The organism is Sphingomonas sp. SphC10 (assembly GCF_057004845.1).
Genome location: NZ_CM168044.1, coordinates 225001 through 680870 on the forward strand (window position 1 = coordinate 225001; position 455870 = coordinate 680870).

The following is a 455870-nucleotide window of genomic DNA, read 5'->3' on the forward strand; positions in this document are numbered from 1 at the left end:
GTGCGAATGCAGACATGAGTAGCGATAAAGAGGGTGAGATGCCCTCTCGCCGAAAGACCAAGGGTTCCTGCGCAAGGCTAATCCGCGCAGGGTGAGCCGGCCCCTAAGACGAGCCCGAAGGGGGTAGTCGATGGGAACCACGTTAATATTCGTGGGCCTGGTGGTGTGTGACGGATGGTGTGTGTTGTCTGACCTTATCGGATTGGTCAGGCTTCGAAACTGTCCCGGGAAATAGCCCCACCGTATAGACCGTACCCGAAACCGACACAGGTGGTCAGGTAGAGTATACCAAGGCGCTTGAGAGAAGTGTCCTGAAGGAACTCGGCAAATTGCCTCCGTACCTTCGGAAGAAGGAGGCCCCATGTAAGCGCAAGCTCTCATGGGGGGCACAGGCCAGGGGGTAGCGACTGTTTAGCAAAAACACAGGGCTCTGCTAAGTCGGCTTCAAGACGACGTATAGGGCCTGACGCCTGCCCGGTGCCTGAAGGTTAAGTGGAGGAGTGCAAGCTCTGAAATGAAGCCCAGGTAAACGGCGGCCGTAACTATAACGGTCCTAAGGTAGCGAAATTCCTTGTCGGGTAAGTTCCGACCTGCACGAATGGCGTAACGACTTCCCCACTGTCTCCAGGACATGCTCAGCGAAATTGAATTCTCCGTGAAGATGCGGAGTACCCGCGGTTAGACGGAAAGACCCCGTGCACCTTTACTGCAGCTTCAGAGTGGCATTGGACAAGAACTGTGTAGCATAGGTGGGAGGCTTTGAAGCATTGGCGCCAGCCGATGTGGAGCCATAGGTGAAATACCACCCTGTTGTTGTTTAATGTCTAACCTCGTACCGTGAAACCGGTACAGGGACCCTCTGTGGCGGGTAGTTTGACTGGGGCGGTCGCCTCCTAAAGAGTAACGGAGGCGCGCGAAGGTTGGCTCAGGCCGGTTGGAAACCGGCTGTTAGAGTGCAATGGCATAAGCCAGCCTGACTGCGAGACTGACAAGTCGAGCAGAGACGAAAGTCGGTCATAGTGATCCGGTGGTCCCTCGTGGAAGGGCCATCGCTCAACGGATAAAAGGTACGCCGGGGATAACAGGCTGATAACCCCCAAGAGCTCATATCGACGGGGTTGTTTGGCACCTCGATGTCGGCTCATCACATCCTGGGGCTGGAGCAGGTCCCAAGGGTTTGGCTGTTCGCCAATTAAAGTGGTACGTGAGCTGGGTTCAGAACGTCGCGAGACAGTTTGGTCCCTATCTGCCGTGGGCGTCGAAATTTGAGAGGAGTTGACCCTAGTACGAGAGGACCGGGTTGAACGTACCTCTGGTGTACCTGTCGTCGTGCCAACGGCGCAGCAGGGTAGCTATGTACGGACGGGATAACCGCTGAAAGCATCTAAGCGGGAAGCCTCCCTCAAGATAAGATTTCTCAGGACGGTCGAAGACCACGACCTCGATAGATCGGATGTGGAAGTGCGGTAACGCATGGAGCTAACCGATACTAATTGTCCTATTCGCGCTTGAGAGCTCCACACCCCCACCATCAGCCCTGGGCTAGATGGCAGGGTGCGGTCATCATACAAGCCAGTGCACAGCATCGATTTTATACCCATCACCCTCGAGCCAACCCTCGAGGGTCAGTATTCGCGGACTCTATTGCCTGGTGGCCATAGCGTCGGTGTCCCACCCGATCCCATCCCGAACTCGGCCGTGAAACCCGACTGCGCCAATGGTACTACTGCTCAAGCAGTGGAAGAGTAGGGCGTCGCCAGGCATTACAGCCCGCGAATACAAAAACCCATTCACTTGTCTCACCACCTTCCACAGCGTCGCGGGGTGGAGCAGCCCGGTAGCTCGTCAGGCTCATAACCTGAAGGCCGCAGGTTCAAATCCTGCCCCCGCAACCACCGCCACACACCACTCGCCGCCCCCACGGGCGGCGTCGGCGTTTAGGGACCACGCCACCGACATCGCACCCGCTGCTTGCCCGCGAACCCATAGCAGTATCCAGTGTGCTGCGCAGGGCGGCGATCCGCGCCCGAAATTGGGCCTGCAGAACGGATGGCGTTGGAAGCGGGGGGTGTGAGACCATACCTCTATCGACGGTAGTGTTTCGCGAGATCAGGCGGGCCTTCTCCGTCTCCCGTTCGTCGATCATCTGACGCAGGGCAGGGGTGGCGATACCCGCCAGCAGATTTTCGTACAGATTGCCGAGCTCGCGCTCCAATTGCTGCAACCGGATCCTGGCCGTGTCAGCCGCAGCCGGGACCGTCTGGCGGCGACACCCGATCAAGCGCCGTAGGCGGATATAACTGCCGATTTGAAGCGCCTTCGGCGTGAGAACGAGATCTTTCGGCAAGAGCGCGACATATTGAAGTGGACGCCCGCTTTTTTCGCCTGGGAGGGAAATCGATGAGGTTCCAGCTCATCGACCGGGCGAGAGGATTCCCGATCCACCGCCTCTTTGCCGGATGCTCGGCGTCAGCCAGAGCGCCTACTTCGCCTGAAAGGATCGCCCGGCCAGCCGGCGCCAGCGCGACGACGTGGTGATGCTGGCGCATGTCCGCTCGGCATTTGCACTGTCGAACGGCACTTATGGCAGCCCGCGCATGACGCGCGAGTTGCAGGATGACGGCTTTGCCATCGGACACCGGCGCACGGCGCGGCCGATGCGCGAGAATGGCCTGCGCGGCCGGCTGAAGCTCGCCCGTCAGGCAGCACTCCGCGCCCTACTACACCAGCCTAGCGCAGTTCGAAGGAACCGCGTCACGCTGAGCACATGCGTCTCCAATTAAGCGGGGCAAGTCCAAATTGCCTCAAGATACTGATTGGGTTTGGACCTAACTGACTTAATGCCTAGAAATCATGCCATTGTCCGATCGGGAATGGCGTGCTGCGCATGCCTTCTACTAAGCAAGTCAAACGGTCGCGGGGCACTTGAACCAAATGCCCCTGTCACACCACCGATCGCCGCGACCTCATCGCGCGCGGCGGAGTGTCTCGGAAGGTGTCTCGCCATAGAGCTTGCGATATTGGCCCGCAAAGCGTCCTAATTCGTAAAAGCCCCAGTCCTGCGCGAGTCGTGACACGGTGACGTCAGGTGTCGGCTTCAGCAGCGCCTCGCGCACCCGGCGCATCCGGCAGGCGCGCAAATGCGCCATCGGCGAGGTGTTGCGGAAGCGCTTGAATCCGTCGAACAGCGCCCGCCCGCTGACGCCGCTGACCGCCACCAACTGTTCGATCGTGATCGGATCGGCGGCATGTTCCTCGATATAATGTTCGACCAGCCGGACATGCTTGGGCGCGATCGAGCGGTCGCGGTCGCGCAGCGCGTCGCTGTAATTATGCTCCTGCCCCTCGATCAGGCTGAACAGCAGTGCCTGTTCGAGCTGGTCGATAGCCAGATTCTGGGGATGCGCCCGATCCTGGCATTCGACTAGGCCGACCAGCAACTCGGTCAGCCGCCACCACTCCGCCCCCAGTCCCTCGCGCGGAATGGCGAGGCGGAAGTTCAGCGGGCGGCGCAACGGATGGCCCAAGAGTGATGCTATATGCTGTTCCAGCGCCGCGCGGTCGATACGGACCATATATTTCGCGCAGTCGGGGGACCAGCGCATCGTCACCAGATCGTCCGGTGACAACAGGGTGCCCAGTGTCGACGACGCCTGGACCATGCGGCCACCGGCATCGACCATCGCCTCCCCGGCATAAGGTAGCATCAGCAGATAGAAGTCCTTCAGCTTGCCGGGGTCGATCTGGACTTCGGCACCATAACCCATCGTCGCCAGACAGGATTGCTTAAGCGTCACGGCATTCTGCCACGCCTGCAACCGCGCATTGGGAGAGATGGGGTTCAGCCGATGATCGCAATAAAGACGTGCCACCTGTGCTCGCGTCTCGTCGACATCGGACGATCCGAACACGCGACATTTGTCGAGCGGGTTTCCCGCTACCGCGTCAGGGCCCTGATCGGCTGCGCTCTTGTTCAGCATAGACTCTCCACCAGTCCCGCCTGCAGGCAAGGATTAAGCCATGGGTCATGTCCGCCTGCAAGCTGCGGCCGGTTTGCCCGGCTCGGCAACGACCATAACATTTCAAACTTAAAATATGCAATCCGCGAACAGCGTCGGCGGTCGCTGCATAGTCCCGGCGGTGCACATCCACTTATCCTGCCTCCATTATAAAGGCATGTGGGAGACCGGAGAGATGACGCGGATCGGGATCGTCGGTGCAGGTCAGGCGGGGCTGCAACTGGGCATGGGTTTGCTGGAGCGGGGGCATGAAGTCATCATGCTGTCCAACCAGACGGCCGAGCAGATTGCGGGCGGCCGTGTCACCTCCAGCCAGTGCATGTTCGACCAGGCGCGCGAGCATGAGCGCAAGCTGGGCATCAACTTCTGGGACGAGGCCTGTCCACCGGTGGAAGGCATCGCCTTCTCGCTGGTCGGCGAGGACGGCACTTCGCAAATGTCCTGGGCCTCGCGCCTCGACGCGCCTGCCCAATCGGTCGATCAACGAGTGAAGATGCCGCGCTGGCTGGCCGAGTTCGAGAAGCGCGGCGGTGAGTTGCGCATCTGTGACGCGGGCATTGCCGAGCTGGAGGAGCTGGCGCGCGAATGCGATCTGGTGCTCGTCGCCTCGGGCAAGGGCGAGATCGGCAAATTGTTCGAGAGGGATGCCGACAAATCGCCCTTCGACAAGCCGATGCGCAGCCTGGCGCTGACCTATGTCAACGGCATGACCCCGCGGGCGGAGCATAGCGCGGTCAACTTCAACCTCATTCCCGGCATGGGCGAGTATTTCGTCTTCCCGGCGCTGACGCTGAACGGCCCGTGCGAGATCATGGTGTTCGAGTCGCTGCCCGGCGGTCCGATGGACTTGTGGGACCAGCGCGCCTCGGCCGAGGAGCATCTGGAAACGAGCCTGCACATCCTGAAGCGTTATGTGCCGGAGGAGTATGAACGCGCCCGCAACTGCACGCTGACCGACCAGCAGGGCTGGCTGACCGGACGTTTTCCGCCGACGGTGCGCAAGCCGGTGCTGACCCTGCCGTCGGGCGCCAAGGCGTTGGGGTTGGGCGACGCAGTCTGCCTCAATGATCCGATCACGGGGCAGGGGGCGAACAACGCCGCCAAGAGCGCGGCCATCTATCTCGACTCGATCATCGCAAACGAGGGCAAGCCGTTCGATGCCGCCTGGATGCAGGCGTCCTTCGACCGCTATTGGGACTATGCGCAGTTCGTCGTCGGCTGGACCAACGGCATGTTGCAGCCGCCGCCCCCGCACATGGTCCAGCTGCTCGGTGCCGCCTCGGTGCAGCCGCGCGTGGCGCACTGGTTCGCGAACAATTTCGACGATCCGCGCGGCTTCTTCCCGACCATCACCGCGCCTGCGCTGACCGAGGACTTCATCAAGGAGGCTGCATAACATGGACCGCATGGCTCTTCGCCGGACCTTCGGCCGCTTCGCCACCGGGGTCACGATCGTCACCTGCTCGACGGGGGAGGGGGTGCACGGCATGACCGCCAACTCCTTCACCTCGGTCTCGCTCGATCCCGCGCTGGTGCTCATCAGCATCGACAACAAGGCCAAGATGGCCGCCCGGTTGCGCGAGGCGGGGCATTACGGCCTGAATATCCTGTCCCAGCAGCAGATGGCACTGTCCAACCATTTTGCAGGTCGTCCCGGCGACCAGCCGATCGATTTCGACTGGCATGAGGATATCCCGCTGGTGCGCGGTGCGATGGCGCATCTGGCGTGCCGGGTGAAGGACGTGTTCCCGGCGGGCGACCACTGCCTGTTCGTCGCCGAGGTCGTCGACCATCGTCACGAGGACGAGGCGACGCCGCCGCTGCTCTTTTACGGCGGGGCGTATCGCCAGCTGCATGAGATGGCCGCCTGATCCGGCGGTCACCGGCACCAGATCACGAACAACAAAAGGGGGAGTATATGCGGAGACTTTTCGCCACGATGGCGGCTGCTCTGGCGATGGGGGTGTCGGCTCCGGCGCTGGCGTCGGAACTGGGCGGCGGTGTCTATCCCAACGGCGCGGAGGGCTTTTCAGGTGCCGCCATGCCGCCGCCGGGCACCTATCTGCTCGGCTATCTCCAGCATTATGAGGCGGATCGCTTCAACGGGCCGGATGGCGAAGCGGGGCTGCTGCCCAATTTTCGCGTGCGGTCGGACGCGGCGATCGTACGGATGGTGCATATGACGCCGGTGAAGATCCTGGGCGCAACCTGGGGGATGCAGGCGATCGTGCCGGTGGTGAAGCTGAAGGTCGGCGCGGCGGGCCTGGGCGACGAGACGACCGGGCTGGGCGACATCACCATCGATCCGATCCTGCTGGGCTGGCATTTCCAGAACGGCGTGCATGTCAGCGCGGGCGTCGACATCAACCTGCCGCTGGGTGCCTATGACCGGCGCAAGCTGTCGAACATCAGCCGCAACTATCTGAATTTCGAGCCGGTCGTGGCGCTCGCCTATTATGGCAAGAAGGGCTTCTCGCTCGACGTGAAGGTCATGTACGACATCAACACCCGCAACAACCAGGCGGTGTTCACGCCCTTCAACCCCACGGGGGCCAGCTATCGCAGCGGCAACGAGCTGCACGCCGATATCGCGGTCGGCCAGCAAATCGGCAAGTGGAAGCTGGGCGCGTCGGGCTATGTCTACAAGCAGACGACCAAGGACCAGGTGTCCGACCCGACCGCGCAGGCGTTCATCGAGCGGATGCGTGGCTTTAAGGGACAGGTGATCGGCGTCGGCCCGACCGCCAGCTATCAGGCGGGCAAGGTGCAGCTGATCGGCACCTGGCAACATGAATTCCACGCCGAGAATCGTCCGCAGGGCGACAAATTCTGGTTGAAGGCGATCATTCCGATCGGCCGCTGACAGGCTCTGGCCCACTGGGCGCTCCGCTTATCCAGCGGGGCGCCCTTTTTTGGGCTTTTCTATTGCTCCCCTGCAAGGGGAGGGGGAGCATGCGCAGCATGGTGGAGGGGTGTTACGCCCCGATAGCGGGCCCCCCTCCGTCAGGGCTTCGCCCTGCCACCTCTCCTTGCAGAGGAAAAAATTTCAGGCCAGCCGGTCGGCGACCATCGAGCCGGACATGCCACCCAGGCTGGGGCCAGGATGGGTCGAGGCGCCGATCTGGTAGAGGCCCTTGATCGGGGTTTCATGATTGCCCGGCGTCGCGCGGGGCCGCCAGAGCATGAACTGGTCGAGCGAACAGTCGCCGCCATAAGGATCGCCGCCAACCAGATTGATGTTCAGCGCCGCCAGATCGGCCGGGCTGATGACGTGCCGGCCGATGATGCTCTCACGCAGATTGGGGATCAGCTTGCACAGCCTCTCGACAATGCGGTCGGCATAGGCCTCGCGCAGTTCGGGAGTCCAGTGACCGTCCTCGGGCGTAGGGATCAGCCCGGCGGCATCGCCCTTGATCGCACCATCGCGGGGCAGTTCCTGCAGCTGAATCCAGAAGATCCATTTGCCGTCCGGCGCGCGGCTGGGGTCGACGGCGATGGGTTGCGCGACGACGATGCTCGCCTCGACGGGCAGCAGGCCGCGTTCGGCTTCGTTGACCGCGCGAGATACCGCTTCCAGGCCGTTGCTGAGATGCAGCATCGCCACGTCACGCAAGGCCGGGTCGGGCCATTGCGGCGGCTCGGACAGAGCGAGGTGGATCTGCATCTCGCCGCGACCATAACGATAGGCCTTGGCCTCGCTCCGCGCGCGCTCGGGCGTGGCGCTGGCGGGAAGCAGCCGTTCGTACAGCTGGGTCGGCGTGACCGAGGCGACGACCGCCTTGCGCGCCCGCACGACCTCGCCATCGCCCAGCCGGATGCCGGTGGCGCGGCCGCGTTCGACGAGGATTTCGGCTACATCCGCGTTCGTGTGGACTCGCCCGCCCTTTTCCTCGATCAGCCGGACGAACGCCTCGACGATCCGGGCACTGCCGCCCTCGACCATCGGGCTGCCCGCCGCCTCCAGCGACATCAGGACCAGCCGGTTCATTAGGGCCGATGCGCTGCTTTCGGGCGACAGGCCGACATGTAGCACCCAGGGCGCGAACAGCGCCTGTGAGAGCGGCGAGGCGAAGTCGCTGCGCAACCAGTCGCGTGAGGCGCGCAACATGCCGCCGAACAGCCGACCTAGCCCCTTGGGGCCACGCCGCTTCACCTCACCGAGCAACAGCTTGGCGGTCGGCCAGGACCAGAGTTCGCCTCCCAACAGCCCGAAGACCATCGGCGCGATTTCCTCGACCTCGGCCATGGCGCGGGCATAGGCCTGTCCATCGCCGGGCGCGCAGGCGTCCAGCGCGGCGATATTGGCGGCGCGGTCGGTGCGGAAGATCACGCTGCGGCCATCATCCATCACCGAGGCGGTCGGCGTCTGCGTATTGCGGAAGCGCAGTCCGTGCCGCGCCAGCTCCGGCCCCAGCTCGGCATAATGGGGCGAGGTGACGAACAGCGGATAGAGCGTCGACAGCGTGTCGTGGCGGAAGCCGGGAAGCGTCAGCTCCTCGGTGCGGATACAGCCGCCCGCCACCGCCTCCCGCTCGAACAGCGCGACGCGCTTGCCCTTCAGCGCGAGGCGTGCACCGCAGACCAGTGCGTTGATGCCGCTGCCGATGATGACGATATCGGCGTCTCGATTGGGGGCGGCCATGGGGTCAGCCGTGCGCGGCGAGCAGCGGCATCAACGGCACCCGCCGCTCCGGTCCGAGCATCCCGTAGCCGCCATCGACCGACGTCTCGCTGCCGGTCATATAGGATGCCGCGTCGGAGGCGACGAAGGCGACGACCTGCGCGACCTCGCTGGCATCGGCAACGCGCCCGATCAGGTTCAGATCGCTCGCCACCTTGTCGGCATGGGCACGGTCGCCGGCGGTCAGGCCGTCGAACGGGTCGGACCAGATATGGCCCAGCGTGACCATGTTCACCCGGATGCCCTCGGCGGCATAGTCCATCGCCTGCGAGCGGGTGAGGTGCGCCAGCGTCGCCTTCGATACCGGATAGGCCCAGCGGCCGATATGCGCGAACTTGCCCGAGACCGAGCCGATATTGACGATGTTACCGCGCGACTGGGCGAGATGCGGACGGACCGCTTCGCCCAGGATCGCCGCCGACACCGCATTGACGTTCAACGTCTGGAGCCAGGTTTCGCGCGGGGTGGCGGGTCCGTCATCGCCATAGGAGCAGGCGTTGTTGACCAATATGTCGATTCGCCCGAATGTCGCGATCGTGACATCGACCAGATGCGCGATGGCGGCATCGTCGGTGATGTCGGTCGCGACGAACAGCGCGGCGTCGCCCAGTTCCTCGACGAGTTTCGCGCCCTGATCCTGGTTGCGCGCAGCGATCACGACCTTCGCACCCTCGGCATGCAGCTTGCGCGTGATCGCACCGCCGATCGATGCGCCGCCCCCGGTGACGATCGCGACCTTTCCGTCCAGCATGGCCATGCGGTTATCCTCTTCCCAGCAATCTATCGTGGCAGTCTATGACCTGGCAGCGGCCCTGCGTTATGCAGCCAGTGCCGGGCCTGTTCGCTGGCTGCTGGATTATCCGGTCGCCGCCAGTGCGCAGCCCAGCGCCTCGCCCTTTTCGTCATGCAGCGCCGCGTCGTGCAGCGCCGCGATCCGCGCCGCCGCATTCGGCCCCCGTAGCGCGGCCGGGACGGCGTCCATCACCATCTGGAAATGTGCCAGGCCCCGCTCGAACGTGTCCGAATAGCCCTTGATGAGGTTCTGGCAGCGCAGGATTTCGATGGCGGCGGCGCGATCGGTGCGTGCGGTCTGCAGGGCGAGGTCCAGCCAGGCGGCGATCCGCGTCTGTTCCTCGACATAACGCAAGCTCCGCCGACGCATGCCGCGCATTCCCGCCAGCAGCCGCAGCATCAGGAACCAGCGCAGCCCCGTCGTCCGCACATGGCGGCCCTTCATGAAAAACGGCGCCAGTCGCTGCCGCAGCCCGTCGCGGTGCAGGATGAACCGGCCGAGGCTGGCGGGCAGCGTCTCGCACACCTCCTGCAAACGCGGATGCATATATTCGGTGACGCTGAGCAGCTGGTCGCCCTTGGCGCGCACTTCGCGCGTGACGCGCTCGCTGCGGCTGGCGCGGACCTTCAGGTCGGCGACACGGATCGTGTCTTCATAGGCCATCCAGAGCGCCAGATGCCGCGCCGCAACCTCGGTGAGCGCGCCGTCCGGCTCGTCGAGCGGCACGAACGCCGCCAGCCGGTCGAGATAGTCGCCCGCATAATCGGCGTCCTGATAATCCATCAGCTTGCGCACGCCTTCGGTCGCGGTGGCCTGGGCAGGAGCGGGCAGGGTGTTGGCGATCCGCGCCGCCAGCGCGCGACCGGCGGCGGTGGTCGGCACTGGCGGCCCGGCGGGGGCGGCGTCCTTCGCCGCCTCGCCCTTCTGCGCCGATTCGAAGCCCAGGCCGAAGCCCTTCAAATTGGTCTCGATCGCCTTGCCACCGTGACGGATCGCATCCTCGAACGCCTCGCGCGGGAAGGGCAGGGCCTCGCTGCCCGCCAGCGCGCCCAGCATGATCGAGCTGATGACGCTGCCCGACTTGGACGCAGCAGCGGCCATGTCGAAGCCGATGAAGCGCCGCGACCGACGCTCGGCGGCGGCCAGGATGCGCTCGCTGGCGCCGGTGCCGTCGCCCAGCGCCGCCTTTTCGGAAATGGCATAGACGCGGTGAGTCGAGCCGATCAGCGTCGTGCGATCCTCGGTCACGAAGCCGCGCAGGATGGCGCGGCCCGCCTCCATCAGTTCGGACGCGATGACGATATCGACGTCGCCCGGCACCGGCATCATCGCCAGGACGGGATCGGGGCGATTGCCGCCGCTGGGGCGGGTGCGGACCAGTTCGATATAATAGACCGTCGATCCGGTGCGCTGCGCGACGCCGGGCACTGACGTCCCTTGTGCGACATAGCCATTGGCGCGCGCGATATGCTGCACCCATTCGGCCAGCACGCCGCCGCCTTCGCCGCCCAGCGCCAGGATGGCGATGGTGATGCGGTCACGATCGGGAAGAACCAGTTCCATCAGAAAGCCCTCGCGGCAAGGTGGCGGCCATGGCGCTGTTGCAGCCAGCCGATGACGCGCTGGCTCAGGCGGTGACGCCAAGTCTCCCAGCGGCCCGGATTGGTGACGATGCTCGCCTTCCAGAAGGAGGGGCAGAGTACGGCGGCATGGGCGACCTCGCCGCAATTGCCGCAGCCGACGCAACTATTGTCGATATGGGTGATGGGATGCTGGCGCAGGGGATCGGGATTGTCGCGAATGCTGAGCGAGGGACAGCCCGACAGGCGGATACAGGCATGGTCGCCGGTGCAGGTGTCGGGATCGACGCCGAAGCGCTCGCGCACCACGCGCTGGCCTTCCTTGGCGGCCCTGGCCAGCAGCGGTTTTTCGCGGCGCTGTTTATTCAACATGCATTCCGACTGGGCGATGATGACCTTCGGGCCCTTTTCCGGGCTGGTCATCGCCTCGCGGATCAGGTCGCGCATCTTTGCCACGTCATAGGTGCGGGTCAGCGTGCGCGCCCACTTCACGCCCATGCCGCGCACCGCTTTCTCGATGGGGTGATTGGTGATGCGCGTGTCGTTCTTCGCGCGCGAGGACAGCACGTCCTGGCCGCCGGTCGCCGCCGAATAGCCATTGTCGACGATGACGGTAACGGTCTCGTCCTGGTTGAAGACGGCATTGCCTATGCCGGAGGTCAAACCGTTGTGCCAAAAGCCGCCATCGCCCATCACCGCCAGTGCACGCTTGCCCTCCGGCTTGAAGGCGGAGGCCGCCGCCGCGCCGAGGCCGTAACCCATCGTCGTGTTGCCGATGTTGAACGGCGGCAGGATCGAGAAGAGGTGGCAGCCGATATCGGCCGAGACGTGCATCTCGCCCAGTTCGCGCTGGACCAGCTTCATCGCGGCGAAGATCGGGCGTTCGGGACAGCCGGTGCAGAATCCCGCGGGGCGTTGCGGCACGGTGGCGGCGACATCGGCGGGGACGGGCACGACGGCGCGGGGTTCGGGCGCGCGCTCGGGGGCGTGGTCGCGCAGGAACTTGGCGAGGCCGTCGCCGATCACCTGCCCCGAATATTCGCCCGCACGCGGCATCACGTCCTTGCCGACCAGCTTCGTCTGGATATCGGCGCGGCGCAGCAGGGTGCTCAACTCATGCTCGATGAACTCGGGCTGGCCTTCTTCCAGCACCAGCACCGCGCGTTTCCCTGCGCAGAAGGCGACGACCTCTTCGGGGATCAGCGGATAGACGACGTTGAGGCAATAGATAGGGATACGCGTCGCGCCGAACGTGTCGGAGAGGCCAGCCAGCTCCAATGCGCGGTTTAGCGTGTTGTAGAGCCCGCCCTGCACGATGATGCCGATATCGTCGCGCTCCGGCCCGAACCATTCGTTCAGCCGCTGTTCGCGAACGAATTTCTGCGCGGCGGGCCAGCGCTGCTCGATCTTCTCGATCTCGTGCTGGAAGATCGCGGGCGGCAGGACGATGCGGTCGAGCGCACGGCGGGGGTTGGCGGCGGCCTGTCCGACCGTCATCGTCGGGCGGCGATTGTCGCTGGCGACGAAGCTGCCTGTCATGTGGCAGCTGCGCACCCGCATCTCGATCATGACGGGGGTGTTCGACGCCTCGGACAGTTCGAAGCCCTTCTCCACCATGCCGACGATGGTCGGCAAATTGGGGCGCGGGTCGAGCAGCCACATCTGGCTCTTCATCGCAAAGGCGTGGGTGCGCTCCTGCATGATCGAGGAGCCTTCGCCATAATCCTCGCCGACGATGACCAGCGCGCCGCCGGTCACGCCGCCGCTGGCGAGGTTGGACAAAGCGTCGGAGGCGACGTTGGTACCGACCACCGACTTCCAGGCGACGGCACCGCGCAACGGATAGTTGACCGACGCCGCCAGCATCGCCCCCGCCGCCGCCTCATTGGCGTTGGATTCGAAATGCACGCCCAGTTCGCGCAACAGGGGGTCGGCGTCGGCAAAGACGTCCATCAAATGGCTGATCGGCGATCCCTGATAGCCACCGACATAGGCGACCCCCGCCTGGAGCAGCGCCTTGGTGACGGCGAGGATGCCTTCGCCCTCGAAGACTTCGCCTGCGCCGAGGCGGAGCTTCTCGACTTCCTTTTTGAACGACCGTTCGGCCATGGCTCAGCGCTCCACCAGCCCAAGGACGCGCAGCGGACTGCCCGAGCCGCCACGGATTTTAAGCGGCGCGGCGACGATGACCGCGCCGGTCGGCGGCAGCCGATCGAGATTGGCGAGGCATTGCAGGCCGTAACGCCCCGCACCGTGCAGCAGGGTGTGTGCGGGGTAGGGGGGCGTCATCCCATGCGCCTGGCCAGCATCGGTGCCGATCGTCTCGACGCCGAAGCCGATCACGTCGCGCTGCTCTATCAGGAAGCGGACCGCGTCCGGGTCGGGGCCGGGGGTGTGCGGGCCATCCTCGCGCCGGTTGGTATAGGCATCGCTCTCGCGCTTCGACCAGTCGGTGCGTAGCAGAACCCAGCTCTTTGATGGAATGCGGCCGTGCGTGGCTTCCCAGCGCGTGATGAAGTCGACGGTCAGCAGGAAGTCGGGGTTCGCTGCGCTTTCGGTCGAGGCGTCGATCACGACCGCCGGGCCGACGAAATGCGCGGGGTCGATGGTGTCGACGCTGTTGTTGGGCAGGTCCTTGCCCGTCACCCAATGGAGCGGTGCGTCGAAATGCGTGCCGGTATGCTCGCCGGTGGTGAAGTTGCTCCAGGCCCAGGCGACGCCGCGTTCGTCATAACGCGAGATTTCCTGACGGCTGAACGGGGCGGTCTGTCCGAAGGGTTCGGGCAGGATCAGGACCGGCGTGTCTTCCGACAGTTCCTGCGTCAGGTCGACGATCTCGATCGACCCGCCGATCAGGGCGGTCGCGAAACGAGACAAGGCGGATTCGGCCATAGTCGCTCTCCGATTTCGAATTTCTTGACCGAAAGCTGCCGAATAAAACGTGCATGTGCAACTAAATTCTTTTGGTGCCGGTTGCGACGGACTGGGGCAGGGGTTAAGGCCCTGTGGAATTGGGAGCTATCGGATTGGACCATCGTACGCAGGGCGATCCCGGAACGACGGCGTTCCAGGTGGAGCGTTACCCCTTCTTCCTGATCAACCGTCTGGCGAGTCGCTACAATGCGACGATCGAGCCGCGCCTTCGCGCCATTGGCCTCGACATTCCCAATTGGCGCGTCCTGATGATCCTGGGCGAACAGGCCCCGCGCGGCGTACGCGACATCGCCGAGGCGGCGGTGATTCCGCTGTCCACCATGACCCGCATCGTCCAGCGCATGGCTGCCGCCGATCTGGTCACGCTGACCCCCAGCGCGGAGGATGCGCGCGTCACCATGGTCGCGCTGACCGCCACCGGCGAATCAAAACTGGTTGAAGCCCGGAAGGCCACGTCGCCCGTCTATCAGCAGGTGATTACAGGACTTTCCGCGCGGGATTTTGACAGGCTCCTGAGCCTGCTCGACCGCGTGTACCGCAATCTGGAGGGCTGATTGCCCGAAACCCCCTTGATTGGCGGGTCCATATATTTTAAGTCTAAAACAAATAGAGGAGATGCCGATGCGTGTCGTTTGTCTGGGTGGCGGGCCTGCCGGGCTCTACTTCGCGATCTCGATGAAGCTGCGAGACCCGTCGCACGACGTGCTGGTCGTTGAGCGGAACAAGGCCGGGGACACGTTCGGCTGGGGCGTGGTGTTTTCGGACCAGACACTGACCAACTTGCGCGCCAACGATCCGGTCAGTGCAGCGACGATCGAGTCGGAGTTCGCGCATTGGGACGATATCGAGGTGGTCGTCGGCGACCATGTCGAGCGGTCCGGCGGACACGGCTTTATCGGCATCGGTCGCAAGCGCCTGCTCAACATCCTGCAGGACCGGGCGCGCGAACTGGGCGTGCGGTTGCAGTTCGAGATGGACTTTGACGCCGACCTGACGAAATGGGCCGATTACGACCTGATAGTTGCGGCTGACGGCATCAACAGCCGGGTCCGCACCGCCAATGAGGACAAGTTCGACGTCGATATCGACACCCGCGCCAACAAGTTCATCTGGCTGGGCACGCCGCGCCTGTTCGACGCCTTCGCCTTCATCTTCGAGAAGACCGAGGCGGGTTGGATCTGGGCGCATGCCTATCGCTTCGACGAGACGCGTTCGACCTTCATCGTCGAATGTTCGGAAGCGACGTGGCGCGGCCTGGGCTTCGACACGATGGAGCAGGCCGATGCGATCGCCGCGTGCGAGCGCATCTTCGCCCGGCATTTGAACGGCGAGCCGCTGCTGACCAATGCGGCGCATCAGCGCGGCTCGGGAGCGTGGATCAATTTCCGGCGTATCCTGTGCGGGCAGTGGTCGTTCGACAATGTCGTGCTGCTGGGCGACGCCGCCCATACCGCGCATTTCTCGATCGGCTCGGGCACCAAGCTGGCGCTGGAAGACGCGATCAAGCTGGCCGAGGTGATGAGCCGGCCCCACATCGCGCAGGACCGCGCGGGCATGGCCGCCGCGCTGGCGGAATATCGCAACGAACGCCATGTCGAGGTGCTGAAGATCCAGAATTCGGCGCGCAACTCGACCGAATGGTTCGAGACGCTCGACCGCTATCTCGACTTCGACCCGAAGCAGTTCGCCTATTCGCTGCTCACCCGGTCGCAACGGGTCAGCCACGAAAATCTGCGGCTGCGCGATCCGAATTGGCTGAACGGTATCGAACAATGGTTCGCTGCGCGCGCCGGGGGGAACGAGGCGGTGCCGCCGATGTTCGCGCCCTATCGCCTGCGTGAGCTGACTTTGCCCAACCGCGTCGTCGTGTCGCCGGTGCTGACCTATGCCGCCGGGGCGGACGGAGTGCCGGGCGACTTCCATCTGGTCCATTACGGCGCGCGCGCCATGGGCGGGGCGGGGCTGATCGTCACCGAAATGACAGCCGTGTCGCCGGAGGGGCGGATCACGCCGTCCTGTCCCGGCCTGTGGAATGACGAGCAGACGGCCGCGTGGCGACGGATCACCGACTTTGCGCATGCGCAAGGCTCGGGAAAATTATGCATTCAACTCGGCCATGCGGGGCCGCGCGGCGCGACGCTGCCAGGATCAGTCCAGCCCGACCGCCCGCTGCCCGAAGGCAGCTGGCCTTTGCTCGCCGCGTCGGACAAACCGTACCTGCCCGAAAGCCAGCGCCCCTCCGCGATGACCCGCGCCGACATGGACCGGGTGCGCGAGAATTTCGTCGCCGCCGCCGCCCGCGCCGCCGAGGCCGGGTTCGACATGATCGAGATCCAGGCCGGACATGGCTTCCTGTTGTCGTCGTTCATCACCCCCCTGATGAACGAGCGCACCGACGACTATGGCGGCAGCCTGGAAAACCGGCTGCGCTTCCCGCTGGAGGTGGTACGCGCGGTGCGGGCGGTCTGGGGCGAGGATCGGCCGCTGGCGGTGCGTATCTCCGCCCATGACTGGGCGGGCGAGGCGGGTGTGACCCCGGCCGAGGCCGTCGAGATCGCCGCCGCCTTGCGTCAAGCTGGCGCCGACTTGATCGACGTGTCGGCCGGTGAGACCGTGCCCGATGCGCGTCCCGTTTATGGTCGCATGTTCCAGACGCCCTTCTCCGACCGTATCCGGAACGAGCTGGACTGCCCGACCATGGCGGTCGGCAACATTTATGAGGCGGATCACGTCAATGGCATATTGGCGGCGGGGCGTGCCGATCTGGTGGCGCTGGGCCGCCCGCATCTGGCCGATCCCAGCTGGACGCTCCATGCGGCGGCGGCAGCCGGGCACAAGATGCCGGTACCTTCGGCCTATGCCCTTGGCCAGGCACAGCTTATGCGCAACGTCCAACGCCAGTCCGAGACGGCGTGACGACGCGCATGGAGAGCTTGATTTTGACGGACCGCATTCGCGAAAAGCATGACGGGGCCTTGGGTGGGCGGATGGACATCAAGGTCCTGCTGCGCCTGCTGAGCTGTTCGATGACGATCGAGAAGCGGCTGCGTCGCCGCTTCATCGAGCAGTTCGACACGACCCTGCCGCGCTTCGACGTGCTGGCGGCGCTGGAGCGGCACCATGAGGGCATCACCATGGGCGAGCTGTCCCGCTCGCTGCTGGTGTCCAACGGCAACGTCACCGCTTTGGTCCGCCAGCTGGAGGCCGACGGCTATGTCTCCAGCCAGCCCGCGCCCGAGGATCGGCGCCGCTATATCGTGGCGCTGACGCCGCAGGGGCGAGCGCATTTCAAGGAACTGGCCGCCGCGCATCATGGCTGGATCGCGGCGATGTTCGACCACGTGCCGGATGCGCAGATGGCCGAACTCTATGACCTTCTGGCGATCCTGAAACGGTCGCTGGGGGCCGAAGGAGAGGATAACGAATGACATTCCGTTCGACGCAGCAGGTCCGCTTCGCGCATGTCGATGGCGCGGGCATCGTCTTCTATCCGCGCTATTTCGAGATGCTGAATGCCGCGATCGAGGATTATTTCGCCCATGCGGTCGGCGTCGATTTCGCCGAGATGCATGGCGACCGCGGGCTGGGCGTACCCACCGTCCGTCTGGAGGCCGACTTCGCCACGCCCAGCCGCTTGGGCGACATGCTCGACTTCCTGGTCGCGCCGCTACGGGTCGGGCGCAGCTCGGCGGAAATGTCGGTGCAGGTGGAATGCGGCGGCGAACTGCGCTTCCGCGCGACCGTGGTGCTGGTCTGCATGGACCTGAAGGAAGGCCGCTCGGCCGAATGGCCGGCCGACATGCGGCCGAAGGCGCTAAGCGTCGCGGCCTGACCTTTCGCACCGGACTGATCGACGGCGCACGGGTCCCCGGCCTGCGCGCCGTTTTTTGCGCCTCAGCCCCTCTTTTCCAGAGGAGAGGAATAACCGCGATAAAAACAAAACCGCCCCCGATCTCGATGATCGGGGGCGGTCTTTATACCGCTAAGGGGCGGGCTTTACCCTGCGACGATGGAATGGCGCAGCTTGCCGATGCCGACCACTTCGCCTTCGATCACATCGCCCGGCCACACCCATTCCTGCGGCGAGCGGCCCGCGCCGACGCCTTCGGGGGTGCCGGTCGCGATGATGTCACCGGGCTCCAGGGTGATGCCCTGGCTGATGTCGGCGATCAGTTCGTCGACCTTGAACAGCATGTGGCTGGTGTTGTTGCGCTGCTTCTCGACGCCGTTGACCGTCAGCCATAGGTCCAGCGTCTGGGGATCGGGAATCTCGTCGGCGGTGACGATGCACGGACCCATCGGGCAATAGCTGTCCTGCCCCTTGGAATAGATCCACTGGCCCGCCCGGCGACAGTCGCGCGCGCTCATGTCGATGAGTGTGGTGTAGCCGAAGACGTGCTTCAACGCGTCCTCGCGCGACACGCGCTGCGCCGTGGTGCCGATGATCGCGCCCAGTTCGATTTCCCAGTCCAGCTGCTGGGTGATGTCGGCACGGTGGACGATCGGCTCGCCCGGCGCGATGACGCTGGTCGGCGGCTTGGAGAAGATCACCGGCTTCTTTGGGAGATCGGCCGAGGTGTCGAGCGCGGCGGCGCTCTCGGCGACGTGATCGATATAATTGAGGCCGATGCCGAAGACGTTCTTGCGCGGGCGCGGGATCGGCGCGAGCAATTTCACGCTGGCGAGAGGGCGCGCGCCATCGACCGGCCAGCGGCCCTTGGCCTCGTCGAGCAGCAGCTTCAGCTCCGCGACCGCGACAGGCCCCAGATCGATGAAGTCGAGCATCCGCGACGGCAACGGCACACCGGCGCGCGCGCCAAGCTTGGCGACGTCGATGACCAGGCCATCGACCAGAACGCCCAAGCGGCCTTCGGCTTCGACATCGACGCGATAGGTAACGAGACGCATGGCATTCCTTTCAGAAAATAGGGGGATCAGGACAGGACCGGCTGGTGCCCGCCATTGTCGGCAAAGGCTTCCGATCGATAGAGATTGAGCGCGCGCATCGCGGGCAGGTCGTGGAACGAGAACAGGCAGGCGTCGTCGCTGGCCGATCCGTTGACATGCTCGTGCCACATCCAGGATGGCACGACGAAGATGTCGCGCTCCTTCCAGTCGAAGCGCTTGCCGCCGATGATGGAGTGGCCCGAGCCCTTGGCGCATTGATAGACGAAGCTGCCGACCTCGCGATGCGCCTTGGTATGCTCGCCGGGACGCAGAAGCTGCATCGACGCACCAATGGTCGACATGGGCGGGCCGCCGTTGAACGGGTTCACATAGTTCATGTGGATGCCGTCGAAGGGCGACCCGTCGCTGGCGCGGGCATAGCGGAGCAGCGCCTCATAGGTCGGCTCCCACTCATATTTCAGCAGCGGCGAGTAACGCTTCGACCAGCTTTCCCCGGCCGGCAGCAGCGCGGCATTGCCCCAGGTCGCGGTGGAATCGTCGACCGCATAGCCGACCGCCTGGTTGAGATCGGGATGGACTTCGTAGAAATTGGCCTCCAGCGCGTTCATCAGCGGGATGTCCAGCCCGTCCTGCCAGATGCAGACCGAGCCGTCCTCCGACACGCCATGCTCATGCCAGGTGCCGTTGGGGGTCAGCACGAAGTCGTTGCGGCCCAGCGTCATCTTGTGCCCATCGACGTTCGTGAACGCGCCAGAGCCCTCCATGATGAAGCGCAATGCCGATGCGGAGTGGCGATGCGCCGAGGCGACCTCGCCCGGACCCATCACCTGAAGGCCGGTGTAGAGCCAGCCGACCGCCGCCGACACGTCGCGACGTCCCGGATTGGCGAGATAGACGACGCGGCGCCCGGCCTTTTCCGGGCTGACGAGATCGAGCGCGCGCAGCACATGGTCGCGCAGGCGGTCATAGTGCCAGACGACCGGCACAGACTGCGACTTGGGCTCCCAGGGTTCGATCTTGTTGGCGACCGTCCACAATGCGCCCGCATGCTGGTCTTCGAGATCACGGTAGAAGTCCACCAGCTCGGCCGTGTCGCTGACATTGGCCCGCCCGGCGACATCCTCGCGATAGGCGTCAAAGCTCTCCGTCGACATGTTCGATCTCCTTGTCGCGTCGAATTAGTTCAGGCGTAAAATATCTTGCCAATCCCTGTCAATCGGGGTTAGGGAAAACTTGCAAATGCAATGAATGCCGTGAGGGAGCACCATGCTGAACCTGCCCCGTTTCAAGGCCGCCGCGGTCCAGACCGCCCCCGTTTTCCTCGATCCCGCCGCGACGGTGGACAAGGCCGCCAGCCTGATTCGCGAGGCAGCGGCGAACGGCGCCGAACTGGTCGCCTTTCCGGAAGTGTTCGTCGCGGGCTATCCCTATTGGAGCTGGATCGCCGATCCGGTGTCGGGCGGTCCGTGGTTCGAAAAGCTGGCCCGTGCCTCGATCCTGATACCGGGGCCGGAGATCGACCGGATCTGCACCGCTGCGCGCGAGGCGGGGGTGCATGTCGTCATCGGAGTCAATGAACGCAGCCCGGTGTCGCTTGGCACGCTCTACAACACGCTGGTCTTTATCGGCCCCGACGGCACGATCCTGGGCAAGCATCGCAAGCTGGTGCCGACCTGGGCGGAGAAGCTGACCTGGGCGCATGGCGACGGGTCGACGCTGAAGGTCTATGACACTGCGATCGGGCCGCTGGGTGGCCTGGCGTGCGGCGAGAACACCAACACGCTCGCGCGGTTCAGCCTGCTGGCGCAGGGCGAACTGGTCCATGTCGCCAGCTATATCGCGCTGCCCGTCGCACCCGCCGATTACGACATGGCCGAGGCGATCAAGGTGCGCGCCGCCGCGCATTGTTTCGAGGGCAAGCTGTTCACCATCGTCTCCTGCTCGACCGTGTCAGAGGCGATCATCGCGGCGATGGAGACGTTGGTCCCCGACGCGCGCGCGCGGCTGGAGCGCAAGAACAGCGCCTTCTCCGGCATCCTCGGTCCCGATGGGCGCGTGGTCGGCCAACCGCTGATCGACGAGGAAGGCATCGTCTACGGCGAGATCGACCTGTCACGCTGCATCCAGCCCAAGCAGATGCACGACATCATCGGCCATTATAACCGCTTCGATGTGTTCGACCTGCGCGTGAACGCCGCGCCGCAACAGCCGGTGCGGATCGACACCGGACCAACGGTTTCGCCGGTGAGCGAGCCGAACGCCGATCCCCAGGACTGACCCCTAAAGCCATAATTTCGAGAGGATCACCATGACCGCCCGCAGCTATCGCATCGGCCAGATCGTGCCGTCGTCCAACACCACCATGGAAACCGAAATCCCCGCCATGCTCCGTGCGCGCGAGGGGATTTTGCCCGAGCGCTTCACCTTTCACTCCAGCCGGATGCGGATGAAGAAGGTGGTCAAGGAAGAGCTGGAGGCGATGGACCGCGACAGCGATCGCTGCGCCACCGAGCTGTCCGACGCGCGGGTTGACGTGCTGGGCTATGCCTGTCTCGTCGCGATCATGAGCATGGGCAAGGGCTATCACCGCGAGTCCGAAGCGCGACTCCATGCCCGTACCGTCGAAAACCACGCCGCCGCGCCCGTCGTGACGAGCGCGGGCGCGCTGGTCGACGGGCTGAAGCGGATGGGGGCCAAGAAGATCTCGGTCATCTGCCCCTATATGAAGCCGCTGACCCAGCTGGTGGTCGACTATATCGAGCATGAGGGGATCACCGTCCACGACTTCACCGCGCTGGAAATCCCCGACAATCTGGAGGTCGGGCGGCACGATCCCGAGCGGCTGCTGGAAATCTACAAGCGCGTCGACCGCACCGGCGTCGATGCCTTCGTCGCATCGGCCTGTGTGCAGATGCCTTCGCTGCCGATCGTCCAGCGGCTGGAGGATGCGATCGGCATTCCGGTCGTCTCGGCGGCGGTGTGCACCACGCACCAGATGCTCGACCGGCTGGGGCTGGAGCGGCGGGTGCCCGATGCCGGTGCGCTGCTCAGCGGCCGGTACTGAGGGGAGCGGCCGCGATGCAGGTCGACATGCGGACGCTGGATGCGGCCAGCCGGTACAAGATCATCGGGGCCTGCATCACGCCCCGGCCGATCGCCTGGGTGTCCAGTGTGTCGGCCGGGGGCGTGCCCAACCTCGCGCCCTACAGCTTCTTCAACGCCATCGGGAACGACCCGCCGATGATCGTGCTGGGCTTGGTCGCGCATCCCACCAAGGGCATGAAGGACACCGCTGCCAATATCCGTGAGACGGGCGCATTCATCGTCCATCTGGTCGACGAGGCCCATGCCGAACGCATGAACCACACCAGCATCGACCATTCGGCGGGCGTCGATGAGGGCGCGCTGGTCGGCCTGGACATGGTGCCGGGCGTCGCCGTCGCGGCACCCCGCATCGCCAGCGCGCCGGTCGGCTTCGAATGTCGGGCGCGGCACATCATCGAAACCGGCCCCAATCAGATCGCAGTGCTGGCCGAGATCGTCCATGCCCATATCGCCGACGCCTTCGTGACCGATGCCACGCGGCTGCACTTCGATATCAGCGCGATGAACCTGATTTCCCGGCTGCACGGGGCGGGTTGGTATGGCCGTCAAAGCGACAAGTTCGAGATGCTTCGCCCCGCGCTTCCCATTTTGGTCAAGGAGTAGGTCCATGGAAACATGTGAACTGGCGCCCGTCCGCCACGCCTTTCTCTCTACCTCGCAAGAAATCATCGACGAGGCCCGCAACGGCCGTATGTTCATCCTGGTCGATGACGAGGATCGCGAGAATGAGGGCGATCTGGTCATCCCGGCACAGATGGCGACCCCCGACGCGATCAACTTCATGGCGCGGCACGGACGCGGGCTGGTCTGCCTGGCGATGACCAGGGCGCGGGTCGAGCAGCTTGGGTTGGGCCCGATGACCAAGACCAACGGCACCCGCCACGAAACCGCCTTCACCGTCTCGATCGAAGCGCGCGAAGGCGTCACCACCGGCATCTCGGCCGCCGACCGCGCGCGGACCATCGCGGTGGCGATCGATGCGAACCATGACGCCGCGTCGATCGTGACGCCGGGCCATGTCTTTCCGCTGGTCGCGCGCGAAGGCGGTGTGCTGGTGCGCGCGGGCCATACCGAGGCGGCGGTCGACGTCTCCCGCCTCGCCGGGCTCAACCCCTCGGGCGTAATCTGCGAGATCATGAACGAGGATGGGACGATGGCGCGGATGGACGACCTCGTCTCCTTCGCGCAGCTCCATAACCTGAAGATCGGCACGATCCGCGACCTGATCGCCTATCGCCGCCGCCACGATCACCTTGTCGCAAAACGCGCGGAGACGGTGTTCGAGAGCGAATGGGGTGGCGCATGGCGGGTCATGACCTTCTGGAACAAGGCGACGGGCAGCGAACAGGTCGCGCTGGTCAAGGGACAGGTTCAGTCCGACAAACCGACGCTGGTGCGTATGCACTCGCTGTCGCCCTTTACCGACATGTTCGGCGAAACCGGATCGCGCGCCGGGCTGCTCGCCAAGTCGATGCAGATCATCGCGGAGGAGGGGGCAGGGGTCGTCGTCGTGATCGACCGGCCCCGCTCCGACGGCCTGACGCTGGCGATCCATGCACGCAGCGGCGCGCCGATCCCCGACATGGAAGAACTGCGCGATTACGGCGTCGGCGCGATGATCCTCACCGAACTCGGTGTAGAGGACATCGTGCTGCTGACCAACAGTCATCACACGCTGATCGCGCTGGAGGGCTATGGCCTTAAGATCGTCGGCGAGCGTGCGATCTGCTAATCTGCAGGCTATCCGGGCTTTGCTAGGGCATGGGCAGAACCAGTCGACGCCAGAAATCCGAACGCGAATTCTGCAGCGGCCAAATCCTGCCCCCGCGGCCATATTTTCCAATACCACAACCGCCCCGGGCATCCCGCTGAGTTTTTTTGTGCCTGTTTTCTGCAAATTAGCCCTCATTCAGGGGCTCTTGTCGCTGCCTCGGCAGGAGATGCCCCCATGGCCCTCAAGGAGCTCGAAGTCCGCTACGCCACGAAGCGGGCAAAAGATTATAAACTCACCGATGGCGAAGGCCTCTATCTTCTCGTCCGCCCCAACCGCTTCAAGCAGTGGCAGATGAAGTACCGCTATGGCGGCAAGGAAGGGCTCCTGAGCTTTGGCGCCTATCCCGCAGTTTCACTGGCCGAGGCGCGGCTGCGCCGCGCCAAGGTAAAAGTGGTGCCGGGCGAGGGGGGGATCCCGGTGCTGCCAACAAGCTGAGGGCTCAGATGACCTTCGAGGAAGCGGTGCGCAAATGGCATGGCTACTGCCTCGACGCGCTTGATGCTGGGCATGCTACTCGGCTGGTGACTCGGCTCGAGCGCGATGCCTTTCCGGTGCTTGGCAAGCTTGGGTTGTCCGTCATCACACCGACCGATGTGCAGGCCATGGTACGGCGGGGCAAGGCGCGTGGTTCGCTCGACGTCAGCCGTCGCCTCAAGCAGCATATCAGCCAGGTCTACCGTTTGCCATCGCCTATGGCTGGGCCGAGCGTGATCCCGCCGAGCATCTTGGGCAGTTGCTCAAGCCCAAACCGCATACCCGGCATATGGCGCTTATTGGCCGCAGCGAGCTGCCGACGCTCATCCGAGCGATTGACGGCTATGATGGCGATGAGACGCCACGGCGTCGCGCGGCGACCCGGGCGGCGCTGCTGTTCACGCTGCTGACCTGGGCGCGGACCAACGAGACGCGTCACGCCCGTTGGGAGAAGTTCGAAGATCTCGACGGGCCTGCGCCGCTCTGGCGGGTGCTGGCTCAGCGCATGAAGATGGCGCTCGAACGCGACGAGGTGAGGGGGGCTATAACGCTGCGCTTTATATTTCTCCGCGTCAGCGCATGCTCGAGGACTGACCCAGGTTTATCCAGAGCCACCTAGCCTTGGCGGCAGTGGCCGATAAGGCCTCGGGCGTAACCGAAAGTAGCGGGCAGGGCTGGTTGGTCGAAGCCAGCCCTGCCTGACCGATTATTCGCCCGACAGATGCGCCGCCGCGGCGCTCTTGGCGGCCTTCACGCCCTTCGGCTTGGCTGCGCTTGCCATCTTGGTGCCCGGCTTGCGGCCGAGGCCAATCTTCTTGGCCATCGCCCGGCGGCTTTCCGAATAGGTTTCGGACACCATCGGATAGTCGGCCTTCAAATTATAGCGCTCGCGATACTGCTCGGGCGTCAGGCCGTTGGTGGCGAGGTGACGGCGCAGCGTCTTGTAGGGCTTGCCGTCGATCATCGAGATGATGTGGTCCTTGGACGCCAGCGACTTCCGCACCGAGACGGCAGGCGTGTATTCGGTGGTGTCGACGGCATCCGTTGCCGCCGTCTCGCTGCCGCCGGCCAGCTTCAGAATGGCGCTGTGCATGCTGCCCAGAAACGCCGGGACCTGCCCGGCGTCGATGCGCGTGTTGGGATTGCCCAGCCAGGCAATGGTCAGTTCGGTAGCGAGTTCGACCGCATGCGCGGTATCGGTGATGGTTTCGTCAGCCATTATCTATCCAGATGGGAGTGGCAGGAGAGTTAAAACGCTGCGCGGTTCCGGAGAACCGTAAACGGCCATGTCACAGCGACGGCCTTGCAGCAGCAATAACGACATGGCGTCAAGGGACTAATTGTTTCGACCGATGTGTTGATGCGTTTTAGCGCGGAGCGAGGCAGAAATAATTAAACCACTCAGAGGCGTACATAGAAAAGGTGGGTGTCGACTTTCGCCACCTTGATCATTGTGTCCCGCCAATACGGCACCATCCAGTCGGCGTGATAATGCGTCGCGCGGCCCACATCCGCAAAGACATGGCCTGCAAGTGCTTCTCTCGCCACGCGTCGCGCCGCAGACCATCCGAAATGTCTCGTGCGCCGCTTGATCGAGCCATCGCAGGTAAACGAGAATTGGCAGCCCGTGGTCTGGTCGAAACCCTGGTAGACGACGCCGCAAATGGTGCGCGGAAAACCAGGGGCACGCGCGCGGTTGAGAATGACCTGAATGACGGCGCGTTGTCCTCGCGGGTCATCACCTACTTCATAGAGGGCTGCGGTGGCCAGGCAGTCGACGGCTTGCGCGCGCTCGGCGGAGCCGCCTTGAAAGCGATAGGGCTTTGCGCGGACCCGCGCGGCAGCAACGATGGGTACCCTGGCGTTCGAGGCGCGTGCCTGCGCCATCGTCATCGTCCTGGGCGGCCTCGTCTTCGGAGCAGTGCCGACCGTATCCAGAAGGCCAGCGGCGATTGCGACGGCTGCCACGACAATAAGCAGCAACAGCCAGCGCTCCGCGGCAACATCGCGCCGAGCATGGCGGCTCCTGGAGGCATATAGGGTTCGTCGGGATGCCATCACCGACATGCTAGCGCAGCGAGCGGCCCAAAGCAGCGTCGATCACACTCGCTGCGCTCAATAACCCACCTAAGCTCCAGCGGCAAAGAATGCTGGCAAAGGAGCGAACCTGCTTCACTGTACGAAGCCGCTGCGCGGCAGTGGTGTTGGCAGTGAGATAGCGCGTCTGCTCTAAACCAGGTCTGCCGTTCAATATGTCGGTGGCGAACGGCAAAATTGCCCCAGTCCCGGTCGTTCACGAAGGCTCGCTGAGCTCACCGGAGCGTTTGGTCCGCCTAAAAGAACGCGTGACAGGTGTCGGGCAGTCTCCCGGCAGGGCTGAGCGACCGGCATTGGGTCATATCCATGGACATGCAGAAGGAGGGGCTGTCGTCACAAAATCTTCGTGCGGATGTGCATCGAATGTCAGTATGGAGCCCTGGCAGTGATCGGATCGCCGCAGCGAATGGGCTGTATGCTCAGATACCTTTGTGCCCATTTCGCCAAGAGCCAGCTGTGGCATACGAGTGGTCTTCTCTTCGCGTTTTTCCTGACGGAAACCTGTGGCTTGACGCCGCGGGCGATGGGATGGGTTCTGGGACTGACCCTGTTCCTCAACGGACTGGCGGACCTAGCCCTTGGGGCGAAGCTCGATGGTCGAATTGCAGATGCGGCGGCGGCCGCGAGGTTGCAGGCGCGGGCCGCTCCCGCAGTGGCGGCTTGTTTTCTACTGTTCGCGATCACGCCTCTCATGCCGACCGGTTGCCGCGTGATATGGGCGCTGACCACGCTTAGCGGATTTCGGCTGATCTATCCGCTGGTCGATGTGGCGCAAAACGCGCTGGTGCCATTGATGACGCTGGATGCAGCCATGCAGCGCCGTTGGTTGGCGGCTCGGAATATCGCGTCAAGCATAGCCGCCTTGGCGGTGGTCGCCCTTGCTGTTCCGCTACTGATCAAGGGGCGGAGCGCCATGATCTATCCGCTATGGGCCGCCATGGTTGCCGGGGCCATGTGGTGGAGTTCGGCTTGGACGGCGCGGACGGCCTGGCCTTCGAAGTCGGCGTCAGGCGGGCCTCCGCCGGAGGGCGCCGAATCCTTCGATCTGCCAGTCGTCCTTCTGGCTTTGGCGGCGATGATGTTCGCACTGACGTTATTCCGCACGCTGGAGCCCTATTTCGCGGCGTTCGCCAGCCACAGGATCGAGCTGATGTTATGGGCAGCGATCGGTGCGCCGATCAGCCAGCCGCTTTGGGTTTTCTGGATCGACCGACACGGCGCGGCGCGCGCCCTGATCGGCATGGCCGCAACTCTACTGCTGGCAGCGCTAGTCCTCTCTGAGTCGATCCGTGCGTCAAGTGTTGGTGGGGTGACCATAGGCATCCTCTTTGGCGCCGGGACCAGCGGCCTATGGCTGGTTCTTTGGGCCATGATGACCCAGCGGGCCATACCTGGCCGCGCATTACGCTATGTTGGCTCATTCACCTGTATGTCGAAGCTGGCGCAAGGAGCAGCTGTATTGCTCGTCGGCCAAATCTTGGCGAGGACGACCTACAGCCAGACATTAGCCGACCCCGCGTCTCCGCCGTCGCGGTTGATGATGATGGCGCTGCTGGCGACGGCGGGGGTGGCCATCGGCCTGGCCGCGTATCGGTTCGGAATCAGCCGAACAGGGTTTTTTGGAATAGCAGCGAAGCGGCGCCCAGCGGCGCGCTCCATTCCGGTTCCAGATCGGCCACGACCAGCCGGGTAGCGGGGGCGCGGCGCCCTCGGCGGGCGGGCAGCGATTCTTCGGGCCAGTGTACCCCGGTGACGATCGCTTGGGCGAGGGGGCGGGGGATGCGACCGCCTATGATGATCGCCTCGCAATCCAGCATGAAGCGCACCGCGTTGAAAAAATAATAGAAATCCGCACGATGGGTTGTCAGCCACGCCGCGACACCAGGCCAAGCCGGGTCGAAGCGCGTAACCAGATCGGCAATGCTGTCGGTTGCGATGCCGTGCTGGCTCAGCGTCAAACGCAGGTCGGTCAGGTTGGGCGTGGCACGGCCCGATAGCGGGAACAGCCCCGCAATCTCCCCGGCATTGCCGTGACGGCCCCGCCACAGTTGTCCATTCAGCACCAGCCCTGCGCCAAAGCCCGCCGCGATATTGACGTAACAGAAGCTGTCGAATCCTGCTCCCGCCCCCAGCAGCCTTTCGCCGACCGCGGCGGCACTGGCGATGTTCTCCACCTGGCAGGCCATGCCCAGCCTTTGCCCGAGCGTCTCACGCAGATCGACCAGACCCCATTCCGCGATCTCATCAGCCGGGTTGAGTATATCGGGTTCGACGAAATAGCCCGCTACCGCCGCGCCGATTCCACATAGCCGGTCGCGGTCCGCGCCCGCGTCCGCCAGCGCCTGTTCGCCGAACGTCTCGGCCCCGGACAGGATCGCGTCGAGCGGCATACCGGGCCTGGTGAGTTCCTGGCGCGCGCGGATCCGCCCTGCCAGGTCAACCAGTATGATGTCAGCGCGGTCGGTCATCACCGACAGCCCCAGGCTGAACGCCGCATCGGGGACGATATGGACGGTCGCGCTGGGTGCACCGCGCCCCGCCGCAACGGTATCGCCGATCTGCACCAGTCCGGCGGCCGCCAGTTCCTCCGTCGCGCGAAAGACGGCCGTGCCCGACAGGCCGGTGTCGCGCATCAGGGTCGCGCGGGACACGGCACCGTGGCGGCGGATCATTCCCAAGATCATGCGCGCGCGCCAGGTCAGCGCCTCTTTCATCATGCCGTCCTTCTAACCCTATCTCGGGTCTTGTCGCCATCCATCCTAAAACTGTCAAATTAATTGCATACAGAGTGTAACGAATGAATTGCAGAGGGGTGCAGCGGTGATGACAAGGTTTGTGGAACGGCGGATAGTGGCGTTGCTGGGAACGACATTCATCGGATTGTGGCCGGGGAGCGTGCTTGCGCAGCAGGTCATGGGGACGGCGCAGTCCGAGACGCAGGGCGACATCGTCGTAACCGGCTTCCGCGCGTCGCAGCGTTCCGCCGTTCAGGTGAAGAAGAAGTCCGACGTCATTCTGGACGCGGTGGGGCAGGACGATGTCGGCCGTCTGCCGGATCTGAACATCGTCGAGGCGAGCCGGCGGATCGCGGGCGTCTCGGTGGTCGGGGGCGCGGACCCGACGAAGAACCGTGACATCTACCAGCGGGCGACGATCCGGGGCCTCGATCCGCGCTACAATCTCGTCACCCTCGACGGTATTCCGCTCGCCTCGCCCGACTGGATCTTTCGCGGCGCCCGGTTGGACATGCTGCCGTCCTCGCTCGTCTCGCGGATCGAGGCGGTCAAGAGTGTTACCGCGCAGTATGATCCGCACGCACTGGGCGGACAGATCAACATCCTGTCGAAAAGCGCCTTCGACCAGCATGGCGAACGCTTCTTCGTCATGAATGCCAATGGCGGCTATAACGACACAGCGGGCAAGCTGGTGCGCAGCGGCGGGCCATCGGTTCGGGCCGACGCCACCGCGTCGACGCTGTTCGGCGCGGACCGGACCTTTGGCGTGGTCGCCTCGGTCGAGTATCAACGCCTGCCCTCGACCGCGCGGGCCGAGTTGCCCGGTGACACGCTGGGCGCGGGGTGGAGCTATTACACGCCCGGGGGCACGGCGACGCCGTTCCCGAACCTGTCGACCGGCTTTCTCGTGCCGATCCGCAACCAGGATTATTTCTTCGAGAATATGCGGACGCGCCTGTCGGGCAATCTGAAGCTGGAATGGCGGCCCGATGATGCGACCCAAATGTCGCTGTTCGGCGGCTATTACCACGATACCGACACGGAGACCCGGTACGAGACGCTCGCCCTGCCGACAGGAGCGCCGTTCAATGTCACACGCGGCAGTGGTCAGTTCGCGCTGGGCGATTTCCAGCAGGGCCTGACCTTTCAGCCCGTGAAGCGTGACACCTATCTGGTCGATGCCAAGGGGTATCATGATTTCGGGGGCGGCCTGGTCCTCGACGCGACGCTGGCGCGATCGATGGCGACCTATCGCGAGAACCGGCAAATGATCAAATGGGACTCCAATCCCAGGCCGGGCAGTTCGTCGGTCGGCTATCTACCCGCTTTCGGCTACAGCTATCGGATCGTCGACGGACGACTACGGCTGACCTTCAACATCCCCGCCGTCGCGGCCGATCCGAACAGCTATCGTCCGCTTTATTTCCGCAATATCGAGCGCGACCTGGATTCGACGGTCGATTATGCCAAGGTCAATCTGGGCTATAATGCCGGGGCCGACGAATTGGGCTTCGGCGTGAATGTCGGCGGTGCCGTAACTCGCACCGACTTGAGCTACAACCAGAGCTATGTCGAATATGTCGCGGCGAGCGCGGCCGACCAGAACCGGATCGGTGGCCTGTCCGGGCTGATCTATCCGCAGATGCCCGCCACCTATGAGACGCCGGGCATCCCCTACATGCTTATCAACCGCGATGCCGCGTGGCAGCGGTTTGATACGCTGCGGTCGTCCTTCATCACGACGAACCAGATCGCCAACAATTTTGCCGACGATTTCCACGATCTGGAAACGGTGCGCGCCGCCTATGTCCAAGGGCTGTTCCGCGCCGACCGCTTCAATATGCAGGCGGGCGTACGGTATGATCAGACGAACCTGATCGTCGACACCAACCAGGCGCCGACCACCATTGGGACAACCGCCTATACGCTGGTGCGCCGTCGATCCAAATATGGCTTCTGGCTGCCCTCTGCGCTCGCCACCTATGAATTGGGCGACGGCATGCGGCTGCGCGCGGGCGTCTCCAAGACGATCGGGCGGCCCGACTATAGCCAATATGCCGCACGCACGAGCTTCGGTGTCGGCACGAACAATGTGCTGACCATCAACACCGGCAACCCCGATCTACGCCCGCGCGAAGCGTGGAACTACGACCTGTCCTATGAATGGTATATGGGCAGTGCGGGCATGATCTCGGTCGCCGGGTTCGTGAAGGACATCCGCAACGAGATCTTCACCTCGACCCGGCAGGCCCCACCCACGTCCTTCCAGGGCGTCACCTATCAGAATGTCTTCATCAGCACGCCGATGAACTCGGCCAAGGCCAAGGTGAAGGGGCTGGAACTCAGCTATACGCTCGACAGGATTCCCGTGGTGCCAGGCCTGGGGGTGAATGCAAACCTCACGCTGCTCGACGGATCGTTCGACCAGCCGGTCAGCATAGCGGGCCAGGCCGCGGGGCTCCCTGCGACGCGGGCGACGTCCGGACTGATCCAGCAGCCCGACTATATCGCCAACATGACCGTGTTCTACGTCACCGGCCCGGTCGAGCTGCGCGCGTCCTATAACCGCATCGGCCGCGCGCTTCAGTCAGCCGACGGCGATACGCCGACGCGTGACCTCTATCAGCAGCCGCGCCAGCAGCTCGACCTTCAGGCACGCCTTGCGGTGCGGCCCGATCTGGAGCTGGTCGGGCAGGTGCAGAACCTGACCAAGGAGCCATTCACCGTCCGCCAGGGCATTCGCCAGCAATATGTGAACTATTTCTTCCCGGTCGGTCGTACCTTCTGGCTCGGTCTCTCGTGGAAGCCCCGGCTGTGAGGCGCGCGGTCCTGACGGCGGCGGGCATGATGCTCGCGGCCCTCCCGGTCACTGCCGCGCCGCACGAGGACGGCATGGTGCGCGTCGTGCTGAAATTCGTGAAGCGCGACGGGGGCGGAGGCGTGCGGTTCGACCCCGCAACCTGCCCGGCCTGCGCGCCCGTCACCGACGCCTATTGGAATGCGGACAACCGCCTTGAAACGGTCGTCGCGCTCATCGTGCCGTGGCGCCGGACGCTGGAACTGGGGTTCGACGGCGCGGCGGAGAATATCCGCCGCGTCCTGTTGGAAAGCGGCAAAATCGGTTTTCGACGCGAAGGCAGTCGCCTCATCGTCGCGCTGCCGCCGCTCGACCATGATGCGATCACGGCGGGCGAGGTCGCGACCCATATCGTCGAGCCGGGCATGGTATTGCGGTTCGAACATGCCGATCCGGCGCGGCGGGCAGGGGCCTATGCCAGCGGGGCCTTTCCCGCGCTCCAGCGCGATGCCGCCAATACGCTGGAATTCGCGCAGCGCGAGGTCGTGCGACGCCTGAAGCTGGGCGAGGAGGTCGAGCGGCGCGGGATCGGGCGCATCCAGATCATGGGTTTCGACACCAATGCCCCGCACGGCCATGTCGACGCCCCGCCGCATATGCATATGCACCTGCGCTGGCCCGGCGGTGCGGGCACGCATATCGGCCATTATTATATCGGCGCGGACGGGCTGCTGACCCATAATATGGTCGGCATCAAGGGAATGGGCGCGCCCGATCGGCGCTTCGATCGCGGCCAGACTTTTACGACCATCGGCGCGGACGACCATCCGGCCTATAGCTATCGTATCACCGAACAGGGCTGGCTGGAGATTGGCCGAGCGGGCGAGGCACCATGCGTGATCTCGCCTCTCGGTCGACGCGGCTTTGCCGATGGCGCGCATGTCCGCTGTCCGGGCACGGCCGATGCGCCGATCACCGTGCACGACGATCTGGCGCGGGGCGTGCTGACCGTGACCACTGGCCGGGTCGTGGAGACCTTCCGCTACGCGACCGACAATGGCGCATTGCTGTCGCCGGTCGCGCCGCCACCCGCTGCGCCCTCGGTTCCACCCGCCGAATGAATTGGAGTCTGTCATGTCCTCCCGTATTTTCTTTTCGTCCGGCCGACGGCCGCTGATCGCCGTGCTGATGCTGTTCGCATTGCTCGGCCTGTCGGCGGCACTGTGGCACCATAGCCGTTTGGATACAGGCGGGCAGGCGATCACCGTCGTCGCGGGAACATCGCCGGAAGCACCGGCTCCAGCAGCGCCCGTCACTGGGGTTTCCGCAGCACCCGCCTCCCCAGCGACGCTCCCCGATTTCGACCGGCTGTCCGACCCAGAGCGTCAGGCGATTTTTGCCAGCCACCCGCGCGACGAAGCCTGGGCGAGCGCAAAGGAGGCGGCGCTAAGCCATCGCTTGTCCGGGCTGGCGGACGGTCTTTCGATCACCGGCGTGACCTGTACCGACCGGCTGTGCGTCGTGGAAGGGCGGCTTGCGGCTTCCCCTGTGCGCACTCGCGACCAAGCCGTCGCGCTCCTCAAGAATGGCCCGCTCGACCATGGCTATGGCGATGCGGGCATGACGAAATTGGGTTTGGGGACGATCAATGCCGACGACACCGGCAATCTGACCTTCACCCAATATATCGCCCGCGCCGACTGACGGCACCGGCACCGACTGTCCAACAGGGAAGGAATGTATGATGCGTTTCTCGAAGTTCCGGCTTGCCGTCCTGTTTGCCGCTACGGCCATGACGTCCGCGGCGATGGCCGCCACCAATTATTCGCCCGCCAAGGTCATCCAGGCGATGAAGAAGGATAATACACGCCTGCGCATCATTGCCGAGCACCGCGGCTATTTCCACCAGGATTGCCCCGAAAACTCGATTTGCTCGATTGAAGAAACGACCCGCGAAAATGTCGAAGCGGTCGAGATCGACGTTCGCGAATCCGGTGACGGGACGCTGTGGCCGATCCACGACACCACGCTCGGCCGGATGACCAATTACAGCCTGAATGGTCGGCTGTTCGACCCCTATTCCACCTCTCAGGAGAATGAACACAACAATCCCCAGATTAGCCGGGTACGCGACGCCCTGTTGGAAAAGCTCAAGCTGCGCGACCCGCTGGGGGCCGTCACCGACTATGCGTTTCTGCCGCTGGAAACCATGATGCACAAGGTGGACCAGTTGAATCGCAACTTGGTCTATATCTTCGATATCAAGACAGCGAGCGGCATTTCCAAGACCGCTGACATGATCTGGCGGTTGGGGATCCAGGACCGCTCGATCCTGAAGTTCAACAGCACGCTCACCAGCCCCAGCTACGTCCATTCGCTGACTGGCGGCCTGTATTTCGTGCCGGTGATCGGGACGGGTAGCCTGGATACCATCGCCGACCATTATCATCAGGAGAAGAGTACGCCCGCCGAGCGTGTCGGTGCCTATGCCATGGACTATGCCCACACGGCGGGCTTCGTCTATTTCGAGCTACGCAACAAGATGTTTGGCGGCAGGACCTCCGGCTCCGAGTTGAGCGGCGTGTATTTCGAGGGGCCTATGCTGAAGCTGGATACGCAGCTGGCCTTTGCCGGTGTCCCGATCGGTGGTTTCTCGCCGCAGGTCGAACATTATGCCCGTAACGGTCAGCCGGGCACGGGCTATTACTCGGTCGACGGCCATTGCTGCACCCCGCTAGAGGCGCGGCTGGATAGCTCTCGCGATTTTGGCAACGATACGCGCGACGACCGGAGCAACACCCACCAGATGGTCGCGGTGAACCAGGTCATCATCGCCGAACGCGCTGGCGACGCCCTGGCCGAAGCACGCCGCACCGGTGCGCGGGCGGATCAGAATAGCATCCTGTACTGACAATGGTGTGGCACCTGCCTGTCGGGGCGGGTGCCACACACCAGTTTTCCAACTCGCCTGGTATGATGCCGCTCGCCCGTGATACGGCGTCGACCTGGCCGATAGGCTAAAGAAGACCCCACCCGTCAGTGGTACCTCGTGCGCAGGCTGATCAAAAATGCGACCTTAACGGATGGCGGATGCTGGTAAGAGAGCGGAATGCCCTGAACGTCGGAAAATGTGCCCTATGTATGACACGGGATGAGGGCTGATATTCGTCCACCTGCTACGCTACAGTATTTTCCGCAAACCAAATGCGACCGTCCGCCCCACCGGGTTGAGATAGGCATTCTGATAGATCAAAGGCGTGCCGCCCAAGCCATCGCGCACGCTCTGGCGCATGTCGAAGATATTCGTCACGCCCAACGTCATGCGCGTGCCCTTGAGCCAGGAAGGAGCCTTGGATCGCCCGAGCTGATCGGCGACGTTGGCGAATAGCGCGAGGTTGATCGTCGCCAGGGCGCCAAATTTCAGATCGCCGGCCGGCGCCCCCGAGCCGCGGATCGATGTCCCGCTCTGCCATGTGGCGGTGATGCGTGCGCCCAGACCGCGCTTGAAGGCGCTGGCCTGGAACTCCACCTCGTGCCGGGGGCGACCGCCGCGGGCGTCCAGCGCACCCCCATCGAGCAGGTCCAGAACCGGCCCACCGGGACGCAGCGATACGCTGTCCTCCAGCCGCCAGCTGTGTTGCAGCGACAGCATCAGCCGGCTCGTGAGGTTTTCGACCCGTCGTGCGGCAGGGCTCCCGGCCTCCACCGTCTCCAGGCGCGCGCCAGGCGGCAGGCGGCGCTTGGCCTCTTCGAGACTGGGGAATACGCGGACGTTGGCGTTCTGCAGGCCGGGCGGTAGCGGGCCGAGCGGCCGCATGAAGCTCAGGCCCCAGCGGATTTGCTGCTGGTTCGATCGCGCAAAGTTGATCGGCGTCGCGTCGATACGCTGCAGGCGACCCATCGTGTCGCGGGTAAAGCGGTCCGGGAACGCATCCTCCACCTGCGGCAACGCGATGGGAAAGGCAGCGATCGGATCGTCGATCCGCGTGCGGATATAGTCGACAGTGAATATCAGATCCGTCCTGGCCATCGGCTTGAAGGTGGCGCCTGCGCTAAGGACGTGGCGATCGTCGGCGCGAAGGCCGGGATTACTGCCAAAGCTGCGCGTGATATCGACCGTCTCCCCACGGCGCGCATCGAAGGTGCGAACGTTGGGCACGATGATCAGCGGCGCGCCGAGCTGTTCGACCGTCGGGGCCGATCGCGTGTCGCTGACCGATGCGAGCAGCGATAGCCTAGGCAGGGGTGTCCAGTGTAGGCCGTAGCCCAGGGTCCATAACGTTCCCATGTCCGACAGTCGTTCCGCAGCGACGGTCGCGTTGGCCGACAGCGCACCGATCGACATGGGCGACGGCGTCGCGGCCCCCGCGATCGGCAGGTCGATGTTGGCCTGGAAGCTGGCGGTGTCGCGCTCCAGCGACCCGATCCGCGTCGACGTACCTAGTTGGGATCGGCTGCTGACATCGCGCGTCGTGACGCCCGATCGCAGGCTGAGGGACGCGGCCCCGGCCGGCAGGGTGAAGGGTGATCCGTTGACCAGCAAGTCGGTGTTGGCCGTCAGGGTAGCGAAGCGTGCAAGGTTCTGCGGAGTGGCGGGAACGCCGGTGTCGGTCATGCTGTCGTTCGTAGTGCGGTCGAGGTTGCCGGTCGCGGTCCATTGCCACTGGTGCACCCGCCCGGCGATCGTCGTGCCGAGATGCAGTGTCGCGCTGTCGACGTCGCGGCGCAGCACGCCATCCGGTCCCAGCCCGACAAGTGCCTTGGTCTTGCTCGTCTCGACCCGGGCGTTCAGCGTTGCCGCCACGTCGGCAAGCGGATTGGCCGCGACGGTCGCATTCAGGGTGACGCGGTGGGTCGCGGGCAACAGCGTGCGATAGTCGCCAAGCGGTGATCCGACGCTCGGCTGCCGCACGTCGCGCTCGCTTTCGAGCAGGGCGCTCGACCGGCTGACATCGGCATCGAGCATCGTGCGCGTATCGCCGTGGATGCGCAGATAACCGGCGCCGCCGGCAGTCGTCGCCTGTCCTCCCGCGGTCGGCCCGGCGATGCTGCCCTGGACGATCCGCGACGTGAAGCGTTCGAAGGCGACGACGTTCACCACCTTGCGATCGGCCGGATATCCGTATTGAAGTGCGACCTCTTCGGGCAGAATCTCGGTCCGTTCGATCGCTTCGGTGGGAAGCCGGGCGATTTCGGCAAAGCTCGACACGCGGCGGCCGTTCAGCAGGACGATTGGATCGGCCGATGCGTCATTGCGCCCGCTCGACACCTGCGCGCCGAGCGTCTGGATCAGCTCGGACACCGTCGCTGTGCCATAAGATCGGATGTCGAGGGCCGATAGTGTGCGTTCGGGCTTGATATCGCCGATGACCGAACCACGCGGTGGCCGCCCGTTGACGACGATGTCGCTAGACGGGGTCGTCGGTCGCGCCGGTGGTAGTGCGTCCCTGTACTGCTCGCGCAGTTTCCGCTGGACGTCCTCGGGTAGGGGCTGGCCGTTCGGTCTGCGGAATTGGATGGCAGGCGGCGGGGGCAGGGAAGAAGCGGGGGGCGTTACCTGGGCTGCCGCGAGCATGCCCATGCCGATGATCGTCGTCATCGCGTCACGAGGTCCGCTTCGCCGCGAAGGGCAGGGTTGCAAGACCTGCGATATTTACATCGCCAGCCAGCGTCGTGCCGCCAGCATCGAGCGTCACGACAAAGGTCACTCGGGGTTCGGACTTCAGGCTGAATGCCGCACAGCCCCCTGTCACCGACACCGCCTCAAGCGGCCGCCAGCCCTGCGCTCTCGACGATTGGTAGCGCCCCGACCACCCTGTCGCATTGCGGGTTAGTTCGAACGTCCAGTCGGCTCCTGCGAATTCACCGATCCAGCGTCCGGCGACGTGATCGGCCGGCTGATTCGATGCGCACGCCGGCGCCGGTACGGGGGCCACGGCGGGCAAGGCCATGGCGAGAAGGATGGTCGGGATCATAAGGCTCTCCGGATCGAAGCGAGGTTCAGGAGAGCAGATCGAGGTAGCGGGACGATGCCGCGTTCGTGACGGTGCGCGATACGAAGATGCTACAAAGCCGTGCTATCGACTGATGCGATGCACAGCGCTGCCATATCCCGAAACCGTATCGTCGTGGTGGACGACGACACCAGCATCCGCGACGCCTTGGCCGATTATCTCGGCGATCATGGCTATGCAGTCCGCACCGCCAGTGGTGCCGTCGCCTGTGGTCGCTTGCTGGCCGAGGCGCCGGCCGACCTGCTGGTGATCGACGTGATGATGCCGGGGGAGGATGGATTGTCGCTGTGCCGTCGTCTGGCTCCGACCGGCACGCCGATCCTGATGCTGAGTGCGCTCGATGGCGTTACCGATCGCGTCGTCGGGCTGGAGGTCGGGGCATGGGATTATCTGGCCAAGCCGTTCGAGCCGCGCGAATTGCTGGCGCGCGTCCGGGCGTTGCTGCGGCGACCGTGCATGGATCGCCCAGCGGTACACGGCGATGCGGTTGTGTTCGCCGGCTGGTGGTTCAGCCCCGACGAACGCCGCCTGCGCGATCCGCACGGGCGCCCGTTGCTGCTGAGCGAAGGCGAGCACGCACTATTGACCGCTTTCGTGCGGCGCCCCGGACGGGTGCTCAGCCGGGATACCCTTCTCGACATCGCGCGGGGACTGGACGCTGCGTCCTATGATCGGGCGATCGACATCGCCGTCAGCCGGTTGCGTCGCAAGCTGGCGGAAGGTGACGGTACGCCGCTGATCGAAACCGTTCGCGGGGCGGGCTATCGCTTTCTGCCCGCGGTTAGACCGGCATGATGTGCAGCGTCTGGCGGCGGGCGAGCGCCCTGACCGCGATCGGTGGGTTCAGCGTCGCGATCGCCGTGCTCAGCGTTGCGATCACCGCCAGCATCGTCCTGCTGATGCCCGATCCGCCCGCCATGCGTATGACCGTTGCCGACGCCGTCGCGGCGCTGCGGGGTACGAACGCCGGTCTGGCCCGCACGATCGGGCGTCCCCCGAACGGGTCGCCAGCGGCGCTGCTTCGGCGGGTTTTGGCGCAGGCGGTCGGCCAGCCGATCGCGGACGTGCGGGTCGTTTGGATCGATCGGAGCGCCCGTCCGACCCGCAGTGACGGTGTCGTCGTCTTCACGGCGCGCGGCAAGGGCGAGGCCGTCGGCAAGATGCTGTGGCCGGGCGGCACCCCGCCCAGCGGACCGGTCGTCATCCGCCGCCAGGGCGTGCTGCCCATGCGGATCGTTCCGAGAGGCATGACGGATTCGCTGATCGGCAAGGTCTTGCTCACGTTGCCACAACCCGCATTTGCCGCCAGCGTGCGTCTGGCGGATGGCCGATGGCTGACCGTCGCGCCACAGTCGCCGACCTTTGGCGGGTGGCGGATGAAGGTGCTGGTCGCGCTCGTCGCCAGCCTCGCGGTCCTGGCGCCCCTCGTCTGGCTGTTCGCCCGACGCCTTACCCGACCGTTTCGCGCACTGGCGTCAGCCATCGACGACGGCCGCGATCCACCGCAAGCGCAAGGGCCGCGCGAATTGCAGGATGCCGCGCGCGCGATTCTCCACCTGCGCGCGCGCCTGTCCGCCGAAACCGATGAACGCATGCGCATGCTAACCGCTGTCGCACACGACCTGCGCACCCCGTTGACCAGCCTGAAGCTGCGGATCGAAGCAGTGCCGGAGCCGCAACGCGCCCGTATGGCCGCAGACGCCGACCGCATGGGCGCGATGATCGCCGATGTCCTTGATTATGCTCGCGCGGCCAACGCCTTGCGACACCCGGTGCAGGTCCGGACGATGGTATCGGAGATCGTGGCAGACCTGCCGACTGTGCGCCTGATGGACGGACCGGAGATCACGGTGATCGCGGTCGAGCCGGCCTTTCGGCGGGCAGTCGAAAATCTCGTTCGTAATGCCGAAGACTATGCCGGTGGCGGCCGGGTCGAGGTTGCCAACGAAGGCGACACCGCCATCGTCCGCGTGATCGATGCCGGTCCCGGCATACCACCCGCCGACCGTGCTCGATTGTTGCGCCCGTTCGAACGTGGTGACGCGTCGCGCAGCCGAGACACGGGCGGGGTGGGACTGGGGCTCAGTATCGTACAGACATTTGCTGATCTCCACGGCGGGACATTGTCGTTGGACGAAGCGCAGGGCGGCGGGACAATTGTGACATTGGCCGTCCCTGCGCACCCGTCCGCACCCGGCCGGTAGCAGCGGCCCGATCAGCGACAATTCCTCATCCGACAAACCGATCCGCTCGCCCAAGCCTGCCTCCGAAAGCCAGCCTTGAATTAGTGGTGGGGCACGCCGTTAAGCTTTATCCACGATGCCAAGCTCGTCGAGCGACTGGCATATGATAAGATTGATCTCACCCGCATCGACAGCTGCGCGCAACCTTTTGATCCCTGGGCAGCCAGGCTGGTAGCCCGAAATCTCCGGATCGAGCCACGTCGCCACGATTCTGCCGCCAGAGGAATCGACGCGCGGCGCACTCGCCACCAATTGGTCGTCGGATAACTTGGCCGTTTGAAGGTGTGCGAATGTCTGCCGTATGATGCGACGCGATGTCGACCGGACAGAGTCATAGGAGCGGCGCGCGGACGTTCCCCTCGATGCCTATAAATGAGCGATTTGGGGCTTGGTCTTGAACCGGGAAAAGAGGGAAATCAGCCCCGACATGCGCAGCGGGTCGCCAAGTCAGGTCGCTTACCCCAGCTTACTCGCAGAACTTGGATCAGATCGCGATGCTCGCAACAACGGGGCCTGACGGACGGATTCACTGCCTGCCTTCCGCCCCGACAGAACGACCCGGATCGGCGTGATCCTATTTCGCGCCTTCGATCAGACAGTCGATCAACTTGTCGCTGGCGGGCTTTACCTCTTCCTGATGAAGCGTCCGTGCGCAGACCGAACCGAGCGAGATGATCATGAAGGCCTGCGCCAAGGTGCGGTGTTCGTCCTCCACCACGTCGCTGCCCATCAATCCGGCGAAGGCGCGACTGATATTCTCGAAGGCCTGGGCGCGCACGTCGAGGAAGATCGCCCGTATCCGCTCGTTGCGCGCCGCCTCCGCCGCAATCTCCAGGAAAAGCCGATCGCCGCATTCGTCCTTGCGGCAGGGCGTCGAGACCAGCCAGCTGATGATCCCGGCCCGGTCGCGGTTGGTCAGCGCCGTGTTGAGCGTGTTCTGGTCCGCGATCCGTTCGCAGTCCGCCGCCACGATCGCGGCGATGATGTCCTCCTTCGAGGGAAAGTCGCGGTACAGCTGCTGCACGGCGACACCGGACTCCTTGGCGATTGCAGCTATCCCCGTGGCATGAAAGCCGTTTTCGACGAACAGTCGACGGGCGACCTCCTTGATGGTGTTCCGGCGCAGGTCGGCGCGCGTGGGGGCAGTGCAATCGATATTCGTCACAATGGGGCCTCTTCTAATCAGTTGACGCGCTCGATCGGCGGGCCTAACTCCGCTGTTTGTGAGTGATCGCTCTCAAACAATTTTTCAAGCGGGAAATGATATGTCTTCCAATCGGCTTATGGGTCGTGTGTTGGCATCTGCCGCCTTGCTCGCACTGGCCGCTTGCGGTGCCGGTGGCAAGCAACAGCAGCAGCAGGCGGCGCAGGGACCGGCGCCGGTCAGTTATGTGGTGGCGAGCGAGCAGCCTGTCACCCTCACGACCGAATTGCCCGGCAGGACCACCGCATTCGAAACCTCCGATGTTCGGCCCCAGGTCAACGGCCTGATCACCCAGCGGCTCTTCGTCGAGGGTGACATGGTCCGCCAGGGCCAGCCGCTATATCATATCGATCCGGCACCCTACCAAGCTCAGGTCGCCAGTGCCCGCGCCGCGCTGACCCGTGCGCAGGCGAGCATCGCGTCGAGCGCCGCGCTGGCGCGCCGCTATGGCGAACTGGTCAAGATCAACGCGATCGCCCGCCAGGAGTATGAGAACGCCCAGACCAGCGCCGCCCAAGCGCGTGCCGACGTCGCGGCGCAGCAGGCAGCCCTCCGCTCGGCGCAGATCGATCTGGCTCGCACCACCATCCGTGCGCCGATCACCGGCCGGATCGGCCGTTCGGTGTTCACCACCGGTGCGCTGGTGTCCGCGTCGCAGGCCGACGCGCTGGCCACCATTCAGCGCATCGACCCCATTTATGTCGATATCCAAGAGCCGAGCGCCGAACTGCTGAAGCTGCGGCGCCAGATCATGAGCGGCCAGCTGACCCGCGACGGCAATGCCCGGGTCCGGCTGAAGCTGGAGGACGGCAGCGACTATGGTCCGCAGGGTACGCTCCGCTTCGCCGACGTCACCGTCGACCCGACCACCGGATCGCAGGTGATCCGCGCATTGTTCCCCAATCCCAATGGGCTGCTGCTGCCCGGCATGTTCGCCCGCGCCTCGCTGGTCGAGGGAACGCAGTCCAATGCCTTCCTGGTGCCCCAGCGTGCGGTCAGCCGCGACGAAAAGGGCCAGGCGACCGTGATGGTGATCGGTGCGGGCAACAAGGTCGAGGGGCGCACGCTCCAGACCGGGCGGTCGGTCGGCGACAACTGGCTGGTCACCAGCGGGTTGAAGGCCGGGGACAAGATCATCGTCGAAGGCGGCATGATGCTGCGCCCGGGTATGCCGGTGCAGGGCAAGCCGTGGAATCCCAACGCCAAGCCCGCGGCCGCGCAGCCGCAACAGGGCTCGGCGCAGACACAGGCGAAGTAAACGGCCATGTCACGCTATTTCATCGATCGTCCGATCTTCGCCTATGTGCTGGCGGTGATGGTCGTCATCGCGGGGCTCTTGTCCCTGCGCTCGCTGCCCATCGCGCAGTTCCCGGCGATTGCGCCGCCCGCGGTCTCGATCACGGCCAACTATCCGGGCGCTGACGCCCAGACGCTGGAGAACACCACCACCCAGATCATCGAGCAGCAGATGAAGGGGATCGACCACCTTCGCTACTTCTCGTCCTCGTCGTCCTCGGCGGGCAGCGTGACGATCACGTTGACCTTCGAACAGGGGACCGATCCCGACATCGCGCAGGTGCAGGTCCAGAACAAGCTGCAGGCGGCGACCCCGCTGCTGCCGCAGGAGGTTCAGCGCCAGGGCATCATCGTCGCCAAGGCGACGCAGAATTTCCTGCTGTTCGTCGGCCTTTATTCCGAGAACGGCAAGCATGACGCGGACGATCTGGCCGATATCGTCGCCTCGCGGATTTCCGATCCGCTGTCACGCGTGACGGGCGTCGGCGATACCCAGATCTTCGGGTCGCAATATGCGATGCGCATCTGGGTCGATCCGATCAAGCTCAATAACTATGCGCTGACCATGGCGGACGTGACCAACGCGGTCACGGCGCAGAACGCGCAGGTCTCGGCGGGCCAGATCGGCGCGCAGCCCGCGCCCAAGGAGCAGATGCTCAACGCGACCGTCTCGGTCTCGTCGCGTCTGACTTCCCCTGAGCAGTTCGCCCAGATCCGCCTGAAGAGCAACACGGACGGTTCGATCGTCCGGCTGGGCGATGTCGCGCGCGTCGCGATCGGGGCCGAAAACTATGCCTTCTCGGCACAGTGGAACGGCAAGCCCGCCTCGGGCATCGGCATCAAGCTGGCCCCCGGTGCCAACGCACTCGATACCGTCGTCGCGGTCAAGGAACGGGTGAACGAACTCGCCAAGACCTTCCCGTCGGACGTCAAGGTCATCTTCCCCTACGACACCTCGCCCTTCGTGCGGCTGTCGATCGAGCAGGTGATCGAAACGCTGGTCGAGGCGGTCGTGCTCGTCTTCCTCGTCATGTTCCTGTTCCTGCAGAATTTCCGTGCGACCCTGATCCCGACGATCGCGGTGCCGGTGGTGCTGACGGGGACGTTCGCGGTGCTCGCGGCGTTCGGCTATTCGATCAACACGCTGACCCTGTTCGGTATGGTGCTGGCCATCGGCCTGTTGGTCGACGACGCGATCGTCGTGGTCGAGAATGTCGAGCGCCTGATCACCACCGAGCATCTGTCGCCCAAGGAGGCGGCGCGCAAGTCGATGGACGAGATCACCGGCGCGCTGATCGGCATCGCGGCGGTGCTGTCCGCCGTGTTCCTGCCGATGGCGTTCTTCGGCGGGTCGACCGGCGTCATCTATCGCCAGTTCTCGATCACCATCGTGTCGGCGATGGTGCTGTCGGTCGCGGTCGCGCTGATCCTGACGCCCGCGCTATGCGCCACCATCCTGAAGCCGCACGATCCGAACAAGGCTGAAGGCCATGGTCCGCTGGCCCGTTTCTTCCGCTGGTTCAACGACCGGTTCGACCGTGGTCGCGACCGCTATGAAAAGGGCGTCCGTTCGACCGCGCGGCGCTGGGGGCGGTCGCTGATCGTCTATGCACTGATCGTCGTCGGCATGGCCTTCCTGTTCATGCGACTGCCCAGCGGCTTCCTGCCCGACGAGGATCAGGGCGTGATGATCGCACTGGTTCAGGGCCCGCCGGGGGCGACCACGGCGCGGACCCAGAAGGGCCTCGACCTCGTCCGCGATCATTTCCTGAGCGATGCGGGCGATGCCATTCGCGGTGTCTACACGATCAACGGCTTCAGCTTTGCAGGCCAGGGTCAGAATAGCGGTATTGCTTTCATCCCGATGAAGGAGTGGAAGGACCGCCCCGGCGCGCAGAACAAGGCGCAGGCGATCATCGGCCGCGCCATGGGGGCGTTCGCCCGTTACAATGACGGCCTGATCTTCGCGGTCATCCCGCCCGCCGTCCAGGAACTGGGCAATGCCACCGGCTTCGACATGCAGCTGGTCGACGAAGGCGGCATCGGACACGACAAGCTGCTCGCCGCGCGCAACATGTTGCTCGGCATGGCGTCGCAGAACAAATCGCTGGTCGGCGTGCGCCCCAACGCGCTCGACGACGCGCCGCAGCTCAAGGTCAATGTCGACCAGGACAAGGCGCGCGCGCTCGGCCTCGACCTGTCGACCGTCAACAGCACGATCGCGACCGCCTGGGGTGGTTCCTATGTGAACGACTTCATCGATCGCGGCCGGGTGAAGCGCGTCTATATCCAGGCCGATGCCGCCTATCGCATGGCGCCCGAGGATATCGGCGACCTCTATGTGCGCGGGGCCACGGGCACGATGGCGCCGTTCACCGCCTTCTCCTCGTTCGACTGGCATCAGGGGCCGATGCAGCTCACTCGCTATAACGGTCAGCCCTCGATGGAAATCCTGGGCCAGGCTGCGCCGGGCGTGTCGTCGGGCGCTGCGATCAAGGCGATGGAGGAGATGCAGGCCAAGCTGCCGCCCGGCACCCGGCTCGACTGGACCGGTCTCAGCTATGAGGAGCAGCTGTCCGGCGGTCAGGCGCCTGCGCTCTATGGGTTGTCGCTGCTGATCGTCTTCCTGTGTCTCGCCGCGCTGTACGAAAGCTGGTCGGTGCCGATCTCGGTCATGCTGGTGGTGCCGCTGGGCGTGGTCGGTGCGCTGCTGGCCGCGATGCTGACCGGGCTGAACAACGACATCTATCTCCAGGTCGGCCTGATCACCACGATCGGCGTGTCGGCGAAGAACGCGATCCTGATCGTGGAGTTTGCCGAGGAGAAGATGCGCGAGGGGCTGAGTGCGTTCGATGCAGCGATCGAGGCCGCCAAGCTTCGCCTCCGTCCGATCCTGATGACCAGCCTGGCCTTCGTGTTCGGCGTGTTCCCGCTGGCCATCGCCAATGGCGCAGGAGCAGGGGGGCAGAATGCGATCGGTCGCGCCGTGGTGGGCGGCATGTTGTCGGCGACGATCCTGGCGATCTTCTTCGTGCCGATGTTCTTCGTCGTCGTCATGCGGCTGTTCGATCGCAGCAAGCAACGCAAGGCCGAGGGCGATACGCATCCCCACGACGATGGCCACTCCGACATGCCGTCCGTGCCGCAGGGAGTTTGATCCATGATCCGTTCCAAATCCGCACTCGCGCTGCTGGCGGCCACGATGCTCGCCGGGTGCAATCTCGCCCCCAAATATGTCCGGCCGGTGGGCGCGGTCCCCGCGACCTTGCCTCAGGACGGCATCTATCCCGCTGCCGCGACGGATGCGCCGGACGTCACCCGGATCGGCTGGCAGTCCTTCTTCACCGACGATCGCCTGCGCCGCACCATCGCGTTGGGGCTGGAGAATAATCGCGACCTGCGCGTCGCGGCGGCGAATGTGCTTCAGGCGCGCGCGCAATACCGGGTCCAGCGCGCCGATCTGGTCCCGTCGACCAACCTGTCGGGCTCGGGCACCTATACCAACAACATCCAGGGCGCCGCAGGCGCTCTGGGTGGAGCGGCGGGTGGCGGAACCGGCGCGGGGGCGGGGACCGGTACCGGCGGAACCGGCGCCGGCCTAGGCACGGGTGTCGGCTCCTCCTCGCAGAACCTGGAATTCTATTCGGCCAATGTCGGTTTCTCGGCGTTCGAGCTCGACCTGTTCGGACGCGTCCGCAATCTCAACCGCGCCGCACTGGAACAATATTTCGCGACCGAGGAAGCCCAGCGCGCAACCCGGATCAGCCTGATCGCCGAAATCGCGACGGCCTGGCTGACCTATGCCTCGGACCAGGATCAGCTTCGCATCTCGCAGGAGTCGTTGAAGTCCTTCGCGCAATCGCTGGAGCTGACGCGGGCGCAGTTCCGGATCGGCGTCGCCTCCGAGCTTGAGGCGCGGCAGGCCGAAACCACCTATCAGGGCGCACGCAACGACATCGCCGTGCTGAAGACGCGGGTGGCGCAGGACAAGAACGCGCTCGACCTGCTGGTCGGCGCGCCGGTGCAGAGCGATCTGTTGCCGCAGGGTCTGGGTGACGGGAATGCGGCCTTGCCTTTGCTGCCCACCGGCCTGTCCTCCGACATCCTGCTGCGCCGCCCCGACGTGTTGCAGGCCGAGCATCAGCTGATCGCGCAGAACGCCAATATCGGCGCAGCGCGCGCGGCGATGTTCCCGCGTATCTCGCTGACCGCGACCCTGGGGACGATCAGCACCGCGCTGAGCGGCCTCTTCGCGGGCGGCAGCTTCACCTATACCGGCGCGCCGTCGGTCTCGCTGCCGCTGTTCGACGGTGGGCGGATCCGGGGCAATCTGGACGCCGCGCGCGCGCAGCAGCAGGCGGCCGTCTCGACCTATGAAAAGACCGTCCAGACGGCGTTCCGCGAAGTTGCCGACGCTTTGGCCCAGCGCGGCACCATCGACGAGCAGATCGCGGCGCAGACGGCCCGCGTCGAGGCGGCGAACGTCGCCCTGAAGATTTCCGACGCGCGGTATCGGACGGGCGTCGAATCCTTCCTGACGACGCTGGATTCTCAACGCACCGCCTATTCGGCGCAGCAGTTGCTGGTGACCACCCGCCTCAACCGCGAGAGCAACATGGTCGAGCTGTATCGCTCGTTGGGCGGTGGGCTGAACTAGGCGATATGGGCGATGCCGACACCTTGTCCGCGCGCCATGGCGGCCCGGCCATGCCGGTCGCCTCGCGCGGCCGCCCCAGTCTCGAACGGGCGGCGGAGATCGGCAATCTGGTCGTCGAGGCCGCGATCACGGCCTTTGTCGAACAGGGGCTGGATATCTCGATCGAGCAGATCGCCCAGTCGGTCGGCGTCAGCAAGCAGGCCGTCTATCGCCGCTGGTCGAGCAAGATCCAGCTCCTGATGGACGTGATGGACCGGGTGATGGCCAGGGTCCATTCCAACCTGACCCGCGACCTGCCCGACGACGCCTTCCTCGCCCTGAGGGAACTGTCCCGCCGCATGTGCGAGCCGGACGGCGGGGTACGCGAACGGAGCATGACGATCCTCATGGCGGAGGCGCTGGAGGACACCGCCGTGCGCCATTGGCTCGGCTCCTGGCGCGACAAGCACTTCGCCTTCTACCGGCGATACGTCACGGCGGTCCTCTCCGACGAACAGTCCGAACGGTCCGCCGAGACGGTCGCGAGGATATTGCACGATATCGTCGAGGGGGTCAGCCGAGAGGCCTACTGGCAGGATCTGTCCGAAGCGGAATGCGCGACGCTGTTCCTGCGCAAGTGGGATGCGAGTTTGCCCCTGTTGCATGGGTGATCGCATGTCGAAGCCGCTCTCGCTCGACCGACGCCGATGATCGGCTCCGTGGAGCCCGGTATTTGATCCCACGGTCTGACGGCGCGATCCTTTCGTTGAAATGGCGGGATGTCGAATGGGGCGGGTACGTCAGCCCCGCGATCGTCACACCGCCTAGTCCCGCCAGATGCGCCTCGACACGATCTGCGAGCCGATCGCCAGCTCCAAGACGCTCAGCGGGCGCCCGCCCTGCGAATATATCGCAAGGATCCGGATGCCAGAGCCAGATCGGTTCATCGTGGACCCGATCCACCAGTTGCCGGGACCGAATGGCTGAACGCAGATAGCGGCGGCAGGCTCGTTGGCTTGGCCCTGCGCTTGGCAGGCGCAGCCCCCATTGACACCATGGAATTCCGGTTTTGTAGCAGCCTCGCCGATTGCATTTTCGGCTCTCGATCACCGCTGGCCAAGAGAGAACCGCTTGCCCTTCATGGAAGCCTCGTTGCACGGTGGCATTGCGACCTTGCTGGCTCTGGCGATCGCGCTTTTCCTCAGCGAGGCGCCCAGCCGTGCTGGTCGTTATGGCGCGGCCCTGGCCTTTGCCGCACTGCTGGCGGAGGTGGCGGGACTGCCTTTCGTGCAGGACCGAGCCGGGCTCGCCACGTTGCTACAGGTCGGCGGATCGGCCAGCCTGCCGCTCTTCTGGCTGTTCGCCCGCTCCTGGTTCGATGACGATTTCCGGCCGGGGCTTGTCGAACTGGCCCTGGCGATGGGCTATCTTGGCCTGAGCGCGACCGTGATCGGCGGCGAGCGGGGGACGCATGCGCCGCTTCATGCGCTGGACGGGCTGCTCTATGCCACGGGCATCGCGCTTACCGTCGATGCGCTGCGCCATGCCTGGTCGAACCGGGCCAGCGATCTGATCGAGGCGCGGCGACGGGCGCGGGTGGCCTTTGTCGTCATCGTCACCATCGTCGTGCTCTGGACGATCGGCGCGGAGATCGTCGGGCGGGCCTTTGGCGGCTTTGTGCTGGCCGGTATCGTCGGCACGATCGGCATGTTGATGGGGACATTCGGCCTGGCGTTGCTGCTGTTCGGGCTGAGGCATCGGGAGATGTTCGCATCCGCCCCGCCCAACGGCGTACCGTCCCCGGCGGCGGTCGTCGATCCCGCCCCGGTGCCCGATGCGGACGAGCCGCTTGCCAGCGCCCTGGACGTGGCGATGACGCAGGAGCGCCTGTATCGCGACCCGGAGCTGACCATCGGTGCGATCGCCATGCGGCTGGGCGTGCCGGAATATCGTGTGCGTCGGCTGGTCAACGGCCGCTTCGGGCATCGCAATATCAGCGACTATCTGAACGGCCTGCGCGTGGCCGAGGTCTGCGCCGCGCTCGCCGATCCCGAACAGGCCCAGGTGCCGATCCTGACCATCGCGATGGATGCGGGCTTCGGCAGCCTGGCGGTCTTCAACCGTAGCTTCAAGGCGCGGCAGGGCGAGACGCCCAGCGCCTATCGCCGCCGCCATCTGGAGATTTCGTCCCCCATGGACTGATCGATTCCGAAATCGATCGGTCGAAATCGGAAATAGGGGAGGCGCGGGGCGCATCCCCCCCCATGGCGCGCCCATTCCGATTTTTGGGGGCCGTCATGCCGTTTCCTCGCCGCCGTCACCTCTTTGCTATCCTGTCGCCCGTGTGCGCGCTGGGCATGACCCTGACCGCCTGCTCGTCGCCGCCGCCGCGTCAGCCCGATCGCAACGTGGCGATCGTCGATATCGTCCCCGTCCACGCCGCAGGCGGCACGCTCCGCCAGTTCAGCGGCGTCGTGCGTCCCTATCGCGAGACGATGCTGGCGTTCAAACGGCCCGGACGTTTGCTGACACTGACCGCTCAGGTCGGCGACACGGTGCGCGCCGGACAGGTGCTGGGTCGCCTGGGCAAGGCAGAGGCCAATGCCGGGGCGGCACAGGCCGAGGCCGAGCTGGCCGCCGCAACGGCCGATGCACGGGCGGCGCAAGATGCGGCTGACCGTTCGCGCGGGCTGGATGGGGTCGGCGCGTTGTCGAGTGCCGAGGTCCGCCAGCGGGCCCTGACGGCCCGTGCCGCCGAGGCCAAGGTCGCCGCCGCCGCCGCTGCGGTCCGGCGCAGTCGCGACATGCTGTCCGACGCCGTGCTGGTCGCGCCGCAGGACGGGATCGTCACCGCAAGGCTGGCCGAACCGGGCAGCGTCATCGATGCGGGTGGCCCCGTGCTGAAGCTGGCGAGCGGCCCGCCCGAGGTCGAAATCCACGCACCCGCCGCTCTTTCCCTGCCGTCGGGCATGCTGGCCGATGTTCGTATGTCCGACCGGGGCACGGCGCTCACCGCCCGTCTGCGCCTCGTCTCGCCGGAAGGGGACCCAGCCTCGCATCTGCGCAATGCCCGTTTCGTTTTGAACGGAACGGGATCATCGCCGCCCTATAACAGCATGGTCACGCTCATGCTGCGCACGGCCATGCCGGACCAGCCCATCCGCGTTCCCCTGTCCGCCATCGCCGAACGGGGCGACCGACCTTATGTCTGGACGCTTCAGGCCGACAGCCGCATCCGGCGCCAGCCGGTGCGGATCGCTACATGGCTCGGGCAGGATGCGCTGGTCACGGGTTTGCGCGACGGCCAGTCGATCGTCGCCACCGCCGCCGACACGCTGGTCGATGGGCAGAGTGTCGTCGATGCCGGTATCGAGCCGGGATTCCATTGATCCATGGACCGCTTCAACCTGTCCCGATGGGCCATCCGTCACCCCGCGCTGGTCGGTTTCCTGATCGCGCTGCTTTTCGTCGCGGGGGCGGCGCAGTTCCTGGCGCTGGGTCGCAACGAGGATCCCGGCTTCACCCTGAAGGAGATGATCGTCTCCGCTCGTTGGGACGGGGCCAGTCCGGCGCAGATGCAGGCCCAGATCGCCGATCCGGTCGAACGCACGCTGCGCGGCATCGACCATCTAGACTATCTCCAGACCTATTGCCTGGAAGGCGCCTGCGTCATCACCGTCGAACTGAAGGATGCCGCGCCCCCCGGTGAGGTCAAGGATGTGTGGCAGCAGGTCCGGCGCAAGCTGACGGACATCGCGCCCGCGCTGCCTAGCGGTGCGTCGCTGGCGGCGAGCGAGGACAATGCCGATGTCTATGGTTACGTCTTCGCCCTGACCGGCGCGGACAATGCCCGGCTGGTCCAGTTGGCGGAGCAGGCGCGCGATGCGATGTTGCGCGTGCCCGGCGCGGGCAAGGCCGAGATCATCGGCGAACTGCCCCAGCGCCTGTTCGTCGATGTCGATCCCCGGCGGTTGGCCGGCATGGGCCTGTCGGCCGGTCGTCTCGCCCAGGCATTGGCACAGCGTCAGGCCATCGGTCCGGCGGGTGGGGTACAGGCCGCGATGCAGACACCGATCCGGCTGGACGGCGAGGTCGATGAGGTTCGCGATCTGGAAGGCGCGTCGATCCCCACGTCGGCGGGTGTGGTCCGACTGGGCGACGTGGCGACGGTCGCGCGTGGTTATGCCGATCCGCCCGAGGCGGTGGTGCGGCATGACGGCCGGTCGGCGGTCATCCTCGCGGTGTCGATGCGGCCGGGCGCGGACGGGCTGGGCTTCGGCAAGGCGATCCGCGCGGCGGCCGACCAGGTGCGGCGCACATTGCCCGCCGGTGCGCGTCTGACCCAGATCGAGGATCAGAGCGCCAACATCCGCGAGGCGGTGAACACCTTCCTCGTCAAGTTCTTCTGCGCATTGACCGTGGTGCTCGTCGTAGCCTTCGTCACGCTCGGCTGGCGGACCGGGATCGTCGTCGCGCTGTCGGTGCCGCTGACCCTGGCCATCGTCGCGCTGTATATGGGGGTCGCGGGGATCGGGCTGGAGCGGATCTCGCTCGGTGCGCTGATCCTGTCGCTGGGCTTGCTGGTCGACGATGCGATCATCAGCGTCGAGGCGATGGTGGTCCAGATGGAGCAGGGCGTCGACCGGCATGAGGCCGCGGCCTATGCCTGGACGCACACCGCATTTCCCATGCTGACCGGCACGTTGATTACCGTCGTCGGGTTCCTGCCGGTCGGTCTCGCCCAGTCGACGACCAGCGAATATGCGGGCGGGATTTTCTGGGTGACGGGATCGGCGCTGTTGGTCAGCTGGATCGTCGCGGTGGTCTTCACCCCGTTCCTGGGCGTCAAGCTGTTGCCGGACATGGCGCGGAGCCATGGCCATGACGCCGGGCCGTCCCGGCTCTACCGGCAGCTTCGCACCGCCATCGACTGGGCGCTGGGCCGCGCCTGGCTGGTCGTCGGCATCACGATCACGCTGCTGGCGGCGGGCCTGCTGGGCGCCACCCTCGTGCGGCAGCAATTCTTTCCCTATTCCGACCGGCCCGAGGTGATGGTCGACCTCGCCATGCGACCGGGCAGCTCGATCGAGGCGACCGCAGCCGCAGCGAAGCGGCTCGAACGGCTGCTGCACGGCGATCCGCGCATCCGCAGCATGGACAGTTTCGTCGGTCGCGGCGCGCCGCGCTTCTACCTGCCCTATGGTCCGGCCTTGCCCAATTCGGCGACCGCGACGGTGATGCTGGTGACCCGCGATCTGGCGGCGCGTGACGCCCTGATCGAAAAGCTGGAGCACATGTCCGGCATTCCGGGCGCCAGCCTGCATGTGCGTCGCCTGTCGCTGGGGCCTAGCCTGGGCTCGCCGGTGCAATATCGGGTGACGGGGAAGGATCCGGCGCGCCTGCGCGCGATCGCGGAGCGGATCGCCGCCGTGCTGCGCGGCATTCCAGCGACGACGGCGGTGCAGATCAACTGGGGTATCGCCGCGCCCGTCGCGCGCTACCGGATCGATCCGGCGCGGGCGGCGGCCCTGGGGGTGGACCGGGCACAGGTGGCGAGCGATCTGGCCGCCACTCTGTCGGGTGCGCCCGGTGGCACGGTCCTGCGCGGGACGAAGCAGATCGGCATCGTCGTGCGCGGGCGGGCCGAGGATCGCCACGATCTGGGCGGCCTGATCGACATGCCCGTCTCGACGTCACACGGCATGGTGCCGCTGGGCGAGGTGGCCACTTTGTCGCCAGCTACCGAGCAGCCGATCGTCTGGACGCGCAATGCCGCACGGACCATGACGGTGCAGGCCGACATGATCGGCGACGTCCAGGCGTCCGAGATCGTCGATGCTGCCGCGCCCCGCATCGATGCGATCCGCGCCGCGCTGCCGCCCGGATATGGCGTGGAGGATGGCGGCGATGGCGAATTGTCGGCCGATGCCAACCGGGCGATCTATCACCTGTTGCCGGTGACGATCGGGATCATGCTCGTGCTGCTGATGATCCAGTTGCAGAGCCTGTCCCGAACATTGCTCGTGCTGGCAACCGCGCCGCTGGGTGTCATCGGCGCGGTGACGGCGCTGCTGCTGACCGGCGCGCCGTTCGGTTTCGTCGCGCTGTTGGGGCTGATCGCGCTGGCGGGGATGATCATGCGCAACACCATCATCCTCGTCGACCAAGTCGAGGCGCACCGGGCCGAGGGGATGGCGGTACGCGCCGCCGTCACGGAAGCGACGGTCGGCCGTGCCCGCCCGGTGGTGTTGACCGCATTGGCCGCCGTGCTCGCCTTCATCCCCCTGTGCTTCAACATCTTCTGGGGACCGATGGCGATCGTGATGATCGGCGGCCTGATCGGCGCGACGATCCTGACGCTGGTCGCACTGCCCGCCTTCTATCTGTTGCTGTTCGGGCGCGAGGACGCCGCCAAGGAGACCGCGCATGATTGATCGTCATATCGTCGGTGCGGGCTTGCTGGCGTTGCTGCTGGGCGGCTGTACGGTCGGTCCGGATTTCCATCCGCCCGTCGCCGACCTGCCTGCACGGTGGCAGGGCAGTGTCCAGGCGTCGGCTCCACCGAACCAGGACTGGTGGCGCGGCTTCGGCGATCCGGTGCTCGACCGGCTGGAAGCCCAGGCGCTGGCGGCCAATCTCGATCTGCATATCGCCGAGGAGCGGCTGGTCGCGGCCCGGATCGCCCGCGACGCCAGGCACGCCGACAGCCTGCCGCAGGTCGGCGGGCAGCTCGGCTATAGCCGCAACCGCATCGGTACCGCCGGGCTGGCCGGCGTGCTTGCGCCCCTGTTGGGCCAGTCACCGGAGGCCGCCGACGCCGCCATTCCCAAGGCCTATGCCTTCGATCTCTACCAGAGCGACATCAGCATGAGCTGGGCGATCGACCTGTGGGGCAAGAACCGGCGCGAGACCGAGGCGGCCACCGCCGGGATCGCGCAGGCGGAGGCCGCCATGCGGGGCGCGCGCTTATCGGTCGAGGCGGCGGTCGCACAGACCTATTGGCAATGGCGCGGGCTGGTCGAGGAACGTCGCCTTGCCCTTCGGGACCAGGCCCTCGGCCAACGCACGCTCGCCATCGCCGCCGCGCTCCAGGCGCGCGGGCTGGCCACAGGCATCGATGTCCGCGCGGTGGAACAGGAGCAGCGGGCGCGACAGGATGCGCTGCTTATGCTCGACGCCGATATCGCCAATGCCGCTCGTGCGCTGGCGGTGCTGGTCGGCGGCAATCCCGATGCGCCGCCGATCGAGGCCGCCGAGCGACCCGCCATGCCTTTACTGGCCGAACCCGCGCCGGGTCTGCCCAGCGATCTCGCCCGGCGACGCCCGGATATTCTGGCCGCCGAAGCCGCGCTTCATGCCGCCACCGCGGCGATCGGGGCGGGGCAGGCGGACTTCTATCCCAGCCTCAACCTGTCCGGCCTGTTTGGCATCGACGTCCTGAACCTGGCCGATTTCGGTTGGGATGCACGCACCACCAGTGCCGGTCCGGTGCTGTCCATTCCGATCTTTGCGGGTGGGCGACTGCAACGCCAATTGTCGCTTCGCCGCTCGGAAGAGCGGAGCGCCGCGCTCGCCTATCAAAAGACGGTGCGGGACGCCTGGCGCGAGGTGGACGATGCGCTGACCAATATCCGTGCGCTCGACCGACGGCGCGCCCTGGCAAAGGCGGGCAGTCTTGCCCGGATGCAGACGGTAACGGCGATCGATGCCCGGTATCGGCGCGGCGATATCGCCGCGACTCCGCTGATCGAGGCACAGGCCGCGCAGGTCGCCGCCGAACGGGCGCTTCTGCGCCAGACCATCGCGGGCGCGCTGGCCCGTATCCAGCTATACGTCGCCCTGGGCGGCTGATCGAAAAGGACGATCCTATGTTGAAACGCCATATGGCCGCCGCCATGGCATGGTCGGTCGCGAGCCTGTTTCCCGCGCACGCCATGGCCCAGTCCCACCAGGATACCGATCCTCTCGACCGTGACATCGTCGCGGTCGGTGCGGGGCTGGCGGTCGTTCCCGATTATGAGGGCGCGAACCATTACAGCCCGGTCGTCGCGCCTGCCGCGATCGGATCGGTCGAGGGTCACAGCTTCGTCGTTGCCGGTAACCAGGCCAGCCTCAACCTGCTCCGCGACCGATCGGGGCCGGTCTGGGAAGTGCAGACGGGGCCAGTCGCCCTGATCAATTTCAACCGCGCCACCGTCGGCGGCACCCACGATCCCCGCGTCCGGGCGCTGGGGGCCTTGGGCCTCGCGGTCGAACTGGGCGGCTATGTCGGTGTTCAGAAGACGGGCGTGCTGACCAGCCCCTATGACAGGCTGACCATCACGGTCTCTTATCGGCATGATGTCACCGGCGTGCATGACGCAGGGCTTTGGCAGCCTGGCGTCACCTATTTTACGCCGCTATCGCTCCATGCGGCGGTGGCGATCACCGCATCGGCCGACATTGCCGAAGATCGCTATGCGCGGACCTATTACAGCGTCTCACCCGCCGCCAGCAGCCGAAGCGGCCTCGCCGCCTATGATGCAAGAGGAGGGCTGAAGAACTGGACCATCGGCCTGATCGGCGTGCGCACGGTGCGCGGCAATCTTCTGCACGGCGTCCAACTCGTCGCGCTCGGCACCTTCGGAAGGATGACGGGCAGTATCGGCAACAGCCCGATCGTCGCGGAGGCGGGGTCTCGCGGTCAATGGCTGGGGGCGCTGGGGCTCGCCTACAGCTTCTAGTCGGTCGTCGGTCGACCCGACCGGAGCTCGATCAGAACCGAAACCGCAATTCCGCCAGCAGGGTCCGTGGTTCGCCCGGGAAGCTGCCGCTTTGCAGCGAGAAGCCGGAGGCGGCATAGCGCTTGTCGAACAGGTTATCGACGCGCAGCATCAGCTCCATGATGCCCAGCGACTTGGTGATCGAGGCATCGAAGATCGTATAGGGCTGCACCGCCTGGCCAGAGAGGCTGATCCGGCTCGACAGATATTCGCCGCCAAAGCCGATCGCGGTGCCGATCGGCGCGATCTGGTAACGCGTCCAGAAGCCGAGCTGGTGCTGCGGCGCATTGGCGAAGCGGTTGCCGACCGCGTTGGTCAGCGACTGGCCCGGAACGGTGCCGGTGATCCGGGTGTCGTTATAGCCGTAATTGGCCATCAGCACCCAGTCGGGCGTGATGTCGGTCGCCAGATCGATCTCGAACCCCTTGCTCGTCACCTGGCCGATCGGGCGGAGCTGGTCCTGCCCGTTGATGGGGGCCAGGCTGGGGTCGACCTGAAGCATGTTGCGGCGGACGATCCGATAGACGGCCGCATTGGCCTGAAGCCGCCCGCCCATCAGCACCGACTTGACGCCGCCTTCGACCTGCCCGCCCGTGACCGGGGCGAAGGGGCCGCCCGCATCGGGATTCTGGCTGGCCGGGCTCTGCGGCTCGAAACTGCCCGACCAACTGGCGTAAAGCGACACGTCCTTGCGCGGCTTGGCGATCGCCCCGGCGCGATAGGTGAAGCGGCCATCGCTGTAGGAGTCGTTTGTGGGCGGCCCGCCGCGGCGACGGTTGGTCGCCACGGTGTCGTCAAATCGGTCGTAACGGACCCCACCGACCAGCAGCAGCGCGTCGGTGACGGTGACCTGGTCTTGCAGATAGGCACCCGTACGCCGGCTGCGCGTGTTCGACGTCTCGAAGGGCAGGGCGGCAGCGCGAGCCACGTCGCGGCCGGTCATGGTATAGACCGGCTTGCTGAGGCTCAGTGGTGTCACGCCCGAACGCAGGATGCGCGAGTTGAGGATGCTGGTCTCGTCATACCAGTCGGCGCCCGCCTGGAATTTGTGGACCATGCCGAACAGCGGCACCTTGGCGGTGGCGTTGGCCATGAAGGACAGACCGTCGACGTCGCGGATCTGGTCGCGGAACTCGCGCGCGATCAGGTCGGAACTGCCGCTCACGAAACCGCGTGCCTCGTGATATTGCTGCGTTTCCATCGCCTTGAAGTAGCGCGCGCCCGCGTCGAAGGTGATCGCGTCACCGATGTCAGTGACGTAGCGTGCCTGATAGGCTTGCGACTTCAAATGGAGGAAGTCGGTGGGTTCGTTGGCGTTCCAGCGGATATCGCCCAGGAAATTGCCGTCATTGTCGACCGGCACGCCGCGCAGCCGATTGCCGCGCAGGAAGTTGTCGTAAACCGTGGCCTGCACGGTCAGCTTGCCGCCCTGGTTGGTGCGGAAGGACAGGCCGCCATCGCCGATCAGCGACTTGTTCTTCGTGTTGTAGCGGAAGGGCGTCATCGCCTCATAGAAGCCGCCGAGCCGATAGGTGACGACGCCGTTCGCATCGACCTTGCCCGTCGCCTCGGACGAGATGCCCGCGCGACCGTAATTGCCCAGCGTGGCGACCGTGCGCAACGCGCTGACCTCGTTGGGCGTCTTCGAGACATAGTTGATGATGCCGCCGGGCGAACCGGGGCCGAAGAACAGGCCCGCCGGTCCCTTCAGCACCTCGACCCGGCTGACGGTGAACAACTGCGGCACCGAAAAGCCGATAAAGGGATTGCCGCGCTGACCGTCATAAAAGGACTGGTCCTGCCGAAAGCCGCGAAAGGTGATGCCCGCATAGCTGAAGGCGCTGACGCCCGAGATGTTGCGATAGATATCGGTCGCGTCGCGCGCGCCCTGATCGGTGAACAGCTCCTCATTGATGACCTGAAGGGCCTGCGGAATATTCAGCGGGTCTTCGGCCGTCTTGCCGACAGTCGTCGTATCGACACGGTAGAGATGCTGCGCCCGCCCGGTCACGACGATGTCCTCGCCGGGCGGAGGGATGTCTCCGATGGGGTCCGTCGTGGCCGCCATGGCGGGCGCACAGACCAGCAAGGCGGCCAGGCTGGCCGCACCGTTCAAGACATTCATGGCTCAACCCCCTTATCGCTATCGACTCGCAGTAACGTCTATAGCTTGGGGGTGCAACCATGGTTTGCGGCGGCGCAGCGAAGTGCTGGTCAGCCTTGCAACCAGTCGCGCAGCAACATGGTCACCTCGCCGGGGCGCTCGATCGGGGCCAGATGGCCGCAATTGCGGATTTCATGAAAGCGCGCATCCGTGATGCGATCGGCCAATTCGCGCGCATCGGCGGGCAGGCAGATGCGGTCGCGATCGCCGACCGCGACCAGTGTCGGCACCCGGACTGCCGCGATGGCCGGGCCGATATCGGGCCGGGCGAGCAGGGCGCGCTGCTGCCGCTCGAACACCGCCGTACCGACGCGCTCGGCCATGGCCTGCACCGGGCCGCTGACGATCGGGGTGAGGGCCGGGTCGGCATGCGGTGCGGTGGCGAGCAGGCCCTGATCGGCGACGGTGCGGGGACGCATCTGCATCGAGGCGCGAGTACCGAACAGCGCCACCCGCTGCACCCGCTCGGGGGCCTGCCGGATGATCTCCAGCGCGACATAGCCGCCCAGGCTGACTCCCGCGACCGTGAAGCGTGGCGGGGCATGTGCCAGCACACGCGCCGCCATCGCCTCCAGCGTGTCGTCGACGGTCAGGTCGCCCAGCATCGGATGGGTGATGTCGCTGAGGTCGACGACCTGCCGAGCCCAAAGCTGGCCGTCGCATCCCATGGCGGGCAAGAGCACGAGGGGCGGCGCGTTGCGGATCATGGCTATGTCTCCCAAAAATGAGGTCGCGTGGAGGCGTCAGGCGAAAAGGGTCAGGAGGCCGCGTGACGGGTCGGTCAGCCCTTCCCAGATCATCTTGCCTGCGACCCACAGGATGACGAGCAGTCCGACATAGGCGAGCCAGCGATAGCGCTCGATCACGCGGGCCAGGACATTGGCGGCGAGGCCCATCAGCGCGACCGACAGGATCAGGCCGATGGCAAGGATGCCGGGATGATCGCGCGCCGCGCCCGCGACCGCCAGAACATTGTCGAGGCTCATCGAGATGTCGGCGACCGCCACTGCCCAGGCGGCGGCCCAGAAACGACGCGGGGCCTGTTCGGTCAGGGGATCGTCTTCCCCCGCACCGCGCAGCTCGCGCCACATCTTCCAGGCGACCCAGACCAGCAGCAACCCGCCCGCCAGCACCAGCCCGACGATCTGGAGCAGCTGCGTCACCACCAGCGCGAAACCGATACGCAGGACGAGCGCGGCAATGACCCCGACCAGGATCACCTTGCGCCGCATCGCCGGGGGCAGCCCGGCCGCCAGCGCGCCGACGACGATGGCGTTGTCGGCGGCCAGCAACGCGTCGATCATGACGACCTGGGCAAAGGCGGCGAGCGCGGCCGGAGAGCCGATCGCGGCAAAGTCGGCGACGATATGCTGCCAGAGCGTTGCCATCGGATCAGCCCACCAGCGGGAAGGCGAGCACCGCCATCCCGACCAGCGTCATCACCACGCACACCACGGCGGCCGGAACCAGCGTGAAGCGCTGGTGATCGGCGAGGTCGATGCCCGCCAGGCTGACCAGCAGATAGGTCGACGGCACCAGCGGGCTGAGCAGATGGACCGGCTGGCCCATCAGCGAGGCACGCGCGATCGCCATCGGCGACACGCCGTAATGCGCGCCCGCCTCCGCCAGGATCGGGAGCATTCCGAAATAGAAGGCATCGTTGGAGATGAAGAAGGTGAAGGGCAGGCTGAGCAGCGCAGTGATCGGCGCCATATAGGGCCCCAGGACCGGCGGGATGAAGCCGACGACTTCCTTGCTCATCGCCTCGACCATGCCGGTGCCCGACAGGATGCCGGTGAAGATACCGGCGGCGAAGATCAGCGAGACGACCGACAGGACGTTACCGGCATGGGCGGCAATCCGCTCCTTCTGCTCGGCGACCTGCGGATAGTTGACGATCATGGCGATGGCGAAGGCCAGCATCATCAGCACCGACAGCGGCAGGATGCCCGATACCAGCCCCGCGATCAGCGTCAGGGTCAGCGCGCCGTTGAACCAGCGCAGATGCGGGCGGCGCGCCTCGGGGAATTGTGACACGGCCATGCCGGTGAAGGCGGTCGGCTCGTTCGACTTCACATGGCCGATGCGGCGACGCTCCTTGCGGCCGAACCAGATCGCCAGGCCGATCAGGAAGGCGAGGCCCGCGATCATGCCGGGGATCAGCGGCAGGAACAGCGTCGCGGGATCGAGCTTCAGCGCGCTGGCGGCGCGGGCGGTCGGACCGCCCCAAGGCGTCAGGTTCATGATGCCGCTGGTGCTCATGAGCAAACAGCATAGGTATAGCCGGTTCATATCGTACCGCTTGTAGAGCGGCAGCAGCGCGGCGATGGTGATGATGTAGGTGGTCGATCCGTCGCCATCCAGGCTGACGATCGCGCACAGCACCACCGTGCCGATCAGGATCGCCATCGGATCGCCGTGCACGACCCGCAGCAGCCGGTTGACCAAAGGATCGAACAGCCCGGTATCGGTCATGATCGAGAAGAACAGGATCGCGAACAGCAGCATCACGCCGGTCGGCGCCAGGTTCTTGATGCCGTCGATCATCATGTCGCCCAGGCCCGAGGCGAAACCGGCGATCAGCGCGAAGGCGGTGGGCACGACGATCAGCGCGACCAGCGGGGTCATCCGCTTCGTCATGATGAGCGTCATGAAGGTGGCGACCATCAGGAAGCCAAGCAGGGCAAGATCCATCGAAGGATGCTCCGTGAGAGGAGAAAGGGGTGTTTAGAAGGTGACGGCGATGCGGGTGCCGATCGTCTCGCCGCTGTCGGGGCCGGTATAGGTCCCTGCGCGATTGTCAGTGTCCCAATGGACCCAGTTGAACTGGAGCCGGGTGAAGCTGTTGAGATACCAGTTCACGCCCGCCGTCGCGGCCCAGCCGCGCCCGCCGGTCAACAGGCTGGTATAGTCGAGATTTTCGTAGCGTGCGGTCAGCTCGATCGCGCCCGGTCCGCCCTCGAAGATCGGCTTCAGGACGCGCGGCTGGCCGAAGCTGCCGAGGCGGGGGTTATAGGGGGGCAGGTCGCCGGTGACGAACCAGCCGCCCGACAGGCTCCATGCCTTGCTGAGGAAGTCGGGGCGTCCGCCGGTCAGGCGCGCGCGGCGCTCGCCCGCTTCCGCCATGACCCAGACCGGGCCGACATAGCCGCCCAGCTCCGCGCCGTAACCGGTGGTGCTGCGCCCGCCCAGCAGCGCGCCGGTCGACACGCGCAGCGCGCCGTTGAAGCGGCCGCCGATCACCGTATTGCGGGTCAGCGTGGTCGCGTTGGCGGACAACGCCTCGTCGAAGCCCCAGAGGCCGACATGCAGGACCGAATGGTCGCTCTTGATCGGGTTCCAGTGTGCGCGGCCCAGCACCGTGCGGCTGTCATTGCCGCCCTGGTTGCCATCGATCCGGTCGCCGGTGAGCGTCAGCGAGGCGTGGCCGGTCTTCCAGAACAGGCGCGGCATGATGCCGACGCCATAGAAGCCGCGTTGTGGGATGATCGCGGTGGAGACGACGGTGCGCTCCATGAACGGCGTCGAGTCCGATCCCGTCGAACCCTCGAACCCGCGATCGTTGAACAGATGCCCGGCGCGCAGGTCGTAATCCAGGCCCGGCCGGATGCGGTTGCGCCAGCCGATAAAGGCGGTGACGATATCGACTTCGTTTTCCGAGAAGTCGGATTCGAACTGGTAGAAGAAATGGGTTCCGACCCCGCCTTCCAGACCCAGGCGCAGCGCGCGCATGCCGGTCGTCGTGATGTTGCGCCCGTCATAGGCCGATCCGAAGGTCGAGCTGACATCGGTCAGGATGCGGCCGCGCGGCTTGAAGGTATAGATACCGTCCGCCGAGTGGAAGACGGGCAGGCCCGCACCCCATTCGGTGGTGACCCCCGCCGCATTGGCCTGCCGCGCCTGCGCGACGTCGCGTTCGGCGGGGCCGGGGGGCACCAGCTGCGGCGCGAAGGGGCGGGTGACGGTATCGCGGCCGATCGTGTCGGTTTGCGCCAGTTGCGGCGCAGGCGGGGTGGTCGGGGCAGGGGCCGTGGCGGCAACCGGAGCGGGCGCGGCGGTCGTCCCCTCCAGCCGGTCGAGCCGGGCGCGCAAGGTCGCGATCTCGGCGGCCTGCTGGCGGAGCAGTGCAGCGAGGTCGTCGTTGGTCGGCGTCTGGGCGAGCGCGGGGGTGGCGGCCAACAGGGCGACCAGCGCGGTGGCGGTTCGGATCGGGGTCATCATTTGGGGGCCTCTTGAGCAAGAGTGGCGCGCCAGTCGGCCAGGAAGCGGCGGCGCTTGATCGTGTCGAGATTGACGAGAAGCTGTGGGCCGACCCGGATCGGGCGCTGCTGTTCGGCGGACAGGCGGGGTGCGCGGACATCGCCGCGCACCGGGAGCAGCCATTGGCGGGCGAGCAGCGTCTGCCCGGTGCGCGACAGCAGGAAGTCCAGGAACAGCCGCGCCGCCGCCGGATGCCGGGCATCGCGGGCAATGAAGGCGACGCGCGAGGCGACGATCGTATAGTCGCGCGGGAAGACCACCCGGATGTTCGGGTCGCGCATCGCACGGGTCAGCGCATAGGGGCCGACGACATTGTACGCGATGGCGATCCGCCCCGCCGACACCGCGTCCAGCATCGGCTCGGTGGTGCGCGACAGCATCGGCCGGGTCGCCGCGATCGCCTGCACCAGCGAGCGGGTGTCGCGGGTGATCGCATGATCCTCGGTCAGATAGAGATAACCGACATTGGACCGGGCGGGATCATAGGTGGCGACCTTGCCCATCAGCTGGGCGCGACGGGTGCGGAGCAGTTGTTCGAACGCCTCGTGCGTCCGCGGCACCTGTCTGGCGGGGATCAGGCGGCGGTTGACGACGAAGGCGACCGGCTCGGCAGTGACGCCGTACCCCATATTCTTCCAGACCGCCGTGGCGGGGAGTGCGGGCTTTTCGGGGCTGAGATAGGCTTGCGCATAGCCGTCGTTGATCAGCTTGGCCTGGAGGTCCATCGCCGACGACCAGACGACATCGGCCCCTGGTGCCTTGCCCCGTGCTTCCGCGACGACGCGGTCGTAGATGATGCTCGATTCCAGATCGTCATAGCGCACCTGGACGCCGGGATAGGTGCGGCGAAAGGCCGCGATCAGCGGCTGCATCGCGGCGGTGTCGGCATTGCCATAGATGCGCACCAAACGCTCGCCGCGCGCATTGGCGACCAGCGCGTCATAGGAGCGGGGATAACCGGTCGGGCGCTGCGCATCGGCGCGAGCGGGCGCGACGGCACCCAGCATCAGCATCGATAGAATTACCATTCGCATCGTTCAGGTCCTCTCGCTTCCCGCCTCTGAGTTCGGGTAAGCGCAATGCCATGGATAATCCCGGCAAGCTGTCATCCGCCTTTCACGGAAAGGCTGCGTCATGCGGATTCTGATCGTCGAGGATGATGCGGCGCTGGCACGCGGAATCGTCGCGCTGCTCCGCGCGGCGGGACATGCGGTCGATCATGTCGCGGCCGGCGAGGATGCGCTGATGGTCGCGGCGGACGAGGCCTATGCGCTGGTCGTCCTGGATGTTGGGCTGCCGGATATCGACGGTTTTTCGGTGCTCCAGACGCTACGGCGGCAGGGCAACCGGGTGCCGGTAATGATGCTGACCGCGCGCGATGCGCTGGACGACCGGGTGCGCGGGCTGGACCTGGGCGCGGACGATTATCTGCGCAAGCCCTTCGCGCCGGAGGAACTGGAGGCGCGCATCCGGGCACTGGGGCGGCGGCGCGGCGGCGATCCGACGCCCGAACTGGTCGTCGGGGCGCTGGTTCTCGACCGGTCGCGCGGCGCGGCGCGAGTGGGGGAGCGGCCGCTCGACCTACGTCGCCGCGAATGGGCGGTGCTCGACGCGCTGGCGACCCGCGCGGGGCAGATCGTGCCGCGCGAGACGCTGCAATCCGAGGTGTTCGGTTATGACGAGCCGGTCGGGCCCAATGCGATCGAGGTGAACATCACCCGGCTGCGCGGCAAGCTGTCCCCCGACGGCCCGGCGATCCGCACCGTGCGCGGGGTCGGCTATATGCTCGATGCCCATTAAGCCGTCGCGCGGGCGTGCCGTAGCGCTGCGCACCCGGCTGCTTGCCGCGATGCTGGCGCCGATGCTGGCGATCGCGGTGCTGCTGGGACTGGCGGGGGCGACGCTGATCGCCGATGTGGTCCGCCGCACCAACGACCGCGTGCTCGGCGGCGCGCTGGGCGCGGTGGCCGAGACGGTGCAGGTGGAGCGCGGCGAGGTGACGCTGGACCTGCCCGCCGCCGCCTTCGGCATGCTGGAGAATAGCGAGCGCGACAATGTCTATTACCGGATCGCGGTGGGCGGGCGTCTGCTGACCGGCTATGCCGACCTGTCCGCGCCGAACATCGCCGAACTGGCGCTCGACACGCCGCGCTTCCGCTTCGCGCGCTACCGCGACCAGGATATCCGTATCGCCGAGGTGCGCCGCGCGCTGCCGCGCATCGACGCGCCGGTGATCGTGCAGGTCGCCGAGACGCTGGACGGTCGCCGCGCGCTGCAACGGCGGTTGGTGATCGCGCTGGTGCTGGGCGAGTTGCTGCTGGTGGGTGTGGCCATGCTGCTGATCCGCCCGGCACTCGCCTGGAGCCTGCGGCCGCTGGCGGGGCTGCGCGGGGCGGTGGCGGCGCGGGACACGCGGGCGACGCCGGACCTGTCGCCGCTCGACACCGGGCCGCTACCGGTCGAGCTTCGCCCGCTGGCCGATGCGTTCAACCATCTGCTCGCCCGGCTGGACAGCGCGACCGCCGGAATGCGGCGTTTTACCGCCGATGCCTCGCACCAGATGCGCACGCCGCTGGCCGTGTTGAAGGTGCAGGTGGCGCTGGCGCGGCGCGGCAGCCCGGCGGCGCTGGGCGAGATCGCCGACGCCGCCGACCGGCTGGAACATCTGGTGAAGCAGTTGCTGGCCCTGGCGCGCGCCGAGGAGGCGGGCGTCGCGCCGCCGCGCGAACGGGTCGACCTGCGCGAAGTGGCGGTCGCGGTCATCAACCGCCGTATCGCGCAAGCAATCGAGGCGGGGGTGGAAATCCATCTCGACGCGCCCGCCGACATCGCGATCGCCAGCCACCGCACCTTGCTGTTCGAAATCCTGTCCAACCTGCTCGACAATGCGATCCGCTATAATCGGCGCGGCGGTCAGGTGATACTGACGGTGTCGGACGAAGCGGGGCAGGGGGTCAGGATCGACGTGGCCGATGACGGCCCGGGTCTGCCCGATGCGGAACTGACCCGGCTGGGCGAGCGCTTTACCCGCCTGTCGACCGCACGCGACAGCGAGGGCAGCGGGCTGGGCCTCGCCATCGTCCGCTCGGCCGCGTCACGCCTCGATGCGGCAGTGGAGATCGTGAATACCCGGCCCGGCCTGCGCGTCACCTTGCGCATGGGTGCTGCGGTCGGACCGCGATGACATTTCGATAGTCAGGGAGAGCCCCTCCCCTGAAGGGGAGGGGAGCATCTCATGTCATTCCGCTTCAGAAGCGATCCGCGTCCATGACCTTCGTCCAGGAGGCGACGAAGTCGTTCACGAACTTCTCCTTGGCGTCGTCGGCGGCATAGACTTCCGCCACGGCGCGCAGTTCGGAGTTCGATCCGAAGATCAGGTCGACCGGCGTCGCGGTCCAGCGGGCAGCGCCCGTTGCGCGGTCCTTGCCCTCGTACAGGCCCGGCGTCGCCGACTTGGTCCACACCGTGTCCATGCTCAGCAGGTTGACGAAGAAGTCGTTGCTCAGCGTTCCCGGACGGGCCGTCAGCACGCCGTTCTTAGACCCGCCGCTATTGGCAGCCAGCGCGCGCATCCCGCCGACCAGCACGGTCATTTCCGGCACGGTCAGGTCCAGCGAGTCCGCCTTGTCGACCAGTGCCTCTGGCGCGCTGACCTCTGCCTTGGGCCCGTAATAGTTGCGGAAGCCATCGGCGACCGGTTCCAGATGGGCAAAGGACACGGGGTCGGTCTGCGCCTGGGTGGCGTCGACGCGGCCGGGCTTGAACGGCACGCTGACCGTCATGCCCCCGGCCCGCGCGGCCTGCTCGACCGCCGCATTGCCGCCCAGCACGATCAGGTCGGCCATCGACACCTGCCGTCCGCTACGGGCGAAGTCCTTCTGGATCGCGGTCAGCCTGGCCAGCACCGTCTTCAGCTCGGCCGGATCGTTGACCGCCCAGCCCTGTTGCGGGTCCAGGCGCAGGCGCGCGCCGTTCGCCCCGCCGCGCATATCGGTGCTGCGGAAGGTCGAGGCGGAGGCCCAGGCGGTGCGGATCAACGCCGGACCCGACAGGCCCGATGCCAGGACCATCGCCTTCAGCCGGGCCTGATCCTCCATACCGATCGGTGCGAAGCTGGCGGCGGGCAGGACGTCCTGCCAGACATAGGACTCGGTCGGCACGTCCTTGCCCAGATAGCGCGCACGCGGGCCGAGGTCGCGATGGGTCAGCTTGAACCACGCGCGCGCAAAGGCCTGGGCGAACAGGTCGGGATTCTTCTGCCAGCTCTCCAGGATCTTGCGGAAGGCGGGATCGTCCTTCAGCGCCATGTCGGTGGTGAACATGATCGGCGCGTGGCGCACCCCCGGCAGATGCGCGTCGGGCACCAGCTGCGCCGCCGCCGGATCGGTCGGAATCCACTGGGTGGCGCCCGCCGGGCTCTTGGTCTTCACCCAGTCATAGTTGAGCAGATTGTCGATATATTGGGTGGTGAACTGTGTGGGCGTCGCCGACCAGGCGCCTTCCAGGCCCGAAGTGATCGTGTCCTGGGCATTGCCCTTGCCGCACCTGTTGGCCCAGCCCAGGCCCTGCTGCTCGATGGCGCCCGCGGTCGGCTCGGCGCCGAGGCACGGCTTTTGGGCATGCGCGCCATGCGCCTTGCCGAAGGTGTGACCGCCCGCGATCAGTGCCAGCGTCTCCTCGTCGTTCATCGCCATGTTGCCGAAGGCGCGGCGGATATCGGCGGCGGCACCGATCGGATCGTGATTGCCGTTCGGTCCTTCCGGGTTGACGTAGATGAGGCCCATGGTGGTCGCCGCCAGCGGACGCTTCAGCGTGCCGTCCGCCTTGGTTCGCTCGGTGCCCATCATCTTGGTCTCGGGGCCCCAGTAGACGACGTCCGGCTGCCACGCATCGACACGACCACCGGCAAAGCCGACCGTCTTGAAGCCCATATCCTCCAGCGCGACATTGCCGCTCAGCACCATCAGGTCGCCCCAGCTGAGCTTGCGGCCATATTTCTGCTTGATCGGCCAGACCAGACGGCGGGCCTTGTCCAGGCTGACATTGTCCGGCCAGCTGTTCAGCGGGTCGAAGCGCTGCTCGCCACCGTCCGAACCGCCGCGCCCGTCACCGGCGCGATAGGTGCCCGCGCTGTGCCAGGCCATGCGGATGAAGAAGGGGCCGTAATTGCCATAGTCGGACGGCCACCAGGGCTGCGACGTGTGCAGGACGCGGCGGATGTCGGCCTTGACCGCCTCCAGGTCCAGGCTGTTGAACTCCTTCACATAGTCATAGTCCGCACCGTAGGGATTGGCACGGGTGTCCTCATGCTGGCGCAGCGCCGTCAGGTCGAGGCGGCTGGGCCACCAGTCGCGGTTCGTCATGCCGCCGGGGCGGGCGACGACCGGCGCGGGCGGATTCTGCGTCACGGTCTTGGCGGCGGTCGGCGCCTTGGGCTGGGGGCGGTCGGTCTGCTGGGGCGCGCTGGTCAGCGCGGCCATCATCGCGATCAGGGAAACGGGTGCAATCGGCATGGGGGCCCCTTTGGTCTGTTATTCGTGTTGCGGGGCGCGATTAGAAAACCGGGTCTCGATGGCAAAGCGAGTTAACCCGATTACAGTCATCGATTGCATGGTGCGGTGCAGTAGCGTTGAATGCGCGACGGGATTACGAGCGCCCCCCTATTATGGCCCCTGCGACACGCCTTGCAAACTCCGACAAATGTGAATTATGATCGCGCTTATAACATAATGCTTTCACAGAAGAGAGTGATGCGGGTGACGTAACCCGAGCGGACGGACTTGAAAGTGCCGGTGCGAGCGACCGAATCGATGGCAGGGAGAGCGAGGGATGAAGGCGAACAGACGCGAGATGATCGGGGGCGCGGTCGCGGCGGCGGCACTGGCGCCCGCAGCGGCCTCGGCAGTGCCGACGGCGCCGCAGGCCATGGGAGCGGGGCGTGCCCTGAAGGTGCCGCCGCCCTCGCGCTTCACGCCGGACTGGGCGTCGCTGACCGCCGGCTACAGCGTGCCCGACTGGTTCCGCGACGCCAAGTTCGGCATGTGGGCGCACTGGACCGCGCAGTGCGTGCCCGAACAGGGCGACTGGTATGCCCGCGAGATGTATCTGCCCGGCAGCCGCGCCTATAACCATCACCTGAAGACCTATGGCCATCCGGCCGATGTCGGCTTCATGGAGATCCAGAACAGGTGGAAGGCGGACCGTTGGGACCCCGGCCGCTTGCTCGACCTCTATAAAAAGGCAGGCGCGAAATACTTCATGGCGCTGGCCAACCATCACGACAATCTCGACGCCTATGATTCCAAATATCATGCATGGAATACGACGCGGGTGGGACCGCGCCGGGACATCGTCGGCGAATGGGCGAAGGGCGCGCGTGCGCGGGGCCTGCGCTTCGCCGTGTCGAACCACTCGGCCCATGCCTGGCACTGGAACCAGCCCGCTTATGGCTATGACCCGACCGGTCCGCGCGCGGGCGAACGCTATGACGCCTATAAGCTGACCGCCGCGCAAGGGCGCGGGCAATGGTGGGAAGGGCTCGACCCACAGCAGCTTTATACCGGCCGCCACATGCCGATGCCCGATGGCATCCGTAGCGAGGCGGAGGCCAATGCCTGGCACGAGGCGACCGACCGCCTGTGGAACGAGGGGGTTCCGGCAGGCTCGAACTTCGCGCCCAACTGGCTGCTCCGCGCCAAGGATCTGGTCCGGAAATACCGGCCGGACATGGTCTATTTCGACAATTTCGACCTGCCGCTCGAGCAATATGGCCTAGATTTCACATCCTGGTTCTACAACCAGTCGATGCAGTGGAATGGCGGCCGCCTGGAAGCCGTCGTCACCAGCAAGATGACGCCGCCGCAGCGGCGCACGGGCATCGTCGACGATGTCGAGCGTGGCGGCAAGAATTACATCGAGCGCTTTCCGTGGCAGACCGACACCTGCATCGGCAACTGGCATTATGATATCGAGACCTATCGGAACGACGGCTACAAGTCGGCGGCGACGGTCATCCACACCTTGTGCGACGTGGTGTCGAAGAACGGCAATCTGATGCTGTCGGTGCCGATGCGCGGTGACGGGACGATCGACGACAAGGAAGAGAGGATCGTCAACGATATCGCCGAATGGATGGGCCGTTATGGTGAGGCGATCTATGCCAGCCGCCCCTGGAAGCTGAATGGGGAAGGCCCGACGCGCGGCAATTCGGGCAATTTCTCCGAAGGCGGTCCCAAGTCCGCCTATACCGCGCGCGACGTGCGATATGTGACGCGCAACGGCAATCTCCATGCGCTGGTGATGGGCTGGCCCGAGGACAATATCGCGCGCATGACCCTGTTGGCGCAGGGCAACCCGACCATGCCGGGCCAGATCCAGCGGGTGACGTTGCAGGGCGACAATAGTCCGCTGCCGTTCAAGCGCACTGCCGAGGCACTGGAAGTCACGCTGCCACTGGGCGCGCGGCATGAGATCGGCATCCCGCTGATCATTTCGGGCAAGGGCGTCACCGCCTGATGACGGGAGGGGCCGTTTCGCACGGCCCCTTTCCGTGGCCTTTAAGCGGCCTCTAATTGGTCAGGCAAATGAGCTTTACAGCTTGAGCCGCCGGGTTAGACTGATCCGATAACCATGGGGGTGGGCGGATGAAGCGGGCGGGGATCACGGTCATGGGCGCAGGCCTGGCATCGTTGCTGGGCCTCGCCATGCCTGCCCACGCCGCCGAGTTTGACTTCACGCGGGCGAGCCTGTTGGCGGCACCGGACGGTGAGGGGACGACCCGTATCGCTGCCGAGCTTCTGGCCCGCGATCTGACTGGGCTGGGCGGGCGGCCTGGCGCGATCGTCGAGGATGTGGCGACCTGCGCCCCGATGTGCATCGTGATCGGAACGACGGCTTCGCCGATCGTCCAACGGCTGGCGGCGGAGGGCGGGGTCGATCTGTCGCCGATCAAGGGTGGCTGGGAACGCTATGTCCGCGCCGGGGTCCGCGTGGCGGGGCGGCGCTATCTGCTGATTGCCGGATCGGACGCGCGCGGCGCCGCTTATGGCGTGACCGACCTTTCCCGCGCGCTGGGCGTGTCGCCTTGGGAATGGTGGGCGGACGTCACCCCGCGGCGTCGTAACCGGATCGCCATCGATGACGCCGCCTTCGTCTCCCGCGAGCCGTCGGTGAAGTATCGCGGCATCTTCCTGAACGACGAGGATTGGGGACTGGAGCCCTGGGCGGCCAAGACCTTCGATCCGCAAAAGGGCAATATCGGCCCCAAGACCTATCAGCGCGTTTTCGAGCTGATGTGGCGGTTGAAGGCCAACACGTTATGGCCCGCGATGCACTCGATCTCGACACCCTTTTTTGGCGATCCGGGCAATGCACCGCTCGCGAAACGCTATGCGATCGTCATCGGCAGTTCCCATGCCGAGCCGATGCTCCGCAACAATCTGCGCGAATGGGACGAGGGCCAGCGCGGCGGCTTCGACTTCACCAGGCGGCCTCAGGCGATCCTCGATTACTGGCGCGAGCGGGTGGGCGAGACCAAGGGGCAGGAGGCGTTCTACACGGTCGGCCTGCGCGGCCTGCATGACGGGCCGATGCAGGGCGTGACGACCACGGCCGCGCGGCGCAGCATTCTGGAGGACGTGGTCGGGCGGCAGCGTGGGCTTCTGGCCGACACGCTGGGCAAACCGGCGGCGCAGGTTCCGCAACTCTATGTGGCGTACCATGAATTGCAGGAGGCCTATGATGCCGGGCTGACCCTGCCGGGCGACGTCACGCTGATGTGGACCGACGACAATTACGGCTATCTGCGACGGCTCAGCACGCCCGAGGAGCAGAAACGGCCGGGCGGGGCGGGGGTCTATTATCACCTGTCCTATTGGGGGCGGCCGCATGACTATTTGTGGCTGGGCACGACGCATCCCGCGCTGATCCGCGAGGAGATGGGGCGCGCCTGGGCGACCGACGCGCGGCGCATCTGGGTGGTCAATGTCGGCGACATCAAGCCGATCGAATATCTCTCGCAATATTTCCTCGACCTGGCCTTCGATGCAAAGCTGCTGGACCAATCGCCGCGCGAGCATCTGCGCCGCTTCATGGCCGAGCAGTTCGGCGAGGCGGAGGCGGGCGATATCGCCGATGTGATGATGCGCTTCTATGACTTGGTCTGGCCGCGCAAGCCCGAGTTCATGGGTTTCGGCCAGACCGAATGGGTCACGCCCAACCGGCCCAGCGCCTATGTGCAGTCGGATGGCGAGGAAGCACAGGCGCGGGTCGCGGCGTATCGCACGCTTGCGGCGCAGGCCGAGGCGATCGGCGCGCGTATCGCGAAGGATCGGCAGGACGCCTTTTACGAGCTGGTCCTCTATCCGGTGCGCGGCGCGGCGGGGCTGAACACGCGCATCCTGTCGCTCGACCTGGCCGAGCTGTACGCGCGCGATCAACGCGCCAGCGCCAATGCCTATGTCGCGTGGGCCAAGGCGGCGCATGCCGGGCTGGTCGCGGACACGGTGCGCTATAATGCGTTGGCCGGGGGCAAGTGGCGGGAGATGATGGACATGGCGCCGCGCCGCCTGCCCGTCTTTGCCGAGCCGATGTGGCCGAGCTGGCGACCCTCCACGCAGAAGGGCTGCGCCAGCGGGCATTGGGGCGCATGGATCGGCGATGAGAATGTCCTGACCTTTACCCGTGGCGTTCCAGCCGAGCGACCCGTGACCCTGTATCAGCATCAGCCGCAGGCGACTTCCTGGGCCGTAAGCGACATGCCGGCGGGCCTGTCCTTGTCGCAAGGCAAGGGCGAGTTGAACGAGCGCGGCGGGTATGAGCAGCGGTTGACGCTCCGCTATGACGGCAAGGGCGCGGTTGGGCCGGTGACACTGCGCTGCGGCGAGCAGCCGGTGGTCGTCCATGCAACCACGCTCGCCCCGCCCAAGGCAGAGCCGGGCACGGCGATCGAGGATGAACGCCGCGTCACCATGCCTGCGCTCGCGGCGCGCTATGGTGGAGATTGGGAAGCGATCCCCGACTTCGGCAGCCAGCATGGCGCGTTGCGGGCGAAGCTGACCCTGCCGACGCGCGGCTCGGCGGCGCAGGGGACGCCCGCGACATGGCGCTTCGCGACCATGACCGAGGCCGGGGCCACCCTGCGCGTCGTCGCGCTGCCGACCCATCCCCGCGACCCCGCACACGGCTTGCGCGCCGCCGTCCGGCTGGACGATGGCGAGTGGCAGATGGTCGATTTCGCGACCGCGGGGCGCAGCGATGAGTGGCGGCAGAATGTCCTGACCAACACCGCCGTCGTAACCCTGCCGCTCAAGAGCTTTGTCGCCGGGCATCACCGGGTGGCGATCGTGCCGCTCGATCCCGGACTGACCCTCGATCGTGTCGAGCTGGTGCTCGATGGCGCCCGCCCGCTTTACGCGCCCCTCCCGGAGACTGCCCGATGACCGTGACCCGCCGCACCCTGCTCGCCAGCGGGCTGGCCGCGCCTGCGCTGGGCACGCCTGCTCTGGCGGCGAACACCCGGCTCGACCTCGACAGCGGCGATGCGCCTGCGCCCTTCGACGCGATGCCCGAACCGCCATTCGTGTCCGACCCGGGGCTGCTCCGGCTCGATAGCGGCTGGCTGTTCCACAAGGGCGACATCGCGGTGCCGCCGATCCTGGGGCATGAGGAAAGCTACCAGAATGCCAAGGCCGGGATCGCGCAGGGGGCGGCGGCGGTCAGCTATGACGACAGCGACTGGCGCAGCGTCGAGCTGCCGCATGACTGGGCGATGGAGGAAGTGGTCGATCCCAAGGCCAATGTCGCGCAAGGATACCGGCGGCGTGGGATCGGCTGGTATCGCCGCACGCTGAAATTGCCCAGCGAATGGCGCGGCCGCTATCTGGAGGTGCAGCTGGGCGCGGCGGCGACCAATGCCAGGGTCTGGTTCAACGGCGTGCTCGTGGCGCACAGCTTCAGCGGCTATACCGCCATCCTGATCGACATCACCCCCTATGCCCGGTTCGGCGAGGAGGTGAACACGCTCGCCGTCCGCGTCGATGCTGAGACGATGGAGGGCTGGTGGTATGAGGGCGCGGGGCTCTATCGCCACAACTGGCTGGCGGTGCGGGACGGGGTGAGCATCGTCACCGATGGCCTGCACGCCGATCCGCGTCGCGAGGGTACGGGCTGGACGGTGCCGGTCGCGCTGACCGTCTCCAACATTCAGAAGACGGCGGCGACCGTGCGGGCCGAGGCGGTGCTGATCGATCCGGCGGGCCGCACCATCGGCCGGGCGGAGACGGACGTGACCGTCGATCCGCTCAAGACCGCCGAGGCGAAGGTCACGATCCCGGTTACGTCGCCGCAACTCTGGTCGGTCGACCGGCCGACCCTTTACCGGGTGGAGACGCGGCTGCTGCGCGACGGCAAGCCCATCGACGCCCGCGCCACCCGGATCGGTTTTCGCGAGATCCGCTTCGATGCAGGCACCGGCTTCTACCTCAACGGCGTGGCGACCAAGATCAAGGGCGTCTGCGTCCATCAGGACCATGCCGGGGTCGGCGTCGCCATGCCCGATGTGATGTGGGAGTGGCGCATCCGGCGGCTGAAGGCGATGGGCTGCAACGCGCTGCGCTGCTCGCACCATGCGCCCGCGCCCGAACTGCTCGATGCCTGCGACCGGCTGGGGATGCTGGTCATGGACGAGAACCGGAACTTCAACCCCAGCCCCGACTATCTGCGCCAGCTGGAGTGGCTGGTCCGCCGCGACCGCAATCACCCTAGCGTCTTCCTCTGGTCGGTCTTCAACGAGGAACCGATGCAGGGCACCGAGCAGGGCTATGAGATGGTCCGCCGCATGGCCGAGGCGGTGAAGGAACTCGATACCTCGCGCCCCGTCACGGCGGCGATGAACGACGGGATGTTTTCCCCGCTCAATGTCTCGGATGCGGTGGATGTGATGGGCTTCAACTACCAGCATCGGCGCTATGACAGCTTCCATGCGGCGCATCCGACCAAGCCGATGACCAGTTCGGAGGATACCAGCGCGTTCATGACTCGCGGCGTGTGGAAGACCGACATGGCGGCGCATGAAGTGAGTTCCTACGACACCGACGCCGCCGAATGGGGCCTGACCCATCACGAAAGCTGGCGGATGATCGACACGCGGCCCTTCGTCGCGGGGACGTTCGTGTGGACGGGCTTCGACTATCATGGCGAGCCGACGCCGTTCGAATGGCCGACGACCAGCAGCGTATTCGGCATCATGGATCTGTGCGGTTTCGCCAAGATGGCCTTCCATCTGCGCCGCGCACAATGGGTGGACGATGCGCCCGCCCTCGCCATCGCGCCGCACTGGACCTGGCCGGGGCGCGAGGGGCAGGCGATCCGGGTGCTGGCGCTGACCAATGCCGAGACGGTCGAGCTGCGCCTGAACGGAAAGAGCCTGGGGGTAAAGACGGTCGACCGGTTGGCGATGCCCGAATGGCAGGTGCCCTATAGCCCCGGACGGCTTGAGGCGGTCGGCTACCGCGCCGGGCGCGAGGTGTCGCGGACGTCGGTCGAAACGGCGGGGCAGCCGGTCGCGTTGAAGCTGGTCGCGGATCGTGGCGGGATGCTGGGCACGGGCAGCGACGTCCAGCCCTTCACCGTGATGGCGGTCGATGCGCGCGGGCGGGTGGTGCCGGACGCGGATGCCCCGGTGAGCTTCCGGGTGACGCGGGGTGTGGTCATCGGGGTCGGCAATGGCGATCCCAACGATCATGACTCGGAAGTCGTGCCCGCGCGTCGCCTCTTCCACGGGCTGGCCCAGGCGCTGGTCCGGGCCGAGGCGGGGGCGGGGACGCTGACGGTCGAGGCGACCGCGCCGGGCTTGAAACCCGCGCGGGCCACGGTGCGGGTGATCGCCGCCGAGCCTCTGCCCGCACTGCCTGCGACGCGTCCCGTCGCGATGCTGACCGACTGGAAGCGGAGCGACTTCACCGCGACCCGGCCCGATCCGTTGCGGCGTTATGCGGGCAACGACATGAACAGCCTGGTCTATGCGCGGCCCGGACGGCTGGAGGGGCCGGGCGAGGGCGTGTGGTCGACCTATCGCACCAGCTTCAAGCCGCGCCGCCGGGTCGCGGAGCAGGGCGGCGCGGTGGTCTTCGCCGAGGTCGTCGGCCGCGCGGAGGCATGGGTGGACGGAGTGAAGCGGGCGGAGAAGACGGACTTTGCGGGCGCGCCGCTGATGGTGCCGTTCCCGGCCGGGGCGGCCGAGCGGCAGGTCGTGCTGGTCGTGGAGGCGGCGCCCGGCAGGGCGTCCGGCTTGGGGCGGACGATTTCGGTTCGCGAGCGGTGACCCGAGGGCGCCTCAGACTTTGAGAATGATCCCCTTGCGATCCAGCACCCACCCGAACCCGCAGCAGATCAGCGTATAGGCCAGCGCGCAAAGCAGCGACCCCACCGGCCCCGGCGCGACCGGCTGAAACGCGTTGAGGCCGACCCAGGTATAAAGCCCCTCGCCATCGACATGGATCAGCTCCAGCACGACGACGAGCAGCTCGGAGAACAGATAGATGGCGAGCGGATTGCGCCCCAGCATCTGGAGGAAGGACCGCCCGACCTTCACGCCGCGTATCTCGACCAGCCACAGCACCGCGCCCAGCAGGATCAGGTCGATGCCGACGGTCAGCGCGACGAAAGAGCCGGTCCACAATTTCTTGCCGATCGGCAGCATCGGCGACAGCAGCAGCGCCACCACGACCAGCCCGGCCCCGATCGCCGCCAACCGCCCGACGGTCGCCGCGTGCTTGCCCCAACGCTGGATGGCCAGCCCTGTCAGATAACCGGCGATGACATTGGCGGTAGCGGGCAGGGTGCCGAGCAGTCCCTCGGGATCGAAGCCATGGTCCTTTTTATACAGATGCTCCGGTCCGATCAGCCACAGGTCGAACAGCGTGCCCGCATTCTTATACCGCCCGAACGCCTCGCCCGCCGGGCTGAGGCCGACCAGGATCGCCCAGTGTGCGACGACCAGACCGATCGCGACCATCACCAACTGGCTGGGCTTCAGATAGCGCGCACACAGCGCCCCCAGCAGATAGCAGAGCGCAATGCGTTGCAGCACGCCGGTCAGCCGGGTGTCGGCAAAGGGCTTGGCGACCCAGCTCCCGTCCGGCTGATGGGTGACGAAGGGGAACCAGTACATCAGAACGCCGAGCAGGAAGATCAGCGCGGCCCGCTTCAACACCCGACGCAGGAAGACATGTTCGGGCATCGGCCGGGTCAGCGCGAAGCTCATCGCGTTGCCGACCGCGAACAGGAAGCTGGGATAGATCAGGTCCGCCAGCGTGAAGCCGAACCACGGCGCGTGCTGCAACTGGGTGAAGGCCCCGCCCGCGCCCGCCGTGTTGACCACGATCATCAGGAAGATGGTCGCGCCCCGGAACATGTCGAGCGAGGCGAAACGCTCAGTTCTGGCGGTCATGGTCGTCACCGGGCGGTCTCCTGCATCAGCGCGCGGGCCTCGGCCACCGGATCGGCGGGGGCGCTGGCCTTGTAGGGGCGGGGATCGGCGACCCATGCCTTTTCCCAATCGAGCAGCTTGGTCGTGAACGCCGCATCGTCGACCGGCCGCTTGGCGAGGGCGGCGGTGCGTGCCTCGTTGAGATAGGCCATCCAGCGCGGCAGGTAATAATCGGCATACATGCCCGCCCAGGCCTTGGACGCGTAATCGCCCAGATGGCCGCGGCCGCCCCAGACCGTCACCTGCGCCTTGGCATTCTGTTCGTAGGCGGTCTTTTCGGCGGGCGTATCGCCATAGGCCCGCGCATCGGCGATCCAACTGGCGAGGCTTTCCTGCTGTCCGCCGATCAGATGGTCGATGGCAAGGGCCATCGCCTTGACCCGCGCCGTCTCTCGGTCGCCGGTCGCGACATCGCCCTTCTGATAGGCGGCAACGGCGGCCTTCACGCGGTCGTCCAGCGACAGGCTGGCGGCGTGGCGGGTCAGGTCGACCAGATCATAGCGGTAGAGCGGGCTTGCACCATAGGCCGGCGCGAGCTTGAGCATCGCCGCGATCCCGGCACGCAGCTTCGCCCGGTCGCCCGGTTCGGCGGGATAGGTCGGCGCATCGGCGGCGGGACGCTTGAAGAAGAGATAGGCGCCCGCCCGCTCGTTCCACCAGCGCGGCGTCCAGTAGCGCACGTCATAGGCACCCGCGACCACGTCCTGCCATGCTGCCGTCATCGCCGGATCGCTCCGGCCATAGCGGGCGGTGGTGTAGCGGCTCAGCCAGGGGCCGAGACCCATGTCGCCGCCCGGCCAGGCCACATCATAGGCATAGTCGTAGATCAGGCTATTGCTGTGCAGCCCTTCGGGGAACATGCCGAAGCCGCGCACATGACCACGCCCCTTGTCGGCGAACATCGCCGCCACGTCGCGGCGATAGAAATCGGGCGCGCCATAGACCGGGTTGCTGCCGCCATAATTATGGACATAGCCGTAAACCCAGTTCTTGCCGTCGAAGCCGTTCGTCGTCTTCCAGATGCCCGGATAGCGATCGTTGCCGATGTCGAGGATCAGCATCTTCTCGTCCGGCACGTCGCGCAGGAAGGCGGCGATGGCGTCGGGCGTCCAGAATTTCTTGTCCGCCCCGAACAGCCAGCCCTGCATCACCCAGGTCGCCCCCGGGGCGGCGGCGGCGATCGCGGCGTAGAGCCGCTGGCCATAGGCCGCCAGCCGGGCGTCGCGGACTTCGCGGGGCAGGGCGGCCGCCTTGGTCGCCGCGTCCAGTGCAGGTGTGTTGGCCGTCGCGTCGCCATAAGCGGCATTCACGGTATCGCTGCCATCCTCGGCGATGGGCGGCACCATCTCGTTAAAGGCGTCGGCGAGATAATATTGCCCCGGCCCGTATTCGGCGGTGTAGAGTTGCAGGAAACGCTTGGCGAGCGGGGCGAACAGCGGATCGGACGGGTCGAGCCAATAGGTGCCCTCGAACCCCTCCCAGGATCGCATCTTGTAGATCCGCGCCTTGGGATGCGCCTCGGCAAAGGCCTTGGGCACATACCCGGCAAAGGCGGGCAGGATCGGCGTCATGCCCAGGTCGCGCATCCGGGTCAGGATACGCTTTTGCAACGCGTGCTTCTTGTCGATCCACCCGGTGGGCAGGGGCGCGCGATAGCCCTCTATATTGCCCATGCGTTGCCACGGCAGGAAGGCGGGGCCGGAGAAATGTTGCGCCAGTTGCGCCTCGCTCAAGCCCTGTTCGCGCCATAGCTGGCGCCAGACATAATCCTGCCCCTCCATGGCCAGCGGCATGTCGACGCCGTGCACCGCCATCGCGTCGATCTCGCGTTCCCAGCGGGCCCAGTTCCACCAGGGCGTCGTATAGCCATAGGTGCAGGTGTTCAGATAGGCGCGGATGTTGAAGGGCGAGGATACCCAGCCGCTGTCGCCGGGCGTCAGGCGGGTCATCGGACCGACGCGATCGCCCTCCCAACTGACCGACAGCCGCCCTTGCGCATTCAGCATCGCCGCCGCCCCGCGCACCGCCGCGACGGGCGAGGAGGCCTCGACCTTCAGCCGGTCATGATCCACCCGGACCCGGTAGCGGGGTGCGGTCGAAGGCTGGATCGCGACCGAAACCTGCCGCTCCGGCACGCCCAGCCGCCGGAGCACGGCGCGGGCGGCCTGTCCGCCATCGCTTTGGGCATGGGCCGTCGATGCGGTGACGAACAGGGTGCCGATCAGGCCGAGCGCGGGGAATAAGGTCTTCACGGGCGGCATTGTCCTCAAGGAAATCCCGAAAGGAAAGGGCGAACCGACCGTCCGGCCGACCCGCCCCCCCAATCGGGAAGATCAGAACCGCGTCGACACCGACAGGTAGAAGGAGCGGCCATAGAAGCTCGTCTCCTGCCAGATCGCGGGATTGTTGTTGTAATAGGCCTGTTCGCGGCTGTTGTTCAGGTTGATGATCCCGGCCGCGAAGCTGAGCGTCTCGTTCGGGGTATAGCCCGCGCTGAGGTCGAACTGGGTGCGGCCGCGCACCGTATGCCTCTCGGTCGCGAAGAAGCTGTCCGCACCGTTCTGGACATAGGAGCTGCGGTAATTGGCCGACAGGCGCAGGCTGAAGTGGCGGTTTTCCCAATAGGGCGTGATGTTGACCGTGTCCTTCGACAGGTTGCGCACGGTAAAGCCGGTGCCGATCGCCACCTGGGTCGGGATGACGCGGGTGTAATTGGCCATGAAGCCGAACCCGTCGACCGGCAGGATGCGGTCGAGCGACTGGTTCCAGCCGAACTCGACGCCCCGGATGCGGATGATGCGCGGGTCGTTCGACGTCTGGGTGACGTTGTAGATATTGCCCGAACTATCGACGCAGTCGCCGCTCGACGCGCGGCTCAGTGTCGTGCCCCGGAACGAGGCCGGGCAGACCAGCGACGAGAAGGTGCCGTTCTTCACCCATTTGTAGAAGCCGTTGACCGAGATCGCACTGGCCGCGCCATAATACCATTCCGCGCCCAGATCGATCTGATCGGCGGTCAGCGGCTTCAGCCCCGCCTGGCCCAGATCGACGGTGACGGTGTTGGTCCCGGCGGGGAAGGTGTTCGCCACCGACGAGGTCGTCTGCGCCATCGAGGTATTGGCGTCCAGGATCGGGCGGACCAGCACCTTGGCGGCGGCGAAACGCAGTTGCAGCTTGGAGGTCGGCTCCAGCACCAAGGTCAAATTGGGCAGGACGTTCTGATAGTCCTGGCGCGACGTGTAATCGCCGATCTTGTTGGTGACGTTGGTATAGGATCCGGTGCGCGGGGCGGTGATATTGCCCTTCACCACCTGCAACGTATGTTCGTACCGTACGCCGACATTGCCGCGTAGCGGCGCGTTGAACAGCGTCGTGTCGATATTGGCCATGGCATAGACCGCCGGGATATAGCGATCGACGGTATAGCTGGATTCCGGCGCGGGCAGGTCCGGCACGCTGATCCCGGCCCCGGCCAGCGCTTGGCTGTACGCGCCGATATCGGGGGCGATCCAACTGGTGGGGATGCTGCCCATGCCGTTCAGGAAGCCGCCGACCGGATAGCTGCTGCTCGACAGCGCCGGGAAGACGGTGGCGGTGGCGCCGGGGCGGTTGGCCAGCGAGGCGAGGTCGTGGCGGCCGACATCGCGTACGAAGCTCTCATGCCGATATTTCGCACCGACCGCGAATTGCGAGATCGGTCCCAGCGACACGTCCTTGGTCACGTCGCCCTGACCGGAGATTTCCTTGCCCGTCGTCCGGCGGGTCGCGCCGACCGGAAACTCGTTCCGCACCAGCGTGGAGCGGTTGTAGAGCGCCGGGTCGGTCAGATTGGCCGCCACGCTGTATTTGACGTTGAACGGATCGGTGATGTCCAGCGTGGCCGACGGGATGGTGACGCCCAGGATCGCGGCATCCTCGCGCGAATAGGCATGGCCGCGCGTATAGTTGCCGACCGCGCGCGCGGTCCAGCCATCCTCGCCCCGCCACTTGGCGCTGAGCGTGTAGCCCTGGCTCGACAGCTTGCGGGTTTCCTCCTGGCGGTTGTTCTCCAGCGTGAAGTTGGTCGCGGTCGTGACCATGGAGGCGCCGTTCGCCACGCTGACCGGAGTCAGGCGTGCGGTGTTGAACAGGAAGACCTGCTGGTTGACGTCGTAATGGGTGTCGTCACGCGCATAGATGGCGTTGGCGTCGATCTCCCACTGGTCGTTGGGCCGCCACTGCACGCCGCCGCTGCCCATGATCTGGTCGATCGAGCGGTCGATCCGGCGATAGCGCGGTCGGCGCGGCACGGCGATCGTCGCGCCGTTCACATTCTGCGTCGCCCAGCGGTCCTGGAACAGATAGTCGGCGCGATCCTTCAGCTTCTGATAGCCCAGATTCAGATAGACGCCGAGCGTCCCGCCCGCGAGCTGATCGACATAGCTGGCGCCGAATTTGGGCGTGATCGCGCGGCCCGCATATTCGGAATTCTGCGCCTTGGCCGACAGCACGACTTTCCGCGTCTTGTAATCCAGCGGCTTCAGCGTGTTGATGTTGACCGTGCCGGACAGGCCCCCGCTGTCCATGTCGGCGGTCGGCGACTTGATGACCTGTACGGCATTGGCCAGCTCGGTCTGGATGATGTCGTAGCGGAAGCCGTCGGTGAAGTCGGCGCTCTTGAAGGTCTGGCCGTTGATCGTGGTCAGGGCGTATTGCGGACCCAGGCCCCGGATGCTGATCGTCGCACCGCGCCCGTTGATGTTCTGCATCTGCACGCCCGAGATGCGCTGGATCGATTCGGTGATGTTCTGCGCCGGGAACTTGCCGATATCCTCGGCGGAGATGCCGTCGCTGACCCGGATGTCCTTGCGCTTGGTGGCGAGAGCCGAGGCGATGCTCTGGCGATAGCCGGTGACGGTGATCTCGTTTTGGCCGTCCTCGGCCGCCGCCTGGGCCGTGTCGGCGGTGGGTGTGGTCTGTGCCAGTGCGGGCGCGGCTCCCGCGACCGCCACCAGCCAGGCCGTGCCATGAAGCAGGCCCGTGCGCGTCGGGCGTCGTTTCTCATTTGGTTGCGATACAGTCATGGTCTTCCCCCCAAGTCGACCGGCCCCCGACATGGCACCGGACGTCGAATCCGATCGGACGATGTCGCCGTCGCGCGGGCAGGGGGGAGCATCGGCCGGGACGGCAAAACCGTGCCCGAGCCCGTCGAGCCGGACCCATTGCTTGCGTCGAACCGCGTCACCTTCCACCGATCACCGTCACGACCCCCGCTGCATTTTGCAGTCGTGGTGGCGCGCGCCGTTGATCGAAAACGTCTTCCTGCTTCGCGATGTTGTTATCTTATGGTCTTATCGGTGACATGGAATGGTCTGACCTGTCAACGGTTGCAGCTCGCCGATTGGTCAAAATTATTGCATCTGGGTTGAGGCGGAAAAACCGTTCCAGATCAGCAATATGAGCCTCTTCCGAATGGCAAAAGCCGCCTTGTGGGCGGCTTCCGTCCCAAGAAAAGGAAGGGCGGTCCGGTCCACATGGCCGTCCGCCCTCCAGGGGGAGGTTTAAAAGCGCGTCGATGCCGAGAGGTAGATGGTGCGACCCGTCCGGCTGGCGAGCTGGAAGGTGTTCGCGTTGGTCTGGTAGGCGTCTTCGTGCGTGTTGTTCAGGTTGATGATGCCCGCCGTGAAGCTGAGATAGCTGGCGGGATTGAAGCCCAGCGCTAGGGTCAGGACCCATTGATGTGAGCGTCGCGATCTGATTCAGGCTCCACGAGGAGACTGGTGATGAGCGACCTTTTTTGGCTGACGGACGATCAGATGGAGCGGCTGCGGCCGTTCTTCCCCAAGAGCCACGGCAAGCCTCGGGTGGATGACCGGCGGGTGCTGAGCGGCATCGTCTTCGTCAACCGCAATGGGCTGCGCTGGCGGGATGCGCCCAGCGCCTATGGTCCTCACAAGACGCTGTACAACCGGTGGAAGCGCTGGGGCGAGCGTGGCGTGTTCACGCGCATGATGGAGGGGCTGGCTGCAGGCGATGCCGAACCGAAAACCGTCATGATCGATGCGACCTACCTGAAGGCGCACCGCACGGCATCGAGCCTGCGGGTTAAAAAGGGGATCTCGGCCGCCTGATCGGACGCACCAAGGGCGGCATGAACACCAAGCTCCATGCCGTGGCCGACGCGAACGGCCGCCCATTGAGCTTCTTCATGACCGCAGGCCAAGTCAGCGACTACACCGGCGCGGCAGCCCTGCTGGACGACCTGCCAAAAGCGCAGTGGCTGCTCGGCGACCGCGGCTACGACGCCGATTGGTTCAGGGACGCTCTCCAGGCCAAGGGCATCCAGCCATGCATCCCGGGCCGACGATCGCGCAACGAGCCGGTCAGATACGACAAGCGCCGCTATCGGCGTCGCAGCCGCATCGAGATCATGTTCGGCCGCCTCAAAGACTGGCGCCGCGTTGCCACACGCTACGATCGCTGCCCCACGGCCTTCTTTTCCGCCGTTGCTCTCGCGGCCACCGTCATCTTCTGGCTGTGATCAACGAGTCCTGACCCTAGGTCCATCTGGGTGCGCGGGCGCACCACATGGGTCAGGCCGCCATTGACGAAGAAGCTGGATGCCGCATCCTGCACGTACGAGCTGCGGTGGTTGACCGACAGCCGCACGCTGAACATCTCGTTTTCCCAATAGGGCGTCAGGTTCCAGGTCAGCTTCGACAGGTCGCGCAGGTTGAAGCCGGTGCCGATCGCGCTGGCATCGGTGTCGACCATAGTGACGTTGCCGACCGCGCCGAAGCCCTTGACGGGCAGGATCGCATCGAAATTCTGCGACGCGCCCAGTTCCAGCCCCTTGATATGGATGACCCGGTCGTCGTTCAGCACCCGGCTGAAGCTGTAATCGGTCTTTAGGTCGGCCGACTGGCAATCGCTGACCACGCCGTTTAGCGCCACGCCGTCGAACGAGCCGGGGCAGTAGAATTGGGTGAAGGTGCCGTTCTTCACCGCCTTGTAGAAACCGGCCAGCGTGATCGAGTTGCCCTTGCCGTGGTAGAATTCCAGGCTGAGGTCCAGCTGGTTGGCGGTCAACGGCTTCAACCGGCTCTCGCCCTGCGCCACCGAGACGCTCGGACGCAGGCTGGTGGTGACGCGGCTGATCGTGTCGGCCATCTGCGTCTGGCTGTTGAGCAGCGGGCGGACCAGCACCTTGGCGGCGGCGATGCGGGCGACCAGGCGCGGCGTCAGGTCCAGCGCGAAGCTGGCACTGGGCAGGACATTGCCATAATCCTGCACGACATGCTGCTGGCCCAACAGGGTCGCGTCGCTGCCGGTGCCGTTGGTCAGGCTGCTGGTGACGTTCTGATGGGTGTGTTCGTACCGGACGCCGACATTGCCGCGCACCGGCAGGTCGAACAGCGTGCCGTCGATATTGGCCATCGCATAGACCGCCGGGATATAGCGATCGACCTTGTAGGTGTTGGGCCAGTCGGGCGTGTCGGGCACCGAAATGCCCTTGTCGCGCAGGATCTGCTGCCACAACGGAGCATTGACCGACAGGAAGCTGTGCGGGATCGACATCGATCCGCCCAGGAAGTTGTTCACCAGCACGCCCGTCTTCGACAGATCGGGAATCCAGGCGAATTCGGGATAGGTGACGGGATCGCTGACATCGGCGTCGCGGTCGTGGCGATACGCCTTGGTATCGAAGCTTTCGTGATGATATTTCGCGCCGATGACCAGCGCCTTGATCCCGTGCCAGTCGAGATCCTGGGTCAGGTCGGTCTGGATCGCGCGGTCGCGGGCCGACTGGATATGCGTCGCACCGTCGACAAAGGCGTACCAGGTGCGGTTCGCCATATTGTAGATCGACCCGTCGGTCAGGCTGGCGGTGTTCCAGCGGACGTTGAACGGATCGGAAATGTCGAGCTGGCCGCCGTTCGCGAAGCGCACCTCGTCGATCGTCGCCCATTCGTACAGCTTGGCATCACCCTGGGTATAATGGCCGACCGCATGGATATGGGTGGTGTCGGTCGGGCTCCAGTTGACGGTGCCGGTATAGGCCTGCGTCTGGAGGTTGCGCAGTTCGGGCTGGTCGTTGTTGTCGACGTTGAAATTGCTGATCGAAATCTTGTCGGCCACGCCGTTGGACGTGCCGTTCACCGTCACCGCCGAGGCGGCCCAGCGGCCGAAGACCATCTGGCGGGTGTCGTAACGCGTATGGTCGCGCGAATATTCGCCCTGCAACAGGACCTCGAAATTGTCCTGCGGCTTCCACTGGATCGCGCCGCTGCCCATCAGCTGCTCGGTGTCGCGGTCGATCCGGCGATAGCGGAGATTGCCCGGCACCTGAACATTGGCGGCCCCGGCCACGGCGCCCGGCTGATACCAGTTCTTGATGAACAGATAGTCGCCGCGATCCTTCAGCTTCTGATAGCCGACGTCCAGCATGACGCCGATCGTGTCGTCGGCGAAGCGCTTGATATAAGCCGCGTTGACCTTGGGCGTCGCGTCCTTGCGATAGTCGGAATAATAGCCCTTGATCCCGGCGATGAAGCTGGGGCCCTTATAGGCGAGCGGCTTGACCGTATCGATGTTGACGGTGCCCGCCAGGCCGCCCGTGTCCATGTCGGCGGTCGGCGACTTGATGACCTGGATCGCGCTCGCCAGATCGGTCTGGATGATGTCGTAGCGGAAGCCGTCCTTGAAGTCGGCGCTGGCGAAGGTCTGGCCGTTGATCGTGGTGCGGGCATATTGCGGGCCCAGGCCCCGGATGCTGATCGTCGAGCCGCGACCGTTGATGTTCGACATCTGGACGCCCGCGATACGCTGGATCGCTTCGGTGATGTTCTGGGCAGGGAACTTGCCGATATCCTCCGACGAGATGCCGTCGGTGATGCGGATGTCGTTGCGCTTGGCGGCGAGGGCGGAGGCGATGCTCTGGCGATAGCCGGTGACGGTGATCTCGTTCTGCGCATCGGCCCCGGCGGTGTCGGCCTGGGGCGTTGCCTGTGCGGCATCCGAGGCGGCGGCGATGCTGGTGGTGGAAGCGGCGGCGGGGCCGCTGGTCTGCGCCATGGCCGGCGCGGCGATCATCGCCGAAGCGGCCCAGGCCATCGTGAAGGCCGTCGTGTGAAGCAGGCGTTTGCGCCGAAGACGCGACGCATCGTGGCACGGTGACATGGTCATGCTCTTTCCCTCCCTCTGATCCCTGCGCGGGCACATCGCGCCGGGCTTCCCCGAGACTTTGCCGAAAAGGACCCTTGTGACCGGCGGAAAGCAGGGGGCGTCGGCGGCCGGAACGGGTGAGCGTTCACGGACCGGGATCGGCCGTCTCATCTGCTGCGTCGGGACGCGGAGCCTGTCCGAAGTCCGCCGTCATAAAGGCCGCCTGATCCTTTGGACCATGTACGACCGTCACGCCGAAAGACCGAATATTTCTTCCTGCATCGCGGTGTTGTAATCTTATGGTCTTATCGGTGACATGGAATGGTCATGCCTGTCAACGGGGCCGGAAATGGTTGCACGCAAAAATTGGTCAGAACAGTCATGCGCAAAAAATAAGCACTATATTACAGCTAGTTACACGTTATGAAGATTTTGTCATGAAAGGTCCCCCGGGGCATATTCATGCCGATCCGGTCTCCCGCGGACGCAATGAGCCGACCGCTGCAACGTCGAGTCTGAATTGGTATTGCGGATATTGGTTGGGCCAATTAGCCTATTTGATCCGGCCGGTGCGCGACACATGGATGGTCTGGCCATCATCCCTGACCGACAGATCGAAGAGCGCACCGATCAGCGTCAGGCTCTCGACCGGCGTGTCCAGTCGGAACCGACCGTTGAACGTCTCCTCCGTCAGGGCCGGATCGGCCAGCCGGATCGGCCGCGTGCTGTAACGGCCCAGCCGGGCGACCGCATCGCCCAGCCGGATCCGGTCCCCGCTCAGCCAGTGGTCCTGCCACCCCTGATAACGGGCGACGTCGAAGTCGTGCACGACGATCCGCCCCGCGCCTGCCTCCGCCCAGTGGCCGCCGGTCACGACCACCGCCGCCTGACCCGGCACGGTCAGCCGCACGCGCCCGCGATAGACGCGCAACTCGCTATGCCCCGCGCCGCGATCCACGCTGAAATTGGTGCCCAGCGCGACCATCTGGCCTTCGGGCGTGGTCACGGCAAAGGGGCGGGCGGCGTCGTGGCGCACCTCGAACCGGGCCGCTCCGCTTTCCAGCCGCAGGTCGCGGCCACTGCCCGAAAAGGCGATGGCAACGCGTGAGTTCGCATCGAGCGTCATGTCCGAGCCATCGGGCAGGGCCACCTGACGCTGCTGTCCGACCGTCGAGGCATAGACCTGCTCGACCGGCGTCGCGTCCGGGGTCGCGACATGCCAGACGAACGGCGCGGCGATGATGGCGGCCAGCCCGGCGGCGAGGCCCATCGCCACCCGGCGGCGGCGCACCGTCCCCGATGCCACCCAGCGACGCGGACGTGCGCGGGGCGGGGGGATGGCGGTGTCGCGCGAGGCCTGCTCGACCACATCGAACAGCGCCGGATCGCCCAGCAGCTGCACCATCCGCGACAGCGCCGCGCGGTGCTCCGATGCCGCGTTCAGCCATGCGCCCAGCTCGGCGCGTTCGTCAGGCGATAGCGTATCGAGCCGGTCGGCCCAGTCGGCGGCCTGCTCCAGCATGGTTTCGCGATCAGTCATGCAGGCGACCTCCCCGCACGGGCAGATCGTCGATGCAGCCGTCCAGATCGATCATCGCGCGGACCAGATGCTTCTTCACCGCTTCGATGCTCAGGCCCATGTCCTCGGCGATCTGCTGGCGCGACTTGCCCTCCAGATGCCGTTCGACAAAGACCGCGCGGCGTTGGGCGGGCAGGCGCGATAGGGCGGCCTGAAACCGGTCGTAACGCTGGCGATAGTCGAGGATCTCATCGGCCAGCGGCAGGGCGCAAGCGATCTCGGGATCGACCGGCGCATGATGCTCGCCACCGCGCCGCCCGCGATTGTAGATGACCGAGTCGGCCACGCGAAAGCCATAGGCGAGCGGCTGGTCGATGACCTGCTTCCGCTCCTGCTCGATGACCCGCATGATCGCCTCCTGCACGATATCCTCCGCCTGTTCGGGTTCGCGGATTCGCCTGCGGACATAGGTCAGCAAACGCTCGCGCCCCTCCGCGATCCAGGCGTTCGCGGCGGTCATTCGGTCCCGTTCAGGAAGAGCCGGTTGCATCGCATCCGGGGACAATCCTCGTCGAAAAAACACCGCGCCGGCCCGTGACGGGCCGACGCGGCACAGGGGGCCCTTGATATCCCGCACGGGCAGGACATCAAGGGCGTTGGGATCAGGATCAGAAGGTGACGCGGATACCGCCCAGCAGCGTCGAGCCCGAACGGGTCACGACGTACAGACGCCGGGTGCTGTTCGAATATTGCCGCTCGCGCTGGTTGGTCAGGTTGATGCCGTTGAGCGTCAGCTGGACGTTCTTCGCGACCGAATAATGCGCCGACATGTCGACATAGACCGTGCCCTCGAACCCGGTCACGTCCTGGTCCGGCCCCAGCGCCGTCAGCACCGGCGAGGCGCTGAAGATATAGCCGCTGCGGTAATTGGCCGAGACGCGGGCGTCGAACGCCTTGTCCTGGTAATAGAGCGTGGCGTTGGCGTTATACTTGCTCAGGCCCTCCAGCGTGGTCGGGATGCTGCCCGCATAGATCTTCGAATAATCCAGCCGCGAGTCGACATAGGTGAAGTTCACCGCCGTCCCCAACCGGTCGAAGGGGGCGGGCAGGAACTTGAAGTCGGTCTGGCCGGATAGCTCGATGCCGAACAGGTTGGTCTTCGCCAGGTTGACGGGGCGCGAATAGCTGTCGACCACCGTCGATCCGGTCACGCCCGGATAGAGATTGTCGGGCAGGCCCGTCTGCGAATAGGGCACGTTGTTGACCGTCTGGGTCGAGATATAGCCGTCAAGATTCTTGTAGAACAGGGCGGCGGCGACATAACCGACCGAGCCAAAATAATATTCGGTCGAGATATTATAGTCGTTCGACTTGTACGGGCGCAGGTTCGGGTTGCCGATCGACACGGTGACATTGCCATTGTCGTTCGTCACCGAGCCATTGACCGCCAGCGCACCGAGCGCCGGACGGTTGATGTTCTTCGACGCGGCGAAGCGCAGCATCAGGCCGGGGTTCAACTCGAAGATCAGGTTGGCTGCGGGCAGCACGCCCTCATATTCGCCGCGCACCGTGACGGGGCCGACATTGGCCGTGCCGTTCGAGGTGACGGTGGTGCGATAATAGCGCGCACCGATATTGCCGCGGAACGGGATGCCGCCCAATATGTGGTTCCAGTCATACTGGACGAAGCCCGCCGCCGTCCGCTCCTCGACCGCATAGACGCCGATCTTGTTGGTCAGATATTGCGACCGGTCGATCCCCAGCGTCTGGAGCATCTTGGGGAAGTTGACGATCGTCCAGTCCTGGCCCGAATAGCCGGTATAGGTCTGGGCATAGGCACTGGGATTGGCGTTGACCTTGCCCGACACGAAGCTGCTGGTCAGGATATTGTCCTGCTCGGCATAATAGCCGCCATTGGCGAAGCGACGCCATTCGCCGCCCACGCTGATCGTGTCGTCGGGGCTGAACTTATAGTCGAAGCGGCCCTTGACGTTGTCGAATGCCGAATCCTGGAAAGTGTTGTTCGCGTACAGGCGCTTGGCGTGCCAGAAATTGGGGTCGGCCGTGTTGAACTTGTACGTGTTGACCAGCGAATAGGTGCCGCCGCGATAGTCGGAGATGACGTCGCCAAACCCTTCGAGGGTGAACTTGTCGTTGACCGGCATGTCGTAGCGCGAACGCTCGACACCGCCCAGCCAGGTGAACTTCAGGCCTTCGACCAGCTCGGCATCGCCGCTCAGCACGACCTGCTTGAAGACGTTCTTGGTGTTCTGGACGCGGGTTTCGGTCGACGCCTTGCCGCCCGACACGTCGAGATAGGTCACCTCGTTACGGTCGTTCCACTGGATCGCGTTGACGCGCGAGTTCGGATAGACGGTGCCCGCAAAGGTCTCGCCGCCGCCCAGCCAGGTCGAGCTGCCGCCGCCGCGCGAGGCGAGGTGGGTCTCGAACCGGTCGCCCTTGAACTGGCCGTACAGGCCGTCGAGCGTGACATGGACCTTGTCGGTCGGCGCCCATTGAATCGACGAGGTCAGGCCGATCCGCTCCTGCTTGCTGTCCCACACCGACAGGCGGTTGCCGCGCGCGAACAGCAGGTCGCCCGAATTGATCTTGGCCTGCTCGGCGGCGGTCAGGGTGCTGATGTTGCTGCCGTTCGCGCGGTTGCGGCGCCAGCGATAGGTGTCGAAACCTTCCTCACGGGTGTTGCGGCGGCTGTAAGCACCCGACACCAAGATGCCGAAATTGCCCCAGTTCTTGGAGATGAGGCCGGTCAGGCGCGGCTGGAAATCGCGGGTCAGCGTGTTGCTGCCGCCCTGCGCCGACAGCGCGATCTTGCTGCCCTTGTAGTCGAACGGGCGTGCGGTGAAGAGGCCGACGGTGCCCGCCAAACCGCCCTCGGTCTGCTGCGCCTGATACGACTTTTCGACATCGACATGGTTGAACAGTTCGGCGGCGAACAGGTTGAAGTCGAAAGCGCGGTCGCGCGTGCTCTGGCCGCGGCTGTCCTGGGGCGAGTCGACATTGCCCAGCACTTCCATGCCGTTCAGCTGGACGCGGGTGAAGTCGGGGCCCAGGCCGCGCAAGGAGATGCGGCGACCTTCGCCCGCTTCGCGGTTGATCGCGACGCCCGGCAGGCGCTGCAGCGCCTCGGCCAGGTTCAGGTCGGGGAAGGCGGCGATGTCGGAGGCCGAGATCGAGTCCTTGATGATCGTCGCGTCACGCTTCGAGTTGCGCGCCTGCGCCAGGCTGGTGCGGTATCCAGTGACGACGACATCGCCCCCTTCGTTGGTCGCCCCGCCGGTGGCCTCGGCCACCTGTTCGGCCTGATCCTGCGCCAATACCGGCTGCGCGACAAACAGCGCGCTCGACGCCAGCAACAGCGTCCGCTTCGTTCCCATCACTTCAAACCCCCAAAAGACAAATGGCTCGTCCAGCCATAAGGACGATTGCGGGGAAGACGGGGGGCGCCGTCAAACGGGGACAAGGATTTTTGTAAAAGTTTTAAGACATTTATGGCGTTTTTGTTACAAGTCCGGTTAAGCTTGTCTTGGACGTTGAAAGTTCTGAAAGACCCTGTCCCCGATAGGCGGCCGATGGGCTCTTGGGGGCATCGGTCCAAGTCTTGGAAAGGGATGGGTAACATGGCGAAGCGGACAAGGCGGTGGGGGCTGGCGGCTTCGATGGCGCTCGTCACGCTGGCACCGGCGGCGGCGTCCGGGCGGGAGACGGCTGGCGCACGGGAGATGGGGGGCTATCTGGCGGCGGGCGAGGGGTTGGACCTGGCGGCGGTGCTGCCCGGGCCGCCGACGCCGGGATCACCGCGCGCGCTGGCCGATGCGCGGGCCTTTCGCGACAGCCGTGCGCTGAACGGCATGGCGCGGTGGCAACAGGCGACGGCCGATGTCTCCAGCGACCTGGGCGAGCGTTTCGCCACCGCGCTGGGTTTCCGGCCCGACTGGACCAAGCTGCCCATCACCGCTGCGCTGTTGGCGAAGTTCGATGCGGATCGCTCGGCGGCGATCGGATCGGCCAAGGCGCATTGGCAGTCGAAGCGGCCCTTTATCGGCAGCGACCTTCCGATTTGCGAGCCGCGCAAGCCTTCGCTGATCGCCAATGGGGACTATCCCTCGGGGCATACCGCGCATGGCTGGGGCTTTGCGCTGCTGATGGCCGAGTTGCTGCCCGACCGGGCGCAGCCGATCCTGGCGCGCGGGCGCGATTATGGCGACAGCCGCTGGATCTGCGGCTCGCACAGCCGAAGCGCGGTCGAGGGGGGCTATATGGCGGCCAGCGCCGTCGTGGCGCGGGAGCATGGCAATGCGGCATTCCGGCGCGACATGGCGGCGGCCGCCGAGGAATTGGCGCGCTACCGCGCTAGAACCGCCAGTCCGCGCTGAGCGAGACGACCCGGCCCTGCTGCGCGCGGACGGTGACGACACCGCCATTGTCCCCGGCACGGACTTCGCCGCCCAGCGCGTCGCCTTGCATGATTGCGATCCGGTCGAACAGGTTCGTCGCGCGCAGGCGGAGCGTCAGTGCCTCGGTCGCGTCGAAACGCGCGCCCATATTCACCAGCGCGAAGCCGGGCAGCGCCAGACTGTTGGCGTCATCGGCATAGCGCCGTCCCATCGCCGACAGGTCGCCGTCCAGCGTGACGCCGGTGCCGGGCAGGGCGGCGCTGGCCGACAGGCTGGCCATGATGCGCGGCACCCGGCGGGGGATGCGGCCGCTCAGGTCCATGACCGTCACCGCACCGTCGGTCAGGCTGGCGACGCGATAGGATTGCAGGCGCGGGTCCTGCCATGTCACCGTGGCACGCAGCGACAGGCCGGGCAGGGGAGCCGCCCCGGCCCCGACCTCCAGCCCGATGGTGCGTGCCGCCGCCTGATAGGCCCCGACCCGCACCGCGCCGGTCGCCGGATCGAGCGACAGGTCAGGCAGCGCGATGTCGGGAAAGCGGCTGGCGAACAGCGTCGCGTCCAGGCCGGTGGTGCCGTGTCGCCAGATCAGCCCCAGCTCGGCCTGCTCGATCGTCAGCGCGCGGGGCTGGTCGCTGCCGCCGATGCGGAACACACCGGGGTCGGGCAGCCGCATCGCACGGGTGGCGCGGGCAAAGGCGCCCAGCCGGTCGCTTGCCCGCCAGTGCACGGCCAGCGTCGCGGCGGTGCGGGCGATACGCTTTGCCCGTGCGTCCGACAGCCCCGACCCGACCGCGATCCGGTCGTCGGCCAGGGTCGTGGGATCGCCGCCGTCCATGACCATGGGACGCTCGACCGTCGCCGACAGCGCCGCCCGCTCGTGCCGCAGCCCCCAGTCGAGCCGCCAGCGCGGGCTCAGCTGCCATTCGTCGGCGGCATAGAGCGCGATCATTTGCTGGTGCCCCTGCACGGCCTCATAGGTCGAACCCGTGCTGAGCAGCCCCTCATCAGTCGCCCGACCCAGCACCCGCCCGCTGCCATCTAGAGCGACCAGATCGAGCCGTCGTCCCTGATCGCGCGCCTCCAGCAGCGCACGGGCGACGGCCCGCCGAAAGTCCCAGCGATAACCGACGGCATAGAGCCCCAGCGTCAGGTCATGATGCCCCGCCGCCTCCAGCGCATGAGCATAGGACAGGTCGACGATTGCCTCGTTCAGCCGTGTATCTGCCGCCACCGGGTTCAGCACGATGACGCGGTCGTTGCCAGGCAGCGGCACAAAGGCGCTGCCGTCGCTCGCATGGCGTAATGCGATCTGCGTGGTGGCAGGGAAGGCGGCGGTCAGGCGCGGCAGCGCGTCGGCGATGGCCTGTGCCGCCGGGATCGCGCCACCCGACGAGGACAGCGCATAACGCTCGGTTCGCGAGGCACGGTAATGGGTGCGCAGGGTCAGCACGCCGCCCGCGACCGGCTGGGTCCAGGCTAGCGAGGGCGTCACCATGCGGTTGCGGTTGTTGCGTCCCAGCGGCCGGTCGCCCAGCGCCGCAAAGCGCAGCCGGGTCAGCTCCGGCCCCAGAAAACTGCCCCTCCGGGGATCGAAGCCAGGCAGCGGCGTGATCCGCCCGCCGTCATACCGCATCGGAAAGGACGAGATGTTGAGCGTATCGTCGTCCAGCCCGTGCACCGCCAGCGACATTCGTCCGCCGCCACCCAGATCATGGTCCGCGCGCACCCGATACTGCCCGCCGCCCAGCGTCGAGGCTATGCGTCGAACCGTCGGATCGCGCGCCACCGATCCCCCCGCGATCACCCGCCAGCCGCCGCCGACCGACCCGGTTGCATAGCCTTCCCAGCGGATCAGGCCGTAATCGGCCGTGGTTGCTCGCGTTTCCCCGCCCGCCCGGTCGCGGGGTGCGCGGGTGCGCAGGTTCAGCACGCCGCCCGGCGCGTTGCTCACGAAGATCGCCGAGGGACCGCCGCGCACATAGTCGCTGCTCTCGATCATCAGGTCGGGGCGGACGAACTGGTCGATATCGGTCCAGGGCAGCGTGTCGTGCTGCACCGGCAGCCCGTCTTCCTGCACCGCGATCGCCTGATACCCGTCGAGCGGGATGCCGCGCACCCGGATGGTGTTGGCCGCGACCCCGGCCGAGCTGTCCACCCAGAGCCCGGGCAGACCGGAGAGCAATTCCGCCAGACTTTGCGGCGCCCGTCGGGCCAGTTCGACGGCATCGAGGTGCGAGGCGGAATAGCTGCGCTCCAACTCGCCCTGCACGGTCGTCCCGCGACGGCCGCTGACGATCACATCGGGGCTGGTCATCGGGTCTTCGGGCGGCGGCCCGGGGCGGGCGCGAAGGGGGATCGCGCGCGGCACCGGCCCCATCGCGCGCACGACGATTCCGCCTGCGATCCGGCGGCAGGACAGAGCGGCGGGCGCGCACCAGCGGGCGAGCGCGGTCGACAGGCGCATCCGCCCATGCAGCGCGGGCGAACGCCGTCCGGCCAGATCGCCGGGCCGCGCGACCAGCGCTTCGCCTGCCTGACGCGCCAGCCGGTCGAGCCCGGCCCCCACCGGCTGCGCCGGAAGATCGATGGAGAGCAGGGGATCACCTTGCGTGGCTACCAGCGCCAGCGCGACGAGCATCGTCATGGCCGCCCCCCTGGCGGACCGGAATTCATTCGTCTCCTGCCGTTCCCGTCGCTACCAAATCATATGCATGCCGTCGGGCGGATAGGCGGCAATTGTGTAGCGCGCATGTCACTGGCAGAAGTGGTTTCAAATGATACTAAATGCGTCGACGGAGAATGACATGCAGGGTGCGATGACGCAGTGGCAGTTCTGGATCGATCGCGGGGGCACCTTCACCGACGTGGTGGCACGTCGCCCCGATGGTGGCGTGGTCACGACCAAGCTGCTGTCCGAAGACCCGGATCGCCGCTACGACGCGGCCGAGGCCGCGATCCGGCAGTTGACCGGGGTCGGCGACGGACCGCTCCCGCCCTGCGGCGTCCGTATCGGCACGACCATCGCGACCAATGCCCTGCTGGAGCGCGAAGGCGAGCCGGTGCTGCTGGCGATCACGCGCGGCTTCGGCGATGCACTGGCGATCGGTTATCAGGACCGGCCCGACATTTTCGCGCGCGACATCCGCCGCGCGCCGCCGTTGTTCGCCGAGGTCGTCGAGATCGATGAGCGTGTGACGGAGGACGGCCAGGTCCTGACCCCGTTGGACCGCGACGCGGCGGCGGCTTCCTTCGCTCAGGCCTATGCGCGCGGGCTGCGGTCGATCGCCATCGTGCTGATGCATGGCTGGAAGCATCAGGCGCATGAAGTCGCGCTGGCCGAACTGGCCGAGGCGGCGGGCTTCACCCAGATTTCGGTCAGCCATCGCACCGCGCCGCTGATCCGGCTGGTCGCGCGCGGCGATACGACGCTGGCCGACGCCTATCTGTCGCCGGTGCTGGGCCGCTATGTGCGCGGGCTGGAAGCGGGGCTGGGCGAGGCGGCGGCGGGCGGTCTGCTGTTCATGCAGTCGAGCGGCGGGCTGGTCGCAGGCGAGCATTTCCATGGCAAGGATGCGCTGCTGTCGGGCCCGGCGGGCGGCATCGTCGGCATGGCGCGTACCGCAAGCGGGGCGGGTTTCGACCGGGTGATCGGCTTCGACATGGGCGGCACCTCGACCGACGTGTCACTGTTCGCGGGCAGTTACGACCGGCGCTCCGATGCCGTGCTGGCGGGGGTGCGCGTGGCGGTGCCGATGATGCGGATCGACACGGTCGCGGCGGGCGGCGGGTCGATCTGTCATTTCGATGGCGGGCGGCTGCTGGTCGGCCCGGCCTCGGCGGGGGCGGAGCCGGGACCGGCCTGTTACCGGCGCGGCGGGCCGCTGACCGTCACCGACTGCAACATGATCCTGGGCAAGATCCAGCCGGGGCATTTCCCCGCGCTGTTCGGCCCCGACCGCAACCTGCCGCCCGACCGCACCGCCGCCGAGCGCGCGCTGGACGTATTGCTCGATCAGGTCGAGGCGACGACCGGCGAACGGCTTGACCCGATGGCGGCGGCCGAGGGGCTGGTCGCGATCGCGGTGGCCAGCATGGCGCGGGCGATCCGCGCCGTCTCGGTCGCGCGGGGCGAGGACCCGGTGTCTTATGCGCTGGCCTGTTTCGGCGGGGCGGGCGGGCAGCATGCCTGTCTGGTCGCCGATGCGCTGGGCATGGCGCAGGTGCTGATCCATCCGCTGGCGGGCGTGTTGTCGGCGGTCGGCATCGGCCTGGCCGATCGCAGCGTGGTGCGCGAGGCGACGGTCGGCCTGCCGCTGGGCGACGATGCGCTGGAGGCGGCGCTGGCCGATCTCCGCGCCGCCGCCATTGCGGGGCTGGCCGAGCAGGGCGTCGATCCGGCATCGGTGCGGCTAAGCGTGCTGGCGCAGCTTCGCTATGCGCGGAACGACCAGACGATCGGTGTCGCCTGGAACAGTTCGGAAGCCATGGCCGCCTCCTTTGCCGAGGCGCATCGCCAGCGTTTCGGCTTTGTCGGCGAGGATGCGCTGGTCGTCGAGCAACTGCGGGTCGAGGCGATTGCTGGCGGCGAGGCGCAGGACTTGCCCGCACCCGTGCTGGCCGAACGGACCGCCGATCCGGTCGATCGCGTCACCATGTATCTGGCCGGGGCGTCTCATGACGTGCCGGTCCACGCCCGCGAGGGGCTGGCGGCCGGTGGGGTGCTGGCGGGGCCGGTGCTGATCATCGACCCGGTGTCGACCGTGGTGGTCGAGCCGGGCTGGCAGGCGCGCGTGCTGGCCGAGGGCACGCTGTTGCTGGAACGCGTGGCGGCCCTGCGCGCGCAGGCGGCGGAGGAAAGCGTCGATCCGGTCCGGCTGGAAATCTTTGCCGGTCTGTTCATGGGGATCGCCGAGGAAATGGGCGCGGCGCTTCAGCGGAGCGCGGCCTCGGTCAACATCCGCGAGCGGCTGGATTTCTCCTGCGCGATCTTCGATGCGGAGGGCGGGCTGGTCGCCAACGCGCCGCATATCCCCGTCCATCTGGGATCGATGGGGGAGAGCATCCGCACCGTCATCCGGGCGCGTGGCGACACGATGCGCGAGGGGCAGGTCTATGCGCTGAACGACCCCTATCGCGGCGGCACGCACCTGCCCGATATCACCGTCGTCATGCCGGTCTTTGCGGGCGGCGATGGGCCCGCCTTCTTCGTCGCGGCGCGGGGCCATCATGCCGATGTCGGCGGCACGACGCCCGGATCGATGCCACCGGACAGCCGGACGCTGGCGGAGGAAGGCGTGGTCTTCGACGATGTGCTGATCGTCGAGGATGGCGCAATTCGCGAGCAGGCGATCCGCGACCTGCTGGGCAGCGGGCCCTACCCGGCGCGCAACATCGACCAGAATATCGCCGATCTCGCCGCGCAGGTCGCCGCCTGCGCGCGCGGGGCGGAGGGTCTTCGCCAACTCGCCGCGCAACAGGGGCAGGGGGTCGTCACCCGCTATATGGCCTATGTCCAGGCCCATGCCGAGGCGATGGCGCGGCGGATGATCGCGACGCTGTCGGACGGCAGCTTCCGCTACGAACTGGACGACGGCGCGGTCGTCGCGGTCCGAGTCGCGATCGATGCCGAACAGGGGCGCGCGACGATCGACTTCACTGGCACCAGCGAGCAGCGGCCGACCAACTTCAATGCGCCTTTGGCGGTGACGCGCGCCGCCGTCCTCTATGTCCTGCGCCTGCTGGTCGACGAGGCGGTGCCGCTGAACGAAGGGTTCCTGCGTCCCGTCACGCTGATCGTGCCGGAAGGATCGATGCTCAACCCGCGCTTCCCCGCCGCCGTGGTGGCGGGCAATGTCGAGGTCAGCCAGGTGGTGACCGACACGCTGCTGGGTGCGCTGGGAGCGATGGCGGGTAGCCAAGGCACCATGAACAACCTGACCTTCGGCGACGACAGCTATCAATATTACGAGACCATCGCGGGTGGCGCGGGCGCGGGGCCGGGGCATGACGGCGCGGACGCGATCCAGACGCACATGACCAACAGCCGCCTGACCGACCCGGAGGTGCTGGAAGCGCGTTATCCGGTGCTGCTCGAACGATTCGCCATCCGGCGCGGGTCGGGCGGTGCGGGCGAATGGCAGGGCGGCGACGGCACCGTCCGCCGCCTGCGCTTCCGCCAGCCCCTGCGCGCCGCAATCCTCAGCAACCGGCGGGTCGTCCCGCCCTTCGGCTTGGACGGCGGCGGGGCGGGGCAGTTGGGCCGCAACCGGGTCGAGCGCGCCGATGGAAGCGTGCAGGATCTCGCCTCGACCGCCGGGATCGATATGGGCGAGGGGGATGTGCTGGTCATCGAGACGCCGGGTGGCGGCGGCTTTGGGCGGGGGACGCGCTGATGTGGGTGCTGGCGGGAATCGTCGTCATTGCGGGCGGCTTCCTGCTTCGCTTCAACACGCTGCTGGTCATCATCGTCTCGGCGTTCGTCACCGGCTTTGCGGCGGGGCTGGACCCCGTGCGGATCGTCGCGACCTTCGGCCATGCCTTTAACGAGACGCGTTATGTGACCGCGATCTATATGGTCCTGCCCGTGATCGGCCTGTTGGAGCGGCGGGGGCTTCAGGCGCGGGCACGGGCCTTGGTTGCGGGCCTGCGCGGCGCGACGGCGGGGCGGCTGCTGACCGGTTATCTGCTGTTCCGGCAGGTCACGGCGGCGCTGGGCCTGACCTCGGTGGCGGGGCCTGCCCAGACCGTCCGCCCGCTGGTCGCCCCCATGGCGGAGGCCGCCGCCGAGCGTCAGGGCGGGGCGGCGGATGACGCGGAACGGGTCAAGGCGATGGCGGCGGCGACCGACACGGTCGGGCTGTTCTTCGGCGAGGACATCTTCCTGGCGGTCGGATCGATCCTGCTGATGAAGGGTGTGCTGGAGGGCTATGGCATCCTGCTGGAGCCGTTCCAGCTGTCCATCTGGGCGATCCCAACGGCAATCGCGGCCTTTGTCATCCACGGGACGCGATTGTGGTGGCTCGACCGGCGCCTGTCGCGGGGCGGCGCGCGATGATCGGGCTGAACCTGGTCTATGCGGTGGCGGGGATCGTCTTTGCGGTCTTCGCGCTTCTGTCGGCGCGGGATCGGCGCTTCGCCAATGCCGCCTTTTACGCGCTGATCACCCTGTCGTTCCTGTTCGGCAACAGGCTGGGCGATGTCGCCAATGGTGTGCTCGTGCTGGCGCTGGTCGGCATTGCGGCATCGGGGCGGATGCGGCGCGCCGAAACGGTGGAACCTGCCGGGGATCGCCATGGCGCAAAGGTGTTCGTGCCCGCGCTCATAATTCCTGCGGTTGCGCTGCTCGGGACGCTGGCGTTCAAGCATGTGCCTATGCTCGTCGATCCCAAACAGGCGACGCTGGTCGCGCTGACATTGGGTACCCTGATCGCTTTGGTTCTATGCGGAGTGCTGCTGCGCGCACGGCCCGCTGAGCCGTTCGTTGCCGGACGTGGCCTGATCGACGATATCGGCTGGGTCGCGGTGATGCCGCAGATGTTGGCCAGCCTGGGCGCGGTCTTCGCGCTGGCCGGGGTAGGGGGCGTTGTCGGTACGCTGATCGGTGCAGTGATCCCGGCGGGCAGCGTGATCGGCGCGGTGCTGGCCTATGCGCTGGGCATGGCGTTGTTCACCATCGTCATGGGCAATGCCTTTGCCGCCTTTCCGGTGATGGCGGCGGCGGTCGGCGTGCCGATCCTGATCCGACAGATGGGCGCGGACCCCGCGATCGTCGCGGCGGTGGGCATGCTGGCGGGCTTTTGCGGGACGTTGATGACGCCGATGGCGGCGAACTTCAACCTGCTGCCCGCCGCGCTGCTGGGGCTGAAGGACAAATATGCCGTCATCCGTGCACAGGTGCCGACCGCGCTGCCGCTGCTCGTCTTCAACATCCTCCTTCTTTACGGAATGATCGCATGACCCGGTTGGACCGATCCGTCGCCGAACGCTTTGCCGCCATGACGCTGGGCCATGTCGGGCGCGAATATCCCAACGTCCTGATCCATGTCCTGAACGGGCCGGAGGATGCGCGCACTCCGTCCGAGCTGCACCCGATCTTCTATGGCAGTTTCGACTGGCATAGCTGCGTCCATGGCTGGTGGCAGTTGTTGCGGCTGATCCGCTATTATCCCGATCTGGACGCCGCCCCCGCCATCCGTGCGCGCGCCGACGCGCTGTTCGTCGCCGACAAGGTCGCGGGCGAACTGGCCTATCTGGAGCGACCCGGTGCGGCGGGGTTCGAGCGACCCTATGGCTGGGCGTGGATGCTGGCGCTGCATGACGAGGCGAGCCGTCACGATGCGGGCTGGGCCGAGGTGCTGGAGCCGCTCGCGCTGGTCTTCGCCCGCCGTTTCACCGACTTCCTGCCACGCCTGACCTATCCGTTGCGGGTCGGCACCCATTTCAACAGCGGCTTTGCCCTGACGCTGGCATGGGACTGGGCAGAGCGGCGCGACCCGGGCTTGCGCGAACGGATCGCGGTGGCGGCGCAGGGCTGGTTCGGGCAGGATCGCGGCTGTCAGGCCTGGGAGCCCGGCGGCGACGAGTTCCTGTCGCCTGCCTTGTGCGAGGCGTTGCTGATGAGCCGGGTGCTCGACGAGGCCTCTTTCCGGACATGGTTCGACGCCTTCCTGCCGCATGTCGGGGCGGGCGAGCCCGCAACCTTGTTCACCCCCGCCATCGTGTCCGACCGGACCGACGGCAAGATCGCGCATCTCGACGGGCTGAACCTGACCCGTGCCTGGTGCTGGCGGGTGATCGCCGCGAAGCTGGGGCCGGCGCACCCGGTGGCGGCCCGTGCGGGGGCCGCGGCGGAGGTGCATCTGGCGGCCAGCCTGCCGCATCTAGGTGACGATTATATGGGAGAGCACTGGCTTGCCACCTTCGCCCTGCTGGCGCTGGAAGCGGGGTGATCGGGACCTCCAGTTTCTGTAAGGCGTAGGACAGCCGAATAATCTTAATTTAAGCAATCGTTCCTAACTCTCCTTTTCATACAAGGAGGGGATCAAGAATGAACATATGTGTTCCGCGCCTGTTGTGCGGCGTGGCTCTGTGTGCGCTGTCGGTAACGCAGGCTCGGGCGGAAACCTCGCCGTCCGCACCCACCGAAGCGGCCCATCCGGCCGAGACGAAGGGCACCACCAAGAAGGACGGTATCGTCGTCACCACGACGGCGCAGAAGCGTTTCGAGAATATCCAGAACGTGCCGCTGGCCGTCCAGGTCATCTCCCCCGCCGAACTGGACGCGCACGGCGTGCGCCACTTCCAGGAACTGGGTAAGGTCAGCCCCTCGCTAGTGATCCGTCCCGCCGAACAGCCGGTCAACGGCACCGTCTCGCTCCGGGGTGTCGGCACGCTGGCCTTCGGCATTGGCGTCGAGACCGCCGTGGCGATCACCGTCGACGGCGCCGCGCTGCCCTTCATGGCGCGGGTCTATACCGACCTGCCCGACATCGCCCAGATCGAGGTGCTGCGCGGGCCGCAAAGCACGTTGTACGGCAAGGCGGCCTCGGCCGGTCTGGTCAAGATCATGACGGTGCAGCCGACCGACGATTTCCATGTCCGCGCCAACGCCACCGTCACCGGCGACCGTGAATATGGCACCAATGTCAGTGTGACCGGGCCGATCAGCGATACGCTCGGCTATGTCCTGTCGACCGGCTATTCCAATTGGGACGGCAATGTCCGCAACGTCTTCAACGGTAAGCGGACCAATGGTCGCGAGACCTTCAACACGCGCGGCAAGCTGCGCTGGAAGGCGTCGCCCGACGTCACCTTCACCCTGTCGGGCAATTATGTCGACGGCAACGCCACCATCGCGCGCCCCTTCGTGGCGGTCGCACCGGACGCGCTGCTGCGCGGCGTGGCGGGACAGACCCCTGCGGTTGTATTCCCCGGCATGACGCCCGGCCCGGACAATCAGGCCGTCAGCAACAATTACTGGTCGCACAACAAATTTTCGGGCGGCGGCGCGCTGCTGCGGAGCGAGGCCAATATCGGCCGGATGAACATCCTGTCGCTGACCTCTTATGACCGCTTCCGCCTGGACGATTATCTCGACCAGGACGACACCGCGTCCCCGGCGGCGATCGGCAGCAACATCCAGGTCGGCGCCTTCAAGTCGCGGATGTTCACGCAGGAACTTCGCCTGCTGTCGCCGGGCGAGGACGCGTTCCGCTATGCGCTGGGTGTCTATTACGCCAATACCGGCTTCGATCGCCCGTTCCAGCGCGGCCCGGCCTTCTCGCTCGCCAACTGGTATGCCACCACCGGATCGCGGCAGGTCGCCGCCTTCGGCCAGATCGACTGGGAATTCGTGCCGAAGCTGACCGGCACCGTCGGCGGTCGTATCCAGAACGAGCGCGTCAAATACACCTTCGCCGACAATCTGGCGCGGACCAGCTATGCCGGGAATGCCGACGATACCGCCGCCACCTACCATCTGGGCCTGACCTATCAGGCGACGCCCGATGTCATGACCTTCGCCAGCTATTCGACCGGCTACAAGGGCCAGACCTATGATCTGACGACCGGGTTCAACCGGAACCGGGCGGCAGCGGGGCCGGTCAAGCCGGAGCGGTCGCGCGACAAGGAACTGGGCATTCGTACGCAGTTCTTCGACCGGCACCTGACGCTGAACGCGACGCTGTTCGACACCGACTATACCAATCTTCAGGCGCAGACGATCGAGACGCTGGCGGACGGCACCAGCAATTTCCGCCTGACCAATGTCGGCAAGTTCAAGACGCGTGGGATCGAGATCGAAACGGCGGCGCGCCTGGGCCGCGACATCGCGCTGCGCGGGGCGATCACCTATCTGGATGCGAAGTATACCTCCTTCCCCTCGGCGCAATGCTATCCGATGCAGACGGCGGCGCAGGGGTGCAGCGGCTCGCCCGCCCGTCGCGACCTGACCGGCGTGCGCGCGCCGCAGGCCCCGGTGTGGAAGGGCAATTGGTCGGTCGACTATACGCCGCCGCTGACCGACACGCTGGACGGCTTCGCGCAGGTCGCCGGGGAATATCAGTCGAGCCTCTATTATGTCGCGGCCGATCCCCAGACCTTCCAGCCGGGCTTCGCGATCTTCGACCTGCGGCTGGGGGTGCGGTCGCATGACAAACGCTGGGACGTGACGGCGTTCGTCAACAACCTGTTCGACCAGCAATATTACGCCTCGCTGGTCAACACGGCGGGCAATTTCAGCGGCCGCATGGCGACCCAGGCCGTGTTGCCGCGCGACTTCCGCCGCTATGCGGGCGTGCGCTTCGGCGTGAATTTCTGATTTCATAATTTACCCCTCCCCTTCAGGGGAGGGGCAGGGGTGGGGCGCTTCCGCAAGCGCGGGGCCAGTGGATAGGCCCCACCCCCAACCCCTCCCCTGAAGGGGAGGGGCTCACTTAGACGTCAAATCTTCAGATGCGCCGTCCGGTCGCGCTTCGCCGCCAGGGCCTGACGCACCTCGGCCACCGCGCGGGCTTCGCTGGCGATCAGCAGGCCCTCGAGCGCCGCCGTCAAATGCCGCTGCATCGCGACCCGTGCCGCCACGGCATCGCGCGAGCGCAATGCCTCCAGGATTGCGGCATGATGCTCGACGATCGGGCGCACATCGATCTCGCGGACCTTGGCGTCGAGCAGCACGCTCTCGGCCGAGCGCAGTCGCTGTTCCCATAGCCGGTCGATCGTCTCCAGGATCGCGCTGTTGCGCGTCGACCGGGCGATCAGCGTATGGAAGGCGCGGTCGGCATGAAAGGCGCCGCCGACCGTGTTGTTCTCCTCCTCGATCGCATCGACCAACGTCGCCAGTTCGTCGAGTTCGCTGTCGGTGATCTGCGACGCCGCCAGCGCCGCCGCTTCGGGCTCGAACAACAGGCGCGCCTCGGCCACTTCCATCGCGGACACGCCGAAATCGGGCGTCTCGCCCTGACCCGGCAGCGCCACGACATGCGCGCCCGACCCGATCCGCACCTCGATGAAACCCTGGACTTCCAGTGCGATCAGCGCCTCGCGGATGACCGGACGGCTGACGTCGAACCGCGTCGCCAGCTCGCGTTCGGCGGGCATGCGCGTACCGATCGGGTAGCGCCCCTCCTGCAACTCGGTGATCAGCGTGCGGGCGAGTTCCCGGTAGAGCCGGTCCTGGGTCGTGTTGTTGTCCATCACGACCCTTATAGGGGCCGAGGCGGGATGCTGGTCAAGCGCCAGTGTCAGACCAATGTCTGTCAGGCCAATTGCGACATTCCATGGCGGTCGGTTTCGACGACGACCGTCCCGGCGGTACGCGCGGCCTCCGCCAGCCGGGCATCCGCCGTGTCGGTGACGAGGAAATTGACATCGGCCATGTCGCCGACCCGCACCGGCGCGGCGCGCTCCAGCTTCGAGCCGTCAATGGCCAGCAGCACCTGTCGCGCCTGGGCGATGATCGTCTGCGACACCCGCACCTCGTCCACGTCGAAGTCGAGGAAGCTGCCGTCGGGGTCGATCGCCGACGCGCCGATCAGCGCCATGTCGACCTTGAACCCCCGGATGAAGTCCATCGCCAGCGCACCCACCACCGCGCGGTCGCTGGCGCGCACCCGGCCCCCGGCGGCGATGACCTCGATCGACGGGCGCCCGCCCAATATGTCGACGACGTTCAGATTGTTGGTGATGACCATCAGGTCGCGGTGATCGACCAGTGCCCTGGCGATCGCCTCGGTGGTGGAGCCGATATTGATGAACAGGCTGGCCCCGTTGGGGACGAGCGCGGCGGCGGCGGTACCGATCGCGGCCTTGGCGGGGGCGGCGACGCTGCGCCGTTCGGCATAGGCGAGGTTGTCGGTGCCCGAGGTCACGACCGCGCCGCCATGAACCCGCGCCAGCATCGACTGGCCCGCCAGGATATTCAGGTCCTTGCGGATCGTCTGCGGCGTTACGCCCAGCTTTTCGGCCAGTTCGTCCACGCTGACGCTGCCCGTCCGGCGCGCGACGTCTAGAATCGCGGCATGGCGGCTTGCGACGATCTCCGCCGATCCGGGGGCGGGGGGCTTCACGCGATGCCCTGCCCGGCGAGATAGGCGGCCAGCCGCTCGGGCGTCTCGGGGGGCACGTGCAGTCCCAGCTTGCTGCGGCGATAGAGGATGTCCTCCGCGGTCCGCGCCCATTCGGTCTTCACCAGATAATCGACCTCGGCGGTGTGCAGCCCGCCGCCCAGATCGGGGCCGAGATCGCCCCGGCCCAGCACCGCCTCGACGCGCGTACCATAGGCGCGGGCCAGACGGCGCAACAGGGCAGGGGGCAGGTCGGGATGGCGAGCGGTCAGATCGCACAGGAAACCATCGAAATCCGCGTCCGCGATATCCCCGCCGGGCAGCGCCGCCCCGGCCGTCCACGCTCCCCCGGCAGCGGGAAAGAAGCGCGCCAGTTCGCGCATCGCGTGCTCGGCGAGCTTGCGATAGGTGGTGATCTTGCCGCCGAAGATATTGAGCATCGGCGCCCGGCTTTCGCCCTCCGCGCCCGTATCGAGGTCGAGCACATAATCGCGCGTCACCGCCGACGCATTGGCCGAATGATCGTCATAGAGCGGGCGGATACCGGCATAGCTCCACACGATATCGGCCTGCCCGGTCTTCCGCGCGAAATAGCGGTTCACCGTGTCGAGCAGATAGGTGGTTTCCGCCGCGCCGATCTGCGCCTTGGCGGGCGCGTCGGTCCAGGGTTCGTCGGTGGTGCCGACCAGCGTGAACTTGCCCTCATAGGGAATGGCGAAGACGATCCGCCGGTCGTCATTCTGGAGCATGAAGGCATGGTCGCCCTCATAGAGGCGCGGCACGATGATATGGCTGCCCTTGACCAGCCGGACGCCGCGATCGGCACGTGCGCCGTGGGTGCGGCCGATGACGTCGGCAACCCAGGGGCCCGCCGCATTGACCAGCGCGCGGGCGCGAACGGTGCGGGTTTCGCCCGCCGCCTCGCCCACCGTCTGGATCGTCGCGACCCAGCCGTCGCCCTCACGCCGGGCATCGATCAGCCTGGTGCGGGTCGCGATCGTCGCGCCCCGCTCGGCGGCGTCCATCGCGTTGAGCACGACCAGGCGGCTGTCCTCGACCCAGCAGTCCGAATACACGAAAGCCTTGCCCTTTCGCGGCGAAAGCCCGTCGCCCAGCGCCGAGCGTTCCAGCGCGACGGTGCGTGTGCCGGGCAGCTTCTCACGACCGCCCAGATGATCGTAGAGAAACAGGCCCAGCCGCACCATCCAGGCGGGGCGCGGCGACTGGGTCTGCGGCAGGACGAAGGACAGCGGCCAGATGATGTGCGGGGCCATGCCGAGCAGCCGCTCGCGCTCGATCAGCGCCTCTCGCACCAGCCGGAACTCGCCATATTCCAGATAGCGCAAGCCGCCATGGATCAGTTTGGTCGAGGCCGAGGAGGTGTGGCTCGCCAGATCGTCCTGCTCGACCAGCAGCACCGACAGGCCGCGCCCGGCGGCATCGCGCGCGATCCCTGCGCCGTTGATCCCGCCGCCGACGATCAGCAGGTCGATCCTCTCCATCGCGTGGTCCGTCATGCCGCTTGTCCCTGTTCTTGAGCGCCCCCCTTGCTATACCATGTCAGCACAAAACGAAAGCATTGACGTTCATATGAAAGCGTGTGACGTTTCGAAACGAAAACAGGGAGAGGGGTGAGCGATGGCGTCGCACATTCTGGTGATCGATCAGGGGACGACCTCGACGCGCAGCATCGTGTTCGATGGACAGGCCCGGCGGGTCGGCATCGCACAGGCCGAGTTCGCGCAGCATTACCCCGCGCTGGGCTGGGTCGAACATGATCCGGAGGATATCTGGCGCGACGCGCTGGCTACCGCGCGCAAGGCGATCGCGGAGAGCGGCGTCGCTCCGGCGCAGATCGCCGCGATCGGCATCACCAACCAGCGGGAGACGGCGGTCGTCTGGGACCGCGCCACCGGCGAGCCGATTCACCGCGCCATCGTCTGGCAGGACCGGCGCGGGACCGAGCTGTGCCAGACGCTGAAGGCCGACGGTGCCGAGGAGCTGGTGCGCGAGCGGACCGGCCTGCTGATCGATCCCTATTTCTCGGCGACCAAGCTCGCCTGGCTGCTCGACCATGTCGATGGCGCGCGGGGGCGGGCCGAACGCGGTGAACTGGCGTTCGGCACGATCGACAGCTTCCTGCTCTGGCGACTGACCGGCGGGGCGGTGCACGCGACCGATATCACCAATGCCAGCCGCACGATGCTGTTCGACATCCATCGCGGGGTCTGGGACGAGGAATTGTGCCGGTTGCTGCGCGTGCCGATGGCGATGCTGCCGGAGGTGCATGACAATGCGCATGTCTTCGGCACGACCGCGCCCGATCTGCTCGGCGCGGCGATCCCGATCGCGGGGATGGCGGGGGACCAGCAGGCGGCTTTGTTCGGCCAGGCCTGTTTCCGTCACGGTATGGCCAAGTCGACCTATGGCACCGGCTGCTTCATGCTGCTCAATACCGGCGAGACGGCGGTGGCGTCGAAGCACCGATTGCTGACGACGCCCGCCTATCGGCTGAACGGCAAGACGACCTATGCGCTGGAGGGATCGATCTTCGTCGCGGGGGCGGCGGTGAAGTGGTTGCGCGACGGACTGGGCGTCATCACCCATGCCAGCCAGACCGACGATCTGGCGACGCAAGTACCCGACAGCCACGGCGTCTATATGGTCCCCGCCTTTGTCGGCATGGGCGCGCCCTATTGGGAGCCGGATGCGCGCGGCGCGATCTATGGCCTCACTTTGGGCGCGAGTGCGGCGCATCTGGCGCGCGCGGCGCTGGAGTCGGTCGCCTATCAGACGATGAACCTGGCCGAGGCGATGAAGGCCGATGCGGGCGAAGGCCCCGCCATCCTGCGCGTCGATGGTGGCATGGCGGCAAATGACTGGCTGTGCCGTTTCCTCGCCAACATGATCCGGACGCCGGTCGAACGGCCTGCAGACCTCGAGACGACGGCGCGCGGGGCGGCCTTTCATGCCGGGCTGGCGACCGGGGTGTGGTCGGGCCTCGATGCGCTGGAGGCGCTCTGGTCGCGGGAGGAATGTTTCGAGCCCTCCATGAGCGAGGAGGCCCGCGCGCCGCTGGTCGCCGGGTGGCGCGACGCGGTGGCGCGGACGCTGGCGAAGCCGGGCGCGTGACGATGGCGAAGCGGCCGCTGCTGGTCGGCAATTGGAAGATGCATGGCGATGGCGGCGACTTGGCCGTCATCGTCGCGATCGGGGAGGCGGCGCAGCGGCATCCGGCGGTCGATGTCGCGCTGTGCGTCCCTGCGACGCTGATCGACCGGGCGCGTGGCGTCTCTTGGGGCCTCGCCATCGGGGGGCAGGACTGCCATGCCGAGCCGAACGGCGCGCATACCGGCGACATTTCCGCCTCGATGCTGCGCGAGGCGGGCGCGTCGCTGGTCCTGCTGGGTCATAGCGAGCGGCGGCACGATCATCATGAGGACGATGCGCTGATCGCCGCCAAGCTGCGGGCGGCGCGGGCGGCGGGTCTGGAGGTCGTGCTATGCGTCGGCGAGACGGCGGAGGATCATGCCGCCGGTCGCTCGGCGCAGGTGGTTCGGGAGCAACTGGCCCGTTCGCTCGCCGGGATGAACGGGCAGGGGATCGCCATCGCTTATGAACCCGTCTGGGCAATCGGTGGCGACCGTACCCCCGATCCTGCGGAGGTCGCGGCGATGGCCGGGCTGATCCGCGACACGGCTTCTGGCATACGCGTCTTGTACGGCGGTTCGGTAACGCCCGATAACGGTGCGGCGTTGTTCGAGGAGGGCGGGATTGACGGCTTTCTGGTCGGTCGCCAGAGCTTGGATGCCGAGGCGTTTACGGCGATCCTGGAACTGATGGACGCGGCAACACGCTAAACTTCCTCCCCTGCACGGGGAGGGGGACCAGCAAAGCTGACGGAGGGGTGTCCCCCCGCTCGATAGCGGAACACCCCTCCGTCAGCGCTGCGCGCTGCCACCTCCGCTTGCAGGGGAGGAAAGTGGGTCGTGCGGCACCACCCATTCGAACGTCGTCACCGCCACAGGCAGCAGGCTCAACTCACCCCCATGTCCCTGCGCGATCCGGCGGGCCAGCGTCAGGCCGATGCCCGAACCCTCCGGCTTGGTGGTGTGGAAGGGACGGAAAATTCGCGCCCGCTCCGGCGCGGGGACGCCTTGCCCGCTATCAGACACGCGCATCACCAGCCGGTCCGCCTGCCTGATGACGGCAAGCGTCACCGCCGGGGTGACCGTCCCGGCCAGGGCGGCTTCGGCCGCATTGTGGAGCAGCGCCCATAGCCCTTGCGTCATCTGGTCGCGGTCGCACCAGCCGGTCGCGGCCTCGGGCATGTCGACCGACAGCGTTACCCGGTCGCCGAAGCGCTCGGTGAACAGGCGGGACAGATCGCCGACCAGTTCCCCCATATCCACCATGGCCCGCACCGGATCGGGCAGCCGGGCCAGCATCCGATACGCTCGTGTGAAGCGCTCCAGCCCTTCGATCCGGCGGGTCAGTGTCGCCAGGATTCCGGGCAGCCGCGCATCACCACGCTCTGCCGCCACCTGCGCGCTATCGGCCAGCGAGACGATCGGCGACAGGCCGTTGAGGAGTTCGTGGCCGAGAATATCGATCATCTCGTTATCGGCATGAGCCTCGGCCGCGCGGCGTTCGGCCTCGATATCCACCAGCATCACCAGCGCACGGCCGGTGCCCGCCACCCGCTCGATCCGCCAGCTCCTGCCTTCATGGCGCAGCTGCGTCTGCCCGGTGTCGAGCAGTGCGGGCGGGGTCGGGATGACCCGGTCGTCGGTGGCGAACAGGCGGCGGCTGGTACGGTTGATCGCCTGCGCCCGCCCGGCATCGACGCGGAGCAGCGGCAGCGGGATCTGGTCGAACAGCGCATCCAGCGGCGGGCCGTCCGGGGCCGGGCGGGTCATCTCATGATCGCGACGCCCGCTCCCCGCCCGCGCCGCCGTCCAGCAGCCGGCTCCGATCAGCCAGGCGATGCACAGCCCCGCACCCAGGATCGACCCCAGCATTCCCTGCTGCCATGCCAGCAGCATTGCTGCACCAAGGACGGTCAACGCCAGCCCGGACAGCCCCGCCGCGACCGCGCGTCGCCGCGACAGGTCAAAGCCCATGGCGCGCCATCCGCCGATACAGCGCCCCGCGACTGAGCCCCAGCGCCTGCGCCGCCTGGGTGACATTGTGGTGATGTTCGACCAGCGCCGCCTCGATCATCACGCGTTCGCTTTCGTCCAGATCGAAACTGCCGCGGGAAAGCGCCGGGGCCGCATTGGGGGCGACCGGTGGGGCTAGCAGCGCGGCTTCGATCACGCCCTGTTCGCCCAGCAACAGCGCCCGCTCGATCGCGGCGGCGAGGCCGCGTGCCTCGTCGGGCCAGTGCGCCGTCGCCAGCAACGCCTCGGCGGCGGGGGTGAAGCGGGGCGCGGGCAGGCCGTGCCGCTCGGCCGCGATCCGCGCGAAATGGCGGGCGAGCAGCGGCACATCGTCCTGTCGTTCGGCCAGCGAGGGTGCTGCGATCTCCACGGCCGCGATCCGCCGAGCCAGCGCGGGTGTGATCGCGCGGGGATCGTCGGCGATGGTGATATGGCGATCCCCCGACCGCAACCGGTCGAGCAGCCGGGCCTGTGTCACGTCGTCCAGCTTGTCGGGATGGCGGAGCAGCCAGCTCGTCCCCCTCTCGGCGCCGTCCAGCCGTGCCCAGGCCAGCGGATCGCGCACGTCGATCCGCTGCATCGGCCGCCCGGCCGCATGGGAGGCGGCATGGAGCGCGGCGGCGATCAGGCCGCGCCCCGCGCCCGATGGCCCGGTCACGACGACACCCGCCATGGTCGGGCCGACACGGCGGATCAGGTCGCGGACACGCGCGATGGCGGGGCTGTCGCCCAGCAGGCGGGCGGGTTCGGCGGCGCCTTCGGCTGCGACATGATCGCGCGGCGCGGCGCGGCGACGCGCAGCCAGTTCGATCTTGGCGATCAGCTCGGCATTGCGCCACGGCTTCATCACGAAGTCACGCGCGCCCGCCTGCATCGCCGTCACGGCCAGCCGGATGCCGCTATGCGCGGTGATGACGATGATGCACACACCCGGATCATCGGCGAGCAGCCGGTCGAGCATCGCCAGTCCCTCCGCCCCGTCCGTTCGCCCGGCGGCATAGTTGAGGTCGAGCAGGATCGCGTCGTAGCGGCGGGCCGCCAGAAGCGAAAAGCCATCCTCCGGCCCCTGCGCCACGTCCAGCCTATGCCCCGCCAGATCGATCGCGATGGCCAGCGATTCGGCGATACGCGGATTGTCGTCGATCAGGAGGATCGCCAGGGCAGTGGATGGCGGGCTTGACGCATCCCCAGACCGTCCATTTCCGGACGGTGCGTCCGGACACGAACGGTCGGATTCGGCCGGGATGGATGAAAATGGCGTATTCATAGGGGTTTAGGTTTTTCGCCCGTTCGGGGTGACACTCCATCCATGATGACCGAACAGCCCGTACACGCAAGCGCTTCACCGGGGGCGGGAATGGACCGCGTAATCGCGCGCAAGGCCGTGCCCTGGTGGCGTCGCCGCCCGGTGGTGATCGCCGTCTTGCTGGCGATCGGCGCGGTGCTGATCTGGCGGCTGCTGCCTGCCGCCGGATCGACCGATATCGCCGCCGCCAATATCGAAACGGGCGAGGTCACGCGCGCCGCATTCGACGATTATCTGCCCGTCCGTGCCACCGTCACGCCGCGCATCACCACTTTGGTCGGCGTGCTGTCGGGCGGGCAGGTGGAAAAGCTGCTGGCCCAGGATGGGCAGATGGTCAGCGCGGGACAGCCGCTGGCCACGCTCGCCAATCCGCAGCTGAAGCTCGACGTGCTGACCCGCGAAGCACAGATCGCCAGCCAGCTGGGCGGCGTGGCGAGCGAGGGGCTGGGGATCGAGCGTAACAAGCTCGACCGGGCCGGGCAGGTGGCGCAGGCCGAATATGACCTCATCAAGGCGCGGCGCGACCTGGGCATTCGCCGCCAGCTGCACGATCAGGGCTTTCTGTCGGACGCAGGCGTGAAGAGCTTCGAGGAGGAGGCCGCCTATCAGGAAAAGCGCCTTGCTCAGCTCAAGTCCGGCCGCGCCACCGAGGCGCGGATCACCGCCACCCAGTCCGCACGGCTGAACGACACGCAAGTAAGGCTGTCGGGCAATCTGGCGGCGGTACGCGCGGGGCTCGAGGCGCTGACCATCCGTGCGCCTGCCGGTGGGCGGCTGACCAACTTCACCATCCAGCCCGGCCAGACGCTGAAGCCCGGCGATCCGGCGGGGCAGGTCGATAGCGAGGGCTCGTGGAAGCTGGTCGCGCAGGTCGACGAATATTATCTCGGCCGCGTCGCGCCGGGCCAGACGGCGACCGGCTCGGACGGCGCCAGGCTGACCGTGTCCAAGGTGCTTCCGGCGGTGAAGGACGGGCGGTTCCAGGTCGAACTGACCTTCGACAAGGCACCGGCCGGGCTCAATCGCGGGCAGACGATCGACATCCGCATCACGCTGGGCGCGGCGAGCCGCGCGGTGGTGGCGCCGGTCGGCGGCTGGCTGGAGGCGGGAGGGGCTTCCGCCTTCGTGCTCGATCCCGACGGCGCCCATGCCCGCCGCCGCGCCGTCCGCATCGGCCGCCGCAATCCCGAACAGGTGGAGATCCTCTCCGGCCTCAATCCCGGCGAGCGCATCGTCATCAGCAACACCGCGTCCGTGAAGGGCGACATCCTGAACATCCGATAAGGGGGAAGATCGATGATCCGACTGGAAGGCATTCAGCGCCGCTACGTCTCCGACGAGGTGGAGACGACCGCGCTGCACGATATCGACCTGCATGTCGCGGCGGGCGAGTTCCTGGCCATCATGGGGCCGTCGGGCTGCGGCAAGTCGACGCTGCTCAACACGCTGGGCACGGTCGATCGGCCGACAGGTGGGCGCTACATGTTCGGCGACCGCGACCTGGCGGCGATGGATGAGAAGCAGCTGGCCAGGTTCCGCGCCGAGACTTTGGGCTTCGTCTTCCAGAGCTTCAACCTGATCGACGAGCTGACCATCGAGGAGAATGTCGCGCTCGGCCTCGCTTATCGCGGCGACGTGGGGGACCGCCGGGGGCGGGTGGCCGCCGCGATGGACAAGGTCGGCATCGCCCACCGCGCGCGCCATTTCCCGCATCAGCTGTCGGGCGGCCAGCAGCAGCGCGCCGCCATCGCGCGCGCCATCGTCGGCGATCCCAAGCTGATCCTGGCCGACGAGCCGACCGGCAATCTCGACACCGCCAATGGCGAGCAGGTGATGAACATCCTGACCGGGCTGAACGATGCGGGCGCGACCATCGTGATGGTGACCCACTCGCCCAGCCATGCCGACCTCGCCAAGCGCCGCATCGACATGCTCGACGGCCGCATCGTCGCCAGCGCCATGCGCGCGATCTGAAAGGACATTCCGATGAAGAAGATGATCCCAGCCATCGCCCTGTTCTCGCTCGCCGCCGCTGCCGCGCCCGCACAGGAAAGCGTGCAGACGACGCGCGGCTACGACCTTCGCGGCTTCGACCGGATCGATGTCGGCGGGTGCGATATCGTGACCGTCTCGCTGGGCTCCGGCTATGCCGTGTCGGCGAGGGGGCGGGCGGCCAATATCGACACGCTGCGCATCGACATCAGCGGCGGCGCACTGCGCATCCGCCGCAAGGGCAATAGCTGCAACGGCCATGATCGCCGCGTCGCGATCGCCGTCACGCTGCCCGCGATCAGGGCGGTCAAGCTCAGCGGCGCGGTGGAAATGAACCTGCCCGCCCTCGAGACACCGGCTTTCGCGGCGGATACCAGCGGCGCCAGCTTGCTTCGGCTGTCGGCGCTGCACAGCGGCGTGGCGAGTTTCGGCCTGTCGGGGGCGAGCGAGGTGACGGTACGGAGCCTGCGCACCGAACGTGCGAAGCTGACCACGTCGGGGGCGAGCGTCCTTCGCGCGGACGGCAATGCGCGGCAACTGACCATCGACAGCAGCGGCGCCAGCGCGGTGAATGGACGCGCCCTGTCCGCACCCCAGGTCACGATCGGTGCCAGCGGCACGGCCCATGTGCGCGCCGGGGCCGCCGAACAGGCGAATGTGAGCGCCAGCGGGATGGCGAATGTCAGCGTCGAGGGAAATCCCCGCTGCACCGTCGCCAAAAGCGGGCTTGCCCGCATCGCCTGCGGTCGATGACCGTCTTGTCCGGGGGCATGCAACCATGAACCGCTTCGCGCTTCTGTCGCTCTATCGCTCGCTTGTGCGCCACAAGCTCTATGCCGCGCTCAATATAGGTGGCCTGGCGGTCGGCATCGGCGTCTTCCTAGTGCTCAGCCTCTATGTCCGGTTCGAGACGGGGTATGAGAAATGGCTGCCGGGATATGATAAGATCTACGTCGCCCAGTCGGTCTGGAACATGCCGGAAAGCCCCTTCAACGGTGCCAGCAACTGGACGATGGGCGGCCTACTCGAACAACTGCGCGACGACTTTCCCGGCGTCCAGGGCACGCGAATTCGCGGCGCGGGTGGCAGTGTCATCAAGGGACAGGTCGCAACGGCCGAGAATATCGTCCAAGTCGATGCCAATTTCTTCGGCATCATCGGCCTGCCCCTGGTCAGCGGCAGCAGCGACGGCCTGAACACCCCGACCAACGCGTTTCTGAACGAAACGACCGCGCGTAAATATTTTGGATCGTCCAACCCGGTCGGCCAGACGATCAAGCTGGCGACCGACGATATCGGCACGTATCGGGTCGCGGGTGTCTTCAAGGATCTGCCCAAGAATACCGAGATCAACGAATTCGCGATCCTACTGCCGCTTCCCCGCACGCCGCCGGCTTCGAGCAAGAAATGGTGGTATCATTGGGGCAGCTCATCGCTGCAGACTTTCCTGAAATTCGACACGCCCGAGGCGGCGCGGGCGTTTGTCGCCAAGATGCCGTCTTTCGTCGATCGCCGCGCGCTGACCGACATGGGCAAGGATGCGTCCAAGTCGCTGGGCATCACTGTCATGCCTATCACCAGGATGCATCTGGAACCGCAAGGTAAGGAAAGTGCCAGCCGCAAGCTGACCATGGTGACGCTGGGTCTGGTGGGTATCCTGACGCTGATCATCGCCATCGTGAACTATGTGAATCTCGCGACTGCGCGGTCGGGCCTGCGGGCCCGAGAAGTGGCGATGCGCAAGGTGCTTGGGGCCAGTCGATCGGCCTTGGTTTCGCAATTTCTTGGCGAAGCGATCCTAACCGTCGCGATCGCTGCGTTGGGGGGATTGATACTGGCCGAGCTTGGCCTCCCGATGATCAACGCGGCGGGAGGACTGGACCTCACCATTCCCTATATCGTCATCCTTCCGGCGTTGGCGGTGCTGACCGTGATGGTCGGCTTGCTCGCGGGCGCCTATCCTGCGGTTCTCCTGTCGCGTTTCCCGGCTGCGAGCGTCCTGGCCTCGGCTCGGGCACCGGGTGGCGGCCGTGCGGGGGCCCGTATCCGTGAGGCGCTGGTCATCTTTCAGTTCGGTTTAGCGATCGCGTTCATGATCGGGACGCTGATTCTGGTCGCGCAAACCCGACATCTTCGTTCGACCGATCTGGGTTTTCGCCGTGATGGATTGCTGACCGTCACGTCGATCAGCGACTCCCTCGTCGATGCACCACGTCGTCGCGCCGTGATGGAGGCCATGCGACGGCTTCCGAAAGTGTCGTCCGTCGCCATGGCCGATAGCGGCGTGGGCGGCGGCGGAGACAACAATGCCGACAATGTTCCCCTGCCCGGCGTGCCGGGGGAGGGCCCGTCGCTTCGCCGGATCGAGGTGGGGCCGGGCTTCTTCAAGGTTTATGGGACCCGGTTGTTGGCGGGACGCTTCTTCGACGACGCGCATCGTGGCGATGACTCTCAGACTGTTGAGAAGGGTCAGCCCAGGGCGATCATCATCAATCGTCAGGCGCTTCCGACCCTGCGCTTCCGCACCGCACAGGAAGCCGTGGGCAAGACGGTGGGTGGGGACCGACCGCGCACGATCATCGGCGTGATCGACGATATGCGTTTCTTCTCGCCGCGCGTACCTAATGACGCGACCTATTATGTGTATGACGCCAAGCCGGAAAATTCGATAGCCGGTGCGGTGGCTTCGATCCGCTTCCAGGGCGATCCCCGCGCGATGATGGCGGCGGTACGGAATTTGTGGCAGCAGATGGTGCCCAACGTCCCCTTCAACGGAAAGACCGCCGACACCAAGCTGGAGGAGTTTTACGAAGCCGACGACCGCGCGACTCGTCTCTTCGGCATCGGTGCGGGGCTCGCGGTCCTGATCGGCTGCGTCGGGCTCTGGGGCCTGGCCTCGTTCAATACGCAGCGGCGGGTGAAGGAGATCGGTATCCGCAAGACGCTGGGCGCGTCGGCCACCGATATCGTCAAGCTGCTGGTCGGGCAGTTCCTGCGCCCAGTCCTGATCGCCAACTTGGTGGCCTGGCCGCTGGCCTATGTCGCGATGCGGACGTGGCTGGCGGGGTTCGACGACCGCGTGTCCCTGTCGCCGCTCTATTTCGTGGCCGCCACGGCGCTGGCGCTGACCATCGCGGTGCTGACCGTGCTGGGCCAGTCGCTCAAGGCCAGCCGCGCCGCACCCGCCTGGGCATTGCGCCATGACTAGGCGGTGGTGGCTGATGGGGGTGGCTCTGGTCGCCGCCGCTCCCGTCTCGGCCGAGACGCTGCGGGAGGCGATGGCGGCGGCGTGGGAGGGCAATCCCGAACTTGCCGCCGCACGCGCCCGGCAGGATGCGCTGGCGGAAACCCCCAATCAGGCCCGCGCCGCCGGGCGGCTGACGGCGGGGGCGACGGGCAATGCGGGGTACGACCGGCTGGGCTATGACGGCACCGGCACGCGGACGGGGGCGACCTCGGCGCTGGGGGGCGTCAACGCGAGCCTGCCGATCTGGACCGGCGGGCGGGTGTCCTCGGCAGTACGGGCGGCGAAGGGCGATGTTGCGGCGGGGGGCGAAGCCTTACGCGATGTCGAGGCCGATGTGCTGGAGCGGGTGGTCGGCGCCTATGCCGATCTGCTCTATACCCAGCAGGCGGTCGAGGTCGCGCGGGTCGGGATCGAGCGGCTCGACAGCCAGGTGGCCGAGGCCAAGTCCCGCTACGGCCTGGGGCAGGCGACGCGGACCGACGTCGCGCAACTGGAGGCGCAGCGGGCCAGCGTCGTCTCCAATCTGGTCGATGCCGAGGGCGCGGCAGCAACGGCGGCGGCGGCGTACCGCGCGATCGTGGGGCGTGACGCAGGGATACTGGACGCGACGATCGCGACCCCCGCCGCCCTGCCGCGCACACTGACCGATGCACGCGCGGCGGCGGAGGCGGGCAACCCGCTGCTTCTCGCCCAGCAGCGCCGGGTGGATGCCGCCACCGCGCGGATCGATCAGGCGCGCGCGGATGGCGCTCCGGCGGTCGATCTGGCCGGGGGCTATGGGCGCGGCGTGCAATGGGCGGGAGGGCGGACGAACGGCTTCGACAGTGCCGCCAATGCCGGGCTGGCGCTGCGTATTCCGTTGCTGACCGGCGGCCTCGTTTCCTCGCGCGTGCGGCAGGCGGAGGCGGTGCGGCGGGCGGAGCGCTTCGATGCGGATGCCGTGGCGCGGGGCGTGGTGCGGGCGGCCGACTCGGCCTGGGCCTCGCTCACCGCCGCGCAAGGAAGGCTGACCGCGAGTGCGGAGGGGCTGAAGGCGGCCGATCTGGCGCTGAAGGGCGTGCGGGCCGAATATGGCTTCGGCCTGCGCTCGACGATCGACATATTGGTGGCCGACCAGAGCTATCGCGCGGCGCAGCTGGCGGTGGCCCGGGCGCAGGTCGATGTGTTGACGGCGCAGGCGGCGCTTTTGCGCGCGACGGGGCGGATGGGGCGGGGGGCGTTTGATTGAGGGGGTTGGTCTCGGTGAGACCCCTTTCCCTCCCCCGACCCCTCCCGCTTGCGGGAGGGGAGAGGTGGTTTGGCGAAGGTAGGATGAAAATTACTCCCCTCCCGCAAGCGAGTTTCAGGTCGGTCATGCCCCCGGCATGACCTAAACGATGCAGGGCATCGTTTACCTGAAACTGGGTCGGGGGAGGGCAGGGTGTCTCACCGAGCCTGACGCCCCCATCTAACCCGCCGCCCGGTCCCCTTCGGCCGGTCCCGACACCGCCATCGACAGGGTCCGCCGGAGCAGGGACGGCGAACACGGCTTGCCGCACACCGCCGCGCCCGGATAGCGCGATTGCAGCGCATGTTCGTCGGCATGGCCCGAATGGAAGATCAGCGGCACGCCCGCCTCGTGCAGCCGCTCGGCCGCCGGGAAGACTTCGCCGTCGCGCAGGCGGACGTCCAGGATCGCGCAGGCCAGTTCGGGCTTGTCGCCGTCCAGATGCGCCAGCACGTCTTCGACGCTGACATAGGGGCCGTCCACCTGATAGCCGCCATCCTCGATGATGGACTGGAGATCCAGCGCGACGAAGAACTCGTCCTCGACCAGCAAAATGGTTTTAGTCATGCGAGAGCACCGTCTCCGGCAAGGTGAGGCTGAGGAGGAAACGCCCATCGAGGCTTTTGCGCTCCAGCTCCGCCCCCAATTGGCGTGAAGAAGTCTGGACGAGCACTGTGCCGAAGCCCTTGGCATTGCTATCGTCGGGCAACTGGCCGCCGGTCTCGGACCAGTCGAGCCGCAACTTGCCGTCCGCCAGCGTCCAGCCGACCGACAATTCGCCCGAAGGTTGGGCCAGCGCGCCGTACTTGACGGAGTTGGTCGCCCATTCGTGCAGGATCAGCGCCAGCGGTGACAGGCAGCGGCGGTCGACCAGCAGCGGCGGTCCGTCGATGGTGATGGTCGACTGGCCGCGATAGGGGGCGATCGTCGCGTCGACCAGCGCAGCCAACGGGATCGCCTGCTGCTCGCCCGCGGGCGAGGCGAGCGAATGGGCGCGGCCCAGGGTGGCGATCCGCTCGCGCACATCGTCGGCCATCTCGGTCACGTCGTCATGCGAGCGCGACGCCGCCGAGACGATGCCGGAGATGATCGCGAACAGGTTCTTCACCCGGTGGTTCATCTCGCGCAGCATCAGCTCGCGCGTCTCGGCGATGGCATATTCGGCGGTGACGTCGATCGACACGCCGACCATCCGGTGCGGTGCCGAGGCGGTCACGACCCGGCCGAAGCCCTTGATCCAGCGTTCCTTGCCGTTCAGGTCGAGCCGGAACGTCATCTCGAAATCGCCGCGCCCGGCCATCGCCTCGGCCAGCGCCAGCTCGACGCCGGGCCGGTCCTCGGGGACGATCCGGTCGAAGACCTGATGCACCTGGTCCGCGCTGTCCTGGGGGTCGAAGCCGAACAGGTGGCGGCCGGTTTCGTCCAGGAAGATCTCGCCGGTGCCGCCGCGATATTCCCATACGCCGATGCCGCCTGCCTTGATCGCCAGGTCCAGCCGCTCGCGCTCGGCGGCCAGCTCGCGCTCCAGGCTCAGCGCGTCGGTGATGTCGGTCAGGACCAACGTCGCGCCGTCGATCCCGTCACCCTGTGTACGATAGGGCAGAACGCGCAGCGACAGGGTGCGCCCGCCGTCGCGCGTCGTCACCCGCTGCTGCATCGAGGCGCCGCCGCCCGCGACCTGCGCCGCGCCGTCGAGATAGTCGGTGGTCGCCAGCCGGGTCGAGACATCGGCCAGCAACCGCCCCCGGTCGCTGGGCTGCAACGGGAAGATGGCCCGTGCCGCCTCGGTATAGCTGCGGATGCGCAAGTTGCGGTCGAGCACGACCACCGCGAGATCGGTCGATTCGAAGAAATTGCGCAGGTCGGAATTGGCGACGGTCAGCTGGTCGACCTTGGTCTTCAGCTCGTCATTGACGGTCGACAATTCCTCGTTGGTCGATTGAAGCTCCTCGTTCATCGACATCATTTCTTCGTTGGAGCTTTTCAGCTCCTCATTCGCCGTCTCCAGCTCCTCGACCGTCGAGCGCAGCCGGTGGCGGGTCAGGCGCAGTTCGTCCTCCAGCGCCTCGATATGGTCGTCGCCCGGCTCCAAATCGGCGAGGTCGCTCGCCTCGACCGGGCTGAACGGCGCGGAGTCGCGGAACAAGAACAGCAGCGATCCGTCGGTCAAAGGATCGCAGATCACCTCGACCTTCTGCACGCCGAACTCGGTCGTCACCGCCACGTCGGGCGCCGCGATCCGCTTGCGCGCGTCGCGGGCCTGGCGGAGCATCGGGCCGATCACCTCGCGCAGGCCGGGGCGGGCGAGCGTGATCGCGCTCGATCCGCCCGCACGGGTCACGGGGAAGTTGAAATAGCGGCTCAGCCGACCGAACGCGGCCAGGATGCCGCCGTCCTGGTCCACCACCATGCTGGGCGGCGAATAGCGGTCGACGATGCGGCGCATCGCCGTGCTCTCGTCGCCGCTGGGCGTACCCCCGTCGCGCTCGCCCCGCTCGCCGCGCCGACGCGGGCTGCGGCTCATGCCGCCGGGCAGGTCGATGGGGTAGGAGGGGGAGCCGGGCGACCACTCGAACAGCCGGGCATGGCCGTCGATCGCGGGGAACAGGTGATCGAACCGCCCGACGCTTTCGGACGGCCCCAGGAAGAGACAGCCGCCGGGCCGCAGCGCATAATGGAGCAGCGGCAGCACCGATTGCTGCAACCGATCGTCGAAATAGATCAGCAGGTTGCGGCACGACACCAGGTCGATCCGCGAGAAGGGCGGATCCTTGACCAGGCTGTGGTTGGAAAAGCGGATCATGTCGCGGATCGGCGCGGCGATGCTGAATCGCTCGGCGTGCGGCATGGTATAGCGTTCGCGCAAATGGGCCGGAATGTCGGCCATGGCGGAGGCGGGATAGCTGCCCTCGCGCGCGATCTGGAGCATCTGTTCGTCGATGTCGGTCGCGAAGATCTGCACCGCCAGCGGCTGTCCGGTTTCGCGTGCGGCCTCGGCGAACAGCATCGCGATGCTGTACGCTTCCTCGCCGCTGGAGCAGCCGGGGATCCAGACACGGATGTCCTCGTCCGGATCGCGCCCGCGCGTCAGCGGCTCGACCGCCTTGGTGCGCAGCGTCTCGAACAGTTCGGCATCGCGGAAGAAACGGGTGACGTTGATCAGCAGGTCGCGGAACAGAGCCTCGCACTCGTCCGCATCGCTCTTGACCCGCGCCAGATAGGCCGAGCCGGTGCCGATGCCGAGCACGTGCATCCGCCGCTCGACCCGGCGGACCAGCGTCGTACGCTTATAGCCCGAAAAGTCATGGCCGACCGCGTTGCGCAGCACCCGGCACATATCGTCGATATGGTCGGCGACGACCTCGGCTTCCTGCTCCTTGGGATCGCCGGAGCGGCGCGCGAAGAAGGCATGGAGGCAGTCGAGGATCTCGCCGGGATGCTTGACGAAATCGACGAGCCCGGTGCCGACCGCCGACAGGGGCATCCCGTCATAACGGGCGCTTTCCGGCTTCTGGACGACGCTGACCCCGCCATTTTCCTTGATCGCGCGCAGCCCCGTGGTGCCGTCCGCGCCGGTGCCCGACAGGATGACGCAGGCGGCATTGGCCTGCTGGTCGCTGGCCAGCGACAGGAAGAAGTCGTCGATCGGGCGACGCAGCCCCCGCGGCTGGACGAAGTCGGTCAGCTCCAGCACGCCGCCGCGAATGGCCAGGCCCCGGCCGGGCGGAATGATATAGACGCGGTCGGCCTCGATCCGCTCCAGCCCCTCGCACTGGCGCACTTCCAGATTGGTATGCCGGTCGAGCAACTGGGCCAGCATGGATTCGTGATTGGGGTCGAGATGCTGGACGACGACGAACGCCATGCCGGTCGGCGCGCGCGCCGGGGTCAGCATCTCGCGCAGGGCCTCCAGCCCGCCCGCCGACGCGCCGATGCCGACCACGGGCACCGGGGCGATCCCGTCTTTCGCGGTGCTATCCTGATGGGGGGCGGTCTGCGGAGCCTCTGCGTCCGCGCTCACGGAAAGGCGGCCCGGTCGAGGTCCGACAAGGTGAGCTTGGCCTGGGCGATGGTGGCGGCGGTGTTGGCGATCGCGGTCAGCGATCCCTCCAGTACGATGCCGCTTTCCGCCAGGATCGGGGTCAGCTTGCCCAGGGTGCGGCCCAGTTCCGCGTCATAGGCGGCCAGTCGTTCGGGCTGGGAGCGGCTGACGTCGAATTGCGACGCGAAGATATAGGGCATCTCACCGCCCAATTGGCGCAGCTTCGACATGTAGAGCAGATTGACGAAGGGCGAGCCGTCCTTACGGAAATTGATCAGCATGGTGCGGACGTTCACCTGACGATCATTGGCCAGGAATTCGCGGATACGCTCGCGCGCCTCTTCATTGTCGGCATCGCGCTGAAGCATCCGGCAATTCTGCCCGACGACATCTTCGCTGGTATAGCCGGTCAGTTCGCGAAAGCCGTGATTGATGAAAATCAGCGGATTGTCATCGCGCGCATCGGCCAAAGCCAAAGCGATGGGGGACTGGTCCAGATAAGCGGCCAGATGACTCGGAATTTCTGTATCGTGCACGAAATCTGGCTCCATGACGCGCATTCGCATGGCGTCCTCCCCTCCGCAAGTGCCGTAACCTCCGGCGCCCCCCGAAATCTTCACATGGATAAACCCTTTAGGGCGCCGTGGCGTTCCCGTCTCGCCTCAGAATCATTGCGAGGGCGGAACAGGTGAGAGGGGCGTCGGGACGGGACGCGGCCCCAGCCAGGACTGGCGGAAGCGCGTCTGCTCCGGCGTCAGCGGCTGGCCGATCTTTTCGTTCGGGACCACTTCGATGGTAGGATCGGCGGCCAGCGTCAGGGTGGCGCTGCGCTCGCCGCCGCGCTGGCGATAGACGATGGGCAGGCGGTCGCCGGGCGCATGACGTGCCAGCATCGCGGTCCAGGCCTGCTGGTCGGCCAGCGGGCGGCCATCGACGCTGACGATCCGGTCGCCCTTGTCGAGCCCCGCCTCATAGAGCGGTGTGCCTGGTAGGGTCGGCACAGTCAGCGCCATACCGCCGTCGAGCGGACCCGGCATCCCGCCAGCCCAGGCCGCATTCGGGTTCGCCTTGCGTAGGGTCAGCCCGGCCTGGGCGAGCAGCGGCGCGAAATCGGGCAGGCCGCTGGCGGTGATGCTGCGTGCGAAGAAGCGGTCGGCAAAAGCCTGATCGCCCGTCACCTGCCCCAGCGCGATGCGCAGATCGTCGGGGCGATAGCTGCGCTCGGGTTTGCCGAAGCTGCGCCAGAGCTGGCGCATGTAATCGTCCAGCGTCAGCTGCGGGAAACGCTGCCGCAACTCCATGTCCAGCGCCAACGCGATGACCGCGCCATAGGGATAATAGGAGAAGAAGATGTTCGGGTTGGTCGGGTCGATCGACTGCGCCGCATCGACGAAGGGCGCGCGCAGGCTCATTTCCTGCGGTCCGCCATAGCGCCGCGCCGGGGAATTGATGAGCGCGTTCAGCGTGCCCGACAGCTGGGCGACATAATCCTCGACCGGCAGCTCGCCCGCGCGGACCACCGCGAGCGGTCCGTAATATTGGGTGAAGCCCTCGGCCAGCCAAAGCGAGGGCGTGGCATTGGCGCGGGTGAAATCGAACGGCTCCAGCTCGGCCGGGCGGATCCGCTCGACATTCCAGCTGTGGAAGAATTCGTGGCTGAGCGTCTGGATCTGCGAGAATTTGCCCGCCGCCAGCGAGCGCGCCTGGCTGATCACCGTCGAGTTGCGATGCTCCATGCCGTCGCCGCTGATCTGCGGCATGTAATCGGCCAGGAAAGTATAGGTGCCGTAATCATAGGCGGGCGTCTCGCCGAAGATCGCGATCTGCTGTGCAGTGACCTTCTGCGCCATCGCGGCAAAACGGTCGAGATCGGCGGCACTGCCGTCATGATGGACGGTCAGGCGGATCGTGTAGGTCTTCGCCCCGTTCGCGACGGTCCAGTGGCGCTCGTCCCAAGCCGACAGCTCGACGGGGCTGTCCATGAAATATTGCAGGTCGCGCGCGGTGAAGACGGTCGGGTCGTTCGTCGGGGCGAGCTGCGTGGCGATCTTCCACCCGGCTTGCGGGTGGAAGCGGACACGGATCGGCCGTGCGTCCTGCCCGACCGCCCACAGGAAGGTCGCGGGGATGTTCAGCCGGGCATGGGTCGGGTCGATCTGCGCATAGGTGCCGTCGCCACGGTCACCGAACAGCGTATAGCGCACCGTCACCGTGCCGTCATGGCCGCCCACGGTCCAACCGTAAGGATCGGTCCGCTCGACGGTCAGCGGCTTGCCCGCGCCGTCGACGGCGGACACCGAATAGACGTTCTTGGCGAACTCGTGCAGCGCATAGCGGCCGGGCGAGGAGCGGGCCATCTGGAAGCGGATGGGTTTGGAGGGCAGCCCGCGATAGGTGACGCTGACCTGCGCCTCATGATGCTGGGCGCGGGGGAAGGCGATGTCATATTCGACCGGCGTTTGGGCAGCCTGACGCTTGGGAGTGGTCTGCGCCGCGACCGGCTGCATCGCCGTGGTGACCAGCGCTACCGCCGCCGTCATCGCCAGAAACCGCATGATATTCCCCTTCGCGCCAACAAGGACGCGACTTAGGCATGGCGCCGGGGCCGGGTCCACCGCTTTTCAGGGGGAGAGGGTGATCCGACGTGAGACGACCGAATCGCCGCACGGCACAGGTGCGGCCCGCCCCGCAGGGCCAGCCAAATCATCCGAATGTCAGGAAAATCTGGAGGCGCGACCGGGAATCGAACCCGGGTGCAAGGATTTGCAGTCCTCTGCGTCACCACTCCGCCATCGCGCCTCGATGCGTGGGAGCGGCGCATTTCTGCGGTTTTCGTCGCGGTGTCAACAGAGAGTACGCAGTCGATTTGAAAAAGTACGCACTGTTCCTGATTCGGTCTCATGCCCGCGGGGTCCTAGCTCGGTAGGGTCAGACATGCGACGAGACCGCCGATCTGACCCGCTTCCCATGCCCATGCGCCCACGTGATGGGCCTCCGCCCAGCCGATGGGAGCGGGTAGGGGTGTGGCTGGAATTCGGGGGGTTCACCGTGCTGGCAGTTTCCGGCATGGCAGCCGCCGCCTGGGGCGCAGTCGGCTACGTGATGGGCGTCATCTGAAGGAGGCAAATCAGAGAGGCGCGGGCCGAAGCTCGACCCGCGCCCTTCTTCAGCGGCCGATCATAAGGTTCGCCCTACCGGCGTCTCGCTGCGCAAGGGCGGCCAGAGCGTTGTTAGCGATGGGGGCGGCTAGTTTGCCCTGCGCTACTTGGTCCCTTAGGTACGCGGGCATCTTGAGGGGAACATAGACTTCTCGCATCCATTTGCGGAAAGCGGGAAGTGCATCCTCAGGATAGCACTTTGCTGGTTGCGGGTTGGACATCGCCTGAGGGAAATAGGGCGGGTAATTGTGCGGAAAGGATGCGCGCGGACCATACTTTATGTCCAACCGCGTCTTTGTCCAATGGGTGCCCCAATGCCAGCCGACACTGATGTCGAGAAGCATACGGGTGCCCGGATCCGCCCCGTTCGATATCAGCGACGCAATCAGATCCGCGATCTCTCGGAAAACGCAGAAGTACCCCAGGGGTACGCTGTCATAGACGAGTGACACCCGGTCCTGGAATTGCGCCCATGGCCGGTCGGAAGGGCGCTTCCCCGACATCCATTCGTAGACCCATTCCGTCACCTTGACGGCAAATTCTGGCGACAGCCACTGCGCCAAATGAATGGCGACCTGCGGGTGGACCCAGGTTCCCCGTGCGTCATTAGCGCCGACGGTGATTGATTGGACGATGGGGTCCCTCGGAATTCCGAGGGACCCCTCTAGCGCCCCCAGGAATGCCTTTGTCGACGCGTTTGCAGCGTAGTGCGACCACTCCTTTGCGGCCGCCTTACACATGGCCGTTGCGTTGATGTAACCATCGTCGGCGCGCTGCTGGACAAGGGCCCCCTGATAGGTGTGGGGGACGAGTTCGTATTGGGTGGTCATGTTGCAACCTTCGGTGTGACCGAAAGGTTCGTTGACCATGGGGTGGCAGCGGCGTAAGCTCCACCCATCCCATCAACGACGCCTTTCGGGGCTTATGTTGCCGAAGCCGCACCGCCTGTCTGGAAAACTGAGGTGCGGCTTCGGGGAAATGCGGCCAAATGGCCAGTACTTTCACAGCGATAGTGGAAAATCCCAAAAGGCACCGCAAGGGTTCTAAAGCACGGGGAGGGGGTAGGTTGCGACGAATTGCAGCTTACATTTGCCACGTAATCGGTGAGACGCGTGGATGTCTGCGAGGTCTACGAAGCGCAAGCCCCTAAAAATAAATTTTGTTATCCCGAAGGACTATTGGCGTGTCGCCAACTTTGGGATGATCCGCAGAAAGAGATGCTTTGCCATCTGCGCCATCGTTATTTGCGTTAATCAAGGTCGCTCCACACGCCAGTTCGGCGCAGCTGGCGCACGATCCCGTTGAACGCCGCCGTCACGCCCTGGGCGCGCCCGATCTCATTCGACTGCCCGGCCGATTCCCAGAACGTCGTCAGCGGCCAGCGCTCGGGGCAGTGGGGGAGCAGGCAGCGGAGGGCGAGGCGGACCGGGATCGTGTCGCACCGACGCTCGCCGCTATCAGTCATCGCCTGGCGCAGGATCTGGACGGATAGCTCGACGACGATTCGATGGTGGCGGCGCATTATGTTATGGAACGTAACGAGAACAAATATTCAAGAGATTCGCCATGGCCCGCTGCCGCCTCTGCACCAGCAACGACGATCAGGCGCTGATCGAATATCTCGCCGAGAAGCTGTGGGACAGCCGCATGGGCGAGTTCGAGATCTCGACGCCGTGGAGCGAGGCGGGAGCGTTCTGGCAAGCCAAGTTCCGGGAAATGGCAGTGTCGGCCCGGCTGGCCCTCATGGGGTGACCGGGCGTTAAACGCTGGGCGCTTGCTCCAACACATATCCCCACCCGCGCTCGGTGGAGATGGTCACCTCGCCGCCCAGGCTGCGCAGCCAGCGCCGCAGTCGGCATATCCGCACCTTGGCCACATCGGTCTCAGCATCCTCTCCTACCGTCAGCATGGCGAGGGTGAGATGCGAGGCCCGTCCGCGCCGGACGAGGTGGTAAAGTGTCTCCACCTCGCCGGGCGGCCGGTGGTACCGGATGCCCTTCCAATAGACTGCCCCCGGATCGCGCTGGACGATCAAGCCGAACCGCTCCACGCGATCGGGCTGATCGGCTCCGCAATGGGGGCAGTGGCTATCCACCGCTTCAGACCTTCAGTTCGACGGCGATCGCATACCAGAATGTGCCGCCGGAAGAGCCTGGCGACAGATTGGAAAGCGTCGTGACGGGGCCGTAGGTGTCATTGCCGCCAGCATCAGAGCCGGAGGTCGCGTTGGTGTGGCCGATTCGGTTGGCGTTCGTGTCCATGTCACTGCTCGCCGATCGCGAGCCGCCGAAATATGCGACCCACGATGTTCCAGGGCTTTGCAGCGACCACGACGACGCCGGAATGCTGGAGGTCCCGGACGACCCGGTCGCGCCGGGCGAGACGTTGCCGATTGGCGCCGATGCGTTCGCGCCTCGGTAGCACTGCACGACGGTGTTGGTCGCTCCAGTGAAGGTGCCGACCGTCTCTGCGCTGCTCGTCGCTATCTTGTAAGCGAGCAGGTACGCGCTGTTGTTGGCCCCAGCGCTGGACAGCGACGTCCAGCCAGCAGGAAGCGTCGGCACCGTCGTCCCGCCATCGCGGTACGCGAAGGCCAGCAGCACGTCGCCAGCCTGATGACCACTCGGTGCGGCGGGCGTGTCATTCGCGGCCGAGGCGGATACGAAGCTCACGCCGGTAGGGGCGACCGTTGGCGGGGGCAGAAGGCCGGTAGGGACACTTGCGCCGCCATCGCGCGCCCAGATCTGGCTCAACGTCATGCAATCCAGACGCCCGGCATTTTGCCTGCTGGCCAGCTCATTCATCTGGTCTGTGAAAAGCTGGGTGTCGCTGTCGACGGCTGCGCCGCCAGGGATAATGCTATGGGTATAGAATATGACCGTCAGCCCGAGCAGCTCAGCACGATCGAGGACGGTCTTGAATTGAGCGAGGGTCAGGCTGTGCAAGGCGTTTCCGAAGACGAACATCCCCCGATCGCCGAAGCCAAAGCGAGTGTGCATCCCCCCTTGTGCACGGGTGGTGCGCATCAGCTTCATGCCCATGACGTCGCGGTAATAGACCGGCAGCTTCATGGTGTAGAATTCGGGCGACGTGTCCTCGAATTTCATCGGCTTCGTCTGTGACGGCACGTTTGCGCTCAGGGTGACTTGCGTCGAGCTGTCCACCGAAACGACGGTCGTGATGGGCGAATTGGGCACGTTGTGGCCGATGGCCCGCATCCCTGCGACGATGCCGCTAGTCGAAGACATCGTGACGACTGCCGTACCCGAAGACGTGACGGAAGCTACAAAGACACGCGCCGATGGCGGGTTCGACTCGATCTGCCCACCAGTCCAGCAGCCATGCTCATTGCCGCGCGTAATGCCGTTGGCGGCCGCCAAATCCTTGTTCTGTTGCAGGCTGGCACCTGCTGCGGCCAGCGTGCCGAAGGTGGCGGTGATATTGTCATTGAAAGTGCTGTCGAGGTTGACGTCCCAGCCGTCCGCATACGTCTCTTTGATCCTGGGCATATCGAAAGCCGAGGAATTGGAGCTCGTCGTGCCGACGAAATTGACGCCCGCCGGAATGCCCAGCGATTTCATCAGGGGATAGGCGAAAGAATACTGGGTGGGCTTCAGGTCGTCGAAGACGATTGCGACGGTCGCCCGGCCACCTGCCTTGCCCAGAAGAGCATCGAATTTCGCCACCTTCGAATGCGGAATGTCGCCGGTAGGGCCGACAGCGACGCCCACGGTGCCGCCACCAGGTGAGCTGAGGGCCGCGTTGTCCGAGACATGCATGCACCCCCACAGCTTGCCCATGAGGATCGGCGACGGGGTCTCGTACATCGTGCCGAATGACGGGCCAGCCTGCAAAGCGCCGAAGCGCTTCAGCACCACCGCGAGATCACCCGTCTGGCGGCCAGCATCCATTCCAGCATCGCCAAGAACAGCAATGGTGCCGAGCAGGCTGGTGTCGAAGCTGCCGATATTATTCTTGGTCGCGGTCGCGCCGCTCGTACCGGTCGACGTGACCTGAAGGCGCTTTGTGCCATAAGCGGGGCCGTCCGTTGCAAGCTGCACATCCGCGCCATTGGCGGCCGTCCAGTTCGTCAGGCTCTCGAAATCTTCGAGGATGACGGGCGGTGGCAGGACGACGTGATAGGACTTCGCGGCCCTATTTGCTCCGCTCTCGACGCCCGCAACGGCGAGGCGATACCCTTCATCCGCCGCCTGCGCCACGTAAGTCGCGCCGGTCGCACCAGGGATGGCGGTGAAGCTGATCGGGGTCGCCAGCCGCATGCGATACCACTGCACATTGGTCCAGGCCGCGTTGAGCGTATAGGTCTGCCCGGTCGATCCGTCAGCCGTCGCGCTGACTAAGCCGTAGGACGGCACGACGCCGTTCAGGGTAGGTGACGGGGTGGGGGTAGGTGTTGGTGTTGGTGTTGGTGTGACCGACGCCGCTTGCGCTGTGAACGTCAATGGCTCTTCAATCGCTCGCTGCCCCTTGGACGCACGAATGACGATTGTCGCCTGTCCTTCGACCTGGGCACCCGATCCCGCGACAATCTTGCCATCAGATAGCGCAAGCTGCGATGGCGGAGTGCCGACAACCGAATAGGTGGATCCCGTGCCGAACGGGTCGGCCAGCGCAGCAATCAACGCGCCCTGAGAGATGTTGACGAGATAGGTTGCTTTGCTGGCGATCAGACCGGCTGCGCCGATACCGCCGCCCAGGCCAATGCCCAGGCCGATGCCGAGGCCCGGCATCAGTAGAGCCCCAGCATGGAGGCAGCCGTGGTACCGGTCGCCAGAATGCGACGCGGGCGGAAGGGGATCAGCGCCCCGGCTGGCACATTCTTCCAAGTCACGCCAGTGGCGGACGCTGGAGCGCCCACGCCGATCATCGTAATATCGCCGCCCGTGCCGACATAGACCCCCTTCGGAATGTCGGGCAGGTCCGTGGAATCGCTTGGGGTGATCGCGACGGCGCGCGTGGCGGGGCTGGACACCGTGTCCGCCGAGGAAGAAAATACGTCAGCCATGGTCAGTCCTTTCGAGGGTGCGGGGAGTTGGTCGGCCAGGCGTCCCAGAGAAGCCGGCGCTTGGCGTCACAGTCGGCCAGGTCGAACCGTCCGTCGCGGATGGTTGCGTCGTCGTCGGCCGCTGTGGCGCTACCGTCCGGCTGGCGGCGCTGCGCCGTCGGTCGGCACGGCTCGCCCGCTGCGGCCGGGGGCGGCGGGATCTCGGGCGAGTAGGGCATCGAGCGCGTCGATGTCGCGCACCCGGTCAGGGGCGCGACACAGAGCGCGACCAGCATCAGTCTGCGCATAGCGTGTCACCGTGTCTTTCGAGTGGACGATGAGGGGCTGGCGTGCGGCCAGCGTGGCGGCATAGGTCTGGGCGGCGGTGGCCTGCTGCTGGGCGAAGCGTGCCTGATCGGCGAAGCGAGCTTTGTCCGCGTCCGCGATTGCCGCAGACCAGGCTGCGCGCTCATTGGTCAGCGTCTGGAGATGATCGGCACGCAGATGGTCGAGCCGCGCCGCCCATAGGCCGAGCGCCAGAACGATCAGGGCGGGCCAGAACCGGCGGAGCAGGATCAGCCACGACATTGCGGATACTCCGGCATGTCCACCGTCTGCCCTGCCAGATGGTGCGTGCAGTCCCCGAGGAACTGGATGCGCCCATCGGTAACGAAGGAATGGCAGACCTCGGGCGGGTCACCAGATTCGGGAATGAAAGCCGGGTCCACGGCGCGACCGGTCCGTACCAGCACGCTGGGCGTGAATGTCGGCACCTCATGATTGCCGTTAAAACCCCACACCGGCTCGCCCGTGGTGGATTGGACCACGACCAAGTGCTCATAGCCGCACCCCGGACACCAGAAGGCCACGCGGCCCGGCCGGAATTCGGCGAGCTTGGACGACAGAAGGCGGGTCACAGCAGAATGGCCTTCGCGCGCTCCAGCCGCTGGAGCCGATCGTTTATGCCGTTGAGCCCGCCGTTGATCAGCTTCGTCACGGCCTCAATGTCGTCGCGATCCGCTGCCGCATTGATCCGGCGCGAGGTCCAGTATGCACAGGCAAGGGCGATCGCGATCGCGGGCTCCGCCGCCCGGTCCGGCTGGCTTTCGATGTCGACGCCGATCAGCTTGCCGAACCGGCGATAGTTGTCACGGCCCGTGATCTGCAGAATGCCGCGCCCGCGGTACCGGAAGCCGTCGCCCGCCTTGACGTTGCCTAGATCGGCCCGACCTTCGTATCGCCGCTGCGCAGGCGTCGGGCCCCAGATTTCGTACATCCGCGTGAAGCCTGCCGACTCATGGCCAGCCTGCGCGAGGAAATGAGCAAGCCGCAAGGGCGCGTCCAGGATAATCGCACCCTCCAGGGCAGATACACCAGCCCCAAGCCCCGCGGCGGTCGCGGCCGGTGCGCCGAGCTTTCGCACCAGCGCGGTCAACGTCACCGGGCCGAAGGCGCCGTCAGCGCGCACGCCGAGACGGCGCTGCACAAGTGCAACGTCCATAGCTCTATCCTTTCGAAGATGACGGCTTCGTTAGCCGTTGGTATGGGGCCTTGCCGGTTGGCATCCCCCGATGGGACCGGCCGCAGGGTCTGCTGTCCTGAGAACGGCAGACCCTGCGATAGGTCGCCGCGCTCACCACCACCCCAAGCGGGGCGACTTGATCAGCCCTCGGATTTGGGCTCGGCGGTAGCTGTCACAGGCGGCAGCTTATCGAGCGCGGTCGCTAGGTTAGCCTCCTGCTGTGCGCTGCTACCCTTGCCGACCTGGAGCACCGCAGCGACAGCCGCGCCGACGATCGGGCCGAGGCCCGTGAAATAGCCGTCGACGAAGCGGGTGTTGTTCGCCGGGACCTCGTGGAAGAACGCAGCGCCAGCGAGCGCGAGGTAACCGATGATCAGCACCAGAGCGATCACGTAACGCCAATGGCGGTCGACGTCGGACATCAGATTTCCTCCGTGGTTGGCGAGGCAATGCGGGCGGCGGCAATGGCGCCCTTCTCGGCGACCTCCAGCGCTTCCTGACGCTCGCGCATCTGGCGGACGCGGGAGGCCGACTCCCGGGCCTTGGCCGGGTCGAGCTCGATCAGCGCCAGCAGCATGGTCAGGCACTGGTCGAGGTTATTCATCCGATGCCGCATGATCTGGAGCTCGGCCGCGTGCTGCGCACGCTCCTGCTCGAGCTTCACCTCATGCGCGGCGGTCTGGCGGTCGAGGCGGCTCTCGAGATCCGCGATGCGGCGGCCCATCCCCTCCATGTCAGCGCGTCGGGTGTCGCGCGCGATGATCTGCCACGGCCCCCATTGCCGCACGACCAGCGAGATGACGCCGATCGCGGCGAGGATGACGCCAGTCCAGACACCCGCCCGGATCGATCCGCCCGCGGCCGTCTGCACGACGGCTTCGGCGGCCTGGGCTCCGACGGTCATGCGCCGCCCCCCGACGCGGCCGCACGGGCCGCGAAGCTTGCATTATCCATCGATTTTACTCCGAAAGAGGGATCAGCCGTGCTGGACGTCGATCCAAGCGCGGCCGTCACGGATGGCCCAGACCTTGCCGATGCGACGCATGTACTGGGGGAAGGCGATGTCGTCGGGCTTCACAGCGACGGCCTTGATGCCCGCCCCGCTGGCAGCAGCGACGATGTAATCGCCCACCTCGAAATCACCGGTGACATTGCAGGGGACCTGACCACAGAAGGCGATGCGGTCGACGCACTGGCGCGCCTTCTCCAGCAAAGCCTCCCATTCGGTCAGGCGGGAAGCGAAGGCATCATCGGCTTCATCGTCAGCCTGCTCAGGCCGCGCCGGAAGATGGGCGGACCATGTGTCACCACCGACCAGCGAGGGGTCGGTCGACTTTACCACGAAGCTGATCGCATCCGCCCAGGTTTTCGTCAGCTTTCCGTCGCGATCGACACCGCAGACATCGCCCTTGGCGATAATCCCACAGCCCGCCGCCTTGATCATGTACTCGGCGTAGTCGGCGCCGCTGGCGTTTACCGTCCCGCCCGCATTGATCGATCGGTTGGTCTGACTGTTCCTGCCCGCCACGACGGCAGCTGCAGCCGCGGGCCAACCCTGCTGCGTAACCGCGTAAGCGATTAATGAATTGGAGCCCGTCGAAGTGCTGCTGAGCGCCGCGATGACTTGGCCTTCTGTGGCAGGTTTAGCGACTACATGCCCGCCACCGACCGCTGACGAGGTGCCGACCAGCAGGTTGCCGCTGGTGTCAAGGCGAAACCCTTCGATTGCGCCAGCGTATTTAAAGCGCAATGAACCGCCATTGTGCTCGATCTCCGCTGATGAAATTGTGTCGGCGAAGATTATGCGTGTGCCTGCCCCCCCATTACCGAGAAGTCGAAGAACTTCAGAATTTGGCGCGCTGATGGCGAGACGACCATAGACGGCGCCACCTGACGAATCCGCAGCGAAGCGATCGATGCCACCAGCGACAATACTGATGCCGTTTTCGCCATACCGCCGAATGCCGGTGTCCTGATCGGCGGAGAAGCTCATCCCAGGAGCGGCCAACGAACCATCCCCAAACCTACCTGCAAGGGGACCCGCCACATATTGGGCAACCTGCGTCATATAGTCGGTCAGCCTAGACGCGGCCGTCTGGGCGAAGCCTTGGTTCGGCTGCACGCTGTAGGCCTGCCCGCTGGCGGCTCCGCCCAAATAGGGCGACCCCAACGTGATTTGGCTGTTGCTGTCCACAGACAGAACCTCATAGGCCCGCCCGTCCGGCAGGTTGATCGCATGACCGATCTGCACGTTGCCGACCCATGCGGTGCCTGAGCCAGTGATTACGGCAGAGCCGTTCGTCACCGCAACCGTGCCAGCGCGATACCATGCCATATTGATGCTCCTGATTAGCGTTTGAGGACGGTGGCGACGAATGTGCCGTCGATGACGCTGATGGTCGCGCCCTGGGTGCCCGATCCGCCCGTCTTGGAGACCGAGCCCTGCAGCTGATAGGTGTACGTTCCGACACCGCCTGGGACATCGGTGTCGATTAGCGTGACCGGGCCATAGGCTCCGGAACTCGATTCCGAGAGGGCCGTATACGGATTGCGGATAACGGTGCCGTCGCTTCTGATGAGGCGCAAATTGAGGCGCGTGCTGGTGACCGTGCCAGACGTTGCCTCGGCGTTGGCGTTGAGCACGCTCGAGACCATCAGCAACACGCGATCGGTCGGCTTCGTCGTCTTCACATCGAAGGTGGTGATGTTGACGAAATTGCCGAGTGCCCCATTTGCCGAGGCTCCGGTAAAGTCCTGCGCCGTCGTATCACTCACCGCGTTGCCAACGATCTGATCGGTATCGACGACACCTGCCGCAATTCGCTTGACCCGGACGTTTGGCATCTCGACCGCGCCATCGTCGGCGATCGAGAATACGACCGTCGCACCGGATGAGCCCGCCTTGGCAATCTTGAAATTGTCGACGACGAAGACGGCATCTGTCCGACCGGCGCCGCTGTTCAGCGCAAATCCGGTAACGGCGCCGTTGCTATTGAACTCCACCCCGTACCGGAGCAGCAGGCCATCAATCGACTGCCCATACGCGGTCAAAGCTGCGGTATTCCCGCCAACAGTGGTCGAAAGACTGGTGACGCTGCTGCTGACCGTCGAGAGGCTGTCCGATACCACTCCGATCCGCTGGTTCGCCTGAGCCAGCGCGTTGTCGGTCTGCGCCTTGTACGACGACAGCGCCTGTGCCCCCGCCTGGTCACCGGCAACCCATGCAGAATGCTCATCGCTGATGCGGCCCGACAGCGTCCCGAGCGATGCGTCGTAATTGTTGAGGCGGCCCGTCATAGCGGTGAGTTTGTCAGCCTGCACGACGAGCGCGTTATTAACGGACGCGAGCGAGTTGCCGACTGCCACCTTGTAGGTCGCAAGGTCGCTGGCAATCGCTTGGTCGCCGTTGATCCGGGCGGACTGCTCGCTGCTGACCTGCGCGCTCACCGCGCCAATTTGCACCCCCAATTGCAGCGACAGGGATGCAATCGCGCTCGTGTTGCTGTCCGTCTTCGCCGTCAGCTCGGTCTTTGCGGCAGCGACCGCGGCGAGGGCCATGTTGCCTGTATCCCAGCCGGTCAGCGCCGCTAGGATGCTGTTGGCACCCGCCACGTCATTATCGGCCGGAGCGCGACGGCTCGCAGTGACCGCGCTGGAGATCGAAGCACCGTCAAAGGCGTCTAGCGTCTGCTCCGCCAGCGTCAGGCGCGCGCCCATGCCATCGACCACCGTCTGGCTGGCCTTGGTCGACACCAACGCATTCAGCGCGTCCAACGACTGATTGATGGACGTGACGGAGCCCTGAAGCCCCGTCACAACGGTGGCGTCCGCCTTTAGCTGGATCGACGCTTGGAGGCCGGAGATGCTGGTCTCGGCTGAGGTCAGCCGGACAAAAATGGACGACAGGTCCACGTCGCTGCCATCCAGCTTCGCTTGCAGGATTGCCTGGTCCACATAGTTGACCGTGGCCTTCAGGTCGATCGAAGCCAGCGCCGCGTTGAGAGTGACCGATAGCTTGCTGATCTGCTCGGCCCTGTTCTCGATCGCGAACAGCTTGGCGATGCCCGATGCCGGGTCCGTATAGAGCCCCGCGTCACGGAAGACGTTCTGGACAATGGTCTGCCCGGTCGCCAGCTGCGCGACGGCAGCGGAAAGGGAGGCGAGATCGGTTTCCAGCTGACGCCGCGCCTGATCGCTTGCCGCCCCCAGGTCGATGAGGTTCAGCTTGCCAAGGGGGCGGGTCGTGTTGCCGATGGTGGCGACCAGCGTACCGTCGGCGCGGAGCACCAGCGCGCTGTTCAGCACGTCGACCGGGGCGAGAATCTCACCGGCGGGGTTCTTGATGTCGACGCCGATGGTGCCGCCTACAGTAGCATTATCGTCGGGCCGCATGCCGTTATCATCGGCTACCGCGCTCCAGTTCGCGGTCGTGCTGGCTTCCCCGATCGCGAGGATCAGCGGGTTCTTGCTGGCGTCATAGGCGTTGGCCTCGGCGGGCTGCACCGGCGCGGAGTCGTCCCGGTCCCAGGCGTAGATGTCCGGGCTCTCGACGGTCAGCGTCATGTTGCAGACGCCACCCTGGCCGATCTCCTGCTCCTTCACCCGGAACAGCTTCCGCTCGAAACTCAGCGGCGCGAAGGTGAACGGCACGATATCGCCGACCCCGTATTTCCATGCGCGGATGTCGAACGGCGCGGTAAACTCGCGCTGATACTGCTTGCGCTGAAGCACCTGCTTGGCGATCCGCTGCGCCTGGCTGGGGCTCTCCACCGCCGCCAAGTCGAGCGTGAACTCGCGATCCTGACCGTCGAGGCTGGGCAGCCGCACGTCGGGATAATCGAGCATCTGGTACAGCGAGGCGGTGGTGGCATCGACATACTTGCCGCGAACGACGTTCGGCACCGCGTCGAGCGCGGCATCCGGGTTCCAGGTGAACGGCCCGACCACGTCATCATCAAGCAGGCCATCGTCCAGCGCTGCCGTGGCAAGGTCATTATGCGAGATGGCGAACGACAGCTTGCCACCCGTGTCCCGGAACCGACCGTTGCAGGCGGCGCAGATGGTATCGAGCCGCTCTTTCGGCGCCATCGCCTCCGACAGCACGACTGCGCCGTGATAGCGCGGCTCGGTGCCGCCCGCCGACCGGTTCACGGCCTCATCCGCCAGATTGGCCGCCTCGATCCACGAGGCGAGGTTCAACCGGCGTGCGGGGACGCCCGACCCGACGGCCAGCTTCATTTCGCCGGTCGACGGGTTGCGGATGCGCCAGCCCAGCGTGTCGGCCAGAGCATGAAGCGCGAGATTTTCGCCGATCACCGCGCCGTCGTCTGCGGTGTAGCGCCAGGTCGATTGGTCATCAGCGCGCATCGGGCCATTGCCGCCCGGCACCGTGCTGTCCCGACGCGGGTCGTACAGGCGCATCCCGCGACCGATGATCGTGATCCGCGTCGGCACGCCGCTGGAAAAGGGGCTGGTCGCCTTCTTTCCGTTGCCCGTGACCTTGAACCGCGCCCGCAGATAGGCGCAGCCGGTCAGGCGTCCATTCCATTTGCCGCTGGCGAAGGTGAACGCATTGGCGGGCGAGCCCTCCAGCACGATGTTCGGCACCGAGAAATAGCCCGCGAACTTCGACGTCACTCCGCGCGATGCGCTCCACGCCAGTTCGGTGTTCAGCCAGATTTCCTCGACCCCGTCGATTCGGTGGCTGGCAAGCGCGATGATCCAGTCGCAATAATCCTGATCCGCCCCCGACCATTCCTCATAGCGAACGTCCGTCGCCATCGCGGTCTGGCCGTAGACCGTCGCACGCGGCGCGCGCGGGTTGATCGTAGCGGTGAGGCGATCCTCTTGTGAGGATGGGATGGACGGCGTTTTCTGGAGTGCGCCGGCAGCAAGTGACAGCGCGCCAGACGCAACAAAAAGGGCAGTCGCCAGTGATAGGCCCGCGCCGATGCCAACACCCGTAATCGCAAGCCCGGCAACAGCGAGGCCGATTGCGGCAATTTTTAGCGCTTTTGCCATGACTTCTCCGAATGACGTGCGCATGATCCCCGCCGCTCAGCGATCAGGCTGACGGGTGAGGCGAGGGCTTGATGGTGGTATTTTCTGCTATGGTGCAGGCAGCCAGTTTGCTGGCCAGCCTGCAGGGCAATCATAAAACGGAAATCGACGGGCAGACCTACCGGGTGAATATCCGGGGCAGCACCGTGTCAGTTTTCAAGAAGTCACTGATTGTCGTACAGACACCCGAGGTCGGCGCGGCAATGAGGAAAGCTGTTACAGCCGCAACGGGCTGCGCCATGAAGGACGGTTTCTGGCAAGGTTTACGGCTGACTGGCACGCTCGACTGCTCCCAGCACCCGACGAACTAAAATCCCACCCGCCACGCGCAAGGCTCGACCCATGCGCGGCGTTCGATCTTGATCCGTCCAGACTCGACTCGGCAGTCGCAATCGACGAGCTTTCCCAAAAGCAGGGAGAGATTCGACGATGCAGAACAAGCTATACGGGGAGTGGGCGTTTTCGACGCCGCCGATCAAGCCTGAGAACGCGGATCATATACTTGGTGCCCAGGTGTCAGTTGATAGGCAGGGGCGGCCTGAGTTCGTGGACATCCAGTATCGGACAGCAGATGGCGGGGAGGCGATCCGGCAGGTGCGGATGGATTGGCTGAACGCTTTGGCATTGCTGTCTATCCTCAAATCGATGCAGTTGGATTCCGGTGCGCCGTTCCCGAATGACCCCCGCAACCCAAATTGGCGCGCAGGGGACGGGAAGCCCTAAAAGCCGACCCGCCAGGCAAGCGGCGCTACCCATGCCCGGCGCTCTATCTTAATCAGCCCCTCGCGAGCCCCCTCGCTGCCGACAGCGGCGAGGTATGGCCCCATACAGACGCCCAGCAGCCCCGATGACATGACGATGTCGCCGCGCTGGGCCAACGGCGCAGGGATAGTTTCAAACTTCGCGTCCATCGTGCTCGGCAGGTCTCCTGCGCCGAACCGGCGCAGCGCGCGGGCCGAGCCGATCGCCGTCGAATACCGACCACGAAACTCGGGCATCGGGTCGATGCCGGTCATCGCCGCCACCGCGCCAGCCGCGAAGGTGCAGCAATCGTGGTCGCCCCAAGCGAACGGGCGCAGGCGCAGAGGTTCCAGATAGTCGGCGAGACGGGTTTCCCAATCGGGGAGGCGCTGCATCATTTCGTCCTCGCCGCCCCATTGGCGATGGCGACGGACAGGTCCGCCGATCGGTCACCGGGATCAAAGGCCGCCTGATCGAGATACGTGCGGCCGGTCGCTTGGCCGAAGAATGCCAGATAGGTCTCGACATCCAGATTGATGGTCTGGCTGGTCCGGTCGCCGACGACGACGGGTACCGACATATAGCCGGTGAAGTAGGACCAGAGCGCGCCAATCTGCGTCAGGTCGTGTGGGTTGAGCATTGCGCGCCACAGGCGGCAATCGCGGCCGCTGAAGTTGGCCCGCGCGCCCAGTTGGTTCATCGTCTCATCGTCGACGCCCGCCAGCCCGGACAGCGTGAGGGTCAGCGTATCCGATCCACCCTCCCTGGCCTTCACCGGCCCGACGGTCACGACGCGCGGATCGACCGCCGTGAACGTGTGGCCGTCGAGATCGGGGTCACCCGTCCCGGAGAAGGTGAAGTCATAGGGCGCATTGGTCACGCGGACCGGCTCGTCGGCGAAGTCGAGAAAGCAGAACGTCACCGGCCGCCGAATATCGGTGCCAAGCGCGGCCTGGGCGAGATCGTCCGGGCGACTGTCCATCAGAACGCCTCCTCGCAATTGAAGCTGACGCCGTAATTCTGACCGATCCCGACCTTCCAGCCGTTCTTCGGATCGCTCATCGCCATCACCGCATACGGCCGCTTGACCTCCACGGGCGCGCCATCGGTCGTGGCAATGCGGATATAGGGCTTCACCGCGATGCTGGCGCGCCCATCGGCACCCACCACGACATCGGCCTGGACCGACAGCAGCTGCTCATTGACCGTGACGAAATGCCCGCGCCGCAGCTTCGTCCCGGCCGATCCCCACCCGCGCACCCGCAGCATGCGGCCGCCCTGGCCGGAGCCATCGACGACGACCACCGGATTATCGGCGACCTGATCGCGCTCGCACGCGATCACCTTGAACCGGTTGGCGATGCCGTCGCAGTCGACGACGAACGCCCGCCAGGCCAATGCAGCGTCCTCGCCCAAAATGGGCGGCAGACTGACGGTGGCATACCAGCGCGGGGCCGCCGTCAGAAGTGTGACGCGGCGCTTGCCGGTGAACTCGCCCCGGTTGACCTGGGCAGGCTGATCGATCGTCCAATCGATGTTTGAGGCGACCGGTTGGCCCGGCATGACGATCAAGCTCATCCGGCACCCCCCGGCAGATCGGCCCGCTGGAGACGGCGAATCGTCCGTGCTTCTGAACCAGCCATGATCGGCTCGGCTGCCGCGCCGACGGTGCGAGCAGCGACACTCTGCATCCGAACATCGAATTCAGGCGACGCCTCAACCTTGGCATGAACATCGACGGCCATACGCTGCCGGCGCGCCGCCGCGACATCGCGATAGGCGCCGTTGACGCTGGGCAGCGCAACGACGTTGCCGACTGGGCCGCCATTCGCGAAGGCAGGCAGCTTGTTGTCGTTCATCGCCTTCAACATCGGCAGGTAGCGGCGGGTGGCCGCCGCCGTCATGACGAACTCGCCATTCGACAGCCAGGACAAGATATCGTCGGAGGTACCAGTGCCGGGGCCAGTGATCAGGCCGCCGGCGGCGTGCCCCTTCACCTCGCCGCCTTCTGCAAACCCCAAAAATTTTCCTACGCCAGGCAGGGCGGACAGGATCGCCTTCTGGATCGCGATGCGCGCCAGGTCGGCGAGGATCGACGCAGCCATACGCTTGAAGGCACCCGCGACATTCTCTGTACCATCAATCAGCCCGACCAGCCCATCTTCAAGCGACTGGAAACCGCGCACCGCGACCCCTTGAAGGGCCGTGTCCATGTCCCCGGCCGCCTGCTGAAGCTGGCGTCGATAGGTCTCCAGCGGGTCGGCGAACTGGCGGTTGATCTGCTCCGTCTTGCCCGGCCGCTCGGCATCGATCTGCCGGAGCATGCTTTCACCGCGGGCCCAATCGTCCGGATTGGTAGACCCGATCAGGCGCACCGCCTGCGCACGCTGCAATTTCTCGTCGTTGGCGAGCAGCTCGAGCGCGATCCGCTTGCGCTCGGCGTTGGTGGTCGCGAGGTCGCCCTGTATCTGGAGCAGGGCGCTGGCGTTCTGCAACTGGTCGCGCTCGGCGCCCAGCTGCTGGTCTAGCAGGCGCTGGGCCTCGGCGTCGCGGATCGCGGTCGTCTTCGCGGCAGCATTGGACGCATAGACCGCCTTCAGGGCCTCGGCCTGCGCCTGGCTCCACCGCTTCTGCGTGACCCCGGCATCCGCCGCGCTGGCAAGGCGCTGACGCTCAATCTCGACGGCCTGGGCGTCAAGGTCCGCCGCCGCCGCGATGTCGACGACCTGCGACCGGCGCAGCTGCACCGCTTCCTCATCCGCGCGCAATTTCAGCTGGGCATAGGCCTCCGCGTCACGTGCGCGCTTCTGCTCGGCCGCTTCGGCCTGCCGGTTGATGGTCTCCTGCGACTTGCCCTTGGGTCCGAACGCGACGTGATAGACCCGTTGCTCTTTCTCATCGAGCAGCTGGCGGATCGCGACGCCTTCCTTGGCGAACGCCTTGCGGATCGACGAAACCGAGATGCCGGGCCCATAGGCGATATCGATCGCTTGGCCGCGCTCATGGTCGCTGGTCCCCGGCTTCGCCACCGGACCAGCATGGCGACCGGCCAGCTTGTCGGCATACAGCTGCGCCTGGCGCTCGGTCGACCGGAGCCCGCTGGTCACCCGGCCGCCGATGCTGGCGGCGATGCGGGTGGCCTCGGCGACATCGATGCTCCGGCCGATCTGATTGTTGTTCGGCGTGGCGCGCGCGTTCGATTGACGCTTTTGTTCAGCGGCGGTTTCGTCCCGCTGCTGTTTTGCGAGCAGGGTCAACCGTCGGGTCAGGACCCCATTGACGGTCTCTTCGGCTGTCGCCTGCTTTTTTGCCTGCTCAATCAGGCCATTCGGCCCCTCATACTTACGGCGGATTTGCTCCAGCGGATCGACAGCGCGCTTTGCAGCTTCCCCCGCAAGGTCTTTCTGAGTGGAAAGCCGGGCCGCCTCGGCGTCCGCAAGCGCCCGATCGATTTCCTTGAGACGCGCCTGCAGCGTGCGGATGTTCTCCGACGCGCGCTGCGATTGAACGGCCGCCCCCGTCGCCGAGCCACCTGCAAATTGCTGGCCACCTAGACGCTTACGGGCTTCGGCCAGCTCGTCCATCGTCTGGGCACGACGGTCGTAGAGGTTCTCGACGTCTTTCTTCGCCCGGATGTTCATGCGCTCGGCGTTGGTGAGCAGCGCTTGGTTCTGCTTCTCCAGTTCGGCGGTCAGGGTCCGAACGTCATCAATGATGCCCGCCTCGGTCGTTGCGAACGCCTTTTTCGCGGACTCCGCCAATGCCGCCGTCTCGGCATTCTTTTTTAGCTTCTCGCTTTCGTCAGCCAGCGCATCACCATGTTCGATCACCTTGGCCACGAGTGGCGCTAGGACGGTGAGCGCGATCGTCGCGGCGATACCCCAACCCGACGTGAGGAAGTTCGCCACACCTTCCAACTTTCCGCCCATGCCCTGAACGGCGAACGCCGCTTGGCCGATCTGCTGCGCGAACGCGGTGGCGACGCTCTGACCGCTAACCACCTGAACGGAGAAGTCCTGCAACTGCTGACCGAGCATAATGGTCGACTGGCGCTGCTGCTCGTTGCGAGTGGTGACAACACGATGCGCATTGCCCATCCCCATCAATTCCGAACTGACCGAATTGAGGATGTTGGCCTGATTGCGCAACGCCGCCGCCTCGGTCTCGGCCTGCTGGGCATTGGCCGCAGCCGCGACCGCGAGCACGCGCTCGGCCTCGCCCGCCTCACCGGCGCGCTGGGCGACCTGGGCGGCTGCCGTGGCGACCTGACGCAGCGCCGCCGCCTGCTTTTCCGCCGCATCGGCCGCGCGATCGGCTGCGCCTGCGTCAAGGATCTGGAGTGCGCCGATATCGGACGGCGAGGAGAGGGCGGCCTGAGCATTGGCGCGGATGGCGGCAAACGTCTGGTTATAGCTGCGCTCCAAGGCCTTCGCCGCCGACGGGGCGTTGGACGCCATGTCGCTGAACGCCTTCTCGACCGCCGCCTGGACGTCCGCCGCCGCGCTGCCAATCTCGAGCAGCGCGCTCTTGCCCGCCTTGCTGGCGGTCTGGAGACCAGCGACATTGCCGCCGACCTGCAAATACAGCTCACGGGTGGTCCGGTTCGCCATCAGCCCCTCCGTTTCGCTGCCGCTATTCGCGCATCAACCACGGCCCAGAATTCATGCGGGGTGGCCGACCAGAACTGGTCAGGACTCCACCCGAATGCGTCCAGGGCCAGCCCCATCAGGCGGCGCCAGCGTCCCCGTCCGTCGCCACTGCCGCCGCCTTCGCTTCCCCCGATGCGGTGCGCCCGCCGGTGGCCGCATCGACGAGACACAGCTGGATCGTCGCGAGGGCCTTGCCGGTCCCGGCCTCATAGATCATCTCGCCGATCCGCTCGGCGTCGACATGCTTGTCCGATTCCGATTTCGCACCGGCCCGGATCAGTTCGGCCGCGATGATCCCCATGTGGCGCTGACGTAGGCCGCCCCGCGCCGCCGCCGAGATGATCTCCAGCAAACCGAGGTCGGTTTCGTCCTCGATCGCGACAATGGCGGCATGGGAGGGGCGGAGCACGAAGGTCCGCCCCCCCAGCTTGAGCGAGTGCTCGCCGCGGATCTTGTTCGCAGCCGCCACGGGTTACGAGCTCGCGTCCGCCGCGCTGAGCGCGTTGATGGTCGGGGCCGCCGAGTTGGCCAAGTTGACCGAATAGGTCGCGGGCTGGCCCTTCGGGAAGGTCGCCGAGAAGTTGCCGATGCCGACCGGGCCCTGATACTTGACGTTGGTGCCCTTCTTGATCTGGATATCGGCCGCCGGGGGGCTGGCATTGGACGCCGCTTCAAGAGCGGCGAAGCCCGGATCCGGCAGTTTCAGGTTCCCCGCGACGGTGAAGGTGATCTTCTTGTTGCCGTACTGGGTCGCGCCGTAGACGCCCGAATCCTTGTCGCTGATGTCGTTTTCGGTGTTCTGGCTCTGCCATTCCAGATTCGTTTCACCCGCGATCGGGACGTACGTGTTCCCGACCTTGATGTGGAGGCGCCAGTTGTCGCCCTGTTCGTTCGCCATGGTCGTTACTCCTATTCCGCCGGATCAGGCGGGCTCTGCGTAGACTTCGATTGTGGTGATCCCGGCGTAGGTGACGCCGTCAGCAGCTGCGGTGCTGGCCGCCGCGCCTGCGAACTGGAACCGGAAGAGCATGCCACCGATCGTCAGGGACTTGCCGTCGATCGCGATGCGGACGGTGTGCATCAGCCCCAGCAATTCGCGCCGGTCGGGCCCCTTGTAGACGGTGTGCACGTCAACGTTGATCTGCTCGAACTGCTCGTCTTTTCCGCCGATATTGTCGCTGTCCATGTCGCCGACGAGATGGAACGGCGGGGTGGTGCCCTGCTTCAGCGAATGCCGAACCATTTCGCGCTGAGCGGCGGGAAGCTGATCGCGCAACAGCTTTACGGTGGCATCCTGCGCGCCGGTGAGAAGGTCGAGTGCTGCGGTCATGAGCCAGTCCCCAGGCGCTCTAGGGCCTTGGCCCAGAATTCTGACAGGTGGGCATCGGCAACGTCAGCGAGCAGCGGCTGAGCCACAAACGGGCGCGCGGCCATCGCCTTCACCCGGATCTTGTACGCGCTGCCGACCGGCGTTCCCTTATTCGGCCCGCGACGGCGCAATCGCGTCTTGTCGCCAGTGAACAGCAGCCGCCGGTTGTTGCCCTTGCGATTGTTACCCGCCAGGCGGCGGTTGGCGGCACGGATGCGGCGCGTAACGAGCACCGTCTGCGCCCGGCGGCCGAATTCGACGAAACGGCCATAGAAGGGACCGCCCTGGATGGCGCGGCGAACGCGGCCGTTGAACTTGTAGGCCTCGCGCGCGCCTTTAAGGAGGCCGATCCGCACCTTCAGGCGCGAGAGGATCGCCTGAAGCGACAGCGCGCCCTCCAGGGCGCCCGTTTCTTTGGCGACGTCGGCCTTCTGAGCAGCGAGCACTTCGCGCCCGATCGCCACCATTTCGACGCCCAGTTCCTGCTCGGCAGCCGATGGGAGGTTGTCGAACAGGCTATAAGCCTCGGCGAGGCCCTGCACATTGCGCGGGGACGCGGCCATCAGCGGGTCGGCAGTGCGCCGTCGGTGTCGGCGAGGATGACCGTCTCTTCCCGCCGCCCGGTCGGATCGACTGCTGAGCGAATATTAAGATCCTCGGTACCATAGCGGATCTGGCAATCCTCAGTGATGTCGCGGCGATGACGCAGGGTGATCCGATATACGCGGATGCCCTGAAGCACTTTTTCGAGCACCGCCTCCTTGCCGGTCATGCCGATCACCTCGGCCCACGGCCGGGCGACAGATTGCCAGGTTGTCGTCGATCCGCCGGTGCCGGTGTCGGTTTCGACTGGCCGCACGATCTCGATACGGTTGCGCAGGCGGCCGGCAGCGATGGCCATCAGCCGAACACCCGGAACGGGGCAAGCAAGTTGGTCACCGTGGTCGACATCGGAACCGCGACGGCACTTGCCGATGATCCAGCCACGGCGGTCTCGCGATTATTGTACAGGTCGCCGACCATCAACAGGATTGCTGCCCTGATCGGCGCGGGGACGGTCTCATAACCAGCGCGGTAGCGGATGCGGATCGCTTCACGCCGCGTCGATCCGCCCTGCCATGCCCAGCCATCGCCCGATGCGACCAAATCGCGGCCCATCAGCTCGAATTCGTCCAGGTCAGCCATCTGCTCGACGCCAGTGGCGTCAAGGAATGACGCGCTGACCAGCTCGATAACCGGGGGGAACGGGAGGCGGATGCAGTCACCACAGGTTAGGGTGTCGCAGCGCGCTTCGAGGATCTGGACGCCGATCGCGCGGCCGAGCCAACCCTCCGGGCCGTCAATATGGGCTGTAGCGGCAGCGACATAGGCCTGGATCAGCGTATCCTCGTCATCACCTTCCACGCGCAGGTGGGCCTTCACCTCATCGAGGTCGAGCGGCTCGGGAGGGGTGATGACGAAGACGCGCATCGGATCAGGCGCCTTCGCCTTCCGGCTTGCCGGATGCCGCCTTGGGCTTGGCGGGCGGCTTATCACCGAGCACCTTCAGATCAACGAGATGCTTTACGTCATTCTCGTCGGCTTCGCGCTTGTCGCCCGGATTATAAAGCTTGGTGCCGTCGAGGTGCGGCTCCTGCGCATAGAACGTCTTCATGAGGGTTCTCCTTGGTTCTCCGGAACCGTGGGATGGACGCGGCTCCGGAGAACCGGGCTGGCGTGAACCAGCCCGGCAGGGGTTAGGCGTTGGCGAAGGGGCCCTTGATCAGCGCCGCGGGCCGCTTGACCGCGAGGCCGAGACGCTCCTCGCACCGCATGGTCAGCAAATTTTTCTCGAAATCATCGGAGTTCTCCGACGAGATCAGAACCTCGGGCGCCAGGCGATCGTACAGCGTGGCGGCGACCCGGAAGGCGCCGACCAGGAAGGTGCCCTGGGCCATCGACACGGTCGACAGCACGCGCTTGCCCCACAGCACCGGCCCGGCAACGCCGGTCGGGTTAGCGAAGATGTACCGGCCGTTACCGTCCTTGGTCAGCTCGATGTCGGTCCAGTCGGTTTCGTGCAGCACGATCGCGTCGGCCGGATAGAGGCCGAGCGACGCCTGGAGCATGGCGAGGCGCAGCTTGTCCATCTTGTTCGGCGCGGCGATCGAGATGCCCGACGGGGCCGAGTAGGCGGTCGCCTGGGGATACAGGCCCAGCAGGTTCTCGCCGGTGCCGTCGCCCAGCAGGATCTGGCTATCCTCGGCGAGGGCCAGACCATACCGCATCTCAGCGTCGACCTCGGCCTGGAGACGCGGGGCGTCGTCGAGGGCCTGACGGGTCAACTTTGCGAGGTGGGCGATCGTGCGGACGGGCGCGGTGGCGCGGGTCCAGCCGTAGTTGCTGTACGGCTTCGCATTGCCCTCTGCGACAGGTGCGGCCGCATTGGTGCGGACCGACTGCTTGGGATAATCCACCGAGCCGGTATCGATCGGCATGACCGTGAGCAGGTCGCGCATGATCAGGTCGGGGCGACGCGGGAGGTTCACCGATTCCGTTTCGCGCTGGGAGACGATGAAGCCGCCAGCCGAATTGTTGGCGGTGGTGATCGCCTTCAGCTCGATGCGGGCGGACGGGCGCTCCTTGCTGGCGAGCGACTTGATGGCATCGCTTTCGCTGACCTGCTGGCCGAAGCTCTTCGCTTCCTCGCCCATGCCAGCGCCGCCCGGGCGGGTCATCTTCTGCTCGACATCGTCGAGACGCGACTTCAGTTCGTCGACCACGTTCAGGCGGAGCAGCGCTTCGTCGGCGGTGCTCTTGGTCTCTTCGGTCATGGTGCCGAAGCGCTTCACCTCGCCCTCGGCCTTCTCGGCGACCTGGCGAACGGTGCTCAGCGAGCTTTCGAACCAGCCCCTCAGCTCACGGCCGATGTCACCGGCCGACTTGCCTTCGAGCGAGGGGAAGGCGGGATGATCGGGACCGCGCATGTAGCGCCCCTTCGAGCGCTCGGCAGCAGTCATCGCGCCGAGTGCGATGGTCGCACCGGCAAACAGCAGTTTCTTACTCATCATTTGCCCTTTCGGCAGTTTGGGGATCAGCCAGCCAGCCCGCGCAACAGGTCGGCCAGGTCGGTATCCGCCTTGACCTCGGGCTCCCCCCGAAGATGCGGCGTTGCCTTGGCGGCGATCGCCGCAGCCAAGGACTTCGAGAACCCTCCTGCATCCCGCAGAAACTCCTCGAATTCGCGGACAGACGGCATCCCACCGGCTTCCACGAGGGCCTTTACCTGCGTGATCACGGCGCGATCGTTCATGCCGACCGACACCAGCGACACCTCATGCAGGGATAATTCGTGCAGCTGGCGGGTCTTGCCCTCGAAGCGGTGCCGCAGGGTCTTGTACCCGATCGACAGGCCGCTGAGCGCGCCGGATTCAACCAGCGCGTGGGCCTCACGGCCCGCCTCACTCTTGATGGCGATCCGGCCTTCGACATTCAGGCCGGCGTCAGTCTCATCGAACTTCGACCACGACCCGACCGGCCGTTTGTGGTCGTGGAACAGCAGCATCGGCACCGATGCGCGACCAGCGATTGCCTTGGTCAGCGCGCCCGGCATGATCATGTCGCCGCCGTGATCGACGTTGCCATACCCGGCAGCGATGCCCGAAATGTATCCCGCCTCATCGATCGATTTGATCTCGAAGCCGAAGCCCAGTTCACTCATTTGCTATTCTCCAGCCGGGGCCCGCCGTTGTGGCCGAGCAGGGCAGCCTTCACCCGCGCATCAATCATCGTCTCGACGTCCGGGCTGAGCATGCTCAACAGCGCCTTTCCCGCGTCGCGGCCTGTGTCTTGGGCCCCAAGCTGGTCGAGTGGGATCAGGTTGGACTGGACGGTGAGCATGTCGGCGCCGGGGCTGCTGTCAGGCGGCAGGTTTTCCTTCGCCCGCATCTCGTTGCGCTTCATGACGCCGTTTTGACCTAGTGAGGCGTAGAGCGCCGCCCGCGCCGCGCTATCGGCGCGCAGCAGACCCTCAACGATGTGCTCAGCGTAGAACCGGTGCTGTTCCTGCGGCAGGATCAGCTGGCAACGGATCGCTTCCTCGATCCGGGTCAGCTCCGGGCCGAGGCTCAGCGTGAGCCACGCCAGCACCAGTTGCTCGATGCCCGATCCCCACATGGTCTGCCCTTCGGCAGCATGGCCGATCAGGATGGGGAAGGTGCCGAACCACCGACAGATCTCTTCGACGGAGAACCGACGGCTTTCGAGTAGTTGCGAATCGGCCAGGCTCATTGCCAGCGGCGTGAATTTCATACCGGCGTCAAGCGGCATGACCTTGCCTGCCCGCGACGAACCCGAGAATTTCTCGAACATCGCGATCAGCTGTTCGCGCTGTTCCGGTTTGAGCTGGACGCCAGTCGCCATCTCGACAAAGCCGGCAACCTGGAGCCCGTTCGCGAAGGTTGATCCGGCGACCTCCTCTGATGCCAGAGCCGTGCCGATGGTCTGGCGACCATAGCTGATCGGCGATAGGCCACTGTCACCGCCAGCGCCGAAGCCGCGCAGATGGAATATCTCGGACACGGGCAGGTCGTCTTCACGCCGCCCGGTCGTCACGACATAACGCCGCGATCCATCATTGGCGCGGTACGCGCGCACCGCATCAGGTGACAGCGGCCATAGCGCGACAACTTGGCCGTCCCCACGCCGCCCAATCCGCGCATATGCGTTGCCGCGCAGATTGAGGGCGGTGATCTGGCCTTCCCAAAACTCCATCGCGCCCTGATCGGGATTTGGACGGTCATTCAGCACGCGGTACAGGGGGTGCTGATCAGCCACCGACCGGGTGAGGTTATTGCCCCGATCATATAGCTTCAGCGGTAGCGAGCCGATCGTGCGTGCGTTCAAGCGAACGCATGCCCAAGCGGCGGAAAGCTGCATTGTGCTGTCGGGCGTCACTGACTTTCGCGCAAAGGTCGGGCCCATGCCCCAGCCTATGCTGACATTGTGCTCGCGGTCGGCGGGCGTTCCATCCAGCTTGGCTGGCGCCGTGCCCCCGATCCAACCGGATATGATCGAACGAATGCTCACGCGAGCATCGCTCCGGCAGCGAGGAATGCATCCATGTCCGGCCCCGCTTCCTGAGGTTGAATGGCGATGCCGAACGCGCTGATGAGCGCGACGGGATTGTCGATTTTGTCCTCTTCGCGCGGCTTGCGCGGATAGACGTTGTCCTTGGCGTCAAGCGTCGCGACGACGTTCGACATCTGCCATTCCATGACCGGGCATCCCCCGTGGCGGATCAGGCCCGCCTTGGTGGCGGCATCGAGTTCCTTCATCGGCTCGGAGAAGTTCAGCACCGTCGGGCGATATTCGATCACCGGCACGCCCTGCTTTTGCAGCTTGGTCACCAGCATCGTCGCTTGGTGCGGATCGTATGCCAGCTGCTCAATCTGCAGCACATCCGACGCCTCGATAATCGCCTCGTAGATCTCGTCGTAATCGATGATGTTGCCGTCGGTGACGTCGAACAGCGCCTGGGCGTCCCACCCGCCATATGCCGCGACATTGGCGATCCGCTCGGACGGTACGAAATATCGGCCGATACGGATGTAGGGATCGTCCGGCGTGGCCCTGTCGCCCTCAGGCAGAATCAGCAGTTCGAGCGCCGCGATGTCGATCTTCGACGCGAGGTCGAGTCCGCCGATCGCCCGGCGCCCACGATACCGCTCCAGGTCGAGCCCGTCCGCTGTACGGATAGGCACGTCGTCAGACTTACAGCGGCGCCACGCTTCAAGGTCGAAATACGCCGACTTCGACGCGACCCATAGGTTGAGGTGTTTGGTCTTGAAGATGCCCCGCTTACGCGGGGTGGTGATGGCGTCGCGTTGGCGGGCGCGGAGATAGTCACCGCCGACCGACACATCGAAATTGGGATTGGCCTTACGGAGTGTGGCCTCGGCCTTCCAATCGTCGCCCTCGTCGGCCGCGTGCTCGAGGAAGAACGTCTCGTCCTCGATTGGCGGGCCGCCGTTGTGACCGATCCCGGCGAGCTTCTTCCGCTCATCCTGGATCATCGCGTAACAGGGGCCGGCCAAGTTCTCGCCCGCGGTCGTGATGATTAGCTGCACGGGCTGATCCCGCGCGCCCATGCCGGTCTCCATGGTGGAGACCTGCCCGTCGTCGCGATGCTCGTGATACTCGTCGTGGATCGCGCAGCTAGGCGACTGCCCGTCCCCGGGATCGCCGATCAGCGTCTCGAACTTGCCGCCGTCTGCCTCGATCGTCAGGTTCTTAGCGTTCACCGTGACGCCGAACTTGGCGCACAGCGCGGGCAGTTTCTGCGCCATCAGCCGCGCGGGCTTCAGCACCTCCCATGCCTGCCCCTCGGTGGTCGCACCCGAGTAAACCTCGGGCCCAGCCTCGCCGTCGGCGCAGAGCATATAGAGGCCGATGCCGCCGGCAATCACCGACTTACCGTTCTTACGCGGCACGACGACGACAATCAGGCGGAATCGCCGCAGCCCCTTACGGTTGCCGTCCTTGTGCACCCAGCCAAACGGCACGCCAATCGCGAAGATCTGCCAGGGCTGGAGCACGATCCGCTCGCGACCTGCCGCCCATTTGCCCTTCGTGTGAGGCAACCGCTCAATAAAGCGGCACACGCGCGCCGCCTTTTCGACGTCGAAGCGGAACGGGAAGACCTTGCGCCGCTGCTCCTTCAGTTCATCGAGGAACCGCTGGCACTGGATGCGGATGAAGCGCCCAGCCGGGATGCGCCCCTTGACGACGTTGCGTGCATACTGGGTCGCGATCGCCGCATAGTCGCGCGCCGGCTGCGCTGGTCCTTGCCCGGCCACATCAGAAATCGTCGAACTCGCCCACCTTGGGCTTGTGGCCCTCGGCGATGCGGAGGGCGGCCGACGGATTGAGCATCAGCTCTCCCATCAGCGACTGCGCCTGGCGCATTGCGTCGGACAACATGGCAACCTCCGGTCGTGCTCGGATCATTCGGCCGCCCGACGCGGTGACCGTCTCGTAGGTGTCGCCCTCCACCTCCAGCACCGACTGCCAACGCTGGATCTGTTCCAGGCGCTGAGCAAGCAGTGCGACGTGCTGCGCCCAGTGCGGATTAGCGCGCTGGCCCTCCGCCAGCATGATCGCGATCTCACTGAACATCAGCTGCCCGAGGTCGGACAGGTGCAGTGGTGCGATCATGGCGCTGGGCAGGAGAGGGGGGGCGGCCAAGGCCAGCTCAGAACGCTCCTTCGCAGTGGCCTTCAGCGCGGGGTCAGTGCGCTTCCGGCCTGCGCCGGGGCGCGGTCCACCTCTCGCCATGCGGCCACCTTTTTACCCTTTGATTTCGCCCGCGTGAAAATTCGATTGGACATCGGTCCTCAGCCATGCGGCTCCGGACTTTTGACCCGCCCCCCCCCCTCAGCCGCGTCGTCCGCGCGCCGCCTCCTCGGCGGTCTTGGCCCGGTGGCAGGGGGCGCAGACCCCTTGGTAGTTCGACCGGTCGTCGGTGCCGCCTTCGGCCTTCGGGGTGATGTGATCTGCGATGGTCGATGCAGCGATGCGCCCTGCAGCGGCGCAGATGCGGCACACCGGCTCCTCCACGAGAACGCGTGCGCGCATCAGCTGTAAGCGTCCGGCGAGCCCCGTTCCTCACTGCTTATGGGGTGGCGACGAGCATCCGCTTTGGATCGAGAGCAGAGCGTTCAAAGCTGCCGAAGCCGCAGCCCTGAACGCCGGTGCGAGCGCGACCTTTTCCTTCGGCACAATGACACCGATAGCCCAACCTGGTTCGAGGAAGAGCAGGTTGTCGGTTGGAAGGATGTTTTCCTCGGAAAGCTTACCGTACCCAGCTTGAGAATCAAACTGGATGGCCCTCCCGCCGAATACAGCGAGGTTCATCGACATCTGATCGGCTTCACTCATGCCGCGGTAATAAGACGGTTTGCCTGGCTGTTTGGCGTTTCCGCGGACCAGTTCCGCACCAGCCTCGCTGATGGGCTCGGCTCGATAGCTGGTGGAAGGATTGCCGTTGATGGCCGGTACCACGCTGGGGTCAGAAACCTCGAAGAACAACCCGCGAAGCCTGCCGACTTGATCTTCCTGATGGAAGAAGTTGGTGATGGTTCGCCCGCCTGGAACGGACAACGGTGATTTGCAGCCGATGAAGAGCTTGTCAGGGCGCTGTTGAGGCACTTGGGGCGCGTTAGGCGAGCAACTCACGGTCACGGCAAAGACTCCGATGAGTACGGGGAATAGTCGGTTGCCGCGGGAGTTGCTCATACGTCTTTGTTGCTCCAGGTCCACGGTGTGAGTTCGCTGATGCGGTTTGCAGGATGTCCGTCGGCGATGCGGGTGAGCACGTCGTGCAGCCAGGCTTCGGGGTCAACGAAGTTGAGCCGTGCGGTCTGGATGAGCGTGTAGATCCCCGCTGCGCGCTCACCGCCCTTATCCGAGCCGGCGAACAGGTAGTTCTTGCGGCCGAGCGCGACGGGACGGAGGCAGTTCTCGGCCCGGTTGTTGTCCGCCTCCAGCCGCGCGTCGTCGCAGAAGCGGGTCAGCGCCGCGCGCCGCTTGACCGCATAGCGGATGGCGTCTGCCAGCGCGCCCTTGCCCGATATGCGGCGCATGGTGTCCTCGGCCCAGTTGAAGAAGCCGTCCACGCCCACCCTGACGACCTGGCGGCGGTCGAGCCGGTCCTCCCGCGGCAGCCCGCGCCCGAGCTCCTCCGCCTCGTACATCAGGTCGATCATGCTGACGCCGGTGCGCGCCGTGGTCGAGCCGGTCGCCTTCCACACGTCGTAGATCTTGCGCCGGACATGCGCCCAGCACGCCACCTCGACGATGGGGCCGGGCTGCCGGCGTCCATCGTACAGCTGGTCGTAGCCCGTATAGCCGTCGGCTTGCAGGAAGCCGCTGAACCCGGCGAGATGCGCGCGCGGTCGCTCACCCTTGCGGTCGGGCGTGTAGAAATACGCCGCTGCCGGTGGGCCGATGCCTTGCCAACCCCGATCGTCGCGGGCGTAGACCCATAACCTGCCGGTCTTGGTCTTGCCGGTGCCCGGCGCCAGCACAGGAACCGGCGTGTCGTCGGTGTGGATCTTGTCGGCCGCGAACACGTGGGCGCGAATGTGGTCGACAAGCGGCTGAAGCAGCCAGCTGACCTGGCCTACCCAGTCCGCCATGGTCGAGCGGTCGAGGTCGACGCCCTCGCGAGCGTAGATCTCCGCCTGCCGGTAGAGCGGAAGGTGGTCTGCATACTTCGACACCAACACGTGCGCGAGCAGGCCAGGACCTGCCTTGCCGCGCGGGATGGGCAGCGCCGGTGCGGGTGCCTGGGTAATGGCGTCGCAACGTTGGCAGGCGAGCTTGGGGCGGACGTGGCGCACGACCTGGAAGCGGCCAGGCACATACTCCAGCACCTCGGTCACGTCCTCGCCCAGCGCTGACATGTTCCCGCCGCACGCGCCGCAGCCGTCTGCCTGCGGGGCGGCATGGACGACCTCGTGACGCGGCAGATGGTCGGGCAACGGCAGGCGCTTAGGCTTGCGCTTCTCGCGGGCGGGTGGCGGCACGCCGGCGTCGGCAGACGCACTGGTCGCCTCGGCCTCGACCGTCTCCAGCTCTTCCAGCCGCAGCTCCAGCTGCTCGATCTCGCGGGAGAGCCGCTCGGACGACTGGCCGAACTGCATGCGCCGGAGCCGTGCCAGCTGAACCTTGAGCTTCTCGATCTCCAGCGCGGTCAGCTGGATGGTCGCCTTGGCCGCGCGCAGCTCGGCAACGGTGCTGGCCAGCTCCGCAGCGGTGGTAACGCGGGCCTGCTCGATGGTCGCCAGCTGGTCCTGCAACGCCTGTGCGAAGGCGCGCAGCTCGTTCGGGTCGGAGGGAAGATCGACCATCGCCAGCGACATGGCACATCCTACCACCGGCCCGACTCACGCCAAGCGAAAAGAACGAAAAAGCGCCGCTTACACGAGGGTCGGCGCGGTCACCGGGGCCGGCGCCACGGTCCGCCGCCAGTCGATGCCCTCGATGAGCAGCGCCAGCTGCGCGGGGCTGAGAACGATGCCGCCGTCGACCAGCGGCGGCCACACAAAACGGCCCTTCTCCAACCGCTTGGCGAACAGGCACATGCCCGAGCCGTCCCAATACAGCGCCTTGAAATAGTCGCCGCGCTTGCCCCGGAACAGGAACAGGTGGCCCGAATACGGGTCGCCGTTGAGAACCTGATGGGCGAGCGCGCTCAGCCCGTCGAAGCCCTTCTGCATGCTGACCGGCTTGCAGGCGAGATATACCTTGGTGCCCGGCGCCAGCGCTATCACGACGCATGCCCCAGCGCCCGCAGCACACGGGCGAGCGCCTTCTCGTTGACGTAGCTGTCGACCGACAGCCGCACACCGGTCGGCAGGTCGATGTCGATGCTGCCCGGTCGGGTTCCCGGATGCGGCCGGACCAGGTCCTCCGCCGGCGCGGCAGGCAGCGACGGCTTAGCAGGCGGTGGCGCGTGTACGGTCGGCACCGGCGACAGCGCTATAACAGGCTCGGGGCGAGCGGCGTCCGTTACCACGCCATAGGGGATGAACTGCAACGGCTCGCTGGCGATGCTCTCCGCCTTCCGCTGCGCCGACCGCCAGTTGTAGATGAGGCTCTCGGCAATGCCGAGCTGCCGCGACAGCTCCCGCACTGTCACGCCCGGCATCGACGCCTTGGCAACCACCGCTGCCTTCTCGGCGTCGCTGTAGGTTCGCCGGCGCTCCGTCCGAGTGATGACCTCCATCCGCTCCATCTCCTGACCTCCTTCTGGACTCCAGAAGGAGACCACCACAGGTCTGGACATCAACGGCTATGCCGCGCGCGACAACACGCGGCTCACCGGACGCTTACCATCAGCTCATGCGCTCGGCCATAGCCACGGGCTTGTCGGCTTTCGCGGCTGGTGCTCGCCCATCCCTTCGTGCGACGCTGCGGCGCGGCCTTGGGTCGGAATGTTGGCGGCTGGCTGGGCATAGCGCCCCCGAACAGAGGATGGACTGAACGTGAAGGTGATGATCTACGGTGATGACCATAGAGATGGCCATGAGGTCGACTGGCCTGCGTTGCCCCCGGTCGGCAGCTGGGTACGCTTTAATCATAGGGGCGGAACGTCAAACCTGCAGGTCGAGCGAATCGACTTCGCGGTAACGACCGATGGGGCGTTCGTGCACGCTGAGGTGCATCTGACTTACTGACCTACACACAGTAAGAGCCGCAGACCCTTTAGGGCGCGGCTCTCACATCTAATGTTCTTGATATGTTGCGGGGGTGATGCAGTCAAGCGGTAAGACGCTCTTTCATGGCAATGATGTCTGCAACAAACTGCACGACCACGCGGGCCGAAGCCACCTGATCGTTGCGGCAGTCGGTAAGCGACGAGCCTGCAAACCCAGCCGTCTCGTCGAACCGGCATACGTTCTCGAAGACCGACCAGTATTTGGCGGGGAAGTAGCCCTTGATCCGCTTCAGGTCGTCCAGCGCTTCCTGCTCAGCCCAGCCGTTGCCCTGACCTGCACCGGGGATGCGGGCCAAATCCATGACCAAGCCCTTCCCGCCGATGCGCTCCCAAAGCGTCTCGCAATGGGTAATCGCAGCCTGCTGGCTGTCGGATAGCAGGCCCGCCGCTTTCCAGCGCGCCACCGGCGTGCCGCCCCGGTTGACCAGCGTCTGCAACGTTTTGATCTTCCCGCCGTCACGCAGCGGCATATCGACCACTGCGAAGTCGCCGCGATCGATCTGCGCACGCGGGACGCCGATATCGTCAGCTTTCCTGAGCACGAGTTCAGCGGCCCGCTCGGCCGCAGTCTTCCGCACCTTCTTGATCTTCGTGCTGCGCTTGGCCTTGGCTGCTGCTTTCATTGTCCTGCCCCGCTACCTGTTGAGAACATACCATAAACACCGTGGATCGCTCACCCCTTTGCGGTCAGCTGCCAGTCGATGATGTCGAAGTCGTAATTCGGTGGGTACGCGGGATCGTTGAGCGTCCACCGCCACCGCTTGGGGCTGATCCCCCGCACGACGACCTTGTTACGGAAGCATATGTCGACCGTTTCAAACGGTGGCGCGGACCCGGTGTTGCGCGGCATATTATTCGCCCGCCTCGGTCGATGGCTGGATGGGCCAGCGCTTCGTTCCGAGGTGCTTGGTCAGCAGCGAGCCCACACCAGCGACGGTCATGCCGACATGCCGCGCGGCGTCCTGCTTGCTCATGCCCTTGGCGGATAGCTCGACCAGGTGTCGCAGCCGGTGCTGCGCTTTGGCCTGCCTGACGAGAGTGCTTCGTTCTCGCGCCAGCTGGGCCTCGTAACGACTGCTGAAGCCCCTCATGCTGCCTTGGCCTCCGCCGCCTGGTCGTCGTCATAGCCGAGCGCCGCGTCGATCTCGGCCTGGGTGATGAAGCCCGCCCGCAGGCCGAGCGCTCGCATCTCCACCTTCATTGCGCGGATGCCTGCAGCGGTGATTTCCATCGGGGGCAGGGCGGGCACCGGATTGGCGGCACGCTTGATGGCGTCGCGCATGCGCTGCAACGCGGCGGCGCGAACGTGGCGGCGCTCGATCATCGCGTCAGCGATCTCACGGATGGCGGTTTCAACGTCCCCGACGTAGCGGAACGGCTTATGGATCGCCTTTTTGACGGCGGTCAGAGCGATCATGGCGGGCAGGTCGCTCAGCGCCTCAACCATCGACTCGCGCCATGCGGTGGCGGCTTCGACGCTGGCGGTCGGAAGAACTTTTGCCGCGAGACGACGCAAGCGCTCGTCCATGGCACTCTCCCATGCCTTGCGCTGTTGGGGCGCAGCCGGGACTGGGGCCATTTCCCCGGCATTCTTCGCGACGGCTGCATCGATCGCAATGTCGGCATCGGCGCCGAGCGCGGCGGCCGCCACCTCAGTCGGGGAGAAAAGCAGGCTCAGCGCCTTCCATGCCAGGTCGTGGGTTCCAGCCGCCTCGCTGACCGTTGAGGGGGCGGCTTCCATGAGGTTGTTGGCCATTTCGCAGGCATCCTTCGATGAAACTGATGGGGTCGATCGCGCCTTCGCGCTGGGCTTTGCCGAGGGCGACGATCACCGCCGGGGCGCCGTGGTCGCGCTTCCACTTGCCAAGCATCGGGCCGATCTTGTCGGCGCGGATGCCCTGAGCGGCGAGGAACGCGCGGCCCTGATCGAACATGACCTTCTCGGGGTCGGTGGGGGCAGGGCCCGCTGGTGCAGCAGGTTGAGCAGCCGCGGCAGAAGCGTCAGCTTCTGAACCAGAGTCTCCCTGTCCCTGTCCCTCTCTCTTTCCCTTGGACCCGTTGTCCCTAGGGACAACATCGTCTGTCCCTAGGGACACAAAGGGGACGGAAGCGGGATGGTTGAGGGACAACCAATCACTGAACAGGGGACGGGGTTCGCGTTCGCCGCCATTGGCACCGGCGCGGTCATTGCGCTTCTTGATCGTCGCGCATTCCGTCCTGTAGCGCTGCCGCAGCTTGCTCTCCCATGCAGCGGCCACCTGCTCGGCGATCACCGGATGGTATAGGCGGCCATCATCACAGGCGACGAAGCCGCGCAGCGCATCCGGACGGTGCTTGCGGAACGTCCGCAAATCCCGGCCCAGCCCGCACAGCTTCGTCAGCACCGCGTCGTTGTCCGGCAGCGACCCGGCGGGCAGCTGGTGCCACGCCGCCGCCCAGAGCAGCACCGCGTACCAGCAGCCCTCAGGATCGCCCTCCGCCGCAAGGTCGCTGTCGCGCAGGCGAGCGACATGCAATGGCATGAACGGGAAATCCTGAAGGTCGGCGTCAGGTGAGGTGAGGGGCGGCCGGCCGGTCATGCCGATTGCGCCTCCTGGCGAAGCTTTTCCGCATGAGCGCGGACCCGGTCTGCGCGCTCATCCAGCGCCGCCGCCGTAGCCAGCAGGTCGGCATCAGATACGCCCCGCTCGCCGCTGATCTTGGCACGCGTGCCGCGCTCCTGTATGGTCAGCGCTTCGGCCAGCTTTTCAATGCCACCGAGCATCATTGCCGCCGTATGCAGCCCCATCATTCTCTCGACCTTCAAGGGATGGCCCTTCTGTGCCGCTTTTCCGGCACAGGCGTTTTCATGGCTCATGAGTGCAATGCCCGCGCCAACGTGGTCGGGTTGCCGATGTCAGTCGGCGCGAGGCGGACAATGTCGCCCTTTCTCGGCCCCAAGATAGCAACATCCTCCGCGCCGATCAGATGGACGCATGATTCCTCGATCGCTTCCGAACAGCGCGCGATCGCGACCTCGGCGGACGATCCATCATATCGAGCCGAGTGGCCAATGATCCGGGCGACATAGCAACCCGTGCCCTTGCCATCGCTGACGGCATCGGCGAGCTCGCGCGTGCCATCGAGCAGCACCCACCGTCCGCGCTTCTCCTTCTCCCAAGTCAGGAAGACGGGCGCGGCGGCCGATGGATAATCAGGGAAACGGATGCTCCAGCTACGAGCGTGTCGCCGGGCGATCGGCCGCGTGACGCGCAATAACGTCGCGGCCTCATCGAGCGTTTTACCGGCCTGCGAGAGGCCGAGCATATAGCACGCGACCATAGCCTCCTGATCGGTCACGCCAGCCGCCGCAGCGACTTGCGAGTACATCTTGACGTCATTGTCCATGATGTTCGCGCCTCCGTGCGCGTTCGTTGGTGATCAGTTCACGGATGATGCTGGAGGCTGTGACCACGACCAGCGGCCAGCGTTGGAAATCTGACGGCACGACGATTGCCAGCCGCTCCGCAGGCATGCGGCGCAGGATCGCGTCGATCATCGGGGCGTCGTAAGGAATCACGCCTGTCGCGCCTCGGCTTCGAAGGCTGCGAAACCGCGCGTGATCATCTCGGTGACGAAGACATCGAGGGGTTTACCCGCGTTTTGCGCCGCGCGGATTATCGGGGCGGGCAGGAACGGTTTTCCGCCTCGAGCGAAGGTTACAGGGGTGATCCGCGGCGCGGGCTCAGGCTGGTGGTGGTCGGGGCGCTCCCGGCCGTCATGGCACCAAGCGCATTCGCCATCGAACAGCCGCGGGCTGGGCAATTCGCAGCTGTCGCAAATGCCGCCATCTGTGCCGGAAATCGGCAAAGGCAGCGATTGGAGGCTGCGGCTGATGTGCTCCGCCTCCAGCTGGGCGGCGATGTCGGCCTCGTCAGCCATTATGCCGCGACTTCGAACAGCGGGATCACAGCCCGGCCCGGATCGCTGATCGGCAGGAAGCGATAGGTCTGCCCGCCGGAGACGATCACCGCCGCCGCAGGCTGCACCATCGCAAGACGCAATTCTTCTGTCGCGAAAGCAGCGCCAGCCGCTCCCGCGTCGTCATTGGCAATCGTCATTGTCGTCACTCCAGGGGCAGCGCCAAGGCGGCCCGGTTGATTCCTATTGCTGGTGGACCAGGCGGATTAAGGTCGCCCGTCGTGCGCGAAGCCGGTCGATGTGGGCGCCGACCTTCTCAATCTCGGGCCACATGTCTTCGAGCTCGGCGTCGCTGATCTGGTTGTCGGCCAACGCGATTGCCTTCTTGGCGATCAGTTCGCCCAGGGCGGCCAGCGAATGAGCGTCCTCGGTCGGGCTGTCGGCGATCGGCACGATGCGCATACCGACGAGACCGAGCACGTCATTGGCGAAGCGACCATCCCACTCGCGGCAGCCGCGCAGGAAACTGACGACGCCCATGTCGGCCGATCCGGCACGGTAGGCGGCGGCGCGATCATCGCTCTTGCCCAGCACCTGGCCCAGGTCTTCGTCGGTCGCCTTGTCCTCGGTCTTGATCGCCGAAAGGCTGCGGCCCAGCGTGTCGAGCAACAAACTCGCGGGAACGGTGCGAAAGCGGCCGTGGATGTGCGGAACGCTCACAGCGTATCTCCATGGTCATGAACAGGGATGATCTCTCCACCGCACCGCGCGCCCTCCGCATCGCGATCGCTCGCGCGCTGGTCGACCAACTCACCGGCGGCCCAGGGAAGCGACGCGCCGCCGGTGGGGTCACAGCTGCCAGCGGTGGGGAGTACGGGGGCAGCCGTAAGGGAGAGGAAGTGAATGTCGGGGGTCATCCGAAGAACCCGCCCCAGTACGTGAGGCCCAGCCAGATTGCCGCCGTCAGCATGCTGGCGCCGAGGTCATAATGGCCTTCGCGAGGACGGCCATTTTTGCTGGCGTGCAAACAGACGCTGAGGAACAGCAGCGCGAGCAGGATACCTTGCGGCCAACCGATGTTCATGCTGCCGCCTTTGTGCTGGCCGGGCAGCGTGCCACGCGGCGATTATCATTGCGGATGTCGACCAGGGCGAGAGTCGCGAACAGCAGCAATAGCGCGATGAAGCACTTCACAAGGAAGTCGAAGGGCTCGGGATCGCGCATTTATGCCGCTGCCTGGGTCTTGGTGGCCATTCGGCCATACGCCGCATACAGGTCAGCCTCTCGCCAAGACGGGACGCGATTTTGACGCTTCCAATTTTGGACGGTGGTCGGGGGGACGCCGAGCGCTGCCGCAGTTTTGCGGACGCCGCCGAGTTGCTCAATGATGTCCGTAACCTTAGGCATTCATCATCTGTGCTGATATCGCACAAATTAGTCAAGCTGAAATGTGCGAAAACAGTTGCTGACGCGGCTGCACCATTTTCGCACATGGGGCGTATGGATATCGTCGACGAACTGAACGCCTATCGCGATGCCACCGGCATGACTGACAAAGCCATCGGAGAGGCGATCGGGCTCACGCGTGATGCTGTGGCGAAGGTCCGCGCGCGGTCGCGGAAGCTGTATTATCACGAGGGTGTGAGTTTGAGGCGCTGGCTGGATGGCCAAGGTGTAGGGAGCCCTCAGCGGCTTGTCCCGGTACGCGGCGTGATAACGGCTGGCGTTTGGGTAGATGGCCAAGAGCAGGATATGGGTGTGGTCCACTGTCCCGAGGGCGGGCCTCACACCTTTGCCCTGTCGGTCCGTGGGGACTCGATGGATGAGTTCGTCGCAGAGGGTGGCCTAGTCGCTGTAGACCCAGACGAGAGGGGTTTGGACGAGGGACGCATCTACGCCGTTCGGAATCCTGATGGGGAGGCAACCTTAAAGCGCTTTCGGCTTGGACCGGCCAGGCTTGAGCCGATGTCCTCGAACCCTAAGCACTTGGTGCAGATACTAGGTCAGCCAGGATACGAAGTCATCGGCCGTGTGGTATGGAGGCAAAGCCCGCTCTGATTCGGGTACAAACAGGGGGATACCAATGCTTCGTTTGATAGCAGTAAGCGCTATTGTCGCCATTTCTGCACCTGCCGCCGCCCAGTCCGTGAAAAGCCAAATCGTGGCGACGAATGGCGTAAAGGTCGATGTTGCGACGGATGAGTTTGCAGGCCGCGTCGAATATGTCGCCCCTACTATTGATTTTAAAACCGAGCGCGGCGGAACTGGGGCTGTTTTCGTCGCCCGGATAAAAAAGTCCGGCACGGTCGGGCCTCTCCTGATCCAGGGCTTCGTAATGTATTCCGGCGACTGGCGGTACTATACGAAAGCCGTGTTCCGTGGCGGCGATCCGGTCGATTTCACCCGTACGGGCGGCAAGGTGGGCAGCTGCCGATATGGCTGCTCCCTTTCCGAAGATTTCGCCGTGAAGCTCTCCCCAGAGGAGGTCAAGAAGCACGCGGTTGACGGGCAGCTCGATATCCAGATCCGTTCGAATGGCGGAGAGACGGCCATTTTTACGATTCCCGCTTCCTACATGGATGCCGTAAACGAGGTGGCTCGTTAGAAGTGTGCGAAATTAGCATTGACTAGTGTGCTCATATAGCACAATGATCTCCTCACCGCTGATCGCCGCCTGATGCGAGCGAAGCGGTCGAGGAGATCGCTATGGCGTCCGCGCCTCTCACAGCGTCAGAGATTGAAGCAGCGGCCCGAGGGTGGGTGAAGCGCGTCCTTGGTGACGCGTGCCCGGTCGACGGCAAGACGCTGGTCCAGGTCCGCTGCCTGTTCGAACAGGACTTCGACGAAGCTCAGATGCCGCGCCGGGCGCGCAGCTGGGACTGGCTGGAGAAGGTCGAGGCAACCGCGATCACGCATTTCCGGGTGGCGTTCTAATGCGCGCCATCGCCCTCCCGCCACGCCGGATCACCAAGTCACCCAAGGCCGACACCGGCAAGCGTTCGCCTGCTCACCGTGCGTGGGTGAGGGGGTTCGCCTGCTGTGTCTGTGGATCGGTCACCGGGATCGAATGCGCCCACGTCCGCCGGGCGGCGAATAGCGGTGTCAGCATGAAGCCGAGCGACGCTTATACCGTCAGCCTGTGCCGTGACTGTCACGCTGAAAGCCACCGGGGCGAGGCGACGTTCGAGCGCAAGCATGGCGTCGACTTGATGGCGCTGGCCCGAAAATTCTTCGAGCAGTCGCCGCACCGGTCGAAGCTCGACAATCCCTGGGCTGCGCTATGAGCGTCGTTCGCAAGCCCGTGCCGGTTACGCTTGACGAGGTTGATCCCGACTTCGCCCAAGCGTTTCCTGAACTGCGCTTTCAGGTCGACCGGTACCACCAACTCCGCGGCATGATCCTGCATTCGTCCACCGACCCGCAAATGTACGGGAAGTTCGGTCAGCAGGTGGCGGAGCGGTCCGAAATCTATCGCGCGCTAGACAGCCAGGCCAAGCGGATGAACATTGGCTCGGCCTATGCCCTGATGCACTTGGTCGACAATGTTGCTGCCCTGACGCGCACCGTGCGCGGTCGCCAGAAGGGGCCGAACGCTGACGCACTGCTGGCTCGCCTGACCGACGAGGTCGAGCGCGCAACGCGTGATGCCGAGGAGGCTAAGGTCGAGTTCGTGATCCGTCGCCGTATGGCGAAGGAGGCGGCCGACCGCGTCACCGCAGCGGTCGAAGCCCTCCAGTATGTGGAGGCGAGCCTTGGCTGATCCCAATATCCAGCCGGTCGGGCGGCAGCCGTCAGTGCGACAGGTCAGCCCCTCGGTCCGCACCCCATGGTACGGCAATGTGGTCGGCTACCGGAATGTTGACGGCATCCAGGTCGGTGGCGAGCGCTGGACCACCCAGCAGGCCGCCGCGATCCTCCGGCGTGGGCTGGACCCGTTGACATGCGAGGCGATGGAGGTCCGTCGCCAGGCGGTCAACGCCGAGATCTGGATACCTGTCGGAAACCTGCCCGCCGTCTTCGCCTTCGATTGCCCCATCATCCAGCGAATGGCGGGCGGCAAGGTGAAGGTCATAGCGCCTGACGGCCAGCCGAAGATCGTCTTCGGGAACGGCTGGGGTCACCACCCGATCCGGCGTCCGTCGCAGCCCGAAGACGGCTTCTCGCAGACCCGCATCCTCGGCGCTGGTGGCTCCGGCTCTCGCCCCATCTTCTCCACCACTCGGAAGGCAATACGATGACCTTTTCCGATCACGTCGCCCATGCCGTCGGCGCGGGCAGCATCGCCTCCATCGCCGCAATCGGCGTCTATTCCACCCGGTCGATCGGCCGTGACCTGATCGCGTCCCATGAGCGCATCGCCGAGGTGTGGTGCGCCATGGTCGAGCGGGCCGCCGAGCGCTGGCAGGCGATCGCGACCCTCTTTCCCGTCACCAATGCCGTCTCGGCCGATACCGCGCCGAGCGCCGCAGATCCGCAGGAGCCTTCCCATGGATAATCTCTCGACTCTGATCGGCGCCGCCGTCGCCGCGAAAATGACGCCCGATTTCATTGAAAAGGAAGTCAATACCCGCATCGATAAGCTGATCGTCGAGAGCGTGGACAAGGCGCTTCGGACGTGGAGCGATACGGGAAAGCTGATCGAGAAGGCGATCGAAGACGCGCTCCGCGTCGATCGGATCGACCTCCCCTCCTATGGGGTGACCGTTGCCGCGATGGTGAAGGGCATCGTCGACGCGCGCACGTCGGAGTTGATCGCCGGGCGGCTGGCGGAGGATGTCGAAGAGCTGCTGAAGCTCGCGCCCAAGACGGTGAAGCTGTCCGAGATCGCCGCCGACATGCTGAAGGACAAGGAAGGTTACGGACCCGTTATCACCGTGATCGTCCATCACAGCGAATACGGCTCGACGTGGGTATATCTCGACGAAGAGGAAGTGATCGAGCGGCACAACAAGTACCGTTGCCGCCACCGTCTCCACATCGACGAGAAGACCGGGAAGATCATCGGCGCCTATGTCGGCGAGCGCGAGCTGAAGCGCGACACCTATATCGGCCGCGCCTACGGCCTTGAGCAGCGCATTCGCGCCTATGTGGCGTGCGGCACCATCATTGAGATTGACGAGGACTGCGTCGTCACATCTGTCGGCGATTACTGATGACCCCGGCTGAGATCAACGCGATCGGCGTCATGCTGGCGAGCCTGCGGGACGATGGGGAGGCGGCTGTTGTCGTCGCTGTCGCTGCGCATGGTCCGTCGACGGATATGCCGGAGGGCTGCGTATCGGCAACCGTGGTGGCCCGTACTGCCGAGAATGGCGGTTCTATCATGCGGACCCGTACCGCTGGCCAGGAAGCGCCGCACAGCGCGACCGCCGCCGCGAAGTATCTGGCCGACGCCATCGGCCTCGCTCGTGCCGACCTGCGCCGCCAGCAGGTCCGCCGCGCCAAATCTGAGGAGGCCGCCCGTGGCTGACCAAATACCCGATAGCGCGAAGAGCGCGAGTGACTGGCTCAACAGCATCAGCGGCGTGAAGCGCACCGACCAGTTTGTCGCGCTCGACCGCCGCCTGTTCGAGGACTGCATTGATCGCGTTATTGCGGCCACCCGCACCGCACCGCCCGCGATGGATCGGGCGGCGGTGTACCGTCAGGCACTCGAAGATGTCTGCGATCCGCTGGGCTATCTTCAGCGCATGGCGGATGCCGAAGGTGCCAAACTGAGCGGCATGGCCTACGCGATCGCCAGCGACATTGGCACTATCCAGCGTATCGCCAAGGACGCCCTCTCCACCCTCTCCGCAGACGCGATCCGCCAGGGGGAGGGGAGCGATCGATACGCGAATGATGCAGCTGCCAAGGCTCTTTACGATAGCTGGTCCGATCAGCCGGGGTGGGTGCCGTGGGTCGAGCGCGGGAACAGCGACATGCAGGAGCGTGCGCGCCGGGAGGTGGCGCTGTGAGCCAGCGGATCGATTGGGAGGGCACGGAAGCCCAGCAGCAGCACGAGCGCATGAAGGCCTGCCGGGAGCGGTGCGCGCAATGGGGTGACGACGATTGCGACGGCGATGGCTCTTGCGACGAATGCGAAATGGACATGGCCGAGGCGCTTGAAACGCCAGCGTCCCGAGCCCGCCGTCTCGCCACCCCCGCCTCTCACGCCAGCGATGGGGGGAAGGAATGAGCAAGCCATCTGCCGTCTATCGCAACCGTATGCAGCGCTACCCTGATAGCGTCTGGCTGATCTGGTCCAATAAGTGGGGCTGCTGGTATCGGTCTGACTGCGCCGGATACACGAACGACGTTGCCCAGGCCGGTCTCTATGGTCGCGAGGTTGCCGCTCAGCATTATGTCGATGGCCCGAAGCGCTACCGGGATGTTGAGCCGTTCCCGCTGTCGTCTGTGCGCGCCATGCTAATCCGTCGTCGTGACGAGATCGAGAAAGAGGCCGCCGCCCAGATTGCTCACATCAACAACGCTCTTTCCGAAAGGCTTGCAGCATGACCACCCGACAGAAGCCGGATGCTGTGCGCGAGGCGCTTGAGCGTCGGGCTATCCAGATCATCGTAGAAGAGCGCGGACGCGAATGGGCAACCCCCAAGATTATCCGTGCCATGATGCGGTTCCGCGATGAAGCCGCCCTCGACAGCCGCGCGGGCGATGCGGGGGAGGCGATATCTGCACTCCGCGCTTTACTTGTGATCGCCGGGACGCCCATCACGGAACGGCAAGAGGCAATTTTCCGCCGTGCAAACGCTATCGCCTTTCCCGCCGCCACCGCCGCGCCCGCTGTCGATGCGGTCCCGGCGGGGGAGGTGGCTAAATTCCTCGCATCTGCGTTTTACGATGACCCGGTCAGCGACGAACACATGGCTTATTGCCGTGAAGTCGCAGCCGATCTCGCCGCCCTCTCGCACGGGGAGGGGCGGGAGTGAGGGGCTATAGAGCAGATCGCGTCACTGCATCTGTTGCGGCCTGGTTCTTCGGGTTTGCGCTATCCGGCGCCATCGGCGTCCCGTTCTGGCGGGATCAGCCATATGGCGACGGCTTCGATGTTTCCCTGACCGCAGCCGTTGCGGTCTGGTTCCTGATTGGAGCCCTAGCCAGGCCATACCGCGTCACTAGCGTTGTGGTCGATCGATCCGGCGTGACTGTCGTGGAGCAGCCCGCATGACCGCCTCCGGTTTCGCGATGAGCGAGAGCGCCTACAGCTGGCAGATGCAGCCGGAGGTGCAGCAGCTGCGGGCCGAGGGCCGGGGGCCGTCGTTCGGCGCGTGGTGCATGATCCTGCTGTGCCGCCTGTCGATCGAGCGGCACCGGTCCAGCGACGACTGGACGCCCGAGCGGTCCGATGCGGTGCATAGCCGTCTCGACTCGCGGTTGGACGCCCACGGCGATCCGCCGCCGCCGTTCGCGCAATGCTGGATCCGCGCCCAGGCTGACACACACCAGCACTTCGCGCGCAAGGGCGCGACCCAAGCGAAGCGCGCAGATGCAACCGCATGGCTCGACGCTCTTAGGGCGCTCTGGCGGCGATACGTTCCTGAGGAGGGAAGGGGATAATGGAACAGACCCCTATCATACCGTTTCGCGCGCGCTGGGGACGCCTGTTGTCCGCCGCCGACGCGGCCGAATATCTGGGCATCAGCCCGACGACGCTCAAGACGCTCGGCATCCAGGCGAAGAGCATCGGCCGCCGGGTCGTGTGGGATCGTGTCGATCTCGACCGATTCGTCGATCGCATGACAGACCAGCCGATCCCCGCCGCCGAGCAGGGCAAGGAACAGGACGATGAGGAAGCTCGCTTCTTCGAGAAAAGGCGCGCACGTGGCCGGAACTGACCTCAAATATACCTATCTGTCGAAGGGGATCTACTGGCGGTTCCGCCATAAGCACACCGGCGACGTGCCCCTGCCGCATGAGCCCGGTCTGCATCCAATGAAGCAGAAAGAGCGCTCCGTCTTCATGGAACGCTACGCGGAATTGTTGGCCGTCGTTGAGGCGCGAGGGGCGAAAAAGCCGGTCGCGCGGAGCAGCTTCGAGTGGCTGGTCGGCCAGTATCGCCGCAGTCCCGAGTTCCGCGGTCTCGCTGACGCGACGCAGCTGGATTATGGCCGGACGCTCGACCTGATCGTCGAGGAACTAGGCGATGTGCGCTATGCCGCCGCGACTCGCAACATGCTGAAGGCGGTGCGTGATGACCACGCCCAGACCGTCCGCAAGGCCCACAAGATCAAGCAGATGCTGTCGCGGCTCTACAGCTGGGCGGACGAAAACGACCACGTTCCCGCCGGTTTCAATCCGGCCAAGGGCATCAAGCGCCTGAAGCGCAAGGGCGGGGATAAGGAAATCGTGGTCTGGTCCGACGCCGAGGTCGAGCACTTCCTGCGCGGTGCGCCGCCGCACCTGGTCACGCCTGTGCTGGTCGCGCTCTATACCGGCCAGCGGCGCGAGGACGTCGTAAAGATGACCTGGCAGCAGTTCCAGGGCGATATCATTCGCGTGCGCCAGTCGAAGACGACTGCGTTGCTCGACATCGCGTGCCACACCGCACTGCGGAAACACCTTGATGCGCTACCCCGGCGCGGCGGCGTGATCTGCACGACGGAGGCGGGCAAGGCGTTCACGCCGAACGGCCTGTCCGGTGCGATCCGCCGGCGCGTGGAGAGCATCGGCGCCATGCCGAACAACCGGTCGATGCACGGACTGCGCTACGCCGCCGGGTCACGGATGGAAGAAGCTGGTTGCACGGTCGCGGAGATCGAAAGTGTGCTCGGACACCAGACCTTCAAGATGGCACTGAAATATGCCTCGCAGCGTCTGCGCGCCGCCGCCGCGATGGCGAAAATGGAGGCGGCCGAATCGGCGTGACACGGGACCGCAAAAGTCCTGTGCGGAGTACGCACCGACTATGCTAACCTCTTGATATCTAATGATCGGAACAGAGCACGAAACCTGCGAACTTTCGGCCTAAAAGCTGGCCTGTGTCAGGATTTGCAGTCCTCTGCGTCACCACTCCGCCATCGCGCCTCGATGCGTGGGAGGCGGGCATGTGTGCGGTTTTTCGCGCGGCGTCAACAGGGGAGTGTCGTCGCATCGAAAAAGTCGTGAGATTTTCCGAAGCGGAGATGCGGACGTTATCGAACGGCTGCTTCGGCCACGGCGATCGTCGCGGCCCGGCCACGTCGGCGTTCCATATTCTGCGCGGGCGATGCGCCCTGACCGAATGACCGTTCGGTACTGGCCTGGGGTTTGAAGCGTTTCTCCATATAGCCCGCAGCCACGGAGCCACCCAAAACGGCGCAGCCGATGGCGCCCACGCCGATAAGCCCTAAGCTCCGTTTCATGTGATCCTCCACGCCGGTGGTTGGTTTAATCCAGCGATACAACTCGGACCTTCTAGATAGGCTCCCGCAATATTGTATCCGCAAGGCGCGCTGTTTGGCGTATATTTCCAAACCGGAGACCCGCGCCGCTCAACCGCTTGGCGGAAATCGCCCCACGCGATAGAAGCGGCGGGAACCAATTTAGTGTATTGCACAACTAAAACGGCTGTGCGACAGGGTAGGGCGATGATGACAACCAGCTTTGATTCCTCGAATTTCGACGCGATGCGCCATGCGATGGTGGCCAGCCAGCTGCGGACCACGGCGGTCAGCGACCAGCGGGTCGTCGCCGCCATGGCGCGCGTGCCGCGTGAGGCGTTCGTGCCCGAGGCGCTGCGCCCGGTGGCGTATCGCGACGGTACGCTGGACCTGGGGCAGGGGCGCGCGGTCAACCTGCCGATGGCGACCGGCCGTCTGCTGACCGAGGCGTATCTGGAGGCGGGCGACCGTGTCCTGCTGATCGGCGCCGCGACCGGCTATACCGCCGCGCTGCTCGCCGGGATCGTGACCCAGGTGATCGCGGTCGAGGAAAATGCCGATCTGGTCGCCGCCGCGCGCACCGCACTGGCCGGTGAGACCAAGGTCGAGGTCGTGCAGGGTGCGCTCAACGCGGGGCACGCCGCCGCTGCGCCCTATGACGTGCTGGTCATCGACGGTGCGGTCGAGGAACTGCCGACCGCGCTGGTCGAGCAGGTCAAGATCGGCGGCCGGATCGTCACCGGCCTGGTCGAGAACGGCGTCACCCGTCTGGCCAGTGGTCGCCGGACCGAGGGCGGCCACGGCGTCCGCGCCTTCGCCGATGTCGAATGCACCATCCTGCCGGGCTTTGCCCGTCCTCGCGCCTTCCAATTCTGAGGGACCATGCGCCTGCACCTGACTTCCTGCCTGACCTCCGGCGTTCTGATCGGCTCGGCCCTGTTGTTGGCCGGACCAGCTTCGGCGGAGACGTTGCGCGAGGCGATGGTGCGGGCGTATCAGACCAACCCGACGATCACCGGCCAGCGTGCCGCCCAGCGCGCCACCGATGAGAATGTGCCGATCGCACGGGCCAGCGGCCTGCCGTCGCTGCAGTCGAACGGCCAGATCATCGACAATATCGTCGTCGCCAATAACAACTTCCTCAACCCGGAACGCGTCGGCACGGGGCAGTTGCAATTGTCGGTGCCGCTCTATCAGGGCGGCGCGGTCAAGAATGCGGTGCGCGCGGCCGAGACGCGCGTCGATGCCGGGCGGGCGCAGCTGCGCGGGGTAGAGGCGAACCTCTTCACCAATGTCGTCGCGGCGTACATGAACGTCATCCGCGACGAGGCGATCGTCAACCTCAACACCCGCAACGTCAATGTGCTGGACACCAATTTGCGTGCCTCGCGCGATCGGTTCCAGGTCGGCGACCTGACCCGCACCGATGTCGCCCAGTCCGAAGCCCGTCTGGCGCAGGCACGCGCGCAGCTTCAGTCGGCGCAGGCGAACCTGATCTCCAGCCGCGAAAACTACGTCAATATCGTCGGCGTCGCGCCGGTGGGGCTGGAACAGCCGCCCGCGCTGCCGACGCTGCCCGCCTCGCCCAATCAGGCGGTGGCGGTCGCGCTCGACCAGAATCCGCAGTTGATCGCCGCGCGGCGTTCGGCGGATGCGACCCGCTATGACATCAACGTCGCGCGCGCGAACCGGCTGCCCCGCCTGTCGGCGGTGTCGAGCGGCAATTATTTCAACTATCTGGGCTCACTGAACGTGCCCAATGTTCCGGCCTCGGGCGTCAATGCGACGGTCGGGGTGCAGATGTCGATGCCGCTGTTCCAGGGCGGCCGCCCGGCGGCGCAGGTCCGCCAGGCCGAGGCGCTGCGTGGACAGGCGCTGGAGAACGCCACCGGCACCGAGCGGCAGGTGGTGGCGCAGGTCCGCTCCGCCTACGCCGTGTGGCAGTCCTCGCAGGAGGTGATCGCCTCGGCCGAATCGGCGGTGCGCGCCAACTCGCTGTCGCTGGAAGGCGTGCGCGCCGAGAACAGTGTCGGCACCCGCACCGTGCTCGACATCCTGAACGCCGAGCAGGAATTGCTGAACAGCCAGGTGACGCTGGTGACGGCGCGACGCGACGCCTATGTTGCGGGCTTCGCGCTGATCGCGGCAATGGGCAATGCCGAGGCGCGCGACCTGGGGCTGGACGGCGGTTCGCTTTATGATCCGGTCGCCAACTACAAGCGCGTCCGCAACAAGATCAGCGACTGGGGTGGCGATGGCGAGCCCGCACCGGTCGCCAGCACCACCGCCGGAACCCCGGCGCAGACGGCGGCGATCACCCGTCCGCTCGACGCCGACGTCAACGCCCCTGTTGACAGAAGCCCCGCATTAACCACAGGTGCGGAGGCACCAAGCCGGCAATAAGGCCGGACAGGGGCCTTGGGGGCAAGAATGGGGTTTGCGGTCATGGGTGATGTCAGCGCAGAGCCGTCGATGGAAGAGATCCTCTCCTCGATCAAACGGATCATTGCCGAAGAGGGCGAAGTGCCCGCGCGCCAGCGTCGCCAGCCGCGCCCCGTGCCCGCGCCTGCGGTCGAGGATGATTCGCCCGAGGTCCTGGAACTCAGCGATCCCATGCCGCTGCGCATGAAGGTCGAGGCCGCCGCCGCCCGCGCCGCCGAATCGGCGATGCGCGCCGTGGCGCCCGAACCCGCCCCGGCGCCTGCTCCGGCCCCCGAGCCGGTGGCGCATGTCGCCGCCCCCGCACCCGTCGCCCCGCCGGTCCAGGCCGATCTGGACGACGCGGAAGAGGCGATCGTATCCCCGCGCGTGGCCGAGGCCAGCCGTGGTTCCCTGGAGGCGCTCAGCCGTATGATGGTCAAGCCCGAACCCACCAGCGACGGCACGCTCGAAGGGCTGGTCCGCGACATGCTGCGCCCGATGCTGCGCGAATGGCTCGATACCCATCTGCCCGAGATGGTCGAGGCGATGGTCGCGCGCGAAATCGCCCGGATCACGCGCGAAGGGCGCTGATCCTGCCCGCCGGCTTTTCGACCTGCATCAAGATGCAAGCGGAACCGGCGGCACCCGTCCGGGTTCGTTGGGCATGAACCCGACACCCGAGACGCCCGATCTGTCGAAATCGACGCGCTCGCACGTGTCGTCCCCCCCGATCGCGGATGCGAGCCAGCCGCATTCGGGGCAGTCGGACATCTTTTTTGCCGCCGTGAAGACGACACGCATGCCGATGATCGTCACCGATCCCCGGCAGCCCGACAATCCCATCGTCTTCTGCAACGAAGCCTTCAGCTTCATGACCGGCTATTCCGAGGAGGAAATCCTCGGCACCAATTGCCGCTTCCTGCAAGGGCCGGAAACCGACCGCGACGTGGTGGCGCAGGTCCGCGCGGCGATCGCGCGGCGCGACGAGATCGCGGTCGAACTGCTCAACTATCGCAAGAACGGCTCGACCTTCTGGAACGCGCTGTTCGTCTCGCCTGTCTATGACGATGCGGGCGAGCTGGTCTATTTCTTCAGCAGCCAGCTCGACATATCGCGCCGCCGCGAGGCCGAGGATGCGTTGCACGAGGCGCAGAAGATGGAGGCGGTCGGCAAGCTGACCGGCGGCATTGCCCATGACTTCAACAACCTGCTCCAGGTCATCATCGGTTATGCCGATATCCTCGAGGCGCGGGTCGATCAGGGCGATCGTAGCGGCCGTCGTGCGGTCGAGGCGATCGCCGCCGCCGCCGCGCGGGGCGCGACGCTGACCCAGCAACTGCTCGCCTTTGCCCGCAAGCAGGAACTGCGCGACCGGCTGCTCAACTTCAACCAGCTGATCGAGGATTTCCGCCCGATCCTGAACCGGACGGCGGGCGATGGCGTGGTGATGCGCCAGCGGCTGGAGGAAAATCTCTGGAACTGCCGGATCGACCCGGTCCAGGCGGAAATGGCGCTGCTCAACATCGTCGGCAACGCGCGCGAGGCGATCGGCCGTCAGTCGGGGCAGGGTGAGATCACCATCTCGACCCGCAACATGATCCACTCCGGCGATAGTCCCGAGGGGCCCGCCAATCTGGAGCCCGGCGAATATGTCATGGTGCGCGTCGCCGATGACGGGCCGGGAATCGATCCGCAGATCGCCGACAAGATTTTCGACCCCTTCTTCACCACCAAGGAAATGGGGAAGGGTGCAGGGCTGGGCCTCGCCATGGTCTATGGCTTCATGCGCCAGTCGGGCGGCCTCGCCACGGTCGAGACCGACACGGACGGCGCGGCGATCGCGCTCTACTTCCCGCGTGCTGCGGGCGTCACCGAACGCCGCGCCGCGCCCGTTCAGCCTGCCCGCAGTGGCGGGGTCGAGCGCGTCTTGATGGTCGAGGACCAGGATGATGTCGGCGATCTCGGCAAATCGATGCTCGAGGATCTGGGCTATGACGTCGTCCTGACCCGCAGCGCGCGCGAAGCGCTCGACTATCTGGCGCAGGACAGCGACTTCGCCCTGCTGTTCACCGATATCCTGATGCCCGGTGGGATGAACGGCGTCGCGCTGGCGCAGGTCGTGCGGCGCGATTATCCGCATCTGTCGGTCCTGCTGACCACCGGCTTTGCCGACGAGGCGATCGACGAGGGCGCACGCTCCTATGAGCTGATCCGCAAGCCCTATCGCCGCGCCGACCTGAACGAGCGGATTCGCGCGGTGCTCGACCGGCCGGGTGCGCGAACCTGATATAAGTTCACTTAAGCCTATTCCTCCCCTGCAAGGGGAGGGGGACCATGCGAAGCATGGCGGAGGGGTGTCCCCCTCTCGATAGGGTGACACCCCTCCGCCAGGCCTGCGGCCTGCCACCTCCCCTTGCAGGGGAGGAATGGAGAAGAATCGGTCCGATAGGACACGCTCCGGATAGCATCTGGCGTCCGGCGGCGCGGGTGATTAAGGCAGCGTCATGACTGAGCTGCCCAAGACGTTCGACCCCGCCGCAATCGAAGCCCGCTGGTATGGCCATTGGGAGGAAAAGGGCCTGTTCCGCCCCGACCGCCCGAACGCCGAGCCGTGGACGATCGTCAATCCGCCGCCCAACGTCACCGGCAACCTGCATATCGGCCATGCGCTCGACAATACGTTGCAGGACATTCTGGTCCGCCATGCCCGGCTAAAGGGCAAGGATGCGTTGTGGGTCGTCGGCACCGACCATGCGGGCATCGCGACCCAGATGGTGGTCGAGCGCCAGATGAACGCGCGTGGTGAGAAGCGCACCGACTTCACCCGCGATCAGTTCCTGGAAAAGGTCTGGACGTGGAAGGCGGAGAGCGGCGGCCAGATCACCGGCCAGCTGCGCCGCCTGGGCTGCTCGATGGACTGGGCCAATGAGCGGTTCACCATGGACGAGGGCTTCAGCAAGGCGGTGCTGAAGGTATTCGTCGACCTGTACCGTCAGGGCCTGCTCTACCGCGACAAGCGGCTGGTCAACTGGGATGCGGGGCTCGGCACCGCGATCAGCGACCTGGAAGTCGAGACGCGCGAAGTGAAGGGCAGCTTCTGGCGCCTGCGTTACCCGCTGGCCGATGGATCGGGTTTTATCGAGGTCGCGACGACCCGGCCGGAGACGATGTTGGCCGATATGGCGGTCGCGGTCCATCCGGACGACGCGCGCTATACCGCGCTGATCGGCAAGCAGGTGCGCCTGCCGATCACCGGCCGCCTGATCCCGATCGTCGCCGACGAACATGCCGACCCCGAGCTGGGATCGGGCGCGGTCAAGATCACGCCCGGCCACGACTTCAACGATTTCGAGGTCGGCCGCCGCGCCGGGATCGAAGCGCGCGACATGCTCAACATGCTCGATGGCAAGGCGCATATCTGCCAGACGTCGGACGGGCTGATCCCCGACGCGTTCCTGGGCCTGTCGACCGCCGATGCGCGCAAGGCCGTGGTCGCGCGGTTGAAGGACGAGGGCGTCCTCATCCCGCATGTCGACAAGGACGGCGAAGAACACGACGCCGAGCCGCGCACGATCCAGACCCCGTTCGGCGACCGTTCGGGCGTGGTGATCGAGCCCTGGCTGACCGACCAATGGTATGTCGACGCCAAGACGTTGGCCCAGCCCGCGATCCAGGCGGTGCGCGGCGGCGATATCAAGATCGTTCCGCAGGCCTGGGAAAAGACCTTCTTCAACTGGATGGAGAATATCCAGCCCTGGTGCGTCAGCCGCCAGCTCTGGTGGGGGCACCAGATCCCGGCCTGGTTCGCCGAGGACGGCCGCGTGTTCGTTGCCGAAACCGAGGAAGAGGCGCAGGCCGAAGCCGGTGAGGGCGTCACCCTGACCCGTGATCCAGACGTGCTGGACACCTGGTTCTCCTCCGCCCTCTGGCCGTTCGCGACGCTCGGCTGGCCCGACAATGGCGACAAGACGCTGGCGGGCCGCTACCCGAACGACGTGCTGATCTCCGGCTTCGACATCCTGTTCTTCTGGGATGCGCGGATGATGATGCAGGGCATGCACTTCATGGAAGAGGTGCCCTTCAAGACACTGTATCTCCACGGTCTTGTCCGCGCCGCCGACGGCTCCAAAATGTCGAAGTCGAAGGGCAATACGGTTGATCCGCTGGGCCTGATCGACCAGTATGGCGCCGACGCGCTGCGCTTCTTCATGGCGGCGATGGAGAGCCAGGGCCGCGACATCAAGATGGATGAACGCCGGGTCGAGGGCTATCGCAACTTCGCGACCAAACTGTGGAACGCGGCGCGCTTCGCCCAGGCCAACGGCATCGGCGGATCGACCACGCTGGAGGCGCCCAACGCGACGCTGGCGGTCAACAAGTGGATCATCGCCGAGACGGTGAAGACGGTGCAGGCGGTCGACCTCGCGCTGGCCGACTATCGCTTCGACGGCGCGGCGAACGCCATCTACCAGTTCGTCTGGAGCCGTTTCTGCGACTGGTATCTCGAACTCATCAAGCCGGTCCTCCAGGGCGGCGAAGAGGGCGGGGAGGAAACCCGCGCAGTGGCGGGCTGGGTGCTCGACCAGATCCTGGTCCTGCTCCACCCGTTCATGCCCTTCATCACCGAGGAATTGTGGCACGCCATGGGTGCGCGCGATCATGACCTGATCGTGGCCCAGTGGCCGATGGCCGACGCCCGCGCGCTCGACCCCGAGGCGGAGCGCGAGATCGACTGGCTGATCCGTCTGGTCAGCGAAATCCGTGCCGCGCGCACCGAACTCAACGTGCCGCCGGGCGCGCGTCTGCCGATGCATGTGCGTGATGCGAACGAGGGAACGACGGCACGTCTGATCCGTCAGGCTTCGGCACTGGCGCGTCTGGCGCGTGTCGAAGCTGCCGAGGGCAATGCCACCGGCGGGGCCGCGCAGGTCGTGGTGGATGAGGCGACCTTCGTCCTGCCGCTGGAAGGCGTGATCGACCTCGATGCCGAACGTCAGCGCCTGACCAAGGCGATTGCGGCGGTCGAGAAGGAACGTGACGCGCTGGGCGGGCGACTGAGCAATGCCAGCTTCGTCGAGCGCGCCAAGCCCGAAGCGGTCGAAAAGGCTCGCGCCGACCATGCCGACAAGATGGCGGAGGCTGCGCGCCTCCACGCCGCACTGGGTCGCCTGGGCTAACCCAATCCTCCCCATGCGGGGCATGGGGAGGGGGACCATCACGAAGCGATGGTGGAGGGGCGAGGGGCTATGCCCCTCCACCACGGCCTGACGGCCGCGGTCCCCCTCCCCAAGCAAGCTTGGGGAGGAATGGGGTTCGTTACCCCTGTTCCCCCAGCCGCTTGAGTCGCCGGATACGCGGCTCGCGCTGGAGTTGCGCCTCGCGCCGGATCACCTGCCGCAGCTCGTCGCGCTTTTCATGGATCGACGCGATCACCGGTCCCATCGCGACGCCCAGATCGACCAGCACCGCCTCCGACAATTGCAGCGAGCTTTCCAGCGTCTCGGGCACCGCCTCGCTGACGCCCGCGCGGTACAGCTCGGTGGCATGCGCCATGTCGCGGGCGCGCGCGATGATCGGCAGGTCGGGCGCGGCCTCGCGGATGCGCCGCGCCAGCCGCACGGTCAGCACCGGATCGTCCATCGTCAGGATCAGCGCGCGCGCAGCAGGCAAGTTCAGCCGATCGACCAGCTCGGCCCGCGCCACGTCGCCGAACAGCACCGGATAGCCCGCCCGCCGCGCCTCGCTGACCGAATCGATATCGGCCTCGACCGCGACATAGGGCTGGCCATGGACGGTCAGCATGTCTGCGATCATCTTGCCGACGCGACCGAAGCCGATGACCACGGTGCGCCCAGTATCGGCATCCGCCTCGGGAGCGGGGGGCAATTCGCCGCTGCGCGCTTCGATCCGACGCGAGATGACCCGGCCTGCCTTGGCGAGCAACGGGGTGATGGTCAGGCCGATCGCGGTCACCGTCTGCCAGAAGCTGGCGGTCGAGGGCAGGATCAGCTGCGCCTGCGCCGCCGTTCCCAAGACGATCAGCGTCGTCTCGGACGGGCTGCCCATCAGCAGGCCCGTCTCCGCCGCCACGCCGCGCCGGGCATGGGCGACGCGCAGCAGCAGATAGGTGACGATCGCCTTTACCGCGACCACGCCGACCACCGCGAGCAGCAGCATGTCCCAGTTCTTCGCGATCAACCGCAGGTCCAGGCTCATGCCCACGGTGATCAGGAACACACCGAGCGCCAGGCCCTTGAACGGCGCGGTCATCACCTCGACCTCGGAATGATATTCGGTCTCGGCGATCAGCAGGCCCGCCAGCAGCGCGCCGACGATCGGCGACAGCCCGGCAGCGGTCGTCGCGACGCTGGCGACGATGACGACCAGCAGCGAGGCGGCCAGGAACAGCTCGGGGCTCTTGGTCCGCGCGGCCTGCGCGAACAGGCGCGGCAGCACGAACTTGCCGCCCAGATACATGGCGACCACCGTCAGGCCGCCGCGCAGGGCGACGCCCGCAATCCCGACCCAGCCCTCGTCGCTGGCGGTCGGCGCCATGGCGCCCAGCGCGAAGATGATCGGCACCAGCGCCAGATCCTCGAAGAGCAGCATCGCGAACGCGCCGCGGCCCACCGGGCTCGTCGTGCCGACCAGCGGCAGCACCAAAGCGGTCGAGGAGAGGGTAAGGGCAAGACCAAGGCCGATCGCTCCCGCCCAGCCTTGCCCCAGCATATGGAGCGCGATCCCGATCAGCGCCGCCGAGCCGATCAACTCGGCCGCGCCGGTGCCGAACACCAGCCGTCGCATCGCCCAAAGCCTACGAAAGGATAGCTCCAACCCGATGGAAAACAGCAATAATATGATGCCAAACTCGGCAAAGGGCTCGATCGACTCCGGGTTGGAGATGGTTAGATAATAGAGCCACGGTGCATGGGGGACGAGCGATCCCAGCCCGGCCGGGCCGACGAGCAGCCCGACCAGGATGAACCCGATGACCGGGCTGACCCGAAAGCGCGCAAAGGCCGGAATGACGATCCCCGCCGACCCGAGGATCACGAGGGCGTCGGAAAAGCCCTGATTGTCTAACCGAAGTGCCATGACGACAGCCTAACCCGGCTTTGCCGCGCTTGTCAGGTCGTTAATCCCACGAAACGACGATGGGGCGATTCGTCCAATGGGGTATGATGCGAGGGCGGCGTTAGGGCGGCACGATGAAGCCGCCCCGATCGACCGCCCTGCTCGCCATCCTGCCTTGCCTCGCACTGATCGCCTGCGGGGATGGCGACCGGGCCGAGCGGCTGAAGGCGGCGGGCCCCAACCCGTCGCTCGACGCGCTGATGCGGGTCGCGGATGCCGATGCGGGCGCGCGGACCTTCGGCCAGTGTCTGGCCTGTCATACGATCGGCAAGGGCGAACTCGACCGGGCGGGGCCCAATCTGCACGGCATCATGGGCAAGCCGGTCGCCGGGGGCAGCCTGCGCTATGGCTATACCGCCGCACTGGAGCGGGTCGGTGGGCATTGGGACCGCGCGACGATGGACCGCTGGCTGACCTCGCCGCAACGCTTCGCGCCGGGGACGAAGATGACCTTTCCCGGCCTGCCCGACCCGCTCGCACGGGCGGATGTGATGGCCTATCTGGAGCGCGAAGGGCGTTCCAGATAGGCGTGAGGGTCAAGCGGCAGTTTAGGTCACGAGGTTGCCATCGCTGTCCAACATGATGGGAACGGCTGACGCAGGAGGGGTCATGTAAAGCGGCTTGCGTGCTTCCAGAAAACGCTCTTTGGAATATGGGCGAATACAAACCGTATCGTTCTGATTACCTGCAAGCACATGATAATCGTCAGCATCCTCGCCAACATAGATCCCGACATGGCCGCCACCAGGGCGAACGAAGACGACAACGTCCCCCAGATCGGGTTGGCCGCTCGCCTTTCCAAAATTGAGCCAGTTGAGCGCCCATAAGGGCTTGACGGGTGGTGTTTTGCCAGCCCGCCGCGCTACCACCGCCATGGTCAGGCCGCACCATGGAATGGAATCAGCGTTGTAGGATTGGGCGACGTCGCCGCCGACCTCCTGGGCCCATTTCAGAATTTCTGGATTGTTCTCGTCGCCTAATTTCTCTTCTGTGCCCCATAGGTCGAGCGCCTCCGACACCATGCGGGGCAAGGTGCCGATCGTCGTCAGCCAGCTATAATTTCCCAGATCCATTTCCTGTCTCCCGATCGAGCGATACGCAAAAAGACCCGGGAGGCATGCCCCCCGGGTCCATCTTGCTCGCGCTGCGATCGGTCGCCTATCGACGACCGAACCGAAACGGACCTTACTGCCAGTTGGCCATCGCGGTTTCGAGGTTGACGCGGATCGCCTCGAAGAACTGCTCGGTGGTCATCCAGGGCTGGTCCGGGCCGATCAGGATGGCGAGGTCCTTGGTCATCTGGCCGTTCTCGACGGTCTGGACGCAGACCTTTTCCAGCGTCTCGGCGAAGCGGACGACGTCGGGGGTGTTGTCGAACTTGCCGCGATACTTCAGGCCGCCGGTCCAGGCGAAGATCGAGGCGATCGGGTTGGTCGAGGTCGCCTTGCCCTGCTGGTGCTGGCGATAGTGACGGGTCACGGTGCCGTGCGCCGCTTCCGCCTCGATCGTCTTGCCGTCCGGGGTCATCAGGACCGAGGTCATCAGGCCCAGCGAGCCAAAGCCTTGCGCGACCGTGTCCGACTGCACGTCGCCGTCATAGTTCTTGCAGGCCCAGACGAATTCGCCGTGCCACTTGAGCGCCGAGGCGACCATGTCGTCGATCAGACGGTGTTGATACTCGATGCCGGCCGCCTTGAACTGCTCGGCGAATTCGGTGTCGAACACCTCCTGGAAGATGTCCTTGAAGCGGCCGTCATAGGCCTTCAGGATGGTGTTCTTGGTCGACAGATAGACCGGCCAGCCGCGGTTCAGGCCATAGTTCATCGAGGCGCGCGCGAAGTCGCGGATCGACTCGTCGAGATTGTACATGCCCATGGCGACGCCGGCGGCGGGGAAGTTGAACACCTCCTCCTCGATCGACTCGCCATTTTCGCCTTCCCACTTCAGGGTCAGCTTGCCCTTGCCGGGCACCTTGAAATCGGTCGCCTTATACTGGTCGCCGAATGCGTGACGGCCGACGACGATCGGGTGGGTCCAGCCGGGGACCAGGCGGGGAACGTTCTTGATGACGATCGGCTCGCGGAAGACCACGCCGCCCAGGATGTTGCGGATCGTGCCGTTGGGCGACTTCCACATCTTCTTCAGGCCGAACTCCTCGACGCGCTGCTCGTCGGGGGTGATGGTCGCGCACTTGATGGCGACGCCGTACTTCTGCGTGGCATGGGCGCTGTCGATCGTCACTTGGTCGGCAGTCGCGTCGCGATTCTGGACCGACAGGTCGAAATAGGCCAGTTCGATGTCGAGATACGGCTTGATCAGGCGTTCGCGAATCCATTCCCAGATGATCCGGGTCATTTCGTCGCCGTCGATCTCCACGACGGGGGTGTTTACCTTGATCTTCGCCATATGCGCATCCTTCAGATTAGGCAGGTTTGGTGACGCGTCTAGGGGAGGGGGCGCGGCGGATCAACCACCCTGCACATCACGCGAAAGGGCCGGGGCGAACCGAAAAGATTGTGCGATGGCCGGTGGACAGGTACACAGGCCCGATGCCTTCGCTTGAAAAGCCCCCCGTCGCGACCACCACCGTCAAGTGGCGCTTCCCCGCCGTCCATCCCGAAGGGCGCAAATATGTGCTGATCGGGGCGGGCCTGACCATCGTCGCCACGTTGATCACCAAGGTGCTGTTCTGGCCGTTCGTCGGCCTGTGCATCTGGATCGCGGCGTTCTTCCGGGACCCCGTCCGCACCACGCCGCAGGGCGACGACCTGATCGTCGCACCCGCCGATGGCCTGGTCACCATGATCCAGCGCGTTCCGATCCCGCGCGAGTTGATCGGCGAACTGGGCGAGGCGCCGCTGGTCCGCGTGTCGATCTTCATGTCGGTGTTCGACGTGCATATCAACCGCACGCCGGTCGCAGGCGTCATCCGCCAGGTCGTCTATATCTCGGGCAAGTTCCTCAACGCCGATCTCGACAAGGCGTCGGACGAGAATGAGCGCCAGCATTTCGTGGTCGAGGGCCGTGATGGCCGGAAATATGGTTTCACCCAGATCGCCGGTCTGGTCGCGCGTCGTATCGTCGGCTTCGTGAAGCCCGGGGATATGGTCGCCGCCGGTCAGCGTGTCGGCCTAATCCGCTTCGGCAGCCGCGTCGACGTGTACCTGCCCGATGACGTCACGCCGCAGGTCTGCCTGGGCCAGCGTTCGGTCGCGGGTGAGACGGTCATCGGCCGTGTCGGCGGCAAGCCGATGACCGGCATCGCGCAGTAAGCCGCACGCTCCGATGGCCATTTCCCCCCGTTTCGCCCGTCGCCGCGTCGATGGCGAACCGCCCCGCGGTCTGCCGCTGCGGGCGATCATTCCCAATGCGGTGACCGCGCTCGCGCTAGTGTCCGGCCTGACGGGGGTGAAGTTCGCCATTGCGGGATCATGGGAGGCGGCCGTCACCATGATCATGGTCGCGGCGGTGCTGGACGGGTTGGACGGCCGGATCGCGCGGTTGCTGCGCGGAGAAAGCCGGTTCGGTGCGGAACTCGATTCGCTATCCGACGCCATTTCCTTCGGTGTCGCGCCTGCCCTGATCCTCTATCTCTGGTCGCTCGAAAACCTCCCGCGCATCGGCTGGATTTGCGCGGTGCTCCAGGCGGTGTTCTGCGCATTGCGGTTGGCGCGGTTCAACTCGCAACTCGATGTCACGGATCAGCCGCGCAAGACGGCGGGCTTCTTCACCGGCGTTCCGGCCCCCGCCGGAGCCGGATTGGCCATGCTGCCGCTCTATCTGTGGTTCTGGACGGGCGAGCCGATCTTTTCGTCGCCCTATCTCGTCGCGCCGTGGGTCGCGCTGGTCGCCTTGCTGATGGTGTCGAGCCTGCCGACCCTGTCCTGGACCTCATTCCGCCTGCGCCGCCATGTGCGGTTCGAAGCGTTGGCGATCATCGTGTTGGTCGGCGTCGCGCTGCTCTCGGCACCCTGGCACGCGCTGACCGCGCTGTGTCTGGCCTATCTGCTGAGCATCCCCGCCACCATGATCGCCTATGCGCGGCTCAAGCGGCCACGCGGCGGCGCACCAGCGAAGGGGCAGGGGAGCCTGCCGCCCAGCGCCTGACGGCGATCCGGCGCTCGGCCACTACGAGGGTGGCCAATGGCGTGAAAGCCGGTTCGATGTGACCCGTGGCGAGATGCAGGATGCGACGCCATTGCGGTGCCACCATCATCGCTATGGTGGTCAGGGCGGCGACCAGTGCGCCCGTGAAAACCAGAACACTCACCACGATCATCATGATGCCAGCCTCCTGCCGTCCGTCCGATACGATCCGGCACATTAACCAGACCGTAACCATTGATTTTTTCGTCGAGTTCCGTCGCCGAAACGCCGACATCAGGTTGAGTCGTGCCAAATTCGCGACGTTGCGAAGACGTTATGCGATGGCTGGAATCTCAACCCTGTTGTGATCGCTTTATGTTCCGCCGATGTTCTCTTGTCAATCGGTTTTGGAACAAAAGTGAACGCGCTCTCGCGCTTGCCATGCGGTTTTGCATCGGCTAAGGGCCCGCGCCTCAACACCGCATGGGAAGCATCATATTTCGGTGCGCATGGGCTTTGCCCGCCGCGTCATCCGCTTCCCAGAGGATTAACCGGAAGGAATTACATTATGGCGGCACCCGTCGTCACCATGCAGCAGCTGGTCGAGACCGGCGCGCACTTCGGCCACCAGACCCACCGCTGGAACCCGAAGATGAAGCCCTACATCTTTGGCGACCGCAACGGCGTCCACATCCTCGACCTGTCGCAGACCGTGCCGCTCTTCGCGCGCGCTCTGGAGTTCATCAGCTCGACCGTCGCGGGCGGTGGCAAGGTCCTGTTCGTCGGCACCAAGCGCCAGGCGCAGGAGCCGGTCGCCGAGGCCGCTCGCCGTGCGGGCCAGCACTTCGTCAACCATCGCTGGCTGGGCGGTATGCTCACCAACTGGAAGACGATCTCGAACTCGATCAAGCGCCTCAAGACCCTTGAAGAGCAGCTGTCGGGCGACACGCACGGCCTGACCAAGAAGGAAGTGCTGAACCTGACCCGCGAGCGTGACAAGCTCGAGCTGTCGCTGGGCGGCATCCGCGACATGGGCGGCATTCCGGACGTGATGTTCGTGATCGACGCCAACAAGGAAGAGCTGGCGATCAAGGAAGCCAACACGCTGGGTATCCCCGTCGTGGCGATCCTCGACTCGAACGTCTCGCCCGACGGCATCGCGTTCCCGGTTCCGGCGAACGACGACGCCAGCCGCGCGATCCGTCTGTACTGCGAAGCCGTCGCCATTGCCGCCACCCGTGGCAACAATGAGCAGCAGCGCCGCAGCGGCGCGGACTTCGGCGCGATGGCCGAGCCGCCCGTCGAGGAAGCGCTGACCGTCGCCCCGACCGAAGCCGCCGAGCAGGCGGTCGAGGCCGAGCGCCAGATCGACGCGTAATCGCGTGACAATGCCCCGCGGTGCGGGCGGGGCGACCATCGACCGGGCGGGCATGGCCTCCGGTCGGTGACATCGGCTTGACATGCAAGCCGTGCTAAGGGCCGCCTCCGATGGGGCGGCCCTACCCGCATCCCCCTTTTCAGACAGAGGAAATCAGACAATGGCCGATATCACCGCAGCGATGGTCAAGGACCTGCGCGAAAAGAGCGGCGCGGGCATGATGGACTGCAAGAAGGCGCTCAACGAAGCCGCTGGCGACATGGACGCCGCGCTGGATTGGCTGCGCACGAAGGGCCTGGCGGCCGCGCAGAAGAAGTCGAGCCGTACCGCAGCCGAAGGTCTGGTCGGCGTCGCCACCAGCGGCACCGTGGGCGCTGCCGTCGAAGTGAACTCGGAAACCGACTTCGTCGCCAAGAACGACCAGTTCCAGGCGTTCGTAAAGGACGTGACCGCGATCGCGCTGAAGACCAGCGACGACGTCGAGGCGCTGAAGAACGAAGCGATGCCGCAGGGCGGCACCGTCGCCGAAGTGCTGACCAACAATGTCGCCACCATCGGTGAGAACCAGTCGCTGCGTCGCGCCAAGCGCCTCGAAGTGTCGAAGGGCGCGGTCGTGTCCTACGTCCACAACCAGCAGGCCCCGGGCCTGGGCAAGATCGGCGTGCTGGTCGCGCTGGAGTCGGAAGCCGCCGACGACGTGCTGCAGTCGCTGGGCCGTCAGCTGGCGATGCACATCGCCGCTGCCTTCCCCAAGGCGCTGAACGAGGAAGACCTGGACGAGGCCGAGATCGAGCGTGAGCGCGCGATCGCGACCGAAAAGGCCGCCGAATCGGGCAAGCCCGCCGACATCATTGCCAAGATGGTCGAAGGCGGCATCGCCAAGTACCGCAAGGAGCACGCGCTGGTCAGCCAGCTGTTCGTGATCGACGGCAAGACCAAGATCAGCGACGTCGTCGCGAAGGCCGGCAAGGACGCCGGTGCCGAGATCAAGCTGGTGGACTATGTCCGCTTCCAGCTGGGCGAAGGCATCGAGAAGGAAGCGTCGGACTTCGCGGCCGAAGTGGCCGCCGCGTCGGGCGTTCCGCAGAAGGCGTAATGCCTCGCGCCGTTCCGTGATGGGACGGTAAGGGTAGAGGGGAGCGGCCGTCGCGAGGGGGTCGCTCCCTTTGCGTTTGCGGTCTCTCCAAATCCTCCCTGAGCTATGCTCGGGGAGGGGGACCATCGCGCCAGCGATGGTGGAGGGGCGTGACGGACCGGCCATGCCCTTCCACCGCGCCCTGCGGGCGCGGTCCCCCTCCCCAAGCACAGCTTGGGGAGGAATGGGTTTACCGTTCGCCCAACCTGAACGCGGGGCGGGGCAATGGATTGGGGCGGCTCGCCCATTGTCCCACGAAAATCCCCGCAACCCGCCGCTCCATGGTTGCCCGCTGGCCGGTCGCCGCCTAAGGTCCGCGCCACTTTCATCACCAAGATCCGAGAAACGATGACCACCCCGCGCTTCAAACGTATCCTTCTGAAATTGTCGGGTGAGGTCCTGATGGGCGAGGGCGGCCTGGCCATCTCGCCGGAGATCACCGCGCGCGTCGCGCAGGAGATCGCCGATGTCCGTGCGCAGGGCTATGAGCTGTGCATCGTCGTGGGCGGCGGCAATATCTTCCGCGGCCTGTCGGCGGCGGCCAAGGGGATCGAGCGGGCGACCGCCGATTATATGGGCATGCTGGCGACCGTGATGAACGCGCTGGCGGTGCAGAACGCGCTGGAGCAGATCGGTGTCGACACCCGCGTCCAGTCGGCCATCCCGATGTCGAGCGTGTGCGAACCCTTTATCCGCCGCCGTGCCGAGCGGCATCTCGAAAAGGGCCGCGTCGTGATCTTCGCCGCCGGAGTCGGCTCGCCCTTCTTCACCACCGACAGCGGTGCCGCGCTGCGCGCCGCCGAGATGAAGTGCGATGCGCTGTTCAAGGGCACCAGCGTCGACGGCGTCTATGATGCCGATCCGAAGAAGGTGCCGACCGCGACCCGCTACGAAACCGTCACCTTCTCCAAGGTGCTGTCCGACGACCTGAAGGTCATGGACGCCTCGGCCATCGCGCTGTGCCGCGACAACAATATCCCGATCGTCGTCTTCAACATCCGCGAACATGGCAATTTCGGTGCCGTGCTGTCGGGCCAGGGTGTGTCGACGATCGTCCAGAACGCAGGAGCTTAAATCATGGCAGCCTATGACAAGTCCGACCTCGAGCGCCGTATGCAGGGCGCGGTCGAATCGCTGAAGCACGACCTGAATGGTCTGCGCACCGGCCGCGCCTCGACGGCGCTGCTCGATCCGGTGACGGTCGAGGTATATGGCAGCCACATGCCGCTGAACCAGGTCGCCACCGTCTCCGCGCCCGAGCCGCGGATGCTGTCGGTGCAGGTGTGGGACAAGTCGAACGTGTCGTCGGTCGAAAAGGCGATCCGCTCGGCGGGTCTGGGCCTGAACCCGATCAATGACGGCCAGACGTTGCGCCTGCCCATCCCCGACCTGACCGAGGAGCGCCGCAAGGAACTCGCCAAGCTGGCCGGCAAGTATGCCGAGGGCGCGCGCATCGCGGTGCGCAACGTGCGTCGCGACGGCATGGACAGCCTGAAGGTCGACGAGAAGAAGGGCGTCTTCGGCGAGGACGAGCGCAAGCGGCACGAGACCGAGGTGCAAAAGCTGACCGACGCCACCATCGCCGAGCTGGATGCGGCTGCGGCGGCCAAGGAAAAGGAAATCCTGGGCAAGTGAGTCCTCCGGCCGCCTCGGCCCAGACGGCTCTGGGGTCGCTGGTGGCCGTGCCCGATACGGGTGCGGTCCCGCGTCACGTCGCGATCATCATGGACGGCAATGGCCGCTGGGCCAAACGCCGTCTGCTCCCCCGCTTCGCCGGTCACAAGGCCGGGGTGGATGCCGTGCGCCGGATCGCGCGTGCGGCGCGGGCGATGGGGATCGAGGCGCTGACGCTCTACGCCTTTTCGTCGGAGAATTGGCGGCGGCCCGAGACCGAGATCAGCGACCTGATGGGCCTGTTGCGCATCTTCCTGCGCAAGGACCTGGCCGAGTTGGTGTCGGACAATGTCCGGTTGCGGGTGATCGGCGACTATCGCCGCTTCCCCGCCGACCTCGTGGCGCTGATCGACGATGCGATCGAGCGTACGGCGGCCAATAGCGGTCCGATCCTCGCCATCGCGCTGAATTACGGCGCGCAGGCGGAACTGGTCGAGGCGACCCGGCGGCTGGCCCGCAAGGTCGCGGCCGGAGAGATGACGGCGGAGGCGATCACCCCGGAGGCGATCGAGGGCGAGTTGCAGACCAACGGCCTGCCGCCGCTCGACCTGGTGATCCGCACCTCGGGCGAGCAGCGCCTGTCCAACTTCCTGCTGTGGCAGGCGGCCTATGCCGAGCTGCTGTTCGTCGACACGCTCTGGCCCGATTTCGACGAGACGGCGCTGGCCGATGCGGTGGCCGAGTTCGGCCGACGACACCGGCGTTTCGGCGGCCTGTGACCGATCCTAAATCCCCCAAGGCCGGGGTGCCCAAGGCGGCCCCGGCCAACCCGCCTGCGTCCGGCATGTCGAACCTGACCAAGCGGGTGCTGGCCAGCATCGTGATGATCGCCGTGGCCAGCGTTTCGCTCGTATTGGGCGGTCTGGCCTTCTGGCTGCTGGCCGTCGTCGTCGCGCTGTTCATGATGGCCGAATGGTCCGACCTGTTGAAGGTCGATGCCAAGCAGAAGCGGCTGGCCCAGTTCGCGCTGTCGGTGCCGCTGGCGATCATGGCGCCCGGGCTGGCGGCCGGGCCGGGCTTTTTCGCGTTGGGGCTGATCGCGGCGACCTTCTTCTTCCTGACCATCGTGTCGCGCCGCCCGGAGTTCGGGGCAGGGGCACTTTATGTCGGGTTGCCCGTCTTCTCGCTGCTGGCGATCCGGCTGCATGACGACGGGCTGGTGCTGTCGCTCTGGTCGATGGCGATAGTCTGGGCCTGTGACAGCGGCGCGTTCTTCGTCGGGCGGCAGTTCGGCGGGCCGAAGCTGGCCCCCAGCATCAGCCCGGCCAAGACCTGGTCGGGCCTGATCGGCGGTGTGGCGGCGGCGACGTTGCTGGCGGTGCTGATGCGCTGGGCACATGGCCTGCCGTTGCATCTGGTCATCGCGACGCCGGTGCTGGCGGTGCTGGCACAGATGGGCGACCTGTTCGAGAGCGCGCTGAAGCGGCGCGCAGGCGTCAAGGACAGCGGTAACGTGCTGCCCGGCCATGGCGGCGTGATGGACCGGCTGGACGGCATCGTGCCGGTCGCGCCGATCGCCGCGCTGCTGATCCTCCTGCCGGACCTGTTCTGATGCGTAGCGTAACCATTTTGGGCGCGACCGGATCGGTCGGCACCTCGACGCTGGACCTGATCGAGCGCGAGCCCGATCGTTACCGCGTCCGTGCGCTGACTGCCAATTGCGACGTCGCCAAGCTGGCGGCGGCGGCGAAGCGGACCCACGCCGAACTGGCGGTCGTGGCGGACGAAAGCTGCCTGCCCGATCTGCGCGCGGCGCTGGCTGGAACCGAAACCCGCGTGGCGGGCGGTCGTGCGGCGGTGATCGAGGCGGCGGCCCTGCACGCCGACTGGACGATGGGTGCGATCGTCGGTTGCGCCGGGCTGGAACCCGCCATGGCCGCCATCGCCAATGGCGGCACGGTGGTGCTCGCCAACAAGGAGCCGCTGGTGTCGGCGGGCGAGGTGGTGCTGGCGGCGGCGGCCAAGGCGGGGGCGACGCTGCTCCCGGCCGACAGCGAGCATAACGCCATCTATCAATGCTTCGACTTCGAACGGCCCGAGCGGGTGCGCCGGATCGTCCTGACCGCCAGCGGCGGACCGTTCCGCAACCATACGATCGAAGAGATGCGCCGCGTCACCCCCGAACAGGCGGTGGCGCATCCCAACTGGTCGATGGGTGCCAAGATCTCGGTCGACTCGGCGACGATGATGAACAAGGGGCTGGAACTGATCGAGGCGGCGCGCCTGTTCCCGGTCCCCTCCGACCGGATCGAGATCGTGCTGCATCCGCAGTCGGTGATCCACTCGGCGGTCGATTATGTCGACGGCTCGATGCTGGCGCAGCTGGGGCCGTCGGACATGCGCGTGCCGATCGCGCATTGCCTGGCCTGGCCCGACCGGATGCCGACGCCGATGGCGCCGCTCGACCTGGTCGCGCTGGGGCGGATGGACTTCGCCGCGCCCGATCCGGTGCGCTTCCCCGCGCTGCGCTTGGCACGGGCCGCGCTGGAGGCGGGCGGGGCGGCTCCGGCCATCCTCAATGCCGCGAACGAGATCGCGGTGGCGGCTTTTCTCGCACGTCGCATCGGCTTCCTCGAAATTGCCGCAATCGTCGAGGATGTTCTGCATCGCTACGACCCCGCCCCACCGGAGTCGCTCGATGCGGTGATCGCGATCGATGCGGAAACCAGGGCAATAACGGCCGAGCGCGTTGAGGATTGCGTCGTTTGATCGAAACTCCCGGCCTGTTGTTGACCATCCTGGCCTTTGTCCTTGCCCTCGGCCCGCTCGTGTTCGTGCACGAGATGGGGCATTATCTCGCGGGACGGTTGTTCGGCGTGAAGGCCGAGACCTTCTCCGTCGGTTTCGGGCGCGAGATCGCCGGTTTCACCGACAAGCGCGATACGCGGTGGAAGATCGGCTGGCTGCCGCTGGGCGGTTACGTGAAGTTCGCGGGCGACATGAACCCGGCCAGCCAGCCCGACGCCGCCTGGCTGTCGCTGCCGCCCGAGGAACGCGCCCGTACCTTCCAGGCCAAGCCGGTGTGGCAGCGCGCGATCATCGTCGCGGCGGGCCCGGCGATCAATTTCGCCGCCGCCATCTTGATCCTGGCGGGCTTCGCCTACGCCTATGGCGAGGCGGTGGTGCCGCCCGTCGTGGGACAGATCATGCCCGGCAGCGCGGCGGCAGCGACCTCGCTTCGCCCCGGTGACCGAGTGACGGCGATCGACGACCGTGCCGTCACCGACTTCGCCGATATCGCGCGCTATGTGCAGATTCGCGCCGGGGACCGGGTGACGATCGCGGCGACGCGCGGCGGCACGCCCTTCACCACCAGCGCGACGATCGGCACCGAGGAACAGCGCGACCGCTTCGGCAACAGCTATCGCATCGGCCGTCTGGGCCTGCGCGGTGCCGGTACGGTCGACGTCCGGCCGGTCAGCCTGGTGCGCGCACCCGTGGTGGCGGTCCAGCGTACCGGCGAGATCGTCCGCATGATGGTCGAGACGCTGGGCCAGGTGATTTCGGGCCGCCGCTCGGTCAAGGAACTGGGCGGACCGGTGTCCATTGCGAAAGTGTCGGGCGAGCAGATGTCGCTGGGCCTCGACGCGTTCGTTTTCTTCGTGGCGCTGGTGTCCATCAATCTGGGGTTCATCAACCTCTTGCCAGTGCCGATGCTGGATGGCGGTCATCTTCTTTTCTATGCGATCGAAGCGGTGCGGCGACGCCCCCTGGAGCCGGTGGCTCAGGAATGGGCATTCCGTGGCGGCATGATTGCGATCCTGGCCCTGATGCTCTTCGTAACGTTCAACGATCTGGGCAATTTGGGGCTGTGGAAAAATATCCGCAGCTTGATCGGCTGACGCCGATGGGGCAGGGCGCGACGACGACAGGGGTCGGTTCGACTTTTCTGGGGTGGGTTTGGTGACAGCAATGACGGGTATGAAGACTGTGCGCGCGGGCGCCATGCTGCTGGCGGGCACGATGCTGTCGGGTGTTCCCGTCATGGCGCAGACCGCGCCTGCCGCGCCGAGCGCGGGGGCCGGTGCTGTCCCGACGCAGGCCGTGGCGCCTGCGCCGGTGCGCACAATCAAGACACTGCGGGTCGAAGGCGCCCAGCGTATCGAGCCCGAGACGGTGTTGTCCTACACTAAGCTGCGGGTCGGCATTCCCTATACCCCGGAAACGCTCGACCAGGCGCTGAAGGACCTTCAGGCGTCCGAACTGTTCGCCGACTTCTCGATCTCCGGCGTGGAGACGGGCGACATCGTGCTGCGCGTGCGCGAGAACCCGATCATCAACCGGGTCATCCTGGAGGGCAACAAGCGCCTGAAGGAAGACAAGATCAAGAAGGAGATCAAGCTGTCTCCCCGCCAGATCTTCACCCGGACCGCGGTTCGCCAGGACGTGGCGCGTATCGTCGAACTGTACCGCCGCCAGGGCCGGTTCGGCGCGGTGGTCGAGCCGAAGATGGTCAATCTCGACCAGAACCGCGTCGACGTGGTGTTCGAGATCAGCGAAGGGCCGAAGTCCAAGGTCCGCCAGATCAACATCATCGGCAACGAGAAGTTCTCCGACGACGAACTGCGCGGCGCGATGTACACCAAGCAGTCGCGCTGGTTCCGTTTCCTGTCCTCGGCCACCAGCTATGACCAGGATCGCCTGGCCGCCGATCAGCAGAAGCTGCGCCTGTTCTACCTGACCAACGGCTATGCCGATTTCCGGGTGACGAGCGCGGTCGCCGAGCTGACGCCGGACAAGAAGGACTTCATCATCACCTATGTGGTGGAGGAAGGCCCGCGCTATAAGTTTGGCGACGTCAAGGTCGACAGCCAGATCCGCGACTTCGACAATGAGAAGCTCGCCCAGTCGCTGCCCATGAAGAAGGGCGACTGGTACAATGCCAAGCTGATCGAGGACTCGATCGACAGCCTCAGCCAGACGGCGGGCCTGTTCGGCTATGCCTTCACCGATGTGAACCCCGACTTCCAGCGTGACAAGGACACGCTGACGATGGCGATCACGTTCAACATCGCCGAGGCCAAGCGGACCTATGTCGAGCGGATCGACATCAACGGCAACACGCAGACGCAGGACAAGGTCGTCCGCCGCGAAATCCGCGTGGCCGAGGGTGACGCCTTCAACAGCTTCCAGGTCCGCCGCAGCCAGGATCGCATCAACTCGCTCGGCTATTTCCAGGAAAAGCTGGAGATCAAGCAGAACCCCGGCTCGACGCCCGACCGCATCGTGCTGGAGACCAATGTCGAGGAACAGTCGACCGGTTCGCTCCAGCTGTCGGCCGGTTACTCGTCGCTGGAACGCTTCATCATCCAGGCGAACATCACCCAGCGCAACTTCCGCGGCAAGGGCCAGGAACTCCGCGCCGGTGTGAACTATTCGGCCTATTCCAAGTCGATCGAACTGGGCTTCACCGAGCCTTATGTGTTCGACAAGAATATCGCGCTGGGCGTCGACGTGTTCCGTCGCGACTTCAACTCGTTCAACTATCTGGGCACCACCCGCCAGACGACCTACAGCCAGGTGTCGACCGGCTTCCAGGTGCGCGCGGGCGTGCCGCTGACCGAATATTGGTCGCTGTCGGGACGCTATGGCCTGACCTATGACCAGGTCGGCCTGGACGCGTCGTTCTTCAACGCGGACGGCACCTGTAACTTCCAGCAGGCGGGTCGCTATCTCTGCGACTCGATCGGCAATCGCTGGACCTCGTCGGTCGGCTACTCGCTGATCTATGACAGCCTGAACAGCCGCCTGCGTCCGACTGCCGGGCATCGCTTCTCGTTCAGCCAGGACTTTGCCGGTCTGGGCGGCGACGTGAAGTATATCCGCACCCGCGCGGAAGGCGCCAAGTTCAAGGGGCTGGGCAAGGGCTTCGTCTTCTCGATCCTGGGCGAGGGCGGTTACATCCACTCGCTCGAGGGCAGCCGTGGTCCGGGCATCGATCCGGTTCGTATCGTCGACCGCTTCTATCTGGGCGAGCCGCAGTTCCGCGGCTTCGACATTCGCGGCGTCGGTCCGCGCGTGCTGCGCGTGCCCTATGTCATCGGCAACGACGGCAGCCAGTCGCTGAGCAAGGACCGCCAGCAGTTCGTCGACGACGCACTGGGCGGTCGTGCTTACTATCTGGCGCGTGCGGAGCTGGAAATCCCGTTGGGTTCGGGTGCGCGTGAGATGGGCCTGCGCCCCAGCGTCTATGTCCAGGCCGGCAGCCTGTGGGGCGTCACCCGCCCGCAACCCTCGCTCGACTTCCAGCAGCTGGTCGTCAACGGCGTGCCGCAGTTCAACAAGGACGGATCGAAGACGCTTATCCCGTCGCCCGTAAGAGACAGAGCTGGTAATCTGCTTTATCAGGTCCCGACGACGACCGAAACGACGGCCGCAGGCATCGCCGGTGCCAGCACGACCTGCCCAACCGGTTACTCGGCCACGGCGGGGGGTACCTGTTTGGGCACGACGGCCAATGTCGCGCTCCAGAACACCAACTATGCCGAAGAGCAATTCTATCTCGGCACCTGGAAGCCGCGCGTGTCGATCGGCATCGGTGTGAACTGGAATTCACCATTCGGACCGCTGCGCATCGACCTTGCCAAGGCATTGGTGACGCAGCCGGGCGACGACCCCAAGCTCATTACTTTCAACGTAGGGACGCAGTTCTGATGAAGACGATTTCCAAGCTCCTCCTCGCGGCGGCCCTTGTCGCGCCGGCCGCGACCGTCGCCACCACCGCCAGCGCGCAGGTGAACGGCGTCGCCGTGGCCGACCCGCAGGGTGCGATCGCCGGTTCGCGTGCCTGGGCCGCCGCCCGCCAGCAGATCGAGACGACCTACAAGGCGCAGCTCGACCAGGCCGAAACCCGCCGCACCGCGCTCGGCCGTGAGCTGGAGCCGCTGGTCCAGGCGTTCCAGACCGCCCGCGCCGCGCCGAACGCCAACGAAGCCGCGCTGCGCACCCAGGCCCAGTCGATCCAGGCCAAGCAGCAGGCCGCCGAGCAGGAACTGGGCCGTCTGACCCAGCCCGCCGTCCGTGCGCAGACCTATGCGGTCGAGCAGATCCAGGCGCGTCTGGGCGAAGCGGTGCAGAACGCCGTTCGCGCCAAGAATGTCAGCCTGCTGGTCAGCCCGCAGGCCGTGCTGTTCATGCAGCCGACCGCCGACATCACGTCCGCGGTGACGGCGGAATTGGACAAGCTGGTCCCGACCGTCAGCATCACGCCGCCCGCCAACTGGCAGCCCGGTCAGCAGGGTCAGCAGCAGGGCGCTGCCCCCGCCGCTGCCGCTCCGGCCGCCGCCGCCCCGGCGCCTGCCCGTCGCCAGAACAGCGGCCGGTAATATCCCGGTGAGCGACGTCGTGAACGAAGAGGCGAAGACCGTCATCGGCCCGATGGACGTGACGCGGGTCATGGCGGCAATCCCGCACCGTTACCCGATGCTGCTGGTCGATCGTGTCGAGGAGCTGGTCCTCGACACGTCGATCCGCGCGGTGAAGGCGGTGACGATCAACGAGGCCTTTTTCCAGGGCCATTATCCCGGCCGTCCGATCATGCCGGGCGTGTTGATCGTCGAGGCGCTGGCGCAGGCCGCCGGTGTGCTGGGCGTGGAAAGCCTGGGCCTCGCGAATTCGGGCAAGCTGGTCTATTTCATGTCGATCGACGGCGTGAAGTTCCGCAAGCCCGTCGAGCCCGGCGTGCTCCTGCACCTGGAGGTCGAGTTCGTGTCGAAGCGGACCCGCGTCTGCAAGTTCGCAGGGGTCGCCAAGATCGACGGAGTCGTCGTGGCGGAAGCCAATTTCACCGCGATGATCGCCGATCCGCCCGCAGAAGCGTAAGCGACCGTCACGGGCTTTTGACTAACGGGGCGCGGTCCGCTATGGGCCGCGCCTTGAGCTTGAAGGCTGGTCGGAACCAGCCATTTTCCGGAGCAATATCATGAAGACCGATACGCATCCCGACTATCACATGATCAAGGTGCAGATGACCGACGGCACCGTGTTCGAAACCCGCTCCACTTGGGGCAAGGAAGGCGACACGATGCAGCTGGACATCGATCCGCTGGCGCACCCGGCCTGGACCGGCGGTCGCGGCACCATGCTGGACACCGGCGGTCAGGTCGCGCGCTTCAACAAGCGTTTCGGCGGCGGTCTCACGCTCCGCAAGTAATCGCTTCCGGCCTCATCGCCGGACGATCGAAGGACCCGGTGCTTCCCACGAAGCGCCGGGTTTTTCGCGTCCGCCGGAGAAGGGGAGGGCGGAATAGGTTTGCAGTATGTTAACCAGCGGTGTTTAGGGTGAAGCCATGTTCGCCGCCGAATTCGAACCTGCCGAATTTGCCAATCGCCGCCGCTCCCCGCGTACGGCGACCGCGCTGGACACCGATCTGGGACGTGGCGGACTCGACCGCGCACTGTGCCGGGTCACCGACATTTCCACCACCGGCGCGCGTCTCCAGACCTATACCGAATTGCGTCGCGGCCTGAAGATCTGGTTGCGCCTGCCCCATGTCGGCGAGGTCGAGGCCAAGATCGTGTGGGCGTCCGACTTTTCCGCCGGTTGCCATTTCCAGACGCCATTGACGCCTGAGGCGTTCGGCATACTGGCCCCGATGACCGCCTGATCCGTTCCATCGGCTGGTCAGTGCATGGCGAGTGCGCTAGACGAGGCAAAAGCCGTAACAATTGGAACGATCTTGACGCTCTCCGCCATTCCCGTGGGTACGCCGCGCAGCGAGGACAGTATCGCTGCGGTCAGCGTGACCGAGCTGTTCACGATCGGCATCGGCCCCTCCAGCTCGCACACGGTCGGCCCGATGCGCGCGGCCAAGGCATTCGCGGTCGAGATGCTCGACACCGGCCTGATCCCCGACCGGATGCAAGCCGAGCTGTTCGGATCGCTCTCGCTGACCGGACGCGGGCACCATAGCGACCGGGCGGTGCTGCTGGGCCTGGCGGGCGAGACGCCCGAACGTGTCGATCCCGATGCCATCGATAGCTTGCTCGTGAGAATTCACGAGACGCGGCAGCTGATGCTCGACGGACGCCACCCATTGCCCTTCGATCCCGAACAGGACCTGCTGTTCCGGCCCGGCTTCCTGCCCGCGCATCCCAATGGCATGGTCTTCACCGCCTTCCTGCCCGATGGCAGCTCCGTCGTCCGCCGCTTCTATTCGATCGGCGGCGGCGCGATCCGGATGGAGGGGGCCGAGCCGATGCGGACCAACCGGCGGCTGGCGCATCCCTTCGCGTCGGGAGCCGAACTGCTCGAGCGGACCGACGAGACCGGCCTGTCCATCGCCCAGATCGTCCGCGCCAACGAGGCCGCATGGCGCGAGGACGCCGATACCGACGCGTTCCTGGACCGGGTGCGCGACGCCATGTGCGCCTCGATCGAGCGGGGCTGCGCCGCCTCCGGTATCCTGCCGGGCGGGTTGAAGGTCCAGCGGCGGGCACAGGCGATCCGGCAGAAGCTGCTAGACCGGGGACCGCGCACCGATCCCAGCCTGGTGTTCGAATGGGTCAGCCTCTGGGCGCTGGCGGTGAACGAAGAGAATGCAGCGGGCGGTCGGGTCGTGACCGCGCCGACCAATGGCGCAGCGGGCGTCATCCCGGCGGTGCTGCGTTATTACGAGACCTTCGTCCACGGCGCGACGCGCGACGGGGTGCGCACGCTGTTGCTGACGGCGGCGGCGGTGGGAATGCTCTACAAGAAGCGGGCGTCCATCTCTGCTGCCGAGATGGGGTGCCAGGGCGAGGTCGGCGTCGCCTGCTCGATGGCGGCGGCGGGGCTGGCGGCGGCCTTGGGCGGCTCGCCGGCGCAGGTCGAGAATGCCGCCGAGATCGGCATGGAGCATAATCTGGGGCTGACCTGCGACCCGATCGGCGGGCTGGTCCAGATCCCGTGCATCGAGCGCAACACCATGGGCGCGATCAAGGCGATCAACGCCGCCTATCTGGCGCTGCACGGCGATGGCAAGCACATCGTCAGCCTGGACCAGGTGATCGAGACGATGCGCCAGACCGGCGAGGACATGAAGTCGCAATATAAGGAAACCAGCCTCGGTGGCCTCGCGGTCAACGTCGTGGAATGCTGATTACTGCGCTGCCGCCCAGAGTATCGCGTTGGTGAGGATGCGGCGGTAATCGGGGTCGTCGTAAAGCTCCGGCTCATGCCCGAGCGCGGAATAGAAGACCCGGCCCTTGCTGCGTGGGTTGACCCACATGACGGGATGCGCCGCACCCATGCGCAGCGTATCGCCGGGGCGGTAGCTGCTCTCGTCCACCTGCGCCAGGATGGTCATGCCGCGCGTCGCGGGGTTGCTGTCGAAACTGTACCATTCGTCGCGCGGGATCCACGGCGTCCGTATGCCCGCCATGATCGGATGGCGGGGCTGCACGATGTCGACGCGCGCGGGCTGGATATGGTCGTCGCCGTTCGGATGGCCGGTGAAGGTCGTGCCGATGATCGTGTCGACATACCAGGGCGCCTTGTGGCTGTTGTCGCCCGCCGCGTGGAGCGCGACCACGCCCCCGCCGCGTGCGACGAAACGGGCAAAGGCGGCCTGCTGCTCGGGCGTCAGGAAGTCGCCGCTGGCGCTGTTCAGGACCACCACGGAGAAACGGGACAGTTGGTCGTCGTTAAAGACGGCGGCATTTTCGGTGGTGAAGCTGGGGCGGTGCAGCGCTTTGGCGATGTCGGCGAGGACCGCGTTGGAATGCGGGATATGCTCGAAATGCCGCCAGCCATTGGTCTTGGAGACGATCAGCACGCCGTGGCTAAGCCCGGCGGGCAGGGTGGGGGCGACGGTGTCGACGACCTTGGGCGGCAGATGCGGGTCGGACGGCGCCTGCGTCACGGCGACCAGCGCCATCATCATCAGCGTTTTCAGCATCATCCGTCTCCCTTTTGGGGGAGCGTAGCAAATCCTCCCCGGCACGGGGAGGGGGACCAGCGAAGCTGGTGGAGGGGGATCGCCGCGAAGGTCGTCCCTTGAGGAAGCCCCCCTCCGTCAGGCCTGACGGCCTGCCACCTCCCCGGACCGGGGACGATCGTTATCAATCCGCCGCGATCGGGCCGTCATGCGGCTTGGGTCGCCGGGTGAACCAGGTCAGCCCCGCCAGCACGATGCACAGCCACGCCGACACATAGAAGATGTCTGTCGACGCCAGCAGATAGGCCTGTCCGACCATTTGCCGCGTGACGGCGGCGGCGGCCTGGACGTCGGTCAGGCCCAGATGGTTCAGGCCGTTCTTCGCCATCTGCCACACCGGGTTCTGACCGATCGCTTCGGACAGATGTGCCTGGTGCATCGCCTCACGCCGGTCCCACATGGTCGTGGTCAGCGAGGCGGCGAAGCTGCCCGCCGTGATGCGCGCAAAGTTGGAGATGCCGGTCGCCGAGGGGATGCGCGCCTGCGGCGCGCCGTCCAGCGCGATGGTCAGCATGGCGAGGAAGAAGGTGCTCATCGCAATGCCCTGCACCATCAGCGGCAGCACGAAGTCGCCGAAACCCGCCTGCGTATTCAGGCCCGAGCGCATCCAATAGGAGAGACCGAAGGCGGCAAAGGCGATGGTCGCCATGATCCGCGCATCGACCTTGCCCGACAGCCGCGCGACGATGGGGGTCAGCACCACCGCCACCGCCCCGCTGGGCGCGGCAACCAGGCCCGCCCAGGTCGCGGTATAGCCCAGCTGCGTCTGGAGCCAGAGCGGCAGCAGCAGGGTGTTGGCGAAGAACACCGCATAACCCAGGCAAAAGGCCAGCGTCCCGATGCTGAAGTTGCGGCCCTTGAACAGCGACAGGTCGACCGCCGGATTGGCGTCGGTCAGCTCCCAGATCAGCCAGGCGATAAAGCCGACGATCGCGATCACCGTCATCACGACGATCCGGGTCGAGTTGAACCAGTCGTCATTCTTGCCCAGGTCCAGCATCATCTGAAGCGCACCGACCCAGACGACCAGCATGATCAGCCCGACCTTGTCGATCGGTAGGTTGCGGGTTGGGGTTTCGCGGCTCGACAGCCCGCGCCAGCACACGCCCGCACAGAACAAGCCTACGGGGACGTTGATGAGGAAGATCCAGCTCCAGTGGTAATTGTCGGAGATGTATCCGCCCAGGATCGGCCCCATGATCGGCGCGACCAGCGTGGTCATCGACCAGATGCCAAGCGCGGTGGACCGCTTCTGCGGCGGGAAGATCGAGATCAGCAGCGCCTGGCTGCCCGGAATCATCGGCCCCGACACCGCGCCCTGAAGGATGCGGAAGCCGATCAGCGAGGACAGGTTCCATGCGATGCCGCACAGGAACGACGCGATGGTGAACAGGAACACCGAGACGCAGAAGGTCCGCACCACCCCGCACTTGCCCATCAGCCAGCCGGTCAGCGGCACCGCCACGCCGTTCGCGACGGCAAAGGCGGTGACGACCCAGGTCGAGTTGTCCGAACTGACGCCCAGATTGCCCGCGATGGTGGGAAGCGAGACGTTGGCGATGGTCGAGTCGAGCACCTGCATGAAGGTGCCCAGCGCCAGCGCAAAGGCGACGAGCGCCAGCGCCGGGCCTTTCAGCGGCGCCGGGGATGCCCCCGCGCCACCTTGAGCGGAGGCCCCGGCCATCAGCGATTGGCCGCGATGATCTGTGCGATGCGCGCCTCGATCGCCGGGTCCTTGCCATCGGTGCCGCTGGTGCTGTCGACCTGGGTCGCGGCCGAACCGATGCGGGGTCCGCGCTGGTCGGCGGTATCGACCGTGACCGTCGCCGACAGGCCGACCCGCAAGGGGTTCTGGCGCAACTCATTGGCGTTCAGGCCAATGCGCACCGGCACGCGCTGGACGATTTTGATCCAGTTGCCGCTGGCATTCTGCGGCGGCAGCAGCGCGAAGGCGTTGCCGCTGCCCGCGCCCAGGCCGATGACCTTGCCGTGATAGACGGTCTTGCCGCCGTAAATATCGGCGGTGATCGTCGCGGGCTGGCCGATGCGCAGGTCTTTGAGCTGGGTTTCGCGGAAATTGGCGTCGACCCACAGCCGGTCGAGCGGCACCACGGCCATCAAAGGCGTACCCGCCGCGACCTGCTGGCCGACCTGCACCGTACGCTGGGCGACGACGCCGCTGATTGGCGCGACGACGTGCATATGGCCACGCATGATGGCGGCGCGGCGATAGGCGGCGATGGCGGCCATCACGGCGGGGTTGGTGCCGACATCGGTGCCCTGCACGGCAGTCCGCGCCTGTGCCGCCTGGGCGCGGGCGAGGGCGAGGTTCGCATTGGCGACCTTCACCGCGTCGGCGGCATGGGACAGTTCCTCGCCCGACACCGCGCCCTCGGCGGCGGCGCCCTGGCGACGCGCATAGTCGGCGCGGGCGCGGGTCAGCTCGGCCTGGGCCTGGACGATGGCGGCGCCGCTCTGGTTCACCTTGGTGAAGTCGGCGCGGGTCGCGCGCACCGCGCGGGCCAGTTCGGCGGCGGCGGAGGCGAGGCCGACATCGGCCGTCGCGGGATCGAGATCGATCAGCGGCTGGCCCGCCTTTACCGTCTGGGTATTGTCGGCATGGATGGCCAGCACTTGCCCCGGATCGCGCGCGGTGATCGCCACCACGTCACCCGCGACATAGGCGTCGTCGGTTTCTTCCTCGGGCTTGGCGAGCAGGAAGTGGAATACCGCCCAGACGATGGCGGCGATCATCACCACGACGATCAGGATGGTCAGGCCCAGGCGGCGCGCCTTGGGCTTGCCGCCGGTCGGCGCCTGGGTCGTCGGAGCGGCGGGGGAGGGGGTGGCGGCTTCGGCGTCGCTCATTGCGTGATACCCTGCGAAGAAGAGGAGAAGCCGCCCCCAAGGGCGACGGCCAGCGCGATGCGCGCCTGGACGGCGTCGGCGGCGAGATTGGCGTCGGCCTGATCCGACTCCAGCTGGCGGATGTCGGGATCGATCAGGCCCAGTTGCGATTGGAGCCCGCTCGACACGCGGATCGCGTTCAGGCGGCGGGTTTCGGACAGGCCGCGCGTCACCTCGGCCTGGCGCGCGCGCTCGGTGGCGACGGTGCGGCTGCGCGTGACGGCATCGGCCGCCTCGCGCACCGCGCCGACGACGCGGTTGTTATAGTCGGCGGTCGCCAGGTCGAGCGCGGCGGTCGCGCCCGCCAACCCGGCGCGCAGCCGTCCGCTGTCGAAGATCGGCAGATGGATCGCCGGGCCCGCCGCCGCCGTCGCCGCATCGGCGGTAAACAAATTGCCCAGGCCGACCGCCTGGAAACCGGCCAGCGCGGTCAGGTTAATATTGGGCAGGAACGCCTTGCGCGCGACCTCCTGTCCCTTGCTCGCGGCATCGATCCGGGCGAGCGCGGCGGCGATGTCGGGGCGGCGGGAGAGCAGGTCGGCGGGCACGGTGGCGGGGATGGGCAGCGCCGCATCGAAGGCGAGCTTCGTCGGCGCGATGGTCGCGGGATAGTCCAGCCCGCGTCCCGCCAGCGCCGCCAGGGCGTTGCGCGACAGCGCGGCCTGCGTCTCGGCGCGGGCCAGTGCCACCCGTGCCTGGGCGAGAAGGGTCTGCGCGCCGGATGCGTCGATCTGGCTGGCCAGCTGGTGCCGGATGCGCGTCTGGATCAGCCCCAGCGAGCGGGTGCGGGTCGCGATCGTCTGGCGCGCGATCGCGGCCTGCCGCTCGGCCCGGGCCAGTTCGACATAGGTCTGCGCGACCGACCCGGCCAGCGCCAGCCGCGCGGCCGTCACGTCGAGCGCGGCGGCACGGGTGGAGGCGCGGGCGGCGTCGATCGCGGCGGCCTGTCGCCCGAACAGGTCGATCGTCCAGTTCAGATTGGCCTGCGCCTGACCCAGCCACTGGGTCGTCCCCGCATAAGGGGGCGGGATGATGTAGCGGCCGGACAGCCGGTTATATTGCTCCTGCGCGTCGAGCGTCACCGAGGGTCCGTCATCGGCGCGGCGGGTGGCCAGCACCGACTCCGCCTGCCGCAACCGGGCCAGCGCGATGTCGAGCGAGGGATTGCCGCTCAGCGCGTCGCCGACGATCCGGTCGAGCTGCGCATCACCCAAGCCCCGCCACCAGTCGGCGGCGACCAACGGGGCCTGTGCATCGCCCAATCCCAGTGTCTCGGGCGAGGTGGCCGTGATGGCGGGATGCGTCTGCGGCACCGAGCAGCCCGCCAGCAGCAACCCGGTCAGAAAGGCGAACCGCTTCATGCCACCGTCTCCAGCTTGTTGCGCAGGCGCAGCAGGTCGCCGACGAAGCGCTCGACCTCTTCGGGCGACCAGTCGGCCAGCCATTCGTTCCACTGCCCGATGACCTTCACCTTGCAACGGGCGGTGACTTCGCGCCCCGCCTCGGTCAGCGACAGGCGAACGACACGGCGATCCTCGGTGCAGCGGCAGCGTTCGATCAGGCCGCGCTCTTCGAGCGTGTCGACGATCCGCGTCGTCGCGCCGGTGTCGTGGCAGAGATGGCGGGCCAGCTCCGCCGCCGTGCCGCCCACGCCATGGTGCAGCGCCATCAACGCGCTCCACTGGACATGGGTGACTTCTTCATCGGCGAAGACCGGCTCCAGACCAATCCGGGCAAGCTGGTACACACGCTTCGTGAGATACCCCACCGAGCGTTCGGGATCGAAGGGATCAGGCGTATCGGATGTCATATTGCTGCCATGGCAATGATTGCCTGGGCAGTCAATTCTCGTTGCGAAGATGACATGAAATTCATGAAGTTCGGGGCGGGCCGGGCGGCCCGCCCCATAAGGCATTCAGCGCGTTTCCTTCGTCGCCTCGATCGCGGCATTGGCGGCCAGGATATAGGCCGAGGTGGTCGCGACCGTGTATTCGTTCTCGAACCACAGGAACGGCCATTCGGTCTTCAATTCGGGGAAGTCGGGCTTCACGATCAGTACGCCCGGCACCAGACCGCCGGGGATGAAGCCGTAATCGGCGCGGTTGTGGCCATAGCCGATCAGCTTGGACGCGGTGCCCACCGTCGAGACGAGCGACAGGTTGTTCGCCGGATGCCGCCCCAGCACATAGTCGATGGCGTTCAGCGTATAGTCGGTGCCGATGATCTCCGGGAACGCCTTGTGCATCAGGAAGGCGGTCGAGCCGAACTCGACGACCTGATGCGATCCGGCCCAGCCGCCCTCGCTGATCGGTACGCCGAAGGGGTTCTTGGCGGCCTCTTCATCCATCTTGACCTTGGTCTGGCGGACCAGCGGGACCAAGGCGGCGCGGTACTTCGCATCCATGAATGGAAGGGCACGTACCGCCGAGGCGCGGACCCAGGCGAAGTTCTTGGTGATGACGGGCATCAGCGCGCGCAGGCGATCGGCATAGACACGCTCGCCCTTGCTGGTGATCAGCATCTCGACGGTCGCGCCGACATTGGCGCCGTCCGCCGACCATGGCGTGCCGGAATCGTCGCGCCCGTCGCCCGACTTGATCGGCCCCTTTTGATAGCGTCCCCACAGGACCTTGGCCGCGTCCCAGGCCTCGGCAGCCATCGTCGGATCGCTGTCCGCCAGCGCGCGGGACGCGGCGGCGAGGGCGCCCGCGACCGCCAGATTGTTGGCGGGCAGATCGGTGGTGAAGGCCCAGCGATCGTCCTGCGCGCCCGACGATCCGCCCTTGCGGTCGCTGATGCCGAGTGACGCGTCATAGGTCAGATTGTCGGTCTGCGACCCTGCATCGCCCAGATGGGCATATTGGCGCTGCACCGGATCGATGATGCCGACGATGGCATGGCCGAACACCTTGTACTGGGCGAGCAGTTGCAGGACGCCGTGGCGGATCTGCTGCACCGAGTCCTGCTTGCCGTCGGGCTTGCGGATCTCCACCGCGCGGGCGGCCTCGTCCACGCTCGTTTCGTCCCAGTCGAGGCCGTAAAGCTCGCGTCCCCAGGCCAGGTCGCGGACCACCTGCGCATTCTGCGGTGTCTGGATGTCGTAATCGCCCGCATCCTGAAAGCCGCCGACATTCAGGCCGGGGATATGCTCGCCCGGCTTGAACGGCGAGTCGAGGTTGGGGCCCATCTTATAGCCGTCGAAATGGACATGGTTGGGCGGTGCCTGGCGGGCATCGTCGAGATGCGAGGGGGCGGACCAGACGCGGTATTGTTCGCGAATGCCGACATGATCCATCTGCTCGGCGATGAAGGTGTCGAGCGAGGTCTGCCAGATGCGGTCATAGGCGTCGGCGGCGATACGGAACGGGTTCGTCACCTGACCGCCATAGGCGATGGCATAGATGCCGGGCTCGCGCACCTGGGAGAAGTCGAAGGCGGCGTAATTATACCGCATCCAGCGCCCGCGCGGGGTCACGGCGGCACGCAACACCGACTGGCGCGTGCCGTCTGCGGCCAGTCGGACCAGTTCCGCCTCGCCCGGCGCGGTCCCGTGCGGATCTGTTTCGATCAGCGCGACCTTGGCGCGGCCGGGCGTATAACCCGCTTGGTTGAACGAGACGACCGGCGGGCGCACCCAGTCCTTCACGACATTGGGACGGACATGCCAGACCACGGCATTCTCCTTCGCCCCCGCCGCGATCAGCGAGCGGACGACGAACCAGCCATTCTGCGCCCGGTTGCGCGCGTCATAAAGCGCCAGCCCGCCCGCATCCGACGTGATCGTTACGCGAGTCAGCGGGTCTTCGGGCGACAGGGTAATCGACTTGCCCCCCGAGGCCAAAGGCGTCGGATCGCCCGATCCGTCCTTGGCCATCGGGCCGGTGGGATGGCGTGGGAACAGGCCCGGCGCGGTATCCATCAGATAGGTCTTGCCGAAATAGCTGGTCGGCAAGAAATCGAGGTTGAAACCGGCCTTGCCCGCCAGCGCGGCGGGCAGCGGCTGATCAAGGTCGACGGCGATGCGAAACCCGTCGCCTTCCGCCGTCACCTTCACCCGATAGGCGAGATTCTGGTCCTTATAGGCCGAGCGGACGACGATTTGGTTGGGCTCGGTCCCGCGCGCCCGGCTGACAAAGGCGGGGACGGGGTCCCATTGCTCGGGCGTGGGGTTGAGGCGTATCGCGCCATCGGTGGCGATCCGATCGCCGTGCAGGACGATCTGGATCCCGGCATTCTTCTCGTCGAAGAAGATGGGGCTGAACTGGTTCTGGTCGACCATCACGGTCAGGCCCTGCCGCTCCAGCGTCTCGGCCGGGGTGACGGACAGCGCCGGTGCCGTGCCTTGCGTCGTGACCTGTGCCTGTGCCTGTGCCTGCACGGCGCAGGACGCCATGATGCTTGCCGATGCCAGCAAGGCGACACCCATGTGTTTCAGCATAACCCCTCCTCGATATAGATAGCGCTATCATTTTTGATCATGGGCAGGGCGGCGAACCATATGGATCCGACGCCTTGTCCAAAACGCGGGGCGACGCGGTTTCCGCTTTCGCCTCGGACGCAATCTGTGCCAGCTTTTTCGATTAAACAACGAAAAAATGGCGCTTTGTTCTGGATCAACTTTTGAAGGGCGGATGGGGTTGGCAAGCGGTCGGGGGTGCAATTTGCGTTGCTTGTGTACCGCTCACATAATTGATGCGAATATGGAAACGGCGCGGACCGCTCTCGCCGTCCGCGCCGTCCCGAAAGTGGCAGAAGGAGCGTTACTTCTGCGATGTATAGCGCGGTTGGACCCGGCCCGCTTCGTCGGCGGCCTGCTTGATCAGCTGGATATTGCGCTTGATCGAGGCGGCGAGCGCCGAGCGGATCGACTCGTCGGCATCGGAACCGGCAGGCACTTCGCGCAGCAGCTGGAGCCACTCGCCGATCGCCTCGTCATGCTGGCCCTTCAGATCCTTTTCCATCGCGAAATAGAAGCGTGCGCGCGCATCGCGCGGGTCGATCGCGATGGCCTTGCGGAAGGCGTTCTGCGCCTCGGCGGGCAGTTCGATGCCCTGCGCCTTCGTGGTCTGCATGACCGTCTCACCCAGCGCCGACCAGGCGTTCGCCTGGTTGGGATCGATCGCCAGCGACGCACGATAGGCGGTCGCGGCCTCGTCGAACCGGCGCTTGGCGAGCAGCGCGTCGCCCAGTTCCTTCTGCGCGGCGGCGCTACCCGGCGCCTTAGTGGCGGCGGCCTGCGCGGTGGCGGGATCGGGGGCGGCTATGGGCCGCTCGACAAAGACCGGGGCCTGGGCGGCCTTCTCCGCCGGACGCCGCAGCAGGGCACTGGCGATAAAGGCCAGGACGACCAGGACGAGCAGGATGCCTGCGATGACGAGGAGCTTGCGGCGTTTCACGATTCATCCCTGCTGATTATGTCGCCGAACCTTATCGCCCGGTGTGTCCTGACACAGCGTAAAGCGCGCACGGACCGCGCGGAACCCGTCTTATCCTGAAACATGTCGCATCAAGCCGCTGCCCCAGAACGGGATCACCTTGGAGTTTACCGGACGCGACATCGGCGTCGATATCGATAGAGTGTGGGGGACAGGGCAGATGAGTCGCCCGAAATGCAACGGGAATATCGCCCGATCGTGAATGTGCGACCGAGACGGGATCACCCGTTCCGACACATGATCGGGTGCGCGGCGTAACAGGGAGTTTGATGATGGCGGCTGTGACGAAGATGATGGCGATGGCGGGTGTCATGGCTGGCGCGCTGATCGCGACGGCCGCCCATGCGGGCACGCTATCCTCGACGCCGGGCAATGTCGTGCCGACCAATCCCTCGGTCCTGATCGACTTCGACGGCACGAACGGCAACACCACCTATTCGTCGGGCTTCTCGCTGTCGGGCACCGCCGTCCTGACGACCGGGTCGGCCAATGGCTATAGCCGGCCGATGGGCGACACGACCCAGTATCTGATGGTCAATGGCGGCAAGACGGCCGAGTTGCGCACCAAGGACAATAGCTATGACGGCTTCGGTCTCTATTGGGGTTCGATCGACTCGTTCAACACGCTGGAAGTGCTCGGCGCCGCCGGTAACGTCCTGAAGACGATCACGGGCCTCGACGTCATTTCGCCGACCGCCGACGTGCCGGGCACCTATTACAACGATCCGAGCCTGAACCGCTACGTCACCTATACGCTCGACAGCCTGACGGGTGAGCGGATCGCGGGCCTGCGCTTCTCTTCGGGTGATACCGCGTTCGAACTGGACAATGTCACCTTCTTCGGCGGCAAGCCGACCTCGGTCCCCGAGCCCGCCACGCTGACCCTGTTCGGCGCAGGGATCGGCGGCCTGATCGCCGCATCGCGTCGCCGCCGCAAGAAGGCCGCCTGATCCCAGGCATTCCGGCTGGTCGGTCCGACAGGATCGACCGGGGAAACGAAAAGGGCGGCCCCAGGGCCGCCCTTTTTTGTATCCGCTACAAAAGACGGTGAAAGGCCGGCCCCGCCGGGTCAGGCGGCGGCGCCGTTCAGCGTTTCCATCTCGCCCAGCACGCGCGCTTTGCGACCATAGACATATTCGAACAGCGGGCTGGCCATCATCGTGGTCACGATCGCCATCAGCACCAGCATCGAGAACAGGGTGGGGCCGATAATCCCCTTTTGCAGCCCGATATTGATGATGATCAGTTCCATCAGCCCGCGCGAGTTCATCAGCGCGCCGATCCCCATCGCCGTGCGATTGTCCTCGCCACAGGCGCGCGCCGCCAGATAGCAGGCACCGAACTTGGCGGCGATCGACGCGGCCAGGATGCCGAGTGCGATCAGCAGCAGCGGCAGCGAGTTGACCATGTCCATCCGCGTGTTCAGCCCCGAATAGGTGAAGAACATTGGCAGCAGCAGGACGACGGCCAGCGGCTCGACCTTCTTCTTCAACTCGGTGACGAACAGGCCGCGCGGCATGAAGACGCCCAGGATGAAGCCGCCGAAAATGCCATGCACGCCGATCGCGTCCATGATGAAGGCGGACAGGCAGAAGGCCATCAGCGTGATCGCCAGCACGGTCGTGCTCATCTCGCCCCGCGCCTCGACCGCCCGGCCCAGCGGCGCCAGCAGACGGCGGCCGAACAGGATCAGGAATCCGACATAGACAAAGGCCCCGCCGATCGCGAGGATCGCCACCCCGCTGCCGCCGCCGAAGGTCGCCAGCACGATCGCCAGTACGCACCAGGACGCGGCGTCGTCGAACGCGCCCGCCGCCAGCGACAAGGTGCCGAGCGGGCTGTCCGCCAGCCCCCGTTCGTTGATGATCCGCGCCAGCATCGGAAAGGCGGTCAGCGCGATACAGGCGCCCAGGAACAGCGTGGCATTGGCCTGGCTGATCCCGGCGGTGAACAGGCCGGGCACCTTGAGCAGCAGGGGAGTGATCGCCACCGCGATCAGGAACGGCGCGATCACGCCCGAGGCCGATACCGCCATGGCACTGCGCGCCTTGGACTGGAAATGATCGAGGCGGAGCGTCAGCCCGACCAGGAACATGTACAGCGCCACGCCGAGCTGCGCGCCCGCATAAAGGACGTTGCGGGTTTCCCTGGGAAAGATCGCCGCCTGCAGGTCGGGAAAGAACAGGCCGAGCAGCGAGGGGCCGAGCACGACCCCGGCGATCATCTCGCCCACCACCGGCGGCTGGCCCAGGAACCGCTGTCCGGCCCAGCTGACGACGCGACAGGCGAACAGGATCACCGCCAATTGCAGGAAGAAATGGATGCTATAGTCGCCGGGCACATAGGTGGCGGCGGCCCCGGAGCTGGCCGGGCCATGCGGTGACAAGATGCCGCCAAAGGTCTTCCAGAAACTGTCGATCGCGTCGTTCATCGGTCTTCGCATCCCCCCTCGCGTCCGGCCTTGCGCGGTCCGGCCCAGGCGATAGCGACGCCAAGTCGCGGGGCGTTGCAACGGGATTTCGCTGGAGGGGAAGCGATTGTGCCCGGCCACTGGCAAACTGTGTTCTTGCCGCTACAAGGTAGGTACGTACCTACATATTCGAGGGGCGGATGAAGACGCTGACCAGCCGCGAGTTCAACCAGGATGTCAGCCGCGCCAAGCGCTTGGCCCGAATCGAGCCGGTGTTCATCACCGATCGCGGACGCCCCACCCACGTCCTGCTCGGCGTCGAGGCCTTCCGGCAATTGGCGCGCCAGACCGAGACGATCGTCGACCTGCTCGCGCAACCCGATGCGATGCCCGGCGAGGCGCCGCCGCCGCGCGACTGGAACCGGACGCGCTGATGTATCTGCTTGATGCCGGCGTCGTGGCCGAACTGCGCGGTGCGCGGCGGGGACAGGCCGATCCGGGGCTGGTCGACTGGGCATCGGGTGTGCCGCGTCACGAATTGTTCCTATCGGCGGTGACCTTGCTCGACCTTCAAGGAAACAAAGACGCCGACGACTGGATCACCGAGCAGGTCCTGCCCGCGTTCGAGGGGCGCATCCTGGCGGTCGATGTCGCGGTGGTGCGGCGGTCGTCGGCACTGGGCTATGCGCAGACGCGCGACGCGCTGCTGGTCGCGACGGCGCTGGTCCATGGCTTGACGCTCGTCACGCGGCATGTCGCGGCCTATAAGGTCGGGCGGCCCAAGCTGTTCTGCCCCTGGGGTTTCGTACCTGACGATATGGGCGAAGACTGGCGGCAGGCGACGAAGGGCGGTTCGCAATGGTTCCGCAACCTGTTCGTGAGGATATGAGCGTGGTGGAGGGGCAGGCCAGGTCGATCCTGATCGTCGGCGGCGGCACAGCGGGCTGGTTGACCGCGGCCTATCTCGCCCGCTTTCTGGGGCCTGCGACCCGCATCACCTTGCTGGAGGACCCGGCGATCGGCGCGATCGGGGTGGGCGAGGGGGCGTTCCCGACGATGCGCTCGACCCTGCGCTTCCTGGGGATCGACGAGGCGCATTTCATCCGCGCGGCGGGTGCGACCTTCAAGCAGGGCATCCGCTTCGACGACTGGCGGCACGCCCCGGACGGGGGCAGGCGCCACCGCTATGTCCATCCATTCGAGCCGCCCTTCCAGGCGGATGGCGTCGACCTCGTCGCGCACTGGCTGGCGCAGGACCCGGCGACCCGTGCGCCCTTTGCCGAGGCGGTGACGATCCAGCATCGCGTCGCCGCTGCGGGGCGGGGACCAAAACAGGCGGGGGAAGCGGCGTTCGACGGGCCGCTCAGCTATGCCTATCACTTCGATGCGCAGCGGCTGGTCGCGCTGCTGGCCGACCATGCCATGGGCCTGGGCGTGCGGCATCTGGAGGGCAGGCTGACCGGCGCGCAGGTGGGCGCGGACGGGCTGATCGCGCATGTCGTCACCGACCGTCAGGACACGCTGACCGCCGACCTCTATGTCGACTGCACCGGACAGCGGGCCGAACTCATCTCCGGCGCGCTGGGGGAGCCTTTGCTGCCAGTGCGCGACCAGCTGTTCACCAATCGCGCACTCGCCTGTCGCCTGCCCTATGACGCGGAGCGCGGCCATGCCCTGCCGACCATGACCATCGCCACCGCGCATCGGGCAGGTTGGACCTGGGATATCGGGCTGGCCGAGGGGCGGGGGATCGGGACGGTCTATTCCGACGCGCATATGGATGACGAGGCCGCGCTGGCGACGCTCGCCGCCTATCTGGGACAAGATCCCGACAGGCTGGAGCCGCGTTTGCTGACCTTCGAGCCGGGGTATCGCCAGCGGCCCTGGATCGGCAATTGCGTCGCGATCGGACTGGCCGGGGGCTTTCTGGAGCCGCTGGAGTCGACCGGCATCGTCCTGATCGAGGCGGCCGTCGCCATGCTGGCCGAGCTGTTCCCGCATCGCGGGCCGATCGCGGCACCCGCCGCGCGCTTCAATACGCTGATGACCGCACGGTATCGGACGATCGTCGACTTTCTCAAGCTGCACTATTGCCTGAGCAGCCGGGACGAGCCGTTCTGGCGTGACAATGGCGCTGCCGGGACGATCTCCGACCGGCTACGGGACCTGCTGGAGCAATGGCGTTACCGGCCGCCGGGGCGGTTTGACTTTACGCTGGATGTCGAGAGCTTCGCCCATTTCAACTATCAGTATATCCTCTACGGCATGGGCTTTGCCGATGGCGAGATGAGGAAGACCTGCGCGTCCGGCGAGGCGGACCGGCTGTTCCGCAAGCTCCAGATGTTCGGCGACCGCGCGGTGGCGGATCTGCCGACTCATGGTGAGTTGGTCGCGGCGATGCGGGGTTAGCGCAGGATGACGTTACATTGAACCAAGGCGAGCCCCTCCCGTTTAGGGGAGGGGTTGGGGTGGGGCCTCGCCACAGGCGGCGTGCTCGCGGAAGCGCCCCACCCCCGGCCCCTCCCCTAAACGGGAGGGGTGGGTTTATTCAGGTCATCGGACTCTATGCGGGTGGGTACTCGCTGACCCTTTCCTTCCTTCTCGCCTGTCCAGGGGAGAAGGATCGGAGCTCGCCTCAAGCGATCGCGGGCAGGCGGTCCAGGTGCTTTTCCAGCGTCAGTGGATAGTCCCTGATCCGCACGCCGGTCGCGTTGTAGACCGCATTCGCCACCGCCGCGCCGACGCCGCACAAGCCCAGTTCGCCGACGCCCTTGGCCTTCATCGGGTTGGCCTTGTCGTCCGCCTCTTCCAGGAAGATGACCTCCTGATGCGGGATGTCGGCATGGACGGGCACTTCATAGCCCGCCAGATCGTGGTTGACGAAGAAGCCGAAGCGCTTGTCGACCGCCAGTTCCTCCATCAGCGCCGATCCGACACCCATCGTCATTGCACCGATCATCTGGCTGCGTGCCGCCTTGGGGTTCAGGATTCGTCCGGCCGCGCAGACCGCGAGCATCCGACGAAGCCGCGTCACGCCGGTATAGGCATCGACCCCGACTTCGACGAAATGCGCGCCGAAGGTCGACAGCTGCCAGGTCTTGTCCAGATCGCCGAACTCGATCCGGTCCTCGGCAGTCAGCGGGCCGGAGGCGACGGCGTCGCGCAACGCGACCGATCGATTGCCGCCCATCACCTGACCATCAGCGAAGCTCAGATCGGCCGAGTTGAACCCCAGCCGCTGGGCCACCGCCTCGCGCAGCTTGACGCAGGCGGCATAGACGCCCGCCGTGGCGTTGGCCGCGCCGAACTGGCCGCCCGACCCGGCCGACACCGGATAGTCGCTGTCGCCCAGCCGGACATCGACCGCGTCCATCGGCACGCCCATCATCTCGGCGGCGGTCTGGGCGATAATCGTATAGCTGCCGGTGCCGATATCGGTCATGTCGGTCTCGACGACGACCCGGCCGTCCTTGTTCAGCGTGACCCGCGCGCCCGACTTCATGTTCATGTGATTGCGGAAGGCGGCGGCGACGCCCATGCCGACCAGCCAGCGTCCGTCGCGAACCTGGGCGGGCCTGGCGTTGCGCTGCGACCAGCCGAAACGCTGTGCGCCCTCCTCCAGGCAGCGGACGAGCTGGCGCTGCGAGAAGCGGCGATCGGGCTTTTCGGGATCGACCTGGGTGTCGTTCTTCACGCGGAAGGCGACCGGGTCCATGCCCAGCTTTTCGGCCATCTCGTCCATCGCGATTTCCAGCGCCATCATGCCGGGCGCTTCGCCCGGTGCGCGCATCGCATTGCCCTCGGGCAGGTTCAGCACGGCCAGACGCATCGCGGTAAGGCGGTTGGGCCCGGCATAGAGCAGCTTGGTCTGGTTGACCGCCGTCTCGGGGCCGCCGCCGGGCTGGTCGCCCGATCCGCTTTCATGCGCGATCGCCTGGATCGCGCCGTCCTTGGTCGCGCCGATGCGGATGCGCTGCGTCGTGGCGGGACGATGGGTAGCGTTGTTGGCCATCAGCGGCCGCTGCATCGCCACCTTGACCGGTCGCCCGACCGCCTTCGCACCCAGCGCCGCCATGACGGCATCGGCGCGCAGGAACAGCTTTCCGCCGAAACCGCCACCGACATAAGGCGAGATCAGCCGCACCTTCTCCTTGGGCATGCCCAGCGTCTTGGCGAGGTCGCCGCGCCCCCAGGCGATCATCTGGTTCGACGTCCAGACCGTCAGCTGGTCCCCCTCCCAGATCGCCAGCGAGGCGAAGGGCTCCATCATCGCATGGCTGTGGTCGGGGGTGGTGTATTCGGCATCGAGCTTCACCGGCGCGGCACCGAAGGCGCTTTCGAACGATCCGGTCCGGTCTTCCTTGCCGGGTTTGCCCTCTTCGCCGCCGGTCAACGGCGCGGTCTTCAGCGCTTCGTCCAGGTCATATTGGCCCTTGGCGCGATCATAGTCGATCCGCACCAGCCCGGCGGCGGCACGCGCCTGTTCGAAGCTTTCGGCGACGACGATGGCGACGGCCTGGTGATAATGGTCGATCTCCGGCCCGCCGAGCAGCTTGGCCGTGTTGAAATTGCCCTTGTTCAGCTTGCCTGCCTCGGCGGCGGTGACGATGCCCAGCACGCCCGGCGCGCCGCGTGCATCGTCGAGGTTCATCGAACGGATGCGCCCCTTGGCGATGGCCGCGCCAATGATCCAGCCATAGGCGGCGTTGGGTGCCTCTGCATGGCGTTCATAGGCATAGGCTGCGGTGCCGGTGGTCTTGCGCGGGCCGTCGATCCGGTCGTGCGGGCGACCGACCACGGTCATGCGGTCGATGGGATTGGCGCTGGCTGGCTCGGTGAATTTCATGCGGTCCTCACCTGGCTGATGGCGGCCGCCAGCGTCCGTTCGACGAGCGGCACCTTATATTCGTTATCCTTGGTCGGGCGGGCATCGGCGAGCAGGCTTGCCGTCACCGCCTTGGCCCCCTGCGGCATCGCGGCTTCCGCCGCTTCGACCCGCCAGGGCTTGTGCGCAACGCCGCCGACCGCGACCCGGCCCGAGCCGTCCTTCTGGACGATCGCCGCGACCGATACGAGCGCGAAGGCATAGGAGGCGCGATCGCGCACCTTCTCATAGATATGGGTGCCGCCGACCGGGCGGGGCAGGGTGACGGCGGTGATCAGTTCGCCGGGCTGCAGCGCGGTTTCGATATGCGGCGTATTGCCGGGCAGGCGGTGGAAATCGGCCATGGGGATCGCGCGGGTCCGGCCCTCCGGATTCACCGTCTCGACCACCGCGTCCAGCACCCGCATCGCGACGTTCATGTCGCTGGGGTTGGTGGCGATGCAGTCGCTGCTGGTGCCGACGATCGCCAATTGGCGCGAATAGCCGCCGATGGCGCTGCACCCGCTGCCGGGCTTGCGTTTGTTGCACGCCATGTTGGTGTCGTAGAAATAGGGGCAGCGCGTCCGCTGGAGCAGATTGCCCGCCGTCGTCGCCTTGTTGCGCAGCTGTCCGCTCGCCCCCGCGACGATCGCGCGGGACAGGACGCCGTAATCGCGCCGCACGCGTTCGTCGGCGGCCAGCGCGGTGTTGGTGACGAACGCGCCGATGCGCAGGCCGCCGTCCTTCGTCTTCTCGATCCGGTCGAGCTTCAGGTCCTGCACGTCGATCAGATGGGTCGGCGTCTCGACCTCGATCTTCATCAGGTCGAGCAGGTTGGTGCCACCCGCGAGGAACTTGGCACCCGGCTTGGTCGCCGCACGCGCCGCCGCGACCGCATCCTTTGCGCGTTCATAGGTGAAGGGCTTCATGCCCCCATCTCCTTATTTGCGACTCCCGCGACGTCCGCCATCGCGTCGGCAATGTTGGAATAGGCGCCGCAGCGGCAGATATTGCCGCTCATCCGCTCGCGCATCTCCATGCCGGACGCCTGGGGCCTGGCGGTCAGGTCGGCCTGGACATGGCTGGGGACGCCGCGCTTGATCTCGTCGAGCACCGCCACCGCCGAGCAGATCTGGCCGGGCGTGCAGTATCCGCACTGATATCCGTCATGGCGCACGAACGCGGCCTGCATCGGATGCAGCTTTTCGGGCGTGCCGAGTCCCTCAATGGTGGTGATGCTGTCGCCGTCATGCTGGAGCGCCAGGGAAAGGCAGCTGTTGATCCGCTCTCCATTGACCAGCACGGTGCACGCGCCGCACTGGCCATGGTCGCAACCCTTCTTGGTGCCGGTCAGGTGCAGATGTTCGCGCAAGCTGTCGAGCAGCGTCGTACGCGGATCGAGGGACAGGGTGCGCGGCTTGCCGTTGACCTTCAGCGTCACGGGCATGGCGGGGGGATCGGCAGGCATGGTGCTCCTCTGGGTCTGCGCCTCGGCCGGGGCGGAGGCGGCCATCGCGGTGGCCGCGCCTCCGACGATCATGCCGCGTCGCGACACGGTAAATTCACTGCTGTCCGCCAATGTCCCGGCTCCCTTGCACCCTGTCCAGATCCTTATCCAACCGCTGGCGCATACACCGCTGGCTGACATTTTGTTCATAACGCACGTAAGCGGTTTTTGTGGCCCGCGAAATTATCATGGGATAGAAATTGCCGCGCTCGCCACCGGAACGTAACGGGTGCGCGAGAAAGTCGAAGACGCCATATGTCGGGCGTGGTAGCACCGCGCATCGCCGGTTTGACGACCGCAAGCGCTGGCGGCTGAGAGACCCTTGTGCTCCCGCTTGTCGCGACGGAGCCGCCCGGATGCACTATTTGTCCCGTCTTGAGGGCGTGCCCCGTTGATCGTCCGGCTGCCGGGCAACGCAACGGAGCGGGACCGGGCCCATCACGCGCTGATGACCGGCATCGATGTGCTGGAGAGGCGGATCGCGCCGCTGTGGGCGGTGGAGGCGTCGGCCTTGTCGAACCGGCATCGCCACGTCCGGGCGCGGGTTACGGCGAACGGCCTGCGCGAGCTGGACGTGCTGCTGGCCCATTGGGTCGGACTGGTTGCGTCTCGGCCGGTCCGCATGGCGGATATCGGCGACTGGCGCGAGCAGGAGGAAGAGGATGTGGGGCGCTATGACCGCGACTTCACCGTCATGGACATCACCCGGCTGGCGGAGGACTATCGGCTGGCCGCGCCGATGCCGTGTCCGCCCGACATGGCGTCGGCGGATCGCGGGCTGGCCGCTTGAAACGCCCGTCCGATAGGCGTTGATCGAGCGCGCCGTCCGTTGCACAGCCTGAGCCGAACGATCGCGAAAAAGGGGAGGATGTGATGCGCCTGGCAAAGGGCTTCGCCGTCTTGGCGCTGGGGCTGGCCGGCCCGCTGGTAGCGCAGACGACGCCAGTGCCACAGATCGTCAGCAAGGATGGCCGCCACGCGCTGATGGTCGATGGCCGTCCCTTCCTGATGCTGGGTGCGCAGGTCAACAACTCCAGCAACTATGTCGCCGCCCTGCCGCTGGTCTGGCCGGTGCTAGACCGCATCCACGCCAATACGATCGAAATCCCCGTCGCCTGGCAACAGATCGAGCCGGAGGAGGGGCGTTTCGACTTCGGCTTCGTCCAGACCCTGCTCGATCAGGCGCGCGCGCATGACAAGCGTGTCGTCCTGCTGTGGTTCGCGACATGGAAGAACACCTCGCCCGGCTACACGCCCGACTGGGTCAAGCTCGACAATCGCCGCTTTCCCCGGATGAAGACGAAGGCAGGGCAGGATCATTATGCGCTGACCCCGATGGCGCGCACCACGCTGGAGGCGGACAAGCGCGCCTTCGTCCGGCTGATGACGTACCTCAGGGAGCATGACCCGCAGAACACGGTCATCATGGTCCAGCCCGAGAATGAGGTCGGCAGCTATCGCAACCCGCGCGACTATTCGGCGGCGGCGCAGACGCTGTTCGACGGAGCGGTCCCGGAGCCGCTGACCCGCAGGCTCGGCAAGCCAAGCGGTACCTGGGCGGCGGTGTTCGGGGCGCAGGCCGACCGTGCGTTCAACACCTGGTATACGGCGCGCTACATCGAAGAGATCGTCGCGGCGGGCAAGGCGGTGAAGCCGCTGCCCATGTACGTCAACGCGGCGCTGGCGGGGCCGTCCAACGTGCCCGATCCCGACGGCGTGGCGAGCGGCGGGCCGCAGCAGGACGTGCTCGACATCTGGAAGGTCGCCGCGCCCTCGATCGATGCGGAAGCGCCCGATATTTACGACCGGGCGAGCGCCAATGTGACCGCTTACATGAAAGCCTATGCCCGGCCCGACAATCCGCTGCTGGTGCCCGAGATCGGCAATGCCCGCGAGTTCGCGCGTTATTTCTACGAGGCGCTGGGTCACGGCGCGATCGGCTTTGCGCCGTTCGGCATGGATGACACCGGATTCTTCAACTATCCCCTGGGGGCCAGGGCGCTCGACAACGCCACGCTGGATGCCTTTGCCGGGCCCTATGCGGCGCTGGGCGGCGTGATGCGCGACTGGGCGAAGGCGGCGTTCGAACATCCGAGCTGGGGCACCGCCAAGCCCGATGACGGCAGCGACCGGGAGGCGGTGCTGGGCGACTGGCGCATCCGGGCGGAGTTCGGCCAGTGGCAGTTCGGCGAGAAAAGCTGGAGCTGGCTCAAGTCCGAACCCGCGCCATGGAAGGCCGAGCCGGTCGGCGGCATGGCGGTCGTCCAGCTGTCGCGCGACGAGTATCTGATGACCGGCGACCATGTCCGCGTCCGCTTCGAGCCCGCGACCCCCGATCCCAAGGCCATGATCGTCCGGGTCGAGGAGGGGCATTTCGCCGAGGGGCACTGGGTGATGGACCGGCTGTGGAACGGCGACCAGACCGATTACGGCATCAACCTGATCGACCGGCCGGTCGTACTGAAGGTCGTGATGGGACGCTATCGCTAGGGACGCGGACAAATCGCTTTGCACTCCCGGATCAACGGCTTAGCCTGATCCGCCAAGCCAGAAACGATCCGGGAGTGTTCATGCAGCGTCGCCAGTTCCTCGCCTCCGCCAGCCTCGTCGCGGCGGCCGCCGCCACGCCGTCCTGGGCCAAGGTTTCCCGAGGGACGGGACCGCGTGATGCCGAGTTGCGGGCGATGCTCGACCGTTTCTTCTATGCGCGGCTGGACGACAGTCCGGAGCAGGCGACCTCGCTGGGCCTCGACACCGGCCCGCGCGCTGGCCTGAAGGCGCGGTTGAGCGATGCGTCGCGGGCGGGCGAGATGCGCCAGTTCGCGCGCGCCAAGCAGGAACGTGCGCAACTCGCCACCATCCCGCGCGATGCGCTGGGCGAGGGGGCGCGACTGGATTACGACATCCTGGCCTACAGCCTCGACCGAATGATCGCGGGCGAGCGCTTTTCCTATGGGGCGAGCGCGGGCCGCTATGCCCCCTATGTGCTCAGCCAGCTGTCGGGAGCTTACCGGGACGTGCCCGATTTCCTGGGCAACCAGCACCGCGTCACCAACGCCGCCGATGCCGACGCCTATGTCGCGCGGGTCGCGGCGTTCGGTCCGGCGATCGATGCCGAGACCGAGCGCCAGCGCGAGGATGCGGGCAGGGGCGTCTTCGCACCCGACTATATTCTCGACACCACGCTGAAACAGCTGGCATCAGTCCGCGATAAGCCCGCCGAAGGAACGGGCCCGGCGGTCGATCTCGCCGCCAAGCTGAAGGCCGCCAACCTGCCGCCCGACCGCGCGCAGGCGGTTGCGCGGCTGATAACCGAGCGGGTCTTCCCCGCCCTCGACCGGCAACGCGCGCTCGTCACCGAATTGCGCGGCCGAGCGGTCCATGACGCGGGCGTCTGGCGGCTGCCGGACGGCGAGGCCTATTATACCGCCGCAGCGGCCGCTGCGACGACGACCGAGATGACCGGCGACGAGATTCACCGGCTCGGACTGGCGCAGGTGGCGGAGATCGGGGCGAGGATCGACACCATCCTGAAGGCGCAAGGCATGGCGCAGGGCAGCGTCGGCGAGCGGCTGGTCGCGCTCAACAAGCGGCCGGATCAGCTGTTTCCCAACACCGATCCGGGGCGTGAAGCGCTGCTGGAGCAGTTGCGCGCACAGGTCGCCGCCATGACCCGGCGCCTGCCCGAACAGTTCGCCGTCCTGCCCAAGGCGCCGGTCGAAATCCGCCGCGTGCCCGAGGCGATCCAGGCGGGCGCGCCCGGTGGCTATTACCAATCGGCGTCGCTCGACGGGTCGCGACCCGCCATCTACTTCATCAACCTGCGCGATACGTTCGACCGGCCCAAATTCGGGCTGGCGACGCTGACCTATCATGAGGCGGTGCCGGGCCATCACCTGCAGGTCATGTCCGCGCTGGAGAGCCAGGACATTCCGCTGATCCGCAGGCGCGGCTTCTATTCGGGTTATTCGGAGGGCTGGGCGCTCTACTCCGAACAACTGGCCGACGAGATGGGGATGTATGAGGGCAATCCGCTGGGGCAGGTGGGCTATCTGCAATCCTTGCTGTTCCGTGCCACCCGGCTCGTCGTCGATTCGGGGATGCACGCCAAGCGCTGGAGCCGCGAGAAGGCGACCGACTATCTGATCGCCACCACCGGCATCGCGCGTGGCCGCAGCCAGGGGGAGATCGACCGCTATACCGTCTGGCCGGGGCAGGCGTGCAGCTACAAGATCGGGCACACCGTCTGGACCCGGCTGCGCGACGAAGCCAAGGCCAAGGCGGGCGTGAAATGGGACCCCAAGGCCTTTCACCGCGTCCTGACGCTGGGCGCGATGCCGCTCGACGTGCTGGAACGGGTAGTGCGCGAGCGGATGGCGTAACGCTCTAATCAACCCTCTCCCCTCTGCGAGGGGCGAGGGAAGGTATGGCGCATTCCCTTACAGACCTGAGGCTTGGCCAATGGCGGGTGGGGCGGATAGGGTCGACGGCGGAGGAAGAAGTCTATGAAGCTTTCACATCGTCTGTCCGCTCTATCGCTGCTCGGCTTAACGGTCGCGTTATCGTCGACCGGTGCGAACGCCGCCGACAAGGACGGCCTGCCGCGCAAGATCGGCGACTGGACGCTGGCGGTCAGCGAGGATGGGGACGGATGTTTCCTGACGCGTATCTATCACCGGCCGGGCGACACGACGCTGTTACTGGGGCTCGACCGTGACGGGTCGAACCATCTGACGGTGCTGAACGCCAATTGGTCGATCAAGCCGAAGGAGCGGCTGGCGCTCGACTTCACGCTGACGGGGGGCAGCTATCGGAAGCATTTCGCGGTCGGGCTGGCGTCCGACGACCAGCAGGGTTTCGTCACCAGCTTCGAAAAGCCGTTCCCGACCTATCTCGCCCGGTCGCAGACGCTGAACATCGCGCGCGGTGACGTGCCGGTCGAGCGCCTGTCGCTGGCGGGCAGCGGCGCGGCCATCGCCGCGCTGCGCGATTGCGTCACGGCGCGGAAGGCCCCGCTGGCCAAGACGACCCGTTCGGGAGATGCGGCGGACGGCATTCCCCGCGATCCGTTCGCCAAGGCGGCGTCACGCAAACGCTGAACCCTGAACGGCATCTTAACACAATAGGGCTTGTTGCAAATAGTGTAGCAGTAAACGCTTGGTCGAAAAACCGGCACGGTCGAACAGAAACAGGATTGTCGAACTTTTTCCACTCGGCTTCGTTGTTGCGGTTGGTTAACGACTGAAAGAACTGTTATGTCTGCTTACGCGTCCAAATCCCTCCTCGCTGTCGTGACGCTGGCGGGTGCCGTCAGTCTTGGTGGTTGCGCGACGAAGTCCTTCGTGCGCGAACAGATCGCCCCGGTAAGCCAGCGTGTAGACTCGCTCGAATCGCGGCTCCAGCAAACCGATGGTACGGCCAAGCAGGCGCTGGCCGAGGCGCAGGCCGCTTCGGGCCAGGCGCAGCAGAACGGCCAGCGGCTGGACCAGCTCGGCGGCCGTGTCGATGGCGTCGAACAGCGCCTGACCGTGCAGGAGCAGAAGCCGGCCCGTCGTCCGCGCCATTGATGGCAGCGGCCTGAGCGACGATATCCGCTGAATGACGTGCCGGTCTCTTCCCCGCGCCGGGGGAGGGGCCGGCATTTTGCCTGAGTATGCCGCACCGATGACATGCCTGCCCCGATGAAGTCCCTGATCCTGTCACTGGCGGGTTTCGCCCTGCTGGCCCCCGCAGTCGCCGATGCGCGCACCGCCCAGCCGCCCAAGGCCGCCCGCAAGACCCCGTCCAAATCGAAGGCGAAGCCAAAGCCCGCGCCGGTTGCCGCGCCCGAGCCGGTCTTGACCCCGTCTCCTGAGGCGCAGCGCGTGATCGCATGGGTGTCCGGCGCGCATGACAATCGCGGCCTGCCCTGGGCGGTGGTCGACAAGGTCAACGCGACCCTGTTCCTCTTCGCGCCCGACGGCACGCAGCAGGCGGCGGTGCCGGTCCTGATCGGCATCATGCCGGGCGACGAGGCGAGTCCGGGAGTGGGCACCAAGACGCTGGCCTCGCTCGGTCCCGCCGAGAAGACCACGCCCGCCGGGCGCTATCTCGCCAAGTTCGGGCTGCCGGTGGCGGGCGAGCGGGTGTTGTGGGTGGATTATGCGACCTCGGTGGCGCTGCACCCGATCCCCAAGGATGCGGGTGCACGCGAGAAACGCCGCGAACGGATGCTGTCGCCGACACCGGACGACAACCGCATCACATTCGGCTGCATCAACGTGCCCCAGGCTTTCTATACCCGGCAGTTGCGGCCGACATTCCGCCGCAAGGGGGGCTATGTCTATATCCTGCCCGACACCAAGCCGATCGACCAAGTCTTTCCCCGTCTGAGGACGCAAGCACCCGGTTAAAGCGGCTTGCCCATGCGGATCAGCGGAACCTGCACGCCCTCGACCGGGGCGGACCGGATCGCCTCGATCGGAGCATAGCCGCAGGCGCGGTAGAGCGGTTCGCCCGCCAGCGTGGCCATCATCTCGGCGGACGTGAAGCCCGCCGCCCGCGCCGCCGCCTCGCATCGCGCGAGGATGGCGCGGCCCAGCCCCTGTCGGGCGAAATCCGGGTCGACATACATGGCCCGGATGCGGGCGGGGTCGCTGGCCGGGTCGAGCATCGCCGCGTCGCGCAGGGCGTGGCTATGGTCGCCACCATAGAGCGTGGCCCGCGCACTCCATCCGCCACAGCCCGCCAGCCGCCCGTCCCGCTCGGCCAGCAAATAGGTGCCGTCGGCGATCAGTTGCGTATCCAGTCCCATGACCGAACGGCTGGCCGCGATCTCGGCGGGGGAGAGAAAGCCCTTTTGCAGCACTGAAATCGCGCGATTCATCAGCACGGCGATGGCAGGAATGTCGGCGGCGTCGGCCCAGCGAAAGGTAAACATCGCACCTTTTCGGGGCAATTATTCCGGTCCGTCAATGACGATGGGGTGAACAGTTGCAATCGACACCACCGTTTAGCTGCGATAAGCCGGTCAAATGGCAGACATTCCTCAGACCCCGCTGCTCGACACGGTGCACACCCCCGACGACCTTCGTCGCCTGGCCCCTGAGCAGTTGCGGCAACTCGCCGACGAATTGCGGACCGAGACGATCTCGGCCGTCGGCACCACCGGCGGCCATCTGGGCTCGGGGCTGGGCGTCGTCGAGCTGACCGTCGCCCTCCATTATGTCTTCAACACGCCCGACGACCGGCTGATCTGGGACGTTGGTCATCAATGCTATCCGCACAAGATCCTGACCGGGCGGCGCGAGCGTATCCGCACCATCCGCCAGGGCGGTGGCCTGTCGGGCTTCACCAAGCGGTCGGAAAGCGAATACGACCCGTTCGGCGCGGCGCACAGTTCGACCTCGATCTCGGCGGCGCTCGGCTTTGCGGTCGCCAACAAGCTGGCGGGCACGCCGGGCAAGGGCATCGCCGTGATCGGCGACGGCGCGATGTCGGCGGGCATGGCCTATGAGGCGATGAACAATGCCGAGCAGGCGGGCAATCGCCTGGTCGTGATCCTGAACGACAACGACATGTCGATCGCCCCGCCGGTCGGCGGCCTGTCGGCCTACCTCTCGCGCATGGTGTCGAGCCGCGAGTTCCTGGGCGTGCGCGACGTGCTCAAGAAGCTCGCCAAACGCTTCCCGCGCCCGATCCAGAAGGCGGCGCAGAAGACCGACGAGTTCGCGCGCGGCATGACCATGGGCGGCACGCTGTTCGAGGAATTGGGCTTTTATTATGTCGGCCCGATCGACGGTCACAATCTCGACCATCTGATCCCGGTGCTGGAGAATGTCCGCGACGCCGAGCAGGGGCCGATCCTGATCCATGTCGTCACCAAGAAGGGCAAGGGCTATGCCCCGGCCGAGGCGGCGGCGGACAAATATCACGGCGTCCAGAAGTTCGACGTGATCACCGGCGCCCAGGCCAAGGCGCCGCCGGGACCGCCCGCTTATCAGAATGTCTTCGGTGAGACGCTCGCCAAGGAAGCCGACAGCGATCCGCGCATCTGCGCCATCACCGCCGCCATGCCCTCGGGCACCGGTCTGGACCGGTTCGCGAATGCGCATCCGGAGCGTTTCTTCGACGTCGGTATCGCCGAGCAGCATGCCGTGACCTTCGCCGCCGGTCTGGCGGCGCAGGGGATGCGGCCCTTCTGCGCCATCTATTCTACCTTCCTCCAGCGCGCGTATGACCAGGTGGTCCATGACGTCGCGATTCAGAACCTGCCGGTCCGCTTCGCGATCGACCGCGCCGGTCTGGTCGGGGCGGACGGGGCGACCCATGCGGGCTCGTTCGACGTCACCTATCTGGCCAGCCTGCCCAACATGGTCGTGATGGCCGCCGCCGACGAGGCGGAGCTGGTCCATATGGTCCATACCTGCGTCAACCACGACAGCGGCCCGATCGCGGTGCGTTATCCGCGCGGCAACGGTGTCGGCGTCGCGCTGCCCGAGACGCCGCAACGGCTGGAGATCGGTAAGGGCCGCGTCGTGCGCGAGGGCAAGAAGGTCGCGATCCTCTCGCTCGGCACCCGCTTGGCCGAGGCGCTGCGCGCCGCCGACACGCTGGAGGCCAAGGGGCTGTCGACTTCGGTCGCCGACCTGCGCTTCGCCAAGCCGCTGGACGAGGCGCTGATCCGGCGGATGCTGACCACGCATGAGGTGGCGGTCACGATCGAGGAGAACGCAATCGGCGGTCTGGGCGCCCATGTCCTGACCATGGCGTCGGACGAAGGGCTGATCGACGGCGGCCTCAAGCTGCGCACGATGCGTCTGCCCGACATCTTCCAGGATCAGGACAAACCCGAGGTGCAATATGCGCAGGCCGGTCTCGATGCCGATGCGATCGTCGAGACGGTGCTGAAGGCGCTGCGCCATAACAGCGCCAACGTTACGGAAGGCGCGCGGGCGTGATCCGTGGCTGGACCGCCGTCATCGTCTTCACGACGCTGGCGGTGGTCATGATGGTCGGGCTGAACGTGCGGATGTGGCGGCGGATGAAGCAGGCCACGGCGGCGGCGAAGGCCGAGGCCGAGCGTGACGCGATCGAGTCCGACCAGAACCCCCGTTCCGTCTGAGCAAAGACGAAGGCAACACCCCCACCCCAAACATTATCTGTTCCCCGGCGAAGGCCGGGGCCCAGTTGCTGCGCGGTTGCAAAGGCGGGGTGAATAGGCGTGGGATGCGATCGCCACCGGTGGCTGCCTCCTACGCGTCGTTTCTACTCCCTCTCATCTTCATCGAAACTGGGCCCCGGCCTTCGCCGGGGAACCGCAGGAGGAGAGGCAATCCCATGGGCCTTCGACCTCCCTCAGGCTGGACGGGGCAAAAAAATCACCGCCCCAGATAATGCGCCTGCGCCGCGTCGGTCGCATTCACCGCCAGCACCGCCCGCGCTTCGCTGGGCGACAGGGGCCCTGACGATGACGGCCGGTCCATGCCGCTCGCCGCGATCACCCGGCCGAGCAGTTCCTGCCCTTCCTGCCACCAGCCCAGGCCGCTGGCGGCGTTGATATGCCCCTGATGCCCGGCATCGACGAAATGGCTGCCCCAATCGACCGCCAGGCTGTGCGCGCGGTCGATCGTGATCCACGGATCGTCCTGGCTGGCGACGAGGATCGAGGGGAAGGGCAGTGGCGTGCGCGGTGAGGGCGCAAAGCCCTTCAGAGCCTCGGGCGCGTCGGTGCGGTCGACATCGGCGGGCGCGACCAGCAGGGCGCCCGCGACCGGCCAGCCATAGGGCTGCGGCGACAATTCCGCCCACCAGGCGACCGCCAGACAGCCCAGCGAGTGCGCCGCCAGGATCACCGGCGCCTGCGCCTGCCGGATCGCCTGGTCCAGCCGCGTGACCCAGGCATTGCGATGCGGGGTCGACCACATGCCCAGTTCGACGCGGATCGTATCGGGTCGCGCCTCTTCCCATAGGGACTGCCAGTGCGAGCGGCCCGAGCCGCCGAGACCGGGGACGGTGAGGACCGTAGGCTTGCGGGCCTCATAGGATGCGAACGAACCCATATGGCATCTCCTCGATAGGGCCGGGTCGACTCCCGATCCTGCCATGGAAGATATTCCTACCAATCTAATAGGCAATAGACGATGCGTCCGGTGGATGACGGCTTGCGACGGACCGAGGCGGCTTGTAGGGGCGGGCGATGGCCAAGCAGCGTGTCGACCAGATGCTCGTGGATCGCGGACTCGTGGAATCCCGGTCTCGCGCGCAGGCGCTGGTGATGGCGGGCCTTGTTTTTTCCGGCGAGACAAAGATCGCCAAGCCCGGCCAGCAACTGGCCGAGGACGCCGTGCTCGACGTGCGCGGGCGCGATCATCCCTGGGTGTCGCGTGGCGGGATCAAGCTGGCGCATGGGCTGGAGCATTTCGGCTGGGACGTGACTGACGCGGTCGCGATCGATGTCGGCAGCTCGACCGGCGGCTTTACCGATGTGCTGCTGCAAAAGGGCGCCGCGCGTGTCTATGCGGTCGACAGTGGTACCAACCAGCTCGCCTGGTCGCTGCGCCAGGACCCGCGCGTCATCGTCCATGAACAGACCAGCGCCCGCATTCTGACCGAGGCGCATATTCCCGAACCGGTCGATATCATCGTGTGTGACGCCAGCTTCATCGGGCTGGCCAAGGTGCTGGAACGGCCGCTGAGCTTCGCCAAGCCCGGCGCACGCCTGCTCGCACTGATCAAGCCGCAGTTCGAGGCGGGGCGCGAAGAGGTCGGCAAGGGCGGGGTGGTCCGTGATCCCGCCGTCCACCAGCGGGTCTGCGATCAGGTCGTCGCGTGGCTGACCGAGAGCGGCTGGCAGGTCGAAGGCGTCACCCGGAGCCCGATCACCGGCCCGGAGGGGAATGTCGAGTTTTTGGTGGCCGCATCCCGAAATTGAACGGGTAAGGTCTGATTGGCGTTGAGCTTTCCGTTTACTGTGCCCCGACCCTGGGGCAGATCGACAGACATCATGGCGAAAGAGGGACGAGTGGGCACGATCGCGTCGAAGGGCCAGTTGCGCATGTCATTCCTCCGCTGGGCGGTCGTGATCGTTCCGCTGATCCTGCTGCTCGGCTTCGCTTCGGGCCGGGTGGTGCCGTCGGGCAGCGAGAATGGCTGGTACATGGCGCTCACCAAGCCCGAACTGAACCCGCCGGGTTGGGTGTTTCCGGTGGTGTGGACGACGCTCTACATCATGATCGGTCTGGCGCTGGCGATGATCGTCCATGCTCGCGGCGCGAACGGACGAGGGGTGGCGATCGGCCTGTTCGCGGCGCAGTTCCTGCTCAACCTGTCCTGGACGCCGTTGTTCTTCGGTGCGCACAAGGTGCGGCTGGCCCTGTTCGTCATCATCGCCATCCTGTTCCTGGCGATCGCCACCACGGTCGCCTTTTCGCGCATTCGCAAGGGCGCGGCGTGGCTGATGGTGCCCTATCTGGTCTGGCTGTCCTTCGCGGGCGTGCTCAACTGGCGCATCGACCAGCTCAATCCGGATGCGGAAAGGCTTGTGCCGGGGGCGCAGACCTCCCAAATGCTGTGAAACGATTTTTGGGAATTTGATATGCAGGCCGACAACAAGCTGTTCGACGATTTCGCCAAGGTGATGAACGGCCTGGCGGGCACCGTGGCGGGCATGGGCCGCGAAGCCGAGGCGAGCGCCCGGACACGCGCGCGCGAATGGATCGGTGGTCTGGACTTTGTCAGCCGCGAGGAATTTGAGGTCGCCAAGGCGATGGCCGTCGCTGCGCGGGACGAAGCGGATGCGCTGAAGGCACGTCTGGACGCGCTGGAAGCGCGGCTGAACGGCACGACGGGCGGCACGATCGCCGGGGTGGAATCCTGACCGGCCCGATTCCGGAACGGATGCTGTCCGGCCCGACCGGCCAGGCAGCTATCCACAGTTTTCGGCACCCGGCGGCTTGCGGCCCGGCCTTGCGCAGTGCAACCTGCGCTGGTCCGGGTTTGTTCGCAAGGGCCTCTGATGCTTGAATCGACCGATCATGAAGCCGAAGAATCGGCCCCCATCGACATGCTGGAGGCCTATTTCGCCGCGCATGGATGGGAACATGAGCGCCACGACGAGGAAATCGTCGCGACGGTCAAGGGCAGTTGGGCCAGCTATGAACTTCGCGCCCTGTGGCGCGACGACGACAGCGTGCTGCAATTCCTGGCGTTCCCCGACATCAAGGTGACCGACGACCGCCGCTCCAGCATCTATGAGGCGCTGGCGCTGGTCAACGAACAGCTGTGGATCGGCCATTTCGAGCTGTGGTCGAACAGCGGCATCCTGCTCTATCGCCACGCCGCGATGGTCGATGGCGGCGAGGACGGGACCATTTCGCTCTCCGCCGCCGAATTGCTGGTCGAGTCGGCGATCGAGGAGTGCGAACGTTTCTACCCGGTCTTCCAGTTCGTTCTGTGGGGCGGCAAGACCCCGCGCGAGGCACTGGCCGCCGCGCTGATCGAAACCCAGGGCGAAGCGTGACGTTTCCCGTCGGGCCGATCTGGCTGGTCGGGTGCGGCAACATGGCGGGCGCGATGCTGCGCCGCTGGTTGTCCGAAGGGCTTGATCCCGCGCAGGTAACCGTCATCACGCGCAGCGGCACGCGCGCGCCCGAGGGCGTGCGCTCGCTGACGGCATTGCCGGCCGACGAGACGCCTGCGATCCTGATGCTGGGGTTCAAGCCCCAGCAACTGGGCGACATCGCGCCGACGCTGGCGCATCTGAACCCGGCCATTCTGCTGTCGATCCTGGCGGGGGTCGAGGAACAGACGCTGGCCAGCCATATTCCGGCGGGTGCGGTGGTGCGGATGATGCCCAACCTTCCCGTCGCGATCGGGCAGGGGGTGACCGCGCTGTATACCCGCTCCACCGACGCCGCCGTGCGCGATGCCGCCGAAGCGCTCGCTCGACCGCTCGGCCTCGCCCCCTGGGTGGAGGATGAGGGTCGGTTCGATGCCGTGACCGCGCTGGCGGGCTGCGGGCCTGCCTTCGTGTTCCGCTTCATCGACGCCCTGGCGCAGGCCGGGGCCGGGCTGGGGCTCTCCCCCGAACTGGCGCAGCAATTGGCGCTGGCCACCGTCGACGGGGCAGGGGCCATGGCGATGGGGGCCGATGCCCCGCCCGCTGTGCTGGCGGATCGTGTGGCCAGCCCAGGCGGTTCAACCCGCGAAGGGCTGAACGTGCTGGACGCGGATGACGCGCTCAAGCGGCTTATGGCCGAAACGCTGACGGCCTCGGAACGCCGCAACCGCGAAATGGCCGCCGCCGCGCGCCGCTGATTTCAAATTCGCGCGAAGCCGCGAAGGCACAAAGAAGATAGGGGTTCGCGCAGAGGCGCAGAGGACGCCGAGGGGGATTGCCAAAGGCAATCTTGTTCCTGCCATCGATAGCGACAGAAGCATGCTGGAGTTGCGCTCGTCACAACTCCGCGTCCTTTGCGCCTCCGCGCGCAAAACTCTTTTTCTTCGGGCCGTCGCGTCATCGCGCGAATAGAAAATCAGCCGTCGTTGGAACGCAGATCCTCGATCCGGGCGCGTTCATTCTCCGGAATGAACCCCTCCAGCACCGTCCAGAACCCCGTCACCGCCTGCTGACCCGCGCGCGCATAGGCCTTGGACAGCTTTTCGCGCAGCGCGTCGAACAACTCGGCCTCCATCGCCGCCCCCGTCGGGGTCAGCCGGAGCAGCCTTTGCCGACGGTCGCGATCGCCGGGGCGCGTCTCGATGAGGTCGCGGCTCGCCAGTTCGTTGAGCACGCGGCCCAGCGATTGCTTGGTGATCGCCAGCAGCGACAACAGCTCGCTGACCGTCATGTCGGGCTTGCGTGCCATGAAATAAAGAGCGCGGTGATGGGCACGGCCCAACCCCTGCGCGGCAAGACCGCGATCGATCGAGCGCACGAGATGGCTATTGCCGAAATACAGCAATTCCATACCCCTGCGGAGTTCTGGTTCGCGGAGAAACTGTGCCGATGCGGACTGGTTAGAGGCAGCCATGTTGACCCGTCTACTCACACGCCCTAGGCCACGGCAACCCAAAACAGAGAGATGACCATGGAAGCGCCCCAAGCCCTTACGTTTCGTTTCGATCCGTCCGCGACTCCCGTCGCGGCGAGCGAGCGGGCGGCGCGTCTGGTAGATCCGGGCTTCGGGCGCGTGTTCACCGATCACATGGCCCTGATCCGCTATAGCGACGACAAGGGCTGGCATGACGCGCAGATCACCGCGCGTGCGCCGCTTCAGGTCGATCCGGCCGCTTCGGTCCTGCACTATGCGCAGGAAATCTTCGAGGGCATGAAGGCCTATCGCCTGGCCGATGGCGGCACCGCGTTGTTCCGGCCCGAGGCGAATGCCCGCCGCTTCCAGGATTCGGCGCGGCGCATGGCGATGCCCGAGCTGCCCGAGACGCTGTTCCTGGAGTCCGTCGAACGGCTGGTCGAGATCGAGCGCAACTGGATCCCCGAACAGGATGGCGGCGCGTTGTACCTCCGCCCCTTCATGTTCGCCAGCGAGGTGTTCCTGGGCGTGAAGCCCTCGGCCGAATATCTCTACATGGTCATCGCCTCGTCGGTGGGCGCGTACTTCAAGGGCGGCGCGCCCGCCGTGTCGATCTGGGTAAGCCAGGGCTATACGCGCGCGGCCCCCGGCGGGACGGGCGCAGCCAAGTGCGGCGGCAATTATGCCGCCAGCCTGCTCGCCCAGAAGGAAGCGATCGCGAACGGTTGCGACCAGGTGGTCTTCCTCGACGCGGTCGAGCGCCGCTGGGTCGAGGAACTGGGCGGCATGAACGTCTTCTTCGTGTTCGACGACGGCAGCCTGGTGACGCCGCCGCTGACCGGCACGATCCTGCCCGGCATCACCCGCGATTCGATCCTGACCATCGCGCGCGCGCAGGGGCTGACCGTGCGCGAGGAGCTCTACGCCATCGACCAGTGGCGCGCCGACGCCGCCAGCGGCCGTCTGGTCGAGGCGTTCGCCTGCGGCACGGCGGCCGTCGTCACCCCGATCGGCAGCGTCGCCGAGCCCGCGGGCCGCTTTACCATCGGCAGCGGCGGCCCCGGCCAGCTGACCACCCGCCTTCGCGAACAGCTTGTCGCGATCCAGCGCGGCCAGGCCCCCGACCCCCATGGCTGGATGCGCCGCCTGGGCTGACATTTCGCGGTAAATAAGGCTTTTCAAGAGCGGCGCGCCGGGTATAAGGCGCGCCTCTCCACTGGGGCGTCGCCAAGCGGTAAGGCAACGGTTTTTGGTACCGTCATACGCAGGTTCGAATCCTGCCGCCCCAGCCAATTTCTCGCTAAGTGATTGATCGAACTGGCTAACCCCGGTCCGGATGCCCCAGCGTGTACAGTCGACTGTGCCAATGGGGTGTGCGGGGAGATCAACGCCCTTGGCCTCGCTCCAACATGTCTATCGCCGCGGCCACATTTTCTGGTGGCGCAGGGTTCATTCTTCGTTCCATAATGCACCCATCGACGTTCGCCTGTCGCTCGGGACCCCCGACCGGCTGCAGGCGCGGAACCGGGGCGCGGTGTTGACCGCGTCCTATGATCGGGTGGTGACCATGCTGAACGAACGTGTTCGCGCCAATTGCGAGCTGACCGAGCGCGAACTTCAGGCGATCGCCAAGGCGATGTATGAAGAGCGCCTAGCCGAGGTCTGTACCGAGCAGCGCGCCACGCCGTACGATGCCGAGCATCATTCGGCCGCGAACCGCGCCTTCGTCGACTATTTCCAGCGCTTGACGCTGCAGGGCGGGCATATGTCGTTCCTGCCCGACGAACGGCGCAAGCTGGAGGCGGAGGGTTGGGATGCGCAGCGCATCGCCGATCTGCAAACGATCATCGCCTTACGGGAGAACAAGGGCGTCAGTCCGATCCGCCGGGACGAAATCGACCGGCACCTTGCGGCTGCGGGCTTCGCGATCGACGACCGGCTGCGGTGGCTGGTCGAGCTCGCCCTCTATCCGACCTATCGCGATGTCTATGCCGATGCGGAACAGCAATTGCGGACATTGGTGCAGCCGGTCGACGCGATGGCGTCTCCGCCACCACCACAATCTGTCCCTTCGCCGGCCAATGACCGATCGCCACAGGTGTCAGCCGGCATTTCCGGTGTTCCGGACGACTGGATGCATTGCGGCCCGGTCGAGGCGGCGGAGCGGATGATCGCGGAAACGCCAAGGCTTCTCGAGCATCGGCGCGACGGCAAGCGCGCGAAGGATAGCGTCGGCGAGCAGACGCTTCGGCAGATCCGCTGGGCGGCTACCTTGCTGCAGAAATCACTGCCAGCGGGGACGCCGCTCTGGAAGGTGACCAAGGCGGACATTCTTGCGTTGGACGGCCATTTCGACAATCTGCCGATCCACTACGGCAAGTCGCCACGCGATCGCGTATTGGAGCAGACGCTCGACGAAGCCATCGCGCTGGCGGCGGAGGATGTCGCCGACGGCAACCTGAATATGGACGATATCGGGTTTTCCACTGGCACGACCAACAAGCACTTCAACAAGCTGGCGCAAATTCATGCCTTCATGCGCACCCATGTCGACGCGGCGCCGGTCATCGACTTCGCGCTGTTCACCGTTGCGATTGACGCGGACGAACGCGAAGCCCGAAAGCGCTACACGCGGGAACAGGGCGAAGCGTTGTTCAAGCTGCCGCCCTGGACCGGATGCGAGGGGACCGGCGAGCGGCTGGAGGCGGGCAAGACCGTCGTCCACGACGGTCTGTTTTTCGTGCTGCTGCTGGTCTGGTATACCGGTGCCCGGCGGGAGGAACTGTGCAAGCTGATGCTGGACGATGTCGAGCATCGGCACGGCATCCACTATCTGCTGATCCGTGCGACCGAGACGGGGCGCGTCAAGAACAAGTCCGCCCGCCGGGTCGTCGTCATTGCGGACGAACTCGTCCGTCTCGGCTTTCTGCGTTACGTCGAGGCGATGCGAGCGGCGGGCGAACGCCTGCTGTTCCCGGAACTGGTGCCCGGCGGCACTACCAAGCGGAAGCTCGGCGATGTCTTCTACAAGCTGTGGTGGATGTACATCGCGCCGATGGTGCCCGACCTGAAGCGCGGACAGGCGATGCATTCGGCGCGACACATGGTGTCGGACGAGTTGAAGGATCAGGAGGTGTTCCTCGAATTCCGCAACGATCATCTCGGGCACCGTGGCAAGGGCGGCGAGGGCGAGACGCGTTATCCGGCAGCGGCCTCGCTCCAGAAGCTGAAGTCGGTGGTCGAGAAGATCCCCGTGGTGACGGGGCATCTCCCGGATCAGAACAAGATCAACCTCTTGCCCGCAGGATTGCGTCAGCCACGGCCGACGCGGGGAAAGGATCGCGACAGGGAGGAAACAGGCGCCTGACACTCGTCTGTTCGCCCATCGCGCGGGGAACGGAATGGCGAGGCGTCAGGCCGGACAGACTGCTGCCGTTTGCCGGCGCTGAACGAACAGCAGGATCACCAGCGCCAAGGCTGCCATGCCCGCACCGGCGATCGCGACGGCGGGCAAGCCCAGTCCCGCACCGATCACCCCTCCGCCGAGCGCCGCGCCGATCGCGTTGCCAAGGTTGAACGCGCCTATGTTCATCGCCGAGGCAAGGTTCGGCGCATCGGCGGCCGCCACCATTACCCGCATTTGCAACGGCGGTACGATCGCGAAGCTGGCGATGCCCCAGATGAGGATGGCGGCGGCGGCAGCCCATGGCCATTGCAGGACGCCCGCGAACACGACCAGCACCACCGCGAGGACGGCGAAGCTGCCGATCAGCGTCCGCTCGATCGACCGATCGGCAAGGCGACCGCCGAGCGTGTTCCCGATCGTCAGCCCGATCCCGTACAGCACCAGCATTGCCGTCACGAACCCGGTCGAGGCATGGGTTTCCTCGCGCAGGATCGGGACGATGTAGGTGAAGACGGTGAACATCGCGCTGGCACCGACCACGGTCAGCGCCAGTGCTGCCAGCACCGGTCCGCGTGTCAGGACGCGGAGTTCCGCCACTATGTCGCCCTCCGTCGATGCCGGAAGCGAGGGTAGGGCAAAGCGCAGTGCCACGATCGCCACGGCACCGACGCCGGCAATGCCGGCGAACGCCGTGCGCCAGCCCAGCACCTCACCGGCCCAGGTCGCGAGCGGCACGCCGCCGATCGTCGCCACCGTCAGCCCGGTGAACATCGCGGCGACCGCGCCCGCGCGCCGGTGGGGCGGCACGAGGCTGGCGGCGACGACCGAGCCGACGCCGAAAAAGGCGCCGTGATTGAACGAGGTGACGATCCGTGCCGCCATCAGCATCCAATAGCCATCGGCGATCGCGGACAATGCGTTGCCGATCGTGAAGATGGCCATCAGCCCGATCAGCAGCGTTCGCCGGTTCACGCGGCCGGTCGTCAGGGTCATCAGCGGCGCGCCGATCAGCACGCCCATCGCATAGGCGCTGACCAGTAGCCCCGCCGCCGGGATCGACACGCCGAGATCGGATGCGATGCCTGGCAGCATGCCCATCGGCGCGAACTCGGTCACACCGATGCCGAACGCGCCCATGGCGAGCGCGAGAAGGGGGAAATTCAGTTTCATCGAATGGCTCCCTTTCGTCAGACGAGTGGCGGGTTCAGGCGGGCGAAGTCCTCCTGCTGCACGTACGGGGTGTGCGGGTACGGCGGCAGCACGGCGCTCGCCGCATCCAGCGCGGTCATCTGCTCCGCCGTCAACGACCAGCCGACCGCGCCGAGATTTTCGCGCAACTGCGCTTCGTTGCGCGCCCCGATGATGACCGAGGCGACGGTCGGCCGCTGCAACAACCAGTTGATCGCGATCTGCGGCACGCTCTTGCCCGCCTCGGCCGCGACCGCCTCCAGCGCATCGATCACGCGGTAGAGATGCTCGGCCTCGACCGGCGGCGCGAACTGTTCGGTATCGTGCAGGCGGCTGCCTGCGGGGATCGGACGGTCGCGCCCGATCCTGCCGGTCAACCGGCCCCAGCCGAGCGGGCTCCAGACCAGCGCGCCGACGCCTTGGTCACGGCCGAGCGGCATCAGGTCCGCCTCATAGGCGCGACCGATCAGCGAATAGTAGACCTGATGGGCGACGAGCCGGGGCCAACCGTGCCGATGCGCCAGGCCCTGCGCCTTCATCAATTGCCAGCCGGGATAGTTTGAGACGCCGGCATAGCGGACCTTGCCCGACGCGATCAGCCGGTCGAGTGTGGCCATCAGCTCCTCGGTCGGCGTGGAGGCGTCGAAGGCGTGGAGCTGGAGCAGGTCGATATGGTCGGTGCCGAGCCGGCGCAGCGATGCCTCGACCGTCCCGATCAGCCGTGCGCGCGAGACGCCCCAGTCCTGCGGCCCGTCGCCGATCGGCAGGCCGGTCTTGGTCGACAGCAGCACTGCGTCGCGCCGCCCTTTGATCGCCGCGCCCAGCACCTCCTCCGACGCACCGTTGGAATAGACATCGGCAGTGTCGAATAGCGTGACCCCGGCGTCGAGGCAGATGTCGACCAGCCGCCGCGCCTCGGCCGCATCGCTTTGCCCCCATGCGCCGAACAGCTGCCCGGTGCCGCCGAACGTGCCGGTGCCGAACGACAGCGCAGGTACCCGGAGTCCCGATGCGCCCAGTTGCCGATATTCCATTTGCCGCCCTTCCGTGTTTTCCATCAGGTGCATAGATGGCGGGACGGTTGCCGGCGCATAACCCGGCGGAAATGCGAAGGAGCTGTGCGTTGGATGCAAAGCTGATTGGGGGCACCGACCGAGCGCGTTCACTGGCGTTGTTCACTGTGGTGGTGGAGCAGGGAAGTTTCTCCGCCGCCGGCCGAGCGGTCGGCCTGACCGCTTCGGCGGTCGCGCGTGCGATTGACCGGATCGAGGCGCGGTTGGGCGTGCGGCTGTTGCTGCGCTCGACCCGCATGTTGACGCTGACCGCCGAGGGCCAAGCCTATCTGCAAACCGCGCGGCGGATCCTGTCCGACCTCGACGATGCCGAGCAGCAGATCGCCGACCAGGGCGCGCCGCGCGGTCGGCTGCGGGTCAGCGCGGCGCTGTCGCATGGGCGGTTGTGCGTGGTGCCGCTGCTCAAGGATTTCGCGCGCCTCTATCCGCATATCCTGATCGACATCGCGCTGACCGACACGCTCGTCGACGTGGCCGGAGGCCAAGCCGATGTGGCGATCCGGTTCGGGCCGCTGGCGGACAGTAGTCTGACCGCGCGCAAGCTGGGTGAGAGCCGGCGGGTGATCGTCGCCGCACCCGACTATCTCGCCTGTCACGGGGTGCCGGTGGTGCCGGAGGATCTACACGGCCATAACTGCCTGAACTTCAATTTCCGCCGGGCAGAGCCGAGCTGGCCGTTCCGCCGCGACGGTCGGGATATGTCGCTGACCGTGAAGGGCAATATCGAGGCGAACAACGGCGAGACGTTGGGGCAACTTGCCGCGGCGGGCGTCGGCATCACCCGTGTCGGCCGGTTCAGTGTGGTGGATGCGATCGCAGAGGGGCGGCTCGTGCCGCTCTTGGAAGACTATAATCCCGGCGACGTCGAGCTGATCCATGCGGTGTTCGTGGGCGGCTCGACCGTACCGGCGCGCGTCAGGGCCTTTGTCGACTTCCTCGCCGACCGGCTGGCGCATTGACGGCGAATCCATGTCGCGCTCGCCGGTATGGCGATGGAATGCATCTTCTGCTATCAGCATCGCCGTCCAGCGATTCAAGGAAGGAGGGCGACCATGACCGATCAGATCACGCCCGTCCGTGGGATGCAGCGCATCGGCGGCCTGCTCCGCCACTGACCTGCGCGGCTTTCACCGATAGCCGCTCCCCCCATCGCTGACATGAGGGCCGCGCCGACTGGTGCGGTGACTTTTTCATGACCGACGACGACGAAGACCTGTTCCCGCGTGCATCCGTGCTGCGCAAGGTTCTGTCCTTCACCTTCCGCCTGTGGCGCCGGACGCCGCTGCTGGCGGCCGCCTGCGCCGCAGCGATGCTGCTGTCGACGCTGACCGAGGTGTTCGTGCCGCTCTATGCCGGCCGGATGATCGACGCTGTCGGCGGCGGTGATGCCGGAGCGGCATGGCTGGCGTTCGGCGTGATCGCTGTTCTCGGGGCGGCCATGGTGGTGTTCCGCCATCTCGGCTGGTGGGCGATCACGCCGCTGACGCTCGGGATGATGCGCGACGTGACGCAGGAGGCGTTCGCGCGTGTCCAGCGGCTGTCGTCCGACTGGCATGCCAACGCTTTTTCCGGTTCGACCGTGCGGCGGATCACGCGCGGCATGTGGGCGCTCGATACGCTCAACGACGTACTGCTGCTCTCGCTGTTGCCGTCGCTGACGGTATTGGTCGGGACGGTGGTCCTGCTTGCCGCACACTGGCCGTTGCTTGGACTGGTGATGGGGGTGGGGGCGCTCGCCTATATCGTGCTGACCGTCGGCTTGGCGACGCGCGTGCTCGCCCCGATCGCGCGGCTGTCGAACCAGTGGGACACGAAGCTGGGCGGCGTGCTGGCCGATGCGATCGGCACGAACGCGGTGGTGAAGGCATTCGGCGGCGAAGCGCAAGAAGAAGCGCTGCTCGCACGGACCGTCGCCAAGTGGCACCGGCGGACGCGCCGGACTTGGATGGCATTCACCTGGGCTGGGTCCGGCCAGCTCGCCCTGCTGTGGCTCATCCGCATCGTCGCCACCGGGGCGGCGCTGTGGCTGTGGTCGCGGGGGCAGGCGAGCGCGGGGGACATGGCCTATGTCGTCACCAGCTATCTGGTGCTCAACGGCTATCTTCGCGACATCGGGCAATATGTCCATCAGCTCCAGCGCTCGGTGAACGAGATGGAGGAGTTGGTCGCGCTCCACGACGAGCCGCTGGGTGTCGCCGATCGCCCTGACGCCCGTCCGATCGCGATCGAGGCGGGCGCGATCCGGTTCGAGGACGTGACCTTCCGCTATGCCGGGCAGGATCGCCCGCTCTACGAGCATCTGAGCGTCACGATCCCGGCCGGGCAGCGTGTCGGTCTGGTGGGACCGTCGGGATCGGGCAAGACCAGCTTCGTTAAGCTGATCCAGCGGCTCTACGATGTCGATGGCGGCCGGGTAACGATTGACGGGCAGGACGTGGCGCTGACGACGCAACGGTCGCTTCGCCAGCAGGTCGCGATCGTGCCGCAGGAGCCGGTGCTGTTCCACCGCACGCTGGCCGAGAATATCGGCTATGGCCGCCCCGACGCGAGCCAAGCCGAGATTGAACAGGCCGCGCGGCTTGCCAACGCCCATGACTTCATCATGGCGCTGCCCAAGGGCTATCGCACGCTGGTCGGCGAGCGGGGCGTGAAGCTGTCGGGCGGCGAGCGCCAGCGCGTCGCGATCGCACGCGCGTTCTTGGCGGATGCCCCGATCCTGATCCTCGACGAGGCGACGTCCAGCCTCGATTCCGAAAGCGAGGCCGCGATCCAGCAAGCGATGGAGCGGTTGATGGTCGGCCGCACCGCCATCGTCATCGCGCATCGGCTTTCGACCGTCCGGGCGCTGGATCGCATTCTGGTGTTCGCGGCGGGGCGAATTGTCGAGGACGGTACGCATGATGATTTGCTGACAGTCGAGCGTGGCCACTATCGTCGGCTGTTCGAGCGGCAGGCGGGATCGGCGATGCCGGAAATCGCCTGATCGTCGCTTGAGATTGTTAACTCATCCGGCGTAGAGTCGACGCGTTCGCCAGCAGGCGGACCGAGGCGTGGAAACCTCGCTATTAGTAGCCGTGGCCCGGCCCGAACCAGTTTCGGCCGGGAGGCGGACGCGTATGTCCAGGGCTTTCGGGCCTAAAGGCGTCCGCGCTCGTCTAATAGCGAGTTTCCAACTTCCGGCTCACGGGCCGGCACCGCCTCGTTTCTACAGGGCGGTGCCGCCGGCTGGGGAAGCCGATCGGCACCACGCGGACGGGGGTTCGGGCGTGGGTGCACTTATTAGAAGCCGCAATAGACGGCTTGCCATCATCAAGAATTCGATGGCCGCTTCCGTGGCGGTGCTTCTTGCCGCATGCGGTGGAGGCGGTGGGATCAATTCGTCCGGGTCGATCCCGGCACCCAGTCCAACACCGTCGCCGACACCCACTCCGCCGCCGACGGCAGCCGACAGTGCGGAGTACAAGGCGTCGGGTGCCGTGGCCGGATTGAAGGCAGCCTATGCTTATGATCGCGGCATCACCGGCAAGGGCGTCACCATCGCCGTCATCGACACCGGGATCAACGTCGACGAGCCGGAGTTCAAAGGCCGAATGTCGGCGGACAGCACCTCGTTCGACCAGAAGATCGCCCGTTGCCGTACTTGCGACGCGGAGATCGTACGCTACGACCTGAAGGACAACAACGGACACGGCAGCGGGACCGCATCGGTCGCGCTGGCGGCCCGTGACGCCAAGGGCATTCAAGGTGTGGCGCCGGAGGCGACGCTGCTCGCACTCAAGATTGCAGGCCCGGACATGTCGAACGTCAGTCCGACGTCCGGCCCGGTGCCCGAAGGCGATGGCCCGAACTCGGCGCTGATCGCTCCCGCAATCACCTACGCGGTCGAGAAGGGCGCGTTCGTCATCAGCATGAGCCTGAACGGGTTCGCGGGCGGCCAGATCGCCGTCGAGCAGCGAAAGGCGATGGATCTGGTGCGCACTAGCGACCGTCTTTTCGTCCAATCCGTCTCGAACGACGTCGGCCAGGACAGCTTCTCGGGTCAGGTCACCGAGACCATGGTCGGCACCGACATGACGAACAAGGACTGGTTCCTGTTCGGCATCCGCGTTGACCGGAACCTGCAGGCCCCCAGCGGCAACGGCACCCCCGGCGCGCTGGCGGACCGTACTCTCGCGGTCATCGCGTCGAACATCGACGTCGTGGGCAAGGACGGTACCCTCACGACCGTCACCGGCAACAGCTTCGCGGCACCTGCGATCGCCGGCGCGGCAGCCCTGCTCAAGCAGTACTGGCCGCAGCTCGGCGGCAAGGTAATCAGCCGCATCCTGCTCGACACCGCTACCGACCTTGGTGCGGCAGGTGTCGACGAAAAATTCGGTGCTGGCCTGCTCAATGTTGAGAAAGCTATGCAAGCGCAGGCACCTGCCAGCGCGTTCGCTGGGGCGCAGACGGCGTTGGCGCGCTTCTCTTCGCTGGCCATGTCGGCCCCCTTTGGTGGGGCCGTGACCGTCGCCGACAAGATCGGCAGCATGACCGTAGTCGACCGCTATGGCCGCGACTTCCGAATGACCGGGGCTGCGGGAGTTTCGTCGCGGGGATCAGGGTTGCTGGCCGGCGCGATGCTGACGCCGATCGATCCGCCATGGATGTTGGCGAGCGCCGCTGATGAGCGCTTCGGCTTTGCTTCGTCCACTACGACGACGGGATATTGGCAAGGCGCGCGTTCAAGCCGCCCTGCGGTTATGTCCTTCTCTCCGGCGCGCGGGCAAATAGTGACGCTCGGCGTGAACGTCGCCGTAGGCCAAGGCGGCAGCCTTGCCGGATCGCCGTTGCGCGGGATCGGTGCGACAACGGTCGGCATGTCGTCGAGCTGGACCGGCTCGGGCTGGTCGGCGTCGGTCGCTTCCGGCATTTCACATGATCGACGGACCGGGCAGCGCACCGTCGCAATAATGACGCCGCTGGGAATCGGGCTGGAGCTAACTGACCTCGCCGAGCGTGGCCGCGTGCTGGGGTTAAGCGGCGGTCAAGACCTTGGTCTGGAGGGGGCATCGACGACGATGGCGACGCTGACGATGCGGCGGACCGTCGCCGGGTTGATGCTGTCCGCGCGGGCAACAGCTGCCAACACCCGCGTTCGCGGTGGGTCAGAACTGATGCGCTTCGACCAGCCGGTACTCGGCACCGCCTTCGCGGTCGAAGCCGCGCGCGGCCTGCTCGGCGGCGTCGCGACGCTCGGTCTGTCCTCACCCCTTCGTGTTGAACGCGCGCGCGCCACTATGCTGGTACCGGTGACCTACGACCTGATGTCAGGGGCGCTGGCAACGCGGATGGCGGTGGTCGATCTGGTGCCAAAAGCGCGCGAACTCGACGTGGAGCTCGGCTGGTCGGCGGCACTGTCGCCGATGTCGTCGCTACGCTTCGGCATCGCCCGCGCGTTCGACGCGGGGCATGTCGCAGGTGCGATCGACACGGCGGGATACGTGACGCTGGTGCTGCGATGACCTGCCACCTCGCCGCACGCGCACCGCCTGCGGGCTGACGCCGCCAGTCGGCGACCAAGTCGAAGACCACCAAAACGTGCGACGTCGGGATGGCTTTCCGGCGAACGATGTCGCGCATCCAACGAACGAGGAAGATGACGATGATCAGAACGATGCCGATTGCCACCGTGATGCTGCTGACGATTAGCGGTACGGTCAGCGCACCATGCGAAGCACAGTCGGTGAAGACGGCACCCAAACCGACCAAACTGCTCGACATTGCCGGCATCCGCCCCGGCATGAAGGCGGCCAACGCGGTGGCGCATTTGCGAAGGACCGGTTGGACGGTAACTGCTGATCCCGGCAACAGCTGGTTGGAAGTCGTGGAGGAAGCAGTTGCCAGACGGCGCAATGAGATACCGCCGACGTCCGCCCGATCCGGCGTTTACGATTACAACGCCGCCAAGGGCGAAGAGACTGTTCGGGTCAACATCGTCCCCACGCCGGACGGTGGCCGGGTCGGCCTGGTCCAGTATCGGGCGCCGCAAGCTGGCCGCAGTCACGAGCAGATTCGTGCCGAGGTGATCTCTCGATACGGACCGTCAATCTATGGCCCGCGCCAACGGGTACTGATCGCACCCCAGGGCAAGGACGGCGAGACGATGTCGCTCGAGGTGGACTCGACCGGCATGCGCCTGACGCTGTCGCCAAGCAGCGCGGCGGATCGTGAAGCCCGCGCGCTGGTCGACCGGGCGGTCACTGCCCGGCTCGGCGCGGTCGGCACCTCTTTTTAAGCGGAGCGGCACATGCCCTACCTCATCGGCATGATCCTCGGCGATGTGCTCGGCCGAATCGGGTTTTTCCGCGCCGCCGGTGCCGCGTTGCTGCTGGGCGGGGTCGCGTTCCTCGCCTATCGTCTGGTGGCGGCGAACCTCGACCCGGCAATGGCCTACGGCGCCGCCGCAGCAGCACCGCTGACCTTGCTCGGCTGGGCAATCTGGCATCCGGCGGCGTCGCGCTTCCGGCTATGGATCGTCGACGGTGTCTATCTCGCCGCGCGGCTAGCGATGTGGTGGGCCGGCATCGCTTTCGTCCTCGGTCTCGTTGCTGCCGGGTTCCGTATCGACCGTTGGCTGGCGGGGGAATGGCCGCAGGCAGCAACCGCCGGGTTCTTCTGGCTGGTGCAGCGGGCGCTGGGCGCGCAGGTCGCCCGCTCGCACCGGATTTTGGGCGAGCGCAGCGTCATCGAGCTCGATGCATGAGGGGGCCGCTGACGCTTCGGATCGTCGCGGCGCTGGTGCCGGTGCTGACGTCCATCTCCACAGTGGATGCGGCACCTCGCCCTGCGGTGCTGGAGGCAACGACGAGGGCGGATTGGCGGGCGGCTGGCCTTGACGGTACCGGCTGCTACTGGTCGCCCCGCCGGGGCGGACCGATCCACTTCGTCGCTGCTGGGGACAAGGCGATGACCAAGGTTGGCGGTCGCATCGTCATCCTCAAACCGCGACGCGACGCGCGCGATTTATTCCCGTTCACTCACGACGCCTGGCAGTCCGGCGACCTGACCATTCGGGTCGTCGATACCGCGCGCATCAGGTCCATGGGCTACGAGACGGTCACCACCGACGCGGTGCTGATCGTCACTCGCCGCAACGTCACGACCCGGCTGCGCGGGTCAATGATCTGCGGGTCATAGCCCGGCCGCAAGGCGGCGACGAACGGCCGGCGGCGATGCCGCCGGGGGGGCAGGAAAGCACAAGAAAGAGCCCGGGCCAGGATAGGAGAAGGACAAGGGAGAAAGCTGGAGGCGCAACAACGCAGATTGGCGGGCCAATCTGCCGTGCGCCGCCCGCCGCCGTGACCATCGGCGGCGGGCGGTGTCCTCCAGCCTGTCGGCTTCCGGAAGGCGGAGGCAACGTGTTCGTCGAGGGGGTTGCCCTATCCCGGCCGGTCCGGGACAATATGTACATGGCGTCACCCGGCACAGATAGCGGCGGACGCGCGGTCTATGCCCATCACGTGCGGGCATTGCTGCGGCGTCAGCAGCAGGACGATCGCGATGCGATCGGTGCGACGCTGTCCCGTGCCCATTTTCGCGTGCAGGGGGTGTCCGAGCAGACCGGCAAGGGGAGGAAGCGGCGAACCAAAGCGCCGGCCAATCAGCGCGTCGTCGACTTCTTCACGGCGAGCCCGCTGACCGGTCGCGACCGCCAGACCGGCAATTTCCGCATACCGCATTTCGACGTCACGCCGATCACGCGAACGTTCGCGCCGACCCGCAAGGACGGCCACGTCCGGCATGGCCACAAGACGGCGGCCATGACGGCAGGTGACCATTTTGACTATGTCACCAGCGGCGCCACGATCGGGGTCGCGGCGCATATCGACTATATCCGCCGGGAAACCGGACTGCAGGATCCGGTCGGCGATCTGGCGATCGACCTGCTCGACGCGCAGGATCTGCGCGCCGAGACTAATCGGCTGGCGATGTTCACTAATATCCCGGGTGACAGGAGTCGGCAGCGTAGCCTGTTCGAGGCGGCGGAACGGTACGAATCCTCACCACGCACGCATTACCTGACCGCATCGACGGCGCAGGTCGACGGCTTCACCATGTTCGAGCGGATGGGTGTCGCCCCAGACTGGCTGCGCGCGATGAACCGTCGTCTTCGCGATGGACGCGACGCGTTGAAAAAGAAGGCTGCGGAAGCAGGTAAGTCTTTCAGGGATCGCGAAATCCCGGTGGCGGAGGTAACCGAGGAGGAAGCCTTCGACCGGCTTGCCTGGCTCGATGCACATCCGGCGGGCAAGGACCTGTTCCGCTGGCAGCAGGGTCGCACCGGACGGGTGCAGCACCGCTTTGTCGGTGAACTCCCCGACGGGCTGTCGGTCCATGATCGGCACGAGATCCTGTCCCGCTTCTGCGGCGAACTTGGCGATGACGGCTGGATGGTGATCGGCGCGATCCACCAGCCCGACCAGCATAACGACCGCCGCAATTTCCACATCCATGTCGATGGCTATGACCGGCCCGCCCGATGGCTCGACGACCATGGCTGTTGGGATTTCGAATATGTCGAACGCCGGAACGGCAAGAACGTTCGCCCCTTTGCTCAGTCCAAGGTCCGCTATGGTGCCGACATCGGTACGGATGGCATGGGGCGGCCGAATGTAGCGGGCTTCATGCGGCGGCGATTCATCAGCATCGTCAACGAGGTCGTCGGCGGTCGGCCCGACATCGTCCGGTACCTGCACGGCACCTATGCCGATTACGGCATCGCCATGACCCCGCTCGAGCATATGGGCAACCGCGCGACCGGCCTCGAACACCGGGGTATCGTGACCGAGGTGGGATCGCGCAACGCCCGCAAGATCGTCGCCGACGAGGCCGCTGCCTGCGAAGCGCGGGCGACCGCTGCCGAAGCAGCGCTGGAGAAGGAAGTCGCGTTTTCCCGTTCGGCCTTGGCACATGATCGCGATGCGTTGGCAGCCCTTGATCGCTGCGAGAGGCTTGAACGCCGGCTGATCCGACGGCGGTTGCAGGCGGAACTCGCCGATGTCGTCGTCGCAATGGCACGATCCCGCGCCGATGCGGTGATCCGTACCCTGACGCCTCAGCCCGGCCGGCCAGTGAAGAAGAGAGCCGGTGACGACGATCTGCGCGCCGCAGCGCTGGAGCACCTCGCCTGGGTCGAGCGGCACAGCCCTTCTCTGGCGGAGCGTGACGCCGAACGCCGTGCGCTGGCCCAGGCGGAGGCCCGCGTGGCGGCCGAGTGGCATGTCGTGCAGTCCGCGACGCAGCCCGCGTCCCAGGATCAGACTCGCAGACGCGCCATGACATACCATCCGCGTGACCGGGTGAAGGAACCCGCCACACCGATGCCGTCGAGCTACGATGACCGCAAACGCGAGCGGCTGCACGCCTGGCTTGCCAAACATGCGGCGGACCCCACCTTGTTGGTGATCGAGGATGACTCGGTGCGGCTCGGGCAAGGCGTTCCGGTCGCCATCGACACGCTAATGCGCCTATTTTCGGCGGAACGCCCGATCCAACGCATTCTGCTCGCCGAGCGCGCCCGGCGAAAGACGGCAACGTTGGCTGGCGCGTCGAACGAGACGTCCGGGATGGTCGAGTATCCGCGCATGATGCTGGCTCCTTTCAGCATCGAACCCATAGTCTCGGAGACTGACGGGGCTAAGAAAACGGGCGATCAGCAAACCACGCCTGTAAGGGAAGTGGCTGAACCGTCCTCATCGGCATCGGTGACGCATCAGCCAGATCGAAAAGAGATTGAAGCCGCTGCCGTTCAGCCGACCATTGCAGAAGCGAACCGTGAAGCTCGGAGAAAAGCAGCCCGCCATCAACAAGCCCTGCTTCGCGAACAGGCATGGGAGATTTTGCGCCGGAAAAACGCGGCCGTCACGGCCGTTGGCGATCGATACCAAGTCGACATGACGGGACTGAGCGCGGAGGATCAAAGGGTGCTGACGCATCCCGATTATCACGCGGAATTGCAAGCGCGCCTGGCCGAAAGGTACGCTGAACAACAACAGCGGCAATCCGATCTGCCATCCATTATGCCGCCGCGGCATGGAGGCCCGCGCAAGCCTATCCTACCAATATCTCATGTCGTGAAGATGCCGCTGGAACCGCCTATCGGGCTGCGGGCCGTACCTGCGTTGCGTGATACCGGACGCCTTGGGAAAGTCGCGGCCTTAGGGGCCAGCGAGCGAGCTGCGCCTGCGTCGCCTGTAGGTGTGGTCCGTCGGCGCGACCTGATTGAAGGCGTTGAACGGCAGATACCGAACGCATCGCCGCCAAATCAGGAAAAGCCGCAATCCCCCCGTGGCGCATCCGGTCAGCTTGGTCGATTGGCCGAAACGCTCGGGCCACATACTGACGATGCGAAGTCGAAAGGCAAAGCGGAACCAACGGTTGCGGATATCAGGGCCAAGGGATCGCACGAACGCTGATCACGCCGGTCTATCACCTGCTGCGGTGAAGCGGGAACGCTCGGTAATCTGCTACGCCCTCCAGGCGCGTCGCCTTCATCGCGAAGGCGAAGGATAGACCGGCCGGGCCGGCCGGGATGATGGTTTGGAAGGGGCCTGCGGCTGTGCCGTAGAGGCGAAATGATGGTGCGGGGCCGGCGAGCAGCCCGCCGTTCCCGCGCAAAATCAAGGTCTTCCATGTACATCGTAAATCGAGAGCGCGAGCTCGCACAGGCGCGCGCCCTGTCCGGAGCGCTGGCCATCGCCGAGCGCGCCGGTTGGCGGATCGATCGGTCGGTGCCGATCATCCCGGCGCCTTTTCGCAATTACCTACACATCGCCGCCGCCGAACTGCTGCTGGTGCCGTCGATCGAGCCGTCACGCGGGGATCTCGACACCGTCGAGCGCGGCACCCGCATTGCCCGGTGCGATGCGCTGGTGGTGAAAGCGTCGAGCATCGGCAGCCGCACGCTCTATTGCGCGGTCGGAGAGTGGCAACGCCACGGCACCGTCTGGCATCACGTCCGCCGACTTTGGCTATCGCGTACCTCCGAGGCGTGGCTGGTGCCCGATCCTGCAGAACCGGACGAGAGCGACGCGATTTTCCGCCTTTCCCCTGGTCGTTTGCGCCCGATGAGGCCGGCCCGGCTGTCCGCCGCTGATGGCGGCTGCGATCTAAAACCTGGGCTGGCGCGAGCGGATGCTTTCCTTGGCGCTGTCTGGGGGGATCGCTGATGAGCAAGCCTCTGCCCTGGATCAGCCCGTCGGACGCCGACGACATGGTGTACGACGATCCACTCGGCTCGACGCCGGATTTCGGCTACGCCCTGCTGCGCAAGAGTGCGAAGGGAAAGCAGAACCGCGTTGCCGATCTGGCCCGCGCCAAGCTGCAACCTAGCAAGCCGGCTGATACGGATTGGCTGGCAGATGGCCTGTGGCCGATCACCTGCACGATGCACCGCATCGTCACCGCGCCCGGTGTCGCGGTCGAGCCTGGCGCGCTCGAAACTATCTTCCAGGGGTATGACGCCAAAACGAAAGCGCACCAAAAGCTGCTGGCTGTCGTACTCACCATGCGGTTCCCACATAGCTGGCAACCCGCCGACATCCTGTCGCTGGTCGGCAAGTACACACTGGAAAAGCTCGCGCTGCACCGCCGACTGAGCAGCATGACTGTCGTGCATATGCCAGGTGACGAACTGTCCGCTCGCCGGCCTCACGCCCATGTCGTCTGCATGGCGCGCGTCCATCGCTCTTCTGGCTGGGGCGAGGTGCACCCCGATCTTGTCGCCAAAACCGCGCAGACGCGGTTCCAGCATGAGTGGGAAGCCTTTTACGACGTCTGGGTGCCGCGCTACCGCGACGGCTGACAATGACGGGCGGGATCCGCAGCGGTCCCGCCCACCTGCCGGGGGCAAGGCACGAAGGAAGGAGGACGGTCCCCTATCCGGGGATGAAAATGGAGAAGAAGATAATGACGACAGACAAGACCGCGATCATCCGCCGCCACACTGAGGCAGTCGCCCAGATGCTGGTCGGCAGCCGCACGATGAAGCCCGGCGCGGCGATCCTCGCCGGCGAAATGGGCGGAGCCGAGGGGCGACTGCGTATCGGTGCCATCGCGCACAGCAGCGGCAACGATGTGGTATATCTGGATTTTGCCGATGGCGAAGACGGCTACCAGTTGACCGGCATCACGCTGTGCGCGGTACGTGACAGCATCTGCCACCTGCAGACCGACTGCCGCCTGTATCTGAGCCGCAATGGATCGCGGGCGATCATCCTGCCGCAGTCCGGCATCCGTAAGGCGTACCGGCTCGCACCTGGCGAACTGATCCAACTGGCCAACCAGCCGGCTGACCGTGACGAGGGCATTGCCCGCGCCGAGGCGCGGCTCGCCAAGCTGGTCGCTCGCCGCGCAGCTTTCGCCGATCGTGCTGCCGTCCGGACCCGGCCGCTGGCAGCCTGATCCAAACCGGCTGACACTGTCGGTCGATCATCGCGTCGACCGATCGTGACGGCTCAGCATCCCGGTGACAAAACCTCTCTACCTATAAAGCGGACGACCTCACAAATTCGGACAGCGGCCAATAAATATTTCATGCTTCTGTCCGAGAATGCCGAGCCGTCCGCTTTATAGAGTAAGGGAGGCCGTCATCTCAGCCGTCACGCCGACAGCAACACCGGTTCAGCCGCCCGCCGATGTCTATTCGACTGCCGAGGTCAATGCGATGCTGGAGGCAATGACGACAACCGACCACAGCTACCTGCGGCGGCGGTCTCTCTATCTGGCGCAGGGGCATTACATGCTTGCCAGTGACCTTCGGCAGGAGGCGTTCGTCCGGGCGCTCGATGGTCGTCGCCAATGTCGGCGCGGCTACGACATCGTGAACTTCCTGATCGGGATCATGCGCAGCCTGACCTCTCAGGAACGGGAAGCCGAACGCGACGGCCTGCACCCGGTCCCGCTCGACCTCGACGACGATACGCTGGCGATGGCGTCGTTGGCGCCCAGCCCGGAGCAGGTCGGGCATGATGCGCTGCATTACCGGCGGACCCTCGCCGCGATCCAGCAGTCGATCGGGGACGACCCGCAGTTGGTCACCTTGCTGGATGCGGTGCTCGACGGCGAGAAGGGCATCGCCTTGCAGAACCGGCTGGGGCTCGATGCCAAAGGCCTCGCATCGGTGCGCAAGCAATTGCAGCGCAAGCTGGCGGCCGCCGCCAAGGACAGGAGCATACCATGACCACCGACGCGGACGAATTGATGCAGCTGCGACTGCTGGACGACTTCCTCGACGGTGAGGACGTTGAGCCTGATCTGGCCGACCTGCAGGCGGAGATCGCTCAGGCGCAGCTGGCAGTGAAGAAGGCGAACCTGCGCGCGATTCGGGCCAAACTCGATGCCGGTGCCGACGCTCGGGTCGTACCGATCGATCGGGCGCGTCTGCGAGCACAATTGCGGCAAGCCATGTCGGGCGATGCCGACCTCCGCCTGACCCTCGCTGCCCGTGGCAACGACGACCACGACATCGACGACCTGATCGACGACCTGGCCGAACTCGACAACGAAACAGGCGACCGCCCTGCGTGACGGCAAAAGTCGTACCGCCTGCCGAGCGTCTGCTGCATGACCTCGGCATCACCAAACCGGGCGAGATCGATGTCGAGGTCATCGCCCATGCCGTGGGCGCGGTGGTACGCTATCGTCGGCTTGCCGTTGGCGATGCGCGGATCGTCGGCCTGGGCGACCGAGCCATCATCACGGTCGACGACCGGGCCAGCCGCGTCCGGCAGCGTTTCTCCGTCGCACATGAACTCGGTCATTGGCACCACCATCGCGGCCAACAGCTGATCTGCCATGGCGCCGCCGACCAACAAGTCGGTGCGGCGGGCTGCGAACGCGAGGCGGACGGGTATGCTGCCGGTCTGCTCATGCCCCGCTTTATGCTGGAACCATTGGTCGCTGGCGTCCCGATGTCATTCGGTCTCGTCTATCAAGTTGCCGCCACTTTCAGCGTCAGCGCGATGGCTGCCGCCTTGCGGCTTGCTGAAATTCATCCTGCGGCATTCGCCCTTGTCGTCGAAGAAGCGGACGGGCGCCGATGGTTCAGACGGTCAGCCGCCCTGAACCCTCTTTGGTTTGTCCGGTCTGCGGCATCAGGCCTTAGCGCGACCGCTGATCGCTATGGATGGTCTCGCGCGAATGTCGCGTTCGCTGCACCAGCGCAGCAATGGTTCTTGGGCCAAGGCGCGAAAGACACACAGGCGCTCTACGCCATCGACCGGATGGCATGCGGTCGGGCCATACATCTTATCGTGGTGGCATAGTCTCAGGGTAAGCTACAGGACATACCGATAGGAAGTCGACCGGCATTCATCTGGTGGGAAGCGGACTGGCCGCTTTTGAGCGACCATCGGTGTAGCCGGCCTTTCGTTCATCCATTGGAGCAAGGATCTGAAGGTCGATCACTGGAGGAAACCGGCAGGGCCGCTTTCGCGCCGCGCTACAGGCCGCGATCGCCAAAGCATGAGCGCGCTACCGCACGGCCGTCCCCGCCAAATAGCTTTGCGCGGCGTGCCAGACGGCGCCGCACTGCCGGCCCCACCAATCAGGGTCGAGCGCCCAGCGATGGCGCGTGTTGAGGCGGCTGCCGGTGTAATCGGGTCCCGGCGTGCGGGTCACGATGACCGGCGCCCAGCCGAACTGGTCGCCCGAGATATCGATCAGCAGGCCGTTCCATTCGAGCCACGCGTGGCCGCACTCGAACCGGCCGTCCTCGCCCTCAAGATTACCGCTGACATAGTCCGGCGTGATGCCGAAGCGCTTGTGCAAATGGCGCGCGAGCAGCTCGGCGCAATGGCCGCACGCGCCGCGCGGGAAGTTGCCGACATGGATATGCTGCCAATGCGTCCGGTCGATAGCGTCCAACGCTGCGCGAAATTCCCTGGCTGCAGCGCGGATCGCCATGTCGTCCGGCCGCGGGTCTTGGCTCATGCCTGCGCGGCCCGGTCGGTGCCGATCACCAAGTCGCCCAGCACCGCGATCGCTTCGGCGGGCGTCGCGACGACGGTGCAATCGTACAGCCGGTCGAGTTTCATATGGCCGCTGGTGATCAGCTTCGCGAGCGGCCCGTCGGTGAAGAAGGCGCAGCAATGCGGGAGCGCCGCGGCCGCGTGCCGGAAATCGTAAACGTCGTTCGGCTTGATCTTGCGCTTGGTCTCCGAACGGATCGCGGCGTGGAGCATGGCGCCGATATAGAGACTGCCGAACGCGCGCTGGTTGACCTCCTGTTCGAGCGCAATCGCCACCATGCTCGCGATGCGCTTGCCTACCGCCCGGCTCTTCGGGATATCCCGGGCTTCGGCCAGGTGGCCCGCGGCCTCGGCCATGCGCCGAAATTCGCGCGCTGCGATGCCTTCGATCATGCTCGCCGCGCCGGCCACCTCGTGGCGCACCGCGCTCGCCCGCCCGTCGAGCTCATAGGCATGAAGCGCCGCCTGTTCGTTCAGAAGATCGGCGAGGCGCTGGCTTCGCGCACGCGCGTCGAACATCGCCGCGTCGAGATTGCGCGCCAGCCGCGAGGGCGGCGCCATCCATGCCGTCTCGGCCATCAGCACCAACAACGCATCATCGACCGCGATGCCGGGCGGCCGCAGATCTTCATATCCCAGCGCGAAGGCGTAGCTCGTCCATAGCGTCCGGGGCTTCGGCGGATGCTCGGGATGAGCGCGCGCGGTGAACCGTTCGATTTCGATCGCCACGCGCTCGTGATGCGGCACCATCGCAACGCCGAGGCTGAGCAGATCGACAAGGATCATCGTGCGTTCGAGACGCTCAGGTGGCTGCTTGCTGAATTCCTCGATCAAATCGTGGGTAATCGGGAAGAACACCTTGCCCGACTGCACCGCCATCCTGAGCGCGCCAAGCAGCGAAATTAGTTCCGCTTCGTCGGTCTCGCCGAACGCGGCCTGTCGCGCCCAGACCCAGAAATTGGTATCCATGAACACCGGCACGCGCGTTGCGAGCAGACCGGCAAGCTCGAATTGCTTGGCGAAGACATGCTCGGCGCCGGGCCCTTCGGGCCAAGGCCATTCGAAGATCTCGTGGTCGGGATCGGCGATCATGATGTTGCCCCTTCGCCGCCAACGAACCCGCGCGTCGCGCTGCACTGGATCACAGCCGTCGCCGCTCTTTCCATTTCCACAGCGGCGTCGAGACGACAAGGCCCTCGGGACGGGCAGCGCGGCGGACCGCCTCCTCACGATGCACTGCCAGGGACAGATAGATAAGCGCGGCCCGCGCGAGCTTGAGGATGTGGAGCGTCTTGGCTTCGAGCAAATCGCGTCCAATACGAAAGCCAAGGTCGTTGCCGTTGGGCGGAGCAAACCGGCTATAACCAAGGCCGAGGTCCTCATGAACCTGGCAATATTTGTGTTCGAGAGAATTCCTGAGGTCGGCCAGTCCTTCGGCATCGGGCTCGGAAACCTGCTGAAAGGCCGGCTCATAGATGTCCTTGGACAGCCAGTAGAGGCCGCGCAGCGGCCAGTTCTCGCGATCCTTGAAGACGGTGCTGAGCGGCTTGGGGTCGCCCTTCCGCTCGTACCAAATGCCACGAAAGCTGACCGCGCGCTCGGGCAAGCCGACCCGGAAATAGTCGTTGATGAAAAAGGCGATCTTGTCGAACAGCGAATATCCCAGCCGGAACGCGATCTTGGTCTTCTCCACCGCGAGCGAATAGGCGGGAATACTGAGCGTGTCGAAAAGATGGGTCTCGCGGTCGCTGAAGTGCGCCCGATGCTCGCTCAGACCCTCGTAACAGAGCCAGCGTGCCGAGACATATTCCTGCTTGAGCTGGTTGTAGAAACCGAACGCGACCGGCGGACCCGGCCCGGCGTCGACGAGCCCGAGCGTCATCGACGGCAGATGCAGGACATCGTGCGCGGCGATGCTGTACGGCCCAAGATCGTTGAGCGGACTCAGGAAAAGGCGGTTGTCTAGCGCCCAACGGCGATAGCTTCGCTCGGCGCGCGAGCGGCCGAGACTATATTCGCGGTTCAGATCCTGCGCGATGGCGTCGAGCGGCAGCGTGCTGGCGAGCTGCGCGGCCATCGCTTCGAACCGTTTGGCCAGCGCCAGGCTCTCGTGTGAATCGAAGATCGCATCGGCGTCGCTCGCGGCGGTCAGCGCCGCATATGCGCTGCCCATAAGCACTCCGGCATGGCCGCGATCGTAGAGCGAGCGGGCATAGGCGATCAGGCCATGGCCGCGATTGCCGAGCGCCATCGCGAAACGGGCGTTGAGCGCGATCGCCCGGTCCCACTGCGTGAGCGCTTCGCAAGGCCGGCCGATCGCACTTAGCTTGTTACCGAGGTTGGTCAGGATCTGGCACTGGCGGAACTGGTCGAGGTCCGCAAAGCCCTCTTCGCGCACCGCACTGCGCAATTCGAGCAGCACTTGGTCGTAATGCGCCAGCTCCCAGGACCAGCTCTGCGCGTCGCCTGCATGATGCATTTCGTTGTCGAAGGCGTTAGCGCGAAAATAGTGGAGCAGGATGCGGGCTTCGGCGGTCAATCCCGGCCGCGACGCGAGGCGTTCACTCAGCGCCAAGGCACGCGCTGTCAGGCCGGCATCATTGCGGTCGCCGGCGAGGTCGACCATCGCGCCGACCCTGTCGAGCGCCTCGGCCGCGGCCAGTCCGTCAAATCCATCGTCGGCGATCATCGGGTTATGATAAGGCCTTTTGCCCGCGATAGAAACGCGTCGCTTCCAGCGGTTGCGGCTGGCGACGCCCAATTCCAGCCGCTCGCGGTGAAGGTCGTCGCGAGGGCCGCTAATGGGCCGGTTGCGGACTGACGGCTTCGCAGGCTTGAAGTAGGGAAAGTTGACATCGAATTGCGATGTCCAGAACTGCGATCTCAGCATGTTTCAAATAGAAGCGCAGAAGGCTAGCTGCTAGATGCGAGGTAGCCGACACCACGGAGGCCCACTTGTTCGCCTATGTAGACGAGACCGGAAACACCGGTGCGCGCCTCCTCGACGCCGACCAGCCGCTCTTCATTACCGCAGCTCTGATGACGCGTAGCGACTTCGACACTCGGTTTGGCGCGCAGGTGCGCGAGCTCGCCCGGCGTTTCGACGACGACGAGTTGCACGCAAGCAAGCTGGGCGTCTGCAGGCTGGAGGAGATTGCGCCGGACCTGCTTTCGATCTTGCGACGCGCCGGGCCGTCCTTCTTCGCCAGCGTCGTGGAGAAACGCTACGTGCTCGGCACAAAGGCTTTCCACACCCTTCTCGATCCAGCGGAGAACCGGGCCATCCCGACCCAGGTCTTCCTCATGCGGCCCGTGCGTATGACGATGGCCTTCAAGTTCGCCTGGCTCCTCGACGAGGAGATAGCACAGTTGTTCTGGGACGCCCTCATGGAGGTGAACGCTAGCCGGGCACGCGAGAAACTCATCCAGTTCTGCGGCCGCGTCCTCGAGCGCGTCGAACGACTGCCCGATGCGAGATCGAGGGAGGTCATCGGCGAGGGTCTAGCCTGGGCGATGGCGAACCCGGAGGCGATAGACATATTCTCGGAGGACAAGGTCGCCCGTCAGGGCCACCTCCCCAACACTGTTGGCTTTGGCAACCTCCTTGCCGGGGTGGAGACGCAGTCCAACGAGTGGGGCCGACCGGTCGAGGTTATCCGTCACGATCGTCAATCGGAGTTCGCCGCCTCGCTCGCGTTCTGGCACGACTTCTACGCGAACGCCGGCGCGGCTTTCATCGACATGCCGCTCGGCGAGAGGGCGATGCTCCGCCGCGTGTTCGGCAGTCGTCTCGAAATCACGAGCGCCCGCGACAGCGCCGGCATCCAAGTCACCGACGTGATTCTATGGCTGCTCTCCCGCAGTCTGCGAGGGCAAGACCTGCCTGCCGGCTGCCAGTCGATCCTGGACTATGCGCGCCGTCGAGGCAGGCAGAACGTCTTCACGGCCGAAGCAATCCACGCCGACGTGGTTGCCGAGGTTGGGCGAATGGAGGCGGACGAGCCGGATTCGGAGACGATGGCCCGCGCCTCGCAGCTGTATCAGATCGGGGAGGATAATCGGAGGAAGGCGGTCGCGGACTATGCGGCGGCAAAGGGGTCCAGCGCCTAGTCGCAGACAAGTCCAACAAGCGCCGACGGCTCGGCGGCCTCGCAGTACCGAGCAGAGCAAATAGAGCCAGCCTAAGGAGTTGGGCTCGGAGGGCACTGCGGCAACGGGAAGGTAGCGGCAAGACGCAAGTCTGGGGCGCACCGGCTCAGTGGCTATTTGCCCCGATAGTATCGGATCAGCGGCTGATGCTCGCTGCTGTCGGGCTGCATGTGTCGACTCGCCGCGCTCACGGAAAGGCCGGGCGGGGGAGCGAAAAACTCCTTGTCGATCAGCATGATCTGCGTCGACGAAAGCTCGCTTGCCTTGAGCTCGTAGACCATTTTGTAAAAGCCTTCGAATTGATCGCGGTTCTCCCGCTCGCTGATATTCTTCATCGGAGAGTCGATGATCAGCAGCTCGGGAAGCGGGGCATCCAGCTCGGTGGCGATACGGTGAATCGCAATCGCGAAGCAGCACTTGAACAGTGTCTTCTTGCCGCCACTGCTGAGCGACGTGAACGTGGAAGCAGTGGGGTCGGCCGGGTCGGCCCCATAAATTTCCGGATAGAAAGACGGCGGCTCCAGCTCCAGTCGGTCGTCGCATGTGATGCCCGGAACACCGGCACGAACGAGACAGTCGAGGAAATAGCTGGCTAAGCGGTTGAGGCTAGTCCGGTCTGCCTCGGCCTTCGCGCGAACCTCCTTCAACGCCTGGCGCGTCGCTTCTTCGCGCGCGACGATTTCCGCCAATGCCTCGCGCTGATGCTGCAGCAGCTGCGGCAGCCGGAGCAGCCATTTGATACTGTGCAGTTCGGCCTCGAGCGACGCGCGTTCGCGCTCCTTGAGCAGCGCCATGGACAGGTACGCCGAGTCCTGTTCGGCGAGAGCTCGGTTGAGCTCGGCTTCCATCCGGTCCTTGCTCTGAATGATGCGGCCCTTCTCGGCGCTCATGCGCGCGAGGTTGGCGTCGATGGCTGCCATCGCACCGTCGAGCTCGGCGCGCCGGCTGGCAATATCGACCTCGAGCGCCGCGACTTCGGCCGGGTCCGCGAGATCCATGAGATCTTCCTGACCGCAGACTTCGCAACAGCTCGGCGCGTGAGGTGGCAATTGCTGCGCACATCGTGGGCAGTCGACAAATTTCAGATCACCGAGGATCTCGCGAGCTTCTGCCGATCGCCGGAACTTGAGGCCGAGCATCTCGATCTCGTTCCGATGGCGCAGATGGCGCTCGCGCGTGGTTCGCAATTCGTCGGCATCGGCGTCGATCTTCGCAACCGCATTGCCAAGATCTCGGGACTGCGCTTTCAACCGATCGATCGCGTGGAGCGTTTCCGCATCGCGAGGCGCGTTACGATAGGCGCGTATATTCTGGTCGGCAGTGGCGATCGCGGCCGTCAATGCCGCCTCTCGTTGCCCGATCCCCTCCTCGGATCCGATGCCGACTTCCACGAGCGCCTTGGTGAGGCTGTCGATCGAGGAGACGCGCGCCGTGCGGTTGGCCCGTAATTGATCGAGTTCTGCTTCCAGATCGGCGACGCGCTCGACATGATAGCCGATGACGTAGCGGATCACGTCACGGCTCTTGAGGCGCAGGTAGAATTCGGCGCTTTGCTCAAGATGAAAGAACGAGCTGTCGATGTGATCCTGGTCGAGATAGCAGAACCACAGCAGGTCGCGGACGGTCAGGCGCACCGCCTTGCTGTCTTCCTTGATCTTGCTCTTGCGCACGCGCGGCGGATTGACGCCCGACAGAAAGAAAATCAGATCGGAGAGCGTTTCGATCCCGGTCTCTGGCACGACTTCGCCGGAGGCAACGCGTGCCGGCAGCACGACCGAATAGGGTCCGTCATTGCGTGTCCACGACGCGAGCACATTTCGCGAATCGCGCTGCCGCTCGATTGTCAGGACCGATTGCTGAAGTTCAAGGGTGAGTGTTGCGGACAGGAACTCCGCCTGCAGCGCGGGCGACAGCTGAAAATCGCCCCCAAGGCAATAATCGACCAGCCGCGCGATGCTCGATTTGCCCGCACCCATCTGGCCCCAGAAATAACTGATTCCTGAAAACGCAATCGCCTCCTCGGCCTTCCGCAGGGATAGCACCAGCGACACCATCGTGAATTTCATGATCCGTCGCCCCCAACATCCAGAGCGAGGCCGCTGCGCGCGAGCGGCCCGATCTCCTCACCCCATTTCATGCCGGTGATCTCGGGCACGATCTCGTACACGAAATCCTTGAGCTTGGTCGCCGGCATCGATCCGACCGCCTTGATAACCACGGCGCCGCGTTCGGCGAGATCGCGGAATGTCGGCCGGGCACCAAGACCGTCCGCCACTGAGCGTCCGGTGTCGGTAAGGCCTATCTCGATCTTGCGGCCGGTCATCGACAGCGTGATCAATCCGCGCGCCGACAAAAGGCTTAGCCAGCGGCGGTAACGGCCATCCCACGGACCATATCGGAACCGGATCATCTTCGTCTCGACGGTTGTGCGCTCGCGCGGCGTCACCGCCGCGGCATCGGGCGACTTTCCGAGATGGATGAGCGCGCGTTCGAGATAGATCGGATAGCGCAACAGGAAATCCAGCTTCGCGAGCTTCGTAATGCCTTCCACCGGTTTCGGCCTGGTCTTGTTCGCCTTGTCGGCGCTACGTAGCAGCACAAGGAGCCGTGCCAGATGCAATCCATCGGCGTTTTCGGCGTCGGCAGCGGCCTTGAGCACATTGAGGCTCATGCCTTGTCCTCGAGGCGAAACCGATCGCTCCACCAGAGGCGGCATTCGCTGGTCAGCAAGGCTGCCGTCCCCATCAGCACTTCGTAGGGACTGCCGCCGAGCAATTGCTTCCGATCGCTTTCGAGCCTGCGCAGGCGCGCGCTCACATCGGTGAACATGGTCGGGCCGAACGGCTGCTGGGCGGTCGTCTTGGCCGCCATATAGGCCTCAAGGCACTCGCCGTGCACCGCCTCCTCAACCTGGCGCAGCTGACGCCCGGCCGTGGCCGGGTTATTTGCCTGGTCTTCGAGAAATTGATATTCGGCCGCCTGCTCCCTCGACTTCATATACTCCACCATGTCCACAAGGCCGCCACGCGCCAGCTTCTGCTCAAGCACCCCCGCCGGGCGCTGGCCGCCCGGATTGATCGCCGGCTCGCCGAAATAGGCAAAGGCCCTGGATGGCGTTGCCGGCGGTGCTAAACTCACCTCGGCACAGACGATGCGCTTCGCAACGATAGTCGGATCGCTGTTCCTGCCACTCAGCCGGTCGAGCAAATGCCGATCCGGGTCGGTCACATGAAGCGAAGCCGCCCGGTGGAATTTTCCCACCAGCTCGTCACGAAGCGTGTCGAGCTCGGCGGCGGTGAGATGCGCGCATTCTCCTAATTTGCCCAGATGCTCGTGCGCGAGCGTGGCATCGAACTCCTCGCGCGACGGACCCTTCACGAAAGCGAGGCGGCCAAGCACGTCGAACAATTGTTCCGCCGTCGCTCCCAGCTCCGCGGCGAGACTATCGAACGCCTTCTTGAATGGCTCCTGGATGTCCCCGGCCGTCGAACATTGCGAAATGTGCTGCAGCATCAGGCCCGGGCATCGTCCGCGCCGGGCATCGTCCTTGCTTGCCGGCGTGACATGATCGATTGCAGAGTTGGAGACGAAGTTGAAATCGCCGACTTCGACGGGATGGGCCTGGAGCAATTCGATGAAACGACCGATCGACTTGACCAACGCTGGGCTGGTCAACTTCCAGGCACCACCCTCCGGCTTCGACGTCTTTATCTGCCAGCCATCGAAGCGCCCATCCAGCCGCTCACCTAGGAAGTCTTAGTGGTGCTCACAGTAAAGCGAGACATAAGAGAAGGTGCCGCGCCTAACTCCAACCAAGAGTGCCACACCATATTGATGCTGGTATCGATAGTTCCGCTCAGTCTCGTCTCCAGGATCTAAACTTCTCGTCCCCGACAGTCGAGCAACCGGTAGCGGCTGGCCCTCGGTGGGAGCTTGATCACGCAACGACGCTGCCCTCGATTTTCATAAGCCGTCGCCCCCCTTTTCGGGAAGCTAGTCAAATCCGCTACACCAAGCAATGCGCTTAGAATCCTCGGTGCTCGAAGCAAAGGCCAGACGCGGCAGCGGTTGGGCGCACAGCCGATACCTCCAGCGCGCGTTAGCCGGCTAAGGTCGGCATCTGGAGCGGCATCAGCGCCACCTACATCGGGGCAGCACGATGAACTGGGCGCCGACGGCGTTCGCCAAGTCCTCGAGCGCCTGATTGCATGCCGCGACGACGCTGGCGCGGACGACAGTTAGGTCTCCACATGGTCCGCCGCCGAGCGTCCGGCGGCGGACTGCGCGTCCATTTCGGTGAGCATCTCGGTGTTTTTGGCGGTGACGAAGGCGACCTGTTCGGCGATGAGAGCCTGGAAGGCCGCGAACGCTGCGTAACAGCGGTCGAGTTCGGCATCGAGCAGGATCGTCAGGTCCTTGACGCCGAGCGGCTCGGTGCCGCCGAACGAATAGTAAGTGCTCCCGGTCGCCGGGTCGAAATGCCGCGTCGCGAAGTTCGTGATCCCGGTCTCCACGCGGGGCGAGAAGCGGTGCGTGAACGCATTCCGGAAGTCGGCCGTGGCATTCCGGAGGCGCTGCCCGCCGATCGCCTCGATTCGCGTCTTCAACCGATTGTAGCGGCGCCAAGGCGCGCCCTGCCGGTCGGCGCTGTCCATCCAGATCTCGTCGTCCACGGGTAACGAGGATTCCAACCATTCGGCTTCCCGAATCAGGTTCACCTGGTGGCACAGGTGGGCGGTCGCGAAGATCAGCCTGGACCTGATCACGTAAGGGGTGAGCAGGGAGAGCGTCGCGATGGGATCGACGAACTCGTGAATAGCCTCCGCGCGTTCGTCTTCCCCGAGCGTGTCCAGCACCGCGGCCCAAGCGTGCAGCCGGCGCACGTTGATGGTGAAAGCGTTCATAGCGTTGGCGACCTCGCGGGCGAAGTCGTCGAGCATCGAGGAATAGGCCATCCAGGCGCCGGCTAGGCGCTCGGCGATCCTAATCCAGTTGTATGGCATTATCCTGCCGATACTCTCGCTCGCGGGTCGCGCTTCGGTGAAGCGCCGGTAGAGGTCGACGTGCATGCTCATCCCGATAGCAGCGACCGGGCGCGGTTGCAGCAGTCCAGACGCGACGCGTGATTTAGCTGACCGAATGACGCCTTTTGAGATTGAATACGCGCACTCTGAATGACCGAGGTGGGGCGCTTAGCGGTCGCGTCTGGCTGGGGTGAACGAGTGTCCGGTTTCGGTGAACGTCGACGCTCGACTGAGTGTCCACAACTGGGTCGAGCACGCTACAGTCGTCCCAGCGCAGAAGGCCATTAGATGGCGGCCGGTCTGGTGGCGGGGGCTGGCAAGCTCTACAGATCAGCAATGACGATCTCCCTTCGCTCAGTGCAAGTCGGCCGGGTAGCTCCGCTCGGTCCTAACGGTGTTCCCAGCGGCTTCATCAAGCTTCCAATCGACCACCGCGTAGGGCTGGATGCTTTTGGGCTGTTGGGCGATGCGCAAGCTGACCTTACGGTTCACGGCGGACCAGAAAAGGCTGTTTATGGTTACGCCAGCGAGCATTACGCTGCCTGGCGGTCAGAGTACCCGGAGCACGCTGATCTCCTCGTCCCAGGCGCCTTTGGTGAAAACCTGACTATCGACGGCTTGAATGAGAAGCAAATCCGAGTCGGAGACGTGCATGGGATCGGGAGCGCACTGTTGCAGGTCTGTCAGCCGCGGCAGCCATGCTTCAAGCTGGCGCTTCGCTTCAACGACAACCGGCTGCTCAAAGCCATGGTCAAATCCGGTCGCGCCGGGTGGTACTACCGAGTGCTGCAGACTGGAAAACTGGCCGCAGGCGACGAGGTCAGGCTGGTCGAGCGGCCGCAGCCTGATTTCCCCTTCTCGCGCCTGGTCTCCATCGTAAACCACGGCGACGCGACATCCGAAGAGAACGCATCGCTGGCAGCGATGTCGGAGGTAGCGGACTGGATCCGCACGCGAGCGCAAGACAGGATAGGTAGGACGGCCTGAACGGCCGTGACTAACGCTGCTGACCTGAACTAACGTCCGGTTCGGGGGTAGCACTGGAGCGGTCTGAACGGCCGAAGCTCGATCTCCTCACTAGGAGGGCAGGGCGCCCTCCGCCCACTTGCGGACATTCGGGGTGGCTGTAGTATCTTCCGATGCCGACCCGCGACGAGCAGCTTAGGGAAGCCGTCAGGTATCTAGCTGCACCCGCCCCGGAGCAAATTGCCCATCTTGATGAACTGCTGCGATCCGTAACCGGCGGCAGGTCTGCTGTTGTCTACGGCAACGATGAACTCGCATTGAGCCTCAATGACCTGTTTTTCGCGTCCAACGACATGATTGCGCTCGGCGAACTGTCGGACGCTGAGGCAGCCGCCATCCGCCCGCTCGATGACGCGCTTACTGCCATGAGCGTGGAGCGGAACGCGTCCTTTTGGCAGCGAGAAGCACTATATGAGGACGAGCGTTGGAACGGCATCAGGACGATAGCCGCGTCTGCGTTAGCCCGGTTGCCCGAGGAGGCACGACCCGTGGGTCGGTCTGCCGAGAACTTCCGCTAACCACCCATCTCCAATGTTCCGAGTGGTCGAGCGGGCTCGCTCAGGTAGCCGATCCGCTCATATGAACGAGCGGCAGCTTTCGGGAAGCGAGAAGTTACGTGCGAACGGCCGGGATTGGGTCTCGGCCACCTCAGCGGCCTGCTGGTGAGCATCCGCACGGACGATACCGTACTTAGACCGGAAGAGGTGATCCCTGGCACCTAGCGGTCGTTCGATATAGTGTTGACCGCCCCGCAAAGTTACGGCGCGCTCCCTCACTCCGCATCCGTCCACGCGATGAATTCAAGCGGAGCGAGAGAGCCCTGGTGGTGAGCGATCAGCAGCGTGGTGTAGACTTGGCCAGATCCATTTCCTTGAGAATACGCCCGGCCTCATGCGGCTCGGACCGCAGATATTGTGGTGGTGCATCCACCGATGCGCCGAGAGCAGCAGCCGCATGCCAAGGCCAGCGCGGGTCCCACAGCACGCCGCGCGCAATCGCGATCGCGTCCGCATCGCCATCCTGAAGGATAGCCTCAGCCTGATGCGGGTCGGTGATGAGACCGACCGCTATGACCGGCATCGACACGGCCTGCTTCACCACCTTCGCGAGCGGCACCTGGTAGGATGGACCGACCGGAATTTTCTGGCGAGGGTCAAGTCCCCCGCTGGACACATGGATCGCGGCACATCCGCGGGCTTCGAGTTCTGCCGCAAAGATCGCGGTCTCGTCCACCGTCCAGCCACCTTCGACCCAGTCCGTGCCCGAGACGCGAACCGTCACCGGCTTGTTGGCCGGGAAGGCCGCGCGCACGGCATCGAACACTTCGAGCGGGAAGCGCATCCGATTGGCAAGATCGCCGCCATATTCATCCTCGCGCGTGTTGGAGAGGGGCGAGAGGAATTCGTGCAGGAGATAGCCGTGTGCGGCATGGATCTGGATCGAGTCCAGACCGATCCGGGCGGCGCGCCGTGCCGCATCGGCAAAGGCATCGCGGATACGCGCAAGGCCATCGCGATCGAGCGCGCGCGGTGGATGCTCGTCTGGTTCGAACGGCAGGGCGCTCGGCGCAAGGGTCTGCCAGCCATGTTCGGCATCGGGCGCGATCTGCGCCCCACCATGCCAGGGCTTTGCCGTACTCGCCTTGCGTCCGGCATGGGCGAGCTGGATCATCAACGGCATGTCGGACCAACGGCGCACGCCATCGACGACGCGCTGCATCGCCGCTTCGGTGGCATCATCCCACAGTCCGACATCGCCATAGGTGATGCGCCCCTCTGGCGTGACCGCCGTTGCCTCGATCGTGAGAGCGCCCGCGCCCGACATCGCCAGCTGACCGAGATGGATCAGGTGCCAGTCGGTCATCGCACCGTCTTTGGCCGAATACTGGCACATGGGTGCGATCACGATACGGTTGCTGAGCGACAGCCCGCCCACGTCCAGGGGTTCGAAAAGCTTGGCCATTACCATTCTCCTACGTTGGGCATCGAAGCCCATGGTTCGGCAGGCGCCTTGTGTTCGCCCTGCTGGAGTAGTTCGATTGAGATACCTTCGGGCGAGCGGACGAACGCCATATGCCCATCACGCGGCGGGCGATTGATCGTCACCCCGCCGGCCTGCAATCTTGCGCAGGTCTCGTAGATGTCCTCGACGCGGTAGGCGAGGTGGCCGAAGTTGCGGCCACCCGTGTAGGTCTCGGCCGGGCTGCCATCCTCGGGCGGCCAGTTATAGGTCAATTCGACCTCCGCCTGGCCGGGCTTGCCCTCGCCGCGATGATCCTCGTCAGCCGCGAGGAAGATAAGGGTGAAGCGCCCCTGCTCGTTTTCGATCCGCCGGGTTTCCTTGAGGCCCAGCAGTTCGAAGAAGCGAATCGTCGCCTGCGGGTCGGCAACCCGCAACATGGTGTGGAGATAGCGCATGATCAGGCCCGCTTTACCGTGAGGGCTTCCATGACCAGCTCCGCGGTGCGCGTAGCCGAAGCGGGGTTCTGTCCGGTCACCAGATTGCCGTCGCGCAGAGCGAAGGGCTGGAAATCGGGGCCGCCCTCATGATGCGCGCCCAGCTCCTTCATGCGGGTTTCGAGCAGGAACGGCACGGCCTGATCGAGGCCCACGGCGCGTTCCTCGCTGTCGGTGAAGGCGGAAACCCGGCGCCCCGCCACGAACGGCGTGCCATCGGGCTTCTTCGCGGAAACAAGTCCGGCGGGACCGTGGCAAACGGCGGCCACGATCTTGCCTTCGCGGTCGAACCGCTCGACCAGTCGCGCAAGGTCTTCGTTACCGGGATAGTCGAACATCGTACCGTGCCCGCCGGGCAGGAACACCGCGTCGTAACCCGAAATGTCGATGCCGGTGAAAACGGGCGTGTCGGCGACCTCCGCCTTCAGCGCCTCATCCTTCAGATAGCGCTCGACCGATGCATCATTCTCGCCATCGGCGTTGACGCTGCGCTGGTCGACGGGGATCGCGCCGCCCTTGATCGAGGCCAAGGTCACGTCGGCGCCCGCATCGCGGAAGGCGTAGTAGGGTGTGGTCAGTTCTTCGAGCCAGACGCCGGTCGGCTCGGTGCCGGGCGTCATGCGGTCGGCTGACGTGGCGATCATGAGAATGCGTGTCATCGGCTTGGCTCCTTTGCGTGCCGGATCGTGGAGGCGGGCGAGTGACGATGCCGTCGCGGCGATGGCCGGCACCAAAGCCCGTCAGGATCGAGCATCGATCATGCGTCTGTTCGATCCGTCGATACTGGATCAGATAGGCCTCACCGCTCATCATGAAACCCAACGGGAATGGCCGTCATCCATAAATCAGTTTATGGAAACATAATGTCTCTTCCACAGATGCGCACCTTCATCGAAGTCTATCGCCGTCGGTCATTGAGCGACGCAGCGCGCGCGCTCGGCATCACGCAGCCTGCGGCGTCCCAGCACATCGCCTCGCTCGAGGCGCAACTCGGCCATCCGCTTTTCGATCGCCATTCGCGCGGCGTCCGTCCCACGGCGATCGCGGACGATTTCGCCGCTTCAATTGGTGGCAGCCTCGACCGGGCCGAAGCCGCATTGGCATCGGCACGGGCGCGGTCGGTTCAAATGTCCGGGACGGTGCATATTGCCGCGCCATCTGACCTTCTCGGCGAAATGATCACGCCAAGACTGGGGCCGCTTCTCAACGCCGGGCTTGATCTGCGCCTGCATATCGGTGGGCGCGAAGCCCTTTATGCCATGCTGCTTGATGACAAGGTGCACCTCTGCATCACGGCATCCCGGCCCGCGAATGCACGGCTTGCCTATCAGGAGATCGGCTCGGAAGACCTGCGAGCTGTGGCCGCGCCCGTCGTAGCCGAGCAAATGGCGCGCATGCCGCTCAGTGAAGCGCTTAATACGGTGCCTTATCTTGCCTATGACCTCGACCGGCCATTGGTGCGCAACTGGCTGGAGGCGAACCAGATCGAAGTAGCGCGGCTTCCGGCCCTGACCGCACCGGATCTGCGCGTCCTGCGCTCTGGCCTATGCGCGGGATTGGGCTGGACGGTTCTACCCGGCTATCTCACCAGGGCCAAACGTACGGCCTGCACCCTTGTCGAAATTGCAGCGCCTATCCGCGTGCCGACCAACGCATACTATCTTGTTTGGGCCAAATCCTCCTTGCGCGACCCCCGCGTTGCCTTGGCGCGCGATGCGCTGATCGGAGCTTTGGGGGCATGAGCGCACTGGCCGATTGATCCGGGAGCGCTCGATACACAGAGACGAACGATTGGCCACCTCCTGGAAGCGGAAAGAGGGACGCGAACGGCCGACTTCGGGCCAGGCTGATCCAGAAGCGATGGGTGCGATGCTCATTTAGTCAGGTCCAATGGCCTGCCGTTCAATTGCGCCCACGCCCCCATCCGTCACGCTCAGCAAATAGCTTCTGCATTACGACCATATTGTCGGTGCCCCATTGGCATAGCGGCTCAAGCGCCCGGGCGAGGCTCTGGCCGAGCTCGGTGAGCGTGTAGTCGACCCGCGGCGGCACCTCCTTGTAGTCGTTCCGGCGCAGGACGCCGTCCGCTTCGAGTTCCTTGAGTTGCTGAATCAGCACCTTGTCGCTGACGTCGCGGATGGCGCGCTTCAGTTCCCCATAGCGGGTGGGCCCGCGCAGCAAAAAGTACAGGATCAGGGGCTTCCACTTTCCCGAGATGACCTTGAGCGTGGCGTCGAGCCCGCAGGTGAAGGCAGGCGAGATGGGCGCGATGATGGGATCGTCGACCAATAGCATTTCAGACATTATCGGTACTTACCAAAAGGTGCATACTTGTCCTTAGGTAGGCCGTAAGCCAACTGCGTGCAACCAATGAATGGAGGCACTTATGACCAGACTGAACGGGAAGATCGCCGTTATTACCGGGGGTGGCACGGGGATTGGCTTGGCGTCAGCGAAGCGATTCATCGCCGAAGGGGCGTTCGTGTACCTGTTCGGACGCAGGGCAGATAAGCTGGAAGCAGCTGTGGCGGCGCTCGGCGGTAATGCACGGGCGGTCCCAGGATCGGTTACCGATGCGGGAGATCTCGACCGGCTGTACGACACGGTGAAGCAGGAGCACGGCAAGCTTGACATCCTGTTCGCCAATGCCGGCACGGGTGCATTGTTGCCCTTGTCCGAGATCACGCCCGACCATGTCGATGCGACGTTCGACGTCAATGTGAAGGGCACGATCTTCACGGTTCAAAAAGGCTTGAAGCTGATGGAGGCCGGCAGTTCGGTCATCCTAACCGGCTCGACCACAGGCGTCATGGGGACTCCGGCATTCAGCGTCTACAGCGCCTCAAAGGCGGCAGTCCGCAACATGGCGCGCAGCTGGGCGCAGGATCTGCGGGGCACGGGTATCCGGGTTAATGTCCTGTCGCCGGGCCCCACTTTGACCGAGCTTGCCGCCGAGGTCGTTGGCCGTGATGCCATGATCGAGATGGGGGCGACGACGCCAATCGGACATGTCGGCCAACCGTCAGAAGTCGCGGCTGCTGCTGCCTTCCTGGCATCATCAGACAGCAGTTTCATGACGGGCAGCGAGCTGTTCACCGATGGTGGCTTGGCTCAGATCTGACGAAGTGCGCCAGTCGGTCCGAGGTCGGCTGGCGCCATCAAACCAGCCCGCGGAGTGCCATACCAAATAGCAGCTGCGACCTTCCGGCCACCGCGCCACGCGATAACCGTGTCGGAAGGCCGACATAAACGAATGGCAGAAATCGGGAACGTGAAAACCGGCCGTGGATGACCGCAACTGGGTCCGTCGCGGCCGCAAGTCTGCCGGACAGGTCGCGCTGCATACTCTCCGCGTTCAGCTCGCTTCCAGCGCCTCAACGCGGACTTTTCAGCGAGCGACAGGTTGGGCGCGAGCCGCGACTAAGAAGGCGAGGTCCCAAACGATCACACCACCCGCAGCGCGATGCTCTTCCTCTATCCGCTCCGCCAGCGTGTCCGGGTCGATCTGCTCCACGGTCGCGATACCTCGCTCGACTATTCGCGGCAGCATCGCCTGCGTGAGTGTTGGCAGGAAGGAGGGCTGGTTGGGATTGATCAGGATGGCCTCGCCGCGCGCCTCCTCAACCGAAAGCCCCAATTGCTGCATCAGTTCGGCGAGCCGTAGCGCCAACCCCACATCCCCTCCTTCTGCTGCAACTGTGCTCCAGTTCCAGTCATAAAGCTGGCGGTGCAACGCGAGGTGCCCAAGTCCTGCGGGAAGGGCGGTGCGTGCATGTTCCTGAAATGCCAAGACGGCATTCGGATTGGCCATCGTCGCTAGCCGCTCCAGTGCCTTGGCGGCATCGGGTAGGTACATCAGAACGCGACGGCCGACGATCGCGTCAAAACGGCCGAGATCGGGCAAGTCACCCGAAAGATCGACCGCGCGATATTGGATGTGCGCGACACCCAAGTCCGTGTCGGTCGCTTGCGCTACCGCCAGCGCCTGTTCGCTCCGGTCGATCGCCACGACTTCGCCGCTTGGCCCGGCAAGCCCGGCCACAAACCGACTGAGGTCACCATTGCCGCAACCGACATCGAGTACCCGCGCACCGGGAGTTATGCCGATGTCGCCGAAGAAGCGGGCGCTGGGAGCATTGGCCGGGTTGGGAGGGGAGCGCAGAGGTGAGTGAGACATTGTCTTATGATACAGATGGTTGCACGCGTGCCTAGTGCAGCTGTCCAGCGAGTTCGGACAATCGCGGACAAGACGCGGGATGGCAAACCTATTTCTTGATGCGATGAACGAATGTCCGAAGTTGGGGAGCAGGAAAGGGAGCCTGAACTTCCGGAATTGGGTCTGTCAGGCAGCGCAGCTGCATCGGCCGTCACGCAAGGTGGCAGCCAATAAGGCTGGCAACCCTTGCTGGCACCGAGGCGAGATCGTCCGTTTGCCCATCGACGAGTTCGGACGTGACCACCGTCGCGCCGCAGAAGTCAAAGATGCCATGATCGATTTGGGCGCGCATCGCATCGCGATAGCCGTGCTTGGCATAGGTCGCGGCGCTGGCACCTGCCAGCGCGATCAGATGGACGTTCAACCGTCCAAGTTTCTTGACGATGCCTCCATCGACACCTTCCTCGAATGCCCACCCAGACACGAACACACGATCGATCCAGCCCTTGAGCACCGCCGGCAATGACCACCAGTAGACCGGGTAGACAAGAATGAGATGATCCGCCCGATCGATCCGCTGCTGTTCCCGGCGCACATCTGGCGACGTCGGGCCAGCTGCGGTGAACGCTGCATGGTCAGCAGGTCCGAAGACCGGATCGAACCCTTCCGCCACCAGATCGACAAGCTCGACGGTGTGTCCGAGCGCTGCTCCAGCATCGAGAAATGAAGACGCAACGGAGCGGGTCAGCGACGGGCCGGCAGGATGCGCCATGACGACGAGGATGTGCACTAATACTACTCCAGTTTATCGGATTGTGCAGCAGGTTGAACGGATATGCTCGACCAGCATCTGCGGGTTCTCCATCGCTGCGAAGTGTCCGCCTCGATCCGCTTCAGCGAAGAAGCGCAGATCCGCGAAGCGTGCTTCAGCCCAGCGCCGCGAGAGCCGAACCTGCTCGCCGGGAAACATGCTGACCCCGGCCGGTAACGGGATCGGACCGTGTGGCATTCGCTGCGCCATTTCCTGCGCGGCCTCCCAGTAGAAGCGCGCCGAACTCGGCCCGGAGTTTGGTAGCCAGTAGAGCATCACGTCGTCGATGAGATGGTCGAGCGAAATCACGCGCTCGGGCTCACCATCGCTGTCGGATACGTCCTGAAACAGCGCGTAGATCCAGCTCGCCAGACCTACAGGGGAGTCGGCCAGCGCGAATGCGACCGATTGCGGACGGGTGCATTGCAGCTTCATATAGCCCGAGTATTCCCGGTCATAGCGCCGGGCGTCGTCAAGCATCCGCTGTTCGTCGGGCGTTGCGTCGGCGATTTCTGCGTGCGTTGGCTGAAACATCACCATGTTGAGGTGGATGCCAACCAGACCGGGCGCGCGCATATGGGCGAGCGCTGTCGTCACCGCAGCCCCCCAGTCGCCGCCCTGCGCCATCCAGCGGTCGCCGTAGCCCAGCCGTTGCATCAGCTGCCCCAATGCCGCGGCGGTGCGGCCCACGCCCCAGCCGGGCCCGGTGGGCTTGTCCGAGAAGCCGAAGCCCGGCAGCGCCGGGATCACGAGATGGAAGGCGTCCGCGGCATCGCCGCCATGCGATTGCGGATCGGTGAGCGGCCCGATCAGGTCGCGGAACTCGAGGATCGAGCCGGGCCAGCCGTGCGTCAGCAGCAGTGGAGTGGCATTCGCGTGTGGCGACCGGATGTGTAGGAAGTGGATGCCCAGTCCGTCGATTACGGTCCTGCTGCTGCCCCATCCGTTGAGCATGGCCTCCGTAGACCGCCAATCGTAGCCGTCCCGCCAGTGCTCGATTAATCGCCGGATCGTCGGCAAAGCGGGCCCCTGACGCCCATCCGTGGTCGGGCCGGGGTCGGGCCAACGCACACGATCGAGCCGGTCGGCGAGGTCGCTGAGGTCGGGGTCGGGTATGTGGATCGGGAACGCCGTCACCGCATCGGGTTGTGCCTGATTGATCGTGGGGCTCATGGTGCATCCTTTCGTGTCGGGGAAAGGATAGTCGTTGCATGGCGACCTGATTAGATGGCCTATACGCGACAGGTGTTGCATACGGTGCAACAATGATGGACCTGTCTGATCTTCGCGCTTTCGTGCGCATCACCGACCTGATGAGCGTTTCGGCCGCAGCAAGGTCATTGGGCTTACCAAAATCAGGGGTCAGTCGCGCATTGGCCAGGCTTGAGCAGCAGGTCGGTGCCGTCCTCCTCGATCGCTCGACCCGGCATATGCGCCTGACCGACGCTGGCACCCTGTTCCGGCCGCACGCCCTTCGCATCCTCGCCGATGTCGACGAGGCGGGGGCGGCGCTCGAAGGTCTTGCCGCCGTGCCTAGCGGCACATTGCGGATCAGTCTGCCGTTCACGATCGCGAGCGCGCTTGTCGCGCCGATGCTCCCGTCCTTCATGGCGGCTTATCCGCAAGTACGCGTCGACCTGAAGATCGAGGACCGCATCATCGACATGCCAGCCGAACTTGTGGACATGGTTGTCCGGGTTGGCCCGTTGGCCGACAGCGATCTGATCGCGAAGCACCTACTGACATCGAAGACATGGCTGTGTGCGAGCCCTGACTATCTCGCGGTGCGCGGCACGCCGCTTCGCGCCTCCGATCTCCAGGCCCATACGCTGCTCGACTATGCGGATCGGCCAGTGGCCTATCACGACGGCGCAGCTGAACAAGCGGGCATCGCCGAATTCCGCCCGCACGCCGTGATCTCCGACGCCGCAGCGATCCTGCCCGCCGTCCTTGGCGGCTGCGGCATCGCACGGCTTCCGGACTTCCTCGTCAAAGCTCCTGTCGAGGAGGGCCGACTGGTCAGGTTGTGGCCTGCCGGTCGTACCCACGAGGTTGCCATCCACGCGCTCTATCCAAGCCACCGGGCCTTGTCGGCGAAGGTTCGGGTCTTCATCGACGCCTTGGTCGAAGCTGCGAAGAGCCACGCAGATGGATGAGGATTTCGGTTGGCTGCGGCGACATGAGGAATACTCGCGGTATCGGCTACCTCCAACCTGAACGAATGTCGGATCCTGGTAAGCTGGCGGGAAGCTGCGAGTGTCCGCTTCTGGGTCAAACGTGCCCGAGGATCGCCTCTTACGAAGACTAAGCTTTGACAAGCCCTGGTGTAGTTTACATCTTGTCTGACAACCCGTTGGGGAGCCGCACCTTAAGGTGACGCTCTCCATCGTTCAATGTGGCAGGTTCAGTCCAGCGTTTATAAGACGGATCCTGCTTATTCAGGTTCAATCCTGGCCGGCATTTGGATCAAAGTTAGGTCGGCCCACTTTGGCAAGATCCTGTACCTTGGCGGCATTTTCATCATGTGCGTGTCCATCTGCTCCAGCATCTTGGCCGTCGCCCGCACCTGCGCGGTTCTCACCTTCACTGTTCGTTTCGCCCCTCTTTTCGGGAGCGCTTGCGGTCGGGAAGGACCGCGATTTCTGATCGTCATGCAGGTGGCTGTCATCCCCCTCACGTTCGGTACTGGCGTCGTCCTCGCCACCGATCGAGATGTTCGCGCTCTCCTCACGCTCGGCTTGTGCCTGTTTTTCATGCGTGGTCATTTCGTCTCTCCAAAGTAATTGATGCCACGCGTGGTGGCGTTGTTGTTGAGCGTGCCGCTGTTCCGACCCGTTGCCCGCGCCGGTAGCCGATGTCGGTCTAGCCACCATGTTCCAGGAAGCTGCCACTCGTCGGTTGCTTGCAGCGTTTGCCATTGGGGCGGGCTCCGCCACTGCGTTCGCCAGGGTTCGCTTCCTTGTGCAGGTTGCCGCCTATTGGAGCTTTCAAGCTGCCGTCAGGCAGCCCTTTGCGTTAGACTACCACCCAATGGCCCGCATCACCGTGGAAGCGACCGACGCCCAGGGAAGGTACTGCTTAGTCATGGGCAAGGCCCAACGGTATAAGCGGTCGGTCGGATGAGCGCTGTTCGCCCACCATGTCGTCGACCTGTTGCGCATATCCAGCAGCAAGCTGCCGATGGCTATGCCGGGCTTCTCGGCATGTAGCTGTATCGGTCCGAGCAACCTCTACCTGGTGTCGGTAGAGTAAATGATTGAGGTCCATTACGAATCTCCCGATATGTAAGCGTAAGCACGTTCAGTCTCTCTGTCGCTGTCGCCTACGGGTCATCGAACAGCGATATCACTGATATGGGGGCGTTCGGCTCGATCGCTAGCGAAGAACCAACAATTACTATCTTAGATCAGCTATTCATTGTCAAAAACGGCCGTAATGCTGACATGAACAAACGGCAGGATTTGGACAGCTAGGAAGTAGGCGTGAATGTCCGGGTATGGGTCATAGTAACGGTAGGACAGGGTGGCTGCTTCAGCCCAAATTGCGGGCATTCGGGCTTGCACCCTAGCATTCGTTGGCGAACATCCCGACGATGCAGGAGAACGCCCGCCTTATCGCCGAAACCGCGATTAGGCAGCTGGCACTGATTGGCCACGCGAACGGAATGTGGCGCTTTGCCGAGGACAGCCATTACGAAGGTGACAAGTACACCGGCCCGTATTTTGCTCCGACGCAAGTTTCCGGGCTGTATGCGAGCGCTGATGCGGCGAAGTGGGATGCACGGGCGATGCTGCCGTGGCTCAAGAATGGCTGAAACCGTCCAGATTTGGGCATTCCGTCACGAACGCTGCTCGAATGCCAAGAAAGCAAGCGGTGGCTTTTCGAAGAGGTTGGCGTTATCGCAATAGACGAATTATTTCTAAATCACCCAAAATTTAGTCGTGGTATGGCGTAACGATTCCGACATCCTCTAAGAAGAAAGCGTTCCTTCCCCGTAGAAAGCCAGAATGCCAAAGATGGGCGTCCTGCCAGTCTTTTTCAAAGGGGTTTTCGTCTGCCGTTGCATTTGGGTCGCATCCGGCGGCAAGGCCATCAAGCCAAGTTGTCGTGTCGCAATCTCGGGCATATTTGCGCATAAGGCGGCCTCCTTGAGACGCCGATCTCATTAATGCTGCCGTGGGGTCACCAACCTACCTCAGTTTCAGGGTCGATAGGTTGCGGCTTTTGGTCCGGTTGGCCTATTTACACGGTAGGTAGAAATCTGAGCGTCAGGTGGCAACGGACATTCCGATGGAATGTTAGATCGCAAGTGAGAGGCAAGGAGTGAGTTTCGGCTAACTGTGAGTTATTGCGACGTCCGTTTTCACCGATCCATACCGTTCCCATCTGTCATTCGGTGCAACATGAACGAGTTTCTGAAATTGGGAAAAGGGACGGGTGTCCCAAACGACCGCTTCTGAGTCCAAGCCACCGTTTCTACATTGGGCGCGATCGATCGCGTCGGTCGCAGGTCATGCCGGCTTACAATTTGGCGCATTGAGCCTATATGTAAGCTATCACTGGCATCCGATCGTAGGCGCCATTGGCTGAGAGACTTGCGCGCTCCCGCTTACAAACGGGATTAGCATATGGATCTCAACTACCTCTTTCACCGTCATCAGATTTCACTGGTTGCGGCGTCGACTGCCGGGTCTGCGGAAGCGCGCCTTGCCCATCGTGGACTTGCCGCGGCCTATGCACGCTGTATTGGTATGTTGCGTGCCGGCACGGGTGGCGTTGCTCTCATGGGCTCGCGCGTAAGTTGACCGAGACTGTCACCCCAGAGGCTGCCAGTGACGGCACAGTCAATCAACAGAAAAAGCGGCGACAATTTCGTCCGGGACGCACCGCCATGCCGCGTGAAGCCGCCGCGCGGCAACTCCGTCTCACTTCGGCTGCCTGGGCCGCATTGCGCACGCCTGAATGCGTAAAGGCCTTTCTCAACAGCCACCACGCTGAACTATCCGCTCGACCAATTGACGTAGGAATCGCAAGCGATGCGGGCCTGAAGCGTGTTGAACGGTTGCTGGCCGAGCGGCCTCTTAATGAACGCGAGGCAGCCTGATCAGTCAAAAGTCGTGCGACATGATGACGGACGTAAATTGATATCGTTAGCTTTTGACAAAACCAAGATGCACCATAATTTAAAGAGCTGAATGCAAAGCACTGTACGTTATTATGTTCGTGAAATCAATTTTGCTTGGAGTTAGGTTGTGAATTCTATTGAATGTCTAAAGGCCTAGTCTTAAATTATACAAGACAGTTTTAATTTCCCTATCGCGTCTTCGTCAAGTGCGTCGCGTGACGCCAATATCGGCACGGGATCCCTCCAGTTGGACGACACGATCACACCATCATATCGTGGGAGCGAATACTTGGGTACGGATAGTTTTGATCTTTTCGGTGGAAGCCTAGTTGCTGGCGCTAGCGATACGCGGCAAGCGAAGCACCGCAGATTGCCGCCATCCCTGATATGCCGCTTCAGGCCTGGATCAGCGCGCGTGCCTCATCCAGCAGCCCGTTTGCCTGCCATGGCTTGGGAACAAACCTGCCGGGCCCCGGTACGTCGTCATCACGCAGGCGATGGTGGCCTGACGTCATAAGCAAATGAATACGGGGCCATCGCTCATGCACCACGCGCGCCAGGGCAAGCCCATCCATGGTGCCCGGCATGTCAACATCCGAGAACATAAGGTGAATTTTGCCGCCATCGCTCAGTATGACGAGCGCCTCGTCGGCGCTGTCCGCGTCGAGCACCCGAAATCCGGCATCCTCAAAAATACCAACGCCGTGCATGCGCACCAGCGCGTCGTCCTCGACGATAAGAACGGTCATGGTGTGAAATTCATCGGTCATTGCCGGGTCTCCGCCCGGAACATGCCCGGCTGCCGCTAATAACTCTCAACGCTCGGTCGCAGAGATCGGGTGCGATTCATCAGCCCCCATTACATTAATTCGCGAGCGGCATGGTAAAAATGAAGGTGGTCGCGACCGCGTCGGATCGCGCCACCAGCGTGCCGCCATGCGCCAGGGCGATCTCCGAGGCGATGTGAAGGCCCAGGCCAAGGCCTTGGCGGACCCGGTCATGCCCTCGATAAAAGGGCTGGAACAGCCGCTCGAGCACCGCTTCTGGAATCGGCGTCCCACCGTTCGAGACTGCGATGACGAGTTCTCCCAGCGACGTCGTGGCATCGACCCGAACCGGCTGGTCCTTGGCACCATGGGTCAGGGCATTGCCCAGGAGGTTCGACAATAGCTGGCCGATACGTACATGGTCGCATGAGATGGGCTCGTGCAGCGCGAAATGGGTGACGATCGACTGTGCTGGTGCGATGGAGCGGAGTTCCGACACGACCTGTTGCAACATTGGCTCCAGCGGCGTGTGCGCGTCATAGGCGAGCGTGATCCCGCCCCCCAGCCGCCCCCGCGCGAAATCAAGCACATTGTCGATCAGCGCATTGGCCCGCAACACGCTGCCACTCATCAGTTCCGTCACCTTGGTGCCGCGCGCGCTCAGCGTTTCCCGGGCCAGCAGATGCAGACCGCTGTTGATCGAGGCCAGCGGATTGCGCAGATCATGCCCGAGCACGGCGATGAACTGTTCGCGCAGTTCAGAATCGGCGCGTTCGCTCACAATCGTCGCCTGGGCCCGATCGCGCGCGTCGAGCAGGTCCTGCTCATAGCCGCGGCGCCCGGCGGCCAGGAACACCGCAAAGCGGACCTGCCGATCGGCATCGGCATCGCCTTCGTTGGTATTGGCGTTGACCAAGACGGGCAACCGACGCCGGTCGGCTGCGACCAACTCCAGCGCCACTTCGTCAAGGCGGCCTTGCATGCGCAGCGTCGGGGCAAAATGGGTTTCGTAGAAAATCTTGCCCGCTACGGTCAGCAGGTCGGGCAAACGTCGGCCACGCAGATCGTCCGGGGTCACGCCCAACCATCCGGCGAAGGTTCGGTTGACGCGAACGAGCCTGCCATCGCGATCGGACACGAGATAGCCGCACGGAGCCGTCTCGAACAGCGCCTCGAAGTCGATCGTAGTGGCGGCGGCGATGGCGGGCGTGTCGGGATCAGACAAAGGCGCGTATCGCCGCGATGGTGGATGCCGGGGCGCTGAGGTTCGGGCAGTGGCCGACGGCATCCAACGTTACCAGACGGCTTCCCGGGATCGCGCGCTGGACATACGCTCCGACGCCGGGTGGCGCGATCGCATCCTCCCGGCATTGCAGAACGAGGACATCGGCATCGATAGGGCCAAGGTCGCCCCGACTGTCGGTCAGGAACGTGACGCGAGCAAGGCGCTTGGCGATTTCGGGATCGGTGCGGCAGAGGCTGGCGGCGAGTTCCTCACTCAGTTCGGGCCGATCGGGGTTGCCCATGATGACCGGCGCCATCGCCTGCGACCAGCCCATAGGGTTGCTGTCGAGGAACTGGAGTAGCTCGTCTATCTCGTCGCGGGTGAAGCCGCCCGTATAATCTATGTCGTCGATATAGCAGGGCGAAGGGCTGACCAGGACGATCGTCGAGAAGAGTTCGGGCGCTCGGCGTGCGACAACGAGGCCGATCATCGCACTGACGGAATGGCCGACGAACACACCATTCGTAACATCCAAAGTGCGGGCCAACTCGATGACGTCATCGGCATAGCCGTCGAGACTGTCATATTTGTCGGCATCATAGGCACCGAGGTCGGAGCCGCCCGCGCCGACATGATCGAACAGTATCGTGCGGAAATCGGTAGCGAAGTCGGGGGCGACGAAGCGCCACATATTCTGGTCGCATCCGAACCCGTGCGCGAACATCATGGTACGCCCGGTCCCCGCGCTGATGCGGACGTTAAGCGTGTCCAGTACGGTCGCTTGCGAAGGGGAGCCGTCCGACATGGTTGGTTCGATAGGCATAGCGGGATGCGCGCTCCACAGGATCGGCAGCAATCTCGATCGCTCCCGCGTGGGAGGCGGCCTAGCACGTCTAAAACGACCTACAAAGACCGTTACACGGAAGCGGTGGCATCGAGGGCTTCGACGACGACACTTGCATCCAAACTAGCAAAAGCGGCCGCATCGCCGACGAACCCGCCGATTACTGGCAGCACTGCCGCGCTGGTTACGCCAACCGCCGTAGCGACGAGCCCGGCTCCGCCGATCCGTCGCTGGGTCGGGTCGAACGCGATCCACCCTGCGCCAGGCAGGAAGACCTCACACCAGGCATGGGTCGCGCCGACATCGCCTGCCGCCATTCCTGGATCGAACAGATAGCCCGACACCGCTCGCGCGGCGAAGCCCAGCCGCCGCACCGCCCAGAGAAACAGCGCCGCCAAGTCACGGCACGATCCGCTGCGCAGCGCCAGGGTGCGCGAGGGCGATTGCGTGCCTTCTTCGTCGCGCGTGCGATAGGCGATGGTGGCCCCGATGGCTTCGTTAAGGGCGTTGAGCAGCCTCAACGTATCGTCCGGCGCGGTTGCCCGAAACCCGGCCAGCCACCGCACCTGATCTTCGTCTTGATCCGCGTCCCCGCTGAGCAGCCCCGGCCCGAACAGGGCCCGATCATCGGACGCATAGGCAAAAGGGTACCGGTGGGCAGCCGGGTCCAGCCGGAACACCGGGTAAGGCTCCGCGCTGTGCAGCACCTCATGCTCGGCTTCGATGGTCAGGGTCGCGGCGGCCTCGGCGATCAGGGCGAGCGCCGTGGTATTGCCCGCAGCGTCTTCGCTCCAGACCAGCGAGGCGGCGGGATCGATCCGCAGCCTCGACCAGATTATCGCCACGTCGCGGGTCGCGCGTGGCGTGACCAGCAGGCGATGATCCAGAAAGCGGACCGGTTGAGTATAGTGATAGACGGTGCGATGCCGGATGCGCAGCCTCATGGCTTGATCAGCCCGGCCGCCCGAAGTGCATCGTTGATCGTCGCCGTCGGGTCGAACCGTGATGGCCGTGCCGTTTCCGGCCGCTGCGGTTCGGTTGCTACGGTAGCGACCGGCCGGGATGGCGCCGCGGCGGGTACGATGCCCCAGGCGGCCGCGATCCGATAAGTGGAGGAAATATTTGCGCTGAGCATATGTGGGCCAGGCTCACCGCAGGCCTCATCGCCATCTGTTGCGAGCGGCGTGCCATGCCCCATGGCCGTGACCCTATACTCCTCGATCACCACCCGTCCGGCCACATCGTGCCAGACGCGGCGGGTATGACCACCGACATGCTCGGCGATGTCCGGCTCGCCGACGCGGTGCAGCTCGCGCCACTGGTCGATGATCAGCGCGGCGTTGACGGGGGCGACCGTCATGTCCGCCGTACCGTGCCAGACCGACACCATCGGCCAGGGACCGCTGTGCGCAGACGCCGCTCGCACCCGGTCGCTTAACCTGGTGCGGTCATGGCCGCGGCCACGCATCCGCTCCATCGCCTCGGGCACGCTATGGGCGGTGTCGAACGGTAGACCGGCAATGATCGCCCCTCCCGCAAAAAGTTCGGGATGGCAGGCTAGCAATGCGGAGGTCATCGCGCCGCCCGCCGACAGGCCGGTGACGAAGACCCGTGCCGGATCGAGGCCGTGGCGCTCGACCGCGGTTGCGACCATCTCGCGGATCGACTCGACCTCGCCGCTACCGCGGCGCGTGTCTTCGACCGAGAACCAGTTGAAGCAGAGATTGGGGTTGTTGGCGCGCTGCTGCTCGGGAAACAAGAGCGCGAAGCCAAACCGGTCCGCCAGCGTCGACCATCCCGATCCATGATCGTAGGTGGCGGCGGTCTGCGTGCAGCCGTGCAGCACGACGACGAGCGGAGCATGGGCGGGCAGATCGTGCGGAACATGCAGATACCCCCGCAGGCCGCCGGGATTGCGCCCGAAATCATCCATGGCGATCAAGGGCCCCGTCCGCTGGTCTGGGTGGGGCTCGGCGGCCGCCATGGTGCGGAGATGGGAGATCGTATCGGAAATCGAGCGCATGGCGGCGCCTCATTTTTGGCAGAGGAAAGCAATGGATAGGCTATGCTGCCGCACGCGCCCTATTGTGCATTGCAGCATAGGTGGTGTTTCCTCGCCTGCTGCACAAGATAGCGACACACAAGCCTTCTGTGCCACTTGTCGTATCGGCGGTTCAGCACCATATTTTGCGTACCGGGTTGCCCTTCTAGCAAAGACCTGGCTGAGAGACTTACTCGCGCTCCCGCTTGAATGAGGAGCCGCCATGTCTCGCGCGATCAACGTCAACGCCACCGAAGCCGAAGTAATCCAGTCCTGCGCCCGGTACGGTGCTACGATCAGCGCTATCGAGACGCTGGCATCCGGCGGGACACGCGTCGTCCTGATGAACATCATCGCCGCCGAGACGATGCGGGCCGCTTTCGGCCGAAAGCTGCTGACGGGTACCGTGCGGCGTACACCACTGCGGACCTGGGCGCTCTAGATGCTGACCCATTCTGGCCTGACCCGTACACGGTCCTCGACCGTGCACTTTCGCGGTAACGCAAGGATCGGAAGCGATCCCCGAGTTCTTCCGGCTGGACGCTATGCCATCCACACGCGTGAGGAGGTGCATCAGGGATCGTTCGATCCCGTGTACGTCGCGACCAGCATTGACCTGATGGTTGAGTCCCCTGGGAGCTGTAGTACCCGTGTCCTACGGCCCGCCGATCTGCACGCCGCGATGGAGCGTGACGCTCGCGGCCTCGACGATCGGGGCGAAAATCTTGATCGGGGCCGTGTAGGAATGGTGGTGGCGAGGTGCCCGCTTTCGACCGGAGGTCCGAGATGAACGATCAGCGCCGCTGGACACAAAGCGACATCACAGACCTACGTGGTCTAGCGCTGTTGGGGGCTACGCTAGAGAAGCTTGCCGGTGACCTGGCGCGAACACCAGTCGACGTGGTTCGCATGGCAGCACGGCTTCGCATTCACATTTCCAGTGTCAAGTTATCTGGTCTTTGACGCCGGCTAGTTTCCATCCTAAAGGCCGGCAAAGAAACGACAACTTCATCGCGGATAGGCCGGTTTGCCCCTGGCATGGCAGAACACGGGCGGCGGCCATGTCGGTGATCAGGCCGCGTTCGGCCAACAAGCCTCGTGTCCCGTCAGGATCATATCAGTCCGCCGCTCGATCAACTTGTATATCAAGGTCGAATCTACGCCGTTCGATGGACGCAGGCCCTGGCCCCCCGCGCCGGGTGGTATGAACAAGCAGCGGTCGCCGTTGGCGGATCGCTTCTTCCGTATTTTCACCGAACCGTTCCGCCGCATGTCGGCGGAATATCCGCTTCGGGGTTGCTGATAGCTGCCTTGCCGGCAAGTCCCCCCCTTCCACACGCCTGCACGAAATGGCCGAGGGGGTGAGCCTATCGCCTGAACGAACGGCAGGTGCTGGGAAGCGGGCAGGGGGCGTTTAATGACCGATTGTGGGTCCAATTCTGTGACCTGACTCCCATCAGTTTGGGAGATTTGACCCCTGATGAATCTGGCGCCGGCGATTTAGCCAACTCCCGAAGAGTGGGCGGGCGTAGAAGCCCGCCTCACATCCATTAAGACAGTGGCGGTTGCCCGTTTGACGCGGTCAGGCCGCCGTCGACCGGCAGATTCACGCCCGTCACGAAATGCGCGTCCTCGCTCGCCAGAAACGCGATTACCCCGGAAATGTCGGCGGGCTCGGCGCCGCGGCCCAACGGGATGCGCTCTTCGAACTTGGCGATAAGCTCAGGCTGTTTCTTCATGCCCGCGGTCAGCGCGGTGTAGGTGAGCGACGGGTTGACCGCGTTGACGCGGACGCCGTGCTTCGCCTCGTCCATCGCCAGCGCACGGGTGAAGTTGCTCACCGCTCCTTTTGCGGCGCAATAGAAGCTATGGTTCCAGTCGCCGCCCAGGCCGGACACCGACGAGACGTTGACGATGCAGCCTTTCGATTGGCGCAGATGGGGGATCGCCGCGCGGCTCATGTGAACGACGCCGTAGAGATCGGTCTCAATCACCTTGGTGAATTCGGCGAAGTCGCCTTCATCGACTTTGCCGAGATGATCGACGCCGGCGTCGTTGACAAGCACGTCGATCCGGCCGAAGCGATCGATCGCAGCCTGGACGAGCGCCTCGCATGCCGCGCGGTCGGACACGTCGGTCTCGTGGGTTTCGACTGTGCCGTGCAGTTCGCCCGCCATCTTGTCGAGCGCGGCCTTGTCGATGTCGCCCAACACCAGCGTTGCGCCTTCCTCGGCGAAGCGGCGCGCGGCCCCTTCACCGATCCCCGAGCCGGCACCCGTGATGACGATGACCTTGTCGGAAAAGCGCGCCATCACGCGTTCTCCGCCTGAACGTAATGCTTGCCTTCGAACTTCATGATTGTCCTCTCACTATGGTCAGCACTGGCGTTCAGCTCAGGCTGGGATGTCCTGGATGGCGGCAGTGTTCGAGGCGGCAATGCCGTTCTCTCGGTGGCGGAAGTCGCTGAGCGCCTGGTAGACCTGCATGCGCGCACGCATCACGCCGCCCAGCGGGCGATGGACCTCCAGGCTATGGGCCGGGCGGAACGTCATCACTTCGTCGAAGTAGCGGACGCGGTCGGGGCCATAGGCCGACTGCTGCGGCAGTCGGATCGTGGCGACGGTACGATATGGGCTTTCGCTTGTCGGCCAATCGACGGAGGTGTCCTCGATCGGCTGCGTCTCGGCATCGGTCCATAGCTGCGCCCGAAGCTCGAACACCGCATCCTTGCCCTCGAAGTACTCGACCGAGGCATGGCGGAAGCCATCCTCATCCTGATGCGGGTCGAGCTGCCAATTGGCGAGCGCCCGTTGCTCGGCTGCGACGGGGAAAGCCCCGATCTTGGCAACATGATCCCCGAAGCGCACCGGGCACTGGCTGAAATATTCCTCGACCAACGGGTGGCTGAAGGGGTGGCCATAGAAGTCCAGCGTCGGACTTGGACCTGCACCGACCGCATTCAGTACCTTGTTGATGTTGCGGGCGACGGAGGCGGCCGCACTCTTCACCCCTTCGGGCATGGGCACCGTCAGCCCAATCTTCTTGGCTTGCGAGAGGAAGCCCGCGGCGGTCCCCGCCGGGAAGGTCGTACCGCTGGCGAGGACGAAGTCCTGCGTCGGCGCGTCATGGCCGGGCAGCTTCGTGCCCTCGACACCGAATACCTTGATCGACATGCCGCGATGGGTCGAGACACGGTCGCCGAGCTTCTCACCGGGGCCTTGCGCAAAACGGACGGCGACATCGAACGTGCCTGGATCCGCGAAGAGGCCCTGTGCCAGCTCGGGCGGCAACCCGGGCGCAACGATGAGCTTGCCGATCACACAGGCCGTGCTCTTGGCATGGCTCGCCCGTACCGCATGCCCGTCGCGCTTCTCGACGGTCTGGCTCTCCTGGGTCATGCCCTGGATGATGCCGTTGATGCTCTCCTGTTCGTCGGTCTCCGGTGTTTCGATGTCAGGCGAATAGCGTAGATAGGTCATGGGATGTCCGATCACTTGGCGGGCGCGAAGGAGAACAGCTGCGTCTTGATCGACGGCGGTGCGCCGGGCGTGAACCAGTTGGTGTCCTGGATATGGCTGGCGGTGACGTACATCGTCCCGTCGCGCCCTTCGGAGAAGGTGTCGGGCCAGCGCAGGCGGCGGTCGGTCAGCACCGTCTCGACGGTCGCGCCGTTCAGCCGCTTGATCGCATAGTCGGTCGGCGAGGTCAGGTAGAGGACGCCCGCCTTGCTCATCCACAGGCCGTCGGCAACGTGGGTCTGCGCGACCGTCTTCACCGCTGCCGCCCTGTCCGTCTCGCTGACGTCCGACCGCAGCTTGGCGGTGTCGATCGAATACAGCGTCTTGCCGGTCAGCGCCTGATAGTAGAGCGTCTTGCCATCCTTGGAGATGGCGATGCCGTCAGCGGCGAAGGCAGGCTGGCGGCCATCGGGGCGGACGAGCGGCTTGCCGTCGAGCGTCACCTTCACCGTCTTGTCGATCTGCGTCGAGGGGTGCCCGTCAAGCGCACGGTGGCTCTTGCCGCTCTCCAGGTCGACGACGATGATCGCGCCGCGCGTGCCGCTGTCGGTGATGTAGCCGGTCTTGCCGTCGGGCGAGAAGCGGATGTCGTTGAGGTAGGTGCCCTGCAACGCGACGTCGCCAGGAACCAGGATCGTCTTCGTCACCCTGTTCGATGCCAGATCGATGCGGACGAGTTTCGGGGCGCCTTCGAGGATCTTCTCGTTGCCGGGCGCACCGGGATCCAGCACCCAGAGGTTGCCATGGCCATCGGGGACGATCGACTGCACGCAGACGAAATAGTCGCCGACCGGCAGTTCGTTGGCGCGAGCATTGCGCCAGCTGTTCCACTTGGCGTCGGGATAGGGGCGCAAGGATCCGTCCTTCATCACCTCTGCAACCGAGATCGGCGCGTCATCTGTCCAGCGCGGGAAGTTGACGAAGCGACGGCCATCCCCGGTCACGGCGACGCCGGTCGCCTGATGGTCGAACTGCGCCACCTGCGTCAGCTGCGCGCTGCGGCCCTGAGCGTGGGCAACGCCGGCTGCAGCAGCGGCAGCCAGGCCGATGGCGGCGATTCCAGCGGCATAAGGTGCGGCTTTTTTCATGGTCAGGCTCCTGTCGATCGTATCAGTCAGCGCGGCGGGGTCGCCGGCGAAGAGGGTAATGAGGTGGCGCACCACCGCTTGCGGGTTCTCACGCTGCGGAAAATGGCCGACCCCGGTCATGGTGATGCGCGCGAACGGCCCGGCGAATTTTGCTCGCACATCCTGCGCGGTCGAGGGCGAATTCACGCCATCGGCATCGCCGTGGATGTAGAGCGTCGGCAGAGACAAGGTCGTGGTCGCCTTGACCTTGTCCTCCAGCCAGGCGCTTCGTGGATCAGGTTCCGCTTCGCCCCAGCGCGCGCGATAGCTGTGAAGCGTCACGTCGACCCAGTCGGGATTGTCGAACGACTGGGCGACACGGTCGAACGTGGCCTCGTCGAACCATCCCGGTGGCGACCAGTTGACCCAATGCAGATGGGTGAATCCGCGCCGGTCTGCACGTACCGCTTCCGCCCCGCGCGCGGTCGCCATGAACCAGTGATACCATTGCCGCTGGGTCTGCTCGAACGGCGGCGTCGGCATACCGCCGAGCCGGGGCGGGGTCGACAGCATCGCCATCCGCTCCACCCGATCGGGCCAGCCTACCGCAAGCGCTTCGGCGGTGTTTGATCCCCAATCATGACCGGCGACCATGAAGCGGTCGATCTCCAAGCCGTCGAGCAGCTCGATCACATCCATCGCATGGATCGCGCTGTTACCGGTCCGCGGCGATGCCGTGTCCCGGAACCGCGTCGCACCGAAGCCACGCAGCGTCGGCACAATCGTGCGCAGCCCGGCCGCGTGGAGGCTTTCCGCCACAGTGTGCCACGTCGATGCATCGTCCGGCCAGCCATGGAGCAGCAGCACCGCCGGACCGTCTCGCGGACCTTCGTCCCGATACGCGATGTCGAGTGTTTCGGTCGCAAATGATCGCATCAGCGGTTCGCCTCGATCGCGCTGTAGCTTAGCGCTCTTGACGGCAGGATCGGCGTGGGGCTGGAATGCTGTCTCATCACCTTGGCGACTCGATCCTCGACGCAATTCCGGCTCCTGCCGCAGTCGCAATGCCGAAGGCGATGTGGTTGACGGCGTGCATTGCGATCGTCCTGCCGCCGGACCGCCACTCGGGCTCTTTGACGCCAAGAAGTGGGCCGGTGAGCCAATGCGCGACGCCGTAGAAGGCGAGACCGAATAGGATGCCGCTCGGGACGATCGCCGCATCCTCATCCGTTGTAATGGCATAGGCGCCGCCGGCGATCGCCGAGAGCAACAGATGTCCACCCTGCGTCAACGTCTGCTCCCCGACGTCGGGGAGTTGGTCAACGGGCGGCGTGTGGCGGCCGAGCCGCCCCGCCGCCCGGCGCTCGAGGTCCGCCAGTTCCGATGGCTTGCCGGTCTTCTTCTCCCCGGCCATCATCAGGGCGCTAAGGCCCAACCCGGCAAGCAGAGCGCCCGCAACGGCACCGGTGACGCGGCGGCCGTTCAAGCGGCCTCCTCCATCTCACGCTTTAGCGAGGCCATGTCGATGACATAGCGGAAGCGCACGTCCTCGTTCTTGACCTTCTTGTAGGCGGAATTGACGTCCTGGATGTCGATGACTTGGACGTCGGGGGCGACACCCTTCTCGGCACAGAAGTCGAGCACCTCCTGCGTTTCGGCGATCGAACCGATCAGCGAGCCCGCCAGCGTCCGGCGGTGCATGATGAGTTCCTGGTTGTTGTAGCCGGGGATCTGATCCAGCGCACCGACCGCGCAATAGGTCGCGTTGCGCTTCAAGAGCGTGATGAACGGATCGACCTTGTGCTTTTCCGGGATAGTCGAGAGGATGAAGTCGAAGCTCAGCTCGAGTTCCTTGTAGGCATCCTTGTTACCCTCGATCACGACCCGGTTGGCGCCCAGCGCCTTACCCGGCTCGACCTTGTCCTTGTCGGTCGTGAATACGGTGACGTCCGCACCCATCGCGACCGCGAGCTTCACCGCCATGTGACCGAGCCCACCCAGGCCGACGATGCCGACCTTGTCGCCCGCCTTCACGCCCCAGTGCTTCAGCGGCGAATAGGTGGTGACACCCGCGCAAAGGATCGGTGCCGCCGCTTCGATTGGCAGGCTTTCGGGCACCTTCAGGACGAAATCCTCAGGCACCACCATGACGTTCGAATAACCGCCATAGGTGTTGTCCTCGGCGTAGGTGTTGACGCCATCCTCGGTCTGCGCGGCGGGCTTCATCGGACCGTTGTAGGTCGCCAGCCAGCTGTTATGCCCCTCGCAGTGATGCTCGTCGCCTTCGCGGCAGGGTTCGCACTGACGGCAGCTGTCGATCATGCAGCCGACCCCGACGAGGTCGCCCACCTTGTGCCGGGACACGCCTGCACCGGCGGCCGAGACGCGGCCGACGATCTCGTGGCCGGGCATGCAGGGGTAGACCGTATTGCCCCAGTCGTTCTCGACCTGGTGGATGTCGGAATGGCAGACGCCGCAATAGAGGACGTCGATCTGCACCTCGTTGGCCTTCGGTTCGGGACGATCGAACTCAAGGGGCTTCAGGCGGCTGAACGAATGCTTGGCGGCATAGCCTAGAGCTTTGGTCATGTTGGGTCTTCCTCGTTCCGGATGGTCAGGCGCCGGCGTTTGTCGGCTCGTGATAGGGGCAGCCGTTCACGCGCGCCCGGAAGTCCGCGGAGTGGCGGTAGGTCTCGTTACGCGCACGGTTGACGTTGCCGAGCGGCTGGTGCGCCGCGAGCCCGGTCCAGATGCTGAAGCGTGTTTCCTCATCGATCTTGCGCACCTGGGCCGGATCCCAGCTATCCTGCGCCGGTACGCGCAACACGGCGACGCGCTGGAACGGCGAGACCTCCTCGTCCCATTCGACCGTGGGGTCTTCGATCGGCTGCATTTCGAGGTCGCGGCAAAGCTGGACCTGGAACTCCCATTCCGCATTGAGGCGGGCCATCTTGACCTGCACATCCTCACGGATTGCATCCGGCCGATCGCCCGCTTCGACGGTTCGGCCGGTGAGCGCGACCTGATCGGCCGCGATCGGCACGAGGCGGTACTTGGCGATGTAGTCGCCCCAGCGATACGGCGTGACCGAATTGTAGGTTTCGCCCAACGGATCGACGTTGGGCGTGCCGCCCAGCGTGTCGACCTTCGGACTGGAGAGCCCGACCGCCTCCAGGGCGTTGTGCACGCCACGCAATGCCGTTGAGAGCACCTCCTTGGTCCCCTCCATTCGGTCGGTCGTCTTCGCCAGCATCTTGACGTTGCCGAGGAAGGTCTTGGCGTCCTTCGCCACGAACACCTTGCCGTTGTTGGTGACAAAGTCCTGTGCCGTTCCATCGGCACCCGGAAGACGTTCGCCCTTCACGTCGAGAACCTTGATCGCGAGGCCCCGTGGCAGGCTGATGCCATCGCGTAAGATGTCGCCGGCATTGGTCGAGATGCGGATGAGTGCCTCATGCGTGCCGGGAGAGGCGAACGCTCCCTGCGCAAGTTCCGGCGGCAGGGCATCGTCGATGACGAGTTCGCCCTTCAAGACGCCATGCGCCTTGGCATGGACGGAGCGGACCGCATGGCTGTAATCCTCCGCCGTCCGTTCCAGGATGACGTCGAACGCCTCGTTGAGCTGCTGGATGGTGTCGGCCTCGTCGGGCTGCCTCTGTTCGACGTCGGGTGAATAGCGGACTGGTGAACCGGTCATGGCACGGCCTCGTGATGGGAAAGGGGGGAAGGGCGGCAGGCGCCGCCCTTCCGTAGCGATCAACGTGCCAGCGCCGCCTTCAGCCGCGCGACGGCCAGATCGTTCGCCTGCTTCGCGCCATTCACGACCTTGGCCATGCCGAAGAATTCGTGAGTCACGCCCGGGAACGTCTTCTGCTCGACCTTGTCACCGGCCGCCCGCATCGCGGCCGCCAACGTCTCGCCATCCGAGCGGAGCGGATCGATCTGCGCGTTGATGATCGTCGTCGGCGGCAGACCACGCAGGTCGGCGGCGACCAGGTTCAGGCGCGGATCCTGCGCATCGGCCTTGCTCGTCTGATAGTAGTAGCCGAACCACGGCAGCATCGCGGTGTTCAGCGGCTTGGCGTTCGCCGAATCCTTCCGCGAGGGCAGCGTCATGCTGCTGTTCGCAATCGGATAGACCGAGATGATGTGGCGCGGCGCCGTCAGGCCGTTGTCGCGCGCGTAGATCGCGGTCGCGACCGCAAGGTTGCCGCCGGCGCTCTCGCCGACCGTCGCGATCCGTGCGGGGTCGCCACCCCAGCTCGCCGCGTTCTGCAGCGTCCAGCGATAGGCGGCCGCCGCATCGTCGTGCTGGGACGGGAACTTGAACTCCGGCGCATGGCGATATTCGACCGACACGACGATCGCATTGAGCGCCTTGGACATAGCCCGCGGCGCAGCATCGTAGGTGGCGACGTCGGCGATGACCCAGCCGCCGCCATGGTAGTAGACGATGACCGGCATCGGCTTGCCACCGGCGGGTGCCCCGGCCGGCTTGTAGATGCGCGCGAATTGCTTTGGGTCGCTGCCGTACGGCAGGTCCTGCGTCGTGACCGAAGGATCAGGCGCGGTCGACATTCCCTTCTTCTGCATCGCCGCCTTGGCGCCGTCCGCCGCCGAGGGCTGCATGCGGGCTTCCGAAGGCGTGAGCGTCTCGATCGGCTTGCCGCCGAGCGATGCGAGCGCGTCGAGGACCGACTGCATGTCGGGCGTGGCCTTCGGGGGCTGTACGGATGTGGCGGGAGGCGGTGGTGGCGGAGGGGCCGTGATCGAGCGGGCTGACTGAGCCAGAGCCGGAACGCCTGCGATTGCGGTGGACGCGGCGATCAGCATGGAAATGGTTCTGCGCAAATATCCCTCCTGTAACTGTGCGTTTCCCAACCATTGGGCGACCTTTAGCGTTTCTGTACGGAAGTAGACGCAAGCGTCTGGGCAGCGAGGTTCGGGAGTATGGGCGGCGGCATGGATGATATGGCTTCGATGGTAGATGAGACGCGCAGGCCTAACGCGCTGCCGTGTGAAGCGAATGCGCTGCTACGTCTTTTAAATGACGCTGACCGCGCCGCCCTTGCGCCGCATCTGGAACTGGTGCCGTTTCGCAACGGCGACATGATCGCGCGCGCCGGCGATACGGCAGACAGCATCTGCTTCCCGTTGACCGGTATCGCGGCGATACTCGACTCGCTCGAGGGCGACCGCCGCTATGCGGTCGCGCTGGTCGGAAGCGAAGGGTTTATCGGTTGGCAGCTGCTGCTTGGCAACGGGCGCTGGTCACACGACGTCGTGATGAGGGCCGAACACGGAACGGCGATGAGGCTGTCAGTTGCGGCGTTGAACAGGATCCTGGCCGACCGTCCGTCAATCCAAACCATCCTGCTCCGCTTCGTTGATGTTGTCATGACCCAGATGTCCAGGACGATCGTCTCGTCGCTCGCGCACTCGATCGAGCGGCGGATGGCACGATGGATCCTTCTCTACCACGATCGAGTCCGCGAAGACGACATCTGCATGACGCACGAGGAGTTCAGGCTCATGCTCGGCGTCCGTCGCAGCAGCGTAACCGACGCACTTCACAAGCTCGAAGAGGATGAGGCGGTCCGCTCCGTGCGCGGGCGTGTGATCGTGCGTGATCGGGAGCGGCTGTTGCGCCTCGCTGGCGACACCTACGGGTTCGCCGAAGCGGAATACCGGCGCCTACTCGGTCTCTGATCCTATAGATTTGTGGACGATGGCGCCTGGGGCGACCTCAGTGGCCTGCAAAGTCCGCATCGTCATCGGTTCGTCCCTAGAATTGGACGAGCAGTAGCGATTGATATGAACGAATGACCGCAGCTGGGAAGCGATAAATATGTCGCGAACGGCCGGGATTGGGTCCTGGCTGCCAACGAGCCGGGCTCACGTCGATGCCCACGAGCAGCCGCAAGGTTTGCGACCGCCGAGCCGGGAGGGGCCATTCAGTCAGATAACTTTCTGCGGTACCGTCGCGATGCTTGATAAGTCAGTTGCCGCGTCGATCGGAACGCCAGCGTCTTTCCGTTCTGAGTATCGGTCGACAAGCCGGGCAGCGTGCGGTCTCAGCAGGATCGTGAAGCGGACCAGCTCCTCCATCACGTCGACGATGCGGTCATAGTAGCTGGACGGCTTCATGCGACCGGCATCGTCGAACTCCTCAAACGCCTTAGCGACGCTCGACTGGTTCGGGATCGTCACCATCCGCATCCAGCGGCCGAGGATGCGCAGGGTGTTCACGCTGTTGAACGACTGCGATCCGGCCGACACCTGCATGACGGCGAGGGTGCGGCCCTGTGTCGGTCGCATCCCGCCCATCGACAACGGCAGGTGGTCGACTTGTAGCTTCATGATGCCGGTGATCTGACCGTGCCGTTCCGGACTGCACCACACCTGTCCCTCCGACCACATCGACAGCTCGCGCAGCTCGTGGACGGCGGGATGGTCGTCGCCGGTCACCTGATCGGGCAGCGGCAGGGTCGATGGGTCGAAAATGCGCGTCTCGGCACCGAAGAACCGCAGCAGGCGAGCCGCCTCCTCGACGCACAGCCGGGAGTAGGACCGCTCGCGCAGGGATCCGTAGAGCAGCAGGATGCGCGGGGGCGGGTCGCCTGCACCCAGCCCTAGCGCGGGACGCTCCAGCACGTAGCGACGATCGAGCGCGGGTAGATGATCCGGGTCGGTGAGAGTGCGGAGGGGCATCAAATGGGGTTTCCGGTAGGGTTCAGAGGGTTTCCGCAGTTCATCCGGCGTTGATCCGGAACGCCAGTGCGGCGAGCGTGACCAGCAGCACGGGGACGGTCAGCGTCGCGCCGACGCGGAAATAATAGCCCCAACCGATCCGGATGCCCTTCTGGCCAAGGACGTGCAGCCATAGGAGGGTAGCGAGCGACCCGATCGGTGTAATCTTCGGGCCGAGGTCGCAGCCAATCACGTTGGCGTAGATCATCGCTTCGCGGACGGCACCCGTGGCGTGGGTCGCGTCGATCGACAACGCGCCGACCAGGACCGTCGGCATGTTGTTCATCACCGACGACAGCAGCGCGGCGATGATGCCGGTGCCGAACGCCGCACCCCAGACGCCGCCCTGGGCTGTGCGGTCGAAGAGACCGGCGAGATGGTCAGTCAAGCCGGCGTTCCGCAGGCCGTAGACGACCAGGTACATGCCGAGCGAGAAGATCACGACCTGCCACGGTGCGCCACGCAGGACCTTGCGGGTCTCGATAACATGGCCACGCCCGGCGATGGCGAGCAGCAGGACCGCACCGGCAGCGGCAACGGCGCTGACTGGAACGCCGATGGGTTCGAGCAGGAAAAAGCCGGCCAGGAGGGCGGCAAGAACGACCCAGCCCGCCTTGAACGTGGCGGGATCCCGGATTGCGTCGGCCGGGATGCGCAGCGCAGCGACGTCATAGCCGATCGGCACGTCGCGGCGGAAGAACAGCAGCAGCACGACCAGCGTCGCGGCGATCGACGCGAGGTCCACCGGCACCATCACCGAGGCATAGTCGGCGAAGCCGATGCGGAAGAAGTCGGCCGACACGATGTTGACCAGGTTGGACACGATCAGCGGCAGGCTGGCCGTGTCGGCCACGAAGCCCGCCGCCATGACGAACGCCAGCGTCGCTCTATCACGATAGCCCAGTGCTCGCAGCATCGCGATGACGATCGGGGTCAGGATCAGCGCGGCACCGTCGTTGGCGAACAGCGCCGACACGGCTGCACCGAGAAGGACGATCAGGACGAACAAGCGTCGGCCGTGCCCGCCGCCCCATCGGGCGACGTGCAGCGCCGCCCATTCGAAGAAGCCGGCCTCGTCCAGCAGCAGGCTGACGATGATGATCGCGACGAACGTCGCAGTCGCGTTCCAGACGATGCCCCACACCACCGGCACATCCGAGAGCGAGACCACTCCGGCTAGCAGCGCCACGGCCGCGCCGCCCAGCGCGCTCCACCCGATGCCGAGGCCTCGGGGCTGCCAGATGACCAGCGCAATCGTGACGACGAAAATGGCGAGGGCAAGGAGCATCAGGCGACGCGCTGTCCTGAGGCGTCCACCACCTGTTCGCCATCCTCCTTGGCGAACGCACCCCGCTGCGGCTCGGGCAGCAGGTCGAGGACGGCCTCCGACGGGCGGCAGAGCTTCACGCCGAGCGGCGAGACGACCAGCGGCCGGTTGATCAGGACCGGGTGCGCCATCATGGCGTCAACCAGGGCGTCGTCGGTCAGCGAGGCGTCGCCAAGGCCGAGCTCGGCATAGGGCGTGCCCTTCTCGCGCAGCAGATCGCGGGGCGTGATGCCGGCGCGATCGATCAGCTCGACTAGCAGGGCACGGGAAGGCGGGGTCTTCAGATACTCCACGACGTGCGGCTCGATGCCGGCGTTGCGGATCATCGCCAGCGTGTTGCGCGACGTGCCGCAGGCGGGGTTGTGGTAAATCACGACGTCGACGGCCATGGCGCGTCCTTTCAGCAGCAGGGGGAGAGTTCGGCGATGAGGGGCGCGCACAGCTCGGGTGAGCCGGCGCAGCAGTCCTTGACCAGGAACAGTGTCAGCGCCCGCAGGCTATCGAGGTCGGCGCGGTAGATGATGGACCGGCTGTGCCGCACGGATCGGACGATGCCGGCGCGCGCGAGGATGCCGAGATGCGCCGACATGGTGTTCTGCGGCACGTCGAGCTGACGGGCGATCTCGCCCGCCGCCATGCCGTCCGGTTCGTGCCGGACCAGGAGCCGGAACACGTCTAGGCGAGTGCTTTGAGCGAGCGCGGCGAGGGCGACGATGGCAGAATCATTATCCATACATCTAGCATAGTGGATATAACTGCGTTGACCAGAGGAACATCATAGTTCGCTTTGCAGCCCTCCGTCTCCCGAAAGCCCCGGGTCAGCCGGTCGGCGGGTGCGGGCAATCCCAAACAAGACGCGGGACGGCAGACCTATCTTTCGAGACGATGAACGAACGACCGAAGTTGGGGAGATGAAAATAGGCCCCGGATGACCGGATGTGGGTCATTCGTGCCGCCTTCGGTTATCCGCTGCGTAGCACCCCAGCACTTGTTTACGTGTGCCCCCTGCTGTACCCCTCAATGTGCAACTCGCTGATAGGCGGGTTGCGCGGTGACGCAAAATCAATGACTTAGCGCGCGGAGAAAATAGGTCAGGAATCCTGTCTCCCGATATTTACCGTCCAATACTGCAAACTTATCTCATCGGCCGCAACGTGAACCGCGTGATTTCGGACGGCACGCCCAACCGGAGCGCAAAGCCCGGCCACAAGCCGGTGCCGTTGCTGACGTAGAGGGTCATGCCGCCGACTTCGTACCGTCCCGACACGAACCCGGCATTGGCCCACGCGACGATCCGGTCGAGCCCCGCGATCATACCGCCATGGGTGTGTCCGGACAGTTGAAGCGCGACGCCGCGTGCGGCGGCATCGCGTGCCTTTCCGGGTTGATGGTCGAGAAGAAGGATCGGCGCGTTGGCGGGTGCACCTCTCATCGCGAGGGCAAGGTCCGGCCCAGGTTCGCCGACGCTCGGTGCTGACAGGTCGGTGACACCGGCAACGACCAACTGGTCAACGCCGCGTTCGATCACCGCATGCGCATTGGGCAACATGCGGAAACCCATGCCCGAGAGGCACCGCATCCACGCGCCGTAATCGAAGAAATATTCGTGGTTGCCCGGGATGGCATAGACCCCGTTCGGCGCACGCAGCTGCTGTAGTGGCGCCACGTCAGGGCGACGCATTTCGACCGACCCGTCGATGAAGTCGCCGGTCACCACGATCAGGTCCGCGCCGGACGCATTAGTGCGATCGACGACTGCTTGCGCCCAATCGGACGTGAAGAGGCGGCTGATATGCAGGTCGGTGAGCTGGATGACCCGGTATCCGTCGAAGGATGGCGGAAGGTCGCGGATCGCCACCGTCACGTCCTCGATCGGGGGAACGCGCAGCGCGTTGACGACCCCGATCCCGGCCAACGCCGCGGCCACGCCGGCAATGGTATAGCGTAGCGCGTCTGGTTCCCGGATCACCTCCCGTCGCACCAGCATGGTCAGCAGCGCCCCCAGATCGATCACCAGTTGCAATACGGCGAGCAGGACCAGCGCGCCGAACGCCCAGTTGAAGAGGATCAAGATCAGACGCGGGAACTCGGGCGCGAAGACCGAACCCGACGACAATCGGCTCCAGAAATGGAACTGCGACGCAGCGAGCATCAGGATGCCTGCGGGTATCTTTGCCCAGAGCGGCAGCGGCAAGGGCCAGAGCCAGCGTGTCAGGACGATCAGGGCCGGTACGGCAAAGACGACATTGAAGATGGGGTGCGCTCCGGCTTTTGCAGGCAATGTCGCCTGTAAACGAGGCACATGCCGTACGTGTCCGCCACATGCCACGGGGGAGGGGGCTTGGATATGATATGATTTCGACGCGGCCCGCCGTCGCAACAACAGGGGCGCGTGTCGAAATTACATGGCCTCGGTCATCACCGCGAGGGACGGGCGAGTAACGGGTACAGGCGTCCGCGTCATACTCGCCCGTGCTTCAGCGGGTCCAACTATCGAGGCTGTGCGACCACTGCTCTTAAGCCGTTGCACCGCCGTCGATGTTGAGGGTCGTGCCGGTGATGTAGCTTGCATCCGGACCGGCGAGGAAGGCGACCGCGCCCGCGATCTCCTCAACCTTGCCATAGCGGCCGAGCGGGATCGCGTGCAGCACTTGCCCGGCAAATTCGCTGTCGGCGGGGTTCATGTCGGTGTCGATCGGACCCGGCTGCACGGTGTTGACCAGGATGTTGCGTGGGGCGAGGTCCTTGGCCCAGCCGCGTGCCAGCGCCGCTACCGCGGCCTTCGTCGCGCTGTAGACGGTGGTCGCGGGGAAGGCCATTTCGCCCGAGATGCTGCCGATGAGGATGATCCGCCCGCCGTCGCGAAGGTGCGGCAGCGCCGAGCGGGTGCCGACGTGCAGCCCCTTAACGTTGACGCCGAACTGGCGATCATAGGTTTCGTCGGTGTCCTCGGTGACGGTCGAGAATTCCGCCACGCCGGCATTGTGGACCAGAATGTCGATCCCGCCCAAAGCGGCGGCGGCCTGTTCGACGCCCGCCCGCTGCGACGCGGGATCGGCGGCGTTTGCCTGGAAGGCGAAGGCGGCGCCGCCCGCGCTCTCGATCGCTGACACGGTAGCGTCGGCGGCGGCTTTGTTGCCGGCATAGGTGATCGCCACGGTCGCGCCATCCGCCGCCAGCCGCTTGGCGATGGCCGAGCCGATGCCGCGCGATCCGCCGGTGACGAGCGCTGTCCTGCCCTGAATCGACATAGATATTCTCCAAAAATGCTGGCCCGCGATCACGCCGTCGTGCGCTGTCAGCAGGCGGTAAATGGGATGACGCTTCAACAGTTCAAGAATGCCGAACTATTAAAATGGAGGTGGTGCCCTATATCGGTTCTATGGCCCGCTTCACTCACCCCCGGCTGGAGGACGTTCCGCTCGATCTGGCGCTGCACGCACTGGCCGATCCCAACCGGCTGGCCATGGTGGCGCGGCTCGCCGAAACCGAGCGGCTGAGCTGCACCGATGCCGCGCCGTGCGACTCAATCCCGAAGAGCACGCTGTCCAACCATTTGAAGCTGCTGCGCGCGGCGGGGCTGATCGAGACGACGCAGGTCGGCCGTGAAATGATTAACACGCTGCGCCGTGCCGAATTCGACCAGCGGTTTCCCGGTCTGCTCGACGCGGTGCTCGCCAACCGGCCGGCCTGATTAGCGGCCGATCGCGTCGAGCTCGGCCACAACGTCTTCAGGCAGCGTCAGCGAGGCAGCAGCGAGATTCTCGTGGAGGTGCGCGACCGAGGAGGTGCCGGGGATCAGCAGGATGTTGGGCGATCGCTGGAGCAGCCATGCCAGCGCCACTTGCATTGGCGTTGCCTCAAGCTGCGCCGCGACGTCGGACAACGTCGCCGACTGAAGCGGGCTGAACCCGCCGAGCGGGAAGAACGGCACATAGGCGATGCCCTCCGCCGCCAGCGCATCGATGAAGCTATCGTCGTCGCGGTGGGCGAGGTTGTATTGGTTCTGCACGCAGACGATCGCGGCAATGTCGCGGGCTTCCTCGAATTGTGTCGGCGTCACGTTGCTGAGGCCGATATGCCGCACCAGACCCTGTCGCTGGAGATCGGCCACCGTCTTGAGCGGCGCGGCGAGCGATCCTTCCGCCGGCCCATGGACGTCGAACATCAGGCGCAGGTTGACGACGTCGAGCGTCTCCAGCCCGAGGTTCGTCAGATTGTCCTCGACCGCACGGGCCAGTTCGTTTGGCGCGAACGCGGGGAGCCAGGATTCATCGTCACCGCGCCGCGCGCCGATCTTGGTCACGATCAGCAGGTCGCCGGGGTAGGGGGACAGCGCTTCGCGGATCAGCCGGTTGGTGACGTGGGGGCCGTAGAAGTCGCTGGTGTCTATGTGGTTGACCCCAGCCTCGACAGCGGCGCGAAGCACGGCGAGCGCCGCTTCCTGGTCGCGCGGTGGACCGAACACGCCGGGGCCGGCAAGTTGCATCGCGCCATAGCCGAGCCGCTTCACGTCGTGTCCGGCGAAGGAATAGGTGCCTGCCTGATCGATCGTCATCATCTTATCTCCTGTGCTGGCACCGAAATACGTCTTGCGGATCATAGCGATAAGCCGGAGTGATCCGCACGGGCTGTACGGAAAACCGAACGATGAAGGCTGACCTTGCCGATCTCAACGCCTTCCTGGCGGTCGCGCAGGCGCGGGGGTTTCGCGACGCTGCGCGCACCGTCGGGTCGAGCGCCTCGACGCTAAGCGAAGCGGTAAGGCGGTTGGAGGCGCGGTTGGGCGTCCGGCTGCTTCACCGCACCACGCGCAGCGTCGTGCCGACCGAGGCGGGGACCCGGCTGATGGAACGTCTGGCGCCGGCACTCGGCGAGGTGGAGGCGGCGCTCGACGTCGTGAATCTGTTCCGCGATCGCCCTGCGGGGATGCTCAAGCTCAACGTGCCGGTCAGCGCGGCGCGGCTGGTGCTGCCGGTGATCCTGCCCGGCTTCCTCGCCGCCTATCCGGACATTCAGGTCGAGATCGTCGCCGAGGACGGTTTCGTCGATATGGTGGCATCGGGCTGCGATGCGGGCATCCGCTATGACGAGCGGCTGGAGCAGGACATGATTGCGGTGCCGATCGGTCCGCGCGTCCAGCGCTTTGCGACAGCGGCGGCACCGGCCTATCTCGATGCGCGCGGGCGGCCGGACCATCCACGCGACCTGCTCGACCATGCCTGTCTGCGCGGTCGGTTCAGCAGTGGCGCGCTCACCAGCCCGTGGGAGTTCGAGCGCGATGGCGAGATCGTACGGATTGAGCCGCAAGGGCAGTTGATAGCCGGTGTCGCCGGTGCGGTGGAATTGCTGGTCGATGTGGCGGTGGCGGGCGGAGGGATCATCCACCTGTTCGAGGACTGGCTCGCGCCGGCGTTGAGGAGCGGGGCGCTCGAACCGGTGCTGCCCGACTGGTGGCAGTCCTTTTCCGGCCCGTTCCTCTATTATTCCGGCCGCCGCCTCGTACCGCCGCCGCTGCGCGCGTTCCTCGACTTCATCCGCGGTTAGAGCATCGCGAGCGGCTCGGGGCCGCATGGCGGCGGGAACAGGTCGTCGAGGTGTCGTAGCTCGGCTTCGGATAGTGTGAGGTCCAACGCCGCCCGGTTGTCGCGCACATGGACGATCGACCCGGCCTTGGGGATGGGAAGAATGCCGTCCCGCGCCAGCAGCCATGCAAGAGCGAGTTGCGCGGGCGTGGCGTTGTGCTCGACGGCCATTTGGGCAAGGCCGGGATGTGCCACCAGGCGGCCTTGCTCGACCGGACTGTAGGCCATGACCGGCATCTGATGCTGCGCGAGCCATGGGATCAGATCATATTCAGGGCCGCGCCGGGTGAGATTGTAGAGGATCTGGTCGGTCTGGCAACCTTCGCCGCCGCCGGCGACGAGTTCCGCCATGTCGTCGGTGCCGAGGTTGCTGACGCCCCAGCGCAAAATCTTGCCCGCCGCGACCAGCCGCTCCATCGCCTCGACCGTTTCGGCCAGCGGCACGTTGCCGCGCCAGTGCAGCAAGTACAGGTCGAGCCGGTCGGTACCCAACCGGTCGAGGCTCGCTCCGCAAGCTCGCGGCAATCGGTCGCGCGAGGCATTCTGGGGATAGGCCTTGCTGACGAGGAACACCTCGTCGCGCACGCCCGCGATCGCCTCGCCGACCAGACGTTCGGAATCGCCATCGGCATACATCTCGGCGGTGTCGATCAGGGTCAGGCCGAGCGACAGTCCCTCGCGCAACGCGGCGATTTCGTCCGACCGACGGGCGGGGTCTTCCGCCATCATCCAGGTGCCTTGGCCAAGCGCGGGGACGGTAGTCCCGTCCGGAAAGCGGATCGTTTTCATGTGGCAGTCAACGTTCGACCCGGCGCATCGGGCCAATGTCCGGTTGGTGATAGCTAATGCCGACACGGAGGACCATGCCGCCGGATGCAAGATGCGACTCCACTCGGGTCAGCTAACCGTAACCCCCTTCCAAAAGGCGATGCGTCCGCGGATGTTTTCGGCTTCGGGCTTGGGATCGGGATAATACCAAGCGGCGTCGGGATTGTCGGCGCCCGCGACGTTCAGGCTGTAATAATGCGCCGTTCCCTTCCACGGGCAGATGGTCGTCGTGTTGCTCGGCCGCAGGAGCGCGGCGTCCACACTCTGCACGGGGAAATAATGGTTGCCCTCGACGATTACCGTATCGTCGCTATGGGCGATCCGTACGCCGTTCCATCGTGCTTCCGCCATCATACGTCTCCTGACATGGATGGACGTCGGCATTCGGTCAAACTTCTTCAAGGTCGGGTCTGGGCCACTCGGCTTGCGGGGGGTGATGAGCGCTACTGGTTCCGTGCGCCGTGGCGGGCGGAAGTGCCCACCGATCTTGCCTCCAACGCGCTTGCCAGAAGATCGGGCGATGCCAAAGGCCCTCGACCCTGTTAACGGACGGCGATGCTCAAGACCCGCATGAAGCGCCTCGCCACCCAGACGGAACTCGACCTTCGGCGCCTTGCCGCCATCGAGGCGGCGGTGGCGGCATTGGGCGATGAGGATCTGCTCGATTTCGCCGACATCTTCGCCGCAGGTGATCCGACGCCGCTGCGTGCCATGGCGGAGGAACAGATGCGCCTGCGCGGTATCCGCCTGTGAGGAAAATGCCGTCTCGCTTCCGGCGGCTCGATGGCGCGCTGGCGGAACTCCCGGTCGAAGAGCCGATGCTGCTAACCGAACTCGACGGTTTCCTTACCGGGCTTATTGTCTGTCCCGAACCGATCCCCGTTGATGAATGGATGACGGTCATATGGGGCGTCGAGGCCGATGGCGTCCCACCCTTCGAGGAGCCGCTCGACGTGCAATGGTTCGTCAAGGCGGTCGCGGCGCGGCGTGACGAGATCGCGCGCGATCTGTCTCGCGACAAGTTGCAGCCGATCCTCGACGTCGACGAGCGCGATGGCGAGGTTCTGTGGGAATATTGGGTCGACGGCTTTTCCGACGCGATCGCGTTGCGGCCAGACGCATGGGGCGGGGCGGCCGCCGCTGCCGAATAGACCGATCCATGGCAACGCCTTCTGGCGCTGATCGCAATAGCGCGGGGGGAAAGCGAGCTCGACAGCGTCGAGGTCAACGCCTTCCAGGATCGTGCGGTGGCCGAGCTGAAGGATACGATCCAGTGCCTCTATGCGGCCCGTGCGCACGCTGGCGAGATGAAGCCGATCGCCGTAGATGCGATTGCGGCTGCAAAGATCGGCCGCAACGATCCGTGTCCTTGCGGATCGGGTAAGAAGCATAAGCATTGCTGCGGCTGACCAGACCCATCGACCCGGCAGACGGTTTCTTCTAATCCCCGTGCAGTCAGATCGATCAAGCGTTGCCCGCCCACGAGAGGGACGGGCAACACGGTCAGGCCATTATACGAGGCGCCCGATTATTCGGGAAAATGGATCCCACAAAGCTTGTTGCCGTCGGGGTCACGAAAATAGGCGAGTTCGATCGTACCCATGGACGCAGTATGGCGCGGGCCGGGCGGGGCTTCAATCGACGTACCACCATTGGCAACTGCCGTATCGTGAAGCTGCTTCACCTGCTCGGGAGACTTGCACGAAAAGGCGACGGTGCTGCCGTTCGCGACGCTCGCCGGTTCGTCGTTGATCGGCTGGCTGACGATGAAGTTGGTCCCATTGCCATTATTGTAGATGAGCCGGGTATGGCCGCTGTCGGCGATATTCCGTGCCGGTTCGCCGACGCCGAGCGTGCCCAGCACCTCGTCGTAGAAGCGCTTCGATCGTTCAATGTCGTTCGATCCAACCATCGTGTGAAACAGCATTTTACTCTCTCCGGCTCAGGGTATCTCTCAAACGCTTACGATCCGCATTTGGGGCCGAGGTCGGGCTCTTACCGGATTAACAGCTGATGGGAATTGCTGACCAGTAACGGATGACATCCGCCATAAGGCGTATCAGGTCGCGCGCAAGCGCGTACAGACGGCACTTGATCGGTTGTTGCCGAAGTCCGAAGCCTCATCACCGACTGGAATCGCACAGAGGATCGCTAAACCGGCCTGTAGGCCGATCTGCCATGTTCCTGCGCCGAAATGGGGAAGTGACATGAAATTGTACGGAGTACCGGCCTGGGGTTCGGCGATCGTCGAGACGATGCTGGCACTGGTCGGCGAACCCTATGACTTCGTCGATGTCGAAGGCTTCGACCATCCGGGCGCGGCGCAAGACAGGCTGGCAGCGGTCAATCCGCTGCGGCAGGTTCCGACGCTCGTGCTGGACGATGGCGACGTCCTGACCGAAACCGCCGCGATCGCGCTGTGGCTGGCGGACCGACACGCAGGGCTGGCGCCCGCGTCGGGATCGGCCGAACATCGCCGCTTCCTGCGTCTGCTGATCTGGATCGTGGCGAACGTCTATCCGACCTTCACCTACGGCGATTACCCCAAGCGATGGGCGCCGTCGGCTCAGGACGAACTGACCAATGCCACCAACGCCCATCGCGAGCGCCTCTATGGCTGGCTCGAGGAGCAGGTCGTCGGCCCCTATGTATTGGGGGAGCAGGCGTCTGCCCTGGATTGCTACGCCGCGGTGATGATCGACTGGCGTCCGGGCCGCGAGTGGTTCGCCGACAACACGCCGAGATTGTTTGCTGGCGCCAAGTTGATGCGGCGCGATCCCAGGTTGGCGGCCGTGATGGCGCACAACAAGCTGACCGTCGATTGATGGCCCATCTTCGGCACTGCGTAGCGCCATCTGGTCATCGCATGCGCCTACAAGCACCGACCAAATGACGATTGCTCGTTGTGCCAATGCATTGTAGCAATGCGGTGTGCAGGCGGTTCCTGCATGTCAATGAAATCAAGCACTTGGAAGTGTATTAGTTGGGTGGGACTCCTGCCGCCCCAGCCGTATCACCATCTAAGCCATTGCTTTGGCGCCAACCATCTCGAGCAGGTCCACGTCGGTTATCAACGTACTGAACCCGACACGACCTTCATGATTGAGGGCCTCGTCGCAATCTAAGAAGCGATGTTCGGGGATTTCATCGTTCACGGCGTCCCGGAAGATGTCGGCAGTAGAGAGCATGTCGAGGTGCGCTTTTCCGCGTTGACGGACGAGCAGAAGAACGCTGATCGGCTTTTGGGCTGATCGACCGGAATGGCGTGAACGGTCGCATGACAGAGCGGTTCAAGATTTTCGAATGGCGGATGCCGCAGGAATAGGTGGAAGCATGTTGCCACGGGCCGTCGCAGCGCGGGCAACCGAACTTGCTACCTGTACAGTAGGTCATTCGAATAGCCTCGCCCCACAGCTGCCGAACTTCCCTCGGCCAGGAATTTTAAGCGTAGCTATGCCCGCTTGGGGATCCCCTCTACGTTTCGGGTCGACCGATTCAGACTTAGCTGGCTGATGTCCCTGTCTTCGGCAGCGAAGCGTCGCGATACCAGTCGGCATAGCCGGTGGTGTGGACCATGTGCCGATTGAGATCAGGGGCGCCATCGTCCCACCAGACCGGCCCCCGCTCGCCGAGCGCGACCTTGGTGGCGTGGACTTGGGCGCGCGCCTGACGAAGGGCTGGCCCGTCACCTTGCGTCATCGCGGTTCGTACGGCGCGGCGGGCCTGCATCAACGCATCGACCAGTGCCTGTCGCTCGTCCGATGCCAGGGCCGGGTTGCTCTTGCGCCACAATCGACCGCGCACGACGATATAGCGACCATCGGGGGTGATCGGCGGTGGGGATTTGGGCGCCGATAGGCCCCCGGGGCGGGTACGGCCCGTCTTCGTCTTGCCCGCGGTTCCGGTATCGATGACGCGGTCGGCCGATCTGGTGCTGGTCACGCTTTCTGCCTCGCAAGGAACGACATATCATCAGACGAACGCCAGGGGGCGGCGTTCCGGTCGGGTGGCGGTTCGGCGTCGATGATGCTTGCGGGTGGCAGGGAAAGGGTTAGGCTGACCGCATGGCGGCTTTCGACGACAGTTCCGATCCCGATCTCGGTGCAGCCTGCAACCGGCTGGCGATGTGGGTGGAGTCGTTGCCCGAGCGGGCGCTGATCGATCCGGCGTCCGAACTGACCGAGGATGATCTGGCGCTCATCCTGCGGCGTCTCCATGCCATGTGGCACTTGGGGGAGGATAGTCCTGCGACGGACCGTCCTCCGGCCGCCATCGCGCGGGCGTCCGTGCCGGTGACGGCGAAAAGCTGACGGCGCGATCGGGGCAAAGTCGCCCGCCCGACATTTTCCTTCCGTTTGAACGGCTCCGATAGAGGGCAAGGGCGTTCTATGGCCTGGCCGCTGGCAAAGTGTCGGTCGCACCAACGGAGCCGACATGTCCGATCGTCCCAGCCCTACACCGGTGCCCGGAGCGGCCTCGCCTGGGGGAAACGCGACGAGCGAAGGAGCCGCCGGGCTCGGTGACTTTGCCTGACGACCGCCACGCCATTCTGTTCACTATCGGGAGTGCCAATCATGGATGACGAACGCCTCTGGAGTTTCGAGGAAAGCCTCTGGACCAAAGGCCCGGACAATTATCGGGAAAAAGTCGATGCCGATGTCGTGATGGTGCTGCCCCGGCCGCCTTTCGTGCTGACCGGCGATGCGGCGGTGTCGGCGGTGGCGGATACGCCCGTTTGGGAAAGCGCCGAACTGACCGAACGGCAAGTGTCACGCCCCCAGGAGGGATTGATCGTCATCGGCTATCATGTCGCGGCCAGCCGGAATGGCGAGGCCTATGAGGCCTATTGCACCTCGGTCATCCGGCGGCTGGAGCATGAGGTCTGGCGGGTCGTGCAGCACCAGCAGACGCCGAAGCTGGCAAAGCCTCTGGCCGAGGCATAACGTTGGGGAAGGAGGGCTCTTCGGTATCGACTGGTCGGGCTCTCCTTTACCATCGTCACAATCGAATAGCTTTCGTCTGTCACGTCGAGCAGGCGGCGTTTGCTGGCAGGAAAGCAATCCGAGGCAAGCGTTAAAGCCAGCCGCAGCAAAGGAGCTCAAATCCTGCATCGGCCTTCGCCATCTCGGCGAACTCGCTTAACGCCAGCGGGTCGCGCGATGGATGGCTTCGTCCACTGGTACGTCATGGAGCTGCCGGTAGCGCGCCTCGACCAAGCTGAAGAGTCCGAAGGCCAGCAGCCCGACACCGACGATGATATCGAAAGGATCGGTCAGCCAGGACAGCACCCGCGCCATGCCGCCCGCCTCGCTGGCATGTTCCTCGATCCCGGCCTTCGCCAGAAGATAGCCGCTGATCAGGAAGACGAGGCCGCGTGCCGCATAACCCGCACGTCCGCTCCACTGCACCCAGGAATGTCGCGCCACCGATGGATCCAGATAGCGCAGGAACGAGCCTTTGACGGCCTTTGCGAATTGGACCACGCCCAGCACGATCAACACCGCGGCACCCAGCAGGACCAGCGCCCAGCCGCCGGGCAGTTGCATGGCCGTCCGTGCACTTTCCTGAGCGCCGTCTCCCGACAGGGCCGCTCCGCGCATCAACTGCACCGATTGCGAGGCGAGCAGGAGGTGGATGGCACCGCTGACGCCCGCGCCGATCCGCTCCATCACGCCTTTACGGTCGGTGCCGTGCCGTTCGATATCCAGAGCCGCGTCGGCCAGCCGCCATATGCCATAGGCCGTCAGCCCGACAGCGATGATCGCCAGCAGTATCTGGCCGCCGCCCCGGCCGAGATACTCGATCGCACCGCTTTGGTCTTCCGCCCTGCCGGTCCGGACGATCAGCATGGCGATGACGATGTAGAGCAGCCCGCGCGTCGCGAAGCCGATCCGGGTCAAGGCCGTCAGGCGCGAGCTGGCGTTCATATGATCTCCCTTACCCCGGACAAAACAAGGACAAAGCGATCTCGTTCCAGCATCGGAATGGCTTTTCGGCCCGTTGCTGCCGAAGCAGCGGGACGCACAGGCGCGCGCGGCTTTTCGACTTGGCCCCCGCCCTAATAGGTCACGGTCACGACGACCGTGTCGGTATAGAGGCCAGGGGCGGGGGTCGGTTGCGCGGGGACCCGCCCATAGATCGCCAGCGCCTGGGCAAGGCCGGTGCCCGAGGCCTGGACGCCGCTATCCCAACTGGATGAAAAGGCGGCGTCGCGGAACAGGCCATAGGTGATGAAGCTGCCCGAGGGCCCGCGCATCCGGCGGCCGCCCGACGCATCGCCATTACGCCCGGCGTCGAGCCGCAGCGCATAGGGTGTCTGGCTGGTGCAGGTTAGGGTCAGGCCGCTTTGCGCCGTAACCGCCTTTGCCAGCACGCCGGTCGTCGGGAAGGTGAGTGCGGTGGCCGCCACGGTGCAACCCTTGGGAAGCGTGGCCGTCACCTCGAAGGTCGGGCGGACGGAGGCGGTGCCCGCAAAGCCGGTGCAGTTGGTGCTGGTGCCGAGCAGTTCGGCTCCATAGCTGAACAGCGTGGCGTTGCCGATGAAGCTGGAGCGATAGGCCCCCGGCACCGCCGTCGCCTGGCCACCGAACAACCGCGCATAGATGGTGCGCGTCGCCGAACCGGCCCCGTTCAGCAGGTTGGAAATGATGATCGCGGGCACCGTGCCCAACGCCGGATTGTCCAGCGATCCCCAGGCGACCGATCGCGCCGCGTCCTGATAGAGCTGGTAGCGCAGCGATCCTCCGGTGCCCGTCATCAACCGGCCGGAGCCGTCCGTGCCGCCGCTGCCCGCGCCGATGCCGGGACAGAGTTTGACGACGTTGAGCACCGGGATGCTGGTGCAGGTGACCGTGACCGTCCCCGTCACATCGACCGGGCCACTGGTCAGCAGAGAGGGGCTGCCGAAATCGATCGACGACACCGTGGCCGAGCAGGTCTGCGCCTGTGCCGGGGCAGGCATGGCCAGACAGGCGAGGACGGCGAGCAGTATGAGGATCAGCCGGGTCATGGCGCCGCACTCGCCATGGGCGTACAGACGGCCCGGATACGCACCTGCTCGCCCGGCTGCGCGGCGAAGGAAAAACGCGCCCGGCAACGGCGGCCATCGGGATCGGTGACGATCGCTTCGTTCTGGACCCCGAGCGCGCTCAGGAACGCGGCACCGTCATAGCCGACCACATCCTCGGGCAGCCCCGGCCGAGCGATCCCCGAGCCCAGCGGCAGCAGCCGACCCTCGCCATCGACGAACTCGACCAGCGCGGTGTCGGTCTCGCGCGCCACGCCGAACGCGACCAGTGCGGGTACGCGGGTAAAGGCCACTGCCTCGGCATGGGTAGAGGCGATGCGCGCATCGACGGGGAGCGAGGAGGGATCGATCGAGATCGCGCTCGGCTCGAACGGGGCGATGTCGGGAACCAGCAGCTTGCCCGACGCGCCGGTGGTGCCGACCAGTCGGTTCTCGCGATACACCCGCACGCCGCGCGCGCCCGCATCGGCCACCGCAAAGGACTGGTCGAGCCGCCGCGCCGCATAGAGGTCGCCACCGATCAGCGCCACCGCACCCTCGGCCTGCAAGGTGCCGGAGACGTTGCCACCTGCATAGAGGCCGGTCGCCTCGAACTGGGCGAAGCCGGTCGTATGGCGGACAATGGCATGGCCCGCCCGCTCACGGCCATCGGCAACCCGCACCGACCAGCCCCAGGAGCCGGGTTCGTGTGCGCCCTGCCGCGACATCTCGGCATAGCCCGAGACGCGCTCCTCCGACACCGTCGCGCCGGTCGTCACCGAGGCGCGTCGTCCGAAGGGCAGGCTGGCCCCGACGAACAGCCCGAAGCTGCGGTCGCCGCTCAGGTCCGCGACGGCATTGGCGAACAGCGACAGCCGCCCGATATTGGCGGTAGAGGACAGGCTGGCGAGCCGATAGCGGTCGCCCGCCGCCGTCTTGGAATTGACCAGGCTGACCCCGACCGAAGCCGAGGTCGCGGCGATAGGCAACGACAGGGAGAATTGATCGACCTCGCGCGGCGCGCCGAAGATCCGCCGGTCGCCCACCAGGATTGGGCCGAAGGACGATGTGCGCGACGCCAGGTCCTCATAGCGGCCGATCGCCCGCATCGACCGGATCAGCACCGAAAAGCCGGAACGGCGCGTCTCGAACGCGATATCGACCAGCCCGCCCGTGCGTCCCCCCGCCTGGCTGACCGCCCCGGCGAGCGACAGCAAGGCCTGGTCCCGCAACGTCACCACACCGCCCGCGCCAAGCTGGATCAGACCCGCGCCCAGCTCGGCATGGCCCTGCAGCGTCAGCCGGTCGGTCATGCCGCGCCGTACTGAGGCCGAACCGATCAGCCGCCGGTCATAGTCGTTCGACAGGATCGCATAGCTGCGCCGGGCAAAGCCGATTTCCGCGCTGAAATCGGTCAACCCCTCCGCCAGCAACTGGGGAGAGGCATAGAAGGGCGCGGTCTGCACGGTTTCCCGTCCCAGCGCATCGCGGACGACGACGGTGGCGACACCTGCGCCCTGCACGATCGGCGGGTGCATGACGGCATAGGGGCCCTGGGGCACTTCGGCCGACAGGGTGCGGACCCGGTCGATGAACAGGTCCAGCGTCGAGGGGGCGGCGGCGCTTCCCAGCAGTCGCGGCACGGGCATGGTGACCAGGTCGGGCCGCATGCCGAAGGTCCGCTGAATCTGAAGCCCCGCCATGCGGATCGGGCGGGTCCAGGCATGGCCGCCATTGATCGTGTCCCCTGCGCGCAGCGTCACCAGCCGCCTGGGGTCTTCATAGCTATAGCTCGTGGCCAGCCGGGTAAAGTGCGGCCCGCCCGACAACAGGCCGACCGCGCTGCTCTCGAACAGGCCGAACGCGCCGAAGACGCGCGTCCCGAACGCACCCGATGCGCCGGTAAAGCGCGGGCCGACCGCGCTCCGGTCGCCGCTGGCGAACAGCATATAGTCCAGCACCGCGCCGAAGGGTGGCCGGTCCGGCGTCAGGCCGGAACGATCGCCGCGCCCGCCGTCCATCAGCGTCGGGTTCTGCACGGTCGGGCCAGCCGCCAGCCACATGATCTGGCGCATCTGCTCATAGCGATAGCGCAGCCCGGAAATACGCTCCAGCGGCACGTCGCCCGTCTCGGCATCCGGCGGGACCTTGACGCCCAGCGTCCGCAACTGGGCGACGGGTGCGGTGAAACTGCCGTCCGCGCGCTGCGTGAACGAGGCGACATAGCCGGTGGGCTTGTCGTTCAGATAGACCTCGAGCTGAAGCGCCTGTTCCTGGCGACTGGGGTCGACATCGACCCCGACGCGAAGGCTTTCGCTGTCCTGCGCACCGGCGGTCTGCGCGCAGGCCAGCGTGGCCAGGATGATCCCGGCAAGCTCACCGGCGCGGTTGGGTCGCAAGGGAGACCTCGATCGGGCCGCCATCGGAGACGGCCCGCATCCGCAGGTCGGTGCCGCCGGGCAGGGCGGTGCCGGGGTTCAGCGGAATGCGCAGTTCGGACCCGGCCAGCACATAGCCGACCAGCCCCGGTCGCGCGAGAAGCTGCTGGCTGCCCGCGATCAGCTGAAGGTCGGCGATGCGCAGTCGCCTGTTACCCTTGTTGCGCCCGACCAGTGCCGCGCCGCCGCCCGAACGGTCGATCCGCCATTCCACATCGGGCATCCGGCGCGGGATGTCGGAGAAGAAGGCGGGGATCGACTGGCGGACGACGAGATTGACCGTGCCCGGCTGGGCGCGGGTCGGCTCGGGCACTTCGTCGATCAGGACGCGATAGGCCTCCTCGCCGACCGGTGCGGCCTTGGCCGTGCGGACGACACGGATCAGATATTGCTGCTGCGGTGCCAGCGTCGAGAAGGGCGGGCTGGCGACCACCTCATTCGTGGGGGTCAGGACGTCGGTGCCGTCGCGCGACGTCCATTTCATCACGCGGACCTGGACCCGTACCGGCCGCTGCTCGGCATTGCTGAGCGTCAGCGAGGTCGTGCGCGCGCCCGGCAGCGGGTCGATGGCGACCGGCGCGACCCGGATGTCGGATGCGTGGCCAATCGCCGGGATCATCAGCCCTATCGCCGCCGCCGCGAGCGACCGTTTCGGCCACGGCGTCATCAGTATGTCACCGTGACCTGGACGGTATCGGTATAGCTGCCCGCCGCCGGAGTGGTCTGGGCCGGGACGCGCCCGTACACCGTCAGCGACTGCACCGCGCCGTTGCCGATCCCGGCCAGCGTGTCGGTGCCTGCGGTATTGCCCCAGATTTGCGACCGGGCGGGATCGCGGAACAGCTCATAGACGACCGTGGCCCCCGCGCCTGACGTCATCCGCCGCGCCGCCACCGTCGCTCCCGTGCCCGCACCGGCATTCAGGCCGATATTATAGGGGGTGGTGTTGGTACACTGGACGCCGATCGTGCTGGTCGAGGTGATCGCGGCCTGGATCACGCCGGTATTGCCGAAGGCCAGGTCGCTCGCCGAGGTCAGGCGGCATTCGGCCTGGATCGTCATCGACACCTGAAACTGCGTGCTCTGCTGCGCGGCGGCGGGATCGGCGATCAGGACGCAGCCCAGTGCCGCGATGCCGAGAGGTGCGAGATAGGGTTTCACGATATTGTGCCTCCAAATCACGCCTGATCAAAAGCCCGAAGTCCTTATCAGGGTGCTAAAGCTTCGGAATCGGACGAGAATTTCGGAAGATGCGGTTTGTCGCGGTGGCCTGTGCCATGCCACGACGAACGTGCTAGGGGCGGGGCCATGTCGAAAACCCAAATTCAGTCCGGCAGCGTGACCGTCGACGGCATCACCTATGACTGGCATCTCCAGCGCGAGCCCCATCTGTCGGATGACGAAGGATGGAAGGGCATGACCATCGCGCTTTCCGAACAGGGCGCTAAGCGCGAGGCGCATATGGAGTTTCCGGCTCCGAAGCGGCTGCTCAAGGGCTTGCCGCGCGGGCGGCTCCAGCTCGATGACCCGACGATCACGCGCTGCGTGCGCTCGGCACTGGCGGCAGGCTGGGACCCGATGTCGCGCGGGCGGCCGGTGGTCTTCACCGTCGACGCCGAAGGGAATTGAGGCCGGATTTACCGTTATTCCTCCCCTGCAAGGGGAGGGGGACCATGCGCAGCATGGTGGAGGGGTGTAGCCCGCCGCGAGGTTAGTCCGACCTCACCAATGGAGACACCCCTCCGTCAGGCCTTCGGCCTGCCACCTCCCCTGCCAGGGGAGGAAGGGGGCTCAGGTCGGGCAGACCAGATCGAACGCGGCCGTGGCCATGGGCAGGCCGTTGACGAGCAGTTCCACGTCATGGCGGCCGGGATGGTGGCGGCGCGTGCTGAAGTCGCGCATGACTTGACGGATGCCCAACGTGGCGGAGGCCGATCCGGCAAGATCGAAGGTCTTGAGCTTGAAGACCTTGGCCGCCGTCTTGCCCGCACCCCGCGCGTAATGGAGGCGATAGTCGACGACGAGGCGCTGGCCGGCTTGGGCGAGGGACGCCAGCTCCGCCGTGATCGTGACCGCCTCGCCCAATTTGACGGTTGCGGGCTCGACGGTGAAACGGGCGACCCGCACCTGTGCCCCATGCGCTACGCCGATCAGCGCCAGCGCACGCGGATCGCCCTTCTTGATCAGCGAACGAAGTGCATGGCGGACGATCCAAGCCGTGCGTGGTGTCTCCCGGTCCCAGCCTTGCAGATGCTCGACCAGCCAGTCGGGGCGATCCTTGCCGATATCGTTCAGATGGTTGGCGATCGATTTGCGGACATAGAGGCTGGGATCGTCGCGCAACGCATCCAGGATCGGGGCGGCCAGCGTCGGATCGTCCCGCAGCGCCGGGACACGCGACGCCCAGGGCAGGCGCGGGCGGCTGCCCTCGCTGGCGAGGCGGCGGACATGCTCGTTCGGGTGATCCGTCCAGGGGAGCATCTGCGCCAGGGTCCGCGCGGGCTCGGCGGCGAGGAACGGGCGGATGGCGAACTCCGCCGAGCCGAACCGGGTCAGGTCGGCCAGCGCCTCCATTGAGCGGTCGAAATCGCCCAATCCTTGCCGGGCGACGAACTCGGTGACGGCGATCGCCTGGAAACTGTGCGTCAGGTGCGGCGCGATGGCCCTGACGACATGGATTGCGGTGGCGTAATCGGTGGACAGGGCTTCATGGAGCGCGTCGGCGATATGGCGCACCCGTTCCATGATCGACAGCCCGTCGAGTCCGTTCAGCGCCGCGTCGAGGAATGCCGTGCGGTCGAAGACGGGCGACGCCGCCGCACCTGCATCGGCGATGATCGTCACCGCCGCGATGCCCAGAATGTCCTTCATCAGGGGATAGGTTTTCGCGTCGCTCATGAGGGTCGGTCGTCCGCCTTGAATATCGCTGGTGGCGATCGTTACCGCATCGGCGCGGCATCGTATGCGCAAAATGCCGTCATCAAACCGCCGCCGGGACGTAACGCGGCTGAAACGTCCCGCCCATAGGCGCAGCCCCCGCAAGCGCCACGCGCATCGCCTATGGGGAAGGCTTCATCATGAAATTCGTTACCGCCAGCGCCGTCATGGCGCTGCATCTGTCCTTTGCCTCCGCCGCCTGGGCGCAGGCCGTGCCGGAGCCGGGCGCGGACAGCGACGTGATCGTCACCGGCACCCGCGAGCGGGGCCGGACGCAGTTCGATACGCTGGCCCCCGTCGACGTACTGCCCGAAACGCTGATCCGCTCGGGTGTGTCGGGCGACCTGAACGACACGCTGGCGCAGCTGTTGCCCTCCTTCAACGTGCAGCGCCTGCCGGCGGCGGACGGGCAGGCGTTCGTCCGCCCGGCCACCTTGCGCGGGCTATCGGCGGACCAGACCCTCGTGCTGGTCAACGGCAAGCGTTACCATCGCTCGGCGCTGCTCGGCACGCGCGGGGCGCAGGCCCCCGACCTCGCCAGCATCCCCAGCCTGGCGATCAAGCGGATCGAGGTGCTGCGTGACGGGGCCTCGGCGCAATATGGGTCGGACGCGATTGCGGGCGTCATCAACATCATCCTCGACGATGCGCCCGGCATGGAGGCCTATGGCCAGTTCGGCCGATATGATGCGGGCGACGGCAATGATTATCAGTCGGGCATGCGCGGCGGCATCGCGCTGGGCGAGCGCGGCGCGATCGTCTTCACCGGCCAGTTCGAATATGCCGAGGCCACCTCGCGCACCCGCCAGCGCCCCGACGCCATCACGTTCCAGGCAGCCAATCCGACCCTGACCGTTCCCAATCCCGTCCAGCGCTGGGGCCAGCCGGACGAGGAGCGGCTGCGCGGGGCGCTCGACATGCATTACGAGCTGGCGCCCGGCGCGACCCTCTATGCCTTTGGCACGGCACAGCAGGGGGAGGGCGTGACCGACTTCAACTGGCGCAATCCGGCGGGGACGGGCAGCGTCTATAATGCCAGCAGCGCCTTTCCGGGTTTCAGCTTCCGCAGCATCTATCCGGTCGGCTTTACGCCGCGTTTCGGGACGCGTTTCGCCGATCTCCAGGCCGATAGCGGGCTGCGCGGCGAACTGTCCGATGCCTTTTCCTACGACATCAGCGCGTCGTCGGGCCGCAGCCGTATCGACTATACGCTCGCCGAGAGCCTGAACGCCTCGCTGGGGCCGAACAGCCCGACGCGCTTCTATCTGGGGCGGCTGACCCAGGTCGAGACGAACCTGAACGCCGATTTCGTCTATCGCCTGCCCATCGGCGGGGTCGAGCCGCTGAACATCGCCTTTGGTGGAGAGCGCCGGATCGAGCGTTATGTCGTCGGCACCGGCGACCCAGCCTCCTACGCCATCGGGCCGGGCGCGGCGACGGGGTTGGCCCCCAATTCCAACGGCTTCCCCGGCTTCGGCCCGCAACAGGCGGGCCATTTCCGGCAGAGCAGCCATGCGGGCTATGTCGACCTCGCCTGGCGGCCGGTGTCGATCGTCTCGCTCGGCGCAGCGGGGCGCTATGAGGACTTCTCCAGCTTCGGCGACAAGTTCACCTACAAGCTGTCGGGTCGCGTAGAGCCGGTGTCGTGGCTGGCGCTGCGCGGCACCTATTCGACCGGCTTTCGCGCGCCGACGCCCGCGCAGTTGAACACGCGGGTGGTCAGCCAAGGGCTCGACACCCGCACGCTCCAGGTGTTCAACCAAGGCCGCCTGGCGCCCAGCGATCCGCTGGCGATCGCGCTGGGCGCCAAGCCGCTGCGCCCCGAAACCTCGCGCAACGCGACCGTGGGGCTGGCGGTGCAGACGCAGGTCGGTTTCACCGCGACGGTCGATCTCTATCAGATCGATGTCGACGACCGGTTCAGCCAGTCGGCAACGATCGCCATCCCGACGACCTTGGCCAATCCCAACCGCTTCACCTCGATCAGCTATTTCACCAACGACTTCAACACGCGCACGCGGGGCGTCGACATGGTGCTGGGCTATAACCGTCAGATCGGCGGCGGGCGGGCCAGCGCGACCCTGGCCTATAACTACAACCGCACCCAGGTACGCAGCGGCACCAGCGCGGCGATCGCCAACGAGACGCAGCGGCGCATCTTCGAGGAGCGGCTGCCGCGTCACAATGCGACCGGCACGCTGGGCTATGATATCGGCCCGGTCGGGGTGATGCTGCGCGGGCGTTATTACGGGCCGTGGACCGATGTGACCGGCAATGCGACGGGCGAGCTGTTCCAGCGCTTCGGCGGCATCGCGCTGTTCGACGCCTCGCTCACCTATCGCATCACACCCAACATCTCGGTCCGGGGCGGGGCGGAGAATATCTTCGACACCTATCCCGCCGAGGCGACCAACCAGGCCAATCGCGGCCTGATCTACTCGCGCAATGCCCCCTATGACACCGATGGCGGGCGTTATTATGTGCGCGTCGGGGTCAGCTTCTGATGATCGACCGGCGCATGATGCTGGCAGGCGGGATGGCGGCGACCGTCCCGCTGCCGGGGATCGCCGCCCCGACGCGGGTCCATGCGCCGGGACCCGATGACGAAGCGTTCTGGGCGGGCGTCGCCGCGGATTATGACCGGCCGTCCGACGGCATCGTCCAGCTGGAAAACGGCAATTGGGGTGCGATGGCGCGGCCCGTGCGGCTCGCCTATGAACAGGCCGTCGCGCGGGTAAACCGCGACACCAGCTATTATGCGCGGCGGGGCATGCTGGCCGATCTGCGTGCCGCGCGAGAGGCGGTGGCGAACGAACTGGGCGTGCCGCCCGAGGAGATCGCCTTCACCCGCAACGCGACCGAGGCGCTGAAGGCGCTGATCCTGGGCTATAACCGCCTCTCGCCCGGCGATGCGGTGCTGTACGCCGATCTCGACTATGACAGCATGCAGGCTTGTATGGAGAGCCTGGGCCCCCGGCGCGGGGTTCGGGTGCGGCGGATCGCCCTGCCGGAACCCGCGACGCGGCAGGCGCTGATCGACGCCTATGCGCAAGCCATGGCGGCGGAGCCCCGGCTGAAGCTGATCCTGCTGACCCATCTCAGCCACCGCACCGGGCTGGTCCTGCCGGTGCGGGAGATCGCCACGATGGCGCGGGCGCGGGGTATCGATGTCATCGTCGATGCGGCGCATAGCTGGCAGCAACTGGACTTCGCGCTGCCCGATCTCGACTGCGACTTTGTCGGGCTGAACGGGCATAAATGGCTGGGCGCGCCGCTGGGGACGGGGATTCTCCATATCCGTCGTCCCGCACTGGCGCGGATCGACCGCGATCCTGCCGAGGATGCGGCGGGACCGGACAGCCTCCTGTCGCGGGTCCATACGGGCACGCTGGACTATGCCGCATGGCTGACCGCACCGGCGGCGCTGGCCTATCAGCGGCGGATCGACCGGGCGGCGCGGGCCGCGCGGCTGCGGGCCTTGCGCGATCGCTGGGTGGCGCGGGCGCGGCAGGTTCCGGGGATTACCGTGCTGACGCCCGACGATCCGGCCTTGCACGGCGCGATCACGTCCTTCCGCATCGACGGCGTGACCAGCGCGCAAGGCAATGCCGAACTGGCCAAGCGGCTGCTCGACCGGCACCGCGTCTTTACCGTCCACCGCATCGGCCCGGCCAAGGGTGCATGTATCCGCGTCACGCCCGCACTGTTCACATCGATGGCGGAGGTCGACCGGCTGGCCGCTGCCTTGCCCGATCTCGTCGCGTCTTTCCCTCCCTCGCCCCTCGCCGAGGGGAGAGGTTAGCGGAGAACCGCGCTACTCCACGGTCACGAGCGTGACCGACCGGGCGGGAACGGTCAGGGTCAGGCGGTCGCCCCTGATCGCGATGGCCTTTACCGGCTGGGGCACGAAGGGATCGGGCTGGCCGAACTGTACGGGCCGGTCGATGCGGTCGGCGGTGATCGCGGATGCCTGGGCACGTCGGCCGGACAGGGCGCTTGCCACCATCTCCACGGGCGCGGGTTTGTCGGGGTCGAGGTTGACGATCGACAGATGCAGCTTGCCTGCCGCATCGCGCGAGGCCGAGGCGCTGATCGTCGGCAGGCGCATCGTACCCTGGACATAGTCCGGCGTATCGACATCGACCGGGATTTGCGTAGCGCCCTGATGCACCTTGTACAGGTCGAAGACGTGCCAGGTCGGCGTCACCACCATCTCCTTGCCCCGGGTCAGGATCAGCGACTGGATGACGTTCACCATCTGGGCGATATTGGCCATCCGCACCCGGTCGGCATGGTTGTTGAAGATGTTGAGGCTCAAACCCGCAATTACCGCGTCGCGCAGCGTACTCTCCAGATAGAGGGCGGAGGGCGCGTCCTTTTCGCTGTTGAACCAGGCGCCCCACTCGTCGACGACCAGAGCGACCTTCTTTTCGGGATCGTAGCGGTCCATGATCGCGGAGTGGCGACGGACCATCTCGTCGGTCAGTTGCGCCCGGCCCAGCGCCTTGGCCCAGTCGTCGCGGGTGAAGCCGACATTGCGGCCCTTGGCATACCAGTCATTGCCGGTGAAGGTATAGAAGTGAAGCGACAGCCCCCACAGGAGCGGGCGGGGATTGATATAGGCGAGCGGGGTGGGATTGGGCCGTGACTTCATCGTCCCGGCCATGACCTTTTCGGTCCACTCATAATCGTCGGTGTCCGCGCCCACCGCGATCAGCTTCGTCGGGCCGCCCCCAAAGGTGCGCAGGTTGGCGGCATATTGGCGATACTGGGCGACATAGGTTTCGGCCGTCATCTTGCCGCCACAGCCCCAGCTTTCGTTGCCGACGCCGACATAGGGCACCGCCCATGGCGCGGCGCGGCCATTGGCAGCGCGCTCCGCCCCGGCCGAGCTTTCGACGGGCGCGGTCATGTAGCGCAGCCACTCATCGGCCTCGCGCACGCTGCCCGATCCGACATTGACCGAGACGAAGGGCCTGGCCCCGATCTGGTCCAGGAAGTCCATGAACTCGTGCGTGCCAAAGGCGTTGGAATCCGGCGCGTTGCCCCAGGCCGCATTGATGCTGCGCGGCCGTTTGTCGCGCGGGCCGACGCCGTCCCGCCAGTGATAGCCGTCGGCGAAACACCCGCCGGGCCAGCGGATCACGGGCACCTTCGCCTGTCGCAGCGCCTGGGTGACGTCGTTGCGGATGCCGCGCGTATTGGGGATCGGCGAGTCCTCGCCGACCCAGATGCCCTCATAGACACCGCGTCCGAGATGTTCGACAAATTGGCCGTAAATTTCGGGCGCGATACGGGGACCGGGACGGTCGGCGTGGAGCAACAAAGTGGTGCGCGGCGCGGTCGTTTGACCGCCCGCTGCGGCTGCTGGCACCATTGCTACGGACAGCGTCAGTACGAAGCTGCCGACCCAAGCGATATGATGCGAAAAGGCAGATCTACCCATCCCCAAGCCTCCCCCGATATTTTATATTGTAAGAGTAATGTTGGCCCTTTTGATATGCAACCTGTCATTCCCCTCGGACCGATAGCGGTTGACGGTGCTGGCAGGCCCGCCGGTTTCGCGACATAGCCGGTGCCATGTCCTTCCCCCGACTCTCGCCGTCCTGGATACGCCACCGGGTCCGATCCAGCGAAGCGAGCCTCGTCCTGCTCGCCATCGCGATCGGTGCGGCGGCGGGATTGCTGAGCGTCGTGCAGGGGGCCATCGCGCGAGGGTTGCAGCGGTTGCTGTTCACGCTGGAGGCGGATCAGCGTCTGAGCGCCAGCACGACCGTCCCGGCCTGGGGACTGCTGGCCCTGCCGCTGGGGGGATTGGTGCTGGTCCTGTTCTCGCGGATCACGGGCGCGCGCAAGCGCCGGCTGGTCGACGCGGTGGAGGCCAATGCGCTGCACGGCGGGCGCATGTCTTGGTCGGACAGTCTGGTCATCTCCGGTCAGACGATCCTCTCCAACGGCTTCGGCGCCTCGGTCGGTCTGGAGGCGGCCTATGCGCAGCTGGGGGCGGGACTGGCCTCGATCACCGGCGGCTGGTTGCGGCTGCGGCGCGGCGATCTGCGCGTGCTGGTCGGGGCGGGGACGGGGGCTGCGATCGCGGGGGCGTTCGGCGCGCCGCTGGCCGGGGCTTTCTATGCTTTCGAGATCGTGATCGGCGCCTATACGCCCGCCGCTATCGCGCCGGTCGCCGCCGCCGCGCTGACCGGCGTGCTGGTCGCGCAGATGCTGGGTGCGCAGCCCTATCTGGTCAACGCCGTCGCGGGCGAGGCAGTGCTGACCCACCACTATCTCATCTATGCCGGGCTGGGCGCAGTGGCGGCGGCGCTGGGGATCGTGCTGATGCGCGCGGTCGCGGAGATGGAGACGCTGACCCGTCGTCTGCCGATCCCGGCGGCGTGGCGGCCGGTCCTGGGGGGCGTCCTTCTGATGCCGCTCGCCTGGCTGACGCCGCAGGTGCTGTCGGCAGGGCACGGGGCGCTGCATCTCGACCTGGAATATGGCCTGCCGCTCAGCTTCCTCGCCGCCATCTTCGTCATGAAGAGCGCGGCGTCGATCGTGTCGCTGGGTTTCGGTTTTCGCGGCGGCCTGTTCTTCGCCTCGCTGTTCCTCGGCAGCCTGCTCGGCCATATCTATGCCGATCTGATCGGCCTGATGGTCGGCGCGCCGGTCGTCGATCCGCAAAATGCCGCGCTGGTCGGCATGGCGGCCTTTGCGGTGGCGGTGGTCGGCGGGCCGATGACCATGGCAATGTTGGTGCTGGAGGCCACGCACGACTTCTCGCTGGCGGGGGCGGCGATCGCGGCCTCGCTGGTCACGACGACCATCGTGCGCGAGACGTTCGGCTATTCCTTCTCGACCTGGCGGCTTCACCTGCGCGGCGAGACGATCAAGAGCGCACGCGATGTCGGCTGGATGCGCACCCTGACCGCTGGCCGCATGATGCGCCGGGTCGAGCGCGCGACGCCCTCGGCATGGACCATCGCCGAATTTCGCCGTGTCTTTCCCTTGGGATCGACCAGTCGCGTCGTGCTGGTCGACGAACAGGACCATTATGCCGGGATCGTCCAGACCGCGCGCGCCTATATCGACGGGCTGGACCCGGCCGAGCCGATCGCGACGCTCGCCATCCAGCGCGACCATGCGCTGGCGCCCGAGGCGGATGTGAGGGCGGTCATGCGTGCCCTCGACGCAGCGGGCGCCGACGAAATGGCGGTCGTCGGTCCGGACCGTACGGTGCTGGGCCTGCTGTCCGAACCCTATGTCCGCCGCCGCTATGCCGAGGAGATGGACAAGGCGCAGCGGGCGTTGTTCGGCGAGGATTGAGAGGCCGCCCATTCCTCTCCCTTGCAGGGAAGGAATGAGTCGGACTCAGCGCGTTTCGTCGATATAGCGGGTCACATTCTCCGCCAGCACGTTCAGCGGCACGTTGCCGCCATCGACCACTGCCTGGTCGAAATCGCGCAGGTCATAGCGTGTCACGAGCGCCTTTTGCGCGCGGGTGCGCTGCGACACGATCTCGGCCCGCCCGACCTCGTAGCCGCAGGCCTGACCCGGCCAGGAGCAATAGCGGTCCACCTCGCTTTCGGCATTGCTGCGCGGCAGGCCGGTGGCGGCGATGAACTCGGCCAGGGCCTTGTCGCGCGACCAGCCGATCGCATGGATGCCGGTGTCGACGATCAGCCGCACCGCGCGCCAGGCGAGGCCCATCAGATAGCCTAGCCGCCCGGCGGGATCGTCGCGGTACATGCCCAGCTCGTCGGCCAGCTGTTCGGAATAGAGCGCCCAGCCCTCCGAATAGGCGTTGAACGCCAGGATCGAGCGGATCAGCGGCAGCTTCTGCGCATATTCGCCCTGCCAGACATGGCCCGGTATCCCCTCATGATAGACGAGATCGGGGATGGTGACGCGGTTGTGGATCGATGGATCGCCCAGATTGACCCAGACCTTGCCCGGCACGCTGCCGTCGATGGTGCCGGGGCCGCCATAGGCCGCAGGGGCGCCGGGCTCCTGCGCCACCGGCATCCGCCGGATTTCCAGATTCCCACGTGCCAGCCGCCGGAACGCATCGGGCAGGCGCGGCCGGATCGCGTCGATCCGGCCCTGCATATAGGCGACGATCTGCCGCCGACCTTCGTCGCCATCGGGAAAGCCGATGCCGGGGCGCTTCTGATAGGCGATGGCCCGCTCGGCGACGCTGCCCTGGGTCAGTCCTTCGCTGCGCAGGATCGTGTCCATCTGCGCCTGGAGATCGGCGAGCCGGGCCTTGCCCATGGCGTGCAGATCGGCCGCGCTGCGCCGTGTGGTGGTCCCGGCCCGAAGGCCCCAGGCATACCATTCCGGCCCGTGCGGGCGGACATTCATGCCGGGTGCCGCGATCGCCACGCCGCGCTGCGCCTGCAACTCGGCCAACTGCCGCTCCAGTGCGGGCACGATGGCCGAGCGCACAATCTGAGCGGCACGGTTCGTCCAGTCGCCGGGGATCGCGGTCGTCTTGCGCGCGAGTGGGCCGATCAGCGGGCCGTCGGCCTTCGCCGCCTCGGCAATAGTGCCGGTCATGCCCTTGATCGTCTTGTCGAGCAGGAAGGACGGCGGCACCAGCCCCTGTTCGCGTGCCTGCCGGATCCGCACCGTCTCCCCATCCAGCTGCGCGGGCATCGCGGCGAGGCGCGCGAGATAGGCCTCCGCATCGGCCTTGTCGCGAACCGGCTGGTCACCGTCCAGCATCTGCGGCACGTCCAGCCAAGCACCGACATTCTGAATGACGGCATAAGGCGTGTTGCGCCAGTCCCCGATCGTCGCGACGCCATAGGGTAACGCCATGCCGTCCAGCGCGGTCCGGAACGCGCTTTCGACCACCGCAAGACTGGTCAACGTCGCGGGATCGAGCCCGGTGCGCGGCACCCGCGCCACCTGTTTCAGGCCATCGGTCAGGAAACGCTGCCGCGCCGCGATACCGGCGGGCGAGCGATCCTCCAGCCTGCGTCGCAGATCGGCATGGGTGCCGGTATCCACGCCCAAAGTGGTCGCCCGCTCGGGCACGAGTTCGAGCAGCTGCCACGCCAGCCGATCGAGCAGGACTCCCACATCGCTGGTCGGGCTGGCCGCCCGGACGGAGGCGGCGGCGGAGAGGGCGGTCATACCCGCCAGGGTTTCACGACGGGAGAAAAAGCTGGTCATGCCGCCAGGATGACCGGCGCAGGGGCACAGGTCAAACGCGGATGCGGCCGCCTTGCGGTTGTAACATAATGTTCATGCCCATGTCGCTTTCCTGTCTTGCCGCCGCCCTACCGCCTGTCGTGACGATAAAAGGGGCGGGCGATTTATGAAGATTTTTGCGCGACTTGTGGGGGCTTCGGCCTTGGGGCTGTTGCTGGCGGGAACGGCTTTCGCGCGAGGGCCTGCCGCGCCGCAGGGGCTGAAGCTCGACCGGGTCGTACTGCTGATGCGGCATGGTGTCCGCCCGCCGACCAAGTCGCCGCCCATGCCCGAAGGCACCACGAACCAGGCATGGCCAAGCTGGCCGGTCGCGCCGGGTTATCTGACCCCGCACGGGCGCGGCGGCGTCGAGCGGCTGGGTGGTTATGACCGGAGCGCCTGGACGGCGGCGGGCCTGCTGCCGCGATCGGGTTGCGCCGCAATCCGGATCGTTGCCGACAGCGACGAACGGACGATCCGCACGGCCGAGGCCTATGCCGAGGCGCTGGCGCCCGGCTGCCCCGTCGCGATCGATCACAAGCCGCAAGACGTGGCCGACCCGATCTTCTCACCGATCGACGAGCGGGCGGTGGCGTTCGATGCGGCGAAGGCGCGGGCCGCCGTGCTGGCCGGGGCAGGGGGCGAGGCCGGGCTCGTGGCGCTCGACAAGCGGCTGGCACCCGAACTGGCGCGGCTCGACGCGATCCTCTGCGCGCCTGCCTCGCCGACATGTGGCGTGCGGCAGGCTCCGACCGGCTTGGCTCCGGCCAAGCGCGACAAGCGACCCAAGCTGACCGGGGCGGTCGACCGCGCTTCGACGGCGGCGCAGATCCTGCTGCTCGAATATGCCGAGGGCAAGCCGATGGCCGATGTCGGCTGGGGCCGTGCCACGTCCGCCGATATCGAGCGGCTGGGCGTCTTCCATGCCGAGGAATTCCGGCTGCTCGCCCGCCCGCGCTATGTCGCCAAGGCAAATATGGCGGGGATCGCGCCGTTGATCGTCCAGGGGCTGACGGCGGGCAAGGGGCCGGTGGTCACGATGATCTCGGGCCACGACACCAATATCGCCAGCCTGGGCGGGCTGCTAGACCTGCATTGGAAGGTGCCGGGGCTGGCGGCGGACGATCCCGCGCCGGGCGGGGCGATCGTGCTGGAGCGGCTGGTCGATGCGCGGGGGCAGGCTTATGTCCGCGCGCTCTATCGGTCGCAGACTGTCGAGCAAATCCGCAAGCTGGCCGATCCGGCGGTGGAGGCCCCTTACGTCGCGGTGCTGCCGATCGCAGGCTGCAAGGCGCGGGGCGTGGTGGGGCTCTGCACGATGCAGGCGTTTCAGGCGCAGCTTACCCGCTAAACCATTCCTCCCCAAGCTCGCTTGGGGAGGAATGGGGAGGCCTTACCAGGTCAGGTTCAACCGTCCGTAAAGCTGCCGCCCGTTGAAGCCGAAGGGCGAGTAATAGGGGAATGCCGTCACACCATTGTTGTTGAGCGCGGCGGGCGTCGTGCGGGGATAGACGTCGAACAGGTTCGACGCCCCCAGCGCCAGCGACACATTGTCGTTGAAGCGATACCGCCCCTCCAGATCAACGATGGTGCGCGGGCCGGTATAGAGGTCGTTGGCGACCACCGATCCGGGTTGCAGCACATCGCCATAATGCACCGCGCGCAGCGTCGCGCCGACCGCCTGACGGGTCCAGTCGACCGAGCCGACGATCTTGGTGCGCGGCGTGCCCTGTTCGATGGTCAGGATACGGTTGCGGCCGAACAGGCTGGGCGCGGGGTTCAGTGCGGCCGTCGAGGTCGGCACCCGGTCGACGGACAGGTCGTTGATGTTCGCCGCCGCGCTCAGGTTGAAATTGCCTAGCGTCTCGTTGCGCCAATTATAGGCGGCGACGATGTCCAGGCCCTTGGTGGTGGTCTGGACGCCGTTGATGAAGAAGCGCGCCGCCTGCACGCCGAACGGCGACAGAAGGCCAGCAACCTGCGCGCTGGCCGAGGACTGGATATTCTCCGACAGCACGATCTGGTTGCGGATGCGGATGCGATAGCCGTCGACCGTCAGGCTGAACCCGCCGAAGCGCACGACCGTGCCCAGCGAATAGTTGCGCGACTTCTCCGGCTCCAGCGGCAGTGCGCCCAGCGTCCGGGCGAGGGTGCTGTCGACCGGATAGAGGCCGGTTTCCAGGATGGTGCCGTTCGTCACCAGCGTCTGGGTCGAGGTATAATATTGCTGTTGCAGCGACGGCGCGCGGAAGCCGGTGGACAGCGTGCCACGGAAGGCCAGCCACGGTGCGACGTCATAGCGGGCCGAGAATTTAGCGGTCGCCGTCTCGCCGAAGTCCGAATAGCTCTCGCCACGGACGGCCGCACCCAGGGTCAGGCGATCCCACAGCTTGGCCTCGACATCCAGATACAGGCTGCCGTTGCTGCGATGCGCGTCGACCTGGTTTTCCGGGCGGAAGCCGACAAAACCCTGCGCACCCGACGCCAGATTGGCGGCCGCGCCGGGCGCACGGTTGTAGCTTTCGGGCTGGCCTGCCTCGATCTTGAAGCCCTCGCGGCGATATTCGGCACCCGCTGCGACGTTGAAGACCGCCGCGCCGAGCGAATATTCGCGCGACAGGTCGAGCCCGGTGACGAGCTGGTCATAGGTCAGGCGACCATCGTCGAAGTCGCGTAGCGTGGCGTTGCCATAGGTCGAATTGGCCGAGTTCAGCGTCGCGAAGTCGATCGTGTTGCGGCCATAGCTGACGGTAAGGTCGGCATTCCAGTCGCCGATCGTACCGCGCACGCCACCGGTCGCGTTATAATCGCGCGACGTCGTGCCGATCAGCGGCAGGAAACCGTCCGGATACAGGCCTCGAACCGCCTCGACATTGACAGCGTTCGCCCCCGCGACCCGCGGGAAGGCTGCGCTTTCGCTGTCGCGCTGCTGGAAACCGCCATTGGCGTAAGCCGTCCAGCCGCTGTCGCCGAGCGGCAGCGCGGCGTTGAGGTAGACGGTGCCCTGTTCGATCTGCGGATCGCCGAAGCGGGCGCGGATACGCTGCGGCGCGGGGCCACGCGGGTCGATATCAGCGCGGTTGGTCGGCTGGCGCGCGACATATTCGCCCGACAGCGTCAGGAAGCCGTCGCTGCCTAGGCCGAAGCCCTTCCAGCCGCTGATCGTCACGGACTCGCCGTCGCGTACCGATCGCGAGGTGCGCGCGGCGTCATATTGGGTGGCGAAGGTGCCGAAGGTCACGTTCGCGCCGCCGCCCGAACGGGCCTCGCGCAGCCGCAGATTGACCACACCCGCAATCGCGTCCGAGCCATATTGCGCCGAGGCGCCGTCGCGCAGCACCTCCACTCGGTCGAGCGCGACCGTCGGGATGGTGTTGAGGTCGACCGCGGCCGCACCGCGTCCGATCGAACCGTTGATGTTGAGCAGCGCCGAGGTATGCGCCCGCGTGCCGTTGATCAGCACCAGCGTCTGGTCGGGCGACAGGCCGCGCAACGTGGCCGGGCGGATCGCATCCGTGCCGTCCACCGCCGCCTGACGCGGAAAGTCGATCGAGGGCGCGACGCTCGACAGCGCCTGGGCCAGTTCCGTCGTTCCTTGCGCGCGCAGGGCGTTGCCGCTCAGCACGTCGACCGGAGACACGGAGTCGAGGCGGCTGCGCCCCTGCGCGCGGGTGCCGGTCACGACGATATCGTTCTGCGCCGGGGCGGCGGCAGGTTCGGCCTCGGTCTGGGCGGTCGGCTCGGTCGTGCTCTGGGCCAGAGCGGGTGCCGCCAGCAGCGGGCTCAGCAACATGGTGCCGCCAAGCAGCATGGATCGCGCGGTGCGCATCGGGTCATTCCCCCTATTCTTATCAACGAGATGAGCTTTGTTGCTCCTATCTCTACAGCGTTGCTGGGAATTGGGGCGCAAGGCTTGCTTGGGGGGCGATAAGGTTGGCTTGGCGGTGACGGATGGGAGGAAGGCGAAACGTCCATGATAGTCGACAACTCTCTCCCCTCTCCCCTCACAGAGGGGAGAGGGTTGCGCAGACTTGGTCTTTGCGAAAGCAAAGGCTTAGTCGGAGCTGGGTGAGGGGTGGACGCGCGGAGCGCGCGCGAGCCGAAGGCTCGCTCAACCCCTCACCCAAGCTGCGCTAGCCAGCACGCTGGCAAGCTCCGCTAACCCTCTCCCCTATCCAGGGGAGAGGGAAAGAAGAGTGGATTGTGAATGTCGATCCACCTGCAACTTACCAGACGTGGACGCGCTGTTCGGGCGTCAGGTACAGTTTCTGGCCGGGCTGCACCTTGAACGGGCCGTACCAGGCGTCGAGGTTGCGTACGGTCAGCACCCGCCACGGCGCAGGCGCGTGGACATCGGTCGCGATCCGCGCCCGCAGCGCCTTTTCGCGCATCTTGGTGCGCCAGCTCTGCGCAAAGGCCAGGAAGAAGCGCTGGTCGCCGGTCAGGCCGTCGATCACCGGCGCGGGCTTGCCGCCCAGCGAGGCCTTGTACGCCTCATAGGAGGCGGTCAGCCCTGCGACGTCGGCGATATTCTCGCCCAGTTCCTGCTCGCCGTTCAGGTGAAGGCCGGGCAGCGCCTCATAGGCGCTATATTGCGCGACCAGCGCCTGACCGGCGCCCTCGAACCGCTTCAGGTCGGCGGGCGTCCACCAATTGTGCAGACGCCCGGTGGAGTCGAAATCGGACCCCAGATTGTCGAAGCTGTGGCTGATCTCATGCCCGATTACCGATCCGATCGCGCCGTAATTGGCCGCCGCGTCGAACTTCGGATCGAAATAGGGGCTCTCCAGGATCGCGGCCGGGAAGTTCAGCGCATTCTGGAGCGGCAGGTTGACCGCGTTCACCGTCTGCGGCGTCATCCACCACTCGCCGCGATCAACCGGCTTGCCCAGCTTGGCCAGATGATAGCGATAGAGCGACAGCCTGGCGCGCTGGGCATTGCCGACCGGATCGTCGGCGCGAACGTCGAACTTGGGGTAATTCCACCAATGGTCGGGATAGCCGACGCCGACCTTCAGCACCGCGAGTTTGGCGCGCGCTTCCTTCTTGGTTGCGGGCGCCATCCAGTCGAGCGCGGCGATGCGGCGGTCGAAGGCGGCGACGATGTTCTTCACCATCGTCTGGATTTCGGTCTTGGAAGACGCCGGAAAATAGCGCGCGGCATAGATTTTACCGACCGCTTCGCCCAGCGCGCCGTTGACCGCCGAAATGCCCCGCTTCTCGCGCGGCTGCTGCGCGGGCGTGCCGTTCAGCGTGCGGCCGTAAAAGCCGAACGAGGCATCGTCGATCGCCTTGGGCAGCGAACCCGTAACCTGGTTGATCGTGTGGAAGGCCAGCCAGTCCTGCCAGCTTTGCAGCGGCTCGCTGGCGACCAAGGCCGACAGCTTGGTGATCGCATCCGGCTGCCACGCGATGAAGTCGCGCTGACCGGCGGGCACGCCCGATGCGGTCCAGAAGGCGTTCCAGTCGATGCCGGGAGCCTTGGTGTCGAAATCGGCGCGGGTCCAGGGATTGTTGCCCTTATGCGCGTCCTGGCTGGCGATGATGTCGGTCTGTGCGGCGGCGATCTTCATCTCCAGCGCAAAGACGCGGTCGGCGCGGGTCTGCGGATCGGACAGCCCGGCCAGCGTCATCAACTGAGTCAGATAGGCGCGGTACGCGGTGCGGATTTCCGCCATCTCCGGCTTGTCCGACAGATAATAGTCACGGTCGGGCAGGCCCAGCCCGCCCTGCATCAGATAGGGCACGTTGCGGGTCGGCTGGTTCAAATCCTGGCTGACGAACAGGCCGAACAGGTCGTTGGTGCTGGCGTAATTGTTGTTGTTGAACGGATCGGTGTCCGAGCGCATGGCCGCGCCGATCGCGCGCGACAGGTCGCGCTTGTCCCTGATCGCGGCGATGGCGGCCAGATCGCCCTGGATCGGTGTCAGCCCGCGCGCCTCGATCCCGGCGGTATCGGTATAGGCGGCATAATAATCGGCGATGCGCTGTTCGTCGCTACCGGGCGCGCCCTTGGCCGATGCCGCGCCCTTGATGATCGCGGCAGTGCGCCCCTCGGCCCGCAGCGAGACGTCCAGCCCGACCCCGATCGAGGATCTATCCGCCGGAATCTGTGCGGTCTTGATCCATGTCCCGTTGGCATAGTCGTTGAAATTGTCGCCGGGTTTCACGCTGTCGTCGATCAGCGCCGTGTCGACGCCGGGCAACAGGCCCGTCTGGGCAATGGCGGCGGAGGAGGCGAGGAGGGCGACCGCAAAGGCAAAGCGCTTCATGATGATCCTGAAATCGGGAGTTCAAGCCCGATGGAGCACCCTTCGCAGCCTTTAAGTCAAGGATCATAACATGAACTTCACGTCATGATCGCCGCTTACGGAAAGCCCTTGCCGCCATGCGCGCCGACGGCGGTGCCGGTGGAGAAGGTCGCCTCGCCGCTCGCCAGCGCGACATAAAGCGAGGCCAGCTCGGCGGGTTGTCCCGCGCGGCCGAGCGAGGTGTCCTGGCCGAACTCGTGCATCTTGCCCGGCAACTGCCCGCCCGCGACCTGAAGCGGGGTCCAGATCGGGCCGGGCGATACGGCGTTGACCCGAATACCCTTCTTAGCCAGCTGCTTGGCCATGCCCCGCGTCAGGTTCTGGATCGCCGCCTTGGTCGAGGCATAGTCGATCAGGTCCTCGCCCGGATCATAGCTGTTCTGCGAGATGGTGTTGATGATGACCGACCCCGGCGGCATCGACGGGATCGCCGCCTTGGAAAAGCGGAAGACGTGATAGACGTTGGTCTCATAGGTGCGGACGAACTGCTCGTCGCTGATCTCCATGATGTCCGCCTTGGACTGTTGATAGGCGGCATTGTTGACCAGCAGGTCGAGGCCGCCGAGCTGCGCGATCGCCTTGCGCACCACCTCCTCGCAGGCCTTTTGCGTGCGGATATCGGCGGGCAGCAGCACCGCCTTGCGCCCCGCCTGACGGATCAGATCGGCAACCTCGCGCGCGTCCGGCTCCTCGCTGGGGTGATAGTTGATCGCGACATCGGCTCCCTCGCGGGCAAAGGCGATGGCGGCGGCGCGGCCGATGCCGCTGTCCCCGCCGGTCAGCAACGCCTTGCGTCCCGTCAGCTTGCTCGATCCGCGATAGCTGGTCTCGCCATGATCGGGGCGGGGCGTCATCTTGCTGGCGAGCGCGGGCCAGGGCTGACGTTGCTCGGGGAAGGGCGTGCGGGTATAGGCCGAGCGCGGATCGCGCAGGCTGGGCACGCTATCGGCACCCGCCTGCGCCGCCGCCGCGCCCGGTGCCGCCGTGGCCGCCAGCCCCAGCGCCGCCCCACCCAGGACGCCGCGCCGCGAGGTTTCGAAATCGCTCATGTCGATGTCCTTCACAAAGACAGGGGAGGTGTCAGGCGGCGATTTCGCCCTCGTCTTCGCCATCCCAGTAACGGATACGCTCGGCATGGACCCGGATCATGACCACGCCTGGCGTGTCGATGCCTTCGGGGAAATAATGGTCCAGATCCTTGGTCCAATGCGCCTCGAACTGGGCACGATCCTGGATCAGCGCGGCGCGCCCCTCGATCGCGACGAATAGCGGCGGCCCGCCCAGCATCCCGACCGCTCCGGTATAGCTGAGCGTCACCAGCGGCTGAGCCTGGATCTCGGCCACCTTGCGCGACTGGGCATAGGCGAAGAAATAGCTGTCGCCGTCATAATCGACATCGCCATTGTTGCTCATCGGCCGCGCCGTCATCGCCCCGGACGCGCTTTGCGTCGCCAGCATCGCGAAATCGAGCTTAGCCATCTTCTTCGCCAGTTCAGGCAGCGTCATCGTCGCCATGCGATCATTCTCCCGGCAAGGTCGCAGGCATTGGCGGAAAGCCAAATCCCTGAAATTGCGCGGAGTTCGTAACGGGCGAAAGCCGATAGGGTTCATCGGGTCTGAAAGCGCATCAGCGCGAGCGCCGGATGGCGGAAGAGGTGTCTTCCATAGCCTATTCCAGCAAGTTCCAAGGAATCCCATAACACCCTGTTTCTTTTGACTATTTAAACAATAGGTTCCAGTACGTTCCAGTAAATGCGGGGCTATTCGCTTTTTTAATGTGGTACGTTATGTGGGGTGCATGTCAGGAACGAAACCAACTGGTCGCCATCAGGATAATCGCCTAACCGCCGCCGCCGTCAGGGCAGCAAAGGAGCCAGGTCTCTATAATGATGGGCAAGGTCTCTACCTCAAAGTCGATGCCTCTGGGGCGAAGCGCTGGGTTCAACGCATCGTCATTCATGGCAAGCGTCGAGATTTGGGCCTGGGGTCTGTTGCCCTCGTGGGTCTGAAAGAAGCCCGAGAGAAAGCCCTAGAGCAGCGAAAGCTTGCCAGGGCAGGTGAAGACCCTCTTGCCGTCAAAAGGCGCTCACAGACCATTCCTACGTTCGAAAAAGCCGTATCAATAGTGCATGGTCATCGTGAGACAACTTGGCGCAATGAAAAGCATCAAAAGCAGTGGCTGGCGACGTTAGAGAAGTATGCAATTCCTATCATAGGAAATAAGCGGATTGATAATATCGATAGTGGGGACATTTTGAATGTCCTTGATCCTATCTGGCTTTCTACGCCGGAAACCGCCAGTCGGGTTAAACAGCGTATTGGTATTGTGCTAAAGTGGGCGATTGCCCATGGCTATCGAACCGATGATCCTTCGGTTGCTGTGCAACAGGCTTTGGCTAAGCATGATCGATCTAAGGTCAAACATATGCGGGCCTTACCGTATCGTGAGGTTTATTCTGCAATTCAGAAAATATCTGAAAGTTGCGCTTTTGACGCGACTAAACTCGCATTTGAGTTCCTTGTTCATACCGCTTGCCGGTCTGGGGAGGTCAGGGGCGCACTGTGGTCGGAGATAAACCTTGATGACCGGGTATGGGTCGTCCCTGCCGAACGTATGAAGATGAAGCGGGATCATCGTGTTCCGCTGACTCCACAGTCGCTTGCCATATTGGAGCGAGCCAAGGCCTTGAAGCAGGATGATTGCGACCTTGCGTTCCCCAGCCTTCGCGGGAAGGTCTTATCGGATATGACGCTATCGAAGCTTGTCAGGGAGCAGGGGATTGATGCGGTGCCCCATGGGTTCCGTAGCAGCTTTAGAGACTGGGCCGGAGAGATGACGAATCACCCCCATCAAGTGGTGGAGTTTGCCCTAGCCCATACGATCCGAAACAAGGTGGAAGCGGCCTATCATCGGTCCGATCTGCTGGATAAGCGAAAAATTTTGATGGCGGATTGGTCGAACTACATTTCGAGAACGCCCTCAAAAAATGCTGATGTTTCAGGCGATTGAATGGGCCGATTTTCTTTTCGGCATCAGAAGTAATTTTGTTTAGAGCATCTAAAATTCTAAGCAAAATCAGCATATTGACGCTGTTCGAAAAATGAGATTTCGAGTGTTCATCAGGTTTTTGGAGAGCCAAAATGAACACTCAAATTCTTCGCCGTCCTGCTGTGGAAAAGATGGTCGGTTTAAGCCGTAGCTCCATCTATGCCGCGATGGATCGAAACCTATTTCCTCGTCCGATCCAGCTAGGTCCACGTGCAGTTGGTTGGCGTATGTCCGACCTGCAAAGCTGGATCGAAAGCCGGGAGATGGCGATTCCGTCGAATAAGGGCTGGTAATATGAAGGATTATATCGTGTTTAATAATGTTAACGTTTTGGTTGAAATTCATGTTATAGCGTTAACTTTCATATAACATTCGTAAACTTTTATATTTATTCTATTTCATATTTATCTTTCTTATTTGGGCATGATTAAAGACAAGTACGGCTTTCTAGGGCCGACTTGTAAAACGTCCAAAAATGTCCGTAAAGTTGAAAACCGAGAGCAGATATCGCGTTTGAAGGGGCTCGCCGTTGAGCGCAAATAATCAAATGTGTAGCGATTCTGTTAGGAAGCTGTCCTGTCCGGTTTTCATTATATAAATTGGTGCACCACCATCAATTTCTTGAAAATCATGTATGGGCAAATACCAGCGAGATTTTTCCCAACAATCTAGAAATATCTCTCTGAATTCTTCTATATTAACATGACTGGGCCGCTTTAGGCAACAATGTATGTGCCAGCGACCGTCCTTGCCCCGCTCGAGGGTGCTAATATTTTTGATGAGATGGCCTTTGCGCCGTGATTTACGCTTTCCGTGAATCTTTCCGCCGACCTTCTTCAGGGTTTGAGCCATCACCCTGTCATACCGCTCATGATTGCCTACAAAATGAGGCCCCAAGCCAGCAGGCAGGGATTGCTTTACGCTAAGCGTAATAAAGGTGTCGGGCTCCACCCTATCAACCATCTCTTTCATGGTTGCATATTTGATTAAAGTTCTACTCATTATCTTCCTATTCGCAAATCTCCTTCATATTGCCAGGGGACGCTAGTATAGTACGCATCCCGGCATTGCAAGTGTAATCGTAACGTGCGCAAACAAATGCGGCGCGCTAACCCCGCCTATGCCCGCTGTCCATTGAGATTCAATTGTATATGAGCGTTTCTAATTAAGTAGTGTGAGGTGAATTTAGCACTACAGCAAAAATTGGGAACTAGTTAGAAAGCTATTTGCTTTATATCTAAGGGTTCACCTGTTTCCATCTTGCTCAATCCGATTGATTGAGGCATCCTTCTGGCGCGCTCTCCCAAATCGGGAGCGTGGGGCGTAGGAACCCCTCTGTCACGTAGCCTGGTCGAGTTTCGTCGGCCGGGTGCCGTCGTGCTGTCCAAGGACTCGTCCCAAAAACGACGGGCCTTGTGCTACGTGCAGGGTTCCTAACACCCGGCTTTTCGCCGGGTAAGCCCCTTATGAAAGGGGGCATTATGGACGATCTTACTACCTGTCCCGACTGCGCAGAGACGATCAAGCGCGTCGCAAAAGTCTGTCGCTATTGTGGACTTCGCCTTGATGGCACCGCTGCAAGCACAGCAGAAAATCACAAGTCGCATTCCGAAGGTCGTATGCCTCGGTGGGTGTTCCCATTAAGCGCCGGTACGATTGGCGCTGTTTGCTTGGCTTTGTATATCTTTATTCAGGCAGACCTAGAGGAGCGAACACAATTCCACAATGACCCTGCTTTAGAGCTGGCGGGAAAGGAATATATAACAAAGGATTTTCTTGATCCATCATCAGCCCAATTCAAAGATTTGTTTGCCTATGGGCATTGCGTAACGGGTAAAGTAAACGGCAAAAACGCCATGGGCGCATATACCGGCTTCAAAGAATTTTATTACGATAGCTCTACTAAAAAAGGCAGGGCAACTGATGGTTATGGAAACCATCTTCCTATCGAGGCGGACCTATCAACGGCCTTTGATGACTACAATGCCTTCATTGCGGAGCGAGATTCTTGCAAGAAGGCATGAGGCGTTGAGAAGTCTTGATGGTCGGAATGGCATAGCGCATTTGTTTGAAGGTAAATCGCGAAACCGTCATTCTTGTTTATGATCTATACCGTGATACCAACCGCCTCCACGTTGCTTCGTCTGGATACGGCGGTTGGTCATCATCGGGGCGATCACGGGTTATCCGCCAGCGTATCGCCCCCCTGTTGCCTGGTTTAGGACAGCTAGAGCATCGAAAGCGCTTGGTGGCATCCGTTAGGGCATCGTCCCAATGCTGCTTTTCAAAGAGCCACCACAGGGCAACGGCATCGAACCGCTTAACCCGGTTACACCGCAGACAGGTAACCTCAATTGTTCGCCGATGAAGGGCGCAATGCTCTAGGTTCCGAAGCTTGCGGTTCAGGTGGTCATATTCGTCATCGTTCAGCACACCAGCTTACAAGACGGCGGTTAGCTGCAATTGTACCCCAGCATCAGACAGTACCGCCCTTGCTTTCTGTGCCGCCCCTACCGCTTGTCGATAGTGGATTGTGCCGTACCGCTCGGCATCCTCGAACGGCAGCGGACTCCACTCGTCCGAAGGGTAGCATTCATTATAAATTGCCTCCGCCGCTGCCCTTAGCTGCGTATCATGCTGCATGACCGATGCTCCTTTGCTCCAAACAAACTAGAACAAAGAGGGAACGATTCGCAAGGCACGTTGATCCAGGCGGCGATGGGAGTAGCCTCCCCAGGCCGACTCAACCGGCTAGGAGAATGCCATGGTCCGCAACCTGATGTTCGCCGCTGCTGCCTTTACGATGGTAGCAACGCCCGCGCTCGCCGCCCCGTGTAGGGATGCCAAGGGCAAATTCATCAAGTGCCCGGACAAAGCACCCGCGAAGGTCACGCGATGCAAAGACGCTAAGGGTAAGTTCGCAGAGTGCGGCACGCCCGGCGCAAAGGCCGCTTAACAATGTTCTGGACGATCACCGCCGCCATCACCAATGCCATGTACTATGGAACGATGGTGGCGCTGATCGTCTATGAAGGAAGCAGGTTATTTGATAGGGCCAAACGACGGATAGCGAAAAGCCCTTAACGCCTATACCGTCCGCTTCTCTACCCGTTGGATAGCGGCACGGGAAACGCCGTATTTAGCCGCTAAAACGCCCAAGGAGACGCCTTCCTTTCGTGCGGCAAGGATTTCCTCCTGCTGGGACGCATTGAGGCTCTGCGGCCTTCCTAGAGCCTTTCCTTGCGCCTTGGCTCTTTTAAGGCCCGCCTGGGTTCGCTCAATTAGTAGATCGCGTTCAAACTCTGCAACGGCGGCGATGACCTGCATGGTCATACGACCCGCCGGGGAGGTCAAGTCCACACCTCCAAGTGCAAGGCAGTGAACCCGTATTCCTTCGTCTGCCAACCGATCCACGGTGGCGCGAAGGTCCATAGCGTTTCGACCTAGGCGGTCGAGCTTGGTCACGAGGAGCACGTCGCCAGTTTCCATGCGGTCGAGCAGCTTTGCAAAGCCCTTGCGCTCCATAGCGGGAACAGAGCCTGACACGGTTTCGACCACGATGCGACGCGGCTCCACCTTGAAACCTGCCGCTTCCACCTCGCTGACCTGATTATCGGTGGATTGGTCGGAAGTGGAAACGCGGCAATAGAGGAACGTACGGACCAAGGGATCGACTCCTGTATCGAATACCTGGCTCGTATATGACCACTGTATCGAAATGTCGAATCCCTATTTTATGTTACCGTCGGGCAGCGTGTATCGAAACCGATCGTTTTTGGTGCATGCGGTTCTTTCGGCTTGGGAGCTAGCGAACGCCGGTTCTTCGCCTATTATGTAGGGCGAAACGAGGGACCGTATGGCGATTGATATTCTAATTACTACCGACCGCCTATCGCGTGACCCGATAGGGCGAGAGTTATTGGCGCACGTCAGAGCGCAAGCGTCCGCACTCGACCTAGAAAATGCTGCGCTATATTATGATTTTCCCACTTATTCTGATTATGAGACGGTGGCTCACAAACCTGACGCCTTAATAATATCTCCTATTCATGGCGTAATAGCCCTTCGATTTTTAGACTTGCAGGCTGAAAGTCCGTCTCCATCGGCCATGTCCCGGTACGATGAGTCTCTTATTCAGTTTTGTAGTATACTAATTGGCCGGATGGTGAAGAGTAAACTCTTGCGTCGGGGAATGGGGCAGGCGAAAGTACCAGTAACGCCGGTTATATTCTCGCCAAGTACTACTCCGGGGTTCTTCGTTCCTGATACTGATAGCCAAGTTATCACATCGCTCCAGGGAATCGACAATTTGATTGTTGGACTTGCTGATGCGCCATTATCTTCTGACGCATTTTCGGAGCTTCGCTCTGTAGTTGAGGGGGCAAAGGCACTTACTCGCCCTAAGCCTCGAACCGTTGATGATCCGGCGTCCCAGCCCCTGGCGGACGCAGTGGCGAAGCTGGAGTCGGAAATAGCTAATTTTGACCAGCGTCAACGCAGGGTGGCGCTTATAAGCGTGAATGGACCCCAGCGCATTCGGGGCCTTGCAGGTTCAGGTAAGACAGTAATCTTAGCAATGAAGGCGGCTCACCTTCATCTGACACGGCCTAATGATCGTATATTGATTACATTCTACACGCGCAGTCTACGTGCTACAATCAAGAACCTCGTAACGCGTTTTTACCGGCATTATCGGGACGAGGACCCCAATTGGGATCAAATTGATATTCGGCACGGGTGGGGTGGTTCACGATCTAGTGGAGCTTACGCAGATGCGTGCCGCCGCCAATCTATTCATCCAATGAACTTTGGGGAGGCTCAAAGCGCAGCCGCATTGGAGTACGTCCAGAAAAAGAAAATTGGAAGAATCGATCCATTTGATTTTGCTTGTAGAAATCTGATTAGTTCGGTTGCCGTGCAGCCGTATTATGATCATGTGCTGATCGATGAAGGGCAGGATTTTCCTGCTGGATTTTATGAGTTGTGCTTTTTCCTGGCAAAGGGGGAGCGTGACAAGAAAAATATTATATGGGCTTACGACGAGCTTCAAAACATACTGGATGTAACAATAAGGTCTCCCGAATTTCTGTTCGGTCAAGACTATGACGGACAGGCTAGGATATCTTTAGAAAGATCATCGTCCAGCCTTCCGTCTGGGGGGACAAATGATCACGTTCTTAGCAAGTGTTATAGAAATCAGCGGGAAGTACTGTTGAGCGCGCATGCTCTGGGCTTTGGCATTTACAGTGATTCGATAGTTCAGTTATTGGAAAGTCGAGAACATTGGGAAGATGTCGGCTACGAAGTTATTACAGATGGTCCTTTCACAATTGGTAAGCCGATTAGAATACTTAGGCCTTCCGATAATAGTCCGGTGAGTATCGCTGCTACAAGCGGTGTAGAGACTATCGACACGCACGTAGCTGACACTGCTGAAAATGAAATAATCTGGGCGGCGGCGGAGGTTCGAAAATTCTTAAATGGTGGACTGCGACCCGAGGATATCCTTGTAATATGTCTAGATGACAGATCGTCTCGAAGTGCTTTTAAAAGCCTGTCAGAGAAGTTAGCTCTTGATGGTATACATTCAAACAATATCATAGCCGATCCATACAATGAGCCAGCATTTACACTTGATGGACATGTAACATTGTCAACGGTCTATCGCGCAAAGGGTAACGAAGCTATTGTAGTTATAGCAATGGGTGTCAACGCGGTTAGTCTTAAGCTTCGATCTGGTCGCAATAAGCTTTTTACGGCCTTTACAAGGACAAAGGCCTGGTTGCGGGTTTCAGGCGTCGGTAGTGCGGCAATGCCAGTGATGCATGAGCTCCAAACTGCCATAGGACATTACCCTAATCTCGATTTCATAATGCCAGACTTGGCAGCGGTAGAAACCATACAAAGGGATTTGAGTTTAAGAAGTATAAAAGCAAAGGCTATCAGAGAGGAATATCTAAAGCGCTTGCAAGCCGAGGGGATAGGGCAAAACGAAGCCAGTGAATTGCTTGCCTTCGGGGGCGGGTATGACGAGGAATGATGTTCAGCATGGCATTCATCAAAGCTGGCAGTTTTTAGAGAAGATCGATTTATCAGAAACGCTTAGCAAGGTGGACCCTTTGCAGGTTGATGAAGAGATTAGGAGGTTATCATCTTCGCCAGCTAAGTACGACGAGATATACATGAAGTGTTTGGAGAAATCATTCTTTAACATATCTCTTAATGATTTTTCTTTTTTCCAGTTCGGCTGGTCTTCTGAAAATGAAGTGAGGTATGCGTACTATCCTAATCCATTTCTTGCAGCAGAAGACCGCTATGCACAAATGCGGTCATACAGGGAAATGGTCCAAGCGGATATGATGCCATACGAGGATTATTTATCTTTATTGCGTGGCAAGGAAAGTCCTGAACTTCGTGTGCCGCTCATTAGGTATGAGAATTCGCCAGAGCAGCGAAAAGGGCTTTCTCACCCGTGCTCTCATCTGCACATTGGTCATCACGGTGATAATCGGTGGCCTTTGTCGCGCATTCTGACTCCGCTCGCGTTTACCATGTGGGTGACAAAGCAGTATCATGGTGAGCGTTGGAGGTCCCTTGCAGACGAAAGCCATGCTTTCGGGAACCCCTTAGAGGCTGACCTAATTGCGGCGCGGACCGACTGTCGAGTTATTGGCTCCGACCTATTCGACAGTGCTGAACGTCGCAGTTTTTCGTTTGGGTAGACAGCGTTGAGAAAGCGCAGGCGTCGCAACGGGTGGCCATTCTCGTAACGGGGACGTGTGCTTCCCCAATATGTTGGGTGAGGTGTTGGTCGGAAAAAGCACACCATCCACAAACCATTGTTTTATAACAATAATTCTGCTTTTATGGCGGAAGAGGTGGGATTCGAACCCACGGATGGCTTGCACCATCGCCGGTTTTCAAGACCGGTGCCTTAAACCGCTCGGCCACTCTTCCGGGATCGCGGTGGGAGGGGCCTGTACGCCAAGCCGCCGGTTGAATCCACTGTCGATTTGAGGGCGGGCGGCGCGGCTGGGCGTGCCGGTCTTGCGGTGGTGCGAGGTTCCGGCTTCGGCCCGGCTATGGCACATAGGCTTGCATGTGGGGGGACATTACCCGGCGCCTGAAGCGCCTCGCCATCGTGTCGATCTTTGCGGCCTCGGTCAGCGCGGCACCCGCCTGCGCGCAGGACGAGGCCGGGTTCCAGACCTATCTGCAACAGGTGCGCGGCACCGCGACGGCGCAAGGCGTCAGCCGGGCGACGCTGGACTCGGTGCTGCCGACGCTGACGCTAAATTCGCGCGTGATCGAGCTGGACCGGCGCCAGCCCGGCGGCCCGGCCAATAGCGGGTTCAGCCCCTTTGCTCCCTATAAGGCCGCGCATGTCGATGCCGCGCGTATCGGGCGGGGGCGGACCAAATATCTGGCGCAGCGCCCGCGCCTGTCGCGGATCGAGCGCGAGACGGGCGTGCCGGAATCGATCATGGTCGCGATCTGGGGGCATGAGACGAATTACGGGGCCTATACCGGCAATTTCGACCTGCTGCGTTCGCTGGCGAGCCTGGCCTATGAGGGACGGCGGCGGCCGCTGTTCGAGGGCGAGTTCATCGCCGCGCTGAAGATGATGGACCGGGGCGTGACCCGCGATCAGCTGAAGGGCAGTTGGGCCGGTGCGACCGGCAATCCGCAGTTCCTGCCCTCCATCTATCTGCGCCTGGCCCGCGACGGCGATGGCGACGGGCGCGCGGACATCTGGAACAGCGAGGCGGATACGCTGGCCTCGATCGGCAATTATTTCGTCAATGCCGGATGGCGCGCGGGCCAGCCCTGGGGCTTTGCGGTGACGGTGCCCGCCGGGTTCGACCGATCGATGGTGCGCAATCGGCTGGTCAGCCCGCGCTGCCCGCGCGTGTTCGAGCGACATAGCGGCTGGCGGACCATCGCCGAGTGGCGCGCGCTGGGCATCGTGCCGCAGGGCGCGGCATGGCCGAACGACCAGGTGCTGGCGACGCTGATGGAGCCGGACGGGCAGGGGGCGACCGCCTATTTGCTGACCGGCAATTACCGGGTCATTCTGGATTACAATTGCTCGAACTTCTACGCGCTCTCCGTGGGGTTGCTGGCCGATGCGATTGCGGGCTGAGGCGATTGCGCTGCTGGCGCTGGCATTCGCCGCGCCGGTTGCTGCTGCCCCCGCTGATGATGCCGCGCCGGTGCGTTACGGCAAGTATGACGCTACCGGCCAGGCGAGCTGGTACGGGCATGAGTTGGCCGGGCGGCGCACCGCGACGGGCAAGCGCTTCGATCCCGACGATGTGATGATCGCGCACCGCACCCTGCCGCTCGAGTCGATGGTCGAGGTGACGGACGTCGATACCGGCCGGGCGATCGTCGCGCGGGTCGGGGACCGGGGACCGGGGCGTGCCGACCGGGTGGCCGACCTGTCGCTGGGCGCGGCCAAGCTGCTGGGCACCAACCGGCGTGCCGTCGCGCATATCCGGGTGCGGGCGCTGTCGCCGGGCAGCGACAGGCCGGGCCTGATCCTGGCGGGGGCGAGTGCCGTTCCGCCGGTCGCCCGCCCGATCGCGCTCGATCCCCAGGCCCGCTACCGTGTGCAGATCGCGAGCTTTTCCAGCCAGGCGCGCGCCCAGGCGCTGGCCCAGCGGTTCGCCGCACGGGCGAACGCCGCCGGTCGCGTCTGGCGGGTCGAACGCGCCGAAATGAATGCCGATTCCGCCAAAGCGCTGCGTGACGCGGCGGCAGAGGCCGGTTATGACGACGCCCGCATCCTGCATCAGGATTGACCTCCCGGCTCCCTTTGGTCACGGAACACCCATGAAGACCCTGTACGCAACGTTCGCCGCCCCGCTCGCTCTCGTCGCACTGGCCTACCCCTCGATCGCGGCCGCGCCGCAGTTCGACACGCCCGCGCCGGTCGCCTTCATGAAGGACCTGTCCTCGGGCGCGATCCTGTTCCAGCGGGATGCCGATCGCCGGATGCCGCCCGCCTCGATGGCGAAGATGATGACGGTCTATGTCGCCTTCGACCTGGTCAAGAAGGGCCAGCTGAAGCTGAACGACATGGTCACGGTGCAGCCGGAGACGTGGAAGAAGTGGCACGGGCCGCAGGCGGGTTCGACCATGTTCCTGTCGCCGAACGAGCAGGTCAGCGTCGCCAATCTTCTCTATGGCATCGTCACCCTGTCGGGCAACGACGCGTGCGTCGTGCTGGCCGAGCATATCGCGGGTACGGAGCAGAATTTCGTCGAGCGGATGAACCGCACCGCCAAGCAGATCGGCCTGAACAACAGCCATTTCGGCACGTCGAACGGCTGGCCCGACGGCGGCGTGACCTATGTCACCGCGCGGGACCTGGGCGATCTGGCCGATCACACGATCCAGGACTTCCCGCAGCTCTACAAGCAATTCTATTCGAAGCGGGACTTCACCTGGGGCAAGACGATGGGCGGCAACGCCATCACCCAGGCGAACCGTGACCCGCTGCTGGGCCGCGTCGCCGGTGCCGATGGCCTGAAGACCGGCCATACCGAAGAGGCGGGTTACGGCTTCACCGGCTCGGCCGAGCAGAATGGTCGCCGTCTGGTGATGGTGATGGCCGGGCTGAACAGCTCGAACGCGCGCGCCGAGGAATCGGTGAAGTTCATGAACTGGGGCTTCCGCGCATGGCAGGCCAAGCCGGTCGTGGCCAAGGGCAAGAAGGTGGCGGATGCCGAGGTCCAGATGGGATCGTCGAGCAGCGTCGGCCTAGTCGCCCCGCGCCAGCTGACCGTGACGCTGCCCGCAGGTCTCGACCCCGCGATCAGCGCCAAGGTCGTCTATCAGGGCCCGATCAAGGCGCCGATCAAGGCGGGCCAGCATATCGCCGATCTGGTCGTCAGCTCGCCCGACATGCCCGCGCAGCGCCTGCCGCTGGTCGCGGACAAGGATGTCGACGAAGCGGGCTTTTTCGGTCGCGCCTGGTCCGGGCTGACCTCGCTCTTCGGTTGATCGCAGGCTGATGCTGCCGGTCGGCAATGATGCGGGCCAGGCTGCCTTCGCCGCCGCGCTGGGCGGGGCCAAGTTGCACCATGCCTGGCTGATCGCCGGGCCGGAGGGTGTCGGCAAAGCCGGCTTCGCGCGCGCGGCGGCCACGCGACTGCTGGCGCGGGCGAGCGGGGCGGGGGCCTTACCGCCCGGCCTGGTGGTGCCGGAGGATCATCCGACCGCCAAGCTGATGGCGGCGGGGTCGCATCCCGATTTCCGGGTGATGGCGCGGCTGCCCAAGGATGCCGAGAAGCCGGATCAGGACCTGGCGCGGTCGATCACCATTGCGCAGGTCCGCACGCTCCAGCCGATGTTCGCGACCGCGCCCGCCATGGGCCCGGCGCGGGTCGTCCTGATCGATGCGATCGACGATCTGGAGCGCGGCGGGGCCAATGCGCTGCTGAAAAATCTGGAAGAGCCGCCTGCGGGCACGGTGTTCCTGCTGGTCAGCCATGCGCCGGGGCGGTTGCTGCCGACGATCCGTTCGCGTTGCCGGTTGCTGCGGTTCGAGCGACTGTCCGACGCCGATGTCGCGCGGGTGTTGCGCCAGCAACTGCCCGAGGCGGACGAGGACGAGATCGCCTCGCTGGTCGCGGTGGCCGATGGTGCACCGGGCCGGGCGCTGCGCTTTGCCGGGCTCAACATCGCCGGGCTGGACAGTGCCATTGCGCGGATTGCGGAGACGGGCGATCCCGGCAATGCCGAGCGGGTGAAGCTCGCCAAGTCGCTGGCGGGCAAGGCGTCGCAGGCGCGGTACGAGGCGTTTCTGGACCGGGTGCCTGCCTTTATCGCGAGCCGTGCACGCGGGCGGTCGGGGCCGGGGTTGAAGGTGGCGCTGGATGCCTATGCGGCGGCGCAGGATCTGGCCGGGGCGGCGCGCGGGCTGTCGCTCGACGCGCAGGGGACGGTGTTCGAGATGGCGGGGATCATCGCGACGTTGCGGTGAGAGCTTTGGGCGAGGGCGGGGCGTGGGCTTCGACTTCGCTCAGCCTGAACGGGCTTGGGGGGCAGGTCTAATTCCCTAACCCCGCTCAGCCTGAGCGAAGTCGAAGGCCACGCCCCGCCGCCGACCAGACAGCCCTTACAGACCCACCCGCTCGAAATGCCCCGGCGCGAAGCCCTCGATGGCGAGCGCGGCGATCCGTTCGGCCACCACTTCCGGCGCCTTCACCGAGGCGGGGTCTTCGCCGGGATAGGCCTTGGCGCGCATCTGCGTGCGGGTCGCGCCGGGATCGACGATGGCGGTGCGGATCGCGCTGATCTCGGACGTCTCGTCACCATAGGCGCCGAGCAGCGTCTCGAACGCCGCCTTGGAGGCGCCGTACGCGCCCCAATACGCCCGCGGCTTGCGCCCCACCGAAGAGGTGACGCCGATCACCCGCGCGCCGCTCGAACGGCGGAGCATCGGGTCGAAGGCCGCGATCATCGCCGCCTGCGCGCTGACGTTCAGGGTCAGGACGCGTGCGAACTCCTTGGCGTCGATCGCGGGGACGGCGGCCAGCGAGCCCAGCATCCCGGCGTTCAGAACCAGCACGTCCAGCGCCTTCCAGCGCTCGCCGATGGCACTGGCAAGACGGCCGATCGACTCGTTCTCGGCCAGGTCGAGCGGCGCGATGGTGGCCGATCCCCCGGCGTTGAAGATGGTCTCCTCGACCTCTTCCAACCCCTTGGGCGTGCGCGCGGTCAGGACGACATGCGCGCCCGCCGCGCCCAGCGCGATGGCGGTCGCCGCGCCGATACCCCGGCTGGCCCCGGTGACCAGCGCCAGCTTGCCGTCGAGCGCACCCGCCATCAGGCGACCCGCTCGGCCAGCATCGCGAACTGGTCGACCGACGCGGTCTCGTCATGATCGGTCAGCGTCGTCGGATAGTCGCCGGTGAAGCAGGCGTCGCAATAGCTCGGCTTGTCGCCGCGCGACGCGTTCAGCGCCTTGTACAGCCCTTCGATCGACACGAAGGACAGGCTGTCGGCATGGATGAAGTCGGTCATGCCGCCCAGGTCCAGCTTGGCCGCGAGCAGCTTGGCGCGCTCGGGCGTGTCGACGCCGTAGAAGCAGGAGTGGCGCGTGGGCGGCGACGCGATGCGCATATGCACCTCGGCCGCGCCCGCCTCGCGCATCATCTGCACGATCTTCAGGCTGGTGGTGCCGCGCACGATCGAATCGTCGACCAAGATGATCCGCTTGCCCTGGATCAGCGCGCGATTGGCATTGTGCTTCAGCTTGACGCCGAGGTGACGGACCTTGTCGCCCGGCTGGATGAAGGTGCGGCCGACATAGTGCGAGCGGATGATGCCCAGCTCGAACGGAATGCCCGAGGCCTGCGCATAGCCGATCGCGGCGGGGACGCCCGAATCGGGGACCGGGATGACCAGATCGGCCTCGACCGGCGACTCATGCGCCAGCTGCGCGCCGATTTCCTTGCGCACCGAATAGACCGACTGGTCGCCCGCGATCGAATCGGGGCGGCTGAAATAGACCCATTCGAAGATACAGGGGCGCGGATCGACCGCCTGGAAGGGGCGGATCGAACGGATCTCGGTACCCTGCACGATGACCAGTTCGCCCGGCTCGACCGCACGCTCGAAGGTCGCGCCGCACACGTCGAGCGCCACCGTCTCCGACGCGAAGATCACCGCGCCGTCCAGGCGACCCATGACCAGCGGACGAATGCCCAGCGGATCGCGGCAGGCGATCATGCCCTCGGGCGTCATCACGATCAGCGCATAGCCGCCCTCGACCTGCTTCAGCGCGTCGATGAAACGGTCGAGCAGGGTGCGGTAGTTGGAGGTCGCGACCAGATGGATGATCGTCTCGGTATCGCTGGTCGACTGGAAGATCGAACCGCGACGCACGAGTTCGCGCCGCAGCTTCATCGCATTGGAAATATTGCCGTTATGCGCGATGGCGAAGCCGCCGGTCGACAGGTCGGCATAAAGCGGCTGGACGTTGCGCAGCGAGGTGTCGCCGGTCGTCGAATAGCGGACATGGCCGCAGGCGACTTCGCCCGGCAGGCCACGGATCACGTCGTCACGGTCGAAATTGCCCGCGACATGCCCCATCGCGCGGTGGGTATGGAACAGCGTGCCGTCGAAGCTGGTGATGCCCGCCGCTTCCTGCCCGCGATGCTGGAGCGCGTGCAGGCCGAGCGCGGTCAGCGCAGCCGCGCCGTCGGCGCCGGTCACACCGAAAATACCGCATTCCTCGCGGAGTTTATCGTCGTCGAAGGGGTTGGTGGTCAGCATGGGAGAGGCGCTCGCAACGTTCGCAACTAAGGGGCAGACGGGGCGCATATAGGAACGTCGTCCGCGTTTGTCGCCTGTTTGTCATCATCCGCGGGATCATTTTCGCCAAGACCGCGTTTCGGAACCGAAAGCAGGAGATGCCATATGGCACGCGATCACGGCGCCCAGATCAAGGATGACGCCCTGTATGAGGAACTGCGCAAGCAGGGCCAATCCAAGGAAAAGGCGGCGCGCATCGCCAATGCCAAGGCGAAGGGCAGCCTGGATCACAACGCCACCCATCTGGAGGATCGGACCAAGGACGATCTGCTGGCCGAGGCACGCAAGATCGGCATCGAAGGGCGTTCGAAGATGAGCAAGGGCGAACTGATCGAGGCGATTCGCGGGCACGGCTAAGCTCGCTGGCGTTGTCGGCCCCTCCACCATCCGAAGCGGTGGTAGAGGGCGGAGAGCCTGCCCGTAATGGGTGACTTAGCCGTGGTTCCGTTCTAACCCCGCTTCATGGCCGACCAACGCGACACCGGGCTGACGCTCGACCCGAAATTCGACGCCCATGGCTTGCTGACCGCGATCGCGACCGATCGGGCATCCGGCGAGTTGCTGATGGTGGCGCATATGAATGCTGAGGCGCTGGAGGCCACGCGGACCACGGGCGACGCGCATTTCTGGTCGCGCAGCCGGGGGCGGCTCTGGAAGAAGGGCGAAAGCTCGAACAACGTGCTGCGCGTGGTCGAGATGCGGATCGACTGCGATCAGGACGCGATCTGGCTGATCTGCGATCCGGCAGGCCCGGCCTGTCACACCGGCGCGCGCAGTTGCTTCTATCGTAGGATCGAGGGCGACGGGCTGGCGCCGGTAGCGTGATTCGAGGGATCGCGCTGGCGTCCCTGTTGCTGCTGGCTGCCTGTGGGCAGGCGGGTCAGGGCGGGGACGACAAGGCGGGCGAACGGCTGGAGGCGGCGAGCATCGCCGCCGGGCTGGTCGCCGATCCGGCCGCCGCGCCGCTGGACGGCATCTGGTCGCGGGACACGGATCGCATGTGCATCCTGCCGGCCGGGACGGGGCCCGCCCGCCGGGTCGGCGTGATGCTGGATTACGGCGAGGGGCAGGGCTGCACTGCCATCGGCACCATGGAGCGATCGGGCGCGGCGTTGAAGCTGACGCTCGGTGCGTGTCGCTTCACCGCGCGGTTCGACGGAGACGCCATCCAGTTCCCCGCGACATTGCCCTCCACCTGCAATACGTTCTGCACCGGCCGGGCGACGCTCTCGGCACTGAATGTCGAACGGATCAGCGCTTCGGTCGCCGAGGCGCGGGCCTTGCGCAGTGCGAACGGCGCCGCGCTTTGTGCTGATTGACGTTCACGTAAAGGGCATTTAGCCTCAGGCGTCATGATCCAGGTCGCCGCCTCCGCCGAACCGCTGCCCAGCGCCGATCGCGACGATTATTCGATCACCGAACTGTGCGCCGAGTTCGGCGTCACCGCGCGCGCGCTCCGCTTCTACGAGGATGAGGGGCTGATCTCGCCGCAGCGGCGGGGCACGCAGCGTATCTATTCGCAACGGGATCGCGCGCGGCTTGCCTGGATTCTGCGCGGCAAGCGGGTCGGGTTCAGCCTGGCCGATATCCGCGAGATGATCGACCTGTACGATCTGGGCGATGGCCGCCGTCTCCAGCGCGAGGTGACGCTGGAACGCTGCACCGCCAAGATCGAGGCGCTCCAGGCGCAGAAGCGGGATATCGACGCAGCCATCGCCGAGTTGACCGAATTCGTCGCGCTGGTCGAATCGCACCGGGATTAATCGACGATATTCCTTCCCTGTAAGAGGAGGGGGACCATCCGAAGGATGGTGGAGGGGTGTCGCCGGTAGCGATGGTCCACCTGCTCCGGCCATAACACTCCTCCGTCAGGCCTCCGGCCTGCCATCTCCCCTTACAGGGGAGGAATCTTTTGCTTCGGCTCAACCGGTGGCGTGCTGGCGCGACGGACGCCGGACAACTCGCCGGTGGGAGTCGGCGTCGGGCTGGGCTGCGGCGTGGGAGCGGCCAACGGGACGATGGTCATTGACATGCGCTTCATGCAGCGCGGGCCCTTGAACGCCGGATAGACGCCGCAATTCCACAGGGTCCGCTCCAGCCCGATGCCCGCATCGCGGAAATAGCTGAACGCCATCGTTTCCATCTGGACCTGATTGAGCGGCACCGAGAAGGCGGTCGCGGCGGCATCGCGCCACGCCATGACCGTGCAATGCTTGCGCGGCCCGCACAGGGTCGTCGCCAGCGCCGGGAAGCCGTCCGGCGAGAGCCCGGCAGGCAGGGTGATCAGGAACGTGTCGGGCTCGCTGGCCAGCGGTGCCATGGTTCCCGTCGCGGCGGCCCCTTCGGCCAGCGCGGCTCCGGCATCGTCGCTGGCATCGGTCCCCGCCCGGTGCGCGGGCGAGAAGGGGGCGAGCTGGGTGATGACCGGCTCCCCCGCCAGCATATGCCGGTTAAAGGCGGGCGGCGTGCCCCACCAGCCGGACCAACGGAAGAACAGATGACTGCCGACCCGCGCCACCTTGTCCAGGCTCGCCTGCCAATAGGGCACGACCCAATCGGTATGGTAATGGGTCGAATGGCCGACCGCCGGGAAGACCTTGCCGTTCAGCGCCATCGCCGCGACCTGGCGTGCGCGGGTCCAGGCGGCTTCGGGCGGCTGCCACTTGGTCAGCGCCCCGTCGCAGGTAAAGGTGAACTGGCAGCCGGTGCTGCGCTCCTGACCCTCGAACACCACGCCGCACACCGTCTTGGGGAAGGCGGGATGGCGGAGCCGGTTGAGCACGACCTGCGCCACGGCCTGTTCGCCCTTGGCGTCGTCACCCGCCTCGTACAGTACCCCCGCCGCCAGACAGTCGAGCGCCCGCGCCTTGTCCTCCGCCGATCCGCGATAGAGGAAGGGCCGGGCGGCCGGGTTGGGATCGGTCGAGAACGGCACGCCGGCATTATAGGCGCGCGCCTCGTCCGGGCTCATGTCGACGAACGCGACCGGCTCGACCGGGGGCAGCTCGGCGGGAGGGACGACGCGCGGCGCGGGGCGAGCCCGCTGGGCCGACCTGTGCTGGGTCCGGGGCATGTCGGGCGCATTCGCCACGAGCAAAGCCGGTACGACGCTGGCCGTACCGGCGATCACGATCAGGGGGGCGAACAGGGCCGCGCGGGTGCCGCCGCGCGGCCGGGACACATCGCTCACTGTTCGGGCAGGAAGTCCGGCACCGACAGATAACGCTCGCCCGTGTCATAGTTGAAGCCCAGCACGCGCGTGCCATCGGGCAGGTCGGGCAGCTTCTGTAGAATCGCGGCCAGCGTCGCGCCCGACGAGATGCCGACCAGCAGCCCCTCTTCGGTGGCCGAGCGGCGCGCCATGTCCTTGGCGACATTCGCATCGACCTCGATCACGCCGTCGATCGCCTGGGTGTGCAGATTGGCGGGGATGAAGCCTGCGCCAATGCCCTGGATCGGGTGCGGACCCGGCTGGCCGCCCTGGATGACCGGCGAGGCGGCGGGTTCGACCGCATAGACCTTGAGGCCCGGCCATTCCTTCTTCAGCGTCTCGGCGACGCCGGTGATATGGCCGCCGGTGCCGACGCCAGTGATAATGACGTCGATCGGCGAATCGCGGAAGTCGTTCAGGATTTCCTGCGCGGTGGTGCGGACATGCACGTCGATATTCGCCGGATTCTCGAACTGCTGCGGCATCCAGGCGCCGGGCGTCTCGCGCACGATCTCCAGCGCGCGTTCGATCGCGCCCTTCATGCCCTTTTCACGCGGCGTCAGGTCGAAGGTCGCACCATAGGCCAGCATCAGGCGGCGGCGCTCGATCGACATGGATTCGGGCATGACCAGGATCAGCTTGTAACCCTTGACCGCCGCGACCATCGCCAGGCCGACGCCGGTGTTGCCGCTGGTCGGCTCGACGATGGTGCCGCCGGGCTTCAACTCGCCCTTGGCCTCGGCCGCCTCGATCATCGCCAGCGCGATACGGTCCTTGATCGAACCGCCGGGGTTGGAGCGTTCCGACTTGATCCAGACCTCCGATCCGGGGAACAGCCGCTGGAGCTTGATGTGCGGCGTATTGCCGATCGTTTCCAGGATGGTGTTGGCCTTCATGGCTTGGCTTCTCCGTGGCTAGGTTCGGTTGCAAGGATTTCAGGCGGATCAAAGGTTCGCGCGCGTCGGAGTTCCGGGAACAGTCGCGACCAGAGCAGGGTGACGCCGATCGCGCCCAGTCCGCCAAACACCACCGCGCCGACCGGGCCGAGGATCGAGGCCATCACCCCGCTCTCGAATTCGCCAAGCTCGTTGGAGGCAGAGATGGTCAGCTGCGACACCGCGCTCACCCGTCCGCGCATTTCGTCGGGCGTGTGAAGCTGGATCAGCGACTGGCGGACATAGACCGACACCATGTCGGCGCCGCCTGCGCAGATCAGCGCGATCAGGCTGAGCAGGAAGGCGGGGTGAATGAAGATGTTGAAGCCGTTCACCGCCAGCGTCCCCGTGTCCAGACCCAGCGCGCCGGTGATATGGCTGGCGATACCGAAGGTCAGGATCGACAGGCCGAACACGACGACCGCGATCAGCATCTTCACCCCGACATTCTGCGTCATCGGCTTGAACGAGAACCAGATCGCGGTGGTGGCCGCCCCGATTCCCATGCCCGCCGCCAGCACGCCCAGCCCCTGCGATCCGACGTGAAGGATGTCGCGCGCATAGACCGGCAACAGCGAGGTCGCGCCCGCCAGCAGCACCGCGAACAGATCGAGCGTGATCGCCGCCTGCACCAACCGGTTGCGGCGGACATAGCTGAACCCCTCGACGATTCGGGTCAGCGGGCGGCGGTCGGTCTGCGCCGGGGGTTGCGGCACCGGGCCGATCAGGAAGATGCAGAACAGGGCGACGGCGAACAACAGGGTCGCGACGCCGTAGGCGAATTCGGGATGCACCGCATAGAGCAGGCCACCGACGCTCGGCCCCGCGATCGTGCCGACCTGCCACGCGATCGAACTGACCGCGATGGCGGTTGGCAGGCTTTCGCGCGGCACGAGATTGGGGGCAAGCGAGGAATAGGCCGGTCCCGAAAAGGCCCGCGCGATGCCGAAGGCGACGGCGGCGGTGAACAGCGCGCCCAGCGTGAGATGCCCCGACCAGGTAAGCAACCAGAGCGTCGCAGCGGTAAGGACCAGAAGCGTCGTCGTCGCCCGCACGATCCAGCGCCGGTCGACGCTGTCGGCGACCAGCCCGGTGATCGGGGTCAAGAGGAACAGCGGCACGAACTGCGCAAAGCCGATCATGCCCAGCATGAAGGCGGCTTGGCGCACGTCCATCGTCTCGCGCGCCAGATTGTACACCTGCCACCCGATGACGATCGACATGGCGGAAACGGCGATGGTACCGCTGAACCGCGAAAGCCAGTAGCTGCGGAAATTGGCGATGCGGAACGGGTGAACGGGTCTATCCATAATCGGCCAGCGTTGTAGGCTGCGGTTCGCCGACAAGGCAACCAAGGCAAAGCTATTCCCCGTTAAATTCCCGCTGTCCTGATGGGAATTAAGAGGGGGAATTGAGTTTCATGACAAAGCACGCCAATAGGCGTCCATCCTTCCCTAACGGAAACAAAGGTGTTCCCGACTGTGGCAAAAGCTCCAAGCCGTACCAGCGAGCCCCCCATTCCCAATCGGGAGCGTCCCGCCGAACCGCAACCGTTCCAGGCTACCAAGGAACAGTTGCTGGATTTCTACAAGCAGATGCTCCTGATCCGCCGCTTCGAAGAAAAGGCGGGTCAGCTTTATGGCCTGGGCCTGATCGGCGGTTTCTGCCACCTGTATATCGGCCAGGAAGCCGTGGCGGTGGGTCTCCAGTCGGCGCTCGACGGCGACAAGGATTCGGTCATCACCGGCTATCGCGACCATGGCCATATGCTGGCCTATGGAATCGATCCCAAGGTCATCATGGCCGAGCTTACGGGGCGTGCCGCCGGCATCTCCAAGGGCAAGGGCGGGTCGATGCACATGTTCTCGACCGAGCATAAGTTCTACGGCGGCCACGGCATCGTGGGCGCGCAGGTGTCGCTGGGCACCGGCCTGGCGTTCGGGCACAAGTACAGCAATGACGGCGGCGTCTGCCTCGCCTATTTCGGCGACGGCGCGGCCAATCAGGGCCAGGTGTACGAAAGCTTCAACATGGCCGAGCTGTGGAAGCTCCCGATCATCTTCGTGATCGAGAACAACCAGTATGCCATGGGCACCGCAGTCAACCGCGCCTCGTCCGAGGACCAGCTGTATCGCCGTGGCGAAAGCTTCCGCATCCCCGGCATCCAGGTCGACGGCATGGACGTGCTGGCCTGTCGTGGTGCGGCCGAAGAGGCGCTGGCCTGGGTCCGCGCGGGCAAGGGCCCGGTCATCCTCGAGATGAAGACCTATCGCTATCGCGGTCACTCCATGTCCGACCCCGCCAAGTATCGCAGCCGCGAGGAAGTGCAGGGCGTGCGCGACAAGTCCGATCCGATCGATCACGTGAAGCGGCTGCTCGAAGAGCAGGGCGTGACCGAGGCCGATCTGAAGGTCCTGGAGCAGGACATCCGCAAGCAGGTCAACGAAGCGGCGGACTTCGCCGAGCAGACCCCCGAGCCCGACGTGGCTGAACTCTACACTGAAGTGCTGGTGGAGCGTTACTAAGATGGCGATCGAGATCAAGATGCCGGCCCTTTCCCCGACCATGGAAGAGGGCACGCTCGCCAAGTGGCTCGTGAAGGAAGGCGATACGGTCAAGTCCGGCGACATCATGGCCGAGATCGAGACCGACAAGGCGACGATGGAATTCGAAGCCGTGGATGAAGGCGTGATCGCCAAGATCCTGGTGGCCGAGGGCACCGACAATGTGAAGGTCGGCACCGCCATCGCGCTGTTGGCCGAAGAGGGCGAGGACGTCGCGTCCGCCGCCGCTTCGGGTTCGCGTTCGGGCGATGCCGCCAATGCCGCGCCGAAGAACGAGGCCACCGACCACAACGCGCCGCCGATGCCGGAAGGTGCCGCCGCCGCCGAGCAGGAAAGCGGCACGCAGAAGCTGGTCGCCGCGGCCGAGCAGGAAGCGCCCGCCTCGCCGGAAATCCCGGAAGGCACCGAGATGGTGAAGCTCACCGTCCGCGAAGCGCTGCGCGATGCGATGGCCGAGGAAATGCGCGCCGACGACCGCGTCTTCGTGATGGGCGAGGAAGTCGCCCAGTATCAGGGCGCGTATAAGGTGACGCAGGGCCTGCTGGACGAGTTCGGCGACCGTCGCGTGATCGACACGCCGATCACCGAATATGGCTTTGCCGGTGTCGGCACGGGTGCGGCCATGGGCGGCCTGCGCCCGGTCATCGAGTTCATGACGTTCAACTTCGCCATGCAGGCGATCGACCACATCATCAACTCGGCCGCCAAGACCAACTATATGTCCGGCGGCCAGATGCGCTGCCCGATCGTGTTCCGTGGCCCCAACGGTGCCGCCAGCCGTGTCGGTGCGCAGCACTCGCAGAACTACGGCCCGTGGTATGCCTCGGTTCCCGGCCTGATCGTGATCGCGCCTTATGACGCGGCCGATGCCAAGGGCCTGCTGAAGGCGGCAATCCGTTCGGAAGATCCGGTCGTCTTCCTGGAGAACGAGCTGATGTACGGCCGTTCGTTCGACGTGCCCAAGATGGACGATTTCGTCCTGCCGATCGGCAAGGCGCGGATCATGCGCGAGGGCAAGGACGTGACGCTCGTCTCCTACTCGATCGGCGTGGGCGTCGCGCTCGAAGCCGCCGAGAAGCTGGCCGCCGAGGGCATCGATGCGGAGGTGATCGACCTGCGCACGCTGCGTCCGCTCGACACCAAGACGGTGCTGAAGTCGCTCGCCAAGACCAACCGTCTGGTGGTGGTCGAGGAAGGCTGGCCGACCTGCTCGATCGCGTCGGAAATCACCGCCGTCGTGATGGAAGAAGGCTTCGACGATCTCGACGCGCCGGTGCTGCGCGTGACCAACGAGGACGTGCCGCTGCCTTATGCCGCCAACCTCGAAAAGCTGGCGCTGGTCGACGCGAACAAGGTCGTCGCGGCGGTCAAGAAGGTGACCTATCGCGGCTAAGCCGTGAAGTAACCTGTTGGTTGAAAGGGGCCTTCCGGGAAACCGGGAGGCCCTTTTTCATGCACGCGACCTGTGCGAAGGACAGGGGATGACCGACGCTCCCGCATCCGCCACGCCCCCGCCCGCCATCGAAGCGGTGATGCGCGAACAGGCGCTGGCGGTGGGTTATGCACCCGCGTCGGCACGCGAGGGGTTTGCGGCGCTGCTCGATCTCGACCACCAACTCGCCTCGATCCTGCAAAGCACGACCGAGCCGATGATCGGTCAGATGCGGCTGACCTGGTGGTATGAGGCGCTGGAAAAGCTCGACCACGAGCCCGCCCCCGCGCATCCGGTGTTGCAGCGGCTGGCGGACTTGGTCCTGCCCGGTGGCGTCCGGGGAGCGGACCTCGCGCCGATGATCGAGGGGTGGGAAGCACTTCTCGATGATGGCGAGGCGCTGGATGACGAGCGGATTGCGCGCCATGCCGAGGCGCGTGGGGGCGTGTTGTTTGCGAGCGTCGGCCGGTTACTGGGGCAATCGGGGACGGCGCCGCTGGGAGAGGGATGGGCGAAGGCCGATCTGGCGCAGCATGTTTTCGATGAAGCGTCCCGCACGCGAATCGGGGCTGCGGCTCTGTTGGATTTGGACGCGATACTGGCGTCGAAATCACCCAAGCCGGTTCGGGGTTTGAGTGGATTGGCCATCCTGGCCCGCGAAAGCCTGCGTCATCCGGATCGTCTGCCGGGCCACCCGATGCGCGCCGCGCGATTGGCGTGGCACGGTCTGACGGGGCGCTGACGCCCCTATTCTCGCAACGGAGCCGTACCCCGGCGGAGGCCGGGGTCCAGTTACTACGCGGCTTATGGCGCGCCATGGATAGGCGAAGAAGCAAATGCCTACGCCGTCGATAAGGCAGAGAAACTGGACCCCGGCCTTCGCCGGGGTACGCCCGAGGTGCGGCAGGGGCCAGTAACCCCGTTCAGCCTGAGCGAAGCCGAAGGCCAAGGGAATCGCCTTGTCGCCCAGGCCTCACCCCGGTTAACCATAAGCCCGTCGAACGGGGGGAGACGGAACCGATGTGGCGCTATCTGGCCGGTGGATTGGGCACGCTCGTGCTGGTGGGGGCAGGGCTGTTCCTATGGGGCAGCCGCCCGGACACACCGTCCCCGCTCCCCGCCGCAAACGCCGCAACGGCGGCTTCCCCGCAAATCGCCGCCGACGACGTACCCTTACCCGAAGCCTCCGCCCGCACGCGCGAACAGAAGCGCTTCGACCGCTACGACAAGGACCGCGACGGCACGATCACGCGCGAGGAATATCTCGCCGCGCGTCGCAAGGCCTACGCCAAGCTGGACCGGGACGGCGACGGCAAGCTGTCCTTCGACGAATGGGCGGTCAAGGCCACAACCAAATTCGCCACCGCCGACCATGACAAGTCGGGCACGATGAACGCGGCCGAGTTCGCCACCACCGCCGTCAAGCGTCGACCGGCTGCTCGGCGGGACTGTCCTCCGGCGCGAATGGCACCGGCTGAGGCACCGGAGGCGGGCCAGGCGGAAGAGAATTGAGCCAGCCGGGCAGCGCCTCGCGCGCGCGGTCGGTATACATCCGCTTGCGGTCGGCCTTTTTCGTCCGGCCGGGAATGGGCGGGAACAGGCCGAAATTGACGTTCATCGGCTGATAGGTCTCGGCCTCCGCCAGCCCGGTGATATGGCCGAGCAGTGCACCCAAGGCGGTCTCGACCGGCGGCGGTGCAATGGTCTTGCCGGTCAGTTCGGCGGCAGCGAAACGTCCGGCGAGCAGGCCGATCGCCGCGCTCTCGATATAGCCCTCGCACCCCGTGATCTGGCCCGCGAAGCGCAGGTTCGGCCGCGACTTCAGCCGCAGCGTCGCGTCGAGCAGCTCGGGCGAGCGGATGAAGGTGTTGCGGTGCAGCCCGCCCAGCCGCGCGAACTCGGCCTTTTCTAGGCCCGGAATGGTGCGGAAGATGCGGATCTGCTCGGCATATTTCAGCTTGGTCTGAAAACCGACGATGTTCCACAACGTCCCCGCCGCATTATCCTGTCGCAGCTGGACCACCGCATAGGGCCAGCGCCCGGTGCGCGGATCATCCAGCCCGACACCCTTCATCGGCCCGAAGCGCAGCGTCTCGACCCCGCGCTCGGCCATCACCTCGACCGGCATGCAGCCGTCGAAATAGGGCGTGTCCTTTTCCCACTCGCGAAACTCGGTCTTCTCGCCGTCGAGCAGCGCCTGATGGAAGGCGTAATATTGCTCCTTGTCCATCGGGCAGTTGATGTAATCCTTGCCCGTGCCCTTGTTCCAGCGGCTCTGGAACCAGGCGACGTCCATGTCGATCGAGTCGCGGTGGACGATGGGCGCGATCGCATCGAAAAAGGCCAGCGCGTCCGCGCCGGTCGCCTCGCCGATGCCGCCCGCCAGCGACGGCGCGGTCAGCGGGCCGGTCGCGATGATCGCGGGGCCGTCCGGCAATGCATCGATCCGTTCGCGCACGATGGTGATGTTGGGATGGGCCTCGAGCGCCGCGGTCACGCCGCCCGAAAAACCGTCGCGATCGACCGCGAGCGCGGACCCGGCGGGCACCGCATGGGTGTCGCCCTTGGCCATGATGATCGAGCCGAGCGCGCGCATTTCCTGATGCAGCAGCCCGACCGCGTTGGAGGTCGCATCGTCCGAACGGAAGGAGTTGGAGCAGACCAGCTCCGCCAGGTCGCCGCCATGATGGGCAGGGGTGGTGTCCGCGCCCCCGCGCATTTCGGACAGGCGCACCTTCAGGCCCGCCTCGGCGAGCTGCCACGCGGCTTCCGAGCCCGCGAGCCCGCCGCCGATCACATGAATGTCATAGGTCATCGCGCCGCCTTAAACCCGGACGGCCCCGGTTGGAAGGACTTGGCGTGTGGGACCCGGCTCCCCAAGTCGGTGACATGACCACCATCTTCACCATCGGTTACGAGGGCGCGACCGTCGACGGCTTCCTCGCGACGCTGAAGTCGGCCGGGGTCGAACGGCTGATCGACGTCCGCGCGCTGCCGCTGTCCCGGCGTCCGGGATTTTCCAAGTCGCCGCTGACCGCCGCGTTGAAGGAGGTCGGGGTCGATTATGTCCATCTGAGGGATTTGGGCACCCCCAAGCGCGGCCGCGATGCGGCCAAGAAGGGCGATGTCGGCACCCTGCGCGAGGTCTATGACGACCAGCTGGCCCTGCCCGAGGCGCAGGCGGCCGCCGCGCGGATGCTCGATCTGGCGGGCGAGAAACCGAGTGCGCTGCTATGCTTCGAGCGCGATCCCTGCCACTGCCACCGGACGCTGTTGCTGGAGGCGGTGGGGCAGGGGATGACCGTCGTCGATCTCTACGTCTGACGCATCAGAGAACGGACGCGACGAAGGCGTCGGTGCGGTCGCGCAGCATCCCGATATTTCTTTCCAGCGCCTGGGCCAGGGTCAGCAATGATCCGGCGTCCTGGTCGATCCGGTTGGCATCCTGCTGCAATTGATGGACCTGCTGGCCGACGCGGTGCGCGGAGGCGACCGACTGGTCGACGCTGGCGGCGATGCCGGTCGTGGCGAAGCCCTGTGCCGCCACCGCCTCGTCGATCGATTGCGAGATGGCGCCGATCGTGTCGACCGCGCGGTTGAGCTGCGCCTGTTCGGCGACCAGCGCGTGGAGGTTGGCGGTGACCTCGCCGATATTGCGCGCGGCGTCGCGTGCGGCTTCGCGGGTCTGCCCGGCCAGCGCCTTCACCTCATGCGCGACGACGGCGAAGCCCCGCCCGGCATCGCCTGCGCGCGCCGCCTCGATCGCGGCGTTCAGTGCGAGCAAATTGGTGCGCGCTGCGACGGTTTCGATCAGTGTCAGCAGGGTGTCGATCGTCGTCGCGCTTGCGGTCAGCGCATCCGCCCGCTGGTCGGTGGCGGCGATCCGGTGGCGGACGACCTCGCGAATGGTGCGCGACTGGTCCATGTCGCGGGTGATGGCGGCAAAGGCGTCGGCCAGACCATGGCCGCGCGCGGCGATATCGCTGAGCGCGTGGCCGGTATCGGCCATCGCCTCGGTCATGCGATCCGCGCTGCCCTGCGTCTCCCCGGCATAACGGGCGAGGGTGCTGGCCATGCCGCCCATATCGGCCGTGGCACGGAGCAGATCCGCGGACAGGGCGGCGATGTCGGCGGTGAAGGATCGTGCGGCCTCGTCGATACGCCGCGCCCGCACCATGCGCTCCTGCGCTAGGGCCATCTGCGCGTCGGCCGCCAGCCGGGCGATCCGGGCGGCGTCGAGCAGGCCGGTGAACACGCCCTTGCGGGTCAGGATCAGCGCGTCGGGGGCACCCCAATCGGCATGAAGCGCCAGCTTTTCGGCTAGCGGCGCGTCCTCCTCACAACTGGGATGCGGGCGGACATAGGCGGTCAGGCTGGCGCCGAAATCGGGGTTGTGAAGCAGCGCATGGCCGAACGGGTTGTAAAGCAACCCCTTCACATCGCGTTCGACGATCGCCCCGACCGGCCGTCGTTCGGCATCCAGGACCGGCAGCAGCCGCATGTCCGGGCTCTGCCGAAACAGCGCGATGGCGTCGATCAGCGATGCATCCGCCGCGATGACCGTGCTTTCCATAGTTGCGGACCAGGAGGAGAAGGCGGGCGGCTTCATCACGATCCGCCGTACGACAGGACCGTAAACGCGATGTGATGATTTTGTGACGTTTCGATGACGAAACGGAATCGGCCGATGCCGGTGGGGGATTAGCCCGCCACCGGCAGACGGACCGTGCCGTCCTCGTCCCGCTTCATCGGGCCATAGGCGATCACCGCCGTCAGCGGCAAATCGGCATAAAGATGCGGGAAGAGTTGGCCTCCACGGCTCTCCTCCCACTTCACCGCCTCGCCCATCGCCTCCAGATCGACGGCCGCGATGTGCAGGTCAGTCTGTCCGGCGAAGTGCTTGTCCACCGTCTCGGTCAGCTGGGCGGCGGTGGAGAGGTGGATATAGCCATCGGCCAGATCCACCGGGGCGCCCGCAAAGACGCCCTCCTGCTCCAACACCGCCATCTGATCGGCGGTCAGCACCTTATAGGCGGTGGCGGGAAGGGTCATTCGCCGTCCTCCGGTCCGGCGGCCAAGTTCTCGCCGACGACCGCATCCGGCTCGGGCGCGATCTCGGGGGTGCCGTCGGCCAGGTTCATCTCGGCATCCTCCTCGGTCTCCTCGATGCGCGCGGCCGAGACGACATGCTCGCCCGGTGCGACGTTGAAGAGCCGCAGACCCGCCGAGCCGCGCCCGATGACGCGCAAGCTCGCCAGCGACATGCGGATCAGCTTGGCCTGGTCGGTCACGAGCATCAGTTGATGCCCCTTGGCCGCCGGGAAGCTGGCGACGACATCGCCATTGCGGGCGATATTGTCGATATTGGTGATGCCCTGACCACCGCGGCCCGTGCGACGATATTCATAGGCCGAGGACAGCTTGCCATAGCCATTGGCGCAGACGGTCAGGATGAACTGCTCGCAATTGCGCAGCTCCTCGAAGCGTTCGACCGACAGTTCGGGCTCGCCTTCCTTCTCACCCTTCCAGGGGGCGAAGCGCAGATAAGCCTCGCGCTCCTCCTGGGTGGTGCCGACGCGGTGCAGGACCGAGAGCGAGATGACCTCGTCCTCACCCTTCAGCGCGATGCCACGAACGCCGGTCGAGGTGCGGCTCTGGAACTCGCGGACATCGTCGGCGGCGAAGCGGATTGCGCGGCCGCAACGGGTGGCGAGCAGCACATCGTCTTCGGCACCGAGCAGCGCGACGCCGATCAGCCGGTCCTCGCTGCCCTCTTCGAAGCGCATTGCGATCTTGCCGTTCGAGGGCACGTTGGTGAACGCATCCATCGAGTTGCGGCGCACCGCGCCCTTGGCGGTGGCGAACATGACGTGGAGCTTGCCCCACTCCGCCTCGTCCTCCGGCAGCGGCAGCACGGTCGAGATGACCTCGCCCGGGGCCAGCGGCAACAGGTTGACCATCGGCCGTCCGCGCGTGGCGGGGCCGCCCTCGGGCAGGCGCCACACCTTGTAGCGATAGACCTTGCCATGGTTCGAGAAGAACAGGACCGGCGTGTGCGTGCTGGTCACGAACAGCTCGGTGACGACGTCCTCGTCCTTGGTCGCCATACCCGAGCGACCCTTGCCGCCCCGGTTCTGCGCGCGGAAGGCATCGAGCGGGGTGCGCTTGATATAGCCCTGCATGGTCACGGTGACGACCATGTCCTCGCGCTCGATCAGATCCTCGTCGTCGATGCCGTCGGCGGCGGCGGCGATTTCCGAACGGCGCGGAGTCGCGAACTGGTCGCGGATCGCCACCAGCTCGCCGCGCATGACCTCATAGAGCTTCACGCGGTTGGCGAGGATTTCGAGCAGCTCGGTGATCGAGTCCGCCAGACCCTTCAGCTCGTCGCCGATCTCGTCGCGGCCCAGCGCCGTCAGGCGATGCAGGCGCAGGTCGAGGATCGCGCGAACCTGCGTCTCCGACAGGCGATAGGTGTCGCCGAAACCCTCATGCTCGACCGCTTCGACCAGGCGGATATATTGCGCGATCTCGGCAATCGGCCATTCGCGGGCGAGCAGCGCCTCGCGCGCGGCGACGGGTGAGGCCGAGCCACGGATGATCCGCACCACCTCGTCCAGGTTCGTCACCGCGATGACGAGGCCCAGCAAGATGTGCGCCCGCTCGCGCGCCTTGGCCAGTTCGAACTTCGAGCGGCGGGTGATCACCTGCTCGCGGAATTGGACGAACGCCTGAATGATGTCGCGCAGGTTCAGCAGCTCGGGCCGACCGCCGCGAATGGCGAGCATGTTGGCCGGGAAGCTGGTCTGGGCGGGTGTGTGCCGCCACAGCTGGTTGAGCACGACTTCCGGAGTCGCGTCGCGCTTCAGGTCGATGACGATGCGAACGCCTTCGCGGTTCGATTCGTCGCGAATGTCGCTGATCCCCTCGATCCGCTTTTCCTTGGCGGCCTCGGCGATCTTTTCGACCAGCGCGTTCTTGCCTTGCTGATAGGGGATTTCGGTGAGGACGATGGCCCGGCGGTCGCCGCGCATCTCCTCGATCTCGTGGCGCGAGCGCACGATGATCGAACCGCGCCCGGTCTGGTAGGCCGAACGCGCGCCCGAGCGGCCGAGGATCAGCGCGCCGGTCGGGAAGTCGGGGGCGGGGACGATCTCGTTCAGTTCCTCGACCGTGATCGCGCCGTTTTCCATATAGGCCAGGCAGGCATTGACGACTTCACCCAGATTGTGCGGCGGGATGTTGGTCGCCATGCCGACCGCGATACCGCCCGCGCCGTTGACCAGCAGGTTGGGGTATTGGGCGGGCAGGACCGAGGGTTCGCGTTCCGAGCCGTCATAGTTGGGCTGGAAGTCGACCGTGTCCTTGTCGAGATCGTCGAGCAGCGAATTGGCGACCTTGGCCAGACGCGCTTCGGTATAACGCATCGCGGCGGGCGGATCGGGGTCCATCGAGCCGAAATTGCCCTGACCGTCGATCAGCGGCACGCGCATCGACCAGTCCTGCGCCATGCGGGCCAGCGCGTCATAGATCGCGCTGTCGCCGTGCGGGTGGTATTTACCCATCACGTCGCCGACGATGCGCGCCGACTTGCGATAGGGCTTGCCCGCGACGAAGCCGCTTTCGGCGGCCGAGTAGAGGATACGGCGATGGACGGGCTTCAGGCCGTCACGGACATCGGGCAGCGCACGCGCCACGATCACGCTCATCGCATAGTCGAGATAGCTCGACTTCATCTCGTCGACGATGGAGATCGTCGAAATATCGGAAGGTTCCGCGAGGGTCGTCTCGTCGGCCAAAGTCTGTTGCTTTCCGGCTTGATGGTCAGATGGGAACCGAAGGTACTAGCCGAGCGTGAGCCGCCTGACCACCCCCGCGCGACCCATTCGCGAGCAGCCGTTCGGGAGGGACGGTGGTTGCGTCGAACGAGGCGGCGGGGGCAGGCCCGACGGAATATGCTCCCCCCCTCGGCAGCAGGTTCGCGGGACTTTGGAGGAGCTGGCCACCGACGGGAGTAAACGGCGGCCAGCCCGGTCCTTATGCGCAGGCCGCGGTTTCGGCCGGATGTCGCAGATGTTACGATGTTGTAATCTGAATGATAATCAGTGCTTTGTGATCCTCCCCGTACCGGGGAGGAATGGTTAGGGCTGAACCTCTTTGCCTTCCCAGTCGAACAGCTTGCCGCTGTCGGGAGCCTTCAGCCCGTCGATCACGTCGAGCAGTTGGACCGCCGCACGGTCGGGTGCGAACAGGCCACCGGGGCGGACATTGCCCTGGAACGGCCTGGACAGCGCGGTGTCGACCGTGCCGGGGTGCAGCGCGACGACGATCGAGCGGTCGTTGCGCCGCTTGTGCTCGATCGCCAGCGTCCGGACGAACTGGTTGAGCGCGGCCTTGGACGCGCGATAGCCGTACCAGCCGCCCATGCGATTGTCGGAGATCGACCCGACCCGCGCGGAGAGAACCGCGAACAGCGTCTTGCCCGTGCGCGGCATCAACGGCAGCAGATGCTTGGCGACCAGCGCCGGGCCGATCGCATTCACCGCGAAATTGCGCGCCAGCCATTCGGGTGAAAGCTGGTCGAGCGCCTTTTCCGGTCCCCGTTCTCCGTCATGCAGCAGGCCGGTGGCGACGATCACCAGATCGGGGGCGGGGCCCCTGGCGATGCGTTCGGCGGCGGCGGCGATGCTTGCTTCGTCCTCGATATCGAGATGGCCGTCACCCGGCATCGAGCGGGCGAGGCGGGTGACGCGGACACCCTCTTCCTCCAACGCATCGGCCATTGCCTGGCCGATCCCGCCCGAGGCACCGATGACGATCGCCTGCTTCCACTCTCTCATCGCACGAATCTCCAAAGGGTCGGCGTGCTCGCCTCGGCATCGAACGCATAACCGTCGCTATCGAACCCGCGCATCGCATCGGTATCGGTGACGTGATGTTCGATCATCCAGCGGGCCATGGCGCCGCGCGCCTTCTTCGCATGGAAACTTATGAAACGGTCGCCCTCGCGGAAATCGACCGCGATGACCCGGATCGCGGCGGGCAACTTGCCGTCGACCGCGTGCCAATATTCCTGGCTGGCGAGGTTCAGGATGGTGCCGGAACCCTCCGCCTCGACCTCTTGGGTCAGTCGCTCGGCGATGCGGTCGCCCCACCAGTCGGTCAGCTTGCCACCGCCCGAACCAGCTTTATGGGGCGCCCAGCGCGTGCCCATTTCCAACCGATAGGGGCGCATGGCGTCCAGCGGGCGGAGCAGACCGTACAGGCCCGACAGCATCCGCAGATGGTCCTGCGCGAAGAGAACAGCGGGCACATCGAGCGACTTGGCCTCCAGCCCGGTATACACATCACCGGCAAAGGCGAACATGGCGGGCCGCTCCGGCGCGGTGTCGAAATCGCGGAAGCGTTCGGCATTCAACTGCGCCAGCGCGGGCGAGATTCGCATCAGCGAGGCGAGCTTCTCCTCGCCCAGTCCGGAGGCCGCCTTGGCCAGGGTCTGCGCCTCGTCGGCGAAATGGGGCGCGGTCGGCGCGAGGTCGGGCAGGGGGCTCTGATAGTCGAGCGTCTTGGCGGGGGAGATGACGGCGATCATGCCGCGCGGGCTAGCGCCGGGAGCGTTCGCGTTCAATCCGCGTTCAGCGGTTGTTGGATAGAGGGGACATCCATCAATCGCTTTGCTTGAACGGGACGCGCGCTGTCCCTATCAAGCCTGCCATCGACGATCCCGGACCGACCGGCTGTATTCTTGGAGAGAATTCGCATGAAAATCCTACCGAAGCTCGCGCTGGCGGCCGCGCTCGCGACGGGCATGGGCAGCGTCGTGCTGACCGCGCCGCTGTCTGCGCAGAAGAAGAAGGAAGAAGCGGCCGGTGGCCTGAAGCTGAGCCCCGAGGCGCTGAAGGCGGCCCAGGCCGCGCAGCCGGTGCTGCAGCAGAAGAATTATGCCGCCGCCGATCCGCTGGTCGCCGCGGTCGAGGCTGCGGCCAAGACCGAAGACGACAAGTATATCGCCGCGGCGATGCGCTACGAGCTCGAATCGGGCAAGCTGTTCGCGGCCCAGCAGGCCAATCCGAACGCTCCGGTCGACGAGGCGGTGCTGGCGAAGCCGCTCGACGCGCTGATCAACAGCCCGTCGACCCCGGCGGCCGACAAGCCGCGCTATGTCTATCGTCGGGGTGCGCTGGCCTTCAACGGCAAGCAGTATCCGATCGCGCTGCAATATTTCCAGCAGGCCAAGCAGCTGGGCTATAACGATCCCAACCTGCCGATGCTGATCGTCAAGTCGAAGATCGAGATGGGCGACGTGGCGGGCGGCAATGCCGAGCTGTCCTCGGTGATCGACCAGATGAGCGCCTCGGGCCAGAAGGCGCCGGAGGATTATTACAAGTTCGCCATCGGTCGCGCCAACAAGGCCAAGATGGTCCCTGAGACGCTCGGCTGGATGCGCAAGTGGATCGCGGCCTATCCGACCCCGCAGAACTGGCGCAACGCGCTGGTCATCTATGGTCTGCAGCAGGGTTCGCTGGCGACGCTGGACAAGAACCAGAAGCTCGACCTGTTCCGCCTGATGCGCGCGTCCAAGTCGCTGGCCGACCAGAACGACTATATGGAATATGCCCAGTACGCGACGGACAAGGGCCTGCCTGCCGAAGCCGCGACCGTGCTGAAGGAAGGCATGGCGACCGGCAAGATCCCGGCTGGCAATGCCACGGCCAAGGCGATGCTGACCGCCGCCGAGACCAAGAACCGCCAGGAAGGCTCGCTCGCCCCGACCGAGGCGCGCGCCAAGTCGGCCGCCGACGGCAAGCTCGCCGCGCTGACCGCCGAGGCCTATTACGGCCAGGGCAACAACGCCAAGGCGGCCGAGCTGTATCGCCTGGCGCTGCAAAAGGGTGGCGTCGACGCCAATGAGGTGAATACCCGCCTCGGCATCGCGCTGGCCGCCAGCGGCGACAAAGCGGGCGCGAAGGCTGCCTTCGATACCGTCAAGGGTGCTCCGCGTGCCGATCTGGCGAGCTTCTGGAACACCTGGCTCTCGACCCAGGCGTAAGGAATGGGGCCCGCGCTCGAAAGGGCGCGGGCCTTTTCCGTTCTTGGTGGAGCGCGGGGCGTTGCCTTCGACTTCGCTCGGGCTGAACGGCTGTCAGGCCGGACTTGCGTTTTCCGACAATTCCCACGTCCGTTCAGCCTGAGCGAAGTCGAAGGCTACGCGACGTCCCCCAACCAAAAAGGCCGGCCCTCCGCCACGGAGAACCGGCCTTTTTTATCGCCTCCGAAACCGGATCAATCGGCTTCGATTGGTATCCCCGAAACCTGCTTGGCCGTCCGGATGGTCAGCGACGTCTTGACGCTGGCCACGTTCGGCGCGGGCGTCAGATGGCCGGTCAGGATTTCCTGGAAGCTCTTCAGGTCCGACGCGACGATCTTCAGGATGAAGTCGATCTCGCCGTTCAGCATATGGCATTCGCGCACCTCGGGGATGCCCGCGACATGCGCCTCAAAGGCGGCCAGATCATGCTCGGCCTGGCTGCGCAGCGACACCATCGCGAAGACGGTGATCGGGAAGCCCAGGCGTGCGGCGTCCAGGTCGGCGTGATAGCCGCGAATGGCCCCCGCTTCCTCCAGCGCGCGGACGCGACGCAGACAGGGCGGGGCGGTCAATCCGACGCGTTCGGCCAGCTCCACATTGGTCATACGGCCATCGGCCTGCAACAGCGCCAGGATCTGCCGATCGATGCGATCGAGCGCCATTACACGATACTCCACATAAACTGCCGAATCCCTATGCTCTTTGACGGCGTACTATAAGAAAATTACGCACTACCGTAATTCTCGGGCATTGCAACGGCACCGATAAGGATATTTGCAGGTTACCAGTTGGAAGGATAAGGACGTTATAGAAGCGGCAGGAAGGCCGACCGGCCACGCGTGAAGGGAGCTCAGTGCGGTTCGACGATAGTCTGGCGACGATTTTATCGGCCGACACTGCGACGCCTTTCGGCGCGCAGACTGCCTGGCGGCAGCTGATCGACCTGATGAGCCGTGGGCGCGTGCCCGCCGATCCGCCGATGCTGGAGCGGCTCGCCGAATTGCGTGGCAAGGTGGCCGAAGGCGTTCGCATCGCCAGCGCGCGCATGTTGAGCACCAGCCGCCCGCCCATCGCGCTGGTGTCCTTCTTCGCCCAGGATACGTTGCCCGTCGCCGCGACCGTGTTGCGCAGTGTGCAACTGGCGGATGAGGATTGGTTGGCCATCCTCCCCGCGCTGAACCCGCGAACCCGTTCGGTCCTGCGGCACCGTCGCGATCTGTCCGATACGGTGATTCGCGGGCTGGAGAGTTTCGGTCCGGTCGATTTCGTCCTGCCGCATATCGCCAGCGCGGCCGAGACAGCGCCGCAAGCCATCGCCGTGCCGCTGGAAGCCGCGCCCGAACCCCGGGTGGAACCGGTCCGTGCCGCGCCCGTGCTGGAAGAGCCGGTGACGGTTCCGAAGCCCGTGGAAGAACCCGAAGCCGCGCCGGTATCGATCCTGCTCGAACCGCTGCCGACCCAGGCGGCGACGCCTTTCGTCGCGCTGGGCCAGGTCGCGCGCAGCCTGCCCTTCATGGCCGAGGCGATGCGCCACGCTCCACCTCCCGCCGCCCCGCCCCGCTATGAGATCGCCGATCTCGTCGCGCGTATCGACGCCTTCAACCAGCGGCGCGAGGAAGTGACGGGCGCAACGCAGAATGATGCCGGGCCCGCCCATTTCGATTTCGAGACCGACGCCAACGGCCTGATCCTGGGCGTCGAGGGCGTCACGCGCGGCCCACTGGTCGGCGTGAGTATCGCCGAGACCGCGATGCAGGGGCTGGCGCAGTTCGACGGCGTGGCGATGGGGGCCTTTCGTCGCCGCTCCGGCTTCCGGGACGCGCGGCTGGAGATCGGCGGCAGTTCGGCGGCGGCGGGATCGTGGCGGGTGTCGGCCATGCCCTTTTTCGATCCCGCGTCGGGCCGCTATGCGGGCTATCGCGGTAGCGGCCGTCGTCCGCGCCGCGACGAGATGGCCAATGTGGTCGAGGCGGCGCCCGAAACGTCCTCGTCCGATTCTCTGCGGCAGCTCGTCCATGAACTCCGCACGCCCGCCAACGCGGTCGCGGGCTTTGCCGAGCTGATCGAAAGCGAATTGCTGGGGCCGGTGGCGCCCGTCTATCGCGACCGGGCCAGCGCCATCCGCGCGATGGCCGCCGACCTGCTCGCCTCGGTCGAGGATCTCGACACCGCCGCACGGATCGAGGGACATGTGCTGGAGCTGCGGCCGACCATCGTTCCGCTCGCGCCGCTGATCCAGCGGGTGCTGGGCGAACTGGGGCCGTTGGCCGAACTTCGCCGTGCCGAAATCCGTTTCGATCCGTCTTCCGCGAACCTCTCGGCCCTTGCCGACGACCGGGCATGCGAGCGGCTGCTGACCCGTCTGTTTTCGGTGCTTCTGTCCAATTGCGTCGTCGGCGAGCGTCTGTCGGCCAGCCTGTCGATCGATCAGGGCATGGCGGCGTTGCGGATCGATCGCCCGCTGGCGCTGACGGTCGAGGCGGATGCCGCGCTGCTCAGCGAGGCGGGGGATGAGGAACAGCGTGACGGCGCGCCGTTGCTGGGCACGGGCTTCTCGCTGCGCCTGATCGACAAGCTCGGCGCCGAAATGGGCGGCGGCCTGACCATCGGTCTGCACCGGGTCGTACTGGCCCTGCCCATCGCTGAGGATCGGCGCGCAGGACAGGCGTCGAGCGCCTGATCATGCCCAGCGCCGCTCGTCCACGGCGCCATGAGGCCGCCTCCGCCGCCGAGCGGATCGTCTGGCCTGAAGCCTTTGGGCGGCGGTTCCTGGTGACGGTCGATGTCGAGGAGGAGTTCGACTGGACCGCGCCGCTCGACCGGCGCCATCGCTCGACCAAGGCGATGCGGGCTTTCGGTCCGGCCCATCGCCGCTTTGCCGAGGCCGGTGTCGGTCTGGCGTGCATGGTGGACTATCCGGTTGCGGTGGACCCCGTAGCCGTGGACATATTGTCGGAATGTCTTGGCGATGGCCGGTCCGAGATCGGGGCGCAGCTGCATGGCTGGGTGACGCCGCCCTATCATGAGGTCGTCGATCCCTTCACCAGCCATGCGGGCAATCTGCCGATCGAATGGGAAGCCGCCAAGCTCGACACGTTGACGGACACGCTCGCCGAGGCCTTCGGCACGCGGCCGCGTTTTTTCCGGTCGGGCCGTTATGGCCTGGGTCCGGCCTCGCTTTCGTTGCTGGCGTCGCGGGGCTATCGGATTGACAGCTCGATGCGGGCCCGCCATGATTACGGGCCAGGCGGCGGCATGGATTTCAGCGCCATCGACGCGCATGGTTTCCGTCGCGAGGGGATGGTCGAACTGCCTTTGACCAGCGTCTATACCGGATGGCTCCGGCGGGGCGGGGCAGCGCTGTACCGCCGGGCGGGCTGCTGGCCGCGCGGGCACGGTATCCTCGCACGAGCTGGGCTGCTGAACCGTATTCCCCTGACACCCGAGGGGGTGGGCATAGCCGACGCGCTGGCGGGGATCGACCGGGCGCTGGACGATGATGTGCGGCTGCTGACCTTTTCCTTCCACTCGCCGACGCTCGAGCCGGGGCATACGCCCTATGTCCGCGATGCCCGCGATCGGGCGATGTTCGATCGGTGGTGGGATAGGGTCTTCGAGCGGCTGGCCAGGCATGGCGTCACCGCGACGACCATCGACGAAATTCTCGCCGTTACCGGGTGACCGGGCTGCCGGTGAGGGGCAGCCCGGTCGCCGGGATCAGCGCTTCATCGCTTCGATCAGCTTCTTGACGTCCTGGCTGCGGCCACGCGGCAGGATCAGGATATCGTCCCCGCTCGCCACGACGATCAGATCCTGCACATCGACCGCCGCCACCCGGACGCGATCGGTGCGGATCAGGCAGTTCTTGGTGTCGATCGCCAGCACTTCGCCGCGGTGGGCGTTGCCGAACCCATCCAGCTCGCTGATCGCGTGCAGCGCGTCCCAGCTGCCGACATCGTTCCAGCCCATGGCGACGGGCACGACCGCCACACGGTCGGCGCGTTCCATCACGGCATAGTCGATCGAGTCCGACGGGCAGGCGGCGAATTCGGTTTCATTCGGGCAGATGCGCTTGCCCTCATGGCTGGCGGCACGCATCGCCTTTTCGGCGGCGACCAGCATTTCGGGGGCGTGCTGGCCCAGTTCCTCGAGGAACCGGTCGGCACGGAACAGGAAGATGCCGCCGTTCCAGGCATAGTCGCCGCGCGCCAGCATGGCCTCCGCACGCTCCAGCCGGGGCTTCTCGACGAAGCGGGCGACCTGATGCACGCCCGGTGCGATCTCGCGACCGACCTGAATCCAGCCATAGCCGGTTTCCGGTTTGTCGGCGGCGATGCCGAAGGTGGCGAGCCAGCCCTGCGACACCATCGGCAGCGCGGAGCGGATGGCGGCGTGGAAGGCGTCGAGATCGGCGATGACATGATCCGACGGCATGACCAGCAGCACGTCCTCAGGCTTGGCGGCCAGGGCGGCCAGCGCGATCGCGGGAGCGGTGTTGCGCGCCACCGGTTCCAGGATCAACGCCTGGGGGGGCGTGCACGCTTCGGTCAGCTGCGCTTCGACCATATCGGCGTGCTGCTTTCCGGCGACGACGATAGGTGCCGCAAAGTCGTTTGAGTTAGTGCGCTGGGCCGTCAGTTGCAGCATCGTCTCGTCGGACGTCAGCGGCAGCAGTTGTTTGGGCATTTCCGGTTTCGACATTGGCCACAGGCGTGTGCCGGAGCCACCGGAAAGGATGACCGGCACGATCGGATTATGCATGAATGCCCCTTCTGATTGTCCGGACCAACCGGGAATGACATGGTGGCCGGGTAGCTTATGACGGTGACACAACGCATATCTTCACGGTTCGTTTGTCATTGTCTGCAAAAATATGAAAAGTCGCTCCAATAGCGGGGCTTAGGGTGCGTTGGGGAAGTCGGTCCGGTAGATGATCCGCCTGTTCAAACATTATGTCCCCCATGCGGCGCTGCTGCTCGGCTTGGTCGACTTCCTGCTGCTGATGGTCGCGGCCGAGCTGGGCTGGGTGCTGCGCGCGCATCAGATCGACTATCCGGTCGGCAGTTTGATCGAGCGGCTGCCCCAGGTGCTCAGCTTCGCGATCCCGCTTCAGATTTCGCTGCTTGCCGTGGGGGCTTATACGGCCGCGTCCTTCCTGTCGCTGCGGTTCGCTGCGGCGCGGTTGATGGTGGCGATCTCGCTGGGCGTGATTTTCCTGTCGTTGATCTTCTTTTTCTTTCCCAGCGTCAGCTATTGGCGGTCCAGCCTGTTCTTTTCGATGGTCTTCGCGTCCGTGCTGCTGGTCGTGGTCCGTGGAATATTGGGTAGATATCTGGGCGGCGACCGGTTCAAGCGGCGGGTGGTCCTGATCGGTGCAGGCGCGCGGGCGGCACAGATCGCCGCGCTGGCGGAACAGCCGGGATCGAATTTCGTGATCGCCGGCGCGATCGCGATGCGCCCCGACGAGGATGCGGTCCCGCGCGCCGTGCCGCGTTCCGCCATCCCGAGCCTGTCGGCCTTCGTGCTCGAACGCGAAGCGGGCGAGGTGGTGCTGGCGCTTCAGGAACGACGCGGCGCGCTGCCCTATCAGGACTTGCTGCGCGTTCGCACGACCGGGGTCCATGTATCGGAAATTTCGACCTTTCTGGAGCAGCAGACGGGCCGTATCGACCTGGCCTCGGTCAGCCACAGCTGGCTGATCTTCTCCGATGGCTTTGCATCGGGCCGCATGTGGTCGGCCATGGCCAAGCGCGCCTTCGACATTTCGGTCAGCCTGATCCTGCTCGTCTTCGCGGTGCCGGTGATCCTGGTCACGGCGATCCTGATCCGGCTGGAATCGCGCGGGCCCGCTTTCTATCGGCAGCGGCGCGTCGGCCTGTTCAACCAGCCCTTCGACATTCCGAAGCTGCGTTCGATGCGGCAGGATGCCGAACTGGCCGGGCAGGCAGTCTGGGCAGAGAAGGACGATCCGCGTATCACCCGTGTCGGACGTTTCATCCGCAAGGTACGGATCGATGAGCTGCCGCAAATCTGGTCGGTACTGATGGGCGAGATGAGCTTCGTCGGTCCGCGCCCGGAGCGCCCGCAATTCGTCGAGCAGCTCGAACAGCAAATCCCTTTCTATGCCGAGCGTCATATGGTGAAGCCGGGAATCACCGGCTGGGCACAGCTGAACTATCCCTATGGCGCCTCGATCGACGATGCGCGGCACAAGCTGGAATATGACCTGTATTACGCCAAGAATTACTCGCCCTTTCTCGATGCGCTGATCCTGCTTCAGACGTTGCGGGTGATCCTCTGGCCCTCGGGCGCGCGCTGATCGTGAGCGAGGACAGGAGGGCGATACCGAGGGGGCGTGACCGGCGGCGGTCGCATCCCTATCCGATGATGCGACGCAAGCGGCGTATCTGGTGGCGGCGTTCGATCCAGCGGCGTCTCCGTATCCTGGCCGTGCTGGGTGTCATCGGTCTGGCCGTGGCCGGGTTGCTGGTGCTCGTTTATACCGGCAAGCCGCCGGTCGATCCGGCGCAGGCGCTGCGGCGTGCCACGGCCGCGCTGGAAGCGGGCAATTACCACGCGGCGCATGACCAGGCCCGGCAGGCGGCCGAAGCAGCTCCCCGATCGCAGGCGGCCCAGATGATGCTGGCACGGACCAGCCTGTTGCTGGGCGAGGGCGTAACGGCGGAGGCCGCGCTCGACCGGGCGCTGAAGGACGGCGTGCCGCTGGCCCAGACACTGGCGGCGCGGGCCGAGGCGCGGTTTCTCCAGGGCGATCTGGCGGGCGCGCAGGATGCGGTCGACCATATGCCTGCCGAGCGCGACGCGGCGATGGCGCGGATCGCGGCACAGGTGGTGGCGCAGGAGGATGGCGGCGTTCCCCTGCGACAGGCGCTGCAAGGCCTGGTCACCCTCTATCCCGATGATGCGCGCATCTGGACCGATCTGGGGCGCAGCCGCTTTGGCGCGGGCGATATGGACGGAGCGTCCCAGGCGGCGGCGCGAGCGGCGGCACTGGCTCCGGCCGATCCCGATGCACTGACCCTGCAGGGCGAGGTGCTGCGCGCTCGCTACGGCCTGGCGGCGGGGCTGCCCTGGTTCCGGGCGGCGTTGGGACGCGATGCCTATCATTTACGGGCCCTGATCCAATATGCCGCGACGCTCGGCGATCTGGGGCGGGCGAGCGACGCACTGGCGGCGACCCGATCGGCGCTGGTGTCGCAGCCCGGCAACCCCGACGCCTTCTATCTCCAGGCGGTCATCGCGGCGCGGGCGGGGCGTTATGCGCTGGCGCAGCAACTGCTCCAGCTCACCGGCGGCGCGCTGCGGATGCGGCCCGGCACGGCGATGCTGGAGGGCGCCATCGCCTATGCGCAGGGACGGCCGCAGCGGGCCGCGCGCGCCTGGGCGCGGCTGGTGACGATGCAGCCCATGAACGTGGCGGCACGCGAACTGCTGGCGGCGGCGCAACTGGGCGCGGGGGACCGACCCGCCGCATTGGCGACGCTGCGCCCAATCCTGACGCGGGCCGATGCGGATGGATATGCGCTGCAGCTCGGCATGATGGCCGACCCCGAGAACGCATCGGTGCTGAGCGACCGAGCCGCGTCCGGGCAGCGAGGCGACGCCGCGATCTTCCGGCCCGATCGCGCGGTCGGCGAATCGAAGATGGCGGCGGCCGAGTTCCCGACCGATCCGACCTATGCGCTGGGCCTGATCCGGGGGCTGGCAAGTCAGGGCGATCGCGCGGGGGCAATCCGGGTCGCCCAGTCTCTGGTCCGCGCGAGCCCCGGTGCTCCGGCCGCGCAGCTGGCCTATGGCGATGCCCTGGCCACCGCCGGCCAACATGCCGCCGCGCTGGGCCCTTATGCCAGGGCGGCGGACCTGACCTTCGACCAGCCGACCATGTTGCGGCTGGTCGACGGCTATCAGCGAACCGGGCGCGCCCGTGACGCGGCGGTCAGCCTGGGTCTGTATCTTTCGCAAAACCCGCAGAGCGTGCCCGCACGCCGCCTGCTCGCCCAGTGGCAGATGGCCGCCGGGCGATGGGATGACGCGATCGAGACGCTGGAGGGGCTGCGCACCCAGCTCGGTGTGCGGGACGTGGCGCTGCTCCACGATCTCGCCATTGCCTATGCCGAGGCGGGGGATGGGGTGGTCGCGCGGCGTTACGCCGCGGCGGCCTATCGGCTGGCGCCGATGAATGCGGGGGTGGCCGATGCCTATGGCCGCGCGCTGGCCGTGGCGGGCGAGCCCGCGGGCGCGCGGCAGCTGTTCGACAAGGCGCTGGCCCTTGCACCGGGCAACCCCATGATCCTGGCGCATCGCGCCCAGCTCTGACGCCGCGCGCTTGGCAGGAGGGGAGGGGTGCCGTACCAGCGGCGCCATGACCGATCTCGCCAGCCCCTTCTCAGCCAGCCCCGTCCTGGAACGTATTGCCGCTGCTCTTGAGCGTCTGGCCCCGCCGCCCGCGCCGTCCGCCGATCCGCTGGCGCACCCGGCCTATATCTGGCGCGGCAGGGCGCTGCAGGCCGCGCGCGGTTTCGCGCCGGTGCCGCTCGACCTGTTGCAGGGATTGCACCAGCAGCGCGAGGCCCTGCTCGCCAATCTGCTCCGTCTGGCGGACGGGCATGCGGCACAGGACGTGCTGCTTTGGGGCGCGCGCGGCACCGGCAAGTCGGCGCTGGTCAAGGCGGGCGTTGCCGCCGTCCAGGGGGATCGTCCAGGGCGGCTGGCCCTGGTGTCGGTCGATACGCTCGATAGCCTGCCAGATCTGTTCACGATGCTGGAGGGCGTCGACCGCGCCTTTGCCGTCTTCATCGACGATCTGGGCTTCGACGAAGCGGGCGAGGCGCGCAAGCTGCGTTCGCTACTCGATGGCGGGGCGGAGGCCCGGCCCGCGCATGTCCGACTGCTGGTCACCGCCAATCGCCGCCATCTGCTGCCCCGCGACCTGAGCGAGCAGGACAGCGCGATCAACCCGCGCGACGTGGTCGACGACCAGCTGGCGCTTGCCGACCGTTTCGGCCTGAGCCTGGGTTTCCACGCCCTCGATCAGGAAGGGTATCTGGCGATCGTGCGCGCCTATGCGGCACGGCATGACCTGCCGTTCGACGGGCATGAGGCGGTCAACTGGGCCACCCGCCGGGGCAGCCGTTCGGGGCGCGTGGCATGGCAATATATCGTCGATCTGGCGGGGCGGCTGGGGCGGAATCTGTAATAAATCAGGCGACGGATAAAAAACCTCTTGCACCCATCCGAGCCGCTGGCTATTTGCGCGCCTCCAGCACGGATCGGCCTTCCCGAAAGGCTTCGAAAGCGGTCCGTACTCTCTAGTCGGGGAGTAGCTCAGCCTGGTAGAGCACTGCCTTCGGGAGGCAGGGGCCGGAGGTTCGAATCCTCTCTCCCCGACCATTTCACCGCCTGATGCGGTCCAGTCCATTGATAGCGAACCGCCCCTGACAGGGCGCCCCGGCTCGACCGGGTGGCATGACCTGGCTCGAATCCATCGCCTTCATCCTCGGTGTCGCGAACGTCACGCTGGTCGTTCGGCGCAGCCTGTGGAACTATCCCGTCGCGCTGGTGATGGTGTCGCTCTATGCGCTGCTGTTCTGGCGCGAGCGATTGTACAGCGACGCCGCGCTGCAGCTCTTCTTCTTCGCACTCAACCTCTATGGCTGGATCGTCTGGCGGCGCAGCGTGACGCAGGCGGGTGAGGTGACGGTCGACAGGCTGTCCGCGCCTGAGCGTGGCGGGTGGCTCGCGGGTATCGCGGCCGCCTCGCTGGGATGGGGTGCGGTGATGGCACACTGGACCGATGCGGCGATGCCGTTCTGGGATGCGGCCAATGCCGTCACCAGCGTCGCTGCGCAGATTTTGCTGGCGCGGCGGAGGCTGGAGAATTGGCTGCTGTGGATCGTCGTCGATCTCTCCTCCATCGCGCTCTATGCGGTGAAGGGGCTGACATTGACCGCGATCCTCTATGTCATCTTCCTGGGATTGAGCCTGTGGGGCTATCGCGAATGGCGGCAGCGGGCGTGACCAGCATCTGTCTTCACGGGCCGGAGAGCACCGGCAAGTCGACCGTCGGTCCGCGTTTGGCCCAGGCTCTGGGCGGCCGGTATCTGCCCGAATATGGCCGCGACTATGCCGAGGCGCATGGCACGGACTTCACCATGGCCGATCTGGTGGCGATCGGGCAGGGGCATGACGCGATGCTGACCCGCGCGATGGCGGACGGGCCCTGGCCGGTCGTCACCGATACGGATCCGCTGATGACCGCCGTCTGGGCCGACATGCTGTTCGGGACGCGCGATCCGTGGTTCGCCCGGTGGAACCGGCTATCCGACATCTATCTGCTCTTCGCGCCCGATCTGCCCTGGATAGAGGACGGCACCCGGCTGTTCGGCACACTGGCGGCGCGGCAGCGCTTCTTCGAATGGTCGCGGGCCGAATTGGATCGGCGCGGTGTTCGCTACGCCTTGATCGAGGGGCAGGGCGAAAGCCGCTATGCAAATTGCATCGCCGCGCTAGAGCACTTTGGCATCCGCCCGCATCTTTGCTAGTGGCGTGATCGAATAGCTTTTCAGGAAACCATTCCCCCCGTGTCCACGCCGCTCGACAAGATCCGCAACTTCTCCATCATCGCGCATATCGACCATGGCAAGTCGACGCTCGCCGATCGCCTGATCCAATTCACCGGCGGCCTGACCGACCGCGAGATGAGCGAACAGGTTCTCGATAACATGGAGATCGAGAAGGAACGCGGCATCACCATCAAGGCGCAGACCGTGCGCCTGGCGTACAAGGCGCAGGACGGCGAGACGTACACGCTGAACCTGATGGACACGCCGGGCCATGTCGACTTCGCCTATGAGGTCAGCCGATCGCTGGCGGCCTGCGAAGGGGCGCTGCTGGTCGTCGACGCCGCGCAGGGGGTCGAGGCGCAGACGCTGGCCAATGTCTATCAGTCGATCGAGCATGACCATGAGATCGTGCCCGTCATCAACAAGATCGACCTTCCCGCCGCCGAACCCGAAAAGGTTCGCGCCGAGATCGAGGACGTGATCGGCATCGACGCCTCGGGCGCGGTGCTGGCCAGCGCCAAGTCGGGCATCGGCATCGGCGACATCCTGGAAGCGATCGTCAAGAACATCCCCGCGCCCAAGGGCGATGCGACAGCGCCGCTCAAGGCGATGCTGGTCGACAGCTGGTACGACCCCTATCTGGGCGTCGTCATCCTGGTCCGCGTGATGGAAGGCACCCTGAAAAAGGGGCAGCAGATCAAGTTCATGCAGGCGGGCACCACCCATCTGATCGACCGCGTCGGCTGTTTCCGTCCCAAGATCGAGCAGCTGACCGAGTTGGGCGTGGGTGAGATCGGTTTCATCACCGCGCAGATCAAGGACGTGGCGCAAGCGCGCGTCGGCGACACGCTGACCGACGCCAAGAAGCCGACCGAGCAGGCGCTGCCGGGCTTTAAGGAAGTCCAGCCGGTGGTGTTCTGCGGCCTGTTTCCGGTCGACGCCAACGACTTCGAGAAGCTGCGCGAGTCGATCAGCAAGCTGCGCCTGAACGACGCCTCGTTCAGCTTCGAGATGGAAACCTCGGCTGCATTGGGCTTCGGCTTCCGTTGCGGCTTCCTGGGTCTGCTGCATTTGGAGATCATTCAGGAGCGTCTGACCCGCGAGTACGACCTCGACCTGATCACCACCGCGCCGTCGGTGGTCTATCAGATCGAGTTGAGCCATGACGGCGGCCAGATCGACCTGCACAACCCGGCCGACATGCCCGATCCCAACAAGATCGCGTCGATCAGCGAGCCGTGGATCGAGGCGACCATCTATGTCCCCGACGAATATCTCGGTTCGATCCTGAAACTGTGCCAGGACCGGCGCGGTATCCAGAAGAACCTGACCTATGTCGGCGGGCGCGCGCAGGCGACCTATGAACTGCCGCTCAACGAAGTCGTGTTCGACTTCTACGACCGGCTGAAGTCGCTGTCCAAGGGCTATGCCAGCTTCGACTATCACCAGATCGGCTATCGCGAGGGCGACCTCGTGAAGATGTCGATCCTGGTCAATGAAGAGCCGGTCGACGCGCTGTCGATGATCGTCCACCGCGGCACCGCCGAGACGCGCGGTCGCGGCATGTGCGAGCGGCTGAAGGAACTGATCCCGCGCCACCTGTTCAAGATCCCGATCCAGGCGGCGATCGGCGGCAAGGTGATCGCGCGCGAGACGATCAGCGCGATGCGCAAGGACGTGACCGCCAAATGTTACGGCGGCGACGCAACGCGTAAGCGCAAGCTGCTGGAAAAGCAGAAAAAGGGTAAGGCCAAGATGCGCGAATATGGCTCGGTCAGCATCCCGCAGGAAGCCTTCATCGCCGCGCTCCGCATGGGCGACGAGGCGTAATCTGGTATTCCTCCCCTGCAAGGGGAGGGGGACCATCCGAAGGATGGTGGAGGGGTGTCGCGGCTCATGAGGGAATACTCACTGGCCGTTACACCCCTCCGTCAGGCTTGCAGCCTGACACCTCCCCTTGCAGGGGAGGAATTTGGGGGAAATCAGAGGAATAAAATTCGTTCCTTGTGCGTTACAGCCCATCGACGCCATCAAGGCGAAAAGGGGACGCCGATGATGGGATTGCGATTTGCCGCGTTGGTCGGCGCCTTGTGCGCGTCGGCGCCGGTTCTCGCCCAGAACCGCGCGCCCTTGGTCCTCGCTGCCGCCAGCCTCCAGGAATCGATGACCGCCGCCGCCGATGCCTGGGCGAAGAAGGGCCATCCCCGCCCGGTCATCTCGTTCGCCGCTTCCTCGGCACTGGCGCGGCAGGTACAAGCGGGCGGCAAGGCCGATCTGTTCGCCTCGGCCGATGAGGAATGGATGGATGTCCTGCAAAAGGGCGGCCTGCTCGCCGACAAGACCCGCAGCGCTTTTCTGGGCAATCGACTGGTCGTGATCGCGCCGGCGGGCAAGGGCGGACAGGTGACGACGCGCACGCTCGGCAGGACGCTGTCCGCCGGGCCGCTGGCCATGGCGGATACCGACAGCGTGCCTGCGGGCAAATATGGCAAGGCGGCGCTCGAAAAGCTGGGCGCCTGGACCATGGTCGCACCGCATGTCGTACGCGCCGAGAATGTTCGCGCGGCACTCGCCCTCGTCGAGCGGGGCGCGGCCCCTTATGGCATCGTCTACGCCACCGACGCCAAGGCCTCGTCGCGCGTCCGCGTGGCGGGCATGTTTCCCGTGGCAAGTCATCCGCCGATCACCTATCCGCTCGCCCGGCTGAAAGCCTCGACCAACCCAGAGGGCGAGGGCTTTCGCCGCTTCCTGCTGTCGGGCGAAGGCAAGGCGATCTTCCGCCGCTACGGTTTCGCCACGCGATGACGGCCTGATGCTGTCGGCCGAGGAATGGGGGATCGTTCGCCTGTCGCTGCTGGTCGGCGGCACGGCTATGCTAGTGACGCTGCCGATTGCGTTCGTCCTGGCCTGGGCCCTGGCGCGGTGGCGGTTCCCTGGGCGGGTGCTGCTCGACGGCATCGTCCATTTGCCGCTGGTCGTGCCGCCGGTCGTCACCGGCTGGGTGCTGCTGCTCGCCTTCGGGCCGGAGGGGCCGGTCGGGCGCTGGCTCGCGGAGTGGTTCGGGGTGAGCGTGCTGTTCCGCTGGACCGGCGCGGCGATCGCGGCGGCGGTCATGGCGCTGCCGCTGGTCGTGCGCGCCATTCGCCTGTCGATCGAGGCGGTCGACCCCCGGCTGGAGCAAGCCGCCCGGACATTGGGGGCCGGGCCGGTACGGGTCTTCGCCACCATTACCCTGCCGCTCTGTGCACCCGGTGTCCTGGCGGGGCTGGTGCTGGGCTTTGCGCGCTCGATCGGGGAGTTCGGGGCGACGATCACCTTCGTCTCCAACGTGCCCGGCGAGACGGCGACCCTGCCGCTCGCTATCTATTCCGCGCTTCAGCGGCCGGGCGGCGAGGAGATGGTATGGCGACTGGCCAGCGTGTCGGTCGTGCTGTCGCTGGTCGCGCTGGTCGCCTCCGAATGGCTGGCGCGGCGGATGGGGCGGGGGTTGCATGTCCTTTGATATCGACGTCACGGTGCGGCGTGGCGAGGGGCAGATCGCGGCCTGCTTCGCCACCGGGCCGGGCGCGACCGTGCTGTTCGGGCCGTCGGGCGTCGGCAAGACCACGATCCTGCAAATGGTGGCCGGGCTCGTCCGGCCGGATACGGGCCATGTCCGGGTCGCGGGCGAGACGCTGTTCGATGCCGCTGCCCGGATCGATGTCCGCCCCGAGCATCGCCGTATCGGCTATGTCTTTCAGGAACCGCGCCTGTTCCCGCATCGGCGGGTTGCGGCCAATCTACGCTATGGCATGGGCCGGGGCGGCAGTGACTGGGACGGCGTCATCGCGATGCTGGGCATCGGCCATCTGCTCGACCGTTGGCCGCGCAGCCTGTCCGGCGGCGAGGCGCGACGCGTGGCGATCGGGCGGGCCCTGCTCAGCAATCCGCGCGTGCTGCTGCTCGACGAGCCGCTATCGTCGCTCGACCGGGCGCGGCGGGGGGATATCCTCAACGCGCTGGAGGCGGTGCGGGACCAGAGCGGCATCCCGATCCTGATGGTCACCCATGACCCGGAGGAAGCCGAGCGGATTGCGACCGCCATCGTCCGGCTCTAGCGCGGTGCCGAAGCGGGCGGATCGGTGCACCACAGGACTTGCGCGATCAGCCGGGGTTTGGGGCAGGCGCGATCGGGCAGGGGAAGCGGTTGGCCCGGCTGCCACAGCTTCAATCGGCGCAGGGTCTTGGGCATTTCCGAGTCGATGGCCGCCAACTGATTGCCGTCGCCATAACGCGTCCCGCTGCGATAGTGCAGGACTTGCGCATAGCGACCGCCCGCATTCATGCGGTTCACGGTGATCCAGTAACCGAACGGCGCGTCGGAGGTCGGCACGGCAGAGACGATCGCGCCACGCAACGGGCCTTGCTCGATGAACCGCACCTCCTGATTGTTGTTGCGCCCCGTCTGCTGGCGGAACACCGGCACGAAGCGGTCCGTCGCCCGGTCATAGGACAGTGCCATGCGGCCGACCCATTGGTCGCCATTGCCGCCATGGACACTGGCCACCTGCACCCAGAGCAAGGCTTGGTCGGCACGAGGGCGGACGATCCGGGCCGCTTCCAGATAATGCGCCTCGTCGAACGCGCTCGGCTGGCCGGATCTGATCAGCAGGTCGTCGAGCGCAGGGCGACAGGTCCTGCCGCCGTCGCGTGTGAGGCAGAGGTGGAGCTTGCCCGGTGCGGTATTGCCGCCGGGGTCTTCTTCATCCGCGCCCTGGGTTGCCACAAGCCGCCAGCCGGGGGCGAGACCGGAAAGGTCTATAGGCGGCGGCGGAGAGGCTGCGGCCGGTAGCGCCAAGCTCGCCAAGACCAGCAGCCAATGACGGGTTGCGAGACGAACCTGCATGTCCCTTCCTCCACGAGCCTGATCGAATCAACATGCGGCGGCGCAAATGGCTACCCTATGAAGCCGCCATGACATCGCTGCCGGAACGCACGGGTCAGAACAGCGTCGTCAGCAAGACCCCGCCGATGATCGCGACTCCCGACAGGATTTGCCGCGCGCCCAATCGCTCGCGGAACAGCCGGTGCCCAGCCATGGCGGCGATGGGCGCCTCGATGATGCCCAGTGCGCGAACCGGCGCGGCGGGGGACAAAGCGAGTGCCACGAACCATCCCGCCGAAGCGCAGGCGCCGCACAGCCCCGCGCCCAGCGAAGGCCGCCAGCGGCGCGCCACCTCGACCAGCGTCGCCGGATCACGCCAGGCGAGGATCAGGCCCAGCGCGACCGTCTGCATCGCCTGAACGACGGCGACGCAGACCAGCGCGGCAAAGACCGGGTGGACGGGGTCGAGCGCCAGTGCGGCGTGGCGAAACGCATTGAGCGAAAAGCCGAAGAACAGCCCCGAGGCCAGTCCCATCGCTGCGCCGATCAGCGAGGCGCGGCGTTGCTCGGGCGGCGGCCAGGACAGGGCGACGAGGCCGGCGGTGGTGATGGCGACGCCGATCCAGGCCACGCCACTGATCCGATCATGATAGACGATCAGGCCGAGCAGCGCGGCCAGCGGCAGCGAGCTTTGCTGAAGCGCGGTGCCGACCGCAAAGCCGGACCGCTGCATCGCGTCGAGCAGCGCGGCCGTCGCCAGAACCTGCGACGCGGCACCCACGATGGCCGACAGCCAGAATGCCCCGCTCCAGTGGAGATCGGCCCCCGGCATGACGAAATGGGCGAGCGTTACGAACAGGATCGAGAAGGGCAGGCCGAACAGGAACCGCACCAGCGTCGCGCCCCAAGGACCAGAGGACGCCATGACCCCGCGTTGCAGGGCATTGCGACCGACCTGAAAAGTCGCGGCGGCGATGGTGGCGGGGATCCACAAGGGGTTCGTCATAAGTGCGTTCGTCCTGTCGGGCGCATGAAGTCCGCCCCAAACGAAAAGAGCGGCCCGTTGCCGGACCGCTCCTTCGTGCTTCGTGCTGCCACGCCGTCGGACATGAACGGCTTTGCCGTTCCTGCCGCCCGCCGTGGCCTGTCCTTGGATGGCTTCGGCCATCCAAGGCGGCCCGCATTTTAGCGCTTCGAGAACTGGAAGCTGCGACGCGCCTTGGCGCGGCCATACTTCTTACGCTCGACGGTACGGCTGTCGCGGGTCAGGAAGCCAGCGGCCTTGACCGGAGCGCGCAGAACCGGCTCGAACTTGGTCAGCGCCTGGCTGATGCCGTGCTTGACCGCACCGGCCTGGCCCGACAGACCGCCGCCCTTGACGGTGCAGATCACGTCATACTGACCTTCGCGCTCGGTGATGCCGAACACCTGGTTGATGACGAGACGCAGCGTCGGACGTGCGAAATACACTTCCTGGTCACGACCGTTGATCGTGATCTTGCCCGAACCCGGCTTCAGCCAGACGCGAGCGACGGCGTCCTTACGACGGCCGGTCGCATAGGCGCGGCCGAACTTGTCCAGTTCCTGCTGACGCAGCGGGGTGGTGCTGACGCGCTCGGCGGGAGCGGCAGGCGCTTCACCGGCAGCGGCGGTCTGCGCCGGAGCGGCAGCGGCCTGCTGGTTCAGGGTGGCGCCGAGATCGGCGAGCGACTGGCGGTTATCGGACATTATGCGCCCACCTTGTTCTTGCGGTTCATCGACGCGATGTCGAGGACTTCGGGGTTCTGAGCGGCGTGCGGATGCTCGGTGCCGGCGAAGATGCGCAGGTTGCGCATCTGCTGACGGCCCAGCGGGCCACGCGGGATCATACGCTCGACGGCCTTTTCCAGGACGCGCTCGGGGAAGCGGCCTTCCAGGACCTTGGCGGCGGTGATGCCCTTGATACCACCGGCATAACCGGTGTGCTTGTAGTACACCTTCTGACCCAGCTTGTTGCCGGTGAAGCGCACCTTGTCCGCGTTGATGACGATGACATTGTCACCGCAATCGACGTGCGGGGTGAACGACGTCTTGTGCTTGCCGCGCAGGATGTTCGCGATGATGGTGGCGGCACGGCCGACAACCAGACCGTCGGCGTCGACGATATGCCACTTCTTCTCCACCTCGTGCGGCTTGGCCGCCTTGGTGGTCTTCATGAGCGCCTTCATGGGCGTGAGACCTTTCGGTTTGAAATGCAACACGCCGCCCGTGAACCCGGGCGGCGCGAACGAGGGTCCAATGCTGGAGAGGCCCCAAAATGTCAAGCAAAGTGGGGCTTTGCTGACGGGTATTATGATACCTTATGGGTTTGGCCGGGGCTGCCCAGGCGATGCGCGGCGGCGGTCGCGGCGATCAGCAGGAGCGCGGCATTGGCCTGATGCGCGACCGCGATGTCGATCTGCACGCCCGACAGCAGGGTCGCGATGCCGAGGCCGATCTGGACGATGACCAGCACGATCACCAGCCATCCGGCGCGAAGCGCGCCATGCCGGATCGCCCGTGCGGCCATCCAGACGAGCAGCCCCGCCGCGGCAAAGGCGAACCAGCGATGGATGAACTGCACCACGACCGGGTTGTCGAAGACGTTGGCGATGGCGGGCGACATCATCGGCGTACCCGCCGGGAACCACGCGTCGCCCATCAGCGGCCAGCTGGAAAAGGCATAGCCTGCATCGAGCCCGGCGGTCAGCGCCCCGAACATCAGCTGGACGAACAGCGTCAGCACCGCGCCTGCGCCCAGCAGTGTCAGCCGGGCAGGGGCCGCCAGCCGGTTGCGATGCAGCGCCATCAGGTCGAGCGCCGTCCATACGATCCCCGCCAGGATGAACAGGGCGGTCAGCAGGTGGACGGTCAGCCGGATATGGCTGACATCGGTCCGCTCGACGAGGCCCGAGGCGACCATCCACCAGCCGATCGCCCCCTGCAATCCACCCAGCGCCAACAGTGCGACGAGCCGCGGCTTGTAGCCCGCCGGGATGGCCTTGCGCGCCCAGAACCAGATCAGGGGCAGGGCAAAGGCCATGCCGATCACCCGGCCCAGCACCCGGTGGAGATACTCCCAGAAGAAGATCGCCTTGAACCCCGCCAGCGTCATGTCGCGGTTGAAGGTCCAATATTCGGGGATGCGTTTGTAATTGGCGAATTCGGCCTGCCACTGCGCGTCGGTCAGGGGCGGCACGATCCCGGTGATTGGTTTCCACTCGGTGATCGACAGACCGCTATTGGTCAGGCGCGTGATGCCGCCGACCACGACCATGGCGACGATCAGCCCGGCGACCGCGAACAGCCAGCGGGCCAGGCTGCGGGGGCGGGCGGTAATCATGAAGGCGGGGCTCGGTTGCAGCATGACGCCATGATAGGGTTTCGCGCGCGCCCGCGATAGTGGACCGAATGCCCCGCCGCCCGGACCCCGCCGCCCGGACCTTGCCCGCCGGGGCGGCACCGCCTAAATCCCCTCCATGGCGCATGCTCACACCCATCAGGAGCCCCAGGGGGCCGATCTCTCCGTCGCGGCCAAGGCTACCTTGGAGCGCGCCGGGGAGCAGTGGACGGCGATGCGCGCCAGCGTGTTCGAGGCGCTGGCCGGGTTCGACAAGCCCGCCTCGGCCTATGACATCGCCGATGTGATGTCGCAGTCGCAGGGGCGGCGCGTGGCGGCGAACAGCGTCTATCGCATCCTCGACCTGTTCGTCGGCGCGAACCTGGCCCGGCGGGTGGAGAGTGCCAATGCCTATGTGGCCAACGCGCATCCCGACTGCCTGCACGACTGCATCTTCCTGGTCTGCGACAAGTGCGGACAGATCACGCATATCGACGACGACCGCCTGACCGGCGCGGTCCGTGATGCCGCCGTCGGCGCAGGGTTTCGCCCCGAGCGTCCGGTGATCGAGGTGCGCGGTCGCTGCGCGGACTGTCCCAAGGATTGAACCCCTTCTTTTCCTCCCCTGTGAGGGGAGGGGGACCATGCCCAGCATGGTGCAGGGGTGTCCCGCTATCGAGAGGGTGACACCCCTCCGTCAGGGCTTCGCCCTGCCACCTCCCCTTGCAGGGGAGGAATTTCCCAGCGGTTCGCGCGTTGCCACTTTCCAATATTGTCCGGGCGGGAAAGCTTCTCCGCCTGCGGCTTCACGCGCCCCTGCCTAACGCACGTATCATTTTGCAACATTGACACGAACGCAAAAACAGGAAATGAATGCTGGTAACGTTACCAGATAAAACAGAATCAAAAGGGATGAGGATCATGATGAAGACGGGAACGCATACCCGGCGGCTGCGCCGTCACGCCTTGGGCGCGGCCAGCCTGATGGTTCTGGCGGGCGGCATGATGGCCACGCCGGCCTGGGCGCAGGTTCCGCCGAACCAGGCAGCGCAGGACGCTTCATCCGATCCGGCAACCGTTCAGACCCCCGCGCCTCCGGCCGAACAGGTCGACGAAGGTGCAACCCGCGACATCATCGTGACCGGATCGCGTATCACCACCGGCGGCTTTACCGCACCGACCCCGACCACGGTGATCGGCGAGGAGCAGATCGCCGCCAACGCCCAGCCCAACGTCTTCACCACGGTCGCCCAGCTGCCCTCGCTCCAGGGGTCGACCGGCACCGCGACGAACACCTTCAGCACGTCGAGCGGCCAGCAGGGCCTCAGCTCCTTCTCGCTGCGAGGCGTCGGCGCGATCCGCACGCTGACCCTGCTCGACGGCCAGCGTGTCGTCGGCGCGAACGTGACCGGCGTTCCCGATATCAGCCTGTTCCCGCAGCTGCTGATCAAGCGGGTCGATGTGGTCAATGGCGGTGCCTCGGCCTCCTATGGCTCGGACGCGGTCGGCGGCGTGGTCAACTTCATCACCGATACCCGGTTCAAGGGGATCAAGGGCAATATCCAGGGCGGCGTCACCACCTATGGCGACGATCAGCAGGTGCTGATCCAGTTGGCGGGCGGCACCAGCTTGCTCAACGACACGGTGCATGTGATCGCCAGCACCGAATATGCCCATGAGGACGGCGTCGGCGGCGGCGACTTCGGCATCAACCTGGCGAATGGCCGCGACTGGTTCCGTCAGTCGACGCTGATCAACCGCAACGTCCTGAACGACGGGTCGCCGCAATATCTGTTCCGCGACTATGCCCAGTCCTACAACTACACCAAATACGGCCTGATCACCGCCGGGCCGCTTCAGGGCATCGCCTTCGACCAGTCGGGCAACCCGTTCCAGTTCCAGTACGGCTCGAACGGCGTGCCCGCGCGCGACGCGGCGGGCAATGTCCGCGGCTGTCTGCCCGGCTTCTGCCAGGGCGGCGACCTGTCGGGCAATGTCGATGCCGGACGCTCGCTTCAGTCGAAGATCCAGCGCGTCAACAGCTATGGCCGCATCGGTTATGACTTCGCCCCCAATGGCGAAATCTATGGTACGATCAACATCGGCCAGGTGAAGACCAACAACCAGCCGGTCGGTGGACAGAACCGCCCGAACCTGACCATCCAGTGCGCCAACCCCTACGTCCCCGCGCTGGTCAAGGCGCAGTGCGCCACGGCGGGCATCACCAATTTCCAGTACGGCACCAGCAACGCGGCGCTGGGCAACACCCAGGTCTATACCGATCGTCGTCAGTTCCGCTTCGTCGCGGGGGCCAAGGGGCGTGAGAGCGTCGCCGGGTCCGACTGGTCCTACGACATGTATTTCGAGCACGGCACCAACTATACCGATGTCGATGTCAGCAACATCATGCTGTCCCGCCGCTTCAACCAGGCGATCAATGCGACCACGCTGAACGGCGCGATCGTCTGCGCCGATGCAACTGCGCGCGCCAATGGGTGCCAGCCGCTCAATATCTTCGGCGGCAACCCATCGGCGGCGGCGATCAGCTATATCATGCCGCAATATGGCCCGTATCAGCGGACCCGCCAGACGCAGGACGTCATCAGCCTGAACTTCTCGGGCTCGCCCTTCTCGTCCTGGGCCGGGCCGGTGTCGGTCGCGTTCGGCGGCGAGTTCCGCCACGAATTCTACCGCGTGCGCGCCGATCCGTACGGCGCGGGCTTTGCCAACACGCCCGCCAACGCCAACTACCCCGCCGACCCGGCGCTGCTGGCGGACGGCAACAACTGGTATGCGGGCAATTACAAGAACGGCAGCGGCGCCTATAGCGTCAAGGAAGCGTTCGTCGAAGCCGACCTGCCGATCATCAATTCGGATGCCGGTGGCCGCGCCAACATCAACGGCGCGGTGCGCGTCACCGACTACAGCACCTCGGGCACGGTCTGGGCGTGGAAGATCGGCGGCACCTGGGACCTGCCGGTCGATGGCCTGCGCATCCGTGGCGTGACCTCGCGCGATGTCCGCGCACCCAACCTGTCGGAGCTGTTCGCCGCGCCCGTCACCACGACGCTGCCGGGCTTCTTCGATCCCTTCCGCAACGTCAATGTGCTGGCGCTCCAGAACACCATCGGCAACGTCAATCTGACGCCCGAAATCGCGCGCAACACCACGCTGGGCATCGCTTTCTCTAACTCGCAGGCGATCCCGGGGCTCAACCTGTCGGTCGACTATTACAAGATCAAGATCACCGACGTCATCTCCAGCCTGGGCGCGCAGGACATCGTCAACCTGTGCTATCTGAACATCGCGCCGGAGACCTGCGGCGTGTTCAATCTGAACAACCCCAACGGCCCGAACTTCATTAACGTCCAGTCGTTCAACCTGGCGTCGATCCTGACCGACGGCTTCGATATCGAGGCAAGCTATCGCTGGCGCAATCCGCTGGGCCTGCCGGGTAGCCTGACGCTGCGCGCGCTGGCGACCAATATCCGCCGCTTCATCACCGACACCGGCCTGCCGAACACGATCCCGAACGACACGGCGGGCGTGAACATCGGCAACACGCCGAAGTGGAAGTGGCTGGCGGTGCAGACCTATGCCACCGATGACTGGTCGCTGCTGCTGCAGGAACGCTGGTTCAGCGACGGCAAGCTCGGCAATCAATATATCGAATGTACCACCGGCTGCCCCGCCTCGACCGCGAACCGGCCGACGATCGACAACAACTTCATCCCCGGCGCCTTCTATTTCGACGTGGGCGGCACCTATAATGTGACCAAGGCGGTGACGGCCTATTTCAAGGTCGACAATGTGTTCAATCGCGATCCCGCCCGTTCGCCCTATTTCGTCAACCCGGCGCTCTACGACGTTCTCGGGCGGGTGTACCGCGCGGGCGTGCGCTTCAACTTCTGACGGGAACCCAGACGATGACGATGTCGCGGACGATCGCGTCCCTTCTGCTGCTGGCCGCGTCGGGGGCTGCGCTGGCGGCCGACCGGCCGGGGAGCAACCCGATCATCCGCGACAGATTCACGGCGGACCCCGCGCCGCTGGTCGTGGGGGATCGGCTGTACCTCTATGTCGGGCATGACGAAGCGCAGCGCGACGAGATGTTCAACATGAAGGAATGGCTGGTCTACTCCACCACCGACATGAAGAGCTGGACGCCGCACGGGCCCATCATGAACGTGAAGGATTTCAAATGGGCCAAGAAGGACGCTTGGGCCAGCCAGGTGGTCCGCAAGAACGGCAAATACTGGTTCTACGCCGCGGTCGAGCATGACAACAGCCACCCGGGCAAGGCGATCGCCGTCGCCGTGTCCGACGCGCCGACCGGTCCGTTCGTCGACGCCAAGGGTTCGGCGCTGATCACCAACGAGATGACGCCGAAGGGCACGCACAGCTGGGAGGATATCGACCCGACCGTGCTGACCGACGACGACGGCACGACCTGGATCGCCTGGGGCAACCGGCAATGCTATATCGCCAGGCTGAAGCCCAACATGATCGAGATCGACGGCCCGATCACCGAGATCACCCCGCCGCATTTCGAGGAGGGACCCTGGCTGCACAAGCGGGGCAAGCTCTACTACCTGACCTATGCCTCGCTCGACCGGACGACGCAGCGGGACGAGCATATCTCCTACGCCACCGCGCCATCGCTGAAGGGGCCGTGGACCTATCGCGGGCTGCTGACGGGCTCGGGCAAGTACAGCTTCACCATCCATCCGGGCATCGCCGAGTTCAAGGGCAAGTCCTACCTGTTCCTGCACAATGCGACCCTCGCCATCGGCGACCAGAGCGGCGCGATCGGACGCCGCGCGGTGACGGTCGAGCGGCTTTACTACAATCCCGACGGGACGATGAAGCCGGTGGTGCAGACCGACGCCGGTGTGACAGCGTCGGCGCGGTAGGGGGGTGAACGTACCTCTCCTGCTCCACCCCGGCAAAGGCTGGGGCCCAGTCGCCACGCGTTCGGAATGGTCGGATAATGCCTTTGATCGATGCGAGCCCCTCTCCTTCGGGGGAGGGGTTGGGGTGGGGCCTCGCCACGAACGCCGCGCCCGGGGATACGCCCCACCCCCGGGCCCTCCCCTGGAGGGGAGGGGTGGAGCGGCAGTTTTACGAACGTGGAGGGGCGGTGGAGTCGCGTTCGATCAGTTGATGTTCCAGCACCGTGATGCGCGGCTGGCCGTTCGGTGCCGGAACCCCACCGCGAATTTCCTGGATCAGCCTTTGCAGCGCTTCGGTCGCCAGCGCGCGGACCGGCTGGTGGATGGTCGTCAGCGGTGGCCAGAGCGTCGTTGCGGCGGTGCTGTCGTCGAAACCCACCACGGTCAGGTCGCCCGGCACGTCCAGATGCCGCCGATGCGCGACCGAGACGATCGCGGCGGCCATGTCGTCGTTGCTGGCGAAGATCGCGGTGGGCGGACTTTCGCCGCCGAGCAGCGCCTCGCCCGCCGTCAGGCCCGAGGCGTAGCTATAGTCGCCCTGGACGACCCGCGTTTCCAACCCGCCTTCCTCCTCGACCGCGCGGCGAAAGCCCGCCAGGCGCTCGATACTGGCCGACTGGCCGGGATTGCCATGGACGAAGCCGATGCGGCGATGGCCCAGGCCGATCAGGTGGCGGGTCATGTCATAGGCGGCGCGGGCATTGTCGATCCACACGGACACGGCATCGGGCGCGACGCCGCCGATGACCGCCATGGGCAACCCCGCCTCGCGGATGATGTCGCGCACGAAGTCGGATTCGCCCAGCGGCGGCGCCAGGATGACGCCCGCGATCCGCTGCTCGATCAGCCCCTCGATCGCCTCGCGCGCGGGCGGGCGGCCCTGTTCGCCCTTCAGCAGGAACAATTGCGCCGCGCGGGTCGAGGCTTCCTCGAACACACCGACCAGCAGCTCGCTCATGAACGCGGCGCTGGGGTTGGAATAGATGACGCCGATGCGGATCTCGCTCGACGTGACCAGGCTGCGCGCCATCAGATTGGGCGTGTAGTTCAGCCGCTTGATGACCTCGCGGACATGGACGCGCACCTCGTCGCGCACGCCCGCATCGCCGTTGATGACGCGCGAGACGGTCATGGGCGAGACGCCGGCCTCCTTGGCCACGTCGATGATGGTCACGCCGCGCGGGCGCTTTCGGGTCTTGGTCAAGGTCATCCTGTCCCGTCATCGGGCTTCACGCTATGCCGATGCTCGGCCACCGCCGTGCCCCGGCAGGCCGCATCAGGTCAATGGGAACGACATATGCCGAATAGGCCGAAGGACCGCATGTGAAGGGTTTTCCCTATATTCGCTGGACGATCATCGCGCTGTTCGTGGGCGCGATGGTCATCAACTATCTGACGCGCAGCATCCTGGGCGTCGCCGCGCCCGCGATCATGGCCGAGCAGCATATCAGTTCGGAGCAATATAGCTGGATCACCGGCGCCTTTCAGTTCGGCATCATGTTCCAGCCGGTGGCGGGCTATCTGCTCGACCTGATCGGGCTGAAGATCGGCTTTACCCTGTTCGTCGCGGTCTGGTCGTGCATCACCATCGGCCATGGCTTCGCCAATGGCTGGCTGGGCTTTGCGGGGCTTCGCGGCGCGCTCGGGCTGGTCGAGGGATCGGCGCAGCCCGCGGGCATGAAGGTCGTCGCCGAATGGTTTCCGGCGGGCGAGCGCGGCGTGGCGGGCGGCATCTACCAGATCGGGGCGTCGTTCGGTGCGGTCTTCGCGCCGCCGCTCGTCGCCTGGGCGGTCTTCCACCATAGCTGGCGTGCGGCGTTCTTCGTGGCAGGCGGGCTGGGGCTGCTCTGGGTACTGGCCTGGCTGTTCTGGTACGCGCCGCCCGCGCGGCACCGGGCGCTGTCGGCGCGCGAGCGGACGTTGATCGTCGAAGGACAGGAAGCCGCGCTCGTCAAGCAGCGCCGCCGTCCGCCGCTGGGCGAGCTGCTGCGTCGTCGCAACCTCTGGGCGATCGCGGCGGCGCGGTTCCTGGCCGATCCGGTCTGGGGCATGTTGTCGCTATGGATGCCGCTCTACCTCGTCCAGGCGCGGCATTTCGACCTGACCCAGATCGCGCTGTTCGCCTGGCTGCCCTTTCTGGCCGCCGATCTGGGGTGCCTGTTCGGCCCGGCCGTCGTCGCCTTCCTGCAACGGCGCGGCGTCAACCTGATCGACGCGCGACGCGGGGCCTTTACGCTGGGCGCGGTGCTGATGACGGGCATGATGTTCGTCGGCAGCGTCAACAGCCCTGTCGCCGCCGTCGCGCTGCTGTGCCTGGGCGGTTTCGCGCACCAAACGCTGTCGGTCACCGTCATCACGCTATGCTCCGACCTGTTCCCGCAGGATCAGGTGGCGACCGCGACCGGCGTGTCGGGGACGGCGGCCAATCTGGGCGTCCTGATCTTCACCCTGACCCTCGGATCGCTGGTCGATCAGGTCGGCTATCAGCCCTTCTTCATCCTGCTCGGCCTGCTCGATCTGGCGGGCGCGGCTCTCCTCTGGACCTTGGTGCGCAAACCCGCATGACCCCGAACAATCCCATCCTGCCGGGCTTCAACCCCGACCCCTCGATCGTGCGCGTCGGCGAGGATTACTATATCGCGACCTCGACCTTCGAATGGTATCCGGGCGTCCAGATCCACCATAGCCGCGATCTGGTGAACTGGACGCTGGTCGCCCGGCCGCTGAACCGGGCGAGCCAGCTCGACATGCGGGGCAATCCGGATTCCTGTGGGGTCTGGGCACCCGATCTCAGTTACGCCAATGGGCGGTTCCACCTGATCTTCACCGATGTGAAGCGCTATGGCCGCACCACCGTCGACGGCGCCAAGGGCGCATCGCTTCGCGACTTCCACAATTACTGGGTGTCGTGCGACCGGATCGACGGCGCGTGGACGGATGCCGTCTATCTCAACAGCAGCGGCTTCGACCCCGCGCTGTTCCATGACGATGACGGGCGCAGCTGGCTGCTCAACATGCTTTGGGACCACCGGCCCGACCGCAAGCGCTTTGCCGGGATCGTGATCCAGCAGATGGACATGGACACCGGTCGCCTGCTCGGCGAGCGTCGCCGCATCTTCGACGGCACGCCGCTGGGCTTTACCGAGGGGCCGCATCTCTACCAGCGCGACGGCTGGTATCACCTGTTGGTGGCCGAGGGCGGGACCGAGCGCGGTCATGCCGTGACGATGGCGCGTTCGCGGGATCTGTTCGGGCCCTATGAGGTGCATCCCGACGGCCCGGTCCTGACCGCGCGCGACACGCCCGACGCACCGCTGCAACGCACCGGTCATGGCGATCTGGTCGAGACACCGGAGGGCGAGACGTGGATGGCCTATCTGTGCGGCCGCCCGTTGCCCGTCAGCAACCGCTGCGTGCTAGGCCGCGAGACGGCGATCCAGCGTATGGAGTGGGGTGCGGACGGCTGGCTGCGCTGCGCCGAGCCAACGCCCATGGCCACGAACCCTGCACCGGCAGAGGCGCGGGATTTGTTCGACGGCTCGGCGCTGCCCGCTGCCTTCCAATGGCTGCGCACGCCTGAACCGGAACATATCTTCAGCCTGACCGAACGTCCGGGCCATTTGCGACTGTTCGGGCGCGAGACGATCGGCAGCCATTTCGAACAGGCGTTGGTCGCCCGCCGCCAGACCGCCTTTTGCTATGACGTGCGAACGCTCGTCGATTACGAGCCGGAGCATTTCCAGCAGGCGGCCGGGATCGTCGCCTATTACAACAGCACCAAATATCATTTTCTCCAGATCACGGCAGGGGATGCAGGCGAGAAGCTCGTCCAGGTCCTGTCGGTCCAGCCGAACGGCGAGGGACAAAGCCTGATGGGCCCCGCCGTCCCGGCTCCCGCAGGCCCGGTCGAATTGCGGGCGGTGGTCGATCTTGAGGCGTTGCGCTTCGCCTTCCGGGCGGCGGGGGCGGCGGAATGGACTTGGCTGCCCCAGGATTTCGACGCCTCCATCCTCTCCGACGAGGCGACGCTGGCGGGTTTGCCCAATTTTACCGGCGCCTTTGTCGGCATGGCCTGTCAGGACATGAGCGGTTCGGGCCACCCCGCCGACTTCCGATATTTCCATTATGTCGAGCGGCTTGGCGATGATTGATCGGATCGCTGGAATGATTGGCCAGACCAATATGGACAGGCCGCTTTCCAGCGGTTAAGCTTGCTCCAGACACCGGCGCCGCGATGCGTACGGAGAGGCTAGGGGAGTGACGGGCTTGCGGGTACGCAATCTGCGCTGGTGGATCGTTGCGCTGATCTGCGCGGGGACGATCGCCAATTATCTGGCGCGCAACAGCCTGGGCGTCCTCGCGCCCGAGCTGAAGTCCGCGCTTCACATGTCGACGCAGCAATACAGCTATGTCGTCGGCGCGTTCCAGCTCGCCTATACGATCATGCAACCGGTGGCGGGGGCATTCATCGACCGCTTCGGCCTGCGCGCCGGGTTCGCGCTCTTCGGCCTGGCCTGGTCGGCGGCGAACATGATGCATGCGCTGGCGATCGGCTGGGTCAGCCTGGCCATCTATCGCGGCATATTGGGCCTGTTCGAGTCCGCCGCCATCCCCTCGGGTATCAAGGCGGTGGCCGAGTGGTTCCCGGCGCGAGAACGCTCGGTGGCGGTCGGCTGGTTCAACGCCGGTACCTCGCTCGGCGCGCTGATTGCGCCGCCGGTGGTGGTGGCGGTCGCGCTCTGGGCCGACTGGCGCACCGCGTTCCTCGTCACCGGCGGCGTCGGCATCTTCTGGGCCGCCGCCTGGTACGTCTTCTATCGCTCGCCCGACGACCACCCCGCGATCACGCCCGAGGAAAAGGCGATGATCGCGGTCGAAAAGCCCAAGGGACCGGTCCAGCGCGCCAAGGCGAAGGATATCCTGCGCACGTCTCGCTTCTGGGTGATCGCGGTGCCGCGTTTCCTGGCCGAACCCGCCTGGCAGACCTTCAGTTTCTGGATTCCACTCTACCTCGCCAGCGAGCGCGGCATGGACCTGAAGCAGATCGCGCTGTTCGCCTGGCTGCCCTTCCTGGCGGCGGATGTCGGCGGCATCCTGGGCGGCTATCTGTCGCCCTGGCTGATGAAGCGTGGCGTCACGCTGATCCCGTCGCGCGTGGCGGGCGTGGCGCTGGGCGCGGTGCTGATGATCGCGCCGGGGTGTATCGGGTTGGCCGCCAGCCCCTATACCGCGATCGCCCTGTTTTGCATCGGCGGCTTTGCGCATCAGATGATCTCCGGCCTGATCAACACCTTGTCCGCCGACGTGTTCGCGCCCGCTGAAGTCGGCACGGCCAATGGCTTTATCGGCCAGGCGGGCTGGATCGGCGGGCTGCTCTTCTCGCTGCTGATCGGGCAACTGGCCGATACGGTCGGCTATGCGCCGCTCTTTGCCGTGCTCGCGGTGTTCGACCTGATCGGGGCCGCGGTGCTCATCATCTTCATCCGGCGGCTGACGCCGTTCGCCACCAACCCCGTGACCCAGGAGCCCGGCCGATGAGGCGCGCCACCCTTTCCCAGCCGCCGCGCTTTGCCGTCACCGGACGTTCGCGCGGATTTCTGACCCTGACCGCCGATACCGGCGCGGTCGCGCATCTCTTCGTGCTGGAGGAGGACGTGATGCGCCTGCTGTTGCTGGCCGAGGGGCGCGTGACCAGCCCGCCGAGCTGGGCCATCGCGCCGGGGGCCGAGGATATCGCCGAGCCGGGACGCGACCGGATGGACGTGTCCGGCTTCGCCTGCCCCGACTTCACCTGCGAGGAAGCGGAGGGCATCCTGATCGTCGCGACCGAGCGGCTTCGCGTCACCCTGACCCTCGATGGTCTGCACGGGTGCTGGGAGCAGCGGGCGGGCGAGGGCTGGCACGTCATCACGCAGGACCGGCCGACCCAGGCCTATGACTTTGGCTGGTGGGACGGCCGCGCGCATCATTATGCCGCGCGGACGCCGGGCGAGCGCTTTTTTGGGCTGGGCGACCGCACCGGCGACACCGACCGGGCCGGACGGCGCTTTCGGCTGACCAATGTCGACCCGATGGGTTTCGATGCCGAGACGAGCGATCCGCTCTACAAGTCGATCCCCTATCTGCTGGTCGCCGATGCCGAGGGGCGGTGCCACGGCGAATTTTACGACACGGTCGCCGACGTCACCTTCGACCTGGGGCAGGAACTCGACAATTATCACGGCCTGTACCGTCATGTCGTGGCGGACGCAGGAGACGTCGATCGCTGGATTATCGCCGGGCCGGACCCGCTGGCGGTGACGCGGCGCTTTACCTGGCTGACCGGCCGTCCGGCGCTGATGCCGCGCTGGTCATTGGGCTATTCGGGCTCGACCATGACCTATACCGATGCGCCCGATGCGGCGGCGCAGATGGCGGGTTTTCTGGCGTTGTGCGAGCGGCACGATCTGGGCTGCACCTCCTTCCACCTGTCGTCGGGCTACACCTCGATCGGCGACAAGCGGTACGTCTTTCACTGGAACCGCGACAAGTTTCCCGATCCCGCCGCCTTCATCGCCTCCTATGCCGAGGCGGGTGTCCGGCTGGTCCCTAATATCAAGCCCGCCCTGCTGCGCAGCCACCCGCGTTATGACGAGGTGGCGGCCGCCGGACTGTTCGTCGCGGACGCGGACGGTCAGCCGGTCGAGGCGCAATTCTGGGACGAGGTCGGCAGCTATATCGACATGACCAAGCCTCAGGCGGCGGCGTGGTGGCGCGATCAGGTGACGTCGGCGCTGCTCGACCATGGCATGGAAGCGACGTGGAACGACAATAACGAATATGAGCTGTGGGACGCCCGTGCGATGGTCGGCGGTTTCGGTCAGCCCCGCCCGGCGTCGGAGATGCGCCCGGTCCAGCCGATCCTGATGACGCGCGCCTCACGTCAGGCGCAGGTCGCCGCGCGCCCCGATACCCGGCCCTATGTCGTCACCCGCTCGGGCATGGCGGGGCTGCATCGCTATGCGCAGACCTGGTCGGGGGATAACCGGACCGCGTGGAAGACGATCCGCTACAATGCGCGCCAGTCGATCGGCCTCGCGCTGTCGGGCGTGTCGAACAGCGGGCATGACGTGGGCGGCTTTTCCGGCCCCGCGCCGTCGCCCGAGCTGCTGATCCGCTGGGTACAGGCGGGGGTGCTGATGCCCCGGTTCAGCATCCATAGCTGGAACGACGACCGTACGGTCAACGAGCCCTGGATGTACCCGGAGGTGCTGCCCGCGATGCACCGCCTGATGGCGTTGCGGCAGACGCTGATCCCGTTCTTCTATGACCTGCTGCATCGCTATCACGCCGATTACGAGCCGATGGTCCGACCGCTCTGGGCCGACTTCCCGCAGGACCCGGCGAGCTGGGGCGAACGCGATGAGCATATGCTGGGACCGGACGTCCTTGCCGCGCCGGTGATGGACGAAGGGGCGGAGCGCCGCTTCGTCCAACTGCTGAGCGGGGCGGAATGGGTCCATGTCTGGACCGGCGAGCGTTTTGCCGGTGGCGTGACGGCCGATGTCGCGGCACCGCTCGATGGCCCGCCGCCGCTGTTCGCGCGGGGCGGGTCGGCGATGCTGGTCGATCTCGCCCGGGGCGGCTGGCGGCCCGAGCCCTATCACCGTGGGCTGTGGCTCTTCCCGCCCTCGACCGGGGCCATCCGCTGGACCGGCATGGACGATAGCGGCGACGGCCATGGCCCGGTCACGCGCTGGCATCTGACCGGCCAGGCCGATGCGGAGCGGGTCGTCGTCACCCTGTCGCGCGACGGGGAAGGGGAGGGCGGCACGACCCTGCTGCTGCCGCCGGGCGACGGTCGGATCCTGATCGTCGAGGGCGCGGATGCTATGCCGGTCGAACAGGACGGACGGCGCGGCCTTCACCTGACCATTTGATACGGATTGACATTGATGCTCCCCCTTTATCCCTCTCCCCTGGATAGGGGAGAGGGATAGCGGAGCTTGCCAGCGTGCTGGCTAGCGTAGCTTGGGTGAGGGGTTGAGCGAGCCACCGGCTCGCGCGCTCGCCTACGCGAGCGCAGCACCCCTCACCCAGCTTCGACTAAGCCTTTGCTGTCGCAAAGGCCAAGTCTGCGCAACCCTCTCCCCTCTCCCCTCGGAGAGGGGAGAGGGAATACAAATGCCGAATGGTTCGAGAGGCGTCCGGCCCTGGCCGGACGCTTTTGCGTATCTGGCGCTGGCCAGTGGTGCGCAAATGTCGCACACGTTTGCAATTCTTCCCATCGCTTGCGCTCCCGTGCCGACAAATCCAACGCAGGTCTAACAACAGCATTGCATTGGTAAGGCCATTCGGTATGTTTGGTTGACAAGGCAAGACCGGCCAAGACCGGCGGCAATGGGAGGGAAGGATGAAGATGCTGCGTTCCACCGTGGCCCTGACGGCGATGATCGTATCGCTTTCCGCGGCAAGTCAGGTTTCGGCCCAGCAGGCCGCACCGTCGCCAACCGACGAAGCGCAACTGACCCAGGAGGCGCAGGGACAGCCCGGCGGCCCCACCTCCAACGTCGCACCCGAACCGGTCAGCGCAGGCGACATCATCGTCACCGCCAACAAGCGCGCTGAGAATGTCCAGCGCGTGCCGCTCGCCGTGTCGGTCGTCGCCCCGGCTCAGCTGGCGGCGGCGGGTGTCCGCAACTTCACCGATATCGGCAAGGTCTCGTCCTCGCTGGTCGTCCGCCCGGCCGAACAGCCGCAGAATTCCAACATCTCGCTGCGCGGCGTCGGCACCTTCGCCTTCGGCATCGGCGTCGAGTCGAGTGTCGCGGTACTAGTCGACGAAGTGCCGCTGGCCTTCCAGGCGCGTGCCTTCACCGACCTGCCCGATGTCGAGCGGATCGAGGTGCTGCGCGGCCCCCAGAGCACGCTGTACGGCAAGTCGGCCTCGGCCGGTCTGGTCAACCTGATTACCCGCAACCCAACCTCGGAACTGCGTATCCGCGCCAATGCGGTGGCGACGACCGATCGCGAGCAGGGCGTCAATTTCAGCGTGTCCGGCCCGATCAACGAGCAGCTCGGCTATGTCGTGTCGGCCGCCTATAACAATTGGGACGGCAATATCCGCAACCTGTTCAACGGCAAGCGGGTCAATGGCCGCGAGACGCTGAACCTGCGCGGCAAGCTGCGCTGGGAGCCGACCGATACGGCCGCGCTCGTCATCTCGGGCAATTACGTCAACGGCAACACCACGGTCGGCCGCCCCTTCCTGGCGTTCGGGCCAAATGCCCGACTGCGCGGCACCGCTGGGCTGACCCCGTCGGTCGTGCTGCCCGGCGTGGTCGTCGGGCCGGACAACCAGACGATCAGCAACAATTACGACTCGCGCACCCGGTACGAGGGCGGCGGCGGCTATATCCGCGGGGAGTTCGGCATCGGTTCGCTGAACCTCGTCACGATCAGCTCGTATGACCGTTTCCACCTGAACGACTATCTCGACCATGACGACACGTCGGCGCCCGGCAATCTGGGCAACAACACTCAGATCGGCGTCTTCAATTCCGAGCAGGTGACCGAGGAGGTCCGCCTGCAATCCGATGCCGACAAGCCGTTCCGCTATACGGTCGGGCTGTACGGCGCGAATGTGAAGTTCAACCGCCCGTTCCAGCGCGGGCCGTATTTCTCGCTCGCCAACTGGTACGCCACCTCGCAGTCGCGCCAGGTCGCGGCCTTCGCACAGGTCGACTGGACGATCGTGCCCGACCTGACCTTCACCGGCGGCGGGCGCGTCCAGAACGAGCGGGTCAGCTATACCTTCCGCGACAATCTGGCGGGCACGGCCTTTGCGGGCCATGCCAGCGACACGGCGGGCACCTATCGCGGCACGCTGCGCTATGATTTCAGCCCGACGATCAACGGCTTCGTGACCTATGCTACGGGCTATAAGGGCCAGACCTACGACCTGACGACCGGCTTCAACCGCAACCGCGCGCTGGCCGGGCCGATCCGCCCCGAACGGTCGGGCGACAAGGAGCTGGGCATCCGCAGCCAGTTCCTCGACCGGCGCCTGACCGCCAACGTCACGCTGTTCGACACCAGTTACCGCGACCTTCAGGCCCAGACGATCGAGACGCTGGCCGACGGCACGTCCAACTATCGCCTGACCAACGTCGGCAAGCTCAACACCAAGGGCGTCGAGTTCGAAGGATCGATGCGGTTCAGCGACAGCTTCAACCTCGGCGGGGCCGTCACCTATCTCGACGCGAAATATACCGAGTTCGCCCGCGCGCAATGCTATCCGTTGCAGACGGCGGCCCAGGGCTGCACCGGCTCGCCCGCCAGCCAGAACCTGACCGACACCACCGCGATCCAGGCGCCCAAGTGGAAGTTCAACGCCAATCTGGATTACTCGCCGCGCCTGACCGCGACGACGCGCGGTGTCGCGCAGGTGAACTGGCAATATCAGAGCAGCCTGTATTTCCAGGCGCGCGATCCGCAGACCTTTCAGCCCGCCTTCAGCATCGTCAATGTCGGTCTGGGCGTGCGCGAGGAGGATCGCCGCTGGGAACTGGTCGCCTTCGTCAACAACCTGTTCGACAAGCAATATTATGGGTCGCTGGTAAACACGGCGGGCAATTTCGGCAACAATATCGCGACCCAGGCGGTGCTGCCGCGTGACTTCCGCCGCTATGCGGGTATGCGCCTCGGCCTGAACTTCTGATGCGCCGGGTCTGCCTGGGGCTGGGGCTGGCGGCGGCGGCGCTCGCCGTTGCTGCCACGGCGCAGCGGCCGGGGGCGGGGCAGGGCGATGCCCCGGCCCGGCCGCCGGTCGATGCCCCCGAACTCGCCCGGCTGGGACGCTATCCGGTCGGCGTGCAGCGCAGCCGGTTCGTCCAGCCGGGGCAGGCCGATCCGCTTCAGGGCAGGGACCGGCCCGCCGTCGTCGATCGCGAGCTGCCGCTGCTGATCTGGTATCCGGCGGCCTCGGCGGGGCGGGGGACCACCTACAAGACCGCCTTGTCCGGCGAGGATGGCCGGGATGTGGCCTTCGACCTGCCCGGACTGGCCTCGCCCGACCGTCCCGTTGCGCCGGGTCGTTTCCCGCTGGTGATCCTGGCGCATGGTTATGGCAACACACCCGAAGTCCTGTCCTGGCTGGGCGAAAACCTGGCGAGCAAGGGCTATGTCGTGGTTGCCCCTGCCTTTCGCGATCCGCCGATCAGTATCCGCACCGATGCCGCCCGCGCCGGGCCGATCGCCCGGCGACCGCTCGACATCGCCTTCGTCACCGCCGAGGCCCAAGTCCGAGCGGACAAACGTGAAGGCATATTCGCCGCTGCCGATCCGACACGGACCGCGCTGATCGGCTATTCGATGGGCGGTTACGGCGTGCTGACGGTCGGTGGCGCGCCGCTGAACCCGGCTATGGGCAAGCTCAGCCGAGATATCCTCACGCCCTTTGCCGCCGATCGCGCTAGCGAACTGCGCGCGAACAACCTCAAGGCCATCGTCGCGCTCGCCCCCGCCGCCCGCTTCGGCGCGGTGCCGATCTGGACGGGGCAAGGGGTGGGCGCCGTGCCCGTGCCGACCCTGATCGTCGTCGGCGATCATGACCGGGTCGTCGGGCATGAGGCGGTGCGTGCGCTGTTCGACGCACCTGCGCCTGCGCCGCGCTACCTGCTGACCTTCGCTCAGGCCGGGCACAGCATCGCGCTGACCCCCGCACCTCCCGCAATGCGGCAGCGCTTCTGGGACATGGACTGGTTCGAGGATGCGGTGTGGCGCAAGGACCGGCTGCTTCCCATCCAGACCCATTTCATCACCGCCTTTCTCGACCGCTATGTGAAGGGCGAGACGGGCCGGGACGCCTATCTCAACGGCCTGACGGTGCAGTCGGACGCGGGCCGCTGGCCGGGCGCGCCGGTCGGTCGGGTGGCGCAGTATAGTCCGGGCCCGCCCGCCTCGACCGTGTGGAAGGGGTTCCAGCCCGGCCGCGCGGTCGGCATGAGTTTCGAATATCGCCCCGCCCCCGGCTGGCGATGAGCGGGGGTGCGGTCTAGACTGACGATGAAGGCCGGCGGTCAGGATCGGCCGAATGACGGGAGAGCGACGTGATGGGCAGGACCATTTGGGGATATGCCGTGGCGGGCATGATGCTGGCCACGGGTGCGCCGCTCTTCGCACAGGATGCCGCGCCCCGGCCCGGCCCCGTTCTCGCGTCGGCCGATCTGCGCGACGGCACCGACCTGTCCGGCCCTTGGCATTATTCGATCGACCCGTTTCGCTCGGGGATTTCGGGCTTCCACGGCGGCATGCCCGATAGCGGACAGCAACGTTGGAAGGACGTCGACGTCCGCGCCGAAATGGCGAAGGACAGCCGCGTCCTCTACGAGTTCGATCTCCCCCATTCGCCATTGACCTCGCTGCCGTCGTCCTGGCTGACCCAGGCGCCCGAGCTTCGCCATTATGACGGGCTGATGTGGTATCAGCGGACCTTCGCCGCCCCTGCCGTCCGCAAGGGGCGCTATTTCCTCCGCTTCGGCGCGGCCAATTATGCGACCATCGTCTATCTGAACGGCAAGCCGGTCGGAAAGCATGAGGGCGGCTTCACCCCCTTTGCCTTCGACATCACCGGGCTGATGCGCGACGGCCTGAACCAGGTCACGGTGGGCGTCGACAGCCAGGCGACCGAGGCGACGGTGCCGCCGCCCGTCACCGACTGGGAGAATTATGGCGGCATCACCCGCCCGGTGCGGCTGATCCAGACCCCGGAGACCTATGTCGACGACGCCTGGGTGCGTCTGACCCGCGACGGTCGCATGGCGGTGGACGTTCATCTCGACGGGCCGCAGGCGGCGAACCGGCCGGTGCGGCTGCGCATCGCCGAGCTGGGGCTGGACCGCGCGGGCACGACCGACGCCAATGGCGACTGGCGCGCGACCATGGCCGCTCCCCGTGCGCTGGTCCGCTGGTCGCCCGAGCGGCCCCGGCTCTATGACGTGGCGGTCACGGCAGGCGAGGATCAGTGGCGCGACCGGATCGGTTTCCGCACCATCGAGCGGCGCGGGGCCGATATCCTGCTCAACGGCAAGCCCATCTTCCTGCGCGGCATTTCGATGCACGAGGAGGAACTGGGCGTCGATCCCACCCGCGCCATGACTCCGGCCGCTTCGCGCGCATTGCTCAGTGAGATCAAGGACGGGCTGCACGGCAATTTCGTCCGGCTGGCCCATTACCCGCATTCGGACGTGACGGTGCGGCTGGCCGACGAACTGGGCCTGATCGTCTGGAGCGAGGTGCCGGTCTATTGGCGCGTCGCCTGGTCCAACCCGGACACGCTGAACCGCGCGCGGACGATGCTGGCCGAGAATATCCTGCGCGACCGCAACCGCGCCTCGATCGCGATCTGGAGCGTCGCCAACGAGACGCCCGTGACCGACGCGCGCAACGTCTTCCTCCGCACGCTGGTCGGCGATGTCCGTCGTCTGGACGACACGCGGCTGGTCAGCGCCGCGCTGCTGGTCGAGCGGGGGGAGGGGGCCGATCATCCCGTGATGACGCTCGCCGATCCGCTGGCCGATGCGCTCGATGTCATGGCGATCAACACCTATAATGGCTGGTACACCCAGGATCGCCTGACCGATCTGGCGCGCAGCGAATGGCGCGTGCCCGCCGACAAGCCGCTGATCTTCTCCGAATTCGGCGCCGATGCGCGGGCGGGTTTCCACGATCCGGCGAACAAGCAGAAATTCTCCGAGGATTTTCAGGCGGATTATTACCGCGCCACGCTGGGCATGGCGGACCATGTACCGACCCTGCGCGGCATGTCGCCCTGGATCCTCAAGGACTTCCGCTCGCCCCGCCGCCAGAACCCCGATTTCCAGCAGGGCTGGAACCGCAAGGGCCTGATCTCCGAAACCGGGCAGCGCAAGGAGGCCTTCGGGGTGCTGAGCGATTATTATGGGACGAAGGCGGAGCAGCGATAGGCCGAATTCCAAACGCTTGAGCCCGAAAGCGGGGTGGAGGCGTTAAGCCCGCCATGACCCAGGACGACGAAAAATGGATGCGCATGGCGATCGAGGTGGCGCGGTCGAAAGGCTCCGACCCCTCGACCTCGCCGCTCGGCTCGGTGATCGTGCTGGACGGGCGAGTCCTTTCTGCCGAGCGTAACCAGACCGAGGAACTGCCCGACGCCACCGCCCATGCCGAGATGATGGCGATCCGCCGCGCCTGCGAAGGGGAGGGCGAACTGGAACTGCGCGGTGCGACGCTCTATTCGACGCTGCAACCCTGCGGCATGTGCACCATGGCGTCGATCTGGTCCAAGGTCGGGCGGGTCGTCTATGGCGCAGGGCGCGATGACGTCCACCCGATGTATTTCGAGGCACGGCATGTCGACACGCTCGGCTTCATCGCCGATGCCTATCGCAACGACATCGTGATCGAGGGCGGCTGCCTGCGCGAGGAATGCGCAGGCCTTTATTATCCGCCCGATGCCGACCTGCCCAAGGAGGAACAGGCCAACCTGTAACCCCCGCCCGCAACGGGCACAGAAATACCCCTTGCACCGCCACCCCCGCTTCCCCTAAGGGCCAACCCCTGTCGGGGAGTGGCGCAGTCTGGTAGCGCGCCTGCTTTGGGAGCAGGATGTCGCAGGTTCGAATCCTGTCTCCCCGACCATCCGCTTGCAAGTCTCTGATTTCGCGTCTTAACGACGGCGATCAGGGACGGTTGTACCTCCGACTGTACCCCTCGCTGTACCCCTTGGGGTGGCGGAATGGGCTTTTCGAACGTGGCACTGCGGGGCAGTCGCTACTGGTGGCGCAAGAAAATGACGGTCGCTGGCGTGCGGTTAACGCTGGCGTTACCCATCGGTGCGATGAGCTTTACGGACGCGCGGGTGATCGCCCTGCGCCTGGGTTCGGCGGCGGAAACATTACGCATGGGGTATGGCGAGCGGTCGACGGGTGTCGGCCCCGATCAACTCAAGAAGGTGTTCAGCGACGCACTGCGCTGGCAGTTGCAGCGCATTCTTGCGGACCAGACCGTCAGCAGCACCGCCGCGGTCGATCATGCCAGCCTCAACTCCCGCTATGCCGAGGCCTGGACCTTCCTGTCCAAGCGCGGGGTCGACGCAAAATGGACGCTCGACGACCTTGATCGCCTGACCGCCAACGGTTGGAACCTGTCCGACGCCAAGGCTGTCGCCGACACGGTCTTCGACCTTCAGGGTGGGAGCCCCGTCTCGGGCGAGCAGATCGGTGTCTATGTCGAAAATTTCGGGATCGCGCCGACGGCGGCAAACCTGGATAAGATGCGCCGCACGATCTGCGCCGCCAAGGCCGTTGCATGCCGGAAGGCGACGGCGAACCTGTCCCTGGACGAGGACGTGCCCGCCGAATGGATCGACGACGCGCTTGCAGACGATACGCCATTTGCATGGGAAACGACGTCGGCCACGCCACCTCAGCCGTCCAAGCCGCAACCGACCAGCCCGGTCGAGCAGGTGGCAGTGCAGCCGGTGCCGGCCAAAGCGAAGCAACGCCTCGTCGACGCCGCCGACGCCTGCATCGCAGTCCATGAACGCCAGCGCGCGTGGGACGCAGTCACGATCCAGCAGGTTCGAACCGCTGTCCGCCTGTTCGACTATGCGTGCGGCGGCGACGTCTTCATCGAGGATATCAAGCAGGAGCACGTGACAGCCTTCACTGACCTTTGTCGCGCCCTGCCCAACCGCTGGGGCCGCACGAGCGAGGAACGTGCAGGCGGAATCGCGGCGAGTTTGGAGCGAGCCAAGACTATGGCGCCTGACATGCTCGGCTTTTCCCAGATCACGATCAACAAGCATATCACCTGGATCATGGCCGTCCTCGATCATGCCGAGGGTGCGAACGACGAGGAAGGCCATCGTCCCGCTCAGCCGATCAGCTTCAAGAAGGCCCGGAGAGGCGTGGGCAAAAAGGCACGTCAACAACGCAAGCGTGACCGAGAGAAACGCGCCAACTGGACGAGACTGGAAGTTCGCCAGCTGCTGTCTGCCCCGATCTGGACCGGAGCGGCCGGAATTGATCGCCGCCTAACGCCCGGTAGCGAGATCCTGCACGATGCCTGGTACTGGCTGCCGCTCATGCTGCCGCTCTACGGCGGTCGCAGCTCGGAACTGGCCGGGTTGCCGCTCAGCGATGTGCACGAGGACGAGCCGATCCCGTATCTGCAGATCGACTTCACTGAAGACCGTGGGCTGAAGAACGTTCAGTCCGTCCGTAAGCTGCCGATCCATCCGGAGCTCATCCGACTGGGCTTCATCGAATATGTTCACGCGATCCGTGCGGCAGGCTGCACCATGCTGTTTCCGGAAATGGCATCGCCGGGCAGTTCCAGCTTCGCCAGCACCTTTTACAAGAGCATTTTCAATCCGTGGCGGAAATGGGCGTTCCCCGATGGAACGCCCTGGCGGCATCAGGTGGGCGGCGCCTGGAAGGACAAGGACGTCCACAGCTTCCGTGGCACTGCCACGTCGATCCTGAAGGGCGTCGTGCCGGACAGCGTCCGCTGCGACATCTTCGGCCATGAAGGCGAGACCGAGACAGCCCGCACCTATGACGACGAGGCGGAACTATCGATCAAACTGGAGGCGTTAAAACACCTGACGCCGCTGACCGCGCATATCCAGCCGAGTCTGCCGATCCGCATTCGCCCGGCGAACCGCCTGAAGTTCGGAGTGCGTACGCCCAGCCGACTGGGACGACCGAAAGCGAACAAGACGAAGTGAACCGCGTTTTGCACTGGGCTTTTTGCTTCCACACTGATCGTCGCTTGAGATTGTTAACGCATCCGGTTTAGAGTCGGGGCGTTCGCCAGCAGGCGGACCGAGGCGTGGAAACCTCGCAACGACAGCCGACGCCCGGACGAAAGAAATTTCGGCCGGGGAGCGGGTGTGGATGTCCAGGGCGCGAGCCTAAAGACACCCGCGCCTGTTTCGTTGCAGGTTTCCAATCCCCGGCTCACGGGCCGGCACCGCCTCGTTTATATGGGGCGGTGCCGCCGGCTGAGGAAGCCGCTCGGCACCACGCGGACGGGGGTTCGGGCGTGGGTGCAGTTATCGGGAGCCGCAATAGGCGGCTTACCATCATCAGGAATTCGACGGCCGCTTCCGTGGCGGTGTTTCTCGCCGCATGCGGTGGAGGTGGCGGCATCAATTCGTCCGGGACGGTGCCTTCACCCAGTCCGGCGCCATCGCCAACGCCCACGCCGTCACCGACGCCAACATCCTCCGCCAGCAGCGCAGAATATCAGGCGTTGGGTTCGGTTGTGTCCGCCAAAGCCGCCTATGCCTATGATCGAGGGATCACCGGCAAGGGCGTGACGATCGCGATCCTTGACACCGGCATCGATACCTCCGGCCGTGAATTCTCCGGCCGCATCTCGGCGGATAGTACGGCCTTCGACCAGAAGATTGCCCGCTGCGGCACCTGCGCCGCTGAGACGATCCGCTTCGAAGTGAAGGATGTGATTGGTCACGGCACAAGGGTCGCCGGCGTCGCCGCCGGTGCCCGCGACGGCAATGGGATTCAGGGTGTGGCGCCTGATGCCACGATCCTGGCGCTCAAGATCAGCGGGCCGGACATGTCGAACGTGACGCCCACATCCGGCGCCGTGCCGGAAGGAAGTGGGCCGAACCCCGCGCTGCTTGCGCCCGCCATCCGCTACGCTCTCGACAAGGGGGCGTTCGTCATCAACCTGAGCGCCAACGGGAGCGTCGCCGGACAGCAGGCGATCGACCAGCGTGCAGCGATGGACGCCGTGCGACAGGCCGATCGGCTGTTCGTGCAGTCCATCTCGAATTTCACCGACGAAGACAGCTTCACCGGTCAATTCGCCGAGAACCTCATTGGCGCTGATCGTGCCAACAAGGACTGGTTCCTGTTCGCGATCGGCGTCGACCGCAACGGCAATCCGCGTAGCGCCAACGGAAACCCAGGCCCGCTCGCCGATCGCATGATCGCAGCGGGCGGTAACGCCGTGCAGACCATGGATGAAAACGGCGCGATCGTGACGGTCACCGGCAACAGCTTCGCTGCTCCCGCAGTCGCCGGTGCGGCGGCGCTACTCAAGCAATATTGGCCGCAGCTTGGCGGCAAGGCGATCAGCCGCATCTTGCTCGACACCGCCACCGACGCCGGTGCGCCGGGCGTCGATCCGATCTTTGGCGCGGGCATTCTCAACATCGAAAAGGCGATGCAGGCGCAGGCGCCTGCTGCAGCCTTCGCGGCCGCGCAGACCGTATTGGGCCGCTACTCGTCGCTTACCGTCTCGGGTCCGTTCGGTGGTGGTGCCGGTGCGGCGGCGTTGGGCGACAAGGTTGCCGGCATGACAGTGCTCGACCGTTATGGCCGGGACTTCCACATGACGGGTGCATCCGGCATCCGCGCGCAGAGCTCTGGGCTCTTGGCCGGTGCGATGCTAACGCCGGTCGATCCGCCTTGGCTGACGCCTAACCCGACCGATGCAAGGTTCGGTTTTGTATCGCCGGCGACGACCACGGGTTATTGGCAGGGCGCGCGATCCAACCGCCCGGCTTTTGCCTCCTTTTCTCCGGCACGGGGGCAGACGGTCACGCTGGGCGCGAACGTCGCGATTGACGGAGGTGCCAGCCTTACCGGAACGCCGTTGCGCGGGATCGGCGCGACACCGGTCGGAATGACGTCGAGCTGGAGCGGCTCGGGCTGGTCGGCATCGTTCGCCTCCGGCACGTCGCGTGATCGTCGGACTGGGCAGCGCACCGTCGCAATAACAACGCCGCTGGGAATCGGGCTGGAGCTAACCGACCTCGCCGAGCGTGGCCGCGTGCTGGGGCTGAGCGGCGGTCCCGACCTCGGGTTGGAGGGGGCCTCCACCACGATGGCGACGCTGACGATTCGGCGAACCGTTGCCGGACTGGTGCTGTCCGCGCGGGCGACAACTGCCAATACCCGCGTGCGCGGTGGGTCCGAACTGATGCGCTTCGATCAGCCGGTGCTCGGCACCGCTTTCGCGGTCGAGGGTGCACGCGGCCTGCTCGGCGGCGTCGCGACGCTTGGCCTGTCCTCGCCGCTCCGCGTCGAGCGTGCGCGGGCGACCATGGTTCTGCCAGGCACCTACGACCTGATGTCGGGGGCACTGGCAACGCGGATGGCGGTGGTCGATCTGGTTCCGAAAGGGCGTGAACTTGATGTCGAACTGGGCTGGTCGGCGGCACTGTCGCCGACCTCCTCGGTGCGGTTCGGTGTCGCCCACGCCTTCGATGCCGGGCATGTCGCAGGTGCGACCGACACGGCAGGCTTCGTGACGCTGGTGGCGCGATGACCTGCCACCTCGCCGCACGCGCACCACCTCCGGGCTGATGCCGCCAGCCAGCAGGAACACCCATGACAGTCAGGACTGCGACGCCGGGACGGCTCCCCGGCGAACGATGTCGCGCGTCCGCGGAACAGGAAAACGCAAGATGATCAAGACAATGACGATCCCCACCATGCTGTTGCTGGCGGTAAGCGGCACGGCCAGCGTACCGAGCGTAGCACAGCCGCTGAAGACGGCGCTCAAGCCGGTCAAGACGCTCGACGTTGCCGGCATCCGCCCTGGCATGAAGGCCGCCGACGCGGTGGCGCTGCTGCAAAGGACTGGTTGGGCGGTGAGTGCTGATCCCGGCAATAGCTGGTCGGAAGTCGTGGAAGAAGCAGTTGCCAGACGGCGCAATGAGATACCGCCGACGTCCGCCCGATCCGGCGTTTACGATTACAACGCCGCTAAGGGCGAAGAGACTGTCCGGGTCAACATCGTCCCCACGCCGGACGGTGGCCGGGTTGGTCTGGTCCAGTATCGGGCGCCGCAAGCTGGCCGCAGCCCCGAGCAGATTCGTGCCGAGGTGATCGCTCGCTACGGCCCATCAATCTATGGCCCGCGCCAACGGGTACTAATCGCACCGCAGGGCAAGCTTGGCGAGACGATGTCGCTCGAGGTGGACTCGACCGGCATGCACCTGACGCTGTCGCCAAGCAGCGCGGCGGATCGTGAAGCCCGCGCGCTGGTCGACCGGGCGGTGACTGCCCGGCTCGGCGCGGTCGGCAAATCCTTCTGACAGGAGCGGCACATGCCTTACCTCATCGGCATGATCCTCGGCGATGTGCTCGGTCGGATCGGGTTTTTTCGCGCCGCCGGTGCTGCGCTCCTGCTGGGCGGGGTCGGGTTCTTCGCCCATCGCCTAGTCGCGGCCAACTTCGATCCCGCCCATGCCTATATTGCCGGCGCAGCAGCACCGATGGCTTTAATCGGCTGGGCGATCTGGCAACCGGCGGCGTCGCGACTGCGGCTGTGGATCGTGGACGGCGTCTATCTTGCCGCGCGGCTGGGGATGTGGTGGGCCGCAGCCGCATTCGCCATCGGCCTTGTTGTGGCCGAGTTTCGCGTCGACCGCTGGCTGAGCCAAGAATGGCCGCAAGTAGCGACCGCGGGGATCTTCTGGGTGGTGCAGCGGGCGCTGGGCGCGCAGGTCGCCCGCTCGCACCGGATCATGGGCGAGCGCAGCGTCATCGAGGACGACGCATGAGGGGGGCGCTGCGGCTTCGGATCGTCATGGCATTGCTACCGGTGCCGACGCTGATCGCTATAGCGGATGCGGCACCTCGCCCCGTAGAGCTCGAAGCAACGACGATGGCCGACTGGCGGGCGGCCAACCTCGACGGCACCGGCTGCTATTGGTCGCCCCGCCGGGGCGGGCCAATCCTGTTCGTTGCTGCTGGCGACAAGGCGATGACCAGGGTCGGGGGGCGCATCGTCATCCTCAATCCGCGACGCGATGCGAAGCCGCTGTTCCCGTTCACCCATGACGCCTGGCGGTTCGGCGACCTGACCATCCGGGTCGTCGATACCGCGCGCATCAGGTCCATGGGCTACGAAACCGTCACCACCGACGCGATGCTGGTCGTCACCCGCCGCGACGTCACGACCCGCCTGCGCGGGTCGATGATCTGCGGGTCGTAACTCCGTCACACGAGCGCTGCGAAGGGTAGCGGCCATGAGGCCGAAGAGCAGGAAAGCGAAGAAGAGCCCGGGCAAGAAGAAAGTAAAAAAGGGCAGAAAGAGAGGCGCAAAAGCGCAAAAGGGTGGGAAGACCACCCTTTTGCGGGATGCGGGACACATTCTGCGTCCGGTCCTCCACACGGGCGAGCCCGTGCTCCGGAAGGCGTAGTGGTCGCTTACACGTTTACGACTGAACCAGTCGAAGAGCGCTGGCTGTGACCGCTCGAGCGGGATCAAATAGCAGCACGCTCTTAGCCATCCCGAATGGCGTGATGTGGGACAAATCCGACGTTCGAGAGCGTTGCCGCGAATGACAGGTTCCCACTCGACACCCGCCGTTCCTGAAGTCCAGCTAGGGTTCCAGGGATGCACGATACCGGCCGTTGACGGACTGGCAGATCCTGATCTGTGAATGCAAGAGAGCTGCCACTCACCAAGCTTCGGGCGAAACGTCACATCCGGAGCCAACGGAGGTCTGACGGGTTTGGGGGCCTGACTTGAGCGCAGTCTAAGGCTTCTCTTTCGATTAAGGAAATGGCTGAGTTCACGGAACCCCGGGGTCAGTCCGGCTTCATTCGGTTCGGATCATTTATCCATATCGACAATCTGGACCTATCATCCTTGATTAGCCCCCATCACCCTCGCCAATTGTCAGCACGCTTTTTGAAATCGATCTTCTTCCATTCCGTTTTCCAGAGCGTGAGATATTTCACATCACTGGACGACGGTTCGGGATTGCATTTCTCCACATACACGACGCACGGCATGATGACGGCGTCCCCGATTAGGAGCGCTTCGCCTTGTTCCAGCGCGGGCATGCCCTCGGTCAAGTTGCCAAGCGTATCTGGCAGCAGTCGGCGAACATAGCTTTGGTCATCGGGATTAGTAAGACGCATCGCTAGGAAGTTGGAGCATTGCGAAAAAATAGTTTCTGAAATTTCAGATGGTCGCTGGCTCGAAATAAGCAGGCTGATGCCGTATTTTCTGCCTTCTTTGGCTATGCGTTCGATAGCAGCCAGTGAAGCCTTATAGCGGGCAAGACCGCTCTTCGGCGCATATTTGTGCGCTTCCTCATAGACCATCAGGAATGGATGTTCGGTTTTGCTTTCAACCCGCCGAGCATAGTAACAAAAATCGAACATTAGACGGGAGATGAGCGAAACGGTGATGCTGAGAAGTTCAAACGGGATGCCGCTAAGGTCGATGATGGTAACGTTCGACTCCCCTCCCGCGTTGTAGCCCGTGAACTGTCTGAGCACATCCTCTAGAGAGGCATTTTTAGCCTTTTCACCGAAAATGAATCCAAGCCGCGTGTTCGCGATTTTTGATTTGATCCGTCGCTCGAACTTGTCGATTGTACCGTCGGCATACGGGCCTTTATTAATCTCACTACGTTTTGTCGGGGCGAATTCTAGCAATCCCATACAGTAGTATTCTATCTGCGCATCGACGTCAGGGAAATCGATTTCCGTGCCATCCTTGAGCTTAATCAGCAAAGAATTGTCAGCGTTCTTTGTCTCTTTGGTTAGGTTTCTAAACGCATTCGCGACGTGATTTATCTCATACGGGAGGGCGCTGTCGAAACTGATCTTCTCCGCGCCGGGATTACTGATCTTCTTTGCGATGGTAACGACCTGCCGCAGCAATGCCTCCTGGTTGTAGTTGTTGTTATCTCCCGACTCCAGGAACATGTCCTCCATCTCGTCTTCGTTTAGCAGCCAATATGGTAGAACGAGATCATCGACGCTGATTACATTTGCTTTCGGAAACGCTGCAGCATATTCGGAATGAAGATCGAATATCAGGATATGGGAGTTGTTGAGGCCCTGGTATCCCCCGGTTTTGGCAGATATAGCCCTCTGCAGAACCGACGACACACTCGACGATTTTCCCGATCCTGAAGCACCGACAACGGCAATATGCTTGTTGAAGAACCGATCGCCATGAACGGGTACGAAGATATCACGCTGCCGAGTCAATGAAGAAAAGCAGAAGCGGTCTTCAGCCGCATAGCAGTCTGCGTAAATGGCTGCGATTTCCGCTTTCGTCGCCGGAACCACTTTCTTGGGAGGAATAGCTAATTCATCGCCGCCACGATTGAAATTTCCGTTTTTGAGGGTCCCAAGAGGATAGGCGTCGATCATATAGACGCGCTTGTAGTCACCGCCTCCGTCGCCTTTGGCTTCTTTCATCTCGATTGAAAAGCTTTCGATGATGCAGATGAGGGAAACATTTTCATTGTCTGAGACTTTGAGAAATGACCCAACGCGAAGAGATTCACCCGCGGTCTGGAAGTTCAAGAGATCATCAACGGCTACTCGAACCTTGTTGGGATAAACGGCCACAACCTCGGCATTTGCAATTTCCTCAGCCATTTTGCGTCCTCAGATAATTGTCTTGATTGTGGAGATGCTGCTGATGGGGATCGAATACATCCGCCCCTTTTGACCCGGCATAGCCATGGTCATAGGGCGTTCGAGAAAGAAGTCATAGATGTGGCACAACTTCCGCCCCACCCCCTCGAGAACCTCCCGCATCTGAATTTCGTCCTCGACAAACCGAATTTCGATCTGGCGCTCTTGCGTCTGCAGGCTATGGACGTGATCGATGCGGAATGGCGATCCGCGATATGGGAAGCCGTCCACGAAGACTGTTCCAGTATCGAAAAGCTCATTCTTCACTTGCATGATAAGTTTTTCATCCGCGCCGCGTAGCAGGATGAATGGCGCGTAACGGTCGGAATTCTGGATACGACGCTTTTTAGCCGAACTCCAGTTGTTGCCGATTGCCCTGAGTTGGTCGCAGATAACTGAACGATCTGTTGCCGCATCGCATTCAATGACGAAAGCGCGGACAATTCCTGCGCCGTTCGTGGGCGAGAAATACAGGCGTTTTATATGCTTTGCATACTCGGCCACTTCCTTCTCTCGAAGAAACCAACGATTATGGACAGCTTGGGTGCCCTTGAGCACTTCCTGCAGATCACGACGGGTGGTCTTGCGATCATTGTGATCTTTTTTCGTGGCTAGGGTCGCGATGTAATCAAGGGCTATTGGATAGTGAAATCCTTCGGCCTCAAACGCTGAGACGTCTTGGTTCTTCCGTATTGCCTCGATAACGATGTTGCGATGTTCGGAAAATTCAGTCGAGATTTGTATACTGAAGTTTTTGCAGAACGCCTCAATCAATTCATCAGGCGCTGCCACCCCATCAAGTAGCGACTTCTTCTCGTATGTTTTGGCACCGTCAGCCGCCTTCGCTTCCTTTCGGTACTCCATCACCGACTTAAAGCGCTCGACGGAAAGCTCACCAATATCGATCTTAACTTCCGCAAAGTGCCCGTACAGCAAGTATTTTCGGCCCGCCCGTTGTGCCTCTTCGAGCCCATGGAAATGAACAAAGAGCTTATGCAGGGGATCACGCAGTACCGAGTCTGTCAGGTTCTGCTCCGCGTAGTATTTTACCTGGCCGTAAATGACGCCTTCATCGGTGTAGCGATCGAAGTCTTCAATGCCCTCAATGACAACATCATCGTTCAGGTCGGCGTTCAGGATTTCGAGCAAGGCGGCGTCGAGTTGGTAAAAATACCCCCTGATCGAAGCCGTCGCTTCGCGTTTCTTGTCTACCTCCAGCATCCCTGGCCTCCGAAACAATCCCTGATTGGCATCGTAGGGAAGAGCAAGCGAAAAGTGTGAGCGAGCGCATTTGCGCCGACGGGATACATCAGCCAGGGTTAAATGAATGACTTAGCGGATTAAGCTGGTGGGCGTCGACTTGGGGGGGCTTATGACGTGCCTACCGTAAATCGGAGCGTTCAGAGATGGAATGTTCCAAGCGGGTGCCCGGCGGGGAGAGAGCGGACGCGAAAAGATAAATGTCCCGTTTCATGATTTACATCTAAACCGGCGAACGACCGGCAATGGCGCGCCGCTGGCCGGCGGCTGTCAAACTTGCGAGTGACCCGTTGCGGTGCAAGCCGACATGCCGGCGCCCGCATCGGAACGGCGCAAGCTGGTCGGTACCTGCTGTCTCGGTTGTGAAGGTTGAAGAAGACGTCTGACGGCAGCAAGTCGCGCTCGACAGCAATGAGGGCGCCGTCGCCTCGAAATGTGTTCTCGATCGGCGCTTCCCAAAACTACCCGGTGCGGATGGAAAAACGGGACAACCTATGGCTCGTCTGATTGAGCTACCGCTGGCGGTCGAAGCTGTTGACGGGCGGCGTGAGCGCGACGCCTTGTTTGCGAGCATTGCCGGATGTGGGCGAGCGTATTCGCGGCCAATTTTAGCACGGTGCCACGCTCCACCAGCAGATGGCATGAGCAGGAACGCGCTGTTGGCGAGCAGACGCCGCTAGGACTGCAAGCCCCCATACATAGGGCATGTTCGGAGGGGGCTTGTCGAAACCCGGTCCGGGCTGGAACAATGACTGCCATGGACCCGCTCGAGCCCGCGCCCTACCCAGAATTTGCCCACCAGGTCGCGGCGCGTCTGGCACGCGTGGCGCGGGAAGATCGCGAAGCCGTTGCCGGGTCGCTACGCCGCTTCGGCTTCCGGGTACAGGGCGAACCGGATCGATCGTTGTCCGGCCCAACCCGGTCGCCCCGGAAAGCAGCCGACACCCGGACGGCATCGCGGCGATGCGACTTCCGCTACGCCAGCCCGATCTCCTCCACGTCCCGGCAACGTGCGGACATGCGTATACCACATCTGGCGGTGTCTCATGTCACCCGCACCTCCGTTCCGCGGTCCGCGAATGGGGCCACCCATGACCGCTACCCGGCACGCAGCACCGTCGCGGCCGAGCATTTCGATTATCTCACCGAAGGCGCCCGCACGACGTACCGGACACATTTCGACTATATCACGCGCCGGATCGGATCGATGACGGCGGCAAGTGGCATGCCGGCGATGGACATTCTCGACTTCGAAGCCGACCACCGCGACCGGAACGCCCTGGCCATCCTCTCCAACATCCCGGGCGGTCCGGCGCGTCAGCGCGGGCTATTCGAAGCCGCCGAGCAATGCGAGCGGGAAGCCAAGCGCGGTACGCTGGAAGTCTCGACCGAGCAGAAGGATGTGTGGGCCGAACTGGCGGCTGCGGCCGACGCCCCGCTTTGGGTGAAGGAAGCGGCGCGACTGCTCGAACAGGAACGCGCTGCCGACATCGCGAAGGCCTTGAAAGCCAAGCGCGGGCATCGCGACCGTCTGGTCACGATCGCCGACGTCGATCTTGTCGAGGCGTATGATCGTCTGTGCTGGGCCGACGAACATCTCGGACCGGACAATCCGGCGCTGCCGGATTTCAAGCAGGGGCGATCGGGTCGCGTCCAGACCCGTTTCGTCGTCGAACTTCCGCACGGTCTCGACGCTCGCCAACACCGCACGATCATGCAACGCTTCTGCGCGCGGCTGGACCGCGAAGGTTGGATGTATGTCGCCGCGATCCACTGCCCGGACCCGAAGAACGACCCGCGCAACATTCATTTGCATGTCGATGCCTATGATCGGCCGTGCAAATGGCTGGACGGCATCAGCACCGATGGCAAAGCCGGAGGTCCGGGCTGCTGGGATTTCGAAGTCCGCCTCCGCAAGCGCAACGGCAAGTGGCAGTATCCGTATCGGCAGAAAAAGATCGGAGCCTTACGCGGTGATGAGGGCCAGAACCGCCATGAAGCTGGCGAAGCCTATTTCAAGCAGATGCGCGCCGATTACGTCGCCATCGCCAACGACGTGGCCAGCGGCACCGCCAATGCGACGCGCTATGTGACCGGAACTTATCGCGACAACGGCATCCGGCAGGACCGGCTCGAGCATCTCGGCGACAGGATCGTCGCCAATGAGAAAAGCGGGCTGGTCACCAAGGCGGGCAGCCGCAACGCGCGCATCATCTTCAACGATCGGCTGCGCGACGTGCGTCATGTCGCGGCGCAGGAACTGTCGGTCATTCGACGTGCGGCGGCGGTATGGCTGGCGCAGGTCGACGATGACGATGCCAAAAAGATCGTCCGGCAATGGCGATACTACCAACGGCTCGCCGTGCTGAAGCGGGCGCAGGCAGCGGCGGCCACGATCGTTGGCGGGATGGCGATTTCGCGCGCGGTTACGGTCATCAACCACAGCAAGAACGAGGACCGCAAACGCAAAGCGAAGGCTTGGATAGCCGAGGATGCTTTCCTGGCAGGCGGAGCCGATCAGGCGCTCTGGACCACCGATGCGATTGGTGTCGCCGCTGACATCCTCGACGATAAGGTGCGCTCGTCGCTATCGATCCCAACCCGACCGATCACTTACAAGCATCGTGGCCATGACACGTTGGCGGTCGTCATGACGAAGTATCACGATGCGACACGCGGGCGCCTGCTCAACTGGCTCGACGAGCATGGCGATGATCCGATGGCGCTCGTGTTCGAGAACGATGTCGCTACGCTGGGACCCGCCGAGAATCGAAAGTCTATCAACCGTCTGTTCCGCCTGTTTATCGAGGATCTGCTCGTTCAGGAGCGGCTGCGTGCTATCCGGGCGCGGCGGCGGAGATCGGCCGATGGCGAAGTAATTGGTGTCGAACCCGTACGTACGGGGGACAGTGCCGAACAGCCTTCTTCTACATCCGTTGCGGACGAACGAATCCTGGAATTGGTTGCTGCCACCGTGGTTCAGAAGTCTATCAAAGAAGTGAACATGGAAATTCGCGCTAAAGAAGGTCGCCGTCGACAAGCGCTACTCCGGGAGGAGGCGTGGGCGAAACTGCGCCGGGAAGAAGCATCCGTCAGCGTTAGCGGCAGTCGATATCAGGTTGATATGGCCGCGCTTACCGATCAGCAGCGCTTGGTACTGACCCATCCCGGTTATGATACGGAACTGCAAGCTCGGCTGGCCGAGTGGCACACCGAACGGAAGCATGGACAAGCTGACGCGGCTGCCACGACATCGTCGTCCGGCGGGAGCACGCCCAAGCTGGTTCGATCAACGCCAGATGCCGGTAAGATCCCGCCGGAGCCGCCTGTTCCGCTGCGGACCGCGCGTACGCTGCGTGAAGCTCAACCTCTCAGAAAAGGCGCTACCTTGTCGGCTAGCGGTAAATCTGCGCCAGCGTCTCCCTCAGGCGTTATCCGACAACGCGACCTGAGTGAAAACGCTGATACACGATCATCCGATGCCTCGGTGCCAGAAGAAAAAACGCCTGCATCTTTCGTTGCTCCTTCCGGTAAACTGGGTCAGTTGGCCGAAACGCTCACCCCGGTTGACCATGCCACCAGACCGAAAGGCAAAGCGGAGCCGATGGTCCCCGATGTCAGGGGCAAGGGACCGCAAGGGCGGTGATCAGGTTGCTTCATGACCTTTGCGGTGAAGCGGGAAAGCTGAGTGATCTGCGCCTCCTGCGGGGGCTTCGCCTTCATCACGAAGGCGAAGGTAGACCGGCCGGCCCGGCCGGGATGATGGTTTGGAAGGTGCCTGCGGCTGTGCCGTAGAGGCGAAATGATGGTGCGGGGCCGGCGAGCAGCCCGCCGCTCCCGCACAATATCAAGGACTTCCATGTACATCGTAAATCGCGAGCGGGAGCTTGCACAGGCGCGCGCCCTGTCCGGAGCGCTGGCCATCGCCGAGCGCGCCGGTTGGCGGATCGACCGATCGGTGCCGATCATCCCGGCACCTTTTCGTAATTACCTGCACATCGCGGCCGCCGAGCTGCTGCTGGTGCCGTCGATCGAGCCGTCACGTGGTGATCTCGACACGGTCGAGCGCGGCACCCGCGTCGCCCGGTGCGACGCCTTGGTGGTGAAAGCGTCGAGTATCGGCCATCGGACCATCTACTGTGCCGTCGGCGAATGGCAGCGCCACGGCACCGTCTGGCACCACGCGCGTAGGTTGTGGCTGTCACGCAGCAACGACGGTTGGCTGGTGCCTGACCCGGCGGAGCCGGACGAGAGCGGCGCGGTTTTCCGCCTTTCCCCCGGACGTCTTCGCCCGATGATGCCGGCCCGGCTGTCCGCCGCCGATGGCGTCTGCGATCTCGCGCCGGGACTGGCGAGGGCCGACGCTTTCCTCGCTGCCGTATGGGGGGATTGCTGATGAGCAAGCCGCTGCCCTGGATCAGCCCGTCCGACGCCGACGACATGCTCTACGATGATCCGATGGGGTCGATGCCGGATTTTGGCTACGCCCTGCTGCGCAAAACGGCAAAGGGAAAGACCAATTTAGTCGCTGATCTGGCCCGCGCAAAACTCCAACCCAGCAAACCGAACGACCACGACTGGCTAGCGGATGGCCTATGGCCGATCACCTGCGCATCACACCGCATCTTCACGGCGCCCGGTGTCGCGGTCGAACCCGGCGTGTTGGAGGGCATCTTCCACGACTACGACGCCAAAGCGAAAGCGCATCAGAAATTGCTGGCGGTCGTGCTGACGTACCGTTTCCCGCATAGCTGGCAACCCGCCGACATCCTGTCGCTGGTCGGCACGTACGCGCTAGAAAAACTGGCGCTGCAGCGGCGGCTGACCAGCATGACGGTCGTCCATATGCCGGGCGACGAACTGTCCGCCCGCCGGCCCCACGCTCATGTCGTGTGCCTGTCGCGCGTTCATCGCTCGTCGGGCTGGGGCGAGGTGCATCCGGACCTCACCGCCAAGAACGCGCAGTTGGACTTCCAGCAAGAATGGGAAGCTTTTTACGACATCTGGGTGCCACGCTACCGCGATGGCTGACCCCTTGAGGGCGGGATCCGTAGCGGTCCCGCCCGCCTGCCGGGGGCAAGAGACGAAGGAAGGAGGACGGTCCCCGATCCGGGGATGAAAATGGAGAAGACGATAATGACGACCGACAAGACCGCGATCATCCGCCGCTACACCGAAGCTGTCGCTCAGATGCTGGTCGGCAGCCGCACGATGAAGCCCGGCGCGGCGATCCTCGCCGGCGAAATGGGCGGAGCCGAGGGGCGACTGCGTATCGGCGCCATCGCGCACAGCAGCGGCAACGATCTGGTATATCTGGATTTTGCCGATGGCGAGCCCGGCTATCACCTGTCCAGCATCACGCTGTGCGCCGTACGCGACGGCATCTGCCACCTGCAGACCGACTGCCGCCTGTATCTGAGCCGCAATGGATTACGGGCGATCATCCTGCCGCAGCCGGGGATCCGCAAGGCGTACCGGCTGGCGCCGGGCGAGCTGATCCAACTGGCCAACCAGCCGTCTGACCGTGACGAAGGCATCGCCCGCGCCGAGGCGCGACTCACCAAGCTGGTCGCTCGCGGTGTCGCCTTTGCCGATCGTGCGGCGGTTCGGACCCGACCGCTGGCAGCCTAACGACAGAGACCTGACGCTACCCGCCGTTGCGTCAGGTCGCACGTCATATCTGCCGTTCGCTCTGCCATAAGGCTGGCCGGACGCCTTTGGGCAAAGGGCATCGGGTCATGTTCATGCCCTTTGCAAGAAGGCGGACAGCCGATCATCGTCGCTCATCGCAACGTTAAAGCGCATATGGTTGCGCCACCCGCCGCTGGTACTGAACACCGGCCCGGGCGCCAGTACGATCCCTTCGCCGATGCCGCTGCGAGCGAGATCGACGGCATCCACGCCATCCGGCAACCGTGCCCATAGGAAAATGCCTGCGTGCGGCTCGATCCATGGCTCGCATCCCGCCGCACGCAGGCGCTTGATGACGTTGTCAGTGGCGCGGGACAGCCTGGCGCGGACGCATTCGACTTGTCGGCGATAACTGCCGTCGGTCAGCACCGTATGAAGCAGGTTGGCGGCAAGCGGGCTGCCCGCCATTGACGTCGCGATCCGCAAGTCGGCGAGCGCCTCGATCCAATCGGGACGCGCGGCGATGTGGCCGCACCGCACCGCAGCTGACAGGGATTTTGAGAAGCTGCCGATACGGATCGTCCGGTCGAGCCCGTCGAAGGCCGCCAGGCGCGGGGACGGTGCATGTTCAAAGTCGGCGAAGATATCGTCCTCGACAACGACCATGTCATACGCCTCGGCGATCTTCAGCAACCGGTGCGAAGTGGCGGCGGCGAGAGACGCGCCGGTCGGGTTATGGACGCCTGAGTTCGTCAGGTAGAAACGCGGGCGATGCGTGGCGGCAGCTTCTGCAAAGGCAGTGACGTCCGGCCCGGTCGGCGTCATCGGCACACCAATCGCCTTGGCGCGGTGCGCCCGCAGTAAAGCCAGGAAGTTGAAATAGCACGGATCATCGACCAGCACCGCGTCGCCGGGCTGGAGCAGAAAGCGACAGACCAGATCGAGCGCGTGGGTGCCACTATCGGTCAGGAGAATCTGGTCGGGTGCAGCCGCAATCCCTTGATCCGCCAGTCGCCGCGCCAACAACGCCCGCAGCGGTGATGAGCCCAAGGGCGATGCATAGCCAGCCAGCGTGTTGGCATCGTCCGCCCGCGCGGCACCGCGCATTGCCTTGCGCAGCACGTCGCCCGCCAGCCAGTCGTCGGGCAACCAGCCGCATCCGGGCATCAATTCGTGTCGTCGCTCGCCAAGCGACTGGCGCAGCATCCAGAGCGGATCGACCTCACGTTCCTGTGTGCTGGCCAGCCGATCCAGCGCCAGTGGCGCCAAGGGTGCGGCAACATAAAAGCCCGATCCCGGTCGCGACCGGATCACGCCTTCGGCGGTGAGGCGATCATAGGCCTCGACCACCGTCGAGCGGGCGACGCCGCTCGTCTCGGCCATGGCGCGGATCGACGGCAGCCGGGCGCCCGGCGTCAGCGCGCGGGCATCGATCCGGTCGCGGATCGCACGGACCACCATGCCGGTGCGGGTTTCGTCGGACGCGCTCGCCATCGTACTGCCAATCTCACCAATACAGTTTGGCATGATCGTACCGATGTGTATCTGTTGGCGCCAGACGCTCCGCGATAGGACCAGCCATCATCAACAGGAGATGCCCGTGACCCGCCCCTTTCGCCTCGTCGACGTATTCGGCACCGATCCGCTGACCGGCAACCCGCTGGCCGTCATCGCCGATGCCGATGGCCTGACGACGGACGAGATGCAGGCGATCGCGAGCTGGTTGAACTTCTCGGAGACGACCTTTCTACTGCCGCCGATCGATCCGTCTGCCGATTATCGCGTCCGCATCTTCACCATGGCGCATGAACTGCCCTTTGCCGGGCACCCGACCTTGGGCAGCGCCCATGCATGGGCGGAAGCGGGCGGACAGCCGAAGCAGGACGGCGTGATCGTGCAGGAATGCGGCGTGGGGCTGGTGACGATCCGGCGCGATGGCGACCAGCTTGCCTTTGCCGCCCCACCATTGCTGCGCGGGGGCGCGCCGACCGAAGCCGAGATCGCTCAGGTCGCCGAGCTGTTGCGGATCGACCGTGCGGCGATCGTCGATGCCGCCTGGGCGGACAATGGCCCCGGCTGGATCGCGGTCATGCTGGAGTCGGCCGAGGCGGTGCTGGCGGTCGAACCGGCGCGGCACCACCCCGAGCATATCGACATCGGCATCGTCGGACCACATGCGCCCGGCAGCGAGGTCGCGTTCGAACTGCGCGCGCTCTTCACCGACGCGCACGGCGGGCTGATCGAGGACCCGGTGACCGGCAGCCTCAATGCGTCCGTTGGCCAGTGGTTGTTCGCCAGTGGTCGGGCAAGCGGCAGCTATGTCGCGGCGCAGGGCACACGTCTCGGGCGGAGCGGGCGTATCCATGTCTCGCAGGACGAGACTGGCCAGGTTTGGGTCGCCGGTGCGACGCGGACGCTGTTCTCCGGCCGGACGCAAGGGTGATGCAGGTCGCGGTCCTAACCTTCGACGGCTTCAACGAACTGGATTCGTTCGTGGCCGCTGCGATCATCAACCGGCTGCGCCCACATGGCTGGGCCGCGCACATCACCGCGCCGACTGAAACGGTGACGTCGATGAACGGCGTCGTGGTCCACCGCCAGCGGCCGCTCGCATTTCTCGAGGAGGCGGATGCGGTGCTGATCGGCAGCGGTGTCCGCACGCGGGAGATCGCCAACGATCCGGCGATGCTCGCCCGGCTTCGTCTCGATCCGGCGCGGCAGTTGATCGCGGCGCAATGTTCGGGAACGCTGCTGCTGGCCAAGGTCGGCCTGATCGGTGACCTGCCAGCCTGCACCGACCTCACCACCAAGCCATGGGTGGTGGAGGCCGGTGTCACCGTGATCGACGCCCCGTTGGCCGCTCATGGCAATGTCGCGACGGCAGGCGGTTGTCTGGCTGCGCCCTATCTGGCTGCGTGGATGATCGCGCGGGGAGGGGCCCCCGAACTGGCGCGCGAGGCACTTCACTACGTCGCGCCGGTTGGCGAAAAGGCGCGCTTCGTCGACCATGCCATGGCGATCGTCGCGGGCGAGTTGGCATTCGCCTGACCCGCCCGCACGCTCATATCGTAGGAACCTGCGTCGGGCTTACGCCTGCCGGCTGTCCCAGCCTTCCAGGACGATCTTGCCCCGCGTGGTGGCGCTCTCGATGCGGCGGTGCGCTTCGATCAGGTTGGCGGCATTGATCGGGGAGAGCGTTTCGGTGGCCGTGGTACGAATGCGCCCTTCGTCCACCAGTTCGGCCACCGCGTCCAACAGACGGCCCTGCTCGCCGACGTCCGGTGTGTCGAAGAGCGACCGGGTAAACATCAATTCCCAATGAACCGACACCGCCTTGCGCTTGAAGGCGACGATGTCGAGGCTGGCGGGATCGTCGATCAGCGCGAAGCGCCCCTGCGGCGCGATCAGCTCGGCGATATCGGCCAGATGGCGATCGGTATGGGTGGTCGAGAAGACGAAGGGGGGCGCGCCGATCTCCAGCGCGGCGATCTGCGGTGCCATCGGCCGGGAATGATCGATGACATGATGCGCGCCGAGGTCGCGGACCCAGTCCTGCGTCTCGGCGCGCGAGGCAGTAGCGATCACGGTCAGGTCGGTGCGGGTCCGCGCGATCTGGATCGCTGCGGAACCGACACCACCCGCGCCGCCGATGATCAGGATGGCGCGGGCGCCGCCGGTCGGCTGGTCGTCGACCTTCAACCGATCGAACAGGGTTTCCCAAGCCGTGATCGCCGTCAGCGGCAGCGCTGCCGCCTCGGCGAAGCCGATGCTGCGGGGGCGATGGCCAACGATCCGCTCGTCGACCAGCTGATATTCCGCATTGCTGCCGTCGCGCATCAGGTCGCCCGCATAGAAGACCTCGTCACCCACCTTGAAGCGGGTGACCTCCGGGCCGACCGCCCCGACCACGCCCGCCGCATCCCAGCCGAGAATGCGCTCGTCACGTCCGTCGAATGGCGCGGCGCCAGTGCGAACCTTCGCGTCGACGGGGTTCACCGAGATGGCCCGAACCGCGACCAGAATGTCACGCCCGGTCGGAACGGGTCGTGGCAGTTCGACCTCGACAAGGGCTTCGTCCCGGTCAATCGGGCCGGGCTGGCGATAGGCTATGGCACGCATGGGTCTTGCTCCTTTTACTGACGCACGCGAGATAGGGACGGTGTCAGCTTATGTCGTAGGCACAAAAAACGCTCATAGTGTCAAAAAGGATACCGCCCTGATGGCGAAAGCCCGTCACTCCCGCCTCGATTGTACCCCGGGTTGCGCCGTCGAGGCGGCGGTGAGCCTGATCGACGGCAAGTGGAAGGCGGTGATCCTCTACCATCTACAGGACGGACGCACGCGCTTCAACGAACTGCGCCGCCGCGCTGGTGATGTGACGCCGCGCATGCTGACCAATCAGCTGCGCGAGTTGGAAGCCGATGGCCTGATCGAGCGCGAGGTCTTCGCTCAGGTGCCGCCGCGCGTCGAATACAGCCTGTCGGATCGTGGACGATCCCTGTCGCCGATCATTGCGGCGCTAAAGGCTTGGGGCGATGCGAATATGGATCTCTTCGCACGGCGGTGACCATCCGGCAAATGCATCGGCGACGTTCGCGGCATCGCTCGAACGGCGTCGTGCCCGGATCTACGCCAAGAGATGGGTATGTGGGATAAGCGACGGGTTTTCAACGTTTTTGCACAATATGTTCACATCCTGTTCTGCATGCGTTAAAAAGTGCGCATGGCGGTGCGTAAGATCATTCACGTGGACATGGACGCCTTCTACGTATCGCGCCGATCAGCGCTCTTGAAAGCGCGAATTTCCGCGGGTTTTGCGTGGCGAACAGCTTTGCCAGATTACCGAGCAATCATCAGGCAATCGTGTGCCGCACCTAAATTTCGATCCAACTGACACGAGTTGCCGTCGTACTCACCATTGTCGATCCTCAGCGGCGACAAAGACCGTGCCTGACGGATCACCTGAAATTGACCCCGACGCTTGCTGCCGAAGGTGCTCGTGTCGTGCAGCATCACCAACACCGCCGGCTTGGCGTCGGCACACTCAGCCGATGCGGACCCGGACGTAGTCGAGGAAGCCGTCCCAGAAGTACGCGGCGGCACCCTCCGCATCGAGCGGTCCATCCACGTGCCTGGGCGACATGGCGCTGCGGGCGCTGAACGCCAGACCCTCCCGAGTGTCCTCCACCGGAAGCCAGTCATTCATGGAGTTCCGGCTACTGGAGATGCCATCGTAGCTGAGGCAGAGGGCGTTCCCGAAGGTTCCTCCGCCGTACCAGATGCCGATCTGTCCTACGCGCTTGCCGTCGAGGTAGACGCTCGCGGCGAACGATCGGCTGTCGATGCGCTCGAAGTCGGTATCGATCCGAGTATCGGACGCCTTCAGTTCCGTCAGGTTTCGCTCGAACAGGCCCGCCGTCGCAGCGAACCCGTCGCGCAGGAAACGATCGCGGTCCAAGTCGGTGGGCTTGACTGGGATGCCGAGCGGGTTGGAAGGGACGGACGCCGCCGAACGTGGCGGAGGGGTGGCAGCTGTGGCCTTCACCCCCCCGCCGACCGTGCCGGCGGTCGCATGATCTGCCTTGAGCATGGCGCGGATTGCTCCGACGGCATCGTCGAACGCCGCATCATGATCCGGCCACTGGGTAACGGGCCTGCCGTCCTTGGGCAGCGCCACGAATTCCGAAAGGGTCTGTCCGTCGCCGACCGGGACGCCCTTCCACTGACAGGGTCGCAGGATGACCGGAACGACCCGGACGGTTCCGGCCCGCTGGCGTTCGAAGGCCCGCAGCATCTCCTGCTCGTAGCAGTATTCCGAATTCATGAAGTCGGAGGAGACGAGGAGTATCACGATGTCGGATGTCGCCAGCGCGGCCTGCACGGCGGGATCGAGATGTTCGCCCGGGCGCAGCATGCCGTCGTGCCAGATATCAATGAGGCCTTCGCGACGAAGCGGGGCAAGATGCCGGACGAACTGGTCCTTCAAGGCGCTGTCGGCGTGGGTGTATGAGATGAAGCCCGTGGTCATGCATCAGACGTAGTCCGGCATGACGTGAAAAGCCATGACGGGTCTGGAGTAGGTCAATGCCGCGCGCAGGTTAGTTGAACACGCGGCAATCACCGATGATGACTATAGGTTTCCAACTGCAGGCTCACGCCGTTCGCATCGGTCCGGCCGGTGGAGACGCCCTTCAGCCTATCAAAAATCAATGATCCGCGGCTACCGAGACGTCAGCCGGGAATAACGCCGTCCTTTATCGGCACTCCAAAGGCATTTGCCAATTGAAGAGCCTCGTGGGGAACCGGCCCTCCCAAGACGAGCACGACGGATACGTCATATGGTTCATCGCTGATGGAGGACTGCGCCTCGAGCACCGCTCGGTACTTCACGCATTGATAGATCCCCCTGGCGACGTCGTCCCTACCGGAAGTGTGGGACTTGACCTCCACCGCCATGGCACCGGCATCTCCCATGAACAGGACATCGATCTGGTCGCCGGAGGGGAGCCGATGCTCCTTCTTGCCCAATGCATGGGCAGCCGGCAAACCGACGATGAAGGGGTTAGCGGCGACGTGATCCTTGAGCGCCTTGTGATCCGGCCCCTCGCCACCGCGCCCGCGCGAGTCGGTCGCCTCCCGGGTCAGTTCCTGCAGCTTCGGCAGCGACGTCTCCACACCAAGGAGGCGCATCACGTCCGACCAGTGCGGATAGGCGTATATCTCCGCATGTGCGGTCAGAAGAGCCGCCGCCCGCTGCTGCTTGGTTCTGGCCTGTTGGTACTGGTGGCTCATGAAGCCGTTCACACCGTGACCTGGCAGCCCCGTCGCCTTGTTGATGATCAGGGACTGAAGTTTTGGAGGGGGGCGGCGTCGCCAACCACGCAGGCCTGCGATCTCCTCGAGCGCATAGGCGATATGGCCGGCTGCGCGCTGAACCGGCCGATGGTGAGTCATGCCCACTTCCTTCGCCATGGCGCCGTAGGTCAGCGGCCGCTGACTTCCCGCCTGCCGAACGAGGATCGGTAGCATCTTCATCGCCCAGATCGAGGTCTTCGACCCGTCGTCCCACCAGTCCAATGTACTCATGCAACCAGCCTCGCCGATCGGCTCGGATACTTCAAGAACGATGAAGCGTAGCGGGAACATAGATCGTGCATGACGACCCGAGATGTTTCGCCTTCCGATACCGGGGACGGATCAGAACCGGCATGGCGTCTGGTGCCGGATGCTATCAGCGGATACACCGGTCTGCCGCATGCAAGAGCTGAGCCCTCATTGCCTAAGGTGCGTCGAGGGATGCCGCCCCGACGATCGACCGGAACTCCGCAGCGATGTCCGGATGGCGGACCTCGAGATACCGGGCGACGTTCGTGTTCTGCACCAGCCTGCCAAGATATCTGGTGGAGAGCACCAACTGGAGGACGTCGTCACCGAACGTCGCCTCTATGGCCCGATAGTCCTTGTTCAGCCGCTCGAGTTCACGTTCCATGCGGACCATCTGTTCGGGTGTGACTCCGCTCACGACCTTCGGCCGATCGGGTCTTGCCAGGTCGTCCTGGCGGGTAGCGGCCAGCATCGCCTTGGCGTAGCTGGCGGTGAAGTTGTTCATCGATACCATCATCTCGGCGGTCTCGACCTGCTTGTAGTCCTTCATGCGGCGGAGGACGTCGAACACCTGCGTGTTGACCGTGCGGTCCTTCAACAGCTCCACCGCGCCGGCCGCCACGCCATCGAGCATGGTCCGGCGACGCATGACGACCTTCTCGTCCATGCCCAAGGCGGCTGCGATCATCTTGGGAGGGACCCCGCGGTCGATGGCGCGGGCGATCATGTAATGCTCCTGCACCGTCGCCAACCGGTTGACCCGCTTGTTGTAGGTGAAGGCCTCGTCGTCGATGGACACGATGCAGGGTGCAACGCTGCCGCCGTGTTCCCGGAGGGCGTGGAGTCGCAGGTGGCCGTCGAGCAGCATGTGCCGGCCTTCGCGATCCGCCTTGGTGACGACGAGCGGTTCGATGATGCCGACCTCACCGATGGACGTCGCTATCCTCGCGTACTTGCGCCCGTCGGTGATGCGCTTCGTCATGGGACGGAGGGGAAGGATCGCCGTCACCGCCAGCTGAAGGACCTCGCGTTCGAACGAGATGTGGACGGGGGGAGCGGCTTCAGACATCGGCGATGCCCAATCTCTCGGCGATGGGCTGCGGCAGGCCGGCGAGGCCTTCGGCCCGGAGGAGTGCGACGAAGTGTTCCTCGGCCAGCAGCTTCGACATGGCGCCGACGATGAAGGTCAGGCGGTCCTGGGTCAGCTGCGCCTTCTTCACGATCAGGCGCTGTCGATCGACCTCCTTCTGGTACGCACGGACGAGTGAGGAGGCGGTCGGTCTCTGGGTGCGCTTGCCACCCTGCCGAATGGACTTGATGCCCTTGCCCATCAGGTTGCGTTCCTCGACGATTCGGCGGATCGCGACCATCTGGTCTCCGGGCAGCGAGCCTGCCTCGTACGCCTCCAGCAGCGCCTGCTGAACGGATCCGTCGTTCGCCCGGGCGATCTCGGCTGCGATCGTATGCGGGATGACGCCACGTTCCATGGCGTTGAGCAGGCGTTCCTCCCCCCTCTCCAAGAGCAGGTTGATCGAGTATACGTACTCCTCGCTCATCCCCACCTTCTCGGCGATCTGCCCGTTGGAGTAGCCTCGTTGCCGAAGCGCTCCCACTTCGCGGACGAGTTCCAAGGGGGACAGGTTCCGCCTCGCCATGTTCTCGACGAGGCTCATCACGTAGCATTCCTCCCGCGTCGCCTCGATGATCATCGCCGGGATGTGCGTCTGGCCGAGCTTCGTGAAGGCCTCCATCCGCCCTTGTCCGCAGACCAGTTCGTAGCCCGGCCCGTTCGGGGTCCTCCGGATCGTGATGGGCCGCTTCAGGCCCACGACCCGGATGCTGTCCACGAGTTCGTCGAAGATGCGCCGGTTGCGAGACCGAGGATTGAGCACATCGATCGACGCGATCTCGATCATGGCGATCTCGGCATCACGGCCATCGGGTGGGCCGATGGCGGTCATAGCGCATGCGCCAGTTCATGGCGTCGGAGCAGATGGTACAGCGGTGCCAGATCGTCGGTCCGGTAGGCGTCGAGGTCGAACGCGTTGTCCTCCGCCATACCCACGGGCTTCGTACCTCCGAATTCCAACCAGGGTAGGAGATAATAGTCGCGCACCGTGTGGTCATCGGGAACCAGTCTGACGACGATCGTCAGGTCGGGGCGCAGCCCGGTATCCAGGCGTACCCGCCATCGCAGCGAACCGCTCTCCGTCGTTCGGCAGCGGGCGATCACCAATGCGATCGTGACCGCGTGATTGACGATCAGCAGGTCGGTGGTCTCATCGATCACGACATGCCCGCCGACGGCCTCGATGGCAGCGATTGTCTCCGAGACGACGATCGGATGCATGAGGCGCAGCTGGCGATTCGTCTCGACGTAGCGGTAGTCGCGGTCCGGCAGATAGCCGATGAGCCGGTAGGCACGCAGCAGGCTGCCGAACCGCTGCCGGTATGCGGCGGAGGACGGCATGTCGTCGACCTCGTCGATGATCAGCCCTGACAGCGCACCCCGGGCACCGAGCAGATCCGTCAGCATTGAGAGCAGATCCTCGTCGCTGTACCTGCGCGAACATTCGGCCAGAATGGTCTGGGCTGCGTGGAAGATGCCCGCATCGACGATGGCCTCGAAGGCGCCGTCGCTGCGTACCCACATGTCCGGCGCGTTCACCACGCGCTTCTTTTTCAGCTTGAAGGAGACGCGGTTGTAGACGTTGTTGCCGATGTACTTCTCGTTCGCGAGTATCTGGCGGATGGTCGCGCGGCTCCATGGCCGACCAAGGTCGGTCACGCTCCCCTCGGCGTTCAGCAGCGTCGCGATCTCCCGTTCGGATCGACGATCCAGCACGAACAGGCGGTAGATGCGTCGCACGGTCTCGATCTCGGCATCGGGCCCGGGAACGAGGATCACGCGATCGGTCTGCAGGCTCTTGTGCTCGCCTCGCGCCAGAGCGGCCTTCGGGGCCCCTGCGTCGTCGACGAGGAAGCGACGGAGCCCGTAGCCGGCAGGACCGCCTTGTCGATAGCCGAGGGTGATCAGCCGGCATTGCCCTGCGAAGACCTTGCTCGACAGTTCGCGGCTGTACTCACCCGCCATGACGCGCTTGATGCTCTTCATGACGCTCGAGGGCAGGCTGCCGTCGTTGTCGAACTGCTCGGCACAATAGTGGACCGCTATGCCCCTGTTGCGACAAATGAACTCGTAGTAGGCGCTTTCGTCGGCATCCTGGAAGCGGCCCCACCTGCTGATGTCGTAGACCAGAACGGCTTCGTAGTCAGCGGTGCCCGCCTGTACGTCCGCGATCAGGGCTCGCAACGAATCGCGCCCGGCTATGCTGAGACCGCTGCGTCCTTCATCGGCATATGTACGGACGATCTCGAAGTTCCGGCGCGCCGCGTAGGCGGCGATCGCCTCCGACTGGTTCTCCGTCGAATAGCGCTGATGATCGGTCGACATTCTCACATACTGAGCGGCGCGGATCGGCGTGGCCGGTTTTACTTCCATCTGCACCGTCATCCTCAGTGAAGATCGCCGACGTTTCATGATGATCGTCCAGCGTAGGCCTTCAGTACTGCGAGGAGGATGGAATGTCGCTTACGCACGATGACCGAAAAGTTCGCGTCGGAGATGGAAACGCTTTTCCGCTCGATCCCGGAGCGGATGTCGACGCCACCTTCGCCATGGTCGTGGCGGACGCGCTGAGGCGGGATTTCGGCAATTCGCCCGCCCACGCCAAGCACATCGCCAGACTTACGGGAACGAACCTGCGCACGGTCCAGAACTGGCTCCAGGCGAAGAACGGACCGAGCGGCGCCGGTCTGGTGATCCTCATGCGCCATTCCGACGAGGTGATGGACGCGGTACTCGATCTGGCGAACCGTGACGCTCTGCGGCGGGCATCGGCGGCCGGGCATTCGCTGAGGACGCTGCGGCTGGCGATAGAGGCCGTGCTTCCGCACCTTCCCAAGGACTGAGAACCATCCGCCCGCCTTCGGCGCGAGGGGTGGCACGCATGTCGCCCAAGGGTGGCGTATATGTCACCCTTAACAGAACAGAGTCATCGGATCGGGTTAGGTCGAATCCGCGTCCCATGGCCGTGCCGCTATCGGACAGACGTGCGCCGGGGTCATCATCGTGAACATGTACCTGATCGGATCCGTTGGGAGGGACCGGACGGGAGTTCGTCCCGTCGGGACCCTGTTCTACGATCGATGACCCTGCGATTAGCAGGTGATTCATTCAAGGGCGCGCCGTCGCGGTCATGCATCGACCACGGGAAAAGGAAGGTGCCACGAATCCGCGAGGCTACCCGTTTCGCGGATTGATCCTGCTAACACCTTCTGCGTATTACAGGTCCGTTCGCCAGCAGGCGGACCGAGGCGTGAGAACCTCGCAGATAGTAGCCGTATGCCCGGCCCGAATTCCATTCGGCCGGGGAGCGGGCGTGTATGTCCAGGGCGTCTTCGGAGGCCTAAAGACGCTCGCGCCTGTTCTATCTGCAGGTTCTCAATCCCCGGCTTTCGGGCCGGCACCGCCTCGTTTTCACATGGGGCGGTGCCGCCGGCTGGGATCAGCCTGCCGGCACCGACGCGAACGGGGGTTCGAGCGTGGGTGCATATCACGATTGCCGCAACAGGCGGCTCGCCATCAGGAACTCGACGGCGGTGGCTGGAGCGATGATGCTCGGCGCCTGTGGCGGCGGGGGCGGCGTCAACTCCTCCGGAACGACGCCGGTCGTCACCCCGACGTCCAGTCCGACGCCTGCGCCGACCCCGGCTCCTACTCCTACTCCTACTCCTACTCCCGCCCCTACGCCTGCGCCGACAGCCGAGGATGCGAAGAGCGCGGCTGCCATCGGCATGAAGGCCGACTATGCCTACGCGCGGGGCATCACGGGCAAGGGCGTGACGATCGCGATCGTCGACACCGGCATCGATCGTGATGGCCCGGAGTTCGCGGGCCGCATCTCGGCCGACAGTACCTCCTTCGACCAGAAGATCGCCCGTTGCGCGACCTGCCCGGGCGAGACGATCCGGTTCGAGCTCGACGACAGGGACGGCCACGGCAGCAAGACCGCCGCGGTCGCAGCAGGCGCTCGCGATGGCAACGGCATGCACGGCGTGGCCTATGACGCCACCATCCTGGCGCTGAAGATCAGCGGTCCGAACCTGGAGGGCATCGCCGCGGGTTCGACTGGTCCGATACCCGAATCGGATACCCCGAACGTCGCCCTGATCGCTCCGGCGATCAGGTATGCGGTCGACAAGGGCGCCTTCGTGATCTCCATGAGCATCAACGGCTCGGGTGGCGGCGAGCAGATGGCCGCTGATCTGAAATCGGCGATGGATCTGGTACGCGGCGGCAACCGGCTGTTCGTCGAATCGGTGACGAACAACGTCGGCGAGGACAGCTTCTCGGGCAAGGTCGCGGAGAACCTCGTCGGCAAGGACCTGTCGAAAAAGGACTGGTTCCTGTTCGGCATCCGCGTCGATGCGAACCTGCAGCCGCCCAGCGGCAACGGCACGCCCGGCGCCCTGGCAGACCGCACCCTGTCGGTCGTCGCGAGCAACGTCGCCACCGTGGACCAGAACGGCCAGCAGGTCGTCGTGACCGGCAACAGCTTCGCGGCACCGGGGATCGCGGGTGCCGCGGCCTTGCTGAAGCAGTATTGGCCGCAGCTCGGCGGCAAGGAGATCAGCCGCATCATGCTCGACACCGCGACCGATCTCGGCGCGCCCGGGGTCGATCAGGTCTACGGCGTCGGACTGCTGAACGTCGAGAAGGCGATGCAGGCGCAGGCCCCGGCGTCGTCGTTCGTCGCGGCACGGACGGTTCTGGCGCGTTATTCGTCGCTGGTCGTGTCCGCGCCGTTCGGCGGTGCGGCGGGCGCGACCAATCTCGGCTCGCGCACGTCGACGATGACCGTTTTCGACCGCTATGGCCGCGACTATCTCATGACGGCGGCCAGCGGCATCCGTGCACGGTCCTCCGGTCTGCTCGCGGGAGGGCTCGCCGCGTCCGCATCTCCCTATCCCCTTCGGTGCTCGTCGTGGTCGGACGCGAGACTGGGCATCGCATCGACGACGACAGGACCCTGGCAGGCCGCTGCGTCCAGCCGACCGGCGATGGTGACCTTCTCGCCGGCTGCAGGTCAGACGGTCACGCTGGGCGCGAACGTCGCCGTGGGCCCGGGCGGTGGTTCGCCTCTTGCCGGTTCGTATCTGCGCGGCGCGATCGGGCAGCCGATCGGCATGTCCTCCGAATGGTCCATCGGCGGCTGGTCGGCGTCGTTCGTATCGGGTTCCTCCATCGCCGCGACGCCCTTGTCGTTCCGGCGCGGGGCGCGGAGCCGCGAGTCCGGCCTGCGCACCGTCGCGGTCTCCGCCCCGTTCGGTGTCAGCCTTGAGGTATCGGAACTCATCGAACGGGGTCAGGTGCTGGGGTTGCGGGACGATGCGAGGGCCGGTGCGGCCGGTGCCCGAACCGTGCTGGCGACGACGACGCTGCGCCGGAGCGTCGCCGGCGTGCAGCTATCCGGTCGCGCCACCGTCGGCAGCAGCAGCGCCGCCGACGCGGTCGCAGGCGTCCGTTTCGATGGTCGCATCGTCAGCACCGCCTTCGCGGTCGAGGGAGCGCGTCCGCTGTTCGGCGGGTTGGCGACGCTCGGCCTGTCGTCGCCGCTGCGCGTCGAGCGGGCGCGGGCGTCGCTGGTGGTGCCGGTGGCCTATGACCTGATGTCGGGTGCACTCGGCGAAGAGCGCCGGACCTTCGACCTGTCGCCGACGGCGCGGGAGCTCGACCTCGAGCTCGGCTGGTCCACCGCGTTGGCACCGTCCTCAACGCTGCGGCTCGGCGTCGCCCGTGCCTTCGATGCCGGCCATGTCCGCGGCGCGTCCGATGTCGCCGCCTTCTTCAACCTCGTTGTCCGCTGAACCGCAAGGAACACCCATGCCCAAATCCACGTCCGTGTCCGCCGCTGTCCTGCTTTTCGCCGCCGTGGGCAGCTTGAACGGGTGCGGCCAATCCAAGGCCCCGAGCAAGGAGGCGTTCGCCACTGTGCTCGAACCCGTCGTCCGTGACGTCTTCTGCCATCCCATCGATGTGATGCGGTATGAGGTAGAGGGCGAGCCTGGCGGATCGGGGTTCCCGATCGTCACCTCGCCGAAGCCGCCGATGGCAGGACCAGGCTCCGACGGGAAGGCGGTCGCGATGCTGGACGGTCTCGCCGGTGTCGGGCTCGTCACGCGCATGACGTTCGAGAAGCCCGCACGGTGGAGCGGTTCGGACAACGCCTTCGTGCGCCAGCCGCTGATCTCCTACGCACCGAAGCCAAAGGGCGCGCCCTATCTGCATACGGTCGAGCGCAAGGCGACGAACGCCATGGTTGCCGTACCGTCGTTCTGCATGGCCAAGGGCGAGGTGGTCGATGTGGTGCGCTGGAGCGAGCCAACCGACTTTGCTGGTCATCAGGTAAGCCAAGTCACCTACACCTATCGTGGTGTCGATCCGATCCCGGTCATGCCGCCGGCGGATCAGGCGCGCATCGCCGAGCCGAAAGAGGCGACGATGCCGTTCGAATTGCAGAGCGACGGCTGGCAACCAGCGCCACGCTGACGATCAACGTGACCGTCACCATCCCATCCATTTCGACCGACACCATGACCCCGACGCCGAGCGCCGGGCCGCGAAGGGACACTACCATGAAAATGACCAGGGCCACCGGCATCGGCGCCGTGATGGCGCTGTCGCTCGCCACCGCTCCCGCCATGGCGCAGAAGGCGCGATTGACCGCACAACCCGCGTCTTCCACGGCCAAACCGTTGGCGATGGACGTCGCTGGCGTCCGCCTCGGCATGCCGTTGGCCGCGGTGCAGGCGGTGTTGGCCGGGACCTACCGGTGCTCGACATACCAGGTGGCCTCGTTCCGACATCTCGTCGAGCGGGAGGTCCGCAAGCGCAAAAGCATCCCCGACGGCTTTGGCCCTGATGGCACGGCCGTCGGTGACCTGACCTGCCAAGGTCCTGCAGGTGAACATCTCCGCCTGTTCATGGCGCAGACGCCGGCGGGAGAGATCGTCGACCGGATCGACCTGACGGTATCGACCAGCCGCGTCGATCTCACCACGTTGGTCGGCCAAGTCGAGGACAAGTACGGGCGGCCGACTGAGGGCATGCCGGCGAACGGATCGTGGTGCACGGGCCGATGCGGCGGCGATCTGACCATGGAGCCCGATCCACGCATCACCGTCAGGTCCGACGCCTGGTCCCTCAAGATATTCGGCACCCGTGGGCGGAACGCGCGCCTCGCCGATGAGGCGGCGGTTAAGGCGGCAGCCGCGCGCGAAGCGCCGACTGCGGCGCGCGGTGCTTTTTGAGGTCGGGCATGAACACGGCCATGGTGTCGCTCCTCGCGCCTGTCGCCTCGTTGTCGCTGGTGGTCACTTCGCCGACAATGGCGGCCACGCCAGCGGGCGTAGTACGGAACGACGTCCATGCGGCTGCGCCAGTATTGCCGTTGCAGCCGCTCTCAATGGCGATGGTCATGAAGGCCGGCGCAGCGGGGAGCGGCTGCTCGTGGTCGCTGGCGAAGGACCGACGCATGCGCTTCGCCGCTGCCGACGATCGTGCAGTCATCCGTCTCGCCGACGATATCGTGCGACTTCGCCCTGCGGCCGGCGCTGGCGACCTGTTCCCGTTTACCTATGATCGCTGGACGGGTGACGGCGTCACGCTGACGGTGAAGCCCGTCGGCCCATCGACATGGAAGGGAACCGAGGTGAACGAGGGAGCGGCCTACATCGATGTCCACATCGGTGGCCATCGATGGGCCGCGCGGGGACGCCTGAACTGCGGTTCCTGATTGAGAAGATAAATGCGCGATCCCGTCAGGAAACGATGATCGATGGAAACCGATCAGCGCTTCGTTAACGGTCGATGATCATAGTTTCAGGCTGCACCAGGAGAAGCGACCATGATGGAATTCACCGACGCGGAACGGGAGGAATGGTTCGCGATGCGGCGCGAAGGCATTGCCATCGATGACGTTGGCGACGACGCGACTGATGCGACCTGCAGCCACTGCGGAAACCTGTTCGCCGCGCAGACCGGCATGGTGACCGACGATTTCGCACTGTGCGCAGCTTGCGACGGAGACTGAGGAGAGCGTCCGGCCGACCGTTCAGACGACTTCGCTCCACAGATCCCCAAGATCGATCTGCGATGACGCGGGGCGATCCCAATCTGGCCGGCCCGACACCTTGCGGTAGGCTCTGAGCATCAGCGGCGAGGCTTCCGGATGATCGGTGGCATGGACCATGTGGTACATGGTCCGCCCCCCCCGTGCGGCGTCGTGTATCGCAAACGGATAGGCCCATCGATAGCCGAGCTCGTCTCGGAAGCGGGCGGCTAGAAGATTCGCACGCTCCACGCCGTTCATACCGCGTAGGTCACGCCAATCCGAACGCCCCCACCAGCGTTCCGCCTGCTCCAGAGCCGCTGGTTTGCGGATGGCGGCGATGGACCGGTCGATCCAGCCGGTAGCGAAGAAGTAGAACATCTCAATCTTGGTGGTGGTCTTGTGCGCCGCGATGCGCTGCACGGTCGACCATTCGCACTCGAAGGTGCGCTGATCCAGCAGCGCGAAAGTCGCCGTCTTCTCGGTTATGGTTCCGCTGGCAAGGATCGCCTCGATCGATGCGTTGAAGTCGCCGGGCATGACGCGGATGCGCCGGTTCTTGCCCTCGTGCTCGGTCTTGATCGCCTCCAGCAGCGCGATACCCTCAGGATCGATGTCGCACAGCCAGAAGTCCCGGACCCACTGCGGCTCGTTTTCCAGCACCAGTTTCGCTGAGCACTTGGCCGAGTGGTTGCGGCGTTGGGGGGCGGCGAAGCCGTCGATGTAGGTGCCGTGCTTCGTCACGAAGGTGAAGAGCTTGATGTACGCCTGGATCAGCTTCGCCTTGTTCTCCGTCCACAGAGGGCAGTGCAGCCCCTTGCGGTTGTTGATCCGGGCAGGATCGACCACCGGCATCTCGGACGAGACGAACGGGAGAAGCGGATGGTCTGTCAGATCGTCCTCGCTATCGGCAGACCGTCCCAGACCGACCCGTTCAGCATCCGTCCGGCGACCTTCTTGCCCACTCGCAGCATGGTGGTGCCGTCATCCGCCTGCTCGGCTCGAGCCTTGGCGAGATTGATGCCCTGTCCCGGCGCCCAATCGCCCCACTGCTTGAAGTGGAAGGCCACGTCCGCGGCCATGCATTGGTTCAGGAGAGCGGTGAACCATGAAGGGCTCGACGGACGGGCATGCGGTCCGGATTCGCCGCCGGTGATGACCCAGTCGAGCGATGCGGCCCACGGCCCAAGATCGAGCGGACCGAGCAGGGGCTCGGCGGATATGAAGCGCACGGCGGCGGGCAGCTCAGCGAGCAGCGGCAGCCGCTCGTCGGCCCGACGCTGATCCTCCACGGTCGTCCCCATCCAGACGTTGGAAGGCCATGCCTCGGTCCATGGGCAAAGACGCCCGACATGCTCGATCCGCTTGGTCAGTAGCAGCCAGTCCAGCCATGGAGTGGCATCGATGAGTGTCCACAGCCTCTCTCGCCATGCGTCGAGATCGCGACGATCCTCGAAGACGTCGGCCATAGAAGCGCAGAAGACCCGAGCGCGTCGTCCCTCCGCCTCTGCCGTCGCGTTCCAGCGTAGGGGTTCGGCCCAATGCTTGTCGCCGAAGAAGCGTCGTTCCGACCCGACGCCCCATACTTTGCTGCCGACCCGCTTGGCCCATGACTCCGCATAGCAGTGCTTGCAGGCCGGCGAGACCTTCACACACCCCCACCAGGGATTGAAGGTGTGGTTCGTCCATTCAATGCGTGAATTCTTCGCCAAGGCACACTCCTTACGTCAGTCTAGCAGCCCGAAGTGGAAGATTCCAGCCGTTCTCATTACGTTCTGAGCGGCGGGGGAAATGGCCTCACGGGAGAGACGCCATGGGTTCGGAATCCTACAGGTCGGAACTCGTCCGCCTGCAGAAGGAGGAGGCGGGCTTCCGGAAGGAACTTGCGCGTCATGAGGGCGATGCCGCCAAGGCGCGCGCCGCCGCGAACGCCAAGCGGAAGGCGGCGGCAGGAAGCCGGTCGACCTCGACGATATCGACGAATATCCGCGCCGCCGAAGCGGAGGACAAAAAGGCGGTCGAAGCGGTGAAGAAGAGCGCAGCGGTTCAGGACAGGCTGGCCACGAACGCAAGCCGGCAGCGGGATAAGCAGCGCTCCTTGGACAACGCCTTGAAGTCGGAACAGTCGTCGAAGGACCGCGCCGACAGTGCTCGGCATCAGAAGGAGAAGGATCATGCACGGGAAATCTCCCGACTGTCCGCGACGACTGTCCATCACGTCTACGTCAAACCACCGAAACCCGAGAAGCTGCGCGTCCTCTATCTGACCGCCAGCCCGGCTGCGGAGGGGGAAGCCTCCCTCCGCGTCGACTTGGAGGTCAACAACGTACTGCGTGCGGTTCGCGCATCCAAGTACCGGGATCTGATCGACATACAGCATCGACCGGCAGCAGCACCGCAGGATCTCATAGACGGCATCAACGACCTGCGTCCGCACGTCATCCACTTTTCTGGTCATGCCGGTGCCCCGGGACTGCTCTTCGACAAGGCGGACGTCGTGGATCCCGGCGAGCAGACCGTGGGCTACAGGCATCTCGCTCGGCTGCTTCGAGCCACCGACCAACCGCCGACGTGCGTCGTTCTGAATGCCTGCGATACGGCGGATGGAGCTTTGGAGCTGCTGGAGGCGGTGCCGGTGGTCGTTGCCATGAACGCACCGGTCGGAGATGCAAGCGCGGTCGTCTTCGCGACCAGGTTCTACGCTGCGGTGGGCAGCGCGCAGCCGATAGGCAGAGCCGTGGAACAGGCGGTCGTGGCGACCGAGATCGCGCTATCCACCGACATGGACCTAGTCACGCTGTGCGCCAGTCCGGAAGTCGACCCATCCGTCCTGAAGTTGATCGAACCAGCGGGCTAAGTCTTGCGGCTGTTGGCGAACAGCTGTGACACCGGTTCTGGGAATACCTCTGCGAGTCCGGAGGAATCGGGTCCGGATATGGTCATGGAAGCCGAACGTCGATCAGCTGGTTGCCAGCTATCCGCTTCGACAAGGCGAACTGCTGACAAGCGATCCCTCCGGATTGGATGTTGTTTGCTACTTTCCTTTTATCTGCAACCGGATAGGTTGGGCGGCAACGATGATGGGGGGAATGGTTGCGGCTTGAGGAAGTGTTGCCGAACCTGAAGAGTGGTGGACTTTCCACGACGGGCTTTCTGTTCGGTGCCGGAACGTCGGTGGAAGCAGGCTATCCGATGATGGGAGGACTGACCCGCGACGTCGTGGCCGGGCTGCAGACCGCTGAGCGCGAAGCTCTCGACGAAGTTTTAACCTCGAATCATCTCGTGTACGATCCTGTCAGAGGCGAGCCGAACGTCGAAGTGATCGCCGACCATGTGATCTCGCACGCGATCGCGGCACAACAGTCCCGTTTCCACCAACTCGAGGTCAGGCTCCGTGAGTTGGTCACCCAGGTGATCCTGGACGTGCCGCCACCGACCCTGGATGTACATGTTGGCTTTCTGGAAGCTCTCAGCCGCCGCGCATTCGGGCAGCCTGCCTGTGTGCACGTCTTCACGACCAACTACGATCTCCTGTTCGAGATGGCCGGTGCCGAGGCCGGAGTGGTGATCGAAACGGGGTTCATTGGTTCGGTCGAGCGCTTCTTCGATCCCCAGCGCTTCGCCTTCTCCTGCGGCCGGCGGGGAAAGGCCAGTTTCGCCGAACATCCCGCCCTGACGGTACGCCTCATCAAGCTGCACGGATCTGTATCCTGGGTCGGGCGAGGCGGGCGGTTCTTCGAGCGGCATCCAGCCGCGATTGGTGCCACGGATCGCCGGGTCATGATCCTGCCGCGGCGGCGGAAGGTGATGGATACGCTGCACGCGCCGCACGATGCCCTCTTCACGGCCGCGCGGAACGCCCTTGGGACGGATTGCAGGTATCTGGTGAGTTGCGGGTTCAGTTTCGGCGACGACCACATCAACAGCAACCTGCTCGTACCAGCGGTGGGAAGCGGCAGGATGCGCCTGTTCGCATTCTGCGATCGGGAAACCGAAGGAATGGCCGATCTCAAATCCGCCGGCGCATTCAGCGCCGGCTTCGACACCTCTGGGATCGCGAACGGCGTTCCGCACGATCGGGGCACCGATATCTGGAAGTTTAGCCGTTTCGCGGCGATGTTCAAATAGGGGGGCGGAATGTCGGAATACAGGATTGGTAAGGTCGTGGCCGTCACGGGTGACCAGGTTTTCGTCTCGCTGCTCGACGAGGATGACGACGGAACGGCAGGCGTTCCTGCCAGCATGACGGTCGACGTGCCGAGTGAGGATGGACCGGTTCCGCTGCTGATAGGCCAGCCTGGCACATTCGTGCTGGTGTCTCTTCCAGCAGGCTATCTGCTCTGTATGGTCACCGGCATCGAGATGAAGGAGGAGCGGATCACCGCTCCGGAACTGCGTCAGGCCACGGATGCGGACCTGCTCCTGATCGATCGGGTGTCCCGTAGCCTGTCGACCGTTCCTGTCGGAACAGTCGACTCTTCGGGGGCCTTCGAACGCGGAACGGATGTCCTGCCGACCGTGAATGCGCCGGTGTTCGCGGTGGACGACAGGATGATCGACGCCATCTACGCCGGCTACGCGGAAGGAGATTTCTCCTTGGGCCGGCTTTCTCTTATTCCAGGTCAGGAGGCGAAGGTGAATCTCGATGCGTTCCTGACGCGTCATGCCGCCGTCCTGGGCCAGACCGGCGGCGGCAAGTCATGGACCGTGGCCTCGATCATCCAGCGGATATGCGCCTTTCCACAGGCGACCGTGGTGCTCTTCGATCTGCACGGGGAATATGGCTCTGCGTTCGGTGATCATGCGGAGGTGATATCCGCGATCGACCTCGAATTGCCGTACTGGCTCATGAATTCGGAAGAGCTGCTCGGTCTGATGGTGGATCGCGCCGAGTCTGCGGCACCCAATCAGATCGCCAAGTTCAAGGAGTTGTTGCAGGCAGCGAAGCAGGCGGACTCGGGAAACCAGACCCTCGGCATACCTAAGATCACCATCGACACCCCGGTTCACTTCAGTCTGCAGGACATCGTCGACGAGTTCCGTCGTCTTGACACCGAACGTCCGCTTGGTTCGCAGGGCAAGCCCGTGAATGGCCCGCTCTACGGTCAGTTCACCCGTCTACTGATGCGTCTCGACTCGCGAATGAATGATGGACGGTACGATCTCATCTTCCGCCCGAAGACATACACCTCTTCGGCGTCGATGTCGGATCTGTTCCGGCGTCTACTTGGTGAGAAGGATGGGGAGCGGCGCAAGATCGTCGTGGTCGATCTCAGTTCCACGCCGTTCGACGTACGATCGTCGGTGATCTCGCTGATCCAGCGATGCTTGTTTGATTTCGCCTATTGGCATCGGAGGCTGAAGGGCGAACGGTATCCCATCGCAGTGTTCGCCGACGAGGCGCATATCTACCTTTCGGACGGAGATACGGCGAACGAGTCGGCTCGGAAATCAGCGGAGCGGATCGCGAAGGAGGGCCGTAAGTACGGGATAAGCCTCACTGTGATCAGCCAGCGCCCAAGGGAACTGTCAAGCACTATATTGTCACAATGCGGCAGCTTTCTCTGCCTGCGCATCTCCAATCCCGACGATCAGGCGTATGTCAGAAATCTGCTACCGGACTCGGTACGCGGAATCACGTCCATGTTCTCTACTCTGCGACGTGGCGAGGCCATCCTGCTCGGCGATTCGGTCATGATGCCGACGCGGATCAGGATCACCCGGCCTAATCCCCAGCCAGCGAGTGACGATGCATCTTTCGCCTCGACGTGGGCCACCGAACCAACGGAACTCGACGTAGATGCCGTATTGTCGGCATGGCGTAGTCAGACGGTCTGACGAAGCGCGGATGCGGAGCCATGTCTGGAATGATGATACAATTTTTGACAGTAGGATTTGACGAATATCCGCGACCGATCTGCGAACAATGAGCGTCGGCCTGTTCATTCGTGTTTTGTTGGTCCTCGCAACTTTGGCAGGGGTGGTGCCTGCATTGCTGATGTCCGATATTCATCCGTTTCACGTGATCACACCGGGAAACGGTGGATGGAGATTTGTGGTCGCTGCCCTGTTGATATGGGCAACACTGAAAGTCGGCAACCGTTTAGCGGAACGATTCTGTCAGATGTCTTTCACAACATGGTGGGATCCGGCAAAGACAGCTGACGGCAATCTTGATTGGGATCACCTCCTTCTTCTGGTTCAACCAGTGACGGATCCGATCGACAACTTCGGTATGGTGCGACCAAGAGCGATTTTCAGTCAAGGCATAGTCGTGGTGCTCGGAGGAGCCGCTCTGTTCGCGTGTGCTCGTATTGCAGCGGATTGGCTTGCCCTTCCTGAATTGCCGGCCTTCCTGACACTGGGGGGAAACAAACGGTTGGACCTTGATGCGCTGATCAACCTGAGCGGAAATCTGACCGCGTTCCTTGCCTTGGCTGCAGCAGCGGCATCGATCTGGTTCGCCAACGATCAGCTCCGCGCGAAGGTCCGGGCCGACAATCGGCAGGAGTGGTTGGCCAGCGCGCGTACGCTATTGGGAGAAGTCGTCGCTCTGGCTCGAGAACATGCCACCGCAGACGTCAAAAGCCGCGAGGCTTTCAATCGGGAATTAGATCCGCGCCGCCTCCGTTTCGAGCTGATGTTGAATCCGCGCGAGAAGGATCACAGGCTGCTGATGCATCTTCTCCGACGACTAGCGTTCATTCACGAACCCACCCGAGCTGAGACCGCCGACGGAGGGGCGTTCTGGACGGTTTTGATGTCGCATTGCGCTCGTCGTTCAGTGGAGCTTGGCGAATGCGACGACGGCGTGAAGTATTACGAGGCGGTTTGGAAGCCGATCGTGGAATGCACGGATCCCGGTTCGCTGACGACGTACGTCATGCGTCTAGGTCATGTGGTGTTGAAGAGGGAATGGGAGCGCGTGAAGGCTGCGCGCTGACGGTTTTGACAAAACACAGGAGGAAAGATGATACCGCCGACTAAGATCTACAGTTCCGACGTTTCTTCATATGATCAAAAATCGGTACGCGCACGGATCGAAGCGCTGCTACTCAATAACGTCGGCTTGGTCGTCACCCGCGCGCAGATCATCGCTGCCGCCCGGAATCCCGTCACGGGTGCCGAACCGGAGAACTGGCATCAACGCCTATCTGAACTCCGAACTGATAAGGGATATACCATCCTGTCCTCACGGGACTGGAGCGCCTTGAAGCCGGAAGAATACGTGCTGGCAAACACGCAGCGCAGAGCGATAGCGAATCGACGAGTGCGGCCAACTCCGGCGACGTGGCGGACGGTACTGACCCGGGCAAACGATGCCTGCGAGTGGCAGGAGGATGGACAGGCCTGCGCACTCAGGAACGGCGCAATCGATCCGATCGGCGGCGGCACTGTCAAGCTGACGCCGGATCACACGACGCCGCACTCCGTCAACCCGCAGTCAGATCCCGGCGACCCGACACATTGGCAGGCGCTGTGTGGCCGGCACCAGGTCATGAAGAAGAACTTCTGGGACGGCGCGACTGGGAAGATCAACGTGATCGCCATCCTGCAGGCCGCTGGGGCGGAGCAGAAGGAGGAGGCCTACGATTTTCTGAAGCAGTATCTCGGCAAGTAGGTCACGCATCGACGATGATGGGAAGGTCGAGGAGGTCGGCCTTCCCCAACAGACGAGCGCTTACGCCCTTTGTAGCGGCCAGGAGGTTGGCGACTCCATCCTCCGACCTCAACGCGCGGAAGGCGCCAGCGCAATGCTGTTGCGGTAGCCTGACCCTGTACACGCAGTCCGTGATCGCAGCCTTGCCCTCCACGACGATGGCGACTTTCGTGTGCAGGCTGCGGTCGACGCGCGCGATAAGGATGTCCCCCTTTTCGGCAACGACTACGCGATCCGGGTAATCCGGCACGATGGACGCACCGAGTGATGCCTCGCCGTTCTCGAGTGAGGCATAGTCGGTGGTGTGAAACGTCGGAAATCTAGCCTGTCTGCGCTCCGTCGTGCTGAGTGATCCCCGGCGCACGTCCGCACCCAGCTTTCTCAGGGTCGTGATCTCGCCTCCACCGGTGGCGAGCATGGCGGCATGATGATCATAGTCCATGCGCCGTTCGGCATCACCAAGTGTTATCAGCAGCGGACCAGAAAGGGTCCCGTCCGCTTCATGCCGAAGCAGTCTGATCCGGTCTGCACGATCGCGCGCATTCTTAGTGGCGATGACGATAAAACAACGAGCCTCGGTATCATGGAACGAGTGCGCTGGAAGTTGTATCACGGCGTCGATGCCATGCTGCTGAAGGACCGCTCGTCTGAATGATGCCGCTCTGGCCCCCGTGACGAGACCATCCGGTGCGATGAACGCGATCCTCCCGCCATCACGCAGCATCCGCAGATTCTGAGCGAAGAAGATGACTTCCGCCGTTACGTCAGCGGTGCTGAGGCAGGCGTCCGCAAGTCCGGCGTCCTGGAGGATGCGGGCATAATCCCGCTTCCAGGGCGGGCGATGAAAGGGCGGGTTGCAGACGGCAAGGTCAAACGTTTCGGTAGAGCCGAGTACGTTGGGCAGCGCAGGGTCGAGCACATCGTGGACATGATGCAGATGCCCACCGCGCCCGCGTCCGGCCAGTCGGGAGCACAGGTTGGGCTTGATGGAAGCGTCAATGTCGACCGTGACGATCGTGGTGTCCGTCCAGCGGTTCAGGACGGCATCAGCAAGCGTTCCTTCCCCGGCTCCTAGATCGAGCGCATTGGTGGGCGGTTCGTTTCCCAGCTGATCGGCAAGGAGGTCGCCAATGCGGCTTCGGGTGTAGAAGCGGTTTAGATCGTCCTGCCGTATCTTGGCGGATTTGGATGCCATGATTGCCGCTTGCCCGTCACTTTTCCTCCCTCGGAGGTGTCTGCCTGATAGCTGCCTATGCTCTTTTGCACATGACCGTTCAACATCGCTGGGGAGCCGTGGTCCAGAAGGTGCCGTGGGAAACGACCAGATGAAACCCTATATAGCGGGTTGCGCCACGACCTAAGAAAGGTTCGCCACCTCAAGCGATGGAGATCGAGAGGTGGCGAAGTATGATGAGCGAGCGTTCAAAGGACTACCGCAGCCGTCCACCCTTCAATTTAGAGCCCGCTGCTCAGCCCCGGCTGTTCATTGGGGATCTCATCGTCAATCAACGCCGCTGCAGCGACCTCCAGCAGGTGATGCGTCAGACGATCCGATCCGTAGCGAGTCGCCAGTTCGCCCCATGCCGGCCACCGGTCCATCCGGTGGCAGATCCATTCGTAGAAGCGGTCGCGCCGTTCGGTCGTGCCCAGCCCAAGCGTCCAGACCGTCTCGAAGATCGGCACGATGCCGTCCCCGCGTTTCGACAGGATGATCGACGGCTGGCCGCCCTCGCGCCGACGGAGGAATGCGACGTCCCAGCGGGCCGCGGCCTTCTCGACGCGCGCCAGCCTGTCCTCCCGCCCCTCCGGGCCAAGGCCGAACTCGCACAGCTGGGCGATGGTCGCGGCGGACGGGCGCTGCTTGCGCACGTCGTACGGGCGGGTGGCGAGCAGCATGTGGATCACGGCCATCCCCTCCGCCGTCACGGTCCTGGCGCCGCGGCCATCCTCAGTCAGCTCGACCAGTCCTTCCCGGGCGAGCCAGAGGTGGAACAGGAGGAGGTACAGCCCACTGGACTGGAAGATGTCTGCCGCCTGCTCATCGATCGTCGGCTTGCGCCTGATCGTCGCGACGAGCACGGCGTGCATCGTCTCGAGCAGTTCGTGCGGCGTCCTGCCGAAATGGTCCGGCATCCGCAGCCGACCGTTCCAGAACGCCGCGCGCATCGATGGCCACCGTTTGCCGGTCTCCTCGTCTACGAAGACCGTCTCGCCATCGACGTGTTCGCCCCGCAGCCAGTTGCCCCAGGGCAGCTCGGGATCGCAGACGCGCGGGGTCAACGCCTGTACTCCAGGCTCGAGGTGGGGATGAGGGTGGGACCCGGATCGGCCGCCCGGGGGTCGCGGCCCTCTCCGATCGCCTTCAGCTGTGCCGCGAGACGCACGCACTCCCCGTAGACGAATGCCTCGGTCTTGTAGGTGGGATCGTCAACGCCGAACGCCGGGGTCTTGTCGCTGCGCGGGTGGCGGGTATCCAGCGGGACGAGGTCGTCCCGCTGATCGCAGCTGAAGCCGAACCACCAGGCGTCGTTATCGCCATGACCTTCATGATCGTCCTCGATGGTCCTGCGGACGTTCTGGTAGGATCCGACATCCACGGCGACGTGGCAGATACTGCGATCCTCGGGCGCATCGCGCTCGCAGGCGTCCGAATGGTCGATGCCGCCGTGGACGCCGATCATGATGCCGAGCATCGTGCCGTATTCACGACCGAACAGCGGATGGCCCGGCGGGACCGCGACGTATCCGCAGAGGTGCTGATACAACGGCGATCGACGGATGATGCAGGCGTATCCGGACGCGGGATCAGTCCAGGCGATCTTGTCCGCCTCGACGCTCCACGGCCCATCGGCGGTGGGGTGCACGTCGGCGACGCGGTAGATGGCATCGACCTTCACGAGGCCGCCGTCCTCCCTCAGCGGCAGGCGCTTGCCAGCGGGCGGCTTGACGATGGCGGGCAGCGAATTGGAGTGGGGTTTCTTTTTCGGCATGTCATTCTCCTCGGAAGGTCGGACGCAGGGCGGCGGGTCGGTGACGACGGTGGTTCGCCGACATGGTTGGGATCGCTGCTCAGGCGTGGAGGAGCAGCCACTCCTCGTTGAAGTCCTTGCCGGCACGGGGAACGAGGTCCTCGACGGCAAGGCCCGCATCGACGTACGCAGCCATCGCCGTGGCTGCGGCGACCCTGCCGGGTGCATCCGCGTCGCCGCAGACGATCACGCGCCTGACCTGCGAAGGGAAGCGGACGTGCGGCAGGTTGCCGTCGCCCACCGCCGCCCACACGCTGGCGCCGGGGAACATGAGCCTCACCGCCAGCCCGTCCTCGACGCTGGCCGCCAGCATCACCGTCTCCGCGACCGGACCGAAGCGGACCGCACAACCGCGCACCCGGCCGAGCGACAGCCTCGGCGTACCGCGCGTCGACTTGCGCCCGTCGCGGTCGAGGAAGGTGCGCTGGATGCCCGCGAGCCGGCCTTCGCGGTCCTGAAGCGCCGCGATCATCGTCGGCTCTCGTCGACCCTCTCGACCGTCCGCATCCCACCACCGCGCGACGTGCGAGTGGCGGATCGATCCGGGCACGGCATGACCGATGCCCCGGTTGACGAGGTAGGTCTCGCTCAGCGACCAGCCGATCGGCGTCGCTTCGTGCCAGACCTGACGCGCCCGCCTCACCGACTCCGCGCGACGCATCGCGACGAGGACCGGGTTCTCGAGCGCGGGCGGCATAGCGGTGGCGGTGCCGACGAGATCGAGACAGGCCTGCCGGAAGTCGACATGATGGAGACGCCGGTGGAGTTCGATCACGTCACCACCCGCTTCGCAGCCGTGGCAGTGGAAGACCCGCTTGCCCTCGTTGACGAAGAAGCTGGCGGTGTCCTCCGGGTGGAAGGGACACAGCCCCTTCAGTTCGTCGCCGCTCTTCTTCAGGTCGGTCGCTTCCGCCGCGACCTTCGCGATCGAGGTCTCCGCCTTGATGCGGGCGACGTCGATGCGCCCCTTCTCGTCCATGTATCTGGCCGGGAGGCCGATGCTGTCCATGTGCATGCTCCATCGCTGGTCAATCGCCACGTTCGCGGTGGTCTGGGGCCTCTTTCCTCCGGCCCCTGCCTCCACCGCCCGGCTCAAGCCGGCCGGCGCCTTCGCGCCGCAGTCACTTTCATCGGAGATCCGCCCGCGCGTCCGCGCGTGGGCGTAACCATCCTGACCCGCCCGCTCTGGCGCCGGGCATTCTTCACGAGCTCAGCTCGAGCGACGGGAATGCAGGTCGCTCGCGCCACCGCCGCCGAGGATGACCCGGGTGACGGCATGGGCCAGCACGAACGGCGACGGAGGACGCAGTCCCATGCGGTACGTCCACCAGTCGGCGGCCGCCCGCTGGTTGAGCAGCATGTCCTCGCGCTTCGTGCCTTCCGGCCACTCCGGGCCGATGCCCGCCTGCGCTGCCGCCACCAGCATCGGCGTTCCGAAGTCGACGAGCTGGCCGAAGATGGAATCCCGGATGAGCGCCAGGCTCCAGTCGAAGGTGCTGGTCGCGGGCACGGCCGCCGCCAGGATCTCCTTCGCATAGTCCTCGGTGTCCTCGTCGCAGGCCAGCACCTTGCCGTACGTGTCGACGACGAGCGGACCTCTGGTCCGCGTCCCCGCAGCAGCGACCACGGCCGCCGCAGCGGCATATCCAACCGCGACCTCGGTCATCCTGCCGGACGGATCGGGCAGCTTCAGCAGGCCCTGCTGCCGATCGATCAGCTCGATCGGAGCCGCCGCGATGCAGAAGGCCGAGCATCCCAGGAGGGTGGCGAGACGCACGAGCAGCGCGGGCGGCTCGGAGCTGGTCTTCGATGCGCGGTGGATCAGCGCAATCTCGTCGGGCGAGAGATGCCTGTGCGCGATCGGAGGGCGATGTACGTTGTCCATGACGATGTCCTCTTTTTTCGCCGGAAGCCGCCGAGCGGCCTCGGTCGTTGCTGACGGGCTGCATTCTGCCGACGTCGCGTCGGGTCGCGGACCCACAGCCGAAGTCGTGGGCCAGCGCAGGCAGGCGGATCAGTTGGTGGGGTCGTACTCGCTGGTCGTGATGGCGCGGTTGCGGTCGATCCAGGCGTCGAGGTCGTCCGGATGGTACCTCACGGCCGTCCCCAGCTTGATGAAGCGGGGCGAGTTGTCGCCCTTGCGGCCGTAGAGGCGCATCTTCTCCAAGGTGTTCTTGGCCAGCCCGCAGTACGTTGCGGCTTCGGTGGTGGTCAGCAGGGGGCGGCGGCCGTGCGGCATGGCGGGCTCGGCGCTGGTGACGTGGGTCTGCATTCGACTTGCTCCTCGTATGCCGCCTTGGGATCAGGCGGCGGAGCACTTCTTGTATGCACGGCAATCGACGTGATCGTCGGCAAACATCCTCGGCGGGGGGTGGACATTATTGGACAGGTAATCCCAAGATATCGCTGCGGCTGACGTGGCCGCGACGCCGATGGGGAGCGATGAATTGATCACCATGGGCCTACGGGCCGCTCCCAAGATCGTGACGTTCGCGATCTACGATTCAACGGAGCAGAATGTGCTCAACGTCGAGGACATCGTCGTTCCGGCCGCCTTCGAATGGCCTCAGGCCCTGAAGTACGTCAGAGGCAACGTCCTCGACATCATGCGCGAATACGGCGTGGTTCGCGCAGGGGTCAGAACCAGCGAGACGGTGGCGCAACGTCCCTCGGTCGATCGCATGCAGATCGAAGGCGTGTTGCAGGAGGCGTTCGCCAGCAGCACGCTCGAAGCCTATTTCGCTGGCCCCATCTCGGTCATGGCGGCGAAGCTCGGGATTGTGCGCACGGCAGTTCTTCCGATGATCAAGCAGGGTCGAAACGAATTGGACATCGAGGGTTGGGACGACATGTCGGAGGCGAGGCGCGAGGCCGTCCTTTGTGCCATCGGAGCCGTGAATGCTTAGGCCGCATCGCCGTGCGGAATTGAATCTCCGGTTCATTCGCGAGATCGGTCAGGACGGACAGAACAGCCGGACCTACGTCGCGCACGACGCACAGCTCAACGCGGAGATCGTAGTCAAGGAGATCGCGAAGGCGCGGCTCGACGTCGGCCGGTTCTTCGGCGAAGCTCAGGCGCTCTACGCCAGCGCACATGCCAACGTGGTCCAGGTTCACTATGCATGCGAGGACGATGACAGCATCTATGTGGCGATGCCGTTCTATCGACGCGGTTCGCTGAAGGACGTTCTGTCGCAGCGCTTCCTCAGCGTAAGGGAGATCGTCACGCTGGGCTGCCAAGTGCTGGCAGGTCTGCAGCATGTCCATTCCAACCGGCTGGTCCACTTCGACATCAAGCCCGACAACGTGCTGCTGTCCGATCGTGGTGAGGCGCTGCTGTCGGATTTCGGCTTGGCCAGGCCGATAGGGCCGCGAGGCTTTGCCGAGCTGGACGGCGCTTATGTCCGGACCCAGCCGCCGGAAGGCTTCGCAGGATACGAGTTCCCCAGGACGTTCGACATCTATCAGGTGGGCGTCCTCCTCTATCGCATGTGCTGCGGAAATGAGGAGTTCGACCGTCAGTTCGAACGCTTCCTGACGAGGACGCCTGCCGGCATTCAATTCGATCGGAACGCCTTCCGGGTCGCCGTGGTCAATGGCCAGTTCCCCGACAAGCGGACGTTCCCCGCGCACATCCCGGAACGCATGCGCACCGTGATCAGGAAGTGCCTGGAGACGGAACCAGGGCAGCGGTTCGGTTCGGCCTTGGAGGTCATGAACGCGCTCGCGCTTGTCGAAGGCACACACCTCGACTGGGTGTATTCCAAGCCGCCGGGTTGCCAAAGGTGGGAGAAGAACGTAGAGGGAACGAAGTACGAGTTCGAGTTGTCCGATGCCGGCGGCACCACCTGCTACCGGGTTTCGTTGACAGGAGCACGGAGAAGGATCGTGCCGGGTTGCACCGACGGCATGACCGATAGGCAGGTGCGGACATTCCTCGGAGAGATCTGATGGCGCGGATCAGGAACGATCCCGGCAAGTACCAGACGAGATCCGGTCGGCTACCTCAGGTCGAAGGTCGTCCATCCCCCTGCGCGCAGCGGAATGCTGAACGCGAAGAGGGATGGAGATCGGCACCGATCGATGGTGGATGGTACATCGACTTCCGTGATCGGAAGCGGGACTGAGCGCGGCTCAGGCTGCCAGAAGTATCCCTACGTAATTGGTGTCGTCGGACGTCGGTGCGACCGCGGACCATGCCGCCTTTAGCTGCCGCTCCGTGAGCGTATCACCTGAGATCTCACGACATGCCTGCCAGACGTGGTTCGGCCACCGCGGCACGACCCGAACGACCGAGCCGTTCGGCTGCACCGGGCCGTACAGCGTCGGGAACGTCTCGTTGTACCCGGTGATCTCGACGCCGCGGAAACGGGCCGGAACATGGAATGTGCCGTCCGCGTCACAGAACCTGTCGTAAGGGTGGGGCGACCCGAACGTCCGCTCGCCCTCAAGGCTGGCGACGTGGCATGGACTGGCGGTGGAGACTTCCACGTAGTCCGCGCCGATCAGCCGCAGGGAGATGTGAGAGACGCTTCCCTCCTCGTCGTCGAGAGGAATGACCCAACAGTCGACGAGACGGAGCGGATGATCGTCCCAGTCGCGCGGATCGTCGACGTCGTAATCGGGCACTTTGTCGCCCGACACGTCCGGTCCGTTCGTCGATACGTACGTGCATTCGGACGGAGACCAGACGATGCAGATCGAATTGAGCGGAAAGCGCGCGACGTTGCTCCTCACCACGTCGATCAGCGCTTGGTGCTGACTGGCGTTGATCGGGGTGTCCTGATGCAGACCGCACGCTCGAGCCATGGCCTTGCCGTCGGTTCCGTCGATGGGCGTGATGGAGTCGAGGAACTGGTCGAGCCGGACCCGTCGATCCAGATCGCAGCGCTGTTCGACGATGAAGGGAAATGGTCCCGGAATCGGCCGCGTGGTCATATTTTCATCCTGCGATGGAAGCTCCTCGCTGGATTTCCATGACATTCTCAAGAGCCTCTTGGTCTCCCCCCATTGGCGATGTGCGGGAAGTCCTTCTTAACCCGCTTTCTGGCCTGATCGAAAACCGAATCCGAGAAGGGACGCTTGATCGTCTTCATTATGACGTTCCGTAGCGTGTCCTTCCTCCAATCCGATGGGCTCGCAATGAGGTAGGTGCGTAGTGCCTGCTCGCATTGGCCGATGAGGCGGTCCTGCGGGGTGATGCCGCCGACCGGACGATCGGCCGGTAGCGCTCGGCCGCTGTTGAGGGCCAGCGGCTTCTCCCGTGCGTACGCCGTCAGCTTCTTGGTGAGACCTTCCGTCTCCAGGAAGATCTGATGCGTACCCGCAGCCGCCGATGGCGAGCCCGGCGTCATGCGGCAGGAAGCAAGCCTCCCCACGGGATCGTCCATCTCCCAGTCGGAAGGATCGATGTCCTCCAGCCGACCTCCTCCGATCGGGCGCGCATAGGTGCGGATCGATCCCCGGGCGGCCAGCTTCGCGATCGCACCGGCTATGGCCTTGGCCGCCAACCGGGCATCGTGACGAATGCTGTTGTGCGTATCCGTTTCAAAGAGCCGGACCTCGTCCTCATCCGTCCATCCGACCGGGCGGCTCATGCCTTCATCGATCGAGGGCTCCTCCCTGACTGAGCCGGACCCATCATCGAACACTTGGCGATCGGGGGCGGACCAGTTCAACCCACGGGGGAGCGGCAGATTGTCGTCACCAGCGTGTGACAGGAGATGGTCCTCCCAAGGATCGATCATCGAACGCCCGAGACGGATCGCGGCCTCGGCGAGGAATACATGTCGACTGCTTGGCCAGACTGAAGGGTCGGAATACCACTCGGTCCAGTCAACGGAAGAGATGTGATCCTGTTCGCCTCCGGCTTCCATGTTGCTCCACCGCCCTGATATGGACGACGGAGCATTTCCTCCCTCGGCCCTCCATCCAGATGATAGACGGACATACGGTGGTGTCCATCGCGATGGCGGGCTCGAGCGGCTTACGACATGCCCTACTTGGCCTTCCCCTCCTTCGCCTTCTTGACTCTGGCGTCGTCGTACTTCCGCTTCGGCCATGAGGACCGGAGCTTCTGCCACATCGGCTTCATCTCGAACCTGCCGAGAGGTGCGAGGTCCTTCCCGCCCGGCCAGGCGTCGGGCCTCTCCATGAGTGCATCGAGGTGCGTGTTCCATGCGTCGATGGCCCGGCGCACCGCCGCACGGCGCTGAGCGCGGTTGTACTTGCTGCGCGGTACCTTGTGCGCGATTGCGAATTCGAGGTCGTCGCCGGGAAGGTTGAACGGCTCGTCCGCCATGATCGTGACCCCGGTGGTGCGGAAGTCGTGAGGCACCCAGTGCTCGAACTTGGCCATGGCGATGCCCTCCGCATCGGCGAGGTCGATGCGGCGCTGGACGTGTGCATCGATGTTGGCCTTGTCCTGCGTGGACATCTTGATCGATTTCGACCCGTCGAAGCTGAAGACGAAGCCCCGGCGCTTCCTTGGATCTGGATGCAGACGTTCCAGGATCGCGACTACCTGGCGGGGCAGGTCCATCACGTGAATCTCTTTGGTCTTCATCCGCGAAGCGGGGATCGTCCATAGCCAGGTGGCCTGGTCGATCTCCTCCCAGCGCATCGCGGCGACCTCTTCCTTGCGCTTGAGGGTACGCATGATGCACTCGTAGACGAGGCCGTGCGTCGAGCCGTTGTCGCGGAAGGCCTCGAGCAGCCGCTGGATCTCCGCCTGGCGCAGCACGCGTTCCCTGACCACCTGCGCTGGCACATCGAAGGCGTCTGCGGGAGACTTGGCGATCGTGCCGCGCTTCCTGGCGTCGTTCAGGATCACCTTCAGGTAGATCAGCCCCCAGGTGCGCGCCGAGATCGAGCGGAGCGCGAGTTCCTTGAGGAAGGCGTCGATGTCTGCCGACGTGAGCCGGTCGATGCGCTTGTCGGGCATCAGGCCCGCGACGTCGCGGGTCAGGATGCGTTCGTGCTGCAGGGTGAGCGGCTTGCGCTCGATCCTGCGGCGCTCGATGTAGTCGGCGACGTAGGTCTTGATGACGAGCGACTTGGAGGCGTCCGCCTCCTTCGCCTCGGCGCGGCGCTTGTCGACCGGATCGACGCCGCGGCTCTTCTGGAATGCATGCTCCTGCGCGATCTCGCGCGCCTGCGCCGGCGTGACGTCGCCGAGCCTCCCGATCGTGATGCGCCTGGCGGGCCGCATCGGCAGGCGGTACTGGTAGACGAACACGAGGATGCCGTTCTGCTGGCGGTATGCACCGAAGCCCAGCAGTCGGTCGTCCCAGACGAATTCCTTGCGACCGGGTGCGGACGGCGGGATAGACTTGATGGTCTCCTTCGTGAGGGTGCGGCGTTCTCGCGGCAAGGTCGAAACTCCTTCCATTGGTCGGAAGGCAGGATCGCATCGGTCTGGACCTGGCACGCCCCACGGCATCCATCATCGTAAGTCGATGGCTTCACGAAGTGGAAGTATGGTCGCGTCTTGGAGGATGGTGTTCGATGGGCTGACGCTTGCAAGGCGCTGTCCTGAGGATGCCGTCCGACCTCCGCCCGGATACGTCATCGAATCTGAAGCCCGTTCTGAAAGACGATTAGGGGTTGGGCAACATTTTGCCGGTACGCTCTCCGTGCGGATGTTTGGAGTGTCGCATGAGCAAGAACGGCGTGGATGATGCACAAGTCCCGACTGCAGTATGGTGGCTGACGGGATCCTTCGCTCTCTACACGGTCGTGATGTTCCTCTTTCTATGGAAGAGTGCATCCGACCCTGATGGCGTCGCCATCCTAAACACCGTTGCAGCGATCATCTCCGCTCCTGTCGGCGGTCTTATCGCCATCGCGATCTTCATTTCCGGCGCAAGGCGAAAGGAAGCTGACACGCACGGCTCGCCTGTCGAGAATCGAGAAGAGCGGCAGTCGCCGATCGGACTTCACGAAAAGCCACAGACAGGCCTCGACTCACAGATCGTCGGGCCTGCTGGTCTCGCTCGGTCAGTGGATGAGGGCGTAGGCGACGAGCAGTCCAGTGATGAGCTGCATCCCCAATCCGGTGATCGCCATGTCCTCCCTCGTCCATGACTTCCCTCCGATGTTGCCTTGGCGAGGGTAGCCGAGGCAACCGGCGAGGGTCATGAGTAGGCCGCTCAGGCCGACGATGGCCGCTGCGATGGCGGCCGGTCCGATTGGTCCCATTTTGATTTCATCCTTTCGTTGCTGTGCGTGCGGTCAGCAACCAGCCCTTCTTCTGCTTCCTGAATGAGCATCTCACTGATCGTGACATGGCGCGCTCGATGTTATCCAGTGCCGTAAGCCGGGACTGCTGCGTATCCGGGGGCGGGGTTGCAGCTGCCGTAACAGCACCCACCTGTCCGGCTGGTGATCGGAGCGGTCGCATGATGGCACCAATAGCGTGTTCGCTCCCTGTTCTCAGTCTTCGCTGGCGTTCGAGGCAATCGCCAGGTAATCTTCACGGACGAAACCGGAGCATTCTGGGTCAGCCGTGGTCAGAGTCGTCAGAGAGCTAAGCCGTTGAGCAGCCAGCAGGATAAGCCTCAACCCATCCGCAAGATAATCCACGTCGATCAGGACGCCTTCTTCGCGTCGGTGGAGCAGCGTGACAATCCGTCGCTACGCGGCAAGCCCGTCGCTGTCGGCCATGCCGCCGCGCGAGGCGTGGTGGCGGCGGCCAGCTACGAAGCCCGCAAGTTCGGCGTTCGCTCCGCTTTGCCCTCAGTCACCGCGCTGCGCCGCTGTCCCGACCTGATCTTCGTGCCGCCCCGCTTCGACGTGTACCGCGACGTCTGGCGCCAGATCCATGACGTGTTCGCGCGCTATACCGACCTGATCCAGCCCTTATCGCTCGATGAGGCCTATCTCGACGTCACCGCGAACAAGCGCGGCATGGAAACCGCATGGCTAACCGCCAAGGCGATCCGCGCCGACATTCTCGCAGAGACCGGCCTGACCGCATCGGCGGGCATCTCGTACAATAAGTTTCTGGCCAAGCTTGCCTCGGATCACCGCAAGCCCAACGGCCAATTTGCCGTCACGCCGGACATGGGCGCCGCCTGGGTCGAGGCGCTGCCCGTCAGCCGCTTCCACGGCGTCGGACCGGTGACGGCGGAGAAGATGAAGCGGCTGGGGATCGTGACCGGGGCTGATCTACGCGCCAGATCGCTGGCGTTCCTGCAGCAGCATTTCGGCAGTTCCGCCGAATGGTATTACGCCATCGCGCGAGGGGAAGATGACCGTCCGGTCAATCCGAACCGCGTGCGCAAGTCGTCGGGGTCGGAAACGACGTTCAACCGCGATCTGACGAAACCCGCTGAGATCGAGGCCGGCGTGCTTAAGATGGCGGACGACGTTTGGGACTGGTGCGAGGGACGGCAAGCCTTCGGCCGCACCGTCACGGTGAAGGTCAAATACGCCGACTTCCATCAGATCACCCGACGCCGCAGCCAGCCTGTGGCGGTTACCAATCGGGAAGGCCTGCGCCGCGCGGCGCTCGACCTGATCCGGTCGGTTCTGCCAACCCAGAAGGGAATACGACTGGTCGGCGTAACGGTATCGAACTTCGTCGAGGCCGGGGCAGCGGCACCGACCGAATTACCGATCTTCGCGGAGGCGGCGGCGTGATGCTTGACCTCTTTGACGTGCCGCTCCTGCCGGGGCTCGCCACGCGGGCGAACCTGATCACTGCGGACGAGGAGCGCATGCTGATTGACCGGATCGACGCGACTGACCTCGAGCCGTTCCGCTTTCAGGGCTGGACAGGTAAGCGGCTGACAACGTCCTTCGGATGGAGTTACGACTTCGAGGTCGGGCGCCCGAAGGATGCGCCACCGATGCCGGATTGGCTTCTCCCCATCCGCGATAGGGCCGCCAATTTCGCCGGGCTCGCGCGCGAGGCGCTGATCCAGGCGCTGCTCATCCGCTACGATCGCGGTGCCGGGATCGGCTGGCATCGCGACCGGCCCATCTACGGCCATGTCCTCGGCATCTCCCTCGGCGAACCGGCGACGATGCGCTTCCGGCGTCGGCGCGGCGGCGGCTTCGACCGCGCGTCGTTGCCGCTCGATCCGCGTGGCGGCTATCACATTAGCGGACCCGCCCGACACGACTGGGAACACAGCATCGCACCGATGGAACGCCCGCGCTGGTCGATTACCTTTCGGAGCCTCGCAGAACATCGTTCATAAGTAAGATGGGGTTTATTGTCGTTGTGCTGCTGACCGGCGATCAGGAGCCCGGCGAGCTGCATCCGTCGTCGACGCCGCGAAGCGGCTGAGATCTGCCCGCGGCCGGTGTCGACCAGATCCAGTCTTGCCAATACTGCCGCAGCAACGACAGCTTCCGCTGAAACCGGCCATTCACGTGAAACCGGCCATTCACGTGAAACCGGCCATTCACGTTATGTGAAACTTCAGGGTAGCCCCGCCTTCGGCGGCTATCGCATACGAAGCTCGACGTCACGTAGTTTGAACCAGCTTTGCAATCGCCTGTTCCAACTTCGAGCGCACAATATCGGAGCCGTAATAAGCCCTATCTTCCGCAGGGAGAGCCGCTAAGGTGATGCTTGTGCGGTTGAGCTCAAAAACTAGCGCAACCTTCTCTGTGTTTTCAAGTGCATGCTGACGGGCGTCGATGAACGCCGGAATTTCACCGAGGACCTCTATGGCATATTGACGATGGCTTTGTTCAGAGATCATATCCGACACTAGCTTAATGGAAATAAGAATATCATCCAAACCTTCAACCGTAGGGGAATTGCTTCCTGCCTCTTCAAGAAGGTAAATACTCAATGCTTGGGTGTCTAATTGGTAGGTCTTAAATCCTGGAATCTTGCTTGCCCGATCATATCCGGTAGTTAGGGTCAGGACCCATTGATGTGGGAGGCGCGATCTGATTCAGGCTCCGTGAGGAGAGAGTGGATGAGCGACCTGTACTGGCTGACGGATGAGCAGATGGCGCGTCTGCAACCGTTCTTTCCCAAGAGCCATGGCAAGCCTCGGGTCGATGATCGGCGGGTGCTCAGCGGCATCATTTTCGTCAATCGCAACGGGCTACGCTGGTGTGATGCACCGAAGGACTATGGGCCGCACAAGACGCTCTACAATCGCTGGAAGCGGTGGAGCGAGAGGGGTATTTTCCTGCGAATGATGGAAGGTCTCGCGGCAGCGGAGGCCGTGCCGAAGACCGTCATGATCGACGCGACCTACCTGAAGGCACACCGCACGGCATCGAGTCTGCGGGTAAAAAGTAAGCGTCCGGCGAGCCCCGTTCCTCACTGCTTATGGGGTGGCGACGAGCATCCGCTTTGGATCGAGAGCAGAGCGTTCAAAGCTGCCGAAGCCGCAGCCCTGAACGCCGGTGCGAGCGCGACCTTTTCCTTCGGCACAATGACACCGATAGCCCAACCTGGTTCGAGGAAGAGCAGGTTGTCGGTTGGAAGGATGTTTTCCTCGGAAAGCTTACCGTACCCAGCTTGAGAATCAAACTGGATGGCCCTCCCGCCGAATACAGCGAGGTTCATCGACATCTGATCGGCTTCACTCATGCCGCGGTAATAAGACGGTTTGCCTGGCTGTTTGGCGTTTCCGCGGACCAGTTCCGCACCAGCCTCGCTGATGGGCTCGGCTCGATAGCTGGTGGAAGGATTGCCGTTGATGGCCGGTACCACGCTGGGGTCAGAAACCTCGAAGAACAACCCGCGAAGCCTGCCGACTTGATCTTCCTGATGGAAGAAGTTGGTGATGGTTCGCCCGCCTGGAACGGACAACGGTGATTTGCAGCCGATGAAGAGCTTGTCAGGGCGCTGTTGAGGCACTTGGGGCGCGTTAGGCGAGCAACTCACGGTCACGGCAAAGACTCCGATGAGTACGGGGAATAGTCGGTTGCCGCGGGAGTTGCTCATACGTCTTTGTTGCTCCAGGTCCACGGTGTGAGTTCGCTGATGCGGTTTGCAGGATGTCCGTCGGCGATGCGGGTGAGCACGTCGTGCAGCCAGGCTTCGGGGTCAACGAAGTTGAGCCGTGCGGTCTGGATGAGCGTGTAGATCCCCGCTGCGCGCTCACCGCCCTTATCCGAGCCGGCGAACAGGTAGTTCTTGCGGCCGAGCGCGACGGGACGGAGGCAGTTCTCGGCCCGGTTGTTGTCCGCCTCCAGCCGCGCGTCGTCGCAGAAGCGGGTCAGCGCCGCGCGCCGCTTGACCGCATAGCGGATGGCGTCTGCCAGCGCGCCCTTGCCCGATATGCGGCGCATGGTGTCCTCGGCCCAGTTGAAGAAGCCGTCCACGCCCACCCTGACGACCTGGCGGCGGTCGAGCCGGTCCTCCCGCGGCAGCCCGCGCCCGAGCTCCTCCGCCTCGTACATCAGGTCGATCATGCTGACGCCGGTGCGCGCCGTGGTCGAGCCGGTCGCCTTCCACACGTCGTAGATCTTGCGCCGGACATGCGCCCAGCACGCCACCTCGACGATGGGGCCGGGCTGCCGGCGTCCATCGTACAGCTGGTCGTAGCCCGTATAGCCGTCGGCTTGCAGGAAGCCGCTGAACCCGGCGAGATGCGCGCGCGGTCGCTCACCCTTGCGGTCGGGCGTGTAGAAATACGCCGCTGCCGGTGGGCCGATGCCTTGCCAACCCCGATCGTCGCGGGCGTAGACCCATAACCTGCCGGTCTTGGTCTTGCCGGTGCCCGGCGCCAGCACAGGAACCGGCGTGTCGTCGGTGTGGATCTTGTCGGCCGCGAACACGTGGGCGCGAATGTGGTCGACAAGCGGCTGAAGCAGCCAGCTGACCTGGCCTACCCAGTCCGCCATGGTCGAGCGGTCGAGGTCGACGCCCTCGCGAGCGTAGATCTCCGCCTGCCGGTAGAGCGGAAGGTGGTCTGCATACTTCGACACCAACACGTGCGCGAGCAGGCCAGGACCTGCCTTGCCGCGCGGGATGGGCAGCGCCGGTGCGGGTGCCTGGGTAATGGCGTCGCAACGTTGGCAGGCGAGCTTGGGGCGGACGTGGCGCACGACCTGGAAGCGGCCAGGCACATACTCCAGCACCTCGGTCACGTCCTCGCCCAGCGCTGACATGTTCCCGCCGCACGCGCCGCAGCCGTCTGCCTGCGGGGCGGCATGGACGACCTCGTGACGCGGCAGATGGTCGGGCAACGGCAGGCGCTTAGGCTTGCGCTTCTCGCGGGCGGGTGGCGGCACGCCGGCGTCGGCAGACGCACTGGTCGCCTCGGCCTCGACCGTCTCCAGCTCTTCCAGCCGCAGCTCCAGCTGCTCGATCTCGCGGGAGAGCCGCTCGGACGACTGGCCGAACTGCATGCGCCGGAGCCGTGCCAGCTGAACCTTGAGCTTCTCGATCTCCAGCGCGGTCAGCTGGATGGTCGCCTTGGCCGCGCGCAGCTCGGCAACGGTGCTGGCCAGCTCCGCAGCGGTGGTAACGCGGGCCTGCTCGATGGTCGCCAGCTGGTCCTGCAACGCCTGTGCGAAGGCGCGCAGCTCGTTCGGGTCGGAGGGAAGATCGACCATCGCCAGCGACATGGCACATCCTACCACCGGCCCGACTCACGCCAAGCGAAAAGAACGAAAAAGCGCCGCTTACACGAGGGTCGGCGCGGTCACCGGGGCCGGCGCCACGGTCCGCCGCCAGTCGATGCCCTCGATGAGCAGCGCCAGCTGCGCGGGGCTGAGAACGATGCCGCCGTCGACCAGCGGCGGCCACACAAAACGGCCCTTCTCCAACCGCTTGGCGAACAGGCACATGCCCGAGCCGTCCCAATACAGCGCCTTGAAATAGTCGCCGCGCTTGCCCCGGAACAGGAACAGGTGGCCCGAATACGGGTCGCCGTTGAGAACCTGATGGGCGAGCGCGCTCAGCCCGTCGAAGCCCTTCTGCATGCTGACCGGCTTGCAGGCGAGATATACCTTGGTGCCCGGCGCCAGCGCTATCACGACGCATGCCCCAGCGCCCGCAGCACACGGGCGAGCGCCTTCTCGTTGACGTAGCTGTCGACCGACAGCCGCACACCGGTCGGCAGGTCGATGTCGATGCTGCCCGGTCGGGTTCCCGGATGCGGCCGGACCAGGTCCTCCGCCGGCGCGGCAGGCAGCGACGGCTTAGCAGGCGGTGGCGCGTGTACGGTCGGCACCGGCGACAGCGCTATAACAGGCTCGGGGCGAGCGGCGTCCGTTACCACGCCATAGGGGATGAACTGCAACGGCTCGCTGGCGATGCTCTCCGCCTTCCGCTGCGCCGACCGCCAGTTGTAGATGAGGCTCTCGGCAATGCCGAGCTGCCGCGACAGCTCCCGCACTGTCACGCCCGGCATCGACGCCTTGGCAACCACCGCTGCCTTCTCGGCGTCGCTGTAGGTTCGCCGGCGCTCCGTCCGAGTGATGACCTCCATCCGCTCCATCTCCTGACCTCCTTCTGGACTCCAGAAGGAGACCACCACAGGTCTGGACATCAACGGCTATGCCGCGCGCGACAACACGCGGCTCACCGGACGCTTACGGTAAAAAAGGGGATCTCGGCCGTCTGATCGGCCGCACGAAAGGCGGCATGAACACCAAACTGCACGCCGTCAGCGATGCGGACGGGCGGCCCTTGAGCTTCTTCATGACCGCCGGGCAGGTCAGCGACTACACCGGCGCGGCAGCCTTGCTCGACGATCTGCCGAAAGCACAGTGGCTGCTTGGCGACCGTGGTTATGATGCCGATTGGTTCAGAGACGCCCTGGAAGCCAAAGGCATCCAGCCCTGCATCCCGGGCCGCAGATCGCGCAACGAGCCGGTCAGATACGACAAGCGCCGCTACCGGCGCCGCAGCCGCATCGAGATCATGTTCGGCCGTCTGAAGGATTGGCGCCGCGTCGCAACTCGCTACGACCGCTGCCCAACCGTCT

General features: G+C 65.2%; 422 protein-coding genes, 6 tRNA genes, 2 rRNA genes and 4 pseudogenes (3 of these 434 cut by a window edge). 227 read left to right on the forward strand and 207 right to left on the reverse strand.

Going from position 1 to position 455870, the window contains the following annotated elements; all coding sequences use genetic code 11:
- From ACWKSV_RS00995 to ACWKSV_RS01010, 4 genes and pseudogenes are all read left to right on the forward strand, one after another.
- A 23S ribosomal RNA gene (locus tag ACWKSV_RS00995) occupies positions 1-1513 on the forward strand (it extends 1283 nt beyond the left edge of the window).
- Between the two features lie 134 nt (positions 1514-1647).
- Positions 1648-1762, forward strand: a 5S ribosomal RNA gene (gene rrf / locus ACWKSV_RS01000).
- A gap of 56 nt (positions 1763-1818) precedes the next feature.
- Positions 1819-1895: transfer RNA gene (locus ACWKSV_RS01005), tRNA-Met, on the forward strand.
- 398 nt (positions 1896-2293) lie between these two features.
- Positions 2294-2684: pseudogene (locus tag ACWKSV_RS01010) on the forward strand (IS3 family transposase); the annotation flags it as partial.
- A 282-nt stretch (positions 2685-2966) separates the two neighbouring features.
- Here ACWKSV_RS01010 and ACWKSV_RS01015 read toward each other — a convergent pair.
- Positions 2967-3980 carry an AraC family transcriptional regulator gene (locus ACWKSV_RS01015; protein ID WP_076715516.1) on the reverse strand — a complete coding sequence of 338 codons (1014 nt, stop codon included), beginning with the start codon at positions 3978-3980 and terminating at the stop codon, positions 2967-2969.
- Between the two features lie 196 nt (positions 3981-4176).
- Here ACWKSV_RS01015 and ACWKSV_RS01020 point away from each other — a divergent pair, with 196 nt between their 5' ends.
- From ACWKSV_RS01020 to ACWKSV_RS01030, 3 genes are read left to right on the forward strand one after another with little or no spacing between them, the layout of a single operon-like run.
- Positions 4177-5415: a styrene monooxygenase/indole monooxygenase family protein gene (locus ACWKSV_RS01020; protein ID WP_338469012.1), complete on the forward strand. Its 1239-nt coding sequence runs from the start codon at positions 4177-4179 to the stop codon at positions 5413-5415.
- Between the two features lies 1 nt (position 5416).
- Complete coding sequence (locus tag ACWKSV_RS01025; RefSeq protein WP_076715518.1) at positions 5417-5890, forward strand: flavin reductase family protein; 474 nt, start codon at positions 5417-5419, stop codon at positions 5888-5890.
- A 47-nt stretch (positions 5891-5937) separates the two neighbouring features.
- Positions 5938-6882 (forward strand): SphA family protein, encoded by a 945-nt coding sequence (locus ACWKSV_RS01030; RefSeq protein ID WP_237243557.1) that lies wholly within the window; start codon positions 5938-5940, stop codon positions 6880-6882.
- Positions 6883-7065: 183 nt separating this feature from the next.
- On the opposite strand, the gene ACWKSV_RS01035 is transcribed toward ACWKSV_RS01030, so the two are convergent.
- The 5 genes from ACWKSV_RS01035 to ACWKSV_RS01055 form a co-directional block, all read right to left on the reverse strand.
- Positions 7066-8661, reverse strand: coding sequence for a phytoene desaturase family protein (locus ACWKSV_RS01035; protein WP_076715521.1), 1596 nt, complete (start codon positions 8659-8661; stop codon positions 7066-7068).
- Between the two features lie 4 nt (positions 8662-8665).
- Positions 8666-9457, reverse strand: coding sequence for an SDR family oxidoreductase (locus ACWKSV_RS01040; RefSeq protein ID WP_076715522.1), 792 nt, complete (start codon positions 9455-9457; stop codon positions 8666-8668).
- A gap of 99 nt (positions 9458-9556) precedes the next feature.
- Positions 9557-11056 (reverse strand): indolepyruvate oxidoreductase subunit beta family protein, encoded by a 1500-nt coding sequence (locus ACWKSV_RS01045; protein WP_076715524.1) that lies wholly within the window; start codon positions 11054-11056, stop codon positions 9557-9559.
- The gene (locus ACWKSV_RS01050; protein WP_076715525.1) at positions 11056-13182 is read right to left on the reverse strand and encodes a ferredoxin family protein; all 2127 of its coding nucleotides are present in this window, start codon (positions 13180-13182) and stop codon (positions 11056-11058) included. Before ACWKSV_RS01050 ends, ACWKSV_RS01045 begins: the two co-directional genes overlap by 1 nt.
- 3 nt (positions 13183-13185) lie before the next feature.
- Positions 13186-13965: a cyclase family protein gene (locus ACWKSV_RS01055; protein WP_076715527.1), complete on the reverse strand. Its 780-nt coding sequence runs from the start codon at positions 13963-13965 to the stop codon at positions 13186-13188.
- Positions 13966-14099: 134 nt separating this feature from the next.
- On the opposite strand from ACWKSV_RS01055, the gene ACWKSV_RS01060 reads away from it, so the two are divergent.
- The 4 genes from ACWKSV_RS01060 (at position 14100) to ACWKSV_RS01075 (ending at position 17839) form a co-directional block, all read left to right on the forward strand.
- Positions 14100-14561: a MarR family winged helix-turn-helix transcriptional regulator gene (locus ACWKSV_RS01060; protein WP_237243558.1), complete on the forward strand. Its 462-nt coding sequence runs from the start codon at positions 14100-14102 to the stop codon at positions 14559-14561.
- Between the two features lie 67 nt (positions 14562-14628).
- Positions 14629-16923 (forward strand): bifunctional salicylyl-CoA 5-hydroxylase/oxidoreductase, encoded by a 2295-nt coding sequence (locus ACWKSV_RS01065; protein ID WP_076715528.1) that lies wholly within the window; start codon positions 14629-14631, stop codon positions 16921-16923.
- A gap of 71 nt (positions 16924-16994) precedes the next feature.
- The gene (locus ACWKSV_RS01070; protein ID WP_237243559.1) at positions 16995-17435 is read left to right on the forward strand and encodes a MarR family winged helix-turn-helix transcriptional regulator; all 441 of its coding nucleotides are present in this window, start codon (positions 16995-16997) and stop codon (positions 17433-17435) included.
- Positions 17432-17839 carry an acyl-CoA thioesterase gene (locus ACWKSV_RS01075; RefSeq protein ID WP_076715530.1) on the forward strand — a complete coding sequence of 136 codons (408 nt, stop codon included), beginning with the start codon at positions 17432-17434 and terminating at the stop codon, positions 17837-17839. The genes ACWKSV_RS01070 and ACWKSV_RS01075 overlap by 4 nt, the downstream gene beginning before the upstream one ends.
- Before the next feature lie 164 nt (positions 17840-18003).
- On the opposite strand, the gene ACWKSV_RS01080 is transcribed toward ACWKSV_RS01075, so the two are convergent.
- On the reverse strand, positions 18004-18915 hold the full coding sequence (locus ACWKSV_RS01080) for a fumarylacetoacetate hydrolase family protein (RefSeq protein WP_076715531.1): 912 nt from the start codon (positions 18913-18915) through the stop codon (positions 18004-18006).
- Positions 18916-18941: 26 nt separating this feature from the next.
- Positions 18942-20069 carry a cupin domain-containing protein gene (locus ACWKSV_RS01085; protein ID WP_076715533.1) on the reverse strand — a complete coding sequence of 376 codons (1128 nt, stop codon included), beginning with the start codon at positions 20067-20069 and terminating at the stop codon, positions 18942-18944.
- A gap of 112 nt (positions 20070-20181) precedes the next feature.
- Here ACWKSV_RS01085 and ACWKSV_RS01090 point away from each other — a divergent pair, with 112 nt between their 5' ends.
- The 6 genes from ACWKSV_RS01090 to ACWKSV_RS01115 all read left to right on the forward strand — a co-directional run bounded on the left by ACWKSV_RS01090 (position 20182) and on the right by ACWKSV_RS01115 (position 24678).
- A complete protein-coding gene (locus ACWKSV_RS01090) occupies positions 20182-21192 on the forward strand; it encodes a carbon-nitrogen hydrolase family protein (protein ID WP_076715534.1) in 1011 nt (336 codons plus the stop codon).
- Positions 21193-21223: 31 nt separating this feature from the next.
- Positions 21224-21979, forward strand: a complete 756-nt coding sequence (locus tag ACWKSV_RS01095) for a maleate cis-trans isomerase family protein (RefSeq protein ID WP_076715536.1) — start codon at positions 21224-21226, stop codon at positions 21977-21979.
- Between the two features lie 14 nt (positions 21980-21993).
- Positions 21994-22623, forward strand: coding sequence for a flavin reductase family protein (locus tag ACWKSV_RS01100; RefSeq protein WP_076715537.1), 630 nt, complete (start codon positions 21994-21996; stop codon positions 22621-22623).
- A gap of 4 nt (positions 22624-22627) precedes the next feature.
- Complete coding sequence (gene ribB, locus ACWKSV_RS01105; RefSeq protein ID WP_076715539.1) at positions 22628-23752, forward strand: 3,4-dihydroxy-2-butanone-4-phosphate synthase; 1125 nt, start codon at positions 22628-22630, stop codon at positions 23750-23752.
- Between the two features lie 216 nt (positions 23753-23968).
- On the forward strand, positions 23969-24229 hold the full coding sequence (locus ACWKSV_RS01110) for an Arm DNA-binding domain-containing protein (protein ID WP_076715540.1): 261 nt from the start codon (positions 23969-23971) through the stop codon (positions 24227-24229).
- Between the two features lie 8 nt (positions 24230-24237).
- Positions 24238-24678, forward strand: a complete 441-nt coding sequence (locus ACWKSV_RS01115) for a phage integrase central domain-containing protein (RefSeq protein WP_443026380.1) — start codon at positions 24238-24240, stop codon at positions 24676-24678.
- Between the two features lie 296 nt (positions 24679-24974).
- Here the strand turns inward: ACWKSV_RS01115 and ACWKSV_RS01120 are convergent, their stop codons facing one another.
- Both ACWKSV_RS01120 and ACWKSV_RS01125 read right to left on the reverse strand, forming a co-directional pair.
- The gene (locus ACWKSV_RS01120; protein ID WP_076715542.1) at positions 24975-25487 is read right to left on the reverse strand and encodes a Ros/MucR family transcriptional regulator; all 513 of its coding nucleotides are present in this window, start codon (positions 25485-25487) and stop codon (positions 24975-24977) included.
- 182 nt (positions 25488-25669) lie between these two features.
- On the reverse strand, positions 25670-26236 hold the full coding sequence (locus tag ACWKSV_RS01125; RefSeq protein WP_483666829.1) for a cell wall hydrolase: 567 nt from the start codon (positions 26234-26236) through the stop codon (positions 25670-25672).
- 514 nt (positions 26237-26750) lie between these two features.
- Between ACWKSV_RS01125 and ACWKSV_RS01130 the strand changes: the two genes are divergently transcribed.
- Positions 26751-28058 carry an MFS transporter gene (locus ACWKSV_RS01130; RefSeq protein ID WP_191864825.1) on the forward strand — a complete coding sequence of 436 codons (1308 nt, stop codon included), beginning with the start codon at positions 26751-26753 and terminating at the stop codon, positions 28056-28058.
- On the opposite strand, the gene ACWKSV_RS01135 is transcribed toward ACWKSV_RS01130, so the two are convergent.
- Positions 27967-29082, reverse strand: coding sequence for an ROK family transcriptional regulator (locus tag ACWKSV_RS01135; RefSeq protein WP_083706596.1), 1116 nt, complete (start codon positions 29080-29082; stop codon positions 27967-27969). The two genes, ACWKSV_RS01130 and ACWKSV_RS01135, sit on opposite strands and share 92 nt — an antisense overlap.
- Positions 29083-29260: 178 nt before the next feature.
- On the opposite strand from ACWKSV_RS01135, the gene ACWKSV_RS01140 reads away from it, so the two are divergent.
- From ACWKSV_RS01140 to ACWKSV_RS01155, 4 genes are read left to right on the forward strand one after another with little or no spacing between them, the layout of a single operon-like run.
- A complete protein-coding gene (locus ACWKSV_RS01140) occupies positions 29261-31918 on the forward strand; it encodes a TonB-dependent receptor (protein ID WP_483666830.1) in 2658 nt (885 codons plus the stop codon).
- Positions 31915-33018 (forward strand): hypothetical protein, encoded by a 1104-nt coding sequence (locus ACWKSV_RS01145; RefSeq protein ID WP_216637083.1) that lies wholly within the window; start codon positions 31915-31917, stop codon positions 33016-33018. Before ACWKSV_RS01140 ends, ACWKSV_RS01145 begins: the two co-directional genes overlap by 4 nt.
- Positions 33019-33031: 13 nt before the next feature.
- Complete coding sequence (locus ACWKSV_RS01150) at positions 33032-33601, forward strand: hypothetical protein (protein ID WP_076715549.1); 570 nt, start codon at positions 33032-33034, stop codon at positions 33599-33601.
- A gap of 37 nt (positions 33602-33638) precedes the next feature.
- Positions 33639-34808: a glycerophosphodiester phosphodiesterase family protein gene (locus ACWKSV_RS01155; RefSeq protein WP_076715551.1), complete on the forward strand. Its 1170-nt coding sequence runs from the start codon at positions 33639-33641 to the stop codon at positions 34806-34808.
- Positions 34809-35078: 270 nt separating this feature from the next.
- Here the strand turns inward: ACWKSV_RS01155 and ACWKSV_RS01160 are convergent, their stop codons facing one another.
- Positions 35079-37496 carry a TonB-dependent receptor gene (locus ACWKSV_RS01160; RefSeq protein ID WP_191864827.1) on the reverse strand — a complete coding sequence of 806 codons (2418 nt, stop codon included), beginning with the start codon at positions 37494-37496 and terminating at the stop codon, positions 35079-35081.
- A 4-nt stretch (positions 37497-37500) separates the two neighbouring features.
- The gene (locus ACWKSV_RS01165; RefSeq protein ID WP_076715554.1) at positions 37501-37872 is read right to left on the reverse strand and encodes a hypothetical protein; all 372 of its coding nucleotides are present in this window, start codon (positions 37870-37872) and stop codon (positions 37501-37503) included.
- Between the two features lie 117 nt (positions 37873-37989).
- On the opposite strand from ACWKSV_RS01165, the gene ACWKSV_RS01170 reads away from it, so the two are divergent.
- Positions 37990-38706: a response regulator gene (locus tag ACWKSV_RS01170; protein WP_076715555.1), complete on the forward strand. Its 717-nt coding sequence runs from the start codon at positions 37990-37992 to the stop codon at positions 38704-38706.
- Complete coding sequence (locus ACWKSV_RS01175; RefSeq protein WP_237243561.1) at positions 38703-40115, forward strand: sensor histidine kinase; 1413 nt, start codon at positions 38703-38705, stop codon at positions 40113-40115. Before ACWKSV_RS01170 ends, ACWKSV_RS01175 begins: the two co-directional genes overlap by 4 nt.
- 613 nt (positions 40116-40728) lie before the next feature.
- Here ACWKSV_RS01175 and ACWKSV_RS01180 read toward each other — a convergent pair.
- Complete coding sequence (locus ACWKSV_RS01180; protein WP_056439816.1) at positions 40729-41319, reverse strand: TetR/AcrR family transcriptional regulator; 591 nt, start codon at positions 41317-41319, stop codon at positions 40729-40731.
- A 100-nt stretch (positions 41320-41419) separates the two neighbouring features.
- On the opposite strand from ACWKSV_RS01180, the gene ACWKSV_RS01185 reads away from it, so the two are divergent.
- The 10 genes and pseudogenes from ACWKSV_RS01185 to ACWKSV_RS01230 all read left to right on the forward strand — a co-directional run bounded on the left by ACWKSV_RS01185 (position 41420) and on the right by ACWKSV_RS01230 (position 56013).
- Positions 41420-42616 (forward strand): efflux RND transporter periplasmic adaptor subunit, encoded by a 1197-nt coding sequence (locus ACWKSV_RS01185; RefSeq protein ID WP_156884223.1) that lies wholly within the window; start codon positions 41420-41422, stop codon positions 42614-42616.
- Between the two features lie 6 nt (positions 42617-42622).
- On the forward strand, positions 42623-45811 hold the full coding sequence (locus tag ACWKSV_RS01190) for an efflux RND transporter permease subunit (RefSeq protein ID WP_191864828.1): 3189 nt from the start codon (positions 42623-42625) through the stop codon (positions 45809-45811).
- A gap of 3 nt (positions 45812-45814) precedes the next feature.
- A complete protein-coding gene (locus tag ACWKSV_RS01195; protein ID WP_191864829.1) occupies positions 45815-47311 on the forward strand; it encodes an efflux transporter outer membrane subunit in 1497 nt (498 codons plus the stop codon).
- A 5-nt stretch (positions 47312-47316) separates the two neighbouring features.
- The gene (locus tag ACWKSV_RS01200) at positions 47317-47961 is read left to right on the forward strand and encodes a TetR/AcrR family transcriptional regulator (RefSeq protein ID WP_076715561.1); all 645 of its coding nucleotides are present in this window, start codon (positions 47317-47319) and stop codon (positions 47959-47961) included.
- Between the two features lie 205 nt (positions 47962-48166).
- A pseudogene (locus ACWKSV_RS01205) lies at positions 48167-48277 on the forward strand (IS481 family transposase); the annotation flags it as partial.
- A 153-nt stretch (positions 48278-48430) separates the two neighbouring features.
- Entirely contained in the window at positions 48431-49492 is a 1062-nt protein-coding gene (locus ACWKSV_RS01210; RefSeq protein WP_076715563.1) for a helix-turn-helix domain-containing protein, read from the forward strand.
- A 95-nt stretch (positions 49493-49587) separates the two neighbouring features.
- The gene (locus ACWKSV_RS01215) at positions 49588-50679 is read left to right on the forward strand and encodes an efflux RND transporter periplasmic adaptor subunit (RefSeq protein WP_483666831.1); all 1092 of its coding nucleotides are present in this window, start codon (positions 49588-49590) and stop codon (positions 50677-50679) included.
- 3 nt (positions 50680-50682) lie between these two features.
- A complete protein-coding gene (locus tag ACWKSV_RS01220; RefSeq protein WP_191864831.1) occupies positions 50683-53724 on the forward strand; it encodes an efflux RND transporter permease subunit in 3042 nt (1013 codons plus the stop codon).
- On the forward strand, positions 53717-55141 hold the full coding sequence (locus ACWKSV_RS01225) for an efflux transporter outer membrane subunit (RefSeq protein WP_076715566.1): 1425 nt from the start codon (positions 53717-53719) through the stop codon (positions 55139-55141). Before ACWKSV_RS01220 ends, ACWKSV_RS01225 begins: the two co-directional genes overlap by 8 nt.
- A 17-nt stretch (positions 55142-55158) precedes the next feature.
- Positions 55159-56013: a MipA/OmpV family protein gene (locus ACWKSV_RS01230; protein ID WP_076715567.1), complete on the forward strand. Its 855-nt coding sequence runs from the start codon at positions 55159-55161 to the stop codon at positions 56011-56013.
- A gap of 31 nt (positions 56014-56044) precedes the next feature.
- Here the strand turns inward: ACWKSV_RS01230 and ACWKSV_RS01235 are convergent, their stop codons facing one another.
- The 6 genes from ACWKSV_RS01235 to ACWKSV_RS01260 all read right to left on the reverse strand — a co-directional run bounded on the left by ACWKSV_RS01235 (position 56045) and on the right by ACWKSV_RS01260 (position 63510).
- Positions 56045-58177 carry a TonB-dependent siderophore receptor gene (locus ACWKSV_RS01235; RefSeq protein WP_076715569.1) on the reverse strand — a complete coding sequence of 711 codons (2133 nt, stop codon included), beginning with the start codon at positions 58175-58177 and terminating at the stop codon, positions 56045-56047.
- An 89-nt stretch (positions 58178-58266) separates the two neighbouring features.
- Positions 58267-58923 (reverse strand): alpha/beta fold hydrolase, encoded by a 657-nt coding sequence (locus ACWKSV_RS01240; RefSeq protein WP_076715571.1) that lies wholly within the window; start codon positions 58921-58923, stop codon positions 58267-58269.
- 36 nt (positions 58924-58959) lie between these two features.
- Entirely contained in the window at positions 58960-59604 is a 645-nt protein-coding gene (locus ACWKSV_RS01245; RefSeq protein ID WP_076715572.1) for a YjbE family putative metal transport protein, read from the reverse strand.
- A gap of 4 nt (positions 59605-59608) precedes the next feature.
- Positions 59609-60910 carry a CitMHS family transporter gene (locus tag ACWKSV_RS01250; RefSeq protein ID WP_056439777.1) on the reverse strand — a complete coding sequence of 434 codons (1302 nt, stop codon included), beginning with the start codon at positions 60908-60910 and terminating at the stop codon, positions 59609-59611.
- 33 nt (positions 60911-60943) lie between these two features.
- Positions 60944-62437: an OprO/OprP family phosphate-selective porin gene (locus ACWKSV_RS01255; protein ID WP_483666832.1), complete on the reverse strand. Its 1494-nt coding sequence runs from the start codon at positions 62435-62437 to the stop codon at positions 60944-60946.
- Complete coding sequence (locus ACWKSV_RS01260; protein ID WP_076715575.1) at positions 62434-63510, reverse strand: ABC transporter substrate-binding protein; 1077 nt, start codon at positions 63508-63510, stop codon at positions 62434-62436. Before ACWKSV_RS01260 ends, ACWKSV_RS01255 begins: the two co-directional genes overlap by 4 nt.
- Positions 63511-63610: 100 nt before the next feature.
- On the opposite strand from ACWKSV_RS01260, the gene ACWKSV_RS01265 reads away from it, so the two are divergent.
- Together ACWKSV_RS01265 and ACWKSV_RS01270 are read left to right on the forward strand one after the other, a co-directional pair.
- Complete coding sequence (locus ACWKSV_RS01265; protein ID WP_076715577.1) at positions 63611-64276, forward strand: response regulator; 666 nt, start codon at positions 63611-63613, stop codon at positions 64274-64276.
- Entirely contained in the window at positions 64266-65660 is a 1395-nt protein-coding gene (locus ACWKSV_RS01270) for a sensor histidine kinase (protein ID WP_076715578.1), read from the forward strand. The genes ACWKSV_RS01265 and ACWKSV_RS01270 overlap by 11 nt, the downstream gene beginning before the upstream one ends.
- A gap of 64 nt (positions 65661-65724) precedes the next feature.
- Here ACWKSV_RS01270 and katG read toward each other — a convergent pair whose 3' ends face one another.
- On the reverse strand, positions 65725-67956 hold the full coding sequence (katG, locus tag ACWKSV_RS01275; RefSeq protein WP_443026384.1) for a catalase/peroxidase HPI: 2232 nt from the start codon (positions 67954-67956) through the stop codon (positions 65725-65727).
- A gap of 349 nt (positions 67957-68305) precedes the next feature.
- Here katG and ACWKSV_RS01280 point away from each other — a divergent pair, with 349 nt between their 5' ends.
- From ACWKSV_RS01280 to galA, 3 genes are all read left to right on the forward strand, one after another.
- A complete protein-coding gene (locus ACWKSV_RS01280; RefSeq protein ID WP_076715581.1) occupies positions 68306-69991 on the forward strand; it encodes an alpha-L-fucosidase in 1686 nt (561 codons plus the stop codon).
- 128 nt (positions 69992-70119) lie between these two features.
- Positions 70120-72915 (forward strand): glycosyl hydrolase 115 family protein, encoded by a 2796-nt coding sequence (locus ACWKSV_RS01285; protein WP_076715583.1) that lies wholly within the window; start codon positions 70120-70122, stop codon positions 72913-72915.
- Positions 72912-75797, forward strand: coding sequence for a beta-galactosidase GalA (galA, locus tag ACWKSV_RS01290; RefSeq protein ID WP_172839642.1), 2886 nt, complete (start codon positions 72912-72914; stop codon positions 75795-75797). Before ACWKSV_RS01285 ends, galA begins: the two co-directional genes overlap by 4 nt.
- A gap of 12 nt (positions 75798-75809) precedes the next feature.
- Here galA and ACWKSV_RS01295 read toward each other — a convergent pair whose 3' ends face one another.
- The 3 genes from ACWKSV_RS01295 to ACWKSV_RS01305 all read right to left on the reverse strand — a co-directional run bounded on the left by ACWKSV_RS01295 (position 75810) and on the right by ACWKSV_RS01305 (position 82027).
- On the reverse strand, positions 75810-76925 hold the full coding sequence (locus ACWKSV_RS01295) for an acyltransferase family protein (protein ID WP_076718028.1): 1116 nt from the start codon (positions 76923-76925) through the stop codon (positions 75810-75812).
- A 5-nt stretch (positions 76926-76930) separates the two neighbouring features.
- Entirely contained in the window at positions 76931-79216 is a 2286-nt protein-coding gene (locus tag ACWKSV_RS01300) for an alpha-N-acetylglucosaminidase (protein ID WP_237243563.1), read from the reverse strand.
- Between the two features lie 81 nt (positions 79217-79297).
- Complete coding sequence (locus ACWKSV_RS01305) at positions 79298-82027, reverse strand: TonB-dependent receptor (RefSeq protein WP_483666833.1); 2730 nt, start codon at positions 82025-82027, stop codon at positions 79298-79300.
- 699 nt (positions 82028-82726) lie between these two features.
- On the opposite strand from ACWKSV_RS01305, the gene ACWKSV_RS01310 reads away from it, so the two are divergent.
- Positions 82727-83484, forward strand: a protein-coding gene (locus tag ACWKSV_RS01310; RefSeq protein WP_156884132.1) for an IS5 family transposase whose coding sequence is annotated in 2 segments (ribosomal slippage) — positions 82727-83060 and positions 83060-83484 — 759 coding nt in all. Because the reading frame shifts where the segments join, the coding sequence is not laid out codon by codon here.
- On the opposite strand, the gene ACWKSV_RS01315 is transcribed toward ACWKSV_RS01310, so the two are convergent.
- The 4 genes from ACWKSV_RS01315 to ACWKSV_RS01330 all read right to left on the reverse strand — a co-directional run bounded on the left by ACWKSV_RS01315 (position 83415) and on the right by ACWKSV_RS01330 (position 91025).
- Positions 83415-86057 (reverse strand): TonB-dependent receptor, encoded by a 2643-nt coding sequence (locus tag ACWKSV_RS01315; RefSeq protein ID WP_483666834.1) that lies wholly within the window; start codon positions 86055-86057, stop codon positions 83415-83417. The two genes, ACWKSV_RS01310 and ACWKSV_RS01315, sit on opposite strands and share 70 nt — an antisense overlap.
- A gap of 604 nt (positions 86058-86661) precedes the next feature.
- A complete protein-coding gene (locus ACWKSV_RS01320) occupies positions 86662-87648 on the reverse strand; it encodes a FecR family protein (RefSeq protein WP_076715587.1) in 987 nt (328 codons plus the stop codon).
- Positions 87641-88147: an RNA polymerase sigma factor gene (locus tag ACWKSV_RS01325; protein WP_076715589.1), complete on the reverse strand. Its 507-nt coding sequence runs from the start codon at positions 88145-88147 to the stop codon at positions 87641-87643. Before ACWKSV_RS01325 ends, ACWKSV_RS01320 begins: the two co-directional genes overlap by 8 nt.
- A 148-nt stretch (positions 88148-88295) precedes the next feature.
- The gene (locus ACWKSV_RS01330) at positions 88296-91025 is read right to left on the reverse strand and encodes a TonB-dependent receptor (protein WP_076715590.1); all 2730 of its coding nucleotides are present in this window, start codon (positions 91023-91025) and stop codon (positions 88296-88298) included.
- A 243-nt stretch (positions 91026-91268) separates the two neighbouring features.
- Between ACWKSV_RS01330 and ACWKSV_RS01335 the strand changes: the two genes are divergently transcribed.
- Positions 91269-92024 carry an acid phosphatase gene (locus ACWKSV_RS01335; protein ID WP_172839643.1) on the forward strand — a complete coding sequence of 252 codons (756 nt, stop codon included), beginning with the start codon at positions 91269-91271 and terminating at the stop codon, positions 92022-92024.
- On the opposite strand, the gene ACWKSV_RS01340 is transcribed toward ACWKSV_RS01335, so the two are convergent.
- Entirely contained in the window at positions 92002-94692 is a 2691-nt protein-coding gene (locus ACWKSV_RS01340) for a TonB-dependent receptor domain-containing protein (RefSeq protein WP_191864820.1), read from the reverse strand. The genes ACWKSV_RS01335 and ACWKSV_RS01340 overlap by 23 nt on opposite strands.
- Before the next feature lie 172 nt (positions 94693-94864).
- Here ACWKSV_RS01340 and ACWKSV_RS01345 point away from each other — a divergent pair, with 172 nt between their 5' ends.
- The 5 genes from ACWKSV_RS01345 to ACWKSV_RS01365 all read left to right on the forward strand — a co-directional run bounded on the left by ACWKSV_RS01345 (position 94865) and on the right by ACWKSV_RS01365 (position 103365).
- Positions 94865-98440 (forward strand): hydantoinase B/oxoprolinase family protein, encoded by a 3576-nt coding sequence (locus ACWKSV_RS01345; protein WP_191864824.1) that lies wholly within the window; start codon positions 94865-94867, stop codon positions 98438-98440.
- The gene (locus ACWKSV_RS01350; RefSeq protein ID WP_076715596.1) at positions 98440-99102 is read left to right on the forward strand and encodes a DUF969 domain-containing protein; all 663 of its coding nucleotides are present in this window, start codon (positions 98440-98442) and stop codon (positions 99100-99102) included. Before ACWKSV_RS01345 ends, ACWKSV_RS01350 begins: the two co-directional genes overlap by 1 nt.
- Positions 99099-100004: a DUF979 domain-containing protein gene (locus tag ACWKSV_RS01355; RefSeq protein ID WP_076718032.1), complete on the forward strand. Its 906-nt coding sequence runs from the start codon at positions 99099-99101 to the stop codon at positions 100002-100004. Before ACWKSV_RS01350 ends, ACWKSV_RS01355 begins: the two co-directional genes overlap by 4 nt.
- On the forward strand, positions 100001-100996 hold the full coding sequence (locus ACWKSV_RS01360; RefSeq protein WP_076715598.1) for a DUF2891 domain-containing protein: 996 nt from the start codon (positions 100001-100003) through the stop codon (positions 100994-100996). The genes ACWKSV_RS01355 and ACWKSV_RS01360 overlap by 4 nt, the downstream gene beginning before the upstream one ends.
- Positions 100997-101094: 98 nt before the next feature.
- A complete protein-coding gene (locus ACWKSV_RS01365; RefSeq protein ID WP_483666835.1) occupies positions 101095-103365 on the forward strand; it encodes a TonB-dependent receptor in 2271 nt (756 codons plus the stop codon).
- A gap of 122 nt (positions 103366-103487) precedes the next feature.
- Here ACWKSV_RS01365 and ACWKSV_RS01370 read toward each other — a convergent pair whose 3' ends face one another.
- The 3 genes from ACWKSV_RS01370 to ACWKSV_RS01380 all read right to left on the reverse strand — a co-directional run bounded on the left by ACWKSV_RS01370 (position 103488) and on the right by ACWKSV_RS01380 (position 106626).
- Entirely contained in the window at positions 103488-104240 is a 753-nt protein-coding gene (locus tag ACWKSV_RS01370) for a FadR/GntR family transcriptional regulator (RefSeq protein WP_056439720.1), read from the reverse strand.
- 62 nt (positions 104241-104302) lie between these two features.
- The gene (locus ACWKSV_RS01375) at positions 104303-105112 is read right to left on the reverse strand and encodes a DeoR/GlpR family DNA-binding transcription regulator (protein ID WP_076715599.1); all 810 of its coding nucleotides are present in this window, start codon (positions 105110-105112) and stop codon (positions 104303-104305) included.
- Positions 105109-106626 carry a glycerol-3-phosphate dehydrogenase gene (locus ACWKSV_RS01380; protein WP_076715601.1) on the reverse strand — a complete coding sequence of 506 codons (1518 nt, stop codon included), beginning with the start codon at positions 106624-106626 and terminating at the stop codon, positions 105109-105111. The genes ACWKSV_RS01375 and ACWKSV_RS01380 overlap by 4 nt, the downstream gene beginning before the upstream one ends.
- 121 nt (positions 106627-106747) lie before the next feature.
- On the opposite strand from ACWKSV_RS01380, the gene glpK reads away from it, so the two are divergent.
- Together glpK and tpiA are read left to right on the forward strand one after the other, a co-directional pair.
- Positions 106748-108241, forward strand: a complete 1494-nt coding sequence (gene glpK, locus ACWKSV_RS01385; protein WP_076715603.1) for a glycerol kinase GlpK — start codon at positions 106748-106750, stop codon at positions 108239-108241.
- Positions 108242-108243: 2 nt separating this feature from the next.
- Positions 108244-108969 (forward strand): triose-phosphate isomerase, encoded by a 726-nt coding sequence (tpiA, locus tag ACWKSV_RS01390; RefSeq protein WP_076718034.1) that lies wholly within the window; start codon positions 108244-108246, stop codon positions 108967-108969.
- A gap of 81 nt (positions 108970-109050) precedes the next feature.
- On the opposite strand, the gene ACWKSV_RS01395 is transcribed toward tpiA, so the two are convergent.
- Together ACWKSV_RS01395 and ACWKSV_RS01400 are read right to left on the reverse strand one after the other, a co-directional pair.
- A complete protein-coding gene (locus ACWKSV_RS01395; RefSeq protein ID WP_076715604.1) occupies positions 109051-110232 on the reverse strand; it encodes a sensor histidine kinase in 1182 nt (393 codons plus the stop codon).
- Entirely contained in the window at positions 110222-111538 is a 1317-nt protein-coding gene (locus ACWKSV_RS01400; protein ID WP_083706605.1) for a sigma-54-dependent transcriptional regulator, read from the reverse strand. The genes ACWKSV_RS01395 and ACWKSV_RS01400 overlap by 11 nt, the downstream gene beginning before the upstream one ends.
- A gap of 90 nt (positions 111539-111628) precedes the next feature.
- On the opposite strand from ACWKSV_RS01400, the gene ACWKSV_RS01405 reads away from it, so the two are divergent.
- From ACWKSV_RS01405 to ACWKSV_RS01425, 5 genes are read left to right on the forward strand one after another with little or no spacing between them, the layout of a single operon-like run.
- A complete protein-coding gene (locus tag ACWKSV_RS01405) occupies positions 111629-112861 on the forward strand; it encodes an efflux RND transporter periplasmic adaptor subunit (protein ID WP_191864819.1) in 1233 nt (410 codons plus the stop codon).
- Between the two features lie 12 nt (positions 112862-112873).
- Positions 112874-113551 carry an ABC transporter ATP-binding protein gene (locus ACWKSV_RS01410; protein ID WP_056439707.1) on the forward strand — a complete coding sequence of 226 codons (678 nt, stop codon included), beginning with the start codon at positions 112874-112876 and terminating at the stop codon, positions 113549-113551.
- A 12-nt stretch (positions 113552-113563) separates the two neighbouring features.
- Positions 113564-114322, forward strand: a complete 759-nt coding sequence (locus tag ACWKSV_RS01415; RefSeq protein WP_076715607.1) for a GIN domain-containing protein — start codon at positions 113564-113566, stop codon at positions 114320-114322.
- Positions 114323-114347: 25 nt separating this feature from the next.
- Entirely contained in the window at positions 114348-116777 is a 2430-nt protein-coding gene (locus tag ACWKSV_RS01420; RefSeq protein ID WP_076715609.1) for an ABC transporter permease, read from the forward strand.
- A 13-nt stretch (positions 116778-116790) separates the two neighbouring features.
- The gene (locus tag ACWKSV_RS01425; RefSeq protein ID WP_261340777.1) at positions 116791-118044 is read left to right on the forward strand and encodes a TolC family outer membrane protein; all 1254 of its coding nucleotides are present in this window, start codon (positions 116791-116793) and stop codon (positions 118042-118044) included.
- Positions 118045-118263: 219 nt separating this feature from the next.
- Here ACWKSV_RS01425 and ACWKSV_RS01430 read toward each other — a convergent pair whose 3' ends face one another.
- The 7 genes from ACWKSV_RS01430 to ACWKSV_RS01460 form a co-directional block, all read right to left on the reverse strand.
- Positions 118264-118650 (reverse strand): response regulator, encoded by a 387-nt coding sequence (locus ACWKSV_RS01430; RefSeq protein WP_056439694.1) that lies wholly within the window; start codon positions 118648-118650, stop codon positions 118264-118266.
- On the reverse strand, positions 118643-122104 hold the full coding sequence (locus tag ACWKSV_RS01435; protein ID WP_483666836.1) for a CheR family methyltransferase: 3462 nt from the start codon (positions 122102-122104) through the stop codon (positions 118643-118645). The genes ACWKSV_RS01430 and ACWKSV_RS01435 overlap by 8 nt, the downstream gene beginning before the upstream one ends.
- Entirely contained in the window at positions 122101-122661 is a 561-nt protein-coding gene (locus tag ACWKSV_RS01440; RefSeq protein ID WP_237243564.1) for a PAS domain-containing protein, read from the reverse strand. Before ACWKSV_RS01440 ends, ACWKSV_RS01435 begins: the two co-directional genes overlap by 4 nt.
- A 132-nt stretch (positions 122662-122793) precedes the next feature.
- On the reverse strand, positions 122794-124680 hold the full coding sequence (locus ACWKSV_RS01445; RefSeq protein WP_076715612.1) for a M61 family metallopeptidase: 1887 nt from the start codon (positions 124678-124680) through the stop codon (positions 122794-122796).
- A 170-nt stretch (positions 124681-124850) separates the two neighbouring features.
- A tRNA-Cys gene (locus ACWKSV_RS01450) sits at positions 124851-124924 on the reverse strand.
- Positions 124925-125291: 367 nt separating this feature from the next.
- Positions 125292-126152 carry a KilA-N domain-containing protein gene (locus ACWKSV_RS01455; RefSeq protein WP_184106483.1) on the reverse strand — a complete coding sequence of 287 codons (861 nt, stop codon included), beginning with the start codon at positions 126150-126152 and terminating at the stop codon, positions 125292-125294.
- 380 nt (positions 126153-126532) lie between these two features.
- Positions 126533-126805: a hypothetical protein gene (locus tag ACWKSV_RS01460; RefSeq protein WP_184106484.1), complete on the reverse strand. Its 273-nt coding sequence runs from the start codon at positions 126803-126805 to the stop codon at positions 126533-126535.
- A gap of 44 nt (positions 126806-126849) precedes the next feature.
- On the opposite strand from ACWKSV_RS01460, the gene ACWKSV_RS01465 reads away from it, so the two are divergent.
- Positions 126850-127035, forward strand: a complete 186-nt coding sequence (locus tag ACWKSV_RS01465) for a hypothetical protein (RefSeq protein WP_184106485.1) — start codon at positions 126850-126852, stop codon at positions 127033-127035.
- A 7-nt stretch (positions 127036-127042) separates the two neighbouring features.
- Here ACWKSV_RS01465 and ACWKSV_RS01470 read toward each other — a convergent pair whose 3' ends face one another.
- From ACWKSV_RS01470 to ACWKSV_RS01515, 10 genes are all read right to left on the reverse strand, one after another.
- Entirely contained in the window at positions 127043-127378 is a 336-nt protein-coding gene (locus ACWKSV_RS01470) for a hypothetical protein (RefSeq protein WP_380772950.1), read from the reverse strand.
- A 4-nt stretch (positions 127379-127382) separates the two neighbouring features.
- Positions 127383-130034: a polysaccharide deacetylase family protein gene (locus tag ACWKSV_RS01475; RefSeq protein ID WP_380865286.1), complete on the reverse strand. Its 2652-nt coding sequence runs from the start codon at positions 130032-130034 to the stop codon at positions 127383-127385.
- A complete protein-coding gene (locus ACWKSV_RS01480; protein ID WP_184107181.1) occupies positions 130034-130309 on the reverse strand; it encodes a spike base protein, RCAP_Rcc01079 family in 276 nt (91 codons plus the stop codon). Before ACWKSV_RS01480 ends, ACWKSV_RS01475 begins: the two co-directional genes overlap by 1 nt.
- Before the next feature lie 129 nt (positions 130310-130438).
- Positions 130439-130876, reverse strand: a complete 438-nt coding sequence (locus tag ACWKSV_RS01485) for a hypothetical protein (protein WP_184107183.1) — start codon at positions 130874-130876, stop codon at positions 130439-130441.
- Positions 130864-131205: a ubiquitination-like system serine protease family protein gene (locus ACWKSV_RS01490; RefSeq protein WP_338112255.1), complete on the reverse strand. Its 342-nt coding sequence runs from the start codon at positions 131203-131205 to the stop codon at positions 130864-130866. Before ACWKSV_RS01490 ends, ACWKSV_RS01485 begins: the two co-directional genes overlap by 13 nt.
- On the reverse strand, positions 131202-131789 hold the full coding sequence (locus ACWKSV_RS01495; protein ID WP_184107185.1) for a glycoside hydrolase family 19 protein: 588 nt from the start codon (positions 131787-131789) through the stop codon (positions 131202-131204). Before ACWKSV_RS01495 ends, ACWKSV_RS01490 begins: the two co-directional genes overlap by 4 nt.
- A gap of 161 nt (positions 131790-131950) precedes the next feature.
- The gene (locus ACWKSV_RS01500; protein WP_380865291.1) at positions 131951-132232 is read right to left on the reverse strand and encodes a hypothetical protein; all 282 of its coding nucleotides are present in this window, start codon (positions 132230-132232) and stop codon (positions 131951-131953) included.
- On the reverse strand, positions 132232-132714 hold the full coding sequence (locus tag ACWKSV_RS01505; RefSeq protein ID WP_184106993.1) for a hypothetical protein: 483 nt from the start codon (positions 132712-132714) through the stop codon (positions 132232-132234). Before ACWKSV_RS01505 ends, ACWKSV_RS01500 begins: the two co-directional genes overlap by 1 nt.
- Positions 132715-132786: 72 nt before the next feature.
- A complete protein-coding gene (locus ACWKSV_RS01510) occupies positions 132787-134145 on the reverse strand; it encodes a hypothetical protein (RefSeq protein WP_184106995.1) in 1359 nt (452 codons plus the stop codon).
- A gap of 14 nt (positions 134146-134159) precedes the next feature.
- Positions 134160-137831 (reverse strand): phage tail protein, encoded by a 3672-nt coding sequence (locus ACWKSV_RS01515; protein ID WP_483666837.1) that lies wholly within the window; start codon positions 137829-137831, stop codon positions 134160-134162.
- 68 nt (positions 137832-137899) lie between these two features.
- On the opposite strand from ACWKSV_RS01515, the gene ACWKSV_RS01520 reads away from it, so the two are divergent.
- Both ACWKSV_RS01520 and ACWKSV_RS01525 read left to right on the forward strand, forming a co-directional pair.
- Positions 137900-138181: a hypothetical protein gene (locus ACWKSV_RS01520; RefSeq protein ID WP_184106999.1), complete on the forward strand. Its 282-nt coding sequence runs from the start codon at positions 137900-137902 to the stop codon at positions 138179-138181.
- A 118-nt stretch (positions 138182-138299) separates the two neighbouring features.
- Entirely contained in the window at positions 138300-138593 is a 294-nt protein-coding gene (locus tag ACWKSV_RS01525; RefSeq protein ID WP_184107001.1) for a hypothetical protein, read from the forward strand.
- Here ACWKSV_RS01525 and ACWKSV_RS01530 read toward each other — a convergent pair.
- The 22 genes from ACWKSV_RS01530 to tnpA (ACWKSV_RS01635) form a co-directional block, all read right to left on the reverse strand.
- Entirely contained in the window at positions 138590-139009 is a 420-nt protein-coding gene (locus ACWKSV_RS01530; protein WP_184107003.1) for a DUF6950 family protein, read from the reverse strand. The two genes, ACWKSV_RS01525 and ACWKSV_RS01530, sit on opposite strands and share 4 nt — an antisense overlap.
- Complete coding sequence (locus tag ACWKSV_RS01535; protein ID WP_184107005.1) at positions 139006-139593, reverse strand: hypothetical protein; 588 nt, start codon at positions 139591-139593, stop codon at positions 139006-139008. The genes ACWKSV_RS01530 and ACWKSV_RS01535 overlap by 4 nt, the downstream gene beginning before the upstream one ends.
- Positions 139593-140189: a hypothetical protein gene (locus ACWKSV_RS01540; RefSeq protein ID WP_184107007.1), complete on the reverse strand. Its 597-nt coding sequence runs from the start codon at positions 140187-140189 to the stop codon at positions 139593-139595. The genes ACWKSV_RS01535 and ACWKSV_RS01540 overlap by 1 nt, the downstream gene beginning before the upstream one ends.
- Entirely contained in the window at positions 140186-143221 is a 3036-nt protein-coding gene (locus tag ACWKSV_RS01545) for a D-alanyl-D-alanine carboxypeptidase family protein (protein ID WP_206362662.1), read from the reverse strand. The genes ACWKSV_RS01540 and ACWKSV_RS01545 overlap by 4 nt, the downstream gene beginning before the upstream one ends.
- Positions 143221-143337 carry a phage tail assembly chaperone gene (locus tag ACWKSV_RS01550; RefSeq protein ID WP_184107011.1) on the reverse strand — a complete coding sequence of 39 codons (117 nt, stop codon included), beginning with the start codon at positions 143335-143337 and terminating at the stop codon, positions 143221-143223. Before ACWKSV_RS01550 ends, ACWKSV_RS01545 begins: the two co-directional genes overlap by 1 nt.
- A complete protein-coding gene (locus tag ACWKSV_RS01555) occupies positions 143337-143729 on the reverse strand; it encodes a GTA-gp10 family protein (protein ID WP_184107013.1) in 393 nt (130 codons plus the stop codon). Before ACWKSV_RS01555 ends, ACWKSV_RS01550 begins: the two co-directional genes overlap by 1 nt.
- Positions 143730-143732: 3 nt before the next feature.
- Complete coding sequence (locus ACWKSV_RS01560; RefSeq protein WP_184107015.1) at positions 143733-144158, reverse strand: phage tail tube protein; 426 nt, start codon at positions 144156-144158, stop codon at positions 143733-143735.
- A gap of 24 nt (positions 144159-144182) precedes the next feature.
- Complete coding sequence (locus ACWKSV_RS01565; RefSeq protein WP_184107017.1) at positions 144183-144590, reverse strand: hypothetical protein; 408 nt, start codon at positions 144588-144590, stop codon at positions 144183-144185.
- Entirely contained in the window at positions 144587-145192 is a 606-nt protein-coding gene (locus ACWKSV_RS01570) for a hypothetical protein (RefSeq protein ID WP_483666838.1), read from the reverse strand. The genes ACWKSV_RS01565 and ACWKSV_RS01570 overlap by 4 nt, the downstream gene beginning before the upstream one ends.
- A complete protein-coding gene (locus tag ACWKSV_RS01575; RefSeq protein ID WP_483666839.1) occupies positions 145192-145530 on the reverse strand; it encodes a phage head closure protein in 339 nt (112 codons plus the stop codon). The genes ACWKSV_RS01570 and ACWKSV_RS01575 overlap by 1 nt, the downstream gene beginning before the upstream one ends.
- Positions 145530-146099 (reverse strand): head-tail connector protein, encoded by a 570-nt coding sequence (locus ACWKSV_RS01580; RefSeq protein WP_483666840.1) that lies wholly within the window; start codon positions 146097-146099, stop codon positions 145530-145532. The genes ACWKSV_RS01575 and ACWKSV_RS01580 overlap by 1 nt, the downstream gene beginning before the upstream one ends.
- A 4-nt stretch (positions 146100-146103) precedes the next feature.
- Positions 146104-146283 (reverse strand): hypothetical protein, encoded by a 180-nt coding sequence (locus ACWKSV_RS01585; RefSeq protein WP_112383347.1) that lies wholly within the window; start codon positions 146281-146283, stop codon positions 146104-146106.
- Positions 146284-146365: 82 nt separating this feature from the next.
- Positions 146366-147676 (reverse strand): phage major capsid protein, encoded by a 1311-nt coding sequence (locus tag ACWKSV_RS01590; RefSeq protein ID WP_483666841.1) that lies wholly within the window; start codon positions 147674-147676, stop codon positions 146366-146368.
- A gap of 26 nt (positions 147677-147702) precedes the next feature.
- Positions 147703-148329 (reverse strand): HK97 family phage prohead protease, encoded by a 627-nt coding sequence (locus tag ACWKSV_RS01595; protein ID WP_483666842.1) that lies wholly within the window; start codon positions 148327-148329, stop codon positions 147703-147705.
- On the reverse strand, positions 148326-149696 hold the full coding sequence (locus tag ACWKSV_RS01600; RefSeq protein WP_483666843.1) for a phage portal protein: 1371 nt from the start codon (positions 149694-149696) through the stop codon (positions 148326-148328). The genes ACWKSV_RS01595 and ACWKSV_RS01600 overlap by 4 nt, the downstream gene beginning before the upstream one ends.
- Positions 149693-151465, reverse strand: coding sequence for a terminase large subunit (locus tag ACWKSV_RS01605; RefSeq protein ID WP_483666844.1), 1773 nt, complete (start codon positions 151463-151465; stop codon positions 149693-149695). Before ACWKSV_RS01605 ends, ACWKSV_RS01600 begins: the two co-directional genes overlap by 4 nt.
- Position 151466: 1 nt before the next feature.
- Positions 151467-151823 (reverse strand): P27 family phage terminase small subunit, encoded by a 357-nt coding sequence (locus ACWKSV_RS01610; protein WP_454280492.1) that lies wholly within the window; start codon positions 151821-151823, stop codon positions 151467-151469.
- Between the two features lie 219 nt (positions 151824-152042).
- Positions 152043-152243, reverse strand: coding sequence for an HNH endonuclease signature motif containing protein (locus tag ACWKSV_RS01615; protein ID WP_483666845.1), 201 nt, complete (start codon positions 152241-152243; stop codon positions 152043-152045).
- 30 nt (positions 152244-152273) lie between these two features.
- Positions 152274-152816, reverse strand: a complete 543-nt coding sequence (locus tag ACWKSV_RS01620; RefSeq protein ID WP_126053282.1) for a hypothetical protein — start codon at positions 152814-152816, stop codon at positions 152274-152276.
- A gap of 83 nt (positions 152817-152899) precedes the next feature.
- Positions 152900-154519 carry an IS66 family transposase gene (gene tnpC, locus ACWKSV_RS01625; protein ID WP_241229450.1) on the reverse strand — a complete coding sequence of 540 codons (1620 nt, stop codon included), beginning with the start codon at positions 154517-154519 and terminating at the stop codon, positions 152900-152902.
- Positions 154520-154588: 69 nt separating this feature from the next.
- Positions 154589-154942 carry an IS66 family insertion sequence element accessory protein TnpB gene (gene tnpB / locus ACWKSV_RS01630; protein WP_126053281.1) on the reverse strand — a complete coding sequence of 118 codons (354 nt, stop codon included), beginning with the start codon at positions 154940-154942 and terminating at the stop codon, positions 154589-154591.
- Positions 154939-155406 (reverse strand): IS66-like element accessory protein TnpA, encoded by a 468-nt coding sequence (gene tnpA, locus ACWKSV_RS01635; protein WP_126053280.1) that lies wholly within the window; start codon positions 155404-155406, stop codon positions 154939-154941. The genes tnpB (ACWKSV_RS01630) and tnpA (ACWKSV_RS01635) overlap by 4 nt, the downstream gene beginning before the upstream one ends.
- Before the next feature lie 250 nt (positions 155407-155656).
- On the opposite strand from tnpA (ACWKSV_RS01635), the gene ACWKSV_RS01640 reads away from it, so the two are divergent.
- On the forward strand, positions 155657-155848 hold the full coding sequence (locus ACWKSV_RS01640) for a hypothetical protein (protein WP_483666846.1): 192 nt from the start codon (positions 155657-155659) through the stop codon (positions 155846-155848).
- 82 nt (positions 155849-155930) lie between these two features.
- Here the strand turns inward: ACWKSV_RS01640 and ACWKSV_RS01645 are convergent, their stop codons facing one another.
- The 14 genes from ACWKSV_RS01645 to ACWKSV_RS01710 form a co-directional block, all read right to left on the reverse strand.
- Positions 155931-156512, reverse strand: a complete 582-nt coding sequence (locus tag ACWKSV_RS01645) for a hypothetical protein (protein WP_483666847.1) — start codon at positions 156510-156512, stop codon at positions 155931-155933.
- Between the two features lie 50 nt (positions 156513-156562).
- Positions 156563-156739 (reverse strand): hypothetical protein, encoded by a 177-nt coding sequence (locus ACWKSV_RS01650; protein WP_483666848.1) that lies wholly within the window; start codon positions 156737-156739, stop codon positions 156563-156565.
- 1 nt (position 156740) lies between these two features.
- Positions 156741-156863 carry a hypothetical protein gene (locus ACWKSV_RS01655; protein ID WP_483666849.1) on the reverse strand — a complete coding sequence of 41 codons (123 nt, stop codon included), beginning with the start codon at positions 156861-156863 and terminating at the stop codon, positions 156741-156743.
- Positions 156864-156976: 113 nt separating this feature from the next.
- Positions 156977-157645, reverse strand: coding sequence for a hypothetical protein (locus ACWKSV_RS01660; RefSeq protein WP_483666850.1), 669 nt, complete (start codon positions 157643-157645; stop codon positions 156977-156979).
- On the reverse strand, positions 157542-158468 hold the full coding sequence (locus ACWKSV_RS01665) for a DUF1376 domain-containing protein (protein WP_483666851.1): 927 nt from the start codon (positions 158466-158468) through the stop codon (positions 157542-157544). Before ACWKSV_RS01665 ends, ACWKSV_RS01660 begins: the two co-directional genes overlap by 104 nt.
- Positions 158465-158746 carry a hypothetical protein gene (locus tag ACWKSV_RS01670; RefSeq protein ID WP_483666852.1) on the reverse strand — a complete coding sequence of 94 codons (282 nt, stop codon included), beginning with the start codon at positions 158744-158746 and terminating at the stop codon, positions 158465-158467. Before ACWKSV_RS01670 ends, ACWKSV_RS01665 begins: the two co-directional genes overlap by 4 nt.
- Positions 158743-159276, reverse strand: a complete 534-nt coding sequence (locus ACWKSV_RS01675) for a hypothetical protein (RefSeq protein ID WP_191864476.1) — start codon at positions 159274-159276, stop codon at positions 158743-158745. Before ACWKSV_RS01675 ends, ACWKSV_RS01670 begins: the two co-directional genes overlap by 4 nt.
- The gene (locus ACWKSV_RS01680) at positions 159266-159427 is read right to left on the reverse strand and encodes a hypothetical protein (protein ID WP_184107095.1); all 162 of its coding nucleotides are present in this window, start codon (positions 159425-159427) and stop codon (positions 159266-159268) included. Before ACWKSV_RS01680 ends, ACWKSV_RS01675 begins: the two co-directional genes overlap by 11 nt.
- Before the next feature lie 17 nt (positions 159428-159444).
- A complete protein-coding gene (locus ACWKSV_RS01685; RefSeq protein WP_191864477.1) occupies positions 159445-159810 on the reverse strand; it encodes a hypothetical protein in 366 nt (121 codons plus the stop codon).
- Positions 159810-159989: a hypothetical protein gene (locus ACWKSV_RS01690; RefSeq protein ID WP_191864478.1), complete on the reverse strand. Its 180-nt coding sequence runs from the start codon at positions 159987-159989 to the stop codon at positions 159810-159812. The genes ACWKSV_RS01685 and ACWKSV_RS01690 overlap by 1 nt, the downstream gene beginning before the upstream one ends.
- A gap of 43 nt (positions 159990-160032) precedes the next feature.
- Positions 160033-160509, reverse strand: a complete 477-nt coding sequence (locus tag ACWKSV_RS01695; RefSeq protein WP_483666853.1) for a hypothetical protein — start codon at positions 160507-160509, stop codon at positions 160033-160035.
- Between the two features lie 193 nt (positions 160510-160702).
- The gene (locus tag ACWKSV_RS01700; RefSeq protein WP_483666854.1) at positions 160703-160873 is read right to left on the reverse strand and encodes a hypothetical protein; all 171 of its coding nucleotides are present in this window, start codon (positions 160871-160873) and stop codon (positions 160703-160705) included.
- Positions 160870-161013: a hypothetical protein gene (locus tag ACWKSV_RS01705; protein ID WP_483666855.1), complete on the reverse strand. Its 144-nt coding sequence runs from the start codon at positions 161011-161013 to the stop codon at positions 160870-160872. The genes ACWKSV_RS01700 and ACWKSV_RS01705 overlap by 4 nt, the downstream gene beginning before the upstream one ends.
- The gene (locus tag ACWKSV_RS01710; protein ID WP_483666856.1) at positions 161014-161196 is read right to left on the reverse strand and encodes a carph-isopro domain-containing protein; all 183 of its coding nucleotides are present in this window, start codon (positions 161194-161196) and stop codon (positions 161014-161016) included.
- Between the two features lie 93 nt (positions 161197-161289).
- Here ACWKSV_RS01710 and ACWKSV_RS01715 point away from each other — a divergent pair, with 93 nt between their 5' ends.
- The 16 genes from ACWKSV_RS01715 to ACWKSV_RS01790 all read left to right on the forward strand — a co-directional run bounded on the left by ACWKSV_RS01715 (position 161290) and on the right by ACWKSV_RS01790 (position 168654).
- Positions 161290-161847, forward strand: a complete 558-nt coding sequence (locus tag ACWKSV_RS01715; protein WP_483666857.1) for a LexA family protein — start codon at positions 161290-161292, stop codon at positions 161845-161847.
- Positions 161848-161872: 25 nt separating this feature from the next.
- On the forward strand, positions 161873-162394 hold the full coding sequence (locus tag ACWKSV_RS01720; protein WP_483666858.1) for a hypothetical protein: 522 nt from the start codon (positions 161873-161875) through the stop codon (positions 162392-162394).
- A gap of 155 nt (positions 162395-162549) precedes the next feature.
- Positions 162550-162723: a hypothetical protein gene (locus ACWKSV_RS01725; RefSeq protein WP_483666859.1), complete on the forward strand. Its 174-nt coding sequence runs from the start codon at positions 162550-162552 to the stop codon at positions 162721-162723.
- The gene (locus tag ACWKSV_RS01730; protein WP_483666860.1) at positions 162723-163073 is read left to right on the forward strand and encodes a DUF968 domain-containing protein; all 351 of its coding nucleotides are present in this window, start codon (positions 162723-162725) and stop codon (positions 163071-163073) included. Before ACWKSV_RS01725 ends, ACWKSV_RS01730 begins: the two co-directional genes overlap by 1 nt.
- A complete protein-coding gene (locus tag ACWKSV_RS01735) occupies positions 163070-163549 on the forward strand; it encodes a hypothetical protein (RefSeq protein WP_483666861.1) in 480 nt (159 codons plus the stop codon). Before ACWKSV_RS01730 ends, ACWKSV_RS01735 begins: the two co-directional genes overlap by 4 nt.
- Positions 163542-164027 (forward strand): hypothetical protein, encoded by a 486-nt coding sequence (locus ACWKSV_RS01740; RefSeq protein WP_483666862.1) that lies wholly within the window; start codon positions 163542-163544, stop codon positions 164025-164027. Before ACWKSV_RS01735 ends, ACWKSV_RS01740 begins: the two co-directional genes overlap by 8 nt.
- The gene (locus tag ACWKSV_RS01745; RefSeq protein WP_483666863.1) at positions 164024-164284 is read left to right on the forward strand and encodes a hypothetical protein; all 261 of its coding nucleotides are present in this window, start codon (positions 164024-164026) and stop codon (positions 164282-164284) included. Before ACWKSV_RS01740 ends, ACWKSV_RS01745 begins: the two co-directional genes overlap by 4 nt.
- Complete coding sequence (locus ACWKSV_RS01750; protein ID WP_483666864.1) at positions 164277-164942, forward strand: hypothetical protein; 666 nt, start codon at positions 164277-164279, stop codon at positions 164940-164942. The genes ACWKSV_RS01745 and ACWKSV_RS01750 overlap by 8 nt, the downstream gene beginning before the upstream one ends.
- On the forward strand, positions 164942-165259 hold the full coding sequence (locus ACWKSV_RS01755; protein ID WP_483666865.1) for a hypothetical protein: 318 nt from the start codon (positions 164942-164944) through the stop codon (positions 165257-165259). The genes ACWKSV_RS01750 and ACWKSV_RS01755 overlap by 1 nt, the downstream gene beginning before the upstream one ends.
- Complete coding sequence (locus ACWKSV_RS01760; protein WP_483666866.1) at positions 165252-165746, forward strand: hypothetical protein; 495 nt, start codon at positions 165252-165254, stop codon at positions 165744-165746. The genes ACWKSV_RS01755 and ACWKSV_RS01760 overlap by 8 nt, the downstream gene beginning before the upstream one ends.
- Entirely contained in the window at positions 165743-165967 is a 225-nt protein-coding gene (locus tag ACWKSV_RS01765; protein WP_483666867.1) for a hypothetical protein, read from the forward strand. Before ACWKSV_RS01760 ends, ACWKSV_RS01765 begins: the two co-directional genes overlap by 4 nt.
- A complete protein-coding gene (locus ACWKSV_RS01770) occupies positions 165964-166287 on the forward strand; it encodes a hypothetical protein (RefSeq protein WP_483666868.1) in 324 nt (107 codons plus the stop codon). The genes ACWKSV_RS01765 and ACWKSV_RS01770 overlap by 4 nt, the downstream gene beginning before the upstream one ends.
- Positions 166284-166718 carry a hypothetical protein gene (locus tag ACWKSV_RS01775; RefSeq protein ID WP_483666869.1) on the forward strand — a complete coding sequence of 145 codons (435 nt, stop codon included), beginning with the start codon at positions 166284-166286 and terminating at the stop codon, positions 166716-166718. Before ACWKSV_RS01770 ends, ACWKSV_RS01775 begins: the two co-directional genes overlap by 4 nt.
- 235 nt (positions 166719-166953) lie before the next feature.
- Positions 166954-167346 (forward strand): hypothetical protein, encoded by a 393-nt coding sequence (locus ACWKSV_RS01780; RefSeq protein ID WP_483666870.1) that lies wholly within the window; start codon positions 166954-166956, stop codon positions 167344-167346.
- Positions 167346-167624: a helix-turn-helix domain-containing protein gene (locus tag ACWKSV_RS01785; RefSeq protein WP_483666871.1), complete on the forward strand. Its 279-nt coding sequence runs from the start codon at positions 167346-167348 to the stop codon at positions 167622-167624. Before ACWKSV_RS01780 ends, ACWKSV_RS01785 begins: the two co-directional genes overlap by 1 nt.
- Complete coding sequence (locus tag ACWKSV_RS01790) at positions 167611-168654, forward strand: tyrosine-type recombinase/integrase (RefSeq protein ID WP_483666872.1); 1044 nt, start codon at positions 167611-167613, stop codon at positions 168652-168654. The genes ACWKSV_RS01785 and ACWKSV_RS01790 overlap by 14 nt, the downstream gene beginning before the upstream one ends.
- Before the next feature lie 266 nt (positions 168655-168920).
- On the opposite strand, the gene ACWKSV_RS01795 is transcribed toward ACWKSV_RS01790, so the two are convergent.
- A complete protein-coding gene (locus ACWKSV_RS01795; protein ID WP_156884226.1) occupies positions 168921-169172 on the reverse strand; it encodes a hypothetical protein in 252 nt (83 codons plus the stop codon).
- Positions 169173-169355: 183 nt separating this feature from the next.
- On the opposite strand from ACWKSV_RS01795, the gene ACWKSV_RS01800 reads away from it, so the two are divergent.
- From ACWKSV_RS01800 to ACWKSV_RS01820, 5 genes are all read left to right on the forward strand, one after another.
- Entirely contained in the window at positions 169356-170024 is a 669-nt protein-coding gene (locus ACWKSV_RS01800) for a protein-L-isoaspartate O-methyltransferase family protein (protein ID WP_156884227.1), read from the forward strand.
- 6 nt (positions 170025-170030) lie between these two features.
- The gene (locus ACWKSV_RS01805) at positions 170031-171551 is read left to right on the forward strand and encodes a TolC family outer membrane protein (RefSeq protein ID WP_083706606.1); all 1521 of its coding nucleotides are present in this window, start codon (positions 170031-170033) and stop codon (positions 171549-171551) included.
- Between the two features lie 42 nt (positions 171552-171593).
- Positions 171594-172160, forward strand: coding sequence for a DUF2497 domain-containing protein (locus ACWKSV_RS01810; RefSeq protein WP_076718043.1), 567 nt, complete (start codon positions 171594-171596; stop codon positions 172158-172160).
- Positions 172161-172233: 73 nt separating this feature from the next.
- Positions 172234-173856 (forward strand): histidine kinase famiy protein, encoded by a 1623-nt coding sequence (locus tag ACWKSV_RS01815; RefSeq protein WP_338469016.1) that lies wholly within the window; start codon positions 172234-172236, stop codon positions 173854-173856.
- Between the two features lie 217 nt (positions 173857-174073).
- Complete coding sequence (locus ACWKSV_RS01820) at positions 174074-176746, forward strand: valine--tRNA ligase (RefSeq protein ID WP_076715616.1); 2673 nt, start codon at positions 174074-174076, stop codon at positions 176744-176746.
- Between the two features lie 139 nt (positions 176747-176885).
- Here the strand turns inward: ACWKSV_RS01820 and ACWKSV_RS01825 are convergent, their stop codons facing one another.
- Positions 176886-178664, reverse strand: a complete 1779-nt coding sequence (locus tag ACWKSV_RS01825; RefSeq protein WP_056439676.1) for a cation:proton antiporter domain-containing protein — start codon at positions 178662-178664, stop codon at positions 176886-176888.
- A 113-nt stretch (positions 178665-178777) separates the two neighbouring features.
- Here ACWKSV_RS01825 and ACWKSV_RS01830 point away from each other — a divergent pair, with 113 nt between their 5' ends.
- Positions 178778-179230: a c-type cytochrome gene (locus tag ACWKSV_RS01830; protein ID WP_076715618.1), complete on the forward strand. Its 453-nt coding sequence runs from the start codon at positions 178778-178780 to the stop codon at positions 179228-179230.
- A 21-nt stretch (positions 179231-179251) separates the two neighbouring features.
- Here ACWKSV_RS01830 and ACWKSV_RS01835 read toward each other — a convergent pair whose 3' ends face one another.
- Positions 179252-179776 (reverse strand): TIGR02594 family protein, encoded by a 525-nt coding sequence (locus ACWKSV_RS01835; RefSeq protein WP_076715620.1) that lies wholly within the window; start codon positions 179774-179776, stop codon positions 179252-179254.
- A 112-nt stretch (positions 179777-179888) separates the two neighbouring features.
- The gene (locus ACWKSV_RS01840) at positions 179889-181109 is read right to left on the reverse strand and encodes an NADP-dependent isocitrate dehydrogenase (RefSeq protein WP_056439671.1); all 1221 of its coding nucleotides are present in this window, start codon (positions 181107-181109) and stop codon (positions 179889-179891) included.
- A 143-nt stretch (positions 181110-181252) separates the two neighbouring features.
- Between ACWKSV_RS01840 and ACWKSV_RS01845 the strand changes: the two genes are divergently transcribed.
- Entirely contained in the window at positions 181253-181975 is a 723-nt protein-coding gene (locus tag ACWKSV_RS01845; protein WP_076715621.1) for a phosphatidylserine decarboxylase, read from the forward strand.
- A gap of 13 nt (positions 181976-181988) precedes the next feature.
- Complete coding sequence (pssA, locus tag ACWKSV_RS01850) at positions 181989-182810, forward strand: CDP-diacylglycerol--serine O-phosphatidyltransferase (RefSeq protein ID WP_076715623.1); 822 nt, start codon at positions 181989-181991, stop codon at positions 182808-182810.
- Here the strand turns inward: pssA and ACWKSV_RS01855 are convergent.
- On the reverse strand, positions 182749-182985 hold the full coding sequence (locus ACWKSV_RS01855) for a hypothetical protein (RefSeq protein WP_076718045.1): 237 nt from the start codon (positions 182983-182985) through the stop codon (positions 182749-182751). The genes pssA and ACWKSV_RS01855 overlap by 62 nt on opposite strands.
- 372 nt (positions 182986-183357) lie before the next feature.
- On the opposite strand from ACWKSV_RS01855, the gene rpsB reads away from it, so the two are divergent.
- The 14 genes from rpsB to ACWKSV_RS01925 all read left to right on the forward strand — a co-directional run bounded on the left by rpsB (position 183358) and on the right by ACWKSV_RS01925 (position 197055).
- Entirely contained in the window at positions 183358-184167 is an 810-nt protein-coding gene (gene rpsB, locus ACWKSV_RS01860) for a 30S ribosomal protein S2 (RefSeq protein ID WP_042487688.1), read from the forward strand.
- A gap of 160 nt (positions 184168-184327) precedes the next feature.
- Positions 184328-185263, forward strand: coding sequence for a translation elongation factor Ts (gene tsf, locus ACWKSV_RS01865; RefSeq protein WP_056439660.1), 936 nt, complete (start codon positions 184328-184330; stop codon positions 185261-185263).
- Positions 185264-185650: 387 nt separating this feature from the next.
- On the forward strand, positions 185651-186376 hold the full coding sequence (pyrH, locus tag ACWKSV_RS01870; protein ID WP_056439658.1) for a UMP kinase: 726 nt from the start codon (positions 185651-185653) through the stop codon (positions 186374-186376).
- Between the two features lie 3 nt (positions 186377-186379).
- Entirely contained in the window at positions 186380-186937 is a 558-nt protein-coding gene (gene frr, locus ACWKSV_RS01875) for a ribosome recycling factor (protein ID WP_042487694.1), read from the forward strand.
- An 89-nt stretch (positions 186938-187026) separates the two neighbouring features.
- Positions 187027-187695: a polyprenyl diphosphate synthase gene (gene uppS / locus ACWKSV_RS01880; protein ID WP_237243604.1), complete on the forward strand. Its 669-nt coding sequence runs from the start codon at positions 187027-187029 to the stop codon at positions 187693-187695.
- A 65-nt stretch (positions 187696-187760) separates the two neighbouring features.
- Positions 187761-188528 carry a phosphatidate cytidylyltransferase gene (locus ACWKSV_RS01885; RefSeq protein ID WP_056439842.1) on the forward strand — a complete coding sequence of 256 codons (768 nt, stop codon included), beginning with the start codon at positions 187761-187763 and terminating at the stop codon, positions 188526-188528.
- Positions 188528-189685 (forward strand): 1-deoxy-D-xylulose-5-phosphate reductoisomerase, encoded by a 1158-nt coding sequence (gene dxr / locus ACWKSV_RS01890; protein ID WP_076715624.1) that lies wholly within the window; start codon positions 188528-188530, stop codon positions 189683-189685. The genes ACWKSV_RS01885 and dxr overlap by 1 nt, the downstream gene beginning before the upstream one ends.
- Positions 189682-190818, forward strand: a complete 1137-nt coding sequence (gene rseP, locus ACWKSV_RS01895) for an RIP metalloprotease RseP (RefSeq protein WP_056439650.1) — start codon at positions 189682-189684, stop codon at positions 190816-190818. Before dxr ends, rseP begins: the two co-directional genes overlap by 4 nt.
- A gap of 79 nt (positions 190819-190897) precedes the next feature.
- Positions 190898-193630, forward strand: a complete 2733-nt coding sequence (bamA, locus tag ACWKSV_RS01900; protein WP_156884228.1) for an outer membrane protein assembly factor BamA — start codon at positions 190898-190900, stop codon at positions 193628-193630.
- The gene (locus ACWKSV_RS01905; RefSeq protein ID WP_056439645.1) at positions 193630-194301 is read left to right on the forward strand and encodes an OmpH family outer membrane protein; all 672 of its coding nucleotides are present in this window, start codon (positions 193630-193632) and stop codon (positions 194299-194301) included. The genes bamA and ACWKSV_RS01905 overlap by 1 nt, the downstream gene beginning before the upstream one ends.
- A 52-nt stretch (positions 194302-194353) precedes the next feature.
- A complete protein-coding gene (gene fabZ / locus ACWKSV_RS01910; RefSeq protein ID WP_042487765.1) occupies positions 194354-194797 on the forward strand; it encodes a 3-hydroxyacyl-ACP dehydratase FabZ in 444 nt (147 codons plus the stop codon).
- A gap of 100 nt (positions 194798-194897) precedes the next feature.
- Positions 194898-195128, forward strand: a complete 231-nt coding sequence (gene rpmE, locus ACWKSV_RS01915; protein WP_042487709.1) for a 50S ribosomal protein L31 — start codon at positions 194898-194900, stop codon at positions 195126-195128.
- Between the two features lie 136 nt (positions 195129-195264).
- Positions 195265-195582: a PilZ domain-containing protein gene (locus ACWKSV_RS01920; RefSeq protein ID WP_056439642.1), complete on the forward strand. Its 318-nt coding sequence runs from the start codon at positions 195265-195267 to the stop codon at positions 195580-195582.
- 24 nt (positions 195583-195606) lie between these two features.
- Positions 195607-197055, forward strand: a complete 1449-nt coding sequence (locus ACWKSV_RS01925; RefSeq protein WP_237243565.1) for an L-serine ammonia-lyase — start codon at positions 195607-195609, stop codon at positions 197053-197055.
- Here ACWKSV_RS01925 and ACWKSV_RS01930 read toward each other — a convergent pair whose 3' ends face one another.
- The 7 genes from ACWKSV_RS01930 to ACWKSV_RS01960 all read right to left on the reverse strand — a co-directional run bounded on the left by ACWKSV_RS01930 (position 197056) and on the right by ACWKSV_RS01960 (position 206195).
- A complete protein-coding gene (locus ACWKSV_RS01930) occupies positions 197056-197856 on the reverse strand; it encodes a ThuA domain-containing protein (protein WP_076715629.1) in 801 nt (266 codons plus the stop codon). It abuts the gene before it with no gap.
- Positions 197857-198016: 160 nt separating this feature from the next.
- Positions 198017-199576 (reverse strand): DHA2 family efflux MFS transporter permease subunit, encoded by a 1560-nt coding sequence (locus tag ACWKSV_RS01935; protein ID WP_076715630.1) that lies wholly within the window; start codon positions 199574-199576, stop codon positions 198017-198019.
- Complete coding sequence (locus tag ACWKSV_RS01940; protein WP_076715632.1) at positions 199576-200760, reverse strand: HlyD family secretion protein; 1185 nt, start codon at positions 200758-200760, stop codon at positions 199576-199578. Before ACWKSV_RS01940 ends, ACWKSV_RS01935 begins: the two co-directional genes overlap by 1 nt.
- Positions 200757-202160, reverse strand: coding sequence for an efflux transporter outer membrane subunit (locus ACWKSV_RS01945; protein WP_076715633.1), 1404 nt, complete (start codon positions 202158-202160; stop codon positions 200757-200759). The genes ACWKSV_RS01940 and ACWKSV_RS01945 overlap by 4 nt, the downstream gene beginning before the upstream one ends.
- Positions 202157-202609, reverse strand: coding sequence for a MarR family winged helix-turn-helix transcriptional regulator (locus tag ACWKSV_RS01950; RefSeq protein WP_056439627.1), 453 nt, complete (start codon positions 202607-202609; stop codon positions 202157-202159). Before ACWKSV_RS01950 ends, ACWKSV_RS01945 begins: the two co-directional genes overlap by 4 nt.
- Before the next feature lie 105 nt (positions 202610-202714).
- The gene (locus tag ACWKSV_RS01955; protein ID WP_076715635.1) at positions 202715-205237 is read right to left on the reverse strand and encodes a glycoside hydrolase family 9 protein; all 2523 of its coding nucleotides are present in this window, start codon (positions 205235-205237) and stop codon (positions 202715-202717) included.
- Positions 205238-205559: 322 nt separating this feature from the next.
- Positions 205560-206195, reverse strand: coding sequence for a tetratricopeptide repeat protein (locus tag ACWKSV_RS01960; protein ID WP_076715636.1), 636 nt, complete (start codon positions 206193-206195; stop codon positions 205560-205562).
- A gap of 311 nt (positions 206196-206506) precedes the next feature.
- Between ACWKSV_RS01960 and ACWKSV_RS01965 the strand changes: the two genes are divergently transcribed.
- Positions 206507-207184 (forward strand): Npun_F0296 family exosortase-dependent surface protein, encoded by a 678-nt coding sequence (locus ACWKSV_RS01965; protein WP_172839644.1) that lies wholly within the window; start codon positions 206507-206509, stop codon positions 207182-207184.
- 119 nt (positions 207185-207303) lie between these two features.
- Here ACWKSV_RS01965 and ACWKSV_RS01970 read toward each other — a convergent pair whose 3' ends face one another.
- Positions 207304-208665, reverse strand: coding sequence for a cation:proton antiporter (locus ACWKSV_RS01970; protein ID WP_076715639.1), 1362 nt, complete (start codon positions 208663-208665; stop codon positions 207304-207306).
- Between the two features lie 179 nt (positions 208666-208844).
- Between ACWKSV_RS01970 and ACWKSV_RS01975 the strand changes: the two genes are divergently transcribed.
- Genes ACWKSV_RS01975 through ACWKSV_RS01985 form a run of 3 tightly spaced genes read left to right on the forward strand, consistent with a single transcriptional unit; the run spans position 208845 to position 211053 of the window.
- The gene (locus tag ACWKSV_RS01975) at positions 208845-209078 is read left to right on the forward strand and encodes a type II toxin-antitoxin system Phd/YefM family antitoxin (protein ID WP_056439612.1); all 234 of its coding nucleotides are present in this window, start codon (positions 208845-208847) and stop codon (positions 209076-209078) included.
- Positions 209078-209533, forward strand: coding sequence for a PIN domain-containing protein (locus ACWKSV_RS01980; RefSeq protein WP_076715641.1), 456 nt, complete (start codon positions 209078-209080; stop codon positions 209531-209533). Before ACWKSV_RS01975 ends, ACWKSV_RS01980 begins: the two co-directional genes overlap by 1 nt.
- Positions 209503-211053 carry a tryptophan halogenase family protein gene (locus ACWKSV_RS01985; RefSeq protein ID WP_237243566.1) on the forward strand — a complete coding sequence of 517 codons (1551 nt, stop codon included), beginning with the start codon at positions 209503-209505 and terminating at the stop codon, positions 211051-211053. The genes ACWKSV_RS01980 and ACWKSV_RS01985 overlap by 31 nt, the downstream gene beginning before the upstream one ends.
- 226 nt (positions 211054-211279) lie before the next feature.
- Here ACWKSV_RS01985 and paoC read toward each other — a convergent pair whose 3' ends face one another.
- From paoC to paoA, 3 genes are read right to left on the reverse strand one after another with little or no spacing between them, the layout of a single operon-like run.
- Positions 211280-213490 carry an aldehyde oxidoreductase molybdenum-binding subunit PaoC gene (gene paoC / locus ACWKSV_RS01990; protein ID WP_076715644.1) on the reverse strand — a complete coding sequence of 737 codons (2211 nt, stop codon included), beginning with the start codon at positions 213488-213490 and terminating at the stop codon, positions 211280-211282.
- Positions 213487-214437, reverse strand: coding sequence for an FAD binding domain-containing protein (locus ACWKSV_RS01995; protein WP_076715645.1), 951 nt, complete (start codon positions 214435-214437; stop codon positions 213487-213489). Before ACWKSV_RS01995 ends, paoC begins: the two co-directional genes overlap by 4 nt.
- Positions 214434-215048: an aldehyde dehydrogenase iron-sulfur subunit PaoA gene (gene paoA / locus ACWKSV_RS02000; RefSeq protein WP_237243568.1), complete on the reverse strand. Its 615-nt coding sequence runs from the start codon at positions 215046-215048 to the stop codon at positions 214434-214436. Before paoA ends, ACWKSV_RS01995 begins: the two co-directional genes overlap by 4 nt.
- Positions 215049-215463: 415 nt before the next feature.
- Here paoA and ACWKSV_RS02005 point away from each other — a divergent pair, with 415 nt between their 5' ends.
- The 6 genes from ACWKSV_RS02005 (at position 215464) to ACWKSV_RS02030 (ending at position 221407) form a co-directional block, all read left to right on the forward strand.
- Positions 215464-215805: a hypothetical protein gene (locus ACWKSV_RS02005; protein ID WP_338469018.1), complete on the forward strand. Its 342-nt coding sequence runs from the start codon at positions 215464-215466 to the stop codon at positions 215803-215805.
- An 83-nt stretch (positions 215806-215888) separates the two neighbouring features.
- Positions 215889-217505 carry a DUF5597 domain-containing protein gene (locus ACWKSV_RS02010; RefSeq protein WP_076715650.1) on the forward strand — a complete coding sequence of 539 codons (1617 nt, stop codon included), beginning with the start codon at positions 215889-215891 and terminating at the stop codon, positions 217503-217505.
- 80 nt (positions 217506-217585) lie between these two features.
- On the forward strand, positions 217586-219397 hold the full coding sequence (locus ACWKSV_RS02015) for a DUF885 domain-containing protein (RefSeq protein WP_076715651.1): 1812 nt from the start codon (positions 217586-217588) through the stop codon (positions 219395-219397).
- Between the two features lie 123 nt (positions 219398-219520).
- Positions 219521-220114: a hypothetical protein gene (locus tag ACWKSV_RS02020; protein ID WP_076715653.1), complete on the forward strand. Its 594-nt coding sequence runs from the start codon at positions 219521-219523 to the stop codon at positions 220112-220114.
- A gap of 156 nt (positions 220115-220270) precedes the next feature.
- Complete coding sequence (locus tag ACWKSV_RS02025; RefSeq protein ID WP_056439582.1) at positions 220271-220582, forward strand: hypothetical protein; 312 nt, start codon at positions 220271-220273, stop codon at positions 220580-220582.
- Positions 220583-220696: 114 nt separating this feature from the next.
- Entirely contained in the window at positions 220697-221407 is a 711-nt protein-coding gene (locus ACWKSV_RS02030; protein ID WP_191864861.1) for a hypothetical protein, read from the forward strand.
- Here the strand turns inward: ACWKSV_RS02030 and ACWKSV_RS02035 are convergent.
- A complete protein-coding gene (locus ACWKSV_RS02035; protein ID WP_076715654.1) occupies positions 221404-221934 on the reverse strand; it encodes a GNAT family N-acetyltransferase in 531 nt (176 codons plus the stop codon). The genes ACWKSV_RS02030 and ACWKSV_RS02035 overlap by 4 nt on opposite strands.
- A gap of 94 nt (positions 221935-222028) precedes the next feature.
- Here ACWKSV_RS02035 and dxs point away from each other — a divergent pair, with 94 nt between their 5' ends.
- Entirely contained in the window at positions 222029-223954 is a 1926-nt protein-coding gene (dxs, locus tag ACWKSV_RS02040; RefSeq protein ID WP_076715656.1) for a 1-deoxy-D-xylulose-5-phosphate synthase, read from the forward strand.
- Complete coding sequence (locus ACWKSV_RS02045; protein ID WP_156884229.1) at positions 223951-224118, forward strand: hypothetical protein; 168 nt, start codon at positions 223951-223953, stop codon at positions 224116-224118. Before dxs ends, ACWKSV_RS02045 begins: the two co-directional genes overlap by 4 nt.
- A 256-nt stretch (positions 224119-224374) precedes the next feature.
- Here ACWKSV_RS02045 and ACWKSV_RS02050 read toward each other — a convergent pair whose 3' ends face one another.
- Positions 224375-225055 carry an RBBP9/YdeN family alpha/beta hydrolase gene (locus tag ACWKSV_RS02050; protein WP_076715657.1) on the reverse strand — a complete coding sequence of 227 codons (681 nt, stop codon included), beginning with the start codon at positions 225053-225055 and terminating at the stop codon, positions 224375-224377.
- Between the two features lie 137 nt (positions 225056-225192).
- On the opposite strand from ACWKSV_RS02050, the gene ACWKSV_RS02055 reads away from it, so the two are divergent.
- The 5 genes from ACWKSV_RS02055 (at position 225193) to ACWKSV_RS02075 (ending at position 228311) form a co-directional block, all read left to right on the forward strand.
- The gene (locus tag ACWKSV_RS02055; RefSeq protein ID WP_083706609.1) at positions 225193-225927 is read left to right on the forward strand and encodes a TlyA family RNA methyltransferase; all 735 of its coding nucleotides are present in this window, start codon (positions 225193-225195) and stop codon (positions 225925-225927) included.
- A 72-nt stretch (positions 225928-225999) separates the two neighbouring features.
- Positions 226000-226569 (forward strand): TspO/MBR family protein, encoded by a 570-nt coding sequence (locus ACWKSV_RS02060; protein WP_240456313.1) that lies wholly within the window; start codon positions 226000-226002, stop codon positions 226567-226569.
- Positions 226570-226590: 21 nt separating this feature from the next.
- Positions 226591-226872 (forward strand): accessory factor UbiK family protein, encoded by a 282-nt coding sequence (locus ACWKSV_RS02065; RefSeq protein WP_076715659.1) that lies wholly within the window; start codon positions 226591-226593, stop codon positions 226870-226872.
- Between the two features lie 138 nt (positions 226873-227010).
- Positions 227011-227514, forward strand: a complete 504-nt coding sequence (locus ACWKSV_RS02070) for a type III secretion system chaperone family protein (protein WP_483666873.1) — start codon at positions 227011-227013, stop codon at positions 227512-227514.
- Positions 227515-227555: 41 nt separating this feature from the next.
- Positions 227556-228311, forward strand: a complete 756-nt coding sequence (locus ACWKSV_RS02075; protein WP_076718051.1) for a pyrroline-5-carboxylate reductase family protein — start codon at positions 227556-227558, stop codon at positions 228309-228311.
- 218 nt (positions 228312-228529) lie between these two features.
- On the opposite strand, the gene ACWKSV_RS02080 is transcribed toward ACWKSV_RS02075, so the two are convergent.
- The gene (locus ACWKSV_RS02080; RefSeq protein ID WP_056439560.1) at positions 228530-229027 is read right to left on the reverse strand and encodes a MarR family transcriptional regulator; all 498 of its coding nucleotides are present in this window, start codon (positions 229025-229027) and stop codon (positions 228530-228532) included.
- Positions 229028-229084: 57 nt separating this feature from the next.
- On the opposite strand from ACWKSV_RS02080, the gene ACWKSV_RS02085 reads away from it, so the two are divergent.
- The 3 genes from ACWKSV_RS02085 to ACWKSV_RS02095 all read left to right on the forward strand — a co-directional run bounded on the left by ACWKSV_RS02085 (position 229085) and on the right by ACWKSV_RS02095 (position 232394).
- The gene (locus ACWKSV_RS02085) at positions 229085-230182 is read left to right on the forward strand and encodes a branched-chain amino acid aminotransferase (protein WP_076715660.1); all 1098 of its coding nucleotides are present in this window, start codon (positions 229085-229087) and stop codon (positions 230180-230182) included.
- 62 nt (positions 230183-230244) lie between these two features.
- Positions 230245-230319, forward strand: a tRNA-Gln gene (locus tag ACWKSV_RS02090).
- A 101-nt stretch (positions 230320-230420) separates the two neighbouring features.
- A complete protein-coding gene (locus tag ACWKSV_RS02095; RefSeq protein WP_076715662.1) occupies positions 230421-232394 on the forward strand; it encodes a site-specific integrase in 1974 nt (657 codons plus the stop codon).
- 45 nt (positions 232395-232439) lie between these two features.
- On the opposite strand, the gene ACWKSV_RS02100 is transcribed toward ACWKSV_RS02095, so the two are convergent.
- The gene (locus ACWKSV_RS02100) at positions 232440-233603 is read right to left on the reverse strand and encodes an MFS transporter (RefSeq protein ID WP_076715663.1); all 1164 of its coding nucleotides are present in this window, start codon (positions 233601-233603) and stop codon (positions 232440-232442) included.
- A 17-nt stretch (positions 233604-233620) separates the two neighbouring features.
- Positions 233621-234655, reverse strand: coding sequence for an aldo/keto reductase (locus tag ACWKSV_RS02105; protein WP_076718053.1), 1035 nt, complete (start codon positions 234653-234655; stop codon positions 233621-233623).
- 89 nt (positions 234656-234744) lie between these two features.
- Between ACWKSV_RS02105 and ACWKSV_RS02110 the strand changes: the two genes are divergently transcribed.
- The 13 genes from ACWKSV_RS02110 (at position 234745) to ACWKSV_RS02170 (ending at position 249000) form a co-directional block, all read left to right on the forward strand.
- A complete protein-coding gene (locus ACWKSV_RS02110) occupies positions 234745-235653 on the forward strand; it encodes a LysR family transcriptional regulator (protein WP_076715665.1) in 909 nt (302 codons plus the stop codon).
- Between the two features lie 233 nt (positions 235654-235886).
- Positions 235887-237677: an ABC transporter ATP-binding protein gene (locus tag ACWKSV_RS02115; protein ID WP_076715666.1), complete on the forward strand. Its 1791-nt coding sequence runs from the start codon at positions 235887-235889 to the stop codon at positions 237675-237677.
- 337 nt (positions 237678-238014) lie between these two features.
- Positions 238015-240198, forward strand: coding sequence for a S8 family serine peptidase (locus tag ACWKSV_RS02120; protein WP_083706610.1), 2184 nt, complete (start codon positions 238015-238017; stop codon positions 240196-240198).
- A gap of 140 nt (positions 240199-240338) precedes the next feature.
- Positions 240339-240971 (forward strand): hypothetical protein, encoded by a 633-nt coding sequence (locus tag ACWKSV_RS02125; RefSeq protein ID WP_156884230.1) that lies wholly within the window; start codon positions 240339-240341, stop codon positions 240969-240971.
- A 12-nt stretch (positions 240972-240983) separates the two neighbouring features.
- Positions 240984-241439, forward strand: coding sequence for a hypothetical protein (locus ACWKSV_RS02130; protein ID WP_191864860.1), 456 nt, complete (start codon positions 240984-240986; stop codon positions 241437-241439).
- Positions 241436-241873 (forward strand): hypothetical protein, encoded by a 438-nt coding sequence (locus ACWKSV_RS02135; RefSeq protein ID WP_076715672.1) that lies wholly within the window; start codon positions 241436-241438, stop codon positions 241871-241873. Before ACWKSV_RS02130 ends, ACWKSV_RS02135 begins: the two co-directional genes overlap by 4 nt.
- Positions 241874-242145: 272 nt before the next feature.
- Entirely contained in the window at positions 242146-245151 is a 3006-nt protein-coding gene (locus ACWKSV_RS02140) for a MobA/MobL family protein (protein WP_172839647.1), read from the forward strand.
- A 216-nt stretch (positions 245152-245367) separates the two neighbouring features.
- Positions 245368-245904, forward strand: a complete 537-nt coding sequence (locus ACWKSV_RS02145) for a hypothetical protein (protein WP_076715676.1) — start codon at positions 245368-245370, stop codon at positions 245902-245904.
- Positions 245904-246539: a hypothetical protein gene (locus ACWKSV_RS02150; protein ID WP_076715677.1), complete on the forward strand. Its 636-nt coding sequence runs from the start codon at positions 245904-245906 to the stop codon at positions 246537-246539. Before ACWKSV_RS02145 ends, ACWKSV_RS02150 begins: the two co-directional genes overlap by 1 nt.
- A 104-nt stretch (positions 246540-246643) precedes the next feature.
- The gene (locus ACWKSV_RS02155; RefSeq protein WP_156884231.1) at positions 246644-247138 is read left to right on the forward strand and encodes a hypothetical protein; all 495 of its coding nucleotides are present in this window, start codon (positions 246644-246646) and stop codon (positions 247136-247138) included.
- Between the two features lie 148 nt (positions 247139-247286).
- A complete protein-coding gene (locus tag ACWKSV_RS02160; RefSeq protein WP_156884232.1) occupies positions 247287-247916 on the forward strand; it encodes an RNA polymerase sigma factor in 630 nt (209 codons plus the stop codon).
- Positions 247913-248263, forward strand: coding sequence for a hypothetical protein (locus tag ACWKSV_RS02165; protein ID WP_076715682.1), 351 nt, complete (start codon positions 247913-247915; stop codon positions 248261-248263). Before ACWKSV_RS02160 ends, ACWKSV_RS02165 begins: the two co-directional genes overlap by 4 nt.
- Positions 248260-249000, forward strand: coding sequence for an ImmA/IrrE family metallo-endopeptidase (locus tag ACWKSV_RS02170; RefSeq protein WP_191864857.1), 741 nt, complete (start codon positions 248260-248262; stop codon positions 248998-249000). Before ACWKSV_RS02165 ends, ACWKSV_RS02170 begins: the two co-directional genes overlap by 4 nt.
- A gap of 208 nt (positions 249001-249208) precedes the next feature.
- Here the strand turns inward: ACWKSV_RS02170 and ACWKSV_RS02175 are convergent, their stop codons facing one another.
- The 3 genes from ACWKSV_RS02175 to ACWKSV_RS02185 are packed head-to-tail and all read right to left on the reverse strand — an operon-like array spanning position 249209 to position 252466.
- Complete coding sequence (locus ACWKSV_RS02175; RefSeq protein WP_076715686.1) at positions 249209-249667, reverse strand: hypothetical protein; 459 nt, start codon at positions 249665-249667, stop codon at positions 249209-249211.
- Entirely contained in the window at positions 249664-250797 is a 1134-nt protein-coding gene (locus tag ACWKSV_RS02180) for a hypothetical protein (RefSeq protein ID WP_076715687.1), read from the reverse strand. The genes ACWKSV_RS02175 and ACWKSV_RS02180 overlap by 4 nt, the downstream gene beginning before the upstream one ends.
- Positions 250798-250846: 49 nt before the next feature.
- Positions 250847-252466, reverse strand: coding sequence for an LA2681 family HEPN domain-containing protein (locus ACWKSV_RS02185; protein WP_191864856.1), 1620 nt, complete (start codon positions 252464-252466; stop codon positions 250847-250849).
- A gap of 194 nt (positions 252467-252660) precedes the next feature.
- Here ACWKSV_RS02185 and ACWKSV_RS02190 point away from each other — a divergent pair, with 194 nt between their 5' ends.
- Positions 252661-253815 (forward strand): DUF3800 domain-containing protein, encoded by a 1155-nt coding sequence (locus tag ACWKSV_RS02190; protein ID WP_076715689.1) that lies wholly within the window; start codon positions 252661-252663, stop codon positions 253813-253815.
- Positions 253816-253967: 152 nt separating this feature from the next.
- Here the strand turns inward: ACWKSV_RS02190 and ACWKSV_RS02195 are convergent, their stop codons facing one another.
- The 4 genes from ACWKSV_RS02195 to ACWKSV_RS02210 form a co-directional block, all read right to left on the reverse strand.
- Positions 253968-255920 carry an ATP-binding protein gene (locus tag ACWKSV_RS02195; protein WP_076715690.1) on the reverse strand — a complete coding sequence of 651 codons (1953 nt, stop codon included), beginning with the start codon at positions 255918-255920 and terminating at the stop codon, positions 253968-253970.
- Positions 255917-256525: a cytochrome D1 domain-containing protein gene (locus ACWKSV_RS02200; RefSeq protein WP_076715692.1), complete on the reverse strand. Its 609-nt coding sequence runs from the start codon at positions 256523-256525 to the stop codon at positions 255917-255919. Before ACWKSV_RS02200 ends, ACWKSV_RS02195 begins: the two co-directional genes overlap by 4 nt.
- A complete protein-coding gene (locus tag ACWKSV_RS02205) occupies positions 256522-257514 on the reverse strand; it encodes a hypothetical protein (protein ID WP_076715693.1) in 993 nt (330 codons plus the stop codon). Before ACWKSV_RS02205 ends, ACWKSV_RS02200 begins: the two co-directional genes overlap by 4 nt.
- A 578-nt stretch (positions 257515-258092) precedes the next feature.
- Positions 258093-258923: an integrase gene (locus ACWKSV_RS02210; protein WP_156884233.1), complete on the reverse strand. Its 831-nt coding sequence runs from the start codon at positions 258921-258923 to the stop codon at positions 258093-258095.
- A gap of 243 nt (positions 258924-259166) precedes the next feature.
- Here ACWKSV_RS02210 and ACWKSV_RS02215 point away from each other — a divergent pair, with 243 nt between their 5' ends.
- The gene (locus ACWKSV_RS02215; protein WP_156884234.1) at positions 259167-259865 is read left to right on the forward strand and encodes an MOSC domain-containing protein; all 699 of its coding nucleotides are present in this window, start codon (positions 259167-259169) and stop codon (positions 259863-259865) included.
- 152 nt (positions 259866-260017) lie between these two features.
- Complete coding sequence (locus ACWKSV_RS02220) at positions 260018-260422, forward strand: hypothetical protein (RefSeq protein WP_076715696.1); 405 nt, start codon at positions 260018-260020, stop codon at positions 260420-260422.
- Positions 260423-260738: 316 nt separating this feature from the next.
- On the opposite strand, the gene ACWKSV_RS02225 is transcribed toward ACWKSV_RS02220, so the two are convergent.
- Genes ACWKSV_RS02225 through ACWKSV_RS02235 form a run of 3 tightly spaced genes read right to left on the reverse strand, consistent with a single transcriptional unit; the run spans position 260739 to position 263019 of the window.
- Positions 260739-261866, reverse strand: a complete 1128-nt coding sequence (locus ACWKSV_RS02225; protein ID WP_083706614.1) for an NADH:flavin oxidoreductase/NADH oxidase — start codon at positions 261864-261866, stop codon at positions 260739-260741.
- Positions 261866-262321, reverse strand: a complete 456-nt coding sequence (locus ACWKSV_RS02230; protein WP_037488301.1) for a VOC family protein — start codon at positions 262319-262321, stop codon at positions 261866-261868. Before ACWKSV_RS02230 ends, ACWKSV_RS02225 begins: the two co-directional genes overlap by 1 nt.
- A 2-nt stretch (positions 262322-262323) precedes the next feature.
- The gene (locus tag ACWKSV_RS02235; protein ID WP_076715699.1) at positions 262324-263019 is read right to left on the reverse strand and encodes a type 1 glutamine amidotransferase domain-containing protein; all 696 of its coding nucleotides are present in this window, start codon (positions 263017-263019) and stop codon (positions 262324-262326) included.
- Between the two features lie 168 nt (positions 263020-263187).
- Here ACWKSV_RS02235 and ACWKSV_RS02240 point away from each other — a divergent pair, with 168 nt between their 5' ends.
- Positions 263188-264102: a LysR family transcriptional regulator gene (locus ACWKSV_RS02240; protein WP_237243573.1), complete on the forward strand. Its 915-nt coding sequence runs from the start codon at positions 263188-263190 to the stop codon at positions 264100-264102.
- Positions 264103-264262: 160 nt separating this feature from the next.
- Here the strand turns inward: ACWKSV_RS02240 and ACWKSV_RS02245 are convergent, their stop codons facing one another.
- The gene (locus tag ACWKSV_RS02245; RefSeq protein WP_335695369.1) at positions 264263-264664 is read right to left on the reverse strand and encodes a winged helix-turn-helix transcriptional regulator; all 402 of its coding nucleotides are present in this window, start codon (positions 264662-264664) and stop codon (positions 264263-264265) included.
- 82 nt (positions 264665-264746) lie between these two features.
- Here ACWKSV_RS02245 and ACWKSV_RS02250 point away from each other — a divergent pair, with 82 nt between their 5' ends.
- Positions 264747-265481: an SDR family NAD(P)-dependent oxidoreductase gene (locus ACWKSV_RS02250; protein ID WP_076718058.1), complete on the forward strand. Its 735-nt coding sequence runs from the start codon at positions 264747-264749 to the stop codon at positions 265479-265481.
- A 267-nt stretch (positions 265482-265748) separates the two neighbouring features.
- Here the strand turns inward: ACWKSV_RS02250 and ACWKSV_RS02255 are convergent, their stop codons facing one another.
- From ACWKSV_RS02255 to ACWKSV_RS02265, 3 genes are all read right to left on the reverse strand, one after another.
- Positions 265749-266537, reverse strand: a complete 789-nt coding sequence (locus tag ACWKSV_RS02255) for a class I SAM-dependent methyltransferase (protein WP_081668567.1) — start codon at positions 266535-266537, stop codon at positions 265749-265751.
- A 190-nt stretch (positions 266538-266727) separates the two neighbouring features.
- Positions 266728-267306 (reverse strand): NAD(P)H-dependent oxidoreductase, encoded by a 579-nt coding sequence (locus tag ACWKSV_RS02260; RefSeq protein ID WP_076715704.1) that lies wholly within the window; start codon positions 267304-267306, stop codon positions 266728-266730.
- A 15-nt stretch (positions 267307-267321) separates the two neighbouring features.
- Positions 267322-268500: an epoxide hydrolase family protein gene (locus ACWKSV_RS02265; RefSeq protein ID WP_076715705.1), complete on the reverse strand. Its 1179-nt coding sequence runs from the start codon at positions 268498-268500 to the stop codon at positions 267322-267324.
- A 92-nt stretch (positions 268501-268592) separates the two neighbouring features.
- Between ACWKSV_RS02265 and ACWKSV_RS02270 the strand changes: the two genes are divergently transcribed.
- A complete protein-coding gene (locus ACWKSV_RS02270; RefSeq protein ID WP_076715707.1) occupies positions 268593-269483 on the forward strand; it encodes a LysR family transcriptional regulator in 891 nt (296 codons plus the stop codon).
- A 288-nt stretch (positions 269484-269771) separates the two neighbouring features.
- Here ACWKSV_RS02270 and ACWKSV_RS02275 read toward each other — a convergent pair whose 3' ends face one another.
- Entirely contained in the window at positions 269772-270092 is a 321-nt protein-coding gene (locus ACWKSV_RS02275; RefSeq protein ID WP_191864705.1) for a hypothetical protein, read from the reverse strand.
- Between the two features lie 827 nt (positions 270093-270919).
- On the opposite strand from ACWKSV_RS02275, the gene ACWKSV_RS02280 reads away from it, so the two are divergent.
- Complete coding sequence (locus ACWKSV_RS02280) at positions 270920-271141, forward strand: hypothetical protein (protein ID WP_076715712.1); 222 nt, start codon at positions 270920-270922, stop codon at positions 271139-271141.
- 121 nt (positions 271142-271262) lie between these two features.
- On the opposite strand, the gene ACWKSV_RS02285 is transcribed toward ACWKSV_RS02280, so the two are convergent.
- Positions 271263-271463: a hypothetical protein gene (locus tag ACWKSV_RS02285; RefSeq protein WP_191864704.1), complete on the reverse strand. Its 201-nt coding sequence runs from the start codon at positions 271461-271463 to the stop codon at positions 271263-271265.
- A gap of 665 nt (positions 271464-272128) precedes the next feature.
- Here ACWKSV_RS02285 and ACWKSV_RS02290 point away from each other — a divergent pair.
- On the forward strand, positions 272129-272431 hold the full coding sequence (locus ACWKSV_RS02290; protein WP_156884237.1) for a hypothetical protein: 303 nt from the start codon (positions 272129-272131) through the stop codon (positions 272429-272431).
- Between the two features lie 416 nt (positions 272432-272847).
- Here the strand turns inward: ACWKSV_RS02290 and ACWKSV_RS02295 are convergent, their stop codons facing one another.
- The 5 genes from ACWKSV_RS02295 to ACWKSV_RS02315 form a co-directional block, all read right to left on the reverse strand.
- Positions 272848-273222 (reverse strand): response regulator, encoded by a 375-nt coding sequence (locus ACWKSV_RS02295; protein ID WP_191864703.1) that lies wholly within the window; start codon positions 273220-273222, stop codon positions 272848-272850.
- Between the two features lie 94 nt (positions 273223-273316).
- Complete coding sequence (locus ACWKSV_RS02300; protein WP_338469022.1) at positions 273317-274444, reverse strand: PAS domain-containing sensor histidine kinase; 1128 nt, start codon at positions 274442-274444, stop codon at positions 273317-273319.
- On the reverse strand, positions 274437-275171 hold the full coding sequence (locus ACWKSV_RS02305; protein WP_483666874.1) for an alpha/beta fold hydrolase: 735 nt from the start codon (positions 275169-275171) through the stop codon (positions 274437-274439). The genes ACWKSV_RS02300 and ACWKSV_RS02305 overlap by 8 nt, the downstream gene beginning before the upstream one ends.
- Before the next feature lie 188 nt (positions 275172-275359).
- On the reverse strand, positions 275360-276232 hold the full coding sequence (locus tag ACWKSV_RS02310) for a transglutaminase family protein (RefSeq protein ID WP_191864701.1): 873 nt from the start codon (positions 276230-276232) through the stop codon (positions 275360-275362).
- Positions 276229-277311: an extracellular catalytic domain type 1 short-chain-length polyhydroxyalkanoate depolymerase gene (locus ACWKSV_RS02315; protein ID WP_191864700.1), complete on the reverse strand. Its 1083-nt coding sequence runs from the start codon at positions 277309-277311 to the stop codon at positions 276229-276231. Before ACWKSV_RS02315 ends, ACWKSV_RS02310 begins: the two co-directional genes overlap by 4 nt.
- A 241-nt stretch (positions 277312-277552) precedes the next feature.
- Here ACWKSV_RS02315 and ACWKSV_RS02320 point away from each other — a divergent pair, with 241 nt between their 5' ends.
- On the forward strand, positions 277553-277771 hold the full coding sequence (locus tag ACWKSV_RS02320; RefSeq protein ID WP_191864699.1) for a hypothetical protein: 219 nt from the start codon (positions 277553-277555) through the stop codon (positions 277769-277771).
- A gap of 1108 nt (positions 277772-278879) precedes the next feature.
- Here ACWKSV_RS02320 and budC read toward each other — a convergent pair.
- From budC to ACWKSV_RS02355, 7 genes are all read right to left on the reverse strand, one after another.
- Positions 278880-279641 (reverse strand): meso-2,3-butanediol dehydrogenase, encoded by a 762-nt coding sequence (gene budC, locus ACWKSV_RS02325; protein WP_191864698.1) that lies wholly within the window; start codon positions 279639-279641, stop codon positions 278880-278882.
- A gap of 81 nt (positions 279642-279722) precedes the next feature.
- A complete protein-coding gene (locus ACWKSV_RS02330; protein ID WP_191864697.1) occupies positions 279723-280808 on the reverse strand; it encodes a catalase family protein in 1086 nt (361 codons plus the stop codon).
- 11 nt (positions 280809-280819) lie between these two features.
- Positions 280820-282850, reverse strand: a complete 2031-nt coding sequence (locus tag ACWKSV_RS02335; protein WP_191864696.1) for an L-dopachrome tautomerase-related protein — start codon at positions 282848-282850, stop codon at positions 280820-280822.
- A 76-nt stretch (positions 282851-282926) separates the two neighbouring features.
- On the reverse strand, positions 282927-283400 hold the full coding sequence (locus ACWKSV_RS02340; protein ID WP_191864695.1) for a hypothetical protein: 474 nt from the start codon (positions 283398-283400) through the stop codon (positions 282927-282929).
- Entirely contained in the window at positions 283397-284503 is a 1107-nt protein-coding gene (locus ACWKSV_RS02345; protein ID WP_191864694.1) for an alcohol dehydrogenase catalytic domain-containing protein, read from the reverse strand. The genes ACWKSV_RS02340 and ACWKSV_RS02345 overlap by 4 nt, the downstream gene beginning before the upstream one ends.
- Positions 284504-284528: 25 nt before the next feature.
- On the reverse strand, positions 284529-285611 hold the full coding sequence (locus ACWKSV_RS02350; RefSeq protein ID WP_191864693.1) for a catalase family protein: 1083 nt from the start codon (positions 285609-285611) through the stop codon (positions 284529-284531).
- Between the two features lie 59 nt (positions 285612-285670).
- On the reverse strand, positions 285671-286747 hold the full coding sequence (locus ACWKSV_RS02355; protein ID WP_191864692.1) for an alpha/beta hydrolase fold domain-containing protein: 1077 nt from the start codon (positions 286745-286747) through the stop codon (positions 285671-285673).
- Between the two features lie 117 nt (positions 286748-286864).
- On the opposite strand from ACWKSV_RS02355, the gene ACWKSV_RS02360 reads away from it, so the two are divergent.
- Positions 286865-287623 (forward strand): Crp/Fnr family transcriptional regulator, encoded by a 759-nt coding sequence (locus ACWKSV_RS02360; protein WP_483666875.1) that lies wholly within the window; start codon positions 286865-286867, stop codon positions 287621-287623.
- A 249-nt stretch (positions 287624-287872) separates the two neighbouring features.
- Here the strand turns inward: ACWKSV_RS02360 and arsH are convergent, their stop codons facing one another.
- The 6 genes from arsH to ACWKSV_RS02390 form a co-directional block, all read right to left on the reverse strand.
- Positions 287873-288625: an arsenical resistance protein ArsH gene (gene arsH, locus ACWKSV_RS02365; protein ID WP_191864690.1), complete on the reverse strand. Its 753-nt coding sequence runs from the start codon at positions 288623-288625 to the stop codon at positions 287873-287875.
- Between the two features lie 40 nt (positions 288626-288665).
- Complete coding sequence (locus tag ACWKSV_RS02370) at positions 288666-289952, reverse strand: arsenite/antimonite efflux transporter (RefSeq protein WP_191864689.1); 1287 nt, start codon at positions 289950-289952, stop codon at positions 288666-288668.
- On the reverse strand, positions 289952-290380 hold the full coding sequence (gene arsC, locus ACWKSV_RS02375) for an arsenate reductase (glutaredoxin) (RefSeq protein WP_066693076.1): 429 nt from the start codon (positions 290378-290380) through the stop codon (positions 289952-289954). Before arsC ends, ACWKSV_RS02370 begins: the two co-directional genes overlap by 1 nt.
- An 11-nt stretch (positions 290381-290391) precedes the next feature.
- On the reverse strand, positions 290392-290724 hold the full coding sequence (locus ACWKSV_RS02380) for a metalloregulator ArsR/SmtB family transcription factor (RefSeq protein ID WP_191864688.1): 333 nt from the start codon (positions 290722-290724) through the stop codon (positions 290392-290394).
- A gap of 402 nt (positions 290725-291126) precedes the next feature.
- Positions 291127-292293 carry a metallophosphoesterase gene (locus ACWKSV_RS02385; RefSeq protein WP_338469024.1) on the reverse strand — a complete coding sequence of 389 codons (1167 nt, stop codon included), beginning with the start codon at positions 292291-292293 and terminating at the stop codon, positions 291127-291129.
- A gap of 214 nt (positions 292294-292507) precedes the next feature.
- Positions 292508-293242, reverse strand: coding sequence for an SDR family oxidoreductase (locus tag ACWKSV_RS02390; RefSeq protein ID WP_191864687.1), 735 nt, complete (start codon positions 293240-293242; stop codon positions 292508-292510).
- Positions 293243-293373: 131 nt separating this feature from the next.
- Between ACWKSV_RS02390 and ACWKSV_RS02395 the strand changes: the two genes are divergently transcribed.
- Entirely contained in the window at positions 293374-293685 is a 312-nt protein-coding gene (locus ACWKSV_RS02395) for a metalloregulator ArsR/SmtB family transcription factor (protein WP_191864711.1), read from the forward strand.
- On the opposite strand, the gene ACWKSV_RS02400 is transcribed toward ACWKSV_RS02395, so the two are convergent.
- Positions 293686-294552 carry an oxidoreductase gene (locus ACWKSV_RS02400; protein ID WP_191864686.1) on the reverse strand — a complete coding sequence of 289 codons (867 nt, stop codon included), beginning with the start codon at positions 294550-294552 and terminating at the stop codon, positions 293686-293688.
- Positions 294553-294641: 89 nt separating this feature from the next.
- Between ACWKSV_RS02400 and ACWKSV_RS02405 the strand changes: the two genes are divergently transcribed.
- Entirely contained in the window at positions 294642-295538 is an 897-nt protein-coding gene (locus ACWKSV_RS02405; RefSeq protein ID WP_191864685.1) for a LysR substrate-binding domain-containing protein, read from the forward strand.
- Here ACWKSV_RS02405 and ACWKSV_RS02410 read toward each other — a convergent pair.
- Entirely contained in the window at positions 295535-296365 is an 831-nt protein-coding gene (locus tag ACWKSV_RS02410; protein WP_191864684.1) for an aldo/keto reductase, read from the reverse strand. The two genes, ACWKSV_RS02405 and ACWKSV_RS02410, sit on opposite strands and share 4 nt — an antisense overlap.
- Before the next feature lie 108 nt (positions 296366-296473).
- Positions 296474-296755, reverse strand: coding sequence for a DUF427 domain-containing protein (locus tag ACWKSV_RS02415; protein ID WP_191864683.1), 282 nt, complete (start codon positions 296753-296755; stop codon positions 296474-296476).
- Between the two features lie 204 nt (positions 296756-296959).
- Between ACWKSV_RS02415 and ACWKSV_RS02420 the strand changes: the two genes are divergently transcribed.
- The 3 genes from ACWKSV_RS02420 (at position 296960) to ACWKSV_RS02430 (ending at position 297813) form a co-directional block, all read left to right on the forward strand.
- Positions 296960-297157, forward strand: a complete 198-nt coding sequence (locus ACWKSV_RS02420; RefSeq protein ID WP_338469025.1) for a hypothetical protein — start codon at positions 296960-296962, stop codon at positions 297155-297157.
- Between the two features lie 5 nt (positions 297158-297162).
- Complete coding sequence (locus ACWKSV_RS02425; protein WP_338469026.1) at positions 297163-297555, forward strand: UPF0149 family protein; 393 nt, start codon at positions 297163-297165, stop codon at positions 297553-297555.
- 96 nt (positions 297556-297651) lie between these two features.
- The gene (locus ACWKSV_RS02430) at positions 297652-297813 is read left to right on the forward strand and encodes an SEC-C metal-binding domain-containing protein (protein WP_338469027.1); all 162 of its coding nucleotides are present in this window, start codon (positions 297652-297654) and stop codon (positions 297811-297813) included.
- A 119-nt stretch (positions 297814-297932) separates the two neighbouring features.
- Here the strand turns inward: ACWKSV_RS02430 and ACWKSV_RS02435 are convergent, their stop codons facing one another.
- Positions 297933-298331, reverse strand: coding sequence for a VOC family protein (locus ACWKSV_RS02435; RefSeq protein ID WP_191864682.1), 399 nt, complete (start codon positions 298329-298331; stop codon positions 297933-297935).
- 280 nt (positions 298332-298611) lie between these two features.
- On the opposite strand from ACWKSV_RS02435, the gene ACWKSV_RS02440 reads away from it, so the two are divergent.
- The gene (locus ACWKSV_RS02440; protein WP_191864681.1) at positions 298612-299229 is read left to right on the forward strand and encodes a glutathione S-transferase N-terminal domain-containing protein; all 618 of its coding nucleotides are present in this window, start codon (positions 298612-298614) and stop codon (positions 299227-299229) included.
- A 676-nt stretch (positions 299230-299905) separates the two neighbouring features.
- Here the strand turns inward: ACWKSV_RS02440 and ACWKSV_RS02445 are convergent.
- A complete protein-coding gene (locus tag ACWKSV_RS02445) occupies positions 299906-300346 on the reverse strand; it encodes a hypothetical protein (protein WP_338469028.1) in 441 nt (146 codons plus the stop codon).
- A gap of 122 nt (positions 300347-300468) precedes the next feature.
- Here ACWKSV_RS02445 and ACWKSV_RS02450 point away from each other — a divergent pair, with 122 nt between their 5' ends.
- On the forward strand, positions 300469-300714 hold the full coding sequence (locus ACWKSV_RS02450; RefSeq protein WP_191864680.1) for a hypothetical protein: 246 nt from the start codon (positions 300469-300471) through the stop codon (positions 300712-300714).
- A 264-nt stretch (positions 300715-300978) separates the two neighbouring features.
- Positions 300979-301347: a DUF4440 domain-containing protein gene (locus ACWKSV_RS02455; RefSeq protein ID WP_191864679.1), complete on the forward strand. Its 369-nt coding sequence runs from the start codon at positions 300979-300981 to the stop codon at positions 301345-301347.
- A 195-nt stretch (positions 301348-301542) separates the two neighbouring features.
- Here ACWKSV_RS02455 and ACWKSV_RS02460 read toward each other — a convergent pair whose 3' ends face one another.
- The 5 genes from ACWKSV_RS02460 to ACWKSV_RS02480 all read right to left on the reverse strand — a co-directional run bounded on the left by ACWKSV_RS02460 (position 301543) and on the right by ACWKSV_RS02480 (position 307009).
- Entirely contained in the window at positions 301543-302331 is a 789-nt protein-coding gene (locus ACWKSV_RS02460; protein WP_191864678.1) for a DUF1206 domain-containing protein, read from the reverse strand.
- Positions 302332-302462: 131 nt separating this feature from the next.
- Positions 302463-303413 carry a Csu type fimbrial protein gene (locus ACWKSV_RS02465; protein ID WP_191864677.1) on the reverse strand — a complete coding sequence of 317 codons (951 nt, stop codon included), beginning with the start codon at positions 303411-303413 and terminating at the stop codon, positions 302463-302465.
- Positions 303410-305809 (reverse strand): fimbria/pilus outer membrane usher protein, encoded by a 2400-nt coding sequence (locus tag ACWKSV_RS02470; protein ID WP_483666876.1) that lies wholly within the window; start codon positions 305807-305809, stop codon positions 303410-303412. Before ACWKSV_RS02470 ends, ACWKSV_RS02465 begins: the two co-directional genes overlap by 4 nt.
- Positions 305787-306515, reverse strand: a complete 729-nt coding sequence (locus ACWKSV_RS02475; RefSeq protein ID WP_076715716.1) for a fimbrial biogenesis chaperone — start codon at positions 306513-306515, stop codon at positions 305787-305789. The genes ACWKSV_RS02470 and ACWKSV_RS02475 overlap by 23 nt, the downstream gene beginning before the upstream one ends.
- Positions 306515-307009: a Csu type fimbrial protein gene (locus tag ACWKSV_RS02480; protein WP_083706617.1), complete on the reverse strand. Its 495-nt coding sequence runs from the start codon at positions 307007-307009 to the stop codon at positions 306515-306517. Before ACWKSV_RS02480 ends, ACWKSV_RS02475 begins: the two co-directional genes overlap by 1 nt.
- 147 nt (positions 307010-307156) lie before the next feature.
- On the opposite strand from ACWKSV_RS02480, the gene ACWKSV_RS02485 reads away from it, so the two are divergent.
- Positions 307157-307477, forward strand: a complete 321-nt coding sequence (locus tag ACWKSV_RS02485; protein ID WP_076715718.1) for a hypothetical protein — start codon at positions 307157-307159, stop codon at positions 307475-307477.
- A gap of 162 nt (positions 307478-307639) precedes the next feature.
- Here ACWKSV_RS02485 and ACWKSV_RS02490 read toward each other — a convergent pair whose 3' ends face one another.
- A complete protein-coding gene (locus ACWKSV_RS02490) occupies positions 307640-308746 on the reverse strand; it encodes a DNA alkylation repair protein (protein ID WP_076715719.1) in 1107 nt (368 codons plus the stop codon).
- A gap of 179 nt (positions 308747-308925) precedes the next feature.
- Here ACWKSV_RS02490 and ACWKSV_RS02495 point away from each other — a divergent pair, with 179 nt between their 5' ends.
- A complete protein-coding gene (locus ACWKSV_RS02495; RefSeq protein ID WP_076715721.1) occupies positions 308926-311289 on the forward strand; it encodes a TonB-dependent receptor plug domain-containing protein in 2364 nt (787 codons plus the stop codon).
- Positions 311289-312587: an aminotransferase class V-fold PLP-dependent enzyme gene (locus tag ACWKSV_RS02500; protein ID WP_076715722.1), complete on the forward strand. Its 1299-nt coding sequence runs from the start codon at positions 311289-311291 to the stop codon at positions 312585-312587. Before ACWKSV_RS02495 ends, ACWKSV_RS02500 begins: the two co-directional genes overlap by 1 nt.
- 12 nt (positions 312588-312599) lie before the next feature.
- Here the strand turns inward: ACWKSV_RS02500 and ACWKSV_RS02505 are convergent, their stop codons facing one another.
- On the reverse strand, positions 312600-314231 hold the full coding sequence (locus ACWKSV_RS02505; protein WP_083706618.1) for an alpha-N-arabinofuranosidase: 1632 nt from the start codon (positions 314229-314231) through the stop codon (positions 312600-312602).
- Positions 314232-314365: 134 nt separating this feature from the next.
- Here ACWKSV_RS02505 and ACWKSV_RS02510 point away from each other — a divergent pair, with 134 nt between their 5' ends.
- Positions 314366-316105: a chloride channel protein gene (locus ACWKSV_RS02510; protein ID WP_191864676.1), complete on the forward strand. Its 1740-nt coding sequence runs from the start codon at positions 314366-314368 to the stop codon at positions 316103-316105.
- A 45-nt stretch (positions 316106-316150) separates the two neighbouring features.
- Here the strand turns inward: ACWKSV_RS02510 and ACWKSV_RS02515 are convergent, their stop codons facing one another.
- Positions 316151-317959, reverse strand: coding sequence for a DUF885 domain-containing protein (locus tag ACWKSV_RS02515; RefSeq protein WP_083706619.1), 1809 nt, complete (start codon positions 317957-317959; stop codon positions 316151-316153).
- A 145-nt stretch (positions 317960-318104) separates the two neighbouring features.
- Between ACWKSV_RS02515 and ACWKSV_RS02520 the strand changes: the two genes are divergently transcribed.
- On the forward strand, positions 318105-319328 hold the full coding sequence (locus tag ACWKSV_RS02520; RefSeq protein WP_076715725.1) for a histidine-type phosphatase: 1224 nt from the start codon (positions 318105-318107) through the stop codon (positions 319326-319328).
- A gap of 42 nt (positions 319329-319370) precedes the next feature.
- On the opposite strand, the gene ACWKSV_RS02525 is transcribed toward ACWKSV_RS02520, so the two are convergent.
- From ACWKSV_RS02525 to ACWKSV_RS02540, 4 genes are all read right to left on the reverse strand, one after another.
- Positions 319371-321806, reverse strand: coding sequence for a TonB-dependent receptor plug domain-containing protein (locus ACWKSV_RS02525; RefSeq protein WP_083706620.1), 2436 nt, complete (start codon positions 321804-321806; stop codon positions 319371-319373).
- A gap of 397 nt (positions 321807-322203) precedes the next feature.
- Positions 322204-324249 (reverse strand): M13 family metallopeptidase, encoded by a 2046-nt coding sequence (locus ACWKSV_RS02530; RefSeq protein WP_156884238.1) that lies wholly within the window; start codon positions 324247-324249, stop codon positions 322204-322206.
- 95 nt (positions 324250-324344) lie between these two features.
- Positions 324345-325337 (reverse strand): SDR family oxidoreductase, encoded by a 993-nt coding sequence (locus ACWKSV_RS02535; protein WP_076718067.1) that lies wholly within the window; start codon positions 325335-325337, stop codon positions 324345-324347.
- 31 nt (positions 325338-325368) lie between these two features.
- Positions 325369-325803 (reverse strand): pyridoxamine 5'-phosphate oxidase family protein, encoded by a 435-nt coding sequence (locus tag ACWKSV_RS02540; RefSeq protein WP_076715729.1) that lies wholly within the window; start codon positions 325801-325803, stop codon positions 325369-325371.
- A 283-nt stretch (positions 325804-326086) separates the two neighbouring features.
- Here ACWKSV_RS02540 and ACWKSV_RS02545 point away from each other — a divergent pair, with 283 nt between their 5' ends.
- Together ACWKSV_RS02545 and ACWKSV_RS02550 are read left to right on the forward strand one after the other, a co-directional pair.
- Complete coding sequence (locus ACWKSV_RS02545; protein ID WP_191864675.1) at positions 326087-327298, forward strand: tyrosine-type recombinase/integrase; 1212 nt, start codon at positions 326087-326089, stop codon at positions 327296-327298.
- Positions 327299-327429: 131 nt separating this feature from the next.
- Positions 327430-327630 (forward strand): helix-turn-helix transcriptional regulator, encoded by a 201-nt coding sequence (locus tag ACWKSV_RS02550; protein ID WP_082678219.1) that lies wholly within the window; start codon positions 327430-327432, stop codon positions 327628-327630.
- Positions 327631-327880: 250 nt separating this feature from the next.
- Here ACWKSV_RS02550 and ACWKSV_RS02555 read toward each other — a convergent pair whose 3' ends face one another.
- A complete protein-coding gene (locus tag ACWKSV_RS02555; RefSeq protein ID WP_483666877.1) occupies positions 327881-328339 on the reverse strand; it encodes a hypothetical protein in 459 nt (152 codons plus the stop codon).
- Between the two features lie 479 nt (positions 328340-328818).
- Here ACWKSV_RS02555 and ACWKSV_RS02560 point away from each other — a divergent pair, with 479 nt between their 5' ends.
- The 3 genes from ACWKSV_RS02560 (at position 328819) to ACWKSV_RS02570 (ending at position 330421) form a co-directional block, all read left to right on the forward strand.
- The gene (locus ACWKSV_RS02560) at positions 328819-329361 is read left to right on the forward strand and encodes a hypothetical protein (protein ID WP_191864673.1); all 543 of its coding nucleotides are present in this window, start codon (positions 328819-328821) and stop codon (positions 329359-329361) included.
- Positions 329362-330101: 740 nt separating this feature from the next.
- Positions 330102-330293 (forward strand): hypothetical protein, encoded by a 192-nt coding sequence (locus tag ACWKSV_RS02565; RefSeq protein WP_191864672.1) that lies wholly within the window; start codon positions 330102-330104, stop codon positions 330291-330293.
- Between the two features lie 2 nt (positions 330294-330295).
- Positions 330296-330421, forward strand: a complete 126-nt coding sequence (locus tag ACWKSV_RS02570; protein ID WP_483666878.1) for a hypothetical protein — start codon at positions 330296-330298, stop codon at positions 330419-330421.
- Positions 330422-330424: 3 nt separating this feature from the next.
- On the opposite strand, the gene ACWKSV_RS02575 is transcribed toward ACWKSV_RS02570, so the two are convergent.
- On the reverse strand, positions 330425-331003 hold the full coding sequence (locus ACWKSV_RS02575) for a recombinase family protein (protein WP_191864671.1): 579 nt from the start codon (positions 331001-331003) through the stop codon (positions 330425-330427).
- A gap of 190 nt (positions 331004-331193) precedes the next feature.
- On the opposite strand from ACWKSV_RS02575, the gene ACWKSV_RS02580 reads away from it, so the two are divergent.
- Positions 331194-333377, forward strand: coding sequence for a DEAD/DEAH box helicase (locus ACWKSV_RS02580; RefSeq protein ID WP_191864670.1), 2184 nt, complete (start codon positions 331194-331196; stop codon positions 333375-333377).
- Positions 333364-334059, forward strand: coding sequence for a DUF2290 domain-containing protein (locus ACWKSV_RS02585; protein WP_191864669.1), 696 nt, complete (start codon positions 333364-333366; stop codon positions 334057-334059). Before ACWKSV_RS02580 ends, ACWKSV_RS02585 begins: the two co-directional genes overlap by 14 nt.
- A gap of 145 nt (positions 334060-334204) precedes the next feature.
- On the opposite strand, the gene ACWKSV_RS02590 is transcribed toward ACWKSV_RS02585, so the two are convergent.
- Positions 334205-334294 (reverse strand) — tRNA-Ser (locus ACWKSV_RS02590).
- A 142-nt stretch (positions 334295-334436) separates the two neighbouring features.
- Here ACWKSV_RS02590 and ACWKSV_RS02595 point away from each other — a divergent pair.
- The 4 genes from ACWKSV_RS02595 to ACWKSV_RS02610 are packed head-to-tail and all read left to right on the forward strand — an operon-like array spanning position 334437 to position 338327.
- On the forward strand, positions 334437-335480 hold the full coding sequence (locus ACWKSV_RS02595) for a lytic murein transglycosylase (protein WP_076715731.1): 1044 nt from the start codon (positions 334437-334439) through the stop codon (positions 335478-335480).
- Positions 335464-336141 (forward strand): septal ring lytic transglycosylase RlpA family protein, encoded by a 678-nt coding sequence (locus ACWKSV_RS02600; RefSeq protein WP_083706622.1) that lies wholly within the window; start codon positions 335464-335466, stop codon positions 336139-336141. Before ACWKSV_RS02595 ends, ACWKSV_RS02600 begins: the two co-directional genes overlap by 17 nt.
- A 31-nt stretch (positions 336142-336172) precedes the next feature.
- On the forward strand, positions 336173-337345 hold the full coding sequence (locus ACWKSV_RS02605) for a D-alanyl-D-alanine carboxypeptidase family protein (protein WP_056432870.1): 1173 nt from the start codon (positions 336173-336175) through the stop codon (positions 337343-337345).
- A gap of 7 nt (positions 337346-337352) precedes the next feature.
- Entirely contained in the window at positions 337353-338327 is a 975-nt protein-coding gene (locus ACWKSV_RS02610) for a DNA polymerase III delta subunit-related protein (RefSeq protein ID WP_076715734.1), read from the forward strand.
- Positions 338328-338462: 135 nt separating this feature from the next.
- Here ACWKSV_RS02610 and ACWKSV_RS02615 read toward each other — a convergent pair whose 3' ends face one another.
- Complete coding sequence (locus ACWKSV_RS02615; protein WP_076715736.1) at positions 338463-339173, reverse strand: SDR family NAD(P)-dependent oxidoreductase; 711 nt, start codon at positions 339171-339173, stop codon at positions 338463-338465.
- Positions 339173-340624, reverse strand: coding sequence for an amidophosphoribosyltransferase (gene purF / locus ACWKSV_RS02620; protein ID WP_172839649.1), 1452 nt, complete (start codon positions 340622-340624; stop codon positions 339173-339175). Before purF ends, ACWKSV_RS02615 begins: the two co-directional genes overlap by 1 nt.
- A 144-nt stretch (positions 340625-340768) precedes the next feature.
- On the opposite strand from purF, the gene ACWKSV_RS02625 reads away from it, so the two are divergent.
- The 4 genes from ACWKSV_RS02625 (at position 340769) to ACWKSV_RS02640 (ending at position 342426) form a co-directional block, all read left to right on the forward strand.
- Positions 340769-341020, forward strand: coding sequence for a DUF7218 family protein (locus ACWKSV_RS02625; RefSeq protein WP_076715738.1), 252 nt, complete (start codon positions 340769-340771; stop codon positions 341018-341020).
- Positions 341021-341125: 105 nt separating this feature from the next.
- Positions 341126-341488, forward strand: a complete 363-nt coding sequence (gene hisI, locus ACWKSV_RS02630) for a phosphoribosyl-AMP cyclohydrolase (protein ID WP_076715739.1) — start codon at positions 341126-341128, stop codon at positions 341486-341488.
- On the forward strand, positions 341485-341982 hold the full coding sequence (locus ACWKSV_RS02635; RefSeq protein WP_237243575.1) for a hypothetical protein: 498 nt from the start codon (positions 341485-341487) through the stop codon (positions 341980-341982). Before hisI ends, ACWKSV_RS02635 begins: the two co-directional genes overlap by 4 nt.
- A gap of 33 nt (positions 341983-342015) precedes the next feature.
- A complete protein-coding gene (locus ACWKSV_RS02640) occupies positions 342016-342426 on the forward strand; it encodes a MerR family transcriptional regulator (RefSeq protein ID WP_076715741.1) in 411 nt (136 codons plus the stop codon).
- 131 nt (positions 342427-342557) lie between these two features.
- Here the strand turns inward: ACWKSV_RS02640 and ACWKSV_RS02645 are convergent, their stop codons facing one another.
- Genes ACWKSV_RS02645 through ACWKSV_RS02655 form a run of 3 tightly spaced genes read right to left on the reverse strand, consistent with a single transcriptional unit; the run spans position 342558 to position 346119 of the window.
- The gene (locus ACWKSV_RS02645; protein ID WP_076715742.1) at positions 342558-343853 is read right to left on the reverse strand and encodes a cell wall hydrolase; all 1296 of its coding nucleotides are present in this window, start codon (positions 343851-343853) and stop codon (positions 342558-342560) included.
- A complete protein-coding gene (gene cysK / locus ACWKSV_RS02650) occupies positions 343850-344770 on the reverse strand; it encodes a cysteine synthase A (protein ID WP_076715744.1) in 921 nt (306 codons plus the stop codon). Before cysK ends, ACWKSV_RS02645 begins: the two co-directional genes overlap by 4 nt.
- On the reverse strand, positions 344767-346119 hold the full coding sequence (locus ACWKSV_RS02655; RefSeq protein WP_056432894.1) for an MFS transporter: 1353 nt from the start codon (positions 346117-346119) through the stop codon (positions 344767-344769). The genes cysK and ACWKSV_RS02655 overlap by 4 nt, the downstream gene beginning before the upstream one ends.
- Positions 346120-346290: 171 nt before the next feature.
- On the opposite strand from ACWKSV_RS02655, the gene pdhA reads away from it, so the two are divergent.
- The 4 genes from pdhA (at position 346291) to ACWKSV_RS02675 (ending at position 350317) form a co-directional block, all read left to right on the forward strand.
- Positions 346291-347334: a pyruvate dehydrogenase (acetyl-transferring) E1 component subunit alpha gene (pdhA, locus tag ACWKSV_RS02660; RefSeq protein WP_056432896.1), complete on the forward strand. Its 1044-nt coding sequence runs from the start codon at positions 346291-346293 to the stop codon at positions 347332-347334.
- A gap of 1 nt (position 347335) precedes the next feature.
- A complete protein-coding gene (locus ACWKSV_RS02665) occupies positions 347336-348766 on the forward strand; it encodes a pyruvate dehydrogenase complex E1 component subunit beta (RefSeq protein ID WP_076715745.1) in 1431 nt (476 codons plus the stop codon).
- 88 nt (positions 348767-348854) lie between these two features.
- Positions 348855-349547 (forward strand): squalene/phytoene synthase family protein, encoded by a 693-nt coding sequence (locus ACWKSV_RS02670; protein WP_076715747.1) that lies wholly within the window; start codon positions 348855-348857, stop codon positions 349545-349547.
- 278 nt (positions 349548-349825) lie between these two features.
- Positions 349826-350317 carry an EF-hand domain-containing protein gene (locus ACWKSV_RS02675; protein ID WP_076715748.1) on the forward strand — a complete coding sequence of 164 codons (492 nt, stop codon included), beginning with the start codon at positions 349826-349828 and terminating at the stop codon, positions 350315-350317.
- Here ACWKSV_RS02675 and trmFO read toward each other — a convergent pair.
- Positions 350226-351620, reverse strand: a complete 1395-nt coding sequence (trmFO, locus tag ACWKSV_RS02680) for a methylenetetrahydrofolate--tRNA-(uracil(54)-C(5))-methyltransferase (FADH(2)-oxidizing) TrmFO (RefSeq protein ID WP_076715750.1) — start codon at positions 351618-351620, stop codon at positions 350226-350228. The genes ACWKSV_RS02675 and trmFO overlap by 92 nt on opposite strands.
- Positions 351621-351694: 74 nt before the next feature.
- Between trmFO and ACWKSV_RS02685 the strand changes: the two genes are divergently transcribed.
- Positions 351695-352129, forward strand: a complete 435-nt coding sequence (locus ACWKSV_RS02685) for a DUF488 domain-containing protein (RefSeq protein ID WP_076715751.1) — start codon at positions 351695-351697, stop codon at positions 352127-352129.
- Between the two features lie 4 nt (positions 352130-352133).
- On the opposite strand, the gene ACWKSV_RS02690 is transcribed toward ACWKSV_RS02685, so the two are convergent.
- The 5 genes from ACWKSV_RS02690 to yaaA all read right to left on the reverse strand — a co-directional run bounded on the left by ACWKSV_RS02690 (position 352134) and on the right by yaaA (position 358397).
- Positions 352134-353378 (reverse strand): methyl-accepting chemotaxis protein, encoded by a 1245-nt coding sequence (locus ACWKSV_RS02690; RefSeq protein WP_076715753.1) that lies wholly within the window; start codon positions 353376-353378, stop codon positions 352134-352136.
- Positions 353379-353506: 128 nt separating this feature from the next.
- Positions 353507-353857, reverse strand: a complete 351-nt coding sequence (locus ACWKSV_RS02695; protein WP_076715754.1) for a DUF952 domain-containing protein — start codon at positions 353855-353857, stop codon at positions 353507-353509.
- Entirely contained in the window at positions 353854-356604 is a 2751-nt protein-coding gene (gyrA, locus tag ACWKSV_RS02700; RefSeq protein WP_056432920.1) for a DNA gyrase subunit A, read from the reverse strand. Before gyrA ends, ACWKSV_RS02695 begins: the two co-directional genes overlap by 4 nt.
- A 342-nt stretch (positions 356605-356946) precedes the next feature.
- A complete protein-coding gene (locus ACWKSV_RS02705; RefSeq protein WP_076715756.1) occupies positions 356947-357645 on the reverse strand; it encodes an SDR family NAD(P)-dependent oxidoreductase in 699 nt (232 codons plus the stop codon).
- Positions 357642-358397, reverse strand: coding sequence for a peroxide stress protein YaaA (yaaA, locus tag ACWKSV_RS02710; protein ID WP_076715757.1), 756 nt, complete (start codon positions 358395-358397; stop codon positions 357642-357644). Before yaaA ends, ACWKSV_RS02705 begins: the two co-directional genes overlap by 4 nt.
- Before the next feature lie 168 nt (positions 358398-358565).
- On the opposite strand from yaaA, the gene ACWKSV_RS02715 reads away from it, so the two are divergent.
- Positions 358566-359855, forward strand: a complete 1290-nt coding sequence (locus ACWKSV_RS02715) for a hypothetical protein (RefSeq protein WP_076715759.1) — start codon at positions 358566-358568, stop codon at positions 359853-359855.
- Positions 359856-360088: 233 nt separating this feature from the next.
- Here the strand turns inward: ACWKSV_RS02715 and ACWKSV_RS02720 are convergent, their stop codons facing one another.
- Positions 360089-360556, reverse strand: coding sequence for an Lrp/AsnC family transcriptional regulator (locus ACWKSV_RS02720; protein ID WP_042487895.1), 468 nt, complete (start codon positions 360554-360556; stop codon positions 360089-360091).
- A gap of 191 nt (positions 360557-360747) precedes the next feature.
- Here ACWKSV_RS02720 and ACWKSV_RS02725 point away from each other — a divergent pair, with 191 nt between their 5' ends.
- Positions 360748-362574, forward strand: coding sequence for a sensor histidine kinase (locus tag ACWKSV_RS02725; protein WP_156884240.1), 1827 nt, complete (start codon positions 360748-360750; stop codon positions 362572-362574).
- Positions 362575-362576: 2 nt separating this feature from the next.
- Positions 362577-363575 (forward strand): polysaccharide deacetylase family protein, encoded by a 999-nt coding sequence (locus tag ACWKSV_RS02730; protein ID WP_076715760.1) that lies wholly within the window; start codon positions 362577-362579, stop codon positions 363573-363575.
- 36 nt (positions 363576-363611) lie between these two features.
- Here ACWKSV_RS02730 and ACWKSV_RS02735 read toward each other — a convergent pair whose 3' ends face one another.
- Positions 363612-364655 carry a mannose-1-phosphate guanylyltransferase/mannose-6-phosphate isomerase gene (locus ACWKSV_RS02735; RefSeq protein WP_076715762.1) on the reverse strand — a complete coding sequence of 348 codons (1044 nt, stop codon included), beginning with the start codon at positions 364653-364655 and terminating at the stop codon, positions 363612-363614.
- A 169-nt stretch (positions 364656-364824) separates the two neighbouring features.
- Here ACWKSV_RS02735 and ACWKSV_RS02740 point away from each other — a divergent pair, with 169 nt between their 5' ends.
- The 10 genes from ACWKSV_RS02740 (at position 364825) to ACWKSV_RS02785 (ending at position 374574) form a co-directional block, all read left to right on the forward strand.
- Complete coding sequence (locus ACWKSV_RS02740) at positions 364825-366213, forward strand: TIGR03013 family XrtA/PEP-CTERM system glycosyltransferase (protein ID WP_056432935.1); 1389 nt, start codon at positions 364825-364827, stop codon at positions 366211-366213.
- A 65-nt stretch (positions 366214-366278) separates the two neighbouring features.
- Entirely contained in the window at positions 366279-368231 is a 1953-nt protein-coding gene (locus ACWKSV_RS02745; protein WP_076715763.1) for a tetratricopeptide repeat protein, read from the forward strand.
- Between the two features lie 46 nt (positions 368232-368277).
- On the forward strand, positions 368278-369111 hold the full coding sequence (locus tag ACWKSV_RS02750; RefSeq protein WP_076715765.1) for a DUF815 domain-containing protein: 834 nt from the start codon (positions 368278-368280) through the stop codon (positions 369109-369111).
- Between the two features lie 117 nt (positions 369112-369228).
- A tRNA-Pro gene (locus ACWKSV_RS02755) sits at positions 369229-369305 on the forward strand.
- Between the two features lie 75 nt (positions 369306-369380).
- Positions 369381-369932 carry a nicotinamide riboside transporter PnuC gene (gene pnuC, locus ACWKSV_RS02760; RefSeq protein ID WP_076715766.1) on the forward strand — a complete coding sequence of 184 codons (552 nt, stop codon included), beginning with the start codon at positions 369381-369383 and terminating at the stop codon, positions 369930-369932.
- Positions 369929-370456 carry an AAA family ATPase gene (locus ACWKSV_RS02765; RefSeq protein WP_483666879.1) on the forward strand — a complete coding sequence of 176 codons (528 nt, stop codon included), beginning with the start codon at positions 369929-369931 and terminating at the stop codon, positions 370454-370456. Before pnuC ends, ACWKSV_RS02765 begins: the two co-directional genes overlap by 4 nt.
- 39 nt (positions 370457-370495) lie before the next feature.
- On the forward strand, positions 370496-372307 hold the full coding sequence (gene lepA / locus ACWKSV_RS02770) for a translation elongation factor 4 (protein ID WP_056432949.1): 1812 nt from the start codon (positions 370496-370498) through the stop codon (positions 372305-372307).
- Positions 372308-372529: 222 nt separating this feature from the next.
- Entirely contained in the window at positions 372530-373282 is a 753-nt protein-coding gene (modA, locus tag ACWKSV_RS02775) for a molybdate ABC transporter substrate-binding protein (protein WP_076715769.1), read from the forward strand.
- Positions 373283-373289: 7 nt separating this feature from the next.
- A complete protein-coding gene (gene modB / locus ACWKSV_RS02780; RefSeq protein WP_076715771.1) occupies positions 373290-373979 on the forward strand; it encodes a molybdate ABC transporter permease subunit in 690 nt (229 codons plus the stop codon).
- Positions 373969-374574 (forward strand): ATP-binding cassette domain-containing protein, encoded by a 606-nt coding sequence (locus ACWKSV_RS02785; RefSeq protein ID WP_191864668.1) that lies wholly within the window; start codon positions 373969-373971, stop codon positions 374572-374574. Before modB ends, ACWKSV_RS02785 begins: the two co-directional genes overlap by 11 nt.
- On the opposite strand, the gene ACWKSV_RS02790 is transcribed toward ACWKSV_RS02785, so the two are convergent.
- The 5 genes from ACWKSV_RS02790 to ACWKSV_RS02810 all read right to left on the reverse strand — a co-directional run bounded on the left by ACWKSV_RS02790 (position 374571) and on the right by ACWKSV_RS02810 (position 378726).
- The gene (locus ACWKSV_RS02790; RefSeq protein WP_076715772.1) at positions 374571-375242 is read right to left on the reverse strand and encodes a hypothetical protein; all 672 of its coding nucleotides are present in this window, start codon (positions 375240-375242) and stop codon (positions 374571-374573) included. The two genes, ACWKSV_RS02785 and ACWKSV_RS02790, sit on opposite strands and share 4 nt — an antisense overlap.
- 214 nt (positions 375243-375456) lie before the next feature.
- A complete protein-coding gene (locus tag ACWKSV_RS02795) occupies positions 375457-376347 on the reverse strand; it encodes a DMT family transporter (RefSeq protein ID WP_056432963.1) in 891 nt (296 codons plus the stop codon).
- 179 nt (positions 376348-376526) lie between these two features.
- Positions 376527-377069, reverse strand: coding sequence for a 30S ribosomal protein S9 (gene rpsI, locus ACWKSV_RS02800; protein ID WP_061778995.1), 543 nt, complete (start codon positions 377067-377069; stop codon positions 376527-376529).
- Entirely contained in the window at positions 377069-377548 is a 480-nt protein-coding gene (gene rplM / locus ACWKSV_RS02805) for a 50S ribosomal protein L13 (protein ID WP_042488064.1), read from the reverse strand. Before rplM ends, rpsI begins: the two co-directional genes overlap by 1 nt.
- Before the next feature lie 122 nt (positions 377549-377670).
- Positions 377671-378726 (reverse strand): COX15/CtaA family protein, encoded by a 1056-nt coding sequence (locus ACWKSV_RS02810; RefSeq protein WP_237243315.1) that lies wholly within the window; start codon positions 378724-378726, stop codon positions 377671-377673.
- A 112-nt stretch (positions 378727-378838) separates the two neighbouring features.
- Between ACWKSV_RS02810 and ACWKSV_RS02815 the strand changes: the two genes are divergently transcribed.
- From ACWKSV_RS02815 to ACWKSV_RS02825, 3 genes are all read left to right on the forward strand, one after another.
- Complete coding sequence (locus ACWKSV_RS02815) at positions 378839-379306, forward strand: Fur family transcriptional regulator (protein ID WP_056432966.1); 468 nt, start codon at positions 378839-378841, stop codon at positions 379304-379306.
- A 314-nt stretch (positions 379307-379620) separates the two neighbouring features.
- Positions 379621-382611 (forward strand): TonB-dependent receptor plug domain-containing protein, encoded by a 2991-nt coding sequence (locus ACWKSV_RS02820; protein WP_156884241.1) that lies wholly within the window; start codon positions 379621-379623, stop codon positions 382609-382611.
- A 14-nt stretch (positions 382612-382625) separates the two neighbouring features.
- Complete coding sequence (locus tag ACWKSV_RS02825; RefSeq protein WP_076715775.1) at positions 382626-383612, forward strand: glycoside hydrolase family 43 protein; 987 nt, start codon at positions 382626-382628, stop codon at positions 383610-383612.
- A 208-nt stretch (positions 383613-383820) separates the two neighbouring features.
- Here the strand turns inward: ACWKSV_RS02825 and ACWKSV_RS02830 are convergent, their stop codons facing one another.
- Complete coding sequence (locus ACWKSV_RS02830) at positions 383821-384861, reverse strand: LacI family DNA-binding transcriptional regulator (RefSeq protein ID WP_076715777.1); 1041 nt, start codon at positions 384859-384861, stop codon at positions 383821-383823.
- A gap of 113 nt (positions 384862-384974) precedes the next feature.
- On the opposite strand from ACWKSV_RS02830, the gene ACWKSV_RS02835 reads away from it, so the two are divergent.
- The 14 genes from ACWKSV_RS02835 (at position 384975) to ACWKSV_RS02900 (ending at position 404648) form a co-directional block, all read left to right on the forward strand.
- On the forward strand, positions 384975-386216 hold the full coding sequence (locus tag ACWKSV_RS02835) for an MFS transporter (RefSeq protein WP_156884242.1): 1242 nt from the start codon (positions 384975-384977) through the stop codon (positions 386214-386216).
- Positions 386213-387802: a glycoside hydrolase family 43 protein gene (locus tag ACWKSV_RS02840; protein WP_076715778.1), complete on the forward strand. Its 1590-nt coding sequence runs from the start codon at positions 386213-386215 to the stop codon at positions 387800-387802. The genes ACWKSV_RS02835 and ACWKSV_RS02840 overlap by 4 nt, the downstream gene beginning before the upstream one ends.
- Positions 387803-387917: 115 nt before the next feature.
- Positions 387918-389189 (forward strand): MFS transporter, encoded by a 1272-nt coding sequence (locus ACWKSV_RS02845; protein WP_056433011.1) that lies wholly within the window; start codon positions 387918-387920, stop codon positions 389187-389189.
- Positions 389186-391570, forward strand: a complete 2385-nt coding sequence (locus ACWKSV_RS02850) for a glycoside hydrolase family 31 protein (protein WP_076715780.1) — start codon at positions 389186-389188, stop codon at positions 391568-391570. The genes ACWKSV_RS02845 and ACWKSV_RS02850 overlap by 4 nt, the downstream gene beginning before the upstream one ends.
- A gap of 479 nt (positions 391571-392049) precedes the next feature.
- Entirely contained in the window at positions 392050-394350 is a 2301-nt protein-coding gene (locus tag ACWKSV_RS02855; RefSeq protein WP_237243317.1) for a TonB-dependent receptor, read from the forward strand.
- Positions 394350-395672 carry an alpha/beta hydrolase family protein gene (locus tag ACWKSV_RS02860; RefSeq protein WP_076715783.1) on the forward strand — a complete coding sequence of 441 codons (1323 nt, stop codon included), beginning with the start codon at positions 394350-394352 and terminating at the stop codon, positions 395670-395672. The genes ACWKSV_RS02855 and ACWKSV_RS02860 overlap by 1 nt, the downstream gene beginning before the upstream one ends.
- A gap of 107 nt (positions 395673-395779) precedes the next feature.
- A complete protein-coding gene (locus ACWKSV_RS02865; protein ID WP_076718076.1) occupies positions 395780-397615 on the forward strand; it encodes a glycoside hydrolase family 2 protein in 1836 nt (611 codons plus the stop codon).
- Between the two features lie 53 nt (positions 397616-397668).
- Entirely contained in the window at positions 397669-398160 is a 492-nt protein-coding gene (locus ACWKSV_RS02870) for a nucleoside deaminase (RefSeq protein ID WP_076715784.1), read from the forward strand.
- 72 nt (positions 398161-398232) lie between these two features.
- Positions 398233-398309: transfer RNA gene (locus ACWKSV_RS02875), tRNA-Pro, on the forward strand.
- A gap of 97 nt (positions 398310-398406) precedes the next feature.
- Complete coding sequence (locus ACWKSV_RS02880) at positions 398407-400401, forward strand: site-specific integrase (RefSeq protein WP_156884243.1); 1995 nt, start codon at positions 398407-398409, stop codon at positions 400399-400401.
- Positions 400402-400784: 383 nt separating this feature from the next.
- Positions 400785-402974 carry a S8 family serine peptidase gene (locus tag ACWKSV_RS02885; RefSeq protein ID WP_261340773.1) on the forward strand — a complete coding sequence of 730 codons (2190 nt, stop codon included), beginning with the start codon at positions 400785-400787 and terminating at the stop codon, positions 402972-402974.
- A 139-nt stretch (positions 402975-403113) separates the two neighbouring features.
- A complete protein-coding gene (locus tag ACWKSV_RS02890) occupies positions 403114-403746 on the forward strand; it encodes a cytochrome c-type biogenesis protein (protein WP_076715789.1) in 633 nt (210 codons plus the stop codon).
- Between the two features lie 12 nt (positions 403747-403758).
- Positions 403759-404214: a hypothetical protein gene (locus ACWKSV_RS02895; protein ID WP_156884245.1), complete on the forward strand. Its 456-nt coding sequence runs from the start codon at positions 403759-403761 to the stop codon at positions 404212-404214.
- A complete protein-coding gene (locus tag ACWKSV_RS02900) occupies positions 404211-404648 on the forward strand; it encodes a hypothetical protein (protein ID WP_076715792.1) in 438 nt (145 codons plus the stop codon). The genes ACWKSV_RS02895 and ACWKSV_RS02900 overlap by 4 nt, the downstream gene beginning before the upstream one ends.
- A gap of 674 nt (positions 404649-405322) precedes the next feature.
- Here ACWKSV_RS02900 and ACWKSV_RS02905 read toward each other — a convergent pair.
- Entirely contained in the window at positions 405323-407062 is a 1740-nt protein-coding gene (locus ACWKSV_RS02905; RefSeq protein WP_191864667.1) for an ATP-binding protein, read from the reverse strand.
- A 9-nt stretch (positions 407063-407071) separates the two neighbouring features.
- Positions 407072-408322 carry a DUF4297 family anti-phage-associated protein gene (locus ACWKSV_RS02910; protein WP_191864666.1) on the reverse strand — a complete coding sequence of 417 codons (1251 nt, stop codon included), beginning with the start codon at positions 408320-408322 and terminating at the stop codon, positions 407072-407074.
- A 796-nt stretch (positions 408323-409118) separates the two neighbouring features.
- Between ACWKSV_RS02910 and ACWKSV_RS02915 the strand changes: the two genes are divergently transcribed.
- The 4 genes from ACWKSV_RS02915 to ACWKSV_RS02930 all read left to right on the forward strand — a co-directional run bounded on the left by ACWKSV_RS02915 (position 409119) and on the right by ACWKSV_RS02930 (position 413992).
- A complete protein-coding gene (locus tag ACWKSV_RS02915; protein WP_156884249.1) occupies positions 409119-412007 on the forward strand; it encodes a MobA/MobL family protein in 2889 nt (962 codons plus the stop codon).
- Positions 412008-412220: 213 nt separating this feature from the next.
- Positions 412221-412757 (forward strand): hypothetical protein, encoded by a 537-nt coding sequence (locus ACWKSV_RS02920; protein WP_076715815.1) that lies wholly within the window; start codon positions 412221-412223, stop codon positions 412755-412757.
- Positions 412757-413392 carry a hypothetical protein gene (locus tag ACWKSV_RS02925; protein ID WP_076715816.1) on the forward strand — a complete coding sequence of 212 codons (636 nt, stop codon included), beginning with the start codon at positions 412757-412759 and terminating at the stop codon, positions 413390-413392. The genes ACWKSV_RS02920 and ACWKSV_RS02925 overlap by 1 nt, the downstream gene beginning before the upstream one ends.
- Before the next feature lie 105 nt (positions 413393-413497).
- A complete protein-coding gene (locus ACWKSV_RS02930) occupies positions 413498-413992 on the forward strand; it encodes a hypothetical protein (RefSeq protein WP_156884250.1) in 495 nt (164 codons plus the stop codon).
- A gap of 111 nt (positions 413993-414103) precedes the next feature.
- Here ACWKSV_RS02930 and ACWKSV_RS02935 read toward each other — a convergent pair whose 3' ends face one another.
- Entirely contained in the window at positions 414104-415486 is a 1383-nt protein-coding gene (locus tag ACWKSV_RS02935) for an aminotransferase-like domain-containing protein (RefSeq protein ID WP_076715819.1), read from the reverse strand.
- A 106-nt stretch (positions 415487-415592) separates the two neighbouring features.
- Between ACWKSV_RS02935 and ACWKSV_RS02940 the strand changes: the two genes are divergently transcribed.
- Both ACWKSV_RS02940 and ACWKSV_RS02945 read left to right on the forward strand, forming a co-directional pair.
- Positions 415593-416435, forward strand: coding sequence for a PhzF family phenazine biosynthesis protein (locus ACWKSV_RS02940; protein WP_076718083.1), 843 nt, complete (start codon positions 415593-415595; stop codon positions 416433-416435).
- Positions 416435-417040, forward strand: coding sequence for a DJ-1/PfpI family protein (locus ACWKSV_RS02945; RefSeq protein ID WP_076715821.1), 606 nt, complete (start codon positions 416435-416437; stop codon positions 417038-417040). Before ACWKSV_RS02940 ends, ACWKSV_RS02945 begins: the two co-directional genes overlap by 1 nt.
- A 39-nt stretch (positions 417041-417079) precedes the next feature.
- Here ACWKSV_RS02945 and ACWKSV_RS02950 read toward each other — a convergent pair whose 3' ends face one another.
- Positions 417080-418111 carry a zinc-binding alcohol dehydrogenase family protein gene (locus ACWKSV_RS02950; protein ID WP_076715822.1) on the reverse strand — a complete coding sequence of 344 codons (1032 nt, stop codon included), beginning with the start codon at positions 418109-418111 and terminating at the stop codon, positions 417080-417082.
- Positions 418112-418211: 100 nt separating this feature from the next.
- Between ACWKSV_RS02950 and ACWKSV_RS02955 the strand changes: the two genes are divergently transcribed.
- Positions 418212-418559, forward strand: a complete 348-nt coding sequence (locus ACWKSV_RS02955; protein WP_058751874.1) for a winged helix-turn-helix transcriptional regulator — start codon at positions 418212-418214, stop codon at positions 418557-418559.
- A 477-nt stretch (positions 418560-419036) separates the two neighbouring features.
- Here ACWKSV_RS02955 and ACWKSV_RS02960 read toward each other — a convergent pair whose 3' ends face one another.
- The 5 genes from ACWKSV_RS02960 to ACWKSV_RS02980 all read right to left on the reverse strand — a co-directional run bounded on the left by ACWKSV_RS02960 (position 419037) and on the right by ACWKSV_RS02980 (position 424610).
- Positions 419037-420020 carry a toll/interleukin-1 receptor domain-containing protein gene (locus ACWKSV_RS02960; protein ID WP_076715823.1) on the reverse strand — a complete coding sequence of 328 codons (984 nt, stop codon included), beginning with the start codon at positions 420018-420020 and terminating at the stop codon, positions 419037-419039.
- A 203-nt stretch (positions 420021-420223) separates the two neighbouring features.
- The gene (locus ACWKSV_RS02965; RefSeq protein WP_076715824.1) at positions 420224-421138 is read right to left on the reverse strand and encodes a hypothetical protein; all 915 of its coding nucleotides are present in this window, start codon (positions 421136-421138) and stop codon (positions 420224-420226) included.
- 133 nt (positions 421139-421271) lie between these two features.
- Positions 421272-422078: a plasmid partitioning protein RepB C-terminal domain-containing protein gene (locus tag ACWKSV_RS02970; protein WP_083706754.1), complete on the reverse strand. Its 807-nt coding sequence runs from the start codon at positions 422076-422078 to the stop codon at positions 421272-421274.
- 79 nt (positions 422079-422157) lie between these two features.
- On the reverse strand, positions 422158-423057 hold the full coding sequence (locus ACWKSV_RS02975) for a plasmid partitioning protein RepB C-terminal domain-containing protein (protein ID WP_076715827.1): 900 nt from the start codon (positions 423055-423057) through the stop codon (positions 422158-422160).
- A complete protein-coding gene (locus ACWKSV_RS02980) occupies positions 423054-424610 on the reverse strand; it encodes a recombinase family protein (protein WP_237243320.1) in 1557 nt (518 codons plus the stop codon). The genes ACWKSV_RS02975 and ACWKSV_RS02980 overlap by 4 nt, the downstream gene beginning before the upstream one ends.
- A 71-nt stretch (positions 424611-424681) precedes the next feature.
- On the opposite strand from ACWKSV_RS02980, the gene ACWKSV_RS02985 reads away from it, so the two are divergent.
- Complete coding sequence (locus ACWKSV_RS02985; RefSeq protein WP_076715828.1) at positions 424682-425068, forward strand: hypothetical protein; 387 nt, start codon at positions 424682-424684, stop codon at positions 425066-425068.
- Between the two features lie 644 nt (positions 425069-425712).
- Here the strand turns inward: ACWKSV_RS02985 and ACWKSV_RS02990 are convergent.
- Positions 425713-425949, reverse strand: coding sequence for a hypothetical protein (locus ACWKSV_RS02990; RefSeq protein WP_083706755.1), 237 nt, complete (start codon positions 425947-425949; stop codon positions 425713-425715).
- 4 nt (positions 425950-425953) lie between these two features.
- On the opposite strand from ACWKSV_RS02990, the gene ACWKSV_RS02995 reads away from it, so the two are divergent.
- The 5 genes from ACWKSV_RS02995 (at position 425954) to ACWKSV_RS03015 (ending at position 430251) form a co-directional block, all read left to right on the forward strand.
- Positions 425954-428026 (forward strand): S8 family serine peptidase, encoded by a 2073-nt coding sequence (locus ACWKSV_RS02995; protein WP_076715832.1) that lies wholly within the window; start codon positions 425954-425956, stop codon positions 428024-428026.
- Positions 428027-428042: 16 nt separating this feature from the next.
- Positions 428043-428708 (forward strand): hypothetical protein, encoded by a 666-nt coding sequence (locus ACWKSV_RS03000; RefSeq protein WP_266050386.1) that lies wholly within the window; start codon positions 428043-428045, stop codon positions 428706-428708.
- Positions 428709-428794: 86 nt separating this feature from the next.
- Positions 428795-429469: a hypothetical protein gene (locus tag ACWKSV_RS03005; RefSeq protein ID WP_076718086.1), complete on the forward strand. Its 675-nt coding sequence runs from the start codon at positions 428795-428797 to the stop codon at positions 429467-429469.
- 8 nt (positions 429470-429477) lie between these two features.
- A complete protein-coding gene (locus ACWKSV_RS03010; protein ID WP_076715835.1) occupies positions 429478-429954 on the forward strand; it encodes a hypothetical protein in 477 nt (158 codons plus the stop codon).
- Between the two features lie 111 nt (positions 429955-430065).
- Positions 430066-430251, forward strand: a complete 186-nt coding sequence (locus ACWKSV_RS03015) for a hypothetical protein (RefSeq protein WP_076715836.1) — start codon at positions 430066-430068, stop codon at positions 430249-430251.
- Positions 430252-430272: 21 nt separating this feature from the next.
- Here the strand turns inward: ACWKSV_RS03015 and tcmP are convergent, their stop codons facing one another.
- Together tcmP and ACWKSV_RS03025 are read right to left on the reverse strand one after the other, a co-directional pair.
- Positions 430273-431124, reverse strand: coding sequence for a three-Cys-motif partner protein TcmP (gene tcmP / locus ACWKSV_RS03020; protein ID WP_191864665.1), 852 nt, complete (start codon positions 431122-431124; stop codon positions 430273-430275).
- A gap of 35 nt (positions 431125-431159) precedes the next feature.
- The gene (locus ACWKSV_RS03025; protein ID WP_076715840.1) at positions 431160-431981 is read right to left on the reverse strand and encodes a DUF5131 family protein; all 822 of its coding nucleotides are present in this window, start codon (positions 431979-431981) and stop codon (positions 431160-431162) included.
- Positions 431982-432082: 101 nt separating this feature from the next.
- Between ACWKSV_RS03025 and ACWKSV_RS03030 the strand changes: the two genes are divergently transcribed.
- From ACWKSV_RS03030 to ACWKSV_RS03050, 5 genes are all read left to right on the forward strand, one after another.
- Entirely contained in the window at positions 432083-433126 is a 1044-nt protein-coding gene (locus ACWKSV_RS03030) for a CHAT domain-containing protein (protein ID WP_076715841.1), read from the forward strand.
- Positions 433127-433362: 236 nt separating this feature from the next.
- Positions 433363-434397: an SIR2 family protein gene (locus ACWKSV_RS03035; protein ID WP_172839650.1), complete on the forward strand. Its 1035-nt coding sequence runs from the start codon at positions 433363-433365 to the stop codon at positions 434395-434397.
- A 9-nt stretch (positions 434398-434406) separates the two neighbouring features.
- Positions 434407-436107 (forward strand): ATP-binding protein, encoded by a 1701-nt coding sequence (locus ACWKSV_RS03040; RefSeq protein WP_076715847.1) that lies wholly within the window; start codon positions 434407-434409, stop codon positions 436105-436107.
- Between the two features lie 88 nt (positions 436108-436195).
- On the forward strand, positions 436196-437212 hold the full coding sequence (locus tag ACWKSV_RS03045; protein WP_156884252.1) for a hypothetical protein: 1017 nt from the start codon (positions 436196-436198) through the stop codon (positions 437210-437212).
- 27 nt (positions 437213-437239) lie between these two features.
- Positions 437240-437890 (forward strand): KpnI family restriction enzyme N-terminal domain-containing protein, encoded by a 651-nt coding sequence (locus tag ACWKSV_RS03050; protein WP_076715849.1) that lies wholly within the window; start codon positions 437240-437242, stop codon positions 437888-437890.
- A gap of 1 nt (position 437891) precedes the next feature.
- On the opposite strand, the gene ACWKSV_RS03055 is transcribed toward ACWKSV_RS03050, so the two are convergent.
- The 6 genes from ACWKSV_RS03055 to ACWKSV_RS03080 all read right to left on the reverse strand — a co-directional run bounded on the left by ACWKSV_RS03055 (position 437892) and on the right by ACWKSV_RS03080 (position 443230).
- Positions 437892-439124 (reverse strand): N-6 DNA methylase, encoded by a 1233-nt coding sequence (locus ACWKSV_RS03055; protein WP_076715850.1) that lies wholly within the window; start codon positions 439122-439124, stop codon positions 437892-437894.
- 260 nt (positions 439125-439384) lie between these two features.
- Positions 439385-440209 carry a hypothetical protein gene (locus tag ACWKSV_RS03060; RefSeq protein WP_191864664.1) on the reverse strand — a complete coding sequence of 275 codons (825 nt, stop codon included), beginning with the start codon at positions 440207-440209 and terminating at the stop codon, positions 439385-439387.
- On the reverse strand, positions 440206-440919 hold the full coding sequence (locus tag ACWKSV_RS03065) for a hypothetical protein (protein WP_191864663.1): 714 nt from the start codon (positions 440917-440919) through the stop codon (positions 440206-440208). Before ACWKSV_RS03065 ends, ACWKSV_RS03060 begins: the two co-directional genes overlap by 4 nt.
- A gap of 79 nt (positions 440920-440998) precedes the next feature.
- Positions 440999-441967, reverse strand: a complete 969-nt coding sequence (locus ACWKSV_RS03070) for a DUF7146 domain-containing protein (RefSeq protein WP_191864662.1) — start codon at positions 441965-441967, stop codon at positions 440999-441001.
- Between the two features lie 201 nt (positions 441968-442168).
- Positions 442169-442843, reverse strand: coding sequence for a hypothetical protein (locus ACWKSV_RS03075; RefSeq protein WP_191864661.1), 675 nt, complete (start codon positions 442841-442843; stop codon positions 442169-442171).
- A 129-nt stretch (positions 442844-442972) separates the two neighbouring features.
- Positions 442973-443230 (reverse strand): helix-turn-helix transcriptional regulator, encoded by a 258-nt coding sequence (locus tag ACWKSV_RS03080; protein WP_483666880.1) that lies wholly within the window; start codon positions 443228-443230, stop codon positions 442973-442975.
- Positions 443231-443375: 145 nt separating this feature from the next.
- On the opposite strand from ACWKSV_RS03080, the gene ACWKSV_RS03085 reads away from it, so the two are divergent.
- Positions 443376-443864: a hypothetical protein gene (locus ACWKSV_RS03085; protein ID WP_483666881.1), complete on the forward strand. Its 489-nt coding sequence runs from the start codon at positions 443376-443378 to the stop codon at positions 443862-443864.
- Complete coding sequence (locus ACWKSV_RS03090; RefSeq protein ID WP_191864660.1) at positions 443857-444909, forward strand: serine/threonine-protein kinase; 1053 nt, start codon at positions 443857-443859, stop codon at positions 444907-444909. The genes ACWKSV_RS03085 and ACWKSV_RS03090 overlap by 8 nt, the downstream gene beginning before the upstream one ends.
- 183 nt (positions 444910-445092) lie before the next feature.
- On the opposite strand, the gene ACWKSV_RS03095 is transcribed toward ACWKSV_RS03090, so the two are convergent.
- From ACWKSV_RS03095 to ACWKSV_RS03105, 3 genes are all read right to left on the reverse strand, one after another.
- The gene (locus ACWKSV_RS03095; protein WP_191864659.1) at positions 445093-445896 is read right to left on the reverse strand and encodes a hypothetical protein; all 804 of its coding nucleotides are present in this window, start codon (positions 445894-445896) and stop codon (positions 445093-445095) included.
- A 47-nt stretch (positions 445897-445943) separates the two neighbouring features.
- Complete coding sequence (locus tag ACWKSV_RS03100) at positions 445944-446834, reverse strand: hypothetical protein (RefSeq protein WP_191864658.1); 891 nt, start codon at positions 446832-446834, stop codon at positions 445944-445946.
- Positions 446835-446956: 122 nt separating this feature from the next.
- Complete coding sequence (locus ACWKSV_RS03105) at positions 446957-448330, reverse strand: tyrosine-type recombinase/integrase (RefSeq protein WP_191864657.1); 1374 nt, start codon at positions 448328-448330, stop codon at positions 446957-446959.
- A 284-nt stretch (positions 448331-448614) separates the two neighbouring features.
- On the opposite strand from ACWKSV_RS03105, the gene ACWKSV_RS03110 reads away from it, so the two are divergent.
- The 3 genes from ACWKSV_RS03110 (at position 448615) to ACWKSV_RS03120 (ending at position 451163) form a co-directional block, all read left to right on the forward strand.
- The gene (locus ACWKSV_RS03110) at positions 448615-449043 is read left to right on the forward strand and encodes a hypothetical protein (protein ID WP_191864656.1); all 429 of its coding nucleotides are present in this window, start codon (positions 448615-448617) and stop codon (positions 449041-449043) included.
- 450 nt (positions 449044-449493) lie between these two features.
- Positions 449494-450600 (forward strand): DNA polymerase IV, encoded by a 1107-nt coding sequence (dinB, locus tag ACWKSV_RS03115; RefSeq protein WP_191864655.1) that lies wholly within the window; start codon positions 449494-449496, stop codon positions 450598-450600.
- Complete coding sequence (locus ACWKSV_RS03120) at positions 450600-451163, forward strand: alpha-ketoglutarate-dependent dioxygenase AlkB (protein WP_191864706.1); 564 nt, start codon at positions 450600-450602, stop codon at positions 451161-451163. The genes dinB and ACWKSV_RS03120 overlap by 1 nt, the downstream gene beginning before the upstream one ends.
- A gap of 270 nt (positions 451164-451433) precedes the next feature.
- Here ACWKSV_RS03120 and ACWKSV_RS03125 read toward each other — a convergent pair whose 3' ends face one another.
- Positions 451434-451766, reverse strand: coding sequence for a hypothetical protein (locus ACWKSV_RS03125; protein WP_191864654.1), 333 nt, complete (start codon positions 451764-451766; stop codon positions 451434-451436).
- Positions 451767-451895: 129 nt separating this feature from the next.
- On the opposite strand from ACWKSV_RS03125, the pseudogene ACWKSV_RS03130 reads away from it, so the two are divergent.
- Both ACWKSV_RS03130 and ACWKSV_RS03135 read left to right on the forward strand, forming a co-directional pair.
- A pseudogene (locus tag ACWKSV_RS03130) lies at positions 451896-452222 on the forward strand (transposase); the annotation flags it as partial.
- Positions 452223-452449: 227 nt separating this feature from the next.
- Positions 452450-452749 carry a hypothetical protein gene (locus ACWKSV_RS03135; protein WP_191864952.1) on the forward strand — a complete coding sequence of 100 codons (300 nt, stop codon included), beginning with the start codon at positions 452450-452452 and terminating at the stop codon, positions 452747-452749.
- Between the two features lie 125 nt (positions 452750-452874).
- Here the strand turns inward: ACWKSV_RS03135 and tnpC (ACWKSV_RS03140) are convergent, their stop codons facing one another.
- The 3 genes from tnpC (ACWKSV_RS03140) to tnpA (ACWKSV_RS03150) form a co-directional block, all read right to left on the reverse strand.
- Positions 452875-454494: an IS66 family transposase gene (gene tnpC, locus ACWKSV_RS03140; RefSeq protein ID WP_241229450.1), complete on the reverse strand. Its 1620-nt coding sequence runs from the start codon at positions 454492-454494 to the stop codon at positions 452875-452877.
- 69 nt (positions 454495-454563) lie between these two features.
- Complete coding sequence (tnpB, locus tag ACWKSV_RS03145) at positions 454564-454917, reverse strand: IS66 family insertion sequence element accessory protein TnpB (RefSeq protein WP_126053281.1); 354 nt, start codon at positions 454915-454917, stop codon at positions 454564-454566.
- A complete protein-coding gene (gene tnpA, locus ACWKSV_RS03150) occupies positions 454914-455381 on the reverse strand; it encodes an IS66-like element accessory protein TnpA (RefSeq protein WP_126053280.1) in 468 nt (155 codons plus the stop codon). The genes tnpB (ACWKSV_RS03145) and tnpA (ACWKSV_RS03150) overlap by 4 nt, the downstream gene beginning before the upstream one ends.
- A gap of 101 nt (positions 455382-455482) precedes the next feature.
- Between tnpA (ACWKSV_RS03150) and ACWKSV_RS03155 the strand changes: the two are divergent.
- Positions 455483-455870 (forward strand): annotated as a pseudogene (locus ACWKSV_RS03155) (IS5 family transposase); its annotated part runs 47 nt beyond the window's last position; the annotation flags it as partial.
- Positions 455848-455870 carry the 3' end of an SIR2 family protein gene (locus ACWKSV_RS03160; protein ID WP_483666882.1) on the reverse strand. 2023 nt of this gene lie beyond the right edge of the window, so only the last 23 of its 2046 coding nucleotides appear in the window; its start codon lies beyond the right edge, outside the window; its stop codon occupies positions 455848-455850. The pseudogene ACWKSV_RS03155 and the gene ACWKSV_RS03160 sit on opposite strands and share 70 nt — an antisense overlap.

Excerpts from the sequence above, each read along its gene's own strand:
- ACWKSV_RS01015 (WP_076715516.1), bottom strand. The coding sequence starts at position 3,980 with ATGCTGAACAAGAGCGCAGCCGATCAGGGCCCTGACGCGGTAGCGGGA.
- ACWKSV_RS01020 (WP_338469012.1), top strand. The coding sequence starts at position 4,177 with ATGTGGGAGACCGGAGAGATGACGCGGATCGGGATCGTCGGTGCAGGT.
- ACWKSV_RS01025 (WP_076715518.1), top strand. The coding sequence starts at position 5,417 with ATGGACCGCATGGCTCTTCGCCGGACCTTCGGCCGCTTCGCCACCGGG.
- ACWKSV_RS01030 (WP_237243557.1), top strand. The coding sequence starts at position 5,938 with ATGCGGAGACTTTTCGCCACGATGGCGGCTGCTCTGGCGATGGGGGTG.
- ACWKSV_RS01035 (WP_076715521.1), bottom strand. The coding sequence starts at position 8,661 with ATGGCCGCCCCCAATCGAGACGCCGATATCGTCATCATCGGCAGCGGC.
- ACWKSV_RS01040 (WP_076715522.1), bottom strand. The coding sequence starts at position 9,457 with ATGGCCATGCTGGACGGAAAGGTCGCGATCGTCACCGGGGGCGGCGCA.
- ACWKSV_RS01045 (WP_076715524.1), bottom strand. The coding sequence starts at position 11,056 with ATGGAACTGGTTCTTCCCGATCGTGACCGCATCACCATCGCCATCCTG.
- ACWKSV_RS01050 (WP_076715525.1), bottom strand. The coding sequence starts at position 13,182 with ATGGCCGAACGGTCGTTCAAAAAGGAAGTCGAGAAGCTCCGCCTCGGC.
- ACWKSV_RS01055 (WP_076715527.1), bottom strand. The coding sequence starts at position 13,965 with ATGGCCGAATCCGCCTTGTCTCGTTTCGCGACCGCCCTGATCGGCGGG.
- ACWKSV_RS01065 (WP_076715528.1), top strand. The coding sequence starts at position 14,629 with ATGCGTGTCGTTTGTCTGGGTGGCGGGCCTGCCGGGCTCTACTTCGCG.
- ACWKSV_RS01070 (WP_237243559.1), top strand. The coding sequence starts at position 16,995 with ATGGACATCAAGGTCCTGCTGCGCCTGCTGAGCTGTTCGATGACGATC.
- ACWKSV_RS01075 (WP_076715530.1), top strand. The coding sequence starts at position 17,432 with ATGACATTCCGTTCGACGCAGCAGGTCCGCTTCGCGCATGTCGATGGC.
- ACWKSV_RS01080 (WP_076715531.1), bottom strand. The coding sequence starts at position 18,915 with ATGCGTCTCGTTACCTATCGCGTCGATGTCGAAGCCGAAGGCCGCTTG.
- ACWKSV_RS01085 (WP_076715533.1), bottom strand. The coding sequence starts at position 20,069 with ATGTCGACGGAGAGCTTTGACGCCTATCGCGAGGATGTCGCCGGGCGG.
- ACWKSV_RS01090 (WP_076715534.1), top strand. The coding sequence starts at position 20,182 with ATGCTGAACCTGCCCCGTTTCAAGGCCGCCGCGGTCCAGACCGCCCCC.
- ACWKSV_RS01095 (WP_076715536.1), top strand. The coding sequence starts at position 21,224 with ATGACCGCCCGCAGCTATCGCATCGGCCAGATCGTGCCGTCGTCCAAC.
- ACWKSV_RS01100 (WP_076715537.1), top strand. The coding sequence starts at position 21,994 with ATGCAGGTCGACATGCGGACGCTGGATGCGGCCAGCCGGTACAAGATC.
- ribB (WP_076715539.1), top strand. The coding sequence starts at position 22,628 with ATGGAAACATGTGAACTGGCGCCCGTCCGCCACGCCTTTCTCTCTACC.
- ACWKSV_RS01110 (WP_076715540.1), top strand. The coding sequence starts at position 23,969 with ATGGCCCTCAAGGAGCTCGAAGTCCGCTACGCCACGAAGCGGGCAAAA.
- ACWKSV_RS01115 (WP_443026380.1), top strand. The coding sequence starts at position 24,238 with ATGACCTTCGAGGAAGCGGTGCGCAAATGGCATGGCTACTGCCTCGAC.
- ACWKSV_RS01120 (WP_076715542.1), bottom strand. The coding sequence starts at position 25,487 with ATGGCTGACGAAACCATCACCGATACCGCGCATGCGGTCGAACTCGCT.
- ACWKSV_RS01135 (WP_083706596.1), bottom strand. The coding sequence starts at position 29,082 with ATGATGAAAGAGGCGCTGACCTGGCGCGCGCGCATGATCTTGGGAATG.
- ACWKSV_RS01150 (WP_076715549.1), top strand. The coding sequence starts at position 33,032 with ATGTCCTCCCGTATTTTCTTTTCGTCCGGCCGACGGCCGCTGATCGCC.
- ACWKSV_RS01155 (WP_076715551.1), top strand. The coding sequence starts at position 33,639 with ATGATGCGTTTCTCGAAGTTCCGGCTTGCCGTCCTGTTTGCCGCTACG.
- ACWKSV_RS01160 (WP_191864827.1), bottom strand. The coding sequence starts at position 37,496 with ATGACGACGATCATCGGCATGGGCATGCTCGCGGCAGCCCAGGTAACG.
- ACWKSV_RS01165 (WP_076715554.1), bottom strand. The coding sequence starts at position 37,872 with ATGATCCCGACCATCCTTCTCGCCATGGCCTTGCCCGCCGTGGCCCCC.
- ACWKSV_RS01170 (WP_076715555.1), top strand. The coding sequence starts at position 37,990 with ATGCACAGCGCTGCCATATCCCGAAACCGTATCGTCGTGGTGGACGAC.
- ACWKSV_RS01175 (WP_237243561.1), top strand. The coding sequence starts at position 38,703 with ATGATGTGCAGCGTCTGGCGGCGGGCGAGCGCCCTGACCGCGATCGGT.
- ACWKSV_RS01185 (WP_156884223.1), top strand. The coding sequence starts at position 41,420 with ATGTCTTCCAATCGGCTTATGGGTCGTGTGTTGGCATCTGCCGCCTTG.
- ACWKSV_RS01190 (WP_191864828.1), top strand. The coding sequence starts at position 42,623 with ATGTCACGCTATTTCATCGATCGTCCGATCTTCGCCTATGTGCTGGCG.
- ACWKSV_RS01195 (WP_191864829.1), top strand. The coding sequence starts at position 45,815 with ATGATCCGTTCCAAATCCGCACTCGCGCTGCTGGCGGCCACGATGCTC.
- ACWKSV_RS01200 (WP_076715561.1), top strand. The coding sequence starts at position 47,317 with ATGGGCGATGCCGACACCTTGTCCGCGCGCCATGGCGGCCCGGCCATG.
- ACWKSV_RS01210 (WP_076715563.1), top strand. The coding sequence starts at position 48,431 with ATGGAAGCCTCGTTGCACGGTGGCATTGCGACCTTGCTGGCTCTGGCG.
- ACWKSV_RS01215 (WP_483666831.1), top strand. The coding sequence starts at position 49,588 with ATGCCGTTTCCTCGCCGCCGTCACCTCTTTGCTATCCTGTCGCCCGTG.
- ACWKSV_RS01220 (WP_191864831.1), top strand. The coding sequence starts at position 50,683 with ATGGACCGCTTCAACCTGTCCCGATGGGCCATCCGTCACCCCGCGCTG.
- ACWKSV_RS01225 (WP_076715566.1), top strand. The coding sequence starts at position 53,717 with ATGATTGATCGTCATATCGTCGGTGCGGGCTTGCTGGCGTTGCTGCTG.
- ACWKSV_RS01230 (WP_076715567.1), top strand. The coding sequence starts at position 55,159 with ATGTTGAAACGCCATATGGCCGCCGCCATGGCATGGTCGGTCGCGAGC.
- ACWKSV_RS01235 (WP_076715569.1), bottom strand. The coding sequence starts at position 58,177 with ATGAATGTCTTGAACGGTGCGGCCAGCCTGGCCGCCTTGCTGGTCTGT.
- ACWKSV_RS01240 (WP_076715571.1), bottom strand. The coding sequence starts at position 58,923 with ATGATCCGCAACGCGCCGCCCCTCGTGCTCTTGCCCGCCATGGGATGC.
- ACWKSV_RS01245 (WP_076715572.1), bottom strand. The coding sequence starts at position 59,604 with ATGGCAACGCTCTGGCAGCATATCGTCGCCGACTTTGCCGCGATCGGC.
- ACWKSV_RS01250 (WP_056439777.1), bottom strand. The coding sequence starts at position 60,910 with ATGGATCTTGCCCTGCTTGGCTTCCTGATGGTCGCCACCTTCATGACG.
- ACWKSV_RS01255 (WP_483666832.1), bottom strand. The coding sequence starts at position 62,437 with ATGATGACCCCGATCCGAACCGCCACCGCGCTGGTCGCCCTGTTGGCC.
- ACWKSV_RS01260 (WP_076715575.1), bottom strand. The coding sequence starts at position 63,510 with ATGCGAATGGTAATTCTATCGATGCTGATGCTGGGTGCCGTCGCGCCC.
- ACWKSV_RS01265 (WP_076715577.1), top strand. The coding sequence starts at position 63,611 with ATGCGGATTCTGATCGTCGAGGATGATGCGGCGCTGGCACGCGGAATC.
- ACWKSV_RS01270 (WP_076715578.1), top strand. The coding sequence starts at position 64,266 with ATGCCCATTAAGCCGTCGCGCGGGCGTGCCGTAGCGCTGCGCACCCGG.
- katG (WP_443026384.1), bottom strand. The coding sequence starts at position 67,956 with ATGGCCGCGCTGACCAGCGCGCCCCAGCAGACCGACCGCCCCCAGCCC.
- ACWKSV_RS01280 (WP_076715581.1), top strand. The coding sequence starts at position 68,306 with ATGAAGGCGAACAGACGCGAGATGATCGGGGGCGCGGTCGCGGCGGCG.
- ACWKSV_RS01285 (WP_076715583.1), top strand. The coding sequence starts at position 70,120 with ATGAAGCGGGCGGGGATCACGGTCATGGGCGCAGGCCTGGCATCGTTG.
- galA (WP_172839642.1), top strand. The coding sequence starts at position 72,912 with ATGACCGTGACCCGCCGCACCCTGCTCGCCAGCGGGCTGGCCGCGCCT.
- ACWKSV_RS01295 (WP_076718028.1), bottom strand. The coding sequence starts at position 76,925 with ATGACCGCCAGAACTGAGCGTTTCGCCTCGCTCGACATGTTCCGGGGC.
- ACWKSV_RS01305 (WP_483666833.1), bottom strand. The coding sequence starts at position 82,027 with ATGACTGTATCGCAACCAAATGAGAAACGACGCCCGACGCGCACGGGC.
- ACWKSV_RS01315 (WP_483666834.1), bottom strand. The coding sequence starts at position 86,057 with ATGGCCTGGGCCGCTTCGGCGATGATCGCCGCGCCGGCCATGGCGCAG.
- ACWKSV_RS01320 (WP_076715587.1), bottom strand. The coding sequence starts at position 87,648 with ATGACTGATCGCGAAACCATGCTGGAGCAGGCCGCCGACTGGGCCGAC.
- ACWKSV_RS01325 (WP_076715589.1), bottom strand. The coding sequence starts at position 88,147 with ATGACCGCCGCGAACGCCTGGATCGCGGAGGGGCGCGAGCGTTTGCTG.
- ACWKSV_RS01330 (WP_076715590.1), bottom strand. The coding sequence starts at position 91,025 with ATGGGAACGAAGCGGACGCTGTTGCTGGCGTCGAGCGCGCTGTTTGTC.
- ACWKSV_RS01335 (WP_172839643.1), top strand. The coding sequence starts at position 91,269 with ATGGCGAAGCGGACAAGGCGGTGGGGGCTGGCGGCTTCGATGGCGCTC.
- ACWKSV_RS01340 (WP_191864820.1), bottom strand. The coding sequence starts at position 94,692 with ATGACGATGCTCGTCGCGCTGGCGCTGGTAGCCACGCAAGGTGATCCC.
- ACWKSV_RS01345 (WP_191864824.1), top strand. The coding sequence starts at position 94,865 with ATGACGCAGTGGCAGTTCTGGATCGATCGCGGGGGCACCTTCACCGAC.
- ACWKSV_RS01350 (WP_076715596.1), top strand. The coding sequence starts at position 98,440 with ATGTGGGTGCTGGCGGGAATCGTCGTCATTGCGGGCGGCTTCCTGCTT.
- ACWKSV_RS01355 (WP_076718032.1), top strand. The coding sequence starts at position 99,099 with ATGATCGGGCTGAACCTGGTCTATGCGGTGGCGGGGATCGTCTTTGCG.
- ACWKSV_RS01360 (WP_076715598.1), top strand. The coding sequence starts at position 100,001 with ATGACCCGGTTGGACCGATCCGTCGCCGAACGCTTTGCCGCCATGACG.
- ACWKSV_RS01365 (WP_483666835.1), top strand. The coding sequence starts at position 101,095 with ATGAACATATGTGTTCCGCGCCTGTTGTGCGGCGTGGCTCTGTGTGCG.
- ACWKSV_RS01370 (WP_056439720.1), bottom strand. The coding sequence starts at position 104,240 with ATGGACAACAACACGACCCAGGACCGGCTCTACCGGGAACTCGCCCGC.
- ACWKSV_RS01380 (WP_076715601.1), bottom strand. The coding sequence starts at position 106,626 with ATGACGGACCACGCGATGGAGAGGATCGACCTGCTGATCGTCGGCGGC.
- glpK (WP_076715603.1), top strand. The coding sequence starts at position 106,748 with ATGGCGTCGCACATTCTGGTGATCGATCAGGGGACGACCTCGACGCGC.
- tpiA (WP_076718034.1), top strand. The coding sequence starts at position 108,244 with ATGGCGAAGCGGCCGCTGCTGGTCGGCAATTGGAAGATGCATGGCGAT.
- ACWKSV_RS01395 (WP_076715604.1), bottom strand. The coding sequence starts at position 110,232 with ATGGGCTTTGACCTGTCGCGGCGACGCGCGGTCGCGGCGGGGCTGTCC.
- ACWKSV_RS01400 (WP_083706605.1), bottom strand. The coding sequence starts at position 111,538 with ATGAATACGCCATTTTCATCCATCCCGGCCGAATCCGACCGTTCGTGT.
- ACWKSV_RS01405 (WP_191864819.1), top strand. The coding sequence starts at position 111,629 with ATGGACCGCGTAATCGCGCGCAAGGCCGTGCCCTGGTGGCGTCGCCGC.
- ACWKSV_RS01410 (WP_056439707.1), top strand. The coding sequence starts at position 112,874 with ATGATCCGACTGGAAGGCATTCAGCGCCGCTACGTCTCCGACGAGGTG.
- ACWKSV_RS01415 (WP_076715607.1), top strand. The coding sequence starts at position 113,564 with ATGAAGAAGATGATCCCAGCCATCGCCCTGTTCTCGCTCGCCGCCGCT.
- ACWKSV_RS01420 (WP_076715609.1), top strand. The coding sequence starts at position 114,348 with ATGAACCGCTTCGCGCTTCTGTCGCTCTATCGCTCGCTTGTGCGCCAC.
- ACWKSV_RS01425 (WP_261340777.1), top strand. The coding sequence starts at position 116,791 with ATGGGGGTGGCTCTGGTCGCCGCCGCTCCCGTCTCGGCCGAGACGCTG.
- ACWKSV_RS01430 (WP_056439694.1), bottom strand. The coding sequence starts at position 118,650 with ATGACTAAAACCATTTTGCTGGTCGAGGACGAGTTCTTCGTCGCGCTG.
- ACWKSV_RS01445 (WP_076715612.1), bottom strand. The coding sequence starts at position 124,680 with ATGCGGTTTCTGGCGATGACGGCGGCGGTAGCGCTGGTCACCACGGCG.
- ACWKSV_RS01455 (WP_184106483.1), bottom strand. The coding sequence starts at position 126,152 with ATGGTCAACGAACCTTTCGGTCACACCGAAGGTTGCAACATGACCACC.
- ACWKSV_RS01460 (WP_184106484.1), bottom strand. The coding sequence starts at position 126,805 with ATGCGCCGCCACCATCGAATCGTCGTCGAGCTATCCGTCCAGATCCTG.
- ACWKSV_RS01465 (WP_184106485.1), top strand. The coding sequence starts at position 126,850 with ATGGCCCGCTGCCGCCTCTGCACCAGCAACGACGATCAGGCGCTGATC.
- ACWKSV_RS01475 (WP_380865286.1), bottom strand. The coding sequence starts at position 130,034 with ATGCCGGGCCTCGGCATCGGCCTGGGCATTGGCCTGGGCGGCGGTATC.
- ACWKSV_RS01480 (WP_184107181.1), bottom strand. The coding sequence starts at position 130,309 with ATGGCTGACGTATTTTCTTCCTCGGCGGACACGGTGTCCAGCCCCGCC.
- ACWKSV_RS01485 (WP_184107183.1), bottom strand. The coding sequence starts at position 130,876 with ATGTCGTGGCTGATCCTGCTCCGCCGGTTCTGGCCCGCCCTGATCGTT.
- ACWKSV_RS01495 (WP_184107185.1), bottom strand. The coding sequence starts at position 131,789 with ATGGACGTTGCACTTGTGCAGCGCCGTCTCGGCGTGCGCGCTGACGGC.
- ACWKSV_RS01500 (WP_380865291.1), bottom strand. The coding sequence starts at position 132,232 with ATGTCCGACGTCGACCGCCATTGGCGTTACGTGATCGCTCTGGTGCTG.
- ACWKSV_RS01505 (WP_184106993.1), bottom strand. The coding sequence starts at position 132,714 with ATGACCGTCGGAGCCCAGGCCGCCGAAGCCGTCGTGCAGACGGCCGCG.
- ACWKSV_RS01510 (WP_184106995.1), bottom strand. The coding sequence starts at position 134,145 with ATGGCATGGTATCGCGCTGGCACGGTTGCGGTGACGAACGGCTCTGCC.
- ACWKSV_RS01515 (WP_483666837.1), bottom strand. The coding sequence starts at position 137,831 with ATGGCAAAAGCGCTAAAAATTGCCGCAATCGGCCTCGCTGTTGCCGGG.
- ACWKSV_RS01525 (WP_184107001.1), top strand. The coding sequence starts at position 138,300 with ATGCAGAACAAGCTATACGGGGAGTGGGCGTTTTCGACGCCGCCGATC.
- ACWKSV_RS01530 (WP_184107003.1), bottom strand. The coding sequence starts at position 139,009 with ATGATGCAGCGCCTCCCCGATTGGGAAACCCGTCTCGCCGACTATCTG.
- ACWKSV_RS01535 (WP_184107005.1), bottom strand. The coding sequence starts at position 139,593 with ATGGACAGTCGCCCGGACGATCTCGCCCAGGCCGCGCTTGGCACCGAT.
- ACWKSV_RS01540 (WP_184107007.1), bottom strand. The coding sequence starts at position 140,189 with ATGAGCTTGATCGTCATGCCGGGCCAACCGGTCGCCTCAAACATCGAT.
- ACWKSV_RS01545 (WP_206362662.1), bottom strand. The coding sequence starts at position 143,221 with ATGGCGAACCGGACCACCCGTGAGCTGTATTTGCAGGTCGGCGGCAAT.
- ACWKSV_RS01550 (WP_184107011.1), bottom strand. The coding sequence starts at position 143,337 with ATGGGGCTGGCCCTGGACGCATTCGGGTGGAGTCCTGACCAGTTCTGG.
- ACWKSV_RS01560 (WP_184107015.1), bottom strand. The coding sequence starts at position 144,158 with ATGGCGAACGAACAGGGCGACAACTGGCGCCTCCACATCAAGGTCGGG.
- ACWKSV_RS01565 (WP_184107017.1), bottom strand. The coding sequence starts at position 144,590 with ATGACCGCAGCACTCGACCTTCTCACCGGCGCGCAGGATGCCACCGTA.
- ACWKSV_RS01570 (WP_483666838.1), bottom strand. The coding sequence starts at position 145,192 with ATGGCCGCGTCCCCGCGCAATGTGCAGGGCCTCGCCGAGGCTTATAGC.
- ACWKSV_RS01575 (WP_483666839.1), bottom strand. The coding sequence starts at position 145,530 with ATGGCCATCGCTGCCGGCCGCCTGCGCAACCGTATCGAGATCGTGCGG.
- ACWKSV_RS01580 (WP_483666840.1), bottom strand. The coding sequence starts at position 146,099 with ATGCGCGTCTTCGTCATCACCCCTCCCGAGCCGCTCGACCTCGATGAG.
- ACWKSV_RS01585 (WP_112383347.1), bottom strand. The coding sequence starts at position 146,283 with ATGAAGACGTTCTATGCGCAGGAGCCGCACCTCGACGGCACCAAGCTT.
- ACWKSV_RS01590 (WP_483666841.1), bottom strand. The coding sequence starts at position 147,676 with ATGAGTAAGAAACTGCTGTTTGCCGGTGCGACCATCGCACTCGGCGCG.
- ACWKSV_RS01595 (WP_483666842.1), bottom strand. The coding sequence starts at position 148,329 with ATGAGTGAACTGGGCTTCGGCTTCGAGATCAAATCGATCGATGAGGCG.
- ACWKSV_RS01610 (WP_454280492.1), bottom strand. The coding sequence starts at position 151,823 with ATGATCGCACCACTGCACCTGTCCGACCTCGGGCAGCTGATGTTCAGT.
- ACWKSV_RS01615 (WP_483666845.1), bottom strand. The coding sequence starts at position 152,243 with ATGCGCGCACGCGTTCTCGTGGAGGAGCCGGTGTGCCGCATCTGCGCC.
- tnpC (WP_241229450.1), bottom strand. The coding sequence starts at position 154,519 with ATGGTCGATCTTCCCTCCGACCCGAACGAGCTGCGCGCCTTCGCACAG.
- tnpA (WP_126053280.1), bottom strand. The coding sequence starts at position 155,406 with ATGGAGCGGATGGAGGTCATCACTCGGACGGAGCGCCGGCGAACCTAC.
- ACWKSV_RS01645 (WP_483666847.1), bottom strand. The coding sequence starts at position 156,512 with ATGAAAGCAGCAGCCAAGGCCAAGCGCAGCACGAAGATCAAGAAGGTG.
- ACWKSV_RS01650 (WP_483666848.1), bottom strand. The coding sequence starts at position 156,739 with ATGCCGCGCAACACCGGGTCCGCGCCACCGTTTGAAACGGTCGACATA.
- ACWKSV_RS01655 (WP_483666849.1), bottom strand. The coding sequence starts at position 156,863 with ATGAGCAAGCAGGACGCCGCGCGGCATGTCGGCATGACCGTCGCTGGT.
- ACWKSV_RS01660 (WP_483666850.1), bottom strand. The coding sequence starts at position 157,645 with ATGGCCAACAACCTCATGGAAGCCGCCCCCTCAACGGTCAGCGAGGCG.
- ACWKSV_RS01665 (WP_483666851.1), bottom strand. The coding sequence starts at position 158,468 with ATGACCGGCCGGCCGCCCCTCACCTCACCTGACGCCGACCTTCAGGAT.
- ACWKSV_RS01670 (WP_483666852.1), bottom strand. The coding sequence starts at position 158,746 with ATGAGCCATGAAAACGCCTGTGCCGGAAAAGCGGCACAGAAGGGCCAT.
- ACWKSV_RS01675 (WP_191864476.1), bottom strand. The coding sequence starts at position 159,276 with ATGGACAATGACGTCAAGATGTACTCGCAAGTCGCTGCGGCGGCTGGC.
- ACWKSV_RS01680 (WP_184107095.1), bottom strand. The coding sequence starts at position 159,427 with ATGATCGACGCGATCCTGCGCCGCATGCCTGCGGAGCGGCTGGCAATC.
- ACWKSV_RS01685 (WP_191864477.1), bottom strand. The coding sequence starts at position 159,810 with ATGGCTGACGAGGCCGACATCGCCGCCCAGCTGGAGGCGGAGCACATC.
- ACWKSV_RS01690 (WP_191864478.1), bottom strand. The coding sequence starts at position 159,989 with ATGACGATTGCCAATGACGACGCGGGAGCGGCTGGCGCTGCTTTCGCG.
- ACWKSV_RS01700 (WP_483666854.1), bottom strand. The coding sequence starts at position 160,873 with ATGAACATCGGTTGGCCGCAAGGTATCCTGCTCGCGCTGCTGTTCCTC.
- ACWKSV_RS01705 (WP_483666855.1), bottom strand. The coding sequence starts at position 161,013 with ATGCGCGATCCCGAGCCCTTCGACTTCCTTGTGAAGTGCTTCATCGCG.
- ACWKSV_RS01710 (WP_483666856.1), bottom strand. The coding sequence starts at position 161,196 with ATGCCTAAGGTTACGGACATCATTGAGCAACTCGGCGGCGTCCGCAAA.
- ACWKSV_RS01715 (WP_483666857.1), top strand. The coding sequence starts at position 161,290 with ATGGATATCGTCGACGAACTGAACGCCTATCGCGATGCCACCGGCATG.
- ACWKSV_RS01720 (WP_483666858.1), top strand. The coding sequence starts at position 161,873 with ATGCTTCGTTTGATAGCAGTAAGCGCTATTGTCGCCATTTCTGCACCT.
- ACWKSV_RS01730 (WP_483666860.1), top strand. The coding sequence starts at position 162,723 with ATGCGCGCCATCGCCCTCCCGCCACGCCGGATCACCAAGTCACCCAAG.
- ACWKSV_RS01735 (WP_483666861.1), top strand. The coding sequence starts at position 163,070 with ATGAGCGTCGTTCGCAAGCCCGTGCCGGTTACGCTTGACGAGGTTGAT.
- ACWKSV_RS01745 (WP_483666863.1), top strand. The coding sequence starts at position 164,024 with ATGACCTTTTCCGATCACGTCGCCCATGCCGTCGGCGCGGGCAGCATC.
- ACWKSV_RS01750 (WP_483666864.1), top strand. The coding sequence starts at position 164,277 with ATGGATAATCTCTCGACTCTGATCGGCGCCGCCGTCGCCGCGAAAATG.
- ACWKSV_RS01755 (WP_483666865.1), top strand. The coding sequence starts at position 164,942 with ATGACCCCGGCTGAGATCAACGCGATCGGCGTCATGCTGGCGAGCCTG.
- ACWKSV_RS01770 (WP_483666868.1), top strand. The coding sequence starts at position 165,964 with ATGAGCAAGCCATCTGCCGTCTATCGCAACCGTATGCAGCGCTACCCT.
- ACWKSV_RS01775 (WP_483666869.1), top strand. The coding sequence starts at position 166,284 with ATGACCACCCGACAGAAGCCGGATGCTGTGCGCGAGGCGCTTGAGCGT.
- ACWKSV_RS01780 (WP_483666870.1), top strand. The coding sequence starts at position 166,954 with ATGACCGCCTCCGGTTTCGCGATGAGCGAGAGCGCCTACAGCTGGCAG.
- ACWKSV_RS01785 (WP_483666871.1), top strand. The coding sequence starts at position 167,346 with ATGGAACAGACCCCTATCATACCGTTTCGCGCGCGCTGGGGACGCCTG.
- ACWKSV_RS01800 (WP_156884227.1), top strand. The coding sequence starts at position 169,356 with ATGATGACAACCAGCTTTGATTCCTCGAATTTCGACGCGATGCGCCAT.
- ACWKSV_RS01805 (WP_083706606.1), top strand. The coding sequence starts at position 170,031 with ATGCGCCTGCACCTGACTTCCTGCCTGACCTCCGGCGTTCTGATCGGC.
- ACWKSV_RS01810 (WP_076718043.1), top strand. The coding sequence starts at position 171,594 with ATGGGTGATGTCAGCGCAGAGCCGTCGATGGAAGAGATCCTCTCCTCG.
- ACWKSV_RS01815 (WP_338469016.1), top strand. The coding sequence starts at position 172,234 with ATGAACCCGACACCCGAGACGCCCGATCTGTCGAAATCGACGCGCTCG.
- ACWKSV_RS01820 (WP_076715616.1), top strand. The coding sequence starts at position 174,074 with ATGACTGAGCTGCCCAAGACGTTCGACCCCGCCGCAATCGAAGCCCGC.
- ACWKSV_RS01825 (WP_056439676.1), bottom strand. The coding sequence starts at position 178,664 with ATGGCACTTCGGTTAGACAATCAGGGCTTTTCCGACGCCCTCGTGATC.
- ACWKSV_RS01830 (WP_076715618.1), top strand. The coding sequence starts at position 178,778 with ATGAAGCCGCCCCGATCGACCGCCCTGCTCGCCATCCTGCCTTGCCTC.
- ACWKSV_RS01835 (WP_076715620.1), bottom strand. The coding sequence starts at position 179,776 with ATGGATCTGGGAAATTATAGCTGGCTGACGACGATCGGCACCTTGCCC.
- ACWKSV_RS01840 (WP_056439671.1), bottom strand. The coding sequence starts at position 181,109 with ATGGCGAAGATCAAGGTAAACACCCCCGTCGTGGAGATCGACGGCGAC.
- ACWKSV_RS01845 (WP_076715621.1), top strand. The coding sequence starts at position 181,253 with ATGCCTTCGCTTGAAAAGCCCCCCGTCGCGACCACCACCGTCAAGTGG.
- pssA (WP_076715623.1), top strand. The coding sequence starts at position 181,989 with ATGGCCATTTCCCCCCGTTTCGCCCGTCGCCGCGTCGATGGCGAACCG.
- ACWKSV_RS01855 (WP_076718045.1), bottom strand. The coding sequence starts at position 182,985 with ATGATGATCGTGGTGAGTGTTCTGGTTTTCACGGGCGCACTGGTCGCC.
- rpsB (WP_042487688.1), top strand. The coding sequence starts at position 183,358 with ATGGCGGCACCCGTCGTCACCATGCAGCAGCTGGTCGAGACCGGCGCG.
- tsf (WP_056439660.1), top strand. The coding sequence starts at position 184,328 with ATGGCCGATATCACCGCAGCGATGGTCAAGGACCTGCGCGAAAAGAGC.
- pyrH (WP_056439658.1), top strand. The coding sequence starts at position 185,651 with ATGACCACCCCGCGCTTCAAACGTATCCTTCTGAAATTGTCGGGTGAG.
- frr (WP_042487694.1), top strand. The coding sequence starts at position 186,380 with ATGGCAGCCTATGACAAGTCCGACCTCGAGCGCCGTATGCAGGGCGCG.
- uppS (WP_237243604.1), top strand. The coding sequence starts at position 187,027 with ATGGACGGCAATGGCCGCTGGGCCAAACGCCGTCTGCTCCCCCGCTTC.
- ACWKSV_RS01885 (WP_056439842.1), top strand. The coding sequence starts at position 187,761 with ATGTCGAACCTGACCAAGCGGGTGCTGGCCAGCATCGTGATGATCGCC.
- dxr (WP_076715624.1), top strand. The coding sequence starts at position 188,528 with ATGCGTAGCGTAACCATTTTGGGCGCGACCGGATCGGTCGGCACCTCG.
- bamA (WP_156884228.1), top strand. The coding sequence starts at position 190,898 with ATGAAGACTGTGCGCGCGGGCGCCATGCTGCTGGCGGGCACGATGCTG.
- ACWKSV_RS01905 (WP_056439645.1), top strand. The coding sequence starts at position 193,630 with ATGAAGACGATTTCCAAGCTCCTCCTCGCGGCGGCCCTTGTCGCGCCG.
- fabZ (WP_042487765.1), top strand. The coding sequence starts at position 194,354 with ATGGACGTGACGCGGGTCATGGCGGCAATCCCGCACCGTTACCCGATG.
- rpmE (WP_042487709.1), top strand. The coding sequence starts at position 194,898 with ATGAAGACCGATACGCATCCCGACTATCACATGATCAAGGTGCAGATG.
- ACWKSV_RS01920 (WP_056439642.1), top strand. The coding sequence starts at position 195,265 with ATGTTCGCCGCCGAATTCGAACCTGCCGAATTTGCCAATCGCCGCCGC.
- ACWKSV_RS01925 (WP_237243565.1), top strand. The coding sequence starts at position 195,607 with ATGGCGAGTGCGCTAGACGAGGCAAAAGCCGTAACAATTGGAACGATC.
- ACWKSV_RS01930 (WP_076715629.1), bottom strand. The coding sequence starts at position 197,856 with ATGATGCTGAAAACGCTGATGATGATGGCGCTGGTCGCCGTGACGCAG.
- ACWKSV_RS01935 (WP_076715630.1), bottom strand. The coding sequence starts at position 199,576 with ATGGCCGGGGCCTCCGCTCAAGGTGGCGCGGGGGCATCCCCGGCGCCG.
- ACWKSV_RS01940 (WP_076715632.1), bottom strand. The coding sequence starts at position 200,760 with ATGAGCGACGCCGAAGCCGCCACCCCCTCCCCCGCCGCTCCGACGACC.
- ACWKSV_RS01945 (WP_076715633.1), bottom strand. The coding sequence starts at position 202,160 with ATGAAGCGGTTCGCCTTTCTGACCGGGTTGCTGCTGGCGGGCTGCTCG.
- ACWKSV_RS01950 (WP_056439627.1), bottom strand. The coding sequence starts at position 202,609 with ATGACATCCGATACGCCTGATCCCTTCGATCCCGAACGCTCGGTGGGG.
- ACWKSV_RS01955 (WP_076715635.1), bottom strand. The coding sequence starts at position 205,237 with ATGCTGAAACACATGGGTGTCGCCTTGCTGGCATCGGCAAGCATCATG.
- ACWKSV_RS01965 (WP_172839644.1), top strand. The coding sequence starts at position 206,507 with ATGGCGGCTGTGACGAAGATGATGGCGATGGCGGGTGTCATGGCTGGC.
- ACWKSV_RS01970 (WP_076715639.1), bottom strand. The coding sequence starts at position 208,665 with ATGAACGACGCGATCGACAGTTTCTGGAAGACCTTTGGCGGCATCTTG.
- ACWKSV_RS01975 (WP_056439612.1), top strand. The coding sequence starts at position 208,845 with ATGAAGACGCTGACCAGCCGCGAGTTCAACCAGGATGTCAGCCGCGCC.
- ACWKSV_RS01980 (WP_076715641.1), top strand. The coding sequence starts at position 209,078 with ATGTATCTGCTTGATGCCGGCGTCGTGGCCGAACTGCGCGGTGCGCGG.
- ACWKSV_RS01985 (WP_237243566.1), top strand. The coding sequence starts at position 209,503 with ATGGTTCCGCAACCTGTTCGTGAGGATATGAGCGTGGTGGAGGGGCAG.
- paoC (WP_076715644.1), bottom strand. The coding sequence starts at position 213,490 with ATGAAATTCACCGAGCCAGCCAGCGCCAATCCCATCGACCGCATGACC.
- ACWKSV_RS01995 (WP_076715645.1), bottom strand. The coding sequence starts at position 214,437 with ATGAAGCCCTTCACCTATGAACGCGCAAAGGATGCGGTCGCGGCGGCG.
- paoA (WP_237243568.1), bottom strand. The coding sequence starts at position 215,048 with ATGATCGTCGGAGGCGCGGCCACCGCGATGGCCGCCTCCGCCCCGGCC.
- ACWKSV_RS02005 (WP_338469018.1), top strand. The coding sequence starts at position 215,464 with ATGACCGGCATCGATGTGCTGGAGAGGCGGATCGCGCCGCTGTGGGCG.
- ACWKSV_RS02010 (WP_076715650.1), top strand. The coding sequence starts at position 215,889 with ATGCGCCTGGCAAAGGGCTTCGCCGTCTTGGCGCTGGGGCTGGCCGGC.
- ACWKSV_RS02015 (WP_076715651.1), top strand. The coding sequence starts at position 217,586 with ATGCAGCGTCGCCAGTTCCTCGCCTCCGCCAGCCTCGTCGCGGCGGCC.
- ACWKSV_RS02020 (WP_076715653.1), top strand. The coding sequence starts at position 219,521 with ATGAAGCTTTCACATCGTCTGTCCGCTCTATCGCTGCTCGGCTTAACG.
- ACWKSV_RS02025 (WP_056439582.1), top strand. The coding sequence starts at position 220,271 with ATGTCTGCTTACGCGTCCAAATCCCTCCTCGCTGTCGTGACGCTGGCG.
- ACWKSV_RS02030 (WP_191864861.1), top strand. The coding sequence starts at position 220,697 with ATGAAGTCCCTGATCCTGTCACTGGCGGGTTTCGCCCTGCTGGCCCCC.
- ACWKSV_RS02035 (WP_076715654.1), bottom strand. The coding sequence starts at position 221,934 with ATGTTTACCTTTCGCTGGGCCGACGCCGCCGACATTCCTGCCATCGCC.
- dxs (WP_076715656.1), top strand. The coding sequence starts at position 222,029 with ATGGCAGACATTCCTCAGACCCCGCTGCTCGACACGGTGCACACCCCC.
- ACWKSV_RS02050 (WP_076715657.1), bottom strand. The coding sequence starts at position 225,055 with ATGGGTTCGTTCGCATCCTATGAGGCCCGCAAGCCTACGGTCCTCACC.
- ACWKSV_RS02055 (WP_083706609.1), top strand. The coding sequence starts at position 225,193 with ATGGCCAAGCAGCGTGTCGACCAGATGCTCGTGGATCGCGGACTCGTG.
- ACWKSV_RS02060 (WP_240456313.1), top strand. The coding sequence starts at position 226,000 with ATGGCGAAAGAGGGACGAGTGGGCACGATCGCGTCGAAGGGCCAGTTG.
- ACWKSV_RS02065 (WP_076715659.1), top strand. The coding sequence starts at position 226,591 with ATGCAGGCCGACAACAAGCTGTTCGACGATTTCGCCAAGGTGATGAAC.
- ACWKSV_RS02070 (WP_483666873.1), top strand. The coding sequence starts at position 227,011 with ATGCTTGAATCGACCGATCATGAAGCCGAAGAATCGGCCCCCATCGAC.
- ACWKSV_RS02075 (WP_076718051.1), top strand. The coding sequence starts at position 227,556 with ATGGCGGGCGCGATGCTGCGCCGCTGGTTGTCCGAAGGGCTTGATCCC.
- ACWKSV_RS02080 (WP_056439560.1), bottom strand. The coding sequence starts at position 229,027 with ATGGCTGCCTCTAACCAGTCCGCATCGGCACAGTTTCTCCGCGAACCA.
- ACWKSV_RS02085 (WP_076715660.1), top strand. The coding sequence starts at position 229,085 with ATGGAAGCGCCCCAAGCCCTTACGTTTCGTTTCGATCCGTCCGCGACT.
- ACWKSV_RS02100 (WP_076715663.1), bottom strand. The coding sequence starts at position 233,603 with ATGAAACTGAATTTCCCCCTTCTCGCGCTCGCCATGGGCGCGTTCGGC.
- ACWKSV_RS02105 (WP_076718053.1), bottom strand. The coding sequence starts at position 234,655 with ATGGAATATCGGCAACTGGGCGCATCGGGACTCCGGGTACCTGCGCTG.
- ACWKSV_RS02115 (WP_076715666.1), top strand. The coding sequence starts at position 235,887 with ATGACCGACGACGACGAAGACCTGTTCCCGCGTGCATCCGTGCTGCGC.
- ACWKSV_RS02120 (WP_083706610.1), top strand. The coding sequence starts at position 238,015 with ATGGCCGCTTCCGTGGCGGTGCTTCTTGCCGCATGCGGTGGAGGCGGT.
- ACWKSV_RS02125 (WP_156884230.1), top strand. The coding sequence starts at position 240,339 with ATGATCAGAACGATGCCGATTGCCACCGTGATGCTGCTGACGATTAGC.
- ACWKSV_RS02130 (WP_191864860.1), top strand. The coding sequence starts at position 240,984 with ATGCCCTACCTCATCGGCATGATCCTCGGCGATGTGCTCGGCCGAATC.
- ACWKSV_RS02135 (WP_076715672.1), top strand. The coding sequence starts at position 241,436 with ATGAGGGGGCCGCTGACGCTTCGGATCGTCGCGGCGCTGGTGCCGGTG.
- ACWKSV_RS02140 (WP_172839647.1), top strand. The coding sequence starts at position 242,146 with ATGGCGTCACCCGGCACAGATAGCGGCGGACGCGCGGTCTATGCCCAT.
- ACWKSV_RS02145 (WP_076715676.1), top strand. The coding sequence starts at position 245,368 with ATGTACATCGTAAATCGAGAGCGCGAGCTCGCACAGGCGCGCGCCCTG.
- ACWKSV_RS02150 (WP_076715677.1), top strand. The coding sequence starts at position 245,904 with ATGAGCAAGCCTCTGCCCTGGATCAGCCCGTCGGACGCCGACGACATG.
- ACWKSV_RS02155 (WP_156884231.1), top strand. The coding sequence starts at position 246,644 with ATGACGACAGACAAGACCGCGATCATCCGCCGCCACACTGAGGCAGTC.
- ACWKSV_RS02160 (WP_156884232.1), top strand. The coding sequence starts at position 247,287 with ATGCCGAGCCGTCCGCTTTATAGAGTAAGGGAGGCCGTCATCTCAGCC.
- ACWKSV_RS02165 (WP_076715682.1), top strand. The coding sequence starts at position 247,913 with ATGACCACCGACGCGGACGAATTGATGCAGCTGCGACTGCTGGACGAC.
- ACWKSV_RS02175 (WP_076715686.1), bottom strand. The coding sequence starts at position 249,667 with ATGAGCCAAGACCCGCGGCCGGACGACATGGCGATCCGCGCTGCAGCC.
- ACWKSV_RS02180 (WP_076715687.1), bottom strand. The coding sequence starts at position 250,797 with ATGATCGCCGATCCCGACCACGAGATCTTCGAATGGCCTTGGCCCGAA.
- ACWKSV_RS02195 (WP_076715690.1), bottom strand. The coding sequence starts at position 255,920 with ATGAAATTCACGATGGTGTCGCTGGTGCTATCCCTGCGGAAGGCCGAG.
- ACWKSV_RS02200 (WP_076715692.1), bottom strand. The coding sequence starts at position 256,525 with ATGAGCCTCAATGTGCTCAAGGCCGCTGCCGACGCCGAAAACGCCGAT.
- ACWKSV_RS02210 (WP_156884233.1), bottom strand. The coding sequence starts at position 258,923 with ATGCACGTCGACCTCTACCGGCGCTTCACCGAAGCGCGACCCGCGAGC.
- ACWKSV_RS02215 (WP_156884234.1), top strand. The coding sequence starts at position 259,167 with ATGGCGGCCGGTCTGGTGGCGGGGGCTGGCAAGCTCTACAGATCAGCA.
- ACWKSV_RS02220 (WP_076715696.1), top strand. The coding sequence starts at position 260,018 with ATGCCGACCCGCGACGAGCAGCTTAGGGAAGCCGTCAGGTATCTAGCT.
- ACWKSV_RS02225 (WP_083706614.1), bottom strand. The coding sequence starts at position 261,866 with ATGGCCAAGCTTTTCGAACCCCTGGACGTGGGCGGGCTGTCGCTCAGC.
- ACWKSV_RS02230 (WP_037488301.1), bottom strand. The coding sequence starts at position 262,321 with ATGCGCTATCTCCACACCATGTTGCGGGTTGCCGACCCGCAGGCGACG.
- ACWKSV_RS02235 (WP_076715699.1), bottom strand. The coding sequence starts at position 263,019 with ATGACACGCATTCTCATGATCGCCACGTCAGCCGACCGCATGACGCCC.
- ACWKSV_RS02240 (WP_237243573.1), top strand. The coding sequence starts at position 263,188 with ATGGCCGTCATCCATAAATCAGTTTATGGAAACATAATGTCTCTTCCA.
- ACWKSV_RS02245 (WP_335695369.1), bottom strand. The coding sequence starts at position 264,664 with ATGTCTGAAATGCTATTGGTCGACGATCCCATCATCGCGCCCATCTCG.
- ACWKSV_RS02250 (WP_076718058.1), top strand. The coding sequence starts at position 264,747 with ATGACCAGACTGAACGGGAAGATCGCCGTTATTACCGGGGGTGGCACG.
- ACWKSV_RS02255 (WP_081668567.1), bottom strand. The coding sequence starts at position 266,537 with ATGTCTCACTCACCTCTGCGCTCCCCTCCCAACCCGGCCAATGCTCCC.
- ACWKSV_RS02265 (WP_076715705.1), bottom strand. The coding sequence starts at position 268,500 with ATGAGCCCCACGATCAATCAGGCACAACCCGATGCGGTGACGGCGTTC.
- ACWKSV_RS02270 (WP_076715707.1), top strand. The coding sequence starts at position 268,593 with ATGATGGACCTGTCTGATCTTCGCGCTTTCGTGCGCATCACCGACCTG.
- ACWKSV_RS02275 (WP_191864705.1), bottom strand. The coding sequence starts at position 270,092 with ATGACCACGCATGAAAAACAGGCACAAGCCGAGCGTGAGGAGAGCGCG.
- ACWKSV_RS02280 (WP_076715712.1), top strand. The coding sequence starts at position 270,920 with ATGCAGGAGAACGCCCGCCTTATCGCCGAAACCGCGATTAGGCAGCTG.
- ACWKSV_RS02285 (WP_191864704.1), bottom strand. The coding sequence starts at position 271,463 with ATGCGCAAATATGCCCGAGATTGCGACACGACAACTTGGCTTGATGGC.
- ACWKSV_RS02295 (WP_191864703.1), bottom strand. The coding sequence starts at position 273,222 with ATGACCGATGAATTTCACACCATGACCGTTCTTATCGTCGAGGACGAC.
- ACWKSV_RS02305 (WP_483666874.1), bottom strand. The coding sequence starts at position 275,171 with ATGATGTTCGCGCACGGGTTCGGATGCGACCAGAATATGTGGCGCTTC.
- ACWKSV_RS02310 (WP_191864701.1), bottom strand. The coding sequence starts at position 276,232 with ATGAGGCTGCGCATCCGGCATCGCACCGTCTATCACTATACTCAACCG.
- ACWKSV_RS02315 (WP_191864700.1), bottom strand. The coding sequence starts at position 277,311 with ATGCGCTCGATTTCCGATACGATCTCCCATCTCCGCACCATGGCGGCC.
- ACWKSV_RS02320 (WP_191864699.1), top strand. The coding sequence starts at position 277,553 with ATGTCTCGCGCGATCAACGTCAACGCCACCGAAGCCGAAGTAATCCAG.
- budC (WP_191864698.1), bottom strand. The coding sequence starts at position 279,641 with ATGGCGCGCTTTTCCGACAAGGTCATCGTCATCACGGGTGCCGGCTCG.
- ACWKSV_RS02330 (WP_191864697.1), bottom strand. The coding sequence starts at position 280,808 with ATGACCTATCTACGCTATTCGCCTGACATCGAAACACCGGAGACCGAC.
- ACWKSV_RS02335 (WP_191864696.1), bottom strand. The coding sequence starts at position 282,850 with ATGCGATCATTTGCGACCGAAACACTCGACATCGCGTATCGGGACGAA.
- ACWKSV_RS02345 (WP_191864694.1), bottom strand. The coding sequence starts at position 284,503 with ATGACCAAAGCTCTAGGCTATGCCGCCAAGCATTCGTTCAGCCGCCTG.
- ACWKSV_RS02350 (WP_191864693.1), bottom strand. The coding sequence starts at position 285,611 with ATGACCGGTTCACCAGTCCGCTATTCACCCGACGTCGAACAGAGGCAG.
- ACWKSV_RS02355 (WP_191864692.1), bottom strand. The coding sequence starts at position 286,747 with ATGCTGATCGCCGCGTCCACCGCAATCGCAGGCGTTCCGGCTCTGGCT.
- ACWKSV_RS02360 (WP_483666875.1), top strand. The coding sequence starts at position 286,865 with ATGGGCGGCGGCATGGATGATATGGCTTCGATGGTAGATGAGACGCGC.
- arsH (WP_191864690.1), bottom strand. The coding sequence starts at position 288,625 with ATGCCCCTCCGCACTCTCACCGACCCGGATCATCTACCCGCGCTCGAT.
- ACWKSV_RS02370 (WP_191864689.1), bottom strand. The coding sequence starts at position 289,952 with ATGCTCCTTGCCCTCGCCATTTTCGTCGTCACGATTGCGCTGGTCATC.
- arsC (WP_066693076.1), bottom strand. The coding sequence starts at position 290,380 with ATGGCCGTCGACGTCGTGATTTACCACAACCCCGCCTGCGGCACGTCG.
- ACWKSV_RS02380 (WP_191864688.1), bottom strand. The coding sequence starts at position 290,724 with ATGGATAATGATTCTGCCATCGTCGCCCTCGCCGCGCTCGCTCAAAGC.
- ACWKSV_RS02390 (WP_191864687.1), bottom strand. The coding sequence starts at position 293,242 with ATGTCGATTCAGGGCAGGACAGCGCTCGTCACCGGCGGATCGCGCGGC.
- ACWKSV_RS02395 (WP_191864711.1), top strand. The coding sequence starts at position 293,374 with ATGGCCCGCTTCACTCACCCCCGGCTGGAGGACGTTCCGCTCGATCTG.
- ACWKSV_RS02400 (WP_191864686.1), bottom strand. The coding sequence starts at position 294,552 with ATGATGACGATCGATCAGGCAGGCACCTATTCCTTCGCCGGACACGAC.
- ACWKSV_RS02405 (WP_191864685.1), top strand. The coding sequence starts at position 294,642 with ATGAAGGCTGACCTTGCCGATCTCAACGCCTTCCTGGCGGTCGCGCAG.
- ACWKSV_RS02410 (WP_191864684.1), bottom strand. The coding sequence starts at position 296,365 with ATGAAAACGATCCGCTTTCCGGACGGGACTACCGTCCCCGCGCTTGGC.
- ACWKSV_RS02415 (WP_191864683.1), bottom strand. The coding sequence starts at position 296,755 with ATGGCGGAAGCACGATGGAACGGCGTACGGATCGCCCATAGCGACGAT.
- ACWKSV_RS02420 (WP_338469025.1), top strand. The coding sequence starts at position 296,960 with ATGCTCAAGACCCGCATGAAGCGCCTCGCCACCCAGACGGAACTCGAC.
- ACWKSV_RS02425 (WP_338469026.1), top strand. The coding sequence starts at position 297,163 with ATGCCGTCTCGCTTCCGGCGGCTCGATGGCGCGCTGGCGGAACTCCCG.
- ACWKSV_RS02435 (WP_191864682.1), bottom strand. The coding sequence starts at position 298,331 with ATGCTGTTTCACACGATGGTTGGATCGAACGACATTGAACGATCGAAG.
- ACWKSV_RS02440 (WP_191864681.1), top strand. The coding sequence starts at position 298,612 with ATGAAATTGTACGGAGTACCGGCCTGGGGTTCGGCGATCGTCGAGACG.
- ACWKSV_RS02450 (WP_191864680.1), top strand. The coding sequence starts at position 300,469 with ATGGCGGCTTTCGACGACAGTTCCGATCCCGATCTCGGTGCAGCCTGC.
- ACWKSV_RS02455 (WP_191864679.1), top strand. The coding sequence starts at position 300,979 with ATGGATGACGAACGCCTCTGGAGTTTCGAGGAAAGCCTCTGGACCAAA.
- ACWKSV_RS02460 (WP_191864678.1), bottom strand. The coding sequence starts at position 302,331 with ATGAACGCCAGCTCGCGCCTGACGGCCTTGACCCGGATCGGCTTCGCG.
- ACWKSV_RS02465 (WP_191864677.1), bottom strand. The coding sequence starts at position 303,413 with ATGACCCGGCTGATCCTCATACTGCTCGCCGTCCTCGCCTGTCTGGCC.
- ACWKSV_RS02475 (WP_076715716.1), bottom strand. The coding sequence starts at position 306,515 with ATGACGCCGTGGCCGAAACGGTCGCTCGCGGCGGCGGCGATAGGGCTG.
- ACWKSV_RS02485 (WP_076715718.1), top strand. The coding sequence starts at position 307,157 with ATGTCGAAAACCCAAATTCAGTCCGGCAGCGTGACCGTCGACGGCATC.
- ACWKSV_RS02490 (WP_076715719.1), bottom strand. The coding sequence starts at position 308,746 with ATGAGCGACGCGAAAACCTATCCCCTGATGAAGGACATTCTGGGCATC.
- ACWKSV_RS02495 (WP_076715721.1), top strand. The coding sequence starts at position 308,926 with ATGAAATTCGTTACCGCCAGCGCCGTCATGGCGCTGCATCTGTCCTTT.
- ACWKSV_RS02500 (WP_076715722.1), top strand. The coding sequence starts at position 311,289 with ATGATCGACCGGCGCATGATGCTGGCAGGCGGGATGGCGGCGACCGTC.
- ACWKSV_RS02505 (WP_083706618.1), bottom strand. The coding sequence starts at position 314,231 with ATGGGTAGATCTGCCTTTTCGCATCATATCGCTTGGGTCGGCAGCTTC.
- ACWKSV_RS02510 (WP_191864676.1), top strand. The coding sequence starts at position 314,366 with ATGTCCTTCCCCCGACTCTCGCCGTCCTGGATACGCCACCGGGTCCGA.
- ACWKSV_RS02515 (WP_083706619.1), bottom strand. The coding sequence starts at position 317,959 with ATGACCAGCTTTTTCTCCCGTCGTGAAACCCTGGCGGGTATGACCGCC.
- ACWKSV_RS02520 (WP_076715725.1), top strand. The coding sequence starts at position 318,105 with ATGAAGATTTTTGCGCGACTTGTGGGGGCTTCGGCCTTGGGGCTGTTG.
- ACWKSV_RS02525 (WP_083706620.1), bottom strand. The coding sequence starts at position 321,806 with ATGCGCACCGCGCGATCCATGCTGCTTGGCGGCACCATGTTGCTGAGC.
- ACWKSV_RS02530 (WP_156884238.1), bottom strand. The coding sequence starts at position 324,249 with ATGAAGCGCTTTGCCTTTGCGGTCGCCCTCCTCGCCTCCTCCGCCGCC.
- ACWKSV_RS02535 (WP_076718067.1), bottom strand. The coding sequence starts at position 325,337 with ATGAGCGATTTCGAAACCTCGCGGCGCGGCGTCCTGGGTGGGGCGGCG.
- ACWKSV_RS02540 (WP_076715729.1), bottom strand. The coding sequence starts at position 325,803 with ATGGCGACGATGACGCTGCCTGAACTGGCGAAGAAGATGGCTAAGCTC.
- ACWKSV_RS02545 (WP_191864675.1), top strand. The coding sequence starts at position 326,087 with ATGTCAGGAACGAAACCAACTGGTCGCCATCAGGATAATCGCCTAACC.
- ACWKSV_RS02550 (WP_082678219.1), top strand. The coding sequence starts at position 327,430 with ATGAACACTCAAATTCTTCGCCGTCCTGCTGTGGAAAAGATGGTCGGT.
- ACWKSV_RS02555 (WP_483666877.1), bottom strand. The coding sequence starts at position 328,339 with ATGAGTAGAACTTTAATCAAATATGCAACCATGAAAGAGATGGTTGAT.
- ACWKSV_RS02560 (WP_191864673.1), top strand. The coding sequence starts at position 328,819 with ATGGACGATCTTACTACCTGTCCCGACTGCGCAGAGACGATCAAGCGC.
- ACWKSV_RS02565 (WP_191864672.1), top strand. The coding sequence starts at position 330,102 with ATGGTCCGCAACCTGATGTTCGCCGCTGCTGCCTTTACGATGGTAGCA.
- ACWKSV_RS02570 (WP_483666878.1), top strand. The coding sequence starts at position 330,296 with ATGTTCTGGACGATCACCGCCGCCATCACCAATGCCATGTACTATGGA.
- ACWKSV_RS02580 (WP_191864670.1), top strand. The coding sequence starts at position 331,194 with ATGGCGATTGATATTCTAATTACTACCGACCGCCTATCGCGTGACCCG.
- ACWKSV_RS02585 (WP_191864669.1), top strand. The coding sequence starts at position 333,364 with ATGACGAGGAATGATGTTCAGCATGGCATTCATCAAAGCTGGCAGTTT.
- ACWKSV_RS02595 (WP_076715731.1), top strand. The coding sequence starts at position 334,437 with ATGTGGGGGGACATTACCCGGCGCCTGAAGCGCCTCGCCATCGTGTCG.
- ACWKSV_RS02600 (WP_083706622.1), top strand. The coding sequence starts at position 335,464 with ATGCGATTGCGGGCTGAGGCGATTGCGCTGCTGGCGCTGGCATTCGCC.
- ACWKSV_RS02605 (WP_056432870.1), top strand. The coding sequence starts at position 336,173 with ATGAAGACCCTGTACGCAACGTTCGCCGCCCCGCTCGCTCTCGTCGCA.
- ACWKSV_RS02615 (WP_076715736.1), bottom strand. The coding sequence starts at position 339,173 with ATGGCGGGTGCGCTCGACGGCAAGCTGGCGCTGGTCACCGGGGCCAGC.
- purF (WP_172839649.1), bottom strand. The coding sequence starts at position 340,624 with ATGCTGACCACCAACCCCTTCGACGACGATAAACTCCGCGAGGAATGC.
- ACWKSV_RS02625 (WP_076715738.1), top strand. The coding sequence starts at position 340,769 with ATGGCACGCGATCACGGCGCCCAGATCAAGGATGACGCCCTGTATGAG.
- hisI (WP_076715739.1), top strand. The coding sequence starts at position 341,126 with ATGGCCGACCAACGCGACACCGGGCTGACGCTCGACCCGAAATTCGAC.
- ACWKSV_RS02640 (WP_076715741.1), top strand. The coding sequence starts at position 342,016 with ATGATCCAGGTCGCCGCCTCCGCCGAACCGCTGCCCAGCGCCGATCGC.
- cysK (WP_076715744.1), bottom strand. The coding sequence starts at position 344,770 with ATGAAGGCCAACACCATCCTGGAAACGATCGGCAATACGCCGCACATC.
- ACWKSV_RS02655 (WP_056432894.1), bottom strand. The coding sequence starts at position 346,119 with ATGGATAGACCCGTTCACCCGTTCCGCATCGCCAATTTCCGCAGCTAC.
- ACWKSV_RS02665 (WP_076715745.1), top strand. The coding sequence starts at position 347,336 with ATGGCGATCGAGATCAAGATGCCGGCCCTTTCCCCGACCATGGAAGAG.
- ACWKSV_RS02670 (WP_076715747.1), top strand. The coding sequence starts at position 348,855 with ATGACCGACGCTCCCGCATCCGCCACGCCCCCGCCCGCCATCGAAGCG.
- ACWKSV_RS02675 (WP_076715748.1), top strand. The coding sequence starts at position 349,826 with ATGTGGCGCTATCTGGCCGGTGGATTGGGCACGCTCGTGCTGGTGGGG.
- trmFO (WP_076715750.1), bottom strand. The coding sequence starts at position 351,620 with ATGACCTATGACATTCATGTGATCGGCGGCGGGCTCGCGGGCTCGGAA.
- ACWKSV_RS02685 (WP_076715751.1), top strand. The coding sequence starts at position 351,695 with ATGACCACCATCTTCACCATCGGTTACGAGGGCGCGACCGTCGACGGC.
- ACWKSV_RS02690 (WP_076715753.1), bottom strand. The coding sequence starts at position 353,378 with ATGGAAAGCACGGTCATCGCGGCGGATGCATCGCTGATCGACGCCATC.
- ACWKSV_RS02695 (WP_076715754.1), bottom strand. The coding sequence starts at position 353,857 with ATGACCCTTCCCGCCACCGCCTATAAGGTGCTGACCGCCGATCAGATG.
- ACWKSV_RS02705 (WP_076715756.1), bottom strand. The coding sequence starts at position 357,645 with ATGAGAGAGTGGAAGCAGGCGATCGTCATCGGTGCCTCGGGCGGGATC.
- yaaA (WP_076715757.1), bottom strand. The coding sequence starts at position 358,397 with ATGATCGCCGTCATCTCCCCCGCCAAGACGCTCGACTATCAGAGCCCC.
- ACWKSV_RS02715 (WP_076715759.1), top strand. The coding sequence starts at position 358,566 with ATGAAAATCCTACCGAAGCTCGCGCTGGCGGCCGCGCTCGCGACGGGC.
- ACWKSV_RS02720 (WP_042487895.1), bottom strand. The coding sequence starts at position 360,556 with ATGGCGCTCGATCGCATCGATCGGCAGATCCTGGCGCTGTTGCAGGCC.
- ACWKSV_RS02730 (WP_076715760.1), top strand. The coding sequence starts at position 362,577 with ATGCCCAGCGCCGCTCGTCCACGGCGCCATGAGGCCGCCTCCGCCGCC.
- ACWKSV_RS02735 (WP_076715762.1), bottom strand. The coding sequence starts at position 364,655 with ATGCATAATCCGATCGTGCCGGTCATCCTTTCCGGTGGCTCCGGCACA.
- ACWKSV_RS02740 (WP_056432935.1), top strand. The coding sequence starts at position 364,825 with ATGATCCGCCTGTTCAAACATTATGTCCCCCATGCGGCGCTGCTGCTC.
- ACWKSV_RS02745 (WP_076715763.1), top strand. The coding sequence starts at position 366,279 with ATGATGCGACGCAAGCGGCGTATCTGGTGGCGGCGTTCGATCCAGCGG.
- ACWKSV_RS02750 (WP_076715765.1), top strand. The coding sequence starts at position 368,278 with ATGACCGATCTCGCCAGCCCCTTCTCAGCCAGCCCCGTCCTGGAACGT.
- pnuC (WP_076715766.1), top strand. The coding sequence starts at position 369,381 with ATGACCTGGCTCGAATCCATCGCCTTCATCCTCGGTGTCGCGAACGTC.
- modA (WP_076715769.1), top strand. The coding sequence starts at position 372,530 with ATGATGGGATTGCGATTTGCCGCGTTGGTCGGCGCCTTGTGCGCGTCG.
- modB (WP_076715771.1), top strand. The coding sequence starts at position 373,290 with ATGCTGTCGGCCGAGGAATGGGGGATCGTTCGCCTGTCGCTGCTGGTC.
- ACWKSV_RS02785 (WP_191864668.1), top strand. The coding sequence starts at position 373,969 with ATGTCCTTTGATATCGACGTCACGGTGCGGCGTGGCGAGGGGCAGATC.
- ACWKSV_RS02795 (WP_056432963.1), bottom strand. The coding sequence starts at position 376,347 with ATGACGAACCCCTTGTGGATCCCCGCCACCATCGCCGCCGCGACTTTT.
- rpsI (WP_061778995.1), bottom strand. The coding sequence starts at position 377,069 with ATGTCCGATAACCGCCAGTCGCTCGCCGATCTCGGCGCCACCCTGAAC.
- rplM (WP_042488064.1), bottom strand. The coding sequence starts at position 377,548 with ATGAAGGCGCTCATGAAGACCACCAAGGCGGCCAAGCCGCACGAGGTG.
- ACWKSV_RS02810 (WP_237243315.1), bottom strand. The coding sequence starts at position 378,726 with ATGCTGCAACCGAGCCCCGCCTTCATGATTACCGCCCGCCCCCGCAGC.
- ACWKSV_RS02815 (WP_056432966.1), top strand. The coding sequence starts at position 378,839 with ATGGCGCATGCTCACACCCATCAGGAGCCCCAGGGGGCCGATCTCTCC.
- ACWKSV_RS02820 (WP_156884241.1), top strand. The coding sequence starts at position 379,621 with ATGATGAAGACGGGAACGCATACCCGGCGGCTGCGCCGTCACGCCTTG.
- ACWKSV_RS02825 (WP_076715775.1), top strand. The coding sequence starts at position 382,626 with ATGACGATGTCGCGGACGATCGCGTCCCTTCTGCTGCTGGCCGCGTCG.
- ACWKSV_RS02830 (WP_076715777.1), bottom strand. The coding sequence starts at position 384,861 with ATGACCTTGACCAAGACCCGAAAGCGCCCGCGCGGCGTGACCATCATC.
- ACWKSV_RS02840 (WP_076715778.1), top strand. The coding sequence starts at position 386,213 with ATGACCCCGAACAATCCCATCCTGCCGGGCTTCAACCCCGACCCCTCG.
- ACWKSV_RS02850 (WP_076715780.1), top strand. The coding sequence starts at position 389,186 with ATGAGGCGCGCCACCCTTTCCCAGCCGCCGCGCTTTGCCGTCACCGGA.
- ACWKSV_RS02855 (WP_237243317.1), top strand. The coding sequence starts at position 392,050 with ATGCTGCGTTCCACCGTGGCCCTGACGGCGATGATCGTATCGCTTTCC.
- ACWKSV_RS02860 (WP_076715783.1), top strand. The coding sequence starts at position 394,350 with ATGCGCCGGGTCTGCCTGGGGCTGGGGCTGGCGGCGGCGGCGCTCGCC.
- ACWKSV_RS02865 (WP_076718076.1), top strand. The coding sequence starts at position 395,780 with ATGATGCTGGCCACGGGTGCGCCGCTCTTCGCACAGGATGCCGCGCCC.
- ACWKSV_RS02870 (WP_076715784.1), top strand. The coding sequence starts at position 397,669 with ATGACCCAGGACGACGAAAAATGGATGCGCATGGCGATCGAGGTGGCG.
- ACWKSV_RS02880 (WP_156884243.1), top strand. The coding sequence starts at position 398,407 with ATGGGCTTTTCGAACGTGGCACTGCGGGGCAGTCGCTACTGGTGGCGC.
- ACWKSV_RS02890 (WP_076715789.1), top strand. The coding sequence starts at position 403,114 with ATGATCAAGACAATGACGATCCCCACCATGCTGTTGCTGGCGGTAAGC.
- ACWKSV_RS02895 (WP_156884245.1), top strand. The coding sequence starts at position 403,759 with ATGCCTTACCTCATCGGCATGATCCTCGGCGATGTGCTCGGTCGGATC.
- ACWKSV_RS02900 (WP_076715792.1), top strand. The coding sequence starts at position 404,211 with ATGAGGGGGGCGCTGCGGCTTCGGATCGTCATGGCATTGCTACCGGTG.
- ACWKSV_RS02905 (WP_191864667.1), bottom strand. The coding sequence starts at position 407,062 with ATGGCTGAGGAAATTGCAAATGCCGAGGTTGTGGCCGTTTATCCCAAC.
- ACWKSV_RS02910 (WP_191864666.1), bottom strand. The coding sequence starts at position 408,322 with ATGCTGGAGGTAGACAAGAAACGCGAAGCGACGGCTTCGATCAGGGGG.
- ACWKSV_RS02915 (WP_156884249.1), top strand. The coding sequence starts at position 409,119 with ATGGACCCGCTCGAGCCCGCGCCCTACCCAGAATTTGCCCACCAGGTC.
- ACWKSV_RS02920 (WP_076715815.1), top strand. The coding sequence starts at position 412,221 with ATGTACATCGTAAATCGCGAGCGGGAGCTTGCACAGGCGCGCGCCCTG.
- ACWKSV_RS02925 (WP_076715816.1), top strand. The coding sequence starts at position 412,757 with ATGAGCAAGCCGCTGCCCTGGATCAGCCCGTCCGACGCCGACGACATG.
- ACWKSV_RS02930 (WP_156884250.1), top strand. The coding sequence starts at position 413,498 with ATGACGACCGACAAGACCGCGATCATCCGCCGCTACACCGAAGCTGTC.
- ACWKSV_RS02935 (WP_076715819.1), bottom strand. The coding sequence starts at position 415,486 with ATGGCGAGCGCGTCCGACGAAACCCGCACCGGCATGGTGGTCCGTGCG.
- ACWKSV_RS02945 (WP_076715821.1), top strand. The coding sequence starts at position 416,435 with ATGCAGGTCGCGGTCCTAACCTTCGACGGCTTCAACGAACTGGATTCG.
- ACWKSV_RS02950 (WP_076715822.1), bottom strand. The coding sequence starts at position 418,111 with ATGCGTGCCATAGCCTATCGCCAGCCCGGCCCGATTGACCGGGACGAA.
- ACWKSV_RS02955 (WP_058751874.1), top strand. The coding sequence starts at position 418,212 with ATGGCGAAAGCCCGTCACTCCCGCCTCGATTGTACCCCGGGTTGCGCC.
- ACWKSV_RS02960 (WP_076715823.1), bottom strand. The coding sequence starts at position 420,020 with ATGACCACGGGCTTCATCTCATACACCCACGCCGACAGCGCCTTGAAG.
- ACWKSV_RS02965 (WP_076715824.1), bottom strand. The coding sequence starts at position 421,138 with ATGTTCCCGCTACGCTTCATCGTTCTTGAAGTATCCGAGCCGATCGGC.
- ACWKSV_RS02970 (WP_083706754.1), bottom strand. The coding sequence starts at position 422,078 with ATGACGAAGCGCATCACCGACGGGCGCAAGTACGCGAGGATAGCGACG.
- ACWKSV_RS02975 (WP_076715827.1), bottom strand. The coding sequence starts at position 423,057 with ATGACCGCCATCGGCCCACCCGATGGCCGTGATGCCGAGATCGCCATG.
- ACWKSV_RS02980 (WP_237243320.1), bottom strand. The coding sequence starts at position 424,610 with ATGACGGTGCAGATGGAAGTAAAACCGGCCACGCCGATCCGCGCCGCT.
- ACWKSV_RS02985 (WP_076715828.1), top strand. The coding sequence starts at position 424,682 with ATGTCGCTTACGCACGATGACCGAAAAGTTCGCGTCGGAGATGGAAAC.
- ACWKSV_RS02990 (WP_083706755.1), bottom strand. The coding sequence starts at position 425,949 with ATGGCAGCCGCGCTCTTCGCATCCTCGGCTGTCGGCGCAGGCGTAGGG.
- ACWKSV_RS02995 (WP_076715832.1), top strand. The coding sequence starts at position 425,954 with ATGAAGGCCGACTATGCCTACGCGCGGGGCATCACGGGCAAGGGCGTG.
- ACWKSV_RS03000 (WP_266050386.1), top strand. The coding sequence starts at position 428,043 with ATGCCCAAATCCACGTCCGTGTCCGCCGCTGTCCTGCTTTTCGCCGCC.
- ACWKSV_RS03005 (WP_076718086.1), top strand. The coding sequence starts at position 428,795 with ATGAAAATGACCAGGGCCACCGGCATCGGCGCCGTGATGGCGCTGTCG.
- ACWKSV_RS03010 (WP_076715835.1), top strand. The coding sequence starts at position 429,478 with ATGAACACGGCCATGGTGTCGCTCCTCGCGCCTGTCGCCTCGTTGTCG.
- ACWKSV_RS03015 (WP_076715836.1), top strand. The coding sequence starts at position 430,066 with ATGATGGAATTCACCGACGCGGAACGGGAGGAATGGTTCGCGATGCGG.
- tcmP (WP_191864665.1), bottom strand. The coding sequence starts at position 431,124 with ATGCCGGTGGTCGATCCTGCCCGGATCAACAACCGCAAGGGGCTGCAC.
- ACWKSV_RS03030 (WP_076715841.1), top strand. The coding sequence starts at position 432,083 with ATGGGTTCGGAATCCTACAGGTCGGAACTCGTCCGCCTGCAGAAGGAG.
- ACWKSV_RS03040 (WP_076715847.1), top strand. The coding sequence starts at position 434,407 with ATGTCGGAATACAGGATTGGTAAGGTCGTGGCCGTCACGGGTGACCAG.
- ACWKSV_RS03045 (WP_156884252.1), top strand. The coding sequence starts at position 436,196 with ATGAGCGTCGGCCTGTTCATTCGTGTTTTGTTGGTCCTCGCAACTTTG.
- ACWKSV_RS03050 (WP_076715849.1), top strand. The coding sequence starts at position 437,240 with ATGATACCGCCGACTAAGATCTACAGTTCCGACGTTTCTTCATATGAT.
- ACWKSV_RS03055 (WP_076715850.1), bottom strand. The coding sequence starts at position 439,124 with ATGGCATCCAAATCCGCCAAGATACGGCAGGACGATCTAAACCGCTTC.
- ACWKSV_RS03065 (WP_191864663.1), bottom strand. The coding sequence starts at position 440,919 with ATGCCGAAAAAGAAACCCCACTCCAATTCGCTGCCCGCCATCGTCAAG.
- ACWKSV_RS03070 (WP_191864662.1), bottom strand. The coding sequence starts at position 441,967 with ATGGACAGCATCGGCCTCCCGGCCAGATACATGGACGAGAAGGGGCGC.
- ACWKSV_RS03075 (WP_191864661.1), bottom strand. The coding sequence starts at position 442,843 with ATGGACAACGTACATCGCCCTCCGATCGCGCACAGGCATCTCTCGCCC.
- ACWKSV_RS03080 (WP_483666880.1), bottom strand. The coding sequence starts at position 443,230 with ATGCAGACCCACGTCACCAGCGCCGAGCCCGCCATGCCGCACGGCCGC.
- ACWKSV_RS03090 (WP_191864660.1), top strand. The coding sequence starts at position 443,857 with ATGCTTAGGCCGCATCGCCGTGCGGAATTGAATCTCCGGTTCATTCGC.
- ACWKSV_RS03095 (WP_191864659.1), bottom strand. The coding sequence starts at position 445,896 with ATGACCACGCGGCCGATTCCGGGACCATTTCCCTTCATCGTCGAACAG.
- ACWKSV_RS03100 (WP_191864658.1), bottom strand. The coding sequence starts at position 446,834 with ATGGAAGCCGGAGGCGAACAGGATCACATCTCTTCCGTTGACTGGACC.
- ACWKSV_RS03110 (WP_191864656.1), top strand. The coding sequence starts at position 448,615 with ATGAGCAAGAACGGCGTGGATGATGCACAAGTCCCGACTGCAGTATGG.
- ACWKSV_RS03120 (WP_191864706.1), top strand. The coding sequence starts at position 450,600 with ATGCTTGACCTCTTTGACGTGCCGCTCCTGCCGGGGCTCGCCACGCGG.
- tnpC (WP_241229450.1), bottom strand. The coding sequence starts at position 454,494 with ATGGTCGATCTTCCCTCCGACCCGAACGAGCTGCGCGCCTTCGCACAG.
- tnpA (WP_126053280.1), bottom strand. The coding sequence starts at position 455,381 with ATGGAGCGGATGGAGGTCATCACTCGGACGGAGCGCCGGCGAACCTAC.